The 381982-nt window shown below is 67.4% G+C and carries 360 protein-coding genes, 4 pseudogenes and 2 riboswitches; of the genes and pseudogenes, 135 read left to right on the forward strand and 229 right to left on the reverse strand.

Features of this window, described 5'->3' with window-relative positions; genetic code table 11:
• Positions 1-12 precede the first annotated feature (12 nt).
• A complete protein-coding gene (locus ACV22V_RS09775) occupies positions 13-792 on the reverse strand; it encodes a flavodoxin family protein (RefSeq protein WP_448013678.1) in 780 nt (259 codons plus the stop codon).
• 47 nt (positions 793-839) lie between these two features.
• On the reverse strand, positions 840-1385 hold the full coding sequence (locus ACV22V_RS09780; RefSeq protein WP_448013902.1) for an Hsp20/alpha crystallin family protein: 546 nt from the start codon (positions 1383-1385) through the stop codon (positions 840-842).
• Between the two features lie 242 nt (positions 1386-1627).
• Here ACV22V_RS09780 and groL point away from each other — a divergent pair, with 242 nt between their 5' ends.
• The 3 genes from groL to ACV22V_RS09795 all read left to right on the forward strand — a co-directional run bounded on the left by groL (position 1628) and on the right by ACV22V_RS09795 (position 4464).
• Positions 1628-3262 carry a chaperonin GroEL gene (groL, locus tag ACV22V_RS09785; protein WP_448013679.1) on the forward strand — a complete coding sequence of 545 codons (1635 nt, stop codon included), beginning with the start codon at positions 1628-1630 and terminating at the stop codon, positions 3260-3262.
• A 410-nt stretch (positions 3263-3672) separates the two neighbouring features.
• Positions 3673-4023, forward strand: coding sequence for a hypothetical protein (locus tag ACV22V_RS09790; protein ID WP_059536517.1), 351 nt, complete (start codon positions 3673-3675; stop codon positions 4021-4023).
• Between the two features lie 69 nt (positions 4024-4092).
• Entirely contained in the window at positions 4093-4464 is a 372-nt protein-coding gene (locus ACV22V_RS09795) for an HPF/RaiA family ribosome-associated protein (protein WP_448013680.1), read from the forward strand.
• Between the two features lie 197 nt (positions 4465-4661).
• On the opposite strand, the gene ACV22V_RS09800 is transcribed toward ACV22V_RS09795, so the two are convergent.
• Together ACV22V_RS09800 and ACV22V_RS09805 are read right to left on the reverse strand one after the other, a co-directional pair.
• Positions 4662-7040, reverse strand: a complete 2379-nt coding sequence (locus ACV22V_RS09800) for a serine hydrolase (RefSeq protein WP_448013681.1) — start codon at positions 7038-7040, stop codon at positions 4662-4664.
• Positions 7041-7159: 119 nt separating this feature from the next.
• The gene (locus tag ACV22V_RS09805) at positions 7160-7621 is read right to left on the reverse strand and encodes a carboxypeptidase regulatory-like domain-containing protein (RefSeq protein ID WP_059542037.1); all 462 of its coding nucleotides are present in this window, start codon (positions 7619-7621) and stop codon (positions 7160-7162) included.
• 469 nt (positions 7622-8090) lie between these two features.
• Here ACV22V_RS09805 and ACV22V_RS09810 point away from each other — a divergent pair, with 469 nt between their 5' ends.
• Positions 8091-8588 carry a lecithin retinol acyltransferase family protein gene (locus ACV22V_RS09810; RefSeq protein ID WP_059536531.1) on the forward strand — a complete coding sequence of 166 codons (498 nt, stop codon included), beginning with the start codon at positions 8091-8093 and terminating at the stop codon, positions 8586-8588.
• Between the two features lie 44 nt (positions 8589-8632).
• On the opposite strand, the gene ACV22V_RS09815 is transcribed toward ACV22V_RS09810, so the two are convergent.
• From ACV22V_RS09815 to ACV22V_RS09830, 4 genes are all read right to left on the reverse strand, one after another.
• Entirely contained in the window at positions 8633-8821 is a 189-nt protein-coding gene (locus tag ACV22V_RS09815; protein ID WP_448013682.1) for a hypothetical protein, read from the reverse strand.
• Between the two features lie 45 nt (positions 8822-8866).
• A complete protein-coding gene (locus ACV22V_RS09820) occupies positions 8867-10132 on the reverse strand; it encodes a putative glycoside hydrolase (protein WP_448013683.1) in 1266 nt (421 codons plus the stop codon).
• Positions 10129-10920, reverse strand: coding sequence for a polysaccharide deacetylase family protein (locus ACV22V_RS09825; RefSeq protein ID WP_448013904.1), 792 nt, complete (start codon positions 10918-10920; stop codon positions 10129-10131). The genes ACV22V_RS09820 and ACV22V_RS09825 overlap by 4 nt, the downstream gene beginning before the upstream one ends.
• A gap of 118 nt (positions 10921-11038) precedes the next feature.
• Positions 11039-11974: a 1-phosphofructokinase family hexose kinase gene (locus ACV22V_RS09830; RefSeq protein ID WP_448013684.1), complete on the reverse strand. Its 936-nt coding sequence runs from the start codon at positions 11972-11974 to the stop codon at positions 11039-11041.
• A gap of 217 nt (positions 11975-12191) precedes the next feature.
• Between ACV22V_RS09830 and ACV22V_RS09835 the strand changes: the two genes are divergently transcribed.
• Entirely contained in the window at positions 12192-13988 is a 1797-nt protein-coding gene (locus ACV22V_RS09835; RefSeq protein ID WP_448013685.1) for an adenosylcobalamin-dependent ribonucleoside-diphosphate reductase, read from the forward strand.
• A gap of 52 nt (positions 13989-14040) precedes the next feature.
• Here ACV22V_RS09835 and ftsH read toward each other — a convergent pair whose 3' ends face one another.
• The 3 genes from ftsH to ACV22V_RS09850 are packed head-to-tail and all read right to left on the reverse strand — an operon-like array spanning position 14041 to position 17177.
• Positions 14041-15948 carry an ATP-dependent zinc metalloprotease FtsH gene (gene ftsH / locus ACV22V_RS09840; protein ID WP_448013686.1) on the reverse strand — a complete coding sequence of 636 codons (1908 nt, stop codon included), beginning with the start codon at positions 15946-15948 and terminating at the stop codon, positions 14041-14043.
• A gap of 32 nt (positions 15949-15980) precedes the next feature.
• Positions 15981-16490, reverse strand: a complete 510-nt coding sequence (locus tag ACV22V_RS09845; RefSeq protein WP_448013687.1) for a BCAM0308 family protein — start codon at positions 16488-16490, stop codon at positions 15981-15983.
• Between the two features lie 39 nt (positions 16491-16529).
• Entirely contained in the window at positions 16530-17177 is a 648-nt protein-coding gene (locus ACV22V_RS09850) for a BON domain-containing protein (RefSeq protein WP_059537371.1), read from the reverse strand.
• A gap of 289 nt (positions 17178-17466) precedes the next feature.
• Here ACV22V_RS09850 and ACV22V_RS09855 point away from each other — a divergent pair, with 289 nt between their 5' ends.
• The 10 genes from ACV22V_RS09855 to ACV22V_RS09900 all read left to right on the forward strand — a co-directional run bounded on the left by ACV22V_RS09855 (position 17467) and on the right by ACV22V_RS09900 (position 29147).
• A complete protein-coding gene (locus tag ACV22V_RS09855; RefSeq protein WP_059816764.1) occupies positions 17467-17655 on the forward strand; it encodes a DUF2964 family protein in 189 nt (62 codons plus the stop codon).
• 235 nt (positions 17656-17890) lie between these two features.
• Positions 17891-19384, forward strand: coding sequence for an efflux transporter outer membrane subunit (locus ACV22V_RS09860; protein ID WP_448013688.1), 1494 nt, complete (start codon positions 17891-17893; stop codon positions 19382-19384).
• Positions 19381-20454: an HlyD family secretion protein gene (locus ACV22V_RS09865; RefSeq protein WP_322039972.1), complete on the forward strand. Its 1074-nt coding sequence runs from the start codon at positions 19381-19383 to the stop codon at positions 20452-20454. Before ACV22V_RS09860 ends, ACV22V_RS09865 begins: the two co-directional genes overlap by 4 nt.
• On the forward strand, positions 20451-23273 hold the full coding sequence (gene rbbA / locus ACV22V_RS09870) for a ribosome-associated ATPase/putative transporter RbbA (protein WP_448013689.1): 2823 nt from the start codon (positions 20451-20453) through the stop codon (positions 23271-23273). Before ACV22V_RS09865 ends, rbbA begins: the two co-directional genes overlap by 4 nt.
• Before the next feature lie 2 nt (positions 23274-23275).
• Entirely contained in the window at positions 23276-24400 is a 1125-nt protein-coding gene (locus ACV22V_RS09875) for an ABC transporter permease (protein ID WP_059536576.1), read from the forward strand.
• A 141-nt stretch (positions 24401-24541) separates the two neighbouring features.
• Positions 24542-24727 (forward strand): DUF2964 family protein, encoded by a 186-nt coding sequence (locus ACV22V_RS09880; RefSeq protein ID WP_059536579.1) that lies wholly within the window; start codon positions 24542-24544, stop codon positions 24725-24727.
• Positions 24728-24759: 32 nt separating this feature from the next.
• Complete coding sequence (locus tag ACV22V_RS09885; RefSeq protein ID WP_059816773.1) at positions 24760-25896, forward strand: ABC transporter permease; 1137 nt, start codon at positions 24760-24762, stop codon at positions 25894-25896.
• The gene (locus ACV22V_RS09890; protein WP_448013905.1) at positions 25893-26597 is read left to right on the forward strand and encodes an ABC transporter ATP-binding protein; all 705 of its coding nucleotides are present in this window, start codon (positions 25893-25895) and stop codon (positions 26595-26597) included. The genes ACV22V_RS09885 and ACV22V_RS09890 overlap by 4 nt, the downstream gene beginning before the upstream one ends.
• On the forward strand, positions 26594-27679 hold the full coding sequence (locus ACV22V_RS09895) for an HlyD family secretion protein (protein WP_448013690.1): 1086 nt from the start codon (positions 26594-26596) through the stop codon (positions 27677-27679). The genes ACV22V_RS09890 and ACV22V_RS09895 overlap by 4 nt, the downstream gene beginning before the upstream one ends.
• Positions 27657-29147: an efflux transporter outer membrane subunit gene (locus ACV22V_RS09900; protein ID WP_448013691.1), complete on the forward strand. Its 1491-nt coding sequence runs from the start codon at positions 27657-27659 to the stop codon at positions 29145-29147. Before ACV22V_RS09895 ends, ACV22V_RS09900 begins: the two co-directional genes overlap by 23 nt.
• 40 nt (positions 29148-29187) lie before the next feature.
• Here the strand turns inward: ACV22V_RS09900 and ACV22V_RS09905 are convergent, their stop codons facing one another.
• Positions 29188-29637 (reverse strand): hypothetical protein, encoded by a 450-nt coding sequence (locus ACV22V_RS09905; RefSeq protein WP_059536589.1) that lies wholly within the window; start codon positions 29635-29637, stop codon positions 29188-29190.
• A gap of 269 nt (positions 29638-29906) precedes the next feature.
• Between ACV22V_RS09905 and ACV22V_RS09910 the strand changes: the two genes are divergently transcribed.
• A complete protein-coding gene (locus ACV22V_RS09910) occupies positions 29907-31310 on the forward strand; it encodes an MBL fold metallo-hydrolase RNA specificity domain-containing protein (protein ID WP_448013692.1) in 1404 nt (467 codons plus the stop codon).
• 72 nt (positions 31311-31382) lie between these two features.
• On the opposite strand, the gene ACV22V_RS09915 is transcribed toward ACV22V_RS09910, so the two are convergent.
• Genes ACV22V_RS09915 through ACV22V_RS09935 form a run of 5 tightly spaced genes read right to left on the reverse strand, consistent with a single transcriptional unit; the run spans position 31383 to position 36537 of the window.
• Positions 31383-32423: a zinc-dependent alcohol dehydrogenase family protein gene (locus tag ACV22V_RS09915; protein ID WP_059700878.1), complete on the reverse strand. Its 1041-nt coding sequence runs from the start codon at positions 32421-32423 to the stop codon at positions 31383-31385.
• The gene (locus ACV22V_RS09920) at positions 32420-33451 is read right to left on the reverse strand and encodes a bifunctional enoyl-CoA hydratase/phosphate acetyltransferase (protein ID WP_448013693.1); all 1032 of its coding nucleotides are present in this window, start codon (positions 33449-33451) and stop codon (positions 32420-32422) included. The genes ACV22V_RS09915 and ACV22V_RS09920 overlap by 4 nt, the downstream gene beginning before the upstream one ends.
• Positions 33448-35274: a PHA/PHB synthase family protein gene (locus tag ACV22V_RS09925; RefSeq protein ID WP_448013694.1), complete on the reverse strand. Its 1827-nt coding sequence runs from the start codon at positions 35272-35274 to the stop codon at positions 33448-33450. The genes ACV22V_RS09920 and ACV22V_RS09925 overlap by 4 nt, the downstream gene beginning before the upstream one ends.
• Positions 35271-36017: a beta-ketoacyl-ACP reductase gene (locus ACV22V_RS09930; RefSeq protein ID WP_059693087.1), complete on the reverse strand. Its 747-nt coding sequence runs from the start codon at positions 36015-36017 to the stop codon at positions 35271-35273. The genes ACV22V_RS09925 and ACV22V_RS09930 overlap by 4 nt, the downstream gene beginning before the upstream one ends.
• Positions 36007-36537 (reverse strand): hypothetical protein, encoded by a 531-nt coding sequence (locus ACV22V_RS09935; protein ID WP_059693085.1) that lies wholly within the window; start codon positions 36535-36537, stop codon positions 36007-36009. The genes ACV22V_RS09930 and ACV22V_RS09935 overlap by 11 nt, the downstream gene beginning before the upstream one ends.
• 190 nt (positions 36538-36727) lie before the next feature.
• Here ACV22V_RS09935 and ACV22V_RS09940 point away from each other — a divergent pair, with 190 nt between their 5' ends.
• From ACV22V_RS09940 to ACV22V_RS09955, 4 genes are all read left to right on the forward strand, one after another.
• The gene (locus ACV22V_RS09940; RefSeq protein WP_448013695.1) at positions 36728-37567 is read left to right on the forward strand and encodes a universal stress protein; all 840 of its coding nucleotides are present in this window, start codon (positions 36728-36730) and stop codon (positions 37565-37567) included.
• A gap of 8 nt (positions 37568-37575) precedes the next feature.
• Positions 37576-38778: an acetate/propionate family kinase gene (locus ACV22V_RS09945; protein ID WP_448013696.1), complete on the forward strand. Its 1203-nt coding sequence runs from the start codon at positions 37576-37578 to the stop codon at positions 38776-38778.
• Positions 38779-38847: 69 nt separating this feature from the next.
• Positions 38848-39351, forward strand: coding sequence for a universal stress protein (locus ACV22V_RS09950; protein ID WP_448013697.1), 504 nt, complete (start codon positions 38848-38850; stop codon positions 39349-39351).
• On the forward strand, positions 39348-40181 hold the full coding sequence (locus ACV22V_RS09955; RefSeq protein ID WP_059452445.1) for a universal stress protein: 834 nt from the start codon (positions 39348-39350) through the stop codon (positions 40179-40181). The genes ACV22V_RS09950 and ACV22V_RS09955 overlap by 4 nt, the downstream gene beginning before the upstream one ends.
• 50 nt (positions 40182-40231) lie before the next feature.
• Here the strand turns inward: ACV22V_RS09955 and ACV22V_RS09960 are convergent, their stop codons facing one another.
• Positions 40232-40702, reverse strand: coding sequence for a universal stress protein (locus ACV22V_RS09960; RefSeq protein WP_059452444.1), 471 nt, complete (start codon positions 40700-40702; stop codon positions 40232-40234).
• Between the two features lie 247 nt (positions 40703-40949).
• Here ACV22V_RS09960 and ACV22V_RS09965 point away from each other — a divergent pair, with 247 nt between their 5' ends.
• From ACV22V_RS09965 to fnr, 3 genes are all read left to right on the forward strand, one after another.
• The gene (locus ACV22V_RS09965) at positions 40950-42944 is read left to right on the forward strand and encodes a PAS domain S-box protein (protein WP_059693081.1); all 1995 of its coding nucleotides are present in this window, start codon (positions 40950-40952) and stop codon (positions 42942-42944) included.
• A complete protein-coding gene (locus ACV22V_RS09970) occupies positions 42941-43588 on the forward strand; it encodes a response regulator (protein WP_448013698.1) in 648 nt (215 codons plus the stop codon). Before ACV22V_RS09965 ends, ACV22V_RS09970 begins: the two co-directional genes overlap by 4 nt.
• A 411-nt stretch (positions 43589-43999) precedes the next feature.
• Positions 44000-44773 carry a fumarate/nitrate reduction transcriptional regulator Fnr gene (gene fnr, locus ACV22V_RS09975; RefSeq protein WP_223960486.1) on the forward strand — a complete coding sequence of 258 codons (774 nt, stop codon included), beginning with the start codon at positions 44000-44002 and terminating at the stop codon, positions 44771-44773.
• Between the two features lie 25 nt (positions 44774-44798).
• Here fnr and ACV22V_RS09980 read toward each other — a convergent pair whose 3' ends face one another.
• Positions 44799-45788 (reverse strand): zinc-dependent alcohol dehydrogenase family protein, encoded by a 990-nt coding sequence (locus ACV22V_RS09980; protein ID WP_059452440.1) that lies wholly within the window; start codon positions 45786-45788, stop codon positions 44799-44801.
• A gap of 172 nt (positions 45789-45960) precedes the next feature.
• On the opposite strand from ACV22V_RS09980, the gene ACV22V_RS09985 reads away from it, so the two are divergent.
• From ACV22V_RS09985 to ACV22V_RS10005, 5 genes are all read left to right on the forward strand, one after another.
• Entirely contained in the window at positions 45961-46968 is a 1008-nt protein-coding gene (locus tag ACV22V_RS09985; RefSeq protein WP_448013699.1) for an Acg family FMN-binding oxidoreductase, read from the forward strand.
• A gap of 19 nt (positions 46969-46987) precedes the next feature.
• A complete protein-coding gene (locus ACV22V_RS09990) occupies positions 46988-47323 on the forward strand; it encodes a c-type cytochrome (RefSeq protein WP_448013700.1) in 336 nt (111 codons plus the stop codon).
• A gap of 22 nt (positions 47324-47345) precedes the next feature.
• Complete coding sequence (locus ACV22V_RS09995) at positions 47346-48374, forward strand: LOG family protein (RefSeq protein ID WP_448013701.1); 1029 nt, start codon at positions 47346-47348, stop codon at positions 48372-48374.
• Between the two features lie 140 nt (positions 48375-48514).
• Complete coding sequence (locus ACV22V_RS10000) at positions 48515-48748, forward strand: hypothetical protein (protein ID WP_059536654.1); 234 nt, start codon at positions 48515-48517, stop codon at positions 48746-48748.
• A 164-nt stretch (positions 48749-48912) separates the two neighbouring features.
• On the forward strand, positions 48913-50670 hold the full coding sequence (locus ACV22V_RS10005) for a SulP family inorganic anion transporter (protein WP_059536658.1): 1758 nt from the start codon (positions 48913-48915) through the stop codon (positions 50668-50670).
• A gap of 88 nt (positions 50671-50758) precedes the next feature.
• Here the strand turns inward: ACV22V_RS10005 and ACV22V_RS10010 are convergent, their stop codons facing one another.
• The gene (locus ACV22V_RS10010) at positions 50759-50998 is read right to left on the reverse strand and encodes a hypothetical protein (RefSeq protein WP_059536661.1); all 240 of its coding nucleotides are present in this window, start codon (positions 50996-50998) and stop codon (positions 50759-50761) included.
• Positions 50999-51046: 48 nt separating this feature from the next.
• Complete coding sequence (locus ACV22V_RS10015) at positions 51047-51697, reverse strand: BON domain-containing protein (RefSeq protein ID WP_059452433.1); 651 nt, start codon at positions 51695-51697, stop codon at positions 51047-51049.
• Positions 51698-51927: 230 nt separating this feature from the next.
• Between ACV22V_RS10015 and ACV22V_RS10020 the strand changes: the two genes are divergently transcribed.
• Positions 51928-52593: a nitroreductase family protein gene (locus ACV22V_RS10020; RefSeq protein WP_448013702.1), complete on the forward strand. Its 666-nt coding sequence runs from the start codon at positions 51928-51930 to the stop codon at positions 52591-52593.
• Positions 52594-52698: 105 nt separating this feature from the next.
• On the opposite strand, the gene ACV22V_RS10025 is transcribed toward ACV22V_RS10020, so the two are convergent.
• The 4 genes from ACV22V_RS10025 to ACV22V_RS10040 all read right to left on the reverse strand — a co-directional run bounded on the left by ACV22V_RS10025 (position 52699) and on the right by ACV22V_RS10040 (position 54744).
• Entirely contained in the window at positions 52699-53133 is a 435-nt protein-coding gene (locus ACV22V_RS10025) for an Hsp20/alpha crystallin family protein (RefSeq protein WP_223960479.1), read from the reverse strand.
• Positions 53134-53310: 177 nt separating this feature from the next.
• Positions 53311-53586 (reverse strand): DUF1488 domain-containing protein, encoded by a 276-nt coding sequence (locus ACV22V_RS10030; RefSeq protein WP_448013703.1) that lies wholly within the window; start codon positions 53584-53586, stop codon positions 53311-53313.
• 41 nt (positions 53587-53627) lie between these two features.
• Complete coding sequence (locus ACV22V_RS10035; RefSeq protein WP_059536668.1) at positions 53628-54101, reverse strand: universal stress protein; 474 nt, start codon at positions 54099-54101, stop codon at positions 53628-53630.
• A 202-nt stretch (positions 54102-54303) separates the two neighbouring features.
• A complete protein-coding gene (locus ACV22V_RS10040; protein WP_059701027.1) occupies positions 54304-54744 on the reverse strand; it encodes a hypothetical protein in 441 nt (146 codons plus the stop codon).
• A 319-nt stretch (positions 54745-55063) separates the two neighbouring features.
• On the opposite strand from ACV22V_RS10040, the gene ACV22V_RS10045 reads away from it, so the two are divergent.
• Entirely contained in the window at positions 55064-56662 is a 1599-nt protein-coding gene (locus ACV22V_RS10045) for a bifunctional aminoglycoside phosphotransferase/ATP-binding protein (RefSeq protein WP_448013704.1), read from the forward strand.
• Positions 56663-56723: 61 nt separating this feature from the next.
• Here the strand turns inward: ACV22V_RS10045 and ACV22V_RS10050 are convergent, their stop codons facing one another.
• The 12 genes from ACV22V_RS10050 to ACV22V_RS10105 form a co-directional block, all read right to left on the reverse strand.
• Complete coding sequence (locus tag ACV22V_RS10050) at positions 56724-57173, reverse strand: CBS domain-containing protein (protein WP_059452515.1); 450 nt, start codon at positions 57171-57173, stop codon at positions 56724-56726.
• A gap of 196 nt (positions 57174-57369) precedes the next feature.
• Complete coding sequence (locus ACV22V_RS10055) at positions 57370-57834, reverse strand: hypothetical protein (protein ID WP_059452427.1); 465 nt, start codon at positions 57832-57834, stop codon at positions 57370-57372.
• A gap of 153 nt (positions 57835-57987) precedes the next feature.
• The gene (locus tag ACV22V_RS10060) at positions 57988-59247 is read right to left on the reverse strand and encodes an ABC transporter ATP-binding protein (protein WP_059452514.1); all 1260 of its coding nucleotides are present in this window, start codon (positions 59245-59247) and stop codon (positions 57988-57990) included.
• A 119-nt stretch (positions 59248-59366) separates the two neighbouring features.
• Complete coding sequence (locus tag ACV22V_RS10065) at positions 59367-61100, reverse strand: ABC transporter permease (RefSeq protein WP_448013705.1); 1734 nt, start codon at positions 61098-61100, stop codon at positions 59367-59369.
• 198 nt (positions 61101-61298) lie between these two features.
• Positions 61299-62258 (reverse strand): acetyltransferase, encoded by a 960-nt coding sequence (locus tag ACV22V_RS10070; RefSeq protein ID WP_448013706.1) that lies wholly within the window; start codon positions 62256-62258, stop codon positions 61299-61301.
• A gap of 171 nt (positions 62259-62429) precedes the next feature.
• Positions 62430-63806, reverse strand: coding sequence for a nicotinate phosphoribosyltransferase (locus ACV22V_RS10075; RefSeq protein WP_448013907.1), 1377 nt, complete (start codon positions 63804-63806; stop codon positions 62430-62432).
• A 79-nt stretch (positions 63807-63885) separates the two neighbouring features.
• Positions 63886-64341, reverse strand: a complete 456-nt coding sequence (locus tag ACV22V_RS10080) for a hypothetical protein (RefSeq protein ID WP_448013707.1) — start codon at positions 64339-64341, stop codon at positions 63886-63888.
• A gap of 181 nt (positions 64342-64522) precedes the next feature.
• Positions 64523-64762 (reverse strand): hypothetical protein, encoded by a 240-nt coding sequence (locus tag ACV22V_RS10085; RefSeq protein ID WP_448013708.1) that lies wholly within the window; start codon positions 64760-64762, stop codon positions 64523-64525.
• Positions 64746-65255, reverse strand: coding sequence for a hypothetical protein (locus tag ACV22V_RS10090; protein WP_448013709.1), 510 nt, complete (start codon positions 65253-65255; stop codon positions 64746-64748). Before ACV22V_RS10090 ends, ACV22V_RS10085 begins: the two co-directional genes overlap by 17 nt.
• Before the next feature lie 90 nt (positions 65256-65345).
• Entirely contained in the window at positions 65346-65795 is a 450-nt protein-coding gene (locus ACV22V_RS10095; protein ID WP_059542085.1) for a CBS domain-containing protein, read from the reverse strand.
• Positions 65796-65856: 61 nt separating this feature from the next.
• The gene (locus ACV22V_RS10100) at positions 65857-66039 is read right to left on the reverse strand and encodes a BON domain-containing protein (protein ID WP_448013710.1); all 183 of its coding nucleotides are present in this window, start codon (positions 66037-66039) and stop codon (positions 65857-65859) included.
• 71 nt (positions 66040-66110) lie between these two features.
• Positions 66111-66518, reverse strand: a complete 408-nt coding sequence (locus tag ACV22V_RS10105) for a hypothetical protein (protein WP_448013711.1) — start codon at positions 66516-66518, stop codon at positions 66111-66113.
• A gap of 15 nt (positions 66519-66533) precedes the next feature.
• Here ACV22V_RS10105 and ACV22V_RS10110 point away from each other — a divergent pair, with 15 nt between their 5' ends.
• Positions 66534-66905 (forward strand): hypothetical protein, encoded by a 372-nt coding sequence (locus tag ACV22V_RS10110; protein WP_448013712.1) that lies wholly within the window; start codon positions 66534-66536, stop codon positions 66903-66905.
• A 64-nt stretch (positions 66906-66969) separates the two neighbouring features.
• On the opposite strand, the gene ACV22V_RS10115 is transcribed toward ACV22V_RS10110, so the two are convergent.
• Positions 66970-67491 carry a flavodoxin family protein gene (locus tag ACV22V_RS10115; protein WP_448013713.1) on the reverse strand — a complete coding sequence of 174 codons (522 nt, stop codon included), beginning with the start codon at positions 67489-67491 and terminating at the stop codon, positions 66970-66972.
• Positions 67492-67636: 145 nt separating this feature from the next.
• Here ACV22V_RS10115 and phaZ point away from each other — a divergent pair, with 145 nt between their 5' ends.
• Positions 67637-68851, forward strand: coding sequence for a polyhydroxyalkanoate depolymerase (gene phaZ / locus ACV22V_RS10120; protein ID WP_448013714.1), 1215 nt, complete (start codon positions 67637-67639; stop codon positions 68849-68851).
• Positions 68852-68902: 51 nt separating this feature from the next.
• On the opposite strand, the gene ppsA is transcribed toward phaZ, so the two are convergent.
• Positions 68903-71314: a phosphoenolpyruvate synthase gene (gene ppsA / locus ACV22V_RS10125; protein ID WP_448013715.1), complete on the reverse strand. Its 2412-nt coding sequence runs from the start codon at positions 71312-71314 to the stop codon at positions 68903-68905.
• A gap of 239 nt (positions 71315-71553) precedes the next feature.
• Positions 71554-72225: a class I SAM-dependent methyltransferase gene (locus tag ACV22V_RS10130; protein WP_448013716.1), complete on the reverse strand. Its 672-nt coding sequence runs from the start codon at positions 72223-72225 to the stop codon at positions 71554-71556.
• Positions 72226-72447: 222 nt separating this feature from the next.
• On the opposite strand from ACV22V_RS10130, the gene ACV22V_RS10135 reads away from it, so the two are divergent.
• Positions 72448-74637, forward strand: a complete 2190-nt coding sequence (locus tag ACV22V_RS10135) for an ATP-binding protein (RefSeq protein ID WP_448013717.1) — start codon at positions 72448-72450, stop codon at positions 74635-74637.
• A 103-nt stretch (positions 74638-74740) separates the two neighbouring features.
• Here the strand turns inward: ACV22V_RS10135 and ACV22V_RS10140 are convergent, their stop codons facing one another.
• Positions 74741-75391 (reverse strand): MgtC/SapB family protein, encoded by a 651-nt coding sequence (locus tag ACV22V_RS10140; RefSeq protein ID WP_448013718.1) that lies wholly within the window; start codon positions 75389-75391, stop codon positions 74741-74743.
• Between the two features lie 434 nt (positions 75392-75825).
• Here ACV22V_RS10140 and ACV22V_RS10145 point away from each other — a divergent pair, with 434 nt between their 5' ends.
• Both ACV22V_RS10145 and ACV22V_RS10150 read left to right on the forward strand, forming a co-directional pair.
• Complete coding sequence (locus tag ACV22V_RS10145; RefSeq protein ID WP_059816855.1) at positions 75826-76110, forward strand: helix-turn-helix domain-containing protein; 285 nt, start codon at positions 75826-75828, stop codon at positions 76108-76110.
• Complete coding sequence (locus tag ACV22V_RS10150; RefSeq protein WP_448013719.1) at positions 76100-77404, forward strand: HipA domain-containing protein; 1305 nt, start codon at positions 76100-76102, stop codon at positions 77402-77404. The genes ACV22V_RS10145 and ACV22V_RS10150 overlap by 11 nt, the downstream gene beginning before the upstream one ends.
• 41 nt (positions 77405-77445) lie before the next feature.
• Here ACV22V_RS10150 and ACV22V_RS10155 read toward each other — a convergent pair whose 3' ends face one another.
• Positions 77446-77829 carry a hypothetical protein gene (locus ACV22V_RS10155; RefSeq protein ID WP_059537393.1) on the reverse strand — a complete coding sequence of 128 codons (384 nt, stop codon included), beginning with the start codon at positions 77827-77829 and terminating at the stop codon, positions 77446-77448.
• Positions 77830-78078: 249 nt separating this feature from the next.
• Here ACV22V_RS10155 and ACV22V_RS10160 point away from each other — a divergent pair, with 249 nt between their 5' ends.
• From ACV22V_RS10160 to ACV22V_RS10170, 3 genes are all read left to right on the forward strand, one after another.
• Complete coding sequence (locus ACV22V_RS10160; protein WP_448013720.1) at positions 78079-78519, forward strand: Hsp20/alpha crystallin family protein; 441 nt, start codon at positions 78079-78081, stop codon at positions 78517-78519.
• A gap of 15 nt (positions 78520-78534) precedes the next feature.
• Positions 78535-78942: an Hsp20/alpha crystallin family protein gene (locus ACV22V_RS10165; RefSeq protein ID WP_059536744.1), complete on the forward strand. Its 408-nt coding sequence runs from the start codon at positions 78535-78537 to the stop codon at positions 78940-78942.
• 413 nt (positions 78943-79355) lie between these two features.
• A complete protein-coding gene (locus ACV22V_RS10170; protein ID WP_448013721.1) occupies positions 79356-79919 on the forward strand; it encodes an Hsp20/alpha crystallin family protein in 564 nt (187 codons plus the stop codon).
• 608 nt (positions 79920-80527) lie between these two features.
• Here the strand turns inward: ACV22V_RS10170 and ACV22V_RS10175 are convergent.
• The 4 genes from ACV22V_RS10175 to ACV22V_RS10190 all read right to left on the reverse strand — a co-directional run bounded on the left by ACV22V_RS10175 (position 80528) and on the right by ACV22V_RS10190 (position 82700).
• Entirely contained in the window at positions 80528-80950 is a 423-nt protein-coding gene (locus tag ACV22V_RS10175) for an amino acid-binding protein (RefSeq protein ID WP_059536754.1), read from the reverse strand.
• A 97-nt stretch (positions 80951-81047) separates the two neighbouring features.
• Entirely contained in the window at positions 81048-81527 is a 480-nt protein-coding gene (locus tag ACV22V_RS10180; protein ID WP_448013722.1) for a hypothetical protein, read from the reverse strand.
• Positions 81528-81710: 183 nt separating this feature from the next.
• On the reverse strand, positions 81711-81932 hold the full coding sequence (locus tag ACV22V_RS10185) for a hypothetical protein (protein ID WP_082721967.1): 222 nt from the start codon (positions 81930-81932) through the stop codon (positions 81711-81713).
• Between the two features lie 321 nt (positions 81933-82253).
• On the reverse strand, positions 82254-82700 hold the full coding sequence (locus tag ACV22V_RS10190; protein WP_059700850.1) for a hypothetical protein: 447 nt from the start codon (positions 82698-82700) through the stop codon (positions 82254-82256).
• Positions 82701-82918: 218 nt separating this feature from the next.
• On the opposite strand from ACV22V_RS10190, the gene ACV22V_RS10195 reads away from it, so the two are divergent.
• Both ACV22V_RS10195 and ACV22V_RS10200 read left to right on the forward strand, forming a co-directional pair.
• Positions 82919-83245, forward strand: a complete 327-nt coding sequence (locus ACV22V_RS10195) for an alkylphosphonate utilization protein (RefSeq protein WP_448013723.1) — start codon at positions 82919-82921, stop codon at positions 83243-83245.
• Positions 83235-84071 carry a spermine/spermidine synthase domain-containing protein gene (locus tag ACV22V_RS10200; protein ID WP_448013724.1) on the forward strand — a complete coding sequence of 279 codons (837 nt, stop codon included), beginning with the start codon at positions 83235-83237 and terminating at the stop codon, positions 84069-84071. The genes ACV22V_RS10195 and ACV22V_RS10200 overlap by 11 nt, the downstream gene beginning before the upstream one ends.
• A 13-nt stretch (positions 84072-84084) precedes the next feature.
• Here ACV22V_RS10200 and ACV22V_RS10205 read toward each other — a convergent pair whose 3' ends face one another.
• Together ACV22V_RS10205 and ACV22V_RS10210 are read right to left on the reverse strand one after the other, a co-directional pair.
• On the reverse strand, positions 84085-84282 hold the full coding sequence (locus ACV22V_RS10205) for a ribbon-helix-helix protein, CopG family (RefSeq protein WP_059536760.1): 198 nt from the start codon (positions 84280-84282) through the stop codon (positions 84085-84087).
• Positions 84283-84390: 108 nt separating this feature from the next.
• The gene (locus ACV22V_RS10210) at positions 84391-85158 is read right to left on the reverse strand and encodes a YoaK family protein (RefSeq protein ID WP_059536764.1); all 768 of its coding nucleotides are present in this window, start codon (positions 85156-85158) and stop codon (positions 84391-84393) included.
• 245 nt (positions 85159-85403) lie between these two features.
• On the opposite strand from ACV22V_RS10210, the gene hyfB reads away from it, so the two are divergent.
• The 6 genes from hyfB to ACV22V_RS10240 are packed head-to-tail and all read left to right on the forward strand — an operon-like array spanning position 85404 to position 92551.
• Positions 85404-87410: a hydrogenase 4 subunit B gene (gene hyfB / locus ACV22V_RS10215; protein WP_448013725.1), complete on the forward strand. Its 2007-nt coding sequence runs from the start codon at positions 85404-85406 to the stop codon at positions 87408-87410.
• Complete coding sequence (locus ACV22V_RS10220; RefSeq protein WP_448013726.1) at positions 87404-88354, forward strand: respiratory chain complex I subunit 1 family protein; 951 nt, start codon at positions 87404-87406, stop codon at positions 88352-88354. Before hyfB ends, ACV22V_RS10220 begins: the two co-directional genes overlap by 7 nt.
• Positions 88355-89014, forward strand: a complete 660-nt coding sequence (locus ACV22V_RS10225; protein ID WP_059536774.1) for a hypothetical protein — start codon at positions 88355-88357, stop codon at positions 89012-89014.
• Positions 89007-90470, forward strand: a complete 1464-nt coding sequence (locus tag ACV22V_RS10230; protein WP_448013727.1) for a hydrogenase 4 subunit F — start codon at positions 89007-89009, stop codon at positions 90468-90470. Before ACV22V_RS10225 ends, ACV22V_RS10230 begins: the two co-directional genes overlap by 8 nt.
• 3 nt (positions 90471-90473) lie before the next feature.
• Complete coding sequence (locus ACV22V_RS10235) at positions 90474-92036, forward strand: hydrogenase large subunit (protein WP_448013728.1); 1563 nt, start codon at positions 90474-90476, stop codon at positions 92034-92036.
• A complete protein-coding gene (locus ACV22V_RS10240) occupies positions 92036-92551 on the forward strand; it encodes an NADH-quinone oxidoreductase subunit B family protein (RefSeq protein WP_059816890.1) in 516 nt (171 codons plus the stop codon). The genes ACV22V_RS10235 and ACV22V_RS10240 overlap by 1 nt, the downstream gene beginning before the upstream one ends.
• 71 nt (positions 92552-92622) lie before the next feature.
• On the opposite strand, the gene ACV22V_RS10245 is transcribed toward ACV22V_RS10240, so the two are convergent.
• Together ACV22V_RS10245 and ACV22V_RS10250 are read right to left on the reverse strand one after the other, a co-directional pair.
• Complete coding sequence (locus ACV22V_RS10245; protein WP_059511443.1) at positions 92623-92835, reverse strand: DUF2909 domain-containing protein; 213 nt, start codon at positions 92833-92835, stop codon at positions 92623-92625.
• A complete protein-coding gene (locus ACV22V_RS10250) occupies positions 92832-93182 on the reverse strand; it encodes a hypothetical protein (RefSeq protein WP_059536789.1) in 351 nt (116 codons plus the stop codon). Before ACV22V_RS10250 ends, ACV22V_RS10245 begins: the two co-directional genes overlap by 4 nt.
• A 439-nt stretch (positions 93183-93621) precedes the next feature.
• Here ACV22V_RS10250 and ACV22V_RS10255 point away from each other — a divergent pair, with 439 nt between their 5' ends.
• Complete coding sequence (locus tag ACV22V_RS10255; protein ID WP_059452402.1) at positions 93622-93807, forward strand: ribbon-helix-helix protein, CopG family; 186 nt, start codon at positions 93622-93624, stop codon at positions 93805-93807.
• A 35-nt stretch (positions 93808-93842) separates the two neighbouring features.
• Here the strand turns inward: ACV22V_RS10255 and ACV22V_RS10260 are convergent, their stop codons facing one another.
• Together ACV22V_RS10260 and ACV22V_RS10265 are read right to left on the reverse strand one after the other, a co-directional pair.
• Entirely contained in the window at positions 93843-94679 is an 837-nt protein-coding gene (locus ACV22V_RS10260) for a hypothetical protein (RefSeq protein WP_059693000.1), read from the reverse strand.
• 46 nt (positions 94680-94725) lie between these two features.
• Positions 94726-95070, reverse strand: a complete 345-nt coding sequence (locus ACV22V_RS10265; protein ID WP_031401187.1) for a zinc ribbon domain-containing protein YjdM — start codon at positions 95068-95070, stop codon at positions 94726-94728.
• Positions 95071-95437: 367 nt separating this feature from the next.
• On the opposite strand from ACV22V_RS10265, the gene ACV22V_RS10270 reads away from it, so the two are divergent.
• The 3 genes from ACV22V_RS10270 (at position 95438) to ACV22V_RS10280 (ending at position 96740) form a co-directional block, all read left to right on the forward strand.
• Positions 95438-95701 carry an HPr family phosphocarrier protein gene (locus ACV22V_RS10270; protein WP_059536796.1) on the forward strand — a complete coding sequence of 88 codons (264 nt, stop codon included), beginning with the start codon at positions 95438-95440 and terminating at the stop codon, positions 95699-95701.
• Between the two features lie 65 nt (positions 95702-95766).
• Complete coding sequence (locus ACV22V_RS10275; protein ID WP_059536799.1) at positions 95767-95988, forward strand: hypothetical protein; 222 nt, start codon at positions 95767-95769, stop codon at positions 95986-95988.
• 197 nt (positions 95989-96185) lie between these two features.
• The gene (locus ACV22V_RS10280) at positions 96186-96740 is read left to right on the forward strand and encodes a GNAT family N-acetyltransferase (RefSeq protein ID WP_257127628.1); all 555 of its coding nucleotides are present in this window, start codon (positions 96186-96188) and stop codon (positions 96738-96740) included.
• A 33-nt stretch (positions 96741-96773) separates the two neighbouring features.
• On the opposite strand, the gene ACV22V_RS10285 is transcribed toward ACV22V_RS10280, so the two are convergent.
• The 3 genes from ACV22V_RS10285 to ACV22V_RS10295 all read right to left on the reverse strand — a co-directional run bounded on the left by ACV22V_RS10285 (position 96774) and on the right by ACV22V_RS10295 (position 101540).
• Entirely contained in the window at positions 96774-98456 is a 1683-nt protein-coding gene (locus ACV22V_RS10285) for an efflux transporter outer membrane subunit (RefSeq protein WP_448013729.1), read from the reverse strand.
• A 2-nt stretch (positions 98457-98458) separates the two neighbouring features.
• Positions 98459-100054, reverse strand: a complete 1596-nt coding sequence (locus ACV22V_RS10290) for a DHA2 family efflux MFS transporter permease subunit (RefSeq protein ID WP_448013730.1) — start codon at positions 100052-100054, stop codon at positions 98459-98461.
• Between the two features lie 85 nt (positions 100055-100139).
• Positions 100140-101540: an HlyD family secretion protein gene (locus tag ACV22V_RS10295; protein ID WP_448013731.1), complete on the reverse strand. Its 1401-nt coding sequence runs from the start codon at positions 101538-101540 to the stop codon at positions 100140-100142.
• 119 nt (positions 101541-101659) lie between these two features.
• On the opposite strand from ACV22V_RS10295, the gene ACV22V_RS10300 reads away from it, so the two are divergent.
• From ACV22V_RS10300 to ACV22V_RS10310, 3 genes are all read left to right on the forward strand, one after another.
• Entirely contained in the window at positions 101660-101941 is a 282-nt protein-coding gene (locus ACV22V_RS10300; RefSeq protein WP_448013732.1) for a hypothetical protein, read from the forward strand.
• A gap of 207 nt (positions 101942-102148) precedes the next feature.
• Positions 102149-103063, forward strand: coding sequence for a manganese catalase family protein (locus ACV22V_RS10305; RefSeq protein WP_448013733.1), 915 nt, complete (start codon positions 102149-102151; stop codon positions 103061-103063).
• A 133-nt stretch (positions 103064-103196) separates the two neighbouring features.
• Positions 103197-103673 (forward strand): NUDIX hydrolase, encoded by a 477-nt coding sequence (locus ACV22V_RS10310; RefSeq protein WP_448013908.1) that lies wholly within the window; start codon positions 103197-103199, stop codon positions 103671-103673.
• On the opposite strand, the gene ACV22V_RS10315 is transcribed toward ACV22V_RS10310, so the two are convergent.
• Both ACV22V_RS10315 and ACV22V_RS10320 read right to left on the reverse strand, forming a co-directional pair.
• A complete protein-coding gene (locus tag ACV22V_RS10315; RefSeq protein ID WP_448013734.1) occupies positions 103648-104127 on the reverse strand; it encodes a DUF1641 domain-containing protein in 480 nt (159 codons plus the stop codon). The two genes, ACV22V_RS10310 and ACV22V_RS10315, sit on opposite strands and share 26 nt — an antisense overlap.
• Before the next feature lie 122 nt (positions 104128-104249).
• Positions 104250-104732: a BON domain-containing protein gene (locus ACV22V_RS10320; protein WP_448013735.1), complete on the reverse strand. Its 483-nt coding sequence runs from the start codon at positions 104730-104732 to the stop codon at positions 104250-104252.
• A gap of 595 nt (positions 104733-105327) precedes the next feature.
• Here ACV22V_RS10320 and ACV22V_RS10325 point away from each other — a divergent pair.
• Positions 105328-107154, forward strand: coding sequence for a thiamine pyrophosphate-requiring protein (locus tag ACV22V_RS10325; RefSeq protein ID WP_448013736.1), 1827 nt, complete (start codon positions 105328-105330; stop codon positions 107152-107154).
• Between the two features lie 81 nt (positions 107155-107235).
• Here ACV22V_RS10325 and ACV22V_RS10330 read toward each other — a convergent pair whose 3' ends face one another.
• Together ACV22V_RS10330 and ACV22V_RS10335 are read right to left on the reverse strand one after the other, a co-directional pair.
• Positions 107236-109014: a glycoside hydrolase family 15 protein gene (locus tag ACV22V_RS10330; protein ID WP_448013737.1), complete on the reverse strand. Its 1779-nt coding sequence runs from the start codon at positions 109012-109014 to the stop codon at positions 107236-107238.
• Between the two features lie 41 nt (positions 109015-109055).
• Positions 109056-109151: pseudogene (locus ACV22V_RS10335) on the reverse strand (SDR family NAD(P)-dependent oxidoreductase); the annotation flags it as partial.
• A 246-nt stretch (positions 109152-109397) separates the two neighbouring features.
• Between ACV22V_RS10335 and coxB the strand changes: the two are divergent.
• From coxB to ACV22V_RS10355, 4 genes are read left to right on the forward strand one after another with little or no spacing between them, the layout of a single operon-like run.
• Positions 109398-110483: a cytochrome c oxidase subunit II gene (coxB, locus tag ACV22V_RS10340; RefSeq protein ID WP_448013910.1), complete on the forward strand. Its 1086-nt coding sequence runs from the start codon at positions 109398-109400 to the stop codon at positions 110481-110483.
• 13 nt (positions 110484-110496) lie between these two features.
• Positions 110497-113133 (forward strand): cytochrome c oxidase subunit I, encoded by a 2637-nt coding sequence (gene ctaD / locus ACV22V_RS10345; protein ID WP_448013738.1) that lies wholly within the window; start codon positions 110497-110499, stop codon positions 113131-113133.
• Entirely contained in the window at positions 113130-113531 is a 402-nt protein-coding gene (locus tag ACV22V_RS10350) for a hypothetical protein (protein WP_059692974.1), read from the forward strand. The genes ctaD and ACV22V_RS10350 overlap by 4 nt, the downstream gene beginning before the upstream one ends.
• Positions 113522-115165, forward strand: coding sequence for a c-type cytochrome (locus ACV22V_RS10355; protein ID WP_448013739.1), 1644 nt, complete (start codon positions 113522-113524; stop codon positions 115163-115165). The genes ACV22V_RS10350 and ACV22V_RS10355 overlap by 10 nt, the downstream gene beginning before the upstream one ends.
• A 73-nt stretch (positions 115166-115238) precedes the next feature.
• Here the strand turns inward: ACV22V_RS10355 and ACV22V_RS10360 are convergent, their stop codons facing one another.
• From ACV22V_RS10360 to ACV22V_RS10405, 10 genes are all read right to left on the reverse strand, one after another.
• Positions 115239-115637 carry a RidA family protein gene (locus tag ACV22V_RS10360; protein ID WP_059693185.1) on the reverse strand — a complete coding sequence of 133 codons (399 nt, stop codon included), beginning with the start codon at positions 115635-115637 and terminating at the stop codon, positions 115239-115241.
• 111 nt (positions 115638-115748) lie between these two features.
• Positions 115749-116525 carry a benzoate diol dehydrogenase BenD gene (gene benD / locus ACV22V_RS10365; protein ID WP_448013740.1) on the reverse strand — a complete coding sequence of 259 codons (777 nt, stop codon included), beginning with the start codon at positions 116523-116525 and terminating at the stop codon, positions 115749-115751.
• Positions 116522-117544: a benzoate 1,2-dioxygenase electron transfer component BenC gene (gene benC / locus ACV22V_RS10370; RefSeq protein WP_448013741.1), complete on the reverse strand. Its 1023-nt coding sequence runs from the start codon at positions 117542-117544 to the stop codon at positions 116522-116524. Before benC ends, benD begins: the two co-directional genes overlap by 4 nt.
• Before the next feature lie 39 nt (positions 117545-117583).
• Positions 117584-118072 carry a benzoate 1,2-dioxygenase small subunit gene (gene benB / locus ACV22V_RS10375; RefSeq protein ID WP_448013742.1) on the reverse strand — a complete coding sequence of 163 codons (489 nt, stop codon included), beginning with the start codon at positions 118070-118072 and terminating at the stop codon, positions 117584-117586.
• Positions 118069-119427: a Rieske 2Fe-2S domain-containing protein gene (locus ACV22V_RS10380; RefSeq protein ID WP_059536868.1), complete on the reverse strand. Its 1359-nt coding sequence runs from the start codon at positions 119425-119427 to the stop codon at positions 118069-118071. Before ACV22V_RS10380 ends, benB begins: the two co-directional genes overlap by 4 nt.
• Positions 119428-119543: 116 nt before the next feature.
• The gene (catA, locus tag ACV22V_RS10385; RefSeq protein WP_448013743.1) at positions 119544-120488 is read right to left on the reverse strand and encodes a catechol 1,2-dioxygenase; all 945 of its coding nucleotides are present in this window, start codon (positions 120486-120488) and stop codon (positions 119544-119546) included.
• 73 nt (positions 120489-120561) lie between these two features.
• On the reverse strand, positions 120562-120852 hold the full coding sequence (gene catC / locus ACV22V_RS10390) for a muconolactone Delta-isomerase (protein WP_059536876.1): 291 nt from the start codon (positions 120850-120852) through the stop codon (positions 120562-120564).
• 45 nt (positions 120853-120897) lie between these two features.
• Positions 120898-122034, reverse strand: a complete 1137-nt coding sequence (locus tag ACV22V_RS10395) for a muconate/chloromuconate family cycloisomerase (protein ID WP_059700830.1) — start codon at positions 122032-122034, stop codon at positions 120898-120900.
• Positions 122035-122414: 380 nt separating this feature from the next.
• Positions 122415-123941 carry a CYTH and CHAD domain-containing protein gene (locus ACV22V_RS10400; RefSeq protein ID WP_448013744.1) on the reverse strand — a complete coding sequence of 509 codons (1527 nt, stop codon included), beginning with the start codon at positions 123939-123941 and terminating at the stop codon, positions 122415-122417.
• A gap of 139 nt (positions 123942-124080) precedes the next feature.
• A complete protein-coding gene (locus ACV22V_RS10405) occupies positions 124081-125265 on the reverse strand; it encodes a sugar transporter (RefSeq protein ID WP_059700828.1) in 1185 nt (394 codons plus the stop codon).
• A gap of 204 nt (positions 125266-125469) precedes the next feature.
• On the opposite strand from ACV22V_RS10405, the gene ACV22V_RS10410 reads away from it, so the two are divergent.
• On the forward strand, positions 125470-126144 hold the full coding sequence (locus ACV22V_RS10410) for an HAD family hydrolase (RefSeq protein ID WP_448013745.1): 675 nt from the start codon (positions 125470-125472) through the stop codon (positions 126142-126144).
• Between the two features lie 102 nt (positions 126145-126246).
• On the opposite strand, the gene ACV22V_RS10415 is transcribed toward ACV22V_RS10410, so the two are convergent.
• The gene (locus ACV22V_RS10415; protein WP_059536889.1) at positions 126247-126489 is read right to left on the reverse strand and encodes a DUF6566 family protein; all 243 of its coding nucleotides are present in this window, start codon (positions 126487-126489) and stop codon (positions 126247-126249) included.
• Between the two features lie 178 nt (positions 126490-126667).
• Between ACV22V_RS10415 and ACV22V_RS10420 the strand changes: the two genes are divergently transcribed.
• The 12 genes from ACV22V_RS10420 (at position 126668) to treY (ending at position 149799) form a co-directional block, all read left to right on the forward strand.
• Positions 126668-127363: an MgtC/SapB family protein gene (locus ACV22V_RS10420; protein ID WP_059536892.1), complete on the forward strand. Its 696-nt coding sequence runs from the start codon at positions 126668-126670 to the stop codon at positions 127361-127363.
• Positions 127360-127698, forward strand: coding sequence for a hypothetical protein (locus ACV22V_RS10425; RefSeq protein WP_059536895.1), 339 nt, complete (start codon positions 127360-127362; stop codon positions 127696-127698). The genes ACV22V_RS10420 and ACV22V_RS10425 overlap by 4 nt, the downstream gene beginning before the upstream one ends.
• Complete coding sequence (locus ACV22V_RS10430; protein ID WP_448013746.1) at positions 127695-129914, forward strand: VTT domain-containing protein; 2220 nt, start codon at positions 127695-127697, stop codon at positions 129912-129914. The genes ACV22V_RS10425 and ACV22V_RS10430 overlap by 4 nt, the downstream gene beginning before the upstream one ends.
• The gene (locus ACV22V_RS10435; protein WP_448013747.1) at positions 129905-130672 is read left to right on the forward strand and encodes an endonuclease/exonuclease/phosphatase family protein; all 768 of its coding nucleotides are present in this window, start codon (positions 129905-129907) and stop codon (positions 130670-130672) included. The genes ACV22V_RS10430 and ACV22V_RS10435 overlap by 10 nt, the downstream gene beginning before the upstream one ends.
• Before the next feature lie 377 nt (positions 130673-131049).
• Entirely contained in the window at positions 131050-131538 is a 489-nt protein-coding gene (locus ACV22V_RS10440) for a phage protein NinX family protein (protein WP_448013748.1), read from the forward strand.
• Between the two features lie 185 nt (positions 131539-131723).
• Positions 131724-135116 carry a maltotransferase domain-containing protein gene (locus ACV22V_RS10445; RefSeq protein ID WP_448013749.1) on the forward strand — a complete coding sequence of 1131 codons (3393 nt, stop codon included), beginning with the start codon at positions 131724-131726 and terminating at the stop codon, positions 135114-135116.
• Positions 135116-138526: a maltose alpha-D-glucosyltransferase gene (treS, locus tag ACV22V_RS10450; RefSeq protein WP_448013911.1), complete on the forward strand. Its 3411-nt coding sequence runs from the start codon at positions 135116-135118 to the stop codon at positions 138524-138526. The genes ACV22V_RS10445 and treS overlap by 1 nt, the downstream gene beginning before the upstream one ends.
• The gene (glgB, locus tag ACV22V_RS10455) at positions 138523-140724 is read left to right on the forward strand and encodes a 1,4-alpha-glucan branching protein GlgB (RefSeq protein ID WP_448013750.1); all 2202 of its coding nucleotides are present in this window, start codon (positions 138523-138525) and stop codon (positions 140722-140724) included. Before treS ends, glgB begins: the two co-directional genes overlap by 4 nt.
• 32 nt (positions 140725-140756) lie before the next feature.
• On the forward strand, positions 140757-142871 hold the full coding sequence (gene glgX, locus ACV22V_RS10460; protein ID WP_448013751.1) for a glycogen debranching protein GlgX: 2115 nt from the start codon (positions 140757-140759) through the stop codon (positions 142869-142871).
• Between the two features lie 9 nt (positions 142872-142880).
• Positions 142881-144752 (forward strand): malto-oligosyltrehalose trehalohydrolase, encoded by a 1872-nt coding sequence (treZ, locus tag ACV22V_RS10465; protein ID WP_448013752.1) that lies wholly within the window; start codon positions 142881-142883, stop codon positions 144750-144752.
• A complete protein-coding gene (gene malQ, locus ACV22V_RS10470) occupies positions 144749-147037 on the forward strand; it encodes a 4-alpha-glucanotransferase (RefSeq protein WP_448013753.1) in 2289 nt (762 codons plus the stop codon). Before treZ ends, malQ begins: the two co-directional genes overlap by 4 nt.
• Positions 147034-149799 carry a malto-oligosyltrehalose synthase gene (treY, locus tag ACV22V_RS10475; protein WP_448013754.1) on the forward strand — a complete coding sequence of 922 codons (2766 nt, stop codon included), beginning with the start codon at positions 147034-147036 and terminating at the stop codon, positions 149797-149799. Before malQ ends, treY begins: the two co-directional genes overlap by 4 nt.
• Positions 149800-149881: 82 nt before the next feature.
• Here the strand turns inward: treY and arsH are convergent, their stop codons facing one another.
• The 5 genes from arsH to ACV22V_RS10500 all read right to left on the reverse strand — a co-directional run bounded on the left by arsH (position 149882) and on the right by ACV22V_RS10500 (position 153099).
• Positions 149882-150604: an arsenical resistance protein ArsH gene (arsH, locus tag ACV22V_RS10480; protein ID WP_448013755.1), complete on the reverse strand. Its 723-nt coding sequence runs from the start codon at positions 150602-150604 to the stop codon at positions 149882-149884.
• Between the two features lie 20 nt (positions 150605-150624).
• Complete coding sequence (arsB, locus tag ACV22V_RS10485; RefSeq protein ID WP_448013756.1) at positions 150625-151695, reverse strand: ACR3 family arsenite efflux transporter; 1071 nt, start codon at positions 151693-151695, stop codon at positions 150625-150627.
• A gap of 66 nt (positions 151696-151761) precedes the next feature.
• Positions 151762-152256 (reverse strand): arsenate reductase ArsC, encoded by a 495-nt coding sequence (locus tag ACV22V_RS10490; RefSeq protein ID WP_448013757.1) that lies wholly within the window; start codon positions 152254-152256, stop codon positions 151762-151764.
• Positions 152257-152278: 22 nt separating this feature from the next.
• A complete protein-coding gene (locus ACV22V_RS10495) occupies positions 152279-152614 on the reverse strand; it encodes an ArsR/SmtB family transcription factor (RefSeq protein ID WP_448013758.1) in 336 nt (111 codons plus the stop codon).
• Between the two features lie 113 nt (positions 152615-152727).
• The gene (locus ACV22V_RS10500) at positions 152728-153099 is read right to left on the reverse strand and encodes a hypothetical protein (RefSeq protein WP_448013759.1); all 372 of its coding nucleotides are present in this window, start codon (positions 153097-153099) and stop codon (positions 152728-152730) included.
• Between ACV22V_RS10500 and ACV22V_RS10505 the strand changes: the two genes are divergently transcribed.
• Positions 153098-154348, forward strand: a complete 1251-nt coding sequence (locus ACV22V_RS10505; RefSeq protein WP_448013760.1) for a phosphatidylserine decarboxylase family protein — start codon at positions 153098-153100, stop codon at positions 154346-154348. The genes ACV22V_RS10500 and ACV22V_RS10505 overlap by 2 nt on opposite strands.
• A 41-nt stretch (positions 154349-154389) precedes the next feature.
• On the opposite strand, the gene ACV22V_RS10510 is transcribed toward ACV22V_RS10505, so the two are convergent.
• The 5 genes from ACV22V_RS10510 to ACV22V_RS10530 all read right to left on the reverse strand — a co-directional run bounded on the left by ACV22V_RS10510 (position 154390) and on the right by ACV22V_RS10530 (position 156921).
• Positions 154390-154614: a hypothetical protein gene (locus tag ACV22V_RS10510; RefSeq protein WP_059700813.1), complete on the reverse strand. Its 225-nt coding sequence runs from the start codon at positions 154612-154614 to the stop codon at positions 154390-154392.
• A gap of 262 nt (positions 154615-154876) precedes the next feature.
• Positions 154877-155218: a DUF1488 domain-containing protein gene (locus tag ACV22V_RS10515; RefSeq protein WP_448013761.1), complete on the reverse strand. Its 342-nt coding sequence runs from the start codon at positions 155216-155218 to the stop codon at positions 154877-154879.
• A 3-nt stretch (positions 155219-155221) separates the two neighbouring features.
• Positions 155222-155770 carry a type 1 glutamine amidotransferase domain-containing protein gene (locus tag ACV22V_RS10520; RefSeq protein WP_059700812.1) on the reverse strand — a complete coding sequence of 183 codons (549 nt, stop codon included), beginning with the start codon at positions 155768-155770 and terminating at the stop codon, positions 155222-155224.
• 280 nt (positions 155771-156050) lie between these two features.
• The gene (locus tag ACV22V_RS10525; RefSeq protein ID WP_448013762.1) at positions 156051-156416 is read right to left on the reverse strand and encodes a DUF3022 domain-containing protein; all 366 of its coding nucleotides are present in this window, start codon (positions 156414-156416) and stop codon (positions 156051-156053) included.
• 91 nt (positions 156417-156507) lie between these two features.
• Positions 156508-156921, reverse strand: coding sequence for a hypothetical protein (locus ACV22V_RS10530; RefSeq protein ID WP_448013763.1), 414 nt, complete (start codon positions 156919-156921; stop codon positions 156508-156510).
• A 141-nt stretch (positions 156922-157062) separates the two neighbouring features.
• Between ACV22V_RS10530 and ACV22V_RS10535 the strand changes: the two genes are divergently transcribed.
• Complete coding sequence (locus ACV22V_RS10535; RefSeq protein WP_059536961.1) at positions 157063-157419, forward strand: DUF3175 domain-containing protein; 357 nt, start codon at positions 157063-157065, stop codon at positions 157417-157419.
• Positions 157420-157461: 42 nt separating this feature from the next.
• Positions 157462-158784, forward strand: coding sequence for a cation:proton antiporter (locus ACV22V_RS10540; RefSeq protein ID WP_059692908.1), 1323 nt, complete (start codon positions 157462-157464; stop codon positions 158782-158784).
• 14 nt (positions 158785-158798) lie between these two features.
• On the opposite strand, the gene ligD is transcribed toward ACV22V_RS10540, so the two are convergent.
• The 10 genes from ligD to ACV22V_RS10590 form a co-directional block, all read right to left on the reverse strand.
• Positions 158799-161612, reverse strand: a complete 2814-nt coding sequence (ligD, locus tag ACV22V_RS10545) for a DNA ligase D (RefSeq protein WP_448013764.1) — start codon at positions 161610-161612, stop codon at positions 158799-158801.
• 24 nt (positions 161613-161636) lie between these two features.
• On the reverse strand, positions 161637-162662 hold the full coding sequence (gene ku / locus ACV22V_RS10550; RefSeq protein WP_448013765.1) for a non-homologous end joining protein Ku: 1026 nt from the start codon (positions 162660-162662) through the stop codon (positions 161637-161639).
• 273 nt (positions 162663-162935) lie between these two features.
• Positions 162936-163322 (reverse strand): DUF3022 domain-containing protein, encoded by a 387-nt coding sequence (locus tag ACV22V_RS10555; RefSeq protein WP_059536979.1) that lies wholly within the window; start codon positions 163320-163322, stop codon positions 162936-162938.
• Positions 163319-163480 carry a DUF1328 domain-containing protein gene (locus ACV22V_RS10560; protein ID WP_081052496.1) on the reverse strand — a complete coding sequence of 54 codons (162 nt, stop codon included), beginning with the start codon at positions 163478-163480 and terminating at the stop codon, positions 163319-163321. Before ACV22V_RS10560 ends, ACV22V_RS10555 begins: the two co-directional genes overlap by 4 nt.
• A gap of 53 nt (positions 163481-163533) precedes the next feature.
• Entirely contained in the window at positions 163534-163722 is a 189-nt protein-coding gene (locus ACV22V_RS10565; RefSeq protein WP_059536983.1) for a DUF3008 family protein, read from the reverse strand.
• Positions 163723-163792: 70 nt separating this feature from the next.
• A complete protein-coding gene (locus ACV22V_RS10570) occupies positions 163793-165226 on the reverse strand; it encodes an RNA polymerase factor sigma-54 (RefSeq protein ID WP_448013766.1) in 1434 nt (477 codons plus the stop codon).
• 238 nt (positions 165227-165464) lie between these two features.
• Positions 165465-165785 (reverse strand): hypothetical protein, encoded by a 321-nt coding sequence (locus tag ACV22V_RS10575; protein WP_448013767.1) that lies wholly within the window; start codon positions 165783-165785, stop codon positions 165465-165467.
• 49 nt (positions 165786-165834) lie between these two features.
• Entirely contained in the window at positions 165835-166146 is a 312-nt protein-coding gene (locus tag ACV22V_RS10580) for a hypothetical protein (protein WP_059536992.1), read from the reverse strand.
• Positions 166143-166412, reverse strand: a complete 270-nt coding sequence (locus tag ACV22V_RS10585) for a hypothetical protein (RefSeq protein ID WP_448013768.1) — start codon at positions 166410-166412, stop codon at positions 166143-166145. Before ACV22V_RS10585 ends, ACV22V_RS10580 begins: the two co-directional genes overlap by 4 nt.
• A 208-nt stretch (positions 166413-166620) precedes the next feature.
• Positions 166621-166923: a hypothetical protein gene (locus ACV22V_RS10590; protein WP_448013912.1), complete on the reverse strand. Its 303-nt coding sequence runs from the start codon at positions 166921-166923 to the stop codon at positions 166621-166623.
• A gap of 154 nt (positions 166924-167077) precedes the next feature.
• Here ACV22V_RS10590 and ACV22V_RS10595 point away from each other — a divergent pair, with 154 nt between their 5' ends.
• The 5 genes from ACV22V_RS10595 to ACV22V_RS10615 all read left to right on the forward strand — a co-directional run bounded on the left by ACV22V_RS10595 (position 167078) and on the right by ACV22V_RS10615 (position 170838).
• Positions 167078-167332, forward strand: a complete 255-nt coding sequence (locus tag ACV22V_RS10595) for a hypothetical protein (protein ID WP_059536998.1) — start codon at positions 167078-167080, stop codon at positions 167330-167332.
• A gap of 88 nt (positions 167333-167420) precedes the next feature.
• Positions 167421-167852: a CBS domain-containing protein gene (locus tag ACV22V_RS10600; RefSeq protein ID WP_059537001.1), complete on the forward strand. Its 432-nt coding sequence runs from the start codon at positions 167421-167423 to the stop codon at positions 167850-167852.
• A 91-nt stretch (positions 167853-167943) separates the two neighbouring features.
• Positions 167944-168426 carry a PRC-barrel domain-containing protein gene (locus ACV22V_RS10605; protein ID WP_059537005.1) on the forward strand — a complete coding sequence of 161 codons (483 nt, stop codon included), beginning with the start codon at positions 167944-167946 and terminating at the stop codon, positions 168424-168426.
• A gap of 282 nt (positions 168427-168708) precedes the next feature.
• Positions 168709-170004 carry an MFS transporter gene (tcuC, locus tag ACV22V_RS10610; protein WP_059537009.1) on the forward strand — a complete coding sequence of 432 codons (1296 nt, stop codon included), beginning with the start codon at positions 168709-168711 and terminating at the stop codon, positions 170002-170004.
• Between the two features lie 51 nt (positions 170005-170055).
• Positions 170056-170838 carry a substrate-binding domain-containing protein gene (locus tag ACV22V_RS10615; RefSeq protein WP_059537012.1) on the forward strand — a complete coding sequence of 261 codons (783 nt, stop codon included), beginning with the start codon at positions 170056-170058 and terminating at the stop codon, positions 170836-170838.
• Positions 170839-170862: 24 nt separating this feature from the next.
• Here ACV22V_RS10615 and dctA read toward each other — a convergent pair whose 3' ends face one another.
• A complete protein-coding gene (gene dctA, locus ACV22V_RS10620; protein WP_448013769.1) occupies positions 170863-172185 on the reverse strand; it encodes a C4-dicarboxylate transporter DctA in 1323 nt (440 codons plus the stop codon).
• 43 nt (positions 172186-172228) lie between these two features.
• Positions 172229-173152 (reverse strand): LysR family transcriptional regulator, encoded by a 924-nt coding sequence (locus tag ACV22V_RS10625; protein WP_059692894.1) that lies wholly within the window; start codon positions 173150-173152, stop codon positions 172229-172231.
• Between the two features lie 409 nt (positions 173153-173561).
• On the opposite strand from ACV22V_RS10625, the gene ACV22V_RS10630 reads away from it, so the two are divergent.
• A complete protein-coding gene (locus tag ACV22V_RS10630) occupies positions 173562-174209 on the forward strand; it encodes a UdgX family uracil-DNA binding protein (RefSeq protein WP_448013770.1) in 648 nt (215 codons plus the stop codon).
• Entirely contained in the window at positions 174206-175513 is a 1308-nt protein-coding gene (locus tag ACV22V_RS10635) for an NRAMP family divalent metal transporter (RefSeq protein ID WP_448013771.1), read from the forward strand. The genes ACV22V_RS10630 and ACV22V_RS10635 overlap by 4 nt, the downstream gene beginning before the upstream one ends.
• Positions 175514-175641: 128 nt before the next feature.
• On the opposite strand, the gene ACV22V_RS10640 is transcribed toward ACV22V_RS10635, so the two are convergent.
• The 7 genes from ACV22V_RS10640 to ACV22V_RS10670 form a co-directional block, all read right to left on the reverse strand.
• Entirely contained in the window at positions 175642-176253 is a 612-nt protein-coding gene (locus ACV22V_RS10640) for a hypothetical protein (protein ID WP_059537032.1), read from the reverse strand.
• Between the two features lie 59 nt (positions 176254-176312).
• Entirely contained in the window at positions 176313-176924 is a 612-nt protein-coding gene (locus ACV22V_RS10645) for a DUF4142 domain-containing protein (protein ID WP_448013772.1), read from the reverse strand.
• Between the two features lie 28 nt (positions 176925-176952).
• A complete protein-coding gene (locus ACV22V_RS10650; protein ID WP_059537040.1) occupies positions 176953-177810 on the reverse strand; it encodes an SDR family oxidoreductase in 858 nt (285 codons plus the stop codon).
• 100 nt (positions 177811-177910) lie between these two features.
• Positions 177911-178477, reverse strand: coding sequence for a hypothetical protein (locus tag ACV22V_RS10655; protein ID WP_059511596.1), 567 nt, complete (start codon positions 178475-178477; stop codon positions 177911-177913).
• A gap of 67 nt (positions 178478-178544) precedes the next feature.
• Entirely contained in the window at positions 178545-178844 is a 300-nt protein-coding gene (locus tag ACV22V_RS10660) for a DUF2795 domain-containing protein (protein ID WP_059692887.1), read from the reverse strand.
• Positions 178845-178890: 46 nt separating this feature from the next.
• Positions 178891-179919, reverse strand: coding sequence for an SDR family oxidoreductase (locus ACV22V_RS10665; RefSeq protein ID WP_448013773.1), 1029 nt, complete (start codon positions 179917-179919; stop codon positions 178891-178893).
• Positions 179920-179946: 27 nt separating this feature from the next.
• A complete protein-coding gene (locus tag ACV22V_RS10670) occupies positions 179947-180357 on the reverse strand; it encodes a BON domain-containing protein (RefSeq protein ID WP_059537433.1) in 411 nt (136 codons plus the stop codon).
• A 243-nt stretch (positions 180358-180600) separates the two neighbouring features.
• Here ACV22V_RS10670 and ACV22V_RS10675 point away from each other — a divergent pair, with 243 nt between their 5' ends.
• Positions 180601-181917: a glycosyltransferase family 4 protein gene (locus tag ACV22V_RS10675; RefSeq protein ID WP_448013774.1), complete on the forward strand. Its 1317-nt coding sequence runs from the start codon at positions 180601-180603 to the stop codon at positions 181915-181917.
• A complete protein-coding gene (locus ACV22V_RS10680) occupies positions 181917-182960 on the forward strand; it encodes a UDP-glucuronic acid decarboxylase family protein (protein WP_059701019.1) in 1044 nt (347 codons plus the stop codon). The genes ACV22V_RS10675 and ACV22V_RS10680 overlap by 1 nt, the downstream gene beginning before the upstream one ends.
• Positions 182961-183001: 41 nt before the next feature.
• Here ACV22V_RS10680 and ACV22V_RS10685 read toward each other — a convergent pair whose 3' ends face one another.
• Positions 183002-185308: an ATP-binding protein gene (locus tag ACV22V_RS10685; protein WP_448013775.1), complete on the reverse strand. Its 2307-nt coding sequence runs from the start codon at positions 185306-185308 to the stop codon at positions 183002-183004.
• Positions 185309-185411: 103 nt separating this feature from the next.
• Here ACV22V_RS10685 and ACV22V_RS10690 point away from each other — a divergent pair, with 103 nt between their 5' ends.
• Both ACV22V_RS10690 and ACV22V_RS10695 read left to right on the forward strand, forming a co-directional pair.
• The gene (locus tag ACV22V_RS10690) at positions 185412-186119 is read left to right on the forward strand and encodes a PIG-L family deacetylase (protein ID WP_448013776.1); all 708 of its coding nucleotides are present in this window, start codon (positions 185412-185414) and stop codon (positions 186117-186119) included.
• Complete coding sequence (locus ACV22V_RS10695; RefSeq protein WP_448013777.1) at positions 186098-187021, forward strand: glycosyltransferase family 2 protein; 924 nt, start codon at positions 186098-186100, stop codon at positions 187019-187021. Before ACV22V_RS10690 ends, ACV22V_RS10695 begins: the two co-directional genes overlap by 22 nt.
• Before the next feature lie 17 nt (positions 187022-187038).
• Here the strand turns inward: ACV22V_RS10695 and ACV22V_RS10700 are convergent, their stop codons facing one another.
• Positions 187039-188406, reverse strand: coding sequence for a sigma-54-dependent transcriptional regulator (locus ACV22V_RS10700; protein WP_059693179.1), 1368 nt, complete (start codon positions 188404-188406; stop codon positions 187039-187041).
• 229 nt (positions 188407-188635) lie between these two features.
• The gene (locus tag ACV22V_RS10705) at positions 188636-188758 is read right to left on the reverse strand and encodes a hypothetical protein (protein ID WP_257127630.1); all 123 of its coding nucleotides are present in this window, start codon (positions 188756-188758) and stop codon (positions 188636-188638) included.
• Between ACV22V_RS10705 and ACV22V_RS10710 the strand changes: the two genes are divergently transcribed.
• Positions 188757-189830 carry a sigma-54 interaction domain-containing protein gene (locus tag ACV22V_RS10710; RefSeq protein WP_059692871.1) on the forward strand — a complete coding sequence of 358 codons (1074 nt, stop codon included), beginning with the start codon at positions 188757-188759 and terminating at the stop codon, positions 189828-189830. The genes ACV22V_RS10705 and ACV22V_RS10710 overlap by 2 nt on opposite strands.
• 26 nt (positions 189831-189856) lie before the next feature.
• On the opposite strand, the gene ACV22V_RS10715 is transcribed toward ACV22V_RS10710, so the two are convergent.
• The 11 genes from ACV22V_RS10715 to ACV22V_RS10765 all read right to left on the reverse strand — a co-directional run bounded on the left by ACV22V_RS10715 (position 189857) and on the right by ACV22V_RS10765 (position 202190).
• A complete protein-coding gene (locus ACV22V_RS10715) occupies positions 189857-190807 on the reverse strand; it encodes a glycosyltransferase (protein WP_448013778.1) in 951 nt (316 codons plus the stop codon).
• Entirely contained in the window at positions 190797-191873 is a 1077-nt protein-coding gene (locus tag ACV22V_RS10720) for a glycosyltransferase family 9 protein (protein ID WP_223963428.1), read from the reverse strand. Before ACV22V_RS10720 ends, ACV22V_RS10715 begins: the two co-directional genes overlap by 11 nt.
• Positions 191870-192871, reverse strand: coding sequence for a glycosyltransferase family 2 protein (locus ACV22V_RS10725; protein WP_059537079.1), 1002 nt, complete (start codon positions 192869-192871; stop codon positions 191870-191872). The genes ACV22V_RS10720 and ACV22V_RS10725 overlap by 4 nt, the downstream gene beginning before the upstream one ends.
• Positions 192868-194613, reverse strand: coding sequence for a carbamoyltransferase family protein (locus ACV22V_RS10730; protein WP_448013779.1), 1746 nt, complete (start codon positions 194611-194613; stop codon positions 192868-192870). The genes ACV22V_RS10725 and ACV22V_RS10730 overlap by 4 nt, the downstream gene beginning before the upstream one ends.
• Positions 194614-194616: 3 nt before the next feature.
• Positions 194617-195819, reverse strand: coding sequence for a glycosyltransferase family 9 protein (locus ACV22V_RS10735; RefSeq protein ID WP_448013780.1), 1203 nt, complete (start codon positions 195817-195819; stop codon positions 194617-194619).
• Complete coding sequence (locus tag ACV22V_RS10740) at positions 195816-196427, reverse strand: D-glycero-alpha-D-manno-heptose-1,7-bisphosphate 7-phosphatase (protein WP_059537084.1); 612 nt, start codon at positions 196425-196427, stop codon at positions 195816-195818. Before ACV22V_RS10740 ends, ACV22V_RS10735 begins: the two co-directional genes overlap by 4 nt.
• On the reverse strand, positions 196418-197170 hold the full coding sequence (locus ACV22V_RS10745; RefSeq protein ID WP_156437201.1) for an SDR family oxidoreductase: 753 nt from the start codon (positions 197168-197170) through the stop codon (positions 196418-196420). The genes ACV22V_RS10740 and ACV22V_RS10745 overlap by 10 nt, the downstream gene beginning before the upstream one ends.
• Positions 197171-197347: 177 nt before the next feature.
• Complete coding sequence (locus tag ACV22V_RS10750) at positions 197348-197875, reverse strand: hypothetical protein (protein ID WP_059700794.1); 528 nt, start codon at positions 197873-197875, stop codon at positions 197348-197350.
• Positions 197817-200639 (reverse strand): ABC transporter transmembrane domain-containing protein, encoded by a 2823-nt coding sequence (locus tag ACV22V_RS10755; protein ID WP_448013781.1) that lies wholly within the window; start codon positions 200637-200639, stop codon positions 197817-197819. Before ACV22V_RS10755 ends, ACV22V_RS10750 begins: the two co-directional genes overlap by 59 nt.
• Before the next feature lie 57 nt (positions 200640-200696).
• Positions 200697-201542 (reverse strand): BON domain-containing protein, encoded by an 846-nt coding sequence (locus ACV22V_RS10760; protein WP_448013782.1) that lies wholly within the window; start codon positions 201540-201542, stop codon positions 200697-200699.
• A 282-nt stretch (positions 201543-201824) separates the two neighbouring features.
• Complete coding sequence (locus ACV22V_RS10765) at positions 201825-202190, reverse strand: hypothetical protein (protein WP_059537100.1); 366 nt, start codon at positions 202188-202190, stop codon at positions 201825-201827.
• 306 nt (positions 202191-202496) lie between these two features.
• Between ACV22V_RS10765 and ACV22V_RS10770 the strand changes: the two genes are divergently transcribed.
• Positions 202497-204086, forward strand: coding sequence for a PAS domain-containing hybrid sensor histidine kinase/response regulator (locus ACV22V_RS10770; RefSeq protein WP_448013914.1), 1590 nt, complete (start codon positions 202497-202499; stop codon positions 204084-204086).
• Between the two features lie 4 nt (positions 204087-204090).
• Here ACV22V_RS10770 and ACV22V_RS10775 read toward each other — a convergent pair whose 3' ends face one another.
• The 6 genes from ACV22V_RS10775 to ACV22V_RS10800 all read right to left on the reverse strand — a co-directional run bounded on the left by ACV22V_RS10775 (position 204091) and on the right by ACV22V_RS10800 (position 208556).
• On the reverse strand, positions 204091-204423 hold the full coding sequence (locus ACV22V_RS10775) for a four-helix bundle copper-binding protein (protein WP_059700790.1): 333 nt from the start codon (positions 204421-204423) through the stop codon (positions 204091-204093).
• Between the two features lie 29 nt (positions 204424-204452).
• Positions 204453-205658: a zinc-dependent alcohol dehydrogenase gene (locus ACV22V_RS10780; protein ID WP_059537109.1), complete on the reverse strand. Its 1206-nt coding sequence runs from the start codon at positions 205656-205658 to the stop codon at positions 204453-204455.
• Between the two features lie 247 nt (positions 205659-205905).
• Positions 205906-207441, reverse strand: a complete 1536-nt coding sequence (locus tag ACV22V_RS10785) for an FAD-dependent oxidoreductase (RefSeq protein ID WP_448013783.1) — start codon at positions 207439-207441, stop codon at positions 205906-205908.
• 175 nt (positions 207442-207616) lie between these two features.
• Positions 207617-207790, reverse strand: a complete 174-nt coding sequence (locus ACV22V_RS10790; RefSeq protein ID WP_448013784.1) for a hypothetical protein — start codon at positions 207788-207790, stop codon at positions 207617-207619.
• Between the two features lie 23 nt (positions 207791-207813).
• On the reverse strand, positions 207814-208266 hold the full coding sequence (locus tag ACV22V_RS10795) for a phosphate-starvation-inducible protein PsiE (protein ID WP_448013785.1): 453 nt from the start codon (positions 208264-208266) through the stop codon (positions 207814-207816).
• Positions 208263-208556 carry a LysR family transcriptional regulator gene (locus tag ACV22V_RS10800; RefSeq protein WP_448013786.1) on the reverse strand — a complete coding sequence of 98 codons (294 nt, stop codon included), beginning with the start codon at positions 208554-208556 and terminating at the stop codon, positions 208263-208265. The genes ACV22V_RS10795 and ACV22V_RS10800 overlap by 4 nt, the downstream gene beginning before the upstream one ends.
• Before the next feature lie 403 nt (positions 208557-208959).
• Here ACV22V_RS10800 and ACV22V_RS10805 point away from each other — a divergent pair, with 403 nt between their 5' ends.
• The 4 genes from ACV22V_RS10805 to ACV22V_RS10820 all read left to right on the forward strand — a co-directional run bounded on the left by ACV22V_RS10805 (position 208960) and on the right by ACV22V_RS10820 (position 213928).
• Positions 208960-210033 (forward strand): Dyp-type peroxidase, encoded by a 1074-nt coding sequence (locus tag ACV22V_RS10805; protein WP_059700786.1) that lies wholly within the window; start codon positions 208960-208962, stop codon positions 210031-210033.
• The gene (locus tag ACV22V_RS10810; protein ID WP_059537130.1) at positions 210026-210841 is read left to right on the forward strand and encodes a family 1 encapsulin nanocompartment shell protein; all 816 of its coding nucleotides are present in this window, start codon (positions 210026-210028) and stop codon (positions 210839-210841) included. The genes ACV22V_RS10805 and ACV22V_RS10810 overlap by 8 nt, the downstream gene beginning before the upstream one ends.
• Positions 210842-210941: 100 nt before the next feature.
• Positions 210942-211211 (forward strand): hypothetical protein, encoded by a 270-nt coding sequence (locus tag ACV22V_RS10815; protein ID WP_059537134.1) that lies wholly within the window; start codon positions 210942-210944, stop codon positions 211209-211211.
• Positions 211212-211648: 437 nt separating this feature from the next.
• Positions 211649-213928, forward strand: a complete 2280-nt coding sequence (locus ACV22V_RS10820) for an FdhF/YdeP family oxidoreductase (protein WP_448013787.1) — start codon at positions 211649-211651, stop codon at positions 213926-213928.
• A gap of 145 nt (positions 213929-214073) precedes the next feature.
• Here the strand turns inward: ACV22V_RS10820 and ACV22V_RS10825 are convergent, their stop codons facing one another.
• Positions 214074-215495, reverse strand: coding sequence for a purine-cytosine permease family protein (locus tag ACV22V_RS10825; protein ID WP_448013788.1), 1422 nt, complete (start codon positions 215493-215495; stop codon positions 214074-214076).
• Positions 215496-215820: 325 nt separating this feature from the next.
• Here ACV22V_RS10825 and ACV22V_RS10830 point away from each other — a divergent pair, with 325 nt between their 5' ends.
• On the forward strand, positions 215821-216744 hold the full coding sequence (locus tag ACV22V_RS10830) for a LysR family transcriptional regulator (protein ID WP_059537143.1): 924 nt from the start codon (positions 215821-215823) through the stop codon (positions 216742-216744).
• Between the two features lie 75 nt (positions 216745-216819).
• Here the strand turns inward: ACV22V_RS10830 and argE are convergent, their stop codons facing one another.
• From argE to ACV22V_RS10850, 4 genes are all read right to left on the reverse strand, one after another.
• Positions 216820-217983, reverse strand: a complete 1164-nt coding sequence (argE, locus tag ACV22V_RS10835) for an acetylornithine deacetylase (RefSeq protein ID WP_448013789.1) — start codon at positions 217981-217983, stop codon at positions 216820-216822.
• Positions 217976-218653 carry a DUF1028 domain-containing protein gene (locus tag ACV22V_RS10840; protein ID WP_448013790.1) on the reverse strand — a complete coding sequence of 226 codons (678 nt, stop codon included), beginning with the start codon at positions 218651-218653 and terminating at the stop codon, positions 217976-217978. The genes argE and ACV22V_RS10840 overlap by 8 nt, the downstream gene beginning before the upstream one ends.
• An 8-nt stretch (positions 218654-218661) precedes the next feature.
• The gene (locus ACV22V_RS10845; protein ID WP_012337533.1) at positions 218662-219099 is read right to left on the reverse strand and encodes a RidA family protein; all 438 of its coding nucleotides are present in this window, start codon (positions 219097-219099) and stop codon (positions 218662-218664) included.
• 124 nt (positions 219100-219223) lie between these two features.
• Positions 219224-220570 carry a flavin-containing monooxygenase gene (locus tag ACV22V_RS10850; RefSeq protein WP_448013791.1) on the reverse strand — a complete coding sequence of 449 codons (1347 nt, stop codon included), beginning with the start codon at positions 220568-220570 and terminating at the stop codon, positions 219224-219226.
• Positions 220571-221219: 649 nt separating this feature from the next.
• Here ACV22V_RS10850 and ACV22V_RS10855 point away from each other — a divergent pair.
• Positions 221220-221375 (forward strand): hypothetical protein, encoded by a 156-nt coding sequence (locus ACV22V_RS10855; RefSeq protein ID WP_175910122.1) that lies wholly within the window; start codon positions 221220-221222, stop codon positions 221373-221375.
• Between the two features lie 206 nt (positions 221376-221581).
• A complete protein-coding gene (gene trpS / locus ACV22V_RS10860; RefSeq protein ID WP_448013792.1) occupies positions 221582-222595 on the forward strand; it encodes a tryptophan--tRNA ligase in 1014 nt (337 codons plus the stop codon).
• A 94-nt stretch (positions 222596-222689) separates the two neighbouring features.
• On the opposite strand, the gene ACV22V_RS10865 is transcribed toward trpS, so the two are convergent.
• The 3 genes from ACV22V_RS10865 to ACV22V_RS10875 form a co-directional block, all read right to left on the reverse strand.
• Entirely contained in the window at positions 222690-223103 is a 414-nt protein-coding gene (locus tag ACV22V_RS10865) for a VOC family protein (protein ID WP_059692822.1), read from the reverse strand.
• A gap of 157 nt (positions 223104-223260) precedes the next feature.
• Positions 223261-223647, reverse strand: coding sequence for a VOC family protein (locus tag ACV22V_RS10870; protein ID WP_059537183.1), 387 nt, complete (start codon positions 223645-223647; stop codon positions 223261-223263).
• Between the two features lie 48 nt (positions 223648-223695).
• Positions 223696-224616, reverse strand: a complete 921-nt coding sequence (locus ACV22V_RS10875; RefSeq protein WP_448013793.1) for a bestrophin family protein — start codon at positions 224614-224616, stop codon at positions 223696-223698.
• Between ACV22V_RS10875 and ACV22V_RS10880 the strand changes: the two genes are divergently transcribed.
• Positions 224573-224746: a hypothetical protein gene (locus tag ACV22V_RS10880; RefSeq protein WP_448013925.1), complete on the forward strand. Its 174-nt coding sequence runs from the start codon at positions 224573-224575 to the stop codon at positions 224744-224746. The two genes, ACV22V_RS10875 and ACV22V_RS10880, sit on opposite strands and share 44 nt — an antisense overlap.
• A 44-nt stretch (positions 224747-224790) precedes the next feature.
• Here ACV22V_RS10880 and cydB read toward each other — a convergent pair whose 3' ends face one another.
• A complete protein-coding gene (cydB, locus tag ACV22V_RS10885; protein WP_059692820.1) occupies positions 224791-225798 on the reverse strand; it encodes a cytochrome d ubiquinol oxidase subunit II in 1008 nt (335 codons plus the stop codon).
• Positions 225799-225801: 3 nt separating this feature from the next.
• Positions 225802-227202 carry a cytochrome ubiquinol oxidase subunit I gene (locus ACV22V_RS10890; RefSeq protein WP_059692819.1) on the reverse strand — a complete coding sequence of 467 codons (1401 nt, stop codon included), beginning with the start codon at positions 227200-227202 and terminating at the stop codon, positions 225802-225804.
• 705 nt (positions 227203-227907) lie between these two features.
• Between ACV22V_RS10890 and ACV22V_RS10895 the strand changes: the two are divergent.
• The 3 genes and pseudogenes from ACV22V_RS10895 to moaD form a co-directional block, all read left to right on the forward strand.
• A pseudogene (locus ACV22V_RS10895) lies at positions 227908-228192 on the forward strand (GTP 3',8-cyclase MoaA); the annotation flags it as partial.
• 101 nt (positions 228193-228293) lie between these two features.
• Entirely contained in the window at positions 228294-228809 is a 516-nt protein-coding gene (locus tag ACV22V_RS10900) for a molybdenum cofactor biosynthesis protein MoaE (protein ID WP_448013794.1), read from the forward strand.
• Positions 228810-228870: 61 nt separating this feature from the next.
• On the forward strand, positions 228871-229128 hold the full coding sequence (gene moaD / locus ACV22V_RS10905) for a molybdopterin converting factor subunit 1 (protein ID WP_448013795.1): 258 nt from the start codon (positions 228871-228873) through the stop codon (positions 229126-229128).
• A 58-nt stretch (positions 229129-229186) separates the two neighbouring features.
• On the opposite strand, the gene ACV22V_RS10910 is transcribed toward moaD, so the two are convergent.
• Positions 229187-229849, reverse strand: coding sequence for a glutathione S-transferase family protein (locus tag ACV22V_RS10910; protein WP_448013796.1), 663 nt, complete (start codon positions 229847-229849; stop codon positions 229187-229189).
• A 169-nt stretch (positions 229850-230018) separates the two neighbouring features.
• On the opposite strand from ACV22V_RS10910, the gene ACV22V_RS10915 reads away from it, so the two are divergent.
• Positions 230019-231029 carry a helix-turn-helix transcriptional regulator gene (locus ACV22V_RS10915; RefSeq protein ID WP_448013797.1) on the forward strand — a complete coding sequence of 337 codons (1011 nt, stop codon included), beginning with the start codon at positions 230019-230021 and terminating at the stop codon, positions 231027-231029.
• A gap of 521 nt (positions 231030-231550) precedes the next feature.
• A complete protein-coding gene (gene acnB, locus ACV22V_RS10920; protein ID WP_059537212.1) occupies positions 231551-234136 on the forward strand; it encodes a bifunctional aconitate hydratase 2/2-methylisocitrate dehydratase in 2586 nt (861 codons plus the stop codon).
• Positions 234137-234481: 345 nt separating this feature from the next.
• Here acnB and ACV22V_RS10925 read toward each other — a convergent pair whose 3' ends face one another.
• Positions 234482-235489 (reverse strand): HEAT repeat domain-containing protein, encoded by a 1008-nt coding sequence (locus ACV22V_RS10925; RefSeq protein ID WP_448013798.1) that lies wholly within the window; start codon positions 235487-235489, stop codon positions 234482-234484.
• Positions 235490-235625: 136 nt separating this feature from the next.
• Positions 235626-236303: a HEAT repeat domain-containing protein gene (locus tag ACV22V_RS10930; RefSeq protein ID WP_448013799.1), complete on the reverse strand. Its 678-nt coding sequence runs from the start codon at positions 236301-236303 to the stop codon at positions 235626-235628.
• Positions 236304-236518: 215 nt separating this feature from the next.
• Between ACV22V_RS10930 and ACV22V_RS10935 the strand changes: the two genes are divergently transcribed.
• The gene (locus ACV22V_RS10935) at positions 236519-236809 is read left to right on the forward strand and encodes a hypothetical protein (protein WP_448013800.1); all 291 of its coding nucleotides are present in this window, start codon (positions 236519-236521) and stop codon (positions 236807-236809) included.
• A gap of 135 nt (positions 236810-236944) precedes the next feature.
• Here ACV22V_RS10935 and ACV22V_RS10940 read toward each other — a convergent pair whose 3' ends face one another.
• The gene (locus ACV22V_RS10940) at positions 236945-237178 is read right to left on the reverse strand and encodes a hypothetical protein (protein ID WP_011549124.1); all 234 of its coding nucleotides are present in this window, start codon (positions 237176-237178) and stop codon (positions 236945-236947) included.
• Between the two features lie 420 nt (positions 237179-237598).
• On the opposite strand from ACV22V_RS10940, the gene ACV22V_RS10945 reads away from it, so the two are divergent.
• Together ACV22V_RS10945 and ACV22V_RS10950 are read left to right on the forward strand one after the other, a co-directional pair.
• A complete protein-coding gene (locus ACV22V_RS10945) occupies positions 237599-238195 on the forward strand; it encodes a TetR/AcrR family transcriptional regulator (protein ID WP_059817136.1) in 597 nt (198 codons plus the stop codon).
• A 48-nt stretch (positions 238196-238243) separates the two neighbouring features.
• Positions 238244-239725 carry an MFS transporter gene (locus ACV22V_RS10950; RefSeq protein ID WP_448013801.1) on the forward strand — a complete coding sequence of 494 codons (1482 nt, stop codon included), beginning with the start codon at positions 238244-238246 and terminating at the stop codon, positions 239723-239725.
• Between the two features lie 251 nt (positions 239726-239976).
• On the opposite strand, the gene ACV22V_RS10955 is transcribed toward ACV22V_RS10950, so the two are convergent.
• A complete protein-coding gene (locus ACV22V_RS10955; protein ID WP_448013802.1) occupies positions 239977-241401 on the reverse strand; it encodes an aminotransferase-like domain-containing protein in 1425 nt (474 codons plus the stop codon).
• Positions 241402-241786: 385 nt separating this feature from the next.
• Here ACV22V_RS10955 and ACV22V_RS10960 point away from each other — a divergent pair.
• Positions 241787-242029: pseudogene (locus ACV22V_RS10960) on the forward strand (branched-chain amino acid ABC transporter substrate-binding protein); the annotation flags it as partial.
• A 31-nt stretch (positions 242030-242060) separates the two neighbouring features.
• On the opposite strand, the gene ACV22V_RS10965 reads toward ACV22V_RS10960, so the two are convergent.
• From ACV22V_RS10965 to ACV22V_RS11015, 11 genes are all read right to left on the reverse strand, one after another.
• A complete protein-coding gene (locus ACV22V_RS10965; RefSeq protein ID WP_448013803.1) occupies positions 242061-242972 on the reverse strand; it encodes a hypothetical protein in 912 nt (303 codons plus the stop codon).
• A gap of 60 nt (positions 242973-243032) precedes the next feature.
• Entirely contained in the window at positions 243033-243356 is a 324-nt protein-coding gene (locus ACV22V_RS10970) for a TfoX/Sxy family protein (protein ID WP_448013804.1), read from the reverse strand.
• A 90-nt stretch (positions 243357-243446) separates the two neighbouring features.
• On the reverse strand, positions 243447-245183 hold the full coding sequence (locus tag ACV22V_RS10975) for a phage integrase family protein (RefSeq protein ID WP_448013805.1): 1737 nt from the start codon (positions 245181-245183) through the stop codon (positions 243447-243449).
• 98 nt (positions 245184-245281) lie between these two features.
• Positions 245282-246547: an MFS transporter gene (locus tag ACV22V_RS10980; protein WP_448013806.1), complete on the reverse strand. Its 1266-nt coding sequence runs from the start codon at positions 246545-246547 to the stop codon at positions 245282-245284.
• A 14-nt stretch (positions 246548-246561) separates the two neighbouring features.
• Complete coding sequence (locus ACV22V_RS10985; protein ID WP_448013807.1) at positions 246562-247350, reverse strand: peptidylprolyl isomerase; 789 nt, start codon at positions 247348-247350, stop codon at positions 246562-246564.
• A gap of 9 nt (positions 247351-247359) precedes the next feature.
• Positions 247360-248043: a respiratory nitrate reductase subunit gamma gene (gene narI / locus ACV22V_RS10990; RefSeq protein ID WP_448013808.1), complete on the reverse strand. Its 684-nt coding sequence runs from the start codon at positions 248041-248043 to the stop codon at positions 247360-247362.
• A gap of 24 nt (positions 248044-248067) precedes the next feature.
• The gene (gene narJ, locus ACV22V_RS10995) at positions 248068-248763 is read right to left on the reverse strand and encodes a nitrate reductase molybdenum cofactor assembly chaperone (RefSeq protein ID WP_448013809.1); all 696 of its coding nucleotides are present in this window, start codon (positions 248761-248763) and stop codon (positions 248068-248070) included.
• The gene (gene narH / locus ACV22V_RS11000) at positions 248760-250289 is read right to left on the reverse strand and encodes a nitrate reductase subunit beta (RefSeq protein ID WP_448013810.1); all 1530 of its coding nucleotides are present in this window, start codon (positions 250287-250289) and stop codon (positions 248760-248762) included. The genes narJ and narH overlap by 4 nt, the downstream gene beginning before the upstream one ends.
• Positions 250286-254065 (reverse strand): nitrate reductase subunit alpha, encoded by a 3780-nt coding sequence (locus ACV22V_RS11005; RefSeq protein ID WP_448013811.1) that lies wholly within the window; start codon positions 254063-254065, stop codon positions 250286-250288. The genes narH and ACV22V_RS11005 overlap by 4 nt, the downstream gene beginning before the upstream one ends.
• A gap of 678 nt (positions 254066-254743) precedes the next feature.
• Complete coding sequence (locus ACV22V_RS11010; protein WP_059537270.1) at positions 254744-254935, reverse strand: DUF2964 family protein; 192 nt, start codon at positions 254933-254935, stop codon at positions 254744-254746.
• Positions 254936-254949: 14 nt separating this feature from the next.
• Positions 254950-255429: a universal stress protein gene (locus tag ACV22V_RS11015; protein ID WP_059692769.1), complete on the reverse strand. Its 480-nt coding sequence runs from the start codon at positions 255427-255429 to the stop codon at positions 254950-254952.
• 265 nt (positions 255430-255694) lie between these two features.
• Here ACV22V_RS11015 and ACV22V_RS11020 point away from each other — a divergent pair, with 265 nt between their 5' ends.
• Positions 255695-256456 (forward strand): 2-keto-4-pentenoate hydratase, encoded by a 762-nt coding sequence (locus ACV22V_RS11020; RefSeq protein WP_448013812.1) that lies wholly within the window; start codon positions 255695-255697, stop codon positions 256454-256456.
• A 193-nt stretch (positions 256457-256649) separates the two neighbouring features.
• Positions 256650-258056: a 3-deoxy-D-arabino-heptulosonate 7-phosphate synthase gene (locus ACV22V_RS11025; protein ID WP_448013813.1), complete on the forward strand. Its 1407-nt coding sequence runs from the start codon at positions 256650-256652 to the stop codon at positions 258054-258056.
• A gap of 186 nt (positions 258057-258242) precedes the next feature.
• Here ACV22V_RS11025 and ACV22V_RS11030 read toward each other — a convergent pair whose 3' ends face one another.
• Positions 258243-259079 carry an alpha/beta fold hydrolase gene (locus ACV22V_RS11030; protein ID WP_059692763.1) on the reverse strand — a complete coding sequence of 279 codons (837 nt, stop codon included), beginning with the start codon at positions 259077-259079 and terminating at the stop codon, positions 258243-258245.
• 256 nt (positions 259080-259335) lie between these two features.
• Positions 259336-260169 carry an oxidoreductase gene (locus tag ACV22V_RS11035; protein WP_448013814.1) on the reverse strand — a complete coding sequence of 278 codons (834 nt, stop codon included), beginning with the start codon at positions 260167-260169 and terminating at the stop codon, positions 259336-259338.
• Positions 260170-260263: 94 nt separating this feature from the next.
• Between ACV22V_RS11035 and ACV22V_RS11040 the strand changes: the two genes are divergently transcribed.
• On the forward strand, positions 260264-261235 hold the full coding sequence (locus ACV22V_RS11040) for an AraC family transcriptional regulator (protein WP_448013815.1): 972 nt from the start codon (positions 260264-260266) through the stop codon (positions 261233-261235).
• A gap of 119 nt (positions 261236-261354) precedes the next feature.
• On the opposite strand, the gene ACV22V_RS11045 is transcribed toward ACV22V_RS11040, so the two are convergent.
• The gene (locus tag ACV22V_RS11045; RefSeq protein WP_448013816.1) at positions 261355-261672 is read right to left on the reverse strand and encodes a hypothetical protein; all 318 of its coding nucleotides are present in this window, start codon (positions 261670-261672) and stop codon (positions 261355-261357) included.
• A gap of 53 nt (positions 261673-261725) precedes the next feature.
• Here ACV22V_RS11045 and ACV22V_RS11050 point away from each other — a divergent pair, with 53 nt between their 5' ends.
• Positions 261726-262586 carry a PhzF family phenazine biosynthesis protein gene (locus tag ACV22V_RS11050; RefSeq protein ID WP_448013817.1) on the forward strand — a complete coding sequence of 287 codons (861 nt, stop codon included), beginning with the start codon at positions 261726-261728 and terminating at the stop codon, positions 262584-262586.
• Positions 262587-262773: 187 nt separating this feature from the next.
• A complete protein-coding gene (gene deoC / locus ACV22V_RS11055; protein ID WP_448013818.1) occupies positions 262774-263454 on the forward strand; it encodes a deoxyribose-phosphate aldolase in 681 nt (226 codons plus the stop codon).
• A gap of 144 nt (positions 263455-263598) precedes the next feature.
• Here the strand turns inward: deoC and ACV22V_RS11060 are convergent, their stop codons facing one another.
• The 6 genes from ACV22V_RS11060 to ACV22V_RS11085 form a co-directional block, all read right to left on the reverse strand.
• Positions 263599-267120 carry a pyruvate carboxylase gene (locus tag ACV22V_RS11060; protein ID WP_448013819.1) on the reverse strand — a complete coding sequence of 1174 codons (3522 nt, stop codon included), beginning with the start codon at positions 267118-267120 and terminating at the stop codon, positions 263599-263601.
• 804 nt (positions 267121-267924) lie between these two features.
• A complete protein-coding gene (locus ACV22V_RS11065) occupies positions 267925-268779 on the reverse strand; it encodes a 3-hydroxybutyryl-CoA dehydrogenase (RefSeq protein WP_059537302.1) in 855 nt (284 codons plus the stop codon).
• A 38-nt stretch (positions 268780-268817) separates the two neighbouring features.
• The gene (gene bktB, locus ACV22V_RS11070) at positions 268818-270011 is read right to left on the reverse strand and encodes a beta-ketothiolase BktB (protein WP_175910195.1); all 1194 of its coding nucleotides are present in this window, start codon (positions 270009-270011) and stop codon (positions 268818-268820) included.
• A gap of 49 nt (positions 270012-270060) precedes the next feature.
• Positions 270061-271689 carry an electron transfer flavoprotein-ubiquinone oxidoreductase gene (locus tag ACV22V_RS11075; RefSeq protein ID WP_448013916.1) on the reverse strand — a complete coding sequence of 543 codons (1629 nt, stop codon included), beginning with the start codon at positions 271687-271689 and terminating at the stop codon, positions 270061-270063.
• A 79-nt stretch (positions 271690-271768) separates the two neighbouring features.
• A complete protein-coding gene (locus ACV22V_RS11080; protein WP_448013820.1) occupies positions 271769-273559 on the reverse strand; it encodes an acyl-CoA dehydrogenase in 1791 nt (596 codons plus the stop codon).
• A complete protein-coding gene (locus ACV22V_RS11085; protein ID WP_448013821.1) occupies positions 273549-273947 on the reverse strand; it encodes a hypothetical protein in 399 nt (132 codons plus the stop codon). Before ACV22V_RS11085 ends, ACV22V_RS11080 begins: the two co-directional genes overlap by 11 nt.
• 421 nt (positions 273948-274368) lie before the next feature.
• Between ACV22V_RS11085 and ACV22V_RS11090 the strand changes: the two genes are divergently transcribed.
• Both ACV22V_RS11090 and pntB read left to right on the forward strand, forming a co-directional pair.
• The gene (locus ACV22V_RS11090) at positions 274369-275970 is read left to right on the forward strand and encodes a Re/Si-specific NAD(P)(+) transhydrogenase subunit alpha (protein WP_448013822.1); all 1602 of its coding nucleotides are present in this window, start codon (positions 274369-274371) and stop codon (positions 275968-275970) included.
• Between the two features lie 13 nt (positions 275971-275983).
• Positions 275984-277399: a Re/Si-specific NAD(P)(+) transhydrogenase subunit beta gene (pntB, locus tag ACV22V_RS11095; protein ID WP_059525900.1), complete on the forward strand. Its 1416-nt coding sequence runs from the start codon at positions 275984-275986 to the stop codon at positions 277397-277399.
• 215 nt (positions 277400-277614) lie between these two features.
• Here pntB and ACV22V_RS11100 read toward each other — a convergent pair whose 3' ends face one another.
• Positions 277615-278517 carry a LysR family transcriptional regulator gene (locus ACV22V_RS11100; RefSeq protein WP_448013823.1) on the reverse strand — a complete coding sequence of 301 codons (903 nt, stop codon included), beginning with the start codon at positions 278515-278517 and terminating at the stop codon, positions 277615-277617.
• 99 nt (positions 278518-278616) lie between these two features.
• Between ACV22V_RS11100 and ACV22V_RS11105 the strand changes: the two genes are divergently transcribed.
• From ACV22V_RS11105 to ACV22V_RS11140, 8 genes are all read left to right on the forward strand, one after another.
• Positions 278617-279567, forward strand: a complete 951-nt coding sequence (locus tag ACV22V_RS11105) for a ketopantoate reductase family protein (protein WP_448013824.1) — start codon at positions 278617-278619, stop codon at positions 279565-279567.
• Entirely contained in the window at positions 279564-279956 is a 393-nt protein-coding gene (locus ACV22V_RS11110; protein WP_044848449.1) for a VOC family protein, read from the forward strand. The genes ACV22V_RS11105 and ACV22V_RS11110 overlap by 4 nt, the downstream gene beginning before the upstream one ends.
• A 2-nt stretch (positions 279957-279958) precedes the next feature.
• On the forward strand, positions 279959-280417 hold the full coding sequence (locus ACV22V_RS11115; RefSeq protein WP_448013825.1) for a MaoC family dehydratase: 459 nt from the start codon (positions 279959-279961) through the stop codon (positions 280415-280417).
• Positions 280417-281637: a CaiB/BaiF CoA transferase family protein gene (locus ACV22V_RS11120; RefSeq protein WP_448013826.1), complete on the forward strand. Its 1221-nt coding sequence runs from the start codon at positions 280417-280419 to the stop codon at positions 281635-281637. Before ACV22V_RS11115 ends, ACV22V_RS11120 begins: the two co-directional genes overlap by 1 nt.
• Positions 281637-282470 carry a shikimate dehydrogenase gene (gene aroE / locus ACV22V_RS11125; protein ID WP_059525931.1) on the forward strand — a complete coding sequence of 278 codons (834 nt, stop codon included), beginning with the start codon at positions 281637-281639 and terminating at the stop codon, positions 282468-282470. The genes ACV22V_RS11120 and aroE overlap by 1 nt, the downstream gene beginning before the upstream one ends.
• Before the next feature lie 19 nt (positions 282471-282489).
• The gene (aroQ, locus tag ACV22V_RS11130; protein ID WP_321851940.1) at positions 282490-282933 is read left to right on the forward strand and encodes a type II 3-dehydroquinate dehydratase; all 444 of its coding nucleotides are present in this window, start codon (positions 282490-282492) and stop codon (positions 282931-282933) included.
• 207 nt (positions 282934-283140) lie between these two features.
• On the forward strand, positions 283141-284568 hold the full coding sequence (locus ACV22V_RS11135; protein ID WP_059525889.1) for an MFS transporter: 1428 nt from the start codon (positions 283141-283143) through the stop codon (positions 284566-284568).
• Between the two features lie 136 nt (positions 284569-284704).
• Positions 284705-285937: an MFS transporter gene (locus ACV22V_RS11140; protein ID WP_448013827.1), complete on the forward strand. Its 1233-nt coding sequence runs from the start codon at positions 284705-284707 to the stop codon at positions 285935-285937.
• Positions 285938-286094: 157 nt separating this feature from the next.
• On the opposite strand, the gene ACV22V_RS11145 is transcribed toward ACV22V_RS11140, so the two are convergent.
• A complete protein-coding gene (locus ACV22V_RS11145) occupies positions 286095-287264 on the reverse strand; it encodes an AraC family transcriptional regulator (protein ID WP_059701097.1) in 1170 nt (389 codons plus the stop codon).
• The gene (locus tag ACV22V_RS11150; protein ID WP_448013828.1) at positions 287264-288898 is read right to left on the reverse strand and encodes an AMP-binding protein; all 1635 of its coding nucleotides are present in this window, start codon (positions 288896-288898) and stop codon (positions 287264-287266) included. Before ACV22V_RS11150 ends, ACV22V_RS11145 begins: the two co-directional genes overlap by 1 nt.
• 320 nt (positions 288899-289218) lie before the next feature.
• On the opposite strand from ACV22V_RS11150, the gene ACV22V_RS11155 reads away from it, so the two are divergent.
• On the forward strand, positions 289219-290319 hold the full coding sequence (locus ACV22V_RS11155; RefSeq protein ID WP_448013829.1) for an AraC family transcriptional regulator: 1101 nt from the start codon (positions 289219-289221) through the stop codon (positions 290317-290319).
• 153 nt (positions 290320-290472) lie between these two features.
• Here the strand turns inward: ACV22V_RS11155 and ACV22V_RS11160 are convergent, their stop codons facing one another.
• The 16 genes and pseudogenes from ACV22V_RS11160 to ACV22V_RS11235 form a co-directional block, all read right to left on the reverse strand.
• Positions 290473-291639: a porin gene (locus ACV22V_RS11160; protein ID WP_448013918.1), complete on the reverse strand. Its 1167-nt coding sequence runs from the start codon at positions 291637-291639 to the stop codon at positions 290473-290475.
• Between the two features lie 173 nt (positions 291640-291812).
• Complete coding sequence (locus tag ACV22V_RS11165; protein WP_448013830.1) at positions 291813-294110, reverse strand: Orn/Lys/Arg family decarboxylase; 2298 nt, start codon at positions 294108-294110, stop codon at positions 291813-291815.
• Between the two features lie 99 nt (positions 294111-294209).
• Positions 294210-295532, reverse strand: a complete 1323-nt coding sequence (locus ACV22V_RS11170; RefSeq protein ID WP_448013831.1) for an amino acid permease — start codon at positions 295530-295532, stop codon at positions 294210-294212.
• 576 nt (positions 295533-296108) lie between these two features.
• Entirely contained in the window at positions 296109-296363 is a 255-nt protein-coding gene (locus ACV22V_RS11175; RefSeq protein WP_448013832.1) for a DUF1090 family protein, read from the reverse strand.
• Between the two features lie 324 nt (positions 296364-296687).
• Positions 296688-299600 (reverse strand): ATP-binding protein, encoded by a 2913-nt coding sequence (locus ACV22V_RS11180; protein ID WP_448013919.1) that lies wholly within the window; start codon positions 299598-299600, stop codon positions 296688-296690.
• A 147-nt stretch (positions 299601-299747) separates the two neighbouring features.
• On the reverse strand, positions 299748-300410 hold the full coding sequence (locus tag ACV22V_RS11185) for a response regulator (protein ID WP_448013833.1): 663 nt from the start codon (positions 300408-300410) through the stop codon (positions 299748-299750).
• A gap of 196 nt (positions 300411-300606) precedes the next feature.
• Positions 300607-301542, reverse strand: a complete 936-nt coding sequence (locus tag ACV22V_RS11190) for a fimbrial protein (protein WP_448013834.1) — start codon at positions 301540-301542, stop codon at positions 300607-300609.
• A gap of 8 nt (positions 301543-301550) precedes the next feature.
• Positions 301551-304106, reverse strand: a complete 2556-nt coding sequence (locus ACV22V_RS11195) for a fimbria/pilus outer membrane usher protein (RefSeq protein WP_448013920.1) — start codon at positions 304104-304106, stop codon at positions 301551-301553.
• A gap of 160 nt (positions 304107-304266) precedes the next feature.
• The gene (locus ACV22V_RS11200) at positions 304267-305034 is read right to left on the reverse strand and encodes a fimbrial biogenesis chaperone (RefSeq protein WP_448013921.1); all 768 of its coding nucleotides are present in this window, start codon (positions 305032-305034) and stop codon (positions 304267-304269) included.
• A gap of 114 nt (positions 305035-305148) precedes the next feature.
• On the reverse strand, positions 305149-305703 hold the full coding sequence (locus ACV22V_RS11205) for a fimbrial protein (protein WP_448013835.1): 555 nt from the start codon (positions 305701-305703) through the stop codon (positions 305149-305151).
• A gap of 180 nt (positions 305704-305883) precedes the next feature.
• Entirely contained in the window at positions 305884-306537 is a 654-nt protein-coding gene (locus ACV22V_RS11210; RefSeq protein WP_448013836.1) for a response regulator, read from the reverse strand.
• 660 nt (positions 306538-307197) lie between these two features.
• Positions 307198-307563 carry an amidohydrolase family protein gene (locus ACV22V_RS11215; RefSeq protein ID WP_448013837.1) on the reverse strand — a complete coding sequence of 122 codons (366 nt, stop codon included), beginning with the start codon at positions 307561-307563 and terminating at the stop codon, positions 307198-307200.
• Between the two features lie 95 nt (positions 307564-307658).
• Positions 307659-307857: pseudogene (locus ACV22V_RS11220) on the reverse strand (aldehyde dehydrogenase family protein); the annotation flags it as partial.
• A 216-nt stretch (positions 307858-308073) separates the two neighbouring features.
• Positions 308074-308544 carry a nitroreductase family protein gene (locus ACV22V_RS11225; RefSeq protein ID WP_448013838.1) on the reverse strand — a complete coding sequence of 157 codons (471 nt, stop codon included), beginning with the start codon at positions 308542-308544 and terminating at the stop codon, positions 308074-308076.
• 322 nt (positions 308545-308866) lie between these two features.
• Positions 308867-310360 carry a HAMP domain-containing sensor histidine kinase gene (locus tag ACV22V_RS11230; protein ID WP_448013839.1) on the reverse strand — a complete coding sequence of 498 codons (1494 nt, stop codon included), beginning with the start codon at positions 310358-310360 and terminating at the stop codon, positions 308867-308869.
• Positions 310360-311079: a response regulator transcription factor gene (locus ACV22V_RS11235; protein WP_059525868.1), complete on the reverse strand. Its 720-nt coding sequence runs from the start codon at positions 311077-311079 to the stop codon at positions 310360-310362. The genes ACV22V_RS11230 and ACV22V_RS11235 overlap by 1 nt, the downstream gene beginning before the upstream one ends.
• 646 nt (positions 311080-311725) lie before the next feature.
• Between ACV22V_RS11235 and ACV22V_RS11240 the strand changes: the two genes are divergently transcribed.
• A complete protein-coding gene (locus ACV22V_RS11240; RefSeq protein WP_448013840.1) occupies positions 311726-312490 on the forward strand; it encodes a winged helix-turn-helix domain-containing protein in 765 nt (254 codons plus the stop codon).
• Between the two features lie 228 nt (positions 312491-312718).
• On the opposite strand, the gene ACV22V_RS11245 is transcribed toward ACV22V_RS11240, so the two are convergent.
• From ACV22V_RS11245 to flgB, 12 genes are all read right to left on the reverse strand, one after another.
• Positions 312719-313777: a hypothetical protein gene (locus ACV22V_RS11245; protein WP_448013841.1), complete on the reverse strand. Its 1059-nt coding sequence runs from the start codon at positions 313775-313777 to the stop codon at positions 312719-312721.
• 15 nt (positions 313778-313792) lie between these two features.
• Complete coding sequence (locus tag ACV22V_RS11250; protein ID WP_448013842.1) at positions 313793-314704, reverse strand: flagellin N-terminal helical domain-containing protein; 912 nt, start codon at positions 314702-314704, stop codon at positions 313793-313795.
• Between the two features lie 16 nt (positions 314705-314720).
• Complete coding sequence (gene flgK / locus ACV22V_RS11255) at positions 314721-316079, reverse strand: flagellar hook-associated protein FlgK (protein WP_448013843.1); 1359 nt, start codon at positions 316077-316079, stop codon at positions 314721-314723.
• 134 nt (positions 316080-316213) lie between these two features.
• Complete coding sequence (locus tag ACV22V_RS11260; protein ID WP_448013844.1) at positions 316214-316570, reverse strand: peptidoglycan hydrolase; 357 nt, start codon at positions 316568-316570, stop codon at positions 316214-316216.
• Positions 316571-316583: 13 nt separating this feature from the next.
• Positions 316584-317702: a flagellar basal body P-ring protein FlgI gene (locus ACV22V_RS11265; RefSeq protein WP_448013923.1), complete on the reverse strand. Its 1119-nt coding sequence runs from the start codon at positions 317700-317702 to the stop codon at positions 316584-316586.
• Between the two features lie 50 nt (positions 317703-317752).
• Positions 317753-318409, reverse strand: coding sequence for a flagellar basal body L-ring protein FlgH (gene flgH / locus ACV22V_RS11270; protein WP_059525856.1), 657 nt, complete (start codon positions 318407-318409; stop codon positions 317753-317755).
• Complete coding sequence (flgG, locus tag ACV22V_RS11275; protein WP_448013845.1) at positions 318406-319194, reverse strand: flagellar basal-body rod protein FlgG; 789 nt, start codon at positions 319192-319194, stop codon at positions 318406-318408. Before flgG ends, flgH begins: the two co-directional genes overlap by 4 nt.
• Before the next feature lie 35 nt (positions 319195-319229).
• Positions 319230-319955 carry a flagellar basal body rod protein FlgF gene (locus ACV22V_RS11280; protein ID WP_223961671.1) on the reverse strand — a complete coding sequence of 242 codons (726 nt, stop codon included), beginning with the start codon at positions 319953-319955 and terminating at the stop codon, positions 319230-319232.
• A 2-nt stretch (positions 319956-319957) separates the two neighbouring features.
• Positions 319958-321133: a flagellar hook protein FlgE gene (locus ACV22V_RS11285; RefSeq protein ID WP_448013846.1), complete on the reverse strand. Its 1176-nt coding sequence runs from the start codon at positions 321131-321133 to the stop codon at positions 319958-319960.
• A 29-nt stretch (positions 321134-321162) separates the two neighbouring features.
• On the reverse strand, positions 321163-321822 hold the full coding sequence (locus ACV22V_RS11290) for a flagellar hook capping FlgD N-terminal domain-containing protein (RefSeq protein WP_448013847.1): 660 nt from the start codon (positions 321820-321822) through the stop codon (positions 321163-321165).
• A gap of 26 nt (positions 321823-321848) precedes the next feature.
• Positions 321849-322265, reverse strand: a complete 417-nt coding sequence (flgC, locus tag ACV22V_RS11295; RefSeq protein ID WP_448013848.1) for a flagellar basal body rod protein FlgC — start codon at positions 322263-322265, stop codon at positions 321849-321851.
• A gap of 37 nt (positions 322266-322302) precedes the next feature.
• Positions 322303-322668 (reverse strand): flagellar basal body rod protein FlgB, encoded by a 366-nt coding sequence (flgB, locus tag ACV22V_RS11300; RefSeq protein ID WP_448013849.1) that lies wholly within the window; start codon positions 322666-322668, stop codon positions 322303-322305.
• 92 nt (positions 322669-322760) lie between these two features.
• On the opposite strand from flgB, the gene flgA reads away from it, so the two are divergent.
• Complete coding sequence (flgA, locus tag ACV22V_RS11305; protein ID WP_448013850.1) at positions 322761-323486, forward strand: flagellar basal body P-ring formation chaperone FlgA; 726 nt, start codon at positions 322761-322763, stop codon at positions 323484-323486.
• On the opposite strand, the gene ACV22V_RS11310 is transcribed toward flgA, so the two are convergent.
• From ACV22V_RS11310 to ACV22V_RS11380, 15 genes are all read right to left on the reverse strand, one after another.
• Complete coding sequence (locus ACV22V_RS11310) at positions 323428-324225, reverse strand: glycoside hydrolase family 73 protein (protein ID WP_448013851.1); 798 nt, start codon at positions 324223-324225, stop codon at positions 323428-323430. The genes flgA and ACV22V_RS11310 overlap by 59 nt on opposite strands.
• Positions 324212-324637: a flagellar export chaperone FlgN gene (gene flgN / locus ACV22V_RS11315; protein WP_448013852.1), complete on the reverse strand. Its 426-nt coding sequence runs from the start codon at positions 324635-324637 to the stop codon at positions 324212-324214. Before flgN ends, ACV22V_RS11310 begins: the two co-directional genes overlap by 14 nt.
• Positions 324634-324903 (reverse strand): flagellar biosynthesis anti-sigma factor FlgM, encoded by a 270-nt coding sequence (gene flgM, locus ACV22V_RS11320; RefSeq protein WP_223961657.1) that lies wholly within the window; start codon positions 324901-324903, stop codon positions 324634-324636. Before flgM ends, flgN begins: the two co-directional genes overlap by 4 nt.
• Positions 324904-324967: 64 nt before the next feature.
• On the reverse strand, positions 324968-325678 hold the full coding sequence (gene fliA / locus ACV22V_RS11325) for an RNA polymerase sigma factor FliA (protein ID WP_448013853.1): 711 nt from the start codon (positions 325676-325678) through the stop codon (positions 324968-324970).
• A gap of 5 nt (positions 325679-325683) precedes the next feature.
• Positions 325684-326157 (reverse strand): hypothetical protein, encoded by a 474-nt coding sequence (locus ACV22V_RS11330; protein WP_059596241.1) that lies wholly within the window; start codon positions 326155-326157, stop codon positions 325684-325686.
• Positions 326158-326181: 24 nt separating this feature from the next.
• Positions 326182-327276, reverse strand: coding sequence for a flagellar hook-length control protein FliK (locus tag ACV22V_RS11335; RefSeq protein WP_448013854.1), 1095 nt, complete (start codon positions 327274-327276; stop codon positions 326182-326184).
• Positions 327273-327608, reverse strand: a complete 336-nt coding sequence (locus tag ACV22V_RS11340) for a hypothetical protein (RefSeq protein WP_448013855.1) — start codon at positions 327606-327608, stop codon at positions 327273-327275. Before ACV22V_RS11340 ends, ACV22V_RS11335 begins: the two co-directional genes overlap by 4 nt.
• Positions 327595-327981, reverse strand: coding sequence for a flagellar export chaperone FliS (gene fliS, locus ACV22V_RS11345; protein WP_448013856.1), 387 nt, complete (start codon positions 327979-327981; stop codon positions 327595-327597). Before fliS ends, ACV22V_RS11340 begins: the two co-directional genes overlap by 14 nt.
• Before the next feature lie 42 nt (positions 327982-328023).
• A complete protein-coding gene (fliD, locus tag ACV22V_RS11350; protein WP_448013857.1) occupies positions 328024-329361 on the reverse strand; it encodes a flagellar filament capping protein FliD in 1338 nt (445 codons plus the stop codon).
• 58 nt (positions 329362-329419) lie between these two features.
• On the reverse strand, positions 329420-329857 hold the full coding sequence (locus ACV22V_RS11355; RefSeq protein WP_448013858.1) for a hypothetical protein: 438 nt from the start codon (positions 329855-329857) through the stop codon (positions 329420-329422).
• Positions 329854-331158, reverse strand: coding sequence for a flagellar protein export ATPase FliI (gene fliI, locus ACV22V_RS11360; RefSeq protein ID WP_448013859.1), 1305 nt, complete (start codon positions 331156-331158; stop codon positions 329854-329856). The genes ACV22V_RS11355 and fliI overlap by 4 nt, the downstream gene beginning before the upstream one ends.
• Positions 331155-331880, reverse strand: coding sequence for a flagellar assembly protein FliH (fliH, locus tag ACV22V_RS11365; protein WP_448013860.1), 726 nt, complete (start codon positions 331878-331880; stop codon positions 331155-331157). Before fliH ends, fliI begins: the two co-directional genes overlap by 4 nt.
• A complete protein-coding gene (locus tag ACV22V_RS11370; protein ID WP_448013861.1) occupies positions 331877-332890 on the reverse strand; it encodes a FliG C-terminal domain-containing protein in 1014 nt (337 codons plus the stop codon). Before ACV22V_RS11370 ends, fliH begins: the two co-directional genes overlap by 4 nt.
• A complete protein-coding gene (gene fliF / locus ACV22V_RS11375) occupies positions 332871-334514 on the reverse strand; it encodes a flagellar basal-body MS-ring/collar protein FliF (RefSeq protein WP_448013862.1) in 1644 nt (547 codons plus the stop codon). Before fliF ends, ACV22V_RS11370 begins: the two co-directional genes overlap by 20 nt.
• A 39-nt stretch (positions 334515-334553) precedes the next feature.
• Positions 334554-334880: a flagellar hook-basal body complex protein FliE gene (locus tag ACV22V_RS11380; protein ID WP_059692433.1), complete on the reverse strand. Its 327-nt coding sequence runs from the start codon at positions 334878-334880 to the stop codon at positions 334554-334556.
• A gap of 800 nt (positions 334881-335680) precedes the next feature.
• Here ACV22V_RS11380 and ACV22V_RS11385 point away from each other — a divergent pair.
• From ACV22V_RS11385 to ACV22V_RS11415, 7 genes are read left to right on the forward strand one after another with little or no spacing between them, the layout of a single operon-like run.
• Positions 335681-336487, forward strand: a complete 807-nt coding sequence (locus tag ACV22V_RS11385; protein ID WP_448013864.1) for a FliM/FliN family flagellar motor switch protein — start codon at positions 335681-335683, stop codon at positions 336485-336487.
• 3 nt (positions 336488-336490) lie between these two features.
• A complete protein-coding gene (gene fliN, locus ACV22V_RS11390) occupies positions 336491-336838 on the forward strand; it encodes a flagellar motor switch protein FliN (RefSeq protein WP_448013865.1) in 348 nt (115 codons plus the stop codon).
• 5 nt (positions 336839-336843) lie between these two features.
• On the forward strand, positions 336844-337602 hold the full coding sequence (locus ACV22V_RS11395; RefSeq protein ID WP_448013866.1) for a flagellar type III secretion system pore protein FliP: 759 nt from the start codon (positions 336844-336846) through the stop codon (positions 337600-337602).
• The gene (fliQ, locus tag ACV22V_RS11400) at positions 337602-337874 is read left to right on the forward strand and encodes a flagellar biosynthesis protein FliQ (protein WP_059525814.1); all 273 of its coding nucleotides are present in this window, start codon (positions 337602-337604) and stop codon (positions 337872-337874) included. The genes ACV22V_RS11395 and fliQ overlap by 1 nt, the downstream gene beginning before the upstream one ends.
• A 4-nt stretch (positions 337875-337878) precedes the next feature.
• Positions 337879-338655 (forward strand): flagellar biosynthetic protein FliR, encoded by a 777-nt coding sequence (locus ACV22V_RS11405; RefSeq protein ID WP_448013867.1) that lies wholly within the window; start codon positions 337879-337881, stop codon positions 338653-338655.
• Positions 338648-339787, forward strand: a complete 1140-nt coding sequence (flhB, locus tag ACV22V_RS11410; RefSeq protein ID WP_448013868.1) for a flagellar type III secretion system protein FlhB — start codon at positions 338648-338650, stop codon at positions 339785-339787. Before ACV22V_RS11405 ends, flhB begins: the two co-directional genes overlap by 8 nt.
• Entirely contained in the window at positions 339784-341874 is a 2091-nt protein-coding gene (locus ACV22V_RS11415) for a flagellar biosynthesis protein FlhA (RefSeq protein WP_448013869.1), read from the forward strand. The genes flhB and ACV22V_RS11415 overlap by 4 nt, the downstream gene beginning before the upstream one ends.
• Before the next feature lie 51 nt (positions 341875-341925).
• On the opposite strand, the gene ACV22V_RS11420 is transcribed toward ACV22V_RS11415, so the two are convergent.
• The 18 genes from ACV22V_RS11420 to ACV22V_RS11505 all read right to left on the reverse strand — a co-directional run bounded on the left by ACV22V_RS11420 (position 341926) and on the right by ACV22V_RS11505 (position 362238).
• Complete coding sequence (locus ACV22V_RS11420) at positions 341926-343434, reverse strand: insecticidal delta-endotoxin Cry8Ea1 family protein (RefSeq protein ID WP_448013870.1); 1509 nt, start codon at positions 343432-343434, stop codon at positions 341926-341928.
• 60 nt (positions 343435-343494) lie between these two features.
• On the reverse strand, positions 343495-343848 hold the full coding sequence (locus ACV22V_RS11425; RefSeq protein WP_448013871.1) for a hypothetical protein: 354 nt from the start codon (positions 343846-343848) through the stop codon (positions 343495-343497).
• A gap of 79 nt (positions 343849-343927) precedes the next feature.
• Complete coding sequence (locus ACV22V_RS11430) at positions 343928-344836, reverse strand: flagellar motor protein MotB (protein ID WP_448013872.1); 909 nt, start codon at positions 344834-344836, stop codon at positions 343928-343930.
• A gap of 13 nt (positions 344837-344849) precedes the next feature.
• Positions 344850-345707: a flagellar motor stator protein MotA gene (gene motA, locus ACV22V_RS11435; RefSeq protein WP_223961628.1), complete on the reverse strand. Its 858-nt coding sequence runs from the start codon at positions 345705-345707 to the stop codon at positions 344850-344852.
• Positions 345708-345824: 117 nt separating this feature from the next.
• Positions 345825-346745, reverse strand: coding sequence for a flagellin N-terminal helical domain-containing protein (locus ACV22V_RS11440; RefSeq protein WP_059525800.1), 921 nt, complete (start codon positions 346743-346745; stop codon positions 345825-345827).
• 139 nt (positions 346746-346884) lie between these two features.
• Complete coding sequence (locus tag ACV22V_RS11445; RefSeq protein ID WP_448013874.1) at positions 346885-347820, reverse strand: tRNA-ribosyltransferase; 936 nt, start codon at positions 347818-347820, stop codon at positions 346885-346887.
• Positions 347817-349208, reverse strand: coding sequence for a glycosyltransferase family 2 protein (locus ACV22V_RS11450; protein ID WP_448013875.1), 1392 nt, complete (start codon positions 349206-349208; stop codon positions 347817-347819). The genes ACV22V_RS11445 and ACV22V_RS11450 overlap by 4 nt, the downstream gene beginning before the upstream one ends.
• Before the next feature lie 664 nt (positions 349209-349872).
• Entirely contained in the window at positions 349873-350628 is a 756-nt protein-coding gene (hutC, locus tag ACV22V_RS11455; RefSeq protein WP_059525795.1) for a histidine utilization repressor, read from the reverse strand.
• 50 nt (positions 350629-350678) lie between these two features.
• Positions 350679-352172 carry an HAL/PAL/TAL family ammonia-lyase gene (locus tag ACV22V_RS11460; RefSeq protein WP_448013877.1) on the reverse strand — a complete coding sequence of 498 codons (1494 nt, stop codon included), beginning with the start codon at positions 352170-352172 and terminating at the stop codon, positions 350679-350681.
• 7 nt (positions 352173-352179) lie between these two features.
• A complete protein-coding gene (locus ACV22V_RS11465) occupies positions 352180-352971 on the reverse strand; it encodes an ABC transporter ATP-binding protein (RefSeq protein ID WP_059525791.1) in 792 nt (263 codons plus the stop codon).
• Positions 352972-352999: 28 nt separating this feature from the next.
• Positions 353000-353746, reverse strand: coding sequence for an ABC transporter permease (locus tag ACV22V_RS11470; RefSeq protein ID WP_059525789.1), 747 nt, complete (start codon positions 353744-353746; stop codon positions 353000-353002).
• A 12-nt stretch (positions 353747-353758) separates the two neighbouring features.
• Complete coding sequence (locus ACV22V_RS11475; protein WP_059525787.1) at positions 353759-354481, reverse strand: ABC transporter permease; 723 nt, start codon at positions 354479-354481, stop codon at positions 353759-353761.
• A gap of 92 nt (positions 354482-354573) precedes the next feature.
• Positions 354574-355434 carry a transporter substrate-binding domain-containing protein gene (locus tag ACV22V_RS11480; RefSeq protein ID WP_448013878.1) on the reverse strand — a complete coding sequence of 287 codons (861 nt, stop codon included), beginning with the start codon at positions 355432-355434 and terminating at the stop codon, positions 354574-354576.
• A 294-nt stretch (positions 355435-355728) separates the two neighbouring features.
• Positions 355729-357270, reverse strand: a complete 1542-nt coding sequence (locus tag ACV22V_RS11485) for a UxaA family hydrolase (protein ID WP_448013879.1) — start codon at positions 357268-357270, stop codon at positions 355729-355731.
• 71 nt (positions 357271-357341) lie between these two features.
• A complete protein-coding gene (locus ACV22V_RS11490; RefSeq protein ID WP_448013881.1) occupies positions 357342-358679 on the reverse strand; it encodes an MFS transporter in 1338 nt (445 codons plus the stop codon).
• Between the two features lie 40 nt (positions 358680-358719).
• The gene (locus ACV22V_RS11495) at positions 358720-360027 is read right to left on the reverse strand and encodes an enolase C-terminal domain-like protein (RefSeq protein WP_448013883.1); all 1308 of its coding nucleotides are present in this window, start codon (positions 360025-360027) and stop codon (positions 358720-358722) included.
• 64 nt (positions 360028-360091) lie between these two features.
• The gene (locus ACV22V_RS11500; RefSeq protein WP_448013884.1) at positions 360092-361204 is read right to left on the reverse strand and encodes a mannitol dehydrogenase family protein; all 1113 of its coding nucleotides are present in this window, start codon (positions 361202-361204) and stop codon (positions 360092-360094) included.
• Positions 361205-361221: 17 nt separating this feature from the next.
• Positions 361222-362238: a zinc-binding alcohol dehydrogenase family protein gene (locus tag ACV22V_RS11505; RefSeq protein WP_059692419.1), complete on the reverse strand. Its 1017-nt coding sequence runs from the start codon at positions 362236-362238 to the stop codon at positions 361222-361224.
• Positions 362239-362616: 378 nt separating this feature from the next.
• Between ACV22V_RS11505 and ACV22V_RS11510 the strand changes: the two genes are divergently transcribed.
• A complete protein-coding gene (locus ACV22V_RS11510) occupies positions 362617-363318 on the forward strand; it encodes a FadR/GntR family transcriptional regulator (protein ID WP_448013886.1) in 702 nt (233 codons plus the stop codon).
• Positions 363319-363476: 158 nt separating this feature from the next.
• On the opposite strand, the gene ACV22V_RS11515 is transcribed toward ACV22V_RS11510, so the two are convergent.
• The 8 genes from ACV22V_RS11515 to ACV22V_RS11550 form a co-directional block, all read right to left on the reverse strand.
• Positions 363477-363995: an AidA/PixA family protein gene (locus tag ACV22V_RS11515; RefSeq protein WP_448013888.1), complete on the reverse strand. Its 519-nt coding sequence runs from the start codon at positions 363993-363995 to the stop codon at positions 363477-363479.
• Positions 363996-364059: 64 nt separating this feature from the next.
• Entirely contained in the window at positions 364060-364563 is a 504-nt protein-coding gene (locus tag ACV22V_RS11520; RefSeq protein WP_059525772.1) for an inclusion body family protein, read from the reverse strand.
• 603 nt (positions 364564-365166) lie between these two features.
• A complete protein-coding gene (locus tag ACV22V_RS11525) occupies positions 365167-366075 on the reverse strand; it encodes an ABC transporter ATP-binding protein (RefSeq protein ID WP_448013889.1) in 909 nt (302 codons plus the stop codon).
• Positions 366076-366120: 45 nt separating this feature from the next.
• Positions 366121-367095 carry an ABC transporter permease gene (locus ACV22V_RS11530; protein WP_448013890.1) on the reverse strand — a complete coding sequence of 325 codons (975 nt, stop codon included), beginning with the start codon at positions 367093-367095 and terminating at the stop codon, positions 366121-366123.
• A 64-nt stretch (positions 367096-367159) separates the two neighbouring features.
• Positions 367160-369031, reverse strand: a complete 1872-nt coding sequence (gene atzF, locus ACV22V_RS11535) for an allophanate hydrolase (protein ID WP_448013892.1) — start codon at positions 369029-369031, stop codon at positions 367160-367162.
• Positions 369028-372618 (reverse strand): urea carboxylase, encoded by a 3591-nt coding sequence (gene uca / locus ACV22V_RS11540; RefSeq protein WP_448013893.1) that lies wholly within the window; start codon positions 372616-372618, stop codon positions 369028-369030. The genes atzF and uca overlap by 4 nt, the downstream gene beginning before the upstream one ends.
• Positions 372619-372655: 37 nt before the next feature.
• The gene (locus tag ACV22V_RS11545; protein WP_059525762.1) at positions 372656-373312 is read right to left on the reverse strand and encodes an urea amidolyase associated protein UAAP2; all 657 of its coding nucleotides are present in this window, start codon (positions 373310-373312) and stop codon (positions 372656-372658) included.
• 10 nt (positions 373313-373322) lie between these two features.
• Positions 373323-374084 carry an urea amidolyase associated protein UAAP1 gene (locus ACV22V_RS11550; protein ID WP_448013895.1) on the reverse strand — a complete coding sequence of 254 codons (762 nt, stop codon included), beginning with the start codon at positions 374082-374084 and terminating at the stop codon, positions 373323-373325.
• A 57-nt stretch (positions 374085-374141) separates the two neighbouring features.
• Positions 374142-374275: riboswitch (guanidine-I (ykkC/yxkD leader) on the reverse strand.
• A gap of 441 nt (positions 374276-374716) precedes the next feature.
• Positions 374717-374838, forward strand: a riboswitch (guanidine-I (ykkC/yxkD leader).
• A gap of 136 nt (positions 374839-374974) precedes the next feature.
• Here ACV22V_RS11550 and ACV22V_RS11555 point away from each other — a divergent pair.
• Complete coding sequence (locus tag ACV22V_RS11555; protein WP_059525758.1) at positions 374975-376015, forward strand: ABC transporter substrate-binding protein; 1041 nt, start codon at positions 374975-374977, stop codon at positions 376013-376015.
• Positions 376016-376101: 86 nt separating this feature from the next.
• Here the strand turns inward: ACV22V_RS11555 and ACV22V_RS11560 are convergent, their stop codons facing one another.
• Positions 376102-377139: a LysR family transcriptional regulator gene (locus tag ACV22V_RS11560; protein WP_448013896.1), complete on the reverse strand. Its 1038-nt coding sequence runs from the start codon at positions 377137-377139 to the stop codon at positions 376102-376104.
• 83 nt (positions 377140-377222) lie between these two features.
• Entirely contained in the window at positions 377223-377966 is a 744-nt protein-coding gene (locus ACV22V_RS11565) for an SDR family oxidoreductase (RefSeq protein ID WP_448013898.1), read from the reverse strand.
• Between the two features lie 193 nt (positions 377967-378159).
• Here ACV22V_RS11565 and pdxR point away from each other — a divergent pair, with 193 nt between their 5' ends.
• The 4 genes from pdxR (at position 378160) to ACV22V_RS11585 (ending at position 381416) form a co-directional block, all read left to right on the forward strand.
• Positions 378160-379680, forward strand: a complete 1521-nt coding sequence (gene pdxR, locus ACV22V_RS11570) for a MocR-like pyridoxine biosynthesis transcription factor PdxR (RefSeq protein WP_448013924.1) — start codon at positions 378160-378162, stop codon at positions 379678-379680.
• 198 nt (positions 379681-379878) lie between these two features.
• Positions 379879-380379, forward strand: coding sequence for an Ohr family peroxiredoxin (locus tag ACV22V_RS11575; protein ID WP_448013899.1), 501 nt, complete (start codon positions 379879-379881; stop codon positions 380377-380379).
• A gap of 148 nt (positions 380380-380527) precedes the next feature.
• Positions 380528-381007: a carboxymuconolactone decarboxylase family protein gene (locus ACV22V_RS11580; RefSeq protein WP_059692405.1), complete on the forward strand. Its 480-nt coding sequence runs from the start codon at positions 380528-380530 to the stop codon at positions 381005-381007.
• Between the two features lie 4 nt (positions 381008-381011).
• Entirely contained in the window at positions 381012-381416 is a 405-nt protein-coding gene (locus ACV22V_RS11585; protein WP_059525748.1) for a cupin domain-containing protein, read from the forward strand.
• A 132-nt stretch (positions 381417-381548) separates the two neighbouring features.
• On the opposite strand, the gene ACV22V_RS11590 is transcribed toward ACV22V_RS11585, so the two are convergent.
• A partial coding sequence (locus ACV22V_RS11590; protein ID WP_448013900.1) for a DoxX family protein occupies positions 381549-381982 on the reverse strand: 434 nt, incomplete at its 5' end.

A 381982-nucleotide genomic window follows, 5' to 3' on the forward strand; every position in this document is an offset into this window, starting at 1 on the left:
GCCGAGTATGCTTCAACGCGCCGCAGTCGTCGCGATCGCTTCCGCCAGCCTGCGTGCTGCCTGTTCAGCAAATGCCGCGAGAATCGGGCTGGCATCGCCATGCAAGGATTCGCGTGGCGTCACGCGACATTCGGCGAGCGGCGACTTGCGTGCCAGCGTCCGCATTTGCGTGAGTGCGGAGTCCGCACCACGTTGCGCGAAGCTGCAAAAGAATGCGACACGCGGCAGGCGTCGCTGATTCGCGACGAGATACGCCCGCACCGGCGACGATACGCAGCCTGCCCAGACCGGGGAGCCGATCACCACGAGATCGTACGCGGACGGGTCGCGCTTCGCCGCGACGATCTCCGCCGGCTTCTGGTTGATTGCCTCGACGAGCGAACGCAGATAGCCGAACGGGCCGGCACGATCGCGCGTCACGACGATTTCCTCGACGTCGGCGTCGAGCATCTCGGCCAGCGCCGATGCGGCCCGGCGGGTCGTGCCGGTGCGCGAATAGAACACGACGAGAACCTTGCCGGCATACATGACGACCTCCCTCATGCACGCTTGTCGGGCGGCGCGTGCGTCCGTTGAATTCATTCGCCATGACGCGCGGGCGATCCGTAGAAAATCGGTCCGGGTGTGTGCCGATTGCACGCGACGGTGCAACGACTGGCTCAAGTGCGGCGTCGCCGATATCCCGGTTATCGGCTCTCCATGCATGGCGCATGCAGGACCGCCTTTCGTCGACCGCCCGAATGTCGGTGTGTCACGACATGATCCAGCGATCGAGAAGCAAACGGAAAGCATGTGCACCGGCATCCGCCGGCATGCGTCGGCGGATGCCCCCACCAGTTTCAGCCTGCCTTGACCTCGATCTTCTTCTCGGCCTTGCGAGCTTCCTGCGTCTTCGGCAGCGTGACCGTCAGAACGCCTTTCTGGAACGACGCCTCGATCTTGTTTCTGTCGACCCCGTCGGGCATGCGAAAGTAGCGCTCGAACGAGCCGAAGCGGCGCTCGTGGACGTAATAGTCCTTGTGCTGCTCCTCCTTTTCTTCCTGCTTTTCGCCGCGGATCGACAAGCCGCCGTTCGCGAGCTTGACTTCGATGTCCTTCTCGTCCAGCCCGGGCAATTCCGCGGTGATTTCGTATGACGTGTCGGTTTCCGCGAAGTCGACCGCGGGTTCGGCGCTCCATTCGTGATCGCGGTGCCAGAATGGCTGAAGGTTGAAAATCGGTCGCCGCACCGACGGCATGCCCGCGCTGCGATTGAAATCGTCGAAGAGACGGTCCATCTCATGGCGCAGCGTTTCGATCGGATGCCAGTACGGCGCCCCCATCGGCGCATGCTCCGCACTCTCCTGCGGCTTATTGACCGGCAGTTTCGTGGATGATTCTTTCATGTCGTGCCTCCTTCTCGTCAGTAATGCATTTATTCTCGATTGGCGATGACCGCGGCAATTGACGGAGATCAACGCTCAGGATGGGGACACCGAAGGCTCTTGGGCGAGCACATGGCGGTGCGAAACGCGTGGCGCTCGTTGACCCAGGTCAATCGGCACGACGCGCCGGCAGGTGGAATATGCGTATCGGTCGCCGGCCCCGAGGCGCATCGTGCCCGGCTTCGTCGCACAGGAGGTGCATCGTGCCCGCAAAATCGCTTGTCTTTCATCAGGATGCTCGCCAACGACTGCTCAAAGGCGTCAACGCGATGGCCGAGGCAGTCAAGCTCACGCTCGGCCCGGGCGGGCGCAACGTGATCGTCGAGCGGGCCGGCACGGCGCCGCTGGTCGCGAACTCTGGCGTCGTCGTCGCCAGCGCTGTGGACTTGCCCGACCCGTTCGAGGAAATGGGCGCACGGTTGTTGCGCGAAGTGGCGACCCGCACCAGCGAAGTCGCCGGCGACGGCACGACCACTGCCACCACCCTGGCACAGGCCATCGTTGCCGAAGGCATCAAGTGCGTCACTGCCGGGCACGATCCGATGGCGCTCAAGCGCGCGATCGAAGCGGCCGGCCGCGACGTGGTCGCCGAACTGCACCGCGTGTCGAAACCGTGCGCAAGCGCGGACGAAATGCGCCAGATCGCGACGATTTCCGCCAGCGGCGACAGCACGATCGGCGCGCTCGTCGCACAGGCCGTCGAGCGTGTGGGCAGGGACGGCGCGATCAGCATCGAGGACGGCACGAAGCTCGACGACGAACTCGAGACGGTGGACGGCTCGCTGATCGATCGCGGCTATCTGTCGCCGCTGTTCGTCGATTCGGACAATCATCGCATCGTCCTTGACGAGCCGCGCATCCTGCTCTGCGACATGAACATCAGCGCGATCGCACAGCTGCTGCCGGTACTCGAGGCGCTCAGCAGCACCGGCAAGCCGCTTCTCGTCGTCGCGAACGAAGTGGAAGGCGAGGCGCTGGCGACCCTGGTCGTCAACCACCTGCGCGGCACGCTGAAATCGTGCGCGATCCGCTCGCCCGGATTCGGCGAGGCACGCACCGAACAGCTCGCCGACCTCGCCGCGCTGACTGGCGCGACGGTCATTTCCGTTCAGGCCGGACGAACACTCGAGCGCACGACGCTGGACGATCTCGGTGCCGCGCGGCGCGTGGAGATCACGCGCGAGACGACGACCGTCATCGCCGGGCGAGGCGAACGCCAGCACATCGACGACCGCGTCCAGGCGCTGCGTACGCGTATCGCGGCGACACCGGCCGGATACGAGCGCGACGCACTCACGCGCCGGTTGACGAAACTCGCGGGCGGCGTCGCGGTGATTCGCGTCGGCGCCGCGACGGAAACCGCGCTGCGCGAGCGCAAGAATCGCTTCGAGGACGCCTTGCATGCGACGCGCGCCGCGATGGAGGAAGGCATTGTGCCGGGCGGTGGCGTCGCACTGCTGCGTGCACGGCGCGCGCTCGAAGGCAATCGCACGGACTTGACCGACGCGCAGCGCACCGGCGCGCGAATCGTGCACGACGCGCTGGCATCCCCGCTGCGTCAGATCGCCGAAAACGCCGGAGCGGACGCGCAGGCCGTCGTACACGCAGTCGATGCCGCGACCGGGCCGTTCGGCTATGACGCGGCGACGGCGACATATGGGGACATGATTGCTGCCGGAATCGTCGACCCGGTCAAGGTCGCGCGTTCGGCGCTACAGAACGCGATCTCGGTCGCGTCGCTGCTGCTGACGACCGATTGCATGATCGCGCATCGCTCACGCACGGCAGCCTCACCGGGCGCCGCGGAATCGGGAAACTGGGGCGGCGAACTCGGCTGAGCCATCAGTGTGCCGCCGGTCGATCTTGTACGACTTGCCAGCGGGGATACGCGGAATTCATGTCGGCCACGGAGCGGCCGGTGCCACAGTTGCCCCAGGGCAGCCATTCTCGCCCCGGATGCCGGATCCCGGGGCGGTTCCCGTTCGATATCGTGTTTGCGATTCGCGTCGATGGCACGATCGGAATTTCACCCTTCCAGCCGATCAGCCGTTGATGCTGGTCACACCTTGCCGTCCGCGTTACATCCTGGCCCGGACATGCTCTCGATGGAATCGTCGCGTTTCCACGGGCCGACGCGGCCCATAAAAGGCGCCGTTGATACGTGTCAAGCGGCTGGCGCCCGGGAAGCCTAGGCTGGAAACGTGAACGACAGTCGTCCTGACACACGCGTCCAGGCTGGGAGGCGACCATGCAGACCGGACATCATTTCCTACCTGAGTTTCGGCATGCGACCGTGCCGACGTATTTCGTTTCCTACGTGTTTCCTCTGCTGCTGGCCGGCTACGAGGTCTACCGGATCGGCTATTGGGTAAGCCGGCATGGCTGGAATTTCGCGCAACTGCCGCAGGCCGGCTACGAGTTCACGCTGATGTTGTTCGTATTTGCACTGCAGGTGATTCTCGACGGGTTGTTCTTCATGACGGCATGGGTAGGCAAGCATCCGGACGTCGAGCATCGGCTCGCGAACTTGGCGCTCGGCGTTCTGTGCTCGGCACTGGTCATCGCGTTCGACGTCGTCCTTCAGATCGCCACGTTCTGAATCGGAATCTCAGGGGCGCCGGCACGACGGGGCACGACCGGTATTCATCAGCCATCAACGGATCAAGCAATGAAGCCACCTTACGAACTGGTATTTCAAGGCATGCCGCGCTCGGACGCGCTCGAGGCGGCAGCCGCCCGGCATGCATCCAGACTCGATCGATTCCGGCAGGACATCTCGCATTGCCGGATCAATGTCGTGCTGGACGAGAAGCACGATCATCAGGGGAAACCGTTCAATATCCGGATCGAAGTCACGATTCCCGGACATCAACTGGTATCCAGCAAGGAGCGCGACGAGGATGTCTACGTCGCGCTGCGCAATGCCTTCAGCAACGTCACGAGAATGTTCGAAGACATGGGACGGAAGCAGCGAGGCCGCGGCAAACGGCACGATGAACGTTCGGCCGCTCCTGCCACGCGATCGGAGGCGCACGAATAGCGCGCTTTTGCGCGTGAGTGCGCCCGTCGGCAGTCGGGCAACGTGCGCGCTCGACCAGCGCGAGTTGCGAAGCGATGCCGCGTCGATCCGATATGCGATCGCCCATCGAATCGTCGAGACGGATCGACCGAGCCGTGTCGGCGAAGTCGCGGCTAATCTCGTATCGGCGTCACGCTTGCCGACGGCTTTGCATCCGCTCAGTACAGCAGAAATGCTGCTCTCTCGGGCGCGAACGCCGCCTCCTGCGCAACGACCACGCGCTCGATCTCGTCGATCGACCGCCCCGCCTCCAGCATGTCCGCCACCTCGCGCGAACCGACCGATGCACGGATCGCATCGATCCGGAACCGCGCCGGATAACGCCGGTGCAGCGCCAGTGCGAGTGCCAGCCCGATCTCGCCCGGCCGTGCCGCGCCGGGCGGCCGTTCGATGCGCACCCCTTCGCACACCCTGCCGCGATACGGCCCCTCCGTGGGCACGAAGCGAACCGGCGAGAATGTCGCGTCCAGCCGCATCGCGCGAAGATCGTCCGCGAGGATGCGCGCGTCGATCCACGGCGCGCCGACTACGCCGAACGGTGTCGCGGTACCGCGCCCGACACTGATCGCCGCGCCCTCGATGAGCCCCGTCTCCGGGTACAGCGACAACGCGGCGCCGTCGCGCAGGTTCGGCGATGGCGGCACCCGGCCGAGCCCGGTATCGCCGAAGCGCATCGCGCGCACGTAGTTCGCCATCGGCACCACGGTCAGCGCCGCGCCGATATGCAGGCGGTCGTTGAACAGTCGCGCCAGTTCGCCGAGCGTCATGCCGGGCTGGAGCGGCAACGGGTAATAACCGGTGAACGCGGCCGGCCCGGCATCGGCCACGGGGCCGCCGAACACATCGCCGCCCAGCGGGGCCGGGCGGTCGAGCACGAGCACCGGGCGATGTGCGGCGGCGCCGGCCTCGAGCGCATAACCGAGGGTGGCCAGGTACGTGAAGAAGCGTACGCCCGCGTCCTGCAGGTCGAACACCAGCACGTCGACATCGGCGAGCAGCGCGGGCGCGATCCGGCGTCGATCGCCGTAGAGACTGTGAACGACCACACCGGTCGCGGCGTCGACCGTGTCGCCGAACGTCTCGTCGACGTCGGTGCCGAGCCCGTGCTCGGGCGCGAACAGCGCGACGAGCCGCGCACCCGGCGCCTGCGCGAGCAGGTCGGCCGTGCGTCGGCCGAACCGGTCGAAGCCGCTGCGGTTCGTGACGAGCGCAATGCGCTTGCCCGCGACGGCCGCGAAGCCGCTCGCCGCGAGCACGTCGATGCCGGCCAGCACCGGCCCGCGCGATACCGGCAACCGCGCGGCTTGCGCGACGGCCGCCGCCATCGCGGGCACGCGCGTCGCAATCCGCGACGACGTCACGGCCGCGGCCTCGCTCGACACGATGCCGAGCACGAGCGAGCGCAGTGGCATCGCCGTGCCGGTTTCGTCGGGATACAGCCGGCTGGTGAGCACGATCGCGAAGCGGCGCGTCACGGGATCGATCCACAGCGCCGTGCCCGTGTAGCCGAAGTGTTGCAGCGCGCCGAGCGGCGGCAGCCGGTAGCGGTTCGCGACGAGCGGCGGCCCGACCGCCCAGCCGGGCGTGTGCAGGTCGCCTTCCGCGTCGAGCGTGGCGGGCGTTTCGAGCACGGCGACGCTGCGGCGCGCCAGCACGCGCACCGGGCCGAGCGCTCCGCCGTTCAGCAGCATGCGCGCGAAGCGCGCCAGATCGTCCGCACTTGCGAACAGGCCCGCATTGCCGGCGACGCCGCCCATCGCGGCCGCGACGGGATCGTGGACGCGCCCGCGCAGCAGACGGCCATCGCGAACGGTGGTGGGCGCCACGCGCGCGAACAGCGACGCCGATGGCCGGAACGCGGTGCTCGCCATCCCGAGCGGCGCGAACACATGTGCGGCGCACCACGCGTCGAGCGGCCGGTGCGACACGCGCTCGACGATCTCGCCAAGCACCACGTAGTTGACGTCGCTGTAGCGCACCTGCGTGCCGGCCGGTGTGCCGGGGGGCATCGCGACGATGTCGGCCAGCACGGCGGCGCGGCTGCGCAGCGCTCGAGACGACGACACGCCGGCCGGCAGCCCCGACACATGCGCGAGCAACTGGCGGATCGTGATGCCGGCCTTGCCGTGCGCGCCGAACGCGGGCCAGTAGCGCGCGGCCGGCGCGTCGAGGTGCAGCATGCCGCGCTCCGCGAGCTGCATGATCGCGACCGCCGTCGCCACCGGCTTGGTCAGCGAAGCAAGATCGAAGACGGTATCGGCCGTCATCGCCTCGGCGTGCTCGCCCGTCATGCGCAGGCCGCGCGCGACGCGCACCCGCACGCCGTCCGCGTCGCCCGTCACGACCACGGCGCCGGCAAGATGGCGGTCGGCGATCTCGGCGGCGATCGCCTCGTCGATCGCGATGGTCTGCTGCTGCGCCGCGGCCGTATCGGATTCCGCGTGCGCACCGGCTGACGCAAGCGTGAACAGCAGCGCGCCGGTCAGCGCGGCAGCGCAGCGGTATCGTCGCGATCGAGCCTGTTTCACTGCGTTCATTTCTTCGTGCCGGTCACATCGGCGGAGTCGAGCTGCGTGCGGAGGATCCGGGACCGGCCGACGCATCGTCGCTTCTCGCGCCACGCCGGCCCTGAACGAACGCGCGGCTAGCGGCCCGGTTACTGCGGCGATGCGGAACAATCGGCGCACAGACGTATCGCGCCGTGCCGGTCCGGGTCGTGCCAGTAGAAGCGCACATCGACCGCGCCCCGCGCCGGTACGACGACGTGCCTGACTTCCTGAATGGCCCTGTCGTGCGCGGACACGGTATATCGCCCCGGCGGCACGCGGGCAAACAGGAACGGGCCGTTCGTGTGCGCGTCGAGAATCGTCGACTTGCCGGACGACAGCGTGACATCGACATCGGACAGATACTGGCCCCGCTTCGATGCGAACGTGATCCGCAGGTTGTAGCGAGGCGCGACATCGCGAAATGCCGTGATCTCGTCCTGGCCGATTCCGCCGGTGATGTAAGTGACACCGTTGTGCACGACCGGCTCGGTCGACGGGTCAGCCAGCGCGTTCGCACCGATGTTCAGCAGGCAGGCTGCCAGCAGCATCTTCACGGTTCCGGTCCACATCTTCACTCTCCTGATTGAGCCCGCACGGCTGCGATGCCGCTCGTCCGTTCGCGGAACGGGCTGCGTGCGGCGGCGTCGCGCATTCGCGTCGACGACGACGTCAGCGTCGCGCGGAACGTCGATTTCCCGTTGACTCAAGTCAAGTGCACGCCTGTCGAAGCCGAACGACGCCGGACGGGCCCCGCGAGACAGTCATCGCGCCCCATCTGCCCGAATGCCACGGCACGCCTGAAAACACGAGGAAAGCGGGATACGGGCGGCGCAATCGTCCGTGACGGCTGTCAGCCGATATTGCACGGCCCGTCGGAAAATTCCGACACGGCGGCCCGACATCGGACAGCAAGCTCAGGCCACGCTGATTGTTCCGCGCGTCTCCACTGCCAATACTGGAGACGTGACAGGACGCAACGTGTTTCGCGGCCGGCGCACGGCCCTTCCGCCCCGCCGCCGCAGGATCGAGGAGCTGGCGATGATTGATCCGACCGCAGCGCACGCCGACGACGCCATGCTGGATGGCGAACCGCCGGTCGGTGCCCACCTCGTGACCCGCCGCCGCGGCTATCTGCATCACGGGATCTACATCGGCGACGGCAACGTGATTCACTACGCGGGATGGTCGCGCCATGCGAGCGGCGGTCCGGTCGAGGTCGTCACGCTGGACGGCTTCCGTGCCGGTTTCGGGCTCGCGGTCATTCGTCACGCGCGCACGCTGTACGATGGAACGGAAGCAGCGCGCCGCGCGGCATCGCGCCTTGGCGAATGCCAATACCGGCTGCTCACGAACAACTGCGAGCATTTCTGCCTGTGGTGCCTGTTCGGTGTGGCGAGGAGCGAGCAGGTCGCGTCGTGTCTGCGCAACCCGGTGCACGGCATCGCGGTCGCCGTCATGCTGATGGCGTGCGTTCTGGCCGCGCGACTGCATCCGGCGATGGCCGTGCACGAATGTCCGGCGCGGTGGGTGGCCTAGTTTCTACGGCGGCGCCTTCGTTCGGTCATTCGTCAACCTGACCGTCACCCGCGGCCACGAAAAACGGCACGCGCACGCCCCCACCGTTTCGCCTGCGCAATCGCGATGCGGATCGCGCTGCCCTCGGTGCGCCCCTGACGCAGCAGCGCGTTGGCAATCTCGATCGCCTTGGCGCGAACCGGCGGCGGCAGATTCCGCATCGAAGGCGGATAACGCGCGTCATTCCACGGCATGATCGATCGGATGCCTACATGTTCTCGCCGGTCCGCACCTGCCGCTCAGCGCGGCAAATCGGCAGGATCGTAGCGATTGCGCGGGTTCCACAGCATCCAGCCGTCCGTGCCCGCCGCATCGGCCGCGTCGACCTGTGCGCGGATCTCGTCGGCATCGAACGGCCGGTGGTCGAACGCATAGTCGCGAAACGCCTGGAGCCACGGCCGAAACCGGACCCCGTCCATTCCGGTCCGGCGCTTCGCCTCGGCCAGCGACCGCGAAACGATCTCGCCCGGATGCTCGGTTGGCTTCCGGCAACCGGGCAGGCCCCACGTGAAGCCGGACGGATACAGCATCGGCGACACGTAGTCGACGACCGGCCCGAGCGCGTCGAGCCGCTGTCCGATCGCGGTGTCGTCGGTGTTCCAGCAGACGTACCCGAAGATGTCGGCCGACATGTAGAGGTTGTACGGCCGCAGTCGTTCCCGCGCGCCGGTCAGGAATCCCGAGATCGCCGCGACCCGGTTCGCCTCGGTATTCGCCTCGGCGAACCGGAGGCCGTTGGCGTCGGGAAAACGCAGGTAGTCGAACTGGATTTCGTCGAAACCCATGCGGGCCGCCTCTTCGGCGACGTCGTAATTGTGTTGCCAGGCCGCGCGCGAGGTCGGGTCGATCCAGCGCTGATGCTCGCGGTCCTGCCAGATCTCGCCGGCTGCATCGCGCACGGCCCACTCGGGATGAGCGCGCGCCAGCGGGTCGTCCTTGAACACGACGATGCGGGCGATCAGGTAAAGGCCGCGCGCGTGGAACGTCCGCAACAGCTCCGGCAGATCGGGCGCACGAACGATGGCGCCGGCGACATTGTTCGCGGCGCCGGAGACCTCACGCGCCAGGCTGCGATACGGTGTCACGCCGCTGTCGCCCTTCACGTCGATGACGAGCGCGTTGATCGCCGTCTTGTCCTGGAGGGACAGCGCCGCCTCACGCAGCGTGCGGTCCGCGACGCCGTAAGCGGACAGATAGACGGCTTTCGGCCGCACCGGCGTCATGCGGATCGTCTGTGCGCCGCCGGCGGGTGCCAGCGTGACTTCGGTTCGCGCGTAGCCCGGCGCACGCACGCTCAGGCGTGCCCCCGCCGCGTCGATCTCGAGTGAAAACGCGCCGTCGCGATCTGCGGTCCGGTTCACGCCCGACGCGTGGCCGATCGCGCCGGCAAGCGGGTGCCCGTTCGTCGCATCGACGACGGTGATCGTGACGGGCGCCGCCCGGGCGGCGAATCCGGTGAATCCGGCGAGCGACACGAGCAGACAGACGATCAGACGTGCAATCACGGCTTCCCCCCGGCGGTTCTCAACAATCCATTCATGCATCGTGTGTCGCAGGCGTCCGTCATCAGATAGCGCGGCAGCGCCATGGCCGGGTCGGTGACACGAACGGGGCGCGCGTCGAGCGTGAAGGCCGCCACGTAGCCCTCGCGAGCGGCCAGCTGATCGGTCTGCGCATCATGGACGCCGAACGGCCAGGCCAGCATCCGGACCGGCTGGCCGGTTTCGGACGCGAGCCGTTCGCGGGACCGGTGCAACTGGAACGACACGAAGCGCAGGTAGTCGTCCGGCGTGAGTCGGGCGCGTTCGGTGCGGAAATTCGGATGCCAGTACGTGTGGGACTCGATGTCGACGCCGCCGGACTGCCCGAGCGTGCGCAACTGGTCCCATGTCATCGCATAGCTGGCGTTGGAGATGGCCGACGGATAGATGAACAGCGTGACCGGCATCGGATGGGCGGCCAGCAACGGGCGCAGCACGTCGTAGACGGAGCGATGACCGTCGTCGACGGTGATCGCGACCGCGCGCGCCGGTACGGCATCGGCCTGGCCGTCATGCCAGCGCACGACGTCGGCGAGCGGCACGATGCGGTAGCCGTTTGCCTCGATCGCCTGCAGCTGGTGGCGGAACGTCTCGGTACGGACCGTCATCGAATCCAGTTGCGCGCTGGCGAACCGGTGGTAGGCCAGGATCAGCACACGCTGCGATGGCGAATCGACGGTCGCGACGTCGGCGGACGAAGCCGGCGGCATACACGACAACAGGAGCAGGCAGGCGATCAGGCGAAAGGCCATGGCGGGTCTCGTGGAATAGCTGCCCCATTTTTCTCGATCGCGGCGCGAAAACCGCTGAGCCAGATCAACGATCGATCGTGCGTCGACGCGATCGTGCACGCGTCACGTCGCGTGGTCGTCAGCTTGCCTGCGCAACCAGTTCGGCATGAATCCGCTCGACGTCCTCGCGCGTGCATAGCGCCGTCCCCGGGTGCTCGACCGACGCGGCCGATGCCGCCAGCGCATAGCGGCACGCTTCGTCGAACGGCACGCCGCGCGCCAGCGCCCAGACCATGCCGCCGACGAAACTGTCGCCGGCGCCGACCGTGCTGCATACCGCTGCCGGCCTGCCGGGCAGGCGCAGCGCGCCGTCGCGCGTGACGACCCATGCGCCGCGCGCGCCGAGCGTCAACGCGACGATGTCGGTTTGTCCTCGCGCCACGAGTTCGCTGGCCTTCCGGCATGCCGACGTGTCGTCGAGCGGTTCGCCGGCCAGCGCGCTCAGTTCGCCGAGACTGGGCTTCACGAGATGAACGCCGGCCTCGAGGGCCGCTTGCAGCGCCCTGCCCGCCGCATCGACGACCACCCGGCTGCCCCTTGCCCGGGCAGTCCTCGCGAGCGTCGCATACAGGTCGTCGGGCGCGCCGGGCGGCAGGCTGCCGCTCAGCACGAGGTAGCGCGGCGCCGGTTGCATCGCGTCGATGCGCGCTGCGCAGTCGCGCCACTCGGCCTCGGTGACCATCGGCCCCGGCATCAGGAACCGGTATTCGCGCCCGGTCGCGGTCTCGGTCACGCACACATTCTCGCGCGTCTCGCCGGCGATCCGGATGCGCACCGCCGGCAGGCGCTCGGCTTCGAGCAGCAGCGTCAGCACGTCGCCGGTCGGCCCGCCGGCCAGGTACAGCGCGACGCAGTCGCCGCCGAGGCGGTGAATGGTTCGGGCGACGTTGATCCCGCCGCCGCCGGGGTCGCGCCGCGGCCGTGCGCAGCGCAGCTTGTGCGTATCGACGATGTGCTCGACGGATGTCGAGACATCGACGGCCGGATTCAAGGTAACGGTAACGATATCGGTCATGGTGCGTGGTTCGCAGTCGATGGCTGGCGCGACGGACGCCGGCGCGGCGATTCGCGGCAACCGCCGCGCGCCGGCCGGTGGCTCAACCTTACGTTCGACGCCGGTCGCGGCGTTGACCGCCGTCAAGCGATGTCGCGAAGGTGCCCGGTTGCGCTCGATCAACGACACGTTCGGGCAGGCTCTTACAGTGAATCATTCATCGTTGCCGAGCCCCGCCATGGATGAGCAGCCGCTTTGCACCACCGTGTTCGCCGAACGCTATGCGCAACCCGGCGAAACGTCTCGCGCGGCCGTCTTCCATCGCGTCGCCCGTGCGCTGTCGCTCGCCGAGCCGGCCGAGCGCCGTGCACAGGTGGAGCGCGCGTTCTTCGTGAACCTGCAGCGTGGCGCGATCGGCGCGGGCCGCATCCTCGCGAATGCCGGCGCGGACAATGGCGGAACGATGGTCAACTGCTTCGTCCATCCGCTCGCGATTCCGGTCGACACCCCCGTGCAGGCCGTCGACACGGCGCTCGCGCAGGCGCTCGACGACGCACGGGTCACGCTGCTGATGGGCGGTGGAATCGGCTACGACTTCTCGCCGGTGCCACCCGCCGACGCGTACGAACGGCGCCTGTCATCCGGGCGCGGCGCCTGCGCGGCGATCGACCGCTTCGATGCGATGTGCCGGGCGCTGCCGTTCACCGGCCCGCGCCGCGGCGCGCAAATGGGCGTGCTGCGCTGCGATCATCCGGACCTCGTCGCATTCGTCGCGGCCAAGCGCGGACGCTCGCGCTGGCCGACGTTCAACCTGTCGGTCGGCGTCACGGACGCGTTCATGGAGGCGGTCCGGCACGACCTGCCGTGGGCGCTCGTTCATCATGCGCCGCCCGCCTCCGCTTCCGCCGCAACGCCCCGGCGGCCGGACGGACGTTACCTTTACGCGACGGTGCCGGCCCGCACGCTCTGGCACGAGATCGTCAACGCCGCGCGCGACAGCGCCGAACCCGGCCTGCTGTTCCTCGACACGATCCGCGACGCGAATCCGCTGCGCGAACACGAGCGAATCGACGCGACGAACCCGTGCGGCGAACAACCGCTGCCGCCGTACGGCAGCTGCGTGCTCGGGCCGATCGACCTGTCGCGATTCGTTCTTTACCCGTTCGGCGTCGACGGGAAGCCGCGCTTCGATGTCGCGACGCTCGCCGACGCGGTGCGCATCCAGGTCCGCATGCTCGACAACGTGCTCGACCTGACCGCATGGCCGCTCGCCGCGCACGAATATGAGGCGCGGCGGACACGGCGCATCGGGATCGGCGTGACCGGGCTGGCCGACGCGCTGACGATGCTGCGGCTGCGCTACGACAGCGCGGAAGCACGCACGCTCGCACGCGGGATCGTGCTGACGATGCGCGAGCATGCGTTTGCCGCATCGGCCGCGCTTGCCGCCGAGCGCGGCGTGTTTCCGGCCTACGACCCGGCCGCCTATCTGACCGGCCCCGCGTCTCGCACGCTGTTGCCGCTGAAGGTGCATCACGCGATCGCGCGGCACGGGCTGCGCAACAGCCATCTGCTGTCGTTCGCGCCGGCCGGCAGCGTGAGCCTCGCGTTCTGCGACAACTGTTCGAACGGGATCGAGCCGGCCGTCGGCTGGACGCAGCGTCGCATGGTCCGCACCGCCGACGGGCAGGTCCGGCCGTTTCGTGCGGAGAATCACGCTTACCGGCTGTTCCGCGCGCTGCATGGCGAGGCCGTCAAGCTGCCGGGCTATTTCGTCACGGCCGCGGAAATCGCGCCGGCGGATCATGTCGCGATGCTCGCGGCGCTGCAGCCGTGCGTCGACGCCGGCATCTCGAAGACCGTGACGATGCCCGGCCAGTGTTCGCTCGCGGAGGTCGACGCGTTGTTCTTCCAGGCGTGGCGCGACGGGCTCAAGGGCATCACGGTTTTTCGGCCTGATCCGCGGCTCGCGTCGGTCGTGACCGACGACGCGGCGCGCGCGCGGCGCGACGGCCCGGTCTGCATCGGCTGTTGAACGATGCGATGGCCGGCGGCAGGCGGCCGGCGCGATCGCGGCGGTCGTTGCTTCAGGCGGAGACGCCCGTGGTCGTTTCCGAGTCGGCTTCCGCCGGCCGGGGCGTGTCGCCGGCATCGTCCGGCGGCGCGATGAGCGCCACCAGCATGTCGTGATCGATCGATTCGTGTTGCAGCAAGCTGCACGCGATCCGTTCAAGCGCATCGCGGTGCGCGCCGAGCGTCGCCGCGACCCGCGCATGCGCATCCTCGAGCAGCGCGCGCACCTCTTCGTCGATCAGTTGCGCCGTGTGCTCGCTGCAGTGACCGTCGCCCGGCGTCCATACGCCCGGCGCCCCGCCCTGGCGTGCGCCGTCGTCGAGCGTAGCGAGGCCGATCTTCTCGCTCATCCCGTACTGCATCACCATGTGGCGCGCCAGCGCGGTCGCGCGTTCGAGGTCGTTCTGCGCGCCCGTCGACACGTCGCCGAACGCGATTTCCTCGGCCACCCGCCCGCCGAGCAACACGTCGAGCCGGTCGAGCAATTCGCTCCTGCGCAGCACGTAGCGATCCTCGGTCGGCACCTGCTGCGTGTAACCGAGCGCCGCGATCCCGCGCGGGATGATCGACACCTTCTTCACCGGGTCGCAGTGCGCGCGGCTTTGCGCGACGAGCGCATGCCCCGACTCGTGATACGCGATGGTCCGCTTTTCCTGTTCGTTCATCACGCGGCTCTTGCGCTCCATGCCGGTCATCGCGCGATCGATGGCTTCGTCGAAATCGGCCATCCCGATCGCGGGCTTGCCCAGTTCGGCCGCATGCAACGCGGCTTCGTTGACGACGTTCGCGAGATCGGCGCCGACGAAGCCCGGCGTGCGCTGCGCCAGCTCGGCCAGATCGACTTCCGGCGCGAGCTTCACGCGCTTCGTATGCACGGCAAGAATCTGCTTGCGTCCGGTCAGGTCCGGCCGGTCGATCGCGATGTGACGGTCGAAACGCCCGGGGCGCAGCAGCGCGGGATCCAGGATCTCCGGCCGGTTGGTCGCGGCCATGATGATGACGCCCGAATTGGCCTGAAAGCCGTCCATCTCGACGAGCAACTGGTTGAGCGTCTGCTCGCGCTCGTCGTTGCCCGACATCAGGCCGACGCCGCGCGCCTTGCCGAGCGCATCGAGCTCGTCGATGAACACGATGCACGGCGCGCTCTGCTGCGCCTGCTCGAAGAGATCGCGCACGCGCGCCGCGCCGACGCCGACGAACATCTCGACGAAGGCCGAGCCGCTGATCGTGAAGAACGGCACCGCGGCCTCGCCGGCGACCGCGCGGGCCAGCAGCGTCTTGCCGGTGCCGGGCGCACCGACGATCAGCACGCCCTTCGGGATCTTGCCGCCGAGCCGCTGGTAGCGTTCGGGGTTGCGCAGGAACGCGACGATCTGCTGCAACTCGGCCTTCGCCTCGTCGATGCCCGCGATATCGTCGAACGTGATGCCGGTTTCCTTCTGCATGTACACGCGGGCGCGGCTTTTGCCCATGCCGCTCAGGTCCCGCATCCCGCCCGGCCGTCGCATCATGAAACTCCAGATCACGACGAAGCCGATCAACGGGAAGATCCATGACGCGAGCGTCCCGATCCAGCCCGTATCCGTCGCGCCGCGGTAGCGAATTCCGGCGGCCGTCAGCGCGGCGACCAGGCCTTCGTCGCTCACCCGGTTCGTCGTGAAGCGCCATGGCGGGCCGATCTCCTTCACCTCGGCCGCGTCGGACGCGGGCAGCGCGGCGCCGGCCTGCGGCATGCGCAGCGTGCCCGAGATCGACGTTTGGCCGATCTCGAGATCGTCGACGAGCCGTGCGTCCACCAGGTGGTGAAAATCGCTGTAGGAAATCGACGTCGCCGCCGGCTGGCGCGCCAGCAGTTGAACCGCGACCAGCACGGCGAACGCGATCGGGATCAGCAACCCGGAGTAGTCGAATGATTTTTTCATGGGATCGAACCTGCCCGGCGGACCGCCGCCGCTCACGCGTCGTCGCGCTTCCAGCGCGCTCGCAGCACGTCCTCGCCGTCGCGATAGTTGATCGCGAGATCGCCGTGGTGCGCATGCAGCAACGCTTCGCCGAGGCGGCGGACCATATGCACGCCCGTCGTTCGAACGATCAGCGAATCGGCGGATTTCTCGATGTCCATGATGCGTTCGAGCGCGTGCTCGCTGGTTTCGAGATCGGCCTGACGCTCGAGCAGCTCGAGAATCGTCGAGCGGTGCGCGTGCAGATACTCGCCGCGCAACACCAGTTCGCCCGCCGGCACGTTTTCCCGCATGCGCTTGCAGGCCGGGCATTCGAGCTGGCGCCGGTCGAGCGCGGTCGCGGACCAGGTCCAGCGGCCCGCTTCGCAGACCGCGCCGCAGCCTTCGCAGATGCGGTCGCCCGTCGGCCGCTTCGGATCACGGTAACTGTCTTTCGTATGCGGCTGCATGCGCTTGTCGCGGCGCAGATAGTTTCGGCCGGGGCCGGTATGCGGACGGTTCATCGCTGTTTCTCCTGATAGTAGACAGCACGTGCAAGCCGGTCAGGCAACGGTCAGCCGGTCGACGACCTGCCTGACGCCCCTCACCGACCCCGCCGCGCCGCATGCGGCGCGCCGTTCGGCCAGCGACGCGACCGTGCCCGTCAGCGTGACGATGCCGTCGGTGGCGTCGATCGAGATTCCCGCGGTTTCGCGCTGCGCGCGGCGTGCAAGCGCCTCGGCGATCCGGGCGCCGACGTCCGGCACCGTATGGTCGGCGCGCACCCGGATGCGGTTCGCCACGCCGACGACGCCGATCATCCGGCTCACCATCGCTTCCGCCGCGCGGCTCTGATACGCATGATCGACTTCGCCGTCGAGCGTCACGCAGCCGTGATCGACTTCGACGCCGATCTTGTGATCGCGCAACGCCTCCTGCCATCCGAGCGCGAACGTGATCGCGATCGCCAGTTCCTGGTCCGCGCACGCGTTCTCCGGCGGCGCGACATTCAGTTCGAGCACCAGCGCGCGCGCATCGGCGACGTGCAGCGCCGTTTTCTGCGCCTCGAGCTTCTGGGCCCAGCTGTCGACCGTGCCGCGCAATGTCACGATCCGGTCGCGCACCTCGACGTCGATCCGGCGCGCATCGATCGCCGGATTCCAGAACAACGCCTGCTCGACATCCTGCTTGAGTACTGCATCGGACTTCATGTCGGTCTCCGGTCGGCCCGTGCCGGCCGCAAAGCTGGCGAGCGATGCGTGCGGCACCCTCTTCAGCATCGCGCACGGCCGCGCCGGCGGCTTGACGAGGATCAATCAAAGGCGGGCCGACGGCGGCGGCCGACGGGCCGGCGATGGCCGATTTTGTCCGTTGACGCAGATCAACCGCGCGACCACGCGCGACGCGATCATGAATCCGCAAACGTCGTGAAAACCGCGGCAACCGGGACGTTTCGCATTCGTACGACCGTCGACGTCCACCGCTTTCCGGGAGACCGTCATGATCCAGAAGCAGTACCGCATCGTGCTCGCGACGCTCAGCGTGTTCATCGCGATTGCGTCGCTGGTCGGCATCGTTCACGGGATGCTGTTCGACGAGGAGGTGTTCAGGTACTCGATCGTCACGCTGATCTCCAGCATCCTCGCGTTCGTCGTGCTGCTCAATCCCGGGCCGGGCGACCGGCCGTGACGGGCCCCCCGCGCGGTTCGGTCCGGCACGCCGTCACGAGGCCGCCACGAGGCCGGCCGAGGCACGCTGCGACACACGCGTCAAGCGAGGGGCCGCTCGAAACGCATTCCCGCCCGAGTGATACAGATCAAGGGGAAACCCTGCAGTCGTCGGATATAAGTGAATCCGAAGCGGCGACGCCCGGCGGGCGGCGCCATCCCGTATTCCCGCATTTCCGTATTCGACGAGGCATCCCATGCGCGCTGCCGCGCCTCCCGTTCGCTTTCATCCTGCCGTCGTGCGGCGCATGCGTGCCGTCGCGCTCGCGGCGGGCATGGTGCTGCTGTCGGGCTGCCTGTCGCTTGCGCCGCCGGACGAGCGTCCCGCCGCACCGATTCCCGCATCCTTTCCGGATCCTTCCGCCGACGCGACACCGGCGGCGCCCGTGCCCGAGTGGCAGGCCTACTTCGTCGACGCACGCCTGCGCGCGTTGATCGCGCAGGCGCTCGCCAACAACCGGGATCTGCGCGCGGCTGTGGCACGCGTCGAGCAGGCGCGCGCGGTCTACGGCATCCGCAGCGCGGATCAATGGCCGACGATCGGTGCGGGCGCGGCCTATGCACGGTTTCGCACGCCGGGCGGCTTCCTCACTCCGACGCCCGTCATCGGCCAGATTTACGAAGTCCAGCTGGCCGAGACGCAATGGGAGATCGATTTCTGGGGCCGCGTGCGAAACCTGAAAGCGGCGGCGCTCCAGCGCTACCTCGCGAGCGACGCGGCCCGGCAGGCGGTGACGTTGAGTGTCGTCACCGGCGTAGCCGATGCCTATCTGACCCTGTGCGAGATCGACGAACGCATCGCGCTGACCCGTGCGACGATCGACACACGCCGCGAATCGCTGCGGATTTTCCGGCTTCGTCACGCGGCCGGCGCGATCTCGCGCCTCGACCTGACGCAATCGGAGATCCTGCTGCAGCAGGCGGAATCGCTCGGCGTCCAGTTGCAGCAGGCCCGCGCGACGGCGGCCGATGCGCTGGCGTTGCTCGTCGGTGCGCCGCCGGCGCTGGCCGCCACGCCGCTCGCGCTCGACGACGGCGCGGTGCTGCCGTCGCTCGCGCCCGGCCTGCCGTCGTCGCTGCTGACCCGGCGTCCGGACGTGATCGCGGCCGAGCACGAACTGCAGGCGACCCGCGCGAACATCGGCGCGGCGCGCGCGGCATTCTTTCCGCGCATCGCATTGACGAGCGCGATCGGCTCGGGCAGCACCGCGCTGCACGACCTGCTGTCGTCCGGCACGGGCGTGTGGTCGGTGATTCCCAACGTCACGCTGCCGCTCGTCGACGGCGGCCGCAACCGGTCGAATCTCGCGCTCTCGCACGCGCAACGCGACGAGGCGCTCGCGCAGTACGAGAAGACGCTGCAGCGCGCGTTCCGCGACGTGTCCGATGCGCTCGCGGCGCGCCACTGGCTCGCCGACCAGGTCGCCATCGAGCGCGCCACGCTGGCGTCGCAGGCCGAGCGGGCACGCCTCGCGAAGCTGCGCTACGACAGCGGGGCCACCCGCTTCCTCGAAGTGCTCGATGCGCAACGGGACCTGATGAACGCCGAGCAGCAATGGGTCATGACGCGTCGTGCGCTGCTGTCGAGCCGCGTCGCGCTGTACGGCGCGCTCGGCGGCGGCGTAATCGACACCGGCAAGACTGCCGCGGCAACGGCTCCCCTTTCGACAGACTCGGACAACACACCATGAAAACCATCCCGCGCCCTCTTCTGATCGGTGCCGGTGCGGCCGTGCTCGTGATCGGCCTCGCGTACTACGGGTGGACGCGCTGGCGCGACGGCCAGACGGATGCGGGGCTCGTCAGCGGCAACGGCCGCATCGAGGCGACCGAAATCGACGTCGCGACCAAGCTGCCGGGGCGCGTGACCGCCATGCTCGTCGACGAAGGCGACTTCGTGACGGCCGGCCAGCCGCTCGCACGCATGGACGTCGTCGTCCTGCAGGCGCAGCTCGACGAAGCACAGGCGCGGGAGCAACAGGCGGTGAACACCGCGGCGAGCATCGACGCGCAGGTCGCGCAGCGCCGCAGCGACAAGGCCGCGGCCGCGGCCGTCGTCGTGCAACGGGAAAGCGAGCTGGACGCGGCCACGCGGCGGCTCGCGCGGTCCGAAACGCTGTCGCGCGACGGCGCGTCGTCGATGCAGGAGCTGGACGACGATCGCGCGCGCGCCGGCAGCCTGCGCGCGACCGTGAACGCCGCGCGCGCCCAGGTGGAAGCGGCCCAGGCCGCCGTCGACGCAACGCGGGCCCAGCTCGTCGCGGCGCGCTCGGCCGTGACGGCCGCGCAGGCGACCGTGGCGCGCGTGCGGGCCGACATCTCGGACAGCGAACTGACGTCGCCGCGCGACGGGCGCGTCCAGTACCGGATTGCCGAGTCGGGCGAAGTCCTGCCGGCGGGCGGCAAGGTGCTCAACGTCGTCGACCTGTCCGACGTCTACATGACGTTCTTCCTGCCCGAAGCGGTCGTCGGCCGGGTCCCGCTCGGCGCCGACGTGCGGATCGTGCTCGATGCGGCGCCGGAATACGTGATTCCGGCGCGCGTGTCCTATGTGTCGAGCACCGCGCAGTTCACGCCGAAGACGGTCGAGACGGCCACCGAGCGGCAGAAACTGATGTTCCGGGTCAAGGCGCGCATCGATCGCGATCTGTTGCAGCGCCACCTGAAACTCGTGAAGACCGGCTTGCCGGGCGTCGCGTGGCTGAAGACCGACCCGCACGCGGGCTGGCCGGATCGCCTCGCGATCAGGGTGCCGCAATGAATGCGACGACGCCCGTCGAGACCGACGCCGGATCGATCGACGGTTCGCCGGTGTCGGGCGATCCGCGCATGGTCGCCCGGCTGTCGGGCGTCTCGCTGCGCTACGGCGACAAGTACGCGCTCGACGACGTGACCCTCGACATCCCCGCCGGCCGCATGATCGGGCTGATCGGGCCGGACGGCGTCGGCAAGTCGAGCCTGCTCGCGCTCGTGTCCGGCGCGCGCGCGATCCAGCAGGGCCGCGTATGGACGCTCGACGGCGACCTGTCGTCGCGCCGCCATCGGGCGCGCGTATGCCGGCGCATCGCCTACATGCCGCAAGGCCTCGGCCGGAACCTGTACGCGACGCTGTCGGTCGAGGAAAACCTGCAGTTCTTCGCGAGACTGTTCGGCCACGATGCCGCGGAGCGCCGCCGCCGGATCGACGCGCTGACGCGCAGCACCGGCCTGCAGCCGTTCCTGGATCGCCTGGCCGGCAAGCTGTCCGGCGGCATGAAGCAGAAGCTCGGCCTGTGCTGCGCGCTGATCCACGACCCCGACCTGCTGATCCTGGACGAACCGACGACCGGCGTCGATCCGCTGTCGCGCGCGCAGTTCTGGGAGCTGATCGGACGCATTCGCGCCGCGCGCCCGGCGATGAGCGTGCTGGTCGCCACCGCGTACATGGACGAGGCCCGCCGATTCGACCGCCTGATCGCGATGGACGCGGGCCGCGTGCTGGCAACCGGCAGCCCCGACGAGCTGCTCGAACGCACCGGCTGCGACACGCTGGAAGCCGCGTTCATCGCGTTGCTGCCGGAGGCTCGCAGGCGCGGGCACCAGCCGGTCGCGATCGCGCCGTTTCAGCCCGACCAGGCGGCCGGCTACGCGATCGAGGCCGACGCGCTGACGATGCGGTTCGGCGATTTCGTCGCGGTCGATCACGTGAGCCTGCGGATCCGCCGCGGCGAAATCTTCGGCTTTCTCGGCTCCAACGGCTGCGGCAAGTCGACGACCATGAAGATGCTCACCGGCCTGCTGCCCGCGTCGGAAGGCACGGCGACGCTGTTCGGCCGGCCGATCGCCGCGAACGACATCGACACGCGCAGACGCGTCGGCTACATGTCGCAAGGGTTTTCGCTCTACGGCGAATTGACCGTCCGGCAGAACCTCGTGCTGCACGCGCGCCTGTTCGGCGTACCGGAACCGGACGTGCCCGCCCGCGTGACCGAAATGGTCGCGCGCTTCGGGCTCGCGGACGCCCTCGACGCGCTGCCCGAGCGCCTGCCGCTCGGGATGCGGCAGCGGCTGTCCCTCGCGGTGGCGATGGTGCACAAGCCCGAGCTGCTGATCCTGGACGAGCCGACCTCGGGCGTGGATCCGGTCGCGCGCGACGACTTCTGGCGGTTGATGATCGAGCTCGCGCGCAACGATCGCGTCACCATCTTCATTTCGACGCACTTCATGAACGAGGCCGCGCGGTGCGACCGCATCTCGCTGATGCATGCGGGCCGCGTGCTCGCGAGCGCCGCGCCCGAGGAACTGGTGCGCCTGCGCGGTGCGGCCACGCTCGAGGACGCGTTCATCGGCTACCTGACCCACGCGCAGAAAGCGGACGACGCGGGCGGCACGGACGGCGCGACGGCCGATGCGCCGTCCGACGCCGGCTGGCTCGCCGCGCCGCCCGCTGCGGCCGACGCCGGCCATGCGGCCGCGTGGTTCAGCCCGGCGCGCGCCGGCAGCTATCTGTGGCGCGAGGTGCTGGAACTGCGACGCGACCCGTTGCGCGCGACGCTGGCGCTGTTCGGCTCGCTCGTGCTGATGTGCGTGATCAGCATCGGCATCAGTCTCGACGTCGACAACCTGACGTTCGCGGTGCTCGATCGCGATCAGTCGATCCTGAGCCAGGACTATGCGCAGAATCTCGCCGGTTCCCGCTACTTCGTGCCGCGCGCGCCGCTCGCGGACGACCGCGACATCGAGCGCCGCATGCGCAACGGCCAGCTGTCGCTCGCGCTCGAGATCCCGCCCGGCTTCGCGCGCGACGTGGCGCGCGGCCGCCGCGTGGAGATCGGCGCATGGGTCGACGGCGCGATGCCGATGCGCGCGGAGACGATCCGCGGCTACGTGGCCGGCATGCACGAAAACTGGCTGCGCGACCAGGCGAAGCGCCGGCTCGGCGTGTCGCTCGTCCCGGCCGTGGACATCGCGATCCGCTATCGCTACAACCCCGACGTCAAGAGCCTGCCGGCGATGATTCCCGCGATCATGCCGATGCTGCTGCTGATGCTGCCCGCGATGCTGACGGCACTCGCCGTCGTGCGGGAACGCGAGCTCGGGTCGATCGTCAACCTGTACGTGACGCCCGTCACGCGGGCCGAATTCCTGCTCGGCAAGCAGGCGCCATACGTCATGCTGGCGATGCTGAACTTCCTGCTGATGGTCGTGCTGGCCGACGTCGTGTTCGGCGTGCGGATCAAGGGCAGTTTCGCGACGCTGGCGGCCGCGGTGCTGATATTCAACGTCGTGGCCACCGGCATCGGGCTGTTTGCGTCGACGTTTACCCGCAGCCAGATCGCCGCGATCTTCATGACGATCGTCGGCACGCTGATTCCCGTCGTGCAGTTCTCGGGCCTGCTCACGCCGCTGTCGTCGCTCGAGGGCAGCGGGAAATGGGTCGGCACCGTCTATCCGGCCACCTACATGCTCGCGATCAGCCGCGGCGTCTACAACAAGGCGCTCGGGCTGGCCGATCTGTCGTCGCAGTTCTGGCCGATGCTCGCGGCCGTGCCGGTCATCCTGGTCATGACCGGCGTGCTGCTGCGCAAGCAGGAGCGCTGACCATGTCGCGCCTGCTCGTCATTTTCCGGCTCGGGGTCAAGGAACTGTGGAGCCTCGCTCGCGACCCGATCCTGCTCGCGCTCATCGTCTATACGTTCAGCGCGTCGATCTACGTCGCCGCCACCGCCCGCCCGGAAACGCTGCACAAGGTGCCGATCGCGATCGTCGACGAGGATGCGTCGCCGCTGTCGGCGCGCATCGCGGCGGCGTTCTTCCCGCCGCAGTTCGCGCCGCCGCCGATCGTCGACGCCGGCGCGGCCGATCGCGGGCTGGACGACGGCGACTACACGTTCTCGCTCGACATTCCGCCCGATTTCCAGCGCGACGTGCTCGCCGGCCGCCACGCGACGGTCCAGCTCAACGTCGACGCGACCCGCATGACGCAGGCGTTCACCGGCGGCGGTTACATCCAGCAGATCGTGGCGGGCGAGATCGACGCCTTCGTGCGGCGCCATCGCGGCACGTCGTTGCCGCCCGTCGATCTCGCGATGCGGATGCGCTTCAACCCGAATCTCGACGAAGTCTGGTTCGGCGCGCTGATGGAGCTGATCAACAACGTGACGATGCTGTCGATGATCCTCACCGGAGCCGCGCTGATTCGCGAGCGCGAGCACGGCACGATCGAGCATCTGCTCGTCATGCCGGTGACCGCCGCGGAAATCATGCTCGCGAAGGTCTGGTCGATGGGGCTCGTCGTCGCGGCGGCGGCCGTCGCGTCGCTGACGTTCGTCGTGGGCGGCGCGCTGCACGTGCCGATTCCGGGGTCCGTGCCGCTGTTCGTGGCCGGCATGGCGTTGCACCTGTTCGCGACGACGTCGATGGGGATCTTTCTCGCGACGCTCGTGCGCAGCATGCCGCAGTTCGGCATGCTGCTCGTCCTCGTGCTGCTGCCGCTGCAACTGCTGTCGGGCGGGCTGACGCCGCGCGAAAGCATGCCGCCCGTCGTGCAGGACATCATGCTGGCCGCGCCGACCACCCATTTCGTCGAACTCGCGCAGCGCATCCTGTATCGCGGCGCCGGGCTAGACGCGGTGTGGGCCCAGTTCGCCGCGCTGTTCGCGATCGGCTGCGTGCTGTTCCTGCTGTCGCTGACGCGATTCCGCAAGACGATTGGTCAGATGACTTGATCGGCGCGTCGCGCCCGTGACGCCGGAATTTGTCCGTTGATACAGATCAATCGTGCCCGAGCGCGGCACGCGATCATGGCGCCATGTCTTGCGCAACCAGCGGCAACGCCGTCCACGGCGGCCGCTTCCCGGGAGAACGTCATGATGGGTCTGCCATACCGAAGCGCGCTCGCGACGCTCTGCGTGTTCATCGCGCTCGCCTCGCTGCTGGGCGTCGTGCACGCGATGCTGATCGACGCGCCGGTCGTTCCGTACGCGATCATCGCGCTGGTTTCAGGCATCGTCGCGTTCGTCGCGCAACTGGATCCGGCGGCCTCCCGGCGATAGCGGCACGGACCGGACGCGCTGGATTCGCGATCATGAACGGCATTCTGCGTCTCGCGTTCAAGCTGCTCGTCAACGACAGTGCGAAATTCACCGCGCTGACCGTCGGCATCACGTTCTCGGTGCTGCTGATGATCGAGATGACGTCGCTGTTCGCCGGCATCCTGAACAAGTCGTCGGCGTCGGTCATCAACATCGGCGCGAAGGTCTGGGTGATGGACCCGGCCGTGAAGACGATCGCGAACAGCATCGGCATGCCCGATTACGTGCTCGACGCCGTGCGCAGCATCGACGGCGTCAAGTATGCGGTGCCGCTCTATTCCGGCGGCGCGCTCGTCAAGCTGCGCTCCGGCACCTACCAGGCCGTGACGGTCGTCGGCCTCGACGACGCCAGCCTGCTCGGCCGCCCGACGATGCTGCAGGGCCGCATCGAGGACATTTACGCGGAAAACGGCTTCATCGCGATTCAGGATCCCGAGTTTCGGAAGCTCGAGAATCCGTCCGTCGGCACCGATTTCGAGTTGAACGATCATCGCGGCGTGATCGTCGGCATCGCGAAGGTCGCCGCGAGCGGCCTGTTCGGCACGCCGACGCTTTACACCACGTACGCCCGCGCGATCCGCTACATTCCGTCGCCGCGCTTCACGACCTCGTACATCCTCGTCGAGCCGAAGTCGGATGCGGACATCGCCCACATCAAGGCCGTCGTGCAATCGCTCGGCTATCGCGCGTACACGCGCGACGAATTCATCGCGCAGATCTCGCGTTTTTACAAGTACGAGACGGGGCTCGGCACCAACATCATGCTGATGACGATCATCAGCTTCATCATCGGCCTGTCGATTTCAGGGCAGACGTTCTATGCGTTCATCCTCGAGAACCTCGACAAATTCGGCGCGCTGAAGGCGATCGGCGCGAAAAGCCGCGAGCTGGTCGCGATGATTTTGTTCCAGGCCACGTTCACCGCGCTGACCGGCTACGGCATCGGCGTCGGGCTGTGCGTGCTGATGATCAGCCTCGCGAAACTGCGGATTCCCGACTATGCGGCGCTCGTTACGTACGGCAACCTGTTGCTCGCGTTCGGGATGGTGGTCGTGATCGCGACGATCTCGAGCTATCTCGGCGTGCGGCGCGTACTGCGCATCGAGCCGTTCGACATCTTCCGGGGCTGACGATGGCCGGCATCGCGATCGACGCGCGCGGCGTCAGCAAGTGGTTCGGCGAAGGCGACGCGCGCACGCAGGCATTGCGCGACGTGTCGATGCAGGCGAACTTCGGCGAGATGCTGCTGATCGTCGGGCCGTCCGGCAGCGGCAAGACGACGCTGCTCAGCGTGATCTCCGGCATCCTCCGGCCGGACGACGGTTCGGTGTCGATCGACGGTGTCGACCTGTGGGCGCAGCCGAACGACGCGATCGCCGATTTCCGGCTGAACCGGATCGGCTTCGTGTTCCAGGACTACCACCTGTTCCCGCGGCTCACGACCGCCGAGAACGTCGCGATCCCGCTGATCCTGAGGCGCCGCCCATGGGATGACGCGATCAAGGAAGCGCACGCGTATCTGGACGTGGTCGGCCTCGCGAACCGCGCGCAATTGGCGCCGGTGAAGCTGTCCGGCGGCGAACAGCAGCGCGTCGCGATCGCGCGCGCGATCGTCAGCCAGCCCGACCTGCTGATCCTCGACGAACCGACCGCGTCGCTCGACGGCGACACGGGCCGCATGATCATCGACTTCGTCAAGCACGAGGTGCTCAACGACACGCGCTGCATCGTGATCGTCACGCACGACGCGCGCATCTTCGAGTACGCGGATCGCGTCCTGCGAATGGAAGACGGCAAGCTGAACGGCATCGAGCGCGGAGGTGCGCGATGAAACACCGGCTCGTGTTCGTGGCGGCCCTGCTCGGCTTCCTGGCAAGCGTCGTCGCCGCGTGGGTCTACAGCCGCCAGGAGCCGCCGCAGCCGCCGGTATTCAAGCCGGCGGCCAATCCGTACGCACGCGGCGTCTATGCAAACGGCATCGTCGAGAGCGAGCAGCCGGCCGGCGCGAACGTGAACGTCTATCCGGACGTCTCGGGCGCCGTGACGCGCATCCTCGTGCACGACGGCGATCCGGTGAAGGCCGGCGACGCGCTGCTGACGATCGACGACTCGGTGCAACGCGCGACCGCCGCCCAGCTCGCGGCGCAAGCCGACGCGGCCGCCGCGCTCCTCGACGAGCTGAAGGCGCAGCCGCGCCGCGAGGTGCTCGACGTGGCCAGCGCGCAAACCACGGCCGCACAGGCGAGCCTGAAGCTCGCGCAGGATCAGTACGACAAGCAGCGGCACGCGTATGACATCGATCCGAAAGCCGTCAGCCGCGACGCGCTCGACACCGCCGCGAACGCGGTGCGCGTCGCGGCGGCCAATCTGGAGGTCGTGACGCGGCAGTATCGTCTGACCAAGGCCGGCGCGTGGAGCTACGACGTGCGCAACCAGGAAGCGCAGGCCATCGCGCTGCGGCGCGCGGCCGACGCGGCGGCCGCCCTGCTCGCCCGCTACACGCTGCGCGCGCCGGCCGACGGCACCGTTCTGGCGATGAACGCGGCCGTCGGGGCCTACCTGACCTCGCAGGGGCTGTACGACACCTATACGCGCGGCAGCACGCCGGTCGTGGTGCTCGGCACACCGGTCGACCGGTTGCAGGTGCGCTGCTACATCGACGAAATCCTGATCCATCAGCTCCCCGATCTGCATGCGTTGAAGGCGCACATGTTCGTGCGCGGCACGTCGGTCGAGGCCGATCTTCAGTTCGTGCGCGTGCAGCCGTACGTCACGCCGAAGATCGAGCTGTCCGACCAGCGCACCGAGCGCGTCGACGTGCGCGTGCTGCCGGTCATTTTCCGTATCGTGCCGAACAGGAATGTGCGGCTGTTTCCCGGGCAGATCGTCGATGTCTACGTCGCAGGCAAATAACGGCGCCCGTTGCGCGCACGCGCTGCGCCGCCGAACCGGCGCGCTGGCCGTCGCCGGACTGCTCGCCGGATGCACGGTCGGGCCGAATTTCGTCCCGCCGCCCGCGCCGCGCGTCGCGCGCTTCGTGCCACCCGACGATCCGGGCGCGGCGTCCGGCTCCTGGCGCGGCGGTGGCAGAACACAGGCGTTGTCGGCGGACGCGGCGCTCACGCGCGACTGGTGGACGCGCTTCGGCAGCCGCGCGATCGACTCGACCGTCGCCGAAGCGCTGACCGGCAGCCCGACGCTCGATCTCGCCGAAGCGACGCTGCGGCGCAGCGAGCACGCGCTGCGGGCCGGTCAGGGCATCTTCTTTCCGCAGGTGGATGCGCAGGCCGGCGCGTCGCGCCAGCGCGCCACGCCGCTGCGCACCGGCCAGGCGGTGCCGGCGTCGATCTTCAACCTGTTCACGCTGTCGGCGACGGTCAGCTACACGCTCGACCTGTGGGGTGGCGAACGGCGCCAGGTCGAAGCGCTCGCGGCCGACGTCGATGCGCAACGGCAAGCGCTGGCGGGCGCCTATCTGATGCTGACCGCGAACGTCGTCAATACGATGGTCGCGCGCGCAGCCTATCGCGACGAAGCCGAGGCGACGCGCGAAATGATCGGCCTGCTCGACGAGCAGATTCGTCTGACGCGCGCGCAGGTGACGGCCGGCGCGGCGGCCTACGTCGCGGTGCTGACGCTGGAATCTCAGCGGGCGTCGTTCGAGGCGACGCTGCCCGCGCTCGACCAGAAACGCGCGCAGGCCGACGATCTGCTCGCGCTGCTGGCCGGCCGCTACCCGGTCGACTGGCGCACGCCGGACCTGTCGCTCGACGGGATCGAATTGCCCGCCAGCCTGCCCGACACGGCGCCGTCGTCGCTGGTGCGCCGCCGCCCCGACATCCTGCAGGCCGAAGCCCAACTGCACGTGGCCAGCGCGCAGGTCGGCGTCGCGACGGCCGCGCTCTATCCGAACCTCACGCTGTCCGCGTCGGGCGGGTTCGAAAGTGTCGTCGCCGGCAAGCTGTTCGCGCCGGCCGGCCGCGCATGGAGTGTCGGCGCCGGGCTCGCCGCGCCGATCTTTCACGGCGGCACGCTGCTGAACCAGCGGCGCGCCGCGCAGGATGCGTACGACGAAGCCGATGCGACCTATCGCCAGGTCGTCCTGTCGGCGTTCTCGCAGGTGGCCGACACGTTGCGCGCGCTCGCCAACGACGCGGCGGCGCTCGATGCGCAGGCGCGCGCGATGGCCGCGGCCCGTGATGCGCTGACGCTCACGCAGGCCGGCTACGACGCGGGGATCGCCGGCTACGTCCAGTTGCTGGTCGCCGACGTGCAATACCATCAGGCGCGGATTGCATGGCTGCAGACGGTCGCGCAGCGGCTGCAGGACACGGTCGCGTTCTACGTCGCGCTCGGCGGCGGCTGGGGCGACGCGGGCTGACACGCGCGCGGCACGGGCATTCAGCGCCGTTTAGCCCCGTTCAGCCCGTCTGCGCCGCAACGTCGGGCCGCTGCCACGGCGGCAATTCCGCCCAGCCGAGCGGCCCGTAGACGGTGCCGCCGGCGGCCTCGATCCGTTCGACGAACGTGGCGAGCGTGGCCCCGGCGGGCACGGTCAGCGTCAACGCATCGACGAAATCCTCGCTGCGCAGCCATGGCGCCGCGCCGTGGTTGATCTGCTGGACGCTCCATGCGTGCCCGTGCCGCCCGGCCTCGGGCGGCAACAGACCCGGCGCGTCGAACGCGACCCGCAGTAATTGCGCGCGCGAATCGCTGTACGGCGGTTTCGCGGCATTCTGGTACGGCACGTCCGCCCAGCGCTCGCCGCATTGCTCGTCGAGCGGCAAGCAGGTAAACCACGCCCAGGGCGAGCGGACGAAGCACAGCCGGTAAAGGTGCCCGGCACCATCCAGATTGGCGATCAACGTCATGATGGGTTCATCCCGAAAGACTCGTGATGCCGCTACGCGTGGCGCGCACGGCCTGCGCGGATGACGGGATCACGACGCCGCAAGCGCGCACGAAATCACTATCCCGCCGCCGCCGTGGCCCGAGGTTGATCGTCGTCAAACCGCACGCCGTCCGGGAATCTCGCCCGGCCGGCATGGCGATCCCGCAATCCCTGATTTCGGTCAACCGCCGCTTGCGCGTTCGGGATGTAATCGACTTACTGTTCCGTCGACTCCCGATGAGGCAATACATGAAACTGACATTTCTCGGCGCGACCGAAACGGTGACCGGCTCGAAGTATCTGATCGAGCACGGCAGCCGGCGCGTCCTGGTCGATTGCGGTCTGTTCCAGGGGACCAAGAACCTGCGGCTGCGCAACTGGCGAGCGCTGCCGTTCGCGCCCGACACGCTGGACGCGGTCGTGCTCACGCACGCGCATGTCGATCACACCGGCTATCTTCCGGTGCTGGTGCGCGAAGGCTATCGCGGGCCGGTGTACTGCACGGCGGCCACGGCCGAACTCTGCGACATCATGCTGCGCGACAGCGCGCGGCTGCAGGAGGAGGAAGCCGATTTCGCGAACCGGCACGGTTACTCGAAGCATCATCCGGCGCAACCGCTCTACACGCTGGACGACGCCCAGCGCGCGCTGCGCCTGCTGAAGCCGGTCGCCTTCGACGAATGCACGTCGCTGGTCGGCAACCTGTCGTTCCGCCTGCTGCCGGCCGGGCACATCCTCGGCGCGGCGAGCGTCGTGATGCACTGGGATCACAAGGTGCTCGCGTTCTCGGGCGATCTGGGCCGGTATCACGACCCGATCATGCAGCCGCCGCGCCCGCCCGCGCATGCGGACTATCTGGTCGTGGAATCGACATACGGCGACCGGCTGCATCCGACGTCGGATCCCGAAGCCGAACTGGCCGCAATGTTCGACAAGACCTTCGCGCGCGGCGGTGTCGTCGTGATGCCCTGCTTCACCGTGGGCCGCGCGCAGGAAATCCTGCATTACATCGCGCGGCTGAAGGCGTCCGGCCGCATGGCGCGCGTCCCGGTGTTCCTCGACAGCCCGATGGCAACCGACGTGACCGAGATCTATCGTCACCATATCCTCGAGCACCGCCTGACCGTCTCGGAGGCGAACGCGCTCGGCCACGCGGCGACGATGATCCGGTCGGTGGACCAGTCGAAGGCGATCGCCGACCACCACGGCCCGATGGTCATCATCGCCGGCAGCGGCATGGCGACGGGCGGGCGCGTGCTGCATCACCTGACCCGCTACGCGCCCGATGCGCGCAACACGATCGCGCTGGTCGGCTACCAGGCCGCGGGCACGCGCGGGGCGGCACTGGCCGCGCACGAGCCGACGGTGAAGATTCACGGCGAGTACGTCCGCGTGCGCGCTCAGGTCGAGATGATCACGACGCTGTCGGCCCATGGCGACTACGAAGAGATTCTGAAGTGGCTCGGCACGATGCAGTGCCCGCCCGCGCGGACGTTCGTCACGCATGGCGAACCCGCTGCCGCGGATGCGATGCGCCGGCGCATCGCCGAGCGCCTGCACTGGCGGTGCGAGGTGCCGACCTACGAGCAGTGCGTCGATCTGGACGAGGTTGAATCGAACGACACGCCGGAACCCGCCGCGCTGTCGTCCTGACTGCGGGCGAAACGCCCGCCGCGCGTGACGGGAGGCGGCGGCGCCCGATTCCCGTCACGCGCGGCCCGGCGATCAGCCGACTTCGATGATGACCTTCAACGCGTTGGTTTGCGCGGCGCGCCCGAACGTGTCGTACGCGCGTTCCACGTCGTCGAGCGAGAACCGGTGCGTGATCAGGCGCGCCGGATCGAGGCGCCCGGCGCCCACGGTTTTCAGCAGCATCGGCGTGCTGACCGTGTCGACGAGCCGCGTCGTGATCGAGATGTTGCGATCCCACAGCTTCTCGAGGTGCAGGTCGGCCTTGACGCCGTGCACGCCGACGTTCGCGACGACCCCGCCGGGCGCCACGAGCGACGTGCACATCTCGAACGTCGCCGGAATGCCGACCGCTTCGATCGCGCAATCCACGCCCACGCCGTCGGTCAGCTTCATGACTTCCGCCACCGGGTCGCCATCGCGACCGTCGAAGCAGTCGGTCGCGCCGAAACGCCGCGCGACCTCGAGCCGGTTGCTGTCCGGATCGATCATGATGATCCGCGCGGGCGAATAGAACTGCGCGGTCAGCAACGCGGCCAGCCCGATCGGGCCGGCGCCGACGATCGCGACCGAGCATCCCGGCTGCACCTTGCCGTTCAGCACGCCGCATTCGAATCCGGTCGGCAGGATGTCGGACAGCATCACGAGCGCGTCCTCGTCCGCGCCGGCCGGGATCCGGTACAGGCTGGTCGGCGCATGCGGGATGCGCACGAACTCGGCCTGCGTGCCGTCGATCCGGTTGCCGAGGATCCAGCCGCCGGTCGTGCAATGCGAATAGATTCCGCGGCGGCAGTATTCGCAGCGGCCGCACGACGAGATGCACGAAATCAGCACGTGATCGCCCGGCTTCAGCGAATCGACCGCGGCGCCGACCTGCTCGACGATCCCCACGCCTTCATGGCCCAGAATGCGGCCCGGTTCGCACGTCGGCACGTCGCCCTTGAGGATGTGCAGATCGGTGCCGCAGATCGTCGTGCGCGTCACGCGGACGATCGCGTCGGTGGGCGACTGCAATTCCGGTTTGGGCCGCCGCTCGAGCGCCTTGCGCCCGGGGCCGTGGTAAACGAGTGCTTTCATCGCGATTCCTCCATCGAAAGGGGGGCCTGTTCAGGCATCGGGGCGGTGTCGTGCCGGACCTGCGCCAGCAACACCGCGAGCGCACAGGAGGCGACGCGGACGGCGACGCCGTCGGCGCGGCTCGTCAGCACGATCGGCACGCGCGCGCCCACGACGACGCCCGCGTTCGCGGCACCGCCCAGGTATTCGAGCTGCTTCGCGAGCATGTTGCCCGCTTCGATATCGGGCACGACCAGGATGTCGGCACGGCCGGCGACCGGCGAATCGATCCCCTTCTCGCGCGCGGCCCGCTGCGATATCGCGTTGTCGAACGCGAGCGGGCCGTCGACGACCGCTCCCGTGATCTGCCCGCGCTCGGCCATCTTCGCCAGGGCCGCCGCGTCGAGCGTCGAACGCATCGCCGGATTGACGGTCTCGACCGCGCACAGCACGGCCACGCGCGGGCAGGCAACGCCCAGCGCATGCGCGACGTCGATCGCGTTCTGCGTGATGGCCGCCTTCTGCGCGAGATCCGGCGCGATATTGACGGCCGCGTCGGTCAGCAGGAACGGGCGCGGATAGGCGGGCGCCTCGATCAGGAAACAGTGAGACATGCGTTTGTCCGTGCGCAGGCCCGATTCCGCGGCGACGACCGCCCCCATCAGCTCGTCCGTATGCAGGCTGCCCTTCATCAGCGCGCCGGCGCGGCCCGACGCCGCGAGCTCCACCGCCCGGGCCGCCGCCGCGTGGCTGTGCGGCACGTCCTCGATCGTCCATTTCGCCAGATCGACGCCCGCCTCGTCCGCCACGCGCGACACCTTCGCGCGCGGCGCGACGATCAGCGGCTCGATCGACGCGCCCAGCGGCGACGCATCGAGTGCGGCAAGCGCGACGAGACTGGCCGCGTCGCACGGATGCACGACGGCCATCGTCAGCGGCGGCGCATGACGCGCACGCGCGATCAGCTCGGGCAGTTCGCCGTCCGCGCGCGGCAACAGGCCGGGCAGGCGCGCGCCGACGGACACATCCGAATGCAGGTTCATGTTCATGTCTCGAGCACGTAGGTTCCGGGTGCCGCGCCGAAACCGGCGGCCGGCACGCGTGCCGGCACGTCGCCCGACGAATGCGCGCGCAACCAGTCGCGCCAGCACGTCCACCACGATCCGTCGACCGCAGGCGTTTCGCTCACGAAGTCGTGCCGGCTCCGGTAAGGCGCGCCATGCTCGCGCGTCGCGCAGCGATAGTGGCGCCCCGGATGCCCGGGCTCGGACACGATGCCGGCATTGTGGCCGCCGGAGGTCAGCACGAACGTCAGCGCATGGTGCGTGAGCAGATGCAGCTTGTAGACGGAACGCCAGGGCGACACGTGATCGCGTTCGGTTCCGACCACGAACGTCGGCACGTCGATATCCGACAGCGCGACCGGTCGCCCGTCGACGCAGTAGCGGCCGGCCGCGAGATCGTTGTCGAGGAAAAGCCGCGTCAGGTATTCCGTATGCATCCGGTACGGCATGCGCGTGGTGTCCTCGTTCCACGACATCAGGTCGTTCGGCTTGGTGCGCGTGCCGAGCAGGTATTCGCTCATCATGCGCGACCAGATCAGGTCGCGCGCGTTCAGCAGCTGGAACGCGGCGGACATCTGCGCGCCGTCCAGATAGCCCTGCCGCCACATCAGCGCGTCGAGCGCGGACAGTTCGCTCGCGTCGATGAAGAGGCCGAGTTCGCCGGGTTCGCTGAAATCGGTCTGGGCCGCCAGCAACGTGACGGACCGCAATGCGTCGTGCTGCCGCCCGTCGCGCGCGAGCGCCGCCGCGCCGATCGCCAGCAGCGTGCCGCCGAGGCAGTAGCCGACCGCGTGGACGGCTTCGCCGCAGATCGACCGGACGGCGTCGAGCGCCGCCATGCACCCGTCGCGCAGGTAATCGTCGAGCCCGAGCTCGCGCGCCTCCGCGCCCGGGTTGCGCCACGACACGGCAAACACCGTGTAGCCGGCATCGACCAGGAAGCGGATCAGCGAATCGTGCGGCTGCAGGTCGAGGATGTAGTACTTCATGATCCACGACGGCACGATCAGGATCGGCTCGCGCGCCACGGCGGGCGTCGCCGGGTCGTATTGCAGCAGCTCGCACAACGCGTTGCGCCATACGACGCGGCCCGGCGTGATCGCCACGTCGCGTCCCGGCAGATAGCCGTGCGTGTCGCGGGCGCGCGTGCCGCTCGTGCGATCGAGCAATGCGCTCGCGTCGTCCAGCCAGTGCCGGAAGCCTGCCGCGAGATTCGCGCCGCCGCTGCGCATCGTCGCGTCGAGCACGACCGGGTTGGTCGCCAGGAAATTGCCCGGCGAGCACGCGTCGAGCCACTGTCGCGCGATGAATCCGACCAGCTCCTCGTGGTGCCGTTCGACGCCCGGCACGTCGCGCGTCGCGTCGCGCCACCAGCGCTGGATCGACAGGAAGCCGTCGCGATACGCGCGAAACGGCCAGCCGGACCACGCGGGCGCGGCGAAGCGCGGATCGGCCTGCCCCGCGTGCACGGCCAGGCCGCTCGTGTCGGCCGCGTTGGGCTCGCCCTCGCTCTCGCCCTGGCTGGCGGCCGGTGCGGCGGCAGCCAGCCACGCCTGCGTCGCGAGCTCGAAACATTTGCCCGGCGACACGGCCAGATGCGCGCCCCAGTCGAGCACGGCCAGCGCCATCGACACGGGCGACAGCCCGAAGGTCATCGCGGCCACATTCGCATGCGCGGCGCGGTTCCATTGTTCGGCGGGCGACGTACGGGCCGGCGTGCATTCGGCCGCGCGCGACGCCGGTTCGCTCGTACTCGTTGGCCGCATCGTTTCGTGCCCGATCGGCAAGCGCATGACGGATGCTTTCATCGCATGTGCATGCCGCCGTTGACGTCGAATTCCGCGCCGGTCGCGAACGCCCCCGCGTCGGAACACAGGAAGGCGACGAGCTCGGCGATTTCGCCGGGATTGCCGAGGCGGCCGACCGGAATCTGCGGCAGGATCTTCGTGTCGAGCACTTCCTTCGGCACCGTCTCGAGCATCGCGGTCGCCAGGTAGCCGGGCGCAACCGTGTTGACCGTGATGCCGTGGCGCGCGAGCTCGAGCGCCAGCGTCTTCGTGAAGCCGTGGATGCCGGCCTTCGCGGCCGCGTAATTCGCCTGCCCGTAGGCGCCGCGCGTACCGTTCACCGAGCCGACGTTCACGATCCGCCCGAAGCCGGCCGCGATCATGCCGGGCACGAACGGCTTCGTCATGTTGAACATGCCGTCGAGGTTGGTGCGCAGCACCGCATCCCACATGCTCTTGGTCATCTTCACGAAGGTGGCGTCGTGCGTGATCCCGGCGTTGTTGACGAGCACGTCGACATGCCCGAATTCGGCCAGCACGCGCGCCGCGCAGTGCTGGCACGAATCGTAGTCGGCGACGTCGACCTCGAACGCGTGGAACGTCCTGCCCGCCTCGCGTTCGTGCGTCAGCCACGTCGCGACGTGGTCGTTGCCTTCCGTGTGCGACACCGCCACCGTCATGCCGGCATCGTGCAGGCGCCGGCTGATCGCGGCGCCAAGGCCACCCATTCCGCCCGTGACGAACGCGACGCGGTCAGCGCACATGGTCGTTCTCCCGTGCGCCGGTCGTGCCATTCAGGCGGCGGGGGGAAACCGGCGCCCCTTCGCTCGCGTCCTCGATCCCGTGCTCCAGTGCCGTCATCCATTCCGCCCACGGCATGCTGGCTTCGTTGACCACGGCCAGTCGCTCCAGATCGGGCAGCCAGTCGGTCTGATAACGCGACAGCGCGCCTGCGCCGTATTCGCGCGCCCAGGTGCGCCATGCGCCGGCGCTCTCGTATTGCGCACGCATGCACAGCTCGGTCGCATCCTGCCAGATCGCGACGCTCGCCATCGCGTAGTCGCGCATCACCTGCCGGGTCGCCTCGCCGAAGGCCGTCCACTCCTTCGTATCCGCGAGCGCCTGCTGCAGGTGACGGACCGCGTCGCGGTCGCGCTCGATGCGCCGCCCCGCCAGCGCATGCCATTCGTGCTGCCAGTCGCGGTTCAGCGCGACCATGCGCAGCGCGAGATCGCAGCCCGCGCGGCAGACGTCATTCGGTGTCGTCAAAGCGTACGTACTCATCGGCTTTCCTCTTTCGATCCGGTCAATGGGTTGGCATTCCGCCTCATGCCGCCTGCCCGGGATCGGCATCGCGACCGCTTCACTGTGCGGGCATCGCGCAAGGGAGCCGTTGATCTGAGTCAAGTACGCGGAAACCCTGCTCCGTAGACTGGATTGCACTGGCGGTTCCCCCGTCGATGGAGCGATTCCGATGAGCTACAAGAGCATAGTCGTGCACCTCGATTCGAGCGCCCGCGCGCATTCGCGGCTCGAATTCGCGTTGCGTCTCGCCCGGCGCTTCGGTGCGCATCTGACCGGCCTGTACGCGGTCTACACGCCGGAACCGCATTCGTTCTACGTGATGGCCGGGTCCGCCGATTACTTCCGTGAGCACCGCGAACAGCGCGACGAACGGCTCGCGGCCCTGGAACGCCTGTTCCATGCGGAGACGGCCCGCGCGAAAGTGCAGGCCGCATGGGTGTGTGCCGACGATCGCGCGAACCTGGCCGTGCCGCGCGCCGCCCGCCTCGCGGACCTCGTGATCGCGGGCCAGAGCGACCCGAACGATCCCGAGACCTTCATCGACGACCAGTTTCCGGAAAACCTCGTGCTGTCCGCCGGTCGCCCGGTGCTGTTCATGCCGTACGCCGGCGAATTCCCGTCGATCGGCGAACGGGTGTTCGTCGCGTGGGACGGCAGCCGGGAAGCGGCCCGCGCCGCGCACGACGCGATCCCCTTTCTCGAACACGCGAAGCGCACGACGGTCGCCGCCGTGATCGACGGCGATTCGGAAGCGGCAACCACGCGCATTCCGGCCGCCGATGCCGCGCTGATGCTGGCGCGCCATGCACGCGACGTGAACGTGCTCGACATCGATGCGGGCGCCGGCTCGGCGATCGGCGACACGTTGCTGTCGCGCGCTTATGAAACGGGTTCCGATCTGCTCGTGATGGGCGCCTACGGCCATCCGCGCTGGCGCGAGCTGGTGATGGGCGGCGCCACGCGCACGGTGCTGGCGTCGATGACGCTGCCCGTGCTGATGTCGCACTGAGCCGGCCGATGCGTACGCTCGCGCTGCTCGTCGTCAATGCCGGTTCATCGAGCGTCAAGTTCTCGATCTTCGCGTATCCGCCGCACGGCGATCCCGTGCGGCGGCCGTTGCACGACGGCGAAGCGGTCGCGGCCGGCAACAGCGTGTCGATCCGCTTCGACGCCGAGCCGGACGCTTCGCTGCCGCTCGGCACGGACGACGATCCCTACCGCGCCGTGCTCGCGCAGATCGCGACGTGGATCCGCGTGAAGTTGCCGCATGTCGCGCTGGGCGCGATCGCGCACCGCGTCGTGCACGGCGGCGCGCGATACGTGGAGCCGGTGGTCGTCGACGACGACGTGCTGGACGCGCTGCGCACGCTGACGCCGCTGGCGCCGTTGCATCAGCCGCACAGCCTGGATGCGATCGACGCGCTGCGCGACGCGTTTCCGGACGTCCCGCAGATCGCCGTGTTCGACACGGCGTTTCATCGCACGCTGCCGCGCGTCGAGCAGCTGCTGCCGTTGCCGCACACGTGGTTCGACCAGGGCGTGCGCCGCTACGGGTTCCATGGCCTGTCGTACGAATATCTGTCGGTCGCCCTCGCCGAATCGTTCGGCGAGCGTGCGCATGGCCGCGTGATCGCCGCCCATCTCGGCAGCGGCGCGAGCCTGTGCGCGCTGCGCGACTGCCGCAGCGTCGCGACGACCATGGGCTTCTCCGCGCTCGACGGATTGATGATGAGCACGCGCTGCGGAACGCTCGACCCCGGCGTCGTCCTGCACCTGCTCGACGTCGACAAGCTGTCCGGCGACGCACTGGGACACATGCTGTATCACGAGTCCGGTCTCAAGGGCGTGTCGGGGGTATCCGGCGATCCGCGCGTGCTGCTCGCGCGCGAAGCGGCCGGCGACGCGCCGGCCCGCGACGCGCTGGCGCTGTACGTCCATCGCATCGTGCGCGAGACCGGCGCGCTGACCGCGCTGCTCGGCGGCCTCGACATGCTCGTCTTCACCGCCGGCATCGGCGAACACTCGGCGGAATTGCGCGCGCGGATCTGCGCGTCGCTCGGCTGGCTCGGCGTCGCGCTCGACGCGCGCGCGAATGCGGCCCATGCGCATGTGGTGTCGTGCGCGTCGAGCGCGGTCGCGGTGGTCGTCGAGCCGACCAACGAAGCGTGGGTCGCGGCGCGCGCCGCGGTGCGCGTGCTGCGCGGCAACCGCGACGGTTGATCCAGATCAGCGCACTCGGCGTGCGCGCGCCGATGATGATTGCATCAACATCCGTTCAAGGGAATCGTCATGTACTCGAACATTCTGGTTGCGCTCGACGGCAGCGATACGTCGTCCCGCGCACTCGACGCCGCGCTGAATCTCGCGTCGGAGACGGGTGCACGGCTGACCCCCGTCTATGTCGTCGATTTCCTGGTGCCGGCCTACGACACGTACGGATACGACCCGTCGATCCTGATCGATGCGTTCCGCGAGGAAGGGCTGCGCGTCACGGAGGACGCGGCGAAACGCATGAAGGCGCGTGACGTGGCCGGCACGCCGCGGATTTCCAATGTCGCGCCGACGGGTCAAGACGTCGCGCAACACATCGTCGCGCTCGCCGGCGAGATCAAGGCCGACCTGATCGTGATGGGCACGCACGGCCGGCGCGGCTTCCAGCGCCTCTTCCTCGGCAGCGTGGCCGAGCGCGTGCTGCGTCAGGCCACGTGCCCGGTCCTGATGATTCCGGCGAGCTGCGCCGCGAAGGCGTCCGCCGAGACCACCGCGGCATCAACCGAAAAGGAGCCGTCATGAGCTACAAGACCCTGCTCGTCCATCTCGACGACAGCGAGCGCTGTGCGACGCGCGTCGACCTCGCGCTCGAACTCGCGGGACGCTGGAACGCCCATCTGATCGGCCTCTACGTGGTTTGCCAGGACCTCTTCGAGCCGTTGCGTCGGCCCGACGAACCGCTGAAGCTGGCCGTCTACGAACGCCTGTGCGACCAGCGGCGCAAGGAAGCGGAAGAAAGATTCCTGATCGCCGCCGAGCGCGCCGGGCGCAGCGTCGAATGGCAGGCGCCGACCGGCAACGCGACCGAGGCCGCGGTACTGCACGCGCGCCACGCCGATCTGCTGGTGCTCGGCCAGGAAAATCCCGACGACCGCCTGACCTACGTCGCACGTCATTTCGTCGAGGACGTCGTGATGGGCAGCGGACGCCCGGCGCTCGTCGTGCCCTACGCGGGCGACGTGCGAACGCTCGGCGAGAACGTGCTGATCGGCTGGGACGGCGGTCGCGAAGCCGCTCGCGTGATGGCCGACGCCCTGCCGCTGCTCGCCCGCGCACGCTTCGTCAACGTCGAGACGGTCAGCCGCGGGCAACCCGATCCGGACAAGACGCCGGCGGGCGTCGACGTCGCCGCGTATCTCGAACGGCACGGCATTCGCGCGTCGTTCTCGACCACGCCGCGCCAACGGTCGGTGAGCGTGGGCGCGACGCTGCTGAACCGGGTGACCGACCTGCACGCGGATCTGCTGGTGATGGGCCTGTACAGCCATGCGCGCATGCACGAACGCGTGCTCGGCGGTGCCACCCGCACGATCCTCGAAACGATGACGGTGCCGGTCCTGCTGTCTCACTGAGCGAGCGAAAACGGGCAGCCGCTTGCGGCTGCCCGCCTCTGGTCACCCCCTCACAGCACGCCGGCACACGCGCCCGGACCTTCGCGTACGACCAGCACCGGCCGGTCCGCGATGCGCACCAGCGATTCGGCGACGCTGCCGAGCAACGCACGGCGCACGCCGCGCCGGCCATGCGTGCCCATCACGATCAGGTCCGCATCGCATTCGGCGGCGGCTCGCGCGAGCACGTCCGAGATGTCCTCTCCGCACGCGTCGATCGTTTGCGCGACGCCGCGTACGCCGGACAGCTGGAACGCGGTTTCCGCGTCCGAGACCGCGATCGCGGCCTTGTCCGCGTCCAGGCCTGCCGGGTCGCGCTGGTCGATATAGCCGCTGTCGACGTCGGCCAGCCGCGGCGCATCCGATACCACGCACATGGCGATGACCAGGCTGCCCGACTCGCGGGCGAGCGAAATCGCCTCGTCGAGCGCGAGCCGCGCACCGCGGCTGCCGTCGAGTGCCGCAAAGATCCTTTGGTACATGGCGCCTCCCTGCCGTCGTCCCGGTTCGATCGGTTCCTGAAACGAGTCTGATCCCGGCGGGCGCCGTTCCGTTGACACGGGTCAAACACGCACGGCGCCGCCCGTGCGCATCGGTCCCGATTGGCGAACCTCGGTAAACCGCGCACAATCAGGGCGATATTGCAGTTGCGGCCCGCCCCGCTGTTCGTGCCTCGCGTCCGGCCCGCCGCCAGCCAGCCACCGACGAAGTCCGTCAGGATGAACGGCAATGACAACGAATTCGCCCCCCTCCAGGGCCGGGCCGGCGTCGCACCGGATCCGGCCCGCGCGATATGCAGCCATGGCCGCGCTGCTGACGCTGGCGCTTGGCCTGACTGCAACGTTTGCGGCGTCCCGGGCACTGCAGAACGGGGCACAGCACGCCGCGCAGGCGAGGTTCGAGCAAACCGCGACACTCGCGACGGCCGACCTTCGGCGCACGCTCCTCGGCGCGGCTGCCGTTTTGCGCGGCGCGCACGGCTTCGCGTCGACGCTGCCCGCGCCGCAATCCGGGGCTGCGTGGCGCCGCTATCTCGCCAGTCTCAATCTGGACGGATTGCAGTCGCCGGTCCGCAGTCTCGGGAGAATCGAGCCGAGCGCGGCGGAGGACAATCAAGCGACCCGGCAGGCACTTCAGCGCGCGGCGGAAACCGGCAAGGTCACGCTCGCCGCGAACGCGTTCCAGGACAGCACCGATGCGGCAATTGCCCGGACGGAGCTGACGCTGTACCTGCCGATTTATGCGAACGCTGAAGACATTGCTTCGTCCGGGTCGCGGCACGCTACGGCCACCGGGTACGTATATGCCGCGCTGAATCCGGACCGCCTCGTCGATGCGTCCGTTCTCGATCGGTTGCACCTGGAAATCACGGCCGACAATCCGGCCGCGCCGGTGTATTCCGGCGGCTTGCGCGCCGGCGACTCGACCGCAGCCGGCGACATGCTCCAGCGCACCGATTCGCTGACGTTCGGCGGCACGCCGCTCTCGCTGCGCTACAGCGCACCGCGCGTCGACACCTCCGGCGTCATGCTGGCCGTCCTGCTGGCCGGCACCGTGCTTTCGCTGATGCTGGCCGCACTCGTGCGGCAGGCCGTCGCGAAACGCGGGCTCGCCGATACGCCCGCCGGCGACAGCCAGCCCACCGAGGCGCGGATGATGGGCATCATCCGGTCGTCGATGGAGGCCATCATCACCGTCGACGAAAGCCAGACGATCGTGATCTTCAACCCGGCCGCCGAGCACGTGTTCGGCGTCTCCGCGATGGAGGCGGTCGGCGCGCCGCTGTCCCGTTTCATCCCCGAGCGCTTCCGCGCCGCGCATGCGCGACACGTCGAGCAATTCGGCGTGACGGGCGTGTCGGAGCGCCAGATGGGACGGCAACGCGTGCTGTTCGGCTTGCGCGGCGACGGCACCGAATTTCCGATCGAGGCGTCGATCTCGCAGATTCGCGACGGCACCGGCAAGCTGTACACCGTCATGCTGCGCGACGTGACCGAGCGGATGCGCGCGGAAAACGCCCTCAAGCAGTCGCGCGAGGAACTGCGCGACCTGTCCGCCAACCTGCAGAACGTGCGCGAGGAAGAGAAGACGCGCATCGCCCGCGAGTTGCACGACGACCTCGGCCAGCAACTCACCGCGCTCAAGATGGATCTCTCCGCCGTTGAGCTGGGGCTCCGTGGTGTCGTCGCCCCCAACACCGGCGTGCGCGAGCAGCTGGGCGGCATGCATCGCCTGATCGATTCGATCGTTGCGTCCGTCCGGCGCATCGCGGCCGATCTGCGGCCGGTGATGCTCGACGACCTGGGCCTCGTCCCGGCGATCGAATGGCTTGCAAACGATTTCACGCGCCGCTACCGGATCACGGTCGACCGGGACATCGCGCCCGTCGACACCGCGTTCACCGGCACCGGCGCGACCACGCTGTTCCGCATCGTGCAAGAGGCGCTGACCAACGTCGCGCGACACTCGGACGCGACGAACGTGACGCTGGCATTGAAAGTGGAAGACGGATATTGCATGCTGCGCATCGCGGACAACGGTCACGGCGCGCCCGAGCACGCCGGCAATGTGCAGGACCGGCCGTCGTTCGGCCTGATCGGCATCCGCGAGCGCGCGCACATGCTCGAAGGTACGGTGACGATCGACAACCGGCCGGGCACGGGATTCACGATCACCGTGGCGCTGCCGCTTCACGCCATCCAGCAAGGAGATGTGCTTTCATGATCAGGGTACTCATCGCCGACGATCACGCACTCGTCAGGGACGGTCTTCGACACATCCTGAAGAGCGCGAGCGGTTTCGAGGTCGTCGGGGAAGCGCAGGACAGCGCCTCGACGATCGCGCTCATACGCGACACCGACGCCAGCGTGCTGGTGCTCGATCTGTCGATGCCCGGCCGCAACGGTGTCGAACTCATCAAGCAGATCAAGGACGAGAAGCCGGGATTGCATATCCTCGTGCTGACGATGCATGCCGAGCAACAGTACGCGGTGCGTGCCTTCCGCGCGGGCGCGTCGGGCTACATGACCAAGGAAAGTGCCAGCGCCGAACTGGTCGCCGCATTGACCAAGATCGCGGCGGGCGGCGTCTACGTCAGCCTGACCATGGCCGAGCAGTTCGCGCAGAGTCTGAACGAGCCGACCGATCTTCTCCCGCACCAGCGCCTGTCCGACCGCGAATTCGACGTCTTCCGGCGCGTCACCACCGGCGAGTCGATCTCCGAAATCGCGCAGGCGCTCTGCGTCAGCGTCAAGACCGTCAGCACGTACAAGACGCGGATCCTCGAGAAGATGCAGTTGCCGAACGACACGGCGCTCGTGCGCTACGCGATGCGCCACAAGCTGTTCGAGGACCCGGACGAACTGTGACGGCGGCGTCGGGCAGCATCGCGCCCGGTCTTGATGTCCCGACTCGTTGACGACGGTCAGGCGGGCGCGGCGCCCGCCCTCGGCGGCCGGCGCATGGCGGCGACGTTTGCGACAAGTTGCCGCGCCTCTGTAGGAAACCCCCTACAAGACTTCCCTCACACCTACTCCAACTTCAATTCCGGCTGATTTTCTTGACGTTGCGCAACATCCATACTGCACATCAAGAAAAACGAACCAGCGTGCCTCCCGGAGCCAAGGCAGCATCATCGACGAGACCGGTGTATCGGTCTCCCGCAGCGTCCGGTGGGGCTTTCCCGACAGGAAGGCGGCAGACACCAAGGCCGCCGGTACAACGGTCAGCGCGCCCGCGCCCGACGGCGAACCGCAGCTGCCCCCGAACTGGAGCCGATCATGCACAGCAGTGCCGAAGTCTCGACGACCATGCCGTTACGCCCGTTCATCCCGCTGCATCCCGTCGAACCGACGGATCAGCCCAAGCGCGCCGCGTCCCGCTGTTCGACCTGCGCATTGCGTACCGTCTGCATGCCGTCCGATCTTTCCCCCGAGGATTTCGCGCGCGTCGACGCGATGATCTGCACGACGCGCCACGTCCGGCGCGGCGAAACGCTGTTTCGGGCGGGCGACGCATTCAACAGCATCTATGCAGTGAGAACCGGATCGTTCAAGACCATCGTGATGCATCGCGACGGCGACGAGCAGATCACCGGCTTCCAGATCGTCGGCGAATCGCTCGGCCTCGACGGCGTGCACACCGGGCACCACAACGGCGACGCGATCGCGCTCGAGGACAGCACGGTCTGCATCATCCCGTTCGGCCAGCTCGAGCAGATGTGCCGCGAAGTGCGGCCGATGCAGCATCACGTGTATCAGATGATGGGCGGCGAGATCGTGCGCGAATCCTCGCAGATGCTGCTGCTCGGCACGATGAGCGCCGAGCAGCGCGTGGCCGCGTTCCTGCTGAATCTTTCCGCCCGCTTCAAGGCGCGCGGCTACTCGGCCGCGGAATTCGTGCTGCGGATGACGCGCGACGAGATCGGCGAATATCTCGGCATGAAGCTCGAAACGGTCAGCCGCATGCTGTCGAAGTTCCAGCACAAGGGGCTCGTCGCGGCGCAGGGCAAGCAGATCCGGATCGTCGATTCGGACGGCCTGCGGCAGATCTGAGCGCGCCGCGAAGCCGTCGAGCGGATCAACCGCGCATGCCCAGCACGGCGGCGCCCGATATGCGCCCGCCGCGCAGGTCGTCGAGTGCGCGGTTCGCATCAGTCAGCGCGTAGCGCACCGCCTCGACCCGCAGCGGCGTCGCGGCGGCGATCCGCATGAATTCGACCGCGTCCGCACGCGTCAGGTTGGCCACCGACGCGATGCGGCGCTCGCCCCACAACCACGCGTACGGAAAGCCCGGGATGTCGCTCATGTGAATGCCGCCGCACACGACGATCCCGCCTTTGTCGACCGCACGCAGCGCGGCCGGCACCAGTGCGCCCACCGGCGCGAAAATCAGCGCGGCATCGAGCGGCTCCGGCGGTGCTTCGTCGCTGCCGCCGGCCCACGCGGCGCCCAGCGATAGCGCGAGCTGCTGCGCCGCCGTGTCGCCGGGCTTCGTCAGCGCGAACACCTTGCGTCCTTCGAAATGCGCGACCTGCGCGACGAGATGGGCCGCCGCGCCGAAACCGTAGATGCCGATGCGGCGCGCGTCGCCCGCCATGCGCAAGGTTCGATAGCCGATCAGGCCGGCGCACAGGAGCGGCGCGGCCTCCAGATCGGAATAGCGTTGCGGCAGATGCACGCAATAGCGGTGATCGGCGACCGCGCACTCGGCGTAGCCGCCGTCGATCGTATAGCCGGTGAATCCGGGGCTGTCGCACAGATTCTCGCGGCCGGACGCGCAGTACGCGCAATGCCCGCACGTCGAGCCCAACCAGGGGACGCCCACCCGATCGCCCACGGCGAAGCCCGTCACGCCTTCGCCCAGCCGGCGCACCGTTCCGACGATTTCGTGCCCTGGAATCAGCGGCAGCTTCGGGTGCGCGAGCTCGCCGTCGACGACGTGCAGATCGGTCCGGCATACGCCGCATGCGTGTACGTCGATCAGCAGCTGGCCCGCCGCGGGCGACGGATCCGGCACGCGGGCTTCGCGCAATTGCGGTGTCGTGCCGTCAAACATCATCGCAAGCATGCTCGTCTCCCTGCGCGACGGGTGTCGCGCGCTTCGCTTCCAAGGCTAGTCGCCCGGCCCCGCCCGCGGTTGGCCCGATGACGGGCGCTTGACGTGCGTCAACGGCCGCCGGACGGTTGCTGACACGATGAAGTGGCGAGACGCCGCCCGCGCGGCAACCTGGAGATGATCGATGATATCCGTTCCCCCGCTTGCCGCAAGCGCCCATCCCGACCAGCAGTTGAGGGAGTTGCTGGGCTATGCGGTGCTGGCTCCGTCCAGCCACAATTCCCAGCCGTGGCGCTTCCTGGTCAACGGCGCAACGATTTCCGTGTGCGCGGACCGCGTTCGCGCGTTGCCCGTGGTCGATCCGTTCGATCGCGAACTGATCATCAGCTGCGGCGCGGCGTTGCTCAACCTGCGCGTCGCGCTCGATCACGCCGGGCTGGCCCACACGATCAGCACGTTTCCTTCCGAAGTCGACCCCGATCTCCTTGCGACGGTCCGGGTCTGCGACGACGGCTATTCCGATGCGTCGCTCGGCGCGCTGTTCGATGCGATTCCGGATCGCGTCACGACGCGCGCCCCGTTCGAATCGACGGCCGTGCCCGACGAAATCCAGCATGAACTGATCGCGGCCGGCGTCGCGGAAGGCGCCGACGTCGCGTGCGTCGACTCGATCGCGCATCGCGCACGTGTCGCGGAGCTGGTCGCCGAGGCCGACCGCCAGCAGTTCTCGGACCCGCGCTTCCGGCGCGAGCTGGCGAGCTGGATCGATCCGCGCCGGCATGTCGACGGCATGCCCGCCTTCGCGGCCGGCGTGCCGACGTTGCTGGACTTCGCCGCGCCCGTCGTGACGATGGCGGTACGGACCTTCGATCTGGGCAACGGGCTGGCCGCGCTGCATCACCAGCTCGTCGGCGCATCGCCGTTGATCGTGTGCATCGCGACCGTGCGCGACGATCGCGAAGCGTGGCTCGCCGCCGGCCAGGCGCTGGAGCGCATCCTGCTCGTCGCGACGCGCGCGGGCTATACCGCGTCGTACCTGAACCAGCCGATCGAGACGGCCGGGTTGCGTGCGCATTTGCGCCACATGATCGGGCTGCGCGGCGAGCCGCAGTTGCTGCTGCGCGTCGGGCGCGGTCCGCATACGCCGCATTCGCCGCGTCGCCCGCTCGACGAAGTGGTCTCCTTCTCCTGATCTCGACAAGGAAACGAACATGAGCATCATGCGTTGCGCCGCCCTCTGCGCGATTGCGCTGGCAGCCGGCACGGCCGCCGCGCAGACGACCGTGCCCGAGCCGACCGAACTCGTCAACGCGCAGCACTGCATGTTCTGTCATACGCCGGACATGACGTTCCTCGGGCCGTCGTTTCACGAGATCGCCGAACGCTATCGCGGCGATCCGCATGCCGCCGCGGAGCTGGAACGCAAGCTGCGCGTCGGCGGCCGTGTGCATTGGGGCGACACGCCGATGCCGTCGGCCATCGATCGCGGCGGGCCGCTGTCTCGCGACGACGCGCATCTGCTCGTGCAATGGGTGTTGAGCCAGTGACCGTCGCGCGGCGCTTCCATTGATGTCGACACCCGTCAAACGCGCTTCCGCCGGCACGGCAAAAGGCGCCGCACGCCGCCGTCCCGCCCCCGTCGCGACGATCGCGAAGGCGCGCGGCAAACGGCTGCGCGCGCGGCCCGATGCCATCATCCGCCAGGACGGCGTCAAGGCCATCCCGCGCCGTGCGCGGCGCGTCACCCAAAGCCCGAACCGCCCCCCGGCCGACGACGATGCGGCCCTTCTGCGGGGTTCCGGCATGCGCGGCATCCGGCTGCAATTCGATTACTGGAAAGCCGAGGAGCGCCTGCAGAACGAACGGATCGGCCACGCGGTCGTGATCTACGGCAGCACGCGTATCGTCGCGCCATCGGTCGCCAACGCGCGGCTGGATGAGGCCAATCGCCTGCTCGCGGAGCGTCCGTACGACCCGAGCCGTCGGCGCGCCGTCACGATCGCCAGCCGGCTCGTCGAATACAGCGTGTATTACCGCGTCGCGCGCGAGTTCGGCCGCATCGTCGCCCATGCCGACCGGTGCACACGCACCGCGCGGCTCGCTATCGTCACCGGCGGCGGCCCCGGCATCATGGAAGCCGCCAACCGCGGCGCCTACGAGCGCGGCGCCCCGAGCATCGGCTTCAATATCGAGTTGCCGCGCGAACAGGCGCCGAATCCGTACATCACGCCGGATCTCCACTTCCGGTTCCACTATTTCGCGATCCGCAAGCTGCATCTGCTCGAACGCGCGAAAGCGGCCGTCTTCTTCCCCGGCGGCTACGGCACGTTCGACGAGTTGTTCGAGGTGCTGACCCTGCTGCAAACGCGCAAGATCGCACCGCTGCCGGTCATCCTCGTCGGCGAGGCGTACTGGCGCCGCGCGGTCGACCTGGCGTTTCTCGCGGACGAAGGGATGATCGACCGCCGCGATCTGGAACTGTTCACGTATTGCGAATCGGCCGCGGCGATCTGGCACGCGATCGGAAGCTGGTACGCGCGGCGCCGGGAACGCGCGCCGGCGCGCTGCAAGACGCCGGCAAAGCCACGCACGGTGTAGGAATCCGCCGACGAAGCGGGCGCGATTCCTACCGCGACTTCGGGACCGGCTGATTGAATCGGGGGCGCGCGGCAACGATACTGGAATCACGGATACCGGCCCACCGGCACACCGATCGCACAACAACCAGGAGAGACGTCATGTCACACGCCGACTATCGTTCCGATTCGGGGATGCGGGCCGCCACATCCGACACGTCCGACCCCGCCGCGCTCGACACGGTGGCACTCGTCGCGCTCGCCCGAGACGCCGGCATGCTGGTGATACTCGACGGGCAGATCGGGCGCGAGCGGTACGAAAGCGTGACCGGATCGATCGCCACGCTGGCCCGCTTCGCGCAGGCGTTGCAGCTTTCCACGGTCAAGGTCGCGTGATGCCTGGCGTGGTGGCGTCGAGCCTCGGTAGCCGTCGCCGGCGCGACGGCCCCTGTCGCTGCGCGGTTTCGCGCATCCATGCGGGGGTGGCCACATTCCGATGAACGCCCGCCTGTCGGGACAGGGCAACCCTTTCGTCCCGACCTTTCAGCGATGAAGCCGCGATGAACCGCCCGCTATCCGGACGGATCGTCCGCATGCTCCCGGGCGTCGCGCTGCTCACGCACTATCGGCACGCGTGGCTTTCTCGCGACCTCTACGCGGGGCTCGCGCTTTCCGCCGTCCTGGTGCCAGTCGGCATGAGTTATGCGCAGGCAGCCGGACTGCCCGCCATCACGGGCCTCTATGCGTCGATCGCTGCATTGCTCGCCTATGCGCTGCTCGGCCCGAGCCGGATCCTCGTTCTCGGCCCGGATTCCGCGCTGGCTGCCCTGATCGCGGGCGCCATCGCCCCGCTCGCCGCCCATGATCCGCAGCGCGCAATCGCGCTTTCCGGCGCGCTGGCGCTGTCCGCCGGCGCGATCTGCATCCTGCTCGGCGCGCTTGGCCTCGGCTTCGTCACCGATTTGCTGTCGCGCCCGATCCAGTACGGTTACCTGAACGGCATCGCCATCGCGCTCGTGGTCGGTCGGCTGCCCGAACTGTTCGGCATGCCGGTGTCGGGCAACGACGTGTTTTCCAGCGTGACGCGCATCGCGCATGCCTTCGTCGACGGCCGTTTTTCCCTCTCGGCCGGTCTGCTCGGCGTCGCGGTGCTGGCGTCCATATTCCTGATCAAACGCGTGACGCCGCGCTGGCCCGCGATATTGATCGCCGTGCTGGCGGCCACGCTCGTCGCTCGCCTGTCGCCGTTGCACGGCGTCGCGACGGTCGGCGCGTTGCCGGCCGGCTTGCCTGTCCCGCGCCTGCCGGCCGTCTCGCTGGCCGACGTGGGTGCACTCGCATCCGGCGCGATCGCGGTGGCGCTGGTGTCGTTCGCCGACATCAGCATGCTGTCGCGCGCGCTTTCCGCACGGGCGGGCGACGCGCCGGACCGCAACCAGGAACTGATCGCACTGGGCGCGGCCAATCTGCTCGCCGGCGTGACGCAGGGCTGCGCGGTCAGCAGCAGCGCGTCCCGCACGCCGGTCGCGATCGCCGCGGGCGCGCAAAGCCAGGTCACGAATGTCGTCGCGGCCGCGTGCATCGCGATTCTGCTCGTTGCCGCGCCGATGCTGCTCACGTTCGTCCCGCGCACGGCACTGGCCGCTGTCGTGATCTATGCGGCGTTCGGCATCGCCGACGTGCGCGGCGTCGTGCGGCTATATCGGATGCGCCGCGGCGAATGCCTGATTTCGATGCTGTGTTTCGCCGGCGTGATCGCCATGGGCGTCGTACCCGGCATCCTGCTGGCCAGCGCGCTGTCGCTGCTGTCGTTCGTCTGGCGGGCCTGGCATCCGTACGACGCGGTGCTGGGCCGGCTGACGGGCGTGCGCGGCTATCACGACGTCGCGCGGCATCCTGAAGCCGAGCAAACACCGGGGCTCGTGCTGTTTCGCTGGGACGCGCCGCTCTTCTACGCGAACGTCGAGATCTTCTGCGAGCATCTGGACGCCGCGATCGCACGCGCGGCGGGCCCGGTCACGCGCGTCGTGGTCGCCGCCGAGCCCGTCACCGACATCGACGTCAGCGCCGCGGATCGGCTCGTGGCGCTGCACGAGGAACTCGGGGAACGCGGCATCGCGATGAATTTCGCGGAGATGAAGGGGCCGGTGAAGGATCGCCTGCGCGCCTACGGTTTGTTCGACGTGTTCGGCGCGGCCAGCTTCTTTCCGACCGTGACCGACGCGGTTGCCCGTCACGTCCGGCGGCCGGAACAACATGCGCGTGCGTGCAAGAAAAAGCGTGCGCGGCGTTGGCGCGTCTCGCACAAGACGCGGTAGACGACCGCGGCACGCATCGGCGCGGGGATCGCCGTACCGCGCATCGCGACGGGACCGGTGCCTTCGCCGGTCTGCCCCGTCAACCGGTTCAGACCGTGAAGGTATTCGACTTCTTCATCTCGATCCACGTCATCCCGGCGCGCAGCGCGTCGATCGCGGCTTCGCGCTCGGTTGCATGCGTCCTGCAGTGCGAAAACGTCCGCTCGCAAATGCCGTCCGGCGATTTGAGCGTGACGTGGATCCGGCAGTGGAAGCCGCCGGATTCGGCCGCGATCGTCTCGATCGCGACCGACCAGTCCGCTTCGTGAAGTTCGCCCGAAAGTGTCATCCGACTGCCCTCCTGAATCGCCGTGGACTGCCCATCCGGCTGCCGGACTTACTCGACCACCAGGTCGTCGACGACGGCACGCACACCGCGCGCGGACCACGCGGCACCGCGCACGGCCTTGCGCTCGGAGAACGAGCCGACCTTGCCGGACAGCCGCACGGTGCCGTCGTGCACGTCGATCGCGATGTGCTTCGCCTCGCGCTCCGCGTGACGCATGATCGCGCGCTTGATGTTCCCGCCGATGTCGTCCGCACCGACCGTCCCCTGCACCGCGATGTGGTCGGTCACGCCGGTCACGCTGCGCATCTGCGAGATCGCGCGCACGGCCAGGTGGCTCTGGTACGCCCAGTCGACCTTGCCGGACAACGTGATCCAGCCGCGTTCGACCTGCACCTTGACCGCGTCGTCATGCAGCCCGACCGTCCAGTGCAGCACCGAGCGCACCGCTTTGGCGATGTCTTCGTCGGTGCGCACGTCGTCGTCCGGCAGATGCACGGTCATGTCCACGACGAGCGCCTTGACACCGGCCACGCGGTTCGCCGCGCGCTCGATCGCCAGCTTCTCCGCGTAGCTCGGCGGGTGCCCCGAAAGCGTCACGATCCGGTCGGTCACCTCGACGCCGATGCGCGTCGAATCGATCGACGGGTCGGACTCCAGTTCGTCCTGGACATCCTGCTTCAACTGCTTGTCGGTTTTCATCGTCTGCTCTCCTGTGAGCCGCGGCGTGCCTGTCCGCCGCACATAGCCAGATTTGCACACGCGCGGCGGCCGGGCGCTGATGCAGGTCAACGGATGCCGCGCGCCGCACGTCGTGGCCGGCCGGTGCGCCGCTTGACGGAAGTCAAGCCGCGACGGACCGGCCGTCTTATCGTGAAATCGCCGATGCGCGACGCTCCCGGCACGCGCAATCACGCTTCAAGGAGACTCGAATGACCGAACAGCAGCTGTTGACCTATTCGCCGGCGCCCGTGATGCAGCCGGCGTCGCCCGAGGGCGAGTCGCCGGCGATCGTCGACCTGCCGCGCCCGATGCTCGACAACGACGTGCCGCTGATGGCGGCGCTCGCGACCCGAATGAGCTCCCGCGAATTCGCCGCCACACCGCTCCCGCCGATGACGCTCGGCACGATGCTGTGGGCGGCCGACGGCATCAACCGTCCGGCGAGCGGCGGCCGGACGGCGCCGTCCGCGCACGCATTCAATGAAATCGACATCTACGTCGCGCTGCCCTACGGCGTCTATCGCTACGATGCGTCCGCGCACCGGCTCGTGCTGAAACACGCGGTCGATGCGCGCAACCTCACGGGCTATCAGGATTTCGTCGGCCGCGCGCCGCTGGATCTCGTCTACGTCGTCCGGACGGCCGCGATACTCGACATGCCGCCGCAGCAGCGCGACGTGTTCTCGGCGATCGCGGCGGGCGCCATCGCGCAGAACGTTTCGCTGTATTGCGCGGCGGCCGGCCTCGGATCGGTCGTGCGCGGCTGGATCAATCACCGCACGCTCGCCGACGCGTTGCGACTGAACGAGGACGAGCTGCCAATCCTCGCGCAGACGGTCGGCTATCGGCCCGGCAGTACGCCATCGCATGCGTGACGCGCAGATTCGATCGCGCCAACGACATGGCGCGCGGATCGCTCCGCGCGCCGGATCCTCCCGATGGGCGATGCGTGCCTGCATCGCCCGTTGCCCGCCGTCCGATCAGCTGATCGTGAGTTTCTTCTGGCCGACCGGCGCCTTCTTCGGCAGCGTCAGCGACAGCACGCCATCCTGATACGTCGCCGTCGCGTTGGCATCGTCGATGTCGCCGGACAGCGAGAACGAGCGGCTGATCGCACCGCTGTAGCGCTCGCGCCGGATCACGCGCTCGCCGTCCTTCTGTTCGCTTTTGCGCTCGATCTTCGCGTTGATCGAGACGGTGTTCCCCGTCACCTGGACGTCGATGTCGTCCTTTGCGACGCCCGGCAGTTCCGCGTTGACGGTGTACGCCTTGTCGTTTTCGGTGACGTCGATCTTCATCGACGCAAGATTGGGCTCGTCTGCCAGCGCCATGCCGCGCAGCGGCCTGAACAGCCCCTGGAACAGGTCGGATACGGGTTCGATCGAAAACGGATCGTAACGCGTCATGTTGCTCATGGTTCGTACTCCTCATACGGTGACAGACGACCGGCGCTTTCGTCCCGACAGCATCGGCCGCAATGAAGATCGGATGGCGCGACACCACATGCCGCGCATGGGACGAATGATCTTTAGGAATCCAGCGTACCCGCACGCCCCTGCACGCGCTTGATGCGCGTCAAGGGCGGCGGCCGATCACGTACAGAACCGGAAATGGCCGCTGTGCAGCAGGATCGGCCGTCCGCCGATTTCCTCGAGCAGGGAGCGGGCCGCGCGCTCGATGGCGGGCCGATGGCGCGCGAAGGCGGCGACGAGATCCTGCTCGCGAGGCGACGCCGCGCGGAAGTGATCTTCCAGCGCCGCCGAGGTGATCGCGCAGCGCACGCGGCGCCCTTCGACGAGCGCCGGAAAGCTCAGCGCGGAATCGAGGTCGCAATACGTCGGATGTTCGGAAGGAAACGATATCTGCATGATGATCACCTGGGCGGATGGCGCACTGGCCGGCAGCGACACTAGGCCACCGCGACCGTGGCGGGTGAGGTATCCTCGCCGCGCACGAGCAGGACCGGGCAACTCGATGCGCGAAGGAAGCGTTCAGCGACGCTGCCGAGCACCAGCCGCCGGACACCGCGCCGACCGTGCGTGCCGATCACGGCCAGATCGATCGCATGATCGACGACGTAGCGCTGCAGGCGCTCCGCGACGTCCTGGCCGAATTCGGTCTCGATGACTTCCGTCTCGCCGTTGACGGCCGCGCGCGAGATCGTCCGGTCGGCGTCTCGCAGGATCGCGGCGCCATGGCGCCGGATCTCGTCGAGCAAGGCTTCCGGCTCCATGCGGCCGCCGTAGACGAACAGCGTGGATTTGTCGACGACGAACACGGCAAACAGGCGGGCGCCGCATAACCTGGCCATCCTGAGACCTTCGTCGAGCGCCCGATTCGCCGAAGGACTGCCGTCCGTGGCAACCATGATATTCGTGTACATGCGAACCTCGCTGATGAACCGACGCGCCGGCGGCGTTCGGATTCGCTTCCATCATCGGTGCTTGCCGCGAGCAGGCGTTGACGGAGGTCAACGGTTCGGGGCCGCTACGAAACCGGCGCGAGAAGAAACCGCGGCCGTTGGCCGGCATCCGGCCGACCGGGAAACGAGACGCCGCATTGCCGAGAACTGACGGCATTCGCCGTTAGCTCGGCGGGTTCTCGTCCGACCGGAAACCTTGCTCGATATCGAGGATCTTCCGGGCGCACACATCGTATTGCCATCCCGGGCCGCCGTTGCTGTCATACATGCCCTTGCACATCGCCTTGAGCCGGATCACCGAGCCGCCGCCGCCCGATTCCGCGCGTGACGCCCAGAGATAGACTTCTCCGGCCAGATACGGCTGCGCCGTTTCGATCCGGTCCGTACCGAGTCGCGTGATTCGGGTCGACGAATGATCCTGGACGTAGCGCCGCGTGCGGCTCCACGCCCGGTCGCAGTCGGACGGCGTCGAACACTGCAACGTTGCGGCCTGACGCATCGCAAGCAGGCGTGTTTCCATCGCCCTGAAGGTCTCGGTTCGCTCTGCCCCGGCACATGCGCCCAGCGCGAGGAGCACGCTCATCGCCAACGCCCGTTGTTTCATCGTCAATGCCTCGCCAGGCCGTGAATGCCGCACATGGTTACGCGCGGCTTCGCGCCGACGCTGCAATCGACTGTATGGCCGCCCCGGCGAATGCGGTTGACCTGCGTCAAGCGCCCTCTCGCGCGGCGCGCTTGACTGGCATCAACTCGGAAAACGCCTTGGTCGGTTGCAATAAGATCCGTCGAGTCGGCCATTCCCGGCCTGCCAGCCGGATCAGGCGACATCGGGCAGACGAGAACGTGCAAGCTCGTCTCGAATCCAACCCGCCGGGTGCGGCAACGCTTTCGTACGCGCGCCCCGTATAACCGATCCGTTCATCATGTCCCGAGCGCCGCATGTCCCGTTCGCGCTGCATCGCGGAAACGCACGACGAAAGTCGACGCAATTCGATCGCGCAATGCGCCGCCCCGCCACCTATCCCCACCCCGCGGGCCGGATCGAGCGGATCGAAACCCATCTGTCCGTCGTTTATCTGGCCGGGCGCTATGCGTACAAGCGCATCAAGCCGGTGCACTTCGCCTTCGTCGATCTGATGCGGCCTGAAGAGCGGCGCCGCTGCGCGCTCGCGGAGTGCACGCTCAATCGGCCGTTCGCCGGCCCGTTGTACCTGGGTGTCTGGCCGCTCGTCGCGCACGGCCGGCGATGCGCGTTCGCCGCACCGGTGCCGACCGGCGGGCGCCGGCAGCAGACCGCGCCGGGCGAGTACGTGGTGCGCATGCGCCGGTTCGACGCGCGGGCGATGTTGTCGGTTCGCAGCGCATCGCGCGACGACGGTCTGGCGGATGCCGATGCCCTCGCCGATACGCTGGCCCGCCATCATCTGCACGCGCCGCGCCGGGCGCCGCGCGGCCATCCCGGCAGCGCGGCGAGCGTCGCGGCCCAGTGCCGGCCGTTGCTCGACACGCTCGACGTCGCGGTGCCGGACGAAGCCGCGCTGCGCGCGTGGTACGACGCCGAACTGACCCGCGTCGCACCGCTGTTCGCCGATCGGCATGCGCGCGGTTTCGTGCGCGCGTGTCACGGCGACCTGCATCTCGAGAACATCGTGCGCTGGCGGAACCGGATCCTGATGTTCGACTGCATCGAATTCGACGACGCGCTGCGCTGGATCGACGTGGCGAGCGATCTCGCGTTCGCGCTGATGGATTTCTCCGCTTACGGACGCGCGGATTGCGCCCACCGCCTCCTTTCCGGCTGGCTGGCACGCACGGGCGACCATGCGGCACTGGGCGTGCTGCCGTGCTACTTCGTCTACCGTGCGCTGGTGCGCGCGCTGACCGCCCGGCTGCGCGGCGACGAAGCGGCGCGCGCCGGCTATCTGCGCGTTGCGTCGGCGATGGCCGATGCACGACGCGATGCGCCGCCGGCGTTGCTCCTGTGTCACGGGGTGTCCGGGTCGGGCAAATCGGTGGCCAGCCGTGCGCTGGCCGCGCAACTCGGCGCGATCCGGTTGTCCAGCGACGTCGAGCGCAAGCGCCTGGCCGGCGCATCGACCGACACCCGCCTGTCCCCCGGCGCCTATTCGGACACCGCGATCGACGAGATCTACGCAACGCTGCTTTCGGAGGCTCGCGTGGTTCTCGGCAGCGGCTACACGGCGATCGTCGACGCGACGTTCCTGCGCCAGCACAACCGGACGGCGTTCATCGCCCTCGCCGCGCGGCTCGGCGTGCGCGTCGCGATGCTCGATTTCACCGCGAGTCCGCCAACGCTCGCCGCGCGTGTCGCGGCCCGGGCGGCACACGGACGCGATGCCTCCGATGCCGACACCGCCGTCCTGGCCCGACAGATCGAGCATGCCGACCCGCTGACCGAAGCCGAAATGGCGATCGCGATTCGTTTCGACACCGATTGCGATGCCTCGGCGTACGAAAGCCGCGCGTTCTGGGCGCCGTTGCTCGCCACGCTGCGCACGTAAGCGCGCGGGGCGCATGCCTCGGGCAAGCGGGCCGGCCGCGCCGGGCGCCGGCCCCGCAACGTCACGCGCGGAAACGCTGCTCCTCGACCTGCTGCAGCTTGCCGACTTCCACGACGCCGCCGAGCAATCCCGCGAGATGCTCGACGATATCGTCGAGCGTCACGATGCCGGCGAGGCGGCCTGCATCGTCGACGACCGGCAATCTACGGATGCCCGAGCGGCGCATCTCCTCGAGCGCGACGCCGATCTCGTCCGTGTCGGACACGACGACGAGGCCCCGCGACATGATCTGGCCGGCCGTCACGTCGCCCGGATCGTCGCCGCGTGCCATGACCTCGATCACCAGGTCGCGGTCGGTCACCAGGCCGATCGGAATGGCTTCGCCGTTGCGGTACTCGATCACGACGATGTCGCCGACATGCGCGTGCCGCATGCGATCGGCGAGTTCAAACGCACTGCATTCGGCCGTGCACGATTCGACCGGCTGGGTACTGATTCTTCCGATGTGCATGATGAGGCTCCCGTTGCCCTTCGCGTGGACGATACGCATGCGCACCGCCCTGCGGCGACGCATGTTTCCCGAGTTCAGGGTAAGCGCGGCGCCCCGGGCAGGGTTGACGCACGTCAACCTGCTGCTCGCCGTCGTGGCCGACAACGCGCGAACGAGCGCGCATGACGCCCGGTCCCGCCAATGGCGGGCACGGTCCCTAGATGCTGAGATATCCCTGGAACAGCCATGGCGGGCCGGTTCTCTCGCCTGTCGCGCGACCGCTCGCGGCGGGCACGCAGACGCCCGAGAAACCGGGCGATCCGTCCTGCCAGAACGACGGCACGAAGGAGAATTCGCCGTTGACCGTCACGACGAAGTCGCGATTGAACTGCGACGGCGCGAAAATCGTCACTTCGTGGAAGAACGACGCGGCCTCGTCGTGCGCCGTGCTGCGCGCGGCAAGCAGCCCCCTGGAGTCATAGCGCGCCGGCAGCGTGTAGATCTTCCCGCCGCGCTCGACCGCTTCGGCCGGCGTGAACACGAGTTCCACCCCCGGGTACGGCAAACGGTAAGGCTCGCGACAGATCGGGCCGTCGGGCCCGAGCGCGAGCGGCGGATGAGCCCAGAGCGAAAGCGACAGCGGGCTCGTGCGCTGGGCGAAGTATTCGGAAAGCCAGTTCATGGTCAGTCCTCCCGTGAACGGTCATTGACGTCGAGTTGCGGAGCGTGTCTGCCGGATCGACGCGGTTGCGTCGACGGTTCGTCCAGCGTCGCACGCCCCGCCGCGCGACGCTTGATGCCGATCAAGCACGCGATCGACATGCGCCGCGAATGGTCAGCGGCCGAACGTGCGGGTATGGTCGTCGTAGTCGAACAGTCCCGCGTAGCGGCCCCAGTCGGTCACGACCCGCAGCGCCTGCTCCGCGCTGCGCGGATCGAGATGATCCTCGAGTTCGAGCTCGAAACGCGCGCGCGGTGCACGATGCCCTTCGCGTTCGCCCAGCACTTCGTCGATATGTTCGGCGAGCGGCACGAACCGGACGACATGCTCGCGAAACAGACGCCGCCGGGCATCGTCGTCGCTTTGCGCGAACACGTGGCCCGCGGCACTCAGCCGGATGCTCCGGTCGTGCCATTCGGCAAACGCGAGCAGATGAAGCGCGGCCGCCGTCGAATACAGCGCGTCGGTCCGGAGCGCGAGCGCCGATGCAATCGTGCCGAGCTCCGCATGACCGTCGTATGGCGCGGCCGCGAGCGTGTCGACGAATCCGGCGAGATGGTGGCTCGACACGTCGGGCAGTTTCATGGCCAGCGCACTGCCGGTCGCTTCCCGGCCTGCCGCCGCGTCGGTGATGCGTGCGGTCAGCGTCGCATAGATCCGGCCGACGATCGCCTGGACGGCCGGATCGTGCCGACTGCGCGGACGCGGCAGCGGCACGCTCAGGGTCGCCTCGATGTGCGCCGGACCGGCGCCGAGCACCAGGATGCGATCGCACATCAGCACGGCTTCCTCGATGTTGTGCGTCACCATCAGCACCGACCGGATCGACAACTGGTGCGCGTCCCACAGGTCGAGAAAATCCGTGCGCAGCGTTTCCGCGGTCAGCACGTCGAGCGCCGAGAACGGTTCGTCCATCAACATCAGCACGGGTTCGCTGACGAGCGCGCGGGCGAAACCGACCCGCTGACGCATCCCGCCCGACAGCTCGCGGGGAAACGCCGATTCGAACCCGTCGAGCCCGATCAGTTCGATCGCGGCGGCCGCGCGGGCGCGTGCGTCGCTCGGCGCCAGACCCAGCGCGTCGAGGCCGAGCTCGACGTTCTCGATGACGGTCAGCCACGGGTACAGCGCGAAGGTCTGGAACACCACCGCGATGCCGTCGGTCGGGCCGGCGAGCGGCGCACCGCGATACGTCACCGCGCCGGACGACGGCTTGACGAGCCCGCCGGCGATCCTCAGCAGCGTGGACTTGCCCGAGCCGGAGCGGCCGAGTAGCCCGAGGATCTCGCCCTCGTGCAGCGCGAGATCGATATCGGCCAGCACGTGCAGCGGCTCGCCGGACGGTTTCGTGAACGATTTGCATACGGCCCGCATTTCGAGCACGACCGCCGCCGGGTCCGAAGGCGGTGCGGCCGCGCTTGCGACATGCCCTTCCGTGTATTCGCTGAGGTTCGGCACACGGGTCTCCCGTGAGTAAATGATCGGTTGAGGGCTCAATCGAGCCGCGTGCGGCGCTCGGCGAACGCGTACATCGGGCGCCACACGAGCCGATTGGTCGCGATCACGAGCAGCGACATCACGGCGACGCCGAGCGCGATGCGCGGATAGTCGCCGGCGTCGGTCATCCGCGCGATGTAGGCGCCGAGTCCGCCGGCATCCAGGCGCGTGCTGCCCCAGCTCACGGCCTCGGCGACGATGCTCGCGTTCCATGCGCCGCCCGACGCGGTAATCGCGCCCGTCACGAAGTACGGCAGCACGCCCGGCAGCATGACGTGTCGCCACCAGGTCGCCGGCCGCACGCGAAAGCATGCGGCCGCTTCGCGCAGGTCGGCCGGGAACGCGCTCGCACCGGCGATCACGTTGAACAGGACATACCATTGCGCGCCCAATATCATCAGCGGGCACAGCCAGATGTCGGGTTCGAGCCGCAGGCGCACGATCGCGAACACCGCGACCGGAAACAGCAGGTTGGCCGGAAACGCGGCGAGAAACTGCGTGACGGGCTGGATGCGGGCGGCCACGCGCGGCCGGAGGCCGATCGCGATGCCGATCGGCACCCAGATCGCCGACGCGAGCGTGACCAGCACGGTCACGCGCACGAACGTGAGCCCGCCTTCGGTTGCGACGACGCGCAGGTCCGTCCAGGTGAGCGTCGCGCGGCCGAGCCGGAACAGTTCGTACGCCGCATACGCGCATCCCGCGCCGCACAGTGCGAACCAGAGCACGTCGCCCGTGTGTCGCGGCAGCGCGACCCGGTCGCGCCATCCCGACATGAACCCGCGCAGCCGCGCGCGCGCCGCTCGACGCAGCACCGCGCGGATCGGGCCGGCCGCACGGCCGATCCATCGCGACCGGTGGAACAGGTCGAGCATCCAGCTGCGCGACGCGACGGTGGGCGCGGCATCGCCATAGCGGAACCGTTCCGACCATGCGACCAGCGGCCTGAACAGCAACTGGTCGTACAGGACGATCGCGACGCTCATCGCGACGATCGCCCAGCCCACGGCAGCGAGGTCGCGGTTCGCGATCGCCTGCGCGACGTAGGCGCCGACGCCCGGCAGGTCGACGTGCAGGTTGCCGACCGCGATCGCCTCGGACGCGACCACGAAAAACCAGCCGCCCGACATCGACATCATCGCGTTCCAGGCGAGCCCCGGCATCGCGAACGGCACATCGAGGCGCCAGAAGCGCTGCCACGCGGACAGCCGGAAGCTGCGGCTGGCCTCGTCGAGATCGAGCGGCACCGTGCGCAGCGCCTGATAGAAGCTGAACGTCATGTTCCAGGCCTGGCTGGTGAAGATCGCGAAGATCGCCGCGCACTCGGCGCCGAGGATCCGCCCGGGAAACAGCGACAGGAAGAACAGCACCGTAAACGACAGGTAGCCGAGGATCGGCACCGACTGCAACACGTCGAGCAGCGGGATCAGCACGCGCTCGGCGCGACGGCTGCGCGCCGCCGCGGTCGCGTAGACGAACGTGAAGACGATCGACGCGAGCAGTGCCGCGAACATACGCGCGACGGTGCGCAGCGTGTAGCCGGGCAGCGCCGCGGGCGACAGCGAAATGGCCGGGGGATGCGCCACCGCGAGCGGGCCGGCCATCTGGTGCGCCGAGATGCCGGCCAGCAACAGGAAGCCGACCACGATCAGCATCGCGGCGAGATCCCGCCAGCCCGGCACGGGCAACGTCCAGCGCCCGCCCCGCAATACCTCCGCATGGTGCTCCACGACGCCTCTCCCGCCGATGATGGCGGTTCATCTTCCCGGGCGGGACGGCCGGCACGCTTGACCTGCGTCAACCGCCCTGCAATGCGTAGCGCCACGATTGCAGCGAGTCCTGCCGCGCAACGGCGACCGTTCAGGAGCATCCCGATGACACCCGTTCCGGCCACGCCGTACCGCACCGACGAGCGCGCCCGCGTCGGCTCACGCGGCGGGGTACGCGTTCGCGAGCGCCTCGACGAACGCGTCGAGGCGCTCCGGCGCGAGCCGGTTGATGCCGGCCGCCCCTTCCCGGCCGCCGCCCTCCGGAAATGCGCGACAAAGACGATCGGCGCCGTACGGTGCGGCGACGGGCGCGCGAACGCTGACGGTGTACCCACCGAAGGGCGACAACGTCAGCACCGCGTGAGCGCGCGCCGCGTCACCACGCGCGAGCCGATTCGCGAAAACGCCGCGCACGCGACGCGCCCAGCGCGCGTCGGGGAGGATATAGACGTCCGCCCCCGGCAGCGCGATGTTCGCGCGCTGTCGCTCCGCACGCGCGATATCGCGTCGCCGGTTGGCGTCGAGCCGCCGCGCGAGGGGCGACCTCGCGAACTCGAGCGGGTTCGCATAGTGCCGCACCGCCGCATACACGGCCAGCGGTGCCATGAAGAGATCGTCCGGGTAATCGCCGTAACCGTTGTAGTTGACGGATTCGCCGAGCACCTGCAGCCGGTAGGCATCGGCATCCGTCAGGCCGCAAGCGGCGGCGAGCCTGCCGGCCACGCCGACGAGATTGTCGCCATAGGCGCCGACCACCGCCCAGAGGCGCTGCCGGCCCGCCAGATACCGGTCGACGATGACGCTCGTACAGGTGTCCGGCGCCGTGTCGATATGCGCGCGAAGGTGCGGATGTTCGGGCACGGCGCCGGGCATGTGGTGATCGAAATAGTCGACGTCGACCCCGCGCGCCAGCAGCGCATCGAGTGCCGCGCGGTTCGCGTCGAGCGAAACGTCCAGGACGGTGACGATGTCGCCTCCGACGGCCGGCACGCGCGCGAGCAGCGCGATGTCGCGCTTGGGGCCCGTCACGAGCACCGACTCGGCCGGCGTCTCGAGCCGGAGCTGCTGAAGCGAACAGATGCCGTCCGCATCGCCGTTGAACACGTCAAAGCGCGTCATGATTCGCGACGCCCGATAGCTGCATGAATCGAGGTGGCCACGCCACGGAACGACTCCCTTTCAGCCTGTTTGCCTTCGCGTCGTGTCGCGCCTTCGGCGAACGAGGCTCGCGCAACGCCGCCACCTTGTCGCTCAGCGTGATCGCGCGGCCGGCCGGGATTCGTGCATCGTTCATGCCGCTTGCTGCCCCGCGTGCGCGTCCAGCCTCGCATTCTCCTGCGCGACGAGTGCCGCCAGCGCCGGAGAAATCGCCGGCTGCAGCGGCATGACGGGCGCCAGCGTCTGCATCGGATCGGGCAGCGTGGACAGTTCGCGCATTGCGTGAATGCGGCTCTCGCCGAGCGTGGGAGCCGCGAGTCGTGCCCCTGCGATCATGACAGGCTGCAACAGCGGGGTGCCGTCGAGATGCTCGCCGTCGAGTCCGAGGCTGTCGGCGGCGATTCGTCCGTCCGGGCCGTATTGCCGAAACACCTGCTTGCGGCCGGGCAGCGTCGCCTTGCCCTCCGAGCGTTTGCAGCGCGCCCGGCCCGCATACTCGACGAGCTTGTACGCGCAGTCGAGGCACGGCGCGTCCGCCGACGTGCTCATCTGCGTGCCGATTCCGAAACCGTCGATCGGCGCATGCTGGTGGACGAGCTCCCGCAGCCGGAATTCGTCGAGATTGCCGCTCGCGAAAATCGTCGCGTCCGTCAGGCCGCCGTGGTCGAGAATCGCGCGCACGTTGTGCGCGTGCGCCGCCAGATCGCCGCTGTCGATCCGGACGCCCTTGATGCGCACGTTGTCGGGCGCAAGCCGCCGCGCCAGTTCGACGACCTTGTGTGCCGCGTGCTCCGTATCGTACGTGTCGATCAGCAGCAACGCGTTGTCCGGTTGCGATCGCGCGAAATGCTCGAACGCGAGCGCTTCGTCGTCGTGCGCCTGGACGTATGAATGCGCCATCGTGCCGTACACGGGAATGTCGTAGCGCAACCCCGCGAGCAGCGTCGCCGTGCCGCAGAATCCCGCCAGGTAGCTGGCCCGCGCGGACAGCATCGCCGCCTCCGAGCCATGCGCGCGCCGCATGCCGAAGTCGACCAGCAACCGGCCATGCGCGACGAGCGTGACGCGTGCGGCCTTGCTGGCAACCAGCGTCGCGTAATGGAGCAGGTTCATCACGCGGCTCTCGACGAGCTGCGCCTCGCGAAGCGGCGCCGTGATCCGCAGGATCGGTTCGTCGGCGAAAAACACCGTGCCTTCCGGCATCGCGTCGACGGTGCCCGTAAAGCGGAAGCCGGCGAGCGACGCGAGGAAATCGGCGCGCAAGCGCCCGGTCGCTGCCAGTCGCTCAAGGGCGGCGGCCGTAAAGCGCAGGCCCGCCAGATAGTCGAGGACGGGCGCCAGTCCCGCCGCCATCAGGAATGCCCGATGCTCGGGCAGCGCCCGTACGAAGAACTCGAAGCTGGCCACGTCGTTCATTCCGGCATCGAACGCGGCCTGCATCATCGTCAGTTCATACCAATCCGTCAGCAGCACGTCGTCGACGTCAGCGTCCGGCCAGGATCCGTTCATCATGCGCCCTCCCGCGCCGCTCGCGCGCATTCGTGCAGCCTGTGGCCGGCCACTGCGATGCGGACAAGCGTCGCTTCCGTCATTGCGGCGCGGGGCCCGGGGTCGACGGAACCGCGGTCCACACGCCATTGCACGACGCGACATACGGATAGTATCCGCGCGGGTCGTTGCAGTAGTACCACGCGCGCGCAGGCGGCAGCCGCGCCGGCGTCGGTGGCGGCCGCTGAACGACGATCGCGGGCGGAATGTAGGTCGGATACGGATACATCGGTTCAGGATAGATGTACCAGTAGCCGTCGACGACCCACCACCACGCGTAGCGCCCGCCGTGCCAGTCCTGAACCCATCGACCGCGCTGCCATAGCGTACGCTCCCTCGGCGCGAAATGGCGAAAGTCCTGGCCGTGGAAATCGCGGCCGTGGAAATCGTGGCGGGGCACATGGCGCGCATGCTGCGCATGTGCGGGCTGCGTCGACACGCAGCACGCGGCCGCGCACACGACGAGCAAGCGGCATGCGCGTCCGAGCCTGTTCATGGTCGTCATTCTTCGCGGAGATGCGATCCATCGTATTGAGGCCGCGCCACTCAGCTTTGACCGGGATCAACGCATGCCCGCGGCCCGGCGGGACGCCGGCGACGCGGCATTCGCAGGCTTCAGGTCATGCCGTGCTCGCCGGTTCGCATGCGGCGTGGATGACGGTGAACAACGCCGTCCGTCAGTACGTGAACGTGTCCGATTTCTTCATCTCGACCCACGTCATCCCGCTGCGCAGCCCCTCCAGCGCGGCCTCGCGCTCGGTCGCGAATACCCGGTGATGCGGGAAAACATGCTCGCACTTGCAGTCGGGTGAGCGCACCGTCACGTGGACACGGCAGCGGTACCCGCCGGTCTCAACGCCAACCGTTTCGATCGCCACGGTCCAGTCCGCCGCGTTCAATTCACCGGAAATCGTCATGATTGCCCCTTTCCTCGCCGTGCGAGCGCATGGCGCTCCCATCATCGGTCGCGCCACGCCGCGAGCCGCGATGGCGATATCCGGCCCGCCGCCTGAAGAGCCATATCGGGCCGGCGACGAGGCCCAGGATCGCCGCCCACAGCAGAAGCACGTAGCCGAACAATTGCCAGAATTCACCGACCCGCTGCTGCAGGATCCACGTGCGGTACGACGCGACGTCGCTCGCGGCATCCGGAAACGACGCGCGATAAACGAACAGCGGCAGGCAGACGTCCTGTTCGGGGATCGGTGTCGTCAGCATCGATCCGGCCGGCCGGGCACCCACGCGCCCGCATTCCGGCGCGGTCATGCCGGCCACGACACCGGTGCTTACCGGATGGTCGTGGATCGCGCCGAGCCACGTCGTCGCGCTCGCCAGCAGCAGGCAGAGACCGATTGCGCCGAGCCACCGGCGCATCCGGTTGCGCGGGTCGGTAGGCCGGCCGCGTGTCATGGATTCGCGCGCGTCCGGAGGGCGCGTCGCACCGGCATCGAGACCGCCGCTGCGCCATGCGCGGCGCGACGGAAGCGGGAACCGACCGGATCAGCCACGCTGCTTCTCCTCGAAATACGGCTGGCGGGCCGCCACGAGCCGCAACTCGTCGAGCAGCGCCGCAGCCGCGCGCAGCAGATCGTCGAGCGAGACGATGCCGACCAGTTCGCCGTCGCCGCCGACGACCGGCAATCGACGGACGCCGTGCTGACGCATCCGCTTCGCGAGCAGCCAGATGTCGTCGTCGACGTTCGCGGTCGCGACGGGCGCCGACATGATGTCACCGACGAACAGCGAGCCGGCCTGCGCATCGGGGCTGACCACCGTCAGCACGATGTCGCGATCGGTCACCACACCGACCGGCACGCATCGCCCCTCCTGTTCGCGCACGACGATCAGATCGCCGGCGTGCGCGTCGCGCATCATTTCCGCCGCCTCGACGACGGTTGCTTGTGCCGAACACGTGGCAACATCGCGGGTACAGAGCATCCCGGCATTCATGTTCGTTCTCCCGGCCGGGGCGAGGCGGAACATCGATCGATGTCCGCCGCCGCCCGAACCATCATGCAACGGTAAGTTGATCGACCACGTCGCGCACGCCCGGCGCCGACCATGCGGCATCGAAGGCAAGCCGCCGTTCGCCCGGCGAGCCGACCTGGCCGGTCAACGTCGCGATGCGTTCTGGCGCTTCCACGCCGATGCGCACCACGTCGATCGACGGATCCCGCTCGCTGTCGCCAGTCACGGCATCGACTCCGATTCGTAATCGATGAAAGCAACGGTAATTCCCGCGGCGCCGCGTGGAATTGATACAGGTCAGCGCGCGGCGTGGTGCACCATCCCGGCCGACGCCTCCACCGCGATCGTACGACACGCAGTCGTGACGTCGACATTGCGCCCTCGTCTGGCGCGATCGCGTGTGGCGAGCCGCAACACCATCTGACGGCCGTCGGCCGACAGGCGGGCAGCCGCCTCCGCAAGCGGCGCCGCATCCAGCCGAACGAGACCGCGATCGACGAGGCAGCGCAGATCGGCGGGGTCGCCCTGCGGGCGCATCGGCTCGCTGGCGAGCACCATCAGGATCGCGATTTCGTGGGGGCTCAGCAGCCGGTCGCCATCGGCGTCGATCGGCTGATGCAGGTGAGGCGCGACTGCAGGCAGTGCCGATGCTTCGGGACGGGAAATGATCTGGCGATTCGACGTGTTCGTGAACAAGAGGGGCATGTTGATGTCCGTATCATGAACGTGAAGACGCAGACGGCACGGGGCCATGTCGATCGTGGTCGAGTTCGACATGCGAGAACATCGATATTCGCTCGTGCCGGGCAATCGATCTTGATGCAGGTCATCCTGCAGGCGCGCGAGCGATCGAAACGGTCGCTGATTCGTCTGACCCAATGCCATCGAGGTACCGACGCGCTCGCGTCGCGAGACCAGGCCGGATTGCTGCCCGGTTTTTCATGTGGAATTTTTCGTCACCCGGTGCGGCACGATCTCGTTCAATCCTGCACTGCGAATCATTTTCTTCAATCGTTGTTGCTCGACGAGCCGCTCGATCGCGATGCGCTCGCCGAGCCCGTGTGCGCGTCGGCTGTTCGCAGACAATTCTGAGGGCTGGACACGGCATGTCGCGTCGCTCGGCGCCGGGATTCCGTGATTCGGCCAGGGCGTTCCGTTACGCGCTCATGCGCCGTTCGCGATCGGCAAGCCGGTGAGCGATCGACCATGCGAAATGCGCGAGCTTCCCGGCGGCCAGGCCGCGACCGATATCGCGTCCGGAAATCGCGCACGTCGCGATCGGCGCCTGCCGTGCCAGCGCCTGCATCTGCCCGAATGCTGTCAGGTCGCCGCGCTGGCCCATCGTGCAGAAGAATGCGGTCGCGCGCAGTTCGCTCCCGTGCCGCGCGAGCCAGCTCGAAACCGGCGTCGATGCACGACCCGCCCAGACCGGCGTGCCAATCACGACCACATCGTATGCGGACGGCGAACAGGCCGTCGGCCGGAGGTCCGCGGCACGATCGCGGATCACGTCGGCGAGCGAACGCAGGAAGCCGACGGCCCCCGCCCGCCGCCGATCGTCGACTTCCTGAAGCCGTTCGCAATCCGCGTCGAGTTCCGTGGCAAGCCGGCGCGCAATCGCCGCCGTCGTTTCACTGCGCGAGTAGAAAACGACAAGCATGCGTCGAGACGTGTCCATGTTCCGCTCCGTGCATCCGTCCGGGATCCGTAGACCAGCTTATGCACCGCCGATCGGGGCGACGCTGATGCAGGTCAAACCGTCGCGGCACGATCGGGCGACAGTAGGCTTGTTCGAATTTCCCGCGATTTTCCGCCCATGCGCCATGTGGTATGACCTGATCGAACAGCAACGGCAATGGTTGCGAACGTGGGACGCAGCGACGCGCTTCACGTGCGGTCTTTGGCCCGATATCGCGTCGTCGTGCTACGCCGACCTGTGCGAACCCCTGCTCGACCTGCATGCCGATGCGCCACGGTTCGCCATCGATTCGGTCGACGTGGACGGCCGTCGCATCGACGTCGACGAAACGATCGTCGCGCACACGCCGTTTTGCACGCTGCGCCGCTTCTCTCACGCGGGTGCGCGACGCGTGATCCTGCTTTGCGTGCCGCTGGCCGGCCATGCGGCCGTGATGATGCGGGAGACGGTCGAGACGCTGCTTGTCGACGGCGACGTGTGCATCACCGACTGGATCGATGCGCGCGATGTGCCGTGCGACGCGGGCCGATTCGGCCTCGACGAATATGTGTCGATGCTCGACCGCTTCATCGATACCCTGCTGGCGGACGCGCGTCCGGTGCACGTCGTCGCGGTCTGTCAGGCGACGTTTCCGTCGCTTGGCGCCATCGCGCTGCGCGCGCAACGCGACGCCGCGCTGCCGGCGAGCCTGACGTTGATCGGCGGCCCGCTCGATGCCCGCATCAATCCGAGCGCGCTCGGAACCGCGGCCCGCTCGCATTCGCTCGACTGGTGTCGCGCCACGCTGATCGATACGGTGCCGCATGGCTTCGCCGGATGCGGGCGACAGGTCTTTCCGGCCTATCTGCAGCGCGCCGAGATCGCGCTCACCTACCCGCAACACTACATGGCGCTCGTCAATGGCTATCGGCAAGCGGTGTCGAGCGGCGACGCCGACGCACTCGCAACCGCCCGCCGGGCGCTACGCGAATACCTGACGCTTCTCGACATGCCGGCCGAATACTTCCTCGACACGGTCGACATCGTTTTCCAGCGGGCATGCCTGGCGAACCGAACGTGGCACGTCCACGGCCAGCGGGTCGAGCCCGCCGCGTTGCGCTCGATCGGGTTGCTGACCGTCGAAGGCAAATGCGATGCCGTCACCGGTGCCGGCCAGACCCATGCCGCGCTGGCGATGTGCAGCGGTCTCGCAGCGAATGCGCGGCAACGCGTCGACATCGACGATTGCGACCACTACGGACTCTTTACCGGCGATCACTGGCGCACCGACGTGCATCCTGTACTGCAGGCGGCGTTCGCCCGCGCCGAACACGGCGGGGCGCGCTCGTGCGCGGCGTGATGCGCCGTCCGCCCGGCCCGGTATGGTCGTCATGCAATCATCCGACACCGTTCATTCCGGCGACGCACGCTCGCCCGGCGCAGCGTTTTCCGCGGCGGCCACGCGCCGCTTGACCGCGATGAAGCTGTCGGGGCTGACGGAAATCGAGTCGATGCCGCACGCGACGAGAAAATCGGCGAACGGCGGATGATCGCTCGGCGCCTGGCCGCACAGGCCGACTTTCGCCCCTGCGTTGCGCGCGGACTCGATCACGCGGGCGATCATCCACTTCACGGCTTCGTTCTGTTCGTCGAACAACCCGGCCAGTTCCGCCGAATCGCGGTCCACGCCGAGCGTCAATTGGGTCAGATCGTTGCTTCCGATCGAGAAGCCGTCGAAGCGCTGCGCAAACTGGCTCGCCAGGATGACGTTCGACGGGATTTCGCACATCACGTAGATCTGCAATCCGTCTTCGCCGCGCTTCAGGCCGTTGGCGGCCAGGACCTCGAGCACGCGGTCCGCCTCGTCGAGCGTCCGGCAGAACGGGATCATCACGACCACGTTCCTGAATCCCATGTCGTTTCGCAGCCGCGCGATCGCCCGGCATTCGAGCGCGAATCCGTCACGGTAGCGCGGCGAATAGTAGCGTGACGCGCCGCGAAATCCGAGCATCGGATTTTCTTCCCTCGGTTCGAACTGCGCGCCGCCGACCAGATGTGCGTACTCGTTCGTCTTGAAGTCGCTCATGCGCACGATCGCCGGCGCGGGATGACAGACCGCCGCGATACGCGCGAGGCCGTGCGCCAGACGGTCGACGAAATAGTTCGACGGGTCGTCGTACCCCGACGTCAGCGCAGCGATCTCGCGCTTCGCATGCGCGTCGGTCAGCGCATCGTAGTGGGCCAGCGCCATCGGGTGAACCTTGATATGGTTGCTGATCACGAACTCCATGCGCGCGAGGCCGATTCCGTCGGCGGGCAGTCGCCACCATCTGAACGCCGCGGCCGGATTCGCGAGATTCAGCATGACCTGCGTGCGGGTGGCCGGCAGATCGGTCAGGTCGATCGCCTCCACGTGGTATTGCGCGATGCCTTCGTACACGAACCCGGCCTCGCCCTCCGCGCACGATACCGTCACTTCCTGCTGATCGTGCAGCATGCGGGTCGCGTTGCCGGTGCCGACGATGGCCGGCAATCCCAGTTCGCGGCTCACGATCGCGGCATGCGAGGTGCGGCCGCCGTGATCGGTGACGATCGCCGAGGCGCGGCGCATCACCGGCAGCCAGTCGGGATCGGTCGTGTGCGTCACCAGTACCGCGCCGTCGACGAATCGCCCCATGTCGTGCGGACTGTCGATCACGCACACGCTGCCGGCCGCGATCGCCTCGCCGACACTGACGCCGGTGAGCAGCTTGCGGCCGGTCTGACCAAGTCGGTAGGTCTTGATGGCGCTGGCTTCGCGCCGGGACTGCACCGTTTCAGGACGTGCCTGCACGACGAACAGTTCGCCGCTTATGCCGTCCTTTGCCCACTCGATATCCATCGGCTGGCCATAATGCGCCTCGATCGCGCAGGCCCACTTCGCAAGCGCCAGGATGTCGCGGTCCGGCAGCACGAAGGTGGCACGCTCGGCTTTCGAGGTCGGCACGTTGCGGGTCGGTGCATGCTCGTCGCGCGCATAGATCAGCTTGCATGCCTTGCCGCCGAGCGTCTTGCCGATGACGGGCGTGCACGCCGGATCGCCGAGCAATGGCTTGAACACCTCGTATTCGTCGGGGTCGACGGTGCCCTGCACGACATTCTCGCCAAGCCCCCACGCCGCGCTGATCAGCACCACCTTGTCGAATCCGGTTTCCGTGTCGAGCGAAAACATCACGCCGGCCGCGCCGAGGTCCGAACGCACCATCCGCTGCACGCCGACCGACAGCGCGACGCGCAGGTGATCGAAGCCCTTTTCTTCGCGGTAGGCGATCGCACGGTCGGTGAACAGCGACGCATAGCACCGGCGGCACGCTGCGAGCAGCGCATGTTCGCCGCGCACGTTCAGGTAAGTTTCCTGCTGGCCCGCGAAGCTCGCGTCGGGAAGATCCTCGGCGGTCGCGCTCGAGCGCACGGCGACATCGACGTCGTCTCCGTCGGCCTGTCGGCACAGTTGCCGATACGCGTCGCGGATCGCGTCGGCGATGTCGTCGGGCCAGTCTCCGTGGAGGATCGCCTGCCGGATCGACGCACCGGCGTCGGCGAGCGCCATCTTGCGTGCGCCGAACGCCTCGAGCGTGCTGCCGATGACTTGCCTCAATCCGTTCGCATCGATGAATCGCCAGTACGCATCCGCGGTCGACGCGAACCCGGGTGGCACGCTTACGCCGTGTGCAGACAGGTTGCCGATCAATTCGCCCAGCGATGCGTTCTTGCCGCCGACGCGTGACACGTCGCCGCGCCGCAGGTCGTCGAACCATACGACGTGTGCATTCCCGTGATCCATGACGAGCCCTCCGATGGTCGCGGCCGAGTGACATGCGACAGGCGCGGTCCGGCATTGGCCGGCGCGGTCGGCCGAACACGGTCATCGTGGCCCGACACCTCGGCGTCTCTCGTGACCTGCATCAAGAACGGAGGCCGACGCGCGAACGGGGTATCAGGCTCGCGACGAGGGTTCGCTACCGGAGCAATGGCGTCACGGAATCCTGGCGCCCGATGACGCGGGTGACCGAGCCCTCTGCCTCACTGAAAGAACTTCGAAAGCCACCCCGGCGCCGCCGCACGATCGAAAACCACGTGCAATTCCGGGCTGAATGAGCCGAATTTGAGCCCATGCTGCGTCGCCAGCAGCGTCAGCGCCTGGCTCGTGTAGAACGAAATATGCCCGTTGCGCGGCACGCAGTACCACCATTGCTCGATCCCGCGCGCAAGGATTTCCGGCGTGATCAGGGACGTCTGAAACAGCAGTGCGCCGGCAGGCCCCCTGTACCGGATGATGTCGGCGAACAGGCTTCGGGAATCCGGATGATGCTCGAAGACTTCGAACGACAGGATCGCATCGGATCGCTGCTCGGCCTGTGCGTCGAGGTGCCGCTCGCCGTGCTCGTTTCGCTGATGATGCATGGCGTCGACTGGAACGGGCCGCGTATCGCGATGCTCGTCGCGACACCGGTGCTGATCGCATGCACCGTGCTGCTGACCCGTCCAGTGGCATTCAGCACGGTATGGAAGCACAAGCGCTCGCCGTTCGAACTGGACGACAATGTGCGCGCATCCATCTACGGCCGGCTGACCGGCATCGCGCTCGGCCTCGTGTTCGGCATCATGGTCGCGACGACGTTTTCCTGATGACAGGCTTTCGCGCGTAACGCGTCCCGTCGAGCCCCCCTCCCCCGCGCCACCCCGATCGCGCATCCGTCCTGCAATCCGCGGCAGAATTTACAAACGCGGCGTCACCCGGCGCCGCCCGCCCGTGCCGGGCTCACGCCGCACGGCCGTCGGGCCTGGGCGCGCGCGCGGCACGCGGCTTGCTCGCGTCGGCCCGGATATGGCCGCGGCACGGAATCGCCGGCCGCCAACGGCATTGCCTGGTCGTGAGCTATGAAAACTGCGCCTCCCCTGCTGGAATCGGCACCGATGCGGGCCGATCACTTCGTCCAGTTCTACGAGTCCGATGCGCAGCTCGTGTCGGAAGTCGCACTGTTCGCGGCCGAGGCGCTGCGCGTGGGCGGCAGCGCGATCGTGATCGCGCGACCCGATTGCCTTGCGGCGGTGCACGAACGCCTGCGTACGCTCGATGCGTCGATCGGCGACGCGGCCCGCGAGCGCATCTTCATGTCGAGCGCGCAGACGCTGCTCGACAGCTTCATGGACGGCGACCTCCCCGACCCCGCACGCTTTCGCCGCTCGATCGGCACGATCGTCGAAGCAGCGGTCCGCGCCGGCCGCCCCGTGCATGCGTTCGGCGAAATGGTCGCGCTGCTGTGCGCGCAGCAGCGGTACGCCGGTGCGCTGCGGCTCGAAGCGCTATGGAACGAACTGGTCGAGCAACACCGCTTCTCGCTTTACTGCGGCTATCCGGTCGACGTGTTTCCCAGCACCGAGCAGTCGGAGACGTTCCGCCATGTCTGCGCGCTGCATCGCCGCATCCTGCCCGCCGCATCGCTGCGCCACGACGAAAACGAGTTGCACCTGACGCTGGCGCTGTCGCAGCAGCGCTCGCGCGCGCTGAGCGACGAGATCCGCCGTCGCGAGGACGCCGAGCAGCAACGCAACGGCGTTCTGATGCACGCGCCGTTGCCGATCGCGCTGCTGTCGGGCGCCGCGCACCGGATCGTGCTCGCGAATCACCGCTTCTCCGCGCTGTGCGGCCGGACCGACATCGTCGACCAGCCGCTGACGGCCGTGCTGCCCGGCGGCGATACGCCGGCGATCGTGCGCGCGCTCGAAACCGCCCGCGCGCAGGGCCGCTCGACGACGATCGCCGAGCACCGCGACCGTCCCGAGCCGGACGGGGCCCGCGTGTATCGGCTGCATTTCAATCCGCAGCCGCTTGCCGACGGGCTTGGGGTGATCGTCAGCGCGGTCGAGGTGACCGAGCACGTCGCCGCGCGCGAGAAGCTCGTCGCCGCGAATGCCGAACGCGACCGGCTGCTCGGCGAACTGCGCGACGCGAATCAAGCAAAGGACCAGTTTCTCGCGGTGCTCGGCCATGAGCTGCGCAATCCGCTGACGCCGATCTCGCTCGCGCTGGAGCTGATCCGCAACCGCGACGGCCACGCGACGCCGAACGAGATCGCGATCATCCAGCGGCAGCTCGATCACATGGTCCGGCTGATCGACGACCTGCTCGACGTGTCGCGCATCACGCGCGGCAAGATCACGCTGAAGAAGGAAGTCGTGCAGCTCGCCGACATCGTCGACCATGCGGTCGAGGTCGCGAGCCCGCTGCTCGAGCAGCGCCGTCACCGCCTGCATGTCGACGCCGATCCGGACGCACGCTGCCACGGCGACCCGGTGCGACTGTCGCAGGTCATCGCGAACCTGCTGACCAACGCGGCGAAATACACGCTGCCGGGCGGCGACATCACGGTGCGCGCGGCCCACGGTTCAGACGGCACCGCGCTCGTCGAGGTATGCGACAACGGCGCCGGCATTCCGCGCGACCGCCTCGACAGCATCTTCGAGCCGTTCTACCGGCTCGACGGCGACGCGAAGCAGGCGCACGGCGGCCTCGGTATCGGCCTCGCGCTCGTGCGCAGTCTCGTGACCCTGCACGGCGGCACGGTGCGCGCGGACAGCGCCGGACCCGGCTGCGGCAGCACGTTTACGATCTCGCTGCCCGAGTACCGGCCGAAAGCCTTGGCGATCGCCGCGCCGCAGCCGCCGCTCGGCATCCGCGAGATGGCGCCGGGCCGCACCGGCCGGCGCGTGATGCTGGTCGACGACAACGAGGATGCCGCGTCGACGCTCGCGCAATGGCTGCGCGAGGCCGGCCACGAAGTCGCCGTCGTGCACGACCCGGTGACCGCGCTGGCCGCGTACCGCGCTTACCGTCCCGACGTCGCGATCCTCGACATCGGGCTGCCGGTGATGGACGGCTACGAGCTGCTGAGGCGGCTGAAGGCGATCAACGAAGTCACGCCATGCATCTTTCTCGCGCTGACCGGCTATGGCCGCAACGCGGATCGCGAACGCTGCCTCGCGACCGGGTTTCTGCAGCATTTCGTGAAACCGGTCGACCCGGCCGCGCTTCATCTCGCGATGAGCCCGCCCGGAACGAACGGCGATGCGCACGACGGCGCCGAGCCGGAAGCCGGACGCTGAACGGAGCACGCGACCAGCCGACGCCCGGAAAGCACCGTGCGGCTCAGTTCTCCACGGAACAGCGGATCGAAGTCAGGTTTGCCAATTCGGCGATCCGGATCAATTAAGGCAGCATCGCATCGGCGTTGGTCGGTTCGCGCCACGTTACGAGCAGTTCCTCCTCGCGCACGGCGCGCGCGGCCGTTTCGCGAAAACCGCGCGTGCGGCACGCGAAGCCTGCGTCCCGCAGCCCGGTCGTCAGGCGGTCGCGCGTCGGCGAGCCGAGTTCGTATTCGATCGTGAGCAGTGCCGTCCTGACGCTCCGTACGCGCTGCTCGACCAACCGCAGCGGCCATACGACCAGGAGTCCGAGCACGAGCCCGAGCGCGCCAAGCGACAGCTGGCCGCCGCCGATGCACAGACCGACCACCGTCACGAACCACAGCGTCGCGGCCGTGGTGACGCCGGATACGAGGCCGTCGCGATGGAGAATCGCGCCGCCGCCGATGAAGCCCATCCCGGTCAGGATGCCGAGCGGCAGGCGCATCAGGTCGAGCACCGAGAACGCGCCCTCCGGCTTGCCGGCCTGCAGCAGCAATGCATTGACCTGAAGCATCGACAGGCACGCGGCAAGGCAGACGAGGGTCGTCGTGCGCAGCCCGGCCGTCTTGCCGGATTCGCTGCGATCGAGGCCGATCAGCCCGCCCGCGACCAGCGCGAGGGCGATCCTGACGAGGACCGCATCCCACTGAAGTACGACCGGCATGGGCTCCATGCGCGCCTCCATTCAAATCCGTCACGCGTGACGCGTCGCGGTGCGGCCGCGGACGGCGCATGCGGGGCGCAAGGTTCGGGCCCGATCTGGTTGCGGAACGACGGACGCGCGCGGCGCAGGCCGTCGACGACGAACGTTGGCTCGCTGACCGTGATCGCCGCCGGCGAATAACCGCCGGCTCCATGCATCCTCCCCGGCCTGGCCGGTCGCCTGCGCATGCGATCAGCGCAACGCCGAACCGTCTTTTTCGTATTCGATTGGATACGGCGATGATTTCAACATACGGTTCTACGAGCCTCTGTTCCCGATCGGGTACGAAATGATGTCTCAAGTCATTTCCCCGCATCTCCGTTCCTGTACGGATACCAAATGATGCCTCAGCCGACCAGTTGTGCAATACTGTTCCCGATCAGATACGAAGCACGGAGAACGTCATGTCGGAATCCCAGTCCGTCGACACGATCGGCGCGCTCGCCCACCTCATCCGCGCGGCGCGGCTCCAGCAGGGGTTCACGCGCGACGAACTCGCGAACGCGACCGGGCTGTCGCCGAAATTCATCAGCCAGGTGGAAGCCGGAAAGCCGACCGCGCAAATCGGCAAGGTCATGATGCTGCTCGGCGAACTGGGCGTGCGCCTGTACGCCGAGTCGTCGGTCGAGATTACGGAAGCCACCGCGCTGAAGGCCGCGCAACGCCGCAGGAGCAGCCATGGCGGCTAGAACGCTGATCGCCTCCGCCAACGGCGAGCGCATGGGCACGCTGACCGACGACAAAGGCATCTGGTCGTTCGCGTACGACCCGCAATGGCTCGCATCCCCGACAGCCTATCCGCTGTCGCCGGCGTTCGCGCTGCGCGCCGGCACCTTCACCGATACGTCGACCGATCGCCCGGTCCAGTGGTTCTTCGACAACCTGCTGCCGGAGGAAGGCATGCGCACATCGCTCGCGCGCGAGGCAAAGGTCGATGCCGCCGACGCATGGGGCCTGCTCGCGTACTTCGGGCGCGAATCGGCCGGCGCGCTGACGCTGCTGGCCGACGGTGAACAGGAAGCACCCGGCAGCCTGCAGCCGCTGCCGCTCGACGAGCTCGAACGCCGGATCCAGGCGATGCCCGAGCGCGCACTGACGGCCACCGCGCCCAAGCGCATGTCGGCAGCAGGCGCGCAGCAGAAGCTGCTGGTGGTGCTGCGCGGCGACGCACCCGACTACGCGCTGTACGAGCCGGTCGGCAGCGAGCCGTCGATGCACCTGCTCAAGCCGGACATGCGCGCGGCCGGCTACCCGCACTCGGCGATCAACGAATTCTTTTGCATGAAGCTCGCGAAGAGGATGGGCCTCGACGTGCCCGACGTGCACTTCCTGCGCGCGCCGTCGGCGTGCTACGTGATCGACCGGTTCGACCGCGACGTCGCGTCGGCGCCGGCCGGGCGCGTGCATACGATCGACGCAATGCAGCTGCTCAACTACGACCGCGGCTTCAAGTACCAGCGCGCGAACGCGCAGGAGCTTGCCCGTGCGATCGACCGCACCAGCACGCGCGCGCTGGCGCGTCTGTCGGTGTTCCGCTGGACCGTGTTCAACGTGGTGGTCGGCAATGCCGATGCGCACCTGAAAAACCTGTCGTTCTTCGTCGACGCGCGCGGTTACCGGCTCGCGCCGTTCTACGACATCGTCAGCACGGTCGTGTATCACACGCCGACGCACCGGCCCGACCATCGCGGCGATCACTGGCCGCACTGCGAACTGACGATGCCGCTCGGCACCGCGACGCGGTTCGTCGATATCGATGCGGATGCGCTGATCGCGTTCGGACAGGCACTCGGGCTCAGGGACAAGGCGGCGGCCAGCGAGCTGCGGCGTTTTCTCGAGCCGCTCGATCGCCACGTCGCGCAGACGCTCGATGACGTGCGCGCAATCGCCCGCCCGGACGCCGGGGAGACGCGGTTGCTGAATTCGATCGCGGCGATGCCGATCGCCGAGATGGGGCGCGCGCTTCGGTCGACGGGTGATTGAGTACGGATATCGAAAAAGGCGCGCCGGTTCAGGCAGATCGGTCAGCGGAGCGGCGGCGTCGTACTCAGCTTCTCCGACAGCATCCGCTCGTACACGCCAAAGTGCAGATCGACCTCCTTTTGCGTGACGGGTGTGACCGTGATGTTGATCTGGTCAGGCAACAGGCCCAGCACGACCGCGACCGCGGCTTCAAGTTGCGGTGCACAAGCCTTGTCCTCCGCCATCGTCGTGCCGACCAGCACGTCGTAGGTCTTTTCCTGCCGGCAGACGATCTCGACGAGTCGCGCCCGCGCGCTCATGTTGTTGTCGATCGCCAGCCTGACGACCTCGGTCACGGTACGCATCGTCTCGGTCGGAAAGCCCTTCGTCGAGCGCAGCCGGATACGATGCCTGCCCAGCGTAAGCCAGTCCGTATCGAATTCCATGGCGTCCTCCGCATGCAGTTCCAAGCCGGTGCGATGATAGGTTCCAGCGCCGAAATTTCAAGTCCAAAAATCCGGCGACGCCCCTTGAAATTTTCCGCAGAATGCCTATCTTGAGTTTCGCTCAGGCAGACGCGCGAACCGTTTCATCCCGCGCGCTGCGTGTTTCGATTTGTTTGCCGGCAGTCCGGCAGGCGAACTGGAGCGCGTAGGCCCGTTCGCCTCCCGATTGCCATCAAGGAGGATACGATCATGAGCGATCTTTACTTCGGAACCGACCTCTTCAGCGAGTTCGACCGCCTGCAGCAGCAGATGGCGCAACTCTTCGGCGGCTTCCCGTCCAGCATTCGCGCCAGCCGGCTGGGCGCATTTCCTCAGATCAACGTCGGCGCGACGGACGAGTCGATCGAGATCGTTGCCTTCGCCCCGGGCATCGACGCCGCCGAACTCGACGTATCGATCGACAAGGGCTTGCTGACCATCAGCGGCGAACGCAAATCGGCACAATCCGACACTGGAAGCGAGACGCGTACGTATGCGCAGGAGCGCTTTGTCGGCACCTTCCGGCGCGTCATCGAGCTGCCCGACACCGCCGATCCCGACAAAGTCCAGGCGCGCTACGAAAATGGCTGCCTGTCGATCAGTATCGGCAAGCGCGAGTCGTCCAAGCCACGCGCCATCACTGTCCAGTAACTCGAGGAGCCGATCATGAACGACATGACCCAACTGGCTGAACGCGCCCCGTCCGCAGTCACGCGTCGCGACACGGAACAGGCCACGCGCCGGATCACCCTCACCCCTGCCGTCGACATATACGAGGGCAATCAGGGCGTCACACTGTGGGCGGATCTACCCGGCGTGACGAAGGACAAGCTGGACGTCAAGGTTCACGACAGCAGCCTCTCGATCGAGGCCGAGGCGGTGGTGCCGACGCCGGCAAACCTGCGCCTGCAGCATGCCGAGGTCCGCGAGCCGCACTTCGCCAGGACGTTCACGCTGTCACCGGATTTCGATACGTCGAAGATCGAGGCAAACCTCCAGGACGGGGTGTTGAAGCTGACGATCCCGCGTCGCGACGAGGCTCGCCCACGGCGCATTGAAGTCAGGACCGGCTGACCCTTCGGCATCGGCGGGTCGGGAACACGGGCGGCGGGGAAAGCGCCGCCGCCCGTCGCGAACCAGGCGCGGCAGGAACCGGTGTCCGATGCCGCTCAGGAGTCCTGTAAAGGGCGTGCGGTCCTTATCCGCATCGTGCCCGTGCGACAGATCGCGATACGCATGCCCACACCGGATGGCCACATCGCCATCGTCCGGATCGAACGGAATGATGAGGTGTCGGCCGATTGGCATCTGACGCGTTTCGGCGAGCACTGGACAAGCAGGGCCGAAGCGCGGTGCGGTGCGCTCGGGTACGCGGTGAAACCGATCGATCGCGGCGTGCCCGGAGCAGTCGAAGCTCGGAGCACGCCTGCTACCTGACGGACTGGCCGCCACGCTCGAAACGGATTGAAGCTGAATCGGAGGACGCCATGAATACCGATCTGAAAAAGTGGAATCCCTTCAAGTTCCTTCGTGGAACTGCCCGCAAGTCCGACGGAGAAGGCCCGGAAAATCCGCCGACGGGCGAACAGTGGCGGGCCGCGTGGCCCGACATGCCGCGATTGTTCTCACGTGAGCCGTGGCGTACGGTGGAGGAGTTCTTTCATGACCCGTTCGCAGGCCGTGGCGCGCTCGAGCGATGGTTCGGCGACTTCAGTTCATCGCGCTTCCAGCCGCGGATCGACGTCGTCGATGAAGGACCGGTGCTGCGCGTGACCGCCGAACTGCCCGGAATGAAGCGCGAAGATCTGAAGGTGAGCATCGAGGACGGGGCAATCGTGCTGCGCGGAGAGAAAAAGCAGGACGTACGCAGCGAGGAAAATGGCTGTTACCGGCTGGAGCGCGCCCATGGAAGCTTCGTGCGCACGATCCCGATGCCGGAATACGCCGCCCCCGATCGCACGTTGGCAAAGTTCGATAACGGTGTACTTACGTTGACCGTGCCAAAATCGGAGCCGACGCAGACCGTGAGTCGCACGATCGATATCTGTTAGGGAAACTATGCAAAAAGTCCCCATCGACGAGCGCCCGATCGTAGAGGGGACGAATCTGCATTTCCATCTCCCGAGCGATTAAAGGATCGCCAATAAGGGAGTCCGGCTGCGGGTACCGGGGCGCGTGGAACGCCGCAGTGCAGCGGAGCCAATGTCTGGCGGATTGCGAAATAGAGGCGCCCATCGCGCGCTTCAAGAGGGCGTGAAAACAGCTCTTTGTAACAAACTGTTCCTGATCGCCAGCGAAACGCGATGGCCGCTGCCGAGGCGACGTATGGTGCGGCCGCGCCCGCATTGCCGGGGTCGCTTTGGGCGCAAGGCTATTCAGGGGGTGTCATATGCCAACGGGCAACGTCACGGAGAATCACGGCCGCCAGATCCGGCCTGCGGTGACCAGCGAACGAAAGCGACAAGCGGAGGCAATGGGCGATGCTGGATAAATAGGACAGGATAAGTATTCTTATCACAATGCGTCGAATTTTATTCAAAACTCAACAGCGAATGATTACCGTCGAGCTATTCAATCCCTCCTGCCCTCGCACTGTACTTGCCGCACATGGCACGACGAAGCGCGAAGGCACGCAAAGGCAGCGGGAGACAACGGCTAGTCAAGCCCTTTGCAAGATATCCATCGCCCGCTCGGCGTCGGCCAGCGAGTCGAGCGCAAGATAAGCAATGAACTGCGAGCCCAGCACGGCAGCGGATACGCCGCGGAGATTGATCCCGCCGTCCGACAGTTTCTGGGTCAGCTCCGCGATGATCCCCGCTTGGTCCAGTCCCATCACACGGATGGAGTGAAGGCCCGAAGTGGCATTGAATCCCGCCTGCGTGGCAGCACGGATCTCCTTGTCTCCCTGCAGCGGCGCGACAAATACGACCCCTTTGCCTGGTGCTTCCGGTGCGCGCCGGGCGACAACGAATTGCAAATCCGCGCCAGCATCCCGCAACGCATTCAAAACGTGCGCAAGACCGCCCGGCTTGTCCTCGATGGTGGCCGCCCAAACGTCAACGCGTTCGACGAACAGTTCCATGGCCCCTCCAGAAAATCTGGACCTCGATGAAGACAATCTATGTCGCGCATGACCGGCGAGCAAGGCCGGTTACGTGAGGGACGGCATGCACGTTTGCCTAGGAATCCGATGATTTTTTTGATTGGGGGCGCAACGCGAGCATGACTGCCTGCCGATGCCGCCATTGAAGCAGCTCGTCGCGGAACTCATCGGATGATTGCCCGGCCGTTACCCGCAATGTTCCGGATTGAAAGATTCTCGCCGCGCGCCAGAACGGTCGGACTTCCGGTAGATCGTCGATGGCGGTGATAGGCAACTGGTACGTTCGATGCAAATACGACAGGAAGGCAAGACCATAGCCGCGGCGTCTCATTGACGCGAGAATTTCCAGTCGATGAACGTAGACCCGATCGGTCCGTGGCGCCAAACTGTATGTCGCCGCGCCGACGGTACCGCCGGACGCGTCCAGGATCGCGACTTCCCAGCCCGGATGCAGGGCACCGTCGATGCCCAGATCGATCGGTCTGGATTGGAAACGAACCACCGGAAGCCGACAAAATTTGCGCCGAACAAAAAGGGACCGCAGGAAGGAAAGCACGTTCAGCCTTTTGTCATGTCCGCAGCGATACGTTCTTCATCTTCGCGCGCGACAGCAATCCGCAGCCGCGCACTGCCACGTTGGCGCTTTCCATATCAGACACAACCGCGCACAACATGAACGACTCCGCTTGGATGTTTGAATCAATGCGACCGTGCGATTCCCGAGCGACGTCGACAAGCACTATTTCCGATTTTTCAGGAACGTCTGCCCGGCTGCCGTAATCGAAACGCTTCCTCGACCGTTCGTCGGATAGCGCACGAATCCAGCGCCAATGAGTTCTCGGGTAATGGACCAGCCAAGCGCGGGCGTATCGCGACCATAACGAATATCGGCAAGGCGCTCGAGCGCCCAGATCGCGGAGGCCGAGATAGTTTGAACCGTCGAAGTTTCGTTGTCGCTCATGGCGTCTCCAAAGATTTGATCATGGTCAAGGGTGCTGCATGTCTCAAGCTCAAATGTGGCAAGACACGCACTCAGGCGTGTCCAGTCGCATCTGACACCGACCTCGGTGTGTACGGAGGACATCTCACGGCCTTCAAAGCCCAGCGAGACGAAGTCGCTTGCAAATACAGGAAAGAACTTGTGCGGACATGCTGCGACGCGCCATGTCCACGAGCACATCACGGACGGAGTTCACATCGTCCCGGCTCCATGCGGGACCCATTTCGAAATGGACGACGGTTGCCATGTTCCTCGCGCGTGCCGTGAGACAGATCCCGGTATTCAGTGGGACGGGGCAACCTGGCAGGCCATCAGAAACGCCTGGAACTCGGTCTCCCATGCAGCATTGCGCACGTCGATCTCGAAACCGGCGAGACGCTTCATCTCGCTGCTCAGATACACGGCATTGAGCAATCGAGGGGGCACACCCTGCGCAAAACAGCAGCCATCTGCATCGAGAAGCAGACGCGGGTGGTGCCGGAACCGCGCACTGGCCACTGAGATCGGATCCATCACATGCCGAGCCGATTCCCTCGGATAAACGAAGGCCAGATGGATACCGGCAGCCGCGAGCCGTTCGGCCGCATCATGGAAGCGGTGAACCATCTGGAAGCCGCGCTCGCCACCGCGTCCGACACCCACAACGATAAGCCCTCGGCTTCCCGCGACCTCCGGCAGGAATACGGGCCGCCGATCGGGCAGCAGCAGCACCCCATCCAGATCGAACATGTCGACTACCTCCGCGAATCCGCCCGCAACTCCGGCGATCGGCGGCAAGATGCGATTATAAGACAGCAATAAACAAATGTGTATCGCATTATAATGCGGTGCACATCGGACTTTGAGCTGGACGCACCCGCGAGCCGACGGCACGATGGCAACCTCGGTGATGAAATTGCACGCCCGCTTTCCCCTGCCTCTCCCGAATCCGACAAATGAAAGTCGCAATGAACGATGCCCCGGACGGCGCGCTGACCGTATGCGTGGACTGCAGTCACGAATGGGCGGCCGGCGCCGGCATCAAATCGACTGACGAATCGGTCGAGCGGGTGGTCAAGGATGTGTCCGGCACCGTCCTGTCGGACGGCGATTCCGTCGTGCTGATCGAGGACTTGTGCGTAAAGGGTTCGTCGATCGCGTTGAAGATGGGCCCCGAGGTCAAGAGCATCCGTCTCGTCGGCGGCGATCACAACGGCGAACCCGCTTGTCGTTGCCGTTCGCTGCACGCACCCCCAACAACTTGCCTACCTGGATCGATCGAGCATGGAGCATGACCGAACATCCTACGATGCGCTCGTCGAATTTCTGTCGACCCCGCTGCACGACGGGCGACCGTACGTACTGGAGACGCAGCACGCGATCTCGCTGCACTTCGATCACCAGGCCACCCAAAGCTTCATGTCGCTGCGCACGCCCGACGAACTGGCGCTCGGCTATACGCGAACCATGATGGGATGTTTGCTGCTGCACCCAGCCGCCGGACATATGTGCATGATCGGGCTCGGCGGCGGCTCCTTGGCAAAGTACTGTTATCGGCATCTGCCCGGCGTGACCATCGACGCGGTCGAAATCAATCCGGAAGTCATCGCGCTACGCGACGTGTTCAGGATTCCTGCGGACGACACTCGACTCAAGGTGATCTGTGCAGATGGCGCGGAGTACGTGACGCGAGAGGATGTCCACACCGACGTGATCCTGCTGGATGCCTTCGTCGCGGAAGGCATGCCGAGCCGGTGTGCGGATATCGCGTTCTTTACCGCCTGTCGCGAGCGATTGAGCGATTCCGGAGTGCTCGCGATCAATCTGGCGGACGACGACCCGTCGCTGCCCGCTCACATCGCGTGCCTGGGCTGCGTGTTCGGCCCTTCGTATGCGGTTGTCCGCTGCGACGACGACAGCAATTACGTCGCTTTCGCCTGGAAAGGGCCGCTTCGTTTGCCATCGAGGCGAGTGCTGTTCGAACGCGCGCGCTCGTTCGCGTTTGCCGACGAACTCAAGCTGTCGTCAACCGCTCGGCGCATGAAGGAAGGAGAACGCCTCGATCCAAAGCGGTTGATCTGGCATGCGCAGGGGCATGCACACTGGGAAATCGACGTCTAGCCGGCTTGCGAACTCAGCCCGCGCTTCGCTTCACCCGCTTGCCGAGCGTGCTTTTCGTCTTGTAGCTCACGCCGTGTTCCTCGAGATACTCGCGAATCAACTGCCGCACGACTTGCGACGGTGTGAGGTCCTGCTCCGCGCAGAGCATGTCGAACGCTTCTTTCTTGGCGGGATCGATCAGGATGGTCAAGCGTGCGGTTTTCGTTTCCATTACAGGACAGAGTCGGCGAATATGCTAATCCGATTATAATGCACCGGCCCTTGCCGCCAGCACCGGAAAACATTCGTCACACACGCGTTGATCCGCTCTGCGCCCCGCTCACGACCTGCGGTCGAGCCGATAGAGATATTCAAGCACGTCGTCGACAACGGGCACGATCGCCAGCGTGACGAGCACCGCGGCAAGCGGCACGGTCGACACGTAGCCGACATGCTTGAAGCCGATTGCGCCGGCCAGCCCCCCGACGAAGAACGACGCCAGCATCGTTCCGTGAATCCTGAGCTTCGCGCGGTTCGCGATCACCGCCTGCGCGTGCACGTCTGCATTCGAGCGGTTCCAGTAAAAGAGTTTGCCGAGTTCGATGCCGAGGTCCGTCACGATGCCCGTCATGTGCGTCGTGCGGATTTCCGCTCCCGACAGCTTTGTGATCATCGCGTTTTGCAGCCCCATGATGAAGCAAAGCAAGATGACCGTGACCGGCATGAAGAACGCTTCCCACAGCGCGAGATGGCTGCCGAGCAGCCCGAACAGGAGCAGCAGCGCGGCTTCGACCAGCAACGGCAGCACATACTGACTCTGCAAGCCGCGGCGGCGCCCCCAGTTGACGAGCATCGCCGAGCAGCCGGCGCCCACCAGAAACGACGCGAGCGAACCCACTCCGGCCAGCACGAGCCGGATGTCGCCGAGTGCCGTCTGATCCGCAATCGCCGACACGATCCCGCTCATGTGCGACGTGTATTGCTTGACCGCGAGGAAACCGCCGGCATTGGTTGCTCCGGCAACAAAGGCAAGCGAAAACCCGAGCTGGCGGTTCGCGGCCGCGCTACGGTGTTTTCCCGTCAGGCCTCGGAAGTACTGCGCTGGCATAGGATCTTCCCTCATTCGCCCGGATCGGGGACAACGACGCCCTGGGCGGAACCCGGAACGCCGCGACAAACCGCCACGGGCGCCCGCTCCATCCGAGGATTCATGAGACTTTAATGATAACGACATTATCATACCTTGTTATCCGGATTGGCCTTTCGGTGTCATAATGCGGGCAGGAATACGTCGCGAGAGAGGCGGCCATTCCAACCACCTCGTCCAACCCGAGCGTACTGGAGACATTCCGGATGGCACCCGTGCCGGTCGTCCACTTCGTCCTGCTGGCCGTGGCCGCGTGGCTCGCGGTCGGCACGCTGGGGCTCGGGGCGCTGCGTCGCACGCGGCTCGTGGCCCACGGCCTCTTTCCGCTCGGCGCGTTGGCCGGACTGTTCGCCGCCGCGGCGGGCCTCGCCGGCATCTTTGCCGAACCGTCTGCCGCCGTGCTGCCGATCGGGCTTCCCGGCCTGCCCTTTCATCTGCGTCTCGACCGCTTGTCCGGCTATTTCCTGTTCGTGCTGGGCCTCGTCAGCACGGGAATCGGCGCCTTTTCAGCCGGCTATTTCCGCAAGGGCGAAGGATCCGCGCCCGGGTTGATCTGCTTCGAATACCACGTCTGCATCGCAAGCATCGCACTGGTGTTGATCGCGGACGACGCATACGTGTTCATGGTCGCCTGGGAGACGCTGACGCTGTCCGCGACGTTTCTCGTGATGACCAATCACCGGATCGGCGAGATCCGCCGTGCGGGATATCTGTATTTCCTGATCTCGCACGTCGGCGCGCTCGCGCTGCTGCTCTGCTTCGGCATTCTGCAGGCGCGCACCGGCGACTACACCTTCGCCAACCTGCGCGCGCAGTCGCTGGATACCTTCTCCGCGTCGTTCGCCTTCCTGTTCGCGCTCGTCGGGTTCGGCGCGAAGGCCGGCATCTTCCCGCTGCATGTGTGGCTGCCGGAGGCCCATCCCGCGGCACCGTCACCCGTCTCGGCGCTCCTCAGCGGATTCGTGTTGAAAGTGGGTCTGTACGGCCTGCTGCGCACCCTGTTCGACCTGTTGCACGTACAGATCGCATGGTGGGGCGTGCTGCTGCTCGTGCTTGGCATCGGCACCGCGCTGCTGGGCGTGGTGTTCAGCACCATCCAGACCGACATGAAACGCCTGCTGGCCTATTCGTCGATCGACAACGTCGGCCTGATGATCGTCGCGCTCGGTCTTGCCGTGCTGTTTCGCGCATACGGGATGACGAGCCTGTCCGCGCTCGCGCTGACCGCGATGCTCTACCAGATCGTCGCGCACGCGGCATTCAAGAGCTTGCTGTTCCTGGGCACGGGCGCCGTGCTCCACGCCACCGGCGAGCGCAACCTCGGCAAGCTCGGCGGGCTGATTCGCTTCATGCCCTGGACCGCATGGGCGGTGCTCGCGGGTGTCGCGGCGAGCGCGGGCTTGCCGCCGCTCAGCGGTTTCGCGGCCGAATGGCTGTTGCTGCAGAGTTTCCTGTTCGCGCCAGGCTTGCCGGATTCGGTGCTCGCCATGACCGTGCCGATCGCCGCCGCGCTGATCGCCATGTCGGCCGCGCTGGCCGGCTACACGATGGTCAAGTTCTTCGGCATCGTGTTCCTCGGGCAACCGAGAGAAGCGAAGCTGAACCGCGCCCGCGATGCGAACACGTGGGAACGGCTCGCGTTCTGCTGGTTCGCGACCGCCAGCGTGCTGCTCGGGCTGATGCCGGCGCAGTTCGTCAAGCTGCTGGATCGCGTCACGCACACGCTGGTCGGCGCCGGCGTCGGCGCGGACAATCACGGCTGGCTGTTGTTCGCGCCCATATCGGCCGCTCGCGCGAGCTATATGCCGGCGGCTTTCATGCTGTTCTTCATCGCATGCTGCGGACTCGCGTGGGTGCTGGTGCGGCGCTTTTATCACGGCCGGCTGCGACGCGCGGCGCCGTGGGGCTGCGGCTTTCCGTTCACGACCGCGCGAATGCAGGATACGGCGGAAGGATTTGGCCAACCGATCCGCGAAATCTTCGCACCGCTGCTGCACATCGAGCGGCAATTGCCGTCGCCATTCGACGCGCAGCCGGCCTATCGGGTGTCGGTGACCGATCGGACCTGGTCCGCGTTCTACTTGCGCATCGCGGCACTGACGCAACGCATCGCCGACTGGGCGGGCCGGCTGCAGACGGGCAAGATCGCGGTTTACCTGACATACAGTTTCGTCGTGCTGATCGTGCTTCTGATGCTGGTGAGACGATGGTAACCCTGTCCGGCGTCATCTCGCAGACTCTCGAAATCGTGATAGCGATCGCGGCCGCGCCATTGCTCACGGGCTGGGTCAACCAATGCCGCGCCTGGCTTCAGAACCGGCGTGCGCCGTCCATCTGGCAACCGTACCGGATGCTCCACAAGCTGTTCAACAAGGAATCGGTCATCGCGCACGGCGCGAGCCCCGTGTTCCGCGGCGCGCCCTATGTCATCTGGGCCGCCATGACGCTCGCGTGCGCGATCGTGCCAACCCTGTCGACCGAGTTGCCGCTGTCGCCCGCCGCCGATGCAATCGCGCTCGTCGGCCTGTTTGCGCTCGCGCGCGTCACGCTGTCGCTCGCGGCGATGGACGTCGGCACGGCGTTCGGCACGCTCGGCGCCCGCCGCGAAATGCTGATCGGCTTCCTCGCGGAGCCGGCACTGCTGATGGTGCTCCTGTCTGCCTCGCTGATTACGCAGTCGACGCTGCTGACGAGCATCGTCGCGACACTCGGCCGCGGCGAGCTCACGATCTATCCGAGCCTGGCGTTCGCCGGCATCGCGTTCACGCTGGTCGCGCTGGCCGAAAATGCGCGGCTGCCGGTCGACAATCCGACCACTCACCTCGAACTCACGATGATCCACGAGGCGCTGATCCTCGAATATTCGGGACGGCACCTTGCCTTGATGGAGTGGGCGGCAAGCCTCAAGCTGTTCGCGTATTCGTGCATCGGTCTCGCGTTGTTCGTGCCCTGGGGCATCGCGAACGCGGGCGATCCGGTTGCGCTGCTGCTGGCCGTGCCGGTGCTCTTCGTCAAACTGGCGGCAGGCGGCGTGACGCTCGCCGTGGTCGAAACGGCCAACGCGAAGATGCGCATCTTCCGGGTACCGGAATTCCTGGCGACCGCCTTCCTGCTGGCCGTGATCGGCATGCTCGTCCATCTGCTGCTGGGAGCATGAATGCACGCCTACGCGACACAACTGATCAATTTCCTCGCGGCCGTGCTGCTGATGCTGTCGTTCGCGATGCTGAGCCAGCGCAGGATCCTGTCCCTGATCCATCTCTATACGCTGCAGGGTGTCGCGCTTGTGTCGGCGAACCTGATCCTCGGCTTCGTCACGGACGACGTGCACCTGTACGTGTCCGCCGCGCTGACGCTCGTGCTGAAGGTCGGCGTGATTCCGTGGTTCCTGTACCGGCTCGTTCGCAGGCTCGACGTCAAGACCGACGTCGAGCCGCTCATCAATATCCCGACCACGCTGCTGATCGGCATCGTGCTCGTCATCGTTGCGTTCAATGTCGCGGCGCCGATCAGCCAGCTCGCGACATCGGTCGCACGCGGCACGCTCGGCATTGCGCTCGCATGCGTGCTGCTGTCGTTCATGGCGATGATCACGCGCGCAAAGGCCATTCCGCAGGTGATCGGCTTTCTGTCGATGGAAAACGGGTTGTTCTTCGCGGCGGCGGCCGCGACCAACGGCATGCCGATGATCGTCGAGCTCGGCATCGGGCTCGACGTGCTGATCGGGATCCTGATCCTGGGCGTCTTCATGTTCCAGATTCGCGAGCAGTTCGACAGCCTGGACATCCATCACCTCGAGAAACTCAAAGATGAATGACGCCCACGTCGTGCTCGCCGTGCTCGGCCTGCCGCTCGCGGGAGCGGCGTGCCTCGCCTGCGTGCGGCCGAGCCGGGTCGCGCGCCAGCTGAACGTCGGCTTCAGCTTCCTGACGTTCGCGGCAACGGTGGTGCTTGCCGCGCGCACCGTCGAGCACGGCCCGTCGTTCGCATTCGGACGCGCGTTTTTCGTCGATCCGCTCAACGTCTATCTCGTGGCACTCACGGCGTTCGTCGGCTGGACGACATCGCTGTTTTCCCGGCCCTACATGCAGATCGAGGAAGCCCGCGGCCGGATGACCGCCGCACGCATGCGGCTCTATCACAGCATGTATCAGCTCTTCATGTTCGCGATGCTGCTCGCGCTGCTGACCGACAACGTCGGCGTGCTGTGGGTCGCGATGGAAGCCGCAACGCTCGCCACCGTGTTGCTCGTCAGCGCCTACCGCACCGCCGCGAGCCTCGAAGCCGCATGGAAATACTTCATCCTGTGCGGCGTCGGCATCGCCCAGGCGCTGTTCGGCACGATCCTGCTCTATCTTGCCGCGAGCCGGCAACTGACCGACGGCGACGCGCTGTTGTGGACGAGCCTGGCCGCGATCAGGACGCAGCTCGATCCGACGATCGTGTCGATCGCCTTCGTGTTTCTGCTGGTCGGCTATGGCACCAAGGTCGGCCTCGTGCCGATGCATAGCTGGCTGCCGGACGCGCACGCCGAAGGTCCGACGCCGATTTCGGCGGTGCTGTCCGGCCTGCTGCTGAACGTCGCGCTGTATGCGGTGCTGCGCTGCAAGGTGCTGGCCGACGGCGCGCTCGGCAACGGCCTGCCTGGGCGATTGCTGGTCGGGTTCGGGCTCGTGTCGGTCCTGATCGCGTCTTTCTCGCTGTTCCGGCAGAAGGACGTGAAGCGCCTGTTCTCGTACTCGTCGATCGAGCATATGGGCCTGATGACGTTCGCATTCGGGCTCGGCGGCCCGATCGCGACGTTCGCCGGGTTGCTGCACATGACGGTCCATTCCCTCGTCAAGTCGGCGATCTTCTTCGCCGTCGGTCATGCCGCGCAGAAGGCCGGCACGCAGGCGATCGACGGCATTCGCGGGCTGCTGCAGGTCAGCCCGACGGTCGGCTGGGCATTGATGCTTGGCGCACTTGCCATTCTCGGGCTGCCGCCGTTCGGCGTGTTCGCGAGCGAATTCCTGATCCTGACGACGGCGATGAACGCGCTCCCGTGGACCGCGCCGTTGCTGCTGCTCGGGCTCGCCGTCGCGTTCGCGGCGATCTTCGCGCGCGTGCAGCGAATGGTGTTCGGCGAAACGACGACGGCGACGCCGCTCGAACACCGGCCGGCGCTGCTGCCGGTGTTCGTGCATCTGGGGCTCGGCCTGATGCTGGGTCTCTACGTGCCGCCTTATCTGGCGATGTGGTATCGCCAGGCTGCAACGATGCTGGCGGGATAAGCGATGCGACTCGACTTGATTCAGGCGGACGGCTCGACTCGCCTCGGGCACGAAGCAGGCCAGGTTCCGGCTACCGTGGTTGACGTCGACGAAGCGCGATGGCTCGACATCGCGCATGCCGCGCGGACGGAGCGAAGCCGCCTCGTCGCGATGTGGGGCGGCGAAACGCCCGAGCGTGTATTTTCGGTCAACGCGGCTTACGAATGCGACGATGGCGTCATGTGGGCGCGTCTCGCGACCGGGCCGGAACCGCGAGCCGACGGCGACTATCCCGATCTGGCGGGCGTGTTTCCCGCCGCAACGCGCATGCAGCGCGCGATTTTCGACCTGACCGGGCTGCGCGAGCGCGATGCGCGCGACACGCGCCCGTGGCTCAATCACGGCAACTGGCCCGGCGACTACTTTCCGCTGCAGAAGCGGGCGACCGGAATCGAGCGGTTCGAATCGAACGAAGCGGATTATCCGTTCGTGCAGGTTGCCGGCGACGGCGTGCACGAAATCGCGGTCGGGCCGATTCACGCCGGCATCATCGAGCCGGGCCATTTCCGGTTTTCGGTCGTCGGCGAGAAAGTGCTGCGGCTCGAGGAGCGGCTTGGCTATGTGCATCGCGGCGTCGAACGGTTGTTCGAACGGACGGCCGCGTCGAACGGCCATCGCGTTGCGGGCCGGGTCGCCGGCGATTCGACCGTTGCGTTCTCGTGGGCCTACTGCATGGCACTCGAGCAGGCGTGCGGCACAGCCGTGCCGGCGCGTGCGCTGGTTCTGCGCGCCCTCCTGCTCGAACGCGAGCGCATCGCCAATCACCTCGGCGACCTCGGCGCGCTCGGCAACGACGCCGGATTCGCGTTCGGTCTCGCGCAGTTCTCGCGACTCAAGGAGAACTGGGTGCGGACCAACGACGGGATCTTCGGGCATCGATACCTGATGGATCGAATCGTGCCGGGCGGGCTGGCCGTCGACATTTATCCCGAGGACGCGGCGGCGCTCACCGAACAATGCGAACGCATCGCACGCGAAGTACACGTGATGCGGAAGATCTACGAGGACCAGTCCGGGCTACAGGACCGGTTTCTCGGCACCGGCCGATTGAATGCCGACGTCGTCGCGCATTTCGGCGTGCGCGGCATGGCCGCCCGCGCCAGCGGCGAGACATTCGACGTGCGCGCGAACCTGCGGCCGGCCCCTTACGGCAACCTGGCCGTCAAGGCGGCAAGCGACCCGCGCGGCGACGTGGCCGCGCGGGTCGCCGTGCGGTTTGCCGAAATCGACGAATCGTTGCGCCTGATGGGCGAACTGCTGGCGATTCTCCCGGACGGGCCGATCGCCACCACCGTCACGCCCGCGGCGGCGCCATCCAGGGGAATCGGCTGGGTGGAGGGTTGGCGCGGCGACGTGTTCGTCGCGCTCGAAACGGCGCCGGGCGATGCCATCGCGCGCTGCCATTGCCACGATCCGTCCTGGCAGAACTGGCCGGCGCTCGAGCACGCGATCATCGGCAACATCGTTCCCGATTTCCCGTTGATCAATAAATCGTTCAACCTGAACTACGCGGGGCACGATCTCTGATGTGGCAACTCATCCGTCAATTCGCGCGCACTGAATTTCCCGACGAGCCCGTGCCGACCGCCGAAGCCGCCTGGCGACACGAGGCGCAGCAGATTCGTCAGGACATTCTCGACCTCCTCGGCCGCGCGTTGTGCATCCGGCAGATCGACGCGGGTTCGTGCAACGGCTGCGAACTGGAGATCCATGCGCTGAACAACCCGTACTACAACATCGAAGGGCTCGGGATCAAATTCGTCGCCAGCCCGCGCCATGCGGACCTGCTGCTCGTGACCGGCCCCGTCACGCTGAACATGAAGGCAGCCGTGCTTGCCGCGTACGAGGCGACGCCGGCGCCGAAGCTGGTCGTCGCAGCCGGCGAGTGCGCGTGCACGGGCGGCATCTTTGCCGACAGCTATGCGGTGTGCGGCCCCGTTTCGTCGGTGCTGCCCGTCGACGTGACGATTCCTGGATGTCCGCCGCCGCCGATCGATCTGCTGCGCGGCATTTTGACGGCTTGCCGATCGCGCGGAGACTGAAACGGAGCCAGTGGCAATCCTTCAGTCGGCGATAGCTCGTGCGCTGCGGCGGCGAGGGTGAATGCCGCGCATCACCGCCCGATCGGCAGCCCGGTCGGCTCGATCCACCCGAGCCGGTATGCGATCAGCAGCGACAGGAACAGCGTGATCGACAGCCCGACGCGCGCCGCGAGCGACCACGCCATCCGCTTGCTGCCGCCCCGGTCGTGATTCATGAAATACAGCGCGAAAACCAGGCTTCCGATAATCATCACGAAAGCCACCGAAACCAGCGCAATCTTCATTGTTGATGTTCCTCCAGGCCGGAATCGGCCTTCAGCAGTGCTGCCAGTCTTTGCCGCTCGGCAGCGACGTCGGCAACACCCGACGCCGGCCAGTCCAGCGCCACGCCATTACCCAGCGAATCGCGTACGAGCGTTTGGTAACGCCGGTCGCTGATACGGCCCTGCTCCATCGCTTCCGCGATTTCATGTCGAAACGGTAGCGGAAAGCTCGCGTATCCGCGCGACAGCGCCGCATATTGGCGTGCGTCGACCTCTTTCGACGACGGCACGACCGCCCACATCACGACGGCCACGATGGCTGCGAAAGGAATCGCCGTGTAGCGGAGAACGAACTTGATCGGGGTCATGAGGCGAATAGCGAAGTGGGCTGTGCAGTAAAGGCGAAGTGACGACCGGGCAGCGCCGCAGTGACGGTGCACGCACGCCGCGTGGAAACGGAGGCAGCCGGACATCGCCCGCGCGGACGACGGAGCCGCTCGGGCAAGCCGGGCCGGAGCAGGCAGCCCCGGTCGATATTGTACTTAAAGCCCAATACGACCAACAGCGCATGATAATCTTGTTATCATCTTTGCCATATGATTCGAGCAATTCGAGGCTTCCGGGCGTGCGGCCCGCGCGGCCACCTCGCACCGGCGACCGGCATCGTAACCGAGTTCAACGACCTGTTCACGTGGCTCGTACACCGGCGTTGAACCGGTGCACGACCCGGCATGACACATCCGGACATGGCGCCGAAAGCGGATGGATTATAATTTGATTAACATATCGACCACCCCTGCCATCCCGATGGAAACGAAAACCGCCCGCCTGACCGTCCTGATCGATCCCGCCAAGAAAGAAGCATTCGAAATGCTCTGCGCCGAGCAGGACCTCACACCGTCGCAAGTCGTGCGTCAGTTGATCCGCGAGTATCTCGACAAACACGGCGTCACGTACAAGACCAAGAGCGCGCTCGGCAAGCGAGTGAAGTAAGGGATGAAGTAGGCGCGGTCAAACCTGCGGCGCCGTCAGGCGCAGATTTCCCATCGTGAATGTTCGCGCGCGCGCCACACGAGCCGCGCGGGATCGATGCGCTCCCCCGCCTTCATGCGCCGAGCGGTGGACGACAGCTTGAGCGCGCCCGCCGAGCCGAATCCCAGCGCGCGCTCGAGCAGGATGCGCAGCGACGGCAGCGGGTTGCCGTTCTTCCACGCGAACGCGATGAAGTTGTTGTCGTCGCCGCACGGCACCAGCGCACACGAATCGTCGAACACCGCGCGCAGCTGCTCGAGATGCCGCGGCAACGCCGGATCGTCGTCCATGAAGTTGATCGCGAGCACGCCCGTTTCGCTCAGCCGCGCACGGCACGCATCGAGAAACGCGGTGCCCGTGCAGCGGCCCGGCATGCCGTCGGCGACGAATGCGTCGTGCAGGATCACGTCCGCCTGGACGTCCGGCCGTTCGACGTAGTCGGCGCCGTCCGCGCAGATCACCGCGAAGCGCGCGTCGTCTTCTGGAATCCTGAACACGTCGCGCAGCGCGATCACGTCCGGATTGATCTCGACCGCGTCGATCGCCGTGTCGGGCAAGTGCCGATAGCAGTACTTCGCCAGCGATCCACCGCCGAGCCCGATCATGCAGATACGCGCGGGCGCCGGCTGCAGCAGCAGGAAACCCATCATCACGCGCGTATAGCCGAGTTCGAGCCTCACCGGATCCTTCAGCGACATGAAGCTCTGCGTGCCGAAGTGGTCGAAGTGCAGCGACACCGCGTGCTTGGTCTCGAGCACGAACGGACGGCCGTCGTTCAACGGCGCCGCCAGGAACTGCAGGAACGCGTCATAGGAAATTCGATCCTCGCTCATGCTCGACAGGCCCGGTTGATCGGAAAGTCGCTCGTACCGCGTGCGGTCATACCTTCTTCAGGTAGCAGGCCTTCAGCATGAAGCCGCCCATGTCGGTCTTGCAATCGACTTCGTGATCGCCGCCGACGAGACGGATGCTCTTCACCTTGGTGCCCATCTTCAGCGTGATCGACGAACCCTTCACGCGCAAGTCCTTGATCAGCACGACCGAATCGCCGTCCGACAGCACGTTGCCGTTCGCGTCCTTGACGACGTCGCCCGCCGGTTCGTCGCCCGCTTCGGCGCCGGCGCCGGCCGACCATTCGTGGCCGCAGTCCGCGCACACGGTCAGCGTGCCATCCGGGTAGGTGTTTTCCATCGCGCATTGCGGGCAGGCGGGGGCGGCGTTCATTGCAGCTTCCATTCGGTGGGATTTCAGGTCAATCGATAAAAAAATACCGGACACGCAAGCGCGTGGCCGGACCGCGCACCGTACGGCCCCGTCGACAAATCGACCGGGCAGCACGTCGCGCACACGACATTATAATGCAATACACATAAACACGTTGCCGTATTATAATCGTCAACTTTCGATCGTTCGCCGGACTTGATGGCGGTTTCGCTGAGGATGTCGACATGTTCGAGATGAATGATGCACCGATGCCTGGTGTACAACACCCTGCGCCCCGTCGGGAAACCGCGCTCAGCGCGGTCCCGCCGTGCCGCCGGCCGGCCGTTGCACGGCGTTCCGGCAACTTTCCCCAAGGCTGATCCGCATCGTGGCAACCGTCGTCTACGTTGAAATCGGCCCCGCCTGGAACCGCAACCGTGCGATCGCGGCGCGTGATGCGATCGTCGCGGCGGCACACCGCTTCGAAAGCGACATCCTGCTGCTCGCCAACGGGCTCAGCGGCAGCGCGAAGGACGCGACGGCCATCGCGGCGCTACAGATGCATGGCGGCACGTCCGCGCAGGTGCTCGCCACCGGCCCCGACGAGGACGCCGCGCTCCAGGCGCTGCTGCCGTTGCTGCAGGCAGGCTGACGCTGCGTCGCCCGATCCCACGGCCTCGTGCCGTTCACCCTGAATCACCACTCTCCGAGGAAGCGATGAACGACAACGTCACGTCCAACACCCCCAACCTGTCGGCCTCCGCGATCTGGGCGCTCGAGCGCCTCGCCGATGTGCGCTACGGCCGCGATGCGCCAGCGCTTGGCTGGTCGGTCGAACAGGAACTCGTCGGCGCGGGCTTCGTCAGCCATGCCGCGAACGGCCGATCCGGTGCGTCGATCACCGCGCACGGGCGCAGCTTCCTGAAAAGCCGCAAGTAGAAACCGCCCGGCACGGGCGCGATGCCGCCACGCGGCCGCCAGCCCGTGCCGCAATCGTCGGACGACGGCAAGCCGGACGATGCGATCGCATTCCCCGCCACACACGGGGATTTGCGGCCGCGCCGCGGTTTCCGCGGTATCGTACGGGGCCCAAGCGCGACGCACCGCGCTGCCTTCCTTTCCTCATGGAACGCCCGATGACACTCAGCGCCCTGCCGCCCGTCACGTCCCCGCCGGTTCTCGACACCCCCCGCCTGATTCTCGAAGGCCACCCGCTCGGCGACTTCGACGCGCTCGCCGCGATGTGGACCGAGCCGACCGTCGTCGCGCACATCTTCAACGGCAAGCCGTCGGCGCCGCGCGATTCGTGGATGCGGCTGCTCGCGTATCGCGGGCTGTGGCCGCTGCTCGGCTACGGCTACTGGGCGATTCGCGAGAAGACGTCGGGCCGCTACGTCGGCGATCTCGGTTTCGCCGACTTCCATCGCGCGGTCGAGCCGTCGATTCGCGGCGTGCCGGAAGCCGGCTGGGCGCTCGCGAGCTGGGCGCACGGCAAGGGCTATGCGACCGAGGCGTTGTCGCATGCGCTCGGCTGGCTCGATGCGCAGCACCGGTTCGAGCGCAGCGTGTGCCTGATCGCGCCGACCAACGTCGCGTCGATCCGCGTCGCGCAGAAGGCCGGGTATGCCGATCCTGTGCGGATTCGCTTCAACGACGCCGATTCGCTGCTGTTTTCGCGTGCGTGCCGGTAAGCGCGATGTCGTGCAGCGGCCGCTTCATCGCGATCAAGGTGCGTGGACCGTCTGCGCCGGCCGCGATGTCGCCCCGAGCGCAGCCGCTTCCGGCGCCGGGCCGGCCGTCTGCCATCCGCCGCCCAGCGCCTTGTAGAGCGCGACCAGATCGGTCGTAGTCTGCAACGCACCCTGCACCGCCTGCTGCCGCCCCTCCGACCATTGCCGCTCGGCGTCGAGCACGTCGAGAAACGGCGACAACCCCTTCCGGTAACGATCGCGCGCGAGTTCCAGCGCGCTCCGTTCGGCCTTCTCCGCATCGTCGAGCGCGGCTGCGCGCGTCTGGTCGGTGCGATACACGGCCAGCGCGTTGTCGACGTCGCGCAGTGCGACGAGCACCGCCTGCCGGTACGCAAGCGCCGCTTCGGCTTGCCGCGCCTGCGACAGCCGCAGATTCGACACCAGTTGCCCGCCCGCAAAAATCGGCAGCGACACGGCCGGCCCGAACGCATAAAACAGATGGGACCAGTGCGCGAGTTCGCGAACATGCGACGCACGCAGGCCGACCTGCCCCGTCAGGGAGATGTCCGGATAGAACTGCGCGACGGCGACGCCGACGTCCGCAGTCGCCGCATGCAGGTCGGCCTCCGCGCGGCGGATGTCGGGCCGCCGGCGCGCGAGCGTCGACGGCAGTCCGACCGGCACGGCGGGCGGCACGCCCGGCAATGCGCGCGGCACGTCGAGCCAGTCGTCGAGCACACCCGGCGGCCCTCCGACCAGATACGCGAGACCATTGCGCAGCAGCGCGATCTGCTGGTCGAACTGCGGCAGTTGCGCGCGGATCTGTGCGAGCCGCGCGTCGGCGCTGCGTACGTCCAGGTCGCTCGCAAGGCCGTGCGCGGCCTGCTCGCGCGTAAGGTCGAGCAGGTCGCGCTGCGCGCGTCGGAGGTCGTCGGCCAGCGCGCGCTGCGCTTCGGCGCCGCGCAGTTGCAGATAGGTCTGCGCGACTTCGGCCTCGAGCGACAGCAACGCGTCGTCGCGGCTCGCGACAGCGGCGCTTGTCTGCGCGCCGGCCGATTCGACCGAGCGGCGCACGCGCCCGAACAGGTCGAGTTCCCACGATGCGTCGAATCCGGCCTGCCACAGGTTGACCGGCGCCTCGAGGGCATCGATCGCGCCCCGTGCGCCCTGCTGCACGCTCGCGCCGGTGCCCGGGCCGTACCGGTCGAGCGGCGAACCCGGCGCACCGAGGCGGTCGACGCGCTGGTCGATGCCCTGTTCCTCGATGATGCCTTTCAGGCCCAACTGCTCGCGCTGGTAGCTCGCGCTCGCGCGCACGTTGGGCAAGCCCTGCGCAGCCGCCGCGCGCACCTGCGCCCGCGCCTGCGCGATGCGCAGCACGGCGGCCTGCACGCCGAGGTTGTCATGCGCGGCGCGCTCGACCAGCCGGTCGAGCAGCGGGTCGCCGAACGCACGCCACCAACGTGGGTCGGGATCGGTGCTGGTCAGCGGCGACGACGGCGCGGGTGCGCCGGGCGTCGAATCAGCCGATGCGCCCGAAACGGCCGATGCCGGCGCCTTCAGGTCGTGCCAGTTCGCCGGCACCTCCGCATGTGGCGGCTTGAAGTCCGGCCCGACGGTGCAGCCCGCGAGTGCCGCGCAGGCCGCGAGCACCGCCGCGATACCACGCGCTCGCGGCGAATGTCGGCGGCGACCGCGCTGTCGATGATTCGTCATCCTCAATGCCCTCCCGCGCCGCGTGCGGCCTTCACCGGCGAGAACAGGAACGTCAACGGAATGCTGAACGCGCAGAACACCGCGAGGATCGCGAACACGTCGATATACGCGAGGATCGTCGCCTGCGAGATGAACGTCTCGTACAGCCGGCCGGTGGCGGTCTGGAGCGCGACCGGCGGCGGCGCGCCCGACAGCGCGCCGATCGTGCGGGCATGCTCTTGCAGCGACTCCTGAAAGTTCTGCGACAGCGGCGACATATGCGTGGACAGGTGCGCCAAGCGCGCCTGCGTGCGCTCCCGGATCAGCGCGGTCGACACCGAAATGCCGATGGACCCCGCGACGTTGCGGAACATCGTGAACAGGGCGGACGCGTCGTCGTTGAGCCGCTGCGGCACGGTCAGATACGCGAGCGTCGTGATCGGCACGAACAGGAAGCCGATCGCCAGCGACTGCGCGCAGCGGATCATCACCAGGTGCCTGTAGTCGATGTCCGGCACCAGCATCCGTGAATAGATCAGCGCGCCCGACAGCAGCACGAAACCGAAGCCGACCAGATAGCGCGTCTGCACGTGCGGCATCAGGCGGCTCACGATCGGGATTTCCATCGTGATCAGCAGCGCGCCGGGCGACAGCACGAGGCCCGCGAGCGTCGCCGTGTAGCCGAGGTGCTGCTGCGCGAGTTGCGGCACGATCACCGCGCTGCCGTACAGCACGGCCGCGAACGTCGCGATCGTCACGCAGCCGAGTGCGAAGTTGCGGTCGCGCAGGCACGACAGGTCGACCACGGGTTTCCTCGCGCGCATCAGCCACATCGTCGCGCCGATCAACCCGAGCGCGGACAGCGCCGCGAAGATGCGGATGAAGTTCGAGCCGAACCAGTCGTCGTCCTCGCCGCGATCGAGCATGACCTGCAGGCAGCCGAGTCCGATTGCGATCAGCCCGATGCCGATGTAATCGACGGAAATCCCGCGCTCGGCGCCACGCCGCCACGGCGGATCCTCGACGAGCTGCATCACCGCGAGCACGGTCAGCGCGCCGATCGGCACGTTGAGCAGGAACACCCAACGCCACGAGAAATGATCGGTGATCCAGCCGCCGAGCGTCGGCCCGAGCACCGGCGCAACGACAATCGCGATCGCCGAGATCGAGAACGCGCGGTTGCGCTGTTCGGGAGGAAACGTGTCGAGGATGATCGATTGCTGGTTCGGCTGCAGCCCGCCGCCGAACAGCCCCTGCAGCACGCGGAACACGATCAGTTCGCCGAGATTGGTCGCGACGCCGCACAGGAACGAGCACACCGTGAACGCGGCGATGCACAGCACGAAGTAGCGCTTGCGGCCGAGCAGGCGCCCGAAGAAGCCCGAAATCGGCAGCACGATGCCGTTCGCGACAAGATATGACGTGAGCGTCCAGGTCGCCTCGTCGTAGCTCGCGGACATCGTGCCCGCGATATGCGGCAGCGCGACGTTCACGATCGTCGTGTCGAGCACTTCCATGAACGCGGCGAGCGTGACGACGATCGCGACGACCCACGGGTTCGCGGCCGGCCGCCAGGCGCCACCGCCGGACGATGCCGGCCGGTCGGGCGGCCGGTTCATCGGCGGGCCCCGCGTGACGAGGCGGGCGTATGGATGTCGTGCATCGGATCGCTCCGGTGATGGCGGGCCATCGCGCGGCGGCCGGTCATTTCAGGTGCACGGTCGGTTCGGCCGACAAGCCGAGACCGAGCGGCGGATTGCGCGGCAGCGGACCGTCGAGCACGATCTTCACGGGCACGCGCTGCACGATCTTCACGAAGTTGCCGGTCGCATTCTCGGCCGGGAATGCGGAGAAATGCGCGCCACTGCCGAGCTGGATGCTGTCGACGTGGCCGTGCAGATCGAGATCGGGATACGCGTCGACCGACACGTCGACGCGATCGCCGATACGCATCCGCTCCAGTTGCGACTCCTTGAAGTTCGCGATGATCCAGACACGCGGCGTGACGATCGAGAAGATCGACGCACCCGCCTGCAGGTATGAGCCCAGTTGCACGTTCCTGCGTGTGACCCACCCGTCGGACGACGCACGCAGTTCGCAGTACGACAGATTCAGATCGGCCGTATCGAGTTGCGCACGCGCCTGGAGCACCTGCTGGCGGCGCTCCTCGACGGCCGTTTCGGCCTGCCGGATCTGCTGCGGCACGAGGCTCGCGGTACGTGCCTGCGCCTGGGCCATCGCGACGTTCGCATCGGCGCTCGCACGCTGGGCGTCGGCCGCGTCGATCGCCTGCTGCGACGTCGCACGCGCATCGACCGCGCGCTGCCGTTCCTGCGCGGCGAGCGCCTGACGGTACGCGGCTTCCGCCGATTCGATCTGCGCGCGGGCCTGCCGGTACTGCGCCGGAAACTGCACATGCGCGATGTCGAGCTGCACGCGCGCCGCGTCGAGCTGGGCCTGTGCCAGTCCGAGCTGCGCGCGCGCCGCATCGACTTGCGCGCGGTAGTCGCGCGGATCGATCTCGACGAGCACGTCGCCGCGATGCACGAACGTGTTGTCGTCGACCGCGAGCCGTGTCACGTAGCCGGACACATGCGGTGCAATGGCCACCGCGTTGCCGTCGGTGTACGCGTCGTCGGTGCTTTCCTGGTCGCGCGTCGCGAGCCACCACACGATCCCCGCGATCACCAGCACGAACAGCACCGCGCCGAGGATGATCAGCGGTTTCCTGCCGGGCCGCTTGCGCGCGCCTTCGCCGTTGTCGCCGTCGCCATCGCCGCCGGTGCGGCCGCCGCGATCGTCGTGCGGATGGCCGTCGCCTCCGCCGCCGCCCGGGGCATCGGTGTCTCGCTCGTCATGGCGATGCTGCCCGGCGCTGCCGCCGTTGCCGACGTCCGCATTGCCGTCGCCCGCGCGGTAGACGGTCGGAGGTGCAAACGCGGTCGACGCGCCCTCCGTGGCCCACGTCGCGGCCGAGGGCGAGCATTGCGTCGGCAACCGCGCCAGCCCCGTCCGACTGCCGTGTCGTTCCGGCGCGAACGTGCGCCGGAACGACACGCGCAATCGCTCATCGACGGGCAACGGGAACAGGGTCGCATCGGGCATGAAATATCGCTCCGGGCGGCGGCCGCGTGCGGTATTGCACGCGCCGGCCTCAAGCGTCCGGGCAAGCAAGCGGCGCACCCGGCACGCGCGCCGCCTGCCGGATGCCGCCGGCACGAGCGATGCGCGGCAATCGCGATCCGATCGCCACGACAGGCGCCCCGATGAAGCGATCATCTTCGCTCGACACTGATTCGCACGGACAGGACCGCGGCGACAGCACGCCCGGCCCGGAGGGCAAGCGACACGGCACGGACACGCCGCCACCACGCAGCGCGCGCGATCCTGCCGAAGGCAAGCCTCAAGCGCCCGATGAGCGCCGGCCGGCGCAGTTGCCCGACGCGCCGGCACCCCGCACGCGCCAGCCGGGCATCGTCCATGCCGAGCCGCCGCGGCAGAAATGACAACGCGTTGAAAAACCGCGGGCGCATGCGTCGCGCCCGACACGACGCCCGACACGACCGATGCGCGGCAGCGATGTCGCCACGCGCCCGCGAGCATCGGGCCTCGCTCCGCGCGGCACGTCGGTCTCGCTTCGCCGCACCGCCACGGGCGCGCCCCGTGCTCGGCCCCCGTCGCAGTTGCCGTTCATTTCCCGACACGGAGGTTTCATGTTCATTCACAACACACGGCTTCAGTACACGGTGCGCGTCGGTGCGCCGAATCCGGGGCTCGCCAACCTGCTGCTGGAACAGTTCGGCGGTCCGCAGGGCGAACTCGCCGCCGCGATGCGCTATTTCACGCAGGCGATCACCGAAGAGGATCCCGGCCGCAAGGACATGCTGCTCGACATCGCGACCGAGGAACTGAGCCATCTCGAAGTCATCGGCTCGATGGCCGCGATGCTGAACCGGGGCGCGAAGGGCGAGCTCGCCGAAGCCGTCGACGAACAGGCCGAGCTCTACCGCAAGCTGCACGGCGCGGGTAACGACAGCCACGTCACGCAGGTGCTGTACGGCGCAGGCGCGCCGCTGACCAATTCGGGCGGCGTGCCCTGGTCGGCCGCATACATCGACACGATCGGCGAACCGACGGCCGACCTGCGCTCGAACATCGCGGCCGAAGCGCGCGCGAAGATCATCTACGAGCGGCTCATCAACGTGACCGACGATCCGGGCATCCGCGACGCACTGGGTTTTCTGATGACGCGCGAGGTCTCGCACCAGGTGTCGTTCGAGAAGGCGCTGTACGCGATCACCGGCAATTTCCCGCCGGGCAAGCTGCCGCCGAAGCCCCCGTACGACCGCGTGTACTTCCGGATGCAGGATGGCGAGCCGGTGCCGGGCCCGTGGAATCGCGGCGACTCGCTCGCGTTTCGGCGCGGCGAGCCGGCGGTCGACGGCGGCGACGGCGCCGCGAAGGGTGCAGTGGAGCCGCAGCAGTCGCAGGCGCTCGAAGCGATGACGCGGCGACTCGCGTCCGACCCGCGCTGCGATCCCGTGACGGGAGCCGAGCTCGGCGCAGGTGCACCGCGCGACAGCACGGCGGCGGCGGCGCCGGGTAACGCCGCGCCGGTCAAACGCTGAGCAGCACCCGCATGTTCGCGGCGTGCGCATCGGGTCGCCCGCGTCGCATCCGCCAGGATGCGGCGACGCGGCGCGGGCACGCCCCTTGCCCGATGGGATCATGGACCGTGCCCTTACCCGTCGCCCGCTGGACATGACACTCCCCGATCCGACCGCCTTCCCGGTGCGCGCGGTGCCGCTCGCGCCGCTTGCGAAGGAGCGCGCGACGATCGTGTGCCATCGCAACGATCGCGTATTGCTGGTCGCGCGCCGTCCCTCGTCGCGCTGGACGCTGCCGGGCGGCGTGATTCGGCGCGGCGAATCGGCGCTCGACGCCGCGCGTCGCGAATTACAGGAGGAAACGGGACTCGCCGATCTCGAGCTTGCGTATTGCTTCTTCGTGGACGGCAGCGTGAAGCGTCATCACGTCTTCGTCGCGCGCATGCCGCCCGGCCGGCACGCGTGCCCCGGGCACGAGATCGCGCTGTGCCGCTGGGTCGGCTTCGACGCGGTCGCGCGGTGGCCGGCGAGCACGCCGACGCAGCTCATCGTGCAACAGCTCTCCGCGCTGTGCGGGCAATGCGGCGTGCCTGCGCTCGCCGCGGTCACGCGCCCGTCGGCCGCTCGCTGACCGACGGGCTCGCCGGATTGCGCGGCTCGCGCGCGAGCCCTTGCGCAAACACCTTCAACGCTTCGAGCAACGGCGTCAGCGCATCCCACAGCGCTTCGTCGTGCAGCAGCCGGTACGCACCGCGCACGCCGGGCGCGACGTGCTCGTCCGGTTTCCACGCGCCGACGTGATGCAGCGCGTCGGCGGCCGCGAACACGGCTCTGCCGAACTGCTCCGGCGGAATCCGCGACAGCGCCATCAGCAGCGCGGCGAGATTATGCACGCCGCTCTGCATGCCGGGCTTGTCGAACGCATCGACGAAGGTCTCGGCCATCTGCGCATTCGCGCTGACGACTTCGTTCGCGAAACGCAAGAAGCCATGTCGGTGGAGGCTGCCCAGCAGGCTTTCGAGCGCGTGGTGCGCATCGGGCTCCAGTGCGGGAGGCGTCGTGGCGGAAATCGGGCGATCGGTCATCAGCTGTTCTCCGGATGGGGCGCGGCGTGGCCGACGTTGCGGCAGCCACGTGCGCGCCGAATTCGCGTCGTGCCTCGTTTACCGCGTTTGCGGCACCCATCGGCGCGCGGCCGATGCCGACGTCAGTGCATCGGGCCGCCGGGCGGCGCCTTGTATTCGCTACGCGCGCCCATCGCATCCTCGACGGTCTGCACGCCGCGCAGCGCGGCCACACCGTCGACGACGGCGTGCCGTTCCGCTTCTTCAACCTGCCCGCTCAGGCGCACGTGCCCGTGCTCGACGGACACGTCGACGTCGCGCGGATGCCCGGCCAGATGACCCAGCGCGGCACGCACGCGTTCGGTGACCTGGGCGTCGTTCGCGTCGCCCGCGAGCCAGTCGGCGCGCAGTCCCGCGATCGCGCCGCGCGCATGGTCGGCCGCGCGCTTCGCCTGCGTATTCGCGTAGTCGACCACACCGTGCCGGCCCGCGGCGGCCTTGTCCCGCACGTACGCGCGCCGCCGCCGGCCCGATGCCGGATCGAAGAAGTACATCGCCGCCGCGCCGCACGCGACGGCCACCGCGAGATTCAACAACGGATTGATCGAGCGAGTTCTGGAAGTCATGGGAGCACCGTAGTCGATACCCGGAACCGCCGGGCTTCGTCGACACGGGCAGCATGTGCCGTTCCTTACCGCGACGCTGCCGCCGCGGCGGTGCGCGCCCGCCCGCGCGGCATCCGGAGCGCGTGCCCCTCTGCAACCGTGCGATCGAAATGACAAGCGCTTGAAAATTCCGCGTTCGGCGAGCGCCGTCGGCAACGGGGACGCCGGGCGTGAAAGCCGGTGCGAGCGTCGTTGACGTGTCCGGAACGACGCGGTACGGGATCCGGCCGTCCCCTGCAAGCGCAGTTGATGCATGAGCGTCGGGCAACACGGCACCGTCGCGTCGCGGGCGCATCGTGTCGCGGGCGGGAGCGCGGCTGACCGTTAGTTGCGATCTAGAGATCGCGCGTCCAGGTCTCGCACGTCGTCGATCGTCGGTACCGCGAAAAGCGCCTTCGTTACGCGCCGGATTGCCTGCCTTTGCCCGCAGCGCCTGTGTTCACCGCCCGTGCCCGATGCGGCCGCGCGGCACATGCATTGCGCGACGCCCGCCAGCGCCGCGCACGACGATCGCCTGCGCGGCTCATCGGCTCTTCCCGAACCAAGGAGAAACGGCATGGCGACAGTGGCGGATTTCATCGTCGAACGGCTGTACGACTGGGGCGTGCGCCGCGTGTACGGCTACCCGGGCGACGGCATCAACGGCTTCTTCGGCGCGCTCGGCCGGGCGCAGGGCAAGATCGAATTCATTCAGGCGCGCCATGAGGAGATGGCGGCCTTCATGGCGTCGGCACATGCAAAATTTACAGGCGAGCTCGGCGTATGCGTCGCGACCTCGGGCCCCGGCGCCTCGCACCTCGTGACCGGCCTGTACGACGCGCGGCTCGACCACATGCCGGTGCTCGCGATCGTCGGTCAGCAGGCGCGCGCGGCGCTCGGCGGCCACTATCAGCAGGAAGTCGACCTGCCGGCGCTGTTCAAGGACGTTGCGGGCGCATTCGTCCAGCTTGCCGTCGTGCCGGGCCAGGTGCGCCATCTGGTCGACCGCGCGGTGCGCATCGCGCTCGGCGCGCGCACGGTGACCGCGCTGGTGCTGCCGAACGACCTGCAGGAGCTCGACTGCGCGCCGCCGAAGCGCGCGCACGGCACCGTGCACTCGGGGGTCGGCTACACGCCGCCGAAGGTGGTGCCCTACGCCGACGACCTGCAGCGCGCGGCCGACGTGCTCAATGCCGGCAAGAAGGTCGCGATGCTGGTCGGCGCGGGCGCGCTGCGCGCGACCGACGAGGTGATCGCGGTGGCCGACCGGCTCGGCGCGGGCGCCGCGAAAGCACTGCTCGGCAAGGCCGCGCTGCCGGACGACCTGTCGTGGGTCACGGGCTCCATCGGGCTGCTCGGCACGAAGCCGAGCGACGAACTGATGACCGAATGCGACACGCTGCTCGTCGTCGGCTCGGGCTTCCCGTACTCGGAATTCCTGCCGAAGGAAGGCCAGGCGCGCGGCGTGCAGATCGACCTGAAGGCCGACATGCTGAGCCTGCGCTACCCGATGGAGGTCAATCTCGTCGGCGACAGCGCCGAGACGTTGCGCGCGCTGCTGCCGCTGTTGAAGGAACGGCACGACACGAGCTGGCGCGATCAGATCGCGAAATGGAACGCGGACTGGCACGAGACGCTGGCCGCGCGCGCGGCCGCAAAGGCGAGCGCCGGGCGCGGCGTGAATCCGCAGCGCGCGTTCACCGAGCTGTCGCCACGGTTGCCCGGCGACGTGATCCTGACGAGCGATTCGGGCTCCTGCGCGAACTGGTATGCGCGCGACCTGACGATGCGACGCGGGATGATGGGTTCGCTGTCGGGCGGGCTTGCGTCGATGGGCGCGGCCGTGCCGTACGCGATCGCCGCGAAGTTCGCGTACCCGGTGCGCCCGGTGATCGCGATGGTCGGCGACGGCGCGATGCAGATGAACAACATGGCCGAGCTGATCACGGTCGCGAAGTACTGGCGGCAATGGCCCGACCCGCGCTGGATCTGCATGGTGCTCAACAACGAGGATCTGAACCAGGTGACGTGGGAACAGCGCGTGATGGAAGGCGATCCGAAGCTCGACGCGTCGCAGCAGATTCCGAACGTGCCGTACTACCGCTTCGCGACGCTGCTCGGGCTGAAGGGCATCTACGTCGACGATCCGGAACAGCTCGGCGCCGCATGGGACGAGGCGCTCGCGTCGGACCGTCCGGTCGTGCTCGAGGTCAAGAGCGATCCGGAAGTGCCGCCGCTGCCGCCGCACGTGACGCTGCAGCAGGCGAAGCATTTTGCCGAAACGTTGGTGAAAGGCGACCCGCGCGAAGCGAACGTGATCGTCGAGACCGCGCGGCAGGTATTGTCGGCCGTGCTGCCGGGCAACGGCGAGCACGGCGGCAAGGGAGGCAGACACGAGTCGTAGCACATGAGCGGCGAGACGGTGCGGAGCATGCGTGCACGCATCGTGTCGCTTCGCCCGTCGCGTGCGGTGCGGTGCGGCACGTCAGCCTGTATCGACGTCGTCGCGCCAGTCGCCCTCCAGCGCGAGCGCCGCGTTGACCAGCCCGACCTGCGCAAGTGTAAACGGAAAATTCCCGCACATGCGCCGCGCCTTCACGTCGTACTCTTCCGACAGCAGCCCGACGTCGTTGCGCAGGCCCAGCAGCCGCTCGAACAGCGCGTGCGCGTCGGCGTCGCGGCCCTGCATCTGGTAAACCTGCGCGAGCCAGAAGCCGGCCGCGACGAACGCACCCTCGTTGCCTTCGCAACCATCCTTGAAACGCGGCGGCCGGTAACGGAACGGCAGGCCGTCCTCGACCAGTTCGCGCTCGATCGCGGCGACCGTCGCCGCGACGCGCGGATCCGACGCATCGAGCATCCCCGTCAGCGGAATCAGCAGCAGGCTCACGTCGAGCCCGTCGCCGTCGTAGCGGTCGACGAAGCGGCCGAGTTTCGGGTGATAGCCACGGGCGAGCACATCCGCGTGTACGGTGTCGGCCCAGCGCCGCCACTCATCGAGTGGCGCGTGATGGCCGAACGCGCGCGCGGAACGATACGCACTTTCGACGGCCGCCCACACCATCACCTTCGACGACGTAAACGGGTGCCGGCCGTTGCGCACCTCCCAGATCCCCTCGTCCGGCTCGCGCCAGATCGTCGCGAGATGGTCGAGCAGCCGCCGCTCGAGGGTCCACGCATCGTCGTCGGGCGGCAGCCCGTGCCGGCGCGCCTGGTACAGCGCGGCCAGCACCTCGCCGTAGACGTCCAGCTGCAGTTGCTCGGCCGCCGCGTTGCCGAAGCGCACCGGCCGCGCGCCTTCGTAACCGGCCAGGTGCGCTGCCGACCATTCGTCCGCGCGCCGGCCGCCGTCGGCCGCGTACAGCACCTGCAATTGCGCCGGGTGATCGGCGATCGCGCGCACCAGCCAGTCTCGCCAGCGCGCGGCCTCCTCGCGGTAGCCGCAGCGCACCAGCGCGCGCAGCGTGAAGCTCGCGTCGCGCAGCCAGCAGAACCGGTAATCCCAGTTGCGCACGCCGCCGAAGCGTTCGGGCAGCGAGCTCGTCGGCGCCGCGACGATGCCGCCGGTGCGCAAGCTCGACAGCAGCTTCACCGTGATCAGGGCGCGCTCGATCGCATCGCGATACGGGCCTTGCGCCGCATTGCACTTCGACCATACACGCCAGAACGCCTGCGTGTCGCGCAACGACGCGTACGGATCCGGCAACGACGGCGGCCGGTCGTACGAACGCGCGTAGCTGATGCAGAAATCCGCGCGCTCGCCCGCGGCGATTCGCGGCGCGCCGACGAGCCGGTCGTCCCGCACGTCGAGGTGCACGTCGGTATCGAGCCACATCGCGTCGCCGCCCGTCATCATTCGCCAGCGCCGGCCGAGACGGCGGCACCACGGCAACGCGTGGCCGTAGTCGAAGCGCACGCCGAGATCGACGTCGAGCTCGACCGTGCCGCGCTCGCCGCGCACGCTGCGGATGACGCACGGGTCGGGGGCATCCCAGCTCATCCAGTCGATCATGACGACACAGCCCGACGACGTCTCGAACGTCGTTTCGAGCACCGCCGTGCCGGGCAGGTAGCGGCGCGTCGCGCGCGCATCCGGCTCGCGCGGTGCGATACGGAAACGGCCGTTGTCGGACGTGCCGACGAGTGCGGCAAAGCATGGCGGCGAGTCGAAGTCCGGCCAGCACAGCCAGTCGATGCTGCCGTCGAGCGCGACGAGCGCGGCGCTGCGGCCATCGCCGATCAGTGCGTAATCCTCGATCCTCATCGCGCTCACCGGTTCAGCTTGCGCGCGGCGACGAAACCCGCCGCGAGCAGCGCGACGTTCGCGCCGCGCCGCGCAAACGCATGGGCGGTCGCGCGGCCTACGCCGGCGCTCGCACCGGTGATCGCGACGGTCTTCACGGTCGATTCCTCCGGTTTTTCTCGCGGTGGGCGGCACGCAGCCGGGACCTACCCCGAGCGGCCTGCCAGAACACGATCGGGGTAGCAAGCAATGTGCCGCGCACCGTGCTCCGAGCACGCCGTGAACGGTCGCCAAATTTACAAGCCGGCTGTAACGCGCAGCCCGTTGCACGGACAACGCCCGGGCCGCGATGCCGACACGGCGCACGCACGGAAATTGCTCCGCCGCGAACGGTTGTCGAACGACTGTCGTCACGCCGCCGAATCCGAAAAGGAGCCCTGTTGCCCGTCCCGCCACCCGAGAAAGCGCGCCGTATCGTTCGCCTCGCCGCGACCGCGTGCCTTGCCGCTCCCATGGCCGCCGCGCGCGCCGCCAGCGAGCCCGACGCACCGGCCGGGCCACTACCGCTCGCTTACGTCGCGCATGCGGCGGGCCCGGCTGCCCGGCCGGTGTTCGTGCTTGGCTGGGCGCTGCTCGCGCTGTGCACGTTCGTGTGCATCGCGATCGCGGTGCTGCTGCTGATTGCGATGTTTCGCCGCCGCACGCATGCGGGCGGCGGCCACGACAGCGGGCTGGCGATCGTCACGGTCGGCTCCGCGATCTCGATCGTGCTGCTGTTCGGCGCGCTCGTGTACATGCTGCGCGTGCTGGGCGCGGTGGCGTCGCCGCCGCATCCACCCGCGCGCACGATCGTCGTGACCGCACACGACTGGTGGTGGGCCGTCCGCTATCCGGACGACGCGGGCGGCACTGCGTTCGTCACCGCGAACGAACTCCACATCCCGGTCGGCGAACCCGTCGCGCTCGAACTGAAAAGCGCGGACGTGATCCATGCGTTCTGGGTCCCGCAACTGGCCGGCAAGACGCAGACGATTCCCGGCCAGACGAATCATCAGTGGCTGCAGGCCGACCGGCCGGGCGTGTACCGCGGACAGTGCTCGCAGTATTGCGGCGCGCAGCACGCGCACATGGCGTTCGAGGTCGTGGCCGAGCCGCCCGACGCGTTTCGCGCGTGGCTCGCCGCGCAGCGGCAGCCGGCGCCGGCGCCCGCCGTCGGCGCCGAGCGGCGCGGTCGGCACGTGTTCGACGCGCGCTGCGCGGGTTGCCACACGGTGCGCGGCACCGACGCGGCCGGCGACGCGGGCCCCGACCTGTCGCATCTCGGGTCGCGTCGGCTGCTCGCGGCCGGCACGCTCGACAATACGCCCGACAACCTGCGGCGCTGGATCGCGCATGCGCAGCAGATCAAGCCGCAGACGCTGATGCCGTCGTTCGCGCTCGCGCCGCGCGACGCCGACGATCTCGCCGCCTATCTCGCAACGCTGCACTGAACGGAGAATGACGATGGCCGTTGCCCGCGACACGCCCGCTCCGCTCAGCCGCGTGCCCGACCTCGGCGAAGCGCCGCCGGGCTCCACGCACGAGCGCGAACTGGCCGCGCTGTGGGAATCGGAACCCGGCTGGCGCGGCTGGCTCGGCACGGTCGACCACAAGCGCATCGGGCTGCGCTACATCGTCACCGCCTTCGCATTCCTGCTGCTCGGCGGCGTCGAAGCGCTCGCGATGCGCATCCAGCTCGCGCGGCCGAATGCGACGGTGCTCACGCCCGCGCAGTACGACTCGCTGTTCACGATGCACGGCGTCACGATGATCTTCCTGTACGCGCTGCCGGTGCTGTCCGGCTTCGCGAACTACCTGTGGCCGCTGATGCTCGGCTCGCGCGACATGGCGTTCCCGAGGCTGAACGCGTTCTCGTACTGGGCGTTCCTGTTCGCCGGCCTGTTCCTGTATGCGAGCTTTCCGCTCGGCGCCGTGCCGGACGGCGGCTGGTTCAACTACGTGCCGCTCACGTCGCTCGATTACAGCGCCGGTGCGAACATCGACATCTATGCGCTCGGCATGATTCTGCTCGGCATCTCGACGACCGGCGGCGCCGCGAACTTCGTCGTCACGCTGCTGCGGATGCGTGCGCACGGGATGTCGATCGACCGGCTGCCGATCATCGTGTGGGGCACGCTCACCGCGTCGGTGGCGAACCTCGTCGCGGTGCCGTCCGTCAGCCTCGCGTTCCTGCTGCTCTGGCTCGACCGCAATGCCGGCACGCACTTCTTCGACGTCGCGAACGGTGGGCGGCCCCTGTTGTGGCAGCACCTGTTCTGGATGTTCGCGCACCCGTGGGTCTACGTGGTCGTGCTGCCCGCGATGGGGATCGTGTCGGACGCGCTGCCGACTTTCTGCCGGCGGCCGCTCGTCGCGTACGAAGCCGTCGCGGTATCGACGGTCGCGACGATGCTGATCGGCTTCGAGGTGTGGGTCCACCACATGTTCGCGACCGGCATCGCGCCGCTCGCGCTCGCGTTTTTCGGCGCGGCGAGCATGCTGATCTCGATCCCGAGCGCGGTCGCGGTGTTCGCGTGGCTCGCGACGATCTGGACGGGCCGTCCGGTGTTCCGCACGCCGTTCCTGTATTTCGCGGGCTTCGTGCTGATGTTCGTGATCGGCGGCGTATCCGGCGTAATGACGGCCGCGGTGCCGCTCGATTGGCAACTGACCGACACGTATTTCGTCGTCGCGCACCTGCACTACGTGCTGCTCGGCATCAACGTCTTCCCCGTGCTCGGCGGTGTCACGTACTGGTTCCCGAAATTCACCGGGCGGATGATGAACGAACGCCTCGGCAAGCTGACGTTCTGGATCGTACTGGTCGGCTTCAACCTCGGCTTCTTCCCGATGCACGTCTCCGGGTTGCTCGGGATGCCGCGCCGCATCTACACCTACCCGTCCGGGATGGGCTGGGACACGTCGAACCTGCTGACGACGATCGGCTCGTTCGTGTTCGGCATCGGAATCGTGATGTTCGTCGTCAACGCGTTCGTCAGTGCGCGGCGCGGCGCGCGCGCCGCTGAGAATCCGTGGGGCGCCGCCGGGCTCGAATGGTCGGTCGCGTCGCCGACGCCCGTCTACAACTTCGCGGTGCTGCCGCTCGTCGCGTCGCGGCACCCGCTGTGGGAAACGCGCGAGGATCCGATTCGCACCAGCATGCGCGTCGGCTACCGGCTCGCCGACGGGCGCGAGGCGCTCGCGGTCACGCCGCTCGCGGCAAAACCGAGCGCGATCCTGAAGATGCCCGAGGACAGCTGCGTGCCGTTCGTGCTCGCGCTGCTCGCGACCGCCGTGTTCGCTGCGATGCTGGCGCGCTCGCCGACGCTCGTGTGCGCGGCCGTCGCCGGTTGCGCGATCGGGACCGCCGTGTGGCTGTGGCCGCGCCGCACGCTCGGGCAGCGTGCGCACCTTCCGGCCCGCGACGCCACCCAGGCGCCTGCAGCGGCCGGCCTGCATCCGGCCGAACCGCGCTCGGCGACCGCGCCGTCCGGTGCGCCGGTCGCGTGCGTCGAACCGCTGCCGGTCGGCAGTTGCGGCGAACGCGCGGGCGGCTGGTGGGGCGTCATCACGCTGATCGTGACCGAGGCCGGCCTGTTCGGCTACCTGCTGTTCTGCTATTTCTACCTGCAGTCGCAATCGGACGCGCCCTGGCCGCCCGACGGGATGCCGAAGATCGCGCTCGCGGCCGGCAACACCGTCGTGCTGCTGTCGAGCAGCGTGTTCGTGTGGCTCGCCGAGCGCGCGGTGCGGGCCGACCGGCGCTTGCGCGCGGCGGCCGCGCTCGCCGTCGCGCTGCTGCTCGGCGTCGCGTTCGCGCTGGTTCAACTGCACGAGTGGCGCGACCATCCGTACGGACCGACCGCGCACCTGTACGGCAGCCTGTACTTCACGATCACCGGCTTTCACCTCGCGCACGTGGTGGCCGGTCTCGTCATCCTCGCGCTGCTCGCCGGGTGGACCGCCGCCGGTTTCTTCGGCCGCGAACGGCGCGTCGCGCTGACGGTCGGCGGGCTCTACTGGCACTTCGTCGACATCGTCTGGCTGTTCATCTTCACCGCGTTGTACGTATCGCCGTACTGGCTCAGGAGCGCGGGATGAACGGCGCGCGACGCTCATGGACACCCCTGCTCGCGATCGCGGCCGGCCTGGTCGGCGCGCCCGCGCTGTGGTTCGCGCAGATGCTGGCGTCCGAGACGCTCGCGTCGACCGCATGCTATCCGCTCGGCGTCGCGCAGGCCGTGCCGCGTTGGGCGCACGTCGGCGTGTGGCTCGCGCTGATCGCCGCATGCGCGTTCGCGCTGGCAACGGCGTTCGCAGCCTGGCTCGTGCGCACGTGGCAACGCCGGCACGACGCGAACGTGCAGGCCGCGACGCGCGACGACAGCACGCGGTTCCTCGCGCGCTGCGGGATGCTCGCCGCGCTCGGGTTCGTGATCGGTCTCGTGTTCACCGGAATCGTCACCGCTTTCGTGGGGCCGTGCAGTCCATGGCGTTGATCTCGTTCGCTTCGTGTGTTTCGTGTACCGCGCGCGTCGTTCGGCGCCGCCGCGCGGGCGTCGCGCTCGCCGTGTGCGCCGCCCTGTGCGCATGCGACATGCAGCAGGACGACCACGCGGCGCCCGCCGGCGATCCGGCCGAAGCCGCGTCGCCGGCGGAGGCGCCCGAGCCCGCGTCGGGCTGGCGTTTCGTGCGGATACGCGCGTCGGCAGCCGATGCCGGCGCGTCGATGTCGGACCGGGTGAACCGCGATCCGCAGCTGGCGCAGCGGCGAGACACGGCGGCCACCCAGGCTTCGGCTACGCCGTCGGACGCTTCATCGGCTTCGCCCCCGGCATCGGCGTCGTCCACCTCACCCGCATCGTCCGCATCATCCGCATCGGCAGCTTCCGCCGCCCGTCGCCCGGTGATTGCCGCCGCGGCCGCGAGCGCCGATGCCGCGACGATCGCGCGCGGCCGCTATCTCGCGCTCGCCGGCGACTGCGCCGCCTGCCACGATGCCGCCGACCACGCGCCGTACGCCGGCGGCCAGCCGGTCAATTCGCCGTTCGGGCCGATCTATGCTCCGAACATCACGCCGGATCCCGTGCACGGGATCGGCAACGACACGCTGCGCCAGTTCGACGATGCGTTGCGGCGCGGCGTGCGCGCGGACGGCAGCCGGCTGTATCCTGCGATGCCCTACCCGTCGTTCGCGCGCCTGTCCGACGACGACGTGCGCGCGTTGTATGCATATTTCATGCGAGGTGTCGCGCCGTCGGCGAACGCGGTAAAAATCACGCGGCTGCCGTTTCCGTTCAACCAGCGCTGGGCGCTCGGGCTGTGGAGCGTGGCGTTCGCGAACCGCGACCGGTTCGTGCCGCAGTCGTCGCGATCGGCGGAATGGAATCGCGGCGCGTATCTCGTGCAGGGGCTCGGCCACTGCGGCGCATGCCACACGCCGCGCGGCCCGGCCTACAACGAGCGCGGCTACGACGAAAGCAGCCCCGCGTTTCTCACCGGCGGCATCAACGATCACTGGTTCGCACCGAACCTCACCGGCGCGGACGCGGACGGCCTCGGCCGCTGGACGGCCGACGATCTCGCCGCATTCCTGCGCAGCGGCCACGCGGTGCGCGGCGCGGTGTTCGGCGCGATGGCGCCCGTCGTCGGCGAAAGCACCGCGCTGCTGACGGATGCGGATCGTCGCGCGATCGCCGTGTACCTCAAATCGTTGCCCGCGCAACCGACTGCCGCGACGAATCCGCTCGGCGTCGGCGTCCCGCGGCTGACCGCGGCGGGGCCGCGCCCGGAGGGCCGCCAGCAGGCGCCGGGGGCCGGCGTATATGCGGGATTCTGTGCGCGCTGCCACGGCGCGGAAGGCGCGGGCGTGCCCGATCGCGGGCCGCCGCTCGCCGGCAATTCGGCCGCGCTCGCGGCCGATCCGACCAGCGCGATCCGGATCGTCGTCGAAGGGGCTCGGCCGGCGCCCGGCACGCACGGGCCGGTGCAGCGGATGCCGGCGATGCGCGGCGCGCTGACGAGCGGCGAGATCGCCGCGGTGGTCAGCTATGTGCGCGGCGCGTGGGGAAATCGCGCCGCGCCGGTGTCGGAGCAGGACGTGAGGCGGTTGCGGGCGGCAATCCGGCGGTAGACGGGCCGGACGTCGGCATCCGATGCGCACCGCGAGCGGTCGGACCGTGTCGTCTCGCCAGCAGCGGCCGCGACTATCCCTGCAGCACGGCAACCGCCTTGATTTCGACGATATAACCGGGCGCCCCGCCGAGCATGTGCGCGCCGACCGCGGTCCACGCCGGCCGCGGATGCGCATGGAGATAACGGTCGCGCACCGCCATGAACAGCGGCAGGTCGCGCATGTCGGTATGGAAGGTCGTCAGGTCGACCACGTCGTCGAGCGATGCGCCGGCCGCCTCGAGCACGACCTTGAGGTTCTCGAACGCCTGCACGATCTGCGCTTCGCGTTCTTCGACCAGTTGCATCGCCGCGTCGCGGCCGATCTGGCCGGACACGTACACGGTATCGCCGACCTTGATCGCCGGCGCATAGCCGATTTTTTCGTACACGGCTTCCATTCCGGCGGGGATGATCGCTTCGCGTTGGCGCATGAGTGTCTCCATGGCCGGGCTGTCCGCACCGGCCGGTTGTTCGATGGTCATCGCGCACGCCTGACCGGAGCGCGCATGTCTGAAGCTGCGGGCGAACAGGCCACCCGCCGCTCAACCCGTATCGCCGCCCGCGACGGGCAGCACCGTGCCGGTGATGTAACTCGCCTCGTCCGACGCGAGGAACAGGATCGGCGCGATCTGCTCGTCGAGCGTGCCGTAACGCTTGAAGAACGTCGAATCGGTCACCTGCCGCACCGCTTCGGCCATCCACGCCTGTTCCTGCGCGTTGTCGCCGGCCGCATTGCGCGGCACGCGGCGCGGCGGCGCCGTGGTGCCGCCCGGCGCGGTCGCGACCACGCGGATGCCGTACTCCGCGTATTCCATCGCGAGCGCCGCCGTCAGCGCGTTGACGCCGCCCTTCGCGGCCGAATACGGCACGCGGCGAATGCCGCGCGTCGCGTTCGACGACACGTTCACGATCGTGCCGCCGCCCCCGGCCAGCAAATGCGGCAGCACGGCGTGGCAACTGTAGAGCGTCGGCATCAGCGAGCGGCGGATTTCCGCATCGATCTGCTCGGGCTCGAACTCGGCGAACGGCCGCATCCGGATCGCACCGCCGACGCCGTTGATCAGCACGTCGATCCGGCCGAACGTCGCGACCGCGCACGCCATCGCCGCGCGCGCGCCGTCGTAGGTTTCGAGATCCGCGACGAATCCGGCCGTGTTGTCGCCCGACGCCTCGGCGGCCACCTCCGCCACGAAGTCCGCGCGATCGACGAACAGCACGCGGCCGCCCTCTGCCGCCGCGCGCAGCGCGACGCCGCGGCCGATGCCCTGCGCCGCGCCAGTGACGACGACCACCTTTCCGGAGAATCGTTGCATGATCATGCCGCCTTTGCCGTCACGTTCGGGGTGAACTTCTCGTAGTGGAAGCTGTTCGGCTTCACGCCTGCGTCGTCGAAGTACTGGCGCACCGCGTCGACCATCGGCGGCGGTCCGCACAGGTAGACGTCCACGTCGCCGTCGTTCAGCGCATCGGCTGGAATGTGCTGCGTGACCCAGCCCTTGCGCGGATGGTTCGATGCCGCATCGGCAACGACCGTCGAGAAGCTGAAATTCGGCAGCTTCGCCGCATATGCTTCGATCGCATCGAGCAGCACCAGGTCGAGATCGCGCGTCACGCCGTAGACCAAATGCACCTTCTGCTGCGAGCCGTTGCGTGCGAGCACCTCGAGCATCGACAGGAACGGCGCGAGGCCCGTGCCGCCCGCGAGGAACAGCAGCGGCCGCGCCACATCGCGCAGGTAGAAGCTGCCGAGCGGCCCGTTCAGTTCGAGCGTGTCGCCGGGTTTCGCCGATTCGAGCCACGTGCTCATCACGCCGCCGGGAATCTTCTTGATCAGGAATCCGATCTTCGTGTCGCCCGGCGCGGACGAGAACGAATACGACCGGTGCTGGCCGCTGCCCGGCACGCCGATGTTCACGTACTGGCCGGGCAGGAACACGGGAACGGCCGCATCGACGTCGAGTTCGAGCACGATCGCCGCGTCGTGGTGCGGCTCGACCTTCGCGACCGTCGCGGCGAACGCGCCGTGGCCCGTCTTGCACGCGACCGACGAGCTCGGCACCGCGATCACGCAATCGCTTTGCGGCACCATCTGGCACGTCAGCACGAGGCCGCCGTCCTTCTCGTCCTCGGTGAGCGCGTCGTCGATGTAATCGTCGCCGAGGTCATAGCTGCCGCTCTCCGCGCGGCACTTGCAGGTGCCGCACACGCCGTCGGAACAGTCCATCGGCAGGTTGATCTTCGCGCGGAACGCGGCGTCGAGCACCTTCTCGCCGGCCTTGCAGTCGATGAAGCGGGTGACCCCGTCCTCGAAGTTCAGTGCAATCTTGTAGGTGGACATGACATCGTCTCCCTGTGTTACGTGTCGAATCGATCGGCGTCAGACGTGGTACACGTCGAGCACCTGCCGGATGTAGTCGTTCTTCAGCACGATCTTCTTGTTCGAGATCAGCCACGCGTCGCCCGAGCGGCGCAACGTGACGAACATCGTGCCGAAGAAGTGATCGGTCACGCGGTAGCGGTGGTTCAGCGTGTGGAAGTTGTAGCGCACGTCCACCTCGCCGTCGCGCTCGGCCAGCACCTCGACGTTCGTCACGTTGTGGCTGGTGCGCGGCTCGGGCGTCGACGCGCCGCTGCGCTCGGTCTTGATCCGGAACACGCGATCCTCGAGGCCGCCGCGATCCGCGTAGTACATCAGCGAGATCTGGCTGCGCGGATCGTCGGTCGTCCGGTCGTCGTCGTCCCACGCGGGCATCCAGTACGTGACGTCTTCCGTGTAGCAGGTCAGCCACTCGTCCCACTCGCGGTCGTCGAGCAGGCGCGCTTCGCGATACAGCGTCGCGCAGATGGTCCGGTAATCGATGTTCATGCTTGCACCTCCCCGCGTTCCTTCTTCAGTGCATCGCGCATCACGTGCACCCAGTGTTCGTGCTGGCACACGAACAGCCCTTCGTCCTCGCTGCGCTCGCCCGACATGCGCGGGTTCAGCCCCATCCTTTTCGCGTTCTCGTCCGGCCCGTCGATCCACAGCGGCGCGCCGCGCGACAGGTCGTTCCACATCGCCGTGATGCCCGCATAGCCGGCCTGGCATGCGCGGAACTCCTCGAGGTCGTCGGCCGTGCCCATTCCGGTCACGTTGAAGAAGTCCTCGTACTGGCGAATGCGCGTCGTGCGGTCGGCCTCGCTCTCGCCCTTCGGCGCGAAACAGAAGATGCTGACTTCGGTCTTGTCGACGCCGAGCGGACGCACCACGCGGATCTGCGTGCTGAACTGGTCCATCAGGAACACGTTCGGGTACACGCACAGGTTGCGCGTCTGGTTCACAATGAAGTCGGCCTGCACGTCGCCGACGCGCGCCTTGATCTCGTCGCGGTGCTGGTACACGGGCCGCACCTCGGGGTTCATCGTCTTGGTCCACAGCAGGATGTGGCCGTTGTCGAAGCCGTACACGCCCGCGACCGACTTGCTCCAGCTGTTCGCGTCGACGGCCTTGGTGCCGTCTTCCTTGCGGCGGCCCATCGTCGCCGCGTAGTTCCAGTGCACGGTGCTCACGTGATAGCCGTCGCAGCCGTTCTCCATCTGCATCTTCCAGTTGCCTTCGTAGATGTAGGAGGAGTTGCCGCGCAGCACTTCGAGCCCGTTCGGCGCCTGGTCGACGATCTGGTCGATGATCACGCGCGCCTCGCCGAGATAGTCCTCGAGCGGCAGCACGTCGTCGCGGAGGCTGCCGAACAGGAAGCCGCGATAGTTCTGGAAGCGCGCGACCTTCTTCAGGTCGTGCGAGCCGTGCGTGTTGAACTGCACCGGATACTCGGTCGTCTTCTCGTCCTTCACCTTCAGCAGCTTGCCGGTGTTCGAGAAGGTCCAGCCGTGGAACGGGCACGTGAAGCTGCCCTTGTTGCCGTGCTTGCGGCGGCACAGCATCGCGCCCTTGTGCGCGCACGCATTGATCACCGCGTGCAGCTCGCCGGTCTTGTCGCGCGTGATGACGATCGGCTGGCGACCGATCCACGTCGTGTAGTAATCGTTGTTGTTCGGGATCTGGCTTTCGTGCGCGAGGTACACCCAGTTGCCCTCGAAGATGTGCTTCATCTCGAGCTCGTACAGCGCCTCGTTCGTGAAGATGTCGCGGCGGCAGCGGAAAACGCCGGCCTCCTTGTCGTCCTGCACGGCGGTGGCGAGCAGGTGGTCCAGTTCGGTGGTGTGGTCGATCGTGGCGGACATGTTGGTTCCTCCTGTGCGCGTGCCGGGTCCTGCAAGCACGCTCGCATCGGTATCGATTGAATCTCGCGGGGATCCGGCCGGCGGCGGCGCAGGCGCGCCGCCGTGCCGTCGGGCGGTTATGCCGTGGCGGAAGCGCGCAGGCGTTCGACGATCTGGTTGTCCTTGCCCTCGACGCGCGGCGTCAGGACGAAGTTGAACTCGATGTCCTGGTAGGCGTCGGCCTTCAGCCCGAGCGCGATGCCGCCGGTCTTGCCGGTGACGGGCGGAATCAGCTCCTCGCGCGTCGCATACGCGAAGTCGTCCCAGATCAGCGGGTCGCCGTCGATGTTGAACTGCGTCGTCAGCTTGCGGTGGCCGTCGCTGGTCACGAAGAAATGCACGTGCGCCGGGCGGTTGCCGTGACGGCCAAGGCGGTCGAGCAGCTGCTGCGTCGCGCCCTGCGGCGGGCAGCCGTAGCCGACCGGCATCAGCGTGCGGAATTCATACTTGCCGTCCGCGCCCGTCTTCACCGCGCCACGCAGGTTGAAATCGCTCTGCGCTCCGGTCGGGTCGAAGTGCGAGTAGAAGCCGTGCGAGTTCGCGTGCCAGCACTCGACCAGCGCGCCGGCCACCGGCTTGCCGTCGAGCCCCGTGACCGTGCCGTGGATCACGAGCGGGCCCGCGCCTTCGTCGGCGTCGATGTCGATCTTCGCGACGCCGTCGCGCACCGGCGCGCCGCCGACGTACAGCGGGCCCTCGATCGTGCGCGGCGTGCCGCCGTCGAGCCCGATCGCCTCGTCCTCCGCGTCCATCCGGATGTCGAGATACTTTTCGAGACCAAGGCCGGCCGCGAGCAGCGCCGCCTCGCCGTCCTGACCGAGCTTGTTCAGATAGTTCACGCCGGCCCACACTTCGTCGGGCGTGATGTCGAGATCGTCGATCGCCTTGAACAGGTCGCCGAGCAGCCGCAGCACGACCTGCCGCGTGCGCGCGTCGCCGCCGTTGGTGCCGGTGGCGCCCGCGTTCGACGCGGCCTTCAGCAGATCCTGCACTTCCTTGGTTTCGAATACTTTGACGCTCATGATGGTGTCTCCACGTGTATTTTGGGGAAAGGTGACCCGGTGCCCGCCGTTGCGGAAGAGGCGGCTCCGTGGCTCAAACGTCGCCGTCGTGTACCGACGACGGGTGGCGACACAACGGCGTCACCGAAATCTTCATGTACGGGAACAGCGGCAAACCGGTCAGGATCTCGTGCAGCTCGGCGTTGCCGGATACGTCGAACACGCTGTAGTTCGCGTATTCGCCGGCGATGCGCCAGATGTGGCGCCACTTGCCGCTGCGCTGCAGGTCCTGCGAATACGCCTTCTCGCGGGTCTTGATCTCGTCGGCCACGCCGGCCGGCATGTCGGCCGGGAGATTGACGTCCATGCGTACGTGGAAAAGCATCGTGATGTCCTGGTGCGTGTTCGGGTTGTTGCGATTTGTCGCGGGTCAGCGGGAGACTTTCGTCAGCCCGTCGCGGGTGAAGCGCGCGACCTTCGCTTCGTCGAGCTCGATGCCAAGGCCCGGGCCGCTCGGCACGGTCAGTTCGAAATCGCTGTAGTCGAGCGGGGTCGTGAGAATCTCTTCGGTAATCAGTAGCGGTCCGAACAGTTCGGTGCCCCACTGCAGGTTCGCGAAGCTCGCGAACAGATGCGCGGACGCGACCGTGCTGAACGCGCCTTCGAGCATCGTGCCGCCGTACAGCTCGATGCCGGCCGCGTCCGCGATCGCCGCGACGCGCTGCGCCGCGAAGAGGCCGCCGCTCTGCTCGATCTTGATCGCGAACACGTCCGCGCCGTGATGCTTCGCGATCTCGAACGCGCTGTCCGGGCCCTGCAGGATTTCATCGGCCATCAGCGCGACCGGGAAGCGGCGCATCAGCCGTGCGAGCGCCGCGGCCGACGCGACCGGCTGCTCGACCAGTTCGCAGCCGGCATCGGCGAGCGCCGGAATCGCGCGCGCGGCCTGCGTTTCGCTCCACGCCATGTTCACGTCGACGCGCACCGACGCGCGCTCGCCGACCGCCCGCTTGATCTCGGCCACGTGCCGGATGTCCGCGTCGAGCGCCTTCGCGCCGATCTTCAGCTTGAACACGTTGTGGCGGCGCAGGTCGAGCATCCGCTCGGCTTCGGCGATATCGGTCGCCGTGTTGCCCGATGCGAGCGTCCACGCGACCGGCAGGCGATCGCGCCGACGGCCGCCGAGCAGCTCGCTGACCGGCACGCCGAGGCGCTTGCCGTGCGCATCGAGCAGCGCGGTTTCGAGCGCGCTCTTCGCGAAGTGATTGACCTTCGCGAGCTTGCCGAGGAATGCCATCAGCGTCTGGATGCGCGTCGCGTCCTTGCCGATGATGGCCGGCGCGAGGTATGCGTCGATCGCGAGTTTCATCGCTTCCGGGCTTTCCGGGCCATAGGCCATTCCGGCGATCGTCGTGCCTTCGCCGGTGCCCGTCACGCCGTCGCTGCAGGTCACCTTCACCAGCATCAGCGTCTGGCCGTGCATCGTGGCGACCGACAGCTTGTGCGGACGGATCGTCGGCAGGTCGACGAGGCGGGTTTCAATGCGTTCGATGGTGACGGGAGACATGGGGCACGCTGCGTGTGGGGAGTTCATGGAACGGATTTATACGCGGCGGCGAAATGGACCGTCCAATACTTTTGGTCTCGCTTTTTCATACCTGACAGGTATCGTAATTCGCTGCGATTCGCGAAATATTGCACTGCGCCATACCCGTTTTGTCTGGTTGGCGTGGCGGAAAGGCTTGATGGGAGGCGCGAAACGGGTTTCCGGGGCGCGGCTTTGCGAGCGATGAAATGCGCGGGGCGGGCGACGGGCGACGGGCGACGTCGACGGAAATCGAGGTCCGGGGTGGGCGGATCAGGGTTTTCCTGATGCGAATGCGGCGTGGCCGGCCGCCCGTATTCCGCACGAAGGCGCCGCGATCCGGCCACGTCCCCGTGGCCGGATCAGTGCGGTGGCGAAAGACGCCTGAAGCGCTTCCACAGCTTCTTCATCGTCGGACGATCGGCAGCCACGCGGGCGGCCAGGAAACCGCGCGCAAAGGCCGCGCCCGGCGCAGCGGCGGGCGCCGTGCGAGGCAGCGCCTTCAGAAGCTGCTCCGCGACCACGGCATCGTTGCGCCAGCCCAGATCGTCCTGAAGCGCGGTCAGCGCGTCGACGTAGGGCCGGACGGTCCGCCTGGAACAGAGCGACGCGAAGAATTCCGTCGCGTATCGGACTTTCTTCGCCGCGATGCGCGCACGGTGACGACGGCGATCGTCGAGATCGGCCAGCCCCTTGCCACGTTCGATCAGCTTGCGATGCCGCCGACGCAGGACATCCGTGGCAAACCGCCTCGCCGGCCGACCGATCGCCGCGCGCTGTTCGTCGGACATCCCCGCTCGCCAGCCCTGTCGGCTCAACCACGACGCGAGTTGCAGCGCGAGCCGCGTGTAGCGAACCGATTCGACCGCGGCGGCGGCGCGCTGCCGGTTCCTGACCGCAATCTGCTCGCACGCGTCGCGGGCAGCACGAACCTCGTCCGGATGGCCGTTGGCGCCGGCCTGTTCGAGCGTCGTTCCCGCGAGCACTTCCCAGTCCCGCGCGGTGCCCAGCTCCGACGCGATCCAGCGCAGTTCGTCGTCAAGGCCGGGAAACGCGGGAACCGCCTTCCCGAACAGGTCGAGGGCGGAGCGCAAACGACGCAGCCCCACACGCATCTGATGCACGCTCGACGGGTCGTGACCGGACGCGACGCCACGTTCGTTCGCGTTGACCTGGTCCAGGCAGTTGCGCGCGATACGGCAGAACGCGTCTTCGATCGAATCGCGTTTCTTCAGTTGCACCGGCCGCGCCTTGACGGCCGCGCGGTGCTCGCCGACGAGGAGCCCGTAGCCGAGATCGGCCTTGCTCTCGCGATCGATTCGCAACGGCACGATGTCGAGCATGGCCAGCGCGACGCCGTACAGGCTTTCCGGCTCGCCGCGCTTCAGCTCCAGTTCGACGGCGGCGATCGGGACCGAACCCGACGCCGCTTCCACGGTACCTTTGTCGAGCGCGACCTCGAGCTCGTCTCCGGACGGCAGGCGCAGCGGAAAGACCGACCGCCTGATCCGCGTGACGAACACCGGCTCGAGCTGGCCGGCCGTCGCCTCGTCGCGGACGAGCCTGCCGCAATCGCTGTCGTCGGGTATGCGTTCCCGCAGCGGCGCGAGATCGGGGACGTCGCCATCGACGGGCGTTTCGAACTCGTTCCTGTCGAACAGTCCGGCCTGCGACGCCCCGTCCAGCTTCAGCGTCTGGACCCTCTCGTCGCCGGTCGCGCGCACCCGCAGTGAAGCGGCGCACCGGTGCACGCCGAGCGCGGGTGTATCGAAATAGGTGCTCGTCAGCAGTTGCGATGCGCTGGCGCGCCCGGATTGCGCGAGCAACGGCGCGCGACGCAGCTTGTCGAGATCCTTTGCGGAAATCCGCAGTTTCAACTCCCGTTCCATGGCGCCTCCGATGTGCGTATCCTTGTTTCAGGCTACACCCGATCGGTCGTGCCGGCGGCCATACGTGCGCCGCGGGACGCGAAACTGCGGCAGCGCGATGCGGCGGGAATCCGGCGCGACGGGCCGCACCGACGGCGGATTACGCCACCGCCCGCCGCTCATGCAGCCGCAACGCGGCCCACGCGATCCCGGCGGAGGCGATCCCGACCACCCCGCCGAACGTCCCGATCCACGGCAGGCCGAAATCCCCGGCGATATGGTTGCCGAGCAGCGCGCCGGCGCCGATGCCGACGTTGTACAGCCCGGAAAAGATCGACACCGCGAGATCGGTCGCCTCGGGCGCGAGCTTCAGCACCCACGCCTGCATCGCGAGCCCGAAGCAGACGATCGCGCCGCCCCACACCAGCGTGTGAACCGACAGCGTGACGATGTTCAGCGCGCTCGGGAACAGGATCAGCAGACACGCCGACAGCGCGATGATCGACGCAAGCAGGAAATCGGCCGGCCGCTCCGGAAACACGCGGTTGAAGCAGACCGCGGCCGGCATGCCGGCGACGCCGAACAGGATCAGCACGTAGGTGATCCGGCTGCTGCTCGCATGATTGACGCTCTGCACGAACGGCTCGATGTACGTGTACGACGTGAAATGCGCGGACACGACCAGCACGGTGATCGCATACAGCGATACCAGCGCCGGCTTCCTGAGAAACATGCCGATGCTGGACAGCGATCCGGCGCCCTGGCTCGGCAGCGCCGGCAGCGTCATGCGCAGCATCAGCAGCGCGACGGCCGCCGCGCCGCCGATCACGAGGAACGTCACGCGCCAGCCGAGCGCCTCGCCGATCACGCGCCCGAGCGGAATGCCGGCGACCATCGCGATCGCCGTGCCCATCGCGAGCAGGCTCAACGCGCGGCTTTTGCGGTCGCTCGGCGCGAGCCGCACGGCCAGCGGGACGGAAATCGACCAGAACACCGCATGCGCGCACGCGATGCCGAGCCGGCCGATCATCAGCACCGTGAAATTCCACGCGACGCCGGTGACGACATGGCTGCCGATGAACACCAGCAGCGCGCAGCTCAGCAGCTTGCGCCGCTCGACGTGGCGCGTGACGAACGTCAACGGCAGCGACACGACCGCGACGGCCCACGCGTAGATCGTCAGCATCAGGCCGACGTCGGTCGGCTGCATCCGCAGGCTGTCGCCGATCGCGCTCAGCAGCGCGACGGGCACGAATTCGGTGGTGTTGAAGATGAAGGCAGTGAGTGCCAGGGCCAGGACGCCCCACCACGACTGTTCGGAACTGACGGCGTCCGGAGTTGCCATACGGGAATTCGACGAGGGTTGGGGGCGCGTGCGGCGCGGGCAGCCGGCCCGGCGCATCGGCGCCCGGCGCATCGGCGCGATTGTACCAGCGGCAAATGACACGTCGCCGCCGGGACATGGCGATGACACGGCCGCGCGCCGATAATGCGTCGAAGGCCTTTTCGCGGACGATTCGCCCGAATTTCATCGGGCCAGGAGATTCACATGCGCATTGAAACGTCGTTTCTGTTCGATCTCGACGGCACGCTCGTCGACAGCGTCTACCAGCACGTGCTCGCATGGAAGGAAGCGCTCGATGCCGAGGGCATCGAGCTCTCGGTGTGGCGCATCCACCGCAAGATCGGGATGAGCGGCGGCCTGTTCCTGAACCAGTTGCTGCGCGAGACGGCCGGCGACATCGACGCCGAGCGCGTCGAACGGCTCGCGCGGCTGCATGCGGCCGCTTACCAGCGGCTGCGCGCGCAGGTCCGGCCGCTGCCGGGCGCGCGTGAGCTGCTGGCCGCGCTGTCGAACGCGGGCATCCGCTGGGCGATCGCGACCAGCGGGCGGATGGAAACGGCCGCCATCAACCTCGAGGCGCTCGGCGTCGATCCGGCGAAGAACGTGGTCGTCACGCGCGATCAGGTCAAGTATGCGAAGCCGGATCCCGATCTGTTCCTGACGGCCGCCGCGAAGCTGAACGTGCCGATCGAGCATACGGTGGTGGTCGGCGACAGCATCTGGGACATGCTCGCCGCGAGCCGCTGCCGCGCGCTGGGCGTCGGGCTGCTGTCGGGCGGTTACGGCAACGACGAGCTGGAACGCGCGGGCGCGCTGCGCGTGTACGACGATCCGGCGGATTTGCTGTGGCACCTCGACGAGATCGCGGCGCGGCCGTGAGGCCCGAATCGCCCGCCTGACCCGCGGCGCCGGCCCTCCGGCGTCGCCTTCGTCGGCGCGTCGCGCCGCGTGCACGCATCCGGCCGCGCCGGTCGGGTCGGATCAATCGTCGTCGACGCGCTTGTCGACCAGATAACGCCCGCGCTCGACGCCCGCGCGCAGCGCCTCGTCCTCCGTCTTCCATTCCAGGCCGTCCGGCTCCGGCACGTAGAGCTCGATGCGCGCGCCGTCGACATACACCTGCACTTCGTCATCCCACGCGCCGCGCGCGTTGCGCCGCGCCCAGACGCGAATCTCGTGGCCGCGATACGGGTCGCGCACCTGTGCGTCCTGTTGATGCTGCATGCTGGCCCCCTGTGCTTATCTGCGATGGCGATGCAAAAAATGCGCGCCGCACGATCGCCGCGCGCGCCGTCGGCCCCCCGCGCACAAGCCGTGCCCGCTGTCCGGCCGCCCGGCACGCACCTTGCGTCCCTCTTGCGCACGGACCGCTCCGGAACGCCAGACAAAAAAGGAGGCCACGATGATCGGCCATTTGGAACTCCTCGGACGCCTGCTGCTCGCCGCGCTGCTCGGCAGCGTGGTCGGGCTCGAACGCGAACGGCTCAACTGGGCCGCCGGCCTGCGCACGCACATGCTGGTGTGCGTCGGCTCGGCGCTCGTGATGCTCGTCTCCACCTTCGGCTTCGAAGACGTGCGCGGGCAAAACGGCGTCGTGCTCGATCCGTCGCGGGTGGCGGCGCAGGTGGTCTCGGGCATCGGCTTTCTCGGCGCCGGCTCGATCCTGCTGCGCGGCGAAGTCGTGCGCGGGCTGACGACGGCCGCGAGCCTCTGGGCGGTGGCCGGCGTCGGCCTCGCGGCGGGCGGCGGCATGTACGTCGGGTCGATCGGCGCGACGGCGATCGTGCTCGCGATCCTCGCGGGCGTGAAGCCGATCGAGCGCCGCTTCATCGCGCAGCGGCAGCAGCGCACGCTGCGGCTCGTCGTCGAGCGCGGCGGCCTGACGCTCGGCACGCTGCACGACACGCTCGGCACCGGCCGCGTGCGCGTGAAGCGGTTCATCGTCCAGCAGTCCGACGACGATCCGGATACCGACGACATCTCGGTGTCGTTCTCGCGCACGAGCGGCGCGGAATTTGCGGCGATCTGCGAAGCGCTGCAAGGCATCGCCGGCGTGCGGACCTGCAGTCCCGACACCTCGTCAAGGAGTTTCGCGTGACCCAGACCGAACTGCTCTCCTACCTCGTGACGAGTCAGTTGGCCGCGCGCATGCGCAGCGGCACATGGCTCACGACCAGCCAGGTGGTCGGCGCGCTGCGCGCATGGCTCGCGTGCCGTCACGCCGAATGCGGCTGGCTCGACCGGATCCGGATCGCGAACGCGTCCACCACGATCGCGCAAGGCATCTACGAGATCGCGGCCGCTTACGGCGATCCCGACAGCGGCGAACGCATCCGGATCGACGCCGATTCGCCGGAACTGCTGGCGCTGCGCGCGCGTTGCGACGCGCTGCTGCAACGCATCGACGGCGACCCGGACGTCGATGCCCGATGATCGTGCCGGACCGCATGCCGCGCACCGCATTCGCGACGGCAGGCCCCGACGACGCGGTTGCCGCCCCCTCGCACACGGACGAGCCGGCAAGACACGGGCTGCTCGAATGCGGTCGCAACTGCGACACGATCCGCGATGCGGACCGCTTCGCGATGCTGGTGGACGGCGACGCATATTTCGCGACGCTGCGCGCCGCGCTGCGGCGGGCGCGCCACACCGTCTTCATCGTCGGCTGGGACGTCGACAGCCAGATGCATCTGTCGCCCGCCGACGCCGGCGACGGCCTGCCCGGCACGCTCGCCGCATTCCTGCACGCGCTCGCGGCCGCGCGGCACAACCTGCGCATCTACGTGCTCGCGTGGGACTTCGCGATGATCTACGCGCTGGAGCGCGACTGGCCCCCCGTCTATCGCGCCGCGTGGCGTGCGCACCGCGGCATCCGCTTCCGGCTCGACGACACGCATCCGCGCGGCGCGTCGCATCACCAGAAGCTCGTCGTGATCGACGACCGGCTCGCGTTCGTCGGCGGGCTCGACCTGACGCGCGAACGCTGGGATACGCCCGCGCACGCGGCCGACGACCCGCGCCGTCGCGATGCACGCGGGATGCCGTACGGGCCGTTTCACGACGTGCAGGCGATGTTCGACGGCGACGCGGCCGCGGCGATCGGCGAACAGGCACGCTCGCGCTGGCTCAATGCTTGCGGGCGTCCGATCGCGATCCGCGCGCAGCGGCATCTCGAGCGTGACGAAGACGTCGATCCGTGGCCGCCCGGCGCGCGCGTCGACATGCGCAACGTGCGGCTCGGCATCGCGTATACGGCGCCGGGCCACCGCGGTCGCGAGCCCGTGCGGCAGGTGCGCGCGCTGGTCGAGGACACGATCCGCGCCGCGCGCCGCCACCTGTACATCGAAAACCAGTATTTCACCGCGACGGTGGTGCGCGAGACGCTGTCCGCGCGGCTGGCCGACGCGCACGGGCCGGACGTGACGGTCGTCGCGCCGCGCGTGCAGAGCGGCTGGCTGCAGGAAGCGACGATGGGCGTGCTGCGCGCGCGGCTGCACGCGACGCTCCAAGCCGCCGACCGCTTCGACCGCTACCGGCTGCTGTATCCGCATGTCGACGGCCTCGGCGACACGTGCGTGAACGTGCACAGCAAGATCCAGATCGTCGACGACGAATGCATCGTGATCGGCAGTGCGAACCTCAACAACCGGTCGATGGTGCTCGACACCGAATGCTGCATCGCGCTCGTCGCGGCCGGCGAGACGCGCATCCGTGCCGCGATCGCCGGGCTGCGCGACCGCCTGCTGGCCGAACATCTCGGCACGACGCCGGCGGCAGTGGCCGCCGCGTTCGCGGAAGCCGGCCGGCCGAACGCCGCGCTCGACCTGTTGCGCGCGAAACCGGGCCGCACGCTGCGCACGCTCGACCCGGCCGTGGCACCGCAGCTCGACGCGCTGGTGCCGGTCAGCGCGCGGCTCGACCCCGAACAGCCGATCGAGCCGGACCGGTTCGTCCGCGAGTTCGTGCCGCGCGAACAGCACCGCTCGCTGACCGCGCGCTTTTTCGTGCTCGGCGCGGCCGTGCTGCTGATCGCCGCACTCGCGCTCGCGTGGCGCTTCTCGCCGCTCGGCAAGGCGCTGAACGTCGCGTCGCTCGCACATGCGGCCGCCCACGCCGCGCAACTGCCGGGCGCACCCGCGCTGCTGCTGGCCGGCTACGTGGTCGCGGCGACGCTGTCGGTGCCGATCACGCTGCTGATCACCGTCACGGGCCTCGTGTTCGGCGCGTGGCCGGGTTTCGCGTATGCGTCCGCCGGCACGATGGCGGCCGCCGCCGTGACCTACGGAATCGGCCGCTGGCTCGGACGCGACGCGGTGCGCCGGCTCGCCGGCGCCCGCGCGAACCGGCTCAGCGAACACATCGGCCGGCGCGGCGTGGTCGCGATGGCCGTGCTGCGGCTGCTGCCGGTCGCGCCGTTTACGATCGTGAACCTGGTTGCCGGCGCATCGCACATCGGCCTGCGCGACTTCCTGGTCGGCACCGCGATCGGCATGCTGCCCGGCATCGTGCTGACCGTCACGTTCGCGCACCAGCTGACCGCCGCGTTCAGCCATCCCGGGCCCCGCGCGTTCGCGTGGCTCGCGGCGATCGGCGTCGCGTTGGTCGGCGTGTCGGTACTGCTCGTCAGGGTGCTGCGGCGATGGCGCTGAGCCGGCAGCCGGCCCCGCCGCCGGACATCGTCACGTCGGACGCCCCGCCCGCCGCCGCGCCCGGCGGGCGCGACCTGCGGATCGCGACGTACAACATCCGCGGCGGCTACGGCGCATGGCCCGCGCGCGCGGCCGACCGGATCGCGGCAGTCATCCACGAACTCGACGCGGACGTGATCGCGCTGCAGGAAGTGCCGCTCGGCGGGTCGCGCGCGCCCGACGTGCTCGCGCACCTGCTCGACGCGACCGGCATGCACGCGGCGGCCGGTCCGACCATCGATACGCCGGAGCGCCGCTACGGCAATGCCGTGCTGTCGCGCTGCCCGATCCGCGCGGCGCGCACGCTCGACCTGTCGTTCCACCAGCGCGAGCCGCGTGGCGCGCTCGATGCGGACATCGACTGCGGCGCGGGCACGCTGCGCGTGGTCGCGACCCATCTCGGGCTGTCGGCGAACGAACGCAGCGCGCAGGTGCAGCGGCTGCTCGCCGCGTTCGACACCGGCGCGATGCCGGTGATCCTGATGGGCGACATCAACGAATGGTTCGTGCGCGGCCGCGCGCTGCAGACGCTGGTCACGCGGTTTCGCCGCGCGCCGGCGCCGCGCACGTTCCCGACGCTGTGCCCGGTGTTCTCGCTCGACCGCATCTGGATTCATCCGGGGGAATTGCTGGTCGACGTGAACGTGCATCGCAGCATGCTGGCCCGGCACGCGTCGGATCATTACCCGCTCGTCGCGCGAATGCGTGTGAGGTCATAGGGCCTGTTCACGCTAATAATGGGCTTGCGAACGTGCCTTGCCGGTCGTAGTGCAAGGAGCAGGGAGCGCCGTTTGGCCGAGCCAAACGCCCCGAAGGAAGTCCCCTTGGGGGACAAGCGACGTGCGACGCCGCAATGCGGCCGGCAAAGCTCGTTCCCCTGTTCCGAAAAAATTCATTCGTGGGGCTGGCCTCCAGAAGGGCCGATCGCTGCGTCATGCTCCTTGCGAATACGTCGAGTATTCGCTTCGTCGCATTCCTTGCGCTCGGCCCTTCTGGGGGCCAGCGCAAGCCCATTATTAGCGTGAACAGGCCCTAACCTGGCACGCCGCTTGCGTCCACGCCCCACCGCGTTGACGAACCCTGACGGAGCTTGCCCATGCGAACCGACGAACTCGCCGGAACGGCCCTCGACTACTGGTGCGCGCGCGCGTTGTGCGCGGACGACGAAGACACGCTGTGCTTCACGGCCGTCGAGCCGCAACTGGTCGTGACCGCCGCTTGCGACGCGTTGCGACGCCTCGACGCGCATTTCGCGCCGTCGGCATCGTGGGCCGACGCGGGAGCGGTGCTCGATCGCGTCGGCGACCTGCGGATCGCACGGCGCGGCGACGCCGTCGAATGCGACGCAAGCTTCATCGACGGCCCGTCGACCTGCGCGGCGCGCGCGCCCGATGGACGAACCGCGCTGCTGCGCGCATTCGTGCGGGCGCGCTTCGGCGACGACGTCGATCCTCCACCGCCGTTCGCGCACCGGATCGAGCGCGGGACGCCGGTGCGTTACGACCCCGGAGCGCCGCTTCCCGACGCGGACGCCGATCCGGCCACCGGCGACCGTTCGGACATCCGCTCGATTCCGCGCATGTGACGGCGGCGAATGCGCCGGCGCCGCCCGGCGCGCAATGCAGCGACCGTACAGCGCTCATGTAAAAACGACAGGGGTTCCGTATCCGGCGTCCCGCACGCACGTTGCCGCTCGGGGCGCCGCGCCGCAGGCACGCGGGTTGCGGCGCACGGCCGTTACCGTTCGCCGCCGCCCGCTCACGCCACTCCATGAACGTCACGCCACCCTTCGCCCCACATCTCTACTTTTGCGACGCCCGCCTCGTCGGTCCGCTCGACGTATGGCCCGACACCTTCGCCCACATCGCGGGCATGGGCTTCGATCACGTGCTGATCGGCGGCTTCTGGGCCGCCAGCGTCGCGGGTTTTCCGCGTCACGTCGCCGACTTCCACCGGCCGGCCGCGACGTTCGCGACGCGCGCCGGCGCGCTCGAGACGTTCTCGCGGCTCGCGCAGATCGCGCACGGCCACGGGCTGCGCGTGATGCTCGAAGTGATACCGGACCGCATCGCGCGCGACAACCCGCTGCGCGCCGAGCATCCGGACTGGTACGTCGAGCGCACGCACGACGACGCGCTGATCGATCCGCGTCGCGCCGCGCATGAACTCGACGTCGCGCATGCACAGGTCGGCGAGGACGCGGCACACGACGCGCTCGCCGCGTGGTGGTGCGCGCATCTCGCCGCGTTCGCGGACGCCGGCGCGGCCGGCTTCCTGATCGACGCGCCGCATCATCTGCCGGCCGCGTGGTGGCCCGGCTGGCGCGCGGCGCTGCGTCGCGCGCGCCCGGACGTCGCGGTGCTGGCCGGCGTGCCCGGCCATGCGCGCGACGCGCTCGCGCAATTCGAGGCGGCCGGCTTCGACGCGGTGTTCTCGTCGGCACGCTGGTGGGATCTGCGCTCGCCGTGGTTCGCGGACGAACACCGGCTGCTGCGGCGCATCGGCTCGCCGATCGCGTTTCCCGACGCCTACGACGGCCCGCGTCTCGCCGACGACTGGCACGACGCGCCGAACGAAACGCTCGCCCGCGCGTATCGCCGCGCGTTGTGGACCGCGGCGGCGCTCGGCACCGGCTGGCTCGTGCCGATGGGCTTCGAGCGCGGCGTCACGCTGCCGCTGATGGCGCGCGATGCGGACGCCGAGCGCTATCGCGCCGCGTTCGACGGTGCGCGCTTCGACCTGTCCGGCGCGATCGCCGACGCGAACGCATGGCGCCGTGCGACGCCGCTCGCGGCCGAGCGCGGCGAAATCGCGCAACTGAGCGCGCCCGGCGCAGCCGCGACCGCGCTGTTGCGCGGCACCGGCCCGTCGCTCGAGCACGACGACGCGGCGCTGCTGATCGTGCTGAATCCCGATCTCGATGCCGAAGCGCCGGTCGATCCCGCCGCGATCCTGCCCGGCGTGCCGGGCGGCTTCACGCACGTCGCGACACCGGACGGACCGCATCGGCACGCGCTCGTCACGCTGCCGGCCTTCACGCTCGAACCCGGCGGTCATGCGTTGCTCGACGCGTCGCACGCGCCGCCCGCGACCACGCGCGCCGATGCCGCCGACGAGCGCACCGCGCTGTCCGCCGCGCTCGCGGCCGACCGGATCGCGATCGAGCGCGTCGAGCCGGCCGTGGACGGCGGCCGCTTCGCGATCAAGCGCGTGATCGGCGAAACGCTGGTTGTGCACGCATCGATCTTCTCCGACGGCCACGCGCATCTCGCGGCCGCGCTGCAATGGCGCGCGGACGACGAGGACGACTGGCGCGAAGTGCCGTTCGTCGCGGAGCCGAACGATCGCTGGCACGCGCGCATCGCGCTCGACCGGCTCGGCCGCCATGCGTTCCGCGTGATCGCGTGGCGCGACGACTGGGCGTCGCTCGCCACCGACATCGCGAAGAAACACGCGGCCGGCCAGGACGTGACGCTGGAAATGCGCGAGGCGCAGCTGCTGCTCGCGACCGCGCTGAAGCGCGCCGCGCCCGCCGATCCGCGCGCGGTCCGGCAGATGGAGCAGCTCGCGGCCGACTTCAAGGACGCGTCGCACGAACACCGGCTTGCACTGATCGGCGACGCTGCGCTGGCCGACGCATACGCGGCGCTGCGCTACCGCCCGTTCGCCACGCACGACAAGACCGTCTATCCGGTCGAGGTCGAGCGCCGTGCCGCGCGCTTCTCGAGCTGGTACGAGATGTTCCCGCGCTCGGCGAGCAACGATCCGCACCGGCACGGCACGTTCGACGACGTGATCGCGCAGTTGCCGCGCATCCGCGACATGGGCTTCGACGTGCTGTATTTCCCGCCGATCCATCCGATTGGCACGACCGCGCGCAAGGGCCGCAACAACACATTGAAGGCCGGACCGGACGACGTCGGCAGCCCGTACGCGATCGGCTCGCCCGACGGCGGCCACACGGCCGTGCATCCGCAGCTCGGCACGCTCGCGTTGTTCCGCACGCTGGTCGATGCGGCGCGCGCGCAAGGGCTCGAGATCGCGCTGGACTTCGCGATCCAGTGCTCGCCCGACCATCCGTGGCTCGCCGCGCATCCGGGCTGGTTCGCATGGCGGCCCGACGGCTCGCTGCGCTTCGCGGAAAATCCGCCGAAGCGCTACCAGGACATCGTGAATCCCGACTTCTACGCGCCGGATGCGCAGCCCGACCTGTGGCTCGCGCTGCGCGACGCGGTGCTGTTCTGGGTCGACGCGGGCGTGCGGATTTTCCGCGTCGACAATCCGCACACGAAGCCGCTGCCGTTCTGGGCATGGATGATCGCCGACGTGCGCGGCAAGCATCCGGACGTCGTGTTCCTGTCGGAGGCGTTCACGCGGCCGGGGATGATGTACCGGCTCGCGAAGGTCGGCTTCTCGCAGTCGTACACGTATTTCACGTGGCGCGAGACGAAGCGCGAGTTCATCGATTACCTGACCGAGCTGACGGCCGGCCCGCCCCGCGAGTTCTTCCGGCCGAACTTCTTCGTGAACACGCCCGACATCAATCCGCGCCACCTGCAGAACGCGCCGCGCTCGCAGTTCGTGATCCGCGCCGCGCTCGCGGCCACGCTCGCCGGCTCGTGGGGCCTGTATTCGGGCTTCGAGATCGGCGAATCGGCGCCGCTGCCCGACAGCGAGGAATACGCGGATGCGGAGAAATACGAACTACGCGCGCGCGACTGGAACAAGGCCGCGCACATCGGCGCCGAAATCGCACGTTTGAACCGCGCGCGGCGCGAGCATCCGGCGCTGCAGACCCACCTCGGCCTCACGTTCGCCGACGCGGACAACGACCAGGTGCTCGTGTTCGTGAAGGCGACGCCCGCGCACGACAGCGTCGTCGCGGTCGCGATCAGCCTCGACCCGTGGCATCCGCAGGCCGCGAATTTCACGCTCGATGCGTCGCTGTGGCGCGGCTTCGGGCTCGTCGACGGCGAACCGCTCGACGCGCTCGAACAGGACGCCGCGCATGCCGAAACCTGGCGCGGGCATCGCCAGTACGTGTCGCTCGACCCACACGTGCGGCCGTATGCGATCTGGCGGCTCTCGCCGTCCCCCGGCGCCGCGCGAGCGGCGGCGCCCGAGCCGGGCGACGCCCGACACCCTTCCGGAGCACACGCATGATGAAACGCGAAGACTCCCTCGACGACGTGCGCCGCGCGCAATTCCCGTCGCTCGCCCCGGCCGGCACGCCGCGCCGGCGCCGGTCGCGGCGCCGCGCGCCCGCGCTCTGCGCGGACGATCCGCTGTGGTACAAGGACGCGATCATCTATCAGGTGCACGTGAAGTCGTTCTACGACTCGAATAACGACGGGATCGGCGACTTCCCCGGCCTGATCATGAAGCTCGACTACATCGCCGAGCTGGGCGTCGACACGATCTGGCTGCTGCCGTTCTACCCGTCGCCGCGCCGCGACGACGGCTACGACATCGCGGATTATCGCGACGTGCATCCCGACTACGGCACGCTGGCCGACGTGCGGCGCTTCATCCGCGAAGCGCACGCGCGCGGCATCCGCGTGATCACCGAACTGGTGATCAACCACACGTCGGACCAGCACCCGTGGTTCCAGCGCGCGCGGCGCGCGAAGCCCGGCTCGATGCATCGCGACTACTACGTGTGGTCCGATACCGACACGAAATACGCCGGCACGCGGATCATCTTTCTGGATACCGAAACGTCGAACTGGACGCACGACCCGATCGCCGGCCAGTATTACTGGCACCGCTTCTACTCGCACCAGCCGGACCTGAACTTCGACAATCCGGCCGTCGTGCGCGAGGTGCTCCAGGTGATGCGCTTCTGGCTCGATCTCGGCATCGACGGGCTGCGGCTCGATGCGGTGCCGTACCTGGTCGAGCGCGAAGGCACCAACAACGAGAACCTGCCGGAGACGCACGCGATCCTGAAGCGCATCCGCGCGACGATCGACGCCGAGTATCCGAACCGGATGCTGCTCGCGGAAGCGAACCAGTGGCCGGAGGACGTGCAGGAATATTTCGGCCGCGAGGACGAATGCCACATGGCGTTCCACTTCCCGCTGATGCCGCGCATCTACATGTCGATCGCGAGCGAGGACCGCTTCCCGATCGTCGACATCATGCGGCAGACGCCGGCGCTCGCGCCGAGCAACCAGTGGGCCGTGTTCCTGCGCAATCACGACGAGCTGACGCTCGAGATGGTGACCGATTCCGAGCGCGACCTTCTTTGGCAGACCTATGCGTCCGATCGGCGCGCGCGGATCAACCTCGGCATCCGGCGCCGCCTCGCGCCGCTGATGGAGCGCGACCGGCGCCGCATCGAGCTGATCAACTCGCTGCTGCTGTCGATGCCCGGCACGCCGGTGATCTATTACGGCGACGAACTCGGGATGGGCGACAACATCCATCTCGGCGACCGCGACGGCGTGCGCACGCCGATGCAATGGTCGTCGGACCGCAACGGCGGCTTCTCGCGCGCGGACCCGGAACTGCTGGTGCTGCCGCCCGTGATGGGCTCGCTGTACGGCTATGACGCGGTCAACGTCGAGGCGCAGACGCGCGACCCGCATTCACTGCTGAACTGGACGCGCCGCATCCTGTCGACGCGCCGCGCGACGCAATCGTTCGGGCGCGGCACGATCCGCTTCCTGCGCCCGGAGAACCGCAAGGTGCTCGCGTACCTGCGCGAACTCGAAGGCCACGAGACGGTGCTGTGCGTCGCGAACCTGTCGCGCTCGTCGCAGGCGGTCGAACTCGACCTGTCCGAATTCGCGGGCCGCGTGCCGATCGAGATGACGTCGGACTCGGCGTTTCCGCCGATCGGGCAGCTCACTTACCTGCTCACCTTTCCGCCGTACGGGTTCCTGTGGTTCGTGCTGTCCGAGCACGGCCGCGAGCCGTCGTGGCGGCAGCCGCACGCGGAGCCGCTGCCCGAATACGTGACGATCGTGATGCGGCGCGGCGACGTGCGGCCCGACGTCGGGCAGCTGCATACGCTCGCGCACGATGCGCTCGCGTCGTGGCTCGCGCGGCGGCGCTGGTTCGCGTCGAAGGACCGCAAGATTGGCGATGCGTGGCTGAATGTCGTCACGCCGATACCGGACGAACCGTTCCAGTACGCGGAGGCATGGGTGTCCGCGAGCGACGGCGGCGTCGAGCGCTACGTCGTGCCGCTGGCCGCCGCGTGGGGCGGCGAGACGTCGCATCCGCTGTTCGCGCAGCTCGCGCTCGCGCGCGTGCGGCGCGGCCACACGGTCGGCTACCTGACCGACGCGTTCGCGCTGCCCGCGTTCGCGCGCGGGATGCTGCGCAAGCTGCGCGACGGCGCGACGGTGCCGACGTCCGACGGCGGCCGCCTCGACTTCCTGCCCGAGCATGCGCTCGCCGCGCTCGACCCCGGCGACGACGCCGAGGTGCGCTGGCTCGCGGCCGAGCAGAGCAACAGCTCGCTCGTGATCGGCGACGAGATCGTGCTGAAGCTCGTGCGCAAGGTCGCGCACGGCATCCATCCGGAAGCGGAGATGAGCCGCCACCTGACGCGGATCGGCTATGCGAACACCGCGACGCTCGCCGGCGAAGTCGTGCACGTCGATCCGGACGGCTCGCCGCATACGGTCGCGATCCTGCAGCGCTATGTCGACAACCAGGGCGACGCGTGGACGCGTTCGTTCGACTTCCTGAAACGCGCGGTCGACGAGCTCGCGCTGCCCGCCGTCGCCGACGGCGAAGCGGCCGAGCCCGACGAGGAACCGGACGCGCTGCTCGGCTACGCGGCGTTCGCGGGCATCGTCGGCACGCGGCTGGGCCAGCTGCACGTCGCGCTCGCGCAGCCGTCCGACGACCCGGCCTTCACGCCGGAGCGCGCGACGCCCGAACACGTCGACGGCTGGTGCCTCGACGCGATCGCGTCGTTCAGGCACGCGCTCGACGTGCTGGCCACGCGGCTCGATGCGCTCGATCCGGCCATGCGCGCCGCCGCCGACACGCTGCTCGCGTCGCGCGACGCGGCCGTGCAGGCGCTCGGCGAACTGGTGCCGCGCACGCTCGACGCGCAATGCACGCGGATTCACGGCGATTTTCATCTCGGCCAGGTGCTCGACGTGCAGGGCGACGCGCTGCTGATCGACTTCGAGGGCGAGCCCGCGCGGCCGCTCGAGCGGCGCCGCGCGAAGTCGCATCCGCTGCGCGACGTGGCCGGCTTCCTGCGCTCGCTGTCGTACGTGAGCGCGACCGCTCAGTTCGCGATCGAAAAGGCGCCGCCGCAGGCGGCCGGCCGCAAGCGTGCGCTGTTCGACCGCTTCGGGCAGGCCGCCGCCGACCGCTTCGTCGAATGCTATCGCGCGGCCGCCGACCAGGCGCCCGAACGCTTCGTCGACCCGCGCTACGCCGATCGCCTGCTCGCGCTGTTCCTGATCGACAAGGCGTCGTACGAACTCTGCTACGAGGCCGCGAACCGCCCCGACTGGCTCGGCGTGCCGGTCGGCGGGCTCGCCGCGCTCGTCGAACGCCTGCTCGACGCGGACCGCACACCCGACAACGGAGGCACCCGATGACCGACACGCTGTTCGATCGCCGCGATATCGATGCGCTGCTCGCCGGCCGCCACCCCGACCCGTTCGCGTGCCTCGGCCCGCACGGGGATGCCGGGCGGATCGTCGTGCGTGCGCTGCTGCCCGGCGCGCGGCGCGTGCGTGCGGTGACGCCCGACGGCGACGAACTCGGCACGCTCGCGTGCGTCAACGACGCCGGCTGTTTCGCGGGGACGCTCGCGCACGACGGCCATTACCGGCTCGCGATCGACTGGCCCGACACGCGCCAGGTGACCGACGACGCCTATGCGTTCGGCATGCTGCTCGACGACGCGGCGCTCGCGCGTTTCGCGGCCGGCGACCCGGCCGCCGTGCTCGACTGCCTCGGCGCGACGCCCGCGCGCATCGACGGCGTCGACGGCGTGCGCTTCGCGGTCTGGGCGCCGAACGCGCAACGCGTGTCGGTGGTCGGCGACTTCAACACATGGGACGGCCGGCGGCATCCGATGCGGCTGCGGCGGCCGTGGGGCGTATGGGAGCTGTTCGTGCCGGGCATCGGCGCCGGCGAGCATTACAAATACGAGCTGTGCGCGAGCGACGGACGCGTGCTGCCGCACAAGGCCGATCCGTGCGCGCGCGCGACCGAGGCGGCGCCCCGCACGGCGTCCATCGTCGCCGACACGGCGGCGCTCGACGCGTTCGCGTGGCACGACGACGGCTGGCTGCACGCGCGGCCGCACGCGGACCGCCGCTTCCGCATCCCGTGGTCGATCTACGAGGTGCACGCGGAATCGTGGCAGCGCGTGCCCGAGGAAATGGACCGCAGCGCGACCTGGGACGAGCTCGCCGAGCGGCTGATCCCGTACGTGCACGGCATGGGCTTCACGCACGTCGAATTCATGCCGATTTCCGAGTATCCGTTCGGCGGCTCGTGGGGCTACCAGCCGCTCGCGCAGTTCGCGCCGTCCGCGCGCTTCGGGCCGGTCGACGGCTTCGCGCGCTTCGTCGACCGCGCGCATGCGGCCGGCATCGGCGTGATCGTCGACTGGGTGCCCGCGCACTTCCCGAACGACCCGCACGGTCTCGCACAGTTCGACGGCAGCGCGCTGTACGAGCACGCCGATCCGCGCGAAGGCATGCATCCCGACTGGAACACCTGCGTGTTCAACCTCGGGCGCAACGAGGTCGGCGCGTTCCTCGTCGCGTCGGCGCTCGCGTGGGCACGGCGCTATCACGTCGACGGAATCCGCGTCGACGCCGTCGCGTCGATGCTGTACCGCGACTATTCGCGCAAGGAAGGCGAATGGGTGCCGAACGTGCACGGCGGACGCGAGAATCTCGAATCCGTCGCGTTCCTGCGCACGCTGAACGACACGCTGCACGGCGCGCTCGCGCCGCAGGGCGTCGTCACCTTCGCGGAGGAATCGACGGCGTGGCCGGGCGTCACCGCGTCGACCGGCGACGGCGGGCTCGGCTTCGACTTCAAGTGGAACATGGGCTGGATGCACGACACGCTCGCGTATCTGCGCGAGGATCCGATCCATCGCCGGTATCACCACGACCGGATGACGTTCGGGCTCGTCTATGCGTTCTCCGAGCGCTTCGTGCTGCCGCTGTCGCACGACGAGGTCGTGCACGGCAAGGGCTCGCTCGCCGCGAAGATGCCCGGCGACGCGTGGCAGCGGCTCGCCACGCTGCGCGCATACTTCGGCTTCATGTGGGCGCATCCCGGCAAGAAGCTGCTGTTCATGGGCAGCGAATTCGCGCAATGGGCCGAGTTCGCGCACGACGCGACGCCGCATTGGGACCTGCTCGACGCGCCCGCGCATCGCGGCGTGCAACGGCTCGTGCGCGACCTGAACCGCGTGTACGCAACCGAACCGGCGCTGCATGCGCTCGACTGCCACGCGGAAGGCTTCGCGTGGCTGATCGGCGACGATCGCGACAACAGCGTATTCGCGTTCGCGCGCCGCGACGACGTCGGACGCCTCGTGGTCGCGGTCAGCAACTTCACGCCGGTGCCGCGCGCCGGCTATCGCATCGGGCTGCCCGCGCCCGGCCAGTGGCGCGAACTGATGAACACCGATGCGGCCGTGTACGGCGGCACCAATGCCGGCAACGACGGCGCCGTATGGGCGGAAGCCGTGCCCGCGCACGGCGAATCGTGGTCGGCCGCGTTGCGCCTGCCGCCGCTCGCGACTGTATGGCTGAGTCCGGCCTGACACCCGGCGACCTCGACACGGAGACCCACCCCATGCCGACCGCCTTGCCATCCCGACTCGATCCCGGCCGCGCCTATCCGCTCGGTGCGACCTGGGACGGTCTCGGCACCAACTTCGCGGTGTTTTCCGCGCATGCGCAGCGCATCCAGCTGTGCGTGTTCGATCCGACCGGCCGCAAGGAACTCGCGCGGCTCGACCTGCCCGAATGCACCGACGAGGTGTGGCACGGCTACCTGCCGAACGCGCATCCGGGCACCGTGTACGGCTTTCGCGCGGACGGGCCGTACCAGCCGCAGCATGGCCATCGCTTCAATCCGACCAAGCTGCTGCTCGACCCGTACGCACGCAAGCTGGTCGGTCATTTCCGCTGGTCCGACGCGCTATTCGGCTATCGCGTGCATTCGAACCGCGCGGACCTGTCGATGGACCGCCGCGACTCGGCGCCCGCGATGCCGAAGGCCGTGGTCGTCGACGAGGCGTTCGACTGGCGCACCGACCGGCGCCCGGACGTGCCGTGGCGCAGCACCGTGATCTACGAGGCCCACGTGCGCGGCGCGTCGATGCGGCGCGCCGGGCTGCGTGCGCCGGAACGCGGCACCTTCGCGTCGCTCGCGCATCCGGCGTTCATCGATCACCTGCTGTCGATCGGCGTGACCACGGTGGAGCTGCTGCCCGTGCACGCGTTCCTGCAACAGCGCGCGCTCGTGAACCGCGGGCTGCGCAACTACTGGGGCTACGACACGGCCGCGTTCTTCGCGCCGGAGCCGTCGTATCTGTCGACGCGGCGGCTCGACGAAATGCGCATCGCGATCCGGCAGCTGCATGCGGCCGGCATCGAGGTCGTGCTCGACGTCGTCTACAACCACACGTGCGAAGGTAACGAGCTCGGCCCGACGCTGTCGTGGCGCGGCCTCGACAACGCGAGCTACTACCGGCTGCGGCCGGACGACCCGCGTTACCACGTCGACGAGACCGGCTGCGGCAATACCTTGAACATGTCGCACCCGCGCGTCGTGCAGATGGTGATGGACTCGCTGCGCTACTGGGCCACCGCGTTCAACATCGACGGCTTCCGTTTCGATCTCGGCGTGACGCTCGGCCGCGAGGATCACGGCTTCGAGCCGGGCGCGGGGTTCTTCGACGCGCTGCGGCAGGACCCGGTGCTCGCGCAGCGCAAGCTGATCACCGAGCCGTGGGACCTCGGGCCCGGCGGCTATCAGCTCGGCCGCCACCCGCCCGGCTTCGCCGAATGGAACGACCGCTTTCGCGACACCGTGCGACGCTTCTGGCGCGGCGACGCCAGGCAGCGCCCCGAACTCGCCGCGCGCCTCGCGGGGTCGGCCGACCTGTTCAATCATCAACGGCGCCATACGTGGGCGTCGGTGAACTTCGTCACCGCGCACGACGGCTTCACGCTCGCCGATCTCGTGTCGTATGCGCACAAGCACAACGACGCGAACGGCGAGGACAACCGCGACGGCCGCGACGACAACTGCAGCGCGAACTGGGGCGTCGAAGGCGCGACCGACGACGCGTCGATCCGCGACCTGCGCGCGCGCGTCGCGCGCTCGATGCTCGCGACGCTGTTCACCGCGCTCGGCACGCCGATGATCGTCGCCGGCGACGAATTCGGCCGCACGCAGCATGGCAACAACAATGCGTATTGCCAGGATAACGAACTGTCGTGGCTCGACTGGGAGCTTGCGCGCAGCGACGAAGGCGAGCAGATGATGCGCTTCGTGTCGCGGCTCGCCGCGCTGCGGCGCATGTATCCGGTGATGTCCGCGCCGCGCTATCCGTCGGGCGACCGCGACGGCGCGCCCGGCATGCACGAGATCGACTGGTTCGACGAACGCGGCGGCGCGATGAGCGTGCCTGCGTGGGAGGACGGCGAGCGCCGCGCGCTGACGATGCGCCGGGTCGGCACGGGCCGCACCGGGCGCACCGAGGCGCTGCTCGTGATGCTGAATGCGTCGACCCATGCCATTACGTTCAAGCTGCCCGCGCCGGTGCTCGACTACCGCGTGCTGCTCGACACCGCGACACCCGACGCCGGCCCGCGCTCGTGGCCGGAGGCCGGCCTCGACGTCGCCGCGCACGCCGCCGTGATCGCGGTCGCGGCCGTGCCGCCATCCCCGCCCTCGTGAGGTACCGCCATGACGTCACGTACCGCCCCTCCGCCCGGCACGCACGCGTTCGCGTCGTCGTTCGGCGCGACCTGTATCGACGCTACGCACACGCGCTTTCGCCTGTGGGCGCCCGCGAGCCGCACGGCCACGGTCGAACTGCATGGCGAGCAGCGAATCCCGATGCCGGCCGCCGGCGACGGCTGGTTCGAGGTCGTCGCGCCGTATGGCCCCGGCACGTTGTACCGCTTCCTGCTCGATGACGGCCTCGCTGTGCCCGATCCCGCGTCGCGCTTTCAGCCCGACGGCGTGCATGGCCCGAGCCAGGTCGTCGATCCGGCCGCGTACCGCTGGCGCAACGACGCGTGGTGCGGCCGGCCTTGGCACGAGACGGTGCTGTACGAACTGCACGTCGGCGCGTGCGGCGGCTATGCGAACGTCGAGCGGCGCCTGCGGGAAATCGCCGCGCTCGGCGTGACCGCGATCGAGCTGATGCCCGTCAACGCGTTTCCCGGTACGCGCAACTGGGGGTACGACGGCGTGCTGCCGTTCGCACCCGACGCGTCGTACGGACGGCCCGAGGAACTGAAGGCGCTCGTCGACGCGGCGCACGGGCTCGGGCTCCAGGTGTTGCTCGACGTCGTGTACAACCATTTCGGCCCCGAGGGCAACCTGCTGCCGCGCTATGCGCCGGAATTCTTCCGCACGGACCGGCAGACCGCATGGGGGCCCGCGATCGACTTCTCGCGCGCGCAGACGAGCGCGTTCTTCATCGACAACGCGCTGTACTGGCTCGACGAATTCCGTTTCGACGGCCTGCGCATCGACGCCGCGCATGCGATCGACGACGACGCGTGGCTGCTCACGCTCGCGCACCGCGTGCGTGCGTATGCGGGTGACGCGCGTCACGTGCACCTGGTGCTCGAGAACGAACGCAATGCGGCGAGCCTGCTCGGGCCCGACGGCTTCGACGCGCAGTGGAACGACGATTTCCACAACAGCGCGCACGTGCTGCTGACCGGCGAGCGCGACGGCTATTACCGCGCGTACGCCGATGCGCCGCTGCGCCATCTCGCGCGCACGCTCGGCGAAGGGTTCGCGTACCAGGGCGAGCCATCGCCGCTGCACGGCGGCGCGCCGCGCGGCGAGTCGAGCGCGCATTTGCCGCCGACCGCGTTCGTCACGTTCCTGCAGAATCACGATCAGATCGGCAACCGCGCGTTCGGCGAACGGCTGCGCGCGCTCGCGAACGACGACGCGGTGCGCGCCGCCACCGCCCTGATGCTGCTCGCGCCGCAAATTCCGCTGCTGTTCATGGGCGAGGAAGACGGCAGCACGCAGCCGTTCCAGTTCTTCACCGACTATCGCGGCGCGCTCGCCGACGCCGTGCGCGAAGGCCGGCGCCGCGAGTTCGCCGCGTTTCCCGCGTTCGCCGATCCCGCGCATCGCGACGCGATTCCCGATCCGAACGACGTCGGCACCTTCGTGCGCTCGTCGCCCGGCCATGCCGGCGAGGACGCATGGCCCGACGCCGACGCGTGGCGGCGCTTCTATCGCAGCGCGCTGACCGTGCGCGCGGCGCTCGTGACGCCGCACCTGCCGGGCGCCCGCGCGCTCGGTGTCGAACTGCTCGCCTGCAACGGCGACGGCGCCGCGGAGGCGCTCGTCGCACGCTGGCGGCTCGGCGACGGCAGCACGCTGACGATCGCGTTCAATCCCGGCTCGCACGACGCGATGCTGCCCGCGCTGCCGGTCGGCAAGATCGTGTTCGAGACGCCGCCGCGCGCGCGCGACCGGCTGGCCGACGCGCGGCTGCCCGCGCGCACCTGCATCGCGTGGCGCGACGGCGCGGTGAACCACGATGCGCTGAGCCACCGCTCGAACGGGCATACGCGGCCATGACGACCGACGTCGCGATCGCCGAACTCGCGCGCTCGGCCGGGCTGGAGCCCGACTGGATCGATTCGGGCGGCGTCGCCCGGCGAGTGGACGACGACGCGCTCATCGCGCTCGTCGATGCGCTCGGCTGGCCGTGCGGCACGCCGATCGAGCGGGTCGACAGCGCGGCGGCGCTCGCCGACGCGCACGACGCGACGCCGCGCGTCGTGACCGGCGACGCCGGCGTGCCGCTCACGCTGCCGCGCGGTGTCGCACCGCCCGGCGCGCGCTTCCGGATTTCACTCGAATCGGGCGGACACGTCGACGGGCACGTGACCGGCGCGGGCGAACACGGCACGCTGCCGCCGCTCGCGCTGCCCGGTTATCACGCGCTCGACATCGGCGAGCAGCGGATCGGCCTTGCGATCGCGCCGCCGCGGACGCGGCCGTTCGATGCCCACGACGGCGCGCCGGACGCGCAGCGTCGCTGGGGCATCGCGGCTCAGATTTACAGCCTGCGCCGCACGGGCGACGACGGCGCGGGCGACTACACCGCGCTCGCCGGTCTCGCCACGCGCGCGGCGCGCCACGGCGCGCACGCGGTCGCGATCAGTCCGACGCATGCCGGGTATCCGGCGCTGCCCGAACGCGACAGTCCGTATTCGCCGTCGTCGCGGCGCTGGCACAACGTCGCGTATCTCGACTGCGATGCGGTGCCGGGGGCCGACATCGTGCGGCGAATGCGCGGTGCGGCGCCGGACATCGCCAACGCGGGCGACACGCCGCTGATCGACTGGCCGCACGTGCTGCCGCTGAAGCTGCGCCGGCTGCGCGCGTGCTTCGACGCGTGGCGCGCGAACGGCGAGCCGTCGCGCGACGCGTTCGAGCGGTTCCGCGCGGCGGGCGGCGCGGCGCTCGACGCGCATGCGCGCTTCGACGCGCTGCAGGCGTTCTGCATCGAACACGGGATCGGCGCGGACTGGCGGCAATGGCCCGCGCAGTGGCGGACGCCGGCGTCGTCCGAGGTCGACGCCTTCGCGCATGCGCATGCCGAGACGATCGCGTTCCATACGTTCCTGCAATGGTGCGCGTCGGACGCGCTCGGCAACGCACAGCATGCGGCGCGCGATGCGGGGATGACGATCGGGCTGATCGCCGATCTCGCGGTCGGCTCCGATCAGGCCGGCAGCGATGCGTGGGCGCACGGCGCGACGTTGCTGCGCGGCGTGTCGGTCGGCGCGCCGCCCGACCTGTTCAATGCGGACGGCCAGGCATGGGGCGTGACGACGTGGACGCCCGCCGCGCTGCGCGCGAACGGCTTCGCGCCGTTCGTCGAGCTGCTGCGCGCGGCCTTCGCGCATGCGGGCGGGATCCGCATCGATCACGTGCTCGGCTTCGCGCGGATGTGGATCGTGCCGGAGGGCCGGTCGCCGCGCGACGGCGCGTACCTGCGCTACCCGTTCGACGATCTCGTGCGGCTCGTCGCGCTGGAGGCGGCACGGCATCGCGCGGTCGCGATCGGCGAGGATCTCGGCACGGTGCCGGAAGGATTCCGCGAGCGGCTCGGCGAGCAGGGTATCGCGGGGATGCGCGTGCTGTGGTTCGAACGTGAAGCCAATCGTGCGTTTCGGCCGCCGTCGGCGTGGGATCGCGACACGATCGCGATGACGTCGACGCATGATCTGCCGACCGTGGCCGGCTGGTGGCGTGGTGTCGATCTCGAATGGCGGCGGGTCGTGGCCGATGCCGATGCGTCCAAGCATGCAGGCGCGGCGGACCGAAGCGGCCACCTGCAGCGCGTCGCGCGTGCACGCGATGCCGGCGACGACATCGGTCGCGCCGCGGCCGCACACGGCTCGGGCCGCGACGAACGGAACGATCCGGTCATGCGTGACGATACGCCGGCCACGGATGACAGCCACGGCGCGCCCTCCACGCAGAGCACACCGTCGCCCGCCCTGCACCTCGCGGCCGCCCGGGCCGAACGTGCCACCGACCGTGCGATGCTGTGGCGCGCGTTGCAGCACGCGGGCTGCGCACCGGCGAGCGATCTGATCCCGCCCGCCGATGCGCCGCCCGTCGGCGCCGTCCTCGCGTACGTCGCGCGCAGCCCGTCGCCGCTCGCGATCGTGCCGCTCGAGGATCTGCTCGCACTGCCCGAACAGCCGAACCTGCCCGGCCCGCCATGCGGCCATCCGAACTGGCTGCGCCGGCTGCCGCGCACGGTCGACGCGCTGTTCGACGCCGACGTGCGCACACGCATCGCGGCGATCGAGCGCGCGCGCGACGCACCGGAGGACGATGCATGACCCCGCGCGCGACCCTCCGGTTGCAACTGCATGCAGGCTTCACGTTCGACGACGCGGCCGCGCACGCGGACTATTTCGCGCGGCTCGGCGTGAGCCACCTGTACCTGTCGCCGATCACGACGGCCGAGCCCGGCTCGACGCACGGCTACGACACCGTCGACCATCGCGCGATCAACGCGGAACTCGGCGGCGAAGCCGGCTTCCGCCGCCTCGTCGACGCGCTGCGTGCGCGCGGCCTCGGCGTGATCGTCGATATCGTGCCGAACCACATGGGCGTCGGCGGCGCATCGAACGGCTGGTGGAACGACGTGCTCGAATGGGGGCCGGCCAGCCCGTACGCGCACTACTTCGACATCGACTGGCATCCGCCCGATGCGGCACTCGACGGCAAGGTGCTGCTACCCTGCCTCGGCGCGCCGTACGGCGACGCGCTCGCGGCAGGCGACATCACGCTGGGCGCCGATCCTTCGGCCGGATGCTTTTTCATCGCATGCCCGGGCAGGAAGTTGCCGGTCGCCACCGCCACTTATGCGGAAATCCTGCGCATCACCAATCGTGCGGACCTGAACGCCCTCGCCGAACGTTTCGCTGCCGCGGCGATACGCGGCAGCGCGCGCCTCGCGGATGCGCACACGGCGCTGCGCGACTATGCCGCCACCCACGGCCCGCATGCGTTCGACGCGATCCTGCGCGGCGCCGATCCGCGCCGCGCGCGCTCGCGCGCGTGCCTGCACCGGCTGCTCGAACGCCAGCATTACCGGCTCGCATGGTGGCGCACGGCCGCCGACGAACTGAACTGGCGGCGCTTCTTCGACATCGCGACGCTCGCGGCCGTGCGCGTCGAAGACGACGCGGTGTTCGACGCGGTGCACGCGCTGCCCTTGGAGCTGCATGCGGCCGGCTTCATCGACGGCCTGCGCGTCGATCACGTCGACGGCCTCGCCGACCCGCGTGCGTACTGCCGGCGCCTGCATGCGCGGCTCACCGCGCAGCGCGACGAGCGGCCGTATGTCGTCGTCGAGAAGATCCTCGCGCCGGGCGAGACGCTGCGCGAGGACTGGCGCGTCGACGGCACGACCGGCTACGACTTCATGAACGACGTCGCCGCGCTGCTGCACGACCCGGCCGGCGCCGCGCCGCTCGCCGCGCACTGGGCAGCCGTGTCGGGATCGACGCGCTCGTTCGCTCGGGAAGCGGTGGCCGGCAAGCGGCGCGTGCTGACTCGGCAGCTTGCGGGCGAGCATGAACGCGTCGCGCGGGCGTTGCACCGTGTCGCCCGCGCCGCACCCGCGACGCGCGACATCAGCAGGATTGCGATCCATCGGGTGCTGGGCGAGCTCGCCGTGCATCTGCCCGTGTACCGGATGTACCCGACCCTCGGCGAAGAGGCGACCGCCTCCGATCGCCGCGTGCTGGCGCGCGCGTACGACGCGGCGTGCGCGGCGATCGATCCGTCCGACCGCTATGCGCTCGATCGCGTCGCCGGCTGGCTCGGGCTGCCCGGCACGCGCGTGCCGCGCGCGGATGCCGCCGCGCTGCACGCGGCGCGTGTCGCGTTCGCGCAGCTCACCGCGCCGCTTGCCGCGAAGGGCGTCGAGGACACGGCCAACTATCGTTACGGACGGCTGCTGTCGCGCAACGAGGTCGGCGCCGATGCCGGCGAGTTCAGCCTGTCGCGCGGCGCGTTCCATGCACGCAACCGGCGACGCGCGCGCACCGTGCCGCATACGCTCGTCGCGACGGCGACGCACGATCACAAGCGCGGCGAAGATGCGCGCGCGCGGCTCGCGGTGTTGAGCGAAGTGCCGGACCTGTGGCGCACGGTGTCGCTCGACTGGTCCGCGTTGAACCAGCCTCGGCGCGGCGGCGCACATCGCGATCTTGCCTGGACGCCCGGGCCTTCCGCGGAGGCGATGCTGTACCAGACGCTCGGCGGCTGCTGGCCGCCGGGGCTGGCACCGGACGATGCAGGCGGACTCGCGGCGCTCACGGAGCGCGTGGTGCGATGGCAGACGAAGGCGTTGCGCGAGGCGAAACGGCACACGGACTGGCTCGCGCCGGACGCGGACTACGAGTGCGCTTGCGAGACGTTCGTCCGCGCGATCCTGACGCCGCACGGCACGGGCGATTTCGTGCATCGCCTGCATGCGTTCGTCGCGCGGCTCGCGCCGGCCGGCGTCGTCAACAGTCTCGCGCAGGCGGCGTTGCGGATGGCGTCGCCGGGCGTGCCCGACCTGTATCAAGGTACCGAGTCATGGGATCACTCGCTCGTCGATCCGGACAACCGGCGCGACGTGCCGTTTGCGAAGCTGGCGGCCGAGCGGGTCGACGAGCCGGTCGCCGCGTACCTGCGCGACTGGCCCGACGCGCGGGTGAAGCGCGCGCTCGTCGAGCGGATGCTCGCGTTGCGCGCGCGCTGGCCGACCACGTTCGCGGACGGCGCGTACGTGCCGCTGCGCGTGCGCGGAAAACTCGGGCGGCATGCGGTGGCGTTCGCGCGCTGCGACGAAGCGGCGACGGTCGTGGTCGCGGTGACGCGGCTCGCGTGCCGGCTGCTCGGCGAAGCGCCGGCGCTGCCGCGCGTGGAACCACGGGAATGGGGCGATACGGCCGTGGTCGTGCCGCGCGCCGCCGGCGAGCGGTGGATCGACTGGCTGAGCGACGGAAGCGAAGTCGCTGCGCCGGGCGGCGTGATTCGGCTCGATCGCTGTCTGGCCGCGTTGCCGGTTGCGGTGCTCGTCGCGGCACGCGTTCGGGATTGAGTCTGTCCGGATCGGTATGGATCATGCTCGCGGCGCTGCCGGTATCGATTGCGACTCGCGAGACGACGCACACACCGCGACTTCAAATCGCCCGCTGATTCACCCGCTTCGACAATGCCTCCGCTCTCTCCTTGCGCTCGCTGTACCGGTCGACCAGATACGGACCGATGTCGCGCGTCAGCAGCGTGAACTTCACCAGTTCCTCCATCACGTCGACCACGCGATCGAAATAGGCCGACGGCTTCATCCGCCCCGCTTCGTCGAATTCCATGAACGCCTTCGCCACCGACGACTGGTTCGGGATCGTCAGCATGCGCATCCAGCGCCCGAGCACGCGCATCTGGTTCACCGCGTTGAACGACTGCGAGCCGCCGCTGACCTGCATCACCGCGAGCGTCTTGCCCTGCGTCGGCCGCACGGCGCCGACCGACAGCGGAATCCAGTCGATCTGCGACTTCATGATGCCGGTCATCGCGCCGTGTCGTTCCGGCGAGCACCACACCATCCCTTCCGACCACAGCACCAGTTCGCGCAGCTCGACGACCTTCGGGTGGCTCTCCGGCGCATCGTCGGGCAACGGCAGGCCGCTCGGATTGAACACGCGCACCTCGGCACCCATCGCCGTGAGCAGGCGCTCGGCCTCCTCGACCAGCAGGCGGCTGAACGAACGCTCGCGCAGCGAACCGTACAGCAGCAGGAAACGCGGCGGATGCGTGGACGGCGACGCCGGCCGCAAGCGGCTCGCGTCCGGCACGCGGAAGAGTTCGGGGTCGAGTTGCGGCAGGTCGGTCAATCGGTCGGTCATGAATGGATTCCGTGGTTGGCTCATGCGCGCTCGTACCAGCCCTTCGACCGGTTCACGATGCGCACCACCAGCAGCATGACCGGCACCTCGATCAACACGCCGACGACGGTCGCAAGCGCCGCGCCGGAGTGAAAACCGAACAGGCTGATCGCGGCGGCGACGGCGAGCTCGAAGAAATTGGATGCGCCGATCAGCGCGGACGGGCACGCGACGTTGTGCTTCTCGCCCACCGCGCGGTTGAGCCAGTATGCGAGCGCCGCGTTGAAGAACACCTGGATCAGGATCGGCACCGCGAGCAGCGCGATCACCAGCGGCTGCTTGAGGATCGCCTCGCCCTGGAACGCGAACAGCAGCACGAGCGTCGCGAGCAGCGCGGCGATCGACCACGGGCCGATCCTCGCCATCGCGGCATCGAACGCCGCCTGCCCGCTCCGCAGCAGCCGCTTGCGCCAGAGCTGCGCGAGGATCATCGGAATCACGATGTAGAGCAGCACCGACGTGAGCAGCGTCGCCCACGGCACGGTAATCGCGGACATCCCCAGCAGCAGCCCGACCAGCGGCGCGAACGCGATCACCATGATGCTGTCGTTCAGCGCGACCTGCGACAGCGTGAACAGCGGATCGCCGCCCGTGAGCCGGCTCCACACGAACACCATCGCCGTGCACGGCGCGGCGGCCAGCAGGATCAGGCCGGCGACGTAGCTGTCGAGCTGGTCCGCCGGCAGCATCGGCGCGAACAGCTGGCGGATGAACAGCCAGCCGAGGAAAGCCATCGAGAACGGCTTGACGAGCCAGTTCACGGCGAGCGTGACGCCGATCCCCTTCACGTGCTGCCGCACTTCATGCAACGCGCCGAAGTCGACCTTCACGAGCATCGGGATGATCATCACCCAGATCAGCAACCCGACCGGCAGGTTCACCTGCGCGTACTCGATGCGGCCGATCCGCTGGAACAGGCCGGGCAGCACCTGGCCGAGTGCGATGCCGGCGACGATGCACAGCGCGACCCAGACCGTCAGATAGCGTTCGAAGAAGTTGATCGCCGGCTTCGCGGCGGCATTGCAAGGCGGGATGGTGTTGGACGTATTCATCGGACAGGATTCGATGCTGGAAAAACGCACGGGGCACACGAGTTCGCGCCTGCCCCGTGCGGGCGCTCAGTTCCGCGAGATGTCGATCAACGCCGCCTGGAGTTCGGCGTCGCTCAAGCGGTCGAGCGGCAACGCCAGCAGTTGCAGCATCCGGTAACCGATCGCCTCGCGCGTCAGTTCGAACGCGAGCCGCTTGCCTGCATCGCCGCCCTCGGCGTTCGACGGATCGGCGTAGCCCCAGTGCACTTTCACCGGGCTGCCGGGCCAGTACGGGCAAGCCTCCGCGGCCGCGCTGTCGCATACCGTGATGACGACGCGCATCCGCGGCGCGCCGTCGCCGACGAATTCGTCCCAGCTCTTGCTGCGGTAGCCGGTGACGTCGACGCCCGCGCGCGTCAGCGCGTCCAGCGCGAACGGATTGAGCCGGCCGCTTGGCGCGCTGCCGGCGCTGTAGGCGCGCACGTCGCGGCCGAGTTTCGCGGCCCAGTGATTGAGCATGCCCTCCGCGAGCACGCTGCGGGCGGAGTTGTGGGTGCAGAGGATCAGGACGTTGGTGGTCATCGGCGGGTGCGTGGACGTGTGCTTACGTTGGGTCGGAGCAGGAAGTCGAACAGGCGGTGGCCGGCGCGCACGGATTGCCGCCGCAGCAGTTCTCGGTCAGGTAGCCGATCAGCGCGTTCATCGTCGCGAAGTTCGCGCAATAGAACACGAAGCGGCCTTCCTGGCGGCTCGTGACGAGTTGCGCGTGGGCCAGTTCCTTCAGATGAAACGACAGCGACGACGGCGGCACGTCGAGCAGCGTCGCGATTTGCCCGGCAGGCAGGCCCGACGGGCCGGCCTGAACGAGCGCGCGGAATACGGCGAGGCGCGACTCGTGCGCGAGGGCCGACAGGGCAGCGATGGTCTGGTTCGTTTCCATTTTTCGATAATACTCGAAATATGGAAATGAAGAAATCGGCGCCGCATCCATGGTTACCCGCGATCGAACCTATGGCCCCGAGCGGCCGGCGGGCCAGCAATAAGCGCTCGAAGTCACGACCACTCTTCCGGCGGCATCGCGCCGCCATCATCCTCCCAATGCGGCTCGCCGGTCTCGTGACCGCGGCTCGGCGCCACCGGGCCGTTCCCGCCGCCGCGTTCGGCCCGCCGCGCATCGTTATGTGACGTCGACGCGCGCACCCGTGCCCGCGTGCGGGTCGGCGCCACGGTCCGCTGTTCGCCGCTGCGGCGCTCGTCGGTCGACGCCGCATCGTTCGCCTGTCGCACATTCGAAGCTGCGTTCATGTGTCCTCTCCTGTGTCGGTGAAAGCATCCGTCGGCCGAGCGCAGCAATTTCGGTGCCGCGCACCGGGCAAGCGCCTTGCTAGCTTCGTTCGTATCGCAATCCTTGCCGGAGGTGAGCATGCCGACCGATCCCAGCACGTCGCCCGCCACGCGCCATCGCCTCGGCGAATGGATGGCCCGCGAGGAATCGCACATGGCCGCATACCGCGAGGGCATCGCGAACGACGCACGCGCGCATGCGGGCGAACGGCTGCGCACGCCGGCCGTGCAGGAACTCGCGCGGCTGTTCGACGACGACGCGGTGCTGCGCATGAGCCTGACCCGCGCGATCGACGAGGCACACGAAGCGGGCCGCACGCTCGGCTACACATCGATCGGCGAACTGATGACGGTGATCGATCACCTGATGACCTACACGCCGCCATTCAGCGAAACGAGCCTGATCGTGTGCCCGCTGAACGCGTTCCTCGACTGGCCGATGTGCATGCCGTCGGGCCACGCGGTGTTTCGCGACGCGGCGGTCAACGCGCACCTGAAGCAGGTGCTGAACGTGTGGTGCGATTTCCTCGGCGGCCCGCATTCGCGCGCGCATCTCGACACGTCGTCGCCCGACGGCTGGTTCTGCGACGAAGCGCGCAAGCGCCTCGGCCTGTCGCAGTTCCAGTATCGCGAGGACCAGCCGCACTGGGGCTTCGACTCGTGGAACGACTTCTTCACGCGACGCTTTCGCGCGGGCGCGCGGCCGGTCGCGGCGCCGGACGATGCGCACGTGATCGTCAGCGCATGCGAAGCCGCGCCGTATCACACCGCATCGAACGTGAAGATCCGCGACACGTTCTGGGTCAAGGGCCAGCCTTACTCGCTGCGCGACATCTTCACGCCCGCGCGGTTGCCGCTCGCCGAACGGTTCGTCGGCGGCGATCTGTATCAGGCGTATCTGAGCGCGTACAACTATCATCGCTGGCACGCGCCGGTGCGCGGCACGGTCACGCATGCGTACCGGGTCGACGGCACCTACTATTCGGTCGCCGAGGCGGAAGGCCCGGACCCGGCCGGCCTCAACGATTCGCAGGGCTACATGACGGCCGTCGCCGCGCGCGCGATCGTCGCGATCGACTGCGACGATCCCGGGATCGGAACCGTCGCGGCCGTGTTCGTCGGCATGGGCGACGTCTCGTCCTGCATCGTCGAAGTCGTGCCGGGGCAGCGCGTCGACAAGGGCGACGAGATCGGCTATTTCCAGTACGGCGGCTCGACCTGCTGCCTGCTGTTCGAGACCGGCGTGATCGACCGCTTCCCGTTCGCGCCGCCGTTCGACGGCGATACACCGGTCGTGCAGGTCAACGAGCCGGTCGCGATCGCACGCTGAACCGCGCGTCGGCCACGCGTGCGGGTGTCATGCATCGCGTGTCACGCGTCGAGATCGCCGGCGTCGCGGCCATCGTGCCGCTGCACGCACCGGACGACGGTCAACCCGTCGGCGGTCAAAGCCGGGCGGCTCGTGCCCGATGCGTCCGGGCACATCACGATCAACTGTCGTTCGACCAGCGCGACGATGTCCTCGCGGTCGGTCTCGATCTGTTCCGGTGCGCGATGCACCAGGAACAGCGCGGCAAATTCATGGGCGGTCAGCATGCTTGTTTCCCCGTTGAAGGCTTCGCACGATGCAGCGGCGGCATCGCGGCGACGCACGGCGCGAAACGTGCGCCGGCGACGACAGAAGCATGCAGGGAGCGTGCCAGATTGTGGGACGCGGCCGCCCCGTGCGCGACCGGCGCGCGGCGCGATGTGTCACCGCAAACCGCGTGATGGCCGCTGCAAAGTTTTCAATGGCGTGTAAGCGAGCACGCGCACGGTGCGCCGGCCGGCCCGCGCCGGCATTCCGCAGCCGCGCGGATCACGACTTCCTCGAGCGAAACAACCCGGCCCGCACCGTTTTGCCCGCCGCCTTGTCGCGCACGCGGAAATAGCCGCTGTGCAGCTCCACGCCGCCCTTGCCGTCCGCGAGCACTTCCTCGCACGCGGCCTCGATGCGCGCACGGCCGCGCTCGAACGCGTCGCGCAGGTCCGCTTCGAGCGCGGAGCGCGCGCCGAAATGGTCCTCGAGCGCCTCGACCGTGATCGCGCACGTGAGCGGCTTCCCGTCGACCTCGACGACGAAGCGCATCTGCAGCGCCGCACCGTCGAACTCGGGCGGCGCGTCGGTCAGCGTCACGTGATGGACGGAATCGGCCGGCATCGCTCAGCCTCCCCGCGACGCGAGACACTGCACCAGCGCGCCGTTGAATGCGGGCAGATCGTCGGGCTTGCGGCTCGTGATCAGGTTGCCGTCGCGCACGACCTCCTGGTCGACCCACTTGCCGCCCGCGTTGCGGATGTCGTCCTGCAGGCTCGGCCAGCTCGTCATCGTGCGGCCGTCCACCAGCCCGGACGATACGAGCAGCCAGCCGCCGTGACAGATCGCGGCGATCGGCTTGCCCGCACCGACTGCCGCCGTCACGAATTCGCGCGCGGCCGGCAGCATCCGGATCGCGTCGCCGTTGACGACGCCACCTGGCAGCACGACCGCGTCGTAGTCGCCTTCGCGCGCGTCGTCGAACGTCCGGTCGACCTTCACGCGATCGCCCTTGTCGACGTGCCTGAGGCCCTGGATCTCGCCGCGCTTCTGCGAAATCACGTCGACCTGCGCGCCTTCGGCCTCGAGCGCGCGCTGCGGCTCGACGAGCTCGGCTTCCTCGAAACCGTCGACCGCGAGTATCGCCACCTTGCAATGGTCCAACTTGCCGATCATGGAGCGCCTCCCTGTTGATGTTGCGGCACTCGTCGTGCCATGCCCGTCGCGCAGCAATTTGCGTGCCGCGCGCACGATCGCGTCGATGGGGCGCGACCCGCAATCGCCGGGCGGCCTCACGCATGCGCGCCGCCGCGTGACGCGTGAGGGCCCGAGTCACGCCGCGCCGTGCCGCGTCTGCAAAGATTTCAACAGGATGTAATGCGACTGGCGGCGACAGCCGCCCGGCGCCGTCATGCAAGGCCGCGCCGGTGCGCGGGTCGCTATCGGCCCGACACGCTCACTGCAAGTGACGCGCCGCATCGAGCATCGCGTCGGTCAGTTCGACCGTGAGCGTCAGGTCCTCGGTGACGTCGGGCAGCGTGTCGAGCGTGGCCTGCACGGCATCGTGCAGCATTGCGTGCACGCGCATCCGCGCGCCGTCGTCGAGATCCGCATAGCGCTCCATCGTGTCGCAGTCGAGTGCGAGCACCACGGCGTGCCGCGCGGTATCGGGCGGCGCATCGGACGCCAGCGCCCAGGCCGCATGAAACGTGATCCTGCCGGTCTCGACGTCGAGATGCACCGTCGTATCGAGATCGTCGGTATCGACCGCGTCGGTGTCCAGTTCGTCGTGGTCGATCGAGATCCGTGAATTCGATTGCATGATGTCCTCCTGCGTGGTGGCGGTGTGCCGGCCCCGCGGCCGACGCCCGCCATCGCACCGCGCCGGTCGCGCCGGCGCGACACCGTGATCGTCAATAGCCGCTGGAACCCGCGCTGCCCGTACCGCCTGCGCCGCCGCCCGCGCCCGTCGCGCCCGCCCCCGCGCTGCCGCCGCCATTGGAGCCGCCCGTGCTGCCGCTGCCGCCAGTGCCGGCGCCGCTCGGGCCGCCCGGCTTGGTGCGCACATGCGGGCGCGCGTGCGAACGCATGGCGCGCGGCTCCTGCATGCGGGTCGCGGGCGGCGGTGCCGCCGTATTGCCGTTCGACATGCCGTCGCCGGCGCCCTGCGCCGACGTGTCCGGCGGCGACAGGATCGGCGCGCCGGTGCCCTCGTCGGAACGCTGCGAATTCTGTGCCCACGCGGCCGGTGCGGCCGCGACGAGTGCGACGGCCGCGCACGCAAGGATCCGGCGCACGGCAGATTTCGATTCGAATACTGACTTCATGGAACGTTCTCCCTCAATGGAATGGCTGTCGTGGAATTTCCTGCATCCCTGGTTCAGCAAGGCACGTGCCGTCGGCGACGCGCGGCACGCGATTTGCGCGTTCCACGACCAGCCCATCCCGATCCCGTACGGAGCCCTGTCATGCCTTCAGCTTCCGCTTCCCATCCGCACGGCAAACGCGTGACGCGCCGCCCCGGCCGCGCGCGCAGCAACGATCCGCATCATCGCAAGCGCTGGTCCGCCGACGTCATGAAAAAGAGCGATGCGCTGGACATCGAACCCGCGATCTTCAAGTCCGACGACCCGGGCGAGATCGCGGCGTCGCTCAAGCGCTCGGCCGAACACAGCCGCCGCCGCAAGGCGCCGCCGTTCCAGTCGGCGATGTCGATGCTCAACTTCTATCTGAACCGCGCGGGCCGCAACCTGCCGAAAACACGCCGCGCGACGCTCGAACGCGCGAAGCGGAAACTGCGCGAGGCGTTCGGCCGCAAGCCGTGACGCCCCCCGCCCGCTCCGTATGGACCTGCTCCGCCTGCACGCATGCATGAAACGCTGTGGTATCTGATCGTCGGCGCGGTGCTGATGGGCATGGGCGTCGCGACATCGGCGCTGCGTCACCTGCCCTGCAGCAGCGCGATGATCTATCTCGCGCTCGGCGTCGCGCTCGGCCCGTCCGGCGCCGGCCTCCTGCATCTCGACATCGAACGCGACGCGTCGCTGTTGCGCGAGATCGTCGAGGTCGCGCTGCTGGTGTCGCTGTTCGCGATCGGGCTGCGGCTGCGCGTGCCGCTGTCCGACCCGTTGTGGCTCGTGCCCTGCCGGCTCGGCCTGCTCGCGATGAGCGTCACCGTGCCGCTGCTCGCCGGCTGCGCGGTGCTGACGCTCGGGCTCGGCTGGGGTCCCGCGCTGCTGCTCGCGGCGATCCTCGCGCCGACCGACCCGGTGCTCGCGCACGACGTGCAGGTGCACGATCCCGGCGACCGCGACCTGGTGCGCTTCGCGCTGTCCGGCGAAGGCGGGCTGAACGACGGCATCGCACTGCCGTTCGCGCTCGCGGGCCTCGCGCTGTGCGGCGCGGCCGACACGCCGCACGCGCGGCCGGCGCTGACGGGCGCATTCGCGCTGGCCGCGCTGTGGGGCATCGCGGGCGCGGCCGCGATCGGCGGCGTGCTCGGCGCGGCCGCCACCAAGGCGATCGGCTGGCTGCGCACCCGCCACGCGCAGGCGCTCGGCTTCGAAGGCTTCTTCGCGCTCGCGCTGATCGTGCTGTCGTTCGGCGCCGCGCAGCTCGCGAATACGTTCGGTTTCATCGCGACGTTCGCCGCGGGCGTCGCGATGCGCCGCGTCGAGCATCGCGCGAGCGGCGACCGGCGCCCGCGCGAAGTGATCGGCCGGATCGATTCGGAAGACGTGGTCGCGACCGAGAAGCATCCGGAGAAGGTGCACGCGTTCATGACCGAATCGGTGCTGGACTTCACGATCGAGCTCGAACGGATCGCCGAGGCGCTCATCATGACGATGATCGGCAGCGTGCTCACGACGCTGTCGGCGCCGCTCATGACGTGGGGCGCTATCGCGCTCGCCCTCGTGCTGTTCGTGGCCGTGCGGCCGCTCGCCGTGCTGCTGTCGCTGACCGGCTCGCACGCGACCCACGCGCAGCGACGGCTGATGGCGTGGTTCGGGATACGCGGAATCGGCTCGTTCTATTACCTGCTGTTCGCGCTCGAACACGGACCGTCCAGCGCGGTGCGCCCGCTGGCGGCGCCGGTGCTGGCCGTCGTGTCGGCGTCGGTGATCGCGCACGGCATCTCCGCGACGCCGCTGATGGACTGGTATTACCGCCTGCAGCAGCGCCGGCGCTGACCGCGCCGGCGACGTCACGACCCATCGAGCCGCGCGCGCATCTGCGCGGAGATGCGCTGCCGCGTCTCGTCGTAGCCTTCCCACGGATCGCGCTCGAGCCGGTCGAGCCGTTCGTGCAGCGTGTCGATCGTCCATTGCGCGCCGCCCGTCGTATCGGGCACCTCGTCCCAGCGCAGCGGCACCGACACGCCCATCCCGGGCCGCGCACGCGCCGAGTACGCCGCGATCGTGCTCGCACCGCGGCCGTTGCGCAGGTAATCGATGAAGATCTTGCCGCGACGATGACGCGGGCCCATCGTCGCGGTGAAACGGTCGGGCAGCGCGCTCGCGACGTGTTGCGCGACGGCGCGCGAGAAGTCCTTCACGTCGTCCCATCCGAGGTGTCGCGTGATCGGCACGACCACATGCAGCCCCTTGCCGCCGCTCGTCTTGCAGAACGACGCGAGCCCCAGTTCGTCGAGCAGCCCGCGCACGAGTTGCGCGGCCTCGATCATCGCGCTCCACGGCAGCGCGGGATCCGGATCGAGATCGAACACGATCCGGTCGGGCCGCTCGATGTTCGACGCGTGCGCGTTCCACGTATGCAGTTCGATCGTGCCCATCTGCGCGGCGCCGAGCAGCGCGTCGACGCTGTCGAGCGACAGCAGCGGACCGTGTCCCGGATCGAGCCCGGCATGTTGCGTGACGAACGGAATCTCGCGGCGTTCCGCGTGCTTCTGGAAGAACAGCTCGCCGGCGATGTCGCCGGGCGCACGCACGAGCGACACGGGTCGCCCCTTCAGGTCCGGCAACAGCCACGGCGCGACCCATTGCCAGTAGCGCGCGAGATCGATCTTGCGCGTGCCGCTTTGCGGGTCGAGCACGCGGTCGGGATGGGTGATGCGCACGCGGCCGAGCTGATCCGGGCCGACATCGTTGCCGGCCGTGCGGGTGGATGACCGTGAACGCGCGTGGTGTTCGCTGCCATTCGCTTCATGAGCCGCGTGCGACGCGTGCTTGCGGGGATGTTTGTCGTCGTGCGTGGTTCGCTGTCGATCCATCGTCATCTCCGTTTTTGCATTTTCCGTCTGTTTCGGCACTTCGCGGACGATCTGCGTGGCCGGCTTGTCTTCGCGCAGCGCGACGAACGCGGCCTGCCGCACGATGCCGTCGCCGGTCCACTCCGCGAATTCGCATTCGGCGACGAGCGTCGGTTCGATCCAGTGCACGCGCGTGCGCGAGCGTTCGCGCGGCGGCGGATCGAACGGCGGCGTGTCGCGCTCGTGCTTGCGCAGGATCGCGGCAAGCCGGTCGAGCATGCGTGCGTCGAAGCCGGTGCCGACCCGGCCGACATAGCGCAGCGGTGCCGGCCCGCGCCGCCGCTTGCCGGCCGGCGCCGGTTCGTGCACGCCGAGCAGCAGCGCGCCGAAGCCGTGGCGGCTGCCCGACGGCTCGGTATAGCCGCCGATCACGAACTCCTGCCGGCGTCGGCATTTGAGCTTGATCCACGCAGGCGAACGTCCGGCCCGATAGCGCGAGTCCGCGCGCTTGCCGATCAGCCCTTCCAGGCCCGTATCGCATGCGCTTGCGATCAGCGACGCGACGTCGTCGCCGAGATCGGGCGAAAAGCGCAGTCGCGCGGGGTCGCTGTCGGCCAGCAGCGGTTCGAGCAGCGCGCGGCGTGCGGTGAGCGGCGCGTCGCGCAGGTCGTAACCGTCAAGGAAGGGCAAATCGAATACGAACAGCGCGACCGCATCCGAGCGCCCCGCGCCGAGGGCGTTCTGCAGCGCCTGGAAATCGGGGAGGCCGTGCGCGCCGAGCACGACGGCCTCGCCGTCGAGCCATGCGTCGTCGACGGCGAGCGCGGCGAGCGCATCGCGTTGCGCGCGCAGCTTCGCGGTCCAGTCGCGGCCTTCGCGCGTCATCAGCTTCACATGCCGGCGTGTGCCTTTGCCCGCGATACGCGCGAGGATCCGGTAGCCGTCGAACTTCAGTTCGTAGCGCCAGTCGCCCTGCGTGGGCGGGCCGTCGACCAGCGTCGCGAGTTGCGGCGCGACGCGCTCGGGCAGCGGCGCGCGCACCGCGCCTTCGATCCCGGACGGATCGACAGGCGGGCGTTTACGATCATCGTGTTCGTCGTGCCGCGCGCCACGTGCATCGCGTTTCGCGGACTTGTCGCCGCGGCCGCGCGGCGTCCGGCGCGCATGCTTCGCGCCGTCGGCCGAATCCGCGCGCGCCGCAGACGCCGCGCCATCATGCACACTCCCCGGCCGCTCGCCGACGACGTCGAATTCGTCCGCGTCGCGCGCGTCGTCGTCGCGCTCCTTGATCAGCAGCCACTGCTCCAGTCGCCCTTGCTGGCGCCCGCTGCGCACGAGCGCCCAGCCGCCGTGCAGCTTTTCGCCGTCGAGCCGGAACGTGAGCTTGCCCGCGCGATAGCCGTCGCGTGCCTGCGCGAGGCCGCCGTCGGGCGTCCACGTGCCTTCGTCCCATACGACGACCGACCCCGCGCCGTAATGCCCGGCCGGAATCTCGCCTTCGAACGACGCATATTCGAGCGGATGATCCTCGACATGCACGGCGAGACGCTTCACCGACGGATCGAAGCTCGGCCCCTTCGGCACGGCCCACGACTTCAGCGTGCCGTCGAGTTCGAGCCTGAAATCGTAGTGCAAGCGCCGCGCATGATGCTCCTGGATCACGAAGCGCAGCGGATGGCCGGTGCCCGCGCGCGTGCGCCGGGCAGGTTTCGCATCCGCCTCCGTACGCCGACGCCCGTGCGCGCCTTCCGGTTCCGGCGTCGCGCCGAAGTGGCGTTTGCGGCGATAGGGATCGAGCTTGCCGGGCATCGCATCACCTCGCTTCGCGCGGCGTCATGCGGCGTGCTTGCGGCGCGCGGTGGCTTTCTTCACCGCATGCTCGCCGTGCGCGGCACGTTTCGCGGCCGGCCGTTTCGCCGCCGCGGTTTTCGTGGCCGCGCCCTTCGCCGCGGTTTTCGAAGCCGGTTTGTGGCGCCCGCCGCCGCGCGACGACGAAGATGCCCCTTCCGTATTCGCGTCCTCGTCGTCGCCCGCGTCGCGCAAATCCGCCGCACGCGCTCCGCCGCCGCCCTTCAGGCTGCGCTTCAGCAACTCGGTCAAATCGACCACGTTGGTCGCCGCGCGGCTCGTCTGCGCCGGCCGTTCCTCGATCTCCTCGATCTTGCCCGCGCGCACCTTGCGCTCGACCAGCTCGAGGATGTCGTCGCGGAACGTGTCGTGATACTCGTCGGGCGTCCACTTGCCGGCCATGTCGTCGATCAGCTTCTTCGCCATGGCGAGCTCGCGCGCGGTCACGCCCGCGCCCTTCGCGTCGTCGGCCGGCACCGACAGTTCGTCGAGCGGCCGCAACTCCTCCTGCCAGCGCAGCGTGTCGAGCGCGAGCAGCGGCCCGACCGGAATCAGCGCGCCGAGATGCTGTCGGTCGCGCATCACGACCAGCGCGATGCCGATCTTGCCGCTGTCCTTCAATGCATCGCGCAGCAGCGCATAGACCTTCTCGCCCTTGCGGTCCGGCACGAGGTAGTACGGCGTGTCGAGATAGAGGAACGACACCGCGTCCTCGTCGACGAAGGTCAGGATGTCGACGGTCTGCGTCGATTCGGGGTTCGCCGCGCGGATTTCGTCGTCGGTCAGCACGACGTAGCGTTCCTTCTCGTATTCGTAGCCGCGCACGATGTCCTCGCGCGTGACTTCCTTGCCGGTGCGCTTGTTGATCTGCCGGTAGCCGACCGGATCCATCGAGCGCTTGTCGAGCAGCCGGAACGACGGCTTCACGGTGCGCGTCGCGGGAAACAGCTGCACGGGCACGTGAACGAGCCCGAAGCTGATCGCGCCTTTCCAGATCATCCGCGGTGCCATGCCTGTCCTCCTTGCCGCTTGCACGCCCGCCCGGCGGACCCGCTCCCCCGTGCGACGTTCCGCGAGGCGGCGCGATTGCGCGCCGTCGGGTTGCGGTCGATTGCCGGATCGGGGAGATTCGTCATGCGCGCATCCTCGCATCGGTTCGGTGATGGACGGCGGCGTGCGTGGCCGTGTCGCGGCGCACACGCAGCCGTCACGGGAAACGGACGCGCCGCGCGGCGCGTGCCGCGGCGGCCCGCTACGGTGTCGCGACGGGCGGCTGCCGCGCCGTCAGGGCGCGCGCAGCGCGCGATCCAGTTCGTCGCGCGTCACGTCGAGCGCGACGCTGCATTCGATCTCGGCGTCCTCGACGCGCGGTTTCTGTTCGTCCACCGCGCGCCGCGCCATGTCGCACACATGCGTCCGGACGCGCAACCGGTCGGCCGTACCGAGCGATGCATAGCGCGTGAGCACGTCGGGATCGAAACGCAGGTCGACCGCGCAGCGCCATTGACGTGCGTCGTCATCGGACGGCACGCGCACCCACGACACCTGGATCGTCAGCCGCCCCGACGCGTCGTCCGCATGCACGACGACGGTCGACTGCGACGGAAAGCCGTTCGCGAGCGCATGTTCGAGTTCCGCGATGCGCTGCGAACGGTCGGGGGCGATCGTCATCGGCGCACGACTCCCAGCAGCAGCGTGACCAGGAAGATCACGACGAAGATGTAGAACAGGATCTTCGCGATCTCGGCCGCGCCGGCCGCGATGCCGCCGAAGCCGAACAAGGCGGCGACGAGCGCGATGATGAAGAAGATGATGGCGTATCGAAGCATGAATGCCTCCTGCAGTCCTGAATAACGAATCGTCGACGCGTGTCGCCGCACGATCAAGAATCGTGCTTGTGCCGGGGTTTGCCGTGGGCCGGCGTCGAAGCCATTTTTTCGAGTTCCTTCTCGCTCATCGACTTGGCCATCGACTTCGCAGGCGGCTTCAGGTCCTTCATCTTCGTGTCACCGCGTTTGGCCGACAAGGCGGCCCCCGCGGCGCGCTGCTGGGCCTGGGACTTGGCTGGCATGGCTGTTCTCCTCTCGGTGATGCGCGCGGGTACCGCGGGTCGCGGGCCGCGCGCGGTTCGGACGGTATCGTCACGCGGCATCGCGCCGGCGCAGTTCAGCGGGCGGAATCTTCATCGCCTGGCGATACTTGGTCACCGTGCGACGCGCAAGAAGGATGCCGCGCCCCGCGAGATTCTGCGCGAGCGCGACGTCCGACAGCGGATCGGTATGGCGCTCGGCCGCGATCATGTCGCGGATCAGCACCTTCGCGGCCGACGCCGAGCACACGCCCTTGCCGGCCGCTTCCAGCTTGCGCGGGAAGAAATGCTTGAACTCGAACGTGCCGTGCGGCGTGGCCATGTATTTGTTGCCCGTCGCGCGCGACACGGTCGATTCGTGCAGGTCGAGTTCCTCGGCGATGTCGCGCAGCACGAGCGGCTTCATCGCGATCTCGCCGTAGCGGAAGAAATCGCGCTGCCGCGCGACGATGCATTCGCCGACGCGCTGGATCGTGTCGAAGCGCTTCTGTACGTTGCGGATCAGCCAGCGCGCTTCCTGCAACTGCTGGCCCAGCGGCGAATCGCGCTCGCCGCTCGACTGCGCGAACAAGGTCGCGTAGCGCTCGTGCAAGCGCGCGCGCGGCAGCACGGCCGGGTTGATCGTCACGATCCATTCGTCGCGCACCTGGCGCACGATCACGTCGGGTATCACGTAGTCGCCGCGCGTGCTGCCGTAGTGATTGCCGGGACGCGGATCGAGCGTGCGCACCAGCGCGCACGCGGCCTGCATCGTCGGCTGGCTGCAGCCCAGACGTCGCTGGATTTCCGCCGTCTCGCGCCGCGCGAGCCGTTCGAGGTGCTCGCGCGCGATCGCCTTCGCCTCCGCGAGCGCCGGCGTGCCGGCCGGAATCGCGTCGAGTTGCAGCACCAGGCATTCGGACACCGAACGCGCGGCGATGCCGGGGCGGTCCAGCATCTGCACGAGCCGCAGCGCGACCGCGAGATCCTGTTCCGACAGCAGCAGCGCCGGATCGGCCGCGACCAGCAGCTCGGCCAGTTCCTGACGCAGGTAGCCGTCCTCGTCGAGCGCATCGATCACGATGCGCGCGGCCTCGCGGTCGCGCTTGTTCAGCGGATAAAGGCGCAGTGCATCGTGCAATTGCTGGTGCAGCGACGGCTCGGCCGCCATCCACTCGCCGGGCGACAGGTCGCTCGCGTCGTCGGCCTGACGGCTCGTGCCGCGCGGCGCCGGAGCGGCCGTATACGACACCTCGCCGTCAGGCGGACGCACGTCCTCGCGCTCGGGCGGCGGCTCGGGCGGCGCGGCTTCGGTAGTGGGTTCGGGCGCGTCGGCGGCGGCTTCGTCGTCGCCCTGGCCATCTTCGAGAAACGGATTCGAGTCGAGCGCCTGCCGCAATTCCTGCTGGAATTCGAGCGAAGACAACTGCAGCAGGCGAAGCGACTGCTGAAGCCTCGGCGTGAGTGCCAGATGCTGTCGCATCTGGAGCGCAAGCGTGACGGACATCGATGCCCTCCTGACGGTGTGCGGAATTGCGTTCACACGCATTCACGCAGCTTCCATGCCAAGGCGGCGAAGCACCGTCCGGCGCGGCTCTCGCGGGTTCGCACCCCGCCCGCGGCGGCTCCGGGTGCCGACTTTTTTACAAGCGCCGGCAAGTTAGGGGCACGGAATTCGCGCCGGGCGGACGCACCGGCAGCGCGCCGGCTTATCCGCGTGCGGCCGTCGCGCGCCGTTCCGCGCGTCAGTACTGCATCGGCGGCGGCGTGCCCGGCATCGTCCGGTCGCCCTGCACACCGTTCGGCCCCGGCGGCGGCACGTCGGCCGGCTCACCGCCCGCCGCGCCCGCCGGCAGCGTGTTGTACGGCGACGGACGCGTGTCGTAGCGCGTATTCGCGTCCGGCATCGTCGTGGTCGGCGACGCGCCATGGCCGTCCGGCGGCGCCGGCGGCGCGCCGTGCGCGCCGTGCGCGCCGTAGGGGCCCTGCGGTTGCGTGCATGCGCCCAGCGCGCACGCGGCGGCGAATGCACAGGCGCCGATACGCATCGTCTGGATCGGTTTCATCGGAATCCTCCGTTGAGTCGGCGGCAGGGGCCGGCCGTGGCGACACGGCTCAGAGCCGGTTGAAATGAAAATCGCCGGCATACGCGGTGGGTGCGCGGCGCGCCATCATCATGTCGAATTCGGCGGCGACACGGGCCAGCGCGCCGCGTTGCCGCTCGGTACCGGCCTGCTCGAGCGCCGTGAATGCGTCGGCGTCGAAGGTGACGGTCAGCGACGCCGGATGGCCATCGACACGAAAGCCGAAATGCAGTGCGCCGGCCGGCTGCTCCTCGACATGGAACGGCATCGCGCGCGCCTCGAAATGGCGGCCGAGCGTCTCGGCCACGTCGCGCAGCATGCCGGGTTTCACGCGAATGCTCATCGTGGCCCCTCCTTGAATCGGGTGAACGCCACCGGCGGCACGCCCGTCGGCGGCGCGTGGATCGGCGGCTCCCGCGTCGGCGGCTCGCGTTCCGGTGGCGGCCGCTCCGGCGGATCGCCTTCCGGATCGTGATACGGCTCGGGCGTGCCGGGCGGCAGGTCGTCCGGCGGGGGCGGTTCGGGGTCGGGCTCGCCGTCGGGAATCACCGGCTCGGGCCGATGCAGCGACTGAGCGGGATTTCGGACGACATCTCGGTTCATGGGCATTCGTTCGTTGTGCTGTCGTGACGGCATCGGGTTGCGGCACGTTCGCCGCTCGATGCGCTACGCACTCGGTGGCCGCAAGCGGCGTGCCGGTCATTCATGCCGCTTTTCGCTTGTCGACGCGCCGCCCCGCAAGCTGACATGCAACCCGCCGCGCGGCGCGACGTGCATTCGCTACACCGCGCGCTGCAATTCTTTCAAGGCCATCGCGTTACCCGTCGTACGCGGCCATCACGAGCCACAACTCGTGGTCGTCGTCGCGCACCCGCGCGGCGAGCGCATACGAATCGGCCGGCTCGCACGCGCGCTGCAGCGCGAAGCGCGCCGGCTCGGTCGAGCCGAAGGTCTCGTCGAGCGGCCGCACGTCGGCCTTGCCTTCGAACATGCGGCGATCGGGCCGGTAAATCAGCGGCTCCTGTTTCCACGTGTTGAAGTGACTCTTCACCGACTCGAACCCTCCGCCGCAGACGTTGACTTCATAGCGCACCCCTGGCCGCCGTTTCGGAATCGTCATCGTGCCCTCCCGTTCGATGTGCGTGTGCATGCGGCGCGTGGCGCCGCGTGTCGCCGTCGTTGCTACCGACACGGCAAGTCGCGTGCCGCCGCCATGCAGCGGGCACGGCCGTTGCGCGATGAGCGCCTCGACGTCACCGACACGGAGGCATGCCATGAAGGATTCGACCCGTTCCGGCCGCGACGCGCCGACGCACGAACCGCATCCCGATCCGTCGCCGCCGCTGAAGGACCAGGACCACACGAAAACGCGCCACTCCGAGCGGCATATCGACAAGCAGCTGGAGGACACGTTCCCCGCGAGCGATCCGCCGGCGACCGGCGGCGTCACGCGCATCGAGCCCGACACGCCGCCGGGCACGCACGACGACGGCCCGTGGCAGGACCCGGCCAAGCGCCGCGACGAATGACCGTCGGCGATTCGACGAACACGCGTGCCGAACGGCACGCCGCTTGCTGACTCGTACGGCCCGGACTCAAACCTGCAAGGAGGACTTCATGCATCGCGTCAACGAAATCATGTCGCAGGACGTCGTGCGCATCGCGCCGACCGACTCGATCCGTCATGCGGCGCAACTGATGGAGCGCTACGACATCGGCGCGCTGCCCGTGTGCGACAACAACCGGCTGATCGGCATGGTCACGGACCGCGACCTCGCGGTGCGCGCGATCTCGGCCGGCAAGCCGCCGGAGACGCGGATCCACGAAGTTGCGTCGGGCCCGATCGAATGGTGTTTCGAGGACGATTCGCTGGACGAGATCCAGCACTACATGGCCGACGCGCAACTGCGCCGCCTGCCCGTCGTCGATCACGACAAGCGCCTCGTCGGCATGCTGTCGCTCGCGGACATCGCGACACGCACGGCCGGCCCCGCGCGCGACGACGTCGCGAACACGCTCGAAGGCGTGTCGCAACCGAAGCGTACGTGACGGGGCGATCCTCGCCCCGCCCGACAACCCCGCGCGACCCGCAGGGCCCATCCCGGGCACGGTCGCGCTCCACGCAACCAGGAGGACAACCATGCAGACTTCCGATCGAGGACAGACGCGCATCATCGGCAAGGGCGCCGCGACGGCGGCCGGCCCGGGCCCCGACGTGATGGCGGCGGACACGCTGGAAGGCGACAAGGTCTACACGACCGACGGCGACGACGTCGGCAAGATCAAGGACATCATGCTCGACGTGCGCTCCGGCCGCGTCGCGTACGCCGTGCTGTCGAGCGGCGGCGTGCTCGGCATCGGCGACAAGCTGCTCGCGATCCCGTGGAGCGCGCTCACGCTCGATACCGAACGCAAGTGTTTCCTGCTGTCGGTGTCGTCGGAGCGGATCCGCAACGCGCCCGGCTTCGACAAGGATCACTGGCCGGCGATGGCCGACCCGCAATGGGCCGAGCCGCTGCACGAGTTCTACGGCAGCGCGCCGTACTGGAGCGCGGGCGACGAGCTCGGGCTCACCGATCCGACCGAGGAACTGAACGATCCTCGCACGCGCGGGCGGCACTGACCGTTCGTGATTTGCCGGTGGTTCAGGCGACAGGCCCCGCGAATGCGGGGCTTTTTTTGGCTTTTTGACGGATCCCGGCGCCGGCCCGATCCACCGAGGCCGGCGTCGCCGGCCGCCGGCCTTGCATGCGTCCGGCGCGCCGCGCCGCCCGATTGATAACCATACAACATCAATCCTTCCAAAAATCGCACTTATCGTTTGTCCGTCTCCGGGCGAATATTGCCGAAACGACAATCGACCGCTCCCCCGGCGCATTCTTCCCGATTTCCTGGAGACACCCTGATGCACCCCTCGCCCAGCCTTCCGACCGCACGGTCGAAGGCCGCCGCGGTATTCCGCGTGACGGCCGGCAACTTCCTCGAGCAGTTCGACTTCTTCCTGTTCGGCTTCTACGCAACCCAGATCTCCGCCGTATTCTTTCCCGCCGCGAGCGAGTTCGCGTCGCTGATGATGACCTTCGCCGTCTTCGGCGCCGGCTTCCTGATGCGACCGCTGGGCGCGATCGTGCTGGGTGCGTACATCGACGACGTGGGCCGCCGCAAGGGCCTGATCGTCACGCTGGCGATCATGGCGAGCGGCACGATCCTGATCGCGTTCGTGCCGGGCTACGCGACGATCGGCCTGCTCGCGCCCGTGCTCGTGCTGGTCGGGCGCCTGCTGCAGGGCTTTTCGGCGGGCGCCGAGCTCGGCGGCGTGTCGGTCTATCTCGCCGAGATGGCCACGCCCGGCCGCAAGGGCTTCTACACGAGCTGGCAGTCCGCCAGCCAGCAGGTCGCGATCGTCGTCGCGGCCGGCCTCGGCTTCGCGCTCAATCAGTGGCTGAGCACGTCGGCCATCGCCTCGTGGGGCTGGCGCGTGCCGTTCTTCGTCGGCTGCATGATCGTGCCGTTCATCTTCATGCTGCGCCGCAACCTCGAGGAAACGCAGGCGTTCAAGGCCCGCAAGCATCGTCCGGGCATGAAGGAAGTGTTCGGGACGCTGGCGCGGAACTGGGGCGTCGTGATCGCCGGCATGATGCTGGTCGCGATGACCACCACGAGCTTCTACCTCATCACGGTCTACGCGCCGACCTTCGGCAAGACGGTCCTGCACCTGAGCACGGCCGACAGCCTGCTCGTCACGCTGTGCGTCGGCGTGTCGAACTTCGTGTGGCTGCCGATCGGCGGCGCCCTGTCCGATCGCATCGGCCGCCGGCCGCTGCTCGTCGGCATGACGCTGCTCGCGATCGCCACCGCGTACCCGGCACTGTCCCTGCTCGCCCATGCGCCGTCGTTCGTCAACATGCTGCTCGTGCTTCTGTGGCTGTCGTTCATGTACGGGATCTACAACGGTGCGATGGTCGTCGCCCTGACGGAAGTGATGCCCGTCGAGGTGCGCGTGGCGGGTTTCTCGCTCGCCTACAGCCTCGCCACGGCCGTGTTCGGCGGCTTTACGCCGGCCATTTCGACGGCGCTCATTCACATGACCGGCGACAAGGCCGCGCCCGGCTACTGGATGAGCCTCGCCGCGGTGTGCGCGCTGCTCGCGACGTTCGCCCTGTATCGCCGGCAGACGGCCACGCTGACGCCGGCGCACTGAAGCCTCGCGCCGAACGACCCGTCCCGACTCCACACGTCCAAGACCAAGACCATGAAGAACCTGCTCCTGAAACTCTGCGCGACCGCGCTCGTCGCCACCTCGGCGGTCGCCGCGAACGTGCAGGCCGCCGACCTGCACGTGATGAGCTCGGGCGGCTTCACCGCCGCCTACAAGCTGCTCGGCCCGCAGTTCGCGTCCCGCTCGGGCAACACGCTCGAAACCGCGCTCGGCCCGTCGATGGGCAAGTCGCCTGAAGCGATTCCGAACCGGCTCGCGCGCGGCGAGCCGGCGGACGTCGTGATCATGGTCGGCTATGCGCTCGACGATCTGATCAAGCAAGGCAAGGTCATCGCCGGATCGCGCGTCGAGCTGGCCGATTCGCGCATCGGCATGGTCGTGCGCGACGGCGCGGCGAAACCCGACATCAGCACGGCCGAAGGCCTCAAGCAGGTTCTGCTGCATGCGAAGTCGATCGCCTACTCGGACAGCGCGAGCGGCGTCTACATCGAGCGCGAGTTGTTCAAAAAGCTCGGCATCGAGGACCAGGTGAAATCGAAGGCGGCCATGATTCCGCGGATCCCGGTCGCATCCGTGGTCGCGAACGGCGACTACGACATCGGCTTTCAGCAGGTGAGCGAACTGCTGCCCGTGAAGGGCGCGACCTTCGTCGGGAAGATTCCCGAATCGCTGCAGTCGGTCACGCGCTTCGCGGCCGGCATCCCCGTCGGCGCGCAGCACCCGCAGGAAGCGAAGGCACTTCTCGACTATCTCGCGTCGCCCGACGTGCAGGCCGAAGTGAAATCGACCGGGCTGGATTCCGTCTCCGCACACTGAGCACGACCGACGGGAAGGTGCGCGTCAGACCGCCTTCCCGTCGGGCCCGGCGCCGGCCGCCGCGCCATCGGCGCCATTCGGGCCAGCCGGTCCGGTCCCGTTCAGCATCCGCGCGAGACGCGCGCGATCGCACGCCCCTTCCCGCATCGAAACGAAGATCACCGCGCACGCGTTGCTGATCACGCTCGTCAGCGCACGCGCCTCGGACATGAAGCGATCGATGCCGACCAGAAGCGCGACGCCGGCAACCGGCAGGTCGGGCATCACGGCGAGCGTCGCGACGAGCGCGACGAGCCCGCTGCCGGACACGCCGGCCGCCCCCTTCGACGTCAGCAGCATGACGGCCAGCATCGCGGCGATCTGCGGCGCGGAAAGCGGCACATCGCACGCCTGGGCGATGAACAACGCGGCGAGCGTCAGATAGATCGCGGTGCCGTCCAGGTTGAACGAGTAACCGGCCGGCAGCACGAGCCCCACGACGCCCTTGTCGCAACCGAGCGACTCCAGCTTGACGATCAGCCGCGGCAATACCGGCTCCGTCGACGAAGTCGCGAGGACGATCAGCAACTCCTCGCGGATGTAGCGCAACAGCCGCCACAACGCGAAACCGTGCAGCCGCGCGAGCGGCGCGAGCACCAGCGCGACGAACAGCGCGCAGGCCACGTAGAACGACGCCATCAGCCACGCGAGCGAGCCGACCGAGCCGATACCGAAGCGCCCCACCGTGAAGGCCATCGCGCCGAATGCGCCGAGCGGGGCGAGCCGCATGATCATCGCGAGCACGCAAAACACGATCTGCGCGACGCCGTCGATCAGCGCCAGCACGGGCCGCCCGGCCTGCGGATACGCGTTCAGCGAAAAACCGAACAGCAGCGACAGCAGCAGCACGGGCAGCACCTCGCCCTGCTGGAACGCGCCGAGCATCGTATCCGGGATCACGCTCAGCGCGAACGCGACGAGGCCGCGCGGTTGCGCATGCTGCGCGTATTGCGCCAGGACGCTCGCATCGAGATGGCGCACGTCGACGTGCATGCCGGCGCCGGGCCGCAGCACGAACGCCGTGACGAGCCCGAATACGAGCGCGGCGGCGGTCAGCAGATAGAACAGCACCAGCGCGCGGACGATCGTGCGTCCGATGGCCTGCCCGTTCGCCAGCGACGTGATGCCGGAGACGATCGTGCAGAACACGATCGGCGCGATCATCATCCGCACGAGAGCGACGAATGCATCGCTGAGCGGTTTGAGCGCCGCGCCGGCCGACGGCCAGAAGTGGCCGACGCTCACGCCGAGCGCCATCGCCAGCAGAACCTGCACGTAAAGCGAACGAAGCGATCTTGCCAGCCTCATGCTGCGGTCTTCCTCGATGTTCCGGTCGTATTCGTCACGAGCATTACTTCGATGCATCGCTGCGCGGCGCACCGCCGCGCCTGGCGTCGATCACCGCCCGGTGAAATTCCTCCGCGGCGGGCGTCAGCGGGCGTCCGCGCCGTTTCACGATGCCCACCCGGCGCTTGACCGAAGGTTCGACGAGGGGCACGCTCGTGAGCAGCGGATGGTCGTGTCCGGGCATCGCCATCGACGGCACCGCGGCGACGCCGAGCCCCGCTTCGACCAGCCCGAGCATGGTCGTCACGTGGCGCGTCTCGCACACGCTCGGCGCGCGCGGCGCGACGCTCGTCAGTGCCTGGTCGAGCAACAGGCGGTTGCCGGACGTCTTGTCCACGGACACGTACTCGTATTCGTAAAGCTCGTTCCAGGTCACGCGCTTCTTGCGCGCGAGCGGATGATCGCGCCGGCACGCGGCAACGAATCGCTCCTGCAGCAGCAGCTTGAACTCGACCTCGGACTCCTGGCTGCCCATGAAGCTCACGCCGAAATCGGCCTCACCGCTGATGACGGCGCTCAGCACCTCGTTCGCGCTCGCATCCAGCAGCTTGACCCTGATGCGCGGAAAGCGGCGATGATAGCTGGCGATCACGTTCGGCAGGAAATAGTAGGCCACCGACGGTACGCACGCGATCGTCACGTGACCGAGGCGGCTCGACGAAACGTCGCGGATGCCGAGCAGCGCCACGTCGAGATCGTCCAGCAGTTGCTCGGCGCTCGGCGCGAACACGCGGCCGACAGTCGTCAGCGTGACGCTACGCGTCGTGCGCTCGAACAGACGCACGCCGAGCGCTTCCTCCAGTTTGTCGATCCGGCGGCTCAACGCGGGCTGCGAAATGCTGATCGCCTCGGCGGCCTTGCGGAAGCTTCCCAGCTCCACCACCGCGCGAAACGCCTGCAAGTCGGTCAAATCGAAGTTGATTCCCACGGGTCTGGTCTCCGCATCTCGAATGCCGCGTATTGTGCACGATTCGGAGAAGCATACCCAGCCGGGACATGCCCGACCGCGACGCTCCGGGCGCACCGTCTTGCCGCGTGCGGCGGGCGAATGCGCGCGGCGTGACGGCGCCCGATACCGTTTTACAAGCGCCGTGTAAGGCCCGCGATCGGCCACGCTCGATCGCCCGCGGCGGCTCTCGCCTGAGCCGGATGCCGTCCCGACGCAAACTGCGCATGCATGTCGACTGCATGCGGCATGCCGGTTGCTGCACACATTGCACAGCATCGATATGGGAGCCGCCGATGTTCCGACTCGCCCGGATCTTCCCCCCGCTTGCCGTCCGCCGTCGCGCGCACGTCGACGCGCGCGCGGCGCAGATGAGTACAGGAAGCACCCCATGACGCGCCACGCCCCCGCAAAGCGCGCGTCGGTTTCGATCGCCGCCGACGACGATGCGCCGGCCACGCTCGACGCCTGCCGCCGCTGCGGACTGTGGGAACACGCGACGCAGCCGGTGCCCGGTGCGGGGCCTGCCGATGCGCGCATCATGCTGGTCGGCGAGCAGCCGGGCGACCAGGAAGACCGCGCGGGCATCCCGTTCGTCGGCGCGGCGGGCCGCATGCTCGACCGCGCGCTCGACGAGGCCGGGATCGAGCGCACGTCCGTCTATCTGACCAACGCGGTCAAGCATTTCAAATGGGAGCCGCGCGGCAAACGACGGCTGCACAAGACGCCCGCGCAACGCGAGGTCGCCGCGTGCCGCTACTGGCTCGAACGCGAACTCGATGCGATGCGCCCGCGCGTGGTCGTCGCGCTCGGCGCGACGGCGCTGCGCGCAGTACTGCAGGACAACGAAGCAACGCTCGAGCGCACGCGCAAGCCGGTGCGCTCGCCCGACGGCTGTCTCGTCGTCGCGACCTATCACCCGTCCTACGTGCTGCGCACGCGCGGCGCCGATTCGCGCGAGCACGCATACCGGACGCTCGTGGACGCGCTGCGCACTGCGGCGCGCCTCGCGCGCGGCGCACCGGGAGACGCCGAATGAGCGACCTGCGCGGCGACGACGCGGTGCGCGACCCCGCGAGCGCCGCATCCCCCGCCCGGCCGTGGTACCGACGGCTCGGCCCCGGCCTGCTCGCGGGCGCGTCCGACGCCGATCCGAGCAACGTCGCCGTCTATGCGCAGGCCGGCAGCCAGTTCGGCTTCCACATGCTGTGGATGACCGTGATCACGCTGCCGATGATGGTGGCCGTGCAGCTCGCGTCGGCATTCATCGGGCGCGCCAACCGCGAAGGCCTCGTGGCGGCCATCCGCGAGCAGTTCTCCAGCCGCCTCGCCAAGGCCCTGATCGTGACGGTCGTGATCGTCAACGTCGTGAACGTCGGCGCCGACCTCGCCGCGATGGGCGACGCGACCGCGCTCGTCGTCGGCGGCCGCAGCTACTGGTATGCGCCCGTCTACGGCATCGCATCGCTCGCGCTGCAGGTCCTGCTGTCCTACGAACGCTACGCGCGCTGGCTCAAATGGATGACGCTCGGCCTGCTCGCGTACGTGCTCGAACTCGGCTTCGTGCACATCGACTGGCGCAGCCTGCTGCAGGCGATCGTGCTGCCGCACATCGCGTTCACGCACGACTATGCGACGACGGCGGTCGCGGTGCTCGGCACGACGCTGAGCCCGTACCTGTTCGTGTGGCAGGCCGCGCTCGAAGTCGAGGAAACCCAGGCCGAGCGCCGCAACGGCGACACCGCATGCGCACCCGGCGCGCGCCGCGAGACCGAGCGTCGCATCACGTTCGACACCTGGACCGGGATGATCGTGACCAACGCGGTATCGTTCTGCATCATGGTGATCGGCGCGGCCGTGTTCTTCACGAACGGCAGGCATGACATCGGCTCCACCGCGCAGGCTGCCGAGGCGCTGCGCCCGATCGCCGGCGAAGCGGCGTTCGTCGTGTTCGCGTTCGGCATCGTCGGCTGCGGGCTGCTCGCGATTCCCGCGTTCGCGGGCAGCGCCGCGTACGGCTGCGCGGAGGCGTGGCGCTTTCGGGAAGGCCTGAACGAGCCGGTGCGGCGCGCGCCGGCATTCTATGCGGTGCTGGCGGCTTGCATGCTCGTTGGCATCGCGATCTGTTTCAGTCCCGTCGATCCGATCAAGGCGCTTTACTGGAGCGCGGTGCTCAACGGCGTCGCGGCGGTGCCGATGCTGGTGCTCGTGATGCTGTTGTCGCGGCGACGCGATGCGGCCGGCCAGCCGGGCAGCGGCATCGCGTCGAAGGCGTTCGGGTGGCTGGCGGTCGTGCTGATGGCGGGGTCGGTAGTCGTGATGGTCGTGGACATGCTGACCTGACCGGAACCGTGGTGTAGTTGCGTTCGCAACCGTTCAACCATGGAGGAAGGACCGGAACGGCGAAGCAACGATATCGGACAGCCGGGCGGCCGCGCAAGCGGCGCGGCCCGGTTGCCCGATCGGCAGGGTCACATCATCTTGCCGCGCGACTTTTCGGCACGCGCCGCATCGGCCGCCGATTCGACCTTCTTCACTTCCTCAGGCGGCGGCAGCACCGCCTTGAAGCCCATCGAGTCGATCCACATCTCGCGCGCCCAGCCACGGGTGTGATACAGGTGATGGTCCTCGTCGGCCTCGACTTCATCGTGCGCGGCCTTCAGCGCCTTCGCCGCGTCGCCGTCGCGCAACTGGTCGGCCGCGTAGCCGATCAGCTCCCAGTTCAGGTGATCCTTGGTTTCGGCCAGCACCACGCACTCGGCCGCGACGACCTGCGCGACCGCCGGGTCGGCCTGCTTCCTCGCCTGCTCGATCACCTGGACGAGCGACTTGCCGGTCGCCTCCACGGCGGCGCGGCCCGGCGACTTCGTATCCGGATCGAGGCCGAGCGTGTCGAATACCTGACGCAGCACGTCCTGGTGATGCATCGTCTCGCGGTGGTACTTCTCCCATTCCTTGTGCAGGTCCTCGTCGGTCGCGCACTGGAGCGCGGCCTCGTAGATCTTCGCGCCGCCAAGCTCGGTCTCGTATGCCTGGCAGAGCAGTTCGAGGATGCCTGCATGCTTCGATTGCCGTTGGGCCATGACTGCTTCTCCGAAAAAACGGGCCGCCCGCGCGGCCCTGGGGTTGAAACGGGCGCGCGTTACTGCGCGCCCACCTTGCGCTGGAGCGCCTCCGCCATGCTCAGGTGATGCCTGAGCGTCGGCAGCGTGGATGTCGCGAACGCACGCAGTTGCGTGTCCTTGCCGTCGCGCGCCTCGTCTTCGAACAGCGCGACCGCCTTCTTGTGCGCGTCCGGACCGACCGCGGCGACATAGGCAGTGTCGAAGTCGTGCCCGCGCTTGCCGCGCAGCGCCTCGACGTCCGGATCCTGGATCTGGTCGACCTGCGGTTTCATGCCCTTGCGCGCGGCGATTTCGTCGAGCTTCATGCTCGCCTTGCCGTGGTCGGTCACCATCCGTTTCGCGAACGCGCGCACGTCCGCGGACTGCGCCTGCTGCAACGCGAGCTGGCCCGCCTGCACTTCGGCCTTGCCGGCCAGCGCGGCCTTGTCGACGAATTCCGCATCGACGCCCTGCGGCGCCTTCGCGATGCCGGCATCGCCCGCCCCGGCCCCCGACGTCGGGTTGATCATGCCGCCCGGCACATGCGAATTCGATGCGGGCGGCTCGCTCGGCATCTGTGCACACGCGAATCCCGACACGGCGAGCACGCCCGCGGCGAGCGCCGCGGTCGTCCAGTTGGGTTGTTTCATGCGCTTTCTCCTGGTGTGGACAGCATCGTCACCCGCCGACGATCGAGCCGCCGTTCGGATGCAAGGTCTGTCCCGTCATGTAGCTCGCGCCTTCGGACGCGAGCAGCACGTAGCAGCCGATCAGTTCGTCCGGCTGCCCCGGCCGCTTGAGCGGCACGTTCGCGCCGAACTTCGATACCTGTTCGGCGGTGAAGGTCGACGGAATCAGCGGCGTCCAGATCGGCCCCGGTGCGACGGCGTTCACGCGAATGTCGCGCTCGGCCAGCTCGATCGAGAGCGAGCGCGTGAACGCGACGATCGCGCCCTTGGTCGCCGAGTAGTCGGGCAGCTTCGGGCTGCCGTGATACGCGGTCACCGACGCGGTATTGACAATGCGACCGCCCGCCTTCATGTGCGGCAACGCGGCCTGCGTGCAGAACATCATTCCGTACACGTTCGTGCGGAACGTGCGCTCGAGCTGTTCCTCGGTCACGTCCTCGATGCCCGGCTGCGGATGCTGTTCGCCCGCGTTGTTGACGAGCACGTCGAGCCGCCCCAGCCGCTCGACCGTGCGCGCGACGGCGTCGCGCGCCTGCCGGCGGTCGCCGACGTCGCATGCGATCGCCTCGCAGCGCCGCCCCGCCTGCTCGATCAAGCGCTTCGTGTGCGCGGCATCGTCCGATTCCTTCAGATAGACGATCGCGACATCCGCGCCCTCCTTCGCGAAACCGATCGCGACCGCGCGGCCGATCCCGCTGTCGCCGCCCGTCACGAGCGCGACCTTGCCGGCCAGCTTGCCACTGCCGACGTAATCGGCCGCTTCGTCGTGCGGCTTCGGATGCATCTCCCGCTCGCGGCCCGGCTGTTGCGTCTGCGTCTGCGGCGGCGGTGTCCTGGCGGTGGTCATGGTTTCCTCCTTGAACGGGTGTCGCGAAGGCATCGCAAACGGCGTGCCGTGTACCGCGTAGCCGCACGCCGAGTGGCACGCGCATGCGGAAACGACTCGTTCAGCGCGGACTGCCCTGCGTGGTGCCGTCCGGCCGGCGCACCGGATCGAAGTCGCGCCACTCGCCGTCCTGCCAGTCGCCTTCGACGCGCTCGATCGACTGCGCGCCGGTCGCGCGCAGCACGTCTTCCGCCGCGGCCGCGGTCGTCGCCGTCACGCGCGCGGCCAGGATCACGCCGGTTTCGGTATGCGCAAGCGTGCCCTTGCCTTCGGCCTGCTCGCCGCGCATCCGTCCGAGCGCGCCGCCGAACGCGCCGAGATACGCACCGGCGAGCGCGCCCGCTGCCGGCACGAACCAGTAGTGCACGCCGAGCGCATAGACGATCAGTCCGACGATCGCGCCGATCAGCAGCCCGCGCAGCGCGCCGACCATCGCGCCGCGGCCGCCCGGCTTCGCGGCCGTATCGGCATACACGTCGCCGCCGATCGGAAAGCGCGCGTGCTGGCCGCCCGGGTTCAGGAAGAAGATCGACACGTCGTCCGGGCCGAACGCGCGCTCGTAAAGGTGGCGCGCGCCACCTTCCGCTTCATCGAACGTCGTGAAGCGTCCTGCGACGATCATCGCCATGTTCGTGCTCCTCGTGACCGTAAGGCGCCGCGCACGCGACGGCATGCGCGACGCGACGTGGCGGCGCTCACATCAGCCGCCCGAGCTCCTTCGACACCGATGCCGGCGTGCCGTATTCGCGATCGGGAATCTGCCTGAGCATGTCGAGCACGCGCGGATCGGCATGTGACCGCTCCGCGCACTGGACGACGTCCGCCTTGCTCGCCGGATAGTCCATCCCCTTCAGCGCCTTCTGCACGTCGACGGGGCTCGGCGCCTTGCCGTGCCCCGTCTGGTGGCCGCCCTTGTCGTGATCCTGCTGCGTGCGCTCGCCTTCGTGCGCGCGAGAATGGCTGTATTCGTGGCCCGTATGTTGTCGGGATGACATGGAAACCTCCTTCGAATGAGAAACGGGGAACCGGAAAGGAACGCGATTACGACGACGCGCGCCGCGCGCGTGCCAGCGCGGCGACCACCAGCGCCGCCGCGCCGAGCGCGACCGCGCCCGCGACCTTCGGTTGCTGCACCACCGCGTTGTACGCACAGCCGCGCAGCACGGGCCCTTCCATTCCTTCGCGCTCGTGCAGCGCGTGGCGGGACTCGTACAGCGCGTTGTCGTCGCGCGGGCGCGCGGGGCGCACCGTGCGCTGGCCGCGCGCGAACAGCGTGGCCGCGACGCGATCGAACAGGCGCGGCGCGTGATACGCGCTGGCCGACGCCAGCTTCGCGGCGCCGCCGACGAACAGCGCGCGGCGCGGGTGCGCGGCGGCGAACAGGATCGCGTCGGCGACGAGGTCCGGGTCGTAGATCGGCGGCGGCAGTTTCGCCTCGACGTTCATGTAGTTCTTCGCGTGCATCACGAACATCGTGTCGATGGCGGCCGGCTTGATGAGCGTGACGGATACGGGCAGGTGATCCGACTCGATCTCGAGACGCAGCGAATCGGTGAAGCCCTTGACCGCGTGCTTCGACGCCGCATACGCGCTTTGCAGCGGCACCGGCGCATCGGACGCCTCGCTGCCCATGTTGATGATCGCGCCGCCGTGGAAATCGCTCTTGCGCCGGAAATGATCCGACGCGACCAGCGAGCCGTGCACGACACCCCAGTAGTTGGTGTCGAACAGCCGGCGCTGATCCTCGAGCGGCACCGACGCCGCCGTGCCGAAGATCGACACGCCCGCGTTGTTGACCCACGTATCGAAGCCGCCATAGGTGTCGGCCGCCATCGCGGCGGCGCGTTGCACGTCCTCGAGAATGCCGACGTCGCCGGCGACCGGCACCGCGAGGCCGCCGTGCTGGCGGATTTCCTCGCAGAGCGTGTTCAGCGCGTTCTCGTTGCGCGCGAACAGCACCAGCTTCGCACCGCGCCGTGCCGCCTTGCGCGCGGTGACGAGGCCGATGCCGCTCGTGGCGCCCGTGATCACGATCGTCTGCTCGCCGACCGGTTTGAGCATGCAGTTCATCACTGGACTCCTTCTACGGGGCCGAGGTTATTTCGGGCGGATGGTCAACTGGTTGCGCACGTCCTGCACGCCGTCGATCTGCTTGACGACGCTGGCGGCCTGCATGCGCTGCTGGTCGTCCGGCACGCTGCCGGTCAGCATCACGACGCCGTGGCGCGTCTTCACGTGAATGTCGCCGGCCGACAGGCCGTTCGTGCCGACCAATTCGGCTTTCGCCTTGGTCGTGATGGTCGCGTCGCGGATCTTCGTGCCGGTGCTCGAATGCGTCGACGACGACATGGATGAGGATGACGATCCACCGTCGTCTCCGGCGGCGAACACGTTCGGCGCGACGGCGATACAGGCGGTGGCCGCGGCGATCGCGACCGCCATGCCGAGACGCTTCGCCGCGCGACGGCGGAATCGCGGAGCGCGGGCTTGCAGCGGGAATATCTTCATCGTGACCTCCTATCGTGTGATGCCGGCATGGCCGGCGGACATCCGGGTGGCGCAAATCGCGTGCCGCGCGCAATACGCCGCGTGCACGCGCGGCACGCTGATCGGACGCCCTTTCATCCAACGCGTTGTAATTTTTGCGACACACGGGCGGGGCATGCGCCCCGCGAAGTGCCGGGTATGGCGATTGCCGGAGAGGGACGCAACGGGGCTCGCCGGCGCGGCCCCGACCTCGGGAGCAACACCATGCAAAGAATTGCGTTGATCAGTGAACATGCGTCGCCGCTGGGGGTGATCGGCGGCGTGGATGCGGGCGGGCAGAACATCTACGTCGCGAACGTCGCGAAGCAGTTGGCGGAGCGCGGCCTCGACGTCGACGTCTACACGCGCTGCGACAATCCGCACCTGCCGGAAGTCGTGCGGATCGGTCCGCGCATGCGGGTGATCCACGTGCCGGTCGGGCCGCCCGCCGATATCCCGAAGGAGCGGCTGCTGCCTTACATGGGCGCGTTCGCGGACTACATGACGGCACGCATGCGGCGCGAGCCCGACCCGGTCGACGTGATGCATGCGAACTTCTTCATGTCGGGCGAGGCCGCGTTGCGCGTGAAGAAGCGTCTCGGGATTCCGCTCGTCATGACGTTCCATGCGCTCGGCCGCGTGCGCCGGCTGCATCAGGGCGCGGCCGACGGCTTCCCCGACGAACGCTTCACGATCGAGGATACGCTCGCGCGCCGCGCGGACCGGCTGATCGCCGAGTGCCCGCAGGATGCGCTCGACCTCACCACGCACTACCGCGCCGATGCCGCGCGCATCGAGATCGTGCCCTGCGGATTCGATGCGCGGGAATTCCGGCCCGTGCCGCGTGTCGGCGCGCGTGCGCGGCTCGGCTGGCCGCACGATGCATTCGTCGTGCTGCAGCTCGGGCGGCTGGTGCCGCGCAAGGGAATCGACACCGTGATCGACGCGCTCGCGCGAATGCCGCGTGACCCGAACCGGCCGACGCGGCTCTACATCGTCGGCGGCAGCCAGGCGACGCCCGACCCGGCGCGCGATCCGGAACTCGCACGCCTTGCCGCGCTCGCGCGCGACATCGGCATCGCGAAGCACGTGACCTTCGTGGGCCGGCGCGAGCGCGACACGCTGCACCTGTACTACAGCGCGGCCGACGTTTTCGTGACGACGCCGTGGTACGAGCCGTTCGGCATCACGCCGGTCGAGGCGATGGCATGTGCCGCGCCGGTGATCGGCAGCGACGTCGGCGGCATCCGCACGACGGTGGACGACGGCGTGACCGGCTACCTGGTGCCGCCGCGCGATCCGGCCGCGCTCGCCGAGCGTCTCGTGCAGCTGCGCGCACGACCGGACCTGTGCGATGCGCTCGGCCGGGCCGGTTATCTGCGCGCGCACCGCTTCTATACGTGGCGCGGCGTGACCGACCGCCTCGTCGACATCTACCGCGACGTCGCGCATCCGCAACGCGCCGGCACGGCGGCCAGCAGCCGCCGAACGCCCGTCGCGACCACGCCGGGCGTACTCGCGAACCGCAAGGAGAACGCATGATGAAGGGCTACGATCGCAAACGGGTGCTCGTCACCGGCGGCGCCGGGTTTCTCGGTTCGCATCTCTGCGAGCGCCTCGTGACGGCCGGACACGACGTGCTGTGCGTCGACAATTTCTACACCGGGACGAAGGACAACATCGCGCACCTGCTCGATGCGCCGAACTTCGAGCTGATGCGGCACGACGTGACGTTTCCGCTGTACGTCGAGGTCGACGAAATCTACAACCTCGCATGCCCGGCATCGCCCGTGCACTATCAGCGCGACCCGGTGCAGACGACCAAGACCAGCGTGCATGGCGCGATCAACCTGCTCGGCCTCGCGAAGCGCGTGAAGGCGCGCATCCTGCAGGCGTCGACGAGCGAAGTGTACGGCGACCCCGACGTGCATCCGCAAGACGAGCGCTACTGCGGCCGCGTGAACCCGATCGGCGTGCGCGCGTGCTACGACGAAGGCAAGCGCTGCGCGGAAACGCTGTTCATGGACTATCACCGCCAGTACGGCGTCGACGTCCGGATCGCGCGGATCTTCAACACGTACGGCCCGCGCATGCATCCGGCCGACGGGCGCGTCGTCTCCAACTTCATCACGCAAGCGCTGGCCGGCGAGCCGCTGACCGTCTACGGCGACGGCAAGCAGACGCGCTCGTTCTGCTATGTCGACGACATGGTCGATGCGCTGGTCCGGTTGATGGACGAACCGGGCGACGCATGCGAGCCCGTGAACCTCGGCAGCGACGACGAGATCGCGATGATCGACATCGCGCGCGAGGTCGTGAGGATCGTCGGCACGACGGTCGCGATCGAGTTCTGTCCGCTGCCGTCCGACGATCCGCGCCAGCGGCGGCCCGATCTCGACGCCGCGCACCGGCGCCTCGGCTGGCGCGCGACGACACCGCTCGCGAGCGGGCTCGCGCATACCGCGCGGTATTTCATCCATCGGCAGGTCGTGCATCACACGCCGGGCGATCTCGTGCGCAGCACGCAGATCGCATCGCACATGCTCGCGCAGATCAGCACACGGAACCGGCCGACGGCGACCTGAGCGGGACGGCGTGACGCGCGACGGCCGGTGCCCGTCGCACGTCAGCGGTCGGGCGTCGTCACGCGCGCGATCTTGTGCGCCAGCTCGCGAACGTCGACCGGCTTGCACAGATAGCCGTCGAAGCCCGCTTCGAGCGCGCGGCGCTCGTCGGCGAGGCCGGCGTGCGCGGTCACGGCGAGCACGCGCATATCGGGCGGGGTGCCGCCGTTCGCGGCGCCGCTGCGCAACGCGTCGAGCAGCCAGAAGCCGTCGCCGTCGGACATCGCGAGATCGGACAGCACGACGGTCGGCTTCACGTCCGCGACGATCGCAAGCGCGTCGCGGCCCGACGACGCGATGGCGACGGTCGCGCCGAGCGTGCTCAGCGCGGCGGTCAGGCTCGCGCGCGTGGTGGCGTCGTCGTCGACGATCAGGATGCGCTGCGAGTCGAGCATCAGCGGATCGAGCAGCCCGTCGTGCTGCGCGACGCCCCACGCCATTGCCCCCACCGGCTGCCAGCCGGCCGGCAACGTCACGGTGAACGTGGCGCCGCGATCGCGGCCCGCGCTTTCGACGCGGACCGTGCCGCCGTGCAGCTCGGCGATATGCCGCACGATCGAAAGGCCGAGCCCGAGCCCGCGCCGCGACGACGCGGGCGAATCGTCCGCGCGGCGGAACATGTCGAACACGTACGGGATGAACTCCGGCGCGATGCCTTGCCCGTCGTCGGAGACGGTCAGCGTCGCGTGCGCGGCGTCGCGCGACAGCGTGACCGTCACCGTGCCGCCCGCCGGCGTGAACTTCAGCGCGTTCGACACGAGATTCGACAGCATTTGCCGCAAGCGCTCGGCGTCGCCCGACACCACGCATGCCGGCGCGGCGCAGTCGAATCCGAGCGCGATGCCGGCCGACGACGCGGCCGTCTGGAATGCGTTCGTCGCATCGGCGAACAGCCGCACCACGTCCACCGGCATCGCCTCGATCCGCAGCTTGCCGGTCTCGAGCGACGATGCGTCGAGGATGTCGCCGACCATGCGTGTGAGCGAACGCGCGCTGCGGTCGATCGCGTCGATCGCCTGCTGCTGCAACGCGTCGTCGCGCGAATTGCGCAGCACCTCGACCCAGCCGTAGATCACGTTCAGCGGCGTGCGCAGTTCGTGCGATACGGTCGCGAGCAGTTCGTCCTTCAGACGGTTCGACGTGTCGGCCTGATCGCGCGCGTCGCGCGCGCCTTGCAGCGAACGGTGCGCGCGCAGGTCGCGGCGGCGCTGCGCGCCGGTCTCGCGCAGCGTCAGCGACAGCGCGACGCAGCTGCGCGCGTCGCCTTTCACCGGGCATGCGGATACCGTCGCGCGAAAGCGCCGGCCGTCGCGGCGCACGCACAGCAGCTCGAGCGGGCCGACCGGTTCGCGCAACGCGTCGAACGTCTCGGCCAGCGGGTTGCGCGCCAGCCAGCGCATCGCGACCAGCGCTTCGAGCGGCCGCCCGCACGCGTCGTCCTCGTCGTACCCGAAGATCCGCTGCGCGGCCGGGTTCCAGCTCACGATGCGGCCATGGCCGTCGATCCCGACGATCGCGTCCGGCGATGCCTCGACGACCGCGAGCTGCAGCCGCGACTTGTCGGCGAGCACGCGCGCCATGCCGCCATCGCGCAACAGCAGCACCGCGCCGTCGATGTTGCCGTCCGCATCGGCGATCGGCGACGCCGCCTCGACGATCGGCACCGGCCGGCTGTCGTCGGCGCCGTGCAGCCAGTGCCGGTCGGACAACGCATGCGCGCCGCCGAGCGCACGGTCGAGCGGCGTCGTCTGCACGCGCCGGCCGTCGTGATCGAACTCGCGCAGCACGTCGCGCACGGGTCGACCTGCCGCCTCGTCCAGGCCGCAGCCGGCCAGTTCGGCCGCCGCCGCATTCAGGTAAGTCACCCGGCCTTTCGCATCGGTCGCGATCACGCCGTGCGGCAGCGCCTGCAGCACGGCATCGAGCTGCCGCCGCGCGTCGGCTTCCCGCTGGCGCGCGAGCTCGTTCGTGAGGCGCGCGTGGCGCAGCATCGCCGCGACCGCGCACACCAGCGCGCCGACCAGCAAGAAGATGCCGAGCCGCACGAGGCGGGCCGGCAACGGTTCGGTATACGCGCCGGGATCGGACAGGAACAGCGTCCAGACCAGCAGCCCGCTCGCCGCGGTCGACGCGATCCCGAACACGAACGACGTCGCCCACGCGGCGCCGGCCAGCATCGGGTAGTACAGGACGAGCGACAGGTTGACGCCGCCGAAGCGGATCGCCAGCGCCTGCAGCACGGTCGCGATCGCGACGAGCATCACGGCGGTGGCGTAATTTCCGGCCGGCGGCCGTGCAAAATCAATCATCCGACACGCTCCTGCCGGCGAACCGGCGGCGGCGGGCCACGCGTGAACGGATGGGCACGTCACATGCTCGGCCGCTTACGCCGACCCGGGAGACCTTCACGCCATGACCATTCCGACACGCTGGCTCGCCATCTCGCCGCATCTCGACGACGCCGTCTTCAGTTGCGGCGAATTGCTCGCGCAGTCGCCCGGCTCGGTCGTCGTCACGGTCTTCGCGGGGATACCGGCCCGCGGGACGGCCGCGCCGCCGTGGGACCGGCGCGCGGGTTTCCGCACGGCGGACGAAGCCATGCGCGCGCGCCGCGACGAGGATCGGCACGCGCTCGAGACGCTCGACGCGCAGGCGGTGTGGCTCGATTTCCTCGACGACCAGTACGGCATGCCGGCCGCGTCGACGGCGATCGCCGCGCGCGTGGCCGCGGCCATCGACGCGCACCCGGGCTTCGGCGTGCTCGCGCCGGCCGGCCTGTTCCATCGCGATCACGTGCAGGTGCAGCAGGCCATGCTGACGCTGCTGCGCGACGACGGTCGGTCGGGCGATGCATCGCGCGTGTGGCGCTTCTACGAGGACGTGCCATACCGGCGGATCGACGGGCTGATGGCCAGGCGCGTGATCGGCTGGCGCGAACGCGGCTGGACCGGCCATCCGGTCGGCGCGCCGACCGGCAGCCGTATGGACGGCGCGGCAGCAAAAGCCGCCGCCGTGGACGCGTATGCGAGCCAGATTGCGCTGTTCGAGCCTCATATGCGTGCCGATCTCCAGGAACCCGAAACATACTGGCGGCTCGAATGCGACGGCTCGTCCGCGTAACGCCCGCGCATGTCGTGCTGCCGCCACGCGAAGCGCGCGTGACCGCGGTCGTGCTGACCTGGCGGCGCCCGACGGAACTCGCGCGCACGCTCGCACGACTCTCCAGCCTGCCCGACCGGCCGGCGATCGTCGTCGTCGACAACGGATCGGACGATGCAACCGCGGCGCTCGTACGCAACCGCTTTCCGCACGCGACGCTGGTGCATGCACCGGTCAATCTCGGCGCGTCCGGCCGCAACCTCGGCGCGGCCGTCGCGCGCACGCGCCACGTCGCGTTCTGCGACGACGACACCTGGTGGGCGCCCGGCTCGCTCGCCGAAGCAGCGAACCTGCTCGATGCGTATCCGCACGTCGCGGCCGTCACCGCGCGCGTGCTCGTCGGGCCGGAGCAGCGCGAGGACCCGACCTGCCGGCTGATGGCCGACAGCCCGCTCGATGCGCCCGTCGCGCTGCCGGGCCGGCCGATCCTCGGGCTGCTGGCCGGTGCGACCGCGTTCCGACGCGACGCGTTCCTCGCCGCGGGCGGATATCATCCGCGCTACTTCCTCGGCGGCGAGGAAGCGCTGCTCGCGCTCGACCTGTATCGCGCGGGCGCGTGGCTCGTCTATGCACCGCATCTGACGGTTCATCATCACCCTTCGATGCAACGCGACGTGCACGCGCGCGCGAGCGTCGCCGCACGCAACGCGGTATGGACCGCGTGGCTCAGGTGGCCGGCCGGCGCGGCGCTCGCGCATACGTTGCGCATGCTGCCGCGCCTGTGGCGCGAACGCGGCATCGCGCCCGCGTTCGCGGGCGTGCCGTGGATCTTGCGCGAGCGGCGCGCGCTGCCGCCGCATGTCGAGCGCATGCGTCGCCGCCTCGACGACGATGCGCGCCGCCGTGCGGGCGCGCGCGCATGAGCCTGTCGGGCACGACATCAGGAATCCGGTTTCTCCACTTCGTCTTCCAGTTGCGCGAGCCGGTTGTAGATCGTCTTCAGGCTGACGTCGAGCACCTCCGCCGCCTGCGCCTTCACGCCGCCGCATTGCGCGATCGTGCCGAGAATCAGCTTGCGGTCGACTTCCTCGAGCGGCGTGCCGAACGGCACCGTCACGCGCTCCTCGTTCGAGTCGACCATGTTCGACAGTTCTTCCATGATCGGCGGCGGCAGCGTGTCGATCACGTCCGCGTCGCTGAAGATGCTCGCGCGCTGCACGAAGTTGCGCAGCTCGCGCACATTGCCGGGCCACGCGTAAGTCTTCAGCGCTTCGCGCGCGGCCGGCGCGAAGCGCAGGTTGCGGCCGCTTTCCTCGTTGTAGCGCTGCAGGAACGCATCGGCGAGCATCGGGATGTCGTCGCCGCGCTCGCTCAGCGACGGCAGCGGGATCGGGAAAACGTTGATCCGGTGATAGAGGTCGGGCCGCAGCTTGCCGTCCGCCATCGCGCCTTCCGGATCGCGGTTGGTGGCCGCGACGATGCGCACGTCGACGTCGATCTCGCGCGTCGAGCCGAGCCGCGTGAGCCGCCCGGTTTCCAGCACGCGCAGCAGCTTGACCTGCGATTCGACCGGCATCTCGGTGATTTCGTCGAGGAACAGCGTGCCGCCGTCCGCGCGTTCGAAGAAGCCCTTGTGCTGCCGCTCGGCGCCGGTGAAGCTGCCGCGGTCGTGGCCGAACATCTCGCTCTCGACGAGGTTCGCCGCGATCGCGCCGCAGTTCACCGCGAGGAACGGGCCGCGCCGGCGCAGGCTCAAATCGTGAACCGTCTGTGCGGCGAGCTCCTTGCCCGTGCCCGACTCGCCGGTGAGCAGCACCGACGCTTCGGTTCGCGCGACGCGGCCGATCGCATCGTAGACGGCCTGCATCGCGGGCGAGCTGCCGAGCATCCGGCCGAAGCGGCCGAGACGCTTCAGCTCGGAGCGCAGTTCGGCGATTTCCTCGTGCAGGGCGGTGGTGCGCGGCACGCGCGCGAAGATGCTGTTCAGCCGCTGCATGTTGAGCGGTTTCACCAGATAGTCGGTCGCACCGCGCCGCAATGCGTCGATCGCGGTTTCGAGGCTTGCGTGACCGGTGGTCAGCACCATTTCGCAATGCGCGTGCTTGGGCAATGCGTCGAACAGATCCATCCCGTTGCCGTCCGGCAGCACGAGATCGCACAGCACGAGATCTGGGGTATGCGTTGAAACGAGCGTGCGCGCTTCTTCGAGCGTCGCGGCCGTGTCGCAGGCGAGTTGCTGCGCCTGTGCGAGCGTCGCGAGCATCGTGCGCGTATCGGCATCGTCTTCGACGATCAGGACATAAGGCATCGAAGCTCCTGGTAGTGCGGCTCCGGCGCCAGGCATCGGCCGAAACCGCGTCGGGCGTGCAATGGGGGGTACGACGCCGGCACCTGGCGCCACGTCCGCACTGCACACGAATGAGCAGACTAGCTGTCCTGCAATGACAAACGAGTGCTTAGCAGTATAGAAGAAGCACGTCGCGCGATCGCCGCTCATCGAATAAATCTATCCCTCGACCACGGTGGCATTGCCAGATTCAATCCGGCAATTCCAGCATAAAAGGTATGATTTCCACATGAAAAAAACGACGCATGACGGTCATTTTTTCATCCAGCCCTCGACGATTTCGGTCAATACTTCCCAACGCGATATCACTCATGTCGAAATCCGACGATGACGGCACGCGATTGTTCGGCCGCTCGCAAACGATCCAGAATCTGCTGCTAAAGGTATCGCGCGTCGCCGCTACGCGCGTCAGCGTGCTGGTGGTCGGCGAAAGCGGCGCCGGCAAGGACATCGTCGCGCGGCTCATCCACGACATGAGCCCGCGCCGGCGCGGGCCGTTCGTGCCCGTCAATTGCGGGGCGATCCCGAAGGACATCGCGGAGTCCCATTTGTTCGGACATGAAAAAGGCAGCTTCACCGGCGCCGTTGCACAACATGTGGGCATGTTCGAAGCCGCGCGCGGCGGGACGCTGTTTCTCGACGAAATCGCGGAAATGCCGGCGGAATTGCAGGTGAAATTGCTGCGCACGCTCGAGTCGAACACGATCATGCGCGTCGGCGGTCACGAAGCGATTCCGCTCGACGTGCGGATCGTCGCGGCCACCCATCACGACCCCGTGGAGGCCGTGCGCAGCGGCCGGCTGCGCGAGGATCTCTTCTACCGGATCGCGACGATCGCGCTGCACGTGCCCGCGCTGCGGCAGCGCGAGGACGACGTCGGCGACATCGCGCTGCAGATCGTCGACCGGCTGAACGCCCGGCACCGCACGCGCAAGCGGCTGTCGATGCAGGCGATGAAGGCGCTGCGCGCGTACACGTGGCCCGGCAACGTGCGCGAGCTGCGCAACGCGCTGGAGCGCGCGTTCATCCTCGCGGACGAACAGATCGAACTGCAGTTGCCGCGTCGGCAACTGCCGCGCGACGAAGTTCGGCACAACGCGATGACGCTGCATATCGGCACGACGCTCGCGCATACGCAGCAGCGCTTCATCGTCGCGTCGCTGCGTCATTTCAACGGCGACAAGCCGCGCACCGCGAAGGCCCTCGGCATCAGCCTGAAGACGCTGTACAACCGCCTCGCGCTATTGTCCGAACACGAGCGCAACGCGGCGAACGGCGCGGCAGCGCCGGCGTCGGGTACGAGCAGCGCAAGTGGTGCAAGTGGTACAAGTGGCGCCGGCGGCACCGCGAGCGCGGGCACGCCACCGAATGCAACGAACCCGTAAGCACACCGCCCCGGCGGCTGAACCGCTCACGACGCGACGTCGCACAACGCGCTATCCCACTCACGCACGAACCGCTCGATCCCGAACCGCTCGCACGCATCGCGCTTCGCGGCCGCGCCCCACTCGCGCGCGAGATCCGGATCGCGGATCAGCATGCGCATCGCGTCGATCAATACCTCCGGCCGCGTATCGGCGACGCCGTTGCTGCCGCTCTTGACGAGCTGCGCCATCTCCGTCGTTGCGAGCGCAACGATCGGCAGCCCGATCATCATCGCCTCGATCACCGCGAGCCCGAGGCTCGTGTAGCGGATCGGATTGAAGAAGAACCGGTAGTGCGACAGGAATTGCGGCAGCGCCGGGTTCGGCACCTCGCCGATGCCGCCGAGCACGGTCGAGCCCATGCCCACCAGATCGAGCGGCACGCTGTGACGCACGGACTCGAACAGGTCCGCGCCGAGACGCCGCCCGCGCCGCGCGATGTTGTTCACGACCGTCACGCCCTTCGGCAGCGTGCCCCGATACTCGACACCGTCCGGAATCAGCACGCCATGTTCGATCACGCGCGTCGGCGTGACGCCGCTGTCCCACATCAGCGCGTTGAACGGCGTCACGTGCACCAGCAACACGTTCGGGTCCTGCACCGGGTGCAGCGTGTCGGTCGGATGCTCGCGCGGCGGATCGTGTTCGACGAACAGCGCCGGCAACGCACGCTGCGCGTCGCTCAGGAGCCGCAACCGGTCGTGCGCGTAGTGATTGTGATGCTGGTACAGCACGCAGTCGAACTCGGTGTCGCGCACGCACTCGACGGGCACCTCATACACGTTGTCGCCCCACGGCAGGTGCCCGACCCGCCCCGCGTAACCCGGCGGATGCTGCGGCTTCGTCACGATGTAGAAATCGTGCGGCGCCTGCGACAGGTAATACAGATAGTTGCCATGCACGTGCCAGGTGAGCACGCGCAACCGCTTACGTGACATGACGTCTCTCCTCCGCGAGCAGTTCGCCCGCTCGTTCCATCACGTCGTCGACGCCGATCGCCGTCGCGCACTCGTGCCCGTACGGGCACGTGTCGAACATGCACGGCCGGCAGGCCGGATAGTTCGCGAGCACGCGATGGCGTTCCGCGTCGAGCGGCGCCCAGCGTCCCGTATCGCTGCCGCAGGCGACGACGATGCTCGGCGTGCCGAACGCCGCCGCGACATGCGACACGCCCGTGTCGTTGCACAGCACGAGACGCGCGCGGCCGACCAGCGCGGCCAGCGCGCCGAGCGGCGTGCGCCCGCACAGGTTCACGCACGGCCGCGCGAGATGTTCGACGAACGCACCGGCCAGCGCAAGTTCCGCGCGCGTGCCGGTCAGCACGATCTGCCAGCCGTCGTCCGCGAGCTGCCGTGCCACGCTCGCGAAGCGCTCGACCGGCCAGCGCCGCGACGCCATCCGCGCGCCCGGATGAACGATCACGTAGCGGCCCGGATCGAGCGCATGTTCGTCGCACAGCACATGCCATAGCGCGTAGTCGAGGCCGCCGAGCGGGAATTCCAGGTAATCGCCCCAGTCCGGATAACCGAGCTTGCGCGTCAGCGCCAGGTAGCGCGTGACCTCGGGTTCGCCGTCGCGCCAGACGACCGAGCAGTCGAGCGCGGTCGTGCCGCCGTCGGGCGGCACGAAGCCGGCGGTGCGCGTCGCGCCGAGCGACGCGACGATCGCGTTGGTCTGCGCGCCGCTGCCGTGCAACTGGATCGCCAGATCGAAGTCGCGCGCACGGCATTCCGCGACGAACGCCTCGCGCGCGGCCGGCTCGGCGTCCGGCTGCTCGCCCAGGCCCGGCGCGCCGGGAAACGCGATGAAGTTGTCGACGTAATCGGAGAAGCGCGACGCGAACTCGCGCGCCCACGGCAAGCCGATCAGCGTGATGCGCGCGTGCGGCTCGCCGCGCCGCAGCGCGCGCAGCGCCGGCACCGCGCACAGCATGTCGCCGAGCTGCAGCGCGCGGAATACCGCGATGCGTGCCGGACCGGACGATGAAACGGATTCGAGCATCATAGGAAAAACACCCGGAAGTGAAGTGCGCCGCGCACGCGCCAATACAGCGACACGGGCGGGATCGCGATCGACGTGACGATCATCTCGGCGACGTGCGACGGCGTGAGCCGCGTGCCGCGCAGCCGCTTTACGCAGAACGCGGCCGTGATCACGGCCCAGGCCACCGCGCACGCAATGCCCGGCGCGCGCCATCCGGCCGCGAAGCAGCCGATCGCGCCGAGCACGAACAGCACGGCCGCATAGTAATTCCAAGGCGGCATCGCACGGATATGACGCCGGTAGGTCGCGCGATGCTTCTTGTACAGCAGCGCGTCGAAATACACCTTCGATTGCTGGCCGATGCTCGCGCCCCAGCGTGCGGGGCGCACCGGATGCACGATCCGCGCGGCGTCGACGCCGACGATCGGTCCCGCGTGCTCGCGCAGCGCGAACATCAGGTCGGCGTCTTCGCGCCATGCGCGCGTGAAGCGCTCGTCGAACCCGCCAACGCACTCGAGCGCCGTGCGCCGCACGAAGCAGTTCGCCGTCGCGAATTCCGCATGCGCGAGGCCGGCCGCGTCGCGCTCGTAGTCGGTCGGACGCGCGCGCAGCGGCACGTCGATCCGCCCCGCCGCGGCCACCGCCGCCGGTTCGGCGAGCAGCGCGGCCGCGCCATGACGCAGCCAGGTCGGATCGGGAATCGTGTCGTCGTCGGTGAACGCGATCAGCGCGCCGCGCGCGCTGCGCCAGCCGATGTTGCGCGCGCCCGCCGGCCCCTGCGTATCGGGCGCGGTCATGTAACGGATCACCGGCACGTCGTTCACGCGTGCGCGGCATGCGTCGACGGTCTCCCATGCGCTGCCGGCCGGGTCGTCGTCGACGACGACGATCTCGTAGGTGGTCGGATCGAACACCTGCACGCACAGCGCTTCAAGGCAGCGCTCGAGCAGGTCGGGCCGCCGATACGTCGGCACGACGACCGACACGACCGGCGGCAGTTGCACGTCGCGCATGTTCATCTCTGCTTCTCCAGCAGGAACGAGCCGATCACGAGCGCGTCGAGCGGCGAGGTCCAGAAGCACTCGATCGCGTCGCGCGGCGAACAGACGATCGGCTCGCCGCGCGTGTTGAACGACGTGTTGACGAGCACCGGCACGCCGGTCAGCGCGTCGAACTCGGTCAACAGCGCATGCAGCAGCGGATGCTGGTCTTCATCGACGGTCTGCACGCGCGCGGTGCCGTCGATGTGGCGCACCGCCGGAATCGTCGCTTCCGCCCCCGGCGCAACGTCGTACACGAACAGCATGAACGGCGCGCGCAGCGGCAGGCGCCGGCCGCCGTTGAACCACTGATGCGCCTTGCTTTCGAGCACGACCGGCGCGACCGGCCGGAAGTCCTCGCGATCCTTGATCCGGTTCAGCTTGCGCTGCATGCCCGGATCGATCGGCGACGCGAGAATCGAGCGGGCGCCGAGCGCGCGCGGCCCGAACTCCATGCGGCCCTGGAACCAGCCGATCACACGGTTCGCCGCGAGCAGCGCGGCGGTTTGGGCGGCGACGTCCGCGAGCCGCCGATACGGCAGTTGCGCGTCCGTCAGAAAGGCCTCGATCGCGTCGTCGCTGTACGACGGCCCGAGATACGCGTGATCCATCCGCCACTCGCCGCGCATCCCGCGCATCCGGAAGTCGGTCCACAGCGCGGCGCCGAGCGCGGTGCCCGCGTCGCCGGCGGCCGGTTGCACCCATACGTCGTCGAACGGGCCGCGATCGCGAATCTTCGCGTTCATCACGCAATTCAGCGCGACGCCGCCCGCCATCGCGAGCTGCCGCTCGCCGGTCTCGGCGGCGAGCCAGTCGACCGCCTGCAGCGTCGTCTCCTCGAGCACCAGCTGCAGCGCGTGCGCGATGTCGCAATGATGCGGTTCGATCGGTCCGCCGCGCTCGCGCGATGCGCCGAACAGCGCGACGAGATCGGCATCGACGATTTCGTAGCGTCCGTCGCCGCGGTAGCTCACCAGCTTGCGCATCTCGTCGGCGAACACCGGCTTGCCGTACGACGCGAGCGCCATCACCTTGTACTCGTCGGACGAATGCAGGAAGCCGAGGTAGCGCGTCACGCGCTCGTACAGCAGGCCGAGCGAATGCGGCAGATTGACCTGACCGAGCCGCCGGTACGACTGGCCGTCGAACGCGCCGTAGCTCGTCGTCGCGCGTTCGCCGCGCCCGTCCATCGTCATCACCGCGCAATGCTCGTACGGCGCCGCGAGAAACGCGCTGGCCTCGTGCGCGAGATGATGCTCGATGAAGTGCCAGCGGAACGGCCCGTCGTGCGCGACGCCGCGAAACCGTCGCTGCAGGTGGTGCGGCGCGCCGCCGGCGAGCTGACGCGGCGCGTTCACGATCGACGACAGGAACAACGGATGCCACGGCGACACGCCGTCGGCGCGCGGCGCATGCGCGGACGGCGCAAGCGGCAGCGTCAGCGCCGTCTCGGTGCCATGACGATCGAGCTCGAGCCACGGATCGTACGAATACGCGACGTGGTCGACATCCGCGAGCGCGATGTCCGCTTCCGCGAGACAGTAATCGATCGCGTGATACGGCAGCTCCCACGTCGAGAACGGCACCGGCCGCTTCGCGTGCTTCACGTGCGTGAAGCGTTCTTCCTCGGCCGCCGCGATCACCATGCCGTCGCGAACGAGGCAGGCGGCGCTGTCGTGAAAGGCGGCGTTGATGCCGAGCGTATAGGTCGGAGCGGGCATGCGTCAGTTCCTCGTGGTGACGTGCGCGAACGGAATCACGTTCGACGCGTTCGCCGCAGCCGGCTCGGCACCGCGCACGGCGGCCAGCGCGGCCGCACGTTGCGCATGGCGCACGCTGCCGCGCAACAGCGCGTGGGTCGCCTCGACGACGTCGTCGACGCTCACGCCGAGCAGGCACGGATGGCCGGGCTGATCGCATACGCTGCGGTAGCAGTTGCGGCACGGCACGTCGACGTTCAACGCGCGGTGCGGCACACGCCATGGCGTGTGCTGCGGATTGGTCAGCGCGTACAGGTCGACGACCGGCGTGCCGAGCGCGGCCGCGAGATGCACCGGGCCGCTGTTGTTCGACAGGAGGAGGTCCGCCGTCTCGATCAGCGCGCCGAGTTCGCCGAGCGGCAGCGTGCCCGCGAGCGCCACGGCGCGCGGTCCCGCGCGTTCGCACACGGCATCGACGAGCTCACGCTCGTCGGCGCTGCCTGTCACCGCGATGCCGTCGAACAGCGGCGCAAGCCGCGCGGCCGCGGCGCCGAAGCGCTCGGCGGGCCAGCGGCGCGACGCCGCGCTCGCGCCCGGATGCACGACCAGCCAGCGCGCGCGCGACGGGCCCGGCCGGCGCGGACCGCCGATCCGCTGCAACGCGGCGCGCAACCGCTGGTGCAACGCGCGTCGCGCCGCATCGCCCGGCTCGAACGCCATCCTCCAGTCGGAGGTTTTCGCGCCGACGGCGCGCACCAGCGCAAGCTGGCGCGCGACCTCGTGGCGCACGTGGGAATCCGGCTCGGTTTCGGGCACGCGATCGGTCAGTAGTTCGTACGGATTCTCGCGGCAATGCGCGAGCCTCAGCGGGATGCCGGCGAGCCAGCACATCATCGCGGCGGGCAGCGGGCTCTGGCTGTACACGGTGAAGATCGCCGCCGCGTCGAAGCGGCCGGCCAGCAGCCGGTCGATCATGTCGAGATCGGTCACCGGATCGCCGTGCGCGTCCGGATGTTTGACCCATGGCGCGTCATACGTCCACACGTCGTCGACCATCGGCAGGTGTTTCGTCAGCGCGGCGCCGGTACGCGACGTCAGCAGCGTGAGCCGGCGGCCATGCCCGCTCTCCTTCAGCGCGCGCAGTGCGGGCGTCGTCATCAGCACGTCGCCGAGGCTGTCGAGCCGCACGCACAGGATGCGTCGGGCGCGCTCCCAGGCGGCGCTCATCGCCGCACCCACGAGCCGTGACGGCGCACGGCCTCGCGTACGACGATGTCGGCGGCGAGATCGAGACGGTCGACCACATGGTGCGGCGTGCGCGCGGCATCGAGCCGCCATTCGGTCTCGTTGCCGCAGTCGACGAGTATCGTGCTGCAGCGCGCGGCGCGGCCGGCCTCGACGTCGTCGAGAATGTCGCCGATCATCCAGCTCCATTCCGCGACCGCGCCGAACGTGGCGATCGCGCGGCGCACCATCGCGGGGCGCGGCTTGCGGCAGACGCAGTCGCACGTGTAGCGCGGCACGCTGCCGGCCGGGTGATGCGGGCAATAAAAAAAATCCGCCAGCGTCGCGCCGTTCGCTTCGAACAATTCGGCGAGACGCTGACGGACCGCGCCAAGCTTCGATTCGTCAAAGTAGCCGAGCGCGACGCCCGGCTGGTTCGACACGACCGCGATCGGCATGCCCGTCGCGCCGAGCGTGCGCAACGCGCGCGCGGCGCCCGGCGCGAGCCGCATCCGCGCGGGGTCGACGTTGTACGGCACGTTCTCCAGCAGCGTGCCGTCCTTGTCGAGCAGCACCGCGCCGGGTAGCCGTCGCTCACGCCTCAGGGCCATGACGTCTCCTTCATCGGCAACACCATCAGTTCCGGCACGACGGTGCCCGGCGGCTGCGTCAGCACGAACCGCACGGCGGCCGCGACGTGCTCCGGCGGCTGGAGCGTGTCCTCGTCGATGTCGGGGAAGCGGTCGAGCAGGAACGGCGTGCGCATCCCCCCCGCGACGATCGCGGACACGCTCACGCCGGCCGGCCGCAACTCCGCATGCAGCGCATGCGACAGCCCGAGCAGCCCCCACTTCGTCGCGTGATACGCGGACGCATTCGGCCATGCGCGTTTCGATGCGGTGGACGCGATGTTGACGATGTGCCCCGCGCCGCGCGCCTTCATCATCGGCACGACCGCGTGGCACATCAGGTACGGGCCGAACAGGTTGGTCATCAGCACCTGTTGCCAGGCGGCGACGCTGACGTCGTCGATCGGCGCGGTCACGTCGATCGCCGCGTTGTTGACGATCACGTCGAGATCGCCGAGCGCCTCGCGCGCGTCGTGCACGACCTGCAGCACCGACGCCTCGTCACGCACGTCGAGCGGCCTTCCGACCGCCTGGCCGCCATGCCGCTCGAGGCGCTGCGCGACGGCCGCCGCGCGATCGCCGTCGAGATCGGCGACGATCACGTGCGCGCCATGTTGCGCGAGTTCCTCGCAGATGGCTTCGCCCAGGCCGCGGCCGCCGCCCGTCACGAGCGCGGTGCGGCCGGCGAGCGGCGTTCGGGCTGGATCGTGAGTCGCGTTCAACATGCACCTCCTGCGAGTGTTCGAAGAATCGTGGCCGTGACGCTTGCCGCGACAAGCGCCGGTGCAGGAGGTACAGCGAGAACCGTGCCAGACTGCGCACGCCCGCGCCGCATCGGGCCGCCGCGCCCGCCGACGGGCTTTTTTATAAGCTGCTGTAAAAACCGGCGCGGCCTGCGGCGCTCAGATCGCGAGCCCGTCTGGCGTCGCCTGCGCGCGGTGCTTCGCGAGCGCGCGCAGGCAGTGCGCGATGCAGCCCGCGAACGCCTCGTCGAACCACGGCTGCGCGCCCGACACGCCGACCACGATCCCGTGCTGCGCGACGCCGCCCCACAGGTTCGTGTCGCCCGCCCGCAGCCGGTACGGCTCCAGCGCCTGCACGACGTGACCGTCGCGGCCGGTTTCCCACGACAGTCGCGCCTTCGCGCGCGCATAGGCGCGATAGTCGGCGTCCCAGTCCTTCGGGTCGGGCAGCGAGAACTCATAGAGGATCGCGTCCTCGAACGCCGCGTCGCGCGGCCCGAGCGCCGGATCCATGATCACGATGTGCAGGCAACCGCTGTCGCCGACGAAGTCGCTCTCCAGCGCGGCCGACAACGTCGGCAACAGCAGTTCGACGGCCGCGACCGCGGCCTGGCGATTGGCGAACGCGCTACCGGCGCGACGCTCGGTCAGGGCTTCGGATGTCGCCGGGTTCGGAAGGTTCGGCATGGATATCTCCAGAGGAAAACGCGAGCGCACGCAGCGTCGCGATCAGGTCGGCCGCTGCCGCGGGCTTGGTCAGATATGCATGGAAACCCGCTTCGACCGCGCGCGTGCGGTCACGCTCGCGCGCATGGCCTGACAATGCAATCGCTTCGAGCGGCGCGCGGCCGTCGCGCCCGCGCTCGGCATCGAGCTGGCGCACGCGGCGCATGACCGTGTAGCCGTCTTCCTCGTCATCGCCGAGGTCGATGTCGCACACCAGGAGCGCCGGCCAGTCCGCGCGACGCGCGCGCCACAGCTCGTCGAGCAATGCCTGGCCGGACGCGAACACGCGCACGTCCGCGCCGGCGACCTTCAGTAGCGCGGCAAGCGCTTCGCGGGCCTCGTCGTGATCGTCGACGCATGCGATTCGCAGGCCGTCGAGCGGTTTCGCGTCCGCGGTCGCAACGGCCTCCGGCCCAAGATCCGGTGCGGCGGCGGTCGGTTGCATCGACGCCGGTGCAACCGCGCACATCGGTAGCGACAAGTGCAGCGTCACGCCGATGTCGCCGCGCTCCCGCACGACGTAGCCGCCCGCGTCCTCTATCGCGCTTTGCAGCTGTTCGAGATCGACGAACGACAATTCCGGCACCTCGACGCCCGCGCACGTGATCGTGATCCGCGCCTCGGGGTCGTGCCGTGCGGTCCGCACCTCGATCTGCCCGCCGCCGCTCGCATCGATCCCGGCGCGGCACAGCGCCCACACGAAGCGCCGCAGCGCGGCCGGATCGGCCTTGACGACCAGATCCTCGCTCGACAGCTCGCGGAACACCGGCACGCCGCGGCGCGCGGCGGCATCCGCCAGCGCGTCGAGCACCTGCGCCACCAGCGGATTGATCCGCACCGGCTGCCGCGCAAACGTCGCCTCCGTGCGTTCGAGTTCACGCTGCTTCGCCTGCAGCGACCACATCTGCGCGTATACGCCATCGCTCGCCAGCAGTTCGTCGTGCGTGCCCTGCTCGACGAGCCGGCCGTGCTCCATCACGAGAATCCGGTCCGCGTCGACGACCGTCGACAGCCGGTGCGCGATGACGAGACTCGTGCGGTGGCGCGCGATGCGGGCCAGCTCCTGCTGGATTGCGCGCTCCGAGCGCGTGTCGAGCGCCGACGTCGCCTCGTCGAACACGACGATCGGCGGCGCCTTCAGCAGCGCGCGCGCGATCGCGACACGCTGCCGTTCGCCGCCGGACAGCCGCACGCCGCGCTCGCCGACCCGCGTGTCATACGCGTCGGGCAGCCGCTCGATGAACGCGTCGAGCTGCGCGCCGCGCGCGGCCGCGATCACGTCGCCGCGCGTCGCGTCGCGCTTGCCGTACGCGATGTTGTAGGCCAGCGTGTCGTTGAAGAGGATCGTGTCCTGCGGCACGATGCCGAGCGCGTCGCGCAGGCTGCGCGCGGTCACGAGGCGCAGGTCCTGGCCGTCGATGCGGATCGTCCCCGCATCGGGCTGGTACAGCCGGAACAGCAGCCGCGCGAGCGTCGACTTGCCCGAGCCGCTGCCGCCGACCACCGCCACCGATTGCCCGGGCTCGACGCGAAACGACACGTCCCACAGAATCTGCCGGCTCGGCTCGTAGCCGAAGTCGACATGCTCGAACGCGATCGCGCCGCCGCGCACCACGAGCGGCTGCGCACCCGGCACGTCGCCCTCCTCGCCCGGCTTGCCGCGTGCGTCGAGCAGCCCGAACAGTCGCTCGACGTTCGTCATCGCATCGTTCGCTTCGCGGAACACGAAGCCGAGCGCGTTCAGCGGCAGGCTGATCTGGATGATGTACGCGTTGATCAGCACGAGATCGCCGATCGTCATCGTGCCGCGCGCGACATGCTGGCCGGCGAGCAGCATCACCGCCGCGATGCCCGCGCCGATGCACGCGCTCTGCCCGATGTGCAGCGTCGACAGCGCGTACTGGTTGTCGATGCCGGCCTCGCGCCATGCGTCGAGCACGCGTTCGAGCCGGTCGCGCTCGACGTCCTCGCGCGCGAAGTACTTGACGGTATCGACGTTGAGCAGGCTGTCGACCACGCGCGCGTTCGATTCGACCTCGAGTGCGTTCACGCGACGCTGGTAGCGGATCCGCCGGCGCGTGAAGACGGCCGTGTATGCCGCATAGACGGTGAACGTGACGAGGATGATCGCGGTGAAGCCGCCGCCGTACTTGCCGATCACGATCACCAGCACCGAGCCGATCTCGATCGCGGTCGGCACGACGGTAAATACCGCGACGCCGAGCAGGTAGCCGATGCCGGCCGTGCCTTTCTCGAGGTCGCGCACGACGGCGCCTGTTTCGCGCTGCGAATGAAAGCGCGCGCCGAGCCGGTGCAGGTGACCGAACGTGCGGACCGTAAACGACGCGACGGTGTGCTGCGTGACCTGCACGAAGGTCATGTCGCGCACTTCGTTCAGTGCGTTCGCCGCGAAGCGCACGACCGCATACGCGAACAGCAGCAGGACCGGCAGCGCGATCGGCTGGCCCGCCGCACGGCCGAATCCGTCGACGATGTCCTTCAGCAGCAGCGGCACCGAGACGGCCGCCGCCTTCGCGAGCACGAGCAGCACGATCGCCGCCAGCACGCGCCCGCGGTAATGCCAGATCGCGCGCCACAGCTCGACCGCGATGCGCACGCGCAGGCCGCGCGCGTCGCGCTCACGGCCGTCGCGGGCATCGCCTCGGTGGCCGTTGCCGGTCGGGTCGCGATCGTCGCGCGGCCGGTCGTCAGTGCCGGTCGTCATGCGCGCGATGCCTGTGTCCGCGGTTGAATCATCCTCGTATCGGCGGTCAACGGCGCTTTAACGGCGCGTGTCGCGATCGCGGCCGGCACCGCTGCCCGGTTCCGGGTCGCGCACCGCAGGCTGCGTCGGCGTGACCGTGCGCTGGGACGGATGCAGCACCATACCCGTATCGTGGTCGCCGTTGTTGCGTTGCACGCGCACACGATTTTCGACGTCGCGCACGCACATGCAGCTGTCGGCGATGTCCTCGATGTCGTGCCTCATCCAGCGTGACGGCACGGTCCCGTCGAGTTCGACGCGGCCGTCGCGCACCTGCACGGAAACGTCGCTCACGTCGATGTCGAGCGCATGCGCGAGTCGCTCGCAAACGTCCTCGCGAATCCGCTCGTCCGAGCGCGTATAGCCTTTCGGGCCGCGACGGTGGCGCATGGTGTCGCGTTGCGCATCGCTGCCGAAGCGCGACGGATCGCGAGAATCGTAATCGCGCTCGCCGCCATACCAGGCCATCCGGTGATGGCCACGGAATCCCTGCTGGTCGCCGCCGTAGCGGCGGGGACGACCGAGGCCGTCTTCCGGGCGACGGCCTCGGTCGCCATAGCCGCGTTCGGCTTCCCATGCCGGATCGCGCGCGTCGCCCGGTGCGTCGCGCCAGTCACCGCTTGCACCGCGCTGTTCGGCCGACGAGCGTGCCGAGCGCTCGCTCCATTCGCTGCCCCAGTCTTCCGGGCCGACGTCCTCGCTCGCGAAGCGCCGGTACGCGGATTCGTAGTCGGCATCCTGCCGTCGGGATTCGTCGCCGCGCAGATCGCGCTCGCCGGTGTCCCGGTACGCGCGTGCGCTGCGCTCCTGCCAGTCGGGCGGGCCGCTCCGTTCGGCTTGCCGTCCGGGATATCGTCGTTGCATCGTGTCTCTCCTTGTTCGCGGCTGTGCCACGCGCGGCCCCATGTCGCGTCGCGGCGCGCGTCGGTCAACCGGTTGCAAGTCACGTGCCGCGTGGCCGGCCGTCGCGCAGAGGCGGCGCGCCGACGTCAATAGTCCGGTCCACGCCGTGATCGCCGCATCTCGCGCCCGATGCCCACGGACGGGCGACGCTGACCGGTCACTCGTTGCCGAACGCCCCTTGCCGGGCCTCCCTATCTGCAACGGGATTGCAGTTTTTGCGCGGCCGGTCGCCGTGCAACGACCCTATACGTCGCCCGTGCCGGGTTCCTCAGGCGCGTCCGGATCGTCGACGCGGCCGGGCTCGCTCAGCCGTTCCGTGCGATCCGGCTCGATGTCGGCGCCTTCCTCGAGCCCCGCGTCGCCATCCGCGGACGCGCGTTCGCCGGTGCCCGCGCGGTCCGTATCGCTGTCGAGGGCCGCGTCGCCGCGCTCCAGCGCGTGTTCGTCGAGCGGCGAATCGACGTCGAACGGATGGCGCCGCGCGCCCGCCGTGTCGCTGCCGCTGTCGGACGAGTCGCTCGGCCCCAGCGCGCGGCCGTCGCGCCCGCGCCGCGCGTTGTCGTCGTCCGGGCCGGCCGGTTCGTTGTCGGGGTTCAGTGTGCTGTTCATGTCGATGCCCTCGTGTAGCCGCAAAGCGTCGCACCGCTCCCGGCCGGGGCTCTCGCGCCCGTCCCGTCGCGGCGTGCGGACCGGACGGCGATGCAATCGCCATGCCGCATCGCCACCGCCCGGCCGTCCGCCGGCAGGATTTCGCGCCGCGCGCGCCGCGCGGCACAGGCCATGCGCCCCCATTGATCAGGTGAATTGACCTCCCTTATGCTTTCGGGCGTGTCAATCCGATTTGAATGGCCGCCGCCGGCCGGGCCGGCTGCGGCGGGGCGGCGTTCTTCCGCCCGCATCCGACTTGCCGTGACGATGAAGACAAACGACACCATTTCCGATCCGCCCCCGCCGCTCGGACCCAACGACGCGCGCGATCTGCTGCACCGCTTCGCCGAGTTTCGCTTCGAGACCGTCGTCGGTGCGATCACCGACTACGCGGTGTTCATGCTCGACACGCATGGCAACGTCGCGACGTGGAACGCGGGCGCCGAGCGCATCAAGGGCTATCGCACGGCCGACATCGTCGGCCACCATTTCTCGCGCTTCTATCCGCCCGACGCGATCGCCGCCGGGCGGCCCGCATTCGCGCTCCGGGAAGCCGTCGCGCACGGTCGCTTCGAGGACGAAGGCTGGCGCGTACGCAAGGACGGTTCGCTGTTCTGGGCCAGCGTGACGATCACGGCCGTGCGCGACCACGCGGGCCAGCTGGCCGGCTTCATCAAGATCACGCGCGACATGACCGAGCGCAAGCGGCTCGCCGAGCTCGAAGTGTCGACGCACCGGCTCAGCGTGTTCATCGCGATGCTCGCGCACGAATTGCGCAATCATCTCGCGCCGCTGCGCCATTCGGTCGGCGTGCTGCAGAGCCTGCCCGATCCGGCGCCCGCGCTCGCGCAATGCCGCGACGCCGTGCACCGCCAGGTCGGACAGTTGACGCGGCTGGTCGACGATCTGCTCGACGTCGGGCGCATCACCGCCGGCAAGGTCGAACTCGACGACGCGCCGGTGACCGTGCGCGACCTCGTCTGCCGCGGCGTGGAAAGCATCCAGCCGAAGCTGGCCGCGCGCGAGCAGCACATTCGCGTCGACCTGCCGGCCGATCCGCTGGTGGTGCGCGGCGATGTGGCGCGGCTCGTCCAGGTGCTGCACAACCTGCTCGACAACGCGTCGAAATTCTCGCCGCAGGGCGGGCGCATCGACGTCGGCGCGCGCGCCGAAGGGCCGACCGTCGCGATCCGCGTAACCGATCACGGCGTCGGCATCGCGCCGGGCGCGCTCGAATCGATCTTCGACCTGTTCGAACAGGAAGGCGCGTCGGGCCGGCGCCCGTCGGACGGCTTCGGGCTCGGCCTCGCGATCTGCCGGTCGTTCGTCGAGCTGCACGGCGGGATGATCGCCGCCGAAAGCAGCGGCCCCGGCCATGGCGCGACGTTCACGGTGCGGCTGCCGATCGAGCACGCGACGCGCGCGGCGCCCGGCGACGCGCCCGCACCGCGCGCAGCCGAACAGCCGGCCGGTGCGCCGCTGCGCATCGTCATCGTCGACGACAACCGCGACTCCGCCGACACGCTCGCCGTGCTGCTGCAGGTCAAGGGCCACGCGCCGCACGTCGCGTACAACGCGAGCGACGCGCTGGCGCTCGCGAGCGAGGTCGTTCCGCACCTGATGCTCGTCGATCTCTCGATGCCCGACGTCGACGGCTTCACGCTGCTGCACGAACTGCGCGCGATCGATGTGCTGGCCGACACGACCTGCGTCGCGTTGTCCGGCCATGCGAGCCCGGCCGACCTCGCACGCACCGCGAGCGCGGGCTTCGACGATCACCTCGTCAAGCCCGTCGAGATGGCGGTGCTCGACGCGCTGCTGCAGCGCGTCGCCCGCCAGGTTCACGACACGCGCTGACCGTTCAGGCCATCGCGCGGCACATCGCGGCGCAGGTATCGCATGCCAGCGCGCAGCGCCGGCAATGGTCGTGCGCGTGCTGCAGGCATTCGGCCGCACACAGATCGCATGCAAGCGCGCAAAGCGCGCACACCTGGGGCGCGAGCACGCTGGCGCGCGCCATCGCGCCCGATGCAAGGCGGCACAGCTGCGCGCACTCGATGTCGAGCGCGATGCAGGCGGTCAGGGTCTGCGCCTCGGGTTCCGCCAGGCATCCCGCGATACAAGCGTCGCACGCATGCGCGCACGCGTCGCATGCGGCCATGCAGTTGTCGTAGCGATCGTCGATCTCGTTCATCACTGCCCTCCTCCTTCCGGTTCGCATCGTCATGGCGTCAGCTTCACCTTCATCCAGCCAGGCTCGCGCACGTCGAACGCGCGATACGCGTCGATCGCGTTCGTCAGCGGCTCGCAGCGTGTCAGCACGGACGCCGGGTCGAACGCCCCGCTGCGCACGAGCTCGATCAGCCGCGGCGTGATGGTCCGGTGATTGCAGTTGCCCATCTTGATCGTCAGGTTCCGGTTCATCGCCTCGCCGACCGGGAACACGCGCGCCTGCGGCGGATACACGCCGATGATCGCGACCGTGCCGGCCTTCGCGACCACGCGCACCGCCCATTGCAGCACCTGCGACGGCCCGTCGCCGGGTATCCAGTAGCGGCCGTCCGGCTTGCGGCGCGGTGCGACGGCGTCGACTTCCGCATCGAACGCGCGCGCCGCGTCGCGATCGGCGGTGGCCGGGCCGTGCGTCGCGCGCATCGCGTCGACGCCGACCGCGTCGATCGCACGATCGACACCGATCCCGCCGGTGAGCCGCAGCACCGTGTCGACGGGGTCCTCCTCGGAGAAGTCGATGGTCTCGGCGCCTTGCGCGCATGCCATCTCGAGCCGCGACGCGATGCGGTCGATCGCGATCACGCGCCCGGCGCCCATCAGCTTCGCGCTCGCGATCGCGAACTGACCGACCGGCCCGGCGCCGAATACGGCCACCGTGTCGCCCGGCTTGACCTCCGCGAGCTGCGCGCCGAAGTAGCCGGTCGGGAAAATGTCGGACATCAGGATCGCGCGGTCGTCGTCGATCGCGTCGGGCAGCCGGATCAGGCTCGCGTTCGCGAGCGGCGTGCGCGCGTATTCGGCCTGCAGCCCGTCGAACGGACCCGTGTCGGCCGGTCCGCCGTAGAACGCGGTGCCCGCGCGCGGCCCGCCCGGGTTCGCGACGTCGCATTGCGCGGTGTAGCCCGCGCGGCAGTACACGCAGCTGCCGCACGCGATCGTCGACGGAATCAGCACGCGATCGCCGCGCTTCAGATTGCGGACGTCGCGCCCGACCGTCTCGACGATGCCGACGCCCTCATGGCCAAGGATCGTGCCCGGCTTCATCCCGCCGAGCGTGCCGCGCACCATGTGCAGGTCGGTGCCGCAGATCGCGCTGGCCGTGAGGCGCACGACCGCGTCGGTCACGTCGGCGACTTCCGGGTCGGGTACCGTATCGATGCGAATATCGCCGATGCCGTGAAATACGACTGCTTTCATGTCAGGCCCTCCTTGTCGAAAGCGGAAACGGTGTGGATACCGTCGCGCTGTTCGAGCAAGGCGCGCGCCCGTCGGCGAGGGGAACACCGGGCAATTCGCGTTTTGGTTCGTCGTCGCGAACGCGTCGACGGCGCAACCGGAGTCGCGGTACGCCGGCCTCCGCGCTTGTCGCGACGCTGCAACGACCGTTGCATACGCAACGCGTTGACCGGAGCGTGCATCCGTCAACGCACGGTCGCCAGCCCGCTCACGCGTGCGTCGCGCCCTGCTGCTCGAGCGCCGCTTCCGCGCGCAGGCAGTCGAGATCGCGGCCGATCGTCGCGACCGCGAGCCGTGCGTTGCCGCGCCAGTACGTCACCGAACCGTCGTGCGCGCGCAGGTCGCCGTCGATCTCGACGCGATCCCATTGCTCCGCGTGTCCGACATAGCGCACCGTCAGGTCGTAGTGCTGGCTCCAGAAGAACGGCACGGCGTCGAACGGCTGCTGCCGGCCGAGCATGTTGCGCGCCGCGACGATCCCCTGTCGCTCCGCGACGACCCAGTGCTCGACGCGAATGCGTTCGCCCGTCAGCGGATCGGGCCAGCGCGCGATGTCGCCGGCCGCGTAGATGTCCGGCGCGCTCGTCTGCAGGAAACGGTCGACCGTCACGCCGCGATCGACGGCCAGCCCCGCGTCCTGCGCAAGCGCGACGTTCGGGTGCACGCCGATGCCGACCAGCACGACATCCGCCGGCAGCACGTCGCCGTTCGACAGCGTGACGCGATCCGACGCGATCTGCGCGGGCGTCGCGCCGAGATGGAACGCCACGCCGTGCGACTCGTGCAGCGCGCGGATCGTATCGCCGAGCGCGTCGCCGAGCACGCGCGCCATCGGCCGCGCATCGGGCGCGACCACGTCTACGTCGAGCCCGCGCGTGCGCAGCGCGGCGGCCGCTTCGAGGCCGATGAAGCTCGCGCCGACCACGACGCAGCGCCGCGCGGTCTTCAGCTTGCCGATCAGCGCATCGCAATCGGCACGCGAACGCAGCACGCACACGTGCGGAAGATCGGCGCCCGGTACGGTCAGGCGGTTCGGCTCGGCGCCGGTGGCGAGCAGCAGCGCGCCGTAGCCGACGCGGCTGCCGTCCGCGAGCTCGACCGCGTGTTGCGCGGGGTCGATCCGCGCGACGCGCGTGCCGCAGCGCACGTCGATGCGCTGGTCGGTATAGAACGACGCGCCGCGCAGCGGCAGCCAGTCGGCTTCGGCCGTGCCGGCCAGATAGTCTTTCGACAGGTTCGGTCGATCGTACGGCGGCTCGCTGTCCGCGCTCAGCAGCGTGATCGCGTGCGGGTAGCCTTCCTGCCGCAGCGTCACGGCCGCCGAGATCGCGGCCGCCCCACCGCCGACGATCACCACCGATTCGGGCAATCCGGGCGCATTCGACACGGGCGGCGACGCGGCAGGCTGCGCGCCGAGCACGACCGCGCGGCCGTCTCGACGTTCGACGCGCCAGCATGTCAGGCCGTCGAGCGCCGGCGCACGCAGCCGTTCGCCGATGCGCAGGCAGAACGCCGCGTGATGCCACGGGCAGCGAATCGTGTCGCCGACCAGCAGCCCGTCGGCCAGCGGTGCGCCGTAGTGAGGGCATTGCGCGCCCACGGCAAACAGGGCGTCGGCGCGGCGCACCAGCAGCACCGCGTCGTCGCCGACCTGGCCCTCGATCATCGCGCCGTCGGCGATGTCATCGAGCGAAATGCCCTGCGCAAGATCGGGGCGTGAAGACGATGCGTCGCTTCCGGACATGGCGCGGCTCCCGGCTGAGGTAACGATCCCATTATCGGCGTCCTGCCTGAAAAGAGCAGGGACGGACGACCCCGCGGCGCACGCAAACGCGCACCATGGCTCATACGCGATCCGCAACCGGCGCGGAACGTCATCGACGTTGCGGCGCAACACGCTGGATACGCGTGTGCGGGTGTCAAGCGGGCGAAGCAATCCGCATGCCGTGCGCGGCGTGCGGCCTGGCGAGCATCCCGGGCGGGCCGCTCTTGAACGGCCAATCCGTGCCGGACACGGCGAGCTTGCCGGTTGCGGTCATTTCAACGATGACACCGCTATCGATGTGGAATCCTTCGTTCTTCGCCGACAGCACCGGCCACGCGCACGCAGGCGGCGTTACCGACGCGTGTGCGCATCTTCCTCGACATCGTCGACTTCCGTCGGAAAACGATGCTGACCGAAGCTGAGGATCAGTACGCCCACCGCGAGCAGCACGATCCCGAACGTGGTCATCAGCATTCGTTCGGGGCTGTCGGTGGCGCCGCGCAGGATCAGGTCGCGCGCAAGCGACGTCATCGCGATGAACAGCGGAAAGCGCACCGGCAGCCGGCCGAGCCGCAGGTAGCGCACGTCCATCGCGAGCACTTCGAGATACAGGAACATCAACAGCAGGTCGGTCAGCGACACCTCGCCCGCGAGCACGACCTTCCACGCTTCCTGCGTCATCGCGAACGCGGTCGCGAGACCGATCACGATCAGCCCGGCCAGCTCGGCCGCATGGAGGAAGTGTCCGAAGCGGCGGCGGATGCGCTCGGCGGCCGTATCGGCGGAAACAGTGGACGTATTCAAAACGATGACCCGTGCAATGGCTTGGATGCCTCGGTCAATACTCCATCGACACGGCGGATGGTTTCGCGAGGATGAACGGTTGCGCACGCATCTATCCGGGCGATAGCACTCATGGAACGCGACGCCGGCATCTCGTCGCCCGTTCGGTCCGGCAACAACCGGCAGCCGGGATACCGTTCGAGGCGATCGAGCCGCGCGTTCACCTGCGCGTTGCCCACCATCAGGTTGGACGCCCCGCCATGCTCGATCACTGCACCGAAAATACGCGTCTCTTCCAGAAGGTTCATCATGATGGTTCTCGTCGGCAGGCGGAGCGAATCCAATCTACTGCACGCGCCACGCCCGCTCAAGAGCACAGCGCCGCGCGCTTCAGGAGTACAGCTGCACGCCCGCTGCGCGAAATCGGACCCCGATCAATCCATTCGAATGACAGTTCGCCGATACGTGTTCCAAAGACCCGCCGAAGCTGCTAGATTGCATGCTCGACGCCGTCACGCGGTGCGGCAAGGTCACGCGCCGGGCGAATGCGCGGCCACCCGTTGCGCCCGGGCGGCAGGCCGCCGCCGTGGCCTGTTGCGCGACGCATGCGCAACGAACGTCCTTCATCCGCATGTCACAAAGAGAACAGTCGCATGACACAGTCCAACCGTTCGTCTTCGCGCGCCGCGGCATTCGCGGCCCGTCCGTCCCGACATGACTGACCGGCAGGCCGCGATGCAAACCCTTCCCCCGCTCTCCCAGGCCGTTCACAGTCCGATCACGCGCAGCGCGATCTTCCTCGTCGCAACCGTCAACCCGGGCGCCGACCGCGCCGACACGATCCGCGCGTGGTGCGGCGACATCGCCGCGCTCGTGCGCTCGGTCGGCAAGCGCGTGCCGGGCGGCAACCTGTCCTGCGTGTGCGGCTTCGGCGCCGACGCATGGGATGCGCTGTTCGGCGATCCGCGCCCCGCGTCGCTGCATCCGTTCCGCGAATTCGGCGCCGGCCAGCGTGTCGCGGTCGCGACGCCGGGCGACATCCTGCTGCACATCCGCGCCGAGGCAATGGACCTGTGCTTCGAACTCGCCACCCAACTGCTCGGCGCGCTCGGCGACGCGGTCACGGTCGTCGACGAGGTGCACGGCTTCCGCAACTTCGACCAGCGCGCGATGATCGGTTTCGTCGACGGCACCGAGAACCCGGAAGGCCGCGAGGCGGTCGACTTCACGGTGATCGGCGACGAGGATTCGGCATTCGCGGGCGGCAGCTACGTGATCGTGCAGAAGTACCTGCACGACATGGCCGGCTGGAACGCGCTCGCCGTCGAGACGCAGGAGCGCATCATCGGGCGCACCAAGCTGTCCGACATCGAGCTCGCGCCGGACGTGAAACCGTCGTGCTCGCACAGCTCGCTGACCACGCTCGACGAAGACGGCAAGGAAGTGAAGATCCTGCGCGACAACATGCCGTTCGGGCGCCCCGGCTACGGCGAATTCGGCACCTATTTCATCGGCTACGCGCGCTCGCCGGCGCCGATCGAACAGATGCTCGAGAACATGTTCGTCGGCCGCCCGCCCGGCAACTACGACCGGCTGCTCGACTACAGCCGCGCGGTCACCGGCTCGCTGTTCTTCGTGCCGTCGGCCGACCTGCTCGAAGCGCTCGCCGATCGCGCCGCACCGGCCGCCGACGCCACCGCCTCGCAGCCGGCCCCCACCTCGCCCGAGTCGCGTCGTGACGGCTCGCTGAACATCGGATCGCTGAAAGGAGCCAAAGCCCATGAATAACCTGCACCGCGAACTCGCGCCCGTTTCCTCCGCCGCCTGGGAACAGATCGAGGAGGAAGTGGCACGCACCTTCAAGCGCTCGGTGGCCGGGCGCCGCGTGGTCGACGTCGAGGGCCCGGCCGGCCCCGCGCTGTCGGCCGTCGGCACCGGGCATCTGCGCGAGGTCGCCGCGCCGCGCGAGCAGGTGAGCGCACGGTTACGCGAAGCGCGTACGATCGTCGAGCTCACGGTGCCGTTCGAATTGAGTCGCGATGCGATCGACAGCGTCGAGCGCGGCGCGCGCGACGCCGACTGGCAACCGGCGAAGGACGCCGCGCAACGGCTCGCATTCGCGGAAGACGGCGCGATCTTCGACGGCTACCTGGCCGCGGACATCGTCGGCATCCGCGAAGGCACGTCGAACCGCAAGCTCACGCTGCCGGCCGACGTCGGCGCGTACCCGGACGCGATCAGCGATGCGCTGGAAGCACTGCGGCTCGCCGGCGTCGACGGCCCGTACTCGGTCGTGCTCGGTTCGGACGCCTACACGGCGCTGAGCGAAGCGCGCGACCAGGGCTACCCGGTCCTCGGCCACATCAAGCGCATCGTCAGCGGCGAGATCATCTGGGCGCCGGCGATCAGCGGCGGCTGCGTGCTGTCCACCCGCGGCGGCGACTATGAACTGCACCTCGGCGAAGACGTGTCGATCGGCTACACGAGTCACACCGACAAGGTCGTTCGCCTGTACCTGCGCGAAACGTTCACGTTCCTGATGCTGACGAGCGAGGCATCGGTGGCCGTGGCGCCGCAGGCCACCGCGGCGACCTGACGTCCCGCCCGCGCGCGATGCCTGCCGGGCATCGCGTGCACCGGCCGCGTTGCCGGCCGCACGTTCGTCGTCGCCGCACCATCCTGAATGGAGGCGTGAAATGAGCGAATCGAATGACGCATTACAGGCGCTGCAAGCGTCGGTCGACAGCCTGAAGCAGGCCGTCGACGCGAACGCGAGCCGCCACGCCGGCGACACCGCCGTGCTCTTCACCGTGGTGGCGCTGATGCTGGCCGAGCTGCCGCCCGACACCCGCAACCTGATCGAGGATTCATTCTCCGTCTGGGCCAACGATCTGCAGGATGCAGCCCTGTCATCCGCCGTGAAGCAGATCGCACGACAGCGACTTGCGATGACGCTCTCCGACTGACCCCGCTTCGCCGCGATGCGCGCCCACGCGCGCGCATCGCGCGCCGCCACCTTTTCGTATCCCGCACGCCGCACCCGCGTGCGCGCTCGTCTGTACTTCTTGCATCTCCCGAGCACATGCATGTGAGGGTGCAATTCGCGGCCGCGCCGATGCGGAACTGTGTCTTGGAGGCCCGGGGCCGATTCGCTATTTTGAACGCAGTCGAAGTAATGCCGCGGGCTCCGCGAAGCGCCGGCGTTGCTGGCGTCGAACGCGACCGGTCGCGAAGGCATTCGGCAAGACGTCGTCCGGTGCGAGGATGGACGCGCACTGAAACCCGACGGGCCCGGATGCACGGGCCCGCATGACCGGCTCCGTCCGCGGGCCGGAACCGCCCCATGCCGCGACGCGGCGCAACCCGAGCCACCCGGCAGCGGGTCCGGCTCATGGAGATTCACATGACAAATCGACGCGAAGTGCCGGGCATCAGAAAGTACGATGGGCCCGCTGGCGGTTGGGGCGCGCTTCGCGCGACAGCCGAGGCCGTGCGCACGCAGATGGAAACCATCGAGGCGCCGATCGTGCTGATGCGGACCAACCAGCCCGACGGTTTCGACTGCCCCGGCTGCGCATGGCCGGACAAGGAACACAAGTCGACGTTCCAGTTCTGCGAGAACGGCGCGAAGGCAGTCACGTGGGAAGCGACGACCAAGCGCGTGACGCCCGAGTTCTTCGCGGCGAACACGGTGTCGTCGCTGCTGCGGCTGTCCGATTACGAGCTGGAGAACATGGGCCGGCTCACGCATCCGCTCGTCTACGATCGCGCGACCGACACGTTCCGCGCGGTCGAATGGGACGACGCGTTCGCGCGCATCGGCGAGGTGCTGCGCGCGTTGCCGCCCGAGCAGGTCGAGTTCTATACGTCGGGCCGCGCGTCAAACGAAGCCGCGTACCTGTATCAGCTCTTCGCGCGCGAGCTCGGCACCAACAATTTCCCCGACTGCTCGAACATGTGCCACGAGCCGACCAGCGTCGGCCTGCCGCAGTCGATCGGAATCGGCAAGGGCACGGTGTCGCTGGAGGATTTCGACCACTGCGAGCTGATCATCTCCATCGGCCACAACCCCGGCACGAACCACCCGCGAATGATGGGCACGCTGCACGAGTGCTCGCGCCGCAACGTGCCGATCATCGTGTTCAATCCGCTGCGCGAGCGCGCGCTCGAACGCTTCGCGGATCCGCAGGACATGATCGAGATGGCGTCGTTCGGCTCGACGCGCATCGCTTCGACGTACTATCAGGTCGACGCGGGCGGCGACGCCGCCGCGCTGAAAGGCATCATGAAGGCGCTGCTGCGGCTCGAGGCCGGGCGCGGCGACGTGCTCGACCGCGACTTCATCGCGCAACACACCGACGGCTTCGACGCGTTCTCCGCCGACCTGCAGGCGACGTCGTGGGACGACATCGAGCGCGCGAGCGGCCTGAGCCAGGCGCAGCTCGAACAGGTCGCGCTCGCCTACGCGAAGTCGAACGCGACGATCGTCACGTACGGGATGGGCGTCACGCAGCACAACAAGGGCACCGCGACCGTGCGCCTGATCGCCGACCTGCTGCTGATGCGCGGCAACTTCGGCAAGCCCGGTGCAGGCATATGCCCGCTGCGCGGCCACTCCAACGTGCAGGGCAACCGCACCGTCGGCATCACCGAGAAGCCGTCGGCCGAATTCCTGCAGAAGATCGAGGACGTGTGCGGCTTCAAGCCGCCCGCGCATCACGGGCACGACGCGGTGCAGGCGATGCAGGCCATGATCGACGGCCAGGCCAAGGCGCTGCTGTGCCTCGGCGGCAACTTCGCGGTCGCGCTGCCCGATCCCGAGCTGTCGTTCCCCGCGATGGCGAAGCTCGATCTGAGCGTGCATCTCGGCACGAAGCTGAACCGCTCGCATCTGCTGGTGGCGAAGGAAACCTACGTCCTGCCCGTGCTCGGCCGCACCGAGCTCGACATGCAGGCGAGCGGCCGGCAGTCGATCACCGTCGAGGATTCGATGTCGATGGTTCACGCATCGGCCGGCAAGCTCAAGCCGGCGTCCGACCAGTTGCGCTCGGAGCCCGCGATCGTCGCCGGAATCGCGCATGCGACGCTGCCGAACAGCAAGGTCGCATGGCTCGACCTGATCGCCGACTACGACCGCATCCGCGACCTGATCGATCGCACGGTGCCCGGCTTCGAGGCGTTCAACGAACGGATCCGCAGGCCGGGCGGCTTCCGCCTGCCGCTGCCGCCCACCGAGCGCGTGTGGCCCACGCCGACCGGCAAGGCGACGTTCTCGGTCTACAAGGGCGTGAAGGAAGACGCCGACGTGCTCGGCGCCGAGCAGGTGCTGCGGCTGATCACGCTGCGCAGCCACGATCAGTACAACACGACGATCTACGGGCTCGACGACCGCTATCGCGGCGTGTTCGGGCGGCGCGACGTGCTGTTCATGAACGCGGCCGATCTCGCGAAGTACGGGCTCGAACACGGCGACCTCGTCGACGTCGAGACGATCACCGCATCCGGCCGCACGCTGCGTCTCGAGAAGATCACCGCGATCGAGTACGACATCGCGCCGGGGTCGGTCGGCGCGTATTACCCGGAAGCGAACGTGCTCGTGCCGCTCGACTACATCGACAAGGAAAGCGGCACGCCGTCGTACAAGTCGGTGCCGGTGCGGGTCGCGCGTTCCGTGGGCGTGTGATTCACGGCGCGGGCGAGGTTGCGACATCCGGTACGACATGCCGCGCGCCTGAACCGGCTCGCCGCCCCTCTTCCCCCTCTCCCGGCCGCCGCATCGCATCCGATGCGGCGGCCGCTTCCTTTCGTCACGTCGAGAGACGATCCGCTTACCGCGCCGCCGACGACGGCAGCTGCGCACCCGTCTGCCGGCGCCGGTACGCGCTGTCGCGCGTCGCGAGCCAGTAGTACAGCGGCGACGTCAGCGCCAGCCCGACGAGCCACGACAGGTCGGCTCCGCCGAGATGCGCGGGAATCGGGCCCGCATACATCGGCGTGTTCATGAACGGAATCTGCACGGCGATCCCGATCGCATACGCGAGCAACGCCTGCGGATTGAAGCGGCCGTATACGCCGCCGTCCGCCATGAAGATCGACTGAATGTCGTACTTGCCCTTGTGGATCACGTAGAAGTCGATCAGGTTGATCGCCGTCCATGGCACCAGCACGACGAGCAGCGCGAGCACGAGATCGACGAGATTGCCGACGAAGTTCGTCGACGCGCCGATCGCCGCGTAGCAGCATGCGATGAAGATCGCCACCGACACCACCGCGCGCGTCTTCGCGGTCGGAATCCACTTGTACGCGAAGGTCTGCACCGACGTGATGACGGCGAGCACTGCGCCGTAAAGGTTCAGCGCGTTGTGGCTGATCACGCTCAGCAGGAACAGCAACAGCATCAGCGGGCCGAGCGGGCCGGTCGCCTGCTTGACCGCATCCATCGTGTCCGCGCCGGCCGGGACCGCGAGCACCGCGACCGCGCCGAAGATGAACGCGAGCGTCGAGCCGATCGTGCAGCCGAGATAGGTCGCCCAGAACGTCGACGCGACGCCGACGTCCTCCGGCAGGTAACGCGAATAGTCAGACACGTACGGCGCGAACGCGATCTGCCACAACGCGGACAGCGACACCGTCGCCAGCCACCCGGCGAAGTCGAAGCCGCCGCGCGTGAGGAAATCGGCGGTGCTCACGTGCGACAGGATCATCCAGAAGCCGACCACGATGCCGATGCCGAGCACCCACGTGCCGATCCGGTTCAGGATGTGGATGAATCGGTAACCGACGATCCCGATCAGCCCGGATCCCACCGCGCCGATCACGATGCCGACGGGCACCGGCACCGACGACGCGATGCCGTGCACCGACTTGCCGGCCAACACGATGTTCGATGCGAAGAAGCCGACGTACATCACCGCCGCGATCACCGTGACCAGCAGCGCGCCCCACGAGCCGAACTGCGCGCGGCTCTGGATCATCTGCGGGATGCCCATCTGCGGCCCCTGCGCCGAATGCAGCGCCATCAGCACGCCGCCGACCGCCTGGCCGACGACGATCGCGACGATCGCCCACATCAGGTTCAGGTGAAAGAGCTGCACGCCGAGCGCGCCGGTCACGATCGGCAGCGGCGCGATGTTGCCGCCGAACCAGAGCGTGAACAGGTCGCGCACCTTGCCGTGGCGTTCTGCGGGCGGCACGTAGCCGATCGTGTGTTTCTCTATCATGGGGGACGCGTTGCGTTCCGCGGTCGTCATGGCGAAGTCTCCTGTCCTGCGCGGCGATGCGCGCGTGCCGTGTCAGCCGGCGCGCGCCGAAGCGCGCGCCTGCAATCGGGTCCGGATACGCTGGCGGCAGCTCGCCGCGCGCATGCGCGCTTTTGTCGCGATCCGGATTGGAGACGATGGTGCGCCACGCATGCGGCGCCCGGAAAATACTAAAAATATTTCCGAGACATACGAAAAAGCTCTGCAGCGGAAATGTCGGCGCCGATTTTCTTCAGGTAAGGTGCTACCCGAAACGATGGACCGATTACGCGCTCCGGCGACGCATGTGCGCCGGGGCCGAGTATCAGAGGTGCCTGTGGCTCACTACACTTTGCGGCAACTGAAATATTTCGTGACGACGGTGGAATCCGGCAGCGTCGCCGAGGCGTCGCGCCAGCTCTTCATCGCGCAGCCGTCGATCTCCAGCGCGATCAAGGGGCTCGAGGAGAGCTTCGGCGTGAAGCTGTTCATCCGTCATCACGCGCAGGGCGTGTCGCTGACGCCATCCGGCACGCGTTTCTACCGGAAGGCGCAGGAACTGCTGCGCATCGCGCACGAATTCGAACAGAACGCGCTCGCCGACAACGACGTGATCACCGGGCAGATCGACATCGGCTGCTTCGAGACCGTCGCGCCGCTCTACCTGCCGCAACTGATCGCGGGTTTTCGGGAGCGCTATCCGGGCGTCAACATCCGGCTGCGCGACGGCGACCAGCAGGAGCTCGTGCAGGGCCTGACGGCCGGCACCTTCGATCTCGCGTTCCTTTACGACCACGATCTCGACGGCACGATCGAAACCGAGCCGCTGATGCCGCCGCAGCAGCCATACGTGCTGCTGCCGGAGAACCACCGGTTCGCGGGCCAGTCGCACGTATCGCTGCACGACCTCAGCGTCGAGCCGATGATTCTCCTCGACGTGCTGCCGAGCCGCACATACTTCGTCAGCCTGTTTCGCGAGCTCGGGCTCACGCCGAACATCGTGTTCGCTTCGCCGTCGATCGAAATGGTGCGCGGCATGGTCGGCCAGGGATTCGGCTTCTCGCTGCTCGTCACGCGGCCGCACTCCGAATACACGTACGACGGCCGGCGCGTCGTGACGATCGCCCTCAGCGAAACGGTGAGCCCGTCTGGGCTCGTGAGCGCACGGCTGAAGCGCGGTCAGCTGACGAAGCAGGCGCAGTCGTTCGTCGAGTTCTGCCGCGAGCGGCTGGCGCAGATCGTCGCGGAATCGGCGCGATAGCAACAAGGAAACCGCACGCGCCGCGAAGCGGCAGCGTGCGAGATGCGGCATGCGGCATGCGGCTCCGCAGCCTGATCAGTCATCCGAAGCGAGATACGCCGCGAGACGGCCCAGCATCGCGTCGCATCCGTGCAGCTGCTCGACCGCGACGAACTCGTCGGGCTTGTGCCCCTGGTCCATGCTGCCCGGCCCGCACACCACGGTCGGAATGCCGGCCTGCCCGAACAGCCCGCCCTCGGTACCGAACGCGACCGTGCCGAATGCGTCGGAGCCGCTCAGCATCGCGAGCAGCCGCGCGGCCTCGCTGTCCGGCGACGTCGCGAGCCCCGGATACGAACCGAGCGGCTGCAGCCGGATATCGGTATCGGGTTGCACCGCGCGCATCTTCGGCAACAGTTCGGATTCCGCATAATCCTGCAGCTTTCTCGGCACGTCATGTGCGTCGAACGCCGGCAGCGCCCGCACTTCAAAGTCGAATTCGCATTCGGCCGGCACGATGTTCAGCGCGCGGCCGCCCTTGATCAACCCGGCCTGCACGGTCGAGAACGGCGGATCGAAGCGGCTGTCGTGATGCTCGGGCCGCGCGAGCGCCGCGCCGATCTCGCCGAGCCGGCCGATCAGCTTCGCCGCGTAATCGATCGCGTTGACGCCGAGCGGCGCGTATGCCGAGTGACACGCGGCGCCCTTCACGTGGCAGCGCATCGCGAGCTTGCCCTTGTGACCGAGCACCGGCTTCAGTTCGGTCGGCTCGCCGATCAGGCACAGGCGCGGCCGGTGCTCGCGCGCGGCCAGCGCATCGAGCATCGGCCGCACACCGAGACAGCCGACTTCCTCGTCATACGAAAACGCGAGATGCACCGGCAGGCGCAGCGGCCGCGCGACGAACGCCGGCACGGCCGCGAGCACCGACGCGATGAAGCCCTTCATGTCGGCCGTGCCGCGCCCGTACAGCCGGCCGTCGCGCTCGGTCAGCCGGAACGGCTCGACCGTCCACGCCTGCCCGTCGACCGGTACCACGTCGGTATGGCCCGACAGCGCGATGCCGCCGCGATCGCGCGGCCCGATCGTCGCGTACAGGCTCGCCTTCGTGCGTTCCGCGTTGTAGAACAGCTCGCTCGGGACGCCGAGGCCGTCGAGGTAATGGCCGATGAATTCGATCATCGCGAGATTCGAATCGCGGCTGACCGTCGCGAAGCCGATCAACCGTTCGAGCAATGCGCGGCTCGACGTGTCATTCATCACCCGGCACTCCGTAGCTCGGCGCGGCAGTCGGGTTCACCGCGCGTGTCTGGTAATCCTGCATCTGCGGGCGATACGCGCGCCACAGCGCATCTAGTTGCCCGATCGGATCGGCATCGGCCCAGTCGACGCGCAGGTCGACGATCGGCCAGGTCACGTCGCCGACCACCTTCAGCGCGGCCGAATGCACCGGCCCGGCCTCGCCGCCCGCCGCGATCGCCGCGTGCATTGCGGCGAGCAGGCGGTCGGCCAGCAACCCGGGCGACTGCTCGAACGCACGCGCCATCGCGTCGATCACGCCCGGCGCGGCCAGCAGGTTGCCGGCCGCCACGCATTGCTCGCCCTCAACCGCATGGTGCGTGCCGAGCGCTTCCTTGCCGGTGAAGCACGCGGTCTGCCCCTGCCCGTCGATCACCGTGACCTGCCGGTACTGGCTCCAGCCGTTCGCGCTGAGCGCGCGGTCGAGCGCGGCCGCCGGCGCGAGCTGCCGGTGCTCGATCAGGTCGAGGATCTGCGGGCCGAGCGCCGGCAGCGTGACGTTCTGCGTGGCGACCGCGCCGACGCCCGCGCGCACCCACGGACAGCGCGCGCCCACCGCGATGCTCGACGAACTGATCGCGATCCCGAGCTGCCCCGTTTCCGGGCATCGCCCGACGATGGAGAAAGTCATGTCGCCTCCTATGCGCGGTTCGGTTGCCAGTTGTCCGGGATCACCGCGATCACGTCGATCTCCATCAGCCACTGCGGCTGGCCGAGCGCCGAGACGACGAGTCCTGTCGAAATCGGGTAGACGCCTTTCAGCCACTTGCCGACTTCCTGGTACACGGGCTCGCGATAGCGCGGGTCGATCAGGTAGGTCGTCGTCTTCACGATATGCGTGATGTCGCTGCCGGCTTCCTCCAGCAACTGCTTCACGTTCTTCATTGCCTGCTCGGCCTGCGCGCGCGGATCGCCGAGGCCGATCAGGTTGCCGTCGAAATCGGTGCCGACCTGGCCGCGCACGTAGACGGTGTTGCCGGCGCGCACGGCCTGGCACAGGTCGTTGTCGAGCGTCTGGTTCGGGTAGGTATCCTTCGTATTGAACATGCGGATACGGGTGTGGGTAGGCTGGCTCATCGAGGTCCTTCGATTGACGGGGGGTTCGCCCGCCGCGCCGGGAGCGGTCGCGGCGGGTTCCGGTTGTAGCGGGGTCGCCGCGTCCGGGCGCCTTGCCGGGCGCGGCACGTGGCGCGTGCGCGTATCAGCCGATCGCATCGACCAGCGGGCGCGCATCGGCCTGCCCCGCGTGCGACGTGTCGTCGTGCCCGGTGCGCGTTTGCGCGCGGCGTTGCGACGCGTCGTGATAGTCGAGGTACTTGCGCTGCGTGACGATGTGGTCGGCGATGTGTTTCGCGTCGTGCCACACGCCCCAGATGAAGCTGGAGCCGCGCCGCGACAGCCACGGCAGACCGAGGAAATAGATCCCCGGCTCCTTCGACACGCCGCGCTGGTGCTGCGGCTTGCCGTTCGCGGCGAACGCGTCGACGTTCAGCCAGCCGTAGTCGACCGCGTAGCCCGTCGCCCAGACGATCGACGTGACACCGGCACCGGCGAGGTCGAGCGCGAGGATCGGCTGCGTGACGCAATCCGGATTCGGCAGGATGCGGCGGGCTTCAGGTTCTTCGGGCAGGTCGAGGCCGTTGCGCGCCGCGTACGCGTCGGCCGCATCGAGCAGCGCCAGGTAGTTCTCGTCGCCGCGGGCGAGATTGATCGCGAGATCGCGCTCGAACACCGCGACGCCGCCGTCGAACGCCTTCGTCAGCCCCACCAGCGTCACGCCTTGGTGCGCGAGGGCGCGGAAATCGACCGTGTGGCCCCCGCGCGCGCCGCTCACCGCAATCGTCACGTGTTCGCGTCCGGGCGGCGCGACTTCCTTGTCCCATTCGCCGAGCACGCCGAGCCACCAGCAGAAGTCACGGCCGCGATACGCGCGCGGCGGGCGGTCGTGCGGGCCGACCGACAGATAGACCTGCCGGCCCGCGCGCTGCAGCTCGTCGGCGATCTGCACGCCCGACGAACCCGCGCCGACCACCAGCACCGCGCCGTCGGGCAACTGCGCCGGGTTGCGATAATCGGCCGAGTGGATTTGCATGAGGCCGGCATCGTCCGGCGCGATCGGCGGGATGACCGGGCGCTGGAACGGGCCCGTCGCGACGACCACGCGGTTCGCCTCGATCGTGCCGTCCGAGGTGTCGACGATGAAACCCGGCTTGCCCATGTTGCGCACGACGTGCTTCACTTCGACGCCGGTGCGGATCGGCGCATTGAACTTGCGCGCATAGGCTTCGAAGTAATCGGCGACCTGGTCCTTCGATGCGAACGCATCGGGATCGAGGCCGTCGAATTCGAGCCCCGGAAAACGGTCATGCCACGCGGGGCCGTTCGCGACCAGCGAATCCCAGCGCCCGGTGCGCCAGCGCTCGGCGATGCGGTCGCGCTCCAGCACGAGATGCGGCACGCCGAGCTTGCCCAGGTGCTCGCTCATGGCCACGCCGGCCTGCCCGGCTCCGACGACCAGCGTATCGATTGAGGTTGTTTCCACTGCCACGGCTGTCTCCTTGAAGTGCGGCTCGCTGCGACGCTCGTGTCGTTGCGCGAGTGGGAATGGAGACATTCTGCTGACAGGCCCGCGTGGGCGAAATGATGTTTTTTGTGGTTGTTGACGAGAAAAAAGCTGGGGGGTGCGACGCCTGCCGATGTTCGCGTCGCGCATTCCGGCGGGAGGCCTCCACGTCCAGCCCCTTGAGTCCATGCGCTTCGACCGTGCTTCCCGTGCAGTCCAGCACTTGCACCGAATGCCACGTGTTGCCGTCGAACCGAACGCCGTTCCACTTGCACCCGAGAAATTTCACGCCTGACATCATGCGGCACGAAATCACGGCGAAAATAGCTAAATCAAACCTTTGATTTTATTGACTATTCCCCTTGCCTCAACGTGCAACTGCGCCTCGACCCGCCCGCTGCCGGACAATTCTTGACGGTGTGCGCTCTCCCAAACTGGTAGGATGCGCGTCGCCTCGCCTCATGCAATGCGCCACCGGCCTCATGATCGAGCCCTTTATCTGTCCGCACGCGAGCTTCGCGCGAACTCCGTACCGCGCCCGCCCGGCCCCTCGTTGAACCCGTAGCCCCCGGCGCCGCTCCCCCCCGGCCCCGTTGCAGCAACCGTTGAAGTGGCGCACGTCGCGCCTGCAAGCATGAAGAAACTGAAGCAGCACATCCGCACCCTGAGCGAGATCGACCGTACGCCGGCGGTGCGCGTCTGCGCGCTGCTGCTGATGGTCGGCCTGCTATACCTGCTATGGCCGTCCGCCGAAGTCGCGCGCCTCGCGCTGGAATCGGTCGTGCGCTGACGCACGGCTCGCCGCCGCTACGCTATACTCGCGCAATGGAAACCCAACCTGCCTCGCCGAACGTGCATCGCTGGTGGCGCGCCTGACCCATGCGGCCCGTTTCCTTTTGCATGTCCCGAACGTGATGCCGCCAGCCATGGCGGCATTGTCGTTTCTGCGCTCACGTCATGGCTGGTGGCTTCGATAACCCGGAGCCAATCCACACCATGACGCACCCGCCCCGACCGACCATCCTCACCGGCGACCGCACGACCGGCCCGCTGCATCTCGGCCATTACATCGGCTCGCTGCGCGCTCGCGTGCAGATGCAGCACGAAGCGACGCAGTTCCTGCTGCTCGCCGACACGCAGGCGCTGACCGACAACATGGGCCGCCGCCAGCGCGTCACCGAGAACGTGATCGAGGTCGCGCTCGACTACCTGGCCGTCGGCATCGATCCGGCGATCTCGACGATCGTCGTCCAGTCGCAGGTGCCCGAGCTCGCCGAGCTGTCGCAATACCTGCTCAACCTCGTGACGGTCGCGCGCCTCGAGCGCAATCCGACCATCAAGGAAGAGATCCGCCTGCGCGGCTTCGAGCGCGACATCCCGGCCGGCTTCCTGACCTACCCCGTCAGCCAGGCCGCCGACATCACCGCGTTCAAGGCGACGCACGTGCCGGTCGGCGACGACCAGCTGCCGATGATCGAGCAGACCAACGAACTCGTGCGCCGCTTCAACGCGACGGTCGACAAGCCCGTGCTGGTGGAATGCGAGGCCGTGCTGTCGGCGGTCACGCGGCTGCCGGGCATCGACGGCAAGGCGAAGATGAGCAAGTCGCTCGGCAACGCGATCACGCTCGGCTCGACGCCCGACGAGATCGCGCAAGCGGTGAAGGACATGTACACGGACCCGAACCACCTGCGCGTGAACGATCCCGGTCAGGTCGAGGGCAACGTCGTGTTCACGTTCCTCGACGCGTTCGAGCCCGACGTGCAGAAAGTCGACGAACTGAAGGCGCACTATCGCCGTGGCGGCCTCGGCGACAGCGTCGTCAAGCGCGTGCTGAACGAGCGGCTGCAGGCGCTGATCGAGCCGATCCGTGCGCGCCGTCGCGAATTCGAAGCGGACAAGGCGGAGGTGATGGCGATCCTCAAGCGCGGCACGATGCATGCGCGCGAGGTGGCCGGCGCGACGCTGGCCGAGGTGAAGGGCGCGATGGGGCTGACGTACTTCGATTGAGCCGCGCGCGCGGCAAACGCGACTGGCGCCACGCTTGTCCGCGACCCGACGGCACGACACCGTGCCGCGGGCGATCAGTCGTCGGCGAGTGTCGTCACGGCCGCTCGTGCGCCGCTGGCGCAGCGTGGCACACGGCTTCGATCCGGTTGCCGGCCGGATCGACGACAAAGGCCGCGTAGTAGTCGGCGTGATAGTGCGGCCTCAAGCCGGGGTCGCCGTCGGGCCGCCCGCCCGCGGACAGCCCCGCCTCGAAAAATGCATGCACCTGCTGGCGGGAAGCCGCCTTGAAGCACCAGTGTCGCTTGCTCGTCCCGACTTCGGCGGGATCCAGATAAATCGCCAGAAAGGTCGATGCGGTGTCGGTGGCACTGCAACGTTCGCCGTAACCGAGCGCGGTGCCGCGGTCATAAACCTTGGTCGCGCCCAGCGCGGCCATGACACCGTCGTAGAAGGGGCGGGCCTGGTCGATATCCGGAACGCCGATGGACACGTGGTCAAGAAGTTGCATGATGTTGGCTCCATTGAACGAGCACGAGTCTACACAAACTTTCTTGGTCGACTCCGCCGATGTCGTGCCTGCGCCCTTTCACGCCATCATGACGCCCCACAAAATGATCGACCGGCGCGACTGAAACGAACCCGAGCGGCTCCTCGTGGACAACGCGTCACTTCATCTGCATGAGCTGCACGAGGTTGCCGCACGTATCGTCGAGCACCGCGACCCGCACGGGCCCCGCGTCCATCGGCGCCAGCGTGAAGTGCACGCCGAGCGCGTCGAGCCGTGCGTACTCGGCGTCGAGATCGTCGACCTGAAACGACGCCGCCGGGATGCCGTCCTCGTACAGCGCCTGACGATAAGGGCCGACCGCGCGATGATGACTCGGTTCGAGCATCAGCTCGGTGCCGTCGGGCTGATCCTTCGACACGACCGTCAGCCAGCGGTACGCGCCCACCGGCACGTTGTTCTTCAACCGGAAGCCGAGGATGTCGGTATAGAACGCGAGCGCCTTGTCCTGATCGTCGACGAAAATACTCGTCACGTAGATGCGCATGCGAAGTTCTCCCAATCGTGCACGCCGCGACGCGCGTCGCGGTGCCGCTTACGTGATCTGATACGTCGATGCCGGCACGAACTCCTCCGGCATCGCGCGCTCGCCCAGCTCGAGCACCGACCGCTCGATCGTGCGCGCCATCGCATCGAGCGCCAGCGCGTTCGGCGCGAAGCCGAACGGCTCGGCCACCTCGTTCGCGATCGCTTCGAGCGCGATCAGCGTGTACGAGATGAACACGCAAATCAGCGGCGTGAAGTATTCCGTCGAATCGACGAGGCCGAACGGCAACAGCACGCAATAAGCATAGACGGTGCGATGCAGCAGCACGCTGTACGAGAACGGGATCGGCGTCGTCAGGATGCGCTCGCAGCCGCCCACGGCCTTGCCCAACTCGGCCAGTTGCATATCGAACATCCAGCACGTTGCTTCGCTGCCGGGCGCGCGACCCAGCGCGCGGACGATTCCGCCGCGCAGTTCATCGAGAATCGCGACGGGCTGGTAGCACTTGTGCGCGAACGCGGCGGCGCGCTCGGCGCCGAGAATACGCTGCAGGTCCTGCGCCGGATCGGTATGACGCAGCTGATGCTTCAATGCATACGTGAACGCGATCAGCAGATCGGCGAGCCGGTCGCGCTCCGCATCGCCGACGCTGTCGGGCAAGTAGCGCCGCAGCTGCGACGTGACGGTGCGCGCCGCGATCAGCAGGTTGCCCCACAGAAGCCGCGCCTCCTTGAAACGCTCGAAGCTCGCGTTGTTGCGAAACGCGAGAAAGATCGCGAGGGCCAGCCCGAACAGCGTGAACGGCGCGGTGTTCAGCGGAATCTTCTCGCCGAAGATGCGCCCGTTCGTGAAGACCGCCAGCGTGCTGACGATCGCCATGAACACGAGTTGCGGAATGATCGATTGCAGCACGGAACCGTTCCATATGAACAGCATCCTGAGCCAGTTTTGTCGTGGTCTGACGATCATGGTGTTGTCTCGACTGCCGAAAATACGCCATGCGGATCGCCGCCGCCCGATGTTCAACGGCCCGCGCGTGGCGGGCCGCTGTCCGGTCGATGCCGGGCCGGGAGACGCGCTTCACCGCGCTTGCGCATGATGATACGCCCGAGCACGCCCTGCCCCGTCACCGGGGCGCGCCGGTCAGTGATAGCCGGCGTCGCCCTCGCGCACCTTGCCGCGAAACACGCGGTACTGCATCGCGTTGTACACGAGGATGATCGGCAGCACGATCACGGTGCCGACGAGTGCGAACAACTGGCTCGAATGGCTCGACGACGCGTCCCAGATCGTCAGCGACGGCGGCACGATGTTCGGCCAGATGCTGATCACGAGGCCGGTGTAGCCGAGGAACACGAGCGCGAGCGTCAGCAGGAACGGCGTCGCCTCGTGCTCGCGCTTCACCGTGCGGAAGATGCCCCACACGCACGCGACGACGAGGATCGGCACCGGCAGGAACCAGCCGAGGTTGCCGCTGCCGAACCAGCGATGCGCGACGGCCGGCAGCCCGATCACGGTCCACAGGCTGACCACGCCCATCACCGCGAGCAGCACGCCCGCGAGCGGCTTCATCAGCATGCGCATCTTGCGCTGCAGCTCGCCGTCGACTTTCAGGATCAGCCAGCCGCAGCCGAGCGTCGCATAGGTGACGAGCACGCCGATCCCGCAGAACAGGCTGAACGGCGACAGCCAGTCGAACGGCCCGCCCGCGAACTGGTTGTTCACGATCCGGATGCCTTGCAGCAGCGAACCGAGCGTGATCCCCTGGCAGAACGCGGCCAGCGCGGAGCCGCCGATGAACGCGAGATCCCACAGGTGCTGCGTGCGGTTCGCCTTCGCACGCAATTCGAACGCGGCGCCGCGGAAGATCAGCCCGACCACCATCAGGATCAGCGGCAGGTAGTTCGCCGGCAGCAGCGTCGAGTAGACGACCGGAAACGCGCCGTACAGGCCCGCGCCGCCGAGCACGAGAAAGGTCTCGTTGCCGTCCCATACCGGCGCGACGGTATTCAGCATGACTTCGCGTTCGGCCTTCGCGTCGAAGAACGGAAACAGCAGGCCGATGCCGAGATCGAAGCCGTCGAGCATCACGTAGATGAACACGCCGAGGCCGATGATCGCGGCCCACACGACAGGAAGATCGATGTGCATCGCTTACTCCGCTTCGGTGACGTTCAGCGGCGTGGACAGCGCGCTCTTGCGCAGCCCCGGATGCCGGTGCAGCTCGATGTATCCGGCCTGGGCGGCCGGCCCGCGCTTCATCAATTGCATCATGTAGTAGATCCCCGTTCCGAACACCAGGAAATACACGACCACGAAGATCAGCAGCGACACGCCGACCTGCTGCGCGCTGAGCGGCGCGACCGAATCGACGGTGCGCAGCACGCCATACACGGTCCACGGCTGCCGCCCGACCTCGGTGGTGATCCATCCGGCCAGCAGCGCGACGATGCCCGACGGCCCCATGCACACGACGAACCACTGGAACCAGCGCGTTTCATACAGGCGTCCGCCTTTTCTCAGCAGTAGGCCGAGCAGCGCGGTGAGCAGCATCAGCATCCCGAGGCCGGCCATGATCCGGAAGGTCCAGAACACGATCGGCGAATACGGGCGGTCCTGCGCCGGGAATTCCTTCAGCCCGCGAATCTCGCCGTCCCAGCTGTGCGTGAGGATCAGGCTGCCGAGGTGCGGCACCTGGATCGCATAGCGCGTCGTCTCTGCCTGCATGTCGGGCAGACCGACGAGGTTCAGCGCGGTGCCGCCCTTCTCGGTTTCCCACAGCCCCTCGATCGCCGCGATCTTCGCCGGCTGGTATTCGCGCGTGTTCAACCCGTGCGCATCGCCGACGACGATCTGGATCGGCGCGAGCAGCAGCAACATCCACAGCGCCATCGAGAAGCTGCGCTTCACCGGCTCGTCGCGGCGCCCCTTCAGCAGGTGCCACGCCCCGCACGCGGCGACGATGAAGCCCGCGACGATGAACGCGGCGATCGTCATGTGCACGAGGCGATACGGGAACGACGGGTTGAAGATGACCTTGAACCAGTCGACCGGCACGACGAGACCGTTCTCGATCCTGTAGCCCTGCGGCGTCTGCATGAAGCTGTTCGACGCGAGGATCCAGAACGTCGAGATCAGCGTGCCGACCGCGACCATCAGCGTCGCGAAGAAATGCGCACGCGGGCTGACGCGCTGCCAGCCGAACAGCATCACGCCGAGAAAGCCGGCCTCGAGGAAGAAGGCCGTCAGGACTTCGTAAGTGAGCAGCGGGCCGGTGATGTTGCCCGCGACGCGCGAGAAGCCCGCCCAGTTCGTGCCGAACTCGTACGCCATCACGACGCCGGAGACGACGCCCATCCCGAAGCCGATCGCGAAGATCTTCGACCAGAACTGGAACATGGATTTATAGGCGGCGTCGCCGGTGACGAGATAGCGCCATTCCAGCACCGCCAGGAAGCTCGCCATGCCGATGCTGATCGCCGGAAACACGATGTGAAACGACACCGTGAACGCGAATTGCAATCGGGCGAGATGGAACGCATCGAAGATTTCCATGACCGTAATTTGCTCGTGATTGTGAGGACGTCAGCTCGAAGCAGGAAATCGCGCGACGGCTTCGCGACGGCACGTGCGGACAAGAACGGATCGCGGGGCGCGGCAACGAAGCGTGAATGACGATATCGCGTTTGCGACGATACTCGCAATCGCGCGAACGTGCGCTGAAACTGTGCTTTCCCCGGGGCCGAAGATGTGTGTACGGAAAACCCGTTGCGGGGCCGCGAGGTTGTCGGCTGTACTGCTTTCCGCACTGCGACGCTGTGCATCCGCGTCACGGCCGAACGCCCGTACCATCGGCTCGTGGCCTGCCGGTGGCGAGCTGGCGCGACACCACGCACCGCCTCGACGCAGAATTCGCGCCCATCGCTCGGCCCACGCGCCGGGCGATCCCCCAGGAGAAAACAGCATGCAGCCCAGCGACCGGCGGCATCCATACGGCCGCCTGATGCGATCGCGACGGCGCCGTCCCGTATTACGATTTCGCGCACTGGCTCGCGTGAGCACGAACATGAGCATGGATTGGCGCGTCATGCCCGCCTTTCGCGCATCCAGGACGACGAACTGTATTCCTGCATTTCGTGCGGGATTGTGTCTCTGCCGATGGAATCCAGCGGCCTATCCTCACGATGAGGCTCGTCACGACCCGTGCGCCGACACCTCTGCGCATGCACGGTCGATCGGCGACGCCGTTCCGATCACTTCATGCAGGCAGCCGAACCCATCGTGAATGCCATCGCTTCCGCGCCGGTCGCCGCCGCAACCGGCGGCGCATCGCCCCGCATCTTCTCCCGCCCGTTCGACACGCTTGCGCGGCCGCTGCGCGACCTCCGGCTGTCCGTCATCGACCAGTGCAATTTCCGCTGCGGCTACTGCATGCCGCGCGGCAGCTTCGGCCCCGACTATGCGTTGATGCCGTCGTCCGAGCGGCTGTCGTTCGCGCAACTCGAGAAGATCGCGCGCGCGTTCGTCTCGCTCGGCGTCGAAAAGGCCGTCCGGCAAGACCTACCCGACCGTGCGCATGTCGCTCGTCGGCGGCTGACGGGCTGCAGCCGCGCGAGGCGGAGCGAACCGCATACTGGAGAACCGTCATGACCAGTTTCACCGAATCCCGTGTCACGTCATCAAACGAGCCGCCGCCGGTGATCGCAGCCGGATTCGAGGTGCGCGTGCAGTACACGGCGATCGACGCCGGCGCCGAGATCGCGCCGATCGTTCGCAATCCGAATGTCGGTGCGGTCGTGAATTTCCTCGGTGTCGTGCGAAACGAAGGCGACGTCGACGACGTGATCACGCTGGAAGTCGAGCACTATCCGACGATGACCGAGCAGGCGCTCTGGAGCATCGTCGAGGAGGCCTGCGCGCGGTGGCGGCTCGAGGCGGCCAAGGTCGTGCATCGCGTCGGGCGCATTCCGCTGGGCCATGCGGTCGTGATCGTCGTGGTGGCCGCCGCGCATCGCGCGTCGGCGTTCGATGCGTGCGAATTCATCATGGACTTCCTGAAGACGCATGCGCCGTTCTGGAAGAAGGAGATCCGGCACGACGGCGTGGCCGGCTGGGTCGAGCCGAAGGCGCATGACGATCAGGCGATGCGTCGATGGGGATGAACGTGCCGGACAATGTCTTTCCGATCCCGCCGATTGCACCGATTTCGCTCAGGACATCGTAATGAAACTGACGATCAAATACTTTGCGAGCATTCGCGAACAATTGCATACCGACGAGGAAGTCGTCGAGATCGATGCGCATGAGCTCACCGTCGACGCGCTGCGCGCCGCGCTCGCCGCACGCGACGCGCGCAGTGGCGAAGCGCTGCGGCTGAACCGCCCCGTGCGCGCGGCCGTGAACCTCGAGATGGTGACCGGCGCATTCGTCGTGCGGGAGGACAGCGAGGTGGCGTTCTTTCCGCCGGTGACCGGCGGGTGATGCGTTCACATCCGGCAGCGACTGACGGATCGTAGCCGCTCGACGCGCGACGGGTTGGCTAATGGAGCCCGCGAAGAAAATCCGGAACCGGATGGTCGATCAAAGCAAGATAACCCGCCATCGCACCAGCCACTTTCCGCACGGCCGGACGCGCGGTCATCCGTTCGCGCCAGGCGAGCAGGTTCGGCGTCTCCGCCGTCATCGGCGCGCCCTTGCGTGCGCCGAACAACTGCGCCATGTAGAACGCGATGTCGGCGTACGAATAGGTGTCGGCAAGGAATTCCCGGTCCGCCAGCACGCGCTCCATGCGTCGATAGTATTGCCGCGCTTCGTCGCGTGCGGCCTGTGCCGCGGGATGATCCGGCGTCTCTTCGAGGCCCATCAGCCGGATCACGTGCGGAAAATAAACCTCGTCGCTGCAGTGCTCGAGCTGACGCGCCACCGCGCGCGCTTTCGGCTGCGCGGGCCATAGCGCGGGATCGGGCTTCAAGTCTTCCAGGTACTCGAAGATCTGCGTGGAATCGAAAATCTCCAGGTCGCCGTCGATCAGCACCGGCACCTGACGCTTCGGATTGATGCGCAAGACGTCCGGATGCTTCGGGTCGTAGCCGCGCTGCTGGCTGAACGGCACCAGCACGCGCTCGAAGGCGATGCCCTTCTCGTGCGCCGCGATCTCGACTTTCGCGCCGAACATGCTCAGCGGACCAGTCATGATTTTCATGTATCGCTCTCCTCGTCAGGTTTCGCGCAGTGGCCCTCACATGAGCACCGCCCGCGCGTCGGCAAGCCCGCGCCCGACTCCGTTGCGCGCCAGCCGATCGCGGATGTGTCGGATCATAGATCCGATAACATGACATCCCGTGTCATGTATTCCGGATGAGGTGCCACTCATGAAAGCCAGCCGGCTGTTGTCGATCATGATGATGCTGCAGGCGCGCGGCCGCATGACCGCGCCGGCGCTGGCCGCCGCACTGGAAGTGTCCGAGCGGACGATCCTGCGCGATATCGACCAACTGTCGACGGCCGGCGTGCCGATCTGGGGCGATCGCGGACGCAACGGCGGCTTTCAGTTGCAGGACGGCTGGCGTACCGATCTGACGGGGCTGACCGAGCAGGAGGCACATGCGTTGATTCTGGCCGGCCTGCCGGGGCCGGCGGGAGAACTCGGGCTCGACGGGATGGCTGCGTCCGCGCGGCTGAAGATGATCGCCAGCCTGCCGCCGGACTCGCGCGAACATGCCGATCGTGTCGCGAGCCGGCTGCATGTCGATACCGTGGATTGGTATCGGGCGCAGGAAACGCCGGCGTTTCTGCGTGAAGTCGCCGATGCCGTGTGGCAGTCGCAGCGAATCGAGGTGACATACGAGAGCTGGCGCGGTGTGTCGCGCCGCGCACTCGATCCGCTCGGGCTGGTGCTCAAGGGCGGTGCGTGGTACGTGGTGGCGAAGGTCGCCGGCAAGCGCGATGCGCTGACTTTTCGGCTCGCGAACATTCGGGAACTCGCAGCGTCGCGCCGCCGATTCAAGCGGCCCGCGCGGTTCGATCTGGCCCGGCACTGGCGTGATGCGATGAGCCGGTATGAAGCGAAGCTTTACCGGTTGAGCGCGCACGTCGCGGTGTCGGCGCGCGCAGAGAGTTGGCTGATCAATGCGCGCGTCAAGGTCGCGCCCGTCTCGGATAGCGCCGGCAGCAGCGCGGTCCCGCCGGGATGGAAAGAATTCCTGATGCCGATCGAATCGATCGAGCACGGTGCGCGCAAGCTGCTTGGATATGGTGCGGAGTTGAAAGTGCTCGGGCCGCGGGAACTCGTGGTTCGATTGACCGACGAGGCTGCAGCGACGAAGGCGCTGTATTCACCCGCGCCGCCGACGATCGACGACGCTCCAACATTCGCGGCTTGATCGGAGCGAAACTGCTCGCATTCACCGTCTTCACCGCGCACTCCGTCGTGATGGGCGCATTCCTCGAAGACACTGCCCGCCGAGATCGTCTGGATCGGCATCGGTGTCTTCATCGTGCCTATCTTGCGTTGGGATCTTGAAGCTTCGTTGCGCAGGACGTCGGCATTTCTGCTTTCATTCGCCCTATTTTTCGCAAATTCGCAACGCCGCGCCTTTTTCGATTGGCGTTTCTGCCCATGCGGACGGCGCGTGCGGCGCCGATATTGCGCAGCCTCGGGCGACCGACCTCGAACGGTTTGCCCCGGATTTTCCACATGATGAAATCGCGTCGGTCGGACGAACGCCGCATCTGCGACCGGCCATATGCCCCACACGCAACTCTTATATAAGACATAAGACATTTGACGCCTGACCATATTGCGACTAGAATCCCGTCCAAGCAGTGAAGCAGTGTCCGGAACAGCAGCCCCGGCGTGCCTGGAAAGCCCTTCCCCTGAAACGCAATCTCAGCAGGTCCCCCCATGCTTGAAAACTTTCGTGCTCACGTGGCCGCCCGCGCCGCGCTCGGTATTCCTCCCCTGCCGCTGACGGCTCAGCAAACCGCCGAACTGGTGGAACTGCTGGCGAACCCGCCCGCTGGCGAAGAGCAGACGCTGCTCGACCTGATCACCCATCGCGTCCCCGCCGGCGTCGACGAAGCCGCGCGCGTGAAGGCCGGCTTCCTGGCCGCCGTCGCGAAGGGCGAGACGGCCTGCCCGCTGATCTCGCGCGAGCGCGCGACCGAACTGCTCGGCACGATGCTGGGCGGCTACAACATCCAGCCGCTGATCGAGCTGCTGTCCGACGAAGCAGTCGCGGCCGTCGCTGCCGACGCACTGAAGAAAACCCTGCTGATGTTCGACCAGTTCCATGACGTGAAGGAACTCGCCGACAAGGGCAACGCGCACGCGAAGGCCGTGCTGCAGAGCTGGGCCGACGCCGAATGGTTCACGAGCCGTCCGGAAGTGCCGGAAAGCCTGACCATCACCGTGTTCAAGGTCACGGGCGAAACCAACACCGACGACCTGTCGCCGGCCCCGGACGCCACCACCCGCCCGGACATCCCGATGCACGCGCTGGCGATGCTGAAGAACGCGCGCCCCGGCATCACGCCGGAAGAAGACGGCAAGCGCGGCCCGGTCAAGTTCATCGAATCGCTGAAGGACAAGGGTCACCTGGTCGCCTACGTCGGCGACGTGGTCGGCACCGGCTCCTCGCGCAAGTCGGCCACCAACTCGGTGCTGTGGTTCACCGGCGAAGACATCCCGTTCGTCCCGAACAAGCGTTTCGGCGGCGTGTGCCTCGGCGGCAAGATCGCCCCGATTTTCTACAACACGATGGAAGACGCCGGCGCGCTGCCGATCGAACTCGACGTGTCGCAGATGAACATGGGCGACGTCGTCGAACTGCGCCCGTACGAAGGCAAGGCGCTGAAGGACGGCAACGTGATCGCCGAATTCCAGGTCAAGTCCGACGTGCTGTTCGACGAAGTGCGCGCCGGCGGCCGCATTCCGCTGATCATCGGCCGCGGCCTGACCGCGAAGGCGCGTGAAGCGCTCGGCCTCGCGCCGTCGACGCTGTTCCGCCTGCCGCACCAGCCGGCCGACAGCGGTAAGGGCTTCTCGCTCGCGCAGAAGATGGTCGGCCGCGCATGCGGTCTGCCGGAAGGCCAGGGCGTGCGTCCGGGCACGTACTGCGAACCGAAGATGACCTCGGTCGGCTCGCAGGACACCACCGGCCCGATGACCCGCGACGAACTGAAAGATCTGGCCTGCCTCGGCTTCTCGGCCGACCTCGTGATGCAGTCGTTCTGCCACACCGCCGCTTATCCGAAGCCGGTCGACGTCAAGACGCACCAGACGCTGCCGAACTTCATCAGCACCCGTGGCGGCATCGCGCTGCGCCCGGGCGACGGCGTGATCCACTCGTGGCTGAACCGCATGCTGCTGCCCGACACCGTCGGCACCGGCGGCGACTCGCACACGCGCTTCCCGATCGGCATCAGCTTCCCGGCAGGCTCGGGCCTGGTCGCGTTCGCGGCCGCCACCGGCACGATGCCGCTGGACATGCCGGAATCGGTGCTGGTCCGCTTCAAGGGCAAGATGCAGCCGGGCGTCACGCTGCGCGATCTCGTCAACGCAATTCCGCTGTATGCCATCAAGCAAGGCATGCTGACGGTGGCCAAGCAAGGCAAGAAGAACATCTTCTCGGGCCGCATCCTCGAAATCGAAGGCCTGCCCGACCTGAAGGTCGAGCAAGCGTTCGAACTGTCGGATGCGTCGGCCGAGCGTTCGGCAGCCGGTTGCACGGTGCACCTGAACAAGGAACCGATCATCGAGTACCTGAACAGCAACATCACGCTGCTGAAGTGGATGATCGCGCAGGGCTATCAGGATCCGCGCAGCCTGCAGCGCCGTATCGCGGCGATGGAGCAGTGGCTGGCCGACCCGCAACTGCTGTCGCCGGATGCCGACGCCGAATACGCGGCCGTCATCGAGATCGACCTGGCCGACATCCATGAACCGATCGTTGCGTGTCCGAACGATCCGGACGACGTGAAGACGCTGTCCGACGTCGCCGGCGCGAAGATCGACGAAGTGTTCATCGGTTCGTGCATGACCAACATCGGTCACTTCCGTGCCGCGTCGAAGCTGCTGGAAGGCAAGCGCGACATCCCGGTCAAGCTGTGGGTCGCGCCGCCGACCAAGATGGACCAGAAGCAACTGACGGAAGAAGGCCACTACGGCGTGTTCGGCACGGCCGGCGCCCGCACCGAAATGCCGGGCTGCTCGCTGTGCATGGGCAACCAGGCACAGGTGCGCGAAGGCGCGACGGTGATGTCGACGTCGACCCGCAACTTCCCGAACCGTCTGGGCAAGAACACGAACGTGTACCTCGGCTCGGCGGAACTGGCGGCAATCTGCTCGCGTCTCGGCAAGATCCCGACCAAGGACGAGTACATGGCCGACATGGGCGTGCTCAACGCCAACGGCGACAAGATCTACAAGTACATGAACTTCGACCAGATCGAAGACTTCAAGGAAGTCGCGGACACCGTGCAGATCTAAGCATGCGGTCGAGCTGCGGCGGGCTGTGCCCGTCGTGGCGACACGCGAAGGCGCCGCGGGCTGAATGCCCGCGGCGCTTTTTTTTGGTTCTTCGTGGATTTCCGGGGGGAGGACGCCGGCGAGGAACGTCGGCGTTCGGCCACTAGCTGACATTTGGTGTCTGAAGTCGAAAATGCAGGCTTCTCGGCTATCTCCGGTCGCTCCTGATGTGAGACCCTCCCGGACAAGCGCACGCCTGCTGCCGAGCAAGCGAGCAGTCTATTTCCCCACCGACGGATCCAGGAGAGACAGGCAACGAGGGCATTCGCCTCCAAGGAAGAGGCCTGCTATCAAATGCAAACTCGACTACGTTAGCGCATCGTTGCGAATGCACATCACGTAACGAGCATTGCGCGCCACGGACGGGTCTGGATCGGCGGCCAGCCGGGCAAGCAGGGCCGACGCCGTGCCATTGAATTCGGCGAGCGCCTGACAAATCCGTACACGGGTCTGGACATCGGCTGGACCGTCTGAGATCGCTGCTTCAAAGCGCTCCACAATTTGCTTTGCGATCACAGGGTCTTCCGCCAAATCGGCTAGCGCATCGGCCGCCTCGACATCGTGAATCCCGCCAAGAACCTGCTCGATCAGCAGGGGAATGGCGTCGCGTATCCCCCATCCGCCAAGCACCCGCGCAGCGCGATACCGCACGCGCTCCGCGGGGTCGAGGAGCGAGCCGCGCAAGCTCTCCACCGCATCGGAACCGCCGAGTTTCGCCAGCGCGAGCACGGCCCGTTCGCGTACTGCCGGATCGGGCTGTTGAAGCGCCGCGCCAAGTACGCTGGTGCCGCTGCCTACGGTTCTTCCCAGCGCCCAGTGCAGCGCACCTGCGACATTCGGCTCTTGTTCCTGGAGCAGTGCATGGGCGATGAGTGCTGCAAGCGGGGCATCGCTGGACGCGGCGTCAAACGCAGCACGCTGTCTCTCAGGTGCATGCGTCGACTCAAGTCCTTTCAGCAGATGCACGACATCAAGCACAGCTGACCAATCATCGGGAGAGGTGGCGGACACAGCAGTCAGCCGGCAAAGCAACGCTTGCTCTGCGGCCAGCCGCTCGCGGCTGCGAACCATCAGCGCGTCAATGAGCACATCGGGGTGAGGCGCTTGTTGGCTGAGCGCCTGACGCACCTCGGCCAGCCCAAGGCCCAGCGAGCGCAGGCTCTCCACTTGGAACAGGCGCAAGGCATCGGCTTGCGAATACTCGCGGTATCCCGCTTCCGTACGTCCCGATGGGCTGACCAGTCCGATCGCGTCGTAGTGCCGCAGCATGCGCGCGCTGACGCCGGAACGATTGGCCAACTCGCTGATGCGCATCACTTGTCTCCGGTGTCATCTGGTTCACGCCGCCCTGTGTCTCGGCCTTGGCTCCAATCGAGCCTCGAAAATTCTAACAAACCGCCAACGGCTTCCATCACCTCGGCCAACACGTGGCTCGTCACATCGATCGCCGTCAACCCGCCTGTTCATCGGCGTCGGGCAACGGCGCACCTGCGCGCCACGCATCGGCTGGATCGAGCACGAACGCGCTCTCCGGGTCGGCGATGAGCCTGAGGCTCGCGCAGGCATGAACGCGAACCGCCGGGTCCGTGTGTCGGGCCGCCGCCGCAACGAGCGGGGCCATGGCGTCGTCTCCAAGCATGAGTAATGCCTGGCTCAGACTCCGCTTGAGGTCCTTGTCGCCGCGGCCTAGCTCGCGAACCAGTGCGCGTGCCAAGGCGGCTCGTTGCCAGGTCGGCACCAGCCCCGCTGCGGTGCGCCACGCAGTTCGTGCCACCTCCGGATCGGGGTCATGTAGATGCCCGCTTGTGATCGCTGACCAGGTTGCAGGGTCGCCGATCTTCGAGAGCGTATGTAGCGCCTGGCTACGCGCTTGCGCCAGCGGCGAGCGCAGCTCGTCAAGCAGCAATGGCAAGGTCAGATCCTGCGTGTGCCGGGTGAGCGCCCAGGTGAGCATGTCGCGAACGAAGAAATCCGGTTCGACACCGCAACGCTTCACCAGTAGCGTGATCTGGCCTGGATCGGGAGCCGTGCCGGCACCTAGCGCAGCCGCAAGACGGAGCGAAGCGTCCGGATGCTCGAGTGCCGTGGTCAATGCGTGACGGGAAGTCGGGGGATAGTGACGGATCATGAATGCCTCCTCGCCCGACAGTGGACACCTTGTCACTATGACAAGGTCAAGTGTTTTTCGGGCGAGGGGCGAATTGCACGCCCAGGCAGTCGTTCGTGGGGCCGATCACCGCCTCCTCCGCAGGCGACGGGCGGCCAGTTTCAGCCATTCGATCGTCCGGAGAAAATCGTCGACAATTCGGGGCGGTATAGGAATGTCCTTGGAGCTCGTACTGGATGAGGAAGACACTGGGCTACCTGCACGAGGTTTGGCTCTACCCGGACGAGTTCGGCAACGCTCTTCCCGCATGCATTGCCCATGGACCGGACGGAGATGCTGCCAGGGCTCTCAATGAGCCGGGTAGCGAATGGATATGGACGTTTTGGGCATCGTCACATGCGGAGGCGATGTGCGTTTATTACGAATTCGTCGGCTATGGAAAGTACACGTCCCAAGCCGACGGCGATCTTCTCCCATATCCGCAAGCTTGGTATGAGCGTCAGGTCGCGTATTTGGACCGCAAGTGATCAATGCATAGGTGTCGGCCCAGCTTCCTTGCAAGTCGGTCACGGTAGGCAGCTTCGGGCAATTGCCGGCCACAAACGGCCGTTCGACACAGCTTTTTAGATCGTCGACAATCGGTGCAGATAAGGGCGTAGCCTTTAGCGGTTACCGTCGATCAGATCGTTCAGCAGCGCATCGAATGCGGCCTGTGCGTCTTCAAGTTCCTGCAGGGCGGCATCAAAGGTTTGCAGCGCGAACGGCGAAGGCTCGCCGCTGCCTTGCGGCGGAAATTGCTTCTGCATCGAGGCGAACGTACTCTGCACGCGCAGCGTGGCGGCCACCATGCGCTCCATCGCCTGGGTTTCTTCGGCTCGCGCCTGTTCCGGATTCATTCCACTCTCCTTGGATGGTTTTCTGAAGACCAGATCGTACACGCTGTGTCCGTTCTTGCCGCCCTTGGCAGAACGACTCCGTTGAAGGTTCCAACGGCACGCTGCGCGAGAAGCGATTTAATCGGGAATGATTCCGCAGTCGCGCCGAGGCCAAGATACTCATCGAGCGTGACTACAAAATCCCGCCGCAGGTCACAACGATTGGCCGCTTTGGATGAATCTGAAGGGCCGCTCCGGGTCGACAAGCGACGACCACGAAAATCCACGAAGAGCCTTTTTTTTGCCCGTCCCGGTTCGATCTGGGATGGTTGCCCGCATGATCGTCCGAAGGCGTTCATCCTCCTCCCCGGCCGGATCCACGCGTTGACATAGGAACTGATCAGTCCATATACTGACGCCAAATTGCAGGAGATCTCACCCATGGCACATCCGACCGGTCTTGGACGTCCGCGCGAATTCGAACTGGACGATGCCGCGCGCGACGCGATGCAAGTCTTCTGGGACCGCGGCTACGAAGGCGCGTCGCTGCCGGATCTGATTGCCGGCACCGGCTTGTCGCGCGGCAGCCTCTACAAGGCGTTCGGCGACAAGAAAGGGCTGCTGCTGGCGGCGCTGGACCTGTATATGGCCGACGGGCTCAAGGCAACCGCCGACATCCTGTCGCAGCCGGGCACGGTGAAGGACGCCATTCGCGATTCGCTGCTGCGCTATGCGCGCCTTTCCGTCGGCGAGGCAGGCCGACGCGGATGCCTCGCGATCGCGATGACTACCGAAATGGCGGCCCGCGATCCGGATGTCGCGGAACGCACGGCACGCATGTTCCGGCGTTTGCAGCAGCTTTATGCCGGCGCGATCGTGCGCGGGCAGGCTAGCGGCGAGGTTGCCGAACGCGACGAACAGGCGCTCGCGCGTTTCCTGGTCTGTCAGGTCGAGGGAATGCGCGTGCTGGGCAAAACCGGCGTATCGGAAGCGGACATGCTCGCGCTCGTCGACAACACGATGCGCGTTCTCGATTAATTTTTTTGGCCAATTTGGAACTGATTGGTCCCATATGGAGGCTCACCCATGACCCGCAACGATTCCGTCTCGCCGGACCCGCGCCGCTGGGCAATGTTCTCGGTCCTGCTCGTCGGCGCATTCCTGCCTCCGCTGGACTTCTTCATCGTCAATGTCGCGCTGCCGTCGATCCGGGGGGAATTGGGCGCGTCGTCTTCGGCCGAGCAATTCGTCATCTCGTCGTACGCCGGCCTGTATGCCGTAACGCTGATTACCGGCGGCCGGCTGGGAGACCTGTTCGGGCGGGGGCGCATGTTCTTTCTCGGACTGATCGGATTCGCGACGGCATCTGCGCTATGCGGCCTCGCGAGTTCGCCGTGGACACTGATCGCGGGCCGGGCGTTGCAGGGGCTGACGGCGGCCGTCATGGCGCCGCAGGCGCTCGCGTCGATCCAGGCGATCTTCCCCGAATCGGAAAAGCCGCTCGCGCTCAGCCTTTATGGCGCGGTCTTCGGCCTCGCCGCGGTCGTCGGGCAGGCACTGGGCGGCATCCTGATTTCGCTGAATCTGTTCAATCTCGGCTGGCGGACGATCTTCCTCGTCAACCTGCCGCTGGCGATCCTGGTCGTGCTGTTCGGCATCCCGCTGCTGAAGGAAACGCGCGCGCAGCATGCACGCAAGCTCGACCTCGGCGGCACGGCGCTGTCGATGGCAACGCTCGGCGCGCTGGTCGTGCCGTTGATCGAAGGGCGTGACGCAGGCTGGCCGCTATTGGCCTGGATGTCGCTGATGGCGGTACCGGCGCTCGCATGGTTCTTCTGGCGCTACGAGAGCCGGCTCGCCCGCAGCGGCGGCGCCCCGCTGCTCGATCCGGCCGCGCTGCGCGCGCCGGGGCTGGGCCGCGCGCTGCTAATCGCGTTGTTGCTGTACTCGATCGGCGCGTTCTTCCTGCTGTTTTCGATCTATCTGCAAAGCGCGTTGCACGTCGATGCGCTGAGCGCGGGCCTCGTGTTCCTGCCGTTCGGCGTGGGCTTTCTGCTGGGGCCGCTGTCGACGCCGCACTGCTCACGCGTTCTCGGCGCGTACGTCAATCCGTTCGGCATGGGCCTCGAGGTCGTCGGCCTCGTCGGCCTGGCCTGGTTGATCGCCGCGACACCGCTCGGCATGCCGCTCGCCACGATCCCGCTTGCCGCCGTTCTGTTCATCATCGGTTTCGGGCAAGGGCTCGCGCTGCCGACGCTGATGCGAATGGTCACAGGCCGTGTCGCACCGGCGCTGTCGGGCATGATCGCCGGCATCGCCAGTTCGACCCTGCAGGTCAGCACGTCGCTCAGCGTCGCGATCATCGGCGGAATTTTCTATACGGTCCTCGGCTCGCATCAGGATCCCGCTGCGATCGCGCATGCGTTCATCGTCGCGATTCTCGGTATCGCGTTCTTCCTGAGCATCGGCGCGGGATTGGGCATCTCGCTCGGGCGGACACCCGCGGGGCGCCCCGCTACCCGTCCCCACGCCCGAACGACGTTCGGCACCGAACGCAACCGGCCGTGATGCAGGGCGCGAAATCGCGCGCAGCACGTCGATTTCCAGCGCGGACAGGCGCGGGCCGTCATGCGGCGCGCGACTCGCGACACGCGTGACGGCAGGTGCGCCCTCCGTCAGCAGCGCGCTCACCGCTTCCCCACAAAGCCGGCCGCACGCGGCTTCTTCCTGCAACACGTTCGCGGCGGCGGCGACGCTCAACGCCGCGCGCCATGGACGCGCCGAGCGCAATGCGACCCACGCCACCGACGCCGCCAGCCTTAGCGCATGCACGACGCCGCGAGCTTCCCGACCGCGATCACCGCCTGCTCGATCTCCGGCGACCACGCGCTGCTGTAGTTCAGCCGGATGAAGTTCCGGTAGTTGTCGGTGATCGAGAACATGTAGCCGGGGCCGATCGTGATTCCCTGCTCCAGCGCGAGCTGATACAGCCGCATCGCGTCGACCTGAACCGGCAACTCGACCCACAGCACGTAGCCGCCGGCCGGGCTCGAGATGCGCGTGCCTTCCGGGAAGAATCGCGACACCATCGCGCGCATCAGGTTCGCCTGCTGCGCATACGCCTTGCGCAAGCGTCGCAGGTGATGCTCGTAGCCGTCGCGTTCGAGAAACTCGGCGATCGCGAGCTGCGGCAGCGACGGCGTGGCCAGCGTGTTCAGGAACTTCAGCTTCTCGACCTGATCGCGATAGCGGCCCGGCAACGCCCAGCCGACCCGGTAAGCCGCCGTCAGGCTCTTCGAGAACGATGCGCAATGCAGCACGATCCCGTTGCGATCGCAGGACTTCAGCGTGCTCGGATGCGACTCGCCGAAATACAGTTCGTTATACACACCGTTCTCGATGAGCGGCATGTCGACGCGAGTCGCGAATTCCACCAGTTCGCGCTTGCGCTCGTCGGGCATCTGGAAGCCCAGCGGATTCTGGAAATTCGGCATCACCATGCACGCGGCGATCGGCTGCGACTTCGCGATCGCCGCCAGCGCGGCGATATCGATCCCGTATTCCGGATGCGTCGCGACCTCGATCGCCTTCATCCCCATCCGCTCGATCGCGTGCAGCATCGCGTAGAACGTCGGCGACTCGACCGCGATCGTGTCGCCCGGTTTCGCGACCGCCTGTAGGCACAGGTTGATCGCCTCGGTCGCGCCGACCGTCACGATGATCTCGTTCGGATCGACCGACATCCCGTTTTCCAGGTAGCGCCGTGCGATCTGCCGGATCAGACGCGGATGGCCGGGTGGCAGCCCGTCGGTCACGCCCCACAGCGACTTGTCCCGGCCGGCCGCATACGCGTAGCGGTTCAGCTTCTCGAACGGAAAGAGGATCGGGTCCGGATACGGCGAACCGAGCGGCACCGCGTCGTCGGTGCCGATCGAGCGCAGCGTCGACAGCACGAGCCGGCTCATGTCGACCGACGACGAAATCGCGATCGGCTTCGACGGCCGCAGTTCGCGCACCGGCGCGTGGTTGTCGTCGCGACGCAGGTTCACGAAGTAGCCCGACTGCGGACGGCTTTCCAGCAGTCCGCGGCTTTCGAGCAGCAGATATGCGTGCAGCACGGTCGTGATGCTGATCCGGTGCTGCTGGCTCGCCTGCCGCACCGACGGAATCCGGTCGCCGTGCCGGTACACGCCTTGGCGGATCAGGCGTTCGATGTCGTCCGCGAGTTTTTCGTAGAGCTTCATCGCATGCTCCCCGCCGCCCCGCGCACGCCCGATCCGTGCATGTGCCGCCCGCCGACCGGGCTGTCGTGATGCCTGATTGCTCCCTCCGGTTTTGCCTTTTCCATCGTCGTGGCTCGCTTTTGAAGATGCGCCGTCAAGCCCGTGATGTCTGGGCCTGCGGCACTGTGCACTTGATGATGGAATCGTAAGAGCAGAACAGTTGATGCGGAGTACACACATCGGATATGCACACAAGAGTACAGTTCGGCGCGAATTCGCGACTTCGGGCGAACTGTACGTCTTACGATTTGACGCAGGGGCTGGGAAATGGATGCGGTGGCCGGGGATTCGAAGGCGGTACCGTGTGGTCGCGCAGCTCGCGGTCGCGTCTGCGGCATCCGGCAAGATCGAGCTGTATGCGCCGTTCGCGTACGACGCGGCGCTCGCGATGATCGCGGCGGTCCACAAGGCCGATTCGGTCGACCGCGGCAAGATCGTCGCGAGCCTGCCGGGCGTGTCGGTCACGGGCGTGACGGGGAAGATCTCGTTCGATGAGCGCGGCGACCTGATCAAGCCGCCCTACACGCTGTTCCGCGTCGAACAGGGGCAGTGGCACAGCATTCGCACGGTCGGCGGCGCGTCGAACTGATCGACGCCGGGCAGCCCGGCAACGGGCGGCGTCATCGCTCCGCCTGTTGCCGCTGCACCTCCTGCGCTTTCATCTGCAGATACGCGCCGCGCTCGACTTCGTGCAGTTGCTTCGGATACTGCTCGGTCGCGTCGAACCAGCGCGCAAGGCGCTGGTCGAGCGGCTTGTCGAGCGTCGCGAGATACGTGTCGATCGCGAGGTAGTAGCGCATCGTGTTGCGCTCCAGCAATCCGCGCACGCCGCCGATGTACTGCGGCTGCGCCGCCGATGCGCCGCTGGCTGCCGTGAACCCGACCTTGTCGCTGCCGACCGTCGAGAGGTAGGTCTTCATCGCCACGCGGCCGACCGCGCCGAAGCCGTACGAATACGTGAGGTGCAGGAACGTGCGCGATCCGCCGACCGGCACCGCTTCCAGCACGATCCGGTAGTCCTTCGTGCCCATCGGGCCGCTGTCGGCAGCCAGGTCGACCTGGAAATAGTCGGGTGTCGCGGCGGCCACGCGGTAGCGGAACTGCACGCGATAGGTATCCGACAGCTTCTGCTCGATCTTGCGGCCGAGGTTCACGTCGAGCACCGGGCCGTCGCTGCCGGTCGACGCACGACAGTACTTCGTGTTCAGGTGCAGGATCAGCACCGCGCACCAGTTCGCGGGGCCCTGCGCGGGGTCGTTGAGCTTGCCGTTCACGACGGAGAACGGATAGTCGACGACGGCATAGATGTCGCCCTTCAGCGACGAAGATGCCTCGGACGATTCGAGGTACAGCGGGCGGTGGAACGAATTGTTCTTCAGTTGCTCGCCGAGGCTGTGATAGCGGTCGAGCAGTGCCGCCGCGCCGTCCGCGCCGAACGACAGCGCGCTCCAGCCGAGGCACAGGGCCGCGACGAGCGCATGCCATGCGCGGCGCGCGTAGCGCGGTGCTTGCGGATGTTGGGATGTCTCCATTCTTGTGCTCCAGCAGGTGACGCGGTGGTCGCGCACATGTTTCACAGAATACGCCGACCGCTATCGACTCCGCTTCACGGGCACCGGCAGTTGCGCAGCAGTGATCCGGATCAACGTCGACAGCCATTCGCGGTCGTCCCAGCGCTCGCCTCCGATGACGAGATGCGGTTTCGCCGTCGGATACGGTGGCGCTTCGTCGCAGGTGCCGAGAAACGCACGCCCGTCAGGCGTCGGCTTGACGAACAACCGGTCGTCGCACACCAGCGCGACCATCTTGCCGTCGCAGTAGATGCCGTATTCGCCGAACATCTTGCGGGCCGATACCGTGCCCGCCGCAGCCATCTGCTCGACGACGAAATCGACGGTTCCCTGACTCGATGCCATCCATCCGCTCCGTTACCGAATAACCCTTCTGACCGTCACCGACGCGGTGCCGTTCCGTTCGAATCCCACGCGATCACGCGTGCGCCCTGCTCATTTGTCAGCCGAAAACGCACTCGACATCTGCCGCGCCCGCTTCACGTCGTCGCCGTGCAGATAAATCGACGTCGTCGAGATCGACGCATGCCGCAGGTTGTCGCGCACCGTCGTCAGCTCCGCGCCGCGCGCGAGCGCATGCGTCGCATGGGTATGACGCATCCAGTGCGGGCTCGCCTGGCGCAACTTTTGCGCGAGCGCCGGGTTGTCGTCGTCGACGAGCGCGGCCGTCTGCGTGAAGAAACGCTGCATCACCTTCCACAGCCGCACGCTCGTGATCCCGGCCGCCCCGTCTTCCGCAAGGCTCGGAATCAGCGGCGTATCGGGACGCCAGCGCACCGGCGTCACCGGCAGCCGCCGCGCGACCAGATGACGATCGAGCGCCGTGCGCGCGAGCGGCGGCAGCGCGACGCGCGCGGCCTTGCTGCCCTTGCCGATCACTTTCAGCCACGCATCGCCGTGCGCGTCCGTTTCGATGTCGCCGAGCGTCGCGCCGACCAGTTCGCTCGCACGCAGCCCGGTCGCATAGCCGAAATCGAGAATGAAGCGCAGCCGTTGCGCGGCCGCCGGCGTCCAGCCGGACTGCGATGCGCCGGACGGCTTGTCCTTGCGAAACTCGAGCCCGTCCGCGATCGTGCGCACGAGCAACCACTCGCCTTCGGTGAACGCATGCGACGTGTCCAGCGCATTCGCGCCGCGCGTATCGCGCACCTTGACGCCCGCGAACGGATTCGCGAGCAGGTAGCGCTGCTCGATCAGCCAGCGGAACAGCGCGCCGAGAACCGACAGCGTGTACGCGGCCGAACGCGCGGACAATCCGCCCGAAAACGGCCGCCAGTCCGGCGCGCCGCGCGGCCGCACCGGCCCGATCCAGCGTTCGTGCGGCGTCGGGTTGCGCAGGAACGCGCGATACGCGACCGCATCCTCGGTGGTCAGCGACGACAGCGCACGCCCGCGCTCGACGATCGCCCACAGGATCAGCCGCTCGGCCTCCTTCCGGTACGCGCGGCGCGTCGCGGCCGATTCGTGCAGCGACAGCCACGCGTGCACGGCCGCGTAATCGTTGTCCGCGTCGAGCGTGCTGGTCGCGCGCGGCGCGCGGAACGTGCCGGCCGACCCGTCGACCTCGTGCGGCAGCTTCAGTTGCTCCCACGGCACGATGGCGCTGCGCGGCGTCGCCGCGATCAGCGCGCGCGCCCGCTCGGTCAGGTCCGGATGCGCGGAAAAGAACGCCTCGATATGCCGCGCGCTCGCCATGCCGAGCCCCGCTATTGCGCGCCACCACTGACGCCGCCGCGGAATCCGCACGGTCAGGTCGGCGAGCGTCGCGATCCCGTGCGCACGCAGCGCGACGACCGCGCGTGCGGGCAGCCACAAGCCGATGTCATCGCTGATCTGCGGCACCGGCGCACGCGCATGGCGCAGCAGGCCGATCGCATCGGTCGCGGCCTTCGCCATCTGGACGCGCGCGCTGTCGGCATGCGCGAGCTGCTCCGCGAGATCGGGCCGCCCGACCTGCCGCGCGACGCGCACGAGGCGGCGACGAATTCCACCGATCACGCCGCGCGCCGACCGCCGTTCGCCGAGCCGGTCGGGCAGATAGCGTTCGACCGCCTGACGCACGGTCATGCCCGCGTACCACGCGCGCAGCGCGGCCAGTTCGTCGGCGTCGGGGAAGCCTGCTGGTGCAGGCGTGGAATCGGAGGAAGGCGGTAAGGCGAGGCGCGGTGTCATGGGCGCCAGTTTGACAGAACTGCGGACGCTCGAAAACGCCCGGCGCGCTGCAAAATGCGTGCGCGACGCCGGCGGCTGCCGGCATCGCGCACGAACGCTCAACCCGTCACGGGTGTGCGCCGCACCTCGGACAGATAGATCAGGATCAGCGACACCCACACGATCCCGTACAGGAACATGAAGCAGGTCGTGCGCACGCGCAGCAGGTCGAGCAGCAAGCCGAACAGGATCGGCAGCAGGAAGCCGCCGAGCCCGCCCGCGAGGCCGACGATGCCCGTGACGACGCCCATGTTGTCCGGGAAATCGTCGGCGACGTACTTGAAGGTCGACGCCATCCCGAACGCGAACACCGCACCGAGCACGAAGGTCAGCGCGACGAAGCCTGCCACCGGCATCGACAGATTCAGCGACGCGGTGCCGTCGATCGTGTGAATCACGAAGTCGGTCGCCGGATACGACAGCAGGAACAGGCAGATCCACGCGACCCACAGCCCCCACCATGTGACCGCATGCGCGCCGAAGCGGTCGGACAGCGCGCCGCCGAGCGCGCGCAGCACGGAGCCCGGCAGCGAGAAGCCGGCCGCGAACGCGGAGGCCATCACGAGCGACATCCCGTATTCGCTTTTCAGGTATTGCGGGATCCACAGCGACAGCGCGGTGAAGCCGCCGAACGTGATCGAGTAATACTGGCAGAGCCGCCACACGCGCGGATCGCGCAGCACCTTGAACGCGTCGAGCATCGATCCGCCCCGTTTGCCCGCCCCCGGATCGGGCGCCGACGCGACCCAGAAGATCGCGGCCGTGACGAGCAATGCAACCGCGTAGACGCGCGGCACGAAACGCCAGCCATACGCGGACAGCAGCAGCGGCGTGACGAACAGGTTGACCGCCGCGCCGCACGTGCCCGCACCGAACACGCCCATCGCGAGCCCGCGCCGCTTCGGCGGGAAGAACCGCGCGACGTACGGCGTGCCGACCGCGAACGACGCGCCGACGCAGCCGAGGAACAGCCCGATCACGAGGAACTGCCAGAGCTGCGTCGCATAGCTGACGATGTAGACGGGAATCGCGCACACGACGAGCAGCATCGTCATCACGATGCGGCCGCCGAAGCGGTCGGTCCACGTGCCGAGCGGCAAGCGCATCAGCGCGCCGGTCAGCACGGGCGTCGACGTGAGCAGCCCGAATTCCGTGCTGTTCAGGCCAAGATCGGTGCGCAGTTGCACGCCGAGCACGCCGAACATCATCCACACGACGAAACACACCATGAACGCGAGCGTGCTCGCGGCCAGCACCGACCACGCACGCAACGGGACGGCCTGCGTGTCCGCGGCCGGGCCGACGTTACCTTGTTGAGTTGCCATACACAAACCTCGTTTCATTGGACCAGCGGCCCGCTCGCGCCGTCGAAGGTCACGCCTTCGACCCGCGCGCCGCCCGCGAGTATCGCCACGTACTGCCGCATCGCCCGCTGCCGCACGCGTTCCGACAGGCGCGCGGCGATCTGGCCGGCGGCCTCGTCGAACGGCACCACGTCGCCCGGCGCGCGGCGCTCGATGCGCACGATGTGGAAGCCGAAGCGGGTGTTGACGAGCTTCGGCAGCACGCCGAGCCCGTCCGTGTCGAACAGCGCGGCCTCGAATTCCGGCACGGTGTCGCCGCGCAGAAGTTGTCCGAGGCTGCCGCCGACTTGCGCCGACGGACAGTTCGACGACGCGCGCGCGACCGCTTCGAACGTGTCCGGTGCGCCCACCACGTCGGCGAGCGCACGTTCCGCGCGCTGCCGCAGCGGGGCGAGCGGCACGCGGTCCGTCACCGCGAACAGCACGTGGCTCGCATACACGATGTCGTTGCGGCGAAAGCGCGCCGGATGCTGCGCGTAATAGCGCTCGCAATCGGCACGATCCGGTTCGGGCACGTGCGTCAGCTCGCGTTCGAGCAATGCGTCGACTGCCGCATCGTCGAGCGGCGCGCCTTCGTCGATCAGCGCGAGCGACACCGCGCGCTGCCGCAGCAATTCGCGCACCGCGAGCGCGTGCCGTGCCGCGTCGAGCGGATCGGGCGCGTCGCCGTGATGCGCGGTCTCGGTCGCGATGGCCGCATCGTCGATCGCAATGCCGTTGATCGTCAGCGGCGCGCTCGCGATTTCGGAGAGAACCTCGTTCATATGGCCTCCTCAGCGCTTGCGCACGAGCTGGTACGGCCGGATCAGGTACGCGACCGACGCGATGCCGCTCCAGATGTGCACCATCCGCGTGAACGGCGACACGAGGAAGATCGTGAAGCCCAGCAGGATATGCAGCCGGTATGTCAGCGGCACGCCGGCCAGCAGGCTCGCGATGTCCGGCCGGAACGTGACGACGCCCTTCACGTAGTCGGTGAGTTGCTCGAACATCACGCCGTCCATGTGGCGCGTCGACAGCACGACGGTGCCGAGCCCGAGCGCGAGCTGCACCCACAGCATCAGCACGATCACGATGTCGGACTTGCGACTGTTCTTGCGGATGCGCGGGTCGCCGAGGCGTCGCCAGATCAGGATCGTCAGCCCGACGATCGCCGCGACGCCGGCCGCACCGCCCGCCACCATCGCGACGAGCTGGTGCCCGGACGCCGACAGGAACGGCGACACGAGCCAGTGCGGCGCGAGGAAGCCGCCGAAGTGCCCGAGCACGACGACCAGCACGCCCCAGTGGAACAGGTTGCTGCCGAGCCGCAGCATCCCGTGGCGCAAAAGCTGCGACGAATCGCTCTTCCACGTGTACTGCTCGCGATCGAAGCGGATCAGGCTGCCGACCAGCAGCACCGCGAGACAGATGTACGGATAGATCCCGAACAGAAACTGATGCAAATAAGCGTTCATGTCTTTCCCCAGTTGGGCCCGCGCTTACGCGCCGCGGGCCGGCCGCTTGTCGTGGAACCGCACCGTCTGCTCGGCCGGCGTTGCCGCGCCGACGAAGCGCACCGCCTCGTCCGCATACGACGCGTCGAGCGCGCGATAGTCGTCGGCACTCGGCCGTTCGCCGGCGACGTCGTCGTCCGCGGCCGCGGGTGGGTCGACCGGCGCGAGGCCGGCCATCGGCAGCAGCGCGCCGACGACGAAGCTGTAATGGCTGCCGCGCTGCGCGAGTTGGCCGGCCAGCGCGCGCAGGATCTCGCCGGTCTCGCCGAGCAGGTTGCGCGCATCGGCCGCCGGCAGCCGCGACAGGTATTCGAGGAACACGGGCAGGTAGTCGGGAAGCTCGCCCGGGTTCAACGTCAGCCCGTGCCGCTCGTACATCTGCAGCAGGTCGACCATCGCCTGCCCGCGGTCGCGCGATTCGCCGTGCACGTGCTCGAACAGGTGCAGCGACGTCGCACGGCCGCGATCGAACAGCGCGACGTAGTTCTCCTGCAGCGTCAACAGGTCGCGCTCTCGCACGTAGGCGAAGAAGCGGTCGAGGCCCGCGCGCACCGCCTTCGGCACGCGCACGTTTTCGCGCAGGTGAGCTTCGATCGAATCGAGCACGTCGATGAACGCATCGTCGGGATAGTCGAGCAGCGCCGCGAACGCCGCGTAGGTCGGATCGGGCGCGGTGCTCATCGGGACGCCTCATGGATCGGAATGGTTTTCGTGCCCTTCTTCGGACTGAGCAGGCTGCCCTCCGAACGGCCGTCGGAACAGCCGTTGCCGAACGAGAAGCCGCACGACGCGCGCAGGTCGTATGCGTTCTCCGCATACTCGCGGTGCGTCGTCGGGATCACGAAGCGATCCTCGTAGTTCGCGATCGCGAGATAGCGGTACATCTCCTCGACCTGCGCGAGCGACAGACCGACCTGGTCGAGCACGCCGCGCGCATCGATGCCGTCGACGTGACGCGCGCGCATGAACGCACGCATCGCGAGCAGCCGTTCGAGCGCGCGCTTCACGGGCGCCTCGTCGCCGGCCGTCAGCAGGTTCGCCAGATAACGCAGCGGAATGCGCAGCGATTCGACGTCCGGCAGATAGCCGTTCATCCCGAGCGCGCCGCTGTTCGCGGCCGAGTTGATCGGCGACAGCGGCGGCACGTACCAGACCATCGGCAACGTCCGGTATTCCGGATGCAGCGGGAACGCGATCTTCCAGTCGATCGCCATCTTGTAGGTCGGCGAGCGGCGCGCGGCGTCGAGCCACGCGGCCGGCACGCCGTCGCGCTCGGCCTGCGCGATCACGGCCGGGTCCTCCGGATCAAGGAACAGCGACAGCTGCGCTTCGTACAGGTCCTGCTCGTTCTCCGCACTCGCGGCTTCGCTGATCCTGTCGGCGTCGTACAGCAGCACGCCGAGGTAGCGAATGCGGCCCACGCAGGTTTCCGAACACACGGTCGGCTGGCCGGCCTCGATGCGCGGATAGCAGAAGATGCACTTCTCGGCCTTGCCGCTCTGCCAGTTGTAGTAGATCTTCTTGTACGGGCAACCCGACACGCACATGCGCCAGCCGCGGCACTTGTCCTGGTCGATCAGCACGATGCCGTCTTCCTCGCGCTTGTAGATCGAGCCCGACGGGCACGACGCGACGCACGCCGGATTCAGGCAGTGCTCGCAGAGGCGCGGCAGGTACATCATGAAGGTGTTCTCGAACTGCCCGTAGATCTCCTTCTGCACCGACTCGAAGTTGGTGTCCTTCGCGCGCTTCTCGAACTCGCCGCCGAGGATTTCCTCCCAGTTCGGGCCCCACTCGATCTTCTCGAGCCGCTGGCCGCTGATCAGCGAGCGCGGTCGCGCGACCGGCATCGCGCGCGTGTTGCCCGCTTCCTGAAGATGGCCGTAGTCGAACGTGAACGGCTCGTAGTAATCGTCGATCTCGGGCAGGTGCGGGTTCGCGAAAATCTGTGCCAGCAGCCGCCACTTGCCGCCCAGACGCGGCTCGATCCGGCCGTCCGCACGGCGCTGCCAGCCGCCGCGCCAGCGCTCCTGATTCTCCCAGTCCTTCGGATAGCCGATGCCCGGCTTCGTCTCGACGTTGTTGAACCATGCGTATTCCATCCCTTCGCGGCTGGTCCACACGTTCTTGCAGGTGACCGAGCAGGTATGGCACCCGATGCACTTGTCGAGGTTCAGCACCATCGCGATCTGTGCGCGTACCTTCATGACGTTTCTCCATCCCGTACGGCCTGTGTTGTCGGGTCGACCGCGGTTTCCTCGCCGTCGAGCCAGTCGATCTTGCTCATCTTCCGCACGATCAGGAATTCGTCGCGATTCGAGCCGACCGTGCCGTAATAGTTGAAGCCGTACGACAGCTGCGCGTAGCCGCCGATCATGTGGGTCGGCTTCAGTGCGATGCGCGTGACCGAGTTGTGAATGCCGCCGCGCGTGCCGGTGATCTCGGAGCCCGGCGTGTTCACGATCTTGTCCTGCGCGTGGTACATCATCACCATCCCGGACGGAATCCGCTGGCTCACGACCGCCCGCGCGCACAACGCTCCATTCGAGTTGTAGCACTCGATCCAGTCGTTATCGACGGCGCCGATCGCCTTCGCGTCGTCCTCCGACATCCACACGATCGGGCCGCCGCGCGACAGCGTCAGCATCAGCAGGTTGTCCGTATACGTGCTGTGAATCCCCCACTTCTGATGCGGCGTCAGGAAGTTCAGCACGCGCTCGGGGTTGCCGTTCGAGCGCTTGCCGACCATGTGCGCGTAGCTGCCCGTGTCGATCGGCGGCTTGTACACGCACAGCGACTCGCCGAACGCGCGCATCCACGCGTGATCCTGGTAAAGCTGCTGACGGCCCGTCAGCGTGCGCCACGGCACCAGCTCGTGCACGTTCACGTAACCGGCGTTGTACGACACGTGCTCGGATTCGATCCCGCTCCACGTCGGCGACGAGATGATCTTGCGCGGTTGCGCCTGGATGTCGCGGAAGCGGATCTTCTCGTCCTCCCGCGCGGCGGCCAGGTGCGTGTGGTCGATGCCGGTGATGCCCGACAGCGCGCGCCATGCCTTCACCGCCACTTCGCCGTTGGTTTCCGGCGCGAGCGCGAGAATCACCTCGGCTGCGTCGAGCGCGGTGTCGATGCGCGGGCGCCCCTGCGTGGCGCCATGAGCGACTGTGTAGTTGAGTGCGCCCAGCAGCTTCACTTCGTCCTTCGTGTCCCAGCCGATGCCCTTGCCAGCATTGCCGAGCTTGTCCATCAGCGGGCCGAGCGACGTGAAGCGTGCATAGGTGTTCGGATAATCGCGCTCGACGGCGATCACCGCCGGCATCGTGCGGCCCGGCACCGGCTCGCATTCGCCGCGCTTCCAGTCCTGTACGTCGAACGGCTGCGCGAGTTCGCCCGGCGTATCGTGCGCGATCGGTGCGAGCACGACGTCGCGTTCGACACCGAGATGCCCGTCGCACAGCTCGGAGAAGCGCTTCGCGATCCCCTTGAAGATCTCCCAGTCGCTCTTCGATTCCCACGCGGGATCGACTGCGGCCGACAGCGGATGGATGAACGGGTGCATGTCGGACGTGTTCATGTCGTCCTTCTCATACCACGTCGCGGTCGGCAGCACGACGTCCGAATACATGCAGGTGGTCGACATCCGGAAGTCGAGCGTGACGAGCAGGTCGAGCTTGCCGCGCGGCGCTTCGTCGTGCCACTTCACTTCCTCGGGGCGCGCGCCGCCCGTCGCGCCGAGGTCGTCGCCCTGCACGCCGTTGGTCGTGCCGAGCAGATGCTTCAGGAAATACTCGTGGCCCTTGCCCGACGAACCGAGCAGGTTCGAACGCCACACGAACAGATTGCGCGGGAAGTTGTCGGGGGAATCCGGGTCCTCGCACGCCATCCGCAGCATGCCGGCCTTCAGTTGTCGCGCGACATCGGCGCCTGCCTGAGCGGGGTCGTCGAGACTCGCGCCGACCTTCAGCGGATTCACTGCGAGCTGCGGCGCGGACGGCAGCCAGCCCATCCGTTCGGCGCGCACGTTGTAGTCGATCGGCGAACCGTGGAACTGCGTCTTGTCCGCGAGCGGCGACAGCAGCGCGCCCGGGTCCATCGTGTCGTAGCGCCACTGATCGGTGTGCGCGTAGAAGAACGACGTCGCGTTCATGTGGCGCGGCGGCCGATTCCAGTCGAGCGCGAACGCGAGTGCGGTCCAGCCCGTCTGCGGACGCAGCTTCTCCTGGCCCACGTAATGCGACCAGCCGCCGCCCGGCTTGCCGACGCATCCGCACATGATCAGCATGTTGATGATCGCGCGGTACGACATGTCCATGTGGAACCAGTGGTTGATCCCCGCGCCGATGATCACCATCGACTTGCCTTGCGTCTTGTGCGCGTTCTCCGCGAACTGCCGCGCGACCGAGATCACGTCCGCGCGCTTCACGCCCGTGATCGTTTCCTGCCATGCCGGCGTATACGGAAGATCGTCGTCGTAGCTCGCGGCCACGTCGCGCCCGCCCAGCCCTTGGTCGAGCCCGTAGTTCGCGACGAACAGGTCGTAGACGGTCGCGACCAGCATCTCGCCGTCGCGCGTCGCGACGCGCCGCACGCCGATCCGGCGCGACAGCTCGGAGCCGTGCTGCGTCGAGTTGAAATGCGCGTGCGGCTGGTTGCCGAAGTACGGAAACAGCACGTCGACCACGTCGTCGTGCTCGGCCGCGCAGGACAGCCGCGGCGACAGCGCCGCGCCCTTCGACGTTTCGCCACGCAGGTTCCACTTGCCCTTGTCACTCGCTCCGTCCTTGGCCTGCTGCCCCCAGCGGAAGCCGATCGAGCCGACCGGCACGACGAATTCCCCGGTCGCGTCGTCGATCATCACGGTCTTCCACTCCGGATGCGCGGCCTCGTCGAGCGCGTCGTCGAAATCGGACGCGCGCACGAGGCGCTCGGGCACGTAGCCGTCGCCGTGCGGCACGAGGCGCACGAGCGCCGGCATGTCGGTATAGCGCTTGCAGTAGTCGATGAAATAGTCGCTTTTACCCGCGAGGTGGAACTCCTTCAGGATCACGTGACCCATCGCGAGCGCGAGCGCCGCGTCGGTGCCCTGCTTCGGATGCAACCACAGATCGCCGAACTTCGCGCCTTCCGAGTAATCGGGGAACACCGACACGACCTTCGTGCCGCGATAGCGCGCCTCGACGAGGAAGTGCGCGTCGGGCGTGCGGGTCTGCGGGACGTTGGAGCCCCACATCATGATGAACGTCGAGTTGTACCAGTCGGCCGATTCCGGCACGTCGGTCTGCTCGCCCCAGGTCTGCGGCGACGCGGGCGGCAGGTCGCAATACCAGTCGTAGAAGCTCAGGCACACGCCGCCGATCAGCGAAAGGTAGCGCGAGCCGGCCGCGTACGACACCATCGACATCGCCGGGATCGGCGAGAACCCGACGACGCGATCGGGGCCGTGCCGCTCGACCGTGTAAACGTTTGCGGCCGCAACGATCTCGTTGACCTCGTCCCAGCTCGCGCGCACGAAGCCGCCGAGCCCGCGCCGGCGCTGGTACGAGTGCCGCGCGTCGTCGTCCTCGACGATCGAGCGCCATGCGTCGACCGGCGCGAGCGTGCGGCGGCGTTCGCGCCACAGCTTCACCAGCGCGCTGCGCACCATCGGATACTTGAGGCGGTTCGCGCTATACAGATACCAGGAGTACGAAGCGCCGCGCGAGCAGCCGCGCGGTTCGTGGTTCGGCATGTCGGGGCGCGTGCGCGGGTAATCGGTCTGCTGGGTTTCCCAGGTGACGATCCCGCCTTTCACATAGACCTTCCACGAACACGAACCCGTGCAGTTCACCCCGTGGGTCGAACGGACGATCTTGTCGTGCTGCCAGCGCAGCCGATAGCCGTCTTCCCATTTGCGGTCCTCGTCCGTGACGGCGCCGTGTCCGTTGGAGAAGGTTGGCCTCGTGGTGGAGAAATAACGCAATCTATCCAGGAAATGGCTCATGGGGATCTCGTTTTTTCCGGTCTTTTGGCAGACCCTGAATATTTAAGGAGGTGATATCCCGGATGTGAAGGACGGGCAGCATTCGGCTCGTTGCGTTCGCTTCCATCCCTTGCGTCCGGGTCGAATGAATTCTCTTTCGGATCGACATATCACGACTTGATACAAATCACGATATCGCCGCCCGGCACGCATCGGTGTTGAATGGGGATCGATATAGGCGTGCCAATGGCATGCCAGGAACCGGACTTTCGCGTCAGGGTTTGACGGGTTACAGGCCGGCGCTCGATCACGCGTTTATGCATGAGAGCCGCATTGTTGCGGCGTCACGCGTTTTCGCGGCGCGATGCAATCACGCACGAGTCGCGGCCGCATGCGCGCGACCGGCTGCCGTGCCAGGCCGGATCAATACGGGCATGCCACCGAAGGAAAACGGCGAGGACAGGACTAGACCGCCACGATGAGATGAGAAGCGGTGTGCCCGTGCACGCATGCGTCATTCAATCGAAGCGTGCGCTGCCTGATGCGGAATCGATGAGATGGGAGATGCCGGCCAGGGAGATGCTGGCCGGGCAGGATGGCGCGAATGCGCCGGACATGACGGACGGAGAGACGCGGAAAGACGGGCCGGCAGTGCTGCTGCGGTGCCGGTCCTGCATGAAACCGGGGAAGTGCCGCGCGTCACCCCTCGCCCTTCGGCCCCGGGTTGAGCATGATGACGAAGCCGGCCACGCCGACGATCAGCGCGACCGCGCCGCCACGCAGCGCGATCGTTTCGTCGAACAGCAGCCCCGTCACCACGGCCATCATCCCCGCGAGCGACACGAACACGGCGATCGCCGCGACGACGATCCGGTATTGACGACGTATCATCGCGCGCCGCCGCGTCAGGCTGCCGCGGCGGAAGCCGGTTCGCCGGTATCGTCGCCGCGAATCAGCAGCACCGGGCACTTCGAGCCACGCACGAAGCGCTCGGCGACGCTCCCGAGCAGCACACGCCGGATGCCGCGCCGCCCGTGCGTGCCGACCACCGCGAGGTCGATCCCGCGCTCCTTCACATAACGCTGCAGGCGTTCCGCGACGTCCTCGCCGATGCTCTCGGTTTCGACGAGTTCGGCCTCGCCCTTCGCGCCGGCCTGCGCGAGGACCTGTTCGGCTTCACGCAGCACCTTGCGCCCGTCGTCGCGGATTTCCTCGATGAGCGCATGCGGATCGAAACGACCCGCGTACGTGAACAGCACCGACTTGTCGACCACGTACACGACGCTGACGTGCGTATCGCCCGCCACCGCCACCTTCACTGCCTCGGCAAGCGCCTGTTTCGACGAAGCGCTGCCGTCGACGGCCACCATGATCTTCTTGTACATGCGAACCTCGCTGGGGTGAGTTGCCGCGCGCGGTCGCGTGCGGCCATGTCCCCATCATCGGCGGACAGCCGGTTCGAAGCTTGACGGCGATCAAGATCCACCAAAAACGCGGCGTGCGGCAAAGCGCCACGCGCAAAAATCGGCGCGCCGTCCGCGCGGGCGCACCGCGCAACCGGGCGGCCATGGCGCCGAAGGCGCTATCATCGACGTTGCGACCTTCGTCCGGCCCTTTTTTGCCGGCCCACTTTCAACTCGCTCAACCGACATGACAACGACTACCGAACGCGTGGACGGCGCCGCCCAGCATCTCGTCGCCGCCCGCCATGCCGGCATGCCCGGCCCGCTGCTGCCCGACGCCTTGCGTCCCGAGAACGTCGATACCGCGCTGGCGATCCAGCATCGCGTCGCCGATCTGCTCGGCGAAGCCATCGGCGGATGGAAATGTGCGCTGCCGCCGCCCGACCGCGTGATCGTCGCGCCGATCTTCGCGTCGACGATCCGCGAATCCGATGCGCCGTATCGCGTCGTCGGCGGCCCGATCGTGCGGATCGAGCCGGAGATCGCGTTCGTGCTCGATCGCGACCTGCCCGCCCGCGCGCAGCCATACGACGAGAACGACGTGCGCGGCGCGATCCGCGAAGTGCGCATCGTGCTCGAGGTGCTGGGTTGCCGTTATGCGGAGCCCGCGCGCGCGTCGAAGTTCGAACTGCTCGCCGACGGGCAGTTCAACCAGGGATTGTGCGTGGGTCCCGTCGTGCCCGACGGATTGAACGCGCCGCTCGAGACGCTCGCGCTGTCGTTCGAGGGCGCGCTGAATCGCACGATCGACGGCCGTCATCCGGACGGCGATCCGCTCAAGCCGCTCGTGTGGCTGGTCAATTTTCTCGCATCGCGCGGCGACGGCGCACGTGCCGGCCAGATCGTGACGACCGGTTCGTATGCGGGCGCGATCGACGTGCCGCTCGGCGATGCGCTGGCGGTGCGCTTCGGCGAACTCGGCAGCCTGTCGGTGACGCTGACGGCCTGACGTCCGGCGGCGGGCGACGCGGCGAACGCACGCAGGCAGATCGACGCATTGCACGCGTCACGCACGCCGGGCACGGCCCGCGCCACGCGAACGGCAGCTTCGCCGCAGCACACGCTGCAGCATGCGGGCGCTGCGTGATACCGTTGCACATCGCCCGTCACGCGCGGACCGCGTGCCTCTCCCGTCATTCGCCATGCCGCCGACACCGTTGCCTGCCCTGCTGGACGAAGTCCTGAGAACCGTCGATCGCCGCTACCGGCTGCCGCCGTTCGTGCGCGCAGCGTCGCTGACCGACGCCGCGAACCCGGCTGCCATCATCGCCATCGTGATCGAGGAAGCACGCCGGATGCAGGCCGACGGCCTCACGCCCGCCCCGGCATTGCAACGCCGCTTCATCGACGCGCTCGCGCGGATGATCGGCGACGCGATGGACGCACAATCCGGTGACCCCGCATTCCAGGCCGCCGTGCTTCGACATCGCGCGGCGGCCGTGCGCGAATACGCGTCGCTCGCCGCGCATGCCGAGCAGGATCGGCGCACGCTGCGCTCGGCCGTCAACACGATCGCGCATCCGGCCCGGCTCGAACGGCGTGCGCAGGCATGGCAACGCGAGCCGCTCGCACGGCTGCATGCGGCCGCGGCCGCCGCGTCGTGGGACGATCTCGATGCCACGCTGCGGCACCTGCTCGCGCAACCGGAGATGGCGACCGATACCGCGTTCGAACAGGACATCGCCAAACTGAAGGACAGCGCCGCGCTCGCCCGGCTGCAGCGTCTCGATGCACTGTCGCCGGATCCGGACGTCCAGCGGTACCGCACGCTGTGGAGCCGCCAGGGTCCGCTCGAAGGCAGCGCGCTCGCCGTCGCGCAAGGCGTCTCGTCGCAACAGCGGGGCGCGGCCGTCGAAGCGCTGGCCGCGCAGGCGCTCGACGCCCTGGCCGCGCAGCTCGATGCGAGCGACGCGCACCGCACGTATCGCGTGGTCACGTCGATGCGCGTGCCGGCCTCGATACCCGGCAAGCACGACCGCGCGAAAACCGAGTGGGATGCGGTGCTGCTCGAGCGTGCGCGCGGCGACGATCCGTCCGCCGCGTGGCACGTCCTGTTTCTCGTTGAAGCGAAAGCATCCGCGGATGCCGCGACCACCGACCTGCCGCGCCTGCTGCGCGGCCTGAGCCTGCTCGCGCAAGCCGATCCGGACGCCGTCTATGCGTTCGACACGCGCGAAGGCGCGGTACGCCTGCACGGTGCGTCGCTGCACGCGCTGACGATCGACGACGCGGCGCTGCAGCGCGAGGTGCTGTATTGCTGCGATGCGTCGGCAGATCCCGCGCCGCGCCTGCTGGGTGCCGCGAGCCGGATGCAGTTGCTGTCGGCGCCGGCGAGTCTTGAATACGCGAGCGCGCTGGCGCAGTGCGCGGATGCCGATCCGCACGGCCTCGGCGTCGTGTGGCAAGCGCTGCTGGAACTGCCGTCGTGGCGCGCGGTGCTGCATCAGTACGAATCGCTGCGCCAGGTTCGAGCGCTGATGGTGAGCGTCGACGATCTGATGGCCGCGATCGAAGGCGATGTCGGCGACAGTGTCGCAAACGATGCGTGATGTGTCACGCGTGCGGCACGGTCCGGCCGCACGCGCGACGCCGCCGACGCGTCGGCTCGGTGGCAAGACGACGCGATGTCCTCGCGCCGCACAACGCACAGGATGCCGAAGCAAATCGGAGTCGAAGCGGCCGGCGTGACTGGCCAGCACGGCGCAGCCCGCGAAAGCGGGCATGCGCCGTTAGCATTACGACTGGATGAAGGCCAGCAGATCGGCGTTCAGCACGTCGGCATTGACCGTCAGCATCCCGTGCGAATAGCCCGGATACGTCTTCAGCGTGCCGTTCTTCAGCAGCTTGACCGACTTCAGCGCCGAGTCCGCGATCGGCACGATCTGGTCGTCTTCGCCGTGCAGCACGAGCGTCGGCACCGAGATCGACCGCAGGTCTTCGGTCTGGTCCGTTTCCGAGAACGCCTTGATGCCTTCGTAGTGCGCCTTCGCGCCGCCGATCATGCCCTGGCGCCACCAGTTCTGGATCACGCCCTGATGCACCACCGCGCCCGGCCGGTTGAAGCCGTAGAACGGGCCCGACGGCACGTCCAGGAAGAACTGCGCGCGATTGTCGGCGAGCGCCTTGCGGAAACCGTCGAAAACCTCGAGCGGCAGGCCTTCCGGGTTCGCGTCCGTCTTCAGCATCAGCGGCGGCACCGCGCTGACCAGCACCGCCTTCGCGACGCGTCCGGCCGGCTCGCCGTGGCGGGCCACGTAGCGCGCGACTTCGCCGCCGCCGGTCGAGTGACCGATATGCACCGCGTTGCGCAGGTCGAGCGCTTCGGCCACCGCGAACGCATCCGCCGCGTAGTGATCCATGTCGTGGCCGTCGGAAACCTGCGTCGACCGGCCGTGGCCGCGGCGATCGTGCGCGACCACGCGGTAGCCCTTCTGAACGAAGAACAGCAGTTGGGCATCCCAGTCGTCGGAAGACAGCGGCCAGCCATGATGGAACATGATCGGCTGGGCATCCTTCGGGCCCCAGTCCTTGTAGAAGATGTCGACGTTGTCCTTCGTGGTGATGTACGGCATGGCTGCAGGCTCCTTTGAGGTAGGTGAACATCACGTGCCGGCCGGCCACCCGGGCGGGTGTCGGTCACGAACTGCGGCGCGGTGGCACACCGCGTCGGTCGACGCAGCACCCCAGTGTTGTAGCGGAAAACCGCGACCGTGTCATGAAACCAATTACATACCGTCATGCATCGGGCCTCCTGCGGGCAACGGCGCCCGCAGGCGTGACTTTCAACGCGACTCACCGTCTGACGCGTCGCGCACGACCGATCGCGCGTCAACCGTCGGTCGACACGGTCACCGCCTCCCACGTTCGAATTTCGTCTTCCAGCGCCGACCATTTGGCGCGCACGAGCCGAAGCGCATCGCTGCCGAGCAGCAGATGCGCCGGCGGACGATCCGCCGCGATGACAGCCAGCATCGCGCGTGCCGCCTTCGCCGGATCGCCCGATTGGCGGCCGTTTTTCTCCTCGCGCGCCTGGCGGATCGGATCGAAGAGCGCGTCGTAATCGGCGATCGAACGCGGCGTTCGCGTCATCGAACGGCCGGCCCAGTCGGTACGGAACGAGCCCGGCGCCACCGCCGTCACCGCGATGCCGAACGGCTCGAGCTCCTTGCCGAGCGTCTCGGAAATCCCTTCCAGCGCGAACTTGCTGCCGCAGTAATAGGCAATGCCGGGCATCGTGATGTGGCCGCCCATCGACGTGATGTTCAGGATGCGGCCGCGCCGGCGTTCGCGCATGAACGGCACGACGGCCTTCATCATCGCGACGGCGCCGAACACGTTCACGTCGAACTGCCGACGCATCTCCGACAACGGCGACTCCTCCATGATGCCTTCGTGCCCGTAGCCGGCATTGTTCACCAGCACGTCGACGGGGCCGACGCTCGACTCGATTTCCGCGACGATGCCGTCGATGCGCTCGAAGTCGGTCACGTCGAGCACGCGCCCGATGGCCGCACGCGGGGACAGCGCCTCGAACGCCCGTTTTGCCGCTTCGCTTCTCACGGTGCCGACCACCGTATGACCCTCGGCCAGGGCCGCTTGCGCAAGCGCACGGCCGAAGCCGCTGCTGACGCCGGTGATGAGCATGATGTTGCCGGATGTCATGTGAACTTCTCCCGAATGTCGATCGAAGCATGCATGCTAGTCTGACGAACCACGTCGAATAAGCCCGATTCCGCTGAATTTCTTGCCTGAAACTATGAGCACCGCACCCTCCCCGCCCCGCTCGCCGTCGCTGCCCGCGCGCAGCCGCAAACGCCTGATCGCGTTGCTGCATGCGTTGGCGCCGGACGAAGGCTACAACCTGACCGCGCTGCCGAGCGTGCGCATCCTGCGTTCGAACCGCGCGCTATCCCGCACGCCGGTGCTGTACGACCCGGGCATCGTGATCGTGTGCCAGGGCAGCAAGCGCGGCTATTTCGGCGGCGAACGCTATCTGTACGACGAGGACCACTACCTGGCCGTATCGGTGCCTGTGCCGTTCAGCATGGAAACCGACGCAACGGCGGAGCGTCCGCTGCTCGCGCTGTATCTGCACCTCGATTTCCCGATGGCTGCCGAACTGGCCGCGCGGATCGATCGCGAGGGAGTCACCGAACCCGTGCAGGCGCCGAAAAGCATGATGTCGACGCCGATGGACGATGCGATGCACGCGACCGTGCTGCGTTTCGTCGAGGCGATGCACCGCCCGCTCGAAGCGGCGGTGCTCGGCCCCGGGTTGCTGCGCGAACTGTATTTCCGCGTGCTCACCGGTGCGCAGGGCGGTGCGATGAGGAACGCGCTGGCGATGCGTGGACAGTTCGGCCGGATCGGCCGTTCGCTGCGCATGATCCACGCCGACTACGCGCAGTCGCTCGACGTGACGCGACTGGCTGCGGAAGCCGGCATGAGCGTGCCGAGCTTCCACGCCCACTTCAAGGCGATCACGCAGGTGTCGCCGATGCAGTACCTGAAGTCGACGCGGCTGCATCAGGCGCGCCTGTTGATGGTGCGTCAGGACCTGACCGCGGAGGCGGCCGGCCATGCGGTCGGTTATGCGAGCGCGTCGCAGTTCAGCCGGGAATTCAAACGGTTGTTCGGCCAGACGCCCGCGCAGGAAACGAAGCGCATGCGCGCGCAGTTCGCGATTCCGGCGGCGTTCGACGATGCGGTGTTCGTGTCGTCGCACTGACTGGCTGAGCCGCGCGCGCACCGCGCACCTGACCCGCCAGCGACTTCAGAATGAGCGCGGTCACGCCCCGGATGTCCTGCGTCTGGTTCGCCCAGTACCGGGGGCCAGCGCGTTCCCCGTCACGGTATTGCCGCGGCAGATCGGGGATTCAGCAGCGCCATGTCTTCCTCCTGCCTGACTGATTCGGCAAGCGTCGTGCGTTGCATGGGCACGGCGGCGGCGTGATCGAATCGAATGATTCCGGATTCTCGGGCGACGGCGTGCTCCGGCGAAAAAATATCCGCGATCGTTGCGAAATTTGGAATGCCCGGGCCGGATCGCCGTCGACGAATCGGACAGACCCGATGATGCATGAAAACTGAAATTCCGATCGGTCGCGCATCGATCCGCGCGATGCGTCCGGCAGAATACGGGATCGCGCCGAAGCAGCCCGACACGCCGTCGATGCTCGCGCGCCCCGACCGGCAAGACCCACCTACGCGAGATCCCGATGACACAGTACGCGTTCCGCCTGCTCAACGTATTCGCCGAATCCACGTTCGGCGGCAACCCGCTCTGCGTGTTCGAGGATGCGCGCGGCATGGACGACGCGACCATGCAGGCACTGGCCGTGCAGTTCAACCTGTCGGAAACGACCTTCGTGCTGCCGTCGGAGCGTGCGCGTGCACGCGTGCGCATCTTCACGCCCGGCCATGAAATGGCGTTCGCGGGCCATCCGACGCTCGGCACCGCGCATGTCGTGCGCGACCTGCTGAATGTCGGCAATGAGTTCTCGCTCGAATTCAAGGCCGGCGTGGTCGACGTCAAGGCCACCCGCGACGTGTGGACGTTCATAGCGCCGCACGCCGGCGTGCCGAAAACGGCACCCTGCGCATTGTCCGATGCCGAAACGGCTGCCATGCTGGGGCTGACGCAGGACGATTTGCTCGCGCCGCCGCGCTGGGTCGATACGGGCGCCGATCAGTTGCTGGTCGCGGTCAAGGACCCGGCTGCCGTGCGCCGCGCCCGGCCCGACAGCGCCTGCGTGGATATCTGGCCGACCAGCAGCCTCGGCCGCAAGACCGCCTACGTATTCGCGTTCGACGCGGATCGCCCCGGGAAAGTGGTCTCCCGCTATTTCTTTGCGAAACAGGGCGGCGGGATTTTTGAAGACCCGGGCACCGGCTCGGCCTGCGCGAATCTCGGCGGCTGGCTGCTTGCAGCCGGTCATCCGCTACCCGCGGCGTGTCAGGTCGAACAAGGCGACGCCGTCGGCCGGCCTTGCCTGCTTCGGTTGTCGGTCAGCGAGCACGGCTCGATCAGCGTCGGCGGCCGTGTGGTGGCACTCGGGCGCGGAGTCGTCGACGTATAGCGGCGGCGCGCCCGATCTTTCACACCGTCGCCTCATGCGGCGTCAGCCTCGGCCTGAGCACGGTCGTCGGGGACGACAGATGCCCTCGCAGCACCCTCATCAGCGATGTCGCATTCGTCACAAACCGATGTGAAAACATCAACTTTCCGTGTACCTTTCCGGCACACGATCCGTGGAGTTTCGACACATGCCGCTTTCCAACGCCCAGCTCGCCCAAACCATCGATCACACGCTGCTCGCGCCCGACGCGAGCGACGCGCAGATCCGCGAACTCTGCCGCCAGGCGGCCGAGCATCGCTTCTATTCGGTCTGCGTGAATTCGGCGAACGTGCCGCTCGCCGCGCGCGAGCTGGCCGACACCGGCGTGCTCGTGTGCGCGGTGGTCGGCTTCCCGCTCGGCGCGGGCCTGTCCGCCGCGAAGGCGTTCGAAGCGTCGGCCGCGATCACGGCGGGCGCGCGCGAGATCGACATGGTGATCAACCTCGGCGCGCTGAAGAGCGGCCGCGCCGACGACGTGAAGGCCGACATCGACGCCGTGCACCGCGCCTGCGGCACGGTGCCGCTCAAGGTGATCCTCGAAACGGGGTTGCTGACCGACGACGAGAAGGTGCGCGTGTGCGAGATGTGCCGCGACCTCGGCGTCGCGTTCGTGAAGACGTCGACCGGCTTCGGTCACGGCGGCGCGACACTCGAGGACGTCGCGCTGATGCGCCGCGCGGTCGGCCCCGTGCTCGGCGTGAAGGCATCGGGCGGCGTGCGCGACCGCGCCACCGCGCTTGCGATGCTCGAGGCCGGCGCGACGCGGCTCGGCACGAGTTCGGGCGTGGCGATCGTCACCGACCAGGGCGGCAGCGACGCGGCGTACTGACCGATGGCGGGCCGGCTGCCTGCGCGGCGGCACGTAACGACGCGCAGGCAGCCGTCAACGAACAGTCCGGCACGCCCTGCGGCGGGCGGCGTGCCGGTTGCGATGCCCCGCCCGGTCACCACGAATGGCCGATCGCGGCAACCCTCATCGCGTCGGGTCTTTCAACTCGATCAGCAGATCCTTCGCCGCCACCCGATCACCCGGCTTCACATGCACGGCCGCGATCTCGCAGTCGCGTTCGGCCGCGATGTGCGTTTCCATCTTCATCGCCTCGAGCGCAATCAGCGTCGTGCCGGCCGACACACGCTGCCCCGGTTGCACGGCCACCGTCACGACCGAACCCGGCATCGGCGCGGCCACGTGCAGCGGATTCGCCGGATCGGCGCGCTGCAGGCCATGACGCTCCTTGCCCGCCTGCACGACGCTCTTCTGCTCGACCAGCGCCGAACGCGACTGACCGTTCAGCTCGAACAGCACCTTCACGATGCCGTCCTGCGCATCGGCGTGCTGGCCCTGCAGCGACACGAGCAGCGTCTTGCCCGGCTCGATGTCGATCGCCACTTCCTCCTGCGGCTGCAGTCCGTACAGGAATGCCGGCGTCGGCACGACCGACGTGTCGCTGTATGCACGCACGTGCGCGTAATAGTCGACCGTCTGTTTCGGATACATCAGGTACGACGCGAGTTGACGGTCGTCGAGCGGCTGCTCGCACGCGGCCTCGGCCTGCTTGCGTACCGCGTCGAGATCGACCGGCGGAATCTGGTCGCCGGGACGATACGGCGCCGGCGGCTCGCTCTTGAGCACCTTGCGCGACAGGTCCGCCGGGAAGCCGTCCGGCGGGAAACCCAGCTCGCCCTTGAACAGCGACACGACCGACTCGGGGAATGCGATGTCCTTGTCCGGGTTGCGCACGTCGTCCACGGCGAGGTCGTTCGCGACCATCATCAGCGCCATGTCGCCGACCACCTTCGACGTCGGCGTGACCTTCACGATGTCGCCGAACAGGCGGTTCACGTCCGCATACGCGCGCGACACCTCGGTCCAGCGATGATCGATGCCGAGCGAGCGCGCCTGCTCGCGCAGGTTCGTGTACTGGCCGCCGGGCATCTCGTGGCGGTACACGTCGGCCGTGCCCGCGCGAATCTCCGATTCGAACGGCGCGTAATACCGGCGCACGCCTTCCCAATACATCGAGGCTTCGTGCAGGCGGTCCTGGTCCAGCCCCGGATCGCGCTCGCCGCCGGCCAGCGCCGCCGCGATGCTCGACAGGTTCGGCTGCGACGTGAGCCCGCTCATCGCGTCGAGCGCACCGTCCACCGCATCGCAGCCCGCACCGACCGCCGCGAGCACCGACGCCGCGGCGATCCCGCTCGTGTCGTGCGTGTGGAAATGCACCGGCAGCCCCGTTTCTTCCTTGAGCGCCTTCACGAGCGTGGCAACCGCCTGCGGACGGCAGATGCCGGCCATGTCCTTGATGCCGAGCACGTGCACGCCGGCTTGCTGCAATTCGCGCGCGATGCCGACGTAATACTTGAGGTCGTACTTCGACCGCGACGTGTCGAACAGGTCGCCGGTGTAGCAGATCGCGCCTTCGCACAGCATCCCGCTCTCGCCGACCGCATCGATCGCCACGCGCATGTTGCGCACCCAGTTCAGCGAGTCGAACACGCGGAACACGTCGACGCCCGCGCTCGCGGCCTGCTGCACGAAGAAGCGCACGACGTTGTCCGCGTAGTTCGTGTAGCCGACCGCGTTCGAGCCGCGCAGCAGCATCTGGAACAGGATGTTCGGCACGCGTTCGCGCAGCAGCGCAAGGCGTTCCCACGGGTCTTCCTTCAGGAAACGCAGCGCGACGTCGAAGGTCGCGCCGCCCCAGCATTCGAGCGAGAACAGCTGCGACAGCTCGCGCGCGTAGAACGGCGCGATCGGCAGCATGTCGGCGGTGCGCATGCGGGTCGCGAACAGCGACTGGTGCGCGTCGCGCATCGTCGTGTCGGTCAGCAGCACCTGCTTCTGATCGAGCATCCAGCGCGCGAACTTCTCGGGGCCAAGCTCGCGCAGGCGATCGCGTGTGCCGGCCGGAATCGGCATCGCCGTATCGACCTTCGGCAGCACGGGTTTCGACAACGGCAGCGCCGGCAGCGTGCGGCCGTTCATCTCGGCATTGCCGTTCACGTTCAGCTCGCCGAGATAACGCAGCAGCTTCGTCGCGCGATCGCCGCGCTTCGCGAATGCGAGCAATTCAGGTGTCCTGTCGATGAAGCGCGTCGTCACGTCGCCCGCGATGAAGGCCGGGTGATTGATCACGTTCTCGAGGAACTGCAGGTTCGACGTGACGCCGCGAATCCGGAACTCGCGCAGCGCGCGATCCATCCGGTGGATCGATTCGGCGGCCGTCGGCGCCCAGGTCGTCACCTTGACCAGCAGCGAGTCGTAATACGGCGTGATCACCGCGCCGCCATAGGCGGTGCCGGCGTCGAGGCGCACGCCGAAGCCCGCCGCGCTGCGATACGCCGTGAGCCGTCCGTAGTCGGGCAGGAAGTCGTTCTCCGGGTCCTCGGTCGTGATCCGGCATTGCAACGCGTTGCCGTTCAGCGGAATCGCCTGCTGAGCGGGCACGCCGGCCGCACGTTCGACGATCGCGCCGTCGCCGTTCACGACGTCCTCCGCCAGCCCGATCCGGCCGCCTTCCGTGATGCGAATCTGCGCCTTCACGATGTCGATGCCGGTGATCATCTCGGTCACCGTATGCTCGACCTGGATGCGCGGGTTCACCTCGATGAAGTAGAACTGGCCGGTGTCGGCATCCATCAGGAATTCGACGGTGCCTGCATGCGTGTACCCGACCGCGCGCATCAGGCGCAGCGCGGATTCGCACAGCGCCTGCCGGCCCGCGTCGTCGAGATACGGCGCCGGCGCGCGCTCGACCACCTTCTGGTTGCGCCGCTGCACCGTGCAGTCGCGCTCGTACAAATGCACGACCGTGCCGTGCAGGTCGCCGAGCACCTGCACCTCGACGTGCCGCGCGTTGCGCACGAGTTTTTCGACGTACACCTCGTCGTTGCCGAATGCGGCGAGCGCCTCGCGCCGCGCGACCGGCAGCAAGGTTTCGAGGTCCTGAGCGTTTTCCAGTACGCGCATCCCGCGCCCGCCGCCGCCCCAGCTCGCCTTGAGCATCAGCGGATAGCCGACTTCCGCCGCCAGCGCCCGGCACGCGTCGAGATCGTGCGGCAGCGGCTCGGTCGCGGGCATCACGGGCACGCCGGCCGCGATCGCCGCATTGCGCGCGGCCACCTTGTTGCCGAGCGTGCGCATCACGTCGGGCGACGGGCCGATCCAGCGAATGCCGGCGTCGATCACGGCCTGCGCGAAATCGGGGTTCTCCGACAGGAAACCGTAACCGGGGTGAATCGCGTCGACCTTCGCCTGCCGCGCGACGCGCAGGATGTCGTCGATGTCGAGATACGCGGCGAGCGGCTTCTTGCCTTCGCCGATCAGGTAGCTCTCGTCCGCCTTGAAGCGGTGCAGCGCAAGGCGGTCTTCCTTCGAATACACCGCCACCGTACGCATGTTCAGTTCGGCGGCGGCACGCATCACGCGAATCGAGATTTCCGAGCGGTTCGCAATCAGGATGGACTGGATGGGGTTAGGCGTCACGGCGGCCATGGAAAGTGAATGGTTGAATTGAGCTCGCCGACGCGCCGTCCTCCACCCGCCTGCTTCGCCGGGCGGTGTGCGGATTCACGCGTCGGTCGTTCGAGGTTGCATCGTCCCTGGCTTTCGCCAGTCGACATGTTCGCCAGATCGCCGGATGGCCGCTATCGACATCGCGACGACGAATAGCATCCAGCCGACCAGCGGGAAATAAGGGACCGGCTCTCCGGCCGGTCATCGATCGTCGTCGGTCAAACCGCGGGGCGATCCCGTGGCACGACCTGCGCGCGCGACAGGATCAATCGCGATGATCGAAGAGCGGTGCGTGATCCATCCAGTCGTAGCCCGCCGTTCCCTTTGCCCATGCCCAGTTCGTCTCGGGGCGTCGTTCACTGGACGATTCGCGCGTCGTCGCGGATCGATCTGCGTCCGCCTCGCGCCCCGGCGCTACGCGGCGCGCGTCGTTGCCCGGTACCGTGTTTCGTTTACCGCTGCCAGTCATTGCATTCACCTTACGATTGAAAAGCGAGTCGCCTCTCGATGTGTCCGTGTCGTTTCGTCAGGAAAGACTGGTCAGACGGGAGGACATCGAGCATGTCGTCCGGTTAACGCAAAAACCAGGCCACATCCGTTACAGGACGGACGACGTTGATGTGCGGGGATCGGATGCGAAGCGCGGGCCGGTAGCGGCGCAGATATGGAATCGGAGTTTCAGTTCTGAAATCTCGCGCGCCGGGGTGGATCGGCATCCAGGCGTGCCGTGAAAAGCAAACGGCCGCCCGAAGGCGGCCGCGTGAAGAGGCATTGAGACGTCGCTTACTTGCTGTAGTCGTACACCCCGCGCCCCGTCTTGCGCCCCAGCCGCCCCGCCGACACCATTTCGCGCAGCAGCGGGCACGCACGGTATTTCGTATCGCCGAAGTCCTTCAGGAACACGTCCATCACCGCGAGACACACGTCGAGCCCGACGAGGTCCGCCAGCGCGAGCGGCCCGATCGGATGGTTCGCGCCGAGCTTCATCCCCGCGTCGATCTCCTCGGCCGACGCGATGCCTTCGGCCAGCACGAAGAACGCTTCGTTGATCATCGGCACGAGGATCCGGTTCACGACGAAGCCCGGCGCATTGCGCACGCCGATCGGCGACTTGTCGAAACGCTCGGTCAGCGCGCGCACCGCGGACGCGGTCGCGTCGCTCGTCTGCAGCCCGCGGATGATCTCGACGAGCGGCATCAGCGGCACCGGGTTGAAGAAGTGCATGCCGACGAAGCGCGACGGATCGGCGAGCAGCGCCGCGAGCGCGGTAATCGAGATCGACGACGTGTTGGTCGCGATGATCGCATCGGGCCGCGCGACCGACTCGATCTGCTTCAGGATGCGGCTCTTCAGCTCGACGTTTTCGGTCGCGGCTTCGATCACGATGTCGACCGCGGCAAGCTTCGCGTAATCGGTCGACGTCGTGATGCGCGCAAGCGCGGCATCGCGTGCGGCAGCGTCGAGCTTCTCTTTCGACACGAGCCGCTCGAGGCTGCCCTTCAGTGCGGCGACACCCTTGTCGAGTGCCGCATCGCTGACGTCGATCATCACGACGTTGAGTCCTGCAACGGCGGCGGTCTGCGCAATGCCGTTGCCCATGGTTCCGGCGCCCACGACGCCGACGGTTTCGATGGCCATGACGATTCCTGTGTGTTCGGGTGCTGAGCGTTCGATTATCAGATGTTCTCGAAGATCGCCGCAATCCCCTGGCCGCCGCCGATACACATCGTCACGAGCGCATAACGCCCGCCGATGCGCTTCAGCTCGTACAGCGCCTTGACCGTGATCAACGCGCCCGTCGCGCCGATCGGGTGACCGAGCGAAATGCCCGAGCCGTTCGGGTTGACCTTGGCCGGATCGAGGCCGAGCTCCTGCGTGACCGCGCATGCCTGCGCGGCGAATGCTTCGTTCGCCTCGATCACGTCGAGATCGGTGATCTTCAGGCCTGCGCGCTCGAGCGCCTTCTGCGTGGCCGGCACCGGGCCGATGCCCATGTACGCCGGATCGACGCCCGCATGCGCGTATGCGACCAAACGCGCGAGCGGCTTCACGCCCTGCGCGCGCGCGGCGTCCGCGCTCATCATCAGCACCGCGGCGGCCGCATCGTTGATCCCCGACGCGTTGCCGGCCGTCACCGTGCCGTCCTCCTTCACGAACACCGGCTTCAGCTTCGTGAAATCGTCCGGGCCGGCGTCGTGACGCACGTGCTCGTCGGTGTCGAATGCGACTTCGCCCTTCTTCGTGCGGATCGAGATCGGCAGGATCTGGTCCTTGAAGCGGCCTTCCGCGATCGCGCGCGCCGCGCGACGATGCGATTCGAGCGCGAGCGCGTCCTGCGCGTCACGCGAAATGCCGTACTTGCGTGCGACGTTCTCGGCCGTCACGCCCATGTGGATCGTCTGGAACGGGTCGTGCAGCGCGCCGAGCATCATGTCGACGAGCTTCGCATCGCCCATGCGCTGGCCGAAGCGCGCGGCCGGCACGGTGTACGGCGCGCGGCTCATGTTCTCGGAGCCGCCGCCGATTGCGACGTCGGCATCGCCGAGCATGATCGTCTGCGCGGCCGACACGATCGCCTGCAGGCCCGAGCCGCACAGACGGTTCACGGTCAGCGCCGGCGTGTGCTGCGCGACACCGCCGTTGATCGCCGCGACGCGCGCGAGATACATGTCCTTCGGCTCGGTATTCACGACGTGGCCGAACACGACATGCCCGACCGCGTCGCCCGAAACGTTCGCGCGCGACAGCACTTCGCTCACGACCTTCGCACCGAGATCGGTTGGCGAGAAATCCTTCAGGCTCCCGCCGAAATCGCCGATCGCGGTACGGACACCGCTCACCACCACGACTTCCTTCGCTGCATTGCTCATCGTTTCACTCCGGTTCGTTCGCGCCTGCGGGCGCGGGGATGCGTTTGCGTTACATGTTCGGGTAATTCGGCCCGCCGCCGCCTTCCGGCGTGACCCACACGATGTTCTGAGTCGGGTCCTTGATGTCGCACGTCTTGCAGTGCACGCAGTTCTGCGCGTTGATCACCAGTCGGTCGCTACCGTCGTCGTTCTTCACGAACTCGTACACCGCCGCCGGGCAGAAGCGTCCCTCGGGGCCCGCGTACGTGCGCAGGTTCACGTTCACCGGCACGCTTGCGTCCTTCAGCGTCAGGTGCGCCGGCTGGTTCTCCTCGTGGTTCGTGTTCGAGATGAACACCGACGACAGCCGGTCGAACGTCAGCTTGCCGTCCGGTTTCGGATACTCGATCGGCGTGCATTGCGACGCCGGCTTCAGCATCTCGTGGTCCGCATGCTTGTGGTGCAGCGTCCACGGCACGTTGCCGCCCATCACCTTCTGCTCGAGCCCGACCATCAGCGTGCCGAGGTACAGGCCCTTGGCCATCCACTGCTTGAAGTTGCGCGCGCGGTACAGCTCCGTATGCAGCCACGACTGCTTGAAGGCGTCCGGATACGCGTTGAGCTCGTCGCTCTGGCGGCCGGCCTGCAGCGCGTCGAACGCGGCGTCCGCCGCCAGCATGCCGGTCTTGATCGCCGCGTGGCTGCCCTTGATCCGCGACGCGTTCAGGAAGCCCGCGTCGTCGCCGATTAGCGCGCCGCCCGGGAACACCGTCTTCGGCAGCGACAGCAGGCCGCCGGCCGTGATCGCCCGCGCGCCGTACGACACGCGCTTGCCGCCTTCGAGGAACGCGCGGATCGACGGGTGCGTCTTGTAGCGCTGGAATTCCTCGAACGGCGACAGGTACGGGTTCGTGTAGCCGAGGCCCACCACGAAGCCGACCACGACCTGGTTGTTGTCCATGTGATACAGGAACGAGCCGCCGTACGTATCCGACTTCAGCGGCCAGCCGGCCGTGTGGATCACGAGGCCCGGCTTGTGCTTGGCCGGATCGATTTCCCACAGCTCCTTGATGCCGATCCCGTACGCCTGCGGATCGGCGTTCGCGTCGAGCTTGAACTTCGAGATCAACTGGCGGCCGAGGTGGCCGCGGCAGCCTTCGGCGAACAGCGTGTACTTCGCGTGCAGTTCCATGCCGAGCTGGAAGTTCTCGGTCGGCTCGCCGTCCTTGCCCACGCCCATGTTGCCGGTGGCGACGCCCTTCACCGAGCCGTCGTCGTTGTAGAGAATCTCGGCAGCGGGGAAGCCCGGGAAGATCTCGACGCCCAAGGCTTCCGCCTGCTGACCGAGCCAACGCGTGACGTTGCCCAGCGAAATCACGTAGTTGCCGTGGTTCTTGAAGTTGTCGGGCAGGGCCCAGTTGGGCGTCGTGATCGCGCTCTTCTCGGACAGGAACAGGAAGCGGTCTTCCGTCACCTCGACGTTCAAGGGCGCGCCCTGTTCCTTCCAGTCGGGGAACAGTTCGGTGATCGCGCGCGGGTCCATCACCGCGCCCGACAGGATGTGCGCGCCGATCTCGGAACCCTTCTCGAGCACGCACACGCCGATCTCGGTGCCTTTCTCGGCGGCCAGCTGCTTGAGCCGGATCGCCGCCGACAGCCCGGCGGGGCCGCCGCCGACGATCACGACGTCGTATTCCATCGATTCGCGCGGGCCGTATTGCGCGAGCAAGTCCTGTGTGGTCAAAATCCCGTCTCCTCCTGCGCCCCGACCGTTACGGTCAGAACTGGTCTTCCGTCAACGCGAGCACGCTCTCGTTGCCCTTCGCGCCGACGATCGACGCTTCGAGCCCGCCTGCCTGCACGAGGACGTGTTCCGCATAGCATTGTGCAATCGCGATCTTCGCACCGAAGAACGCCGTGTCGCTCGCGCGATTCGCGTGCGCCGCCAGCAGCGCGCGCGCCATCTGCCATCCGCACAGCACCACGCCCGCCAGCTTCAGGTACGGCACGCTGCCCGCGAACACCGCATTCGGGTCCTGCTTCACGTTCGCGACCACGTAGTCGACCACCGTCGACAGCGCACGCGCGCCCTTCTCGAGCTGCGCCTTCATCGACGCGGCCGCCGCGCCGTCGACCTTGCCGAGCGCGGCGACGGTGTCGCCGATCTCCGCGATCAGCGCCTTCGCCACCGCACCGCCGTCGCGCATCGTCTTGCGGCCGACCAGGTCGTTCGCCTGGATCGCGGTCGTGCCTTCGTAGATCGCGAGAATCCGCGCATCGCGGTAGTACTGCGCGGCGCCGGTTTCCTCGATGAAGCCCATCCCGCCGTGCACCTGCACGCCGAGGCTCGCCACGTCGTTCACCATCTCCGTGCTCCAGCCCTTCACGACCGGCACCAGATATTCGTAGATTGCCTGATGACGCGTGCGCGTCGCCTCGTCCGAATGGCGGTGGGCAATGTCGCTGTGCGCCGCTGCGACATACGCGAGCGCCCGTGCGCCCTCGGTCAGCGCACGCATCGTGCCGAGCATGCGGCGCACGTCCGGGTGATGAATGATCGTCACCGACTGCTTGGCCGACCCGTCGACCGGGCGGCTCTGCACACGCTCCTTCGCGAATGCCGCGGCCTTCTGGTATGCGCGGTCGGCCACGCCGATCCCCTGCATCCCGACGCCGAAGCGCGCGGCGTTCATCATGATGAACATGTATTCGAGGCCGCGATTCTCCTCGCCGACCAGGTAGCCGATCGCGCCGCCGTGGTCGCCGTATTGCAGCACCGCGGTCGGGCTCGCCTTGATCCCGAGCTTGTGCTCGATCGACACGCAGTGCACGTCGTTGCGTGCGCCGAGCGTGCCGTCTTCGTTGACCAGGAACTTCGGCACGATGAACAGCGAAATGCCCTTCACGCCTTCCGGCGCGTTCGGCGTGCGCGCCAGCACCAGGTGGACGATGTTGTCCGCCATGTCGTGCTCGCCCCACGTGATGAAGATCTTCGTGCCGAATACCTTGTACGTGCCGTCGCCCTGCGGCTCGGCGCGCGAGCGCACCAGCGCCAGGTCCGAACCGGCCTGCGGTTCGGTCAGGTTCATCGTGCCGGTCCATTCGCCCGAGATCAGCTTCGGCACGTAGCGCTGCTTCTGTTCGTCGGTGCCGGCCGTCAGCAGCGCCTCGATCGCGCCGTCGGTGAGCAGCGGGCACAGCGCGAACGACAGGTTCGACGCGTTCAGCATCTCGATGCACGGCGTCGCGATCAGCTTCGGCAGCCCCTGGCCGTCGTATTCGGCCGGGTGCTGCAAGCCTTGCCAGCCGCCTTCGACGAACTGGCGGAACGCGGCGCCGAAGCCGGGCGTTGCCGTCACGACGCCGTCCTTCCAGCTGCTCGGATTGCGGTCGCCCTCGACGTTCAGCGGCGCCAGCACCTCACCGCAGAATTTCGCGGATTCGTCGAGCACGGCCTGCGCGGTGTCGTAGCCGGCTTCCTCGAAGCCGGGCAACTGCGCGACGGTGTCGATGCCCGCGAGTTCCTTCAGCACGAACAGCATGTCCTTGACAGGGGCGTTATAGCTCATGGTCGATGTTCCAAATCAGGCGGTGAATGAGGCGCGCGGCCCGGGCGGCTGCGGCAAAACCGGCCAGCGCCAGGCGACGTCGTGAGCCATCGTAATGCCGCGCCGACGGTTTTCCATTGTCATATCCGGCCCACATGGTGACAAAACCGGCCACGCAATGCGCGAGGCGATGGCGGAAACGAGTGTCGGGGCGGCGGGTTCGGATGCCGATTTCGGCACAAGCGATGCGCAATCGGCGTGCCGGCCGGACGGGTTGGCCGGCGAAGCCGAAGACCGTGGGTTGATGATGGAAAGTCGCCGAAGCTGCCTCGGGGCGGACGACAACAACGGCGAGCACATGGCGGCCGGCGCCAAATCGGCTGTCCTTTTTCGCTGTCCGGGCCGGCACGTTTCTGCGTAGACTTTCGTCTCATCAGGCCAAGCGAGCGCGGGAGCCAATGGGGAGCCGGCCATGGGAACCCGCGCAGGAAGCCGGTTATGGGAAACCCATGCAGTCCCACCGCGCGGCACCGCCGCACCGTGGCAGCGGTAGCCCGATCGCATCGTCAACATCCATTCGGCCGACGCGATATCGCCCGCACGTGGATAAAACGCAACAGAACATCGGAAGACGCGTTCGACGCATTTGTGCCCTCGATAGCCCCGTCGTTATGCGGCATACTTTATCCGCATTCAGCGAACGGTCGTTCTATTCTTGACGCGAACCCTCGCACGCGCCACTAAACACGCACATGATTCTGGTACCTTGACGCACCGGCCCGCGCGCTTCGCGATGGCCCTCACCGATCTATCACCCATCTTTCAACACTATGACATTACAGATTGGGATTCCTCTGGAGACAGCCACTCAGGAACGGCGCGTTGCGACCATCCCCGAAGTGGTCGAGAAACTGATCAAGCTGGGTTTTACGGTGGCCGTCCAAAGCGGCGCCGGGGCCGGCGCGAACTTTGACGACGATGCGTACCGCGCGGCCGGTGCGAGCATCGCCGCCAGCGCCGCCGAGCTCTGGTCCGGCAGCGACATCGTGTTCAAGGTCCGCCCGCCGAGCGCCGACGAAGTCGCGCTGATGCGCGAGGGCGGCACGCTGATCGGCTTCGTGTGGCCCGCGCAGAACCCCGAGCTGATGCAGCAACTGGCCGCGAAGCGCGCCACGGTGCTCGCGATCGATTCGCTGCCGCGCACGCTGTCGCGCGCGCAGAAGATGGACGCGCTCACGTCGATGGCCGGCATCAGCGGCTATCGCGCGGTGATCGAGGCCGCGCATGCGTTCGGCCGCTTCCTGAACGGCCAGGTCACGGCAGCCGGCAAGATTCCGCCGGCCAAGGTGTTCATCGCCGGCGCCGGCGTGGCCGGTCTGGCCGCGATCGGTACCGCCGCGAGTCTCGGCGCGATCGTGCGCGCGAACGACACGCGCGCCGAGGTGGCCGATCAGGTCAAGTCGCTGGGCGGCGAGTTCGTCAAGGTCGACTACGAAGAGGAAGGCTCGGGCGGCGGCGGCTACGCGAAGGTGATGAGCGAAGGCTTCCAGCAGGCGCAACGCGCGATGTACGCGCAGCAGGCCAAGGACGCCGACATCATCATCACCACCGCGCTGATCCCCGGCAAGCCGGCGCCGAAGCTCATCACCGCCGAGATGGTGCAGTCGATGAAGCCCGGCAGCGTGATCGTCGACATGGCCGCCGAACAGGGCGGCAACTGCGAACTCACGGTGCCCGGCGAGGCGATCGTGCGCCACGGCGTGACGATCGTCGGCTATACCGATCTCGCATCGCGCCTGTCGCGGCAGTCGTCCACGTTGTATGCAACGAACCTGCTGCGCGTCATCGAGGAGCTGTGCAAGGCCAAGGACGGCACGATCAACGTCGACTTCGACGACGATGCGATCCGCGGCCTCACCGTGATCAAGGAAGGCAACGTCACCTGGCCGCCGCCGCCGATCAAGCAGGCGGCCGTCGCGCCCAAGCCCCCGGCAGCCGCCCCCGCGGCGGCCGCGCCGGCGAAGTCGAAAGGCCACGGCCACAGCGGCGAGCCGATGTCGGCCAAGGCGCTCGCGATCGTGTTTGCGATCGGCGCGCTGGCGTTCCTGCTGGTCGGCCAGTTCGCGCCGTCCAGCTTCCTGTCGCATTTCACGGTGTTCGTGCTCGCGTGCTTCGTCGGCTACATGGTGATCTGGAACGTCACGCCGTCGCTGCACACACCGCTGATGAGCGTGACCAACGCGATCTCGTCGATCATCGCGATCGGCGCGCTCGTGCAGGTCGCGCCGCCGCTGGGCGAACTGGCCAATGCCGGCGACCGCCCGTCCGGGCTGATCCTGGGCCTGGCGGTGGGCGCGCTCACGCTCACGGCCGTCAACATGTTCGGCGGCTTCGCAGTCACGCGCCGCATGCTGGCGATGTTCCGCAAATAAGGGGACGACAACAATGACTTCCAACCTGACTACCGTCTCCTATATCGGCGCCGCGATCCTGTTCATCCTCAGCCTCGGCGGGCTCGCCAATCCCGAGACCGCGCGCCGCGGCAACCTGCTCGGCATGATCGGGATGCTGATCGCCGTGCTGGCCACCGTCGCCGGTCCGCGCGTGTCGGCCGCGGGCATTCCGTACGTGATCGCCGCGCTCGTCGTCGGCGGCGCGGTCGGCCTGTACGCCGCGAAGAAGGTGCAGATGACGCAGATGCCGGAACTGGTCGCGCTGATGCACAGCCTGGTCGGCCTCGCGGCCTGCCTGGTCGGTTTCGCGAGCTACATCGACACGTCGCTGCAGTTCACCGGCGCGGAGAAGGCCATTCACGAGGTCGAGATTTATGTCGGCATCCTGATCGGTGCGGTGACCTTCGCGGGCTCGATCATCGCGTTCGGCAAGCTGTCGGGCAAGATCGGCGGCAAGCCGCTGCTGCTGCCGGCACGACACTGGCTGAACCTGGCCGCGCTGCTGATCGTGATCTACTACGGCCGCGCGTTCCTGCATGCGGAAACGATCCAGGACGGCATGCTGCCGCTCGTCGTGATGACGGTGATCTCGCTGCTGTTCGGCGTGCACATGGTGATGGCGATCGGCGGCGCGGACATGCCGGTCGTGGTGTCGATGCTCAACAGCTACTCGGGTTGGGCGGCGGCGGCCACCGGCTTCATGCTCGGCAACGACCTGCTGATCGTGATCGGCGCGCTGGTGGGCTCGTCCGGTGCGATCCTGTCGTACATCATGTGCCGCGCGATGAACCGCAACTTCATCAGCGTGATCGCGGGCGGCTTCGGCAGCGGCGCGGGCGCACCGGCGGCAGCCGGCGGCGGCGCGGCACAGCCCGCCGGCGAGGCGGTCGCGGTGAGTGCGGCGGAGACGGCCGAGCTGCTGCGCGAGGCCAAGCGCGTGATCATCGTACCCGGCTATGGGATGGCCGTCGCACAGGCCCAGCACACGGTGTTCGAACTGACGAAGCTGCTGCGCGAAAAGGGCGTCGACGTGCGTTTCGCGATCCACCCGGTCGCGGGCCGCATGCCGGGGCACATGAACGTGCTGCTGGCCGAAGCGAAGGTGCCGTACGACATCGTGCTGGAAATGGACGAGATCAACGGCGACTTCCCCGAGGCCGACGTGTCGATGGTGATCGGCGCGAACGACATCGTGAACCCGGCGGCGCAGGACGACCCGTCGAGCCCGATCGCCGGCATGCCGGTGCTGGAAGTGTGGAAGGCGAAGACGTCGATCGTGATGAAGCGCAGCATGGCTTCGGGCTATGCGGGAGTCGACAATCCGCTGTTCTACAAGGACAACAACCGCATGTTGTTCGGCGATGCGAAGTCGATGCTAAATGAAATCTTCGGTGCACTGAAAGCCTGAGTGCGGCCGCGCGCGCGGAGCGGGCAGCACGCCGCTCCGGCGCCGCGCGGCCTCGATACGCCGTCACGGACGCCGAAACCGGACGACGCGCGGCCTCCCACGCCTGCCCTTTTCCCGTTGCGCCGGTTTGGTCACCGCTTGTGGACGACGGAGTCGAGCACGAAACTGGTCGTCATGTTTTGCACGCCGTCCAGCGCGAACGCCAAATCCGCAGATCAATGCGACGCGCCGAACAGTTGAATCACGACGCCGCGCAGCCACCGGTTGCCCGCCTCGTGGTGATATCGCGCATGCCAATGCTGCCGCACCGCAAACCCGTCGACCGGGATCGGGCACGCATGAACCGCCAGATCGTTCGCCTGAGCCAGTGTCTGGCCGATATGACGGGGTAGCGTCGTGATCAGGTCGGTCGTCTGGACGATCGCCCCCAAACCCAGAAAACCCGGCAACTCCAGCACCACGTCGCGCTCGATGCGCGCTTGCCGCAGCGCCTGTTCGAGGAGCTGCGCGCCCGTTCCCGCCGTAATGGCGACATGTCCTTCCGAACGATACTGCCTTGCCCCGAGGCGACCGCGAATCCTCGGGTGATGCCGATTGGCCAGACAGACCCAGTCCTGGTCGTACAGCTTCTGCTGATAAATGCCGCCGCCTAGCCACGGCACATAGCCGATCGCGAGATCGGCTTCGCCGGATTCGAGCGCGCGCTCCGTATTGCCGTCGATCCGTGCGGCTTCCAGCCGGACGCCGGGCGCCTGCGCCCTGACATGGGCCAGCAGCCGCGGAAGCAGCGTGATGTGGCTCGCGTCGGTCATGCAGATGCGAAACCGTCGCTGGGCCGTCGCGGGATCGAACGCGATCTCCCAAGCCGTGAAGCGCCGCAGGGATTCGAGAATTTCCCGGCATGGCCCGATCAGCGCGTCGGCTTGCGGTGTCGGCGCCATGCCGCCAGGCGTCCGGATGAAGAGCGGATCGTGCAGGTGTTCCCGCAAGTGCCCGAGCCAGATGCTGACCGTCGGCTGGCTCTGGCCCAGTTGCTCGGCGACGCGCGTGACGCTGCGCACGTCGTACAGGAGATCGAAAAGCTGAAGCAGCTTCAGGTCGGGCAGGTCGGCGGGCATCGTTGCGTTATTGTCCGTGGCAATGACGCCATTGTATCCATTGCATTGTCGGCATGAGCGGCGACTCCTATCGTGATGCCATACGTCAAGGAGACACCATTGAAAATAGCAATTCTGGGCGCGGGCGCACTGGGCTGCGCGATCGGCGCCACCCTTACCCAAGGCGGCCACGAGACCTGGCTGATCGACCGCTCGCCGGCACACGTCGATGCAATGCGCCGTGACGGCCTGCGCGTCGACGATGCGGGTGGCACCCGCCACGTACGCGTCCACGCGACGACCCAGGCGGCCGATGTCGGCGTGGCCGACCTGGTGGTGGTGCTGGTCAAGTCGTTCCACACCGATGCGGCCATCCGCGGCGCCCAATCGCTGGTGGGGCCGGATACCACGGTGCTGTCGCTGCAGAACGGCCTCGGGCACGAGGACATCCTGATCGACGTCGTCGGCCGCGAGCGCGTCCTCGCGGGCAAGACCTACGTCGGCGGCGTGCTGCGCGGCGCGGGTCATATCGAATCCGGCGTGATCGGCAAGTACACGTATATCGGTGAACTCGACGGCCGCATCACACCGCGCGTAGAGGCGATCGCCGCGGCGTTCAATACCGCCGGCCTCGCCACGACGATCAGCGACAACATCGTCGGCACGATGTGGGACAAGCTGCTGGTGAACGTCGCGACGGGCGCGCTGACGGGGCTGACCGGCCTCACCTACGGGCAGCTGTACGACGAGCCGCTGCTGAAGGCGACGTCGCTCGCGGCCGTGGCCGAGGCAATCGCGGCGGCGCAGGCAGCCGGCGTCAAGCTGTCGATGACCGATCCCGAACAGGCCTGGACGCTCGCCGCCGAGGGGCTGCCCGCGTCCTTCAAGACGTCGATGCTGCAAAGCCTGGAGAAGGGCTCGATCACCGAGATCGACTTCATCAACGGTTCGGTCGTGCGCTGGGGGCAGCGCTACGGCGTACCGACCCCGGTCAATGCGACGCTCGTCGCCTGCATCAAGGGACTGGAACGCGCGATGGCCGACCGCCAACGGCAGGAGGCGGCCGCATGAATGCCACGAAAGCCTATCTCGAACACGTTGCGATCTGGGTGAAGGACATCCGCTGGCACATCCGCTTCTTCGAGGACGTGCTCGGCATGACCCTGCGCGAAGTGGACGGCACGCTCGACGCGCCGCGGCAGTACTGGACGCTCGGCGGCCTGCAGTTCATCCACGCGCCGGAACACGATGGTCCGGAAGGCCGGCTCGCCCATCTCGGCGTGATGTGCGAAGACCTGGAAGCCGCGCTGGCCGCGGCGCAACGGTTCGGTGTGACGGAGATGCCGCAAGGGCGGAACTGGCTGCGCCTGCCCGACGGGCTTGCCGTCGAACTGATCCAGGCGAGGCCGGCTTCTTGCGTCGCGCAGGCGCTGGCCATCAACCCGCGCGCGGAGGCGTGACCATGACGATCGTCGAGAAATACTGGGACGACGCCCGCGAGGGCGACACGTGCACGAGCCCGAGCTACACCGTGACGAACGAGCGCATTCTCGCGTACGCCGACCTCACCGGCGACCATACGCCCGTCCACGTGGACGAGGAATACGCGAACGCCAGCCATTTCGGCTGCCTCGTCGCGCACGGGCTGTTCGGCTTGTCCATCGCCGACGGCCTGAAGACGCAGAGCGACTATCGCTTTCTGCCGGGCATGTCGCTCGGCTGGACGTGGGATTTTCTGCTGCCGATCAAGGTCGGCGACGTGCTGCACGTGAAGTTCCGCGTCGGCTCGATGCGGGCCAGCAAGAGTCGCCCGGGTTGGGGCATCGTCGTGCTGCCGTCGGAGCTGATCAATCAGGACGGTCAGGTCGTTCAACACGGCGAACATCGTCTGATGGTGCCGCGCCGCCCGGAGGCACTGTGATGCAGGCTCGTCCACTCGAAGGCATTCGCGTCGTCGACTACAGCCACTTCCTTGCCGGGCCGTATGTCGGGCGCTGTCTCGCAGCGCTCGGCGCCGAGGTCATCAAGGTCGAGCGTCCCGGATCGGGCGACGCCGGACGCCAGCATGCGACCGTGCTCGACGATCAGCAAAGCGGCTACTTCCTGCAGCTCAACATGGGCAAGCGCGGCGTGAGCGTCAACATGAAGGACGCACGCGGCAAGGCATTCATGCAGCGCCTGTGCGACTCCGCCGACGTGTTCATCGAGAACTATCGGCCGGGCGCGCTGGACAAGCTCGGTCTCGGCTATGCCGAATTGTCGGCGCGCAATCCGGGCCTCGTCTACTGTTCGATTTCGGCGTACGGGCACACCGGCCCCGATGCGCATCGCGCGGGCTTCGGGCTGATCGCGGAAGCCAAGAGCGGAATCATGCAGATGGTGGGCACGCCGGGCGAGCGGCCGCCGCTGCTGCGCATCTCGCTCGGCGACATGTACACCGGCATTCATGCGGTCGCGGCCATCAACGCCGCGCTGCTGGGGCGCGTGAAGAGCGGCCGCGGGCAACACATCGACATGGCGCTGTACGACACGCTGGTATCGATGCACGAATATGCGGTGCAGTGCTACACGCTGCAGGGCGTGCTGCCCGAGCAGACCGGGCACGACATGCCGACCTCGACGCTGTACGGCGTATTCCGTGCCGCGGACGGCGATCTCGTGATCGCCGCGCAAGTCGACGACGCGTGGAAACGCTTCGCAGAACTTATCGCGACGCACGGCGGCCCGGCGGATTTCGGCGCCGACACGCGGTTTCACGACAGCACCGGACGCAACGCGCATCGCGCGGAGATCCTGTCGGTGGTCGAGCCGTGGGTGGCCGCGCGTTCCGTCGCGTCGGTGCTCGAACTGCTGGACGGCATCGACGTTCCGTGCGCGAAGGTGCAGCGCATCGACGAGGTATTGAACGATCCGCAAATCCAGGCAAGAGGCATGGTCGTCGAGCAACAGCATCCGCGCTACGGCACGCTGCGCCTGCCCAACCTGCCGTTCCGGTTTTCCGATTGCGATACGACGATTCGCGACGTCGCGCCCGATCTCGGGCAGCACAACGCGGAAGTCGCGCGCGCCCTCGGATTCGATCCGGCCGAAATCGACGCGATGCAGACCGACGGCGTCCTCTATTCAAAAGCGAGCCAATGATGACCGACCAATACGCGGTGATCGGCAATCCGATCGGGCACACGAAATCCCCGCTGATTCACGGCCTCTTCGCGCAGGAGACGCGGCAGGACATCAGCTATACGGCCATCGAGGGACCCGTCGAGCCGGCAGGCGCTTTCGCTGCCGCGGTTCGTGCGTTTTTCGAGGGCGGTGGCAAGGGCATCAACGTCACGGCGCCGTTCAAGCTCGACGCGTTCGCGATGTCGGACGAACGCAGCGAGCGGGCGCAGCTTGCGGGCGCGGCCAACGCGCTCAAGTTCGACGGCGGCCGCATCCTGGCCGACAACTTCGACGGCATCGGCCTGGTTCGCGATATCGAAACGAACCTCAATCTGCCGATGGCCGGCAAGCGTGTCCTGGTGCTCGGCGCAGGCGGCGCGGCGCGCGGCGCGCTGTTGCCGTTCCTCGAAGCCGGACCGGCCGAACTGGTCATCGCGAATCGCGACGTCGACAAGGCGCGCGCATTGGTCGCGCAGGTCGCCGGACGCGGTCCGCTCGTTGCCGGCGGCTACGCAGACCTCGCACGAATGGGGCGTTTCGACGTGGTCGTCAATGCGACGTCGGCCAGCCTGACCGGTGACCTGCCGCCGGTCCCGCCGAGCGTGTTCAGTCCGACCGGCACGGCCTACGAACTTGCCTACGGCAAGCGTCTGACGCCGTTTCTCCGGCTCGCGAAAAACGCAGGCGTACACGGAATTGCGGACGGCGTCGGCATGCTGGTCGAGCAGGCGGCCGAAGCGTTCGCGTGGTGGCGCGGCGTGCGCCCCGAGACCAGTTCCGTGATCGATCGGCTGGCCGTGCCCTTTGATTGAACACGCAATGGAGATTCGCATGAAGAAGATCCTGATGCTGCACGGCATCAATCACAACATGTTCGGCAAGCGCGACCCGGCGCAGTACGGGACGATCACGCTCGCGCAGATCGATGCACGACTGCAAGCGCTGGCGGAGGAACTGGGCGTACAGGTGGACACGTTCCAGACGAACAGCGAAGGCGCGATGTGCGAGCGCATTCATCGCGCCTTCGAGGAAGGCCAGGATGCGGTGCTGATCAACGCGGGCGCATGGACGCACTACAGCTACGGCATTCGCGATGCCCTTGCCATCCTCACGTGCCCGATCGTCGAACTGCACATGTCCAACATTCATGCACGCGAGCCGTTCCGGCATCACTCCGTCTTCGCCGAGATCGTCAGCGGGCAGATTTGCGGTTTCGGTGTCCAAAGCTATCTGCTGGCGCTGCGGGCCGCGGTCTCGGCGCTCGGAGAGGCATAAGCCGATGCCCGCATCGGCTGCCGATGCGGGACCGACGCACATGCGCAACCGTGCCCGCGTGCATGGCATTGCGCACCGCGGTTGTTCGCCGTGCGTCGTATCGATGGGCCTCGGTCAGGTCACACAACGGAGTCGATACATCGGGCAGTGACGACTCCCCGCATCACCCGCGTTGCCCGGCACACATATCAATATCTGGAGACGACGATGACCACGACCTTGCGAGACGAGCCCCGCGGCAGGCACCAATCGAGAAAAGCCGCCTTCAGCGGCTGGATCGGCTCGGTGCTCGAATACTACGATTTCTTCATCTACGCCACGGCATCGGCGCTGATCTTCCCGCAGATATTCTTTCCGCACGGCAGCCCCACGACCGCCATCATCGCGTCGCTGGCCACTTACGGTGTCGGCTACGTGTCCCGCCCGATCGGCGCGTTCGTGCTGGGCCATCTCGGCGATACGCGCGGACGGAAAACCGTCCTGCTGTTCTGCATGTTCCTGATGGGCATCTCGACCGTCGGCGTCGGCCTGCTGCCGACCTATCAGCAAGCCGGGCTGATCGCGCCGGCCTTGCTGGTGACGCTTCGCCTGCTGCAAGGTTTCGCCGTGGCCGGCGAGATCACCGGCGCGAGCTCGATGATCCTGGAGCATGCGCCGTTCGGCCGGCGCGGATACTTCGTCAGCTTCACGCTGCAGGGTGTGCAGGCCGGGCAGGTGCTGGCCGCCGCCGTGTTCCTGCCGCTCGCCTACTACATGCCGTCCGCGCAATTCGACAGCTGGGGCTGGCGCATTCCGTTCCTGCTGAGCGCGCTGGTCATCGTTGCGGGCTTGATCATTCGCCGCCAGGTCGACGAATCGCCGGCCTTCGATGAAGCGGTACGCAACCGGTCGCAAGCCGGCTCGCCCGTCGCCGACGCTTTCCGGCACCACTTTCCCGACATGGTGCGCGTTGCCTGCATGTCGATGATGAACGTGATTCCGGTCGTCGCCACGATCTTCGGCGCAGCCTATGCGGTCCAGCCGGCGTATGGCATCGGCTTCCAGAAAGACATCTATCTCTGGATCACGGTGATGGGCAATATCGTTGCGATGATCGTGATTCCGTTCGTCGGCAACCTGTCCGACAAGGTCGGACGCCGGCCGCCGATCATCGTCGGCGCGCTGGCGGCCGGCCTGCTCGCGTTCGCCTACCTGTATGCGATCAGCATCCGCAACGTGCCGCTCGCATTCGCGATGTCGATGCTCATGTGGGGGGTGGTGTACCAAGGCTACAACGCGGTATTTCCCTCCTTTTACCCGGAACTCTTCCCGACCCGCACGCGCGTCTCGGCGATGGCGATCGCGCAGAACCTCGGCACTGCAGCCACGGCGATGCTGCCCGCGCTGTTCACGGCGGTCGCGCCGCCCGGCGCGCACCACGTCTGGCTGATCGTCGGTGGGATCGCGTTCGGCATCACCGTGATTGCGTCGCTCGCAGCCGCGAGCGCACGCGAGACCCATCGTGTCCATATGAACGACCTGGGGCAAGCGAACGCTCGACCGGTCGACAAGGCAGAATACGACCGGCTGCGCGTCGCTGCGATGGCGCGCCATCGCATCGTGCCCGGGCACGTGCCGGAATCCCTGGGCAGCTAGCCGGCGCTCGACGGGGCGTCGCGGTCGGCGCCCCTTCCGCCGGGCATTGCCGGCTTGCTGCCCCACCCTCACCGGCAGAGCGAACTTGCGTTGCCGCTGTCTTCACCCGATGCCCGATACCGCACCGAAAACCGTCATGCCGGACACCACGCGCCCTGCTCGCCTGAACTTCGCGCTCATGTTGCCGCTTCTGCTGGCGGCCCAGCCGGTGGCGACCGACAGTTACCTGCCGGCGCTGCCTGAAATCGCCGCGACGCTGGGGTCCGCCAGCGTCAGCCTCACGGTTTTCGCATTGATATTCGGTATCGGACAATTGCCGATGGGCAGTCTTTCCGACCGATACGGCCGCCGCCCCGTGTTGCTGAGCGGCCTTGCGCTCTATGCGCTGGCCGCGCTCGCGGCGGCGCTCGCGTCGAGCGCAGCGATGCTGGTCGCCGCTCGCGCGATGCAGGGCTTTGCCATGGCCGCGATCCTGGTGTGCGCGCGCGCGACGGTGCGCGACCGGTATTCGGCGGCCGAGGGTCCGTACGTGATGGCGCGCGGTTTCATGGGCATGGGGATGATGGCGTTCTTCGCGCCGATTCTCGGTGCGTATGTCACGCAGCAGGCCGGATGGCGATGGGTGCTCGGGGGGATGAGCCTGTATGCGTTCGGGCTGCTCGTCATGTGCTGGTACGGCTTCGAGGAAAGTTTCTCCCGAATCGCGTCGAGCCGTGGGTCGACCCGGGACGTGCGCGAAATATTCGGCAATGCCACGTTCAGGGTATGGGCGCTGCTGGCCGCGTCGACGTACACCGGCATGTTCTGCTTCCTATTGCTGTCTCCCGCAATCTACATCCGGTATCTCGGCCTGTCGCCCCAGCGATATGGCTGGATACCTGCGAGCGGTACGCTCGTCTATGTGCTGAGCACGTATGGCTGCCGCCTGCTGCTGCGACGTCAAAGCATGCTGCGAACGGTGCGACAAGGTGCAACGTTGAGCCTTTCCGGCGCGGTGATTCAGGCGTTGGGCTGTGCGCTGCTTCCCGGCAGCATCTGGCCGCTGCTCGTGGGGCATGGCGTGTATTGCCTCGGCCACGGAATCCATCAGCCATGCGGGCAGGCGGGGGCTGTCAGCAGCCTGCCTCATCTTGCGGGCCGCGCGGTATCCTGGTCCGGCTTCATCATGATGTTCTTCGCTTTCAGCGTGGGACAGACGGCAGCGGTTTTCACCGATCCGCGCTATCAACTGGGCGCGTGGCCAATGGTGGCGCCGATGCTCGTCGTCGGCGTGACGCTGGTGACGATCGCGTTTTTCTGGCTGCCGAAAATCCTCCACACGACGTCGGCCGTCAGGCAATCCGGCGCATCGGCGAGTTCAAGCAACTGACCGGGCCGCGGTGCTGGCGTGTGAAGCGCGAGGCCGACGCGCTCGCCCTGCCCGCCGAATTCGTGACGGCGAACGACGCGCGATGACGGGAGCCGTCCATGGGAGCGCACGAAGGATGCCGGTTATGGGAACGGGTTCGAATGCACCGCGCGACGCGCTACGCGCGCCGCCGGTAAGTGCCCGGCGTGCTGCCCGTCCAGTGGCGGAACGCACGATGGAACGCGCTCGGATCGTCGAAGCCGATGTCGGCGCCGATCGCCGCGATCGTGTCGAGCGTGTCGGTGAGCCGCTGGATCGCGATGTCGCGCCGCAGTTCATCCTTGAGCGCCTGAAACGTCGTGCCTTCCGAGGCCAGATGGCGGCTCAGCGTGCGCACCGAACAATGCAGATGCTCGGCCGCCTGGTCGATCACCGGCAGGTCGGGCAGCGCCGCCGACAGATACTGCCGCACGCGATGGCAGACGAGCTGCTCGCTGAACGATTCGAAGATCCAGTCGCCGGGCGCGCGCGCGAGGAACTTGCGCAGGTTGCGCTTGCTTTGCCGGATCGGCGCGTCGAGGTAGTCGGCGCTGAAGCGCATCAACGTGCGTTCGCAGTCGAACTGCACGGAGCCGGTGAAGAAGTACAGATGCTCGACCGCATGGCGCGGACGCGGGCACGCGAACTCGATCTTCAGCAACGGGATCTTCTGCCCGATCAGCCAGGAACACACGCCGTGCACGAGCTTGAGCATCAATTCCTGGCCGAGCGCGCCTATCGGGCCGACGACCGGGTTCGGCCGCAGCAGCACCTGCGCGACCAGACCGTCGCGCTTCGATTCGACGAAGAAATCGTCGAGCAGGATATGGAAGAACTGGCCGAAACGATGCAGCGCCGTTTCGAGGTTGCGCGCATCGAGCAGGCTCAGGCACAGGTACTTCAGCGTGCCGCCGCGCAGCGGGCGCGAGAAGATGCCGGGCATCTCGTCGTCGAGGTCGATCGCGAGCGTGCGGTACAGCGTCGAGAACTGCTCTTCCGTCACGCGCGCATGCGGCTCGCCGAGCAGCTCGAGCGGAATGCCGGCCCCGCGCAGGTAGCGTTCGACCACGTCGCGCTGCGCGCCCGCACTTGCCAGGAAACCGTTGACGAGCGAGATCGGCACCGTCGCGCTCGGCGACGGCAGCGCACGCCCGGGTTGGGCGGAAGGTGAGTCTGAACCGGTCATCGCGTCCCCGTCGGTCGAACCGCTCGCATTGTACTTGAGCGGCCCGGACCGGGCCTTCGGGGCCTTCGGGGCTTGCGGCGTGCCGGCCCGCGCGCCGTCGGGCGCGCGGCGCTTCGGCGCCATCAGTCGGCGCGGCTGAGTTCCCGGCGCAGGATCTTGCCGACCGTCGACTTCGGCAGCCGGTCGACCAGGCGGATCAGCTTCGGCACCTTGTAGGCCGCGAGGTTCGCGCGGCAGTGCGCGACGATCTCCGCTTCCGTCACGGCCGCGTCGGGCGCGAGCACCACGAACAGCTTGACGGCCTCGCCCGTGCGCTCGTCCGGCACGCCGATGCACGCGCATTCGGCCACGCCCGCCAGCGACGTGGCCGCGGCTTCCACCTCGTTCGGATACACGTTGAAGCCCGACACGATGATCATGTCCTTCTTGCGATCGACGATCTTCAGGAAGCCGGCCGCGTCGAACACGCCGATGTCGCCGGTGCGGAAGTAGCCGTCCGCGGTGAACGCGGCCGCATTCGCGTCCGGCTTGCGCCAGTAGCCGCCCATCACCTGCGGCCCCTGCACGCAGATCTCGCCCGCCTCGCCGATCCCGACCTCACGATCCTGGTCGTCCAGCAGCTTCACGTCGGTCGACGGCAGCGGCAGGCCCGTCGTGCCGGTGAACGCGTCGATCGACTGCGGATTGAACGTGACCACCGGCGACGTTTCCGACAGCCCGTACCCTTCGCGGATGAAGTTGCCCGTCACCGCCTTCCAGCGCGCGGAGATCACGTCGATCACCGCCGCGCCGCCGCCCGCCGACAGCTTCAGCCGCGACCAGTCGACTTCCTTCAGCCGCGGATGGCCCGCGAGCCCCGCATACAGCGTGTTGACGCCGACGAACACGGACGGCCGCGCGGCCTTCAGCACGTCGATGAAGCCATCCATGTCGCGCGGGTTCGCGACGAGCCAGTTTTCCGCGCCGATCGCGAAGTAGGACAGGAAGTTCACCGTCAGCGCGAAGATGTGATACAGCGGGATCGCCGTGACGACGACCTCCTCGCCCGGCTGACGCGCGGCCGGCACGATCGCCGCGAACTGCTCGATGTTCGCGACCAGGTTGCGGTGCGACAGCGCGGCACCCTTCGACAGCCCGGTCGTGCCGCCCGTGTACTGCAGCAGCAGCAGATCGGCGCCGCCCAGCGCGACCGGCTCGAAGGCGAGCGATTCGCCGGCGGCGATCGCGTCCGCGAGCGGGATCGAGCCGGGCGGCAGCGCGTCGCACGCGCCGGCCGGCGCATCGACGACGCCGAGATCCCCGCGCCCCACGCTCAGCACGGTTCGCATGCGCGTCTTGCCGACCACGTCGGCGAACGTGCCCATCGATCCGCCGCACACCACGGCCACTTCGACGCCGGCGTCGTTGAGCTGGTGTTCGAGTTCGTGCGCGGTATAGAACGGGTTCACGTTGACCTGGATCGCGCCGAGCCGCGCAACCGCGACCGTCACCACCGGAAACGCGAGCACGTTGGGCAGCATCACGGCCACGCGGTCGCCCTTGCGCACACCCACGACCTGTTGCAGGTAGGCGGCGAGCGCGGCCGACAGGCGGTCGACGTCGGCGTAGGTCAGCGTGCGGCCGAACGCGCGGAATGCGGGGCGATCGGCGAAGCGGCGCATCGCTTCGTCCAGCAGCGCGGTTACGGAAGGATGGCGATCGGCATCGATCTCGGCGGGGATCGAGCCGTACGACCCGATCCAGTGTCTCTTCGTCATGTCCTGCTCCTCGGGGGACGGCGCCGGGCAGCGCCGTTCGCACGGCGGCCCGCGCACCGGATGCGCATGGGCCGTCGCCTGACCGGCGACTATCGCCCGCCAAAGGGGCTTTGAAAATGATCCGGGCGGTCGAAAAGATGATCGAAACGGACACGCGAGCGCGCCGCGCGCCACCAGCCGCGGTTTGCGCTCACGCGTCGGTTTGTCGTTGCCGGGCCGTGCAAGCCCGTGCGCATCAGGGTGAACCCTATGGCGCGCCCGCGCGTTCCGGCGCAAAATCGCGAACCCGGAACGATATCGAATCGGACGCTGAACCAGTCATGCCGCGCAGTGCGCCCTTGACCCCGACGGCCGCCGGCGCCGCCCCGCTGCCGGACGCCCCGCTCGCTCACGCGTTGCGCGAGAAGCGCTTCTCGCCGGCCAAGCTGGCCGTGCTCGTCGGCGTCGCCCAGGAACTCGGCCTCGACCCGGCCGCCGTGCTCGACGGCACCGGCCTGTCGCCGGACGCCGTCACCGACCCGTTCACGCTCACGTCGCAACTGCAGTTCCTGACCGCCGCCCGCAACGCGATCAGCCGCCATGACGGCACCGATCTCGGCGTGCGCGTCGGCCACCGGCTGCATGCGTCGAGCTATGGAATGTACGGCTACGCGATGCTGTGTTCGGAATCGCTCGCACATGTGTTCGATTCGGCAGTCAAATATCACCAGCTCGCGAACGGGATGCTCGCGATCCGCTGGGTCGAACAGGGCGACACCGCGTCGTGGCTGTTTCCGGATCCGCACGAAGCCGCGCTGCCCGAGCCGGACCCGGCCCTCTACCGCTTCCTGATCGACATGCAATTCGCGCTGCACGTGACGATCATCAAGGACGTGATGGGCGCGTGGTGCGTGCCGGCCCGCGCGCAGTTCGCACAACCGCGACCGCCGCATGCGGCGCTGCTGTCCGATGCGCTCGAATGCCCGATCGCGTTCGATCAGCCGCACCATGTGTTGAGCTACCCGGCCGCGTGGCTCACGCGCGCACCGCAGCTCGCGAACCCGATCACGGCCGCGCAGGTGTCGTCGCACTGCGCGCGCCTGCTCGACGAATTGCGCAGCCAGGCCGGTGTCACGCGACGCGTTTACCAGGAACTCACGCGCACGCCCGGACAATTCCCGGACATCGACGCGATCGCCGACATCCTCTGCATGACGTCGCGCACGCTGCGCCGCAAGCTCGACGCCGAAGGCACGTCGTATAGCGAGTTGCTGACGAGCGTGCGCAAGGCGCTCGCGATCGACTACCTGAGCACCACCACGCTCAGCACCGAGGACATCGCGCTGACGCTCGGCTTCAGCGACGCGGTGGGATTCCGCCACGCGTTCAAGCGCTGGACCGGCACGACGCCGAGCGAGGTGCGGCGCAAGCGCGGCGGGTAGGTGCCGCTTCGCCGGAATTCCTTCGCGGGATGTCCGGCACGGTCATGATCACGCGGTCGCCGTGGGGCGTGGGCGCGACCACGACCTCGCCCACGCGAAGACGTGTGCCGCGGCGGATTGCGTCAGGCATGCGCCGTGAAGGATCTTCGTCGTTCAGAACTGGTACCGAATGCCGGCCACGCCGATCGCTTGCGTCCGCGTTCCTGCATAGCCGTACGAGCCGATCGATGCCTGCACCGGCATGACGCCACCGCTGCCGTCGTTGGTCGAGCCGCTCGCTCGCTGCCAGGTCGCGGTCGCATAGACGTCGACGCGCGGCGACAAGCTGTAGACGGCCCCGAGCGAAACCTGGTGATAGTGCGCGGAAGCATCGCCGCACGCAGCCGTATAGGTATAGCCGATGCCGATCCGCGCCACACGTGTCGGCCGATAGGTCAGAAAGCCTTGCACTGAGTCGTAGCGCTCGGTCGCCGAAAACGTCGACGCGCCGTCATGCCGGTATTGCGCGTTACTGAAACTTGCTCCGGCTGTCATCCGTCCGGTCGTGTATTGCCCGGCGATTCTCGCGATGCCGATCGCCCCGGCCGTCTCGTAGCCCGCATTGATCGGACCGTCGAACGGACCGTCCGCCGTGCCTGCCCAGCCTGTGCGCATCGCGTGGGCGCGATTGTTTGCCGTATAGAGATATCCACTGGCCATCCGCAGCCCGCCGCGATGATATGACACCGCGGCAGCATACGAGCGCGCCGCTCCCGACGCGCCCGCGACGCCGCCCAGCGCATACATCGCCGAAAACCGGAACCCGGCCATGTCCGGCAGGACCAGCTTGATGGAACGATCCACCCAGAAACTTAAATCGCCGTTGTCGACATCGCCCGGCGTCGCGAACGAACTGCCGAAGTCGGCGTCGGCCGTGATCGCGCCGACCGCGTCGGAAAGCGGATCGTATTGACGGCCGAACGTCAGCGTCCCCGCACGCGTGCCAGCCATGCCGACATAGGCAGCCCGCCCGAACATGCGCCCGCCCTGACCGCGCCGGCCGCTTCCCGGATCGAAGCCGTTTTCGAGCCGGAATATCGCACTCAGACCACGCCCCAACACTTCGTTGCCGCTGATACCCCAGCCCGTCCCCGACAACTCGCCGTTGCTCGCATTACCTTGCGACCAGAGATTCCTGCCCGCGTCCGCGTGGTTCACATAGGTTAGCGAAGTATCGATCGCGCCATACAGCGTGGCGCTCGATTGCGCTTCGACGCATCCGGGAGCCGCCAGCAAGGCAAGCAGGCATACCGGCAGAAATTTCCTTGACGATTCATTCACGGATGGCACTTGCTTAGGGTTGAACTCGCGTTCCTTCGCCGCCAACGCTGCCGGTGCGATCAATCGGCGATGAAAGCGCTTCGGAATACATCCGCGGCGGCAGCGGCTCGAGGGCGGCCGTCGACCGTTCTCTCGAACCGCATGCCGCCCGCGTCAGGAAGCCGACCTCCGCGTCACTGTTTGACGCAACGCACCCAGTAACAGCCATCCTCATCGATCTCGATGCCCTGCAACTCGTTCTCGAATCCGGGGAAGCGCCGGCTGAATTCCTCCATCGCCAGCAGATAATCGACAATGGCCCTCGCCTCCGGATCGACTCGCTCGCCCGGCATGATGACGGGAATGCCCGGCGGATAAGGCGTCACCATGACGCCGGCGATCCGTCCGATCATGTCGCGCACGCGCACCTTCTCGGTGCCGTCGCCGATCAGCATCTGGTAGGCCTCGCCGGGCGACAGCACCGGAGACGCTTTCGCGTCGCAGGCCCGCGCGGACAATTCCGCCATGCGCAGATCGCGTTTCGCAAGATGAATCGCAGTGCAAAGTTCACGCAGTGTCATGCCACGATACTGCGGCGACAATGCGGTCAATTCGGGCAGTGCGACGTCGACGCCGGCGCCACTGTCGTACAGACGCTTGAACTCGAGCAGCGACTCGATCAGCGTCGACCATTTCCCCTGAGTAGAGCCCAACGCGTACAGGATCAGGATGTTGTAATCGCCATTCCGTGCCGGAATGGTTCGACGCGTGCCGAGAAACTTCGACACCACGGGTGCGGGAATGCCGAAATCCGTCATGTTGCCGAGTGCGTCGATCCCCGGGCACGTGATGGTCACCTTGATCGGGTCGAGCATCGCATAGCCGTCTTCCACATTGCCGAAACCATGCCATGGCTCATTGGCGCGCAACCACCAGCAGGTCGGATCGTTTGCCAGCACGTCGTTCGGCACGTCGAGAAACGGTACGTTTCTACCTTCGACCCGCACGTGATCCGGTTGCCAGACGCCGAACCACCAGTCGCTCCCGGCCGCGTTCTTCAGTTTTTCACCCACGGTCAGCATGGTCTTGCGAAAGTCGATCGCATCGGTGATGGCGTCGTGCAGCAGTGCGTTGCCCGACTCACCCTTCATCATCGCCGTGGCGACGTCGATCGATGCGATGATCGGATAGAACGGCGAAGTCGTGCCGTGCATCATGAACGACTGGTTGAAGACTTCTCGATCGATGGGCGCCCGTTCGCCGTTGCGGATATGGATCATGGAGGCTGACGAAAACGCGGCGAGCATTTTATGCGTGGACTGCACCGCGATCAGCGTCGGCCGGTCGGGCGTGTCGTCGGGCACGCCCATCGCGTAGCGCCCCCGATACAAAGGATGGAATTTCGCATAGGCGTACCAGGCTTCGTCGAACTTGATCCTCGGAACAGACCCGGCAAGCGCGCGCGTGACGCGATCGACGTCATAGATCAAGCCGTCGTAAGTCGAGTTCGTCACGACCGCATAGACCGGCTCGTGACCGTGCGCGCCCCTGTTCAGCGGGCTGGCCGCCAGCTCGTCGCGAATGACGGACCGCTCGAACTGTTCGGGCGGAATCAGGCCGATCAGTCCGTAGCCGTTGCGAGCAGGCTCGAAGTAGACGGGGCGTGCGCCGGTAATCGTCAGCTCGTGGTTGACCGACTTGTGGCAATTGCGATCGACCAGCACCCAATCGTCCGGGCGCAGGATCGCATGCCCGACGATCTGGTTCGACTGCGAGGAGCCGCCAACGACGTAAAACGTCATGTCGGCTCCGAATGTCCGGGCCGCGTCGCGCTCCGACTCGCCCGGCACGCCACGATGCTCAAGCCAGTCGCCGAGATCCGGCGTCGCGATGCCGATGTCCGCCCGCATGATGTTCTCGCCGAAAAAGCGCAGAAACTCGCGGCCGACCGGATGCTTCAGATAGGCAACGCCGCCCTGATGCCCGGGGCAGTCCCAGTAATACGGACGATCTTCCGCATAGGATTTGAGCGCCTTGAAGTAGGGCGGCAGCAACGAATCGACGTATTGCTTCGTCGCGAAGTCGATCCGGCCCGCCACGAAGGTCGGCGTGTCCTCGCCGAGATGCACGTATTCACGCACTTCGCCGAGAATCTCGATCGGCAGCGCGTCGATGGTCGCGTGCTTCGCCGCCAGCACGAACGGCACGCCATTGTTGTGGCGGCGGATCGCCTCGACGATACCGATATAACGTGCGCTGTCGGCAGCGGTACAGCACGTATCCGCGTTGATGACGACGCAGCCGAACGCGGCTTCGTTGCTCCGTGCGAGCAGGGCGCCGTCGGCCTCCGGTTCATGAACGATCGAATGACCGTACGTTTCCTTCAGAAGATCGACGATCTGATGCATTTCGTCGCTGAACGCCTTGGCCATCTTCCCGTCGTCGAAGCCGAGCAAAAGAATGGGAAAACGGATGCACTCGCTATGGTTCATGACTTGACTCCAATGACTCTATAGATAAATAGAAGCTTGTCGATACGGATAACTAACTTTGTGCTTGACTTTCGTCATGTCGCGGATCGACCGCGCCGTCTATGCCTTCCGGATTCGGTTTCGTACGACGTAGGTGTACAGCGGAATGGTCGCCATGATCAGGGCGGTTCCCCAGAAGATCGAATCCGTTCCCGAGCCAAGCAGCGCGAAGATGCTGTAGACCACACCGATGCATGCGAGGACTGCGTAAATCCTGAAGGTTCCGCCGACGTTCATCTTCTTTTCGATCATGATGATCGGCAGCGAGATGGCGGCGTACATGTACGGCAGCAGCGACGCGAACACGGACATCAGAATGATCACCTGGAACTGGGCGGCCAGGTCCGGTGAAGCCGTCAGCAGCAGGACAACCGACATCAGGACGCCCGTGAAGACGAGCCCCTTGACGGTCACGTCATTACGATTGGTCTCGCAGAAGAAATGCGGGAACAGGCCGCGCTCGGCGCCCGAGCGCGCCGATTCGGATTGCAGGATCAGCCAACCGGAGATCGAACCGAAGCAGGCGATCACGCTCAGCCCCGACACGATGTCACCGGCGGTCGTGCCGAACATGTAGCGTGCGGAATCCGCAAAAGGCGCCGCCGAGGTCACCAGCACGTCGTGCGGAACGATGCCCATGATGACCGTGCAGCTGGCGACGTAGCACACGGCGGCGATCAACAGGCCGAACACCGTGGCGCGCGGCACAGTATAGTCCGGTCGCTCCACCTGGCCGGAGGAGACCACCGCGGATTCGACGCCCAGAAACCCCCACAGCGCGATCGATGCTGCCGAGATGATGGCCGAACCGTCGCCGTGGTGGGTTCCGTTGTACACCTGCGTGAAGGTCTCGGGCCTGAACCACGCCCAACCGCCGAACCCGATGCCGAGCACGACGATCAGCATGCAGCACGCGGTGAAGGATTGCGCGCGTCCTGCCGCTTTGGCGCCCAGGCACGACAGCCCGATGAATCCCCACAGGATCACGATCGCCGTCGCGCTCCCGACCATCGGGTTCTTCAGTCCCGGGAAAAAATAGCTGAGGTAACCGATGCCCGCCACCAGCAACGCGACATTGCCAACCCAGGCACTGATCCAGTAGCAAAACGTCGCCTGAAATCCGACAAATGGCCCAAAGGCATCGCCGGCATACGCGACGATACCGCCCGGCCGACTCTGGATCAGATTGGTTTTGGCGAATACGAGCGCCAGCGCAACCACGCCGACAATCGTCAAAACCCATCCCCACAGCGAAATCGACCCGACGTTTGCCAGATTGGTCGGAAGAAGGAAAACGCCCGACCCCATCATGTTGGAGGCCGTTACCAACGTCAAAGCCACGAGCCCCATCTTTTTAGACGAGGCCATCTTCGTATCGTCCATATCCATGTTTCCCCTTTAAAAAGTAAACACAGGATCACATTATTCTCCGACACGATCAATCTCGTATAGACAACTAATTATTTCAAGAATTGCCCCGCTTATCTCAATTAATTCCAAAATCCATTAGATTGACAAAAATCAATTTAATTACAATTAACAGAAGGGATGAACTGCGCGAAACCGTTTAATCGTTATCCGTAACGAAATGCCGCCGATTTCCATTCGAAGCGGGCCGGCTCGCGCCTCCAGACCATTCGGGAAGAATGACGCGGGCGTTGTCACAAGAACTTGCTTTGAATTGACTTCGATGGACTGATACGCACCGAAGCCTGGTCGAGGCCGCGAGCATTGAAATGCGAATCGCGTGCGATGCATCGGGAAGAACGCCGTCGCCCGGCGTCGCGGCGAGCCGGCCGGCGATCGTACGGACCGGCCTGGGAGGACACGGCGCCGCACCACCGTTCGGTGCGCCGCCGCGGTTGAATTTTCATGGAGCCGGCTCTGGAAGGGCTGCCGGATCAATGTGCCAGTCGGGACACGCCGCTATGCCGTTGCAGCCGGTCACACGGGCACAGCTTACTCGCTGCGCGGGGTGCCCTCGCGCCCGAGGTTGGCCGGCTCGATATAACCGATGCCCTGACATTTGATTTGCACGCGCCGTAGTGCGTGCTGCAGGCCTGCGACACGATACGGATTGCCGATCTGTTTCGCCATCTCGATTTTTGACTCGATGATTCGCATACGCATGGCGCAATTCCGCATGTCGGCCAACGCGGATGAACTATAAAGGAACATCAAATAAATCAAGGATAAAAATGAAATCTTTGCCATGCCCGCTTATACATCTCCACATGGATTAACGAAAATCGATCCGACAAATTGTCGAGCGCGATCCAAACCGAATGGTGAATTTCCAATTTGGTTAAAAAGCCGCGCCGTATCGGAGGCGGAAGTCATCAGATGGAATGTGCCCTGAGTTTCACGAGAAACCTCAAGCCCACGACAATTCTTACTCGTCGACATCAAAAAATCAATTAATCTCGAAAAATTCAGACAGATATTAATCAACAAGCACGATTTGTCCTATTTCGATTTTCGTAACCGATTACGGCCTCGGGAGACGAATCGACACGGCAATCCGCACGAACGCATTCGTCACGGCGCGTCGGCACGCTTCGATGGCTGCAGCGCATCCAGCGCGGACGTCATTTCAAGACGAAGTGCGGGCCACAACTCGACAAGCGCGCCCGGGCCGTCGTCATGCACGACCTGCTGCAATCCGCTGCAAAGTTCGGCCAGCACCTGCTGGCCGACGGATGCGAATCCGCCGCTCAACGAGTGCAATTCCCGCATGACGCCATGCGCGTCACCCGACTCCAGTGCGCGATCGATCGATGCACACGACGCGAGCGTGACTTCGCGCATCGTGTTCGCCATCGATTCAGTCAGCGTCACGCGTTCCGGATTCGCGTGCGAAACCGTGTCCGCCCCACCTCCGCGCGCATGCTCGCGCAACGCCTGCTGCAGCGCACCAAGCGACACCGGCTTGCGCAACAACATGCGGATCCCGGCCTCCGCGCAGCGCAGCGCGTCGCGCTCGCCGATACGCGCCGTCATGCCGACGATCGGCATGGTCGCATCGCGTGCAAGCACGGCCCGTGCCAACGTCCAGCCATCCGTGTCGGGCAACCCCAGATCCGTCAGGACGAGTGCGAATGCGTTGCCGGCGAGCATGTCGAGCGCTTGCGCGCCGTTTTCCGCGATCGTTGCGTCCACGCCGAATTCGCGGAACTGATCGGCGAGCAGCAGACGGCTTGCCGGGTGATCCTCGATCGCCAGCACGCGCAGCGGCTCGCGTTCGACCGCGGTTTGCAAAACCTCGGACGGGCGTACCTGCGGTTCGTCGGCGGAGTCGACAGCCGGTTCGATGACCGCTACCGCCAGCGGCACACGCACGACGAACACGCTGCCCTCGCGAAGCTTGCTGCGCACCGATATGTCACCGTGCATCGCATCGACCAGGCGCTGACACAGCGCCAGACCCAGACCCGTACCGCCGTACCTGCGATGAATCGAATCGTCCGCCTGCCGGTACGGCGCGAAGATCGTTGGGATCGCGGATTCCGGGATGCCGATTCCAGTATCGGCGACGGCGACTTCGATTGCGTCAAGCCCGTGCGCCTGCAACTCGCGCACGGTCACGCGGACGGTGCCCGTGTGCGTGAACTTGATGGCATTGCCGAGCAGGTTCGACACGATCTGTCGAAGCCGGACCGGATCGCCGATGCGCGGCGGCGCCATATCGGGCGCGATATCGCACGTCAGGCCCAGGCCCTTTTCCGTCGCGAGCGGGCGAAACGACTCGGTCACGTCGCGCATCAAGGCCGCGCAATCGAATCGTCCGGAATTGATGTGCAATTCACCGGCCTCGACTCTCGACAGATCCAGCACGTCGTCGACGATACGCAGCAGCGCGGACGACGATGAATCGGCGATCTCGAGCCGTCGACGCTGGGTGTCGGGCAGCGGCCCGCGCTTCATCAGTTCGAGATTCCCCAGTACGGCATTCAACGGCGTACGGATCTCGTGGCTCATCGTCGCGAGGAACACCGATTTCGCCTTGTTTGCCTGATCGGCCGCGCGCCGGGCGTCGACGAGCGATTGCTCGGTCTGCTTGCGGGCGGTGATGTCGATGATCGTCGCCAGCAACGCGTCCGTTCCGCGATACCGCACGCGCACGATATTGACGAGCAGGTTGCGCTCGCACGCGTCGTCATCGACGCGCATCAGCGGCATGTCCAGGTCGATCAGCGTGCGACGCGATGCAACCGGATCGTCGCCCACCTGCGCCATGAATACGCGCCAGATGCGGCGGGACAGCGGTTCGCCGTAGACCGGATTCTCGTATCTCGCCATGACGTCATTGCGCAGCCTGACGGTACCGTCCGATTCGGCGATCAGCGCGAGCCCGACCGGTGCCGTCCGGATCAGCGTACGGTTCAGTTCTTCGCCCTCTTTCAGTCGCTCCGCCCTTCTATACGCCGGCCCAAGGATACGTCGGTCGATCAGGACGACCACGCCCGACAACACCATCAAACCCAGCAATGTCACGACCATGAGCACCAGCAACCGCGGCGTAAGCCCCTTCACGATCGCCCGAATCGAATACACGTAAACAAGCCGCCAATCGGTATCGGGAATGATGTCCTGAACGACGAATCGACCGGCAACGAAGCGCGGCTCGATGTTGCGTGCCCGATCGTTCGTTGCGGCACGCAATGCCACCATTGCATCGTTGACGTGCACCGCCGTCGTGGCGACAGGCCCGTGTCCGATGCGATCGACAATCGTGTACGAACCGCTGTCGCCATCATCCGAATCGGCCGGAAAGAGGACCGGATTCATCGTTTCCACAATGAGCATGACGGGCCGCTCCCGCCTATCGAAAACCCATAGCGCGGCACCGATCACGCGTTCGGACGAAACGGGATCGAAGCGCGACGGTAGCCATATCACGTCCTGCGCCGCGCGCTCGGGATGCGCGGCGACGTCGCGAACCAGCGCGTCGACATCCGGCCACTGCTTCCGCAGCAACCCGGACAACTGCTCGTATCGTGCCTGCGAAGAATTGCCCGCAGACGTTTCGCCCACCAGCGTCGCGGCAAAGCGCCCCTCATTGCCGTTCAGGTAGATCCGGTTCGATTGCGGAACGAGGTAACGCTGCGACACGTGCTTGCCGAGCATCCGCTCGGAGATCGCGAGAAGGTCGAAATAGTCGCTCGCCGGATGATCCGCATCGACGGTCGCGCTCACCGCGTAGCGGCGCCTCGTGGGGGCATCGTCCAGCACGAATCCGCGCCCGGCGACGAACCGGGCCTCGACCTGCGCCGACGGGCGCGCCCCCGCTTCGAGCACTGCCTCCGCCGACAAGGCCAGACGCCTCAGTACCGTGCCGTTTTCCGACATCCGCTCGCGCAAGTACGCACGCCTCGTCAGAAACTGTGCGCGAAACTCCGTATGACAGTCGGCAATCTCGATCCAGACCGCGGTCGCGGCGCCCGCCACCATGAAAATTCCGAGCACCGCACCGAAGCCGTTCAGCAATAGACGCTGATAGCGGCGCATCCATACGGGATCGAACGATTCGCGCTTGCCGAGCGACGCCATGCGCCACCTCAATTTTCGGAACTTGCGTAAGGCGTCGCGCGGCAACGCTCACTCTCCCGCGGCCGGATCGGATGGCTTCGCCGGATCGACCCCGTCGTCGAGGCGGATCAGGTCGACATCGCGCGACACGCCGAGCTTGCGCATCGCGGACAGCTTCTGCGCGCTGATCGTCTTCTCGCTGCGATGCAGCTTTTCCGCGATTTCGGTGACCTTGTACCCTTCGCGGAACAATCTGACGATTTCGGATACCCGCTGCGACAGTTCAGCAATCGCACCGTTGTCGAAGCCGCTCAACGCGGCCGACACGGTCGGCGACAGATATTCACCGTTCGAAAAAGCCGCGTGGACGGCTGCGATCAGATGCGACATCGCATCCGACCTGCTGACGATGCATTTCACGCCGAGTTGCCGCACCGCATGGAAAACCGCCGGTGAATTGAGCATCGTCACCGTGACGAAACGCAATGCCGGATAGCGACGGCCCAGGAACGCGAGCAAGGTCTGCCCATCACCATGTTGTTCCGCGGGCATCACGTAATCGAGGAGGAGGACGTCGCATGGCGACGTGTCGAGTTGTTCGACCAATGTCCTTGTGCTCGCAACCACGGCGACGACTTCGATCGTCGGCGCACCGCGAAGCACCTGTGCAATACCATTGCCGGTTACCGGGTAATCGTCGACAACGAGCACCCGCATCGAGAATTCGTCCATCGGGCACCGGTGTATAGAAGGCCGGCACCCGATGGCACCGACCTGCATTTCCGGACAGACCCGGCGGACGAATTTTATCTCAAAATAAATGACGGCGTTTCGCCGGTGACCGAATGCATGGCGCCGTACCGAGGGCCGATCCGGAGCGGGCCGGCCAGCTCTCCACCATGGATGAGCGCCGCGATGTCCGCATGCGTCAGCGATAGTCCATCAACACTTCGATGGCTCCCGTCACGCTTCCCGGCGTGATCTGGGCGGCCGTCTGCATGTATCGCGCGACCAGCGGAATCGCAAACGCCCCGCCTGTCGTCTTGTCATACGCGGCAGCTTGTACTCGCTGGTTGAGGTGCACGGGCGTACCGCTCGGGTCGGTCAACTGGATCGCGACACCGGAAGCCGTCGCCCCCGGGCCGGGCGGCAGCACGCCGTTGGCGGACGATGGCGCCGCACCAGCCGCCGACAGCGTATAGCCGACCTGGTTGTATCCGGGAGGGCACGAAGTGATCTGCAACTCGAACGGCACCGCGACATCCGTCGTCGTCCCCACTCCGCGGAATTGATACACCGGGGAGAGCGGCAACTCGACCGTCTTGTCCGGAACCTTGCACGTTCCGGAAACGAGGGTGATGGGATCCTGGCTAGCGCCAATGATGAATTTCGATCCGCCGACCACGTTGAAATTCGTCATCCCCTTCGTCGTCAAGTAGGCGAGCGGCCTCGTGTTCACCGTTCCCGCCGTCCTGATCACGACCATTTCCACGCGCGACGGCTTGACGTTGATCGAGCTCGTCGTGACCGGCTTGCCATCGAACCAAATCTGCATCTTCAATCCCGGGTTGAGGGCAGCGATATCGGGGCCGGCGACCGGAAAATCGAAGTCCCCGTACGCGTATAGCTCGACACCGTTGATCTCGCATGCCGGTTGACCGCACAGGGACATCCAGTCGACCGGTATGGTTTCGCGCACCACGATTGCTCCCTCCGGCAAATTGTTCGGCACCGAAAGGTGTTTCCAGGGGGTATACCCCAGCTGGATTCGAGGTGCCGGCTGCCCCCAACCCGGGAGCGAATAGATGAAGGCCCCGAAAGCGGCAACCCAGGCGCAAGCGATCACGCATCGAACGATTTTCATACCTTTCCTCACTTCGGTTGAGCCGCATTGCCCGCCGCCACGTTCGGCCCGTAATTCGGACGCGCCGCCGGCACGCACATCGACTCGACGCGCTGCGGCAGCACACGCTTCTTGCCCTGCTTCGGCAGCTTGTACGAGACCTTGCAGCGCGACTGGTCGCCGCCCGCATCCCATTCCACGAACAGGTCGCCGCTATCCGACAAGCCGCGCGCGAACAGCTTGCCGCCCTGCCCGACTACGCCGATATTCGTGCCCGCCCGATCGGCCACCAACGCGCCGAACGGCACCGGCGAGCCGTCCGGCCGACGCACGCGGATCACCGCCGAGCGGCCGTACGTCGTCTTGAACTCGAGCAACGGCACGGCGCCCGCGAGCGGCGCGACGCGCTGGCTCGTCTCCTTCAGTTCGACATCCGTCGACAGCCCCTTCGGATCGAGCGTGATCTCGTTCATCCTGAACGGCGACAGAAACGGCACGACCGCATAGCCGTTTCGCCCGACGCGCACGCCCGTCATGTTCGTGACGCGCGCGCCTTCCGCATGCGGCGCCTTGACGATGGCGAACGTCTCCGACAACGGCTGCGACAACGTGAGACCGCCCGGATGCGCGACCACCGCGCCGCGCAGGCCCAGCGAAAATTGCTGGTAATCCGTGCTGGCGCCGACGCTTCCGCTCACTTCCGCCAGTGAGCCGCGGTACATCGCGTTCGCGCCGCCGCTGGTCTGCGAGTCGTCGCTCGTCCTGTTGTGATCGACGTTCAGGCCGTACGAGAAATTGCCGTCGCGGCCGAGCGTGCCCGACAGACTCGTCGACGCCCGCGTCGATCCGCGCGTGTCGCGATTGAAGTTGAGCGACAGCATCGCGGGCCGCTTCGATCCGAGCGGAATGGTCACGCCCGCATACAGCAGCGTGCTCGAACGCCCCCACGCGTCGCGCTGGCGCGTCGCCGAAACGTTGTACGCCACGCGGCGAAAACTGTTGTTGTATCCGACCGTATATTCGACGTCCGACCCGCTGCGATTCCAGTACGTCATCGCCGACGCGGTCACGTTGAGGCTGCCGCCCTTGCTGCCGAACTGCTGGCTCATCGTGAGCGTCGCGCGATTGCGCTGCCGGTACATGCCCCGCGAGCCCATGAAAACCTTGGACTGATCGCGCGCGGACATCGCGTCGTTCAGACTGAAAAAGCCGTCCGTCGAATAACGGTAAGCCGCGACGGCAATGTTCGTGCCGGTCGCATCGATCTGTTTCGCGTAGCTGATGCGCACGCTCTGTCCGGAGTAGTGCCGCTCGCGCGGAATCGACGTCACCGCATGCGTGACGTCCACGCCGAACGCGCCCCATGATGTGTTGAGCACGCCGCCGATCATCGCGGATGCGTAGCCTTCCGCGATCGTCGCGCCGCCGTAGCCCGTCAGCAGGTTCGTGAACCCGCGCTGCCACGTGGCCTGCGTGAAGAACGGTGTCGTGTTGGGCAGGTTTCGCACGAAGCCGGCGGTGAAGCTGTAGCGGTTCTGCCCGGGGCGCAGCGACAGAGGCACCGCCGCGTACGGCACCGAAAACGAATGCACCGAGCCGTCGGCCTCCGTCACCGAGACGTGCAGATCGCCGCCATAGCCGGTCGGATAAAGGTCGTCGATGACGAACGCGCCCGGCGCGACGGTCGTTTCGTATAGCTTCACACCGTTCTGCATGACGGTCACCTTCGCGTTGGTGTTCGCGACACCTCGCACGACAGGCGCGTAGCCGCGCTGCGATTCCGGCAGCATGCGGTCGTCCGTGTAGACGCGCACGCCGCGAAACGACGTCGAATCGAACAGGTCACCCGACGTGTACGATTCACCGATCACCAGTTGCGACATCCAAGACGTCAGGTCGCGCTGCACGTAGGTCGACACGTCCTCGTAATGTGTCCGCCCGCTGTCGTCCACGTTCACCGAGCCGCTGTGACGGAAATGCCAGCGCTGGAAATTGAAGCCGCCGTCGAGGCCGACATAGGCCTGCGTCGTGTTCGCGGCGCCTTTGACGTGAGAATTGTAGACGTTGGCGTTATAGCCGAGCATCGCGACCGGGGCGCCGGCGCTCCACTGATCCGGGCTCACGGCATCGCGCGCGTGCCGCCGCAGCAATGCTTGCGGGACGCTCAAATCGAGGCGCTGCTCGCCGAAATCGAAGTCGACGGACGCCTCCGAAATCACTTCGCCGACACGCATGCAAGCGCCGGGCTGGCCGAGCGCCGTCCGAACGTCCTGCGGCAGTTGCGTCGTGTCGATGCCTAGCTTCTCGATCAGGGCCTCGTGGAAACACGGCTGCGCGTCGGGTGTATCGGGCGCCGACTTGAACATCAATTCGAAGCGACCGATCCAGCGGCCGTCGACATAGACGTCCGGGTTGTACCTGCCTGCACGCACGACGTTGCCGCGCGTGTAGCGCGACACATCGATCCCGCCGCCCGCATTGTTCAGAAATCCGGCCTGGAACTCGACCTGCGCAAAATCCGTTTGCGCGACGTGCTGCGGCGCTGCGTACGCGCGTTCCGCTTGGCACGCGGCCATCGCGGCCATCGCGGCCAGGCATGCCGCATAAATCGATTTCAGCTTGGGCTGATGCTTCCGTGACAAACTGGCACGCCAACGCACTACGACCCCCTCTCCGAAGACCATCTCTTTTCTTTTTCACACCGACGGCGTCGGCACCGCACGCTCCAGCCCCGGCCACCCGGCCTCACCGTCCCACCGTTGCCTGATGTGCGCGACCGCTTCCCCAATCGTCGACACTGCTGTACGACACGGTTTCGCCGCCCGCCCCGGAGTCGCCGAGCCCCTTGATCGGAAACGTCGCCGCTTCGCCCGGCAGGACGTAGCCGATCCCCGCGCTGAACGTCTTGCCGCGCGCGGTCAACGTGATGCTGCCCAGATTGACGACATAGGGCGTCGGGTTCTCCGCCTTCAGGAGGGTCTGGTGCTTGTCGTCGCGAACGAGGCTCCACTTCAGCGCCTTCGGTGCATCGGAAGACTTCCCCGGGAGCCCGGCCGGTCGATACATCAGCTTGATGCGCGACCGGAAGGCGACTTGCAATACGTTGCGGCCCTCGGCGGCCTCCGCCCTCGGCGGCACGTCGAGCACGTTCAGCCAGAACAGCGATTCCTTGTCCGCGGGCAACGGTTCGCCGCTGTAAATGATCCGTATCGCCTGCCCGCGCCCGGGCTCAATGCGAAACACGGTCGGTGTCACCACGAACGGAACGTCGAGATCGTCGACCGACGCACGCGGGTTGCCATCGTCGATCCACGCCTGCACGAGCGACGGTGCCTTCCCTTCGTTCGTCAGCTGAATCGTGGCCTCCTTGTCCTTCGCCTCGAATACGATGCGCGTACCGGAGAGCACCACGCCGGCGTGCGCATTGGTGAACGACAGCAGCAATGTCAGGATCGCTAGTACGGCAAGCGCCAATACCGCAAGCGCATTTTCATGTGGATTCCTTATTTTCACGTTCACTCTCCTTCAAAAAACAGCCAGGTGCGCGATCCGTCCGACGGACTGTTGGTCCGGGCATCGGGCTGACCGCCGGCACGGCGGTCAGCCACGAGTCAGCTCAAGTCTGGCTCAGGGGTAGACGAGCGAATACGCGACATAGGAACTCGCGTCGCCGGCCGTCGCTGCGCCAGTCGCCACGTACTCCACCGCGTATTGCATGTTCGCGCCGCCGTCGGCGATCGACACCGTCTGCGATTGTTGCGCGTCAACACCCGCGGCACCGATCTTGATCGGCTCATACTTGTCGTTCAACAGGCCGAGCTCGACGTTGGTCGCCGCGTCCGCCATGGACGGTTTCAGGCGACCCGTTGCCAGATTCACGGTAGTACCCGATTCCCACGAGACCGCGACTTTCGTCGGCGCGTCATCCGACGTGCCGCACCCCGTCAACTGCAAGCTGAACGGCGTGCGGCCTGCGGTCATGCCTGCGGCGGTAAGCGCGCCGGTACCGACATCGGGCAGCATGACCGTGAGCTCGTTGCCGGTGCCGGCGTTGCCAACCTTGCATGTCGATGCAATGACAGCCCCCTGGAAAAGAATCGAGCCGTCCGATGCATGCGCAACATTTGCAGCGACCCCGGCCACCAGACCAACAGCGGACATCAGCATGATGATTTTTTTCATTTTTAATTTCCCGAATTGATATAAATCAAAAAATAAATAGATTCAGACTTGCCTCGAACGCTCCCCAAGGGAGCGAAATCATTCTTCAGCCCTGTGCAATCCCTCCATTTAAAAACAAAATTTATTTCCGGGCGAGCGCGGCGCTTTCACGCGCTGAAACATTCCGGCCGGCGGAGCACTTCAATAAATCAGGTTCAACCGGGCGGCACACTTGAACAACTCGATGTCGTTCTCCACGCCCAGTTTCTTCATCGCGCTGACCTTTTGCGCGCTGACCGTCTGCTTGCCCTTGCTCAGGCGCTCGGCGATCCCTTTGATCGACAGGCCCGACAGGTACAGGCGGACGACCTCGACCTCTCTCGGCGTCAGTTCGAGCCAGCGCCCGCCTCTTCCCGTGTCGACGGCCGCGCTTTCCAGTGCTGCCTTGACCTTCGGCGACAGGTAATTGCCGTTGCAGTACGCGGAATGGATCGCGGCGATGATGTGGCCGCCCTCGTCCTGCTTGCTGACGACGCTGGATACGCCCGCGGCGAGAATCGCTCGCATCACGACCGGGCTCTCGTGCCCAAGCAACACGACGATGCGAAACCCCGGATAGGTGCGCCGAAGGTAGCCGAGCAACGCCACCCCTTCCATGTTTCCGCCGCCCCGCATGTCAAAATCGACAATGACGACGTCGCATTCCGTGTCCGCCAGCAATGCAAGCATTTCGGCCGTATCGGTGCATGTGCCGACGAGATCGATCACACCGGAATTGATCGCGACATATTTGATGCCGGCGATAACCAGCGGGCACTCGCTGGCAAAAACGATCCGGACGCTGAATTTCCCCATATTGCCCCACTTATATCAAGCGCTAGGCTTAAAAACATTTAATAAATTATCGAAGTGTCATGTTTAAATTTTATTTTTATGGAGAGCCATTGGACATGAGATTGCGTCTCAAATTGAGCGCCGATTCTTAAGACTAGTCTCAAATATGACAGAAGTTGACACTTCGCAAACGCCGATCGCAACAAGGCCAGGCGTGCCGTTCCTGCGCGCCGCTTTCGCGCGAAGGTGTGTTGAAAATGCGGATGGAATGCGAACACCTGACAGTCGATCGTCCGTGAGCAAACGACGCATCGCGCATGGCGAGCGTACTCCGGTTACGCGGCGGCGACCGGATCGGAAGACTGAGGTCAGGGGAAGGGCCACGCGTTGACCGGCTCGGCTGGAAACCCATCGCGGTCTGCGGGCACGAGTCGCGGGCACCGCGGCAACCTTGGCCCGCCGACCTCATCCGACGCGCTACGACGACGGGTATCGATGCGAAGCCGAAACAGCCCCGCATCGAATGATGCACGCAAGGTCATTCGCTGCGTTGCGTTCCGTTCGATTACCGCCGACGCTCTCGCCAGCGAACAACCGTCCTGCGCTTGCCGATGTTCGGGTTCCGCAAGCCAGTCCCCGAGTTCACGCGCCGTTGCTTCGTTGTATGGCGGCAGCAGCGCGTCAACGGCGACATCGGCGGGTGAAAACAACATCGATTTGACGTGGCTGAACGAATCGAATCCCGCCAAAGGTCAGCGACGACGACAACAGGCATTGCACCACCGCGCGTTCAATCTCGTCAGCCACATCGCGCGGCGACTGCAGCGCGACGGTCGCAAACGCATGCAAACGGCCCGGATGGCGCGACGTGAAATGGTCGGCGATCTCGTCGTTCGTCCATTTCGCAAAATCCACGGCCGCCGCGCGGTCGAGGATCGATTGCCCGCCCGGCGACGTGAGCGACAGCATGGCCGCGTCGGTACCGCACCGGTCCATCTCGTCGATACACCGGTCCGTATCGATGAGCCGCGCATCGACGTCTTTCATATCGGCGCACCCGTTGCGCGCGGCTTCGCCCGATACGTCCCATTGCGCATAGTTGCGCTCCGTCGTCAGGTGTTCCTCGAGAACGATCTTGCCTTTTATCGCGATACCCCCGTGCTCAGCGTGATGTGCTTGTATTCGATGAAATCGTCGATGGCCGCAGCGCCGTTGAGACGCCCGAGATCCGACTGGCGGTAGCCCCCTTCCTCGAATTCGTCGCAAACCTTCGCCCAGTCGTTGATCCATACCGTGCCGGCCTGCAGCGCCCGCAATGCGCATCGAACGCTGTCCGTCGCGCGACAGGAGGTCCGCATCTCCTTCGCGAACGCGGCCATCCCTTCGGCAATCGGACGGGCCGCGAGGGCGCCCGGCTCGACAACATGATGAGCCGGGACGATGCCGAAACACGACCGGCTCGACAGCTTCCATGAAAACATCCGTTCACTCATGACTTGGGCCTGTTCCTGCACTGCGCTTCACGATGGACGGATCGCGGACGCCGGGGCGCATTCGTCAGGCGAACGACAGAACGTCCGACACCGGCTTGCGCGGCTTCTGCGGCCAGTTGCCCGACGCCGCGTAGCCGACCGTGACCGGCATGACGGGGACATCGCTCTGGGCGAGGCCGAACGCGGTCGCGACGCCTTGCGGATCGAAGCCGATCATCGGGCCGGACGCGAGCCCCAGGCCCTCGGCGGCCAGAATCAGCGTCATTGTCGCCAGCGACCCCGAGCGAGTCGCTGCGTCGCGCTGGAACACATAGTTGTCCCGATACACGTTTTGTGCCGCACCGATCCAGCCCTTGTACAGACCCTCGTCGATGATTCCCGCATCCAGCGTCGGCCGGAGCGCATCGGCGAGCAGCAGCAGGCGCGCCTTCGCGTCGTCGCAGCGCACGGCGACGAACTTCCAGTTCTGCAGATTGAATGCGAACGGCGCATGCGTGGCGAGCTCGATCAGATTGCCGATCTGTTCGTCCGACAACTTGCAGCCCGTTCGGCAAGGCCGGCTGGCCGTCGTGCTCGCCGCCTGCCCGCTGCCCGAACAACAGGTGAACCTGCTGTATCCGTCGCATCGACATCCGTCGGCCATCGTTCGCGTCAATCTCGAGTTCTGCCAGTCGCAAGTCGCATGGTTCGACGCGTCTATTCGATCGGTCAGCCCGGCCCGGGCATCGACACGTAGAGCGCGCCCACCACGCCGCACCCGGCGCCAACTGCGCTGGACGATTGACGGGCTGGCGTCGAACCTCTGCCCTTCCGCGCATGCCAACGGGCGGAAATCGCGACGACGGCACCGACCAGCCTCAGCGCGCTTCGCCCGCCCCCGGCTGCGCGATCGCCAGCGCAAACTCGAACACCGCGCCGCGCCCGTCCCGGTCGACGAGCCGGATCCCGCTGCCGTTGAGCGCCAGCATCCGGTGCACGATCAGCAGCCCGAGCCCGCCGCGCGTCGCCGCACCGCCGCTCATCGGCCGCTGCGGCCGCTGGAACAGCCCCTCGCGCCGCGCCGGCGGAATCCCTTCGCCGGTATCCGACACGGTCACCACCACGCGGTCGCCCTGGGGCGTCAGCGCCACTTCGACTTCGCCGTGCTGCGGCGTGTGCCGCAATGCGTTGTCGAGCAGGTTGGTCAACACGCGCTCGATCATCCCGAGATCGGCCGACACAACCGGAACGCGCGGCGGGATGCGCGCATGCAGCGTGACGCCGCGCGACTGCGCGGCAAGTTCGAACTTCTCGAACACGTCCTGCACGAGATCGACGAGCGAGAACGGCTCGCGCTCGGCCTGCACGCCGCCCGATTCGAGCCGCGCGAGTTCGAACAGCGCCTGCGCGAGCCGGCCGACCTTCGTGCTCTGCGCGAGCGCGATCGACAGGTAGCGGCGGCGCTCGGACTCCGCGAGCGCGTCGGACTTCAGCGACAGCGTTTCCAGATAGCCGTGCAGCGACGTCAGCGGCGTGCGCAGGTCGTGCGAAATGTTCGTGATCAGTTCGCGCCGCTGCTGGTCCTGACGCGTCAGCGCGCGCCACTGGTCGCCGATCCGGTCGGCCATCTGCGCGAATGCGGATTCGAGCACCGCGATGTCGTCGCCGCGTCGCCCGGGCGGCGAGCGCGGCACCGGCGGCTGCGTGTCGGGTGCGGCGTTCGCGTCGAAGCGGCGCATCGCATCGGTCAGCCGGCGCAGCGGGCGCGTGATGAAACTGAACGCCGTCAGGCCAGCGAGCAGGCCGAGCAGCGCGACGACCGCCATCGACCACAGCGTCGTGCGCAGCACGTTGCCGGCGTCGACGCGCGCGGCCAGCCGGTCGTGCGCTTCGCCGAGCAGCACCACGTAGATGTAGCCGGACGGCGGCTGTCCCGCACGCTGCAGCGGCGCGGCGCTGAACACCTTGCGCGCGTCGGGGCTGCGCGGATCGTCGCCGAGGATCGGCAGCGGCTCGCCCGCGATGAAGCGCTGCACCGGCGCGAGATCGACGCGGTCGCGCTTCACGTGGCCCGGCGGCGCGTCGTCGCCCTGGATGCGCCCCGCGTTGTCGAGCAGGTACACCTCGACACTCGGGTTCACGCCCATCAGCTGGCCGAACAACGTGCGCACGGCGTCCGGACGCAGCCCGTTCGCGTCCATCAGCGGCGTGCTGCTCGCGATATGCGCGGCGAGATCGCGCGACAAGCCCTGCACGACTTCCTTCTCGCGCATGTCGTTCGCGCGGATCTGCAGCCATGCCGACGCCCCCGAGCACGCGAGCAGCAGGATCGAGAACACGAGCGACAGCCGCTGGGTGAGGGTCAGCTTCATCACGCGTCCCGCTGATCCGGCGCGGCGAGCTTGTAGCCGCGTCCCCACACCGTGAGGATGCGCACGGGTTCGGCCGGATCGGCCTCGATCTTCGCGCGCAACCGGTTGATGTGGGTGTTCACCGTGTGTTCGTAGCCTTCATGCTGGTAGCCCCACACGGCATTGAGCAGGTCCATCCGCGAGAACACCTTGCCCGGATGCCGCGCGAAGAAATACAGCAGGTCGAACTCGCGCGGCGTGAGGTCGATGCGCGCGCCGTCGACGGCTGCTTCGCGCGCGATCGGGTCGATCGACAGCCCGGCCACGTCGAGCGTGCCCGCGTCGATCCGCGAATCGCGCGCGAGCGCGTCGACGCGCCGCAGCAGCGCCTTGACCCGCGCGACGAGTTCGAGCACCGAGAACGGCTTCGCGAGGTAGTCGTCGGCGCCGAGCTCGAGGCCGAGAATCCGGTGCACCTCGCTCGAGCGGGCGCTCGTGATGATGATCGGCGTGTAGCGCGCCATCGCGCGCGCGCGCCGGCAGATTTCCAGGCCGTCGACGCCGGGCAGCATCAGGTCGAGGATCAGCGCATCCCAGTTGCCCTGTTCGAGCAGGCGCAGCCCTTCCGTGCCGTCCGCGCTGTGGACCACTTCGTAGCGCTCGTCGCGCAGGTGGAGGCTCAGCACGTCGGCGATGTCGGCATCGTCCTCGACGATCAGGATGCGTTTGGGGTGGTCCATGGCGGTCGGCGGCGGCACGGTGGTATGGGTTTCGGGTTGGTTTCGCAGGTTCGTTCCGGTCGCCCCGGGCGGGAAGGCCTGCCCGGGGCGAATCGCGGCAGCGATGCCGCGCTGCCGCCATTGTGCAAAATTTTGCCGCGGGAAGGGGTCACAATTCGTTTAACTTCAGATCGCGCTTCCGCCGTGGCCCAGTGCCCCAACGCGTTCCAATCCGGCCCCGTAAAACGGAAATTGCGCCATCCCGTGCCGACACCGGAAAGCAGAAGCGGGACGCTTCTCACCAGCCACACAATGTCCTCGATCCGGACGCTCTTTTGCCGTCCACGATTTACAGCGCTATAGGACGCCACGCCGAGAGATTTTGCGAGTCACGGTCACCTCATCCATCGACTAAGCAATTTGTCGTTATTTTTTCAGACATTTCTCATAGTCATTGGCGGCGATCTATCGCAATATTGTTCGCATCGAACCCGCACACCGCGCCTGACATCACACCGTCCCGGTCCACACGCAACGAGCAGCAAGCTCGGCCACCGGAAGCATCTCACAAAGGTCTTCGTTCCGGTCGGACGACGGGTCGACTCATCGCCCGTCGCTGTGAATTCAGACGCTAACGTTGTCGCGACCACATGTAGCCGGAACATCGATGGATAAATATCTGATAGAAGACCGCGTTATCTTCAATTGCCATCACATGACTCTGACGCTCGCTGACCGCACGACCGAGTTGACTGCGAATGAAGCCGACTTACTGGTGATGGTACTCAAGGGGCTCGCCACCAAGGCAGCGGTAATGCAGCAATTGTGGGGCGACAAGGGGTTGGTCGTGACGGACAGCAGTTACCATCAACTCGTCCGCGCGGTGCGCGCCCGGCTCGAGGAACATGGCATCAGCGGCACGCTGATCAAAACGCTACCACGTCACGGTCTGCGGTTCATCGGCACCGCGCAGCCACTCGACGATGCGGTGCCGGCGACCGAGCCATCGCAGACCGCCAAGCCGCATGACAACGACGAGAAGCGCGCCGATGTTACCTCGTCGTTCGACGACCCCGCTCACCACACCGTCCCGCCTCGACATGTACCCAAACGCCAACGTGCTGCCCGACTAATCGAGCGCGCGCTGCTCATCGGTGCCGTTGTCTGGATCGGCTGCAACACCTGGAAGATAACCCTTCTCAACAAGCATTTCTCGGGGTTGCTCAGCGCATTGAAGCAGGAAGCGCAGCACCCGGCGCCCGCAAAGGCCGCAAGTCTCGCGCTCCTGTCTTCGATCGGCGTCAAGTTGCAGCCCGGCGAGCGCCTTTATCAGATCACGCGCGGCGGAAACAAGTGGCTCACCGTCTGTCCCGGCACGATCCACACGGTCCAGGGACGCTGCAAGACGTATCTCGCGCAGGATCTGCCGTGAATCGCGCGCATCATACCGTGGCATGCCGACGCGATGATCGTAGCGCCCGCAACACCCCTCAAACGCGCGCACAAGTCCGCTCACCTCTCGGCTCCACGTTGCGCTCGCGGCCCCCTCCATCATCCGTCCGGCTTCGCGCCATGATTCACATCCTGCGCCTGGTTCGTTCGCTTCCGACCGACTTCTCCCCCTCCATCTGACGCACGCGCATCGACGGATGCGTCGCCGTCAACGCAATGCCAGCAATGTGTGCACGCGCGTACGTTCGACGCCCGCGGTCGCCGGCGCGAGCGCCATCGCATCCTCGTAGTCGCGCACCGAACCTATCCGTGTCGCCATCTGCCCGGATACTGCCCGCGCCCAATCTGCATCGGCCACCGCGGGAATCAGCTCCAGCGTCCGTCGCGCAGCACGCAGCATCTGCTCCGCGCGCGTCGTTGCCTGCTCGACCCGTTCCTGTGTCTGCACCACCGCGCGCAACGTCGCACGCAGCGTCAGCGGATCGTCCACTCGCCACCCGGCAGGGTCGATCCGTTCAGGCACATCGGTCAGCGTCGGGCGCAGCGGTTCGCCATCCGGAAACCGGACGCCACCGCCTTTCACACGCAGTCCACTCATGACGCTCGGCCAGCGCGACTCCTCGACCGAAAAGCGGATCCGGCCATGCGGATCCTCGTCACAGGCGACACGCAGCGTCACAAGAGCAACCTTGAGCTGGTACACCATTTGACGCGCCGAAAGATCCGGCGCGAGATAAGCCGTCGCAGGACTCGCACCGGTGCCGGCAAGGTGAAACGTGATGACTTCTCCGGCAGCCCGACGCGCATCTTGCGCGTTCAGTCCTTCCACCATGAATGCGCGCCTCGCCTTCCCTTCGCCTCCGATGTCCAGCGCATCGCTCAATCGGCCGCCGGTCGCGTCGGCCCGGCGATGCCAGACGCTCACCGTGCGCGCCAACTGCGTGCGGGCGGCATCCTCGCTACCGCCGCCGACGAGGCTGGAGCCGATTGCCTGCTTCAGCGCATTCAAATGACCGCTGAAGCCGGCCAGGTAATCGAGCACCTGTTGCATCCCGGAAGCCTGTTCGTTGATCTGCCGATGCGTCGTGATCCGGTCGCGCCGCTCGGCCGCGACGCGTATCGTGACGCGCGCGTCACTCGTCATGTCATGTGACGTCGCGTCGCGCGACCGGATTCTGCCGGAAACCGCCGCGCGCGGGGTGTCGCGCCGCACGGCGCCGGTTCCGGTGAGTGCGCTGTCCGCCGACGAGCGAATATTGATTTCCATTGAGCCGCTTCGCCGTCAGAGCACGTTGAAGAGCGACAGCTGCAATACCTGCGCATAAACCTTCTGCGTCGCCTCCAGCGCGGTGCGATAGCTCATGTACGCGTCGTAGACCTCGATGCGGTCGATCTTGCCTGCATCCTGGGCCGCCTCCGTGGTGACGACCTGGGACGACGCATGCAGATCGTCAAGCAGCGTGAGCATGTTCTGCGCGTTACCGAGCCGGCCGATCTTCGATTCGACCGACACCGACGTCCTGTCGATCACGTCGGTCGCCTGCACAAGTGCGTCGCGCAGCGTCGAATCGTTCGCATTGGCGCCCGGCGCCCGCATCCGCCCGATCGCGCGATCGAGCGCGTTGAGTGCGTCGGCCATCTCCGCGAGATCGTCGTTCAGCACCTCGGTGACGCCGTCGCCGACGATCGCCGCCTGCTTCCCGGCATTGCCGCAAAATGCATAGCGGCTGCCGGCCGGCGCGGCCGGATCGAACGCGATCGGCGCCGTCGTGATCGCCGTCCCCGAAAACAGATAGTGGCCGGCGCCGTCGCGCGTATTGGATGAATGCAACAGCATGTCCCGCACCGATTCGAGCACACCCGCGATTGCCGCGAGATCGCCCGGCGCACGCGCGCCGTCCAGCGCCATCAGCAACTTCTGCTGCGCTTCGCCAAACTGCGCGACGATCTCGGAGAGCGCCTGCTCGCCGCGCTTGAGGCGGAACTCGAACGTCGTGATATTGGTGCGATACCGGGCGAGTCGATCGCCGGATTCGGCCAGCAACGCAAGGCGCACGGCGCCGATCGGATCGTCGGAGGCTCGCAGGATGCGCTGTTCTGTCGTCATCCGAATCAATGTATCGGAAAGCTGCGCGTTGGTGCGCTGCGTCACCTGCTTCATGACGTCGTGGTGGAATTGGCTGGTCACTCGCATGTCGGCGCTCCGTGGGTCAGATGGCATTCAGCGTGGTTTCGAACAGCGCATTGGCGACTGCGATCACCTTCAAGTTCGCGTTGTACATATCCTTGAAACGGACGAGATTCATCGCTTCCTCGTCGTTGTCGACACCGCTCAGCGACAGCCAGTCGTTCTCCGCCTGCGTACGCACCGCCTGTGCGGTTTCGGCCACCAGCTTGTTTTGCTGGCTGGCCGAGCCGACCTTGCCCACGATCGATGCAAACGCATTCTCGATCGACACCGTGCCATGGCCCGGCATCTCGATCCGCGTGGAACCCAAGCCGCTCAGCGCGAGCAGGTTGCGATTGTCGCCGGGATGATCCGGGTCGGCCGAAAAGGCCAACGCCTCGGGTTGCATGTCGGGCACGACGCCGAGTCGACCGCTCGCTTCGTCGAAGGCCAGCAGCGGTTTGCCGGGATTGCCGTGCATGTCGTAACCCTGCGCCAACTGCGCATTGACTCGCTTCGCGGTCTCGACCGCGAGCGTCCGGAGCGCATCGAGCTGCGGACACAGCACGTCGTTCTCGACCTCGGCGAGTCCGCGCAGCGCCCCGCCGACGTGTGTCGACCGCAGCGGCATCTTCTGTTGTCCGAATGAAATCACCAGTGCCTGTCGACCGTGTCCGTCTCGCCGGATGTCGATTCGACCCGCCTGCTTGCCGACCACGAGCGGTTGGCCGAACGCCATCGACACGTCGACCGTGCCGTCCCGCTGCTGCACGACGCGCACGCCGGCGAGCCCCGCCATCTGGTCGACCGCAACGTCGCGTCGGTCCATCAGCGCCGCGACGTCGCCGCCGCTCGCGAGGCCAACCGCGATTCGCCCGTTCAAGTCGGCGATCTGCGTGGCAAGCCCGTTGACCTGGTCGACCGTCACGTCGCGCTGTCGTTCGATGCTGCGCAACTGGTCCTCGAACGCCGCGCGCATGCCGTTGAACTGCCGCGTCATTCCGCTTGCGGCGTCGAGCACGGCGTTGCGCAGCACCGGATCGCCCGGTTCGCCGGTCGCGCCGCGCAGTGCCCCGAAGAACGCGCCCAGCCCGAGATCGCGGTGCTGGATATCGCCGCTTGCCGGGTTGCCGCCCACCATTCCTTCAAGCTGGTCAAGATGCGATTGGGCGGCCCGTGCACGCCCGGACGCATTCGCCGCTTGCCACATCTGCTGTGTCCGGTAGCCCTCGTTGATGCGCATCGCGGCCGACGCGTCGACGCCACCGTGCGCGTTGCCCGACAGAAGCACGCCGCGCCGCGAATAGCCGGGTGTCGCAATGTTGGCGACATTGCCGCTGGTCGCATAGAGCGACCGGTTCGCGGCCAGGATGCCCGACATGCCGATGTCGATCATATTCATCGTCTACCTCCCTCATCGATCGATGCTCGCCCGGCCCACGACGGGTGGCGAGCGGAAACAGCCGCGCAAGCGGCCCCCTGCCGTATCCGGCGACCGGCACGCGCATCGACTTAAATCCGCGCGGCCAACCGGCATCACGCCTGCGCCGAGGCGGCCGTACCGGCGTCCGGGGGCAGTTGCCTCAAGATGAAATCCGCGATGCCGAACGCATGACGCGACGCGAGCAACCGGGCGACCTGTCCGTCCGCCAGGTCCGTCATGTCGCTGCCGGCGCGGTCGCGCAAGACACTGCCCGCCGGGTTGATCTCGCGGATGGCGTTGCGCATCTCCCGCAGGATCTGCGCGACGAAGAGCGCCTCGAACTGCTCGGCGGCGTCAAGCGTCCTGGCATCGTGGCCGCCGCCGGCACGCGGGGGCGGCATTGCCGGCGTGCCGGCCGGCCAGCCCGGCGGCGCCACGCGGAACGACATGGCCATGGATGGATTCGACATGCGCGCCCCCTCCTCAGATGACGACCATTTCGCCGTTCAACGCCCCGGCCTCATCGAGCGCCTGCAGGATCGCCATCAGGTCGTCCGGCCCCGCGCCCGTTGCATTGATCGTGTCCACGATCGCCTGCAGGCTCGTGCCCGCTGGCCAGCGAAACATTCGGTTGCCGCCTCGCTGCACATCGACTTGCGACAGCGGCACGACGGCGGTCTCGCCGCCGCCGAACGGATTCGGCTGGCTGACGAGCGCGCCATCGGAGATCGTCACCTTCAGCGCACCGTGCGACACCGCCGCAGGCGACACCGTCATGCCCTGGCTGATCACCACCGTGCCGGTGCGCGAATTGAAGACGACGCGGGGCGGCGCCTTCTGCGGCGTGACGCTGATCGCGCTCAGTTTCGCGACGAACTCGACGCGCGCGGTCGGATCGACCGGCGCGCCGACGTCGACACTCGTGCCGTCGCGGCTCGTCGCGACGTCATGGCCGACAACGCGATTGATCGCGGCGACGATGTTGGCGGCGGTCTGGAAATTGGGGCGTTTCAGGCTGAGCGTGACCACCGGCTTCGCGTCGAGGCCGGTCCGGATTTCCTGCTCGATGGTCGCGCCGCGCGGGATGCGGGCCGCCGCGGTGGCGTTGATCGTCACGCTCGACCCGCCGCGGCCCTCCGCGCTAACACCCGGCACGACAAGATTGCCTTGCGCGAGCGCATAGACCGCGCCGTCTGCCGCGCGCAACGGCGTCAGCAACAGCGTCCCGCCCCGCAGGCTCTTCGCGTCGCCCATCGACGACACGGTCACGTCAATCTTCTGGCCCGGCCTGTAGCCCGGCGGAAAACTGGCGCTGACCATGACGGCCGCGACATTGCGCGAGCGCAGGCGGATGCCTTCCGGCAACGTCACGCCGAATTGCTTGAGGACGTTCGCGACGGACTGGCCGGTGTAACGGATCTGCTGGCCGTCACCAGTGCCGTTCAGGCCGACGACGAGGCCGTAGCCGACGACGAGGCCGTAGCCGACGAGCTGGTTGTCGCGAACGCCCTCGATGTTGACCAGCGCACCGATCGTCGCCGCGCCGCACGAGGACGGCGCGCCGAGCAGCGCAACCGTCGCCGCCACCGTCGCCGCGAGCATGCGCGGGCCGGCCAGGATGCTCGACCGAAGTGTTCGCATAGGCTTTCCCATCAGAACGGCATCCATGGACTGTTGAGGAACCGCGTCAACCAGCCGGCCGAATTCGATTCGGACAGCGCGCCCTTTCCGACATACTGGATGCGCGCATTCGCGATTCGACGCGACGACACGCGGTTGTTCGTGTCGATGTCGGCCTGCCGGACATAGCCGGTCAGACGCATCACTTCCTCGCCCTGATTCAGCGACAGCACCTTTTCGCCGCGCACCTGAAGCAGGCCGCCCGCGAGCACGTCGGTGACGATCACGGTAATTTCACCGCGCAGCGAGTTTTGCTGCGAGCTGCTGCCGCTGCCGTCGAACTTGCGGTTCGCGCCGATCGATGTATCGAGATCGATCGGACTGCCGAACAGCCTGCCCGGCTCCACTGACACGTCGTTACTCTTGCCGAAGCGCGTATCGGCGCGCTTGCTGGCCTGCGTGGTCTCGTCGAGCGTGACCGTGAGCGTATCGCCGGGCCGGTAAGCCCGGCCGTCGGCGGCCAGCGACCAGGCGGTCGCCGCATTGAACACGCCTCCGGCGCGCGGGGCGGTAAGCGCCCATGTGGCCGGCGGCAGATCGTCCTCGGCAAAGTCCGGGCGCGGCGGGTCGAGCAGCGCGCACGCACCGAGCAGCGCGACCGGTGGCAAAAGAAGCAGGCGTTGCTTCATCGCGCGGCCTGCGACAGTTGCTGCAACATGTTGTCGGCCGCGCTCAGCACTTTCGTGTTCATCTCGTACGTCCGCTGCGCGGCGATCATGTCGACCATTTCCTCGACGACCTGCACGTTCGCTCCTTCGAGTGCCCCCTGCTTGATCTTGCCGAACACGTCGGTGCCGGGCTCGCCCTCGTTCGGCGGGCCGCTCGCGACGGTCTCCATGTACAGGTTGTCGCCGAGCGCGAGCAGGCCGGCCGGGTTGACGAAGTTCGCGAGCATGATCTGCCCCGCTTCATTCGGCGTCGCCGAACCCGGCGCCGTCACGGCGACCACGCCGTTCTCGCCGATCACGATGTTCATCGCATTGTCGGGAATGCTGATCTCCGGCTGCAGCGGCAGGCCCTGTGCGTTGACGAGCTGCCCTTCCGCGTTCACGCTCAGTTGTCCCGCGCGCGTATAGCCCGTCTCGCCGTTGGCCTGCAGCACCTGGATGAAGCCCTTTCCCGTCACCGCGACGTCCAGCGACTGCCCGGTCGTCTGCACGCTGCCGTCGGTGAAGATCTTCTGCGTGCCGACGAGCCGCGTGCCGCTGCCCATCTGGATGCCCGACGGCGACGCGTTGTCCTGGTCGAGCTGCGCGCCGGGCTGGCGCTCGATCCGGTAAAACAGATCCTCGAACATCACGCGGTCGCGCTTGAACCCGACCGTGTTCACGTTCGCGAGATTGTTGGCGATCGCCTGCAGCTTCGCATCCTGCGCCTGCAGCCCGGTCTTGCTGATCCACATTGCCTGATTCATCGTTCTCTCCAATCGGTTATACGTCGACGTCGCGATCAACCCCGGATCAACCGGTTGCCGGCGTCCGCCATCTCGCCTGCGGCGCCGAACATCCGCATCTGCACCTCGAACGCGCGGTTCAACGACATCGTCGCGATCATCTCGGCGACCGGCGACACGTTGCTCCGCTCCAGATGCCCGCCCATCACGCGCACGTCCTCGGCCGGCGGCAGCGGCTGACCGTCGCGCGCGACGAGCAGCCCCGCCGGGTCCTTGACCAGGTCGGCTGCCGGTGCATCGACGAGCGCAAGGCGATCGACGGCCTGCACATCGGCGTCGCCGGGCGCGGTCACGGAAATCGTGCCGTCCTCGCCGATCCGCAGGCTCGTGAACTCCGGCAGCACGATCGGGCCGCCCTCGCCGATCACCGCGCGGCCGTTGACGGTCAGCGCCCCGTCCGCATCGATTTCGAAATTGCCGGCACGGGTGTAGCGCACGCCGTTCGCGTCGGCGACGGTGAAGTAGCCGTCCCCCTGAATCGCCGCGTCCAGCTCCCGGCCGGTTTCCGCCAGCACGCCCGCGCGACCGCTCACGGCGCCGGACTCGGGCTTCGCCAGATGGCGGGAGTCGTAGCCGTAGCCGCGCACCGCGCGCGATTGCGCCATCTCCAGTTCCGCGCGGAACCCGTCGGTCTGCGCGTTCGCCAGGTTGTTGGCATGCACCTCGAGCCCATGCCACGCGCGGTCGGCACCGCTCATTGCCGTATAGATCAATGCGTCCATGATCAAAGCGCCTGCATCAACGCCTGCATCATCTGATTCTCCGTCGACAGCACTTTCGAATTCGCCTGATAGTTGCGCTGCGCGGTCATCATGTCGACCAGCTCCTTCGTCACGTCCGCGTTCGACAGTTCGAGCGAACTGGTCACCAGCTTGCCGAGCGCACCGGCGCCGGCGGTGCCGAGCAACGCGTTGCCCGACGCGGAGGACGCTCGCCACGCGGTGTCGCCTGCCGCCTCCAGTCCGTCCGGGCTCGGGAAGGTTGCAAGCGCGATCGTGCCCAGCGTACGCGTCTGGCCGTTGCTGTACTGGACGACGACGTTGCCGCGCGAGTCGAGCGTCGGCTCGCCCGGCACGCCGGCCGCGTGGCCGTTGTCGCGATTGACCATCGTCGACGCTTCACCCGCGACCTGCGTCGCGCCCGCGTAATGGATGGCAAGGGTCAATGGCGCCGCGCCCTCCGGCGTGCCGAGGTTCAGCGGTGTCGGCGCCGTCGGCGACGTCAGCCGGCCGTGCGTATCGAAGCTCAGCGTCGCCGAACCGTCGATGCGTTCGCCGTTCATCGCGTAATGCACCGTGACGTCCGTCGACGGCGATGGCGCCTTCACGAAGTACTGCGTAACGATGTGCTGCCGTCCGAGCGAGTCGTAGACGGCCGACGACACCGTGTGATTGAAGGATGTGTCGTCATCCTTGTCGAACACCGCTTGCGCAGGCGCCTCCCAGTCCGCCGACAGGTTACCGGCGTAGTCGAGGCGATCGCTTGCCTTCGCGGGTGCCACGCCGCCCGGAATCTGCAGGTCGCCATACGTGCCGCCTGCCGCATAACCTTGCGCACGGCGGCCGAACGCATCGACGAGATAACCGTCCGCGTCACGCTGGAAGATGCCGACGCGCGTAAAAAGCGTCGATCCGTCGTCGTCCTTCGTGACGAAGAAGCCGTTACCGTCGATCGCGGCGTCGAGCCCGCGCCCGGTCGCGAACACGCCGCCGCCCACGCCGATGCTCTGGGTGACGGAGCCGATGTACGCGCCGTTCGCCTGCGTGCCCGAGATCATCGTCGCGAAGTTCGCGCGGCCGGACTTGAAGCCGTAGGTGCCGGTGTTGGCGATGTTATGGCTGATCGTCGTCAGCTGATTGTTGATGGCATTGATGCCCGATAAAGCGATGTTGAAACTCATGTGTATTCCTTGCGTGATGGGTGAGTGGGTCAGCGGCCCTGAAAACTGACGATCGCCGCGGTGTCGACGTCGCCGACGCCGGCCACGCGCAGGATCACCTTGCCGTCGGCACCGAGACGCACGTTCTCGAGCGTGCCTTCGATATTGGCCGGCGGCGGCGTGCCGTCGCCGGTCTCGACGCGAATCCGATAACGGCCGGCAGCCAGGCCGAGCTGGGTCGGGTCGATGCGGAACGGCGCGTCGCCCTTGGGGCGCGCACCGAGCGCGATGTGCTTGACTCCGCCGGATGCGCCGGTGAGCACGACGGTCACATCCGAGGCGTCGCGATCGAGCGCGATGCGCCCGTTGACCACGCGGTCGCTCACATCGACCGAATCGGCTTGCGCCATCACCTGCGAGCCGACGTGCGTTCCAAGCGCCACGGTGATCAATTTCCCGATCAATCCCATGCTGTTCTCCACCAGATTCACGACCGTATTGAGCGACGCCGTCTGTTGCGCCTGCATGATCTGCGACACGAACTGCGCGGAATCCATCGGGTCGAGCGGGTCCTGGTTCTGGATCTGCGCGCTCAGCATCTTCGCGAAGATGTCCGTCGACGTCCCGCCGGTCACCGTCCCCGATGGCGCGCGCGTCGCATCGGCGTTGAACGGCATGCTTGCCGATGAAGGCTGGATTGGGTTCGACATGTTGTCCTCATAGCGATAAGGGTTCGTTACTGGCCGAGCCTGAGCAGCTCGCGCTGCATGCCGTTCACGCGCGCGAGCACCTCGACGTTGGTCGAATACGCGCGCGACGCGGACAGCATGTCGGTCATTTCCTCCACCGCGTTGACGTTCGGATACAGCACGTTGCCTTGCGCATCGGCGAGCGGATGGCCCGGCTGATGAACCTTGCGCAGCGGCTCCGTGCTCGTCACGACGTCGAGCACCTGCACGCGCGCGCCCGTCGATTCGCCATCCTCATCGATGCGAAACACCGATGCGAAGACGGGGCTGCGCGCGCGATACGCATCGGCCTCGGTGGCGGACGCCGCATCGGCGTTGGCCAGATTGCTGGCAATCGTGTTGAGACGCACGGTCTGCGCCGACATGGCGGAACCGGCGATCTGCGCGATTTCCCTGAAACTCATGACACCTCCTCGGAAAGATGCAAAACACCGCGTTTCATTACGTGTTGCCCGTGATCGCGACATGCAGACCGCGAATCCGCAGGTTGAGAAACGCGATGCTCGTCTGAAAATCCACGTCGTTCTGCGCGAATGCCGCCTGCTCGACGCCGAGCTCGACCGTGTTGCCGTCCTGCGACGCCTGGAACGGCACGCGATAGCCGAGCGTCGCGGCGCCTGCGAGCGGCACGCCCGGATACGCGTTGCCGGCCGCGTCGGCGATGCTTTGCCGAAAGTTCAGGTCGCGCGACTGATAACCCGGCGTATCGAGGTTCGCCAGATTTGACGCGATGATCTCCGTGCGCGCCGCCCGCAATCTCAACGCGACCGGATGCGGCCCGAGCCCGTTCGCCAGATCAAATGCCATTTCGTTCTCCTTCATTTACACTTCGCTCATCGATTCCGAACCGGGCCCGTCTCGTCTTTATGTCGCGGCTAGAACGTATTCCATTTCACATCATGCGCACGATTCGTTTCCCGATTGCCCTTCTCCTGCTGCCGATTTCCTGCACGCACGCCGCCCCGCCTTCGCCCGCGCTGCAAGCCCGGGCCCACGACGTGGCGCTCGCGGAACTGACCGCGCGCGCACAACGTGCGGGGCTGGACGACGCAGCCATCGCGGTCGTCATACCGCCGCCGCGCCGCCCTGCGCCCGGCTGCGCCACGCCGTTCAACATCTCGGTCGGCGAGCCGGTCCGGCTGAGCCGCATCGTGCTCACCGCGCACTGCCCGAGCACCGGCCAAACCGCGAAATTCATCGCTCGGGCAACCATCACCGCGACGATCCCCGTCGCGTCGCGGAACATCGCAGCGGGTCAACCGCTCACGCACGACGATCTCGATTCGGCCGTGCGGACGTTGTCGTCGCTCACCGACACGGTGACGCGCGCCGACGATGCGATCGGCAAGCTCAACCGCCGCGCCCTGCGCCAAGGGCAGACCCTGTCGCGTCGCGCCCTGCAGGCGCCGGCGCTGATCCGGCGTGGCCAGACCGTGCGCATCGTCGCGCGCATCGGATCGGCTCAGGTCGTCAATACCGGCGTGGCGATGCAGCCTGGCGCACAGGGCGACATCGTGCGCCTGCGCGTCGGCAACGGCAGCGCCGCACGCGAGATTCAGGCTCGCGTCACCGGCGAGGCAAGCGCGGAGCCGATCGATCTGCCGACGTCCGACGCGCCCCGGTGAGCCCGCCGTCGCGGCCGGCGCGCATCGCCGCCACGTCGGCGACCACCCGGCGCAGCTTCGACGCATAAGCGGGATCGGTCGCATAGCCGCCCCGCGCCAGCGCCGCCGCAAACACGGCCGCATTGCGTCCCGCGCCGACGACGTCGCGAAACCGCGGATTCCCCTTGAGCATCGCGACATAGTCCGCGAACGCCGCGCGATAATCCGGATATGCGCGAAAGCGCTCCACCGTTTTCAGTGGCGTGCCGTCGACGAATTCGGTCGTCGGCACGTCGACAACGCTGCCCGCCCATCCCGCACCCGCCTTCAGGCCGAACAGGTTGTGGCTGTCCGCCCCGTCGCGCATCGTCACCGGATGCCGCCCCCAGCCCGATTCGAGCGCCGCGTGCCCGGCGACCAGATCCACCGACACACCCAGCGCGGCCGCCGCCTCGCGAGCGAACGGCAAGATGTCGTCGAGAAACGCACGCGGGCTGGTGGCCGGACGGGCCGGCGCCACGTCCGCCGCCGGTCGAGCCGCCTCGCTGCCCGGATGCCGCACCGGCGGCGCCCCGCGCCATGCGTCGTCCCCGATGCGAGGGAAACCCTCGGAAACGATCGTCTCGATCTCGCGCCGCAGTTGTGCGAACGCCGCGCGAAACGCGCCGACGGCCAATCCGGACGCGCGAGAATACGGCGCATCGCTTCCGGCCCGGATCGCGCCGGTCGGCAACCAGTTCGACGCGTCACCGACCCACATAGGTATCGACCTCGCCATACAGTGCGCGCTGCGCGATTTCAAACTGCGACATCAACAGCGCCGCGTTGCGCTGATTCAGATTTCTGCATTCCTGAATTTGCGATTCGAACTGCGCCACCACACGCGTCAGCCGCTCGCGCACCCGGCCCGGCAACGCCGCCCATGCCTGCGTCATCGATTCCGGCTCCAACGGGCTGACGAGCACGTGCATGCACCGCCTGCGCATCTCGTGACTTACGCGAAGCGCATCGGCGAGCGCGAGAATCGCGTTGCCCGTCGCCATCAGCGACGCGCCGTCGCGACGCAATGCGGCGGCGAACTGCAGGTCGAGCAGCCCCTTCATTTCGGCGTAGCGGGCCACATCGACGCGGATCCCGTCGAGGATCTTCGCGAACGCTTCGTTGCGCGTCATTCCCGCCCTCCGTGGAAACGCTGAATCAGCTCGGCCAGCCTGCCCGCGTCGAACGGAATGCGACCTTCCGCGAGCGCGATGCGCAGCGCGTCGACGCGCGCCTCGTCGAAATCCGGCAGGCTGCGCAGCGCCGCCTGTGCGGACCGGACCGCCTCGATCGAGAAGTCCGTGCGGGCTGCCGGCGCATTCGCGGCGGCGCCGGCCCGGCCGACCGGTGCAACGTGGGGCGCCGTGCTGCCCGGTTCCTGCGGCGCGCGCGGTTTCATATTCGACAGTCTCATGTTTGCCCTGTGAAAAGATAAATGCCCGAATCGAGCGAAGATGGCCTGCTCATGCGTCACCGATCGCGTCTCGCATCTTCCCGAGCGCCGCCTTGTTGATCTGGCAGACGCGGGCTTCCGTCAGCCCGAGCACCGCGGCGATCTCGCGCAAGCTCAGATCGAATTCGTAGTAGAGCTGAATCACGCGCTGCTCGCGATCGCGCAACCGCATGAGCGCCTGTTCGAGGCTGCGGCGCTGCACGACTCGCCGCTCCGGACTCTCTACGAAGGCAAGCGCCTCTCCGTCGAGCAGACTGTCGAGGCTCGCCATCGCCTCCGCGTTGCCCGCCATCACCCGCTGCCGATACTCGGCCGCACTGATGCCGAGTGCGCCACTCACCTCGGTCTCGGTCGGTTCGCGTCCGAGTGATCGACGCAGGTCACGCTCGCAATCGCGCACGCGGTGCGCGTCCTGCCGCACCATGCGCGGCCGCCAGTCGTGGCGACGCAGCTCGTCGAGAATCGCGCCGCGCACCCGCTTCAACGCATAGCCGCCAAACGCCGCGTCGGGCGCCCCGTAGCGGCGCAGCGCCTCGAGCAATCCCATCAGTCCGATCTGCTCCATGTCCTCGATCGCGATCGCGCCGCAGGCCTGCCAGCTCAACTGACGTGCCGCACGCTTGACGATCGGCACGTATTCGAGCAGCCACGCCAGCTCGACTGCCGGATTCGCGTCCGCGTGGCGCGTTCGCGCGTCGATGTTGCCGATACAGGTCGTCATGGCGATCACTCCACCAGAAGCCGGCTGATCATCGCCTTTTCAAACGGCATCTCGACGTGCCGCCCCTTGTACGAACTGATGAACGCACGATTGAGCGACGCGGAGATCTCCGACAGGTTCTTCCGGCGGACGTCTTCCAGCGTGTAGCGCGCCGCCACCCGCACGGCGATGCTGCGCAGCAGCGGGATATGCGCGCGCGCCATCGCTTCCTGCGCGGGCGTCGTCTTCAGCACGAGATCGAGCACCGCATAATGGGTTTCCTCGACGTAAGGTGGCACGAAGCCGGCGTCCGGAGGCATGCGAAGCATCACGACGATCCGGTCGACGCTGATGTACTTGTGCGTGTCGGCCGCTGCGGGGGGCGCCGCCGCGTGAGGCGTGTTCGCCGCCTGGTTCTGGTAAGACCAGATGCCACCGGCGGCCAGCGCGGTCAGCAGCACCGTGCCCCCGCCGCCCCAGATCAGCAATTTCCTGTTCATCGAAATTCGCTCCCTTCCGTGTCGTTAGCGTGTCGTTCGTCCGTCGAGATGAAACCGTGCATCGCCGTGCGCGGCGTCCACCGCCGAGAGCGCTGCGCCGGGCCGCTTGCGTCCCTGCGATGCCCCGGCGTCACCGTCCCGCGCGCCGCGCTCGCGATGGCCGAACCCTTGCCCTTGCCGCACCACGACGGTCACATCGCCGTGCTGTCGCGCGGCGAGATCCTGTCGAAGCGCATCGCCGACCGCCTGCAATTGGCGTACGACGTCCTCGTGCGACGCGACCATCCGGATCTTCAGCGCGCCGTCCTCGTGACGAATCGCAATCTGCAACGTGCCCATCGATTGCGGCTCGAGACGAATGACCGCATGCCCGACGCCGCGCTGCACGTTCACATCGATCTGCTCGCCCAGCGCCTTCAGGAGCTGCGGCCCCCAAGGCAAGGTGCCCGCCTGGCCTGCGGCAACGCGCACGCCGGCGCCCGATCCGTCGGCCGCCGCCGGCCATGCGATGCCAGCGTGCGGCACGCGTCCATCCGGCACGGCCCCGCTGGCGCCGATCGGCTGTTTGTCGACGACCATCGCGACGGCTGCTGGTACCGCCAGCGGCCGCGCACGCTCGCTGCGCGGCTGCATGGCGGATGGAACGGGCCGATTCTCCGCACTCGATTCGCGGTCGGCGCCAGCGGCAAATCGATCGCCACCGCTTCGCGGCGAAACAGGCCGCCGGATCGGAACGGATTCGATGACCTGGTTTTCGCGGAACGCATGCTGCCCGCTCGCTTCCCGTGGGATGAAGCCCGGACCGGCCTTCGCGTCCGGCCCAGGCGCGACCGAAACGTCGCCGTCGGCTGACGCGCCATCCGTTCGACAGTCCGCCGACAAGGGCGCCGCCGGCAGGTCAAGCGCGTCGAGTGTCGCCATCACATTCCGGAATGATTCGGTGTGGCAATTAATCGGCGACGTCACCGGAAGTAGCGCCGCGTCGCCGGCAGGCGCGACGGTCTCGTTCGTTTCGCCCCGACTATCCGGCATGACTGGCTCCGCTACGGCCCGGTCGCCGACCGCGTTCCCCGCCGCGCGATCGCGCAAGTGAGGTGTCGTTGAAATGGTTCCGTTCATCTGTCGCTCCCGTTCGTCGCCGCGTAGGCCATCCCCCGTTCCTCGAACTCGCTCAGCCCGGCCAGCGCGTGGCCTGTCACCGCGCGCGCGTCGGCGAGACCGCGAATCGCCACCGCGTATGCCCGTGCGAGATCCCGCAACGTCGTGTCCAGCTCCGGATCTCGCGCGCCATCGCCCGCGCAGTGCCTCGCCAGTGCGCTGACGTCCGCGTCGAGCGCCGGCAGCTCGGCCCAGCGGTGTTCGTGCACGATGGCCCTGAGCAGACGGGCATGCGTGCGCAGCGCGACGCGCAGACGCACACGCACGGCCGCCGCATGGTCAACCGGCTGCATCTTCCGCACCTTGCCACCCCTCCCGAAGCACGGAGATCAGTCGCGCGGCTTCGTCGAGCGGGGCGACGTCGAGTGCGATGCTCGCCTCGTTCAGACGTTGAACGCAGTAGTCGTACAGCGCGACGAGATTCGTCGCGACTTCGCTGCCCGACGACACATCGAGTGCGCTCGACAGGCCGTCCACCAGCTCGATGCACTTGCCGATGCTCGCGCCTTTCGCCTCGATGCGACGCGCAAGAATGTGCGCCCGCGCACGCGCCATTTCGTCGAGCAGCCCGTCGGTCAGCAGCAGCACGAGCTGAGTCGGCGATCCGTTCGCGATCCGCGATTCCAGGTTGGCAGCGTGGTAGCTGCGATATCCGATGTATTCCAAGATGCTTGATCCTCCAGCCGACTACAGCGGTACGACCCGCTGTCAATCCTTGTTCGTCGAGAACAGGGCCTTCAGCTGCTCGAGCGTGCTTTCCATTTTTTGCTGCATGATCTGGAGCTGGGTGAACTCCTTCGTGTAGCGCTCGAGCACGCTCGCATGGCGGCGATCCCAGTCCGCCTGCCTTGCGACGATCGATTTCTCGCTCGCGTCGATCGATTCCTCGCGCCGCTTCAGCTGACCGCTCGCGGCGTCCAGCCATCGATCGAGCACCCGGGTCAGATTGCCGGCCAGTCCGCGCGTCGCGTCGCCGAAGAATTCGTCGAGTGCGGCGGCGTTCGTCTTCAGTGTCGCGTCGAGCGACGACGCGTTGACGTTCAGCATGCCGTAGCGATCCGTATCGATTCCGAGGTCGTAAAGATTGAGACCCTCGACGCGCTGGCGCAGCGCCGCCTTGATCTGACCGACCAGCGCGCGCACCCCCGCATCGGCCGAGAACGGCCCGCCCGGGTCGCCCCGCGCCGCGTCGCCGGCACGCGTCAGATCGGCGATCGAGCGCATCAGTGCGTTGTACGCATCGGCGAACGCTTTCACGCCATCCACGGTGCCGGCGTTGTCAACGGCGACCGACACCGAGCCGGACGCTCCGGCCTGGTTGAACGCGATGCTCACGCCGTCGATCGAATCGAGCGTGTTCGATGCCTGCTCGATCGCGAGGCCGCTCTGTCTTTCGCCGAGGATGATTCGCGCATCCTGCGCCTTCACGGTTTCTCGCGCCCCCTCGAAAGCGACGGCCAGCGCCGGGTCGGTCAGTGTGTCGGTGGCGAACGCGATCCGGCTCTGCGCGCCTGTCCGGGCCGCGGTCAAGACGAGCTTGTCGCCGACGATTGCCGCGCGCACCGCGCCATTCGTGCTCCGGTCCGTATTGATGGCGCGTGCAAGTTCTTGCGCAGACACCTTGCCGTCCGCATCCTTGTCCGCGCTCGCGATATCGACGACGACTTCGACGTCGTCGCCGACCTTGATCGTCAGTCGACCGGCATCGCGTGCGTCGATCGCGGGCGGCAGGTCGATCGCCTGCTGGTTCGCGGTGGCGAGCCGTTCGACATGAAACTGGTACTCACCCGGCTTCGCGTCCGGCGCCAGCGTCACCGTTGCGAGTTGCGGATTCGACAGCGTCGCCACGCGCCGCATCAGGCTGCCGCCCGCGACCGCGTCGCCCAGCGCCTTCTGGAACATCGTCAGCGTGTTTCTCAGCGACAACTGCGCCTTCTTGTCGTCGCTCGTTCGCGCCACCTGCATCGTCAGCAGATCCTTCGAACGCGCCATGTAAATCTGCGCGAACTGTTCCGCCGTCGCCTTCGGATTCGTCACTTTCAGCATAGGTTTCTCTCCATTCATCCAATTGGCATCCACTGCCCTGCGCTCGCCGCGCCTGCCGTCATGCCGACGCCCACCACCACACCTGCACGGCCAGCGCATCCTGCGTGCGTTGCTCCGCACGCTGCCGGACGGTGGCCAGCGCGCACCGTCGCCGCGCAAGCTCGCGCCGCCAGATCTCGCACCGGGCCATTTGCGCGGCCAGCAACTGACGGCTCAACTGCATGTCCTCCTCATGCAGGCGCAACGTCTCGCGCTGCCTGGCGATCGTGTCGCGCAACGCCTGCCGATATCGCCAGTCGTTCCCGGCCATCGCCGCCGATGCCGTGCCCGATGGCCGGGCCGCGCCATCGAGCAGCGCGCGCAGCGCGCCGAGGCTGCTCTGGTGACGCCGGCGTATCGCCTCCTGCCGCGCGAGATCCGCGGCGATCCGGTCGATTTCGGCTTCGCGCGCGCGCACCAGGCCCGCGAGACTCGCGATCGTGCGTCCGTCGTTCATTCGGTCAGCGCCTGAAGCAGCGCGAGCGTCGCGTCGCAGCGCGCGATCTCGTCGAGGTTCTGCCGCAGGAACGCGTCGATTCGGGGAGCCTTCGCCACCGCTTCGTCCGTCGCCGGGTCCGCCCCCTTGACGTAGCCTCCCAGCGGAATCAGGTCCCTCACCTGTTCATGCCGGCCGATCATTTCCTTGACCTTGCGTGCACGCGCGACGTGCGCACCGTCCGCCACCTGCGTCATGCAGCGGCTCACCGAGCGGGTGACGTCGATCGCCGGGTAATGGCCCCGCTCGGCAAGCTCGCGAGTCAGCACGATGTGCCCGTCGAGAATCGCGCGCGCGGTATCGACGATCGGATCGTTCTGGTCGTCGCCCTCCGCGAGCACCGTGTAGATCGCGCTCATGCTGCCGTCGCCCTCGCCGTTGCCGGCGGTCTCGACGAGATGGGGCAACATGCCGAACACGGATGCCGGATACCCGCGCGTTGCCGGCGGCTCGCCGACCGCCAACGCGATCTCGCGCTGCGCCATCGCATAGCGCGTCAACGAATCGACGAGCAACAGCACGTCCGCGCCGGTATCCCGGTAATGCGCGGCGATCGCGTGACACAGGTCTGCGGCCTTGACGCGCATCAGCGGCGATTCGTCCGCCGGCGCGACGACCAGCACCGCCTTCGCAAGCCCCGCTTCGCCGAGCGCGTGCTCGACGAATTCGCGCACCTCGCGGCCCCGCTCGCCGATCAGCCCGACCACGACGACGTCGGCGGCGGTCGCGCGCGTGATCATGCCGAGCAACATGCTCTTGCCGACGCCGCTGCCCGCCATCAGCCCGACGCGCTGGCCGCGCCCGAGCGTCAGCATCCCGTTGATCGCCCGCACGCCGACGTCCAGCACGTCGCGCACCGGACGCTTGCGCAGCGGATTGACCGCCTGCCCCGGCTTGAGCAATACGCTGCCCGTCAGCGGGCCGCGGCCGTCGATCGGCTCGCCGAGCCCGTTGACGATGCGGCCGAGCCACGCGCGACCGATGCGCAGCTCCGCCTGGCGATCACAGGCGAACACCTGTGCGCCGGCCACGAGCCCGACCGGTTTCTTGAACGGCATCAGCAACAACTCGTCGCGATTGAATCCGACCACCTGCGCGTCGATCCAGCCGCCGTCGCCCGCCTCGATCACACAGCGCCGCCCCGTTTCGAGCGGACAGCCCGACGCCTTCAGCAGCAGCCCCGTCACGCCGGTGAGCCGGCCGGTCAGCCGGGCGACGGGCACCTGTTCGAGCGCGACATTACGCAGTGCAGACAAGATCACGAGCGTCCCTCCCCGGATGCCGGCATCGGCGCGACGGCGTCCATCGGCACTTCGCCGTTCGGCGCCGCGAACAACTGTTCGCCAACGCGCTCCATGCACGACTCGAACCGGTGCCGGCATCCGGCATCGGCTTCATTGCCGCCCAGCAGGACGCGGCATTCGCCGGCCTCGAGCCGCGCATCCGGGACCAGCCGCCATTGCTGCGCGCGCTCGGGAAGCAGTTCGAACAGGCGCGCGCATTCGTCCGGATGCAGGCGCACTTCCGGTATGCCGGACGCAGCCGGCATCAACGCCAGGGTTTCGTCGATCAGCGCCGCCATCTGGCCGGGTTGCAGCGTCAGTTCGCAGCGGATCACCTGCCGCGCGACCCGCGCCACGAGGTCGACCAGCTCGGTGCGGCGCGCGGCGAGATACTCGGCGTGCATCCGGCCGAACGCCTCCCGCATCGCGTCGAGCACCTCAGCGGTGCCCGCATGCTCGCTCCGCAGCGCGTCGCTCGCCTCCTGCGCGCCCGTCGTGCGTCCCTGCCGCAAGCCGTCGGCCTCACCGCGCTCGAAACCCGCGCGATAGCCGTCCGCCACGCCCTGCCGGTAGCCCGCTTCGATGCGCGCGTCGAATGCCGGATCCAACGGCTCTGCCGCGGACGCGAGCGCGCCGGCCGGCGGCGGCGTTGTCCCGGGCGATCGGAGCGGCGGAAATCGGTAACGCTGATAGGTCTTCACTCGACGACGTCCTCATCAACGAGCCGCAACTCGATTTCCTTGTCGTCGGCCAGCACCCTCACGCGCGCCATGATGTCGCGGCGTGCCTGCTCGACGCGCGTCCCGGGCAGCGGCCCGGTGCGGCGAATCGCGTCATCGAAGACCTGCACCTGACGCCTCGGCATCACGCGTTGCAATGCGGCCAGCACGCCCGGCTCGGCGCCCTTGAACGCGACCGCCCATTCCTCGACCGGCGCGACCTCGATGATTCGACCGAGCGCCGCATCGTTCTGGCGCGCCAGCATGTCGAAGCTGTACATGCTGGTCTCGATCTCGGTTGCGACACCCGGGTCGTGCGCGCGCATCAGCTCGATCATCCGCAGACGGTCGCCCGACAGGCGATTGATGATCTCGGCGGCCTGACGGATACCCTCGACGACGGCGCCGCGCCGATCCAGATCGGTCAGGCAGTGCTCGATCAGTTCCTCGAGCTCCGCGATCAACGCGTGCTCGACCTCATCGAGCTTCGCGATGTTGAACAGCACGACGTCACGCGTCTCGGGCGGCAGCGCCTCGATCACTTTCGTCGCCTGGTCCGACGGCAGGAACGCGACGAATACCGCCTGCATCCGGACGTGCTCGTTGATGATGCGGTCGGCGAGCCAGCGCGGCGACACCCACTGCAGCCGCGCCATCTTCGGGCGGATACGGTCGCCGTAGACGCTGTCCAGCACCGTGTTCGCGATGTCGTGTCCGAGCGCGAGATCGAGCGCGCGCTGCAGGTACATGCGCGACGCGCCGTGAATGCCGCTCTGCTCGCGGTATTCGTCGAAAAAGAGCTGCAGCGCCGCCTTCACGGTGTCGACCTTGAGGCCGCCCATGCCGGACATGGTCTGCGTGATCTTGAGCAGCTCGTCGCGCGACAGGCAGCGCAGCACGTCGGCCGCGCGCGCCTCGCCGACGCTCAGCAAAATGATCGAGGCTTGCTCGATCGAGCCCCGCACGCGGGCGTCAGTGACTGGCGTGTCCATCGTTCCTGATCCATTGTTTGACGACTTCGGCAACCCGCTCCGGCTCCTTCTCGGACAGCGTGTGCAGGTAGTCGATCAGCACTTCGAGGCCCGAGCCGGCGGGCGGCAATTCGATATCGCCGAGGAGCGGCATGCCCCGGCCCGGCCCTGCTCCTTCACTGCCTTGCCCGGGCACCGCCGCATGCTCGTCATGCGGCGGCGGTGGCGTTGCAGTGGCGCCGGCGGGGCCGCCGTACGTGTGCTGAACCCATTGCTGCATCATGCGCAGCAGCGGACGCGCGATCACCAGATAGCCGAACAGCGCAGCCAATCCGTAGGTCAGATACCATCCGCCCTGTTCGAGCGTGTCGGCCCGCTGCCACCACGGCTGCTCCGGGGGCGCCTTTGCAAAGTCGAGCGACGAAACGATCAACTGGTCGCCTCGCGCGGCGTCGATGCCCAGGCCGCCGCGAAGAATTCCGTCGATCCGCCCGAGCTGATCCGCCGACCACGGCTTCCCCTTCGCGGGCGACGCCGCGTTGTCCAGCACGACGGCCACGCTCAGTTTCTCGAGCTGACCGCGCCCGCGCTTGATCTGCCGGATGCTGCGGTCGTACGCGAACTGGCGGGTCGTCGCGTTGCGCCGTGTGCCGCCGTCCGCCGCCGCGCCGGACGCCGCGGGAACGTCCACCGGACGATTGCTCAGCGAGCCCGGCACGCCGAGCGCAACGCGATCGCGATTCTGTTCGTCACGCGTCGCCTCGTTCAGCACCTTCGGCTCGGTGCCGTATTGCTCGCGCGTCTCCTCGACGCGGTCGTTGTTCACGACGGCCGTCACGCTCACGCGGAAGCTGCCGCTGCCGAGCGAAGGGGCGAGCAGGCTGTGCACGTTCCGTGCGACCTCGTCCCGGATGCGGGCCGCCGCGTCGTCGCCGAACAGGTCGCCGTCCAGATCGACGCGCGCCGACAGGAACGCCCCGTGCTGATCGACGATGGCCACCTGCGCTGGCGCGAGATTGGGCACGCTGCCGGCCACCAGATTGATGACGGCGGCAATCTGCTCCTTAGACAACCGACGCCCCGGCTTGAGTGTCAGCACGACCGACGCCGCACTTTTCTCGCCATCCATCATCACGAACGACGACGACTTCGCAATCGACAGATGGACGCGCGCACGCTCCACCGGGTCGAGCGTCGCGATGCTTTGCGCGAGCTCCGCTTCCAGGCCGCGGCGAAACCGTACGTCCTGCACGAATTGACTGGTGCCGAGCGGATCGTCACGGTCCACCTGGTCGAGTCCCGGCGCCGGTTTCGCCGTCACCCCGCGCGCCGCGAGAATCATCCGGGCACGCGCCAGATCGCCGTTCGACACCAGCACCTGCCCCGTGTCGGGATGAATGCGATAACCGATGCCATCGGCGTCGAGCACGGACACCACGTCGTCGAATTGCACGGGCTCCCGCGCGCCGAACAGCGGTTTGTAGTTCGCCTGGTCGTAGCGCATGTAGAGCGTGGCGAGCGCCGTCAACGCAATCGCGAACACGACGAGCGGCAGCAGCCGCGTCAACGTGGTCGACGACGGTAGTCGCAACGGCAGATCGGACGGCAGCCAGCCGGTAACGGCGGTTTTCAGTCTTGCAAACACAAGCGGGCCCTTTGGGAATGATCGTGGTCGTGGTCTCGCTCAGATCTGCATCTTCAGCAGATCGTCGAGCGCCGTCGTCAGCTTGTTGCGCACCTGCGTGAGCATCGAGAATGAAAGCGACGCCTCCTGGCTCGCCAGCATCGCGCCGATCAGATCGTCGCTTTGACCGCTGTCGACGGCCGCCGCCCGGTCGGCCGCGTCCACCTGCTTCCGATCGACGGCGTTCAGCACGCCGCGCATCACGCGCGAGAAGTTGATGTCGTCGTGTTGCTCGCGCCCCGGCGCGGCGGCCGGCAAACCCGTCGGACTGCCGAGCAATGTCATTTCGCGGTGCAACCCGGACCGCGCCTGCTGAATCGTTTCCATGGTTCCTGGCTCATTCTTTGATTGAGGATCAAACTCGTTTTGAACGGCGTCCGATTCGGCACGAACACGTCACGCGTCAATTCGACATATCGAAACCCGATGCCGCACATGTCGGTTGGCAGCTCGGTAATTCATTCTTGTCGACGCGAGATTGGGGCGCCACTGATATACCGAGAATCCGGCTGAATAATCATCAGGCGCACCGCAATGCGTCTGATCATGCGATTTCCGCGGGGCCTCATCCGACTCGAACACCCGCGAAACCGCGCTTGAATTGCGCCTTGATTCAGGGTCAATTTCCAGAGTCCGACGATGTTGCGCGCGGAATTCATCGCATCCGCCCGCAGGCAGAGCTGACCGCGCCTGACGACGCTATTCAGGGCCGGTCAGCACCACTCACAATTTCTCGGCGGCGGACGTTTTTATTCATTCGGATCGATCGCGCAGGTCGATGCACACTGTATTCAACGAAACGGAATTCGGCGCGATCTGCATTTGCGCCATGGCGCTTCAACGAGTCGCCTGTCGCGTGACACCGATTCATTGCGCCGCCGAATTCCGACCGCTTGCATTCATGCGACGACATTTCGACCATTCACCGCGATATCGCATGAGATTCATCGAGCGAAAACGAGGCAATCCGAAAACGACTTGAATCCGATCGAGAACCGATGACACATTGTTCGAATAGAACGACGGCCCAGCTCGGCCCTCACCGAACCCTTGATCCGCGCATGCTCGGGCGTCCCACGCACCGGCTCGACGCGTTCGGCGACACGCTCGCGCATCGCATCGAAGGCGTGTTCGACGCGCACGCGGAACGTCGGAAAGGCGTCGCGCTGACGATTCGTCGCGTCTCGTTCCGTTCCGACGCGGGCGCCCTCTCGACGTTGCCATGGCGATACGAACGGCTCGACGAAGGCGAGATCGGCGTCCATGTCGATCGCGCCGTGCTGCTCGCGTTGCTGGAGCAGCGGTACGGGCCGGCAGTCATGCCCGTCGCCGTCGCGCCGTCCACGGCGGAAAACCCGACGGACCCCGCCGACGCGCACGACGCAGCACCGTTGCCGGCGACGCCGCTCGACGACCTGCCCGCGCCGGATTCGCCTCCCACCCCGGCGACGTCCACCGAGCAACGATTGGCGCAGCGATTCGCACGCGACCTCGCGCTTGCGTGCGCCCGCTCGATTCCCTCCGCACGAGCGCCGGACGAATCCGCGCCGCCGGACGCCCCCCGCCCCCGTCTGTTCGTGATGTGCGACGTCGCGGATGCGGCTCGACGCGCGCTCGGCCAGATCGCCCTGGCGCTCGACGACGCGTGGCAGCGCCGGCTGTTCGACCATCTCGCCACGTCGATGCGCCGCACCACGCCCGCCGGATGCCAAGACGCGCCGCTCGCGACGCGCCTGCAACTGAAGCTGACCGCGCAACTGATCGACGTCGAGGTGCCGTTCGGCGACGTGCTGCGGCTACGCGCGGGCTGCCTGTTGCCGGTGCGCCTCCATTCGCCGGCGCGCGTGCTGGTGGCCGGCGCGCGGCTTTTCTCGGCAACGATTTCCGAACACGACGGAAAGCTCTGCCTCAACGATTTTGACGCTATGGAGTAGTCGATGGATTCGCACAAACACGATGATCTGGATGCGCTTCTGGACGATCTTCAGCCGGACCTCCCCGACGATGCGCACGAGGCCGCCGCGACGCCGCGGCGCGATTCGCGTCGGCTGCTGACGAAGATCCCGGTACAACTCACGCTCGAAGTCGGCGCCGCGACCGTGTCGCTCGCCGAGCTGATGAACATCGACGCCGGCTCGGTGCTCGAACTCGACAGGCTGGCGGGCGATCCGCTCGTCGTGAAGGTCAACGGCACGACCGTCGGCCACGCGGAAGTCGTCGTCAGCGGAGAGAACTACGGTCTGCGTATCGTCGATCTCGAGCAGCTCGGCGATTTCACGCCATGACGTCGATGCTGCCTCCAACCCTGCGCGCGGCTGCAACATTCGCGCTCGTGCCGATGCTCGCGGCCGTCGGCGCCGCGCCGGCCGCCGCCGATACGTTGACGCTGCCCGCCGCGGAACTCGGCCTGAGCAGCGATTACAGCGTCAAGACGCAGATCCTGCTGTTCATGACGCTGCTCGGCTTGCTGCCCGCGCTCGCCATCGTGATGACGAGCTTCCTGCGCTTTGCGATCGTGCTCGCGCTGATGCGGCAAGCGCTCGGCCTGCAGCAAGGATTGCCCGCGCGGGTCATCACGAGCGTCGCGCTGTTACTGACGCTGCTCGTGATGCGTCCGGTCGGCATCGACGTGTGGCGCGTCGCGATCGAACCCTTCGACCGCAACGAAATCACGTTTCGCGAAGCCATCGCGCGCGCCGAACAGCCGCTTTCCCGCTTCATGCTCGCGCAGACCAGCAAAGCGAGTCTCGCGCAGATTTCACGGCTGTCCGGCGAGCGCGACATTGCGCGGCCGGACGATCACGCGTTCGTCGTCAAGGCCGCCGCGTTCATGTTGAGCGAACTCAAGACCGGTTTCCAGATCGGCGCGATGTTGTTCCTGCCGTTCCTGATCATCGACCTCGTCGTCGCCTCGACGCTGATGGCGATGGGGATGATGATGCTGTCGCCGCTCGTCATCTCGCTGCCGTTGAAGCTGCTGCTGTTCGTGCTCGTGGACGGCTGGACGCTGACCGTCAATACGCTGACCACCAGTATCCGGGCCTATTGATGCTGACTTCCGATCTCGCCGTCGAACTCGTCGGCAACGCGATTCGCCTCGTCACCGTGATGGCCGCGGTGATCATCGTCCCGAGCCTGCTCGTCGGGCTCGTCATCGCGCTCTTCCAGGCCGCGACGCAGATCAACGAACAGACGCTCAGCTTCCTGCCCCGCCTGCTCGTCACGCTCGGCATGTTGATCGTCGCCGGGCACTGGCTGGTGCAGACGCTCATGGACTACGCCGTCGCGACCTTCGCGCGCGCGGCGCAATGGGTTGGATAGGCGTATGGATGCGCTCCTTGCCGCCGCACCGGATGGGCTGGCGCGAATCTGGTGGCCGTTTTGCCGAATTCTCGCCGCATTGAGCACGGCGCCCTTCGCCGGCGACAACGCCGTGCCGATGCGGATGCGCACGATGATCGCGCTGCTGCTCGCGACCATTGCGCTGCCCGTGGCCGGCGACGCGGGCGTGCGCGTGTTCTCCGCGCAAGGCGCGCTCCTGTGCGCCGAGCAGATCCTGATCGGCCTCTTGTTCGGGGCGGCGTTTCATTTCGTTCATGCGGTCTTTCTGCTGCTCGGCTATCTGGTCTCGACGCAAATGGGGCTCGCGATGGCGGTAATGAACGACCCGCTGAACGGCGCGACGTCGGATGTCGTGTCCGGTCTGATGCTCGTCGCCAGCATCCTGCTGTTCTTTTCGATCGACGCGCATCTGATCGTCGTGCAGGTGCTGTATGCGAGCTTCCGGGTCTGGCCGGTCGGGCAGCCGATCGACATGGCGTCGCTTCGGCCGATCGTCTTTCAGGTCGGCTGGGTGCTGTCGACGACCACCTTGCTCGCCGCGCCGCTGGTATTCGCGACGATCGTGCTGCAGATCGGCAAGAGCTACCTGTCGCGTGCGACACCGAGCATCAACCTGTTTTCCGTCGGTTTCGCGCTCACGACGCTGTTCGGGATGCTGATGCTCGGCGGCGTGGTGACGGGCCTGCCCGGCGACTACCTGAATATGACCGCACACGTGCTGAACGTGCTCGAGCGGCATCTGGGAGCCGGCCGTGGCTAGCCAGGATTCGGGAAACAAGACCGAGAGGGCGACCCCTCAGAAGCTGCGCCGCGCGCGCAAGAACGGGCAAGTCGCGCGCTCCCGCGATCTCACGACCGCGATCGGCGTGCTGCTCGCCCTGAAAGCGATGACGATGCTCGCGCCATGGTGGCTCGACGCCTTTCGCGGCCTGTTCTCGCTCGCGTTCGCCGACATGACGGGCGACGACACGCTCGCCAACCGATGGTCGATCGCGATGCCGGCGTCGCTGCTGATGTTTGCAAAGATGGTCGCGCCGTTCCTCATCGTGCCGCTGTGCGTCGCGGTCGGCGCGCTGTATCCGGGCGGCTGGCTGTTTGCCGTCGCCAACCTGAAGCCGAAATTCAGCCGGCTCGATCCGGCGACGAATCTCGGCCGGCTCATGACGGCACGGCATCATGGCGCGTTCGCGCTGTCGGTCCTGAAAGCGCTCGCCATCATCGGCGTGCTGACCTTCATCAGTCATTCGACGATCGGCGAATTCCTGCGGTTGCGGCGACTGCCGTTGCCCGACGCGCTCGCGCGCGGTCTTGCCCTCACGACCGACGGCGCGTTCGCGCTCGCGCTCGTGATGCTGGTGTTCGCGCTGATCGATGCGCCATTCCAGCGTTTCATGTTCCTGCGGGGCCAGCGGATGACCCGGCAGGAAATCAAGGAAGAGCACAACAACAACGAAGGACGTCCCGAACTGCGATCGCGCATCCGTCGGCTGCAGCGCCAGGCCGCCCAGCGCGCGCTCGCCCGTGCGGTGCCCGACGCCGATGTGGTGATCGTCAATCCGACGCACTATGCCGTTGCGTTGAAATACGACGAGCAGCGTGCCGCCGCGCCGTTCGTCGTCGCGAAGGGCGTCGACGAGATGGCGCTCGCGATCCGCCGCATCGCCGGCGAGCACGGCATCGAGGTGCTGCATCTTCCGCCGCTCGCGCGCGCGATCTACCAGACCAGCCAGGTCAACCAGCAGATTCCCGCCGCCCTCTATCAAGCCGTCGCGCAAGTGCTGACCTATGTGCTGCGCCTGAAGGCGTTCCGGCAAGGGCGGGGACACGTTCGCCCGGTCCGGCCGTCGGACGTTCCGATTCCCGATTTTCTCGACGACGCGCAATCATCATGAACCCGCTGAAGAACCTGTTCCACGACTTGCGGCAGTATCAATACGCGACACCGTTAGTGCTGCTTGCGGTGCTCTCGATGGTCATCCTGCCGCTGCCGCCCGTCGTGCTCGACCTGCTGTTTACGTTCAACATCGTGCTCGCGATCGTCGTGATCCTCGTCAGCGTGTCCGTGCAGCGCCCGCTGGAATTCTCGGTGTTCCCCACGATCATTCTCGCGACGACGCTCATGCGGCTCACGCTCAACGTCGCGTCGACGCGCGTCGTGCTGCTCAAAGGCCACGACGGCACCCATGCGGCCGGCCAGGTGATCGAAGCGTTCGGCAAGGTCGTGATCGGCGGCAACTTCGTGGTCGGACTGGTTGTCTTCGTGATCCTGATGATCATCAACTTTGTCGTCGTGACGAAGGGCGCGGAACGCATTTCGGAAGTGTCGGCCCGATTCACGCTCGACGCATTGCCCGGCAAGCAGATGGCGATCGACGCGGATCTGAATGCCGGTCTGATCAACCAGGATCAGGCCCAGGCGCGCCGGCGCGACGTCGCGGCCGCGGCCGATTTCTACGGCGCCATGGACGGCGCGTCGAAATTCGTGCGCGGCGACGCCATCGCCGGCATCCTCATCCTGCTGATCAACATGATCGGCGGGATCGCGATCGGCGTGCTGGCGCACGGCCTCGATTTCGGCGCGGCGTTCACGCAATACGGCCTGTTGACGATCGGCGACGGCCTCGTCGCCCAGATCCCTTCCCTGCTGCTGTCCGCGGCCGCCGCGGTGATCGTCACGCGCGTCAGCGATTCCGGCGACTTCGAGGAGCAGGTCGGCCGCCAGATGCTGGCGTCGCCGAACGTGCTGTACAGCGCGGCGGCCGTGATGCTGGTTCTCGCCCTCATCCCGGGGATGCCATGGCTGCCGTTCAGCACATTCGCGCTGGTGCTCGCGTATGTCGCCTGGCGCGCCGCACGACGTCCGCGGGCGCAACGCGACGAGGCCCGGATGGATGCGCTCGAAGCCGCGCTCAGGGAATCCGCCGCGCGCGAGCCGGATTGGGACGGCATCAGCTTCGTCGAACCGCTCGGCGTGCGGGTCGGCTATCGCCTCGTCGAGATGATCGATCCATCGCACGGCGCGCCGCTGCGCAGGCGCATCGACGGGATGCGGCGCGCGCTGACCGAATCGATGGGGTTCCTGATTCCGCCCGTGGCGGTGCGCGACGACCTGTCGCTGCCGCACAGCCACTATGCGGTGCTGTTCCACGGCGTCGAAATCGAACGCGCGGAACTGCATCCGGATTGCCTGATGGCGATTCCATCTCAGACGACCTATGGGTCGCTGGACGGCGTCCCGTCGAGCGACCCGGCATACGGCATGCCGGTCACGTGGATCAAGCCCGACGACAAGGCGCACGCGCTCGGTCTCGGGTATCAGGTCGTCGACTGCACGTCGGTCATCGCGACACACGTCGACAAGCTGTTGCGCGACAACCTGAGTGCCCTGTTCACGCACGACGACGTGGGCGCGCTGCTGCAGCGCCTCGGTCGAATCGCGCCGCTCCTGCTCGAGGCGCTGGAGAAAGCGATGCCGCACGATCGCATCCGCCAGGTGATCCACGTGCTGCTCGCCGAGCGGGTGTCGCTTCGGGATGTCGTGACGATCGCGACGACCTTGCTGGAACACGCCGAAACCGCCGGCGACTCGATCCTGCTTGCCGCCGAGGTGCGGTGCGCGCTGCGCCGCGAAATCGTCGCGGGCATCGTGGGACACCGTCGCGACGTGCCGGCGTTCGGTCTCGCGGTCGACATCGAAAGCGCGTTGCTCGCGGCGCTCGCTCAGGCACAGCAAAGCGGCAAGGTGGCGCTTGATCATTTCGCGATTGCGCCCGAACTGCTGACGAATCTGCAACGTGCAATGCCGGGCGCAAGAGAGCGAATGCGGTCGCTCGGTCATGCGCCGATCCTGATCGGCCCGCCGCTGCTGCGCCCGCTGCTCGCGCGCTATGCACGCGTGTTCGCGCCCGGTTTGCACGTATTGTCCTACAACGAGATTCCGGAACAACGGCAGATCGAAGTCATCGGCACGCTCGAATGAACGGCAGCGCCGAACGCGCTGCGTCGGTCCGCCGGAATCGCGCCCGGGCGGCTACGATCGTCCCCTTCCGGGTACGTGCGCCGTCACGTCTCGCCAGAACGCGTCCCGACGCGACTGCAATTGCGTCGAAATGGATCGGGGCAGGCAGTCGGGCCCGGTATTCGGCTGCGCCACCGTACTGACGTACATCAGTTCCCTGACGGCAGGAGGCGTGTAGCTGGTATCGACACTGAAGCCGAAAATGATGCATCCCAGATCGCTGTCGTAGAACCCGCTTCGGGTCCACATGTTCAAGGTTGTCAGCATGCGGCCCGGCACCGACACGATGTATCGCGTGCCACCGAGATCCGTCCGGTTCCACAAGGTCTGCATGCTCCCGTCGTCGAACTCCAGACCCAGCTCCAGCGGCGTATCGCCACTCCTGAGATGAGCCGCCACGATGTTGTATCGCTTGCCGTCGGCAGGCGTCGGAAACCTGAAGGTTTGCTTTTCCACGCCGTCCAGGTCGTCCGCTATGATCCCGTAGCGGTCGATCCGGCCTTCGCCACGCCACATCTCGGGGCCTTTTCCGGTCGGATAGCTGACGTCGACCACGCGCGGCGTTGCGTTGAAATATTCGACATGAATGCTCGCGATCGACGCCAGAGGCCGGCTATACGGAACATCGACGCCAATGCCCGACATCTGCGCGCAAGACACGTCCCAGTCGTCGGCCGTGCCGTAGGCCGCACTGTAGACGTCCTTGAACGGTATGTCGGTCACCTTGCCGGCATGCTGCGTCGGGTCGAGACAGGTGAGCAGCGTCCGGAAATCGTCGATCAGCAGTGTGCGCTTCGTATAGAAAGGCCGGTAGTAGGCGTAGATGTCCGTGTTGTGCATCCCCGGGGAGCTTGGCGCATGCGTGTCGAGCCGCGCCTTCCCGTCGGCCATCACCTTGTCGAGATAGTTTCCATATCGGCTCGCCGTATCGCCCGCCTGTTTGACGATGCCCGCGTAGTAATCGCTGCTCCAGCCCCATCCCTTGCCGTTGAGTACCGCGTCGCGCAGCAGCGTCATGTGCAGATTCGTGAACATCGCGCACAACGGCGCAAGCACCCATGCGAATTTTTCGTTCTGGAACTGAGGGGCGGCGCCGACAAACTCGGTATTCGTCGCGATGAATTGCATGCGTATCGCTTCGTTGTCTCCCAGTTTGACCGCTGACAAGTATTGCTTCAACACGTCGCCGAGCCCGTCGAGTTTCGCTTTCAGCAGGCTGTACACGGTGTCGTCGATTTTCTCGTCGATCATGCGCTCGACGCGCTCGCGTATCTGCGCCCAGATGTCGGGCTTGTCCGAAGGCCACAGCAGGCTGACGAGGCCCGACACGAGCCAGCCGACTTCGGGAATTTGTCCGAGCCCGGTGGTCAATACCGTCTTGAACATGGTGACGGGATCGTAGTCGGGATCGTGCAGGTTCGGGCGAGAGGCCGGCAGCATCGGCGCGGCATGCACCGGCGGCACCACAAGCGTCCATCCCGCGAGCGAGATCGTCTTGAGTAACGTACGTCGAGTGATCATGATTCCATTTTCGTCCGGGAAGTGACGGGATTTGGGTCCGATCGAACTCGATTGCGGGAATCACTGCGGCGTCGCCATGGGCTCCGTGGCGTTCGACGTCCGCGCGATGCTCGGTGGCATCGCGCGGCCCCGACGATCTCGAGCGGCGGTCACCGAGACCGTGCCCGCACCGACGACATGCGCAACCGGGTTGACGGCTGCCCCCATGATTCGCAGCGTCTTGGTGGTCGTCACGCTCGATCGATGCCCGTCAAGCGTGCGGAGGGTGCCGACACTTTGCGAATGGAAACGTATTCCATGGCCATTCATGGTAATTCGGCTTCCAGGGAAATCGATTCCAAAATGCGCCGGAAATTCGAACGAGCGTGGAATATTTTTATTCATTTCGCAATACGTATGGAAATACGTTCCCATTACGCATCGTTCGCCGAATGTCCGAATGGCGCAGGACGTCGTTCATCGACGCGGCCGGACGAAGGCCGCGTCCGACCCGTCAATCCGTTGCGGCGCGCGGCGCCGTGCCGTCCGGCTCCGCGGTGCCATCCTTGATCTGCTTCACGCCGACGCCTTCACCCCGGAACTGGCGCCGCCACGCATCCTCCGCCCGCATCGTCAAGAGAAACAGCTCGACGCGCCGGTTCCGGCCGTGCTCGGGGTCGTCCTGCACGGCCGGAATGCTGTCGCCCATCCCCAGCACCTGGAACAGCCGCGCGTCGTCGATGCCGCCATCGAGCAGCAGTTGCCGCGCCCGCAACGCGCGCCGGCTCGACAGGCTCCAGTTGTTGCTGAACGCGGACGCGTCCGCGAACCGCGTCGCATCGGTATGGCCGACGATCACCATCTTGTTCGTGACCGAATCGAGCACCGGCACCAGCGCCGCCAACAGCTTGACGAACGACGCGCTCAGCTTGTCGCTGCGACGCTCGAACATGCCGTTGTTGTCCGAGTCGTGAATCGCGATGCGCACGCCCTGGTCGTTGATCGTCACGCCGACATCCGTCTCCATCCCCTGCTTCCGCGCTTCATGCAGGATGCGCATCGCGAGCGCCCGGCGCGCTTCCAGCGAATCGATCGTGCGTCCCTGCCCGGACGATTTCGACCGCGGCGCCGGACGCGTCGGTCGAATGTCCACCATCGGCGCGACGATCGGCCTGCGCGCCTCCTGCTCGAAAATGCCGACCCCGCCTTCGAACAAGGGCTTGCCGCCGATCGCAACCGCCACCCGCTTGCGCTCCTCCTCCGGCGTCACGTTCATCACCCACAACACCATGAAGAGCGCCATCAGCGCGAGGGTGAAATCCGCGAACGCCACCTTCCATGCGCCCCCCGAATGCGCTTCGTGGCGCCGGTGCGCGCGTTTGATGATCGTCGTGCCGTGGCCGGCATCCTTGTGATTGCTCATGCTGTGCGCTCCGCTATCGCCCGGTCTCGGCAATCCATGTCTCGAGCCGCGCGAAACTCGGCTTCACGTCGAGCTGAATCACCTTGCGGCCCGCATCGACCGCAAGCAGCGTCGGTTTGGCGGCCACTTGCGCGCAGAGCACGACCTTCACGCATTCGAATGCCGACATGGCGCTTTTCACGCGGTGTCCCATCGCGCTCGAAAGCGGTTCAAGAACGCCATAGCACATCAGGATGCCGAAGAATGTGCCGACCATCGCCGCGGCAACCTGTATGCCGATCGCGGACACGTCGCCGCTGATGTTCGCCATCGTCGTCACGATCCCGAGCACGGCGGCGAGAATGCCGAACCCGGGCATCGCCTCCGCGACCTTCGACAACGACCGCGACGGCTGCATCAGTTCGTCCTCGATCGCCTGCAACTCCTGATCCAGCATGCCTTCGAGCTCGTGCTGCGTGATGCGCCCCATCGCCATCAGACGAAAGTTGTCGACGACGAATGCAATCAGGCGCGGCTGCGCGAGAATCATCGGATATTTGCGAAACATGTCGCTTTCCCTGGGCTCCTCGACGTGCTGGTCGAGCGCCTTGAGCCCACCGTCCCGAACGGTTTCGAGCAGTTCGTAAAGCATCAGCAGCAGTTCGCGCTGGAACTCGATGCCGTTTCCCTTTCGGGCGATCACGTGCCTGATCTGGACGATCATTTCGAACAGCACGCTGCGTGGATTGCCCATGACGAGCGCGCCAGCGGCCGCGCCGACGATGATCAGGATTTCGGTCGGCTGCCAGATGCTGCTCAGCGCGCCGCCATGCAGCACGAAGCCGCCGAACACGCCGCCCAGGACCAGGAGTATCCCAATTGCCAATTGCATAGAGTGTTTCCCGTCTTTCAGGAGAATGCGCCGCGATACAAGGCGGGGCGGCCGGCGTCATGACACGACCCGACGCCGGCCGCCGCGCCGCCGGAAGGCGACGCGACGCTCCTCGGGTTACTGCAGGAGCGACAGAACCAGCTGGCTCATCTGCGCCGACTGCTTCAGCATCGAGCCGCCGGCTTGCTGCAGGATGTTCAGCTTGGTCATGTTCGCGGTCTCGGCCGCATAGTCCACGTCGCGGATACGGCCTTCCGCGTCCTGCGTGTTGTTGGTCATGTTCGACAGGTTGGCCCCGATGTGGGTCAAGCGGTTCTGGCCCGCACCGATCTCGCCGCGAATGTTGCCGACTGCATCGAGCGCGGTCGTCAACTGATCGAGCAGCGCGTTGGCGCCCTTGACGGTCGAGATGTCGGTGGCGGCGCTAGATGCACCGCTTGCGCCGCTGGCACCGCTGGCGCCGCCCGTGCCCTTGTACACCTGCGACGCGGCCTTGAGCGCCGTATCGACTGCCTTGAGCGCATTCGACACGTCGAACTTCATCACCTCGCCGGACGTGTTGCCGATCTGGAAATTGTTCACTTCCGTCAGCTTGCCGGCGGCGGCGCCGGACGCGCCCGACGTCGCCATCAGCTTTTCGCCGCCGTACGACGTGTTGCTCATGATGTTCACGAGCTCGGTGCCCAGCGCGTCGAACTCCTTTTGCAGGGCGTCCCGATCCGCTTGCGCGTAACCGGAATCCGCTGCCTGCGTCGTGAGGTCCTTCATCCGGTGCAGGATGCTCTCGATCTCGCCGAAAGCGCCTTCGGCGGTTTGCAGCATCGACTTTGCGTTTTCGGTGTTCTGGGACGCAACCGTCATGCCGCGGCTTTGCGACAGCAGGCGAGTCGCGATCTGCAGCCCGGCGGCGTCGTCAGCCGCGGAGTTGATGCGGTAACCCGTGCCAAGACGCGTCATCGACGTCGTGAGGCTCTGTTGCGTGTTGCCGAGCGCGCCCTGGATGCGCATCGATGCGAGGTTGGTGTGCAGACTGATCATTCGGATTCCTTTATCAAGTGACGTTCAGGGATCGGGGCGCCTTGCGACGCCCTCGCCATCTATAGGCGTCATTTCCACGGCAAACCTTAAACAGTGCGAATCGATATTTTTATCCGGAATCGGGATGCGACCTGCCGCCTTAATCGTCTTCGCCGCCAATCAACGAGAAGCCCACCACCAACGGGTCCGCGTGATCGTCCCGCGCGAGGCTCGCCTTGCCGCCGCGATGCCAGGCGGCGAACAGGCGAGACACGACGCGCTCGTCGAGCGCAATGTCGCTGGCAGCCAGCAACGCGCAGTAATTACGCAGGCAGAAGTAGTCGAGACATACATCGAGGAACGCCTGCGGATAAGCGCTGCGCTCGACTGCCGGAAAGACTTCGTCGTAGCACCGGTAGAGGAAATAGTTCGGCCACACGTGATCGTGCTTCTCGAAAAACGCATCGACCGCGCTTGACTGCTCGAGGCCGCGCAACGCATCGGACAGAAATCCGTCCGACAGGACCTGCAGCTCGGCACGCTTCAGATTGAGCGTGCGCTCCGCATGTGGGCCGACATCGAGATGTATCGACGCCTTGACGAGACGGCGCAGATACGACCGCCGGTACAGGTCCGGGACCCGCAACCGGCGGAACTGCGCGTGCAGCACGTCTTGCGCAGCGAAGTCGATCAGTTCCCCGGCCACGTCGATCGGCAGCGCCACGTCGTCGTCGTTCACGTCGGGTCGGGCGAGGCGGCTCAGCAGCACGCCGATCGCATGCATGCGCTCCCGGATCGTCAGCCCGGGCGCGATGAGGAGGTAAATGCACGCCTGGTTGACGCTGCTCCGCCAGACGCTGAGCGCATCGGCTTTCCCTGCCTCGGACATGCGTTCATGCAGCTCGAACGCATCGCGCGCAAACAGCGCTTCGTGCGCGACGCTGTCGCATTGCAGCACCGCGCTGTGACGGACATGGTTGGTCCACGCGCGCGCGACACAAGGCGTCGCGTCTCGACAGTACGCGCACTGGCACGCATCGATGCGGGCGTGCCAGCGCACGAGGAATTGAGGAATGTAGCTGGCGATCTCGTTCATGGTGTGTGGGTTCGTTGACTCGTCGGAACGGGTCGGTCCGGCGCGCCGCCGTGGTACGCGTCCGTCATTTTCCGGAAGAATCCGGCGGTCAGATCAGGGCCGTCATCGCGTTGCGACAGATACGCGAAACTCGGATACAGCCCGAGCCATCGCGCATTCGCCATCAGCGGCAGCCATGCGTGGTCGATGCGCGCGCCGGATGTGCCGTCGTCGCCCGGCTCGGTGAGCATGTGTTCGAGATGCGTCGCGAACACGTCGTAATACGGCCGGTTGACCGCGTACGCAACCGCTTCTTTCGCGAGATGGATCTTCTGCGCGCCCGGCAGCGCGTGAAGCGGCACGCCGCTCGCGACGTCTGCACCGAGCAGCGCGACCTCCCAGTCGATACTGGCCAGTGCGCTCAGGAAGCGGTTCGCGTTGGCCACCGCCTTCTCCTGACGGACGAATTCGATCCGGTCGTCGAGCAGCAGATAGTTGCGCCAGCCTTGTTCGCGCGCGCGCTTCGCGATCGCAAGGTGTCCTGCCGTATCGCGGCCGTCCGGCGTCGCCGCGCGGTGCTCGACCAGTTGGGCGGCATCGACGCCCAGCTCGAGCAGCGTCGACCGGAACGCCGCGCGCCGGCGGGCATCGTCGCCGGCATGAATCACGACGCGCTCGAAGCGGCGCCAATCAACGCGCGCGTTGACCGGTGCATGGCTGAGACGGCGGTAGTGCGCGAGCAGGCGCGGGTCCGTGACGAAATCCTCGAGTGTCAGCGTGGAACGCGTGCAGCTTGCGAGGATGAAGTCCTTGTCGAACGTGTTCTCACTGTGGGAAATGCACAAGAGCGCGCGTTTCGGATCGATCTGCAGAACCGGCTCCGTGAAGCCGCCAAGAAAGCTCCGTTCTTCGGCAAGCGCCGCCGCGTCATCGTATCGGTGATACCTGAGATAGTTTCGGTGATACGCGAACGAACCGTTCAGCGCATGCTGCGGGCCGAACGCGAAGGTCTGGTAGATGCGATCGATATGGCTATACCAGATGTAAATCCGGTCGCAGCCGGAAAATGTCGCCTGCGCGCCGCGCATCGCACGAATGGTGTGCGAGATCTTGTCCGGCGGATAGTAGTCGTCGTCATCCATGCAGACGATATAGTCGCCTTGTGCGAGCTGATTCAGCCGGTTCCGTTTTCGACCGATCGTCATGCGCTCCGCACTGTGGTAATAGCGGACACGCGCACCTGCCGGATCAGCCGCGGCCAACTGCTCGATCAGGTCCGCGCTGCTGCATGGCGAATCGTCGAGGATCACCAGTTCGCGGCGTTCCGCCGGATAATCCTGGTACTGAAACATATAGACGAGAAACGGTAGAAACGCGCGGCGCTGCCAAGTCGGACAGACGACACTCACGAACGGCGGCGGACCATGCAAGGCTGGCGCCGCCAGCAATTTCGATGTCAGCGACGGAACGCGCGCCATGCGTCCCGCGACGGTTTTGCGACTCACGATCTCCCCCCTCGAACAATTCAATAAGGTCGGCACCTGGCGGCAGCCGCGCGGACTGCGATCAGACAACGGGACGACTGCGTTCGCATCGATGCCGCGGCGTCGCGGAGCACGTGCGCGATGGCATGCCGGCTCCGACGCCCTCCCGCCATCTAGCGACGCGGTCGCGGAAATTCTTAAATCCGTATACGGCGAGGCGCGCCAACGCTTTCGATGATTGTTCGGTGGGCATGCGTATGCCCAAAAGAGGAAGCCGACTTACGGCCGGTGCGTTGCAATCGGCGGGGGATGAGATGAGGCGCGTGGCCGACCAAGCCATACCTCGATATCGTCACACGACCCGATCGATCCCGACGATCATGTGACCAGACGCATCAGACAAAGAGGATGCACGGATTGTGCATAAACTGCGGTGGAAAAATCCGGTATGACGTCGTCGTCGAGACCAAGAGGTCATGCCGTGAAGGAGAGGAAGTTCTCCGAGGAACAGATTGCCTCTGCGTTGCAGCATGCGGGAGCCGGTCACGCCGGTCTCATGCCCGCCTTGCGGACACGTGCGGGAAAGCCCCTACATCTTCCCCGCCAGATGAAACCGCGACGCCGGATGCCACAGCCTGACCGACGTGGCGACGTGCTCGCCGACCCACGTGCGGCGCCTCAGCACAAGACACGGCTCGCCGATTTCCATCACGAGATGCCGGCGCACCTGCGCATTGGGTTTCTCCGCATAGATCCGGAACTCCGCGTGCTGGATCGGCGCCAGTCGCACCATGTAGTGGTTCGGCGTCTCGAGCGTGAAATCCTGCTCCAGATAGGCGGGAAACAAGGCCGGATTGACGTAGCGATCCTCGAACTGGATCGGCTCGTCTTCCTCGAAATGCACGATGCGTGAATGAAACACGGGCCCGGACCGCAGCCCGAGGGCCTCGATCGCGTCCGGGTCGACGCTGCGCTCGATCAGCAGCACGCGCGCGCTGTGCCGATGACCGCGTTCGGCAATCTCGTCCGCGATGTTGCGGATTTCCAGCACCGTCGATTCGTAATGCCGGCGCTCGACGAACGTGCCGGCACCCTGGATGCGGGTCAGCACGCGTTCGGCCGTCAGTTCCCGCAGCGCGCGCGACACGGTCATACGGGCCACGCCGAATTCCTTGACGAGTTCGGCCTCGGTCGGGATCGCGCCGCCGGGTTTCCAGTCGCCCTTCGCGATCCGCTCGACGACGTAGCGCTTGATCTGTTGATAGGCCGGCAAGGCGCGCGCCGGCACGGCATCGCCCAATGCCCTCGCCGGTCGTGCGGAAGGTTGTCGTTCCGTTTCGTTCATGCGCCCTCGACCGAATGAATGATGGATGATCCGCCAGTCGCCGCCCGACGCTACCGCAGCGACGGCGGTTCGCCCGCGACGATGCCGGCGGCGATCGCGATGTCGTCCGCCAGCGGCCGGTCGTCGTGGTAGGCCGGCACGCGTTCGCGCACGTATCGCCACAGCGCATCGGTCGACGGGGCGGGCGCCGCTCCGTTGGCCTGCAGGTCGTATGCCTGCGCGGCGGCAAGCAGCTCGATCGCGAGCACGCGCGTCGCATTCTCGATGATGTCGAGCGCCTTCAGCGCAGCCGGCGTCGCATGGCACAGGTGGTCTTCCTGCAGCCCGGACGTAATGCCGCCGTCGAGGCTCGCGGGCGCCGCGAGTCTCTGGTTCTGCGCGACCAGCGCGACCGCCGTGTACTGCGCGATCATGAACCCCGAACACGTGCCGCCCGGCGCCGCGAGAAACGCCGGCAACCCGCTCACGAGCGGATTGACGAGACGGTCCAGCCGCCGCTCGGCGATTGCCGCCACCTGCGCCATCGCGGCCGCGAGGCTGTCCATCGCCAGCGCGATGCCCGCGCCGACGGCATGCGCCTGCGAATGAACGGCCGGTGCGTCGCGCGTACCGGCGACGATCGGATTGTCGGTGACGGACGCAAGCTCGCGATCGACGACGTCCGCCGTCACCGCGAACACGTCGCGGGCCGCGCCATGCACGTGCGGAATCGTGCGCAGGCTGAGCGGATCCTGCGTATGCCGGCCGCTCGCCGCCGCAAGCATCGCGCTGTCGGCCAGCATCGTCCGCAAGCGCGCGCCGACATGCCCGATGCCGGGCGAAATCCGCAGCGCGAGCGAGGCCGGATCGAACGCCGCGAGCTGTCCGCCGAGATTCTCGAAACTCGTCGCCGCGATCCAGTCTGCCCAGTCGAGCAGCCGTTCCGCGCGGGCGAGCGCGAGCGCGGCGAGCCCCGTCACGCACGGCGTGCCGTTGACCAGGCTCAGCCCCTCCTTCGCGCCGAGCACGAGCGGTTTGCGGCCGACACGCCGCAGCGCCTCGTCGCCACGAATGCGCTCGCCGCGATGGCGTGCATGGCCGTGCCCGATGCAGACGAGCGCGACGTGCGCCATGTGGGTCAGATAACCGACCGACCCGTGCGCCGGCACCTCCGGCAGGCAATCGTGCTCGAGCAGCGCGACGAGCTGTTCGACGACATCGGCATGCACGCCCGAATGCCCGTGCGCGAAGTTGTTGATCGCGGCCGCGATGATCGCGCGCGTTTCGGCCGCGCCGAGCGGCATGCCGACGCCGACCGCATGGCTCATCAGGATGTTGCGCGACAGCGTGCTCTGCTGCGCCGGCGACACGATCACGTCGCACAGCGCGCCCACGCCGGTGTTGACGCCGTATGCGCGAATCCCGCGCGCGACGATCTCGTCGACGAGTTCGCGCGCGGCGACGACACGCGCGCGTGCGTCATCGGTCAGCGCAAGCGGTTCGCCTGCCGCCACTGCCGCGACCTGTCGCCAGTCGAGCGGCCGTGCCGCACGGAATACGGTCATGGCAGCCTCAGTTCGATGTGCGGTCGTGGTGGCTCGACACGAACTGTCGGAAACGTTCGGAGCACTGACCGCCGAACAGGTCGTCGGGCGCGCCGTCCGAGTCGACTTCGCCCTGATGCAGGAACATCACGCGATTCGATACGTGCCGTGCGAAGCCCATTTCATGGGTGACGACCAGCATGGTGCGCCCCTCCTCCGCGAGCGAACGCATCACGCGCAGCACTTCGCCGACCAGCTCCGGATCGAGCGCGGACGTCGGTTCGTCGAACAGCATCACCTTCGGATGCATCGCGAGCGCGCGGGCGATCGCGACGCGCTGCTGCTGGCCACCCGACAGGTGTGCTGGATAGTAGCCGCGCTTGTCGGCGAGACCGACGCGCGCCAGCAGCGCCTCGGCCTCCTCGACCGCTTCCGCGCGGCTGCGCTTCTGCACGCGCAGCGGCCCCTCGACGAGGTTGTCGAGCACCGTCATGTGCGACCACAGGTTGAAGTTCTGGAAGACCATGCCGAGCTGGGAGCGGATCCGGTCGACCTGGCGCCGGTCGCTCGGATGCAGCTTGCCGTCGCGCGCGCGCTTCATCGCGAGCGTTTCCCCGGCGAGCGCGACGGAGCCGTCGTCAGGTGTCTCGAGCAGGTTCAGGCAGCGCAGGAACGTGCTCTTGCCCGACCCGCTCGCGCCGAGGATCGAGATGACGTCACCCTCGTGCGCGTCGAGCGAAATGCCTTTCAGCACATGATGATCGCCGAACGACTTGTGGATGTTCTTGACCGACAGCGCAACGGGAGCAGCGGTGTTCATCGGATTCTCCTGGAAAGGATGGGGGCGCTCAGGATGCGACGCGCCGGGGATTGCGCGTCGCCGCGACGGACGCGCCGGACGGCTTGGGCGCGCGCAGGTGCCCGGAGAGCCGCCATTCGAGCGCGCCGAGCAGGCGCACGACGATGAAGTTCAGCGCCAGATAGATGACGGCGGCGCAGACGAAGACCTCGGTCGTCCGATAGGTTTGCTGAATGATCTGCTGCGCGACGCCCGTCACTTCCCACACCGTGACGAGGCTGGCCAGCGCGGTCGACTTGACGAGCAGCACGGCTTCGGTCGAGTACGCGGGCAGGCACTGGCGCAGCGCGATCGGTCCGATCACGCGTCGCAGCAGCGCGAAGCCCGACAGCCCGATCGAATAACCGGCCTCGATCTGCCCGACCGGCACGGCCATCAAACCGCCGCGCAGGATTTCGGCCGTGTAGCCTGCCGTACACAGCGCGAGCGACAGCACCGCGCACACGTACGGCTCGCGCAGCAGCGGCCACATGAAGCTTTCTCGGATCACGCCGAACTGGCCGAGCCCGTAATACACGAGGAACATCTGGATCAGCAGCGGCGAGCCGCGAAACACGAGGATGTAGCCGCGCGCGAAGCGGTTCGGCAGCCAGTGCGGCGACACGCGCATCGTGACGATCACGAGCGACAGCAGGCCGCCGAGCACGAGCGACGCGAAGAACAGGCCGAGCGTGGTCGGCACGGCCGCGAGCAACTGGCGCAGCGTATCGAAGAGAAAGTCGAAATCGATGGACATGCACGTTCTCCGTCAGTTGCGCGCGAAATTGCGGCGGAACGACCGGCCGACGATCGCTTCCGCCCGGTTGAACACGCGGTTCGACAGGCCCGTCATCAGCAGATACAACGCACCGCCCGCAACGAAGAACACGAAGTACTGGTGAGTCGAATTGGCGGCGATCTGGCTCGTGCGCAGCAGCTCGGCGAGGCCGGTGACGGAGATCAGCGCCGAATCCTTGAGGCTCAGTTGCCACACGTTGCCGATGCCGGGCAGCGCGAAGCGCAGCACCTGCGGAATCAGGATGCGCCGCAGCACCATGCTGCCCGGCATGCCGATCGCGCGCGCCGCCTCGAGCTCGCCCTTCGACACCGCCAGCACCGCCGCGCGATACACCTCGGCCTGATAGGCGCCCGAGATCATCCCGACCGCGAGCGCGCCGATCACGAACGGCGGCACGCCGATGAAGCCTTCCGCGCCGAACCACTGGCCGACGGCCGTGACGAGCGTCGAGCCGCCGAAGTAGAACAGATAGATGACGAGCAGTTCCGGCACGCCGCGAAACACCGTCGTGTACAGGTCGCCGAGCAGGCGGGCGCTGCGGTGGCGCGACAGCTTCGCCGCCGCGATCGCCGCGCCGATCACGGCGCCCACCGCGAGCGCGGCGAGCGTCAGCGCGACCGTCATCAGCGCGGCGAGCAGCAGCACACCGCCCCAGCCTTCGGTTCCGAAGCCGAGCATTTCAAGAATCGCCATGCGTGCCTCCCGGCAAGCGTTGAGTGAATCTGCGGGATGCGTGCCGCCGCGCGTCGTTCGAATCGCTTACGCGGCGGCCGCCGAATGCACGCTTACGGCGTGACGTCGGTCTTGAACCACTTGTCGGCCAGCTTCTTCACCGTGCCGTCCGCGAGCGCCGCGCCGATCGCCGTGTCGAACTTCGTCTTCAGATCGGCATCCTGCTTGCGGAACGCGAGGCCTTCGCCCGGCCCCCAGATCGGCCCGCCGAGCTTCGGCCCCGCGAGCACGATCGACGCGTTGTCCTTCTTCGTGTTGTTCGCCGCGTAATACGTGACGTCGTCGAACGACGCATCGATGCGCCCGGCGACGAGGTCGAGATCGCGCTCGGGCGAAGTCTTGTACACGCGAATCGACGCGATGTCCTTGAAGCTGTCGTTGATGAACTTCGTATAGACGGTGCCCGACTGGATACCGATCGTCTTGCCCTTCAGCTGCTTGCGCAGCGCGTCGACGGTGGGCTTGTCGGCGTTCGCGTCACCCGTCAGCTTGACCATCGGCGCGCCGGGCGCGGCCTTCGGCAGGATCTTGGTATCGGTGACGGCGAACGTCGCGGGCGTCGCCGCATACGGACGCGAGAACAGCAGGATCTTTTCGCGCTCCGGCGTGATCGAAATCGCATCCATCAGGATGTCGAACTTACCGGCCTGCAAACCGGGAATCATCCCGTCCCAGTCCTGCGCGACCATGTTGCACTGCACCTTGATCCGCTCGCACACGTTGGCGAGCAGCTCCGGTTCGAAACCACCCAGCTTGCCGCCCGGCAGCGTGAGGTTCCACGGTGCGTAGCCGCCTTCGAGCGCGACCGTCACCGTCTTCCATTCCTTTGCCTGCACCGGTGCGGCGAGCGTTGCCGCTGCTGCCGCGATGACGCCGACCGTCCTGATTGCCCACTTGATGCGCTTGCCGTTCACGAGAGTTCTCCTTGCGTTGAAGTGCGTCATCCCTTCGGTGCAGCAAGCCGCCTCAGGAATTTGTCTATACAAGCATGCAAGAAGAAAAACGGCGAGACAAGCAGCGATCAAAAAAAACCGTGAAAACGCGGGAAATCCCCTAATTTAGGGGCTCCGACGTGCCTCGTTGCGGGGAATTCAGGCACGCAGTTGGTGCACGCCGGACGATCCAATCGGCAGGATGACTAGACAAATCCTGAATTCGATCGCACGGCACAGGCAGAGGGAACCCGGCTGCAGCGGGCAAACACGCGGCTAGGTGATCACGCCAACCTGCCAGGGCACGAATTCGTTCTGGCCGTAGCCGTGCAATTCGCTTTTCGAGCGATTGCCGGACGCGCAGTCGAGCATGTGCTGGAAGATCGTGGCGCCAAGCTGGTCGACACTCGACGTGCCGTCGATCACGCCGCCGCAATTGATGTCGATGTCGTCTTCCTGACGCATCCACAGCGCGGTATTCGTCGCAAGTTTCAACGATGGCGACGGCGCACAGCCGTACGCCGAACCCCGCCCCGTCGTGAAGCAGATCAGGTTCGCGCCCGACGCGACCTGCCCCGTCGCCGACATCGGATCGTAGCCGGGCGAATCCATGAAAACGAGGCCGCGCGCATCGATACGCTGCGCGTATTCGTATACGTCGACGAGATTCGTGGTCCCGGCTTTCGCGATCGCGCCGAGCGATTTCTCGAGGATCGTCGTGAGCCCGCCCGCCTTGTTGCCGGCCGACGGATTGTTGTCCAGCGCGGCGCCGTGACGTGCGCAATAGGCCTCCCACCACGCGATGCGCGCGAGCAGCTTTTCGCCGACGTCGCGGCTGACGGCACGCCGGGTGAGCAGATGCTCGGCGCCGTAGATTTCGGGCGTCTCGGAAAGGATCGCCGTGCCGCCCTGCCGTACCAGCCGGTCGACGGCCGCGCCCAGCGCGGGATTCGCCGAGATGCCCGAGTAGCCGTCCGAGCCACCACACTGCAGCCCCACCACGAGATGCGCCGCCGGCATCGCGACCCGCACCGCGCGGTTCGCATCGCCGAGCATCTCCGTGACCATCGCGATACCGCGCTCGATCGTTTTTCGCGTGCCGCCGCTCTCCTGGATCGTGAAGTGGCGCAGGCGTGCGGCATCCGCATGCCCGCCTTCGCGCAGCACGTCGCCGATCTGGTTGGTCTCGCAACCGAGGCCGATGAACAGCACCGAGTGGAAATTCGGATGCGCGGCGTAGCCCGCCAGCGTGCGCCGCAGGATCGCGATTCCGTCTCCCCGCGAATCGATCCCGCAGCCGAGACCGTGCGTGAGCGCGATCACGCCGTCGATGTCCGGATAGTCGGCCAGCGCATGCGGGTTCACCTCTCGCCGGAAATGATCGGCGATCGCACGCGCCACCGTGGCGGAGCAATTGACACTCGTCAGTATGCCGATGTAATTGCGCGTCGCGATCCGTCCGTCGTCGCGGCAGATGCCCATGAAGGTCGCCGGCGTGTCGTCGAGACGCGTCGGACTCGCGGCGGCGCCGAACGCGTGCTCGCGCGCGAACTCGGCCATGCCGAGGTTGTGCACGTGCACATGCTGACCGCGCGCGATCGTCTCGCGCGCGACGCCGATGATCTGGTTGTAGCGCCTGACCGGCTCGCCCTTCGCGATGTCGCGCGTGGCGATCTTGTGGCCTGGCGGAATCAGGCCGGACACGGCGAGCGCCTCGCACGCGATCAGGTCGCCGGACACGAGCTGGCGCGTCGCGATCACGACGTCGTCGTTCGGATGCAGCCGGATCGCGACCGGCCCGGTGACGGGAAAGGACATGACGGTGATCCTGGATTGAAGATGGGTTGATCGGCGCCGGCAAGCCGCCTTGCGGCGCGCCGGCGAATACTTCAGCGGTGCGAGCCGGCCCGCGCGCCGCCCGGCGCGCTTTCCGCGCCCGCGTGGCCCATGCCGCGCAGCGAGCGCAGCAGCAGCACGCTGACGAAACACAACGCGGCCACCACCACGAAGCCCGTGCGCGAATCGTGCGACGCCGCATCCGCGAACGCCTTGATCTGCGGCGACACGAAGCCGCCGAGATTGCCGATCGATACGATGAACGCAATGCCGCTCGCGGCGCCCGTCCCGCCGAGATAACGCGTCGGCAGGCACCAGAACACCGGCTGGCACGCGACCAACCCCGGGATCGCGATGCAGAAGGCGAGCAGCGCCAGCACCGGCGTGTTGATCACGGATATCGATGCGAACGCGAGAATCCCGACCGTCAGCATGCCGGTCGCGACCTGCAGATGGTTGTCGTGGCGATCCGCGAAACGCGTCGCGACGATCATCGTCGCAATCGTGCACAGCCACGGAATCATCAGCAGCAATCCGATCTTTCCATCGATCTGGGTGCCCATCGTCGCGGCGAATTTCGACGGCAGGTAGAACGCGAGCGGCGCATTGCCGATCTGGATGCAGAAGTACGCGGCAATGAAGGTCAGCACGCGACGGTCCTTCAGCACGCCGAACACCGTCGTGGACAGGTGCCGCGATTTCGCGCGCTCTTCCGCGTCGAGCGTGTCGCACAATGCGCGCTTCTCGTCGTCGGTCAGCCAGCGCGCGTCTTTCGGCCGGCTCGTCAGGTAGAAGAACGCGATCACGCCGACCACGGTCGCCATCAGCCCCTCGACCAGATACATCCATTGCCAGTTCCGCAGGCCGAACATGTCATGCATCTGCAGCAGGAAGCCCGACAGCGGATTTCCGATCAGCATCGCGATGGGCACGCCGAAATAGAACAATCCGAGCGCGCGGGCGCGCCCCTTCGCGGGAAACCAGTAGGTCAGGTACAGGATGATGCCGGGAAAGAACCCGGCCTCCGCCGCGCCGAGCAGGAAGCGGATCGCATAGAACTGCGTCGGCGTATGCGCGAACATCATCGACGCCGAGACGAGCCCCCACGTCACCATGATCCGGCTCATCCACACGCGCGCACCGATGCGATTCATGATCAGGTTGCTCGGCACTTCGAACAATGCATAACCGACGAAGAAAATGCCGGCGCCGAATGCGAATGCCGCATCGCTCAGGCCCGTGTCGGCCTGATAGGCGAGCTTCGCGAAGCCGACGTTCGCGCGATCGATGAAGGCCAGCGCGTACATCAGCGTGAGGAACGGCAGGAGCCGGATGGCGGCCTTCCTGACCGCCGTGGCAAGGTGCTGCGATTGCTGCGGATCGTGATTCATCGTTGTCTCCGGTTTGGTTCTTGTCGTGATGCGTGTTCGATTACGCTCGCCATTCGGGCCCGTCCGGGTACGCGAATGCATCGAGCGACGCCGGCTTCATCGTGACGCCGTAACCCGGCGCCTCCTGTGGCATGTAGCGCCCGCGGCGAATCACGATCGGCGCTTCGAAATGTTCGTGAAGATGGTCGACGTATTCGAGCACGCGCCGCTCCAGCGAGCCCGACACCGCGATGTAGTCGAACATCACGATGTTCTGCGAGTACTGGCACAGGCCGACACCGCCGCCGTGCGGGCACACAGGCACACCGAACTTCGCGGCCATCAGCACGACGGCGAGCACTTCGTTGAGCCCGCCGAGCCGCGCGGGATCGAGCTGGCAGAAATCGAGCGCGCCGGCCTGGAAGAACTGCTTGAACATCACGCGGTTGTGCGCATGCTCGCCGGTCGCGACACCGATCGGCCCGATCCGCTGCCGGATCGCCGCATGACCGAGAATATCGTCCGGGCTGGTGGGCTCCTCGATCCACCACGGATCGAACCGCGCGAGCACCCGCATGTTCGCGATCGCCTCGTCGACGCCCCAGTTCTGGTTCGCGTCCATCATCAGCTTGCGCTCCCAGCCGAGTTCTTCGCGCAGGATGCGTGCACGCCGCACGTCCTGTTCGAGATCCGCGCCGACCTTCTGCTTCAGGTGGGTCCATCCGTCCGCCACCGCGGCGCGTGCGAGCGCGCGCATCTTCTCCTCGGAATAACCCAGCCAGCCGGCCGCGGTCGTGTATCCGGGAAAGCCGTGCTCGCGCATCTCCCGCTCGCGCTGCGCCTTGCCCGGTGCGGCCCGGCGCAGCATCGCGACGGCTTCGTCGCGCGTCAGCACGTCGTCGATGTACGTGAAGTCGATGCAGTTCACGAGTTGCTCGGGCGGCATGTCGACCAGGAATTTCCAGACCGGCTTGCGCGCCGTCTTCGCCCAGAGATCCCAGATCGCGTTGATCAGCGCCGCCGTTGCGAGATGCACCACGCCCTTCTCCGGGCCGACCCAGCGCAACTGGCAGTCGCCCGCGACCATCTCGTGCCAGTACGCGCCGAAATCCGCCGTGATCTCGTCGAGCGACCGCCCGATCACGAACAGCTTCGCGAGCGCGTGCGCCGCCTCGACGCACAGCTCGTTGCCGCGGCCGATCGTAAACGTCAGTCCGTGCCCGCGAAGACCGTCGCCGGCATCGGTGACGAGCGTCACGTAGGTCGCCGAATAGTCGGAGTTGCCGTTCATTGCATCCGAGCCGTCCATGCTCCTGGACGTCGGAAAGCGAATGTCACGTACCTGCACATCGATAATGCGTGTCGTCATCGTTGCGTGTCTCCATTCCATTTCATTCGATTTCACTTCGTTGGACGCCGGCCCGCACGCCCACTCACCCGAGCGCCGCGATCAGGTACGGCTGCGCGACCGGCAACTTCAGCGCGCGCGCCAGGTCGACCACCGGGCGCAGGCGCCGTGTCTTCTTCACGTCGTGATTGCCCGCGATATCGGCCAGCCGGTGCGCGAGGAACGGGTTCAGGAAGCGGTCGCGCACCTCATCGAGGTAGGCCAGCGCCGCGTCGCGCTCGCCGAGCGCATCGAACACCGGCATCACCTCATCGCTCCACACCGCCTCGAGCGGCGTGCGGTACGCGGGATCGTCCATCGCCGCGCCCACCGTCATGTCAGGCGCGCCGCCGCGCGTGCGCCATTGCTCCGCGAGCACCGTGTGCCCGAGATTGAGCAGCAGCAGCTTCAGGCGCTCGTAACGTTCGAGATCGTCGGTCACGACGATGTCCGGGTGCTCGCACGGCAGCGTCATCCCCGCCGTGCGCCGCACCGCCCACAACGCATACGGTTCGGCGATCGCGCCGACCGGGTGAATCGGCTCCGACACGATCCGGTCGACGAGCGAGTTGACCCACACGCAGCCGCCGATCAGGTAATCGACGAAAGCCGCGTCCGCGCGCCAGCCCCGCGCGACGGCGACGACCAGGTCGCGCAGCGTGTCGCCATTGCGCGCGACGAGTTCGCACGGCAGCAGCGTGACGGGCGCCCCGCCCGCGCGGAAGCGCTCGTGCAGCAGCACCGCGAGCTTCGCCGCGAAACCGCGCGGCGCGCGGCGGCCGGCCAGAAGCTCGGCCCCGTCGTCGTCGAACAGCGCATAACCGCTGTCGCCCGTGTTGGACACGATGGCCCGGACCTCGCATGCCACACGCTCTCGCAACCGTGCCCAGTCGTCCGCCGCATGCAGCGCCTCCGTGATCGCCGTGCACTCGACCTCGCGATCGATCGTCTCGCCGTGCCGCCGGCCGCGAATCCGCACCGGGTAGCGCCCGCTCGCGCGCAACGCATCGATGCGCGCGCGGCTTTCCGCGCTCGACGTCGTCTGCACCACGGTGATCGCGCCGAGCGCGCGGCCGGCGGCCAGCGCTTCCGACACGAACAGGTCGACGTGCGCCTGGAGAAAGCGGCTGGTGCCGAACTGCAGGATCGGATTGCCCATCGGTTCGCGCTCCGCGTTCAGCATTCGACGAGCGCCTTGATCACGCCCGCGTCCGGTTCGAGGAGTTCCGCGAACCGGTCGGGCAGGTCCGCGAGCGTCAGCGCGTGCGTCTTCAGCGCATCGGTCGGCACCCGCCCCGCACGCATCGCGTCGAGCACCGTTTCGAAATCGGCCGGCGTCGCGTTGCGGCTCGCGAGCAGCGTCGTCTCGCGCTTGTGGAATTCCGGATCGGAGAACGAAATGCGGCCCTTCACGAGCGAGATCAGCACGTACTTGCCGCCGTGCGCGACGAAGTCCAGGCCGCGCTCCATCGCCGCGAGATTGCCGGTGGCGTCGAACACGACATCGAAGAATTCGCCGTCGGTCAGCGCCGCGAGGCGCTCGGCGTCGGCTCCGCTCGTGTCGAGCGGCACGGTGGCGTGCGCGCCCAGCGCCGTCGCGCAGACCGCCAGCCGGTCCGCGCGGCCGTCGAGCACGCAGACCCGCGCGCCGCGCAGCGTAGCGAAGATCAGCGCGGCCATGCCGATCGGGCCCGCGCCGACGACCAGCACGCGTTGCCCGGACCGGACCTCGGCACGCGCGACCGCGTGCGCGCCGATCGCGAGGAATTCGATCATCGCGGCCTGGTCGAGCGTGACGCCGTCGGCCGCGAATACGAAGGCCTGCGGCACGGCGAGGTATTCGACCATGCCGCCGTCGGCGTGCACGCCCAGCACCTCGATCCGGGTGCAGCAATTGGTCTTGCCCGCGCGGCACGCGACGCACGTCCCGCACGACAGATACGGCATCACGTAGACCTGGTCGCCGGCCTTAACGCGCGCGCCCGCCGGTGCGGTCTCGACGACGCCGGCCAGCTCGTGCCCCATCACCCTCGGATAGGCGAGGTACGGCTGGTTGCCGGTGAAGATATGCATGTCGGTGCCGCATACACCGACCCGCTTCACGCGGATCAGGACATCGTCGGGGCCTGCGGCCGGCACCGGGCGCTCGGCAACAACCAGACGACCGGGTTCTTCACAAATGACGGTTCTCATCGGTATCTCGGTAATGGATGAAACAGGACGGTGCGGCGCGTGCCCCCACCGAATTGGCCTGACCAGACACAGGCTATTGGTCTGACATCAATTGGTCAAGCCAATTTCAGAGATATTCAGGAAGACCCCTAAAAGGCACGACGACAAGCGCATGCCGCACGGTTCAAATATTTCTCCCTTTCCTTTCTGCTATTGGGCATAAAGCGAAATCGCCCGACATGCCGACTGACCGGATGCGCGGTAAGGCCAATTTGCCAACTCAGCGCACTGCGACATCAGACGAGGCCCTTGACGCCACGCCAATTGGTCAGGCCATTCAAAGTGCAGTAGACTGATCGCTTCGGATCGGACAACCGCGCGACGCGGCAAGGGGGAGCATTGCTGGACCAGTTCAAACAGGTGGATACGCGCCGCCTGTATCAGCGCATCGCCGACCAGATTCGTTCGCTCATCGAAGAGGGGCGGTTCGCCGACGGAGAACGCCTGCCGCCCGAGCGGGATCTGGCTCAGCAGTTGGGCGTATCACGCCCGTCGGTTCGCGAGGCGCTCATTGCGCTGGAGATCGAAGGCATCGTCGAAGTCCGGATGGGCTCCGGCGTGTTCGTGTGCCCTCCCGCGAAGGCGTCGAATGCCGCGGCGACACCGCTGGGCGAAAATCCGATCGAACTGATGAGCGCCCGCGCCGCGCTGGAAGGCAGCGTCGTCGAACTCGCATGCGCACATGCGACGCCCGAACGGCTGGCGCCCGTGCGCCGCGCGGTCGAGGCGATGCGGTCCGCCATCGCGGAAGGCCGTTCCCCGCTCGCGCACGATCGCGAATTCCACGTCGCGATTGCAGCGATGACCGGCAATTCGGTGCTGGTCAGGCTGGTGGGCGAGCTGTTCGACGGACGCCACAGTCCGATCTCGTCGCGCGTCAGCGCGCGCACCGAAAACAGGCAGACATGGGCAAAGGCGTTCGACGAACACGAGTCCATTCTTCACGCGCTGGAAAACGGCGAGGTGCTGATGGCCCAGGCGGCCATGCGCACGCATCTTTATGCATCGCAGCGACGCTGGCTGGAACAGGAGCGAAACTGATTCGGGCGGGCCGTCCATGAAACGCATGCGGCCCGCGCGCCAAACGGTTCGGTGTCCTGTTTGAACGCGGCATTCGTGCGGAAGATCGCCGGGACGTCGGTATCGGGCGCCAGGTTGACGTTACCGTCGTGGCCCCGCGACGGCCTTAAATCGGACTGCTACGAATCCGCCCCGCCCTCGTCGATCTCGATCGACGTCTCCCAGCGGAAATAACCGGACACGGCACCATCGCGATCCAGCACGGCGAAATCGGCCGTGCACGTGGTGGCGCCCGCGGCCAGCACGTCGCTGCGCCAGTAGTGATCCGGCATCGGCCGGCACTGCGGATGGAGCAGGTCGTCGTCGGACGGCACCGGCGTCGCGGCGTCGCGCACCTCCGGTTCGATCGGCGCGACGATGTCCGCGTCCTTCAACGCGAACCGGATGAATAGCACGCTCGCTTCGGCACGCAGCGCCAGCGCCGTTTCGCGCAGGCGGAGCTGGTCGCCCGGCGACAGGCCGGCAAAGAGCCGGCTGTCGTTGCGGCCGAGCGTCCCGGTGTCGCCGGGGCTCACCACGTAGATGTGCCTGCCGTCGATCACCGTCGGCGCATCGGCGTTCCGGCTCGCATCGGGATAGGTCGACAGCAGCGTGACGGCATCGACGATCGCAAGCACATCGCAACGAAGACCAGACATGGCACGTCCTCCGGAACGGGAATATGACGCGGGCGACCGCCACGCGGCCGCCCGCCTGCCGAGATCAGTTGTGGATCGAGATGAACGGATCCCACTGATAGCAACCCAGCGACTGGCAGTTGCGGTCGATGATCTGGAAGTAGAAGTGATAGGTGACGCGGCCTTCCGACAGCGTTTCTGACGACCAGTAGTAGTTGTCCACCTTCTGGCAGGTCGGCGTCGACGGCGAGCTCGGATTCGGAATCGGGACCGACGCGGTGGCCTTGCGCGGCGTCGGCGTCGAAATCAGGTCCTTGCCCTGGTTGGCAATGAAGCCGTAGAAGACCACCTGCTTCTCGAAGCCCAGGGACAGGCTCGTTTCGCGCCAACGGATCAGGTCGCCGACCTGGGCTCTCAGGTCGAGTTCGCCGCCCGCCTGCCCGGAGACGACGTTGTCCTGGTTCGTGACCATGTACACGTGCTTCCAGTCGATCAGCGTCGGGTTTTTCGGATCCCGGCTGGGATTCGGATATTTTTGGAGAATCGTTTCGGTATCGATCGAGACGAGCACATCGGTAACGCGTGACATAGGAACTCCCGTTCAGGTAAATGGGGCGGCCGGTGCGCGGACTGTTTCAGACGACATTCAATCACCGATCGAGTGACGATTTGTCATGAAACCTTGAAACCTCAAGTTGTCCCGCGATTTAAATTTACACCGTGCAGTTAATCCAATGAACCTGTAAACGCTGACAGTTCTCGATTATTTTTTATAAAATTCCTGGCTCATCAAAACAATACCAATGATTGACCCTGCATTTCGCATCATTCTCATCAAGGATAAATCAACGCACCAGGGGCACGCCCATCAAGGATGCGCGGGAACGTGAAATGTTCGACCGTTTTATTAGCATTTTTTATTAATACCACCGCCTCCGACACGAATCCATGGCCTCGATGCGTGATTATGTGAATTAACCCTTATACCTCACACCAAATCGAAACAAAAAGACTCACGCAACCAGCCCATAATCCCGACATTATTTAAACGCACTTTTAACGGCATTATTTCACCCCGCACGCCACCCGGCTCGATTAATGGAAAATCCGAACCGAGACCGCTGACCCGACAAGTTTGCACTCGATCGATCCATACATCGTCACGGGCACATATGCATGCCCGGCTCTCCCGCTACTCGACATTGTCCGAAACGTCCGTCATCCGGATCATGTGCGGCTTCACGCCTTCGTCGTCCGCCGCCTCCTCCTTCGGATGGATCAGCGCTTCGAGCCGCGCCTTCGTCGCGACGAATTCGGGCGTATTGACCTGCGAATAATCCCGCGGCCGCGCCACCGGCACCTCGATCAGTTCCTGCACGCCGCCCGGGTTCGCCTTCAGCACGAGAATCCGGTCCGCGAGGAAAATCGCCTCGTCGAGATCGTGCGTGATGAACAGGATCGTCACGTCGATATTGCGCCAGATGTCGAGCAGGTGTGTCTGCATCCGCGCACGCGTCTGCGCGTCGAGCGCGCCGAACGGCTCGTCCATCAGCAGGATGCGCGGGCGGTTCGCGAGCGCGCGGGCGATCGCCACGCGCTGCTTCATGCCGCCCGACAACTGATGCGGATACACGTCGGCGAAACGCGTCAGCCCGACCAGATCGAGCCATTGCAGCGCCTCGCGCTCGGCTTCGCTGCCGCTGCTGCCGTTCATTCGGAGGCCGAACATCACGTTCTTCTTCACGGTGAGCCACGGAAACAGCGTATAGCCCTGGAACACCATCCCGCGATCGGCGCCCGGCCCCTGCACGGGCTTGCCGTCCAGCAACACCTCGCCGCTCGTCTGCGTGTCGAGCCCCGCCAGGATGCGAATCAGCGTCGACTTGCCGCAGCCGGACGGGCCGATCACGCACACGAACTCGCGCCGGTGGGTACGGAAACTGATGTCGTCGAGCGCGACGCACTCGCCCTGCGGCGTCGCGAAACGCTTGCCGACATGCCGCACGTCGAGAATCACGTCGCGGGCCTTGAGCCGCGCGAAGCGCTCACGCACCGCGTCGGATTGAATCAGGTAATCGGGAACGGCTTGCGGATTCTGCATGATGCCCTCTACGGAAATCGGTCGATGGATGCGCGTCAACGGGCGTCACGCCTTCAGCGTGCGATCCCACGGAAACAGCTTGCGGCCGAGCAGTCCGAGCGCGATGTCGGTGCCGAGGCCGATGATCCCGATCATCAGGATTGCCGCATATACGTTGTCGAAGTGCTGGTAGCGCGCCTGCTGGCTGATGTACCAGGTGATGCCCGAACTCGTGCCGACGAGTTCGGCGACGATCAGGTAAGTCCACGCCCAGCCGAGCAGGATCCGCTGGTCGCGATACAGGTCCGGCAGCACGCCCGGAATCACGACGTGCGTGAGCAGCTGAAGCTTCTTCGTGCCGAGCGTCATCGCCGCTTCGAACAGCCCGTATTCGAGCTTGCGCGTCGTGTTCGCGATGATCAGCACCTGCTGGAACAGCGTGCCGATCACGATGATCGCGACCTTCGGCGCGTCGTAAATGCCGAGGATCGCAACCATCAGCGCGCCGAACGCCGGCGCCGGCAGGTAGCGGAAGAACTCCAGGAACGGCTCCTGCAGCCGCGCGAGCGCGCTGAAGGTGCCGCAGACGATGCCGAGCGGCACGCCGATCGCGGACGAGATCACGAAGCCCCAGAAGATGATCCGGATGCTGTGCCACAGGCTTTCGTGCAGCCACACGCCATCGCGCGACGCGGGCGGCGTCGTGAACGCCGTGTAGAACGCGCGCAGCACCTGGTGCGGCGCAGGCAGGTACACCGGGTTCGCGCGCACGCCCTCGGGCACGGCCGCGTGCGTCGCACGCGCATGCGCGAGCTCGTCGTCGAACACGTCGCGGTCGATCTGCATGCCGGTCTGGAAATAGTCGACACTTCCCGGATTCGTGATGCGCATTTGCGGATGCCAGACGAACGGCACATAGCTGATCAGGCACCAGACGGCGAACAGCAGCAGGAAGGACGCCAGGCCGAGCGTCCATTTGCCGCGCGCCGTCAGCTCGCGGCGCACGGCGAGCCAACCGGTCGTGTTGCGGGTCGTTGACATGGGAATCTCCGTATCGTTTCAGGTGCCGGTCGCGCGAATGCAGGAGCAACGCGCGACCGGGCGTTCATTGCAATGCGCCGCTGGCGGCCTGGGCGCGGTAAGCGCGCCAGCCGCCGAAGCGCGTGATGTCCTGCGCATCGTCGAGCGCCGCGCTTTCGCACAGGAAGCCCTGCACCTGCGAGCCGTCCGCGAGCGTCAGCGTGCCGATGCCGAGCGGCGCCGCAATCCCGGCGACGAAGCTGCCGTACGCGTCGACGGGCATCTCCCAGATCTCGACCGCGATCGGCGCGCCGCCGTCCGGCACGCGCACGAGGCCCGGCTTGGCGACGCCGCCGCTGGCCGCCGCGGACAGCGCGTAGAGGCGATAGGCGGCGGCCGTCGTCGTCGCGGCGACGAACCGCGCGCCCCGCTGCGTGAGCTGCCCGTTCAACGGCTCGCCGCGCAGATGCGCGCCGACGACGGCCACGCGCACGACAGCGGACGACACATCGGGCGCGGAGGCCGCCAGTGCGAGCGGCCCGCCATCATCGGCAGCGACCGCGCCGTCGGCCCACGCCTGGGCGAGATCGAGCAGCCGCGCATCGTCGTGCGCACGACCGACGAACGTGATCCCGAACGGCAACCCCGCGTGACGTCCGCTGTCGCACGTGCCGGCCGGCACGGCGATCGCCGACAGGTCGAGCAGGTTGACGAAATTCGTGTAGTAGCCGAAGCGCGAGTTGACGCCGATCGGATCGGCTTCGAGCGCGTCGACGGTCGCGGTCGTCGCCGAGGTCGGCATCACGATCGCGTCGAGGCCGTCCCATGCGCGCGCCGCCTGGACGCGCAGCGTCGCGAGCCGGTCGAATGCCGCGAACGCGTCGGCCGCGCTGAAGCGCGACGCGCCGCCGACGATTTCGCGAATCACCGGATGCAGCGCATCGGGTTCCCGCGCGGCGAATGCGCCGATCGCGGCCAGCCGCTCGGCAACCCACGGGCCTTCGTACAGCAACCGCGCGGCCGCCAGGAACGGGCCGAAATCGATCTCGACGACTGCCGCGCCGGTCGCGCGCAGGCGTTCGAGCGTCGCGCCCCATGCGGCGCGGTACGATTCGTCGCCGAAGAATTCGAGCTGATCGGCACGCGGCGCGCCGAAGCGCACCTGCGCGAGCGGCCGCCCCGATTGCGCGCGCGGTCCGCCCGCGCCCGCCGGCGGCTGCCATGCGCGCCCGTAAGGATCGCCTTCGGTCACGCCATGCGCGGCGTCGAACACCGCCCGCGCATCGGCCGGCGAATGCGCGAACACCGACACGCAATCGAGCGACCGGCAGGCCGGCACGACGCCGAGCGTGCTCACCACGCCGCGAGTCGGCTTGAGCCCGACGAGGCCATGGAACGCGGCCGGCACGCGCCCGGAGCCGGCCGTGTCGGTGCCGAGCGAGAACGTCGCGACGCCGAGCGCGACCGCCACCGCCGACCCGGAACTCGATCCGCCCGACGCATAGCGCGGATCGAGCGCGTTGCGGCACGCGCCGTAAGGCGAGCGCTGCCCCGACAGCCCGGTCGCGAACTGGTCGAGATTGGTCTTGCCGATCGGAATCGCACCGGCCGCGATCAACCGCTCGACGACGGGCGCGCTGCGCGCCGGCGTGTATGCATAAGCCGGGCAGGCCGCCGTCGTCGGTATGCCGGCGAGGTCGATGTTGTCCTTGATCGCGAACGGCACGCCGTAAAGCGGCAACGACGCGACGTCGCGCCCGGCGAGCGCGTCGGCATACCGCGTCATCTCCGCGCGCGTCAGCGGACGGATCCACGCATGATGCGGATCGCCGGCATCGAAATGCGCAGCGATCGCGTCGACAAGCGCATGCGGCGTCAGGTCGCCCGCTGCGTAACGCGCGCGCAGCGCGGCAATCGAGCGCAGCCCGGGCAGCATGGAACGTTCCGTCGTGCTCATGCGACCTCCTCGGCGGCGCCCGCCTTCATCACCATCAGCCGCTGGCCGGCCACCACCGCCGCGCCCGGCGCGCAATCGATCGTCTCGATCGTGCCGTCTTCCGTTGCCGTCACCGCCACCTCCATCTTCATCGACTCGACGATCGCGACGACCTGCCCTTCGGTCACGCGCTCGCCGGCCTCGACCAGCACCTTCCAGACGCTGCCCGACACGTCCGCGGCGATCGCCCGCTGCGTGTCGTCGAGCACGCCAGTTGCCCGCGCCGCCTGCGCGTCGCCCTGCTCCGCGTCGCCGACGTATTCCGCGTGCCCGGCCGCCCGCCATCGCTCACGCTCGGCTTCGAACGCGGTTTGCTGCGCGGCCTTGAACGTCGCGATCGAATCCGCCTCGTCGCGCAGGAAGCGGTTGTATGCGCCCAGATCGAACACGGATTCCTCGATCCTCAGCGACGCGCGGCCCGCGATGAAATCCGCGCGCAGCGCGGTCAGCTCCGCCTCGCTGACTTCGTAAAAGCGGATCTCGTCGAAGAAGCGCAGCAGCCAGGGCTTGCCGGCCTCGAATTCGCGCGTGGTGCGGTGGCGGTTCCACATCTGCACGGTCCGGCCGACGAACTGGTAGCCGCCCGGCCCTTCCATCCCGTACACGCACAGATACGCGCCGCCGATGCCGACCGCGTTCTCCGGCGTCCAGGTGCGCGCGGGGTTGTATTTCGTGGTCACCAGCCGATGCCGCGGATCGATCGGCGTCGCGACCGGCGCACCGAGGTAGACGTCGCCGAGCCCCATCACCAGATAGCGCGCGTCGAACACGATGCGCCGGACGTCGTCGATGCTCGCCAGGCCGTTGATGCGCCGGATGAACTCGATATTGCTCGGGCACCACGGCGCATCGGGCCGCACCGACTGCATGTAGCGCTCGATCGCGACGCGCGTCGACGGGTCGTCCCACGACAGCGGCAGATGCACGATGCGGTTCGGCACGCGCATGTCGGCCACGTCCGGCAGTTCGCGCTCGGCGGCCTGCAGATGCGCGAGCAGCGTGGCGAGCGACAGCGTCCGCGCGTCGAACTGCACCTGCAGCGAGCGAATTCCCGGCGTCAGGTCGAGCATGCCGGGCAGGCGGTGCGCGTCGAGCCAGCACATCAGCGCGTGTACGCGAAAACGCAGGTTGAGGTCGAGCACGAGCGGCCCATATTCGACCAGCACGTTGCGATCGCCCGAGCGCCGGTACACCACGCCGAGGCCGCCGCCGGCCGACGGGTCGCGATGCAGCACGCAATCGTCCGGCGCGCCCGCGGGTGCCACAGGCGCGATCGCGGCGACCGCGGGCGCGGGCGACACGCGGGCGCGAACGAACTGCACGGTGTCGCCCGGGCGCAACTGCCCGAGCTTCCACAACTCGTCACGCACGACCGTCACCGGGCACACGAAGCCGCCGAGGCTCGGCCCGTCCGGGCCAAGAATCACCGGCATGTCGCCGGTGAAATCGACCGCACCGATCGCATACGCGTTGTCGTGGATGTTCGACGGATGCAGGCCGGCCTCGCCGCCGTCCACGCGTGCCCATTGCGGCTTCGGGCCGATCAGCCGCACGCCGGTGCGGCTGGAGTTGTAATGGACCGTCCACTGCGTGCCGTAGAGCATCGCGATGTCGTCGGGCGTGAAGAAATCCGGCGCGCCGTGCGGCCCGTCGAGCACGCCGAGCGTCCACGCATGCGTCAGCGCGGGAACGTCGGCCGCGGCCAGCGTCGCGCCCGCGTCGCCGCGCCCCGCGTCCGCGTGCAGATGCAGCACGTCGCCCTTGCGCAGCGCGCGCCCCGCGTGGCCGCCGAACTGGCCGAGCGTGAAGGTCGCCTTGCTGCCGAGATAGTCGGGCACCTGCAGCCCGCCCTTCACCGCGAGGCAGGCGCGCACGCCCGCGCCGGTCACGCCGCCGAGCTTCAGCACCGCACCGGGCCGCGCGTGCAGCACTTGCCAGAACGGCGCGGGCTCGCCGTCGAGCGTGGCCGCGAGCGGCGCGCCGCCGAGCACGAACAGCGTCGCCGTGTTGAAGCGCAGCGTCGCGCCGACCATCGTGAATTCGAGCCCCGCCGCGTCGCGCGCGTTGCCGAGCAGCGCGTTCGCGAGATCGAACGCGCGATCGTCCATCGGCCCGGACGGCGGCACGCCGACGCTCCAGTAGCCGACGCGCCCGGGCGCCTGCTGCACGGTGGTCTGCACGCCGCCGTCGAGCACGTCGATCGTGTGCGGCGCGAACGCGAAGCGCGACAGGAATGCCGTCGTCGGCGCGCCGCGCGCGAACGTGTCCGAGCCGACGACGGCGCGCAGGTAGTCGAGATTGGTCTCGATTCCGTACAGCTCGGTACGCGCGAGCGCGGCCTGCAATGCGGCCAGCGCGTCGCGCCGCGTATCGCCGCGCACGATCAGCTTCGCGAGCAGCGGATCGTAATGCGCGCTGATTTCGGTGCCCGCGTCGATCCAGCCATCGACACGCACGTCGTCCGGAAACGCGACGTGCGTGAGCAACCCCGCGCTCGGCTGGAACTGCTTGTGCGGATCCTCCGCATAGAGCCGCACCTGGATGCTCGCGCCGCGCGGCGCGACGGCCAGCGTGTCGAGCGGCGGCAGATCGCCTTCGGCCTGCAGGATCATCCACTCCACGAGATCGACGCCCGTCACCGCTTCGGTCACGCAATGTTCGACCTGCAGCCGCGTATTCACCTCGAGGAAATAGAACTGCCGCGCGTTCGCGTCGAACACGAATTCGACGGTGCCGGCCGACGCGTAGCCGACCGCGCGGGCGAGCCGCACCGCGCTCGCGTGCAGCGCGTCGCGCTCGGCGCCGGTCAGGTCCGGTGCGGGCGTTTCCTCGATCACTTTCTGGTTGCGGCGCTGCACGGAGCAATCGCGTTCGCCGAGCGCGATCGCGCCGCCCCGGCCGTCGCCGAAGATCTGCACTTCGATGTGCCGCGCGTGTTCGACGAACTTCTCGAGATAGACGCCCGCATGCGCGAAGTTCGCGTTGCCGAGCCGCACGACGGATTCGAAGGCCGCCTCGAGCTGCGCGGCATCGCGGCAGAGCGAAATGCCGATCCCGCCGCCGCCGGCGGTGCTTTTCAGCATCACGGGATACCCGATTGCGTCGGCTTCGGCGAGCGCCGTCGCCACGCCGTCGAGCAGCCCCGTGCCGGGCAGCAGCGCGACGCCGTGCGCGGCGGCGAGCGCGCGTGCGGTGTGCTTCAGGCCGAACGCGCGCATGTGATCGCCGCTCGGCCCGATGAAGCGCAGGCCCGCCGCCTCGCATGCATCGGCGAAGCCGGCATGTTCGGACAGGAAACCGTAGCCGGGATGCACGGCCTGCGCGCCGGTCGCGCGCGCGGCGGCGAGGATCGCCGCGACGTTCAGGTAGCTGTCGGCCGCCGGCGCGGGCCCGACACGCACCGCTTCGTCGGCGAGCGCCACGTGACGCGCGTCTCGATCGGTGTCCGAATAAATCGCGACCGACGCGATGCCGAGCCGCTTGAGCGTGCGGATCACGCGGCACGCGATTTCGCCGCGGTTCGCGACGAGGACCTTGGCGAATCTCATGTTGCCTCCCGCGAACGATCGTGAGCGTGGGCGTAGTTCATTCAGCCTCCCAGATCGTGAGGCGCACGGGCGTCGGGTTGTAGCCGTTGCACGGGTTGTTGAGTTGCGGGCAGTTCGAGATCAGCACGGTGACGTCCATCTCCGCGCGCATCTCGACGTACTTGCCGGGCGCGGAAATGCCGTCCTCGAACGTGAGCCCGCCAAGCGGCGTGACGGGCACGTTCATGAAGAAGTTGACGTTGCCGACGAGGTCGCGCTTGCCGAGCCGCGTGCCCGCGCCGCACGTGCAGTGCGCGATCGCGTTGAGGAAGCTGTCGCGGCAGTTGTGCATGTAACGCTTGTCGAGCGCATAGCGCACGGTGTTGCTTTCGGCCGCGCATGCGCCGCCGAGCGTGTCGTGGCGGCCGCAGGTGTCGGCGACGATCGTCACCATCGGGTTGCCCCGGCTGGACAGCAGCACGCTGCCCGCGCTCAGGTACAGGTTGCGCTGCGCGCGAATCGTGTCCTGCGCGCTGTAGCGCTCCTCGATGTCGTCGGACCGGTAGAACAACGTGTCGACCGCCTGGTTGCCTTCCAGGTCGAGGATGCGGAACACCTGTCCGCGTTTCAGGTCGTGCAGCCACGGTTCGCCCGCCTTCAGCGTGGTGTCGTGAATCGCGTCGCGCGGGTCGAGACGGCTTTCGATGATCGGCATGACGGGCTCCTTACGCGAACAGGCGGTCGGTGTTGGCGAAGCCGCGCAGGTTCTCCGCGCAGGCGCGGCGGCACGGGTCGTCCTCGGGCGCGGCGCCGTCCGCCGGATACGCGCGGTATGCGATCAGCTTTACGGGCTTCGGCGCATAGTCCGCACGCGGATCGAGCGGATGCGGCGCGGTCGAGAACGCCGCGAGCGTGTTCATCTCGAAGCGCAGATCGACCGCGCTGCCGGCCGGCGAATGGCCGGCGACGAAATCGAGCGTGCCGTCGTCGCGCGTGTCGAGCCGGCTGAAGAAGTTGACGTTCGCGGCGAGATCGCGCGCCGACAGGCCGTATTTCGCGAGCTCGAGCACGAGGCTGTCGCGGCCGTTGCGGATCATCGCGTTGCGATCGGCCTGGTACGAGGTCGTGCCGTACTTGTGCGCGAACAACCGCGCATCGCCGACGCCGCCGAGCGGGTCGTGCCAGCCGAGCGTGTCGGCCGTGATCGACGCGATCACGCGCCCCATGTCCGTATACAGCGCATGGCCGTGCGTGAGGTGCGCGGTGTGCTGCGCCTTCAGCGTGTCGGCCATGTTGTAGCGTTCGAGCGGATCTTCCTGGCGATGAAAGACGGCGGACAGGTTCGCGCCGCCGTCGACATCGACGATGCGCAGCGCGAGGCCGCGGCGCAGGATGCCGGACCAGTGGGTTCCTGCGGGGATCAACGTTTCCCACGCGACGTGCGGCGGTGGAACAAGGACGGGGACGGCTTGGGGGCTCGGCGACATGGCCGCTCCGTGGTCGGTTGGACAAAAGGCGTGAGAGGGCGACCGAACGACATCGCGACCTCCCGGGCTTTTATCCCTCCGTGGAGCCTCGCCGTTTCCTCGAATCGAGGCGAAGGCAAGACCGGATTGCTCTCGGACCAGTCATCGCGCGGCGCGAACGCCGCACGACCGGAACCCTAGCGATCCTGAAGATGATGCAAATTGCTTCGCACCTCTCGGGTGTCGATAAAGCGAGTTGCGTGCCAGCCGCCGTGCAACGACCGCACAGACCGCACGACATGGCGCGACGGCTCGATGACGCACGGCATGCACGAATCGGCGGCGACCGCTTGCCCTCGCGGCGGGCGTGCGACGCACCATGCGCACGCGATCGCGCACCGGCGCAGTGCGCGTCGCGCACGCGTGCACCGCGCGATCCGCGATGGCACGGGCATTGCTGAATGGATGCATCGTCACTCGATACCCCACTCGTCATGAACAAGCTCGACCTGCTCCGGCGCGCATTGAGCGCGCTGTTCTCCGCCCGCTTCATCGAACTTCAGCGCACCGTTCGTCGCCGTTGAATCGCGTTGCCGCGCGTGATTGGCACGCTTCTCGCTCGGCATGACGCCGAGAGGTGCGGCGGCGTCGCATCTTAGGGGTGCTAGGGTTCCGGTTCATCGAACGTCTGGTCCGAGAGCAACCCGGCGCGGGTGCGTCCGATCGCGAGACCGGATGCACGCGCGCTACACGGCGGGACAAAAGCCCGGGAGATTGGCGATGGCAACGGCCGTCGCGCCTCTCCGTGGCCGCTTCTCGTTCCGCATCCGCAGGAACCGGCCACGCGGCCGGACCGCGCACAGGCACGGTCCGAATCGACGATCCCGATCCCGGTCTCCTGGAGAACTACGATGACCCGTCCCGCCCTGGCGTTCCGCCGCCTGCCGTCCCGCCGTTCCTTTCGTTCCTTCCGTTCCATCCGTCACGCGTTGAGCGCCGCCGTCACGGCCGCCGCGCTGTTGACGGCGCCCGCCGTGCACGCGGCGGCGCCGCTGAAAATCGGCTACAGCGACTGGCCGGGCTGGGTCGCGTTCCAGGTCGCGCTCGACAAGGGCTGGTTCAAGGAAGCCGGTGTCGACGTCGACTTCGAATGGTTCGATTATTCGGCATCGCTCGACGCGTTTTCCGCCGGCAAGCTCGACGCGGTCGCGGCGACCAACGGCGATGCGCTCGTCACCGGCGCGGCCGGCGCGAAGAACGTCATGATCCTGCTGACCGACTATTCGGCCGGCAACGACATGATCGTCGCGAAGCCGCCGCTGCGCACCGTCGAAGGCCTGAAAGGCAAGAAGGTCGGCGTCGAGCTCGGCCTGGTCGATCACCTGCTGCTCGAAACCGCGCTGCAGAAGCACGGGCTCAAGGACGGCGACGTCACGCTCGTGAATGCGAAGACGAACGAACTGCCGCAGGTGCTCGGTTCGTCGAACGACATCGCCGCGGTGGCCGCATGGCAGCCGAACGCGGGCGAGGCGTTGAAACGCGCGCCCGGCGCGCGGGCGATCTTCACGTCGGCGGATGCGCCGGGGCTGATCTACGACGCGATCACGGTCGCGCCGGCGAGCCTCGCCGCGCGTCGGGCCGACTGGGCGAAGGTGGTCAAGGTCTGGTATCGCTGCGTCGCGTACATCAACGATCCGAAGACGCAGGCCGATGCGGTGAAGATCATGTCGGCGCGTGTGGGCCTCACGCCCGCGCAATATCTCCCGCTGCTGAAAGGCACCCACCTGCTCGACGCGGCGGCCGCGAAGCAAGCGTTCCGCAAGGGCGACGGACTCGACTCGATCTACGGATCGACCCGCAACGCGAATGCGTTCAACGTGCGGAATGCCGTGTACAAACAGTCGCAGGACGTCGACGCGTATATCGATCCGCGCCTCGCCGAATCGCACTGACACGGGCAGTAGCCGGCAGCACCTCTCGCACCGCGAGGATCCCCGGCCCCGGCCGCAGGCCTCCGGTGTCTTCGTTCCCGGATTCGTCAAGCGGCCAAATCCGCCGACGCCAACACCGGCACCTCCGGATTGAACCGCGTCATGCAGTTCAGATCGAGCGCGCGAATCTGCTCGGTCATGAAGTCGACGAAGATCCGGATGCGCGTCGGAAGGTGTTGCCGGCTCAGATAGCAGATGTAGTGGCCGCGATCCTCCGGCGCATGCTTCGCCAGTGCGACGACGAGTTGGTTCGACGCGAGATGGTCGCGGATCTGGTAGGCCGCCATCTGTGCGATGCCCGATCCGTTCAGCACCGAACGCAACACCAGATCCGCGTCGTTGAACGTGAGACGCGACGTCGGCAGGTACTTCTGCACGCGGCCGTCCACGTTGAATTCCCATTCGAACAGGCGTCCGCTCGCAAACCGGAAATTGATGCACTCGTGCCGGCCGAGGTCCTCGACGCTCTGCGGAAGACCGTGCCTCGCCACATACGACGGCGCCGCGCACAGCGCCATCTGCATCGGAATCAGTTGCCGGGCGATGATGCTGGAGTCCTCGATGCGTCCGTTTCGGAACGACACGTCGATCCGTTCGGACACCAGATCGACGGGCCGATCGTCGAGCAGCAGATCGATGACGATGTCCGGATACGCGTGCGCGAACTTCTCCAGCAGCGGCGCCACGATTTTCCTGCCGAATCCCACTGCCGAGCTGATGCGGATGAGGCCGCGCGGCGGCCCCTGTCGCAATTCCAGCATGTCGTTCATGGCTTCGACGATCTGCGCCACGCCCTGATGGCAGTTCTCGAAGAAGCGCCGGCCCTCGCAGGTCAGCTCGGTCGTGCGCGTGGTCCGCTGGAACAGCCGCGTGCTCAGCTGCGCCTCCAGCTTCTGGACGTTCCGGCTCACGGCCGGCCGCCCGACGCCGAGCAGTTCCGCGGCCTTGGTGAAACTCCCCTCGTTCGCCACGGCAACGAATGCAAGGATGCCTGCATAGCTCGCACCGAAGCTCGCCGACAATGCATCGGCGCGACTGGCCAGGTCGCGCCGCGCGCCGTGTTCCGATGGTTCCGAATGATTCATTTCCGCTGCCCCCAGACGTGCTGCTCAAACGGATCGACTCGTCGCCGGCATGTGCCGGCGTATCGCATGCGTGCGAACGTGAATCAGCGTCTTGCCAGCCACTGGTCGAGACCGATGCGGCCGAGCCGCGCGGCCCCGAGCGGCACCAGCGAGGTTTCCTCGACGCGGCCGCCGTAGTAGCGGGCGTCGCGATCCATCACCACCGCGCGCGTGTCGCCGACCGACTTCAGGTAGCGCGCGACGATCTCCGCGAACGGCGCACGATCCGGGCCCGCGATCTCGATCGTGCCGTTCTGCGGCCCGGCGAGCGCGACCTGCGCGACGAGCGCCGACACGTCTTCGGCGGCGATCGGCTGGAACAGGCCGTCGCCGATGCGCACGGTGCCGTCTTCCGTGCCGGCATCCGCGATGCCGCCGATGAATTCCATGAATTGCGTCGCGCGCACGATCGTGTACGGCACGCCCGCCGCTTCGATCGCCTGCTCCTGCGCGACCTTGGCCGCGAAATAGCCGTTCTCCGGCATCCGGTCGCAGCCGACGATCGACAGCGCGACGTGATGGCGCACGCCCGCGGCCACTTCGGCCTTGCCGAGATTGCGTGCCGACGTGCGGAAGAAGTCCAGGACCGCCTGCGGTTCCCACGACGGTGCGTTCGCCACGTCCACGACGACGTCCGCGTCCGTCAATGCGTCGGTCAGGCCCTCGCCCGTGACGGTATTGACGCCGGTGCGCGGCGACGCGGCGAGCGCCTGATGACCCGCTTCCTCGAGCAGCGTGACGACGCGCGAGCCGATCAGGCCCGAACCGCCGATGACAACGATCTTCATCGCAAAATCTCCTGACGAATGGATTTCATGTGAATGCGAGAGGGACAGGACGCGTGCCGGATCCGGCAAAGGCGGTGATGACCGTCGCCTCGCGTGGAGCAATTGTGGAAGAATCATGTCCTATCCAGCAGTGCCAAAAATCGTCGATCGGACTGGTCCATGCCGTGCCTGTTCCGTCACCCACGAGGCCGTCATGTCTACGCAACCCTCCACGCTGACCATCGAAATCGACCGGCAGCATCAGTTGCCGATCTATCTGCAGATCTGCGAGCGGTTCAGAACCGCGATCGCCGCGGGCCACTTGCGTCCGGGCGATCGCGTACCGGCGCTGCGCGGTCTGGCGACGCAATTGAACACGGCGCGCGGGACCGTCGAACAGGCCTACACGATCCTGGTCGACGAGGGATATCTGCAAATGCGCGGCGCGGCAGGCACGTTCGTCTCGCCGTCCCTGCCGAAATCGCTGCCGCGGGCGACGCCCGCGCGTGACGACGAATCGGCAGCGCACGTGAACATCGGCGGCATGCTTCAGGCGCCGGGCATGTCGCGCGACATCCCGACTGCCCGGCGCGCGCAACCGATCGCCGTCGCGCTGAGCGGCGAGCCGCGCCCGTTGCAACCCGGGGTCCCTGCCCTCGACGCCTTTCCGCGCAAGGTCTGGCACCGCCTCGTGTCGCTGCGCGCGCGCAGCGGCGATCGCGCGCTGCTGGGCTACCCGAATCCGGCCGGATACCGGCCGCTGCGCGAACACATCGCCACCTATCTGGGGCTGTCGCGCGGCGTCACCTGCGTGCCGGAACAGGTGTTCATCACCAGCGGCTACCGCGCCACGCTGGAACTCGTGCTGCGCAGCCTGGCGCGCCCGAACGACCGCGTCTGGTTCGAGGACCCCGGCTATCTGCTCGCACGCAGTTTCCTGTCCGAGACGGGCGTGCAACTCGTCCCGGTGCCGGTGGATGCCGAGGGAATCGACGTCGAACGCGGCCTGCAGCTGGACGCGCACGCGCGCTTCGCGGTCGTGACGCCGTCGCATCAGAGCCCGCTCGGGCATACGCTGACGCTGTCCCGCCGCATCGCTCTGCTGGACTGGGCCGAAAAGACGTCCGGGTGGATCATCGAGGACGACTACGACAGCGAGTTCCGCTATCTTGGCCGGCCGCTTCAGGCGCTGAAGAGTCTCGACCGGCGCGATCACGTGATCTATTGCAGTACCTTCAGCAAGGCGATGTATCCCGGCTTGCGGCTCGCATACGCGGTCGTGCCGGAGCGTGCGGTGGAGCGCGTCGAGCGCGTTGCCTGCAGCATGAACGCCGGCTCGCCGCCCCTCCTGCAGGCGGCCCTGGCCGATTTCATCGAACAGGGCCACTTCGCCCGGCACCTGAAGCGCATGCGCACGCTGTACGGCGAGCGCCGCACGCTGATCGTGCACGCATTACGGCAGACGTTCGGCGAGCGGCTGATCGTCGACCTGCCGCCTGGCGGCATCCAGTTCGCGGTGCGGTTCGCGGCGGGGCCCGACGGGCCGGTCGACGACGTCGCCGTCGCCGCGCGCGCCCGCGAAGCCGGGCTCGCGGTCCTGCCGCTGTCGATCTGGTACACGAACAGCCACACGCAGCAAACTCCACGCGGCCTCATCATCGGGTTCGCGAACATCGCCGACGCGGACGAAGCGCAACGTCACGCCCAAACGCTGCGCGCGTGCCTGGGCCGCTGACGCGCGGCGCGGAATCGCAACCGTCCGGCGTCGTGTCCCGGTCCCGATTGGTGTCCGGAGGGCAACATTGAATCGCCCGGGACGGCCATACCGCCGTCATTGGCGCTCCGCTAGCATGAAAGCGTCTTTCGTCGTGGCAACACACTTCGACACATGAACGGCCGGGAATCGAAGCCGCGCCGAATTCAAGCACGCATCATGGACGACAAGAAGCTCCAGGCCCCTCCGCTTTCCCTCCTCGATCGGTATCGGGGCCGCGATTTTCAGCCTCTCTATACGACGATCGTCACCGTGTCCGGCGGCGAGACAGGACATGGCCGCGCATCCGGCGTCGCGCGCTCCGACGACGGAAGTCTCACCGTCGACCTGCGCCTGCCCGATGCGTTCGGCGGTCCCGGTAACGGGACCAATCCCGAGCAACTGTTCGCGGCCAGCTACGCCGCGTGCTTTCACGGCGCGCTGAGCCTGCTCGCGCAACGCGATCGGATCGACATCCGGGAAACGACCGTCGCTGTCGAAGTGGTGTTTGGTCGCGATCCGGTCGACGGCGGCTATGCGCTGACGGCCAACATCACCATCCGCATGCCGGGCGTGGACCGGCAGGTCGCGGAGCAACTCGTTCGCGACACGGAGCGCCTGTGCCCCTATTCGAAGATGGTGCGGCAGGGAATCTGCAATGTCGTCGCCGTGTCGGCGTGATTGGTGCCGAAGCGGCAACAGAGTGCGCACGTTCCCGGTTCTACCGGCCTGAGGGACCCGCAATTACGATGGTTGCCAGGCAGGTCGTGCGATGCATCGTCATGCACACGGCCACTCGTACATCTTCCACCAATCAGGAGAACGGATCATGACGCAACGTATCAATTATTTTCAGCAATCGCCGGAACTGACCAGGAAACTCGTCGAACTCGACGGGCTGCTTCAGAAGACGACGATCGAGGTTCCGGTCCGCGAGCTCGTCGAGATTCGCGCGTCGCAGCTCAACGGCTGCGCGTTCTGCGTCGACATGCACATCAAGATGGCGAAGATCCACGGCGAGCGCGAACTGCGCGTGCATCACGTCGCGATCTGGCGCGAGTCGCCGCTGTTCTCGCCGCGCGAGCGCGCCGCGCTCGAATGGACCGAAGCGCTGACGCATCTCTCGTCGCATGGCGTGCCGGACGATCTCTACGAACGCGTGCGCGCCCATTATTCCGAGAAGGAACTGTCGGATCTCACCGTCCTCGTGGGTGCGATCAACTGCTGGAACCGGCTGAACGTCGCGTTCCGCATCGTGCCCGGCTCGTTCGACAAGATGTTCGGGCTCGACAAGGCCAACCTGGAGTGACGACATGAAACGCATCGTGCTCGCACTTGCACCGCTTGCGTTGTCGCTGCTGATGCCCGTTCAGCCGGTCGTCGCCGCACCGCAAGCCAAGGTCACGCAACTGACGACGGAACCGTTGCCCGAGTATCCGGGCAAGGAAGTCGAGATGATCGTCGTGGATTATCCGCCCGGCAGCGTCGACCCCGTCCATCGCCACGACGCACACGCATTCGTCTATGTGCTCGACGGCAGCATCGTGATGGGCCTGAACGGCGGCAAGACGGTCACGCTCCATGCCGGCGACACGTTCCACGAAGGCCCGGAAGACGTGCACACGGTCGGACGAAACGCCAGCAACTCGAAGCCGGCAAAATTCGTCGTATTCCTGATCAAGAACACGGGTGCCCCCGTCCTCACGCCGGTGAAATAGCAGGGCCGTCGTCGCCCCGGTCGCCGGGGCGAGCGACGACGAAACCGTGCGCGATCTTCAGTGAAAGTCATGGCGCCGCTAACGGGCGCCATGATCGAACGACCTTCATGATGCGTCATGCCGCGCCGGCATTCAGGCGCGACCGTCCCCTTCAGCGCGCCGGGCATCGCCGAGCATCGTGACGAGAACCAGCGCGGCAATCAGCCCAAGGTGCTCGAAGAAGCTGTTGAGCGCCATGAAATGCGCCGCGCCCGTGTGGTTCCAGAAATCGTTCGCCACGACCATCGCGACGAGCGTCAGCATGCCGAGGCTGCCGGCGCCGAGCCACGTGAAGCGGCGAAACACCACGCAGAGCGAACCGCCGATCTCGACCACAACCGCCAGCGCAGCCCACAGCGCGGCCGGCTGCAGGCCGAAATGCGCCTGCTCGGCCACCGCTTCGTCGAAATGCATCGCCTTGTTGATCCCGCCGATCAGAAACGCGGAGACGAGTGCAAGTCGTACCAGTGGACCGACCCACGGCTGCGCAAGCAGAACCCGGATCCACCCGGGGCTGTACCGACCGG

It is taken from the genome of Burkholderia sp. AW33-5, assembly GCF_053427615.1.

Coding starts and splice junctions, on each gene's coding strand:
- ACV22V_RS09775 (WP_448013678.1), bottom strand. CDS start 792: ATGCTTTCCGTTTGCTTCTCGATCGCTGGATCATGTCGTGACACACCG.
- ACV22V_RS09780 (WP_448013902.1), bottom strand. CDS start 1,385: ATGAAAGAATCATCCACGAAACTGCCGGTCAATAAGCCGCAGGAGAGT.
- ACV22V_RS09790 (WP_059536517.1), top strand. CDS start 3,673: ATGCAGACCGGACATCATTTCCTACCTGAGTTTCGGCATGCGACCGTG.
- ACV22V_RS09795 (WP_448013680.1), top strand. CDS start 4,093: ATGAAGCCACCTTACGAACTGGTATTTCAAGGCATGCCGCGCTCGGAC.
- ACV22V_RS09800 (WP_448013681.1), bottom strand. CDS start 7,040: ATGAACGCAGTGAAACAGGCTCGATCGCGACGATACCGCTGCGCTGCC.
- ACV22V_RS09805 (WP_059542037.1), bottom strand. CDS start 7,621: ATGTGGACCGGAACCGTGAAGATGCTGCTGGCAGCCTGCCTGCTGAAC.
- ACV22V_RS09810 (WP_059536531.1), top strand. CDS start 8,091: ATGATTGATCCGACCGCAGCGCACGCCGACGACGCCATGCTGGATGGC.
- ACV22V_RS09815 (WP_448013682.1), bottom strand. CDS start 8,821: ATGCCGTGGAATGACGCGCGTTATCCGCCTTCGATGCGGAATCTGCCG.
- ACV22V_RS09825 (WP_448013904.1), bottom strand. CDS start 10,920: ATGGCCTTTCGCCTGATCGCCTGCCTGCTCCTGTTGTCGTGTATGCCG.
- ACV22V_RS09830 (WP_448013684.1), bottom strand. CDS start 11,974: ATGACCGATATCGTTACCGTTACCTTGAATCCGGCCGTCGATGTCTCG.
- ACV22V_RS09835 (WP_448013685.1), top strand. CDS start 12,192: ATGGATGAGCAGCCGCTTTGCACCACCGTGTTCGCCGAACGCTATGCG.
- ftsH (WP_448013686.1), bottom strand. CDS start 15,948: ATGAAAAAATCATTCGACTACTCCGGGTTGCTGATCCCGATCGCGTTC.
- ACV22V_RS09845 (WP_448013687.1), bottom strand. CDS start 16,490: ATGAACCGTCCGCATACCGGCCCCGGCCGAAACTATCTGCGCCGCGAC.
- ACV22V_RS09850 (WP_059537371.1), bottom strand. CDS start 17,177: ATGAAGTCCGATGCAGTACTCAAGCAGGATGTCGAGCAGGCGTTGTTC.
- ACV22V_RS09855 (WP_059816764.1), top strand. CDS start 17,467: ATGATCCAGAAGCAGTACCGCATCGTGCTCGCGACGCTCAGCGTGTTC.
- ACV22V_RS09860 (WP_448013688.1), top strand. CDS start 17,891: ATGCGCGCTGCCGCGCCTCCCGTTCGCTTTCATCCTGCCGTCGTGCGG.
- ACV22V_RS09865 (WP_322039972.1), top strand. CDS start 19,381: ATGAAAACCATCCCGCGCCCTCTTCTGATCGGTGCCGGTGCGGCCGTG.
- rbbA (WP_448013689.1), top strand. CDS start 20,451: ATGAATGCGACGACGCCCGTCGAGACCGACGCCGGATCGATCGACGGT.
- ACV22V_RS09875 (WP_059536576.1), top strand. CDS start 23,276: ATGTCGCGCCTGCTCGTCATTTTCCGGCTCGGGGTCAAGGAACTGTGG.
- ACV22V_RS09880 (WP_059536579.1), top strand. CDS start 24,542: ATGATGGGTCTGCCATACCGAAGCGCGCTCGCGACGCTCTGCGTGTTC.
- ACV22V_RS09885 (WP_059816773.1), top strand. CDS start 24,760: ATGAACGGCATTCTGCGTCTCGCGTTCAAGCTGCTCGTCAACGACAGT.
- ACV22V_RS09895 (WP_448013690.1), top strand. CDS start 26,594: ATGAAACACCGGCTCGTGTTCGTGGCGGCCCTGCTCGGCTTCCTGGCA.
- ACV22V_RS09900 (WP_448013691.1), top strand. CDS start 27,657: ATGTCTACGTCGCAGGCAAATAACGGCGCCCGTTGCGCGCACGCGCTG.
- ACV22V_RS09905 (WP_059536589.1), bottom strand. CDS start 29,637: ATGACGTTGATCGCCAATCTGGATGGTGCCGGGCACCTTTACCGGCTG.
- ACV22V_RS09910 (WP_448013692.1), top strand. CDS start 29,907: ATGAAACTGACATTTCTCGGCGCGACCGAAACGGTGACCGGCTCGAAG.
- ACV22V_RS09915 (WP_059700878.1), bottom strand. CDS start 32,423: ATGAAAGCACTCGTTTACCACGGCCCCGGGCGCAAGGCGCTCGAGCGG.
- ACV22V_RS09920 (WP_448013693.1), bottom strand. CDS start 33,451: ATGAACATGAACCTGCATTCGGATGTGTCCGTCGGCGCGCGCCTGCCC.
- ACV22V_RS09925 (WP_448013694.1), bottom strand. CDS start 35,274: ATGAAAGCATCCGTCATGCGCTTGCCGATCGGGCACGAAACGATGCGG.
- ACV22V_RS09930 (WP_059693087.1), bottom strand. CDS start 36,017: ATGTGCGCTGACCGCGTCGCGTTCGTCACGGGCGGAATGGGTGGCCTT.
- ACV22V_RS09935 (WP_059693085.1), bottom strand. CDS start 36,537: ATGAGTACGTACGCTTTGACGACACCGAATGACGTCTGCCGCGCGGGC.
- ACV22V_RS09940 (WP_448013695.1), top strand. CDS start 36,728: ATGAGCTACAAGAGCATAGTCGTGCACCTCGATTCGAGCGCCCGCGCG.
- ACV22V_RS09945 (WP_448013696.1), top strand. CDS start 37,576: ATGCGTACGCTCGCGCTGCTCGTCGTCAATGCCGGTTCATCGAGCGTC.
- ACV22V_RS09950 (WP_448013697.1), top strand. CDS start 38,848: ATGTACTCGAACATTCTGGTTGCGCTCGACGGCAGCGATACGTCGTCC.
- ACV22V_RS09955 (WP_059452445.1), top strand. CDS start 39,348: ATGAGCTACAAGACCCTGCTCGTCCATCTCGACGACAGCGAGCGCTGT.
- ACV22V_RS09960 (WP_059452444.1), bottom strand. CDS start 40,702: ATGTACCAAAGGATCTTTGCGGCACTCGACGGCAGCCGCGGTGCGCGG.
- ACV22V_RS09965 (WP_059693081.1), top strand. CDS start 40,950: ATGACAACGAATTCGCCCCCCTCCAGGGCCGGGCCGGCGTCGCACCGG.
- ACV22V_RS09970 (WP_448013698.1), top strand. CDS start 42,941: ATGATCAGGGTACTCATCGCCGACGATCACGCACTCGTCAGGGACGGT.
- fnr (WP_223960486.1), top strand. CDS start 44,000: ATGCACAGCAGTGCCGAAGTCTCGACGACCATGCCGTTACGCCCGTTC.
- ACV22V_RS09980 (WP_059452440.1), bottom strand. CDS start 45,788: ATGCTTGCGATGATGTTTGACGGCACGACACCGCAATTGCGCGAAGCC.
- ACV22V_RS09985 (WP_448013699.1), top strand. CDS start 45,961: ATGATATCCGTTCCCCCGCTTGCCGCAAGCGCCCATCCCGACCAGCAG.
- ACV22V_RS09990 (WP_448013700.1), top strand. CDS start 46,988: ATGAGCATCATGCGTTGCGCCGCCCTCTGCGCGATTGCGCTGGCAGCC.
- ACV22V_RS09995 (WP_448013701.1), top strand. CDS start 47,346: ATGTCGACACCCGTCAAACGCGCTTCCGCCGGCACGGCAAAAGGCGCC.
- ACV22V_RS10000 (WP_059536654.1), top strand. CDS start 48,515: ATGTCACACGCCGACTATCGTTCCGATTCGGGGATGCGGGCCGCCACA.
- ACV22V_RS10005 (WP_059536658.1), top strand. CDS start 48,913: ATGAACCGCCCGCTATCCGGACGGATCGTCCGCATGCTCCCGGGCGTC.
- ACV22V_RS10010 (WP_059536661.1), bottom strand. CDS start 50,998: ATGACACTTTCGGGCGAACTTCACGAAGCGGACTGGTCGGTCGCGATC.
- ACV22V_RS10015 (WP_059452433.1), bottom strand. CDS start 51,697: ATGAAAACCGACAAGCAGTTGAAGCAGGATGTCCAGGACGAACTGGAG.
- ACV22V_RS10020 (WP_448013702.1), top strand. CDS start 51,928: ATGACCGAACAGCAGCTGTTGACCTATTCGCCGGCGCCCGTGATGCAG.
- ACV22V_RS10025 (WP_223960479.1), bottom strand. CDS start 53,133: ATGAGCAACATGACGCGTTACGATCCGTTTTCGATCGAACCCGTATCC.
- ACV22V_RS10030 (WP_448013703.1), bottom strand. CDS start 53,586: ATGCAGATATCGTTTCCTTCCGAACATCCGACGTATTGCGACCTCGAT.
- ACV22V_RS10035 (WP_059536668.1), bottom strand. CDS start 54,101: ATGTACACGAATATCATGGTTGCCACGGACGGCAGTCCTTCGGCGAAT.
- ACV22V_RS10040 (WP_059701027.1), bottom strand. CDS start 54,744: ATGAAACAACGGGCGTTGGCGATGAGCGTGCTCCTCGCGCTGGGCGCA.
- ACV22V_RS10045 (WP_448013704.1), top strand. CDS start 55,064: ATGTCCCGAGCGCCGCATGTCCCGTTCGCGCTGCATCGCGGAAACGCA.
- ACV22V_RS10050 (WP_059452515.1), bottom strand. CDS start 57,173: ATGCACATCGGAAGAATCAGTACCCAGCCGGTCGAATCGTGCACGGCC.
- ACV22V_RS10055 (WP_059452427.1), bottom strand. CDS start 57,834: ATGAACTGGCTTTCCGAATACTTCGCCCAGCGCACGAGCCCGCTGTCG.
- ACV22V_RS10060 (WP_059452514.1), bottom strand. CDS start 59,247: ATGCGGGCCGTATGCAAATCGTTCACGAAACCGTCCGGCGAGCCGCTG.
- ACV22V_RS10070 (WP_448013706.1), bottom strand. CDS start 62,258: ATGACGCGCTTTGACGTGTTCAACGGCGATGCGGACGGCATCTGTTCG.
- ACV22V_RS10075 (WP_448013907.1), bottom strand. CDS start 63,806: ATGAACGGATCCTGGCCGGACGCTGACGTCGACGACGTGCTGCTGACG.
- ACV22V_RS10080 (WP_448013707.1), bottom strand. CDS start 64,341: ATGAACAGGCTCGGACGCGCATGCCGCTTGCTCGTCGTGTGCGCGGCC.
- ACV22V_RS10085 (WP_448013708.1), bottom strand. CDS start 64,762: ATGACGATTTCCGGTGAATTGAACGCGGCGGACTGGACCGTGGCGATC.
- ACV22V_RS10090 (WP_448013709.1), bottom strand. CDS start 65,255: ATGACACGCGGCCGGCCTACCGACCCGCGCAACCGGATGCGCCGGTGG.
- ACV22V_RS10095 (WP_059542085.1), bottom strand. CDS start 65,795: ATGAATGCCGGGATGCTCTGTACCCGCGATGTTGCCACGTGTTCGGCA.
- ACV22V_RS10105 (WP_448013711.1), bottom strand. CDS start 66,518: ATGCCCCTCTTGTTCACGAACACGTCGAATCGCCAGATCATTTCCCGT.
- ACV22V_RS10110 (WP_448013712.1), top strand. CDS start 66,534: ATGAACGTGAAGACGCAGACGGCACGGGGCCATGTCGATCGTGGTCGA.
- ACV22V_RS10115 (WP_448013713.1), bottom strand. CDS start 67,491: ATGGACACGTCTCGACGCATGCTTGTCGTTTTCTACTCGCGCAGTGAA.
- phaZ (WP_448013714.1), top strand. CDS start 67,637: ATGTGGTATGACCTGATCGAACAGCAACGGCAATGGTTGCGAACGTGG.
- ppsA (WP_448013715.1), bottom strand. CDS start 71,314: ATGGATCACGGGAATGCACACGTCGTATGGTTCGACGACCTGCGGCGC.
- ACV22V_RS10130 (WP_448013716.1), bottom strand. CDS start 72,225: ATGCGCGATCGGGGTGGCGCGGGGGAGGGGGGCTCGACGGGACGCGTT.
- ACV22V_RS10135 (WP_448013717.1), top strand. CDS start 72,448: ATGCGGGCCGATCACTTCGTCCAGTTCTACGAGTCCGATGCGCAGCTC.
- ACV22V_RS10140 (WP_448013718.1), bottom strand. CDS start 75,391: ATGGAGCCCATGCCGGTCGTACTTCAGTGGGATGCGGTCCTCGTCAGG.
- ACV22V_RS10145 (WP_059816855.1), top strand. CDS start 75,826: ATGTCGGAATCCCAGTCCGTCGACACGATCGGCGCGCTCGCCCACCTC.
- ACV22V_RS10150 (WP_448013719.1), top strand. CDS start 76,100: ATGGCGGCTAGAACGCTGATCGCCTCCGCCAACGGCGAGCGCATGGGC.
- ACV22V_RS10155 (WP_059537393.1), bottom strand. CDS start 77,829: ATGGAATTCGATACGGACTGGCTTACGCTGGGCAGGCATCGTATCCGG.
- ACV22V_RS10160 (WP_448013720.1), top strand. CDS start 78,079: ATGAGCGATCTTTACTTCGGAACCGACCTCTTCAGCGAGTTCGACCGC.
- ACV22V_RS10165 (WP_059536744.1), top strand. CDS start 78,535: ATGAACGACATGACCCAACTGGCTGAACGCGCCCCGTCCGCAGTCACG.
- ACV22V_RS10170 (WP_448013721.1), top strand. CDS start 79,356: ATGAATACCGATCTGAAAAAGTGGAATCCCTTCAAGTTCCTTCGTGGA.
- ACV22V_RS10175 (WP_059536754.1), bottom strand. CDS start 80,950: ATGGAACTGTTCGTCGAACGCGTTGACGTTTGGGCGGCCACCATCGAG.
- ACV22V_RS10185 (WP_082721967.1), bottom strand. CDS start 81,932: ATGAGCGACAACGAAACTTCGACGGTTCAAACTATCTCGGCCTCCGCG.
- ACV22V_RS10190 (WP_059700850.1), bottom strand. CDS start 82,700: ATGTTCGATCTGGATGGGGTGCTGCTGCTGCCCGATCGGCGGCCCGTA.
- ACV22V_RS10195 (WP_448013723.1), top strand. CDS start 82,919: ATGAACGATGCCCCGGACGGCGCGCTGACCGTATGCGTGGACTGCAGT.
- ACV22V_RS10200 (WP_448013724.1), top strand. CDS start 83,235: ATGGAGCATGACCGAACATCCTACGATGCGCTCGTCGAATTTCTGTCG.
- ACV22V_RS10205 (WP_059536760.1), bottom strand. CDS start 84,282: ATGGAAACGAAAACCGCACGCTTGACCATCCTGATCGATCCCGCCAAG.
- ACV22V_RS10210 (WP_059536764.1), bottom strand. CDS start 85,158: ATGCCAGCGCAGTACTTCCGAGGCCTGACGGGAAAACACCGTAGCGCG.
- hyfB (WP_448013725.1), top strand. CDS start 85,404: ATGGCACCCGTGCCGGTCGTCCACTTCGTCCTGCTGGCCGTGGCCGCG.
- ACV22V_RS10220 (WP_448013726.1), top strand. CDS start 87,404: ATGGTAACCCTGTCCGGCGTCATCTCGCAGACTCTCGAAATCGTGATA.
- ACV22V_RS10225 (WP_059536774.1), top strand. CDS start 88,355: ATGCACGCCTACGCGACACAACTGATCAATTTCCTCGCGGCCGTGCTG.
- ACV22V_RS10230 (WP_448013727.1), top strand. CDS start 89,007: ATGAATGACGCCCACGTCGTGCTCGCCGTGCTCGGCCTGCCGCTCGCG.
- ACV22V_RS10235 (WP_448013728.1), top strand. CDS start 90,474: ATGCGACTCGACTTGATTCAGGCGGACGGCTCGACTCGCCTCGGGCAC.
- ACV22V_RS10240 (WP_059816890.1), top strand. CDS start 92,036: ATGTGGCAACTCATCCGTCAATTCGCGCGCACTGAATTTCCCGACGAG.
- ACV22V_RS10245 (WP_059511443.1), bottom strand. CDS start 92,835: ATGAAGATTGCGCTGGTTTCGGTGGCTTTCGTGATGATTATCGGAAGC.
- ACV22V_RS10250 (WP_059536789.1), bottom strand. CDS start 93,182: ATGACCCCGATCAAGTTCGTTCTCCGCTACACGGCGATTCCTTTCGCA.
- ACV22V_RS10255 (WP_059452402.1), top strand. CDS start 93,622: ATGGAAACGAAAACCGCCCGCCTGACCGTCCTGATCGATCCCGCCAAG.
- ACV22V_RS10260 (WP_059693000.1), bottom strand. CDS start 94,679: ATGAGCGAGGATCGAATTTCCTATGACGCGTTCCTGCAGTTCCTGGCG.
- ACV22V_RS10265 (WP_031401187.1), bottom strand. CDS start 95,070: ATGAACGCCGCCCCCGCCTGCCCGCAATGCGCGATGGAAAACACCTAC.
- ACV22V_RS10275 (WP_059536799.1), top strand. CDS start 95,767: ATGAACGACAACGTCACGTCCAACACCCCCAACCTGTCGGCCTCCGCG.
- ACV22V_RS10280 (WP_257127628.1), top strand. CDS start 96,186: ATGACACTCAGCGCCCTGCCGCCCGTCACGTCCCCGCCGGTTCTCGAC.
- ACV22V_RS10285 (WP_448013729.1), bottom strand. CDS start 98,456: ATGACGAATCATCGACAGCGCGGTCGCCGCCGACATTCGCCGCGAGCG.
- ACV22V_RS10290 (WP_448013730.1), bottom strand. CDS start 100,054: ATGAACCGGCCGCCCGACCGGCCGGCATCGTCCGGCGGTGGCGCCTGG.
- ACV22V_RS10295 (WP_448013731.1), bottom strand. CDS start 101,540: ATGCCCGATGCGACCCTGTTCCCGTTGCCCGTCGATGAGCGATTGCGC.
- ACV22V_RS10300 (WP_448013732.1), top strand. CDS start 101,660: ATGCGCGGCAATCGCGATCCGATCGCCACGACAGGCGCCCCGATGAAG.
- ACV22V_RS10305 (WP_448013733.1), top strand. CDS start 102,149: ATGTTCATTCACAACACACGGCTTCAGTACACGGTGCGCGTCGGTGCG.
- ACV22V_RS10310 (WP_448013908.1), top strand. CDS start 103,197: ATGACACTCCCCGATCCGACCGCCTTCCCGGTGCGCGCGGTGCCGCTC.
- ACV22V_RS10315 (WP_448013734.1), bottom strand. CDS start 104,127: ATGACCGATCGCCCGATTTCCGCCACGACGCCTCCCGCACTGGAGCCC.
- ACV22V_RS10320 (WP_448013735.1), bottom strand. CDS start 104,732: ATGACTTCCAGAACTCGCTCGATCAATCCGTTGTTGAATCTCGCGGTG.
- ACV22V_RS10325 (WP_448013736.1), top strand. CDS start 105,328: ATGGCGACAGTGGCGGATTTCATCGTCGAACGGCTGTACGACTGGGGC.
- ACV22V_RS10330 (WP_448013737.1), bottom strand. CDS start 109,014: ATGAGGATCGAGGATTACGCACTGATCGGCGATGGCCGCAGCGCCGCG.
- ctaD (WP_448013738.1), top strand. CDS start 110,497: ATGGCCGTTGCCCGCGACACGCCCGCTCCGCTCAGCCGCGTGCCCGAC.
- ACV22V_RS10350 (WP_059692974.1), top strand. CDS start 113,130: ATGAACGGCGCGCGACGCTCATGGACACCCCTGCTCGCGATCGCGGCC.
- ACV22V_RS10355 (WP_448013739.1), top strand. CDS start 113,522: ATGGCGTTGATCTCGTTCGCTTCGTGTGTTTCGTGTACCGCGCGCGTC.
- ACV22V_RS10360 (WP_059693185.1), bottom strand. CDS start 115,637: ATGCGCCAACGCGAAGCGATCATCCCCGCCGGAATGGAAGCCGTGTAC.
- benD (WP_448013740.1), bottom strand. CDS start 116,525: ATGATCATGCAACGATTCTCCGGAAAGGTGGTCGTCGTCACTGGCGCG.
- benC (WP_448013741.1), bottom strand. CDS start 117,544: ATGTCCACCTACAAGATTGCACTGAACTTCGAGGACGGGGTCACCCGC.
- benB (WP_448013742.1), bottom strand. CDS start 118,072: ATGAACATCGATTACCGGACCATCTGCGCGACGCTGTATCGCGAAGCG.
- ACV22V_RS10380 (WP_059536868.1), bottom strand. CDS start 119,427: ATGTCCGCCACGATCGACCACACCACCGAACTGGACCACCTGCTCGCC.
- catA (WP_448013743.1), bottom strand. CDS start 120,488: ATGAGCGTCAAAGTATTCGAAACCAAGGAAGTGCAGGATCTGCTGAAG.
- catC (WP_059536876.1), bottom strand. CDS start 120,852: ATGCTTTTCCACGTACGCATGGACGTCAATCTCCCGGCCGACATGCCG.
- ACV22V_RS10395 (WP_059700830.1), bottom strand. CDS start 122,034: ATGTCTCCCGTCACCATCGAACGCATTGAAACCCGCCTCGTCGACCTG.
- ACV22V_RS10400 (WP_448013744.1), bottom strand. CDS start 123,941: ATGGAACGGGAGTTGAAACTGCGGATTTCCGCAAAGGATCTCGACAAG.
- ACV22V_RS10405 (WP_059700828.1), bottom strand. CDS start 125,265: ATGGCAACTCCGGACGCCGTCAGTTCCGAACAGTCGTGGTGGGGCGTC.
- ACV22V_RS10410 (WP_448013745.1), top strand. CDS start 125,470: ATGCGCATTGAAACGTCGTTTCTGTTCGATCTCGACGGCACGCTCGTC.
- ACV22V_RS10415 (WP_059536889.1), bottom strand. CDS start 126,489: ATGCAGCATCAACAGGACGCACAGGTGCGCGACCCGTATCGCGGCCAC.
- ACV22V_RS10420 (WP_059536892.1), top strand. CDS start 126,668: ATGATCGGCCATTTGGAACTCCTCGGACGCCTGCTGCTCGCCGCGCTG.
- ACV22V_RS10430 (WP_448013746.1), top strand. CDS start 127,695: ATGATCGTGCCGGACCGCATGCCGCGCACCGCATTCGCGACGGCAGGC.
- ACV22V_RS10435 (WP_448013747.1), top strand. CDS start 129,905: ATGGCGCTGAGCCGGCAGCCGGCCCCGCCGCCGGACATCGTCACGTCG.
- ACV22V_RS10440 (WP_448013748.1), top strand. CDS start 131,050: ATGCGAACCGACGAACTCGCCGGAACGGCCCTCGACTACTGGTGCGCG.
- ACV22V_RS10445 (WP_448013749.1), top strand. CDS start 131,724: ATGAACGTCACGCCACCCTTCGCCCCACATCTCTACTTTTGCGACGCC.
- treS (WP_448013911.1), top strand. CDS start 135,116: ATGAAACGCGAAGACTCCCTCGACGACGTGCGCCGCGCGCAATTCCCG.
- glgB (WP_448013750.1), top strand. CDS start 138,523: ATGACCGACACGCTGTTCGATCGCCGCGATATCGATGCGCTGCTCGCC.
- glgX (WP_448013751.1), top strand. CDS start 140,757: ATGCCGACCGCCTTGCCATCCCGACTCGATCCCGGCCGCGCCTATCCG.
- treZ (WP_448013752.1), top strand. CDS start 142,881: ATGACGTCACGTACCGCCCCTCCGCCCGGCACGCACGCGTTCGCGTCG.
- malQ (WP_448013753.1), top strand. CDS start 144,749: ATGACGACCGACGTCGCGATCGCCGAACTCGCGCGCTCGGCCGGGCTG.
- treY (WP_448013754.1), top strand. CDS start 147,034: ATGACCCCGCGCGCGACCCTCCGGTTGCAACTGCATGCAGGCTTCACG.
- arsH (WP_448013755.1), bottom strand. CDS start 150,604: ATGACCGACCGATTGACCGACCTGCCGCAACTCGACCCCGAACTCTTC.
- arsB (WP_448013756.1), bottom strand. CDS start 151,695: ATGAATACGTCCAACACCATCCCGCCTTGCAATGCCGCCGCGAAGCCG.
- ACV22V_RS10490 (WP_448013757.1), bottom strand. CDS start 152,256: ATGACCACCAACGTCCTGATCCTCTGCACCCACAACTCCGCCCGCAGC.
- ACV22V_RS10495 (WP_448013758.1), bottom strand. CDS start 152,614: ATGGAAACGAACCAGACCATCGCTGCCCTGTCGGCCCTCGCGCACGAG.
- ACV22V_RS10505 (WP_448013760.1), top strand. CDS start 153,098: ATGCCGACCGATCCCAGCACGTCGCCCGCCACGCGCCATCGCCTCGGC.
- ACV22V_RS10500 (WP_448013759.1), bottom strand. CDS start 153,099: ATGCTCACCTCCGGCAAGGATTGCGATACGAACGAAGCTAGCAAGGCG.
- ACV22V_RS10510 (WP_059700813.1), bottom strand. CDS start 154,614: ATGCTGACCGCCCATGAATTTGCCGCGCTGTTCCTGGTGCATCGCGCA.
- ACV22V_RS10515 (WP_448013761.1), bottom strand. CDS start 155,218: ATGCCGGCCGATTCCGTCCATCACGTGACGCTGACCGACGCGCCGCCC.
- ACV22V_RS10520 (WP_059700812.1), bottom strand. CDS start 155,770: ATGATCGGCAAGTTGGACCATTGCAAGGTGGCGATACTCGCGGTCGAC.
- ACV22V_RS10525 (WP_448013762.1), bottom strand. CDS start 156,416: ATGCAATCGAATTCACGGATCTCGATCGACCACGACGAACTGGACACC.
- ACV22V_RS10530 (WP_448013763.1), bottom strand. CDS start 156,921: ATGAAGTCAGTATTCGAATCGAAATCTGCCGTGCGCCGGATCCTTGCG.
- ACV22V_RS10535 (WP_059536961.1), top strand. CDS start 157,063: ATGCCTTCAGCTTCCGCTTCCCATCCGCACGGCAAACGCGTGACGCGC.
- ACV22V_RS10540 (WP_059692908.1), top strand. CDS start 157,462: ATGCATGAAACGCTGTGGTATCTGATCGTCGGCGCGGTGCTGATGGGC.
- ligD (WP_448013764.1), bottom strand. CDS start 161,612: ATGCCCGGCAAGCTCGATCCCTATCGCCGCAAACGCCACTTCGGCGCG.
- ku (WP_448013765.1), bottom strand. CDS start 162,662: ATGGCACCGCGGATGATCTGGAAAGGCGCGATCAGCTTCGGGCTCGTT.
- ACV22V_RS10555 (WP_059536979.1), bottom strand. CDS start 163,322: ATGACGATCGCCCCCGACCGTTCGCAGCGCATCGCGGAACTCGAACAT.
- ACV22V_RS10560 (WP_081052496.1), bottom strand. CDS start 163,480: ATGCTTCGATACGCCATCATCTTCTTCATCATCGCGCTCGTCGCCGCC.
- ACV22V_RS10565 (WP_059536983.1), bottom strand. CDS start 163,722: ATGCCAGCCAAGTCCCAGGCCCAGCAGCGCGCCGCGGGGGCCGCCTTG.
- ACV22V_RS10570 (WP_448013766.1), bottom strand. CDS start 165,226: ATGTCCGTCACGCTTGCGCTCCAGATGCGACAGCATCTGGCACTCACG.
- ACV22V_RS10575 (WP_448013767.1), bottom strand. CDS start 165,785: ATGAAACCGATCCAGACGATGCGTATCGGCGCCTGTGCATTCGCCGCC.
- ACV22V_RS10580 (WP_059536992.1), bottom strand. CDS start 166,146: ATGAGCATTCGCGTGAAACCCGGCATGCTGCGCGACGTGGCCGAGACG.
- ACV22V_RS10585 (WP_448013768.1), bottom strand. CDS start 166,412: ATGCCCATGAACCGAGATGTCGTCCGAAATCCCGCTCAGTCGCTGCAT.
- ACV22V_RS10590 (WP_448013912.1), bottom strand. CDS start 166,923: ATGACGATTCCGAAACGGCGGCCAGGGGTGCGCTATGAAGTCAACGTC.
- ACV22V_RS10595 (WP_059536998.1), top strand. CDS start 167,078: ATGAAGGATTCGACCCGTTCCGGCCGCGACGCGCCGACGCACGAACCG.
- ACV22V_RS10600 (WP_059537001.1), top strand. CDS start 167,421: ATGCATCGCGTCAACGAAATCATGTCGCAGGACGTCGTGCGCATCGCG.
- ACV22V_RS10605 (WP_059537005.1), top strand. CDS start 167,944: ATGCAGACTTCCGATCGAGGACAGACGCGCATCATCGGCAAGGGCGCC.
- tcuC (WP_059537009.1), top strand. CDS start 168,709: ATGCACCCCTCGCCCAGCCTTCCGACCGCACGGTCGAAGGCCGCCGCG.
- ACV22V_RS10615 (WP_059537012.1), top strand. CDS start 170,056: ATGAAGAACCTGCTCCTGAAACTCTGCGCGACCGCGCTCGTCGCCACC.
- dctA (WP_448013769.1), bottom strand. CDS start 172,185: ATGAGGCTGGCAAGATCGCTTCGTTCGCTTTACGTGCAGGTTCTGCTG.
- ACV22V_RS10630 (WP_448013770.1), top strand. CDS start 173,562: ATGACGCGCCACGCCCCCGCAAAGCGCGCGTCGGTTTCGATCGCCGCC.
- ACV22V_RS10635 (WP_448013771.1), top strand. CDS start 174,206: ATGAGCGACCTGCGCGGCGACGACGCGGTGCGCGACCCCGCGAGCGCC.
- ACV22V_RS10640 (WP_059537032.1), bottom strand. CDS start 176,253: ATGGCCCAACGGCAATCGAAGCATGCAGGCATCCTCGAACTGCTCTGC.
- ACV22V_RS10645 (WP_448013772.1), bottom strand. CDS start 176,924: ATGAAACAACCCAACTGGACGACCGCGGCGCTCGCCGCGGGCGTGCTC.
- ACV22V_RS10650 (WP_059537040.1), bottom strand. CDS start 177,810: ATGACCACCGCCAGGACACCGCCGCCGCAGACGCAGACGCAACAGCCG.
- ACV22V_RS10655 (WP_059511596.1), bottom strand. CDS start 178,477: ATGGCGATGATCGTCGCAGGACGCTTCACGACGTTCGATGAAGCGGAA.
- ACV22V_RS10660 (WP_059692887.1), bottom strand. CDS start 178,844: ATGTCATCCCGACAACATACGGGCCACGAATACAGCCATTCTCGCGCG.
- ACV22V_RS10665 (WP_448013773.1), bottom strand. CDS start 179,919: ATGAACTGCATGCTCAAACCGGTCGGCGAGCAGACGATCGTGATCACG.
- ACV22V_RS10670 (WP_059537433.1), bottom strand. CDS start 180,357: ATGAAGATATTCCCGCTGCAAGCCCGCGCTCCGCGATTCCGCCGTCGC.
- ACV22V_RS10675 (WP_448013774.1), top strand. CDS start 180,601: ATGCAAAGAATTGCGTTGATCAGTGAACATGCGTCGCCGCTGGGGGTG.
- ACV22V_RS10680 (WP_059701019.1), top strand. CDS start 181,917: ATGAAGGGCTACGATCGCAAACGGGTGCTCGTCACCGGCGGCGCCGGG.
- ACV22V_RS10685 (WP_448013775.1), bottom strand. CDS start 185,308: ATGATTGATTTTGCACGGCCGCCGGCCGGAAATTACGCCACCGCCGTG.
- ACV22V_RS10690 (WP_448013776.1), top strand. CDS start 185,412: ATGACCATTCCGACACGCTGGCTCGCCATCTCGCCGCATCTCGACGAC.
- ACV22V_RS10695 (WP_448013777.1), top strand. CDS start 186,098: ATGCGACGGCTCGTCCGCGTAACGCCCGCGCATGTCGTGCTGCCGCCA.
- ACV22V_RS10700 (WP_059693179.1), bottom strand. CDS start 188,406: ATGCCTTATGTCCTGATCGTCGAAGACGATGCCGATACGCGCACGATG.
- ACV22V_RS10710 (WP_059692871.1), top strand. CDS start 188,757: ATGTCGAAATCCGACGATGACGGCACGCGATTGTTCGGCCGCTCGCAA.
- ACV22V_RS10705 (WP_257127630.1), bottom strand. CDS start 188,758: ATGAGTGATATCGCGTTGGGAAGTATTGACCGAAATCGTCGAGGGCTG.
- ACV22V_RS10715 (WP_448013778.1), bottom strand. CDS start 190,807: ATGTCACGTAAGCGGTTGCGCGTGCTCACCTGGCACGTGCATGGCAAC.
- ACV22V_RS10720 (WP_223963428.1), bottom strand. CDS start 191,873: ATGATGCTCGAATCCGTTTCATCGTCCGGTCCGGCACGCATCGCGGTA.
- ACV22V_RS10725 (WP_059537079.1), bottom strand. CDS start 192,871: ATGAACATGCGCGACGTGCAACTGCCGCCGGTCGTGTCGGTCGTCGTG.
- ACV22V_RS10730 (WP_448013779.1), bottom strand. CDS start 194,613: ATGCCCGCTCCGACCTATACGCTCGGCATCAACGCCGCCTTTCACGAC.
- ACV22V_RS10735 (WP_448013780.1), bottom strand. CDS start 195,819: ATGAGCGCCGCCTGGGAGCGCGCCCGACGCATCCTGTGCGTGCGGCTC.
- ACV22V_RS10740 (WP_059537084.1), bottom strand. CDS start 196,427: ATGGCCCTGAGGCGTGAGCGACGGCTACCCGGCGCGGTGCTGCTCGAC.
- ACV22V_RS10745 (WP_156437201.1), bottom strand. CDS start 197,170: ATGTTGAACGCGACTCACGATCCAGCCCGAACGCCGCTCGCCGGCCGC.
- ACV22V_RS10750 (WP_059700794.1), bottom strand. CDS start 197,875: ATGCCGAACCTTCCGAACCCGGCGACATCCGAAGCCCTGACCGAGCGT.
- ACV22V_RS10755 (WP_448013781.1), bottom strand. CDS start 200,639: ATGACGACCGGCACTGACGACCGGCCGCGCGACGATCGCGACCCGACC.
- ACV22V_RS10760 (WP_448013782.1), bottom strand. CDS start 201,542: ATGCAACGACGATATCCCGGACGGCAAGCCGAACGGAGCGGCCCGCCC.
- ACV22V_RS10765 (WP_059537100.1), bottom strand. CDS start 202,190: ATGAACAGCACACTGAACCCCGACAACGAACCGGCCGGCCCGGACGAC.
- ACV22V_RS10770 (WP_448013914.1), top strand. CDS start 202,497: ATGAAGACAAACGACACCATTTCCGATCCGCCCCCGCCGCTCGGACCC.
- ACV22V_RS10775 (WP_059700790.1), bottom strand. CDS start 204,423: ATGAACGAGATCGACGATCGCTACGACAACTGCATGGCCGCATGCGAC.
- ACV22V_RS10780 (WP_059537109.1), bottom strand. CDS start 205,658: ATGAAAGCAGTCGTATTTCACGGCATCGGCGATATTCGCATCGATACG.
- ACV22V_RS10785 (WP_448013783.1), bottom strand. CDS start 207,441: ATGTCCGGAAGCGACGCATCGTCTTCACGCCCCGATCTTGCGCAGGGC.
- ACV22V_RS10800 (WP_448013786.1), bottom strand. CDS start 208,556: ATGATGAACCTTCTGGAAGAGACGCGTATTTTCGGTGCAGTGATCGAG.
- ACV22V_RS10805 (WP_059700786.1), top strand. CDS start 208,960: ATGACTGACCGGCAGGCCGCGATGCAAACCCTTCCCCCGCTCTCCCAG.
- ACV22V_RS10810 (WP_059537130.1), top strand. CDS start 210,026: ATGAATAACCTGCACCGCGAACTCGCGCCCGTTTCCTCCGCCGCCTGG.
- ACV22V_RS10815 (WP_059537134.1), top strand. CDS start 210,942: ATGAGCGAATCGAATGACGCATTACAGGCGCTGCAAGCGTCGGTCGAC.
- ACV22V_RS10820 (WP_448013787.1), top strand. CDS start 211,649: ATGACAAATCGACGCGAAGTGCCGGGCATCAGAAAGTACGATGGGCCC.
- ACV22V_RS10825 (WP_448013788.1), bottom strand. CDS start 215,495: ATGACGACCGCGGAACGCAACGCGTCCCCCATGATAGAGAAACACACG.
- argE (WP_448013789.1), bottom strand. CDS start 217,983: ATGAATGACACGTCGAGCCGCGCATTGCTCGAACGGTTGATCGGCTTC.
- ACV22V_RS10840 (WP_448013790.1), bottom strand. CDS start 218,653: ATGACTTTCTCCATCGTCGGGCGATGCCCGGAAACGGGGCAGCTCGGG.
- ACV22V_RS10845 (WP_012337533.1), bottom strand. CDS start 219,099: ATGAGCCAGCCTACCCACACCCGTATCCGCATGTTCAATACGAAGGAT.
- ACV22V_RS10855 (WP_175910122.1), top strand. CDS start 221,220: ATGAAGAAACTGAAGCAGCACATCCGCACCCTGAGCGAGATCGACCGT.
- trpS (WP_448013792.1), top strand. CDS start 221,582: ATGACGCACCCGCCCCGACCGACCATCCTCACCGGCGACCGCACGACC.
- ACV22V_RS10865 (WP_059692822.1), bottom strand. CDS start 223,103: ATGCAACTTCTTGACCACGTGTCCATCGGCGTTCCGGATATCGACCAG.
- ACV22V_RS10870 (WP_059537183.1), bottom strand. CDS start 223,647: ATGCGCATCTACGTGACGAGTATTTTCGTCGACGATCAGGACAAGGCG.
- ACV22V_RS10880 (WP_448013925.1), top strand. CDS start 224,573: ATGAACAGCATCCTGAGCCAGTTTTGTCGTGGTCTGACGATCATGGTG.
- ACV22V_RS10875 (WP_448013793.1), bottom strand. CDS start 224,616: ATGATCGTCAGACCACGACAAAACTGGCTCAGGATGCTGTTCATATGG.
- cydB (WP_059692820.1), bottom strand. CDS start 225,798: ATGCACATCGATCTTCCTGTCGTGTGGGCCGCGATCATCGGCCTCGGC.
- ACV22V_RS10890 (WP_059692819.1), bottom strand. CDS start 227,202: ATGGAAATCTTCGATGCGTTCCATCTCGCCCGATTGCAATTCGCGTTC.
- ACV22V_RS10900 (WP_448013794.1), top strand. CDS start 228,294: ATGACCAGTTTCACCGAATCCCGTGTCACGTCATCAAACGAGCCGCCG.
- moaD (WP_448013795.1), top strand. CDS start 228,871: ATGAAACTGACGATCAAATACTTTGCGAGCATTCGCGAACAATTGCAT.
- ACV22V_RS10910 (WP_448013796.1), bottom strand. CDS start 229,849: ATGAAAATCATGACTGGTCCGCTGAGCATGTTCGGCGCGAAAGTCGAG.
- ACV22V_RS10915 (WP_448013797.1), top strand. CDS start 230,019: ATGAAAGCCAGCCGGCTGTTGTCGATCATGATGATGCTGCAGGCGCGC.
- acnB (WP_059537212.1), top strand. CDS start 231,551: ATGCTTGAAAACTTTCGTGCTCACGTGGCCGCCCGCGCCGCGCTCGGT.
- ACV22V_RS10925 (WP_448013798.1), bottom strand. CDS start 235,489: ATGCGCATCAGCGAGTTGGCCAATCGTTCCGGCGTCAGCGCGCGCATG.
- ACV22V_RS10930 (WP_448013799.1), bottom strand. CDS start 236,303: ATGATCCGTCACTATCCCCCGACTTCCCGTCACGCATTGACCACGGCA.
- ACV22V_RS10935 (WP_448013800.1), top strand. CDS start 236,519: ATGAGGAAGACACTGGGCTACCTGCACGAGGTTTGGCTCTACCCGGAC.
- ACV22V_RS10940 (WP_011549124.1), bottom strand. CDS start 237,178: ATGAATCCGGAACAGGCGCGAGCCGAAGAAACCCAGGCGATGGAGCGC.
- ACV22V_RS10945 (WP_059817136.1), top strand. CDS start 237,599: ATGGCACATCCGACCGGTCTTGGACGTCCGCGCGAATTCGAACTGGAC.
- ACV22V_RS10950 (WP_448013801.1), top strand. CDS start 238,244: ATGACCCGCAACGATTCCGTCTCGCCGGACCCGCGCCGCTGGGCAATG.
- ACV22V_RS10955 (WP_448013802.1), bottom strand. CDS start 241,401: ATGAAGCTCTACGAAAAACTCGCGGACGACATCGAACGCCTGATCCGC.
- ACV22V_RS10965 (WP_448013803.1), bottom strand. CDS start 242,972: ATGGAGACATCCCAACATCCGCAAGCACCGCGCTACGCGCGCCGCGCA.
- ACV22V_RS10970 (WP_448013804.1), bottom strand. CDS start 243,356: ATGGCATCGAGTCAGGGAACCGTCGATTTCGTCGTCGAGCAGATGGCT.
- ACV22V_RS10975 (WP_448013805.1), bottom strand. CDS start 245,183: ATGACACCGCGCCTCGCCTTACCGCCTTCCTCCGATTCCACGCCTGCA.
- ACV22V_RS10980 (WP_448013806.1), bottom strand. CDS start 246,547: ATGGCAACTCAACAAGGTAACGTCGGCCCGGCCGCGGACACGCAGGCC.
- ACV22V_RS10985 (WP_448013807.1), bottom strand. CDS start 247,350: ATGAACGAGGTTCTCTCCGAAATCGCGAGCGCGCCGCTGACGATCAAC.
- narI (WP_448013808.1), bottom strand. CDS start 248,043: ATGAACGCTTATTTGCATCAGTTTCTGTTCGGGATCTATCCGTACATC.
- narJ (WP_448013809.1), bottom strand. CDS start 248,763: ATGAGCACCGCGCCCGATCCGACCTACGCGGCGTTCGCGGCGCTGCTC.
- narH (WP_448013810.1), bottom strand. CDS start 250,289: ATGAAGGTACGCGCACAGATCGCGATGGTGCTGAACCTCGACAAGTGC.
- ACV22V_RS11005 (WP_448013811.1), bottom strand. CDS start 254,065: ATGAGCCATTTCCTGGATAGATTGCGTTATTTCTCCACCACGAGGCCA.
- ACV22V_RS11010 (WP_059537270.1), bottom strand. CDS start 254,935: ATGATACGTCGTCAATACCGGATCGTCGTCGCGGCGATCGCCGTGTTC.
- ACV22V_RS11015 (WP_059692769.1), bottom strand. CDS start 255,429: ATGTACAAGAAGATCATGGTGGCCGTCGACGGCAGCGCTTCGTCGAAA.
- ACV22V_RS11020 (WP_448013812.1), top strand. CDS start 255,695: ATGACAACGACTACCGAACGCGTGGACGGCGCCGCCCAGCATCTCGTC.
- ACV22V_RS11025 (WP_448013813.1), top strand. CDS start 256,650: ATGCCGCCGACACCGTTGCCTGCCCTGCTGGACGAAGTCCTGAGAACC.
- ACV22V_RS11030 (WP_059692763.1), bottom strand. CDS start 259,079: ATGCCGTACATCACCACGAAGGACAACGTCGACATCTTCTACAAGGAC.
- ACV22V_RS11035 (WP_448013814.1), bottom strand. CDS start 260,169: ATGACATCCGGCAACATCATGCTCATCACCGGCGTCAGCAGCGGCTTC.
- ACV22V_RS11040 (WP_448013815.1), top strand. CDS start 260,264: ATGAGCACCGCACCCTCCCCGCCCCGCTCGCCGTCGCTGCCCGCGCGC.
- ACV22V_RS11050 (WP_448013817.1), top strand. CDS start 261,726: ATGACACAGTACGCGTTCCGCCTGCTCAACGTATTCGCCGAATCCACG.
- deoC (WP_448013818.1), top strand. CDS start 262,774: ATGCCGCTTTCCAACGCCCAGCTCGCCCAAACCATCGATCACACGCTG.
- ACV22V_RS11060 (WP_448013819.1), bottom strand. CDS start 267,120: ATGGCCGCCGTGACGCCTAACCCCATCCAGTCCATCCTGATTGCGAAC.
- ACV22V_RS11065 (WP_059537302.1), bottom strand. CDS start 268,779: ATGGCCATCGAAACCGTCGGCGTCGTGGGCGCCGGAACCATGGGCAAC.
- bktB (WP_175910195.1), bottom strand. CDS start 270,011: ATGAGCAATGCAGCGAAGGAAGTCGTGGTGGTGAGCGGTGTCCGTACC.
- ACV22V_RS11075 (WP_448013916.1), bottom strand. CDS start 271,689: ATGGAATACGACGTCGTGATCGTCGGCGGCGGCCCCGCCGGGCTGTCG.
- ACV22V_RS11080 (WP_448013820.1), bottom strand. CDS start 273,559: ATGAGCTATAACGCCCCTGTCAAGGACATGCTGTTCGTGCTGAAGGAA.
- ACV22V_RS11090 (WP_448013822.1), top strand. CDS start 274,369: ATGACATTACAGATTGGGATTCCTCTGGAGACAGCCACTCAGGAACGG.
- pntB (WP_059525900.1), top strand. CDS start 275,984: ATGACTTCCAACCTGACTACCGTCTCCTATATCGGCGCCGCGATCCTG.
- ACV22V_RS11100 (WP_448013823.1), bottom strand. CDS start 278,517: ATGCCCGCCGACCTGCCCGACCTGAAGCTGCTTCAGCTTTTCGATCTC.
- ACV22V_RS11110 (WP_044848449.1), top strand. CDS start 279,564: ATGAATGCCACGAAAGCCTATCTCGAACACGTTGCGATCTGGGTGAAG.
- ACV22V_RS11115 (WP_448013825.1), top strand. CDS start 279,959: ATGACGATCGTCGAGAAATACTGGGACGACGCCCGCGAGGGCGACACG.
- ACV22V_RS11120 (WP_448013826.1), top strand. CDS start 280,417: ATGCAGGCTCGTCCACTCGAAGGCATTCGCGTCGTCGACTACAGCCAC.
- aroE (WP_059525931.1), top strand. CDS start 281,637: ATGACCGACCAATACGCGGTGATCGGCAATCCGATCGGGCACACGAAA.
- aroQ (WP_321851940.1), top strand. CDS start 282,490: ATGAAGAAGATCCTGATGCTGCACGGCATCAATCACAACATGTTCGGC.
- ACV22V_RS11135 (WP_059525889.1), top strand. CDS start 283,141: ATGACCACGACCTTGCGAGACGAGCCCCGCGGCAGGCACCAATCGAGA.
- ACV22V_RS11140 (WP_448013827.1), top strand. CDS start 284,705: ATGCCGGACACCACGCGCCCTGCTCGCCTGAACTTCGCGCTCATGTTG.
- ACV22V_RS11145 (WP_059701097.1), bottom strand. CDS start 287,264: ATGGCGCCGAAGCGCCGCGCGCCCGACGGCGCGCGGGCCGGCACGCCG.
- ACV22V_RS11150 (WP_448013828.1), bottom strand. CDS start 288,898: ATGACGAAGAGACACTGGATCGGGTCGTACGGCTCGATCCCCGCCGAG.
- ACV22V_RS11155 (WP_448013829.1), top strand. CDS start 289,219: ATGCCGCGCAGTGCGCCCTTGACCCCGACGGCCGCCGGCGCCGCCCCG.
- ACV22V_RS11165 (WP_448013830.1), bottom strand. CDS start 294,110: ATGAACCATAGCGAGTGCATCCGTTTTCCCATTCTTTTGCTCGGCTTC.
- ACV22V_RS11170 (WP_448013831.1), bottom strand. CDS start 295,532: ATGGACGATACGAAGATGGCCTCGTCTAAAAAGATGGGGCTCGTGGCT.
- ACV22V_RS11175 (WP_448013832.1), bottom strand. CDS start 296,363: ATGGCAAAGATTTCATTTTTATCCTTGATTTATTTGATGTTCCTTTAT.
- ACV22V_RS11180 (WP_448013919.1), bottom strand. CDS start 299,600: ATGGTGGCGGGCGCCGCGACCGCGGTCTGGATCGAGATTGCCGACTGT.
- ACV22V_RS11185 (WP_448013833.1), bottom strand. CDS start 300,410: ATGGACGAATTCTCGATGCGGGTGCTCGTTGTCGACGATTACCCGGTA.
- ACV22V_RS11190 (WP_448013834.1), bottom strand. CDS start 301,542: ATGAAAATCGTTCGATGCGTGATCGCTTGCGCCTGGGTTGCCGCTTTC.
- ACV22V_RS11195 (WP_448013920.1), bottom strand. CDS start 304,106: ATGGCCGCGATGGCCGCGTGCCAAGCGGAACGCGCGTACGCAGCGCCG.
- ACV22V_RS11205 (WP_448013835.1), bottom strand. CDS start 305,703: ATGAAAAAAATCATCATGCTGATGTCCGCTGTTGGTCTGGTGGCCGGG.
- ACV22V_RS11210 (WP_448013836.1), bottom strand. CDS start 306,537: ATGGGGAAATTCAGCGTCCGGATCGTTTTTGCCAGCGAGTGCCCGCTG.
- ACV22V_RS11215 (WP_448013837.1), bottom strand. CDS start 307,563: ATGAAAGACGTCGATGCGCGGCTCATCGATACGGACCGGTGTATCGAC.
- ACV22V_RS11230 (WP_448013839.1), bottom strand. CDS start 310,360: ATGAAGCTGACCCTCACCCAGCGGCTGTCGCTCGTGTTCTCGATCCTG.
- ACV22V_RS11235 (WP_059525868.1), bottom strand. CDS start 311,079: ATGGACCACCCCAAACGCATCCTGATCGTCGAGGACGATGCCGACATC.
- ACV22V_RS11240 (WP_448013840.1), top strand. CDS start 311,726: ATGGATAAATATCTGATAGAAGACCGCGTTATCTTCAATTGCCATCAC.
- ACV22V_RS11245 (WP_448013841.1), bottom strand. CDS start 313,777: ATGGAAATCAATATTCGCTCGTCGGCGGACAGCGCACTCACCGGAACC.
- ACV22V_RS11250 (WP_448013842.1), bottom strand. CDS start 314,704: ATGCGAGTGACCAGCCAATTCCACCACGACGTCATGAAGCAGGTGACG.
- flgK (WP_448013843.1), bottom strand. CDS start 316,079: ATGAATATGATCGACATCGGCATGTCGGGCATCCTGGCCGCGAACCGG.
- ACV22V_RS11260 (WP_448013844.1), bottom strand. CDS start 316,570: ATGTCGAATCCATCCATGGCCATGTCGTTCCGCGTGGCGCCGCCGGGC.
- ACV22V_RS11265 (WP_448013923.1), bottom strand. CDS start 317,702: ATGCTCGCGGCGACGGTGGCGGCGACGGTTGCGCTGCTCGGCGCGCCG.
- flgH (WP_059525856.1), bottom strand. CDS start 318,409: ATGAAGCAACGCCTGCTTCTTTTGCCACCGGTCGCGCTGCTCGGTGCG.
- flgG (WP_448013845.1), bottom strand. CDS start 319,194: ATGAATCAGGCAATGTGGATCAGCAAGACCGGGCTGCAGGCGCAGGAT.
- ACV22V_RS11280 (WP_223961671.1), bottom strand. CDS start 319,955: ATGGACGCATTGATCTATACGGCAATGAGCGGTGCCGACCGCGCGTGG.
- ACV22V_RS11285 (WP_448013846.1), bottom strand. CDS start 321,133: ATGAGTTTCAACATCGCTTTATCGGGCATCAATGCCATCAACAATCAG.
- ACV22V_RS11290 (WP_448013847.1), bottom strand. CDS start 321,822: ATGTCGAACCCAATCCAGCCTTCATCGGCAAGCATGCCGTTCAACGCC.
- flgC (WP_448013848.1), bottom strand. CDS start 322,265: ATGAGTTTCAGGGAAATCGCGCAGATCGCCGGTTCCGCCATGTCGGCG.
- flgB (WP_448013849.1), bottom strand. CDS start 322,668: ATGGCATTTGATCTGGCGAACGGGCTCGGGCCGCATCCGGTCGCGTTG.
- flgA (WP_448013850.1), top strand. CDS start 322,761: ATGCGCACGATTCGTTTCCCGATTGCCCTTCTCCTGCTGCCGATTTCC.
- ACV22V_RS11310 (WP_448013851.1), bottom strand. CDS start 324,225: ATGTGGGTCGGTGACGCGTCGAACTGGTTGCCGACCGGCGCGATCCGG.
- flgN (WP_448013852.1), bottom strand. CDS start 324,637: ATGACGCGCAACGAAGCGTTCGCGAAGATCCTCGACGGGATCCGCGTC.
- flgM (WP_223961657.1), bottom strand. CDS start 324,903: ATGAAACCGCGCGCGCCGCAGGAACCGGGCAGCACGGCGCCCCACGTT.
- fliA (WP_448013853.1), bottom strand. CDS start 325,678: ATGACGACCTGTATCGGCAACATCGACGCGCGAACGCGCCACGCGGAC.
- ACV22V_RS11330 (WP_059596241.1), bottom strand. CDS start 326,157: ATGAACAGGAAATTGCTGATCTGGGGCGGCGGGGGCACGGTGCTGCTG.
- ACV22V_RS11335 (WP_448013854.1), bottom strand. CDS start 327,276: ATGAACGGAACCATTTCAACGACACCTCACTTGCGCGATCGCGCGGCG.
- ACV22V_RS11340 (WP_448013855.1), bottom strand. CDS start 327,608: ATGCAGCCGGTTGACCATGCGGCGGCCGTGCGTGTGCGTCTGCGCGTC.
- fliD (WP_448013857.1), bottom strand. CDS start 329,361: ATGCTGAAAGTGACGAATCCGAAGGCGACGGCGGAACAGTTCGCGCAG.
- ACV22V_RS11355 (WP_448013858.1), bottom strand. CDS start 329,857: ATGAACGACGGACGCACGATCGCGAGTCTCGCGGGCCTGGTGCGCGCG.
- ACV22V_RS11370 (WP_448013861.1), bottom strand. CDS start 332,890: ATGGACACGCCAGTCACTGACGCCCGCGTGCGGGGCTCGATCGAGCAA.
- ACV22V_RS11380 (WP_059692433.1), bottom strand. CDS start 334,880: ATGGAAACGATTCAGCAGGCGCGGTCCGGGTTGCACCGCGAAATGACA.
- fliN (WP_448013865.1), top strand. CDS start 336,491: ATGGATTCGCACAAACACGATGATCTGGATGCGCTTCTGGACGATCTT.
- ACV22V_RS11395 (WP_448013866.1), top strand. CDS start 336,844: ATGCTGCCTCCAACCCTGCGCGCGGCTGCAACATTCGCGCTCGTGCCG.
- fliQ (WP_059525814.1), top strand. CDS start 337,602: ATGCTGACTTCCGATCTCGCCGTCGAACTCGTCGGCAACGCGATTCGC.
- ACV22V_RS11405 (WP_448013867.1), top strand. CDS start 337,879: ATGGATGCGCTCCTTGCCGCCGCACCGGATGGGCTGGCGCGAATCTGG.
- ACV22V_RS11415 (WP_448013869.1), top strand. CDS start 339,784: ATGAACCCGCTGAAGAACCTGTTCCACGACTTGCGGCAGTATCAATAC.
- ACV22V_RS11420 (WP_448013870.1), bottom strand. CDS start 343,434: ATGATCACTCGACGTACGTTACTCAAGACGATCTCGCTCGCGGGATGG.
- ACV22V_RS11425 (WP_448013871.1), bottom strand. CDS start 343,848: ATGGGAACGTATTTCCATACGTATTGCGAAATGAATAAAAATATTCCA.
- ACV22V_RS11430 (WP_448013872.1), bottom strand. CDS start 344,836: ATGAGCAATCACAAGGATGCCGGCCACGGCACGACGATCATCAAACGC.
- motA (WP_223961628.1), bottom strand. CDS start 345,707: ATGCAATTGGCAATTGGGATACTCCTGGTCCTGGGCGGCGTGTTCGGC.
- ACV22V_RS11440 (WP_059525800.1), bottom strand. CDS start 346,745: ATGATCAGTCTGCACACCAACCTCGCATCGATGCGCATCCAGGGCGCG.
- ACV22V_RS11445 (WP_448013874.1), bottom strand. CDS start 347,820: ATGAACGAGATCGCCAGCTACATTCCTCAATTCCTCGTGCGCTGGCAC.
- hutC (WP_059525795.1), bottom strand. CDS start 350,628: ATGAACGAAACGGAACGACAACCTTCCGCACGACCGGCGAGGGCATTG.
- ACV22V_RS11460 (WP_448013877.1), bottom strand. CDS start 352,172: ATGACCGTATTCCGTGCGGCACGGCCGCTCGACTGGCGACAGGTCGCG.
- ACV22V_RS11465 (WP_059525791.1), bottom strand. CDS start 352,971: ATGAACACCGCTGCTCCCGTTGCGCTGTCGGTCAAGAACATCCACAAG.
- ACV22V_RS11470 (WP_059525789.1), bottom strand. CDS start 353,746: ATGTCCATCGATTTCGACTTTCTCTTCGATACGCTGCGCCAGTTGCTC.
- ACV22V_RS11475 (WP_059525787.1), bottom strand. CDS start 354,481: ATGGCGATTCTTGAAATGCTCGGCTTCGGAACCGAAGGCTGGGGCGGT.
- ACV22V_RS11485 (WP_448013879.1), bottom strand. CDS start 357,270: ATGTCCTTTCCCGTCACCGGGCCGGTCGCGATCCGGCTGCATCCGAAC.
- ACV22V_RS11490 (WP_448013881.1), bottom strand. CDS start 358,679: ATGAATCACGATCCGCAGCAATCGCAGCACCTTGCCACGGCGGTCAGG.
- ACV22V_RS11495 (WP_448013883.1), bottom strand. CDS start 360,027: ATGACGACACGCATTATCGATGTGCAGGTACGTGACATTCGCTTTCCG.
- ACV22V_RS11500 (WP_448013884.1), bottom strand. CDS start 361,204: ATGGGCAATCCGATCCTGCAGTTCGGCACCAGCCGCTTTCTCCAGGCG.
- ACV22V_RS11505 (WP_059692419.1), bottom strand. CDS start 362,238: ATGAGAACCGTCATTTGTGAAGAACCCGGTCGTCTGGTTGTTGCCGAG.
- ACV22V_RS11515 (WP_448013888.1), bottom strand. CDS start 363,995: ATGTCTGGTCTTCGTTGCGATGTGCTTGCGATCGTCGATGCCGTCACG.
- ACV22V_RS11520 (WP_059525772.1), bottom strand. CDS start 364,563: ATGTCACGCGTTACCGATGTGCTCGTCTCGATCGATACCGAAACGATT.
- ACV22V_RS11525 (WP_448013889.1), bottom strand. CDS start 366,075: ATGCAGAATCCGCAAGCCGTTCCCGATTACCTGATTCAATCCGACGCG.
- ACV22V_RS11530 (WP_448013890.1), bottom strand. CDS start 367,095: ATGTCAACGACCCGCAACACGACCGGTTGGCTCGCCGTGCGCCGCGAG.
- atzF (WP_448013892.1), bottom strand. CDS start 369,031: ATGAGCACGACGGAACGTTCCATGCTGCCCGGGCTGCGCTCGATTGCC.
- uca (WP_448013893.1), bottom strand. CDS start 372,618: ATGAGATTCGCCAAGGTCCTCGTCGCGAACCGCGGCGAAATCGCGTGC.
- ACV22V_RS11545 (WP_059525762.1), bottom strand. CDS start 373,312: ATGCCGATCATCGAAAGCCGTCTCGACCCGCGCGACGCGATTCACGAC.
- ACV22V_RS11550 (WP_448013895.1), bottom strand. CDS start 374,084: ATGTCGCCGAGCCCCCAAGCCGTCCCCGTCCTTGTTCCACCGCCGCAC.
- ACV22V_RS11555 (WP_059525758.1), top strand. CDS start 374,975: ATGACCCGTCCCGCCCTGGCGTTCCGCCGCCTGCCGTCCCGCCGTTCC.
- ACV22V_RS11560 (WP_448013896.1), bottom strand. CDS start 377,139: ATGAATCATTCGGAACCATCGGAACACGGCGCGCGGCGCGACCTGGCC.
- ACV22V_RS11565 (WP_448013898.1), bottom strand. CDS start 377,966: ATGAAGATCGTTGTCATCGGCGGTTCGGGCCTGATCGGCTCGCGCGTC.
- pdxR (WP_448013924.1), top strand. CDS start 378,160: ATGTCTACGCAACCCTCCACGCTGACCATCGAAATCGACCGGCAGCAT.
- ACV22V_RS11575 (WP_448013899.1), top strand. CDS start 379,879: ATGGACGACAAGAAGCTCCAGGCCCCTCCGCTTTCCCTCCTCGATCGG.
- ACV22V_RS11580 (WP_059692405.1), top strand. CDS start 380,528: ATGACGCAACGTATCAATTATTTTCAGCAATCGCCGGAACTGACCAGG.
- ACV22V_RS11585 (WP_059525748.1), top strand. CDS start 381,012: ATGAAACGCATCGTGCTCGCACTTGCACCGCTTGCGTTGTCGCTGCTG.